This is a genomic window from Rhodococcus erythropolis R138 (assembly GCF_000696675.2).
GTDB classification, from domain to species: Bacteria; Actinomycetota; Actinomycetes; order Mycobacteriales; family Mycobacteriaceae; genus Rhodococcus_F; species Rhodococcus_F erythropolis.
Window position 1 is genome coordinate 5,533,416 of record NZ_CP007255.1, and the last position, 461,373, is coordinate 5,994,788.

Annotated in this window: 422 protein-coding genes, 2 tRNA genes, 4 pseudogenes and 3 riboswitches (2 of these 431 running past the window's edge); of the genes and pseudogenes, 213 read left to right on the top strand and 215 right to left on the bottom strand. The window is 61.9% G+C overall.

The window, feature by feature from the left end; all coding sequences use genetic code 11:
• Nucleotides 1-124 carry the 3' portion of an arsenate reductase/protein-tyrosine-phosphatase family protein gene (locus tag H351_RS25370; protein ID WP_029254712.1) on the top strand. 401 nt of this gene lie to the left of the window's left edge, so 124 of the gene's 525 nt are visible here — the last part of the coding sequence; its start codon lies off the left edge, out of view; the stop codon is at nt 122-124.
• On the opposite strand, the gene H351_RS25375 is transcribed toward H351_RS25370, so the two are convergent.
• From H351_RS25375 to H351_RS25480, 23 genes are all read right to left on the bottom strand, one after another.
• Nucleotides 96-1,520 carry a tyrosine-protein kinase domain-containing protein gene (locus tag H351_RS25375; protein WP_019747418.1) on the bottom strand — a complete coding sequence of 475 codons (1,425 nt, stop codon included), beginning with the start codon at nt 1,518-1,520 and terminating at the stop codon, nt 96-98. The genes H351_RS25370 and H351_RS25375 overlap by 29 nt on opposite strands.
• Before the next feature lie 130 nt (nt 1,521-1,650).
• The gene (locus H351_RS25380) at nt 1,651-2,976 is read right to left on the bottom strand and encodes a UDP-glucose dehydrogenase family protein (RefSeq protein ID WP_020906581.1); all 1,326 of its coding nucleotides are present in this window, start codon (nt 2,974-2,976) and stop codon (nt 1,651-1,653) included.
• A gap of 53 nt (nt 2,977-3,029) precedes the next feature.
• Nucleotides 3,030-3,998: a GDP-L-fucose synthase family protein gene (locus H351_RS25385; protein ID WP_029254711.1), complete on the bottom strand. Its 969-nt coding sequence runs from the start codon at nt 3,996-3,998 to the stop codon at nt 3,030-3,032.
• Nucleotides 3,995-5,026 (bottom strand): GDP-mannose 4,6-dehydratase, encoded by a 1,032-nt coding sequence (gene gmd, locus H351_RS25390; protein ID WP_019747421.1) that lies wholly within the window; start codon nt 5,024-5,026, stop codon nt 3,995-3,997. The genes H351_RS25385 and gmd (H351_RS25390) overlap by 4 nt, the downstream gene beginning before the upstream one ends.
• A gap of 97 nt (nt 5,027-5,123) precedes the next feature.
• Nucleotides 5,124-5,921 carry a WecB/TagA/CpsF family glycosyltransferase gene (locus tag H351_RS25395; RefSeq protein ID WP_019747422.1) on the bottom strand — a complete coding sequence of 266 codons (798 nt, stop codon included), beginning with the start codon at nt 5,919-5,921 and terminating at the stop codon, nt 5,124-5,126.
• Nucleotides 5,922-5,926: 5 nt separating this feature from the next.
• Nucleotides 5,927-7,093: a glycosyltransferase family 4 protein gene (locus tag H351_RS25400; RefSeq protein ID WP_029254710.1), complete on the bottom strand. Its 1,167-nt coding sequence runs from the start codon at nt 7,091-7,093 to the stop codon at nt 5,927-5,929.
• Nucleotides 7,090-7,986 carry a glycosyltransferase family 2 protein gene (locus H351_RS25405; RefSeq protein ID WP_029254709.1) on the bottom strand — a complete coding sequence of 299 codons (897 nt, stop codon included), beginning with the start codon at nt 7,984-7,986 and terminating at the stop codon, nt 7,090-7,092. Before H351_RS25405 ends, H351_RS25400 begins: the two co-directional genes overlap by 4 nt.
• Nucleotides 7,983-9,194: an MATE family efflux transporter gene (locus H351_RS25410; RefSeq protein WP_029254708.1), complete on the bottom strand. Its 1,212-nt coding sequence runs from the start codon at nt 9,192-9,194 to the stop codon at nt 7,983-7,985. Before H351_RS25410 ends, H351_RS25405 begins: the two co-directional genes overlap by 4 nt.
• Nucleotides 9,191-10,402 carry a glycosyltransferase family 4 protein gene (locus H351_RS25415; protein ID WP_029254707.1) on the bottom strand — a complete coding sequence of 404 codons (1,212 nt, stop codon included), beginning with the start codon at nt 10,400-10,402 and terminating at the stop codon, nt 9,191-9,193. The genes H351_RS25410 and H351_RS25415 overlap by 4 nt, the downstream gene beginning before the upstream one ends.
• A 1-nt stretch (nt 10,403) precedes the next feature.
• Nucleotides 10,404-11,714, bottom strand: coding sequence for an O-antigen ligase family protein (locus H351_RS25420; RefSeq protein ID WP_029254706.1), 1,311 nt, complete (start codon nt 11,712-11,714; stop codon nt 10,404-10,406).
• On the bottom strand, nt 11,701-13,224 hold the full coding sequence (locus H351_RS25425; protein ID WP_029254705.1) for a sugar transferase: 1,524 nt from the start codon (nt 13,222-13,224) through the stop codon (nt 11,701-11,703). Before H351_RS25425 ends, H351_RS25420 begins: the two co-directional genes overlap by 14 nt.
• 740 nt (nt 13,225-13,964) lie before the next feature.
• On the bottom strand, nt 13,965-14,429 hold the full coding sequence (locus H351_RS31575) for a GNAT family N-acetyltransferase (RefSeq protein WP_338051104.1): 465 nt from the start codon (nt 14,427-14,429) through the stop codon (nt 13,965-13,967).
• Between the two features lie 418 nt (nt 14,430-14,847).
• Nucleotides 14,848-16,293: a tyrosine-protein kinase domain-containing protein gene (locus tag H351_RS25430; RefSeq protein ID WP_019747429.1), complete on the bottom strand. Its 1,446-nt coding sequence runs from the start codon at nt 16,291-16,293 to the stop codon at nt 14,848-14,850.
• A 682-nt stretch (nt 16,294-16,975) separates the two neighbouring features.
• A complete protein-coding gene (locus tag H351_RS25435) occupies nt 16,976-18,301 on the bottom strand; it encodes a UDP-glucose dehydrogenase family protein (RefSeq protein ID WP_029254704.1) in 1,326 nt (441 codons plus the stop codon).
• A gap of 52 nt (nt 18,302-18,353) precedes the next feature.
• Nucleotides 18,354-19,322 carry a GDP-L-fucose synthase family protein gene (locus tag H351_RS25440; RefSeq protein WP_019747431.1) on the bottom strand — a complete coding sequence of 323 codons (969 nt, stop codon included), beginning with the start codon at nt 19,320-19,322 and terminating at the stop codon, nt 18,354-18,356.
• Entirely contained in the window at nt 19,319-20,350 is a 1,032-nt protein-coding gene (gmd, locus tag H351_RS25445; RefSeq protein ID WP_020968749.1) for a GDP-mannose 4,6-dehydratase, read from the bottom strand. Before gmd (H351_RS25445) ends, H351_RS25440 begins: the two co-directional genes overlap by 4 nt.
• A 100-nt stretch (nt 20,351-20,450) precedes the next feature.
• Nucleotides 20,451-21,515 (bottom strand): polysaccharide pyruvyl transferase family protein, encoded by a 1,065-nt coding sequence (locus H351_RS25450; RefSeq protein WP_029254703.1) that lies wholly within the window; start codon nt 21,513-21,515, stop codon nt 20,451-20,453.
• Nucleotides 21,508-22,719 carry a lipopolysaccharide biosynthesis protein gene (locus H351_RS25455; RefSeq protein WP_158510647.1) on the bottom strand — a complete coding sequence of 404 codons (1,212 nt, stop codon included), beginning with the start codon at nt 22,717-22,719 and terminating at the stop codon, nt 21,508-21,510. The genes H351_RS25450 and H351_RS25455 overlap by 8 nt, the downstream gene beginning before the upstream one ends.
• 70 nt (nt 22,720-22,789) lie before the next feature.
• Complete coding sequence (locus tag H351_RS25460) at nt 22,790-23,329, bottom strand: DapH/DapD/GlmU-related protein (RefSeq protein WP_020968746.1); 540 nt, start codon at nt 23,327-23,329, stop codon at nt 22,790-22,792.
• Nucleotides 23,326-24,615: a glycosyltransferase gene (locus tag H351_RS25465; RefSeq protein WP_024487405.1), complete on the bottom strand. Its 1,290-nt coding sequence runs from the start codon at nt 24,613-24,615 to the stop codon at nt 23,326-23,328. The genes H351_RS25460 and H351_RS25465 overlap by 4 nt, the downstream gene beginning before the upstream one ends.
• A gap of 17 nt (nt 24,616-24,632) precedes the next feature.
• A complete protein-coding gene (locus H351_RS32615; RefSeq protein ID WP_024487404.1) occupies nt 24,633-24,971 on the bottom strand; it encodes a DapH/DapD/GlmU-related protein in 339 nt (112 codons plus the stop codon).
• A gap of 215 nt (nt 24,972-25,186) precedes the next feature.
• On the bottom strand, nt 25,187-26,362 hold the full coding sequence (locus H351_RS25475; protein ID WP_046378107.1) for a glycosyltransferase: 1,176 nt from the start codon (nt 26,360-26,362) through the stop codon (nt 25,187-25,189).
• A gap of 98 nt (nt 26,363-26,460) precedes the next feature.
• Nucleotides 26,461-27,981, bottom strand: coding sequence for a sugar transferase (locus tag H351_RS25480; RefSeq protein WP_029254699.1), 1,521 nt, complete (start codon nt 27,979-27,981; stop codon nt 26,461-26,463).
• An 850-nt stretch (nt 27,982-28,831) separates the two neighbouring features.
• Between H351_RS25480 and H351_RS25485 the strand changes: the two genes are divergently transcribed.
• Together H351_RS25485 and H351_RS25490 are read left to right on the top strand one after the other, a co-directional pair.
• Nucleotides 28,832-30,298, top strand: a complete 1,467-nt coding sequence (locus H351_RS25485; RefSeq protein WP_029254698.1) for a hypothetical protein — start codon at nt 28,832-28,834, stop codon at nt 30,296-30,298.
• Complete coding sequence (locus H351_RS25490) at nt 30,292-31,743, top strand: glycosyltransferase (protein ID WP_029254697.1); 1,452 nt, start codon at nt 30,292-30,294, stop codon at nt 31,741-31,743. The genes H351_RS25485 and H351_RS25490 overlap by 7 nt, the downstream gene beginning before the upstream one ends.
• A 2-nt stretch (nt 31,744-31,745) precedes the next feature.
• On the opposite strand, the gene H351_RS25495 is transcribed toward H351_RS25490, so the two are convergent.
• Nucleotides 31,746-32,921 carry an O-antigen ligase family protein gene (locus tag H351_RS25495; protein ID WP_051636457.1) on the bottom strand — a complete coding sequence of 392 codons (1,176 nt, stop codon included), beginning with the start codon at nt 32,919-32,921 and terminating at the stop codon, nt 31,746-31,748.
• A 348-nt stretch (nt 32,922-33,269) separates the two neighbouring features.
• Between H351_RS25495 and H351_RS25500 the strand changes: the two genes are divergently transcribed.
• Entirely contained in the window at nt 33,270-33,593 is a 324-nt protein-coding gene (locus tag H351_RS25500) for a helix-turn-helix domain-containing protein (protein ID WP_020968738.1), read from the top strand.
• A gap of 99 nt (nt 33,594-33,692) precedes the next feature.
• On the opposite strand, the gene H351_RS25505 is transcribed toward H351_RS25500, so the two are convergent.
• From H351_RS25505 to H351_RS25520, 4 genes are all read right to left on the bottom strand, one after another.
• Nucleotides 33,693-34,616, bottom strand: coding sequence for a UTP--glucose-1-phosphate uridylyltransferase (locus tag H351_RS25505; RefSeq protein ID WP_020968737.1), 924 nt, complete (start codon nt 34,614-34,616; stop codon nt 33,693-33,695).
• A gap of 571 nt (nt 34,617-35,187) precedes the next feature.
• A complete protein-coding gene (locus H351_RS25510; protein ID WP_051636456.1) occupies nt 35,188-36,336 on the bottom strand; it encodes a beta-mannosidase in 1,149 nt (382 codons plus the stop codon).
• Between the two features lie 46 nt (nt 36,337-36,382).
• Nucleotides 36,383-38,116: a glycosyltransferase family 39 protein gene (locus tag H351_RS25515; RefSeq protein WP_029254695.1), complete on the bottom strand. Its 1,734-nt coding sequence runs from the start codon at nt 38,114-38,116 to the stop codon at nt 36,383-36,385.
• The gene (locus H351_RS25520; RefSeq protein ID WP_029254694.1) at nt 38,113-40,074 is read right to left on the bottom strand and encodes a hypothetical protein; all 1,962 of its coding nucleotides are present in this window, start codon (nt 40,072-40,074) and stop codon (nt 38,113-38,115) included. The genes H351_RS25515 and H351_RS25520 overlap by 4 nt, the downstream gene beginning before the upstream one ends.
• A gap of 306 nt (nt 40,075-40,380) precedes the next feature.
• Here H351_RS25520 and H351_RS25525 point away from each other — a divergent pair, with 306 nt between their 5' ends.
• Nucleotides 40,381-41,103: a hypothetical protein gene (locus tag H351_RS25525; RefSeq protein WP_029254693.1), complete on the top strand. Its 723-nt coding sequence runs from the start codon at nt 40,381-40,383 to the stop codon at nt 41,101-41,103.
• A gap of 33 nt (nt 41,104-41,136) precedes the next feature.
• Here H351_RS25525 and H351_RS25530 read toward each other — a convergent pair whose 3' ends face one another.
• The 9 genes from H351_RS25530 to H351_RS25570 form a co-directional block, all read right to left on the bottom strand.
• Nucleotides 41,137-41,334, bottom strand: coding sequence for a CsbD family protein (locus H351_RS25530; protein ID WP_029254692.1), 198 nt, complete (start codon nt 41,332-41,334; stop codon nt 41,137-41,139).
• 112 nt (nt 41,335-41,446) lie between these two features.
• Nucleotides 41,447-41,710, bottom strand: a complete 264-nt coding sequence (locus H351_RS25535) for a GlsB/YeaQ/YmgE family stress response membrane protein (RefSeq protein WP_003943661.1) — start codon at nt 41,708-41,710, stop codon at nt 41,447-41,449.
• A gap of 409 nt (nt 41,711-42,119) precedes the next feature.
• Nucleotides 42,120-42,704, bottom strand: a complete 585-nt coding sequence (locus H351_RS25540) for a hypothetical protein (protein ID WP_029254691.1) — start codon at nt 42,702-42,704, stop codon at nt 42,120-42,122.
• Nucleotides 42,701-43,270: a DUF6286 domain-containing protein gene (locus H351_RS25545; protein ID WP_020906555.1), complete on the bottom strand. Its 570-nt coding sequence runs from the start codon at nt 43,268-43,270 to the stop codon at nt 42,701-42,703. The genes H351_RS25540 and H351_RS25545 overlap by 4 nt, the downstream gene beginning before the upstream one ends.
• Nucleotides 43,267-43,659 (bottom strand): Asp23/Gls24 family envelope stress response protein, encoded by a 393-nt coding sequence (locus H351_RS25550; protein WP_019747452.1) that lies wholly within the window; start codon nt 43,657-43,659, stop codon nt 43,267-43,269. Before H351_RS25550 ends, H351_RS25545 begins: the two co-directional genes overlap by 4 nt.
• The gene (locus H351_RS25555) at nt 43,652-43,831 is read right to left on the bottom strand and encodes a hypothetical protein (RefSeq protein ID WP_003943629.1); all 180 of its coding nucleotides are present in this window, start codon (nt 43,829-43,831) and stop codon (nt 43,652-43,654) included. The genes H351_RS25550 and H351_RS25555 overlap by 8 nt, the downstream gene beginning before the upstream one ends.
• A gap of 38 nt (nt 43,832-43,869) precedes the next feature.
• Nucleotides 43,870-44,058, bottom strand: a complete 189-nt coding sequence (locus H351_RS25560) for a hypothetical protein (RefSeq protein ID WP_223258031.1) — start codon at nt 44,056-44,058, stop codon at nt 43,870-43,872.
• A gap of 70 nt (nt 44,059-44,128) precedes the next feature.
• A complete protein-coding gene (locus H351_RS25565) occupies nt 44,129-44,413 on the bottom strand; it encodes an Asp23/Gls24 family envelope stress response protein (RefSeq protein ID WP_020906553.1) in 285 nt (94 codons plus the stop codon).
• Nucleotides 44,410-44,874: an Asp23/Gls24 family envelope stress response protein gene (locus tag H351_RS25570; RefSeq protein ID WP_003943699.1), complete on the bottom strand. Its 465-nt coding sequence runs from the start codon at nt 44,872-44,874 to the stop codon at nt 44,410-44,412. Before H351_RS25570 ends, H351_RS25565 begins: the two co-directional genes overlap by 4 nt.
• Before the next feature lie 186 nt (nt 44,875-45,060).
• Here H351_RS25570 and H351_RS25575 point away from each other — a divergent pair, with 186 nt between their 5' ends.
• Nucleotides 45,061-45,639 (top strand): RNA polymerase sigma factor, encoded by a 579-nt coding sequence (locus tag H351_RS25575; protein WP_020968728.1) that lies wholly within the window; start codon nt 45,061-45,063, stop codon nt 45,637-45,639.
• Nucleotides 45,636-46,127, top strand: a complete 492-nt coding sequence (locus H351_RS25580; RefSeq protein WP_202023085.1) for a hypothetical protein — start codon at nt 45,636-45,638, stop codon at nt 46,125-46,127. The genes H351_RS25575 and H351_RS25580 overlap by 4 nt, the downstream gene beginning before the upstream one ends.
• 220 nt (nt 46,128-46,347) lie before the next feature.
• Here the strand turns inward: H351_RS25580 and H351_RS25585 are convergent, their stop codons facing one another.
• Nucleotides 46,348-46,596, bottom strand: a complete 249-nt coding sequence (locus H351_RS25585) for a hypothetical protein (protein ID WP_019747457.1) — start codon at nt 46,594-46,596, stop codon at nt 46,348-46,350.
• Between the two features lie 165 nt (nt 46,597-46,761).
• Between H351_RS25585 and H351_RS25590 the strand changes: the two genes are divergently transcribed.
• The 4 genes from H351_RS25590 (at nt 46,762) to H351_RS25605 (ending at nt 49,628) form a co-directional block, all read left to right on the top strand.
• Entirely contained in the window at nt 46,762-46,950 is a 189-nt protein-coding gene (locus H351_RS25590; RefSeq protein ID WP_223258032.1) for a PI-type proteinase, read from the top strand.
• Nucleotides 46,951-47,210: 260 nt separating this feature from the next.
• Nucleotides 47,211-47,630, top strand: coding sequence for an STAS domain-containing protein (locus H351_RS25595; RefSeq protein ID WP_019747460.1), 420 nt, complete (start codon nt 47,211-47,213; stop codon nt 47,628-47,630).
• A complete protein-coding gene (locus H351_RS25600) occupies nt 47,627-49,114 on the top strand; it encodes an alpha,alpha-trehalose-phosphate synthase (UDP-forming) (protein ID WP_019747461.1) in 1,488 nt (495 codons plus the stop codon). The genes H351_RS25595 and H351_RS25600 overlap by 4 nt, the downstream gene beginning before the upstream one ends.
• A 136-nt stretch (nt 49,115-49,250) precedes the next feature.
• Nucleotides 49,251-49,628 carry a hypothetical protein gene (locus tag H351_RS25605; RefSeq protein WP_029254690.1) on the top strand — a complete coding sequence of 126 codons (378 nt, stop codon included), beginning with the start codon at nt 49,251-49,253 and terminating at the stop codon, nt 49,626-49,628.
• 24 nt (nt 49,629-49,652) lie between these two features.
• On the opposite strand, the gene H351_RS25610 is transcribed toward H351_RS25605, so the two are convergent.
• Nucleotides 49,653-49,955, bottom strand: coding sequence for a MerR family transcriptional regulator (locus H351_RS25610; RefSeq protein WP_003943719.1), 303 nt, complete (start codon nt 49,953-49,955; stop codon nt 49,653-49,655).
• A gap of 358 nt (nt 49,956-50,313) precedes the next feature.
• Between H351_RS25610 and H351_RS32320 the strand changes: the two genes are divergently transcribed.
• From H351_RS32320 to H351_RS25630, 5 genes are all read left to right on the top strand, one after another.
• On the top strand, nt 50,314-50,472 hold the full coding sequence (locus H351_RS32320) for a hypothetical protein (protein ID WP_003943664.1): 159 nt from the start codon (nt 50,314-50,316) through the stop codon (nt 50,470-50,472).
• A gap of 84 nt (nt 50,473-50,556) precedes the next feature.
• Nucleotides 50,557-51,102: a Dps family protein gene (locus H351_RS25615; RefSeq protein ID WP_019747464.1), complete on the top strand. Its 546-nt coding sequence runs from the start codon at nt 50,557-50,559 to the stop codon at nt 51,100-51,102.
• A gap of 73 nt (nt 51,103-51,175) precedes the next feature.
• Entirely contained in the window at nt 51,176-51,310 is a 135-nt protein-coding gene (locus H351_RS32820) for a hypothetical protein (protein ID WP_020968725.1), read from the top strand.
• A 48-nt stretch (nt 51,311-51,358) separates the two neighbouring features.
• A complete protein-coding gene (locus H351_RS25625) occupies nt 51,359-52,030 on the top strand; it encodes an ANTAR domain-containing protein (protein ID WP_020906546.1) in 672 nt (223 codons plus the stop codon).
• Nucleotides 52,031-52,220: 190 nt separating this feature from the next.
• The gene (locus tag H351_RS25630) at nt 52,221-52,532 is read left to right on the top strand and encodes a WhiB family transcriptional regulator (protein WP_037120154.1); all 312 of its coding nucleotides are present in this window, start codon (nt 52,221-52,223) and stop codon (nt 52,530-52,532) included.
• 9 nt (nt 52,533-52,541) lie between these two features.
• On the opposite strand, the gene H351_RS25635 is transcribed toward H351_RS25630, so the two are convergent.
• A complete protein-coding gene (locus H351_RS25635) occupies nt 52,542-52,979 on the bottom strand; it encodes a hypothetical protein (RefSeq protein ID WP_029254688.1) in 438 nt (145 codons plus the stop codon).
• A gap of 236 nt (nt 52,980-53,215) precedes the next feature.
• On the opposite strand from H351_RS25635, the gene H351_RS25640 reads away from it, so the two are divergent.
• A complete protein-coding gene (locus H351_RS25640) occupies nt 53,216-53,650 on the top strand; it encodes an ATP-binding protein (protein WP_019747468.1) in 435 nt (144 codons plus the stop codon).
• Nucleotides 53,651-53,745: 95 nt separating this feature from the next.
• Nucleotides 53,746-54,465: a SigB/SigF/SigG family RNA polymerase sigma factor gene (locus H351_RS25645; RefSeq protein WP_223258034.1), complete on the top strand. Its 720-nt coding sequence runs from the start codon at nt 53,746-53,748 to the stop codon at nt 54,463-54,465.
• A 15-nt stretch (nt 54,466-54,480) separates the two neighbouring features.
• On the opposite strand, the gene H351_RS25650 is transcribed toward H351_RS25645, so the two are convergent.
• Nucleotides 54,481-54,729: a hypothetical protein gene (locus tag H351_RS25650; protein WP_020968722.1), complete on the bottom strand. Its 249-nt coding sequence runs from the start codon at nt 54,727-54,729 to the stop codon at nt 54,481-54,483.
• Nucleotides 54,730-55,046: 317 nt separating this feature from the next.
• Here H351_RS25650 and H351_RS25655 point away from each other — a divergent pair, with 317 nt between their 5' ends.
• The 3 genes from H351_RS25655 (at nt 55,047) to H351_RS25665 (ending at nt 57,068) form a co-directional block, all read left to right on the top strand.
• Nucleotides 55,047-55,484: an STAS domain-containing protein gene (locus H351_RS25655; RefSeq protein WP_029254687.1), complete on the top strand. Its 438-nt coding sequence runs from the start codon at nt 55,047-55,049 to the stop codon at nt 55,482-55,484.
• 86 nt (nt 55,485-55,570) lie between these two features.
• Nucleotides 55,571-56,548 (top strand): YihY/virulence factor BrkB family protein, encoded by a 978-nt coding sequence (locus tag H351_RS25660; protein ID WP_003943713.1) that lies wholly within the window; start codon nt 55,571-55,573, stop codon nt 56,546-56,548.
• A gap of 316 nt (nt 56,549-56,864) precedes the next feature.
• Entirely contained in the window at nt 56,865-57,068 is a 204-nt protein-coding gene (locus H351_RS25665) for a cold-shock protein (protein ID WP_003943666.1), read from the top strand.
• A 128-nt stretch (nt 57,069-57,196) separates the two neighbouring features.
• On the opposite strand, the gene H351_RS25670 is transcribed toward H351_RS25665, so the two are convergent.
• On the bottom strand, nt 57,197-57,436 hold the full coding sequence (locus tag H351_RS25670) for a CDGSH iron-sulfur domain-containing protein (protein ID WP_019747472.1): 240 nt from the start codon (nt 57,434-57,436) through the stop codon (nt 57,197-57,199).
• On the opposite strand from H351_RS25670, the gene H351_RS25675 reads away from it, so the two are divergent.
• Entirely contained in the window at nt 57,437-58,486 is a 1,050-nt protein-coding gene (locus tag H351_RS25675) for an iron-containing redox enzyme family protein (RefSeq protein ID WP_029254686.1), read from the top strand.
• Here H351_RS25675 and H351_RS25680 read toward each other — a convergent pair.
• Nucleotides 58,443-59,141, bottom strand: coding sequence for a HemK2/MTQ2 family protein methyltransferase (locus H351_RS25680; protein WP_019747474.1), 699 nt, complete (start codon nt 59,139-59,141; stop codon nt 58,443-58,445). The genes H351_RS25675 and H351_RS25680 overlap by 44 nt on opposite strands.
• A 110-nt stretch (nt 59,142-59,251) precedes the next feature.
• On the opposite strand from H351_RS25680, the gene H351_RS25685 reads away from it, so the two are divergent.
• The 5 genes from H351_RS25685 (at nt 59,252) to H351_RS25705 (ending at nt 63,255) form a co-directional block, all read left to right on the top strand.
• Nucleotides 59,252-60,019 carry a GAF and ANTAR domain-containing protein gene (locus tag H351_RS25685; RefSeq protein WP_029254684.1) on the top strand — a complete coding sequence of 256 codons (768 nt, stop codon included), beginning with the start codon at nt 59,252-59,254 and terminating at the stop codon, nt 60,017-60,019.
• Nucleotides 60,020-60,252: 233 nt separating this feature from the next.
• Complete coding sequence (locus tag H351_RS25690) at nt 60,253-60,957, top strand: glycosyltransferase family 2 protein (protein ID WP_019747476.1); 705 nt, start codon at nt 60,253-60,255, stop codon at nt 60,955-60,957.
• Complete coding sequence (locus tag H351_RS25695) at nt 60,954-61,892, top strand: acyl-CoA dehydrogenase family protein (protein WP_029254683.1); 939 nt, start codon at nt 60,954-60,956, stop codon at nt 61,890-61,892. Before H351_RS25690 ends, H351_RS25695 begins: the two co-directional genes overlap by 4 nt.
• Entirely contained in the window at nt 61,886-62,644 is a 759-nt protein-coding gene (locus H351_RS25700; protein ID WP_029254682.1) for a PIG-L deacetylase family protein, read from the top strand. Before H351_RS25695 ends, H351_RS25700 begins: the two co-directional genes overlap by 7 nt.
• A complete protein-coding gene (locus tag H351_RS25705) occupies nt 62,641-63,255 on the top strand; it encodes a class I SAM-dependent DNA methyltransferase (protein WP_029254681.1) in 615 nt (204 codons plus the stop codon). The genes H351_RS25700 and H351_RS25705 overlap by 4 nt, the downstream gene beginning before the upstream one ends.
• Before the next feature lie 52 nt (nt 63,256-63,307).
• Here H351_RS25705 and tatA read toward each other — a convergent pair whose 3' ends face one another.
• Genes tatA through H351_RS25720 form a run of 3 tightly spaced genes read right to left on the bottom strand, consistent with a single transcriptional unit; the run spans nt 63,308 to nt 65,775 of the window.
• Nucleotides 63,308-63,484 (bottom strand): Sec-independent protein translocase subunit TatA, encoded by a 177-nt coding sequence (gene tatA, locus H351_RS25710; RefSeq protein ID WP_020906537.1) that lies wholly within the window; start codon nt 63,482-63,484, stop codon nt 63,308-63,310.
• On the bottom strand, nt 63,484-64,155 hold the full coding sequence (locus H351_RS25715; RefSeq protein WP_020968713.1) for a Rid family hydrolase: 672 nt from the start codon (nt 64,153-64,155) through the stop codon (nt 63,484-63,486). The genes tatA and H351_RS25715 overlap by 1 nt, the downstream gene beginning before the upstream one ends.
• 39 nt (nt 64,156-64,194) lie before the next feature.
• Nucleotides 64,195-65,775 carry a flavin monoamine oxidase family protein gene (locus H351_RS25720; protein ID WP_029254680.1) on the bottom strand — a complete coding sequence of 527 codons (1,581 nt, stop codon included), beginning with the start codon at nt 65,773-65,775 and terminating at the stop codon, nt 64,195-64,197.
• Nucleotides 65,776-66,013: 238 nt separating this feature from the next.
• On the opposite strand from H351_RS25720, the gene H351_RS25725 reads away from it, so the two are divergent.
• Nucleotides 66,014-67,525, top strand: coding sequence for an APC family permease (locus H351_RS25725; protein ID WP_029254679.1), 1,512 nt, complete (start codon nt 66,014-66,016; stop codon nt 67,523-67,525).
• Entirely contained in the window at nt 67,525-68,277 is a 753-nt protein-coding gene (locus tag H351_RS25730) for an IclR family transcriptional regulator (protein WP_029254678.1), read from the top strand. Before H351_RS25725 ends, H351_RS25730 begins: the two co-directional genes overlap by 1 nt.
• A 3-nt stretch (nt 68,278-68,280) precedes the next feature.
• Here the strand turns inward: H351_RS25730 and H351_RS25735 are convergent, their stop codons facing one another.
• The 4 genes from H351_RS25735 to dcd form a co-directional block, all read right to left on the bottom strand.
• The gene (locus H351_RS25735; RefSeq protein ID WP_029254677.1) at nt 68,281-69,804 is read right to left on the bottom strand and encodes a hypothetical protein; all 1,524 of its coding nucleotides are present in this window, start codon (nt 69,802-69,804) and stop codon (nt 68,281-68,283) included.
• Between the two features lie 30 nt (nt 69,805-69,834).
• Nucleotides 69,835-70,041, bottom strand: a complete 207-nt coding sequence (locus H351_RS25740; protein ID WP_019747486.1) for a hypothetical protein — start codon at nt 70,039-70,041, stop codon at nt 69,835-69,837.
• 91 nt (nt 70,042-70,132) lie between these two features.
• Nucleotides 70,133-70,417, bottom strand: coding sequence for a hypothetical protein (locus tag H351_RS25745; protein WP_019747487.1), 285 nt, complete (start codon nt 70,415-70,417; stop codon nt 70,133-70,135).
• A 25-nt stretch (nt 70,418-70,442) separates the two neighbouring features.
• Nucleotides 70,443-71,012 carry a dCTP deaminase gene (gene dcd / locus H351_RS25750; RefSeq protein WP_019747488.1) on the bottom strand — a complete coding sequence of 190 codons (570 nt, stop codon included), beginning with the start codon at nt 71,010-71,012 and terminating at the stop codon, nt 70,443-70,445.
• A 306-nt stretch (nt 71,013-71,318) separates the two neighbouring features.
• On the opposite strand from dcd, the gene H351_RS25755 reads away from it, so the two are divergent.
• The 4 genes from H351_RS25755 to H351_RS25780 all read left to right on the top strand — a co-directional run bounded on the left by H351_RS25755 (nt 71,319) and on the right by H351_RS25780 (nt 75,689).
• A tRNA-Gly gene (locus tag H351_RS25755) sits at nt 71,319-71,392 on the top strand.
• Between the two features lie 2,265 nt (nt 71,393-73,657).
• Nucleotides 73,658-74,020, top strand: a complete 363-nt coding sequence (locus H351_RS25770; protein WP_019747490.1) for a GntR family transcriptional regulator — start codon at nt 73,658-73,660, stop codon at nt 74,018-74,020.
• Nucleotides 74,017-74,952, top strand: a complete 936-nt coding sequence (locus H351_RS25775) for an ABC transporter ATP-binding protein (protein WP_029254676.1) — start codon at nt 74,017-74,019, stop codon at nt 74,950-74,952. Before H351_RS25770 ends, H351_RS25775 begins: the two co-directional genes overlap by 4 nt.
• Complete coding sequence (locus H351_RS25780) at nt 74,949-75,689, top strand: hypothetical protein (protein WP_029254675.1); 741 nt, start codon at nt 74,949-74,951, stop codon at nt 75,687-75,689. The genes H351_RS25775 and H351_RS25780 overlap by 4 nt, the downstream gene beginning before the upstream one ends.
• 142 nt (nt 75,690-75,831) lie before the next feature.
• Here the strand turns inward: H351_RS25780 and H351_RS25785 are convergent, their stop codons facing one another.
• The gene (locus H351_RS25785; RefSeq protein WP_029254674.1) at nt 75,832-76,323 is read right to left on the bottom strand and encodes an FBP domain-containing protein; all 492 of its coding nucleotides are present in this window, start codon (nt 76,321-76,323) and stop codon (nt 75,832-75,834) included.
• Between the two features lie 228 nt (nt 76,324-76,551).
• Entirely contained in the window at nt 76,552-77,169 is a 618-nt protein-coding gene (locus tag H351_RS25790; protein WP_029254673.1) for a hypothetical protein, read from the bottom strand.
• Between the two features lie 182 nt (nt 77,170-77,351).
• Here H351_RS25790 and H351_RS25795 point away from each other — a divergent pair, with 182 nt between their 5' ends.
• The 4 genes from H351_RS25795 to H351_RS32325 all read left to right on the top strand — a co-directional run bounded on the left by H351_RS25795 (nt 77,352) and on the right by H351_RS32325 (nt 81,284).
• Nucleotides 77,352-79,016: a hypothetical protein gene (locus H351_RS25795; protein ID WP_029254672.1), complete on the top strand. Its 1,665-nt coding sequence runs from the start codon at nt 77,352-77,354 to the stop codon at nt 79,014-79,016.
• A gap of 46 nt (nt 79,017-79,062) precedes the next feature.
• Nucleotides 79,063-80,340: a wax ester/triacylglycerol synthase domain-containing protein gene (locus H351_RS25800; protein ID WP_029254671.1), complete on the top strand. Its 1,278-nt coding sequence runs from the start codon at nt 79,063-79,065 to the stop codon at nt 80,338-80,340.
• A gap of 280 nt (nt 80,341-80,620) precedes the next feature.
• The gene (locus tag H351_RS25805) at nt 80,621-81,082 is read left to right on the top strand and encodes an Hsp20/alpha crystallin family protein (protein WP_029254670.1); all 462 of its coding nucleotides are present in this window, start codon (nt 80,621-80,623) and stop codon (nt 81,080-81,082) included.
• A 58-nt stretch (nt 81,083-81,140) separates the two neighbouring features.
• Nucleotides 81,141-81,284, top strand: a complete 144-nt coding sequence (locus H351_RS32325; RefSeq protein ID WP_019747498.1) for a hypothetical protein — start codon at nt 81,141-81,143, stop codon at nt 81,282-81,284.
• Nucleotides 81,285-81,659: 375 nt separating this feature from the next.
• Here H351_RS32325 and H351_RS25810 read toward each other — a convergent pair whose 3' ends face one another.
• The 4 genes from H351_RS25810 to H351_RS25825 form a co-directional block, all read right to left on the bottom strand.
• A complete protein-coding gene (locus H351_RS25810; protein WP_029254669.1) occupies nt 81,660-82,076 on the bottom strand; it encodes a hypothetical protein in 417 nt (138 codons plus the stop codon).
• 12 nt (nt 82,077-82,088) lie between these two features.
• Nucleotides 82,089-82,850, bottom strand: a complete 762-nt coding sequence (locus H351_RS25815; protein ID WP_029254668.1) for a pentapeptide repeat-containing protein — start codon at nt 82,848-82,850, stop codon at nt 82,089-82,091.
• A gap of 243 nt (nt 82,851-83,093) precedes the next feature.
• Nucleotides 83,094-83,912: a peptidoglycan DD-metalloendopeptidase family protein gene (locus H351_RS25820; protein WP_228117916.1), complete on the bottom strand. Its 819-nt coding sequence runs from the start codon at nt 83,910-83,912 to the stop codon at nt 83,094-83,096.
• 698 nt (nt 83,913-84,610) lie between these two features.
• Nucleotides 84,611-86,308, bottom strand: coding sequence for a 3-ketosteroid-delta-1-dehydrogenase (locus H351_RS25825; protein ID WP_020906521.1), 1,698 nt, complete (start codon nt 86,306-86,308; stop codon nt 84,611-84,613).
• A gap of 187 nt (nt 86,309-86,495) precedes the next feature.
• Between H351_RS25825 and H351_RS25830 the strand changes: the two genes are divergently transcribed.
• The 5 genes and pseudogenes from H351_RS25830 to H351_RS25850 all read left to right on the top strand — a co-directional run bounded on the left by H351_RS25830 (nt 86,496) and on the right by H351_RS25850 (nt 90,905).
• Nucleotides 86,496-86,888: a hypothetical protein gene (locus H351_RS25830; RefSeq protein ID WP_020968699.1), complete on the top strand. Its 393-nt coding sequence runs from the start codon at nt 86,496-86,498 to the stop codon at nt 86,886-86,888.
• A gap of 15 nt (nt 86,889-86,903) precedes the next feature.
• Nucleotides 86,904-87,452, top strand: a complete 549-nt coding sequence (locus tag H351_RS25835) for a hypothetical protein (protein ID WP_020968698.1) — start codon at nt 86,904-86,906, stop codon at nt 87,450-87,452.
• A gap of 122 nt (nt 87,453-87,574) precedes the next feature.
• Complete coding sequence (locus H351_RS25840) at nt 87,575-88,969, top strand: FAD-binding oxidoreductase (RefSeq protein ID WP_020968697.1); 1,395 nt, start codon at nt 87,575-87,577, stop codon at nt 88,967-88,969.
• Between the two features lie 164 nt (nt 88,970-89,133).
• Nucleotides 89,134-89,556: pseudogene (locus H351_RS25845) on the top strand (hypothetical protein).
• A gap of 98 nt (nt 89,557-89,654) precedes the next feature.
• Nucleotides 89,655-90,905 (top strand): amidohydrolase, encoded by a 1,251-nt coding sequence (locus H351_RS25850; RefSeq protein WP_029254666.1) that lies wholly within the window; start codon nt 89,655-89,657, stop codon nt 90,903-90,905.
• A 9-nt stretch (nt 90,906-90,914) separates the two neighbouring features.
• Here the strand turns inward: H351_RS25850 and H351_RS25855 are convergent.
• Nucleotides 90,915-92,147: pseudogene (locus H351_RS25855) on the bottom strand (MFS transporter); the annotation flags it as partial.
• Between the two features lie 49 nt (nt 92,148-92,196).
• Between H351_RS25855 and H351_RS25860 the strand changes: the two are divergent.
• The 10 genes from H351_RS25860 (at nt 92,197) to H351_RS25905 (ending at nt 104,603) form a co-directional block, all read left to right on the top strand.
• Entirely contained in the window at nt 92,197-92,646 is a 450-nt protein-coding gene (locus H351_RS25860; protein ID WP_029254664.1) for a winged helix-turn-helix transcriptional regulator, read from the top strand.
• Nucleotides 92,647-92,669: 23 nt separating this feature from the next.
• Nucleotides 92,670-93,272 (top strand): hypothetical protein, encoded by a 603-nt coding sequence (locus tag H351_RS25865; RefSeq protein ID WP_029254663.1) that lies wholly within the window; start codon nt 92,670-92,672, stop codon nt 93,270-93,272.
• Between the two features lie 493 nt (nt 93,273-93,765).
• Nucleotides 93,766-94,992 (top strand): aminotransferase class I/II-fold pyridoxal phosphate-dependent enzyme, encoded by a 1,227-nt coding sequence (locus H351_RS25870; RefSeq protein ID WP_020968692.1) that lies wholly within the window; start codon nt 93,766-93,768, stop codon nt 94,990-94,992.
• A complete protein-coding gene (locus H351_RS25875; protein ID WP_029254662.1) occupies nt 94,989-96,188 on the top strand; it encodes an MFS transporter in 1,200 nt (399 codons plus the stop codon). Before H351_RS25870 ends, H351_RS25875 begins: the two co-directional genes overlap by 4 nt.
• Nucleotides 96,175-97,776 carry a carboxyl transferase domain-containing protein gene (locus H351_RS25880; RefSeq protein WP_029254661.1) on the top strand — a complete coding sequence of 534 codons (1,602 nt, stop codon included), beginning with the start codon at nt 96,175-96,177 and terminating at the stop codon, nt 97,774-97,776. Before H351_RS25875 ends, H351_RS25880 begins: the two co-directional genes overlap by 14 nt.
• 4 nt (nt 97,777-97,780) lie before the next feature.
• Nucleotides 97,781-99,748, top strand: coding sequence for an acetyl/propionyl/methylcrotonyl-CoA carboxylase subunit alpha (locus H351_RS25885; RefSeq protein WP_029254660.1), 1,968 nt, complete (start codon nt 97,781-97,783; stop codon nt 99,746-99,748).
• Between the two features lie 61 nt (nt 99,749-99,809).
• Nucleotides 99,810-100,640, top strand: a complete 831-nt coding sequence (locus tag H351_RS25890) for a sulfurtransferase (protein WP_029254659.1) — start codon at nt 99,810-99,812, stop codon at nt 100,638-100,640.
• Nucleotides 100,637-101,941: an NtaA/DmoA family FMN-dependent monooxygenase gene (locus tag H351_RS25895; RefSeq protein ID WP_029254658.1), complete on the top strand. Its 1,305-nt coding sequence runs from the start codon at nt 100,637-100,639 to the stop codon at nt 101,939-101,941. Before H351_RS25890 ends, H351_RS25895 begins: the two co-directional genes overlap by 4 nt.
• A 14-nt stretch (nt 101,942-101,955) precedes the next feature.
• Nucleotides 101,956-103,566 (top strand): ABC transporter substrate-binding protein, encoded by a 1,611-nt coding sequence (locus H351_RS25900; protein WP_158510648.1) that lies wholly within the window; start codon nt 101,956-101,958, stop codon nt 103,564-103,566.
• 59 nt (nt 103,567-103,625) lie between these two features.
• Nucleotides 103,626-104,603, top strand: a complete 978-nt coding sequence (locus tag H351_RS25905; protein ID WP_020968685.1) for an ABC transporter substrate-binding protein — start codon at nt 103,626-103,628, stop codon at nt 104,601-104,603.
• A 30-nt stretch (nt 104,604-104,633) separates the two neighbouring features.
• Here H351_RS25905 and H351_RS25910 read toward each other — a convergent pair whose 3' ends face one another.
• Nucleotides 104,634-106,085 carry an APC family permease gene (locus H351_RS25910; RefSeq protein ID WP_051636454.1) on the bottom strand — a complete coding sequence of 484 codons (1,452 nt, stop codon included), beginning with the start codon at nt 106,083-106,085 and terminating at the stop codon, nt 104,634-104,636.
• Nucleotides 106,086-106,241: 156 nt separating this feature from the next.
• Here H351_RS25910 and H351_RS25915 point away from each other — a divergent pair, with 156 nt between their 5' ends.
• The gene (locus H351_RS25915; RefSeq protein ID WP_029254655.1) at nt 106,242-106,862 is read left to right on the top strand and encodes a TetR/AcrR family transcriptional regulator; all 621 of its coding nucleotides are present in this window, start codon (nt 106,242-106,244) and stop codon (nt 106,860-106,862) included.
• Nucleotides 106,863-106,885: 23 nt separating this feature from the next.
• On the opposite strand, the gene H351_RS25920 is transcribed toward H351_RS25915, so the two are convergent.
• Together H351_RS25920 and H351_RS32870 are read right to left on the bottom strand one after the other, a co-directional pair.
• Nucleotides 106,886-108,499 carry an amidohydrolase gene (locus tag H351_RS25920; protein ID WP_029254654.1) on the bottom strand — a complete coding sequence of 538 codons (1,614 nt, stop codon included), beginning with the start codon at nt 108,497-108,499 and terminating at the stop codon, nt 106,886-106,888.
• Between the two features lie 122 nt (nt 108,500-108,621).
• Entirely contained in the window at nt 108,622-109,185 is a 564-nt protein-coding gene (locus H351_RS32870; RefSeq protein WP_306305299.1) for an RGCVC family protein, read from the bottom strand.
• On the opposite strand from H351_RS32870, the gene H351_RS25930 reads away from it, so the two are divergent.
• From H351_RS25930 to H351_RS25940, 3 genes are all read left to right on the top strand, one after another.
• On the top strand, nt 109,082-109,426 hold the full coding sequence (locus tag H351_RS25930) for a PNPOx family protein (RefSeq protein ID WP_019747516.1): 345 nt from the start codon (nt 109,082-109,084) through the stop codon (nt 109,424-109,426). The genes H351_RS32870 and H351_RS25930 overlap by 104 nt on opposite strands.
• Before the next feature lie 234 nt (nt 109,427-109,660).
• On the top strand, nt 109,661-110,392 hold the full coding sequence (locus H351_RS25935; RefSeq protein ID WP_037120143.1) for a response regulator transcription factor: 732 nt from the start codon (nt 109,661-109,663) through the stop codon (nt 110,390-110,392).
• Entirely contained in the window at nt 110,382-112,082 is a 1,701-nt protein-coding gene (locus H351_RS25940; protein WP_029254652.1) for a sensor histidine kinase, read from the top strand. The genes H351_RS25935 and H351_RS25940 overlap by 11 nt, the downstream gene beginning before the upstream one ends.
• 3 nt (nt 112,083-112,085) lie before the next feature.
• On the opposite strand, the gene H351_RS25945 is transcribed toward H351_RS25940, so the two are convergent.
• Nucleotides 112,086-112,466 carry a VOC family protein gene (locus tag H351_RS25945; protein ID WP_020906510.1) on the bottom strand — a complete coding sequence of 127 codons (381 nt, stop codon included), beginning with the start codon at nt 112,464-112,466 and terminating at the stop codon, nt 112,086-112,088.
• A gap of 198 nt (nt 112,467-112,664) precedes the next feature.
• Between H351_RS25945 and ctaD the strand changes: the two genes are divergently transcribed.
• Both ctaD and H351_RS25955 read left to right on the top strand, forming a co-directional pair.
• On the top strand, nt 112,665-114,407 hold the full coding sequence (ctaD, locus tag H351_RS25950; protein ID WP_020906509.1) for an aa3-type cytochrome oxidase subunit I: 1,743 nt from the start codon (nt 112,665-112,667) through the stop codon (nt 114,405-114,407).
• Between the two features lie 233 nt (nt 114,408-114,640).
• Nucleotides 114,641-115,477, top strand: a complete 837-nt coding sequence (locus H351_RS25955; protein WP_029254651.1) for a universal stress protein — start codon at nt 114,641-114,643, stop codon at nt 115,475-115,477.
• Between the two features lie 17 nt (nt 115,478-115,494).
• Here H351_RS25955 and H351_RS25960 read toward each other — a convergent pair whose 3' ends face one another.
• The 4 genes from H351_RS25960 to H351_RS32620 all read right to left on the bottom strand — a co-directional run bounded on the left by H351_RS25960 (nt 115,495) and on the right by H351_RS32620 (nt 119,028).
• Complete coding sequence (locus H351_RS25960; RefSeq protein WP_020906507.1) at nt 115,495-115,968, bottom strand: NUDIX domain-containing protein; 474 nt, start codon at nt 115,966-115,968, stop codon at nt 115,495-115,497.
• Nucleotides 115,969-116,047: 79 nt separating this feature from the next.
• Nucleotides 116,048-118,270: a catalase/peroxidase HPI gene (gene katG / locus H351_RS25965; protein WP_029254650.1), complete on the bottom strand. Its 2,223-nt coding sequence runs from the start codon at nt 118,268-118,270 to the stop codon at nt 116,048-116,050.
• A gap of 36 nt (nt 118,271-118,306) precedes the next feature.
• Nucleotides 118,307-118,750, bottom strand: a complete 444-nt coding sequence (locus tag H351_RS25970) for a Fur family transcriptional regulator (RefSeq protein WP_029254649.1) — start codon at nt 118,748-118,750, stop codon at nt 118,307-118,309.
• A gap of 116 nt (nt 118,751-118,866) precedes the next feature.
• Nucleotides 118,867-119,028, bottom strand: coding sequence for a hypothetical protein (locus tag H351_RS32620; RefSeq protein WP_225989345.1), 162 nt, complete (start codon nt 119,026-119,028; stop codon nt 118,867-118,869).
• Between the two features lie 244 nt (nt 119,029-119,272).
• Between H351_RS32620 and H351_RS25980 the strand changes: the two genes are divergently transcribed.
• Nucleotides 119,273-119,581: an amphi-Trp domain-containing protein gene (locus H351_RS25980; RefSeq protein ID WP_024487387.1), complete on the top strand. Its 309-nt coding sequence runs from the start codon at nt 119,273-119,275 to the stop codon at nt 119,579-119,581.
• 27 nt (nt 119,582-119,608) lie between these two features.
• On the opposite strand, the gene H351_RS25985 is transcribed toward H351_RS25980, so the two are convergent.
• The 10 genes from H351_RS25985 to H351_RS26030 form a co-directional block, all read right to left on the bottom strand.
• Nucleotides 119,609-121,906, bottom strand: a complete 2,298-nt coding sequence (locus tag H351_RS25985) for a serine/threonine-protein kinase (RefSeq protein ID WP_029254648.1) — start codon at nt 121,904-121,906, stop codon at nt 119,609-119,611.
• Nucleotides 121,907-121,990: 84 nt separating this feature from the next.
• Nucleotides 121,991-123,406 carry an FAD-dependent oxidoreductase gene (locus H351_RS25990; RefSeq protein ID WP_029254647.1) on the bottom strand — a complete coding sequence of 472 codons (1,416 nt, stop codon included), beginning with the start codon at nt 123,404-123,406 and terminating at the stop codon, nt 121,991-121,993.
• A 61-nt stretch (nt 123,407-123,467) separates the two neighbouring features.
• Nucleotides 123,468-124,247 carry a glucosamine-6-phosphate deaminase gene (nagB, locus tag H351_RS25995; RefSeq protein ID WP_029254646.1) on the bottom strand — a complete coding sequence of 260 codons (780 nt, stop codon included), beginning with the start codon at nt 124,245-124,247 and terminating at the stop codon, nt 123,468-123,470.
• A complete protein-coding gene (murQ, locus tag H351_RS26000; RefSeq protein WP_020968668.1) occupies nt 124,248-125,165 on the bottom strand; it encodes an N-acetylmuramic acid 6-phosphate etherase in 918 nt (305 codons plus the stop codon). It lies immediately after the preceding gene.
• 71 nt (nt 125,166-125,236) lie between these two features.
• Entirely contained in the window at nt 125,237-126,112 is an 876-nt protein-coding gene (locus H351_RS26005; RefSeq protein WP_019747531.1) for a MurR/RpiR family transcriptional regulator, read from the bottom strand.
• Nucleotides 126,109-127,302: an anhydro-N-acetylmuramic acid kinase gene (locus tag H351_RS26010; protein WP_020906499.1), complete on the bottom strand. Its 1,194-nt coding sequence runs from the start codon at nt 127,300-127,302 to the stop codon at nt 126,109-126,111. The genes H351_RS26005 and H351_RS26010 overlap by 4 nt, the downstream gene beginning before the upstream one ends.
• A 46-nt stretch (nt 127,303-127,348) precedes the next feature.
• Entirely contained in the window at nt 127,349-128,680 is a 1,332-nt protein-coding gene (locus H351_RS26015; protein WP_029254645.1) for an MFS transporter, read from the bottom strand.
• Nucleotides 128,681-128,784: 104 nt separating this feature from the next.
• The gene (locus H351_RS26020) at nt 128,785-129,765 is read right to left on the bottom strand and encodes a linear amide C-N hydrolase (protein ID WP_029254644.1); all 981 of its coding nucleotides are present in this window, start codon (nt 129,763-129,765) and stop codon (nt 128,785-128,787) included.
• 17 nt (nt 129,766-129,782) lie between these two features.
• A complete protein-coding gene (locus H351_RS26025) occupies nt 129,783-131,690 on the bottom strand; it encodes an alkyl/aryl-sulfatase (RefSeq protein WP_029254643.1) in 1,908 nt (635 codons plus the stop codon).
• A 95-nt stretch (nt 131,691-131,785) separates the two neighbouring features.
• Nucleotides 131,786-133,192: an MFS transporter gene (locus H351_RS26030; RefSeq protein WP_029254642.1), complete on the bottom strand. Its 1,407-nt coding sequence runs from the start codon at nt 133,190-133,192 to the stop codon at nt 131,786-131,788.
• A 110-nt stretch (nt 133,193-133,302) separates the two neighbouring features.
• Between H351_RS26030 and H351_RS26035 the strand changes: the two genes are divergently transcribed.
• Nucleotides 133,303-133,905: a helix-turn-helix domain-containing protein gene (locus H351_RS26035; RefSeq protein WP_029254641.1), complete on the top strand. Its 603-nt coding sequence runs from the start codon at nt 133,303-133,305 to the stop codon at nt 133,903-133,905.
• Here the strand turns inward: H351_RS26035 and H351_RS26040 are convergent.
• Nucleotides 133,902-134,681, bottom strand: a complete 780-nt coding sequence (locus tag H351_RS26040; RefSeq protein WP_029254640.1) for an IclR family transcriptional regulator — start codon at nt 134,679-134,681, stop codon at nt 133,902-133,904. The two genes, H351_RS26035 and H351_RS26040, sit on opposite strands and share 4 nt — an antisense overlap.
• 167 nt (nt 134,682-134,848) lie before the next feature.
• Here H351_RS26040 and H351_RS26045 point away from each other — a divergent pair, with 167 nt between their 5' ends.
• Genes H351_RS26045 through H351_RS26055 form a run of 3 tightly spaced genes read left to right on the top strand, consistent with a single transcriptional unit; the run spans nt 134,849 to nt 137,471 of the window.
• Nucleotides 134,849-135,616 carry a CoA transferase subunit A gene (locus H351_RS26045; RefSeq protein ID WP_201026953.1) on the top strand — a complete coding sequence of 256 codons (768 nt, stop codon included), beginning with the start codon at nt 134,849-134,851 and terminating at the stop codon, nt 135,614-135,616.
• Nucleotides 135,613-136,275: a 3-oxoacid CoA-transferase subunit B gene (locus tag H351_RS26050; protein ID WP_020906493.1), complete on the top strand. Its 663-nt coding sequence runs from the start codon at nt 135,613-135,615 to the stop codon at nt 136,273-136,275. The genes H351_RS26045 and H351_RS26050 overlap by 4 nt, the downstream gene beginning before the upstream one ends.
• Nucleotides 136,272-137,471, top strand: a complete 1,200-nt coding sequence (locus H351_RS26055) for an acetyl-CoA C-acetyltransferase (RefSeq protein WP_029254638.1) — start codon at nt 136,272-136,274, stop codon at nt 137,469-137,471. Before H351_RS26050 ends, H351_RS26055 begins: the two co-directional genes overlap by 4 nt.
• Nucleotides 137,472-137,543: 72 nt before the next feature.
• Here H351_RS26055 and H351_RS26060 read toward each other — a convergent pair whose 3' ends face one another.
• Nucleotides 137,544-137,759, bottom strand: coding sequence for a BldC family transcriptional regulator (locus H351_RS26060; RefSeq protein WP_019747227.1), 216 nt, complete (start codon nt 137,757-137,759; stop codon nt 137,544-137,546).
• 111 nt (nt 137,760-137,870) lie between these two features.
• Here H351_RS26060 and H351_RS26065 point away from each other — a divergent pair, with 111 nt between their 5' ends.
• Nucleotides 137,871-138,278 (top strand): RidA family protein, encoded by a 408-nt coding sequence (locus H351_RS26065; RefSeq protein ID WP_029254637.1) that lies wholly within the window; start codon nt 137,871-137,873, stop codon nt 138,276-138,278.
• Between the two features lie 21 nt (nt 138,279-138,299).
• On the opposite strand, the gene H351_RS26070 is transcribed toward H351_RS26065, so the two are convergent.
• The gene (locus H351_RS26070) at nt 138,300-138,569 is read right to left on the bottom strand and encodes a DUF4235 domain-containing protein (protein ID WP_007734706.1); all 270 of its coding nucleotides are present in this window, start codon (nt 138,567-138,569) and stop codon (nt 138,300-138,302) included.
• 187 nt (nt 138,570-138,756) lie between these two features.
• Here H351_RS26070 and H351_RS26075 point away from each other — a divergent pair, with 187 nt between their 5' ends.
• Nucleotides 138,757-138,972 carry a hypothetical protein gene (locus H351_RS26075; protein WP_019747225.1) on the top strand — a complete coding sequence of 72 codons (216 nt, stop codon included), beginning with the start codon at nt 138,757-138,759 and terminating at the stop codon, nt 138,970-138,972.
• 7 nt (nt 138,973-138,979) lie between these two features.
• Here H351_RS26075 and H351_RS26080 read toward each other — a convergent pair whose 3' ends face one another.
• The 4 genes from H351_RS26080 to H351_RS26090 form a co-directional block, all read right to left on the bottom strand.
• The gene (locus tag H351_RS26080) at nt 138,980-140,137 is read right to left on the bottom strand and encodes an AI-2E family transporter (protein ID WP_029254636.1); all 1,158 of its coding nucleotides are present in this window, start codon (nt 140,135-140,137) and stop codon (nt 138,980-138,982) included.
• Between the two features lie 64 nt (nt 140,138-140,201).
• On the bottom strand, nt 140,202-140,678 hold the full coding sequence (locus H351_RS26085; protein WP_029254635.1) for a hypothetical protein: 477 nt from the start codon (nt 140,676-140,678) through the stop codon (nt 140,202-140,204).
• A 136-nt stretch (nt 140,679-140,814) separates the two neighbouring features.
• A complete protein-coding gene (locus H351_RS32330) occupies nt 140,815-140,970 on the bottom strand; it encodes a DUF6131 family protein (protein WP_003945564.1) in 156 nt (51 codons plus the stop codon).
• 164 nt (nt 140,971-141,134) lie between these two features.
• Nucleotides 141,135-141,536: a nuclear transport factor 2 family protein gene (locus H351_RS26090; protein WP_029254634.1), complete on the bottom strand. Its 402-nt coding sequence runs from the start codon at nt 141,534-141,536 to the stop codon at nt 141,135-141,137.
• A 99-nt stretch (nt 141,537-141,635) separates the two neighbouring features.
• On the opposite strand from H351_RS26090, the gene H351_RS26095 reads away from it, so the two are divergent.
• Nucleotides 141,636-142,976: a DUF1254 domain-containing protein gene (locus tag H351_RS26095; RefSeq protein ID WP_029254633.1), complete on the top strand. Its 1,341-nt coding sequence runs from the start codon at nt 141,636-141,638 to the stop codon at nt 142,974-142,976.
• A gap of 52 nt (nt 142,977-143,028) precedes the next feature.
• Here H351_RS26095 and H351_RS26100 read toward each other — a convergent pair whose 3' ends face one another.
• A complete protein-coding gene (locus H351_RS26100; protein WP_029254632.1) occupies nt 143,029-143,820 on the bottom strand; it encodes an SDR family NAD(P)-dependent oxidoreductase in 792 nt (263 codons plus the stop codon).
• 482 nt (nt 143,821-144,302) lie between these two features.
• On the opposite strand from H351_RS26100, the gene H351_RS26105 reads away from it, so the two are divergent.
• The 5 genes from H351_RS26105 (at nt 144,303) to H351_RS26125 (ending at nt 149,013) form a co-directional block, all read left to right on the top strand.
• Entirely contained in the window at nt 144,303-145,160 is an 858-nt protein-coding gene (locus H351_RS26105; RefSeq protein ID WP_029254631.1) for a siderophore-interacting protein, read from the top strand.
• 40 nt (nt 145,161-145,200) lie between these two features.
• Nucleotides 145,201-145,381, top strand: a riboswitch (cobalamin riboswitch).
• Between the two features lie 58 nt (nt 145,382-145,439).
• The gene (locus tag H351_RS26110) at nt 145,440-146,453 is read left to right on the top strand and encodes an ABC transporter substrate-binding protein (RefSeq protein WP_029254630.1); all 1,014 of its coding nucleotides are present in this window, start codon (nt 145,440-145,442) and stop codon (nt 146,451-146,453) included.
• On the top strand, nt 146,454-147,206 hold the full coding sequence (locus H351_RS26115; RefSeq protein WP_029254629.1) for a class I SAM-dependent methyltransferase: 753 nt from the start codon (nt 146,454-146,456) through the stop codon (nt 147,204-147,206).
• The gene (locus H351_RS26120) at nt 147,203-148,243 is read left to right on the top strand and encodes a FecCD family ABC transporter permease (RefSeq protein WP_020906481.1); all 1,041 of its coding nucleotides are present in this window, start codon (nt 147,203-147,205) and stop codon (nt 148,241-148,243) included. Before H351_RS26115 ends, H351_RS26120 begins: the two co-directional genes overlap by 4 nt.
• A complete protein-coding gene (locus tag H351_RS26125) occupies nt 148,240-149,013 on the top strand; it encodes an ABC transporter ATP-binding protein (RefSeq protein ID WP_029254628.1) in 774 nt (257 codons plus the stop codon). The genes H351_RS26120 and H351_RS26125 overlap by 4 nt, the downstream gene beginning before the upstream one ends.
• Nucleotides 149,014-149,028: 15 nt before the next feature.
• On the opposite strand, the gene H351_RS26130 is transcribed toward H351_RS26125, so the two are convergent.
• Complete coding sequence (locus H351_RS26130) at nt 149,029-151,389, bottom strand: arylsulfatase (protein ID WP_029254627.1); 2,361 nt, start codon at nt 151,387-151,389, stop codon at nt 149,029-149,031.
• A gap of 177 nt (nt 151,390-151,566) precedes the next feature.
• Here H351_RS26130 and H351_RS26135 point away from each other — a divergent pair, with 177 nt between their 5' ends.
• Genes H351_RS26135 through H351_RS26145 form a run of 3 tightly spaced genes read left to right on the top strand, consistent with a single transcriptional unit; the run spans nt 151,567 to nt 153,892 of the window.
• Complete coding sequence (locus H351_RS26135) at nt 151,567-152,544, top strand: HAD family hydrolase (protein WP_051295970.1); 978 nt, start codon at nt 151,567-151,569, stop codon at nt 152,542-152,544.
• A 12-nt stretch (nt 152,545-152,556) separates the two neighbouring features.
• Entirely contained in the window at nt 152,557-153,423 is an 867-nt protein-coding gene (locus H351_RS26140) for a hypothetical protein (protein WP_019747212.1), read from the top strand.
• Nucleotides 153,424-153,478: 55 nt separating this feature from the next.
• Nucleotides 153,479-153,892 carry a PPOX class F420-dependent oxidoreductase gene (locus H351_RS26145; RefSeq protein WP_029254625.1) on the top strand — a complete coding sequence of 138 codons (414 nt, stop codon included), beginning with the start codon at nt 153,479-153,481 and terminating at the stop codon, nt 153,890-153,892.
• Nucleotides 153,893-153,910: 18 nt separating this feature from the next.
• Here H351_RS26145 and H351_RS26150 read toward each other — a convergent pair whose 3' ends face one another.
• Nucleotides 153,911-155,287 carry a WS/DGAT/MGAT family O-acyltransferase gene (locus H351_RS26150; protein WP_020906476.1) on the bottom strand — a complete coding sequence of 459 codons (1,377 nt, stop codon included), beginning with the start codon at nt 155,285-155,287 and terminating at the stop codon, nt 153,911-153,913.
• A gap of 369 nt (nt 155,288-155,656) precedes the next feature.
• Here H351_RS26150 and H351_RS26155 point away from each other — a divergent pair, with 369 nt between their 5' ends.
• The gene (locus tag H351_RS26155) at nt 155,657-156,529 is read left to right on the top strand and encodes a hypothetical protein (RefSeq protein WP_029254624.1); all 873 of its coding nucleotides are present in this window, start codon (nt 155,657-155,659) and stop codon (nt 156,527-156,529) included.
• 12 nt (nt 156,530-156,541) lie between these two features.
• On the opposite strand, the gene H351_RS26160 is transcribed toward H351_RS26155, so the two are convergent.
• Nucleotides 156,542-157,000 carry a MarR family winged helix-turn-helix transcriptional regulator gene (locus tag H351_RS26160; RefSeq protein ID WP_020906474.1) on the bottom strand — a complete coding sequence of 153 codons (459 nt, stop codon included), beginning with the start codon at nt 156,998-157,000 and terminating at the stop codon, nt 156,542-156,544.
• 62 nt (nt 157,001-157,062) lie between these two features.
• Here H351_RS26160 and H351_RS26165 point away from each other — a divergent pair, with 62 nt between their 5' ends.
• Together H351_RS26165 and H351_RS26170 are read left to right on the top strand one after the other, a co-directional pair.
• Entirely contained in the window at nt 157,063-157,938 is an 876-nt protein-coding gene (locus tag H351_RS26165; protein ID WP_029254622.1) for a haloalkane dehalogenase, read from the top strand.
• A 168-nt stretch (nt 157,939-158,106) separates the two neighbouring features.
• A complete protein-coding gene (locus tag H351_RS26170; protein WP_019747203.1) occupies nt 158,107-158,745 on the top strand; it encodes a PAS and ANTAR domain-containing protein in 639 nt (212 codons plus the stop codon).
• 150 nt (nt 158,746-158,895) lie between these two features.
• Here H351_RS26170 and H351_RS32335 read toward each other — a convergent pair whose 3' ends face one another.
• Nucleotides 158,896-159,042 (bottom strand): hypothetical protein, encoded by a 147-nt coding sequence (locus tag H351_RS32335; RefSeq protein ID WP_019747202.1) that lies wholly within the window; start codon nt 159,040-159,042, stop codon nt 158,896-158,898.
• Between the two features lie 185 nt (nt 159,043-159,227).
• Between H351_RS32335 and H351_RS26175 the strand changes: the two genes are divergently transcribed.
• Genes H351_RS26175 through H351_RS26190 form a run of 4 tightly spaced genes read left to right on the top strand, consistent with a single transcriptional unit; the run spans nt 159,228 to nt 162,399 of the window.
• Nucleotides 159,228-160,415 (top strand): zinc-dependent alcohol dehydrogenase, encoded by a 1,188-nt coding sequence (locus tag H351_RS26175; protein ID WP_029254620.1) that lies wholly within the window; start codon nt 159,228-159,230, stop codon nt 160,413-160,415.
• A 50-nt stretch (nt 160,416-160,465) separates the two neighbouring features.
• Nucleotides 160,466-160,993 (top strand): SRPBCC family protein, encoded by a 528-nt coding sequence (locus H351_RS26180; RefSeq protein WP_019747200.1) that lies wholly within the window; start codon nt 160,466-160,468, stop codon nt 160,991-160,993.
• A gap of 51 nt (nt 160,994-161,044) precedes the next feature.
• Nucleotides 161,045-161,620 carry a TetR/AcrR family transcriptional regulator gene (locus H351_RS26185; protein ID WP_019747199.1) on the top strand — a complete coding sequence of 192 codons (576 nt, stop codon included), beginning with the start codon at nt 161,045-161,047 and terminating at the stop codon, nt 161,618-161,620.
• An 8-nt stretch (nt 161,621-161,628) separates the two neighbouring features.
• Nucleotides 161,629-162,399: a glucose 1-dehydrogenase gene (locus H351_RS26190; RefSeq protein WP_003945779.1), complete on the top strand. Its 771-nt coding sequence runs from the start codon at nt 161,629-161,631 to the stop codon at nt 162,397-162,399.
• 44 nt (nt 162,400-162,443) lie between these two features.
• Here H351_RS26190 and H351_RS26195 read toward each other — a convergent pair whose 3' ends face one another.
• Both H351_RS26195 and H351_RS26200 read right to left on the bottom strand, forming a co-directional pair.
• A complete protein-coding gene (locus H351_RS26195) occupies nt 162,444-162,929 on the bottom strand; it encodes an RNA polymerase subunit sigma (protein ID WP_019747197.1) in 486 nt (161 codons plus the stop codon).
• Between the two features lie 47 nt (nt 162,930-162,976).
• Nucleotides 162,977-163,315, bottom strand: a complete 339-nt coding sequence (locus H351_RS26200; RefSeq protein WP_021333190.1) for a hypothetical protein — start codon at nt 163,313-163,315, stop codon at nt 162,977-162,979.
• A 285-nt stretch (nt 163,316-163,600) separates the two neighbouring features.
• Here H351_RS26200 and H351_RS26205 point away from each other — a divergent pair, with 285 nt between their 5' ends.
• The 3 genes from H351_RS26205 to H351_RS26215 all read left to right on the top strand — a co-directional run bounded on the left by H351_RS26205 (nt 163,601) and on the right by H351_RS26215 (nt 168,350).
• On the top strand, nt 163,601-164,488 hold the full coding sequence (locus tag H351_RS26205) for an SAM-dependent methyltransferase (RefSeq protein WP_029254619.1): 888 nt from the start codon (nt 163,601-163,603) through the stop codon (nt 164,486-164,488).
• Between the two features lie 184 nt (nt 164,489-164,672).
• Nucleotides 164,673-166,079: a serine hydrolase gene (locus H351_RS26210; protein WP_059016381.1), complete on the top strand. Its 1,407-nt coding sequence runs from the start codon at nt 164,673-164,675 to the stop codon at nt 166,077-166,079.
• Nucleotides 166,080-167,177: 1,098 nt separating this feature from the next.
• On the top strand, nt 167,178-168,350 hold the full coding sequence (locus H351_RS26215; protein WP_029254618.1) for a carboxylate-amine ligase: 1,173 nt from the start codon (nt 167,178-167,180) through the stop codon (nt 168,348-168,350).
• Here H351_RS26215 and H351_RS32340 read toward each other — a convergent pair.
• The gene (locus tag H351_RS32340; RefSeq protein WP_003945912.1) at nt 168,344-168,499 is read right to left on the bottom strand and encodes a DUF6131 family protein; all 156 of its coding nucleotides are present in this window, start codon (nt 168,497-168,499) and stop codon (nt 168,344-168,346) included. The genes H351_RS26215 and H351_RS32340 overlap by 7 nt on opposite strands.
• 145 nt (nt 168,500-168,644) lie before the next feature.
• On the opposite strand from H351_RS32340, the gene H351_RS26225 reads away from it, so the two are divergent.
• From H351_RS26225 to H351_RS26235, 3 genes are all read left to right on the top strand, one after another.
• Complete coding sequence (locus H351_RS26225) at nt 168,645-168,848, top strand: hypothetical protein (protein ID WP_003945456.1); 204 nt, start codon at nt 168,645-168,647, stop codon at nt 168,846-168,848.
• Between the two features lie 77 nt (nt 168,849-168,925).
• Nucleotides 168,926-170,008 (top strand): M48 family metallopeptidase, encoded by a 1,083-nt coding sequence (locus H351_RS26230; protein WP_019747189.1) that lies wholly within the window; start codon nt 168,926-168,928, stop codon nt 170,006-170,008.
• A gap of 201 nt (nt 170,009-170,209) precedes the next feature.
• Nucleotides 170,210-171,244, top strand: coding sequence for a baeRF2 domain-containing protein (locus tag H351_RS26235; RefSeq protein ID WP_019747188.1), 1,035 nt, complete (start codon nt 170,210-170,212; stop codon nt 171,242-171,244).
• A 37-nt stretch (nt 171,245-171,281) separates the two neighbouring features.
• Here the strand turns inward: H351_RS26235 and H351_RS26240 are convergent, their stop codons facing one another.
• Entirely contained in the window at nt 171,282-172,448 is a 1,167-nt protein-coding gene (locus tag H351_RS26240; RefSeq protein WP_029254617.1) for a MinD/ParA family ATP-binding protein, read from the bottom strand.
• Nucleotides 172,449-172,833: 385 nt separating this feature from the next.
• Nucleotides 172,834-173,178, bottom strand: coding sequence for a hypothetical protein (locus H351_RS26245; protein WP_029254616.1), 345 nt, complete (start codon nt 173,176-173,178; stop codon nt 172,834-172,836).
• 214 nt (nt 173,179-173,392) lie between these two features.
• On the opposite strand from H351_RS26245, the gene H351_RS26250 reads away from it, so the two are divergent.
• The 4 genes from H351_RS26250 (at nt 173,393) to H351_RS26265 (ending at nt 177,195) form a co-directional block, all read left to right on the top strand.
• Complete coding sequence (locus tag H351_RS26250) at nt 173,393-173,923, top strand: hypothetical protein (RefSeq protein WP_029254615.1); 531 nt, start codon at nt 173,393-173,395, stop codon at nt 173,921-173,923.
• A gap of 108 nt (nt 173,924-174,031) precedes the next feature.
• Nucleotides 174,032-175,459, top strand: coding sequence for a PepSY-associated TM helix domain-containing protein (locus tag H351_RS26255; RefSeq protein ID WP_029254614.1), 1,428 nt, complete (start codon nt 174,032-174,034; stop codon nt 175,457-175,459).
• Nucleotides 175,460-175,484: 25 nt separating this feature from the next.
• The gene (locus tag H351_RS26260) at nt 175,485-175,985 is read left to right on the top strand and encodes a copper chaperone PCu(A)C (RefSeq protein WP_019747182.1); all 501 of its coding nucleotides are present in this window, start codon (nt 175,485-175,487) and stop codon (nt 175,983-175,985) included.
• Nucleotides 175,978-177,195 (top strand): Dyp-type peroxidase, encoded by a 1,218-nt coding sequence (locus H351_RS26265; protein WP_029254613.1) that lies wholly within the window; start codon nt 175,978-175,980, stop codon nt 177,193-177,195. Before H351_RS26260 ends, H351_RS26265 begins: the two co-directional genes overlap by 8 nt.
• Before the next feature lie 80 nt (nt 177,196-177,275).
• Here H351_RS26265 and H351_RS26270 read toward each other — a convergent pair whose 3' ends face one another.
• Nucleotides 177,276-178,412: a GIY-YIG nuclease family protein gene (locus H351_RS26270; protein WP_021343094.1), complete on the bottom strand. Its 1,137-nt coding sequence runs from the start codon at nt 178,410-178,412 to the stop codon at nt 177,276-177,278.
• A gap of 45 nt (nt 178,413-178,457) precedes the next feature.
• Nucleotides 178,458-179,045, bottom strand: coding sequence for a TetR/AcrR family transcriptional regulator (locus H351_RS26275; RefSeq protein ID WP_225320295.1), 588 nt, complete (start codon nt 179,043-179,045; stop codon nt 178,458-178,460).
• Between the two features lie 178 nt (nt 179,046-179,223).
• Here H351_RS26275 and H351_RS26280 point away from each other — a divergent pair, with 178 nt between their 5' ends.
• The 3 genes from H351_RS26280 to H351_RS26290 all read left to right on the top strand — a co-directional run bounded on the left by H351_RS26280 (nt 179,224) and on the right by H351_RS26290 (nt 182,429).
• Nucleotides 179,224-180,789, top strand: coding sequence for an LVIVD repeat-containing protein (locus tag H351_RS26280; RefSeq protein ID WP_029254612.1), 1,566 nt, complete (start codon nt 179,224-179,226; stop codon nt 180,787-180,789).
• Complete coding sequence (locus tag H351_RS26285; RefSeq protein WP_029254611.1) at nt 180,786-181,442, top strand: DUF305 domain-containing protein; 657 nt, start codon at nt 180,786-180,788, stop codon at nt 181,440-181,442. Before H351_RS26280 ends, H351_RS26285 begins: the two co-directional genes overlap by 4 nt.
• Before the next feature lie 63 nt (nt 181,443-181,505).
• The gene (locus tag H351_RS26290) at nt 181,506-182,429 is read left to right on the top strand and encodes a DUF2797 domain-containing protein (protein WP_029254610.1); all 924 of its coding nucleotides are present in this window, start codon (nt 181,506-181,508) and stop codon (nt 182,427-182,429) included.
• Between the two features lie 7 nt (nt 182,430-182,436).
• On the opposite strand, the gene H351_RS26295 is transcribed toward H351_RS26290, so the two are convergent.
• Entirely contained in the window at nt 182,437-182,907 is a 471-nt protein-coding gene (locus tag H351_RS26295) for a hypothetical protein (protein WP_029254609.1), read from the bottom strand.
• 704 nt (nt 182,908-183,611) lie between these two features.
• On the opposite strand from H351_RS26295, the gene H351_RS32625 reads away from it, so the two are divergent.
• The 3 genes and pseudogenes from H351_RS32625 to H351_RS26310 all read left to right on the top strand — a co-directional run.
• On the top strand, nt 183,612-183,980 hold the full coding sequence (locus tag H351_RS32625) for a roadblock/LC7 domain-containing protein (RefSeq protein ID WP_020906454.1): 369 nt from the start codon (nt 183,612-183,614) through the stop codon (nt 183,978-183,980).
• A gap of 112 nt (nt 183,981-184,092) precedes the next feature.
• Entirely contained in the window at nt 184,093-184,458 is a 366-nt protein-coding gene (locus tag H351_RS26305; protein WP_244891397.1) for a pyridoxamine 5'-phosphate oxidase family protein, read from the top strand.
• Between the two features lie 78 nt (nt 184,459-184,536).
• A pseudogene (locus H351_RS26310) lies at nt 184,537-185,280 on the top strand (HNH endonuclease family protein); the annotation flags it as partial.
• Nucleotides 185,281-185,324: 44 nt separating this feature from the next.
• Here H351_RS26310 and H351_RS32350 read toward each other — a convergent pair.
• The 4 genes from H351_RS32350 to H351_RS26325 form a co-directional block, all read right to left on the bottom strand.
• Complete coding sequence (locus H351_RS32350) at nt 185,325-185,495, bottom strand: hypothetical protein (RefSeq protein WP_020906453.1); 171 nt, start codon at nt 185,493-185,495, stop codon at nt 185,325-185,327.
• Between the two features lie 354 nt (nt 185,496-185,849).
• Nucleotides 185,850-186,218 carry a hypothetical protein gene (locus H351_RS26315; protein WP_029537646.1) on the bottom strand — a complete coding sequence of 123 codons (369 nt, stop codon included), beginning with the start codon at nt 186,216-186,218 and terminating at the stop codon, nt 185,850-185,852.
• 288 nt (nt 186,219-186,506) lie between these two features.
• The gene (locus H351_RS26320; RefSeq protein WP_029254607.1) at nt 186,507-187,625 is read right to left on the bottom strand and encodes an Ig-like domain-containing protein; all 1,119 of its coding nucleotides are present in this window, start codon (nt 187,623-187,625) and stop codon (nt 186,507-186,509) included.
• Between the two features lie 55 nt (nt 187,626-187,680).
• The gene (locus tag H351_RS26325; protein ID WP_029254606.1) at nt 187,681-188,895 is read right to left on the bottom strand and encodes an Ig-like domain-containing protein; all 1,215 of its coding nucleotides are present in this window, start codon (nt 188,893-188,895) and stop codon (nt 187,681-187,683) included.
• A 297-nt stretch (nt 188,896-189,192) separates the two neighbouring features.
• Between H351_RS26325 and H351_RS26330 the strand changes: the two genes are divergently transcribed.
• From H351_RS26330 to H351_RS26340, 3 genes are read left to right on the top strand one after another with little or no spacing between them, the layout of a single operon-like run.
• A complete protein-coding gene (locus H351_RS26330) occupies nt 189,193-190,692 on the top strand; it encodes a SulP family inorganic anion transporter (RefSeq protein WP_201026954.1) in 1,500 nt (499 codons plus the stop codon).
• A 35-nt stretch (nt 190,693-190,727) separates the two neighbouring features.
• Nucleotides 190,728-191,153, top strand: a complete 426-nt coding sequence (locus tag H351_RS26335) for a MerR family transcriptional regulator (protein ID WP_019747166.1) — start codon at nt 190,728-190,730, stop codon at nt 191,151-191,153.
• Nucleotides 191,154-191,179: 26 nt separating this feature from the next.
• Entirely contained in the window at nt 191,180-191,800 is a 621-nt protein-coding gene (locus H351_RS26340) for an L-threonylcarbamoyladenylate synthase (RefSeq protein ID WP_029254604.1), read from the top strand.
• Nucleotides 191,801-191,836: 36 nt separating this feature from the next.
• Here H351_RS26340 and H351_RS26345 read toward each other — a convergent pair whose 3' ends face one another.
• The 3 genes from H351_RS26345 to H351_RS26355 all read right to left on the bottom strand — a co-directional run bounded on the left by H351_RS26345 (nt 191,837) and on the right by H351_RS26355 (nt 195,645).
• Nucleotides 191,837-193,750, bottom strand: a complete 1,914-nt coding sequence (locus tag H351_RS26345) for an alkyl/aryl-sulfatase (RefSeq protein ID WP_029254603.1) — start codon at nt 193,748-193,750, stop codon at nt 191,837-191,839.
• 99 nt (nt 193,751-193,849) lie between these two features.
• On the bottom strand, nt 193,850-194,413 hold the full coding sequence (locus tag H351_RS26350; protein WP_019747163.1) for a TetR/AcrR family transcriptional regulator: 564 nt from the start codon (nt 194,411-194,413) through the stop codon (nt 193,850-193,852).
• Nucleotides 194,410-195,645, bottom strand: a complete 1,236-nt coding sequence (locus H351_RS26355) for a cytochrome P450 (protein WP_020906447.1) — start codon at nt 195,643-195,645, stop codon at nt 194,410-194,412. Before H351_RS26355 ends, H351_RS26350 begins: the two co-directional genes overlap by 4 nt.
• 107 nt (nt 195,646-195,752) lie before the next feature.
• On the opposite strand from H351_RS26355, the gene H351_RS26360 reads away from it, so the two are divergent.
• On the top strand, nt 195,753-196,598 hold the full coding sequence (locus H351_RS26360; protein WP_029254602.1) for a glycosyltransferase family 92 protein: 846 nt from the start codon (nt 195,753-195,755) through the stop codon (nt 196,596-196,598).
• Between the two features lie 109 nt (nt 196,599-196,707).
• Here H351_RS26360 and H351_RS32135 read toward each other — a convergent pair whose 3' ends face one another.
• Nucleotides 196,708-196,854 carry a hypothetical protein gene (locus tag H351_RS32135; RefSeq protein WP_158304198.1) on the bottom strand — a complete coding sequence of 49 codons (147 nt, stop codon included), beginning with the start codon at nt 196,852-196,854 and terminating at the stop codon, nt 196,708-196,710.
• Between the two features lie 205 nt (nt 196,855-197,059).
• On the opposite strand from H351_RS32135, the gene H351_RS26365 reads away from it, so the two are divergent.
• A complete protein-coding gene (locus H351_RS26365) occupies nt 197,060-197,821 on the top strand; it encodes an SDR family NAD(P)-dependent oxidoreductase (protein WP_020723638.1) in 762 nt (253 codons plus the stop codon).
• Here H351_RS26365 and H351_RS26370 read toward each other — a convergent pair.
• Complete coding sequence (locus H351_RS26370; protein WP_223257931.1) at nt 197,803-198,015, bottom strand: hypothetical protein; 213 nt, start codon at nt 198,013-198,015, stop codon at nt 197,803-197,805. The two genes, H351_RS26365 and H351_RS26370, sit on opposite strands and share 19 nt — an antisense overlap.
• A gap of 144 nt (nt 198,016-198,159) precedes the next feature.
• On the opposite strand from H351_RS26370, the gene H351_RS26375 reads away from it, so the two are divergent.
• The 3 genes from H351_RS26375 to H351_RS26385 all read left to right on the top strand — a co-directional run bounded on the left by H351_RS26375 (nt 198,160) and on the right by H351_RS26385 (nt 201,429).
• Nucleotides 198,160-199,104: an alpha/beta fold hydrolase gene (locus tag H351_RS26375; protein ID WP_029254600.1), complete on the top strand. Its 945-nt coding sequence runs from the start codon at nt 198,160-198,162 to the stop codon at nt 199,102-199,104.
• Nucleotides 199,105-199,365: 261 nt separating this feature from the next.
• On the top strand, nt 199,366-200,139 hold the full coding sequence (locus H351_RS26380) for a VOC family protein (RefSeq protein ID WP_019747156.1): 774 nt from the start codon (nt 199,366-199,368) through the stop codon (nt 200,137-200,139).
• Nucleotides 200,140-200,274: 135 nt separating this feature from the next.
• Entirely contained in the window at nt 200,275-201,429 is a 1,155-nt protein-coding gene (locus tag H351_RS26385; RefSeq protein ID WP_021333167.1) for an alkaline phosphatase family protein, read from the top strand.
• Here the strand turns inward: H351_RS26385 and murJ are convergent.
• The 4 genes from murJ to H351_RS26405 form a co-directional block, all read right to left on the bottom strand.
• Nucleotides 201,415-203,031, bottom strand: a complete 1,617-nt coding sequence (gene murJ, locus H351_RS26390) for a murein biosynthesis integral membrane protein MurJ (protein ID WP_244891398.1) — start codon at nt 203,029-203,031, stop codon at nt 201,415-201,417. The genes H351_RS26385 and murJ overlap by 15 nt on opposite strands.
• 97 nt (nt 203,032-203,128) lie before the next feature.
• Nucleotides 203,129-204,157 carry a beta-ketoacyl-ACP synthase III gene (locus tag H351_RS26395; protein WP_003945837.1) on the bottom strand — a complete coding sequence of 343 codons (1,029 nt, stop codon included), beginning with the start codon at nt 204,155-204,157 and terminating at the stop codon, nt 203,129-203,131.
• Between the two features lie 161 nt (nt 204,158-204,318).
• Complete coding sequence (locus tag H351_RS26400) at nt 204,319-204,960, bottom strand: response regulator transcription factor (RefSeq protein WP_003945784.1); 642 nt, start codon at nt 204,958-204,960, stop codon at nt 204,319-204,321.
• The gene (locus H351_RS26405; RefSeq protein ID WP_021343074.1) at nt 204,948-206,186 is read right to left on the bottom strand and encodes a sensor histidine kinase; all 1,239 of its coding nucleotides are present in this window, start codon (nt 206,184-206,186) and stop codon (nt 204,948-204,950) included. The genes H351_RS26400 and H351_RS26405 overlap by 13 nt, the downstream gene beginning before the upstream one ends.
• A gap of 109 nt (nt 206,187-206,295) precedes the next feature.
• Between H351_RS26405 and H351_RS26410 the strand changes: the two genes are divergently transcribed.
• The 4 genes from H351_RS26410 to H351_RS26425 all read left to right on the top strand — a co-directional run bounded on the left by H351_RS26410 (nt 206,296) and on the right by H351_RS26425 (nt 212,140).
• Complete coding sequence (locus tag H351_RS26410; RefSeq protein WP_019747152.1) at nt 206,296-207,078, top strand: ABC transporter ATP-binding protein; 783 nt, start codon at nt 206,296-206,298, stop codon at nt 207,076-207,078.
• The gene (locus tag H351_RS26415; protein WP_029254598.1) at nt 207,078-209,561 is read left to right on the top strand and encodes an FtsX-like permease family protein; all 2,484 of its coding nucleotides are present in this window, start codon (nt 207,078-207,080) and stop codon (nt 209,559-209,561) included. The genes H351_RS26410 and H351_RS26415 overlap by 1 nt, the downstream gene beginning before the upstream one ends.
• A gap of 21 nt (nt 209,562-209,582) precedes the next feature.
• Entirely contained in the window at nt 209,583-210,215 is a 633-nt protein-coding gene (locus H351_RS26420; RefSeq protein WP_019747150.1) for a class I SAM-dependent methyltransferase, read from the top strand.
• Nucleotides 210,216-210,304: 89 nt separating this feature from the next.
• Nucleotides 210,305-212,140, top strand: coding sequence for an acyl-CoA dehydrogenase (locus H351_RS26425; protein ID WP_020906438.1), 1,836 nt, complete (start codon nt 210,305-210,307; stop codon nt 212,138-212,140).
• 85 nt (nt 212,141-212,225) lie between these two features.
• On the opposite strand, the gene H351_RS26430 is transcribed toward H351_RS26425, so the two are convergent.
• Complete coding sequence (locus H351_RS26430; RefSeq protein WP_244891399.1) at nt 212,226-212,855, bottom strand: hypothetical protein; 630 nt, start codon at nt 212,853-212,855, stop codon at nt 212,226-212,228.
• A gap of 179 nt (nt 212,856-213,034) precedes the next feature.
• On the opposite strand from H351_RS26430, the gene H351_RS26435 reads away from it, so the two are divergent.
• Nucleotides 213,035-213,757: an ATP-binding cassette domain-containing protein gene (locus tag H351_RS26435; protein ID WP_019747147.1), complete on the top strand. Its 723-nt coding sequence runs from the start codon at nt 213,035-213,037 to the stop codon at nt 213,755-213,757.
• 5 nt (nt 213,758-213,762) lie between these two features.
• Nucleotides 213,763-215,775: a YhgE/Pip domain-containing protein gene (locus tag H351_RS26440; protein ID WP_029254597.1), complete on the top strand. Its 2,013-nt coding sequence runs from the start codon at nt 213,763-213,765 to the stop codon at nt 215,773-215,775.
• Here H351_RS26440 and H351_RS26445 read toward each other — a convergent pair.
• Entirely contained in the window at nt 215,772-216,350 is a 579-nt protein-coding gene (locus H351_RS26445; protein ID WP_029254596.1) for a nucleotidyltransferase family protein, read from the bottom strand. The two genes, H351_RS26440 and H351_RS26445, sit on opposite strands and share 4 nt — an antisense overlap.
• Before the next feature lie 65 nt (nt 216,351-216,415).
• Between H351_RS26445 and H351_RS26450 the strand changes: the two genes are divergently transcribed.
• From H351_RS26450 to H351_RS26460, 3 genes are all read left to right on the top strand, one after another.
• Entirely contained in the window at nt 216,416-216,661 is a 246-nt protein-coding gene (locus H351_RS26450; RefSeq protein WP_019747144.1) for a helix-turn-helix transcriptional regulator, read from the top strand.
• Nucleotides 216,658-217,146 (top strand): hypothetical protein, encoded by a 489-nt coding sequence (locus tag H351_RS26455; protein ID WP_029254595.1) that lies wholly within the window; start codon nt 216,658-216,660, stop codon nt 217,144-217,146. The genes H351_RS26450 and H351_RS26455 overlap by 4 nt, the downstream gene beginning before the upstream one ends.
• Before the next feature lie 85 nt (nt 217,147-217,231).
• The gene (locus tag H351_RS26460; protein ID WP_029254594.1) at nt 217,232-218,215 is read left to right on the top strand and encodes an LLM class F420-dependent oxidoreductase; all 984 of its coding nucleotides are present in this window, start codon (nt 217,232-217,234) and stop codon (nt 218,213-218,215) included.
• Between the two features lie 4 nt (nt 218,216-218,219).
• On the opposite strand, the gene H351_RS26465 is transcribed toward H351_RS26460, so the two are convergent.
• On the bottom strand, nt 218,220-220,556 hold the full coding sequence (locus H351_RS26465) for a VanW family protein (RefSeq protein WP_029254593.1): 2,337 nt from the start codon (nt 220,554-220,556) through the stop codon (nt 218,220-218,222).
• 294 nt (nt 220,557-220,850) lie between these two features.
• Complete coding sequence (locus H351_RS26470; protein ID WP_019747140.1) at nt 220,851-222,206, bottom strand: acetyl-CoA C-acetyltransferase; 1,356 nt, start codon at nt 222,204-222,206, stop codon at nt 220,851-220,853.
• 130 nt (nt 222,207-222,336) lie between these two features.
• Between H351_RS26470 and H351_RS26475 the strand changes: the two genes are divergently transcribed.
• On the top strand, nt 222,337-223,683 hold the full coding sequence (locus tag H351_RS26475) for a 3-oxoacyl-ACP reductase (protein ID WP_003945596.1): 1,347 nt from the start codon (nt 222,337-222,339) through the stop codon (nt 223,681-223,683).
• Entirely contained in the window at nt 223,683-224,546 is an 864-nt protein-coding gene (locus H351_RS26480; RefSeq protein WP_007734551.1) for a MaoC/PaaZ C-terminal domain-containing protein, read from the top strand. Before H351_RS26475 ends, H351_RS26480 begins: the two co-directional genes overlap by 1 nt.
• Nucleotides 224,547-224,647: 101 nt before the next feature.
• Here the strand turns inward: H351_RS26480 and H351_RS26485 are convergent, their stop codons facing one another.
• On the bottom strand, nt 224,648-225,247 hold the full coding sequence (locus H351_RS26485; RefSeq protein ID WP_003945885.1) for a TetR/AcrR family transcriptional regulator: 600 nt from the start codon (nt 225,245-225,247) through the stop codon (nt 224,648-224,650).
• A 72-nt stretch (nt 225,248-225,319) separates the two neighbouring features.
• Nucleotides 225,320-226,498 (bottom strand): glycoside hydrolase family 3 N-terminal domain-containing protein, encoded by a 1,179-nt coding sequence (locus H351_RS26490; RefSeq protein WP_029254592.1) that lies wholly within the window; start codon nt 226,496-226,498, stop codon nt 225,320-225,322.
• A 101-nt stretch (nt 226,499-226,599) separates the two neighbouring features.
• Here H351_RS26490 and H351_RS26495 point away from each other — a divergent pair, with 101 nt between their 5' ends.
• The 4 genes from H351_RS26495 to H351_RS32875 all read left to right on the top strand — a co-directional run bounded on the left by H351_RS26495 (nt 226,600) and on the right by H351_RS32875 (nt 232,882).
• The gene (locus H351_RS26495; protein ID WP_003945900.1) at nt 226,600-227,067 is read left to right on the top strand and encodes a universal stress protein; all 468 of its coding nucleotides are present in this window, start codon (nt 226,600-226,602) and stop codon (nt 227,065-227,067) included.
• A 45-nt stretch (nt 227,068-227,112) separates the two neighbouring features.
• Nucleotides 227,113-228,201 (top strand): isochorismate synthase, encoded by a 1,089-nt coding sequence (locus H351_RS26500; protein ID WP_029254591.1) that lies wholly within the window; start codon nt 227,113-227,115, stop codon nt 228,199-228,201.
• A gap of 129 nt (nt 228,202-228,330) precedes the next feature.
• A complete protein-coding gene (locus H351_RS31595; RefSeq protein WP_003945488.1) occupies nt 228,331-228,504 on the top strand; it encodes a DUF2613 domain-containing protein in 174 nt (57 codons plus the stop codon).
• A gap of 43 nt (nt 228,505-228,547) precedes the next feature.
• Nucleotides 228,548-232,882: an alpha-(1->3)-arabinofuranosyltransferase domain-containing protein gene (locus H351_RS32875; protein WP_029254590.1), complete on the top strand. Its 4,335-nt coding sequence runs from the start codon at nt 228,548-228,550 to the stop codon at nt 232,880-232,882.
• A 23-nt stretch (nt 232,883-232,905) separates the two neighbouring features.
• On the opposite strand, the pseudogene H351_RS31600 reads toward H351_RS32875, so the two are convergent.
• Nucleotides 232,906-233,955, bottom strand: a pseudogene (locus H351_RS31600) (acyltransferase family protein); the annotation flags it as partial.
• A gap of 216 nt (nt 233,956-234,171) precedes the next feature.
• On the opposite strand from H351_RS31600, the gene pgfA reads away from it, so the two are divergent.
• Both pgfA and H351_RS26525 read left to right on the top strand, forming a co-directional pair.
• Nucleotides 234,172-235,305, top strand: coding sequence for a cell envelope lipid trafficking protein PgfA (gene pgfA / locus H351_RS26520; RefSeq protein ID WP_019747133.1), 1,134 nt, complete (start codon nt 234,172-234,174; stop codon nt 235,303-235,305).
• A 169-nt stretch (nt 235,306-235,474) separates the two neighbouring features.
• A complete protein-coding gene (locus H351_RS26525; RefSeq protein WP_029254588.1) occupies nt 235,475-236,431 on the top strand; it encodes an ABC transporter substrate-binding protein in 957 nt (318 codons plus the stop codon).
• Here H351_RS26525 and H351_RS26530 read toward each other — a convergent pair.
• Nucleotides 236,412-237,638: a lipopolysaccharide biosynthesis protein gene (locus H351_RS26530; protein ID WP_029254587.1), complete on the bottom strand. Its 1,227-nt coding sequence runs from the start codon at nt 237,636-237,638 to the stop codon at nt 236,412-236,414. The genes H351_RS26525 and H351_RS26530 overlap by 20 nt on opposite strands.
• A gap of 33 nt (nt 237,639-237,671) precedes the next feature.
• Here H351_RS26530 and H351_RS26535 point away from each other — a divergent pair, with 33 nt between their 5' ends.
• Nucleotides 237,672-239,411 (top strand): MmpA family trehalose lipid delivery protein, encoded by a 1,740-nt coding sequence (locus H351_RS26535; RefSeq protein WP_029254586.1) that lies wholly within the window; start codon nt 237,672-237,674, stop codon nt 239,409-239,411.
• Here the strand turns inward: H351_RS26535 and H351_RS26540 are convergent.
• Entirely contained in the window at nt 239,358-240,572 is a 1,215-nt protein-coding gene (locus H351_RS26540; protein WP_029254585.1) for a glycosyltransferase family 4 protein, read from the bottom strand. The two genes, H351_RS26535 and H351_RS26540, sit on opposite strands and share 54 nt — an antisense overlap.
• 173 nt (nt 240,573-240,745) lie before the next feature.
• On the opposite strand from H351_RS26540, the gene H351_RS26545 reads away from it, so the two are divergent.
• The 5 genes from H351_RS26545 (at nt 240,746) to H351_RS26565 (ending at nt 246,356) form a co-directional block, all read left to right on the top strand.
• Nucleotides 240,746-241,516, top strand: coding sequence for a class I SAM-dependent methyltransferase (locus H351_RS26545; protein WP_003945692.1), 771 nt, complete (start codon nt 240,746-240,748; stop codon nt 241,514-241,516).
• A 4-nt stretch (nt 241,517-241,520) separates the two neighbouring features.
• A complete protein-coding gene (locus H351_RS26550) occupies nt 241,521-242,408 on the top strand; it encodes an ROK family protein (RefSeq protein WP_029254584.1) in 888 nt (295 codons plus the stop codon).
• 139 nt (nt 242,409-242,547) lie between these two features.
• Nucleotides 242,548-243,735: a phosphotransferase family protein gene (locus tag H351_RS26555; protein ID WP_029254583.1), complete on the top strand. Its 1,188-nt coding sequence runs from the start codon at nt 242,548-242,550 to the stop codon at nt 243,733-243,735.
• A 1-nt stretch (nt 243,736) separates the two neighbouring features.
• Nucleotides 243,737-244,906 (top strand): Rv3169 family protein, encoded by a 1,170-nt coding sequence (locus tag H351_RS26560; protein WP_029254582.1) that lies wholly within the window; start codon nt 243,737-243,739, stop codon nt 244,904-244,906.
• 4 nt (nt 244,907-244,910) lie between these two features.
• The gene (locus tag H351_RS26565; protein ID WP_003945530.1) at nt 244,911-246,356 is read left to right on the top strand and encodes an aldehyde dehydrogenase; all 1,446 of its coding nucleotides are present in this window, start codon (nt 244,911-244,913) and stop codon (nt 246,354-246,356) included.
• 330 nt (nt 246,357-246,686) lie between these two features.
• Here H351_RS26565 and H351_RS26570 read toward each other — a convergent pair whose 3' ends face one another.
• The 5 genes from H351_RS26570 to H351_RS26590 all read right to left on the bottom strand — a co-directional run bounded on the left by H351_RS26570 (nt 246,687) and on the right by H351_RS26590 (nt 251,047).
• The gene (locus tag H351_RS26570) at nt 246,687-247,388 is read right to left on the bottom strand and encodes a (2Fe-2S) ferredoxin domain-containing protein (protein WP_029254581.1); all 702 of its coding nucleotides are present in this window, start codon (nt 247,386-247,388) and stop codon (nt 246,687-246,689) included.
• A complete protein-coding gene (locus tag H351_RS26575) occupies nt 247,385-248,422 on the bottom strand; it encodes an ABC transporter substrate-binding protein (protein WP_244891400.1) in 1,038 nt (345 codons plus the stop codon). Before H351_RS26575 ends, H351_RS26570 begins: the two co-directional genes overlap by 4 nt.
• Nucleotides 248,423-248,442: 20 nt before the next feature.
• Nucleotides 248,443-249,261: an ABC transporter ATP-binding protein gene (locus H351_RS26580; protein ID WP_019747122.1), complete on the bottom strand. Its 819-nt coding sequence runs from the start codon at nt 249,259-249,261 to the stop codon at nt 248,443-248,445.
• Nucleotides 249,258-250,265: a FecCD family ABC transporter permease gene (locus H351_RS26585; protein WP_029254579.1), complete on the bottom strand. Its 1,008-nt coding sequence runs from the start codon at nt 250,263-250,265 to the stop codon at nt 249,258-249,260. The genes H351_RS26580 and H351_RS26585 overlap by 4 nt, the downstream gene beginning before the upstream one ends.
• Nucleotides 250,266-250,382: 117 nt before the next feature.
• Nucleotides 250,383-250,518, bottom strand: a riboswitch (cobalamin riboswitch).
• A gap of 16 nt (nt 250,519-250,534) precedes the next feature.
• Nucleotides 250,535-251,047, bottom strand: coding sequence for a TetR/AcrR family transcriptional regulator (locus tag H351_RS26590; RefSeq protein ID WP_021333144.1), 513 nt, complete (start codon nt 251,045-251,047; stop codon nt 250,535-250,537).
• A 148-nt stretch (nt 251,048-251,195) separates the two neighbouring features.
• On the opposite strand from H351_RS26590, the gene H351_RS26595 reads away from it, so the two are divergent.
• The 3 genes from H351_RS26595 to H351_RS26605 are packed head-to-tail and all read left to right on the top strand — an operon-like array spanning nt 251,196 to nt 253,438.
• Nucleotides 251,196-252,134: an alpha/beta hydrolase gene (locus tag H351_RS26595; RefSeq protein WP_029254578.1), complete on the top strand. Its 939-nt coding sequence runs from the start codon at nt 251,196-251,198 to the stop codon at nt 252,132-252,134.
• 10 nt (nt 252,135-252,144) lie between these two features.
• Nucleotides 252,145-253,104 (top strand): cation diffusion facilitator family transporter, encoded by a 960-nt coding sequence (locus H351_RS26600; RefSeq protein ID WP_019747118.1) that lies wholly within the window; start codon nt 252,145-252,147, stop codon nt 253,102-253,104.
• A gap of 28 nt (nt 253,105-253,132) precedes the next feature.
• On the top strand, nt 253,133-253,438 hold the full coding sequence (locus H351_RS26605; protein ID WP_020968582.1) for a hypothetical protein: 306 nt from the start codon (nt 253,133-253,135) through the stop codon (nt 253,436-253,438).
• A 58-nt stretch (nt 253,439-253,496) separates the two neighbouring features.
• On the opposite strand, the gene epsC is transcribed toward H351_RS26605, so the two are convergent.
• From epsC to H351_RS26635, 6 genes are all read right to left on the bottom strand, one after another.
• Nucleotides 253,497-254,075 (bottom strand): serine O-acetyltransferase EpsC, encoded by a 579-nt coding sequence (gene epsC, locus H351_RS26610; RefSeq protein WP_019747116.1) that lies wholly within the window; start codon nt 254,073-254,075, stop codon nt 253,497-253,499.
• A gap of 5 nt (nt 254,076-254,080) precedes the next feature.
• Nucleotides 254,081-255,016 carry a cysteine synthase A gene (cysK, locus tag H351_RS26615; protein WP_019747115.1) on the bottom strand — a complete coding sequence of 312 codons (936 nt, stop codon included), beginning with the start codon at nt 255,014-255,016 and terminating at the stop codon, nt 254,081-254,083.
• 170 nt (nt 255,017-255,186) lie between these two features.
• Nucleotides 255,187-257,016, bottom strand: a complete 1,830-nt coding sequence (locus H351_RS26620; protein WP_029254577.1) for a phosphoenolpyruvate carboxykinase (GTP) — start codon at nt 257,014-257,016, stop codon at nt 255,187-255,189.
• Between the two features lie 277 nt (nt 257,017-257,293).
• Nucleotides 257,294-257,632 carry a DUF6802 family protein gene (locus H351_RS26625; RefSeq protein ID WP_021333139.1) on the bottom strand — a complete coding sequence of 113 codons (339 nt, stop codon included), beginning with the start codon at nt 257,630-257,632 and terminating at the stop codon, nt 257,294-257,296.
• Nucleotides 257,633-257,765: 133 nt separating this feature from the next.
• Nucleotides 257,766-259,106: a hypothetical protein gene (locus H351_RS26630; protein ID WP_029254576.1), complete on the bottom strand. Its 1,341-nt coding sequence runs from the start codon at nt 259,104-259,106 to the stop codon at nt 257,766-257,768.
• Complete coding sequence (locus H351_RS26635; RefSeq protein WP_029254575.1) at nt 259,099-259,995, bottom strand: GTPase domain-containing protein; 897 nt, start codon at nt 259,993-259,995, stop codon at nt 259,099-259,101. Before H351_RS26635 ends, H351_RS26630 begins: the two co-directional genes overlap by 8 nt.
• Before the next feature lie 199 nt (nt 259,996-260,194).
• Here H351_RS26635 and trmB point away from each other — a divergent pair, with 199 nt between their 5' ends.
• Genes trmB through H351_RS26650 form a run of 3 tightly spaced genes read left to right on the top strand, consistent with a single transcriptional unit; the run spans nt 260,195 to nt 264,589 of the window.
• Nucleotides 260,195-260,953, top strand: coding sequence for a tRNA (guanosine(46)-N7)-methyltransferase TrmB (trmB, locus tag H351_RS26640; RefSeq protein WP_019747110.1), 759 nt, complete (start codon nt 260,195-260,197; stop codon nt 260,951-260,953).
• Entirely contained in the window at nt 260,950-261,657 is a 708-nt protein-coding gene (locus H351_RS26645; protein ID WP_003945733.1) for an NYN domain-containing protein, read from the top strand. Before trmB ends, H351_RS26645 begins: the two co-directional genes overlap by 4 nt.
• Nucleotides 261,658-261,667: 10 nt before the next feature.
• Complete coding sequence (locus H351_RS26650; protein ID WP_029254574.1) at nt 261,668-264,589, top strand: MMPL family transporter; 2,922 nt, start codon at nt 261,668-261,670, stop codon at nt 264,587-264,589.
• 1 nt (nt 264,590) lies between these two features.
• Here the strand turns inward: H351_RS26650 and H351_RS26655 are convergent, their stop codons facing one another.
• Together H351_RS26655 and H351_RS26660 are read right to left on the bottom strand one after the other, a co-directional pair.
• Nucleotides 264,591-266,435 carry a DUF2339 domain-containing protein gene (locus H351_RS26655; RefSeq protein WP_029254573.1) on the bottom strand — a complete coding sequence of 615 codons (1,845 nt, stop codon included), beginning with the start codon at nt 266,433-266,435 and terminating at the stop codon, nt 264,591-264,593.
• Nucleotides 266,436-266,573: 138 nt separating this feature from the next.
• Nucleotides 266,574-267,146 (bottom strand): TetR/AcrR family transcriptional regulator, encoded by a 573-nt coding sequence (locus H351_RS26660; protein WP_019747106.1) that lies wholly within the window; start codon nt 267,144-267,146, stop codon nt 266,574-266,576.
• A 150-nt stretch (nt 267,147-267,296) separates the two neighbouring features.
• Between H351_RS26660 and H351_RS26665 the strand changes: the two genes are divergently transcribed.
• Nucleotides 267,297-267,824, top strand: a complete 528-nt coding sequence (locus H351_RS26665) for a cupin domain-containing protein (protein ID WP_021333132.1) — start codon at nt 267,297-267,299, stop codon at nt 267,822-267,824.
• Nucleotides 267,825-267,859: 35 nt separating this feature from the next.
• Nucleotides 267,860-268,312, top strand: a complete 453-nt coding sequence (locus tag H351_RS26670; protein ID WP_021333131.1) for a MaoC family dehydratase — start codon at nt 267,860-267,862, stop codon at nt 268,310-268,312.
• A gap of 4 nt (nt 268,313-268,316) precedes the next feature.
• Here H351_RS26670 and H351_RS26675 read toward each other — a convergent pair whose 3' ends face one another.
• Genes H351_RS26675 through H351_RS26690 form a run of 4 tightly spaced genes read right to left on the bottom strand, consistent with a single transcriptional unit; the run spans nt 268,317 to nt 272,109 of the window.
• Entirely contained in the window at nt 268,317-269,036 is a 720-nt protein-coding gene (locus H351_RS26675; protein WP_029254571.1) for a DUF1707 SHOCT-like domain-containing protein, read from the bottom strand.
• Nucleotides 269,037-269,053: 17 nt separating this feature from the next.
• Nucleotides 269,054-269,686, bottom strand: a complete 633-nt coding sequence (locus H351_RS26680) for a response regulator (RefSeq protein WP_047269712.1) — start codon at nt 269,684-269,686, stop codon at nt 269,054-269,056.
• Nucleotides 269,687-269,714: 28 nt separating this feature from the next.
• Nucleotides 269,715-270,938, bottom strand: coding sequence for a MacS family sensor histidine kinase (gene macS / locus H351_RS26685; protein ID WP_020906401.1), 1,224 nt, complete (start codon nt 270,936-270,938; stop codon nt 269,715-269,717).
• A complete protein-coding gene (locus tag H351_RS26690) occupies nt 270,931-272,109 on the bottom strand; it encodes an AI-2E family transporter (RefSeq protein ID WP_019747101.1) in 1,179 nt (392 codons plus the stop codon). The genes macS and H351_RS26690 overlap by 8 nt, the downstream gene beginning before the upstream one ends.
• Before the next feature lie 192 nt (nt 272,110-272,301).
• On the opposite strand from H351_RS26690, the gene H351_RS26695 reads away from it, so the two are divergent.
• Both H351_RS26695 and H351_RS26700 read left to right on the top strand, forming a co-directional pair.
• On the top strand, nt 272,302-273,780 hold the full coding sequence (locus H351_RS26695; RefSeq protein ID WP_021343017.1) for an adenylate/guanylate cyclase domain-containing protein: 1,479 nt from the start codon (nt 272,302-272,304) through the stop codon (nt 273,778-273,780).
• Nucleotides 273,781-273,789: 9 nt separating this feature from the next.
• Nucleotides 273,790-274,896 carry a lysylphosphatidylglycerol synthase transmembrane domain-containing protein gene (locus H351_RS26700; RefSeq protein WP_029254570.1) on the top strand — a complete coding sequence of 369 codons (1,107 nt, stop codon included), beginning with the start codon at nt 273,790-273,792 and terminating at the stop codon, nt 274,894-274,896.
• On the opposite strand, the gene H351_RS26705 is transcribed toward H351_RS26700, so the two are convergent.
• On the bottom strand, nt 274,893-275,573 hold the full coding sequence (locus H351_RS26705) for a FadR/GntR family transcriptional regulator (RefSeq protein WP_007734477.1): 681 nt from the start codon (nt 275,571-275,573) through the stop codon (nt 274,893-274,895). The genes H351_RS26700 and H351_RS26705 overlap by 4 nt on opposite strands.
• Before the next feature lie 163 nt (nt 275,574-275,736).
• On the opposite strand from H351_RS26705, the gene H351_RS26710 reads away from it, so the two are divergent.
• The 4 genes from H351_RS26710 (at nt 275,737) to H351_RS26725 (ending at nt 280,072) form a co-directional block, all read left to right on the top strand.
• Nucleotides 275,737-277,473 (top strand): 2-isopropylmalate synthase, encoded by a 1,737-nt coding sequence (locus H351_RS26710; RefSeq protein WP_029254569.1) that lies wholly within the window; start codon nt 275,737-275,739, stop codon nt 277,471-277,473.
• Between the two features lie 78 nt (nt 277,474-277,551).
• Nucleotides 277,552-278,100 carry a YceI family protein gene (locus H351_RS26715; protein WP_019747097.1) on the top strand — a complete coding sequence of 183 codons (549 nt, stop codon included), beginning with the start codon at nt 277,552-277,554 and terminating at the stop codon, nt 278,098-278,100.
• Nucleotides 278,101-278,164: 64 nt separating this feature from the next.
• The gene (locus H351_RS26720) at nt 278,165-278,542 is read left to right on the top strand and encodes a DUF3054 domain-containing protein (RefSeq protein ID WP_029254568.1); all 378 of its coding nucleotides are present in this window, start codon (nt 278,165-278,167) and stop codon (nt 278,540-278,542) included.
• A 57-nt stretch (nt 278,543-278,599) separates the two neighbouring features.
• On the top strand, nt 278,600-280,072 hold the full coding sequence (locus tag H351_RS26725; RefSeq protein WP_019747095.1) for a peptide MFS transporter: 1,473 nt from the start codon (nt 278,600-278,602) through the stop codon (nt 280,070-280,072).
• A 6-nt stretch (nt 280,073-280,078) separates the two neighbouring features.
• On the opposite strand, the gene H351_RS26730 is transcribed toward H351_RS26725, so the two are convergent.
• The 3 genes from H351_RS26730 to H351_RS26740 form a co-directional block, all read right to left on the bottom strand.
• Nucleotides 280,079-280,816 carry a sulfite exporter TauE/SafE family protein gene (locus H351_RS26730; protein ID WP_003945554.1) on the bottom strand — a complete coding sequence of 246 codons (738 nt, stop codon included), beginning with the start codon at nt 280,814-280,816 and terminating at the stop codon, nt 280,079-280,081.
• Between the two features lie 30 nt (nt 280,817-280,846).
• The gene (locus H351_RS26735) at nt 280,847-282,526 is read right to left on the bottom strand and encodes an NTF2-like N-terminal transpeptidase domain-containing protein (protein WP_029254567.1); all 1,680 of its coding nucleotides are present in this window, start codon (nt 282,524-282,526) and stop codon (nt 280,847-280,849) included.
• Between the two features lie 107 nt (nt 282,527-282,633).
• Nucleotides 282,634-284,451 carry a penicillin-binding transpeptidase domain-containing protein gene (locus H351_RS26740; protein WP_029254566.1) on the bottom strand — a complete coding sequence of 606 codons (1,818 nt, stop codon included), beginning with the start codon at nt 284,449-284,451 and terminating at the stop codon, nt 282,634-282,636.
• 96 nt (nt 284,452-284,547) lie between these two features.
• On the opposite strand from H351_RS26740, the gene H351_RS26745 reads away from it, so the two are divergent.
• The 4 genes from H351_RS26745 to H351_RS26760 all read left to right on the top strand — a co-directional run bounded on the left by H351_RS26745 (nt 284,548) and on the right by H351_RS26760 (nt 288,427).
• Nucleotides 284,548-285,102, top strand: a complete 555-nt coding sequence (locus H351_RS26745) for a hypothetical protein (protein ID WP_029254565.1) — start codon at nt 284,548-284,550, stop codon at nt 285,100-285,102.
• A 218-nt stretch (nt 285,103-285,320) separates the two neighbouring features.
• Nucleotides 285,321-286,922 carry an ABC-F family ATP-binding cassette domain-containing protein gene (locus tag H351_RS26750; protein ID WP_019747087.1) on the top strand — a complete coding sequence of 534 codons (1,602 nt, stop codon included), beginning with the start codon at nt 285,321-285,323 and terminating at the stop codon, nt 286,920-286,922.
• Between the two features lie 51 nt (nt 286,923-286,973).
• Complete coding sequence (locus tag H351_RS26755) at nt 286,974-287,513, top strand: hypothetical protein (protein WP_029254564.1); 540 nt, start codon at nt 286,974-286,976, stop codon at nt 287,511-287,513.
• Nucleotides 287,514-287,656: 143 nt separating this feature from the next.
• Nucleotides 287,657-288,427, top strand: coding sequence for an alpha/beta fold hydrolase (locus H351_RS26760; RefSeq protein WP_024487536.1), 771 nt, complete (start codon nt 287,657-287,659; stop codon nt 288,425-288,427).
• Nucleotides 288,428-288,445: 18 nt separating this feature from the next.
• On the opposite strand, the gene H351_RS26765 is transcribed toward H351_RS26760, so the two are convergent.
• Both H351_RS26765 and H351_RS26770 read right to left on the bottom strand, forming a co-directional pair.
• A complete protein-coding gene (locus H351_RS26765) occupies nt 288,446-290,524 on the bottom strand; it encodes a heavy metal translocating P-type ATPase (protein WP_037119215.1) in 2,079 nt (692 codons plus the stop codon).
• Between the two features lie 112 nt (nt 290,525-290,636).
• Nucleotides 290,637-291,287 (bottom strand): DUF305 domain-containing protein, encoded by a 651-nt coding sequence (locus tag H351_RS26770; protein ID WP_029254561.1) that lies wholly within the window; start codon nt 291,285-291,287, stop codon nt 290,637-290,639.
• Nucleotides 291,288-291,502: 215 nt separating this feature from the next.
• Between H351_RS26770 and H351_RS26775 the strand changes: the two genes are divergently transcribed.
• Both H351_RS26775 and H351_RS26780 read left to right on the top strand, forming a co-directional pair.
• Nucleotides 291,503-292,216, top strand: a complete 714-nt coding sequence (locus H351_RS26775; RefSeq protein WP_020906382.1) for a response regulator transcription factor — start codon at nt 291,503-291,505, stop codon at nt 292,214-292,216.
• Nucleotides 292,213-293,319 carry a sensor histidine kinase gene (locus H351_RS26780; protein ID WP_144440121.1) on the top strand — a complete coding sequence of 369 codons (1,107 nt, stop codon included), beginning with the start codon at nt 292,213-292,215 and terminating at the stop codon, nt 293,317-293,319. Before H351_RS26775 ends, H351_RS26780 begins: the two co-directional genes overlap by 4 nt.
• On the opposite strand, the gene H351_RS26785 is transcribed toward H351_RS26780, so the two are convergent.
• Entirely contained in the window at nt 293,303-293,593 is a 291-nt protein-coding gene (locus tag H351_RS26785; protein ID WP_003945505.1) for a YiaA/YiaB family inner membrane protein, read from the bottom strand. The two genes, H351_RS26780 and H351_RS26785, sit on opposite strands and share 17 nt — an antisense overlap.
• A 180-nt stretch (nt 293,594-293,773) precedes the next feature.
• Here H351_RS26785 and H351_RS26790 point away from each other — a divergent pair, with 180 nt between their 5' ends.
• Complete coding sequence (locus tag H351_RS26790) at nt 293,774-294,982, top strand: macrolide family glycosyltransferase (RefSeq protein ID WP_029254559.1); 1,209 nt, start codon at nt 293,774-293,776, stop codon at nt 294,980-294,982.
• 6 nt (nt 294,983-294,988) lie between these two features.
• Here the strand turns inward: H351_RS26790 and H351_RS26795 are convergent, their stop codons facing one another.
• Together H351_RS26795 and H351_RS26800 are read right to left on the bottom strand one after the other, a co-directional pair.
• Nucleotides 294,989-295,435: a hypothetical protein gene (locus H351_RS26795; protein WP_029254558.1), complete on the bottom strand. Its 447-nt coding sequence runs from the start codon at nt 295,433-295,435 to the stop codon at nt 294,989-294,991.
• A 57-nt stretch (nt 295,436-295,492) separates the two neighbouring features.
• The gene (locus H351_RS26800; RefSeq protein WP_003945572.1) at nt 295,493-296,899 is read right to left on the bottom strand and encodes an aminotransferase-like domain-containing protein; all 1,407 of its coding nucleotides are present in this window, start codon (nt 296,897-296,899) and stop codon (nt 295,493-295,495) included.
• A 138-nt stretch (nt 296,900-297,037) separates the two neighbouring features.
• Between H351_RS26800 and H351_RS26805 the strand changes: the two genes are divergently transcribed.
• The gene (locus H351_RS26805; protein WP_003945423.1) at nt 297,038-298,258 is read left to right on the top strand and encodes a pyridoxal phosphate-dependent aminotransferase; all 1,221 of its coding nucleotides are present in this window, start codon (nt 297,038-297,040) and stop codon (nt 298,256-298,258) included.
• A 79-nt stretch (nt 298,259-298,337) separates the two neighbouring features.
• Here H351_RS26805 and purQ read toward each other — a convergent pair whose 3' ends face one another.
• Entirely contained in the window at nt 298,338-299,015 is a 678-nt protein-coding gene (purQ, locus tag H351_RS26810) for a phosphoribosylformylglycinamidine synthase subunit PurQ (RefSeq protein ID WP_003945887.1), read from the bottom strand.
• Entirely contained in the window at nt 299,012-299,251 is a 240-nt protein-coding gene (purS, locus tag H351_RS26815; protein ID WP_003945817.1) for a phosphoribosylformylglycinamidine synthase subunit PurS, read from the bottom strand. The genes purQ and purS overlap by 4 nt, the downstream gene beginning before the upstream one ends.
• Nucleotides 299,252-299,416: 165 nt before the next feature.
• On the opposite strand from purS, the gene H351_RS26820 reads away from it, so the two are divergent.
• Nucleotides 299,417-300,064, top strand: coding sequence for an MBL fold metallo-hydrolase (locus H351_RS26820; protein ID WP_029254557.1), 648 nt, complete (start codon nt 299,417-299,419; stop codon nt 300,062-300,064).
• Between the two features lie 8 nt (nt 300,065-300,072).
• Here the strand turns inward: H351_RS26820 and H351_RS26825 are convergent, their stop codons facing one another.
• From H351_RS26825 to H351_RS26840, 4 genes are all read right to left on the bottom strand, one after another.
• Nucleotides 300,073-301,434, bottom strand: coding sequence for an Ig-like domain-containing protein (locus H351_RS26825; RefSeq protein ID WP_029254556.1), 1,362 nt, complete (start codon nt 301,432-301,434; stop codon nt 300,073-300,075).
• A gap of 226 nt (nt 301,435-301,660) precedes the next feature.
• Complete coding sequence (locus H351_RS26830) at nt 301,661-302,365, bottom strand: DUF2334 domain-containing protein (RefSeq protein ID WP_019747074.1); 705 nt, start codon at nt 302,363-302,365, stop codon at nt 301,661-301,663.
• A gap of 100 nt (nt 302,366-302,465) precedes the next feature.
• The gene (locus tag H351_RS26835; protein ID WP_003945816.1) at nt 302,466-302,963 is read right to left on the bottom strand and encodes a glutathione peroxidase; all 498 of its coding nucleotides are present in this window, start codon (nt 302,961-302,963) and stop codon (nt 302,466-302,468) included.
• A gap of 97 nt (nt 302,964-303,060) precedes the next feature.
• Nucleotides 303,061-303,999, bottom strand: coding sequence for an ABC transporter substrate-binding protein (locus H351_RS26840; RefSeq protein ID WP_020906375.1), 939 nt, complete (start codon nt 303,997-303,999; stop codon nt 303,061-303,063).
• Between the two features lie 122 nt (nt 304,000-304,121).
• Between H351_RS26840 and H351_RS26845 the strand changes: the two genes are divergently transcribed.
• The 3 genes from H351_RS26845 (at nt 304,122) to H351_RS26855 (ending at nt 307,731) form a co-directional block, all read left to right on the top strand.
• Nucleotides 304,122-305,108: a sucrase ferredoxin gene (locus H351_RS26845; RefSeq protein ID WP_244891402.1), complete on the top strand. Its 987-nt coding sequence runs from the start codon at nt 304,122-304,124 to the stop codon at nt 305,106-305,108.
• Nucleotides 305,109-305,233: 125 nt separating this feature from the next.
• The gene (locus H351_RS26850) at nt 305,234-306,511 is read left to right on the top strand and encodes an acyl-CoA dehydrogenase family protein (RefSeq protein WP_020968556.1); all 1,278 of its coding nucleotides are present in this window, start codon (nt 305,234-305,236) and stop codon (nt 306,509-306,511) included.
• Nucleotides 306,508-307,731: an acyl-CoA dehydrogenase family protein gene (locus H351_RS26855; protein ID WP_029254554.1), complete on the top strand. Its 1,224-nt coding sequence runs from the start codon at nt 306,508-306,510 to the stop codon at nt 307,729-307,731. The genes H351_RS26850 and H351_RS26855 overlap by 4 nt, the downstream gene beginning before the upstream one ends.
• Before the next feature lie 131 nt (nt 307,732-307,862).
• On the opposite strand, the gene H351_RS26860 is transcribed toward H351_RS26855, so the two are convergent.
• Nucleotides 307,863-309,275: a C4-dicarboxylate transporter DctA gene (locus H351_RS26860; RefSeq protein ID WP_003945501.1), complete on the bottom strand. Its 1,413-nt coding sequence runs from the start codon at nt 309,273-309,275 to the stop codon at nt 307,863-307,865.
• 119 nt (nt 309,276-309,394) lie between these two features.
• Here H351_RS26860 and H351_RS26865 point away from each other — a divergent pair, with 119 nt between their 5' ends.
• Both H351_RS26865 and H351_RS26870 read left to right on the top strand, forming a co-directional pair.
• Entirely contained in the window at nt 309,395-310,981 is a 1,587-nt protein-coding gene (locus H351_RS26865) for a sensor histidine kinase (protein WP_019747069.1), read from the top strand.
• A complete protein-coding gene (locus tag H351_RS26870) occupies nt 310,978-311,667 on the top strand; it encodes a response regulator (RefSeq protein ID WP_003945570.1) in 690 nt (229 codons plus the stop codon). Before H351_RS26865 ends, H351_RS26870 begins: the two co-directional genes overlap by 4 nt.
• A 12-nt stretch (nt 311,668-311,679) precedes the next feature.
• Here the strand turns inward: H351_RS26870 and H351_RS26875 are convergent, their stop codons facing one another.
• The 3 genes from H351_RS26875 to H351_RS26885 form a co-directional block, all read right to left on the bottom strand.
• The gene (locus tag H351_RS26875; protein WP_019747068.1) at nt 311,680-313,794 is read right to left on the bottom strand and encodes a S9 family peptidase; all 2,115 of its coding nucleotides are present in this window, start codon (nt 313,792-313,794) and stop codon (nt 311,680-311,682) included.
• Entirely contained in the window at nt 313,791-314,684 is an 894-nt protein-coding gene (locus H351_RS26880) for a phosphoribosylaminoimidazolesuccinocarboxamide synthase (RefSeq protein WP_019747067.1), read from the bottom strand. The genes H351_RS26875 and H351_RS26880 overlap by 4 nt, the downstream gene beginning before the upstream one ends.
• Before the next feature lie 155 nt (nt 314,685-314,839).
• On the bottom strand, nt 314,840-315,874 hold the full coding sequence (locus tag H351_RS26885; protein WP_020906369.1) for an ABC transporter substrate-binding protein: 1,035 nt from the start codon (nt 315,872-315,874) through the stop codon (nt 314,840-314,842).
• Nucleotides 315,875-316,124: 250 nt separating this feature from the next.
• On the opposite strand from H351_RS26885, the gene H351_RS26890 reads away from it, so the two are divergent.
• Entirely contained in the window at nt 316,125-317,057 is a 933-nt protein-coding gene (locus tag H351_RS26890) for a tyrosine-protein phosphatase (protein WP_020906368.1), read from the top strand.
• Nucleotides 317,058-317,153: 96 nt separating this feature from the next.
• Here the strand turns inward: H351_RS26890 and H351_RS26895 are convergent, their stop codons facing one another.
• The 3 genes from H351_RS26895 to fepB form a co-directional block, all read right to left on the bottom strand.
• Nucleotides 317,154-317,816 (bottom strand): response regulator transcription factor, encoded by a 663-nt coding sequence (locus H351_RS26895; protein ID WP_019747064.1) that lies wholly within the window; start codon nt 317,814-317,816, stop codon nt 317,154-317,156.
• Complete coding sequence (locus H351_RS26900) at nt 317,813-319,126, bottom strand: sensor histidine kinase (RefSeq protein ID WP_223257921.1); 1,314 nt, start codon at nt 319,124-319,126, stop codon at nt 317,813-317,815. Before H351_RS26900 ends, H351_RS26895 begins: the two co-directional genes overlap by 4 nt.
• Nucleotides 319,127-319,237: 111 nt before the next feature.
• Nucleotides 319,238-320,233 (bottom strand): Fe2+-enterobactin ABC transporter substrate-binding protein, encoded by a 996-nt coding sequence (fepB, locus tag H351_RS26905; protein WP_029254552.1) that lies wholly within the window; start codon nt 320,231-320,233, stop codon nt 319,238-319,240.
• Between the two features lie 66 nt (nt 320,234-320,299).
• On the opposite strand from fepB, the gene fes reads away from it, so the two are divergent.
• A complete protein-coding gene (gene fes / locus H351_RS26910; protein ID WP_029254551.1) occupies nt 320,300-321,535 on the top strand; it encodes an enterochelin esterase in 1,236 nt (411 codons plus the stop codon).
• A gap of 15 nt (nt 321,536-321,550) precedes the next feature.
• On the opposite strand, the gene H351_RS26915 is transcribed toward fes, so the two are convergent.
• From H351_RS26915 to H351_RS26930, 4 genes are all read right to left on the bottom strand, one after another.
• Nucleotides 321,551-321,964: an HIT family protein gene (locus H351_RS26915; protein WP_019747060.1), complete on the bottom strand. Its 414-nt coding sequence runs from the start codon at nt 321,962-321,964 to the stop codon at nt 321,551-321,553.
• Nucleotides 321,965-322,030: 66 nt separating this feature from the next.
• Entirely contained in the window at nt 322,031-323,452 is a 1,422-nt protein-coding gene (purB, locus tag H351_RS26920) for an adenylosuccinate lyase (protein WP_019747059.1), read from the bottom strand.
• Between the two features lie 91 nt (nt 323,453-323,543).
• Entirely contained in the window at nt 323,544-324,152 is a 609-nt protein-coding gene (locus H351_RS26925; RefSeq protein ID WP_024487531.1) for a TetR/AcrR family transcriptional regulator, read from the bottom strand.
• 64 nt (nt 324,153-324,216) lie between these two features.
• Nucleotides 324,217-325,332 (bottom strand): pyridoxal phosphate-dependent aminotransferase, encoded by a 1,116-nt coding sequence (locus H351_RS26930; protein ID WP_179154745.1) that lies wholly within the window; start codon nt 325,330-325,332, stop codon nt 324,217-324,219.
• A 207-nt stretch (nt 325,333-325,539) separates the two neighbouring features.
• Here H351_RS26930 and H351_RS26935 point away from each other — a divergent pair, with 207 nt between their 5' ends.
• The 4 genes from H351_RS26935 (at nt 325,540) to H351_RS26950 (ending at nt 333,486) form a co-directional block, all read left to right on the top strand.
• Complete coding sequence (locus H351_RS26935; protein WP_020968549.1) at nt 325,540-327,150, top strand: ABC transporter substrate-binding protein; 1,611 nt, start codon at nt 325,540-325,542, stop codon at nt 327,148-327,150.
• A gap of 54 nt (nt 327,151-327,204) precedes the next feature.
• Nucleotides 327,205-330,573, top strand: coding sequence for a serine hydrolase (locus H351_RS26940; RefSeq protein WP_029254550.1), 3,369 nt, complete (start codon nt 327,205-327,207; stop codon nt 330,571-330,573).
• A 20-nt stretch (nt 330,574-330,593) separates the two neighbouring features.
• Nucleotides 330,594-331,991: a serine hydrolase domain-containing protein gene (locus H351_RS26945; RefSeq protein WP_019747054.1), complete on the top strand. Its 1,398-nt coding sequence runs from the start codon at nt 330,594-330,596 to the stop codon at nt 331,989-331,991.
• Nucleotides 331,992-332,097: 106 nt separating this feature from the next.
• Nucleotides 332,098-333,486, top strand: a complete 1,389-nt coding sequence (locus H351_RS26950) for a sensor histidine kinase (RefSeq protein ID WP_029254549.1) — start codon at nt 332,098-332,100, stop codon at nt 333,484-333,486.
• Between the two features lie 3 nt (nt 333,487-333,489).
• On the opposite strand, the gene H351_RS26955 is transcribed toward H351_RS26950, so the two are convergent.
• Nucleotides 333,490-334,164 carry a response regulator transcription factor gene (locus H351_RS26955; protein WP_024487527.1) on the bottom strand — a complete coding sequence of 225 codons (675 nt, stop codon included), beginning with the start codon at nt 334,162-334,164 and terminating at the stop codon, nt 333,490-333,492.
• A gap of 117 nt (nt 334,165-334,281) precedes the next feature.
• Here H351_RS26955 and H351_RS26960 point away from each other — a divergent pair, with 117 nt between their 5' ends.
• Nucleotides 334,282-335,115 (top strand): phosphatase PAP2 family protein, encoded by an 834-nt coding sequence (locus H351_RS26960; protein WP_244891403.1) that lies wholly within the window; start codon nt 334,282-334,284, stop codon nt 335,113-335,115.
• On the opposite strand, the gene H351_RS26965 is transcribed toward H351_RS26960, so the two are convergent.
• Entirely contained in the window at nt 335,051-336,130 is a 1,080-nt protein-coding gene (locus tag H351_RS26965; RefSeq protein WP_244891404.1) for an ABC transporter substrate-binding protein, read from the bottom strand. The genes H351_RS26960 and H351_RS26965 overlap by 65 nt on opposite strands.
• Before the next feature lie 42 nt (nt 336,131-336,172).
• Between H351_RS26965 and H351_RS26970 the strand changes: the two genes are divergently transcribed.
• Nucleotides 336,173-336,685, top strand: coding sequence for a MarR family winged helix-turn-helix transcriptional regulator (locus H351_RS26970; RefSeq protein WP_029254546.1), 513 nt, complete (start codon nt 336,173-336,175; stop codon nt 336,683-336,685).
• A gap of 6 nt (nt 336,686-336,691) precedes the next feature.
• Here H351_RS26970 and H351_RS26975 read toward each other — a convergent pair whose 3' ends face one another.
• The 4 genes from H351_RS26975 to purD all read right to left on the bottom strand — a co-directional run bounded on the left by H351_RS26975 (nt 336,692) and on the right by purD (nt 341,837).
• Complete coding sequence (locus H351_RS26975) at nt 336,692-337,684, bottom strand: substrate-binding domain-containing protein (protein WP_244891405.1); 993 nt, start codon at nt 337,682-337,684, stop codon at nt 336,692-336,694.
• A gap of 140 nt (nt 337,685-337,824) precedes the next feature.
• The gene (locus H351_RS26980; RefSeq protein ID WP_029254544.1) at nt 337,825-338,658 is read right to left on the bottom strand and encodes a helix-turn-helix domain-containing protein; all 834 of its coding nucleotides are present in this window, start codon (nt 338,656-338,658) and stop codon (nt 337,825-337,827) included.
• Nucleotides 338,659-338,769: 111 nt separating this feature from the next.
• A complete protein-coding gene (locus H351_RS26985) occupies nt 338,770-340,428 on the bottom strand; it encodes a GMC oxidoreductase (RefSeq protein WP_029254543.1) in 1,659 nt (552 codons plus the stop codon).
• Nucleotides 340,429-340,580: 152 nt separating this feature from the next.
• Nucleotides 340,581-341,837: a phosphoribosylamine--glycine ligase gene (gene purD, locus H351_RS26990; protein WP_020906353.1), complete on the bottom strand. Its 1,257-nt coding sequence runs from the start codon at nt 341,835-341,837 to the stop codon at nt 340,581-340,583.
• A gap of 171 nt (nt 341,838-342,008) precedes the next feature.
• Here purD and H351_RS26995 point away from each other — a divergent pair, with 171 nt between their 5' ends.
• From H351_RS26995 to H351_RS27020, 6 genes are all read left to right on the top strand, one after another.
• Complete coding sequence (locus H351_RS26995; RefSeq protein WP_051636451.1) at nt 342,009-343,631, top strand: ABC transporter substrate-binding protein; 1,623 nt, start codon at nt 342,009-342,011, stop codon at nt 343,629-343,631.
• Complete coding sequence (locus tag H351_RS27000) at nt 343,628-344,662, top strand: ABC transporter permease (RefSeq protein ID WP_029254541.1); 1,035 nt, start codon at nt 343,628-343,630, stop codon at nt 344,660-344,662. Before H351_RS26995 ends, H351_RS27000 begins: the two co-directional genes overlap by 4 nt.
• Complete coding sequence (locus H351_RS27005) at nt 344,655-345,476, top strand: ABC transporter permease (RefSeq protein WP_020906350.1); 822 nt, start codon at nt 344,655-344,657, stop codon at nt 345,474-345,476. The genes H351_RS27000 and H351_RS27005 overlap by 8 nt, the downstream gene beginning before the upstream one ends.
• Nucleotides 345,473-346,390 carry an oligopeptide/dipeptide ABC transporter ATP-binding protein gene (locus H351_RS27010; RefSeq protein WP_021333102.1) on the top strand — a complete coding sequence of 306 codons (918 nt, stop codon included), beginning with the start codon at nt 345,473-345,475 and terminating at the stop codon, nt 346,388-346,390. Before H351_RS27005 ends, H351_RS27010 begins: the two co-directional genes overlap by 4 nt.
• Nucleotide 346,391: 1 nt before the next feature.
• Nucleotides 346,392-347,039: an ABC transporter ATP-binding protein gene (locus tag H351_RS27015; protein WP_029254540.1), complete on the top strand. Its 648-nt coding sequence runs from the start codon at nt 346,392-346,394 to the stop codon at nt 347,037-347,039.
• 70 nt (nt 347,040-347,109) lie between these two features.
• Complete coding sequence (locus H351_RS27020) at nt 347,110-348,414, top strand: HNH endonuclease signature motif containing protein (RefSeq protein WP_059016385.1); 1,305 nt, start codon at nt 347,110-347,112, stop codon at nt 348,412-348,414.
• Between the two features lie 85 nt (nt 348,415-348,499).
• On the opposite strand, the gene H351_RS27025 is transcribed toward H351_RS27020, so the two are convergent.
• The gene (locus H351_RS27025; RefSeq protein WP_029254539.1) at nt 348,500-350,650 is read right to left on the bottom strand and encodes a glycosyltransferase family 39 protein; all 2,151 of its coding nucleotides are present in this window, start codon (nt 350,648-350,650) and stop codon (nt 348,500-348,502) included.
• Nucleotides 350,647-351,888 carry a bifunctional glycosyltransferase family 2/GtrA family protein gene (locus H351_RS27030; protein WP_029254538.1) on the bottom strand — a complete coding sequence of 414 codons (1,242 nt, stop codon included), beginning with the start codon at nt 351,886-351,888 and terminating at the stop codon, nt 350,647-350,649. Before H351_RS27030 ends, H351_RS27025 begins: the two co-directional genes overlap by 4 nt.
• Nucleotides 351,889-351,975: 87 nt before the next feature.
• Here H351_RS27030 and H351_RS27035 point away from each other — a divergent pair, with 87 nt between their 5' ends.
• The 3 genes from H351_RS27035 (at nt 351,976) to H351_RS27045 (ending at nt 354,382) form a co-directional block, all read left to right on the top strand.
• Nucleotides 351,976-352,404: an HIT family protein gene (locus H351_RS27035; protein ID WP_021342963.1), complete on the top strand. Its 429-nt coding sequence runs from the start codon at nt 351,976-351,978 to the stop codon at nt 352,402-352,404.
• Nucleotides 352,405-352,642: 238 nt separating this feature from the next.
• On the top strand, nt 352,643-353,278 hold the full coding sequence (locus tag H351_RS27040; protein WP_019747034.1) for a ScbR family autoregulator-binding transcription factor: 636 nt from the start codon (nt 352,643-352,645) through the stop codon (nt 353,276-353,278).
• Between the two features lie 207 nt (nt 353,279-353,485).
• On the top strand, nt 353,486-354,382 hold the full coding sequence (locus H351_RS27045) for a serine hydrolase (RefSeq protein ID WP_020906342.1): 897 nt from the start codon (nt 353,486-353,488) through the stop codon (nt 354,380-354,382).
• A gap of 71 nt (nt 354,383-354,453) precedes the next feature.
• On the opposite strand, the gene H351_RS27050 is transcribed toward H351_RS27045, so the two are convergent.
• From H351_RS27050 to H351_RS27080, 7 genes are all read right to left on the bottom strand, one after another.
• Complete coding sequence (locus H351_RS27050) at nt 354,454-356,073, bottom strand: PucR family transcriptional regulator (protein ID WP_020968527.1); 1,620 nt, start codon at nt 356,071-356,073, stop codon at nt 354,454-354,456.
• A 47-nt stretch (nt 356,074-356,120) separates the two neighbouring features.
• Complete coding sequence (gene menC, locus H351_RS27055; RefSeq protein WP_029254537.1) at nt 356,121-357,236, bottom strand: o-succinylbenzoate synthase; 1,116 nt, start codon at nt 357,234-357,236, stop codon at nt 356,121-356,123.
• Nucleotides 357,233-358,171: a GNAT family N-acetyltransferase gene (locus H351_RS27060; protein WP_003945514.1), complete on the bottom strand. Its 939-nt coding sequence runs from the start codon at nt 358,169-358,171 to the stop codon at nt 357,233-357,235. Before H351_RS27060 ends, menC begins: the two co-directional genes overlap by 4 nt.
• 2 nt (nt 358,172-358,173) lie before the next feature.
• Entirely contained in the window at nt 358,174-359,268 is a 1,095-nt protein-coding gene (locus H351_RS27065; RefSeq protein WP_029254536.1) for a M20 family metallopeptidase, read from the bottom strand.
• A 160-nt stretch (nt 359,269-359,428) separates the two neighbouring features.
• On the bottom strand, nt 359,429-360,286 hold the full coding sequence (locus tag H351_RS27070; protein ID WP_019747028.1) for a tryptophan 2,3-dioxygenase: 858 nt from the start codon (nt 360,284-360,286) through the stop codon (nt 359,429-359,431).
• Between the two features lie 14 nt (nt 360,287-360,300).
• Nucleotides 360,301-361,581, bottom strand: coding sequence for an MFS transporter (locus H351_RS27075; RefSeq protein ID WP_021332445.1), 1,281 nt, complete (start codon nt 361,579-361,581; stop codon nt 360,301-360,303).
• 208 nt (nt 361,582-361,789) lie between these two features.
• The gene (locus H351_RS27080; protein ID WP_029254535.1) at nt 361,790-362,635 is read right to left on the bottom strand and encodes a M55 family metallopeptidase; all 846 of its coding nucleotides are present in this window, start codon (nt 362,633-362,635) and stop codon (nt 361,790-361,792) included.
• Between the two features lie 203 nt (nt 362,636-362,838).
• On the opposite strand from H351_RS27080, the gene H351_RS27085 reads away from it, so the two are divergent.
• Nucleotides 362,839-364,314, top strand: coding sequence for an amidohydrolase family protein (locus H351_RS27085; protein ID WP_020906335.1), 1,476 nt, complete (start codon nt 362,839-362,841; stop codon nt 364,312-364,314).
• A gap of 47 nt (nt 364,315-364,361) precedes the next feature.
• Entirely contained in the window at nt 364,362-365,672 is a 1,311-nt protein-coding gene (locus H351_RS27090; RefSeq protein ID WP_029254534.1) for an alanine racemase, read from the top strand.
• A 24-nt stretch (nt 365,673-365,696) separates the two neighbouring features.
• On the opposite strand, the gene H351_RS27095 is transcribed toward H351_RS27090, so the two are convergent.
• Together H351_RS27095 and H351_RS27100 are read right to left on the bottom strand one after the other, a co-directional pair.
• Nucleotides 365,697-367,148, bottom strand: coding sequence for a sensor histidine kinase (locus H351_RS27095; RefSeq protein ID WP_037119200.1), 1,452 nt, complete (start codon nt 367,146-367,148; stop codon nt 365,697-365,699).
• Nucleotides 367,145-367,861 carry a response regulator transcription factor gene (locus tag H351_RS27100; protein ID WP_007734368.1) on the bottom strand — a complete coding sequence of 239 codons (717 nt, stop codon included), beginning with the start codon at nt 367,859-367,861 and terminating at the stop codon, nt 367,145-367,147. The genes H351_RS27095 and H351_RS27100 overlap by 4 nt, the downstream gene beginning before the upstream one ends.
• A gap of 152 nt (nt 367,862-368,013) precedes the next feature.
• Between H351_RS27100 and H351_RS27105 the strand changes: the two genes are divergently transcribed.
• The 5 genes from H351_RS27105 (at nt 368,014) to H351_RS27125 (ending at nt 372,327) form a co-directional block, all read left to right on the top strand.
• Nucleotides 368,014-368,490, top strand: a complete 477-nt coding sequence (locus H351_RS27105) for a hypothetical protein (RefSeq protein ID WP_029254532.1) — start codon at nt 368,014-368,016, stop codon at nt 368,488-368,490.
• Nucleotides 368,477-369,751, top strand: coding sequence for a hypothetical protein (locus H351_RS27110; protein ID WP_029254531.1), 1,275 nt, complete (start codon nt 368,477-368,479; stop codon nt 369,749-369,751). Before H351_RS27105 ends, H351_RS27110 begins: the two co-directional genes overlap by 14 nt.
• A 43-nt stretch (nt 369,752-369,794) precedes the next feature.
• A riboswitch (guanidine-III (ykkC-III) riboswitch) is annotated at nt 369,795-369,860 on the top strand.
• Between the two features lie 14 nt (nt 369,861-369,874).
• On the top strand, nt 369,875-370,189 hold the full coding sequence (locus tag H351_RS27115) for a DMT family transporter (protein ID WP_020968517.1): 315 nt from the start codon (nt 369,875-369,877) through the stop codon (nt 370,187-370,189).
• A 47-nt stretch (nt 370,190-370,236) separates the two neighbouring features.
• Complete coding sequence (locus H351_RS27120; RefSeq protein WP_019747018.1) at nt 370,237-371,052, top strand: hypothetical protein; 816 nt, start codon at nt 370,237-370,239, stop codon at nt 371,050-371,052.
• A gap of 477 nt (nt 371,053-371,529) precedes the next feature.
• Entirely contained in the window at nt 371,530-372,327 is a 798-nt protein-coding gene (locus tag H351_RS27125) for a GAF and ANTAR domain-containing protein (protein ID WP_020968516.1), read from the top strand.
• Between the two features lie 72 nt (nt 372,328-372,399).
• On the opposite strand, the gene H351_RS27130 is transcribed toward H351_RS27125, so the two are convergent.
• A tRNA-Thr gene (locus tag H351_RS27130) sits at nt 372,400-372,471 on the bottom strand.
• A 122-nt stretch (nt 372,472-372,593) separates the two neighbouring features.
• On the opposite strand from H351_RS27130, the gene H351_RS27135 reads away from it, so the two are divergent.
• The gene (locus H351_RS27135; RefSeq protein WP_019747016.1) at nt 372,594-374,021 is read left to right on the top strand and encodes a threonine/serine exporter family protein; all 1,428 of its coding nucleotides are present in this window, start codon (nt 372,594-372,596) and stop codon (nt 374,019-374,021) included.
• Nucleotides 374,022-374,104: 83 nt separating this feature from the next.
• Here the strand turns inward: H351_RS27135 and H351_RS27140 are convergent, their stop codons facing one another.
• The 4 genes from H351_RS27140 to H351_RS27155 form a co-directional block, all read right to left on the bottom strand.
• Nucleotides 374,105-374,353 carry an MbtH family protein gene (locus H351_RS27140; RefSeq protein ID WP_003945538.1) on the bottom strand — a complete coding sequence of 83 codons (249 nt, stop codon included), beginning with the start codon at nt 374,351-374,353 and terminating at the stop codon, nt 374,105-374,107.
• Nucleotides 374,350-375,696, bottom strand: coding sequence for a lysine N(6)-hydroxylase/L-ornithine N(5)-oxygenase family protein (locus tag H351_RS27145; protein WP_019747015.1), 1,347 nt, complete (start codon nt 375,694-375,696; stop codon nt 374,350-374,352). Before H351_RS27145 ends, H351_RS27140 begins: the two co-directional genes overlap by 4 nt.
• A 150-nt stretch (nt 375,697-375,846) precedes the next feature.
• Nucleotides 375,847-392,541 carry a non-ribosomal peptide synthetase gene (locus tag H351_RS27150; RefSeq protein ID WP_029254530.1) on the bottom strand — a complete coding sequence of 5,565 codons (16,695 nt, stop codon included), beginning with the start codon at nt 392,539-392,541 and terminating at the stop codon, nt 375,847-375,849.
• A 101-nt stretch (nt 392,542-392,642) separates the two neighbouring features.
• Nucleotides 392,643-393,227, bottom strand: a complete 585-nt coding sequence (locus tag H351_RS27155) for a class I SAM-dependent methyltransferase (protein ID WP_020968514.1) — start codon at nt 393,225-393,227, stop codon at nt 392,643-392,645.
• A 161-nt stretch (nt 393,228-393,388) separates the two neighbouring features.
• Between H351_RS27155 and H351_RS27160 the strand changes: the two genes are divergently transcribed.
• The 3 genes from H351_RS27160 (at nt 393,389) to H351_RS27170 (ending at nt 396,424) form a co-directional block, all read left to right on the top strand.
• Nucleotides 393,389-395,536 carry an MMPL family transporter gene (locus H351_RS27160; protein ID WP_029254529.1) on the top strand — a complete coding sequence of 716 codons (2,148 nt, stop codon included), beginning with the start codon at nt 393,389-393,391 and terminating at the stop codon, nt 395,534-395,536.
• A gap of 117 nt (nt 395,537-395,653) precedes the next feature.
• Nucleotides 395,654-396,064, top strand: a complete 411-nt coding sequence (locus tag H351_RS27165) for a DUF302 domain-containing protein (RefSeq protein ID WP_020968512.1) — start codon at nt 395,654-395,656, stop codon at nt 396,062-396,064.
• Between the two features lie 90 nt (nt 396,065-396,154).
• Nucleotides 396,155-396,424 carry a metal-sensitive transcriptional regulator gene (locus H351_RS27170; RefSeq protein ID WP_007734349.1) on the top strand — a complete coding sequence of 90 codons (270 nt, stop codon included), beginning with the start codon at nt 396,155-396,157 and terminating at the stop codon, nt 396,422-396,424.
• A 59-nt stretch (nt 396,425-396,483) separates the two neighbouring features.
• On the opposite strand, the gene H351_RS27175 is transcribed toward H351_RS27170, so the two are convergent.
• Nucleotides 396,484-397,287 carry an alpha/beta fold hydrolase gene (locus H351_RS27175; protein ID WP_020906324.1) on the bottom strand — a complete coding sequence of 268 codons (804 nt, stop codon included), beginning with the start codon at nt 397,285-397,287 and terminating at the stop codon, nt 396,484-396,486.
• Nucleotides 397,288-397,397: 110 nt separating this feature from the next.
• Between H351_RS27175 and H351_RS27180 the strand changes: the two genes are divergently transcribed.
• The gene (locus H351_RS27180) at nt 397,398-398,333 is read left to right on the top strand and encodes a methionyl-tRNA formyltransferase (RefSeq protein ID WP_007734348.1); all 936 of its coding nucleotides are present in this window, start codon (nt 397,398-397,400) and stop codon (nt 398,331-398,333) included.
• Nucleotides 398,334-398,377: 44 nt separating this feature from the next.
• Here the strand turns inward: H351_RS27180 and H351_RS27185 are convergent, their stop codons facing one another.
• A complete protein-coding gene (locus H351_RS27185) occupies nt 398,378-400,165 on the bottom strand; it encodes an ABC transporter ATP-binding protein (protein WP_372588540.1) in 1,788 nt (595 codons plus the stop codon).
• Between the two features lie 11 nt (nt 400,166-400,176).
• Nucleotides 400,177-401,931: an ABC transporter ATP-binding protein gene (locus tag H351_RS27190; protein WP_080908962.1), complete on the bottom strand. Its 1,755-nt coding sequence runs from the start codon at nt 401,929-401,931 to the stop codon at nt 400,177-400,179.
• A 152-nt stretch (nt 401,932-402,083) separates the two neighbouring features.
• Here H351_RS27190 and H351_RS32355 point away from each other — a divergent pair, with 152 nt between their 5' ends.
• Entirely contained in the window at nt 402,084-402,260 is a 177-nt protein-coding gene (locus H351_RS32355) for a hypothetical protein (protein WP_019747006.1), read from the top strand.
• A 103-nt stretch (nt 402,261-402,363) separates the two neighbouring features.
• Nucleotides 402,364-403,827, top strand: coding sequence for an alpha,alpha-trehalose-phosphate synthase (UDP-forming) (locus H351_RS27195; RefSeq protein ID WP_020906320.1), 1,464 nt, complete (start codon nt 402,364-402,366; stop codon nt 403,825-403,827).
• A gap of 89 nt (nt 403,828-403,916) precedes the next feature.
• On the opposite strand, the gene H351_RS27200 is transcribed toward H351_RS27195, so the two are convergent.
• The 12 genes from H351_RS27200 to H351_RS27255 all read right to left on the bottom strand — a co-directional run bounded on the left by H351_RS27200 (nt 403,917) and on the right by H351_RS27255 (nt 415,845).
• Nucleotides 403,917-404,450, bottom strand: coding sequence for a twin-arginine translocation pathway signal (locus tag H351_RS27200; RefSeq protein ID WP_019747004.1), 534 nt, complete (start codon nt 404,448-404,450; stop codon nt 403,917-403,919).
• Nucleotides 404,447-405,235 (bottom strand): hypothetical protein, encoded by a 789-nt coding sequence (locus H351_RS31605; RefSeq protein WP_029254526.1) that lies wholly within the window; start codon nt 405,233-405,235, stop codon nt 404,447-404,449. Before H351_RS31605 ends, H351_RS27200 begins: the two co-directional genes overlap by 4 nt.
• The gene (locus H351_RS27210) at nt 405,235-406,629 is read right to left on the bottom strand and encodes an MCE family protein (protein ID WP_019747002.1); all 1,395 of its coding nucleotides are present in this window, start codon (nt 406,627-406,629) and stop codon (nt 405,235-405,237) included. The genes H351_RS31605 and H351_RS27210 overlap by 1 nt, the downstream gene beginning before the upstream one ends.
• Nucleotides 406,626-407,873: an MCE family protein gene (locus H351_RS27215; RefSeq protein WP_007734342.1), complete on the bottom strand. Its 1,248-nt coding sequence runs from the start codon at nt 407,871-407,873 to the stop codon at nt 406,626-406,628. Before H351_RS27215 ends, H351_RS27210 begins: the two co-directional genes overlap by 4 nt.
• Nucleotides 407,873-409,177, bottom strand: a complete 1,305-nt coding sequence (locus H351_RS27220) for an MCE family protein (RefSeq protein WP_019747000.1) — start codon at nt 409,175-409,177, stop codon at nt 407,873-407,875. Before H351_RS27220 ends, H351_RS27215 begins: the two co-directional genes overlap by 1 nt.
• The gene (locus H351_RS27225) at nt 409,174-410,232 is read right to left on the bottom strand and encodes an MCE family protein (RefSeq protein ID WP_003945728.1); all 1,059 of its coding nucleotides are present in this window, start codon (nt 410,230-410,232) and stop codon (nt 409,174-409,176) included. The genes H351_RS27220 and H351_RS27225 overlap by 4 nt, the downstream gene beginning before the upstream one ends.
• The gene (locus H351_RS27230) at nt 410,229-411,248 is read right to left on the bottom strand and encodes an MCE family protein (protein WP_019746999.1); all 1,020 of its coding nucleotides are present in this window, start codon (nt 411,246-411,248) and stop codon (nt 410,229-410,231) included. Before H351_RS27230 ends, H351_RS27225 begins: the two co-directional genes overlap by 4 nt.
• Nucleotides 411,248-412,432, bottom strand: coding sequence for an MCE family protein (locus tag H351_RS27235; protein ID WP_003945815.1), 1,185 nt, complete (start codon nt 412,430-412,432; stop codon nt 411,248-411,250). Before H351_RS27235 ends, H351_RS27230 begins: the two co-directional genes overlap by 1 nt.
• Before the next feature lie 11 nt (nt 412,433-412,443).
• Entirely contained in the window at nt 412,444-413,295 is an 852-nt protein-coding gene (locus tag H351_RS27240) for an MlaE family ABC transporter permease (protein WP_003945759.1), read from the bottom strand.
• 64 nt (nt 413,296-413,359) lie between these two features.
• Entirely contained in the window at nt 413,360-414,124 is a 765-nt protein-coding gene (locus H351_RS27245; RefSeq protein ID WP_003945687.1) for an MlaE family ABC transporter permease, read from the bottom strand.
• Nucleotides 414,125-414,626: 502 nt separating this feature from the next.
• On the bottom strand, nt 414,627-415,544 hold the full coding sequence (locus H351_RS27250; protein ID WP_007734334.1) for a 3-oxoacyl-ACP reductase: 918 nt from the start codon (nt 415,542-415,544) through the stop codon (nt 414,627-414,629).
• A 109-nt stretch (nt 415,545-415,653) separates the two neighbouring features.
• Entirely contained in the window at nt 415,654-415,845 is a 192-nt protein-coding gene (locus tag H351_RS27255) for a ferredoxin (RefSeq protein ID WP_007734330.1), read from the bottom strand.
• A 265-nt stretch (nt 415,846-416,110) separates the two neighbouring features.
• Between H351_RS27255 and H351_RS27260 the strand changes: the two genes are divergently transcribed.
• From H351_RS27260 to H351_RS27270, 3 genes are all read left to right on the top strand, one after another.
• Complete coding sequence (locus H351_RS27260; RefSeq protein WP_003945878.1) at nt 416,111-417,292, top strand: acyl-CoA dehydrogenase family protein; 1,182 nt, start codon at nt 416,111-416,113, stop codon at nt 417,290-417,292.
• A gap of 12 nt (nt 417,293-417,304) precedes the next feature.
• A complete protein-coding gene (locus H351_RS27265) occupies nt 417,305-418,426 on the top strand; it encodes an acyl-CoA dehydrogenase family protein (RefSeq protein WP_029254525.1) in 1,122 nt (373 codons plus the stop codon).
• Between the two features lie 61 nt (nt 418,427-418,487).
• A complete protein-coding gene (locus H351_RS27270) occupies nt 418,488-420,119 on the top strand; it encodes a long-chain-fatty-acid--CoA ligase (protein ID WP_029254524.1) in 1,632 nt (543 codons plus the stop codon).
• Between the two features lie 9 nt (nt 420,120-420,128).
• Here H351_RS27270 and nagB (H351_RS27275) read toward each other — a convergent pair whose 3' ends face one another.
• Genes nagB (H351_RS27275) through H351_RS27315 form a run of 9 tightly spaced genes read right to left on the bottom strand, consistent with a single transcriptional unit; the run spans nt 420,129 to nt 428,506 of the window.
• On the bottom strand, nt 420,129-420,908 hold the full coding sequence (nagB, locus tag H351_RS27275) for a glucosamine-6-phosphate deaminase (RefSeq protein WP_029254523.1): 780 nt from the start codon (nt 420,906-420,908) through the stop codon (nt 420,129-420,131).
• 11 nt (nt 420,909-420,919) lie between these two features.
• Entirely contained in the window at nt 420,920-422,104 is a 1,185-nt protein-coding gene (locus H351_RS27280; RefSeq protein WP_029254522.1) for an N-acetylglucosamine-6-phosphate deacetylase, read from the bottom strand.
• Nucleotides 422,101-422,793: an SGNH/GDSL hydrolase family protein gene (locus H351_RS27285; protein WP_029254521.1), complete on the bottom strand. Its 693-nt coding sequence runs from the start codon at nt 422,791-422,793 to the stop codon at nt 422,101-422,103. The genes H351_RS27280 and H351_RS27285 overlap by 4 nt, the downstream gene beginning before the upstream one ends.
• The gene (locus tag H351_RS27290) at nt 422,790-423,497 is read right to left on the bottom strand and encodes an N-acetylmannosamine-6-phosphate 2-epimerase (protein ID WP_029254520.1); all 708 of its coding nucleotides are present in this window, start codon (nt 423,495-423,497) and stop codon (nt 422,790-422,792) included. The genes H351_RS27285 and H351_RS27290 overlap by 4 nt, the downstream gene beginning before the upstream one ends.
• Complete coding sequence (locus H351_RS27295; protein WP_029254519.1) at nt 423,494-424,423, bottom strand: ROK family protein; 930 nt, start codon at nt 424,421-424,423, stop codon at nt 423,494-423,496. The genes H351_RS27290 and H351_RS27295 overlap by 4 nt, the downstream gene beginning before the upstream one ends.
• Before the next feature lies 1 nt (nt 424,424).
• Nucleotides 424,425-425,354 carry a dihydrodipicolinate synthase family protein gene (locus tag H351_RS27300; RefSeq protein WP_007734313.1) on the bottom strand — a complete coding sequence of 310 codons (930 nt, stop codon included), beginning with the start codon at nt 425,352-425,354 and terminating at the stop codon, nt 424,425-424,427.
• 46 nt (nt 425,355-425,400) lie between these two features.
• Entirely contained in the window at nt 425,401-426,459 is a 1,059-nt protein-coding gene (locus H351_RS27305; RefSeq protein WP_029254518.1) for a Gfo/Idh/MocA family protein, read from the bottom strand.
• Nucleotides 426,456-427,451, bottom strand: coding sequence for a Gfo/Idh/MocA family protein (locus H351_RS27310; protein ID WP_029254517.1), 996 nt, complete (start codon nt 427,449-427,451; stop codon nt 426,456-426,458). The genes H351_RS27305 and H351_RS27310 overlap by 4 nt, the downstream gene beginning before the upstream one ends.
• On the bottom strand, nt 427,448-428,506 hold the full coding sequence (locus H351_RS27315) for a Gfo/Idh/MocA family protein (protein WP_029254516.1): 1,059 nt from the start codon (nt 428,504-428,506) through the stop codon (nt 427,448-427,450). The genes H351_RS27310 and H351_RS27315 overlap by 4 nt, the downstream gene beginning before the upstream one ends.
• Nucleotides 428,507-428,780: 274 nt before the next feature.
• Between H351_RS27315 and H351_RS27320 the strand changes: the two genes are divergently transcribed.
• From H351_RS27320 to H351_RS32360, 6 genes are all read left to right on the top strand, one after another.
• Nucleotides 428,781-430,406: an ABC transporter substrate-binding protein gene (locus tag H351_RS27320; protein WP_029254515.1), complete on the top strand. Its 1,626-nt coding sequence runs from the start codon at nt 428,781-428,783 to the stop codon at nt 430,404-430,406.
• Nucleotides 430,407-430,449: 43 nt separating this feature from the next.
• Nucleotides 430,450-431,409 (top strand): ABC transporter permease, encoded by a 960-nt coding sequence (locus H351_RS27325; protein ID WP_029254514.1) that lies wholly within the window; start codon nt 430,450-430,452, stop codon nt 431,407-431,409.
• A complete protein-coding gene (locus tag H351_RS27330) occupies nt 431,409-433,487 on the top strand; it encodes a dipeptide/oligopeptide/nickel ABC transporter permease/ATP-binding protein (protein WP_051636449.1) in 2,079 nt (692 codons plus the stop codon). Before H351_RS27325 ends, H351_RS27330 begins: the two co-directional genes overlap by 1 nt.
• Entirely contained in the window at nt 433,484-434,302 is an 819-nt protein-coding gene (locus H351_RS27335; protein WP_029254512.1) for an ABC transporter ATP-binding protein, read from the top strand. Before H351_RS27330 ends, H351_RS27335 begins: the two co-directional genes overlap by 4 nt.
• A gap of 60 nt (nt 434,303-434,362) precedes the next feature.
• Nucleotides 434,363-435,100, top strand: a complete 738-nt coding sequence (locus tag H351_RS27340) for a FadR/GntR family transcriptional regulator (protein ID WP_024487763.1) — start codon at nt 434,363-434,365, stop codon at nt 435,098-435,100.
• A 67-nt stretch (nt 435,101-435,167) separates the two neighbouring features.
• Entirely contained in the window at nt 435,168-435,323 is a 156-nt protein-coding gene (locus tag H351_RS32360; protein WP_019746984.1) for a hypothetical protein, read from the top strand.
• A 55-nt stretch (nt 435,324-435,378) separates the two neighbouring features.
• Here H351_RS32360 and H351_RS27345 read toward each other — a convergent pair whose 3' ends face one another.
• Entirely contained in the window at nt 435,379-436,494 is a 1,116-nt protein-coding gene (locus tag H351_RS27345) for an NAD(P)H-dependent flavin oxidoreductase (protein WP_003945863.1), read from the bottom strand.
• Complete coding sequence (locus tag H351_RS27350; protein ID WP_020906300.1) at nt 436,494-438,167, bottom strand: acyl-CoA synthetase; 1,674 nt, start codon at nt 438,165-438,167, stop codon at nt 436,494-436,496. The genes H351_RS27345 and H351_RS27350 overlap by 1 nt, the downstream gene beginning before the upstream one ends.
• Nucleotides 438,168-438,246: 79 nt before the next feature.
• Here H351_RS27350 and H351_RS27355 point away from each other — a divergent pair, with 79 nt between their 5' ends.
• A complete protein-coding gene (locus tag H351_RS27355) occupies nt 438,247-439,071 on the top strand; it encodes a crotonase/enoyl-CoA hydratase family protein (protein ID WP_007734275.1) in 825 nt (274 codons plus the stop codon).
• A 138-nt stretch (nt 439,072-439,209) separates the two neighbouring features.
• On the opposite strand, the gene H351_RS27360 is transcribed toward H351_RS27355, so the two are convergent.
• Entirely contained in the window at nt 439,210-440,184 is a 975-nt protein-coding gene (locus H351_RS27360; RefSeq protein ID WP_029254511.1) for a hypothetical protein, read from the bottom strand.
• A 175-nt stretch (nt 440,185-440,359) separates the two neighbouring features.
• The gene (locus H351_RS27365) at nt 440,360-441,397 is read right to left on the bottom strand and encodes an LLM class F420-dependent oxidoreductase (protein ID WP_019746980.1); all 1,038 of its coding nucleotides are present in this window, start codon (nt 441,395-441,397) and stop codon (nt 440,360-440,362) included.
• Nucleotides 441,398-441,470: 73 nt separating this feature from the next.
• Here H351_RS27365 and H351_RS27370 point away from each other — a divergent pair, with 73 nt between their 5' ends.
• The 6 genes from H351_RS27370 to H351_RS27395 all read left to right on the top strand — a co-directional run bounded on the left by H351_RS27370 (nt 441,471) and on the right by H351_RS27395 (nt 446,583).
• Nucleotides 441,471-442,448: a Zn-ribbon domain-containing OB-fold protein gene (locus H351_RS27370; protein ID WP_019746979.1), complete on the top strand. Its 978-nt coding sequence runs from the start codon at nt 441,471-441,473 to the stop codon at nt 442,446-442,448.
• A gap of 10 nt (nt 442,449-442,458) precedes the next feature.
• Nucleotides 442,459-443,529 (top strand): thiolase domain-containing protein, encoded by a 1,071-nt coding sequence (locus H351_RS27375; protein WP_003945801.1) that lies wholly within the window; start codon nt 442,459-442,461, stop codon nt 443,527-443,529.
• Nucleotides 443,529-444,710: a thiolase domain-containing protein gene (locus H351_RS27380; RefSeq protein WP_003945946.1), complete on the top strand. Its 1,182-nt coding sequence runs from the start codon at nt 443,529-443,531 to the stop codon at nt 444,708-444,710. Before H351_RS27375 ends, H351_RS27380 begins: the two co-directional genes overlap by 1 nt.
• Before the next feature lie 35 nt (nt 444,711-444,745).
• Nucleotides 444,746-445,609, top strand: a complete 864-nt coding sequence (locus H351_RS27385) for a TIGR03619 family F420-dependent LLM class oxidoreductase (RefSeq protein WP_019746978.1) — start codon at nt 444,746-444,748, stop codon at nt 445,607-445,609.
• Between the two features lie 9 nt (nt 445,610-445,618).
• On the top strand, nt 445,619-446,029 hold the full coding sequence (locus H351_RS27390; protein ID WP_029254510.1) for a nuclear transport factor 2 family protein: 411 nt from the start codon (nt 445,619-445,621) through the stop codon (nt 446,027-446,029).
• Nucleotides 446,030-446,202: 173 nt separating this feature from the next.
• The gene (locus tag H351_RS27395) at nt 446,203-446,583 is read left to right on the top strand and encodes a VOC family protein (protein WP_020906296.1); all 381 of its coding nucleotides are present in this window, start codon (nt 446,203-446,205) and stop codon (nt 446,581-446,583) included.
• 194 nt (nt 446,584-446,777) lie between these two features.
• Here the strand turns inward: H351_RS27395 and H351_RS27400 are convergent, their stop codons facing one another.
• Entirely contained in the window at nt 446,778-448,028 is a 1,251-nt protein-coding gene (locus tag H351_RS27400; protein WP_003945573.1) for a cytochrome P450, read from the bottom strand.
• Between the two features lie 174 nt (nt 448,029-448,202).
• On the opposite strand from H351_RS27400, the gene H351_RS27405 reads away from it, so the two are divergent.
• The 4 genes from H351_RS27405 (at nt 448,203) to H351_RS27420 (ending at nt 451,093) form a co-directional block, all read left to right on the top strand.
• Nucleotides 448,203-449,366, top strand: a complete 1,164-nt coding sequence (locus tag H351_RS27405) for a steroid 3-ketoacyl-CoA thiolase (RefSeq protein WP_019746975.1) — start codon at nt 448,203-448,205, stop codon at nt 449,364-449,366.
• Nucleotide 449,367: 1 nt separating this feature from the next.
• The gene (locus H351_RS27410) at nt 449,368-449,856 is read left to right on the top strand and encodes a nitroreductase family deazaflavin-dependent oxidoreductase (protein ID WP_029254509.1); all 489 of its coding nucleotides are present in this window, start codon (nt 449,368-449,370) and stop codon (nt 449,854-449,856) included.
• A 57-nt stretch (nt 449,857-449,913) separates the two neighbouring features.
• On the top strand, nt 449,914-450,327 hold the full coding sequence (locus H351_RS27415) for a hypothetical protein (protein ID WP_021342917.1): 414 nt from the start codon (nt 449,914-449,916) through the stop codon (nt 450,325-450,327).
• A 94-nt stretch (nt 450,328-450,421) separates the two neighbouring features.
• Complete coding sequence (locus tag H351_RS27420) at nt 450,422-451,093, top strand: GNAT family N-acetyltransferase (RefSeq protein WP_019746972.1); 672 nt, start codon at nt 450,422-450,424, stop codon at nt 451,091-451,093.
• Between the two features lie 67 nt (nt 451,094-451,160).
• Here H351_RS27420 and H351_RS27425 read toward each other — a convergent pair whose 3' ends face one another.
• Nucleotides 451,161-452,075, bottom strand: a complete 915-nt coding sequence (locus tag H351_RS27425) for an SDR family oxidoreductase (protein WP_020906294.1) — start codon at nt 452,073-452,075, stop codon at nt 451,161-451,163.
• Nucleotides 452,076-452,177: 102 nt separating this feature from the next.
• Between H351_RS27425 and echA20 the strand changes: the two genes are divergently transcribed.
• From echA20 to H351_RS27445, 4 genes are read left to right on the top strand one after another with little or no spacing between them, the layout of a single operon-like run.
• Nucleotides 452,178-452,954, top strand: coding sequence for a (7aS)-7a-methyl-1,5-dioxo-2,3,5,6,7,7a-hexahydro-1H-indene-carboxyl-CoA hydrolase (gene echA20 / locus H351_RS27430; RefSeq protein WP_003945611.1), 777 nt, complete (start codon nt 452,178-452,180; stop codon nt 452,952-452,954).
• Between the two features lie 7 nt (nt 452,955-452,961).
• Nucleotides 452,962-453,870, top strand: coding sequence for a cholesterol ring-cleaving hydrolase subunit IpdA (gene ipdA / locus H351_RS27435; protein WP_019746969.1), 909 nt, complete (start codon nt 452,962-452,964; stop codon nt 453,868-453,870).
• Nucleotides 453,867-454,622 (top strand): CoA-transferase subunit beta, encoded by a 756-nt coding sequence (locus H351_RS27440; protein WP_019746968.1) that lies wholly within the window; start codon nt 453,867-453,869, stop codon nt 454,620-454,622. The genes ipdA and H351_RS27440 overlap by 4 nt, the downstream gene beginning before the upstream one ends.
• Complete coding sequence (locus H351_RS27445; RefSeq protein ID WP_029254508.1) at nt 454,619-455,680, top strand: NAD(P)H-dependent flavin oxidoreductase; 1,062 nt, start codon at nt 454,619-454,621, stop codon at nt 455,678-455,680. Before H351_RS27440 ends, H351_RS27445 begins: the two co-directional genes overlap by 4 nt.
• 77 nt (nt 455,681-455,757) lie before the next feature.
• Here the strand turns inward: H351_RS27445 and H351_RS27450 are convergent, their stop codons facing one another.
• Entirely contained in the window at nt 455,758-456,474 is a 717-nt protein-coding gene (locus H351_RS27450; protein ID WP_029254507.1) for an IclR family transcriptional regulator, read from the bottom strand.
• Nucleotides 456,475-456,761: 287 nt separating this feature from the next.
• Here H351_RS27450 and H351_RS27455 point away from each other — a divergent pair, with 287 nt between their 5' ends.
• Complete coding sequence (locus H351_RS27455) at nt 456,762-457,871, top strand: 3-ketosteroid-9-alpha-monooxygenase, oxygenase component (protein ID WP_051636572.1); 1,110 nt, start codon at nt 456,762-456,764, stop codon at nt 457,869-457,871.
• A gap of 222 nt (nt 457,872-458,093) precedes the next feature.
• Here H351_RS27455 and H351_RS27460 read toward each other — a convergent pair whose 3' ends face one another.
• Together H351_RS27460 and H351_RS27465 are read right to left on the bottom strand one after the other, a co-directional pair.
• Complete coding sequence (locus tag H351_RS27460; protein ID WP_029254505.1) at nt 458,094-459,329, bottom strand: winged helix-turn-helix domain-containing protein; 1,236 nt, start codon at nt 459,327-459,329, stop codon at nt 458,094-458,096.
• A 68-nt stretch (nt 459,330-459,397) separates the two neighbouring features.
• Nucleotides 459,398-460,672, bottom strand: a complete 1,275-nt coding sequence (locus tag H351_RS27465; RefSeq protein ID WP_029254504.1) for a TetR/AcrR family transcriptional regulator — start codon at nt 460,670-460,672, stop codon at nt 459,398-459,400.
• A gap of 530 nt (nt 460,673-461,202) precedes the next feature.
• Here H351_RS27465 and H351_RS27470 point away from each other — a divergent pair.
• Nucleotides 461,203-461,373, top strand: partial view of an MlaE family ABC transporter permease gene (locus H351_RS27470; RefSeq protein ID WP_019746964.1) — the beginning only. It continues 639 nt past the right edge of the window; the window shows 171 of its 810 coding nt (coding positions 1-171); it begins with the start codon at nt 461,203-461,205; the stop codon falls past the right edge of the window.

Sequence of the window (461,373 nt, forward strand, 5' to 3'; positions counted from 1 at the left end):
CGCCGAACCCGAGAATGTCATGGATCCGATGGGTAAGGAAGAGAACGTGTTTCACGAGATCGGACTTGAGATCGCCGATCTCCTCGGCCCGCTGCTCAGCCGACTTCGCTTCGGTGAGCGCTGAGCGCGGGCACCGCGGTCAACTGCGGTAGCGACTTGTCCGACTCGTAGTAGTAGCTGTACTCGTACGCATTGCGTCCGCGAGACGGCGTCATCGTGATGACAGTGCCCAGGACGTGTGCACCCACACTCTGTAGGTTTCCGACCGCGCGCGCCAGTTGATCGCGCTTCGTGGAGCCGTGTCGGGCGATCACCAGGGCACCGTCCGACATCGCGGCCAGGACCGCGGCGTCCGTGACGGGTAGCAACGGCGAGGCGTCGATGATGACGTAGTCGTATCGCGCCCGCAGTTCATCGAGAACATGTTTGGCCGTGTCGGTGCCGAGTAGTTCGCTCGGGTTCGGCGGGATCGGTCCGGAGGCGAGCACTGTCAGCCCGTCGAATTCGGTCGGCTGAAGCACATCGTCCAGCGTCGCTTGACCGGAGAGCACCGAACTGACGCCGACGCTTCCGATCAACCCCAGATACTTCGACACTCGCGGCTTCCGGAGGTCGCCTTCCATCAGGCACACTGATTTACCGGCCTCCGCCAAGACAAGAGCGATGTTCACGGCGGTCGTCGTCTTACCCTCGGAGGGAAGCGAACTCGTGACGACAATGACACGCGGTGGATGATCCACCTCGAGGAACTGAAGGTTGGTGCGCAATTCACGGAAGGCTTCGGCACTCACGGAATTTCCGTCACTGAAAGTGATCGCATGGTTGACTTCGACGACTTTGTCGAACGGGATCGTGCCCACCATTGCCGAACCCGCAATCTCTTCCACCGTTCGACGATCCTTCACCGTGTTGTCGAGTCGATCGCGAATCAACGCAAGCGCGATTCCCGACACCAGTCCCGCCACTGCTCCGAGAGCGAGATTGCGCGAAGTCTTGGGCGAAACGGGAACAGACGGCTCTTGGGCCTGTTGCTCGACGACCACACGTGCAGGCGGCGTTCCGCCGTTCTCGGGTGTCTCCAGTTCCTTTGCCAGTGCGACGAATTCGGACGACAGAGTATTTGCGATCTCTCGCGCGAGCTCCGGTGAAGGATCCTTGACTCCGAGGTCGATCAACACAGTGTCGGGCGCCGACGTCGCAGTGACCTTGGAGGCCAACTCTTCAGCCGACATCCCGCCGACCACCCTCGGTCCCAGTTCGTCGATCGTCCGCTGCGCAAGTGTCCGGCCGGTCAGGAGTTTTGTATAGGACAGAACTCGCTGCTGTGAAAGTTGACTGCCCTGCAGTGCCTCGTTGACCGAGGTACCCGCCGACGTCGAAACGAACAGCCTCGTCGAGGCCTGGTAAACGGGCGTCGAAAGAAGAGAAGCGCAAAGGGCTCCCAGGATTCCGAGCACGGTTACAGCAGCGACTATTCGCCATCTGGCTTGCAATATCTTCAGGTAGTCGACAATTTCCATCTTGATGTCTCCTTCGGCTCACGCATGTCCACTGCGGGTCTGAGCGGTCTTTGCCGGTCAGACCGCGAGGGCGAACCGGGCTTTCTCAATTTCGATATCGATCAGCTGCGACGGACGAAACGTCCTGTGCTCACGGGCGTCCCAGTCCGCGGTAGTTCCAACCTGCGCCTCGCCACTCGTCGGGGGAAAGGCAATTGCGCCCGTCGACGATCACCTTCTTGCGAACGACTGCATCGAGATCGGACGGCTGCAACTTCAAAAATTCGGGCCACTCGGTCAACACCAGGACGACATCGGCGCCTTCGCACGCCTCCAACGCATTTGCCGAATAGGTCAACGTCGGGAACAGCGCACGCGAATTGTCCATGGCCTTCGGGTCGTACACGTTCACTGCTGCGCCTTGAAGCTGAATCTGACCCGCGACGTTGAGCGCCGGCGAATCACGAACGTCGTCCGAGTCCGGTTTGAACGCGGCACCCAGAACTGCGACTCTCGCACCGAGAAGCGATCCGCATGCCTCCCGCGCCAGTTCGACCATGCGTGTCCGTCTGCGCATGTTGATGTTGTCGACTTCGCGTAGGAACGTCAGTGCTTGGTCGGCGCCGAGTTCACCGGCGCGAGCCATGAAGGCACGGATGTCCTTGGGTAGGCAACCGCCGCCGAAACCAATTCCCGCGTTGAGGAATCGACGTCCGATCCGAACGTCGTACCCGATCGCGTCGGCGAGCACTGTGACGTCGGCGCCAGCAGCCTCGCACACTTCGGAAATCGCGTTGATGAACGAGATTTTCGTGGCCAGGAATGCATTCGCTGACGCTTTGACCAACTCGGACGTAGCGAGGTCCGTGACGAGAAAGGGAATTCCCTCATCGAGGAGGTCTGCATAAACCTCGCGCGCAGCAGATTCCGCGCGACCGTGTCGACCGCGGTCGACCCCGAGCACCAGACGATCTGGATGCAATGTGTCCTGGACGGCAAACCCCTCGCGCAGAAACTCGGGATTCCATGCGACTTCGACGCCGTCACCAACCGGTGCCAGTTCCCGCGCGCGCTTACCGAGCCGTTCCGCGGTTCCCACCGGCACCGTGGACTTCCCGAAGATGACCGCGGGTTTGGTGAGCAGCGGTGCCAGAGTTTCGATCACGGCATCCACGTAGACCATGTCAGCGGCGAACTCACCCTTCTTCTGCGGCGTACCGACCCCGAGGAAGAACACGTCCGCAAATTCAGCGGCTTCCTCGTAAGACGACGTGAACTTCAGCCTTCCTCGATCGATGTTTCGTCGTAGGACCTCGCCCAAACCTGGCTCGTAGAAAGGAACTTCCCCTGCTGCCAGTTTCTCAAGCTTTGCCGCGTCGACATCCACTCCGAGGACCTCGTGACCGAGTTCGGCCATACACGCCGCGTGTGTCGCGCCCAGGTATCCCGTGCCGAAAACTGCTATGCGAGTGCTCATGTTGCTCGATCTGCTTTCTCGACAGTGTGTGAAGTGTTGATGGGATGGGTAATTCAGGTGCGCACGGCACCGATGTTGTCTCGGTACCACGAGACCGTCGACGCGATTCCTTCGCGCAATCCGATTGTCGGCCGCCATCCGAGTTCACGAATCATGCTCACGTCCAGAAGTTTCTGCATTGTTCCGTCAGGCTTCGAGGTGTCCCACCGCGTCTCGCCGGTGTATCCGACCTCGTCGGCGACCATCGAAGCGATCTCACGAATTGTGTGGTCCTCGCCGGTTCCCACGTTGACGTGCGATGCACCGTCGTAGTTGTCGAGCAGATGCAGACACGCCGACGCCAGATCGTCGACATGCAGAAATTCACGTCGAGGATTGCCACTCCCCCAGTTGACAACCAACGGCACTGCGGATGACTGCGCCTCGTCGTAGCGCCGAACGAGGGCGGGAAGTACATGCGATCCACGCGGCGAGAAATTGTCTCCCGGGCCGTACAGGTTGGTGGGCATCGCCGAGATCCAGGATCGACCATGCTGCCGCCTGGCAGCTTGAACATGGAGTATTCCCGCAATCTTTGCTATTGCATAGGCGTCGTTGGTCGGCTCGAGATGCCCGGTGAGCAGGTATTCCTCCTTGATCGGCTGCGGCGCCAATTTCGGGTAGATGCACGATGATCCGAGGAACAGGAGACGCTCGACGCCGTGTGCAAGGGCAGCGTCGAGCACGTTCACCTGGATACGAAGATTCTCCGACAGGAAGTCGACGAGGAACGTGCTGTTCGCCGCAATCCCACCAACTTTTGCTGCTGCAAGGATCACGTTGGTCGGCTTTTCGCGGGCGAAAAAATCGAAAACAGCTTCCCGCTCACGCAGATCGAGTTCGGCGGAGGTCTGTCCGAGCAACCGTGAGAAGCCGGCAGATTCCAGTTTTCGCCACACCGAAGAGCCGACCAGACCTCGGTGTCCAGCCACGTAGAACGGTGCGCCTCGATCGAGTGGTCGCGCTGCGAATGAATCACTCATCGCGTCGCCAACCAGTCGGGAAGTGCCGGAGTGTCGATCCACGGGCGCCCTTCATGTTCGAGCGCTTCGATGTCTGCCTCGACCATGATCCGGGCCAGTTCGGGTGTGTGCACGCCGGCCTTCCAACCGAGTTTGCGCTCGGCATGGCTCGGATCCCCGATCAGTGCATCCACCTCGGTCGGTCGAAGATACCGTTCGTCGAATCGAACGTGGTTCTCCCAGTTCAGACCTGCGTGTTCGAAAGCGACTGTGAGGAAGTCGCGCACCGAGTAGTTGCCACCGGTGGCCAGCACAAAATCCTCAGGCTCGTCGACCTGCAGCATGCGCCACATTCCCTCGACATACTCCGGCGCGTACCCCCAATCGCGTATCGCATCGAGATTACCCATGTACAGATGATCCTCGATCCCTGCCTTGATACGTGCGACTGCCCGCGTGATCTTGCGCGTCACGAACGTCTCACCGCGCCTGGGGGACTCGTGATTGAACAGAATTCCGTTCACCGCGAAGATTCCGTACGCCTCACGGTAGTTCTTGGTGATCCAGTACGAGTACACCTTCGCCGCACCGTAGGGCGAGCGTGGATAGAACGGCGTCTCCTCGTTCTGCGGTGGTGGTGTGGCACCGAACATCTCAGAGCTCGACGCCTGGTAGAACCGGCAGTCGAGTCCGGCCATCCGAACCGCTTCGAGTAGTCGGATCGACCCGACACCTGTCGTGTTCCCCGTGTGTTCGGGTTCGTCGAAGCTGACTCTGACGTGAGACTGCGCAGCGAGGTTGTATACCTCGTCCGGTTTGATCTGCGCGAGCAGCGTCACCAGGCGCGCTCCGTCACTGAGGTCACCGTAGTGAAGGAAAAGCCGTGCATCCGCATGGTGGGGGTCCACATAAATGTGGTTGATCCTCGAAGTATTGAACGTCGACGATCGACGGATCAGTCCGTGAACCTCGTAGCCTTTGGAGAGCAGCAACTCGGCGAGGTAAGAGCCGTCCTGTCCCGTGATTCCGGTAATCAGTGCGCGTTTCATCCTGCGTTCCTTCCGTTGCGGGACAGCCCGCCTGATAGTTGCGAAACCACGGTTGTGGTCCGTATTCCTCCGAATCGCCCGGCAGTCTTGATCTCGCTCATGTGCGTCCCCCCGAACGGCCGAGGAACTTTCGAATGTCGCGCGATGCCAACCGAACGAATGTCGAGTTACCGAACAGGTAGCGCCGCCACAGACGTTTGGGTTCCGATGCAAGTCGATACAGCCACTCGAAACCCGAGTTCTGGACGAACGATGGTGCCTCCGAGACAGTTCCGGCCAAAAAGTCGAAGGCCGCGCCGACACCGACGGCCACGTAGTCGGTTCGATCCGCTATCGCCTTCGTGACAAAATCCTGCTTCGGAGCTCCCAAGCCGACCCACACGATGTCCGGGGCCGACGGACCGACCTTCGTGATGATGTCATCGACGAACTCCTTGCTGAACGCGGCAAACGGCGGGGCATAAGTGCCAGCCACCTCGATGCCCGGGTATAACTCCTCGACTCGATCCGTCAAGAGGCTCAACGTCTCTTCTGTCGTGCCGACAAAGTGGTGACGAAGGCCGTAGCGGCGCCCCTTGTCCAGGGTGGCCTCGAAGAACGACGGACCCCGGACTGGTCGAACACCGACGTGATCGGAAGCGGTGCCGCCGATCAGGCGCATCACCCAGTTGACCGGGGTTCCGTCTGCGAAGTTCACACCGGGACCCTTCAAAACCGCGGAGTAGTCGCGATCGCTGTGCGCCGCCGACACGCAGTAGGAATTCGACAACCTCACGGAGACTCCGGTTCCCGCTCCCTCTCGTCTGTCGTTGACTACCCAATCGGTAGCTCCCTCGAGATTGGTCGCGGCAAACGGAATGCCACCCACCTCGATGACCTCGAACGGACTGCTCATCTGTCTCACCACTTCTTCGAGTTCGTTTGTTGACGTTCATTGCACTGGCCGTAACTGCGCGACAAGACCGATGTCAACCGAGATCGAGTCCAATCACGCTGCGGTTCAAAGAGAGAAAGCTCTGTCTCGACAACCGATCGAGCGATACGAGAGGCGAGAGTCGACGCCGGAGCAACCGGGATCGCCACGGCGTTACTACCGGCCAGTGTCGGCACACCGCCGAGATCCAAACAGACCACCGGGAGGCCCACCGCAGCCGCTTCGGCCGCCACCCAGCCGCCCGAATCGTGCATGCTCGGGAAGAGCAGAACGGAGGAGGACCCCATCTCGCCCACCACTTCCGATCTGTCGCGCCACCCGCGAAGCGTGACCTGACCGCGCCGATACGGAAGCGACTTCTCGATCCGCCCGCGGGCGGGTCCGTCCCCGACAAAGGTCATGGACCACTCGGTGCCCAAATGCTCGAGCGCTTCCAGAATCAGGTCGATTCCTTTGTACTGCAACAGTCTTCCTACGAATAAGAGCCTTCGTTTCGGCCTGGGTACCGCTTGCTTCTCGATTCCGTCGTAGTCCAGAACACAATTGGGTTGGATGACGACGTTGCGTGCCCGCGGTGCGCCACGTCCGCTGTCGGAGTTCATCGCGATGAAAGTGTCAACTCGTCCGGCCATGAAGATATGTGTCAGTGACCGAACGGCTTTCGTCGAGCAGGTTCGAACTACCGTGGATGCCAGATACCGCACACCGATGCGCTTGGCGAGCGGCATCGGCGGGTAGGTGTTGCCCCCGGCAGGCCCCCATACGAGTCGTGCGCCGCCGGCTCCACCGAACAGCACCGGTGGAGGCAGCCAGTCGGAGGCGAAAGTTGCATGGTGCAGGACGTCGAAGTTTGCCGCTTCACACCGAACGAACACTGAAGTGCGCCAAAGCCATCGGAGGTAGCGACCGTACGATCCGGCTTCTTCCGCGGTCAAAGTCGCTATTCGCACGACACGAACTTCGCAACCGAGCTTTTCACACTCCGATTCCAATGCGGGAGCCTCACCGGAGCGAGTCACCACCGTGATCGACTCACACAGTTCGGAAGCCGCCGAGAGAAGCGCCCAACCCGCACCGGATTCACTCCCCTGATTCGGATCGCAGGCGTATGCCGTCATCAACAACCGTGTCATCGCGCTACCACCAGCCTCTGTGCGCGCGGCGTCCGAGAATCGCGGCGGCTGAATCGCTCTGAGAACCAACCGATGTTGCGTGCACCGTGGTCGAGAACCACGCGTTTGATCCGTGGACTGATCAGGGCAACGGGGATCAACGTCGCCGACGCGAGTACGAGCAGAGCGCGTTTGGCACTCTGAGCCGTCAACAGTGGCAGGTCGAGCTGTCCCTGACAGACCGCGAGGATTCGTCCGTTGTTGACATACCGGGCGAAGAGCCAGGAGTCCCGACGCCGATTCTCGTCGACGGGTTCGTACGCAAGCGCCTCGTCGCACCACAACAACCGGACACCGCCGGCGCTCATCCTGAGCGTGAACTCGGTGTCCTCGCCGCCAGGTAGATCCCAGTCGTCACTGAAGTTCAAGCCGTTCAAAGTCTTCAGGTCCAACAACAGATTTCCAGCGCCTGCAGACGCAACCGGGGTGCCGGTCGAATGGCGAACGCGAGTGTGCAATGGAAGTTCTGAGGCAGGCAGACCCACCGGAATCACAGGACCGGCCACAGCACCTGCGTCGAAATCTGCGGCGCAGGTGAGGAGATTCGACAGCCAGTCGACATCGACGTACTCGTCGTCGTCGACGAAGACGATGTAACGACGATCTCGTGCACGGGCGAGATCGACCAGCGCACGTCGCGCCGGAGATACCCCGCCAAATCCGAGATGCAGTCGTTCGATCCCGTCGGCAACATACGTCGGTGTGGTGGATTCCGGATCGTTGTCGCCTACTACGACCTGGGCGGAGACACCGGAAGCCTGGATCGATGCCCGGACGCTGTCGATGCATACAGCCAGTTCCGATTCGCGACGGAAGGTCAGAATCGCCACTATGACGTCGCTGGGATTCTTCATGAGAGGTCAACTTTCGGTCGGGCGCCACGGTTCATCGAGACCAGGAGTGCGACGCTCGCGCTGACGCACGCCGACGCGGCCAATGCTCCTGCGACGTGTACGGCGCTGTCGGTCAGTCCTGCCCCGAGAACGATCAGAAACTGCAGAGGCAACAGCAAGGCGCGAAATCTGTTGAGGTTTCCCGTCTTGTCCACGACGCGGATCGACGTGCCGACTCCCAGCAGAATCCCGTTGAACGCCACCGCCAACCCGCAGAGCAGAATGACCGGTATCAAGTTCGGAAAGTGCGGTCCGACCAGATGATCCATCAATCGCACTCCCGAGAGTCGAATCTCGAGTGTGAGACAGATCAGCGAAACGCAGATGATCGAAACCCAGAAGATCTGCAAGCCCACTCGGCGGCCGAGTGCCATGCACTCGCTCGCGCTCATCGCTTCGACACCACTGCCGAACTTACGCATCAGAATTGGCGAGATGCCCGCGAACATCAAGGACAGTGGACCGAGCAGTGTCTGGGCAGTTCTGATCTCACCGATCATCGAGATCGACGCCACCACGGTGAGTATCAAGAACATCGCCTGCTGCGCAGCTGATCCCATCAATATCTCGATCGCAAACGGCACGGATCTGTATCGGTGAGTGCGCGAGTACCTGATCGACGGCACCGGCGGTACCAGACGCATGGATGCGTGACCGAGAGCGAGCGCGACGAAGACACCGACCGTATAGGTCACGAGTGCAAGTGTCAGATTCTCGACCAGGAAAGCTGCAATAAGGACGAACGAGAGTGTCACGATCTGTATCGACGCAGAGATCCAACTCGCTCCGTCGTGCATCAGCATCGTGCGTATCACGTCCAACACCACGAAACCAGCTGCAGCCAAGGCGTATACCGTGAGATTCATCGAGTCCGAGCCGGCGATCAGGAACAGTGCCCACACCGATGTCACCGATACCGCCGCCAGCACGATCGTGGGTGCCAACGCCGGTCCACGCTCGTCGGAACCCGCCCCTCGCGACAGCCAGACGTCGACGCCGATCGCTCTCCCCAGTGCCAGTGCCAACAGACCCGCCGATTGAATCACGGCAACCTGGCCGACTTCGATCGGACCACCGAGTCGTGCCACCGAGGTGAGAACGACAAAAGTGAGGACGCTCGAAAGCCCTTGATCGGCCATGAATGTCACATGCCGAGTGCGATCGTTCACGATCTCACCTCGTTGATGAGCTCACGCATCGACGTCGCCGCCTTGCGCGATGTGAAGCGATTCGAGTAGTGACGATAAGCGGATCTGCGTATCGCCGATCGGTCGTCCGCTCCGAAGATTCGGTCGAGGGCCTCGCGTATCGACGACTCTTCCAAGGAATGGAGAGGCGTTCCGCCCGGTCCGACGATGTCCGCGAGTGCACCGCTGGTTGCGTAGATGACCGGGGTGCCAACCGACATCGACTCGATCGCAACCCGCCCGAACGGTTCTGCCCATTGAGACGGCACCACGGACGCCGCACTGTCGCGGAGTATCTCGATCACATCTTCGTGTGAAGTAAATCCGGCCAGCGTGACGTTGTCGAGAGCTGCGCTTATGCTGGAGATCTCGCCGTACTGTGGTCCGTCACCGAGAACTGTGAGCGAGGGACTTCCAGCGCCCTGCGGCCAGTTGCGCACCAAGTCCAGGACGCCCTTCTCCGGTGTCAGTCGGCTGACGCACACGACCGAATCAGTGCTCCGAAACTCGGGTTCATTTTCTTCGAATCCGAAGTTCGGACGAACCACGACGCGACCAGAATCGATCAGTCGTCCCTCGACCAGACGTGCTGTCATTGCGCTCGTTGCGACGAACCTGTGCTGCTTCCACCCCAAGACGCTGATCTTGACTGCCGCAGCGCTCAGGTAGCAGACAAAGCTCAGCAGTCGGCTGTTTCCGTAGCATCCGTTGCGGACACAACTCGTGAAGTAGTTGGTGGAACCGCATTCGGTGCACGTTCCATCTGCGCGCAACTTGGCCGACGGTGTGGCCAGGCGATAGTTCCGAACCGCCTGCAACGTAGGAATTGCGGCGGCTCGTGCGGCCACGAGCAACGAAGCCGAGAACGCCGGCCAGAGATTGTTCACGTAGACGATGTCCGGTCGCTCCGAACGAATGATGCGCAACGCATCGACGAGTACTCGAGGACTGAACACTGCGGTGACTGCCGCCCACGGTCCCCGGGCGATCTTGGAATTCTCGGTGGTGCACTGAACTGTCTCGTATCCGATCGATTTCAGGAGCTTGGATTCGTTCGCGAAGCTCTGCTCCTCACCACCCGGATTCCGATAGATCGCATGGAACATCAAGGCTTTCGGCGGCGTGGATCCACCGGCGGACGTCGGGTTCACTTCAGGCTTCGAACGCGCTACATCGAACGACTTGTACATCTCACTGACCTCCTCTTCGTTCCGGAGCGAACCCGTACGCACGACCCCTACGGATCGACAATTCGGCATTGCCTGCACTGTGAGAGCGGTACGTCGAGGGTCCGTACGGCGCCAGGAAGACCCATGCGATCAGCCACATGGCGCCGAAGAAGAGCGTCGACTCCGTCAAGTCCATCGAGAAGACGAGAACCATGATCGCGACGACGGCGATGTACTCCGTTCTGCTGCGAGCTCGCCCGAGCGCCGTGTTCAGAAGCAGGTAATAGCCGGCCAACAGCAGCAGGAATCCGATCCAACCGATCTGGAGACGAATGTCGAGCATTCCGTTGTGCGCGCTGGTCGCCGGAAAGGACAGCTTGGACCGGATCATCTGTCCGACAACGCTGTCAGGTGCCCAGACCGAGCCGAAGCCCCAACCGAGCAGGGGCCGCTGTTCGGCGTAGTACTCGGACACCGTCCAGAGATGTAGCCGGCCGGTCAACGTGACATCTCGCGAGAGTAGCGCTGCGACATCGGGTCCGAGCACCTTCATCGCGCCGGACACCCCGATGTACAGCCCGATGATCACCGTCGAGGCGAGGCGAGCGTTAGGTGTCCGTCGAAGGCACTTCAGAGCAAGCACTGTCGCCAGCGCAATGCCTGCAGCGACGAGACTGGTCTGGCTCCGGGCTTCGAACAACACGATGCCGGCAACAGCCAACGCCGCCACCCACGGAATACGCTTGACGTCGGGAAGCATGAGCATGACAGCAACAAGGACAACTTCGATCGCAGCCATTCGGCCCAAAGTATTCTTGTGCGTGAAGATTCCGCGATAGGCAACAGTGCGGGTGTCCACATCGATGCCGGTCGAAGGATCGAGGACCACGACCATCAGCGACAGCACCAGTAGTACCAGCAAGGTGACGGCCACAGTCCGCACTCGCACCGGGAAGGTCAACTCGCGGGCGACCATGATTCCCGTGATCGCCAGGCACACGATGACGATGCCGGCGACGACGGAGTTCCGGGGCAACGTCGACCAGTACCAGCTGGTTGCCGGAACGCCGGCCGCGATCAGAAGCATGAAGACAGGCCAGGACGCGTTGCGTGAGTATCGCCGGTCGAGGAAGTAGACCAACGCGAGTGTCGCCGAGAGAACGGCCGAACCGTGTACGAGCAACGATCCGAGCGCTGTCTTCTGCGTGTAGGCCTGAAAGGCTCCGCTCGCGCCGATGACCGCGATCACCAATGCCGTTCGCAAGATCAGCGGATTGTTCGGTGCCTCATTTTCGCAAGGCGCCGGTGCCGCATTCTTGTCAGTAGGCGCCATCACTTCCCACCACCGCCTTGAGCGTCTTCGCGACGATCATGACGTCACCCATCATCGACCAGTTGTCGACGTAGGAAAGATCAAGGCGGACAGTGTCTTCCCACGAAAGATCAGAACGTCCGCTGACTTGCCACAGACCGGTGACACCGGGCTTGACCAGTAGCCGGCGACTGACCGCATCGTCGTACATCTCGACCTCGCGCCGAAGCGGTGGCCGCGGTCCGACGACGCTCATCTCGCGCCGAAGAACATTGACGAACTGGGGCAACTCGTCGATCGAGTACCGACGCATGAAGCGACCGACCGTCGTCACACGCGGATCATCTCGCATCTTGAAAAGCACTCCGGCGCCTTCGTTCTCCTTCATCAGCGCCGTGACTTGAGAATCCGCGTTCTGGACCATCGAGCGGAACTTGAGCATGGGGAACGGCTGCCCGTCCAACCCCATCCGCTCGGACTTGTACAGAACCGGCCCTTTGCTCGTGAGCTTGACTGCGATCGCAGCCGCCAGAAGCACCGGACTGATCACGGCGAGTACCACGGTCGAGAAGACGATGTCGAAGGTCGTCTTCGTGAACTTCTGCGCGCCGTGATAGCGCGGACGCTCGACATGGATCAGCGGAAATCCAGCGACCGGGCGCATCGACAGCCTCGGTCCGGACACATCCAGAATCCCTGGTGCAACAACAAGGTCCACATGATCGCGCTCGAGATCCCAGGCCAACGTGCGCAGCCTTTCCGGTCCGAATCGCTCCGACGCCGTCACTGCCACCGTGTCGGCACCGACCTGATCGATTGCGTCCGCGACACTGTGCTCGTCTCCGAGCACCGGAATGTCCCGACCGTTCACTGTGACAACTTCGCCCACGTCTCCTCCGTAGCCAGGTACGCAGACTCCGACGACTCGGTATCCATGGGCATCGTCGCGCTCGAGGTTGCGTGCAAGATCGACAACCGCCCCTCGCACACCGACCACAAGTACGGCAGTTCGAAATTCACCTCGGGCTCGCTCACGAGCAATCACCCGTCGCCAGATCCAACGACTCGCGATCAAGGCGGTCAATCCCATCGGAAACGCCACGGCGAGGTACAGGCGCGCGATCTCCAGGTGAAGGAGAAGGCTGGCAATCGCAATCAGTCCGAACAGGCGGAGCGTTCCGACAGCGATCAATCGGTACTCTTCAGGGCCGCTTCCGATCACGCGAGGAGATCTGGTGCGAAATACTCTCAATACGGCGAACCAGCCGATAATCAGGGCGAAAGACAGTGCGGTGTAGCTGAAATGGCCGAATGCTTCACCGTCGACGACGTCCGCGTCGCTACCGAATCGCCACCATTGAGCCAGAAACACAACTGCCGCAACAATGATCGTGTCGGTGATCGCCAGACGACGAAGATACGCAGATTGCCATTTCCTGCGTGCGGAAACTCCACCAGCCCTCTCGGGCGCTACTCGTCGGTGTTGTTGTGGCCGTTCTTTCGTGGGCGCGGCCATCTCGAGAACCGTCATGTGTTCAGAAACCTTTCCCCATGCACAAAATTCGGCCTGAAGCTGTTCGCCGGCCGAGGTCCATCGGACCGCCTTGCCGAATCCCGAAACTTCGACAGCGAAGCAACTGCTCCGCATTGCTGCGTTCAGTGCGAATGGTCGCATTACGTGCGCCTTGCAGTTAACCCGGCGACTGTTGTCAGGCCTCGGCCCAACTGTCGATTATTGCGGCATTGCCGCAGCTCACACCCCATGATTGAAGCAGAGTCCATTAACGACCCAAACACAGGACGATCGGCGATTTCTCCTCGCCCGCTGACGTCGCCAGCCTCGATATTGTCAGGACTCACGTCATGGCAATTTTTCGGCTAGCTGGTCAGTACCAGTGAGGAGTTTGCCACATTCCGGACAGTGTGGCAATAGCGCTTTCCGAACTTCTTCCGAACGCCAGCATTGAGGTCAGTTATTCACCCTCTAAGCAGGAGGGTGCGAACATTCCTCACCATTACCATTGCGTACCTATAGTTTTCATCGCCTTGATCAATTGGACTCCACGTTTGGACGGAAACCAGCACGCAGTTGGTAATCGCTCTGCAAACCATACTTTGATGCGTTCGGCGTCGCCTCAGACCTGGACGATTGTCCGGCACTTGGACTCTGCGCGCTTGACTTTCGACTGGCCGGCAATGCGCGAACCTACGATCGGGCGACACCGAGAATTTAGACATGCGAAAGGAGGAGCCTGGACCGCCACTGACCGTCTATGCGGTGCAGAAAGATTTGCAGCACAATCCAATTCGAGAAGGGGGGAATTGTGCAGCCGTTCGACTACAAAGCGGGGCGACCGCTACCGACGGCTGTGTCCATGGCAAGCGTGCGCGGCCATGGCAAGTGTGCGCGGCCGCGTATAGGTCAACTGACGCTCGACATGCTCGTTGGCGCCCAGTAGCGGAGCGTGTCTCTCGAACAGCCGAGGTTGCGGTCGACTGATCAGCTGGGCGCACGCTCGCGAGTAGACCCCCGCAAACCTCGATGGCCTTGCGTGAACCCACGTTCATCTCGTTGCGGGCAATCAGGACTCGACCGAGGCCCACCGGTTGTGTGGCATACGTGAGCATCTCCTGCAGAGCCGTCGACGCGATACCTTGCCGGCGTTCCGGCGGCCGGACTCCATAGCCGATATGACCACCGAAATCGGCCAAGATCTCGTTCATGCTGTGCGGCATCTGGATAGCACCGAGATACCGGCCGCCGCGAGCGATCCACCAGTTGGTTGCCGGGACAATGTCGGGCCCCGTCCACGACTCTGGCTGCGCCAACAGCTACTGCACCCACTGCCTGAATCCAGCACGGGATGCCAGACCGAGATCTAGACGTTGCGCAACTCCAATCGCCGAACCGTGCTGGTCCGCCTGCGGTCAGCCACACTCGTCACACGACTCCAACAGGAAGCTCACAACGGCTCGTCAGGCGCAACCAGATCGAAAGCCGTAGCGGCACCGGTCAAGTAGGACAGGTCAGACCGCAGCGTCGCAGACTCAGAGGACCCGACTAAAGAATTGCGTCCGATTCACCACACGCAGAAGGGCCCTCGAGCATTGCTCGAGGGCCCTGTGAGGCGTCGGGATTTAACGTACGACCAGATCAGTTGACTGTCGACGTTACCCTTCGTTCGCCGACTGGATTGCTGTCCACGGAACCTCCCACGGCCACGTCAGCGACAACCGGATCGGAATCGTAGTAGTACTTGTACTCGTAGACACCACGACCGTTCAGCGGGGTCATCGTGATGACAGTGCCGAGAATTGTCGCGCCCACACTGTGGAGATTGCCGACCGCCCTGCTCAGCTGATCCCTCTTCGTCGAGCCGTGACGAGCAATCACGAGCGCACCGTCCGCCAGCGCTGAAAGCACTGCAGCATCCGTAACCGGAAGCAACGGCGAGGCGTCGATGATGACGTAGTCGAACCTTCTGCGGAGATCGGTAAAGACTGCATGGGCAGTGTCAGTCCCCAGCAGTTCGCTCGGGTTCGGGGGAATCGGACCTGAAGCAAGGACCGTCAGGTCAGCATTGCTCGTGACTTGAAGTACGTCGTCGAGATCTGCTTGCCCAGCCAAGACCGAGCTCAGACCGACGCTTCCGATAAGTCCAAGGTACTTCGAAACGCGAGGCTTACGGAGGTCACCTTCGACGAGACACACCTTCTTGCCTGCCTCGGCCAGCACGAGTGCGATGTTCACCGCAGTCGTGGTCTTTCCCTCGGAGGGAAGAGAACTCGTGACGACGATGACACTCGGTGGACGATCCACGGCCAGGAACTGCAGATTGGTTCGCAGTTCGCGGTACGCCTCGGCACTTGCGGAGTTGCCCTCGTGGAAGTTGATCGCTTGATGAACTTCGCGTTCCTTGTCGAACGGAATTGTTCCCACCATCGCCGCGCCGGCGATGTCTTCGACCACCTTGCGCTCTTTGACGGTGTTGTCCAGGCGATCACGCACGACAGCCAATCCGATCCCCAGCAGAAGCCCGATCGCGGCACCGAGCGCCACGTTCCGCGAAGTCTTCGGCGACACCGGTTCCGCGGGAGTTTGTGCTCGCTGCTCGACAACGACGCGCGCCGGCGCTGTGCCACCATTCGCGGGCGTACCCAGATCTTTGACCATCACGACAAACTCGTCCGACAGCGCATTTGCGATTTCGCGTGCCAGTTCAGGCGACGCATCTTGCACGCTCAAATCGAGAAGTACAGTATCCGGCGCCGATGTGGCGGTCACCTTCGACGAGATCTCCGCCGCGGACAGCCCACCCAATCGATCTGACCCCACTGCATCGATTGTTCGCTGCGCGAGCGTCTCCCCAGTGAGGAGCTTGGCGTAGGAGGTGACCAACTGCTGTGAAAGCTGGTTGCCTTGGTAAGCCTCGTTCACGGTCGTTCCAGTGGAAGTCGACACGAACAGGCGCGTGGAAGCCTGGTAGACCGGTGTCGCAATCAACGAGGCACCCAAAGCGCCCAAGATCACAACCACGGTGACGACAACGACTATTTTCCACCGTGCCTGCAAGATCTTCAGGTAGTCCCGTACATCCATCGTCGAATCTCCTTCGGCTCGAGCACGTAGTACGTATTCGAGTAGTAATCGACAGCCGCTTGTCGAGCCGCTGCACTCAATCCAGGCTGAACGAGGCAGCCAATCTTTTTATCGCGCGTCCCTGCGTCACAGAGAGGTCGATCCCGAAACAGGCAGGGACAAGAAACCTTCGTGGCATCTCACGCATCTCAGTTCGTGGTCCACACTTGACGGCACGACTACATGTTGACGCAGCGGCGAACCTGCGACACGGACATCGGGTCCAGTTCTCTTCGTCAGCCTCATCGGCCGACACCGCCACCTGGAGTTCACTGCACATCGAAGAGAGCGGACGTAACGTGCAGCCAGGCTGAACTCTACTGTGTCGTGGTTCTTTTCACCACCGCAACGCAGCATCGAAACCCCTCGATTTCGCCAGCCGAATGTGCCGACCACGCGAAGATCACACACCCTCAGCCGACCGTAGGACCAAAGTCCGCGAACATCCAACAACGCCCGCCGCCACCGGAAGCCGGTGCACACCAATCGAACAGGGCAAACACCACTCGCCCCGAAATCGACGGGCGGCGATCGAAGTTTCCACACCGGAATAGTTCATCTACTGACGGACCTTCGTCCCAGACACGCGGGCACTCCCCTCGACGCCGTGCAATAACCATCCCTCGCTGAGGGTTTCACCGATCTACGGCCTTCCAAGACCTCGATAGGTCCACCCTGCGTCGCGCCAGGTGGTCGGTTCCAGGCAGTTACGTCCGTCGATGATGACCTTCTTGCGGACGACCGCTTCGAGATCCGACGGCAACAACTTTCGAAACTCGGTCCACTCGGTCAGAACCAAGACGACATCAGCTCCTGCACACGCGTCAAGTGCACTCGAAGTGTAAGTGAGGGTGGGGAACAACGCCTTCGAGTTTCCCATGGCCTTCGGGTCATAGACATTGACGGCAGCGCCTTGGAGCTGAATCTGGCCGGCAACGTTCAGCGCAGGTGAGTCGCGCACGTCGTCGGAGTCAGGCTTGAAGGCTGCACCGAGAACCGCCACATTGGCTCCGAGTAGAGAACCACACGCTTCTCGAGCCAGTTCGACCATCCGAGTACGACGACGCATGTTGATATTGTCGACTTCGCGTAGGAAAGTGAGTGCTTGATCTGCTCCCAGCTCACCCGCACGTGCCATGAAAGCACGGATGTCCTTAGGTAGGCAGCCACCACCGAAACCGATTCCGGCGTTGAGGAATCGCCTACCAATTCTCTCGTCGTGGCCGATGGCATCGGCAAGAACGGTCACATCCGCGCCCGACGCCTCGCACACCTCCGAGATCGCATTGATGAACGAGATCTTCGTCGCCAGAAATGCATTGGCTGACGCTTTGACCAACTCCGAAGTCGCAAGGTCGGTCACAACGAAGGGAATACCTTCGTTCAAGAGCTGCTCGTACACTTCACGCGCAACCGATTCCGCACGTCCGGGTCGATTACGGTCGACCCCGAGCACAAGCCGGTCCGGGTGAAGTGTGTCTTTCACCGCGTAGCCTTCCCGGAGAAATTCCGGGTTCCACGCCACCTCGACGTCTTGTCCGGCAGGCGCCAGTTCCCGGGCCCGCGCACCCAATCGCTCTGCTGTACCAACTGGCACTGTTGATTTCCCGAAGATAACGGTCGGCCTGGTCAAGAGGGGTGCAAGCGTCTCGATCACCGAATCGACAAAACGCATGTCGGCCGCGAACTCCCCCTTCTTCTGCGGCGTACCGACGCCGAGGAAATGGATGTCGGCGAACTCTGCGGCCTCCTCGTAGGAAGCCGTGAATCGAAGACGTCCCGCGGCTATGTTGCGGCGCAGCACTTCCTCGAGTCCCGGTTCGTAGAAAGGAACCTCCCCAGCTTCGAGCATCGCGAGCTTGTTCGGATCAACATCCACCCCGAGAACCTCGTGACCCAACTCGGCCATGCAAGCTGCATGTGTCGCCCCGAGGTAGCCGGTGCCGAATACCGCAATACGAGAAGTCATAACGATGTCTGCCTGTCGAAGTCGGGTTTACGTCGAATAATGCTGTAGTACTTCATGTCCTGATCGAATCGACGTTCTGTCGATACCACTCCACGGTCGATGCGATTCCCGCACGAAGATCAATCCTGGGCTGCCACCCCAAATCTCGAAGCTTCCCGATGTCAAGCAACTTCCGCGGCGTCCCGTCAGGTTTCGAATGATCCCATTCGATCTCGCCGTCGAACCCGATCTCGTCCGCCACGATCGCGGAGATCTCCGCGATACTCTGGTCCTCGCCCGTACCAACATTGACGTGTTCTGCTCCGTCATAGTGGTCGAGCAAATGAAGGCAGGCATCCGCCATGTCGTCGACGTGGAGAAACTCGCGCCTCGGCGTCCCGCTGCCCCAGTTCACGACTGACGCAGCTCCATCACGGCGCGCGTCGTCGAAGCGCCTGATGAGGGCCGGCAGCACATGAGAGCCCTTGGCAGAGAAGTTATCACCCGGGCCGTAGAGGTTCGTCGGCATCGCGGAGATCCACGGTCGCCCGAACTGCTTGCGAACAGCCTGTACCTGCAGGATTCCCGCGATCTTTGCGATGGCATATGCATCGTTCGTCGGTTCCAGATGACCGGTCAGTAGATACTCTTCGCGAATCGGTTGAGGCGCGAATTTCGGGTAGATGCAGGATGATCCGAGGAATAGAAGGCGATCTACGTCGAATTCGGCCGCCGCGTCCATCACGTTCACCTGGATGCGAAGGTTGTCGGAGATGAAGTCCACCGGCAGTGTGCTGTTCGCCAGTATCCCGCCCACTCTGGCCGCCGCGAGGACCACGTTCTTCGGCCTCTCAGCGGCGAAGAATTCGAACACGGCACCGCGGTCGCGAAGATCGAGTTCGGCGGACGTGCGACCGACAAGGCGATTGAAGCCGTCGGCTTCCAACCGACGCCAAATCGCTGAACCAACGAGTCCACGATGGCCCGCAACGTATACCGCGTCGCTCCGATCGAGGGACTTCTGCGTGTACTCCCCCGTCATCGAGCGTGCTCCCAATCCACCAGATTCGGACGGTCGATCCAGGGCTTGCCCTCACACGTCAGAGCCTCGATGTCCGCATCGACCATGATTCGAGCCAGCTCCGGGGTATGCACAGTCGCCTTCCAACCGAGCTTCTGCTCCGCCTTACCGGCATCTCCGATCAACGCATCTACTTCCGTCGGCCGCAGATAGCGCTCGTCGAAGCGCACGTGATCTTCCCAGTTCAGGCCGGCGTGCTCGAAGGCCACCGTCAGGAAATCCTTGACCGAGTAGTTACCGCCTGTCGCGAGCACGTAATCGTCCGGTTCGTCGGCCTGAAGCATTCTCCACATTCCCTCCACGTACTCCGGCGCATAGCCCCAGTCGCGGATTGCATCGAGATTGCCCATGTACAAATGGCTTTCCAGACCGGCCTTGATCCGCGCCACCGCTCGCGTGATCTTGCGAGTGACGAATGTTTCGCCTCGCCGGGGAGATTCGTGGTTGAACAGAATTCCGTTCACGGCAAAGATCCCGTACGCCTCGCGGTAGTTCTTGGTGATCCAGTACGAGTACACCTTCGCCGCACCGTACGGCGATCGCGGGTAGAAGGGAGTCTGCTCGTCTTGCGGAGGCGGTGTCGCACCGAACATCTCGGAACTGGACGCCTGGTAGAACCTGCATTCGAGACCAGCCATCCGGACTGCTTCGAGCAACCTGATCGACCCGATTCCCGTGGTGTCACCGGTATGTTCTGGCTCGTCGAAGCTCACCCGCACGTGGGACTGCGCTGCGAGGTTGTAGACCTCGTCCGGGCGTATCTGTGCGAGAAGAGTGACCAAACGCGCCCCGTCGCTGAGATCTCCGTAGTGAAGGAACAGTTTTGCATCCGGCGTGTGGGGATCCACATACATGTGATCGATTCGAGCTGTATTGAACGTGGACGACCTACGAATAAGTCCGTGGACCTCGTATCCCTTGCTCAACAACAGCTCGGCCAGGTATGAACCGTCTTGGCCTGTAATTCCGGTAATCAGTGCACGTTTCACTTGAAACTCCGTCCTCGAAGCAGATACTTGTCTGCGAGTAGTCATCGGCCGAATTGTGTTGTGTGGGAGTAACGAACCCACAACCAGAACTGAGAAACCCTCACGGCATTACTGCCCCCTTGATCCGCGATCTCAAATCCTCCAGTTCCGCGGCAGCGGAATCCATTCCGCGAGAGATACGGGTAGATTCGTCGTGCCCGAGATTCAAGCTGCCACCCGTCGCATCGTCCATCCAGGAGGCCTGCGGCGCGAGTACCGGTTCCAGCGAATCCCTCAGCTTCGGTACCGAACTGCTGCCCGCCATGACCGGTATCGATCCGCCTCGAGCGCTCAGGATCAAAACATGGAGGCGGTCACTGATGGTTACGGCAGCGCGCTCGTACAGGGCGCGGACAGCGAACTCCTGTTGCCGATGGGTCACGTCATCGTCCCATCCCACGTACTGAATACCCAGCGTTGCAGCAACTTCACGATTGTGGTTGTCGTCCTCGGCAACTTGGCAGCAGGCCACCAGATTCAAGCCGATTGCCTCGACCTGACTGTGGATCGACCGAAGAACCGCGTAGTTCACCGGTCGGTCATGCCGAAGTGAAAGCAAGGCTATTTCTCGGCTCGCAGATTCTCGGCCTGCAGACTTCGCTCCGTCGGATACGCCGGCCCGGAACGCGAGATCGGGATAGAACCGACTCTTGCCTCGCAGGTACTCACACGTCCTTTTGTCACGTGCCGCGTAGACGTCGGCTACGCCGACGAGGATCTTTTCGGGTACTGCCGCCATCGAGCTTCGCACCTCGATCGACCGTCCCAAAACGAGGACTCGTGTACCGAAAATGCGCAGCACCGCAAAGACTGTCACCAACAACGAGTGCTTGACGACGCTTGCTGCTGAAGCCCCCAGAACCGCCGGCCCAGGTGCCATCACGATCACTGCCCGCTTTCGGCGCACCGTATCGGACAAAATCGCTCGCCAGAAGCTGATACCCGAATCCATGACCTCGTCGGTTGGTTCCCAATCGAAGGCATCGACGTACTCCGCGCTCATACTGCCGGAAAAGACAACGGGTTTGAACCCCAGTTCACGCATGTAGTCGACTGCTGTTCGCCGTATCTCGATGTCACCCAGATTGCCCTGAGCTGCTGCGATACTCATGAAGAACCTACGCATGGGGATCCCTCCTCATTGCAACGACAACGACACAGGTCAACAATGCGGTTTGAAGTACATAGCTGAGCGAGAGCGACCACCCCGCTCCGAGCGCCCCGTAACGGGGGGCAGCAAGCACGATTCCGACGAGGCAGATCAAGGTGCTCACAACCGTTATGTAGGAGACAATTTCAACTCTGCCCGTACCTTGCAGAATCGCATTCAATTGGGACGAGATCGCTGCGAAGATCAAACTGAAGCAGACGACCTGCATTACCGGTACCGCGTCTACGTACGCATCGCCCAAAATCGGTGGAACGAGCACAGGTATGGCAGCTGCGATCACACCGAAGATCACCGCGCTTGCGATGCATACGTACATCGCGGGTCGCAGAATGCCCTGGGTGATTCGCCCGGTCGTCGAGCGCGCCGCCGCCGGCATGAGAACTGCCGCAAATGATGTGGGAATCAGCCGCAACGGCGTGGTGATACGACTCGTCACGCCGTAGATTCCGGAGACGGCCGGCGACGTGACAAGTCCAACCAGCAGTACGTCGAAGTTGCGCGTCTGAGTAGCAACGGAATTCAACCAGAAGTGCGAAGACTTGCCGATGATCGACTTGTACGAGCGTCTCGATCTCACACGAGTGATCGCCGGTCCGAGCCGAATGGCCACGAAGACAGCGATCATCGAAGAGAACGCGAGGCCCACGGAATACCAGAACACTGCGTCGACTCCTGCGAGCCAAGCCGCCGCAACAAAAACGAGAGCAAGTGCTCGCCGGAGGAGCAACGACACCGCGTTCTGCCAGGTATTCCCGTCAGCGAGTGGTAGCGAGAGCAGCGTCTCGACGTAATTGTCCAGAACAACCCAAGCTGTCAACGGCACTACGAACCAAAGCTTCGGCTCGAAGACCGCGGCTACCGCCGCGGTAAATGCCAGCAATGCACCAACGGCCAGGTTGGCGCGGCGCGAGAACTCCAAGGTCGACGCGATGAGGGGGTCCTGGTCACCCAACGCACGGATCCGAACCAGAAATGGGGTGAACCCGAAGTTCAGAATGGTCTGAAGCACCAGTCCGACACCATAAGCCGCAGCGAAGATTCCAAAGCCGGACGGACCGGAGATACGCGCGAGTAGGACCATACTCAGTGCCTGAATCAACGCACCGACAAGACGTCCGCCGGCGATTCCCGTGAACTGAACCACCAGGGGGTTCGTCATCACCTTCATGTTCCACCACCCGGGCACTCGAACGAGTGCGGAACCCCGGCGCAGCGCGGTCGTGCGCCCTTCATGGTCGTCCGATCGACGAAACCGGGGCGCGGACGATCGAACTCGCCGGAACATCAGATGTAACAAGGCAATTTGCGCCGATAACCGAGTGGTCACCGACCGACGTGCCACGGAGAATTGTGGACCTGGCCGCAATCCACACTCCGTCGCCGATGACGATCGGTCCGTTGTCGAACTCGAAAGTCCGTGACTTTCTGCTGTGACTGCCCGCGCACAGAAAGACGTCCTGCGAGACACAACTGTTCGACCCGATACTCACCGGTTCGAGATTGAGGATCCATGCTCCCTCACCCACCCAAGTGTTATCACCGATCGACAGTTTCCACGGCCAATGGATCTTCACGCCGTGCCGAATCAGGACTGCATCACCGATCTGAGCGCCGAACAGTCTGAGAATGGCAACTCGTATGCGTGCCGGCACGAACCAGGCCCGGAACAGTGGTGCCACCGCGAGCCAGGCGACCTGCACTGATGCCGGACGTCCCTTGTCGTATCCTGCCCCGGTGAATTCACCGAGGGAGAGCTGCGGGTGTGTCATCGCGCTCGGGCTTGCGTCGGGCGAGTCGGCAAACTGTCTCGATTGATGAGTCCGTCGAAGAGGTCACCGAACGCCGTGGTGGCAGAGCCGGGAGACAAGGTTTCGTGCACGTACTCCCCCCCGCTTCGCGCGAGTTGAGCGGCACGGACGGGGTCGGATACCAGCATCTCTATTTCACGTACCAATGCTTCCGGATTTCCGGCGTCAACACGTACTCCCGCCCCGGACAGGGCGATCTCCTCGCCGGAGGCACTGTCCGAAGACGTAGCCGCGACGACGGGTACCCCTGAAGCGAAATACGATGTGAGTTTGCTCGGAACGGCCATACTGCGAAGATCGGCCAACTCGTTGAGAAGTAGTGCGTCCGCTGCTCGCAGCACATCGGTGAAGTCCTCGCCGCCAACAGGATCCATGAATTCGATCCCGGTGCATCCCTCGGACAGCTCTTCGAGATGGGCCCGCTGATTCCCATCCCCCATCAGCACGAATTTGATGTCGGACTGCCGCGGCCCAAGTAAACGCGCGGCGTCCACTACGTTCTCGAGCCCTTGCTTGGCACCCATATTGCCGGCATGCAGAACTATCTTCTGTTCCGGCCCCCAGCCCAATCGCTTTCGCGAATCTTCTCGGGTGCAGGCAGACTGGGAGAGATCCAGGTGGGTCCAGTTCCTGATGACTGTGACGCTGCTCGAGTCGACTCCGAGGTTGTCCTGAGCATGCTTCGCGAACCGCGGATGGATCACGACGACGTGATCGGACTTTCGCAAGATCCAGGATTCGGCTCGATCAACGAGAGACGACAGGCCTCCGCTCAGCTGACCGGTCTCGGACGCGCCCAGTCCGTAGAAGTCCTGCACCCACAGCACCACGGGTGTGCGCGACCGAAGGAGCCTGGTCCTGATGACAAATGCCGCCGAGGACAAAAGTGTAGGACTTAAACACAGTATGAGGTCTGCTCGATGGAAAAGAGTCGCCCAGGTCGCTCTCAAAGCGAAACTTGCCTCCATCAGAATTCTTCGCAGGAAGCTGGGATTCCGAGGGATGTAATGACGAAGTCTTTGAACCGTCAGATTTTCCGACTGCTCTACGGAGGACAGACCTGAGAAGCCATCCATCTTTCGCCAGAATGGATAGTGCGGATACCCTGTCACTACCCTGACGTCAGCACCGGCATCCGCTATCGCATTTGCCAAACCCTCCGTGTACGGAGCGATACCGGTTGGCTCAGGAGAATAGTTGATTCCCACGATCAGGATTTTATTTCCCTGATTATCCATCGTGCTCATTTCCCTTTTCAGCTAACTCAGGACGGCAGTCCGTGCACAGCTTGCAGGTGTGCACTTCTCTGCGTGTCACTCTCGAATCGTTCGGCGACTTTCCGTGCCGGAACTCCGACATTCACCGAGAAACTCTCGACGTCGTTCGTCACGACCGAACCGGCTCCGATAACCGCACCGTCACCGATCTTCACACCGCTCAATATCACCGAACAGGCGCCTATCCATACGTCTGTTCCAATTTCGACAGAATCGCGGGCACCAGGCTGACGGTCCCCCACCCACGTCGACGCGAGCATCGGAATACCCACCTCGTCGATCGCGTGGTCTTCGCGCCCCACGATGTAGACGTTCATTCCGATCATGACGTGGGATCCGATGGAGCCGTCTACCTGAATAACGGTTCGGGGTCCGACACTGACATTATCGCCGATATTCAGTCGGTGAGGCGCACTGATGATAGCTCCACGGCCGGCGTTGAAGTCGCGCCCTACTGAAACATTCCCGTTCGATATTGCGAGTCCATTCATAATTCCGCGAAGGGCTCGCCTGACACCTGACGGTAGGCGTGATCGGTTGCTCATCGTACGACCATCTCCTTGGGCCATCCCTCATTGTCGAATTCGACGACCTGACCTCGCAACGCAGCAGAGATCCCCGATGCCATGGTTTCGGCGGAATAGAGATCCCCGACCTTCGCTGAAACTTCCTCCGCTGGAACGGGATTGGAGACAAGATGCAGGAAGTAGTCTCGCAGCGCCGCAGCCAGCGACTCCTCGGTCGTCGGTGAGTAACTCTGCATAGGACCGACAGCAGCAAGTTCGATCTCGGGGGCGTGCGGGGCGTCCTCGGGGTACAGCATCGGGACTCCGAATCCCAAACTCTGAGTGACACTCAACCCGACGTATCCGGGAGAGATCGACATGATTGAGCGTGCGTAGATTTCAGCAAGTTCGATCGGACTTTCAATGCGACCGTGTACCACAACGGACTCTTCCAGACCTAAATCGAGAATTTGCCGTTCTATCGTTTCCACCGCATTGCCGAAACCCACGATTTCCAACACGGCACCCTCGTCTACGAGGCCCGATCGGTGGAAAGCTGGAACCAATTGATCGACGTTCTTCTCGGCAACCAATCGGCCGACATAGACAATTGATCTACGCGATTCGCCGATGTTACCAGCGTTGATGTCAGCGCGTTTGTACAAAGAATTGGGTGCAACCCAAACTGGTTGGCCTGGAACCTCGAGCTTGGCTGGGACCACACTGGCGTACCCGTAAAGAATGGTCCCCTGAGACAAGCGGCGCATCGTTCGCCGAAGGAAAGCCGTCTTCGACGAAGAACCTTGCCTGGGATGCAAATGGCCCCAAAGAAGAGTACGGCGACGCGCTATTCGTCGAAGGACCAAAATACTCCACGATGTGAGACTACGGGGATTCAAATCCAGGATAGTCACGGACGCGGAAAGCGGATTTTTCCAAGAACCCACCTGAAGAAGAACCTTGTCACCGAAGATTCCGATCCGTCGAACGCGGTCGTAGAAATCCTTGTCGATGCCAGTTCGCACCGTGGAATCCAGCCCGTAGTCCGAAGCGAGAATATCGAGATTTCCTTCTTCCATCTCACGCAACACCTCGATGCACGGATTCCGATAGGTTGGAATCACCGCCAAATACATCGAGTATTTTGTTGATGACATCGAGCCTGCTCCCCCAAAGTTCTCATCGAGCACCACCGATTGGCCAGTGTGCATTGCGCAGTTCCCTTACTTCGGATCCCAGGCAGAGTTCGCCGGGAATGGCGAATCGGATTCGCGATACGAATACGAATACGAAAGACTGACTGAACGGATCAGTATGCGCCGTCACTAGCCATTACGGCTTTGAGCGTCTTCACGACGATCATCACGTCCCCGACCATCGACCAGTTGTCGACATAGGACAGATCCAGCCGAACGGTTTCTTCCCACGAAAGATCCGAGCGCCCGCTCACCTGCCACAAACCGGTGATACCCGGTTTGACCAGCAGTCGCCTTTTGACGGCCCCGTCGTATGCCTCTACCTCACGCCTCAACGGCGGTCTCGGGCCAACTACGCTCATCTCGCGACGGAGCACATTGACGAACTGAGGCAACTCGTCAATCGAAAACTTTCGAATGACGCGCCCCACCTTGGTAACCCGAGGATCGTCACGCATCTTGAACAGGACGCCGGCGCCCTCGTTATCCGACAGCAGGCTGTCGACCTGCGTATCTGCGTTCTGAACCATCGATCGGAACTTCAGCATCGGAAAGGGAACCCCGTCCAATCCCATTCGCTCCGACCGATAGAGCACAGGACCCCGACTGGTGAACTTGACTGCCAAGGCCGTCACGATCAAAACGGGACTGATCAAAATGAGAATGACAGATGCGAAAACGACGTCGAAGGCTGTCTTGGCGAACCGTTGAGCACCATGGTATCGCGGACGTTCGACGTGAATCAGTGGAAGGCCCGCCACCGGCCGCATCGACAGTCGCGGACCGGAAACATCCAGGATTCCCGGTGCCACAACAAGATCGACGTCCTTACACTCCAGATCCCAGGCCAGTTTCCGCATACCGTCGTAGCCGAGGTGTTCCGTCGCCGTAACCGCCACCGCATCGGCACCGACCAAATCGAGTGCGTCGGTCACGTCGTGCTCGTCGCCTAGGACCGGTATTTCGTTGCCGTCGACCACTATGACTCTGTCGCGACGTCCTAGTTGACTGGGTTGGCAGACGCCCACTACCCGGTACCCGTCACCGGGAGCTCGTTCGAAGGTCTGGGCCATTTTCTTGACTGCAACCGGGCTTCCCACGACCAAGACGGACGTCTGAAAATCGCCGCGAGACCGCTTCCGCGCGATCACCTTTCGCCAGATCCAGCGGCTCGCCATCAGTGCGGTCAGACCGACCGGAAATGCGAAGGCCAGATAGAGCCGTGCGATGTCCAACTGCAACAGCAAGCTGACAATCGCAATGAGACCGAAGAGGCGAACTGTCGCGACGAAGATTCGTCTGTACTCCTCGGGGCCGCTGCCGATCACACGAATCGAGCGAGTGCGGAAGATCCCCAAAGACGATAACCACATCGCCGCCAATGCAATTGACACACCGGTGTAGCTGAGTTGCCCGAGGATTCCGGGGCTTACCGCACGGCCGTCTCCGCCGAATCGTAGCCATTGAGCCAAAAAAACCGTCGCCACGATGATCACCGAATCGCCCAGGAACAGCCTTCTGCGGTATGCCGTTTCCCATTCCCTCCGAGAAGTCGATCCGCGGCGGAGGTCGGGCACTGCGCGGGGAAGCGTGTGCTTGGTCTTGCCCAGTGTGGACACGTCGAGCGCCGTCACGTGATCAGTCCCTTCCTCATTCGTGGAATCCGTGTGTCGTTGAATCCGTGTGTCGTTGACAGGTGTTGAGCGTGATTCACCAGATTTGAGCAATCCACTGGAACAGCAAATTGCTCGCTTCGATCCGAAGAGTGCAATTGTTCGAGAATCGGAACGCTCTCACGCTCCGATTGGATTACATTGCAGCACTGTCCGAGCGCAGGATCAAACGCAAAGTCATCCCAGTTCAGGCCTGTAGCCGCCCACACCCCCACCTATTCCAATATGGCCGCAGCGCAAGCGCTTTGCCTATCGCCCTTCGGAGGCGGATCGACTGGAACAACTGGACGAGAGATCGATTCAGAAGCAACTATCGCGTTACTTCAACGAAAGTGTGGCAAACGGGAGGACCTTACTCGTCAGTAGGCGGTTGCCACAGGGCACCGCATTAGAGATACCGCCTGAACAGAGGATCATTTCCATTGGTAACCAACGCTATGACTTTCGCCGACAGAAGGTGCCTGCGCCGTTGGGGACCTACGTCCCCGACAGGGATCTTGGTCCCTATTGCCGATTCGATGTGCAATTCGAAGGCGAATAGCACTACAGCCCTTGCTGATACAGGCATCAACATCAGAACAAGAACAGGTCGCTCGTCCAGTTCGCAACTAACCGGCCCCAAAAAGAAATTTTTCCTTCGTCTCAATATGTGAGATTCTTACCCGGCTTCGGCCATTCCGCATCGGCCGGTGTGCGGATTCGCACCTTGCGATCGATCACGTAAGGTCGACAAAAGTCGGGTTCGCTGACACAACCTCGCTGCAGCCGACACGGCCGGAGTAGACGACCAGTTCGAATAGGACTACATATCTTGAAGATTCGCGACCTACGCACGCAGTCGGGAATTATCCCCCGCCTCACAGTACGTTGGCTGATGATTGCAGCCGCGACAATCTTTGCTTTCTGGCCTACCTGGACCAATTTGTGGAGGAGCACCGCGGGCGGTACCGCCATCGGATACGTTTTTGTCCTCCCCTTGCTCTGCCTGATAGCCGCCGTCGGAACAGATTTGCGGCGAGGCCCGGACCTTCCGATCCACGACCGCGAGACGGACAAGATTGTCGGCGGTATCGGCTTACTTGTCTCTCTGGGTTTACAGGCACTCCTCATGCCACGTTTTGCCGAGAACTATGAACTGATGCATATCGATGTAATCGCGACTTGGGTATTCGTCTGGAGCGCAGCGGTTCTCATGTTCGGGCTGCGTCCGGTGAACCGCTACTGGGCAATCTGGGTTGTTCCGATCGTCCTGGCGCCGCTCATCTACCGCACGCTGGCGACTGAACTCGGCGGCACTCGATTCGACTACAGCATCATCATGGTGCTGGTCGCTTCGGCCGCAACGACGATCGCCGTCAGTAGGACCTGGAGACGAGGATTCGCCGGGTTCGTCGGCTCGTCCGTCCTGGGTGCCGCCTTGGTCTACTATCTCTCCCGTCAGTACCCGACTGCACCCTTGTTCAGCATCCAGCTGCTACCAGCACTAGGTAGCGCTTTACTGGTAGGCGGGTTCTTCTACCTGTACGAGCGACGTGGAAGGTCATGGAAGCCGTTCGAGCGTCCGCTCCGGAATCCTTCGACGTCGACCAGCAACTGGACGATCCTGGTGGTGTTCGCCGCGGCGATCGTGATGTTCTTTACGCCGGTGCCCACCGCTCAGGGCGTTCCGGTCTCGGTAGGCCCGCCGGCGACTGCTGATCCACGCCTCATCGTCCCCGCTGGTTGGCGTGAATTCTCGACCAACGAATACGATTGGCCGAGAAAATACTTCGGTTCCACTTCGGCACTCACTCGCCAGACGATTCGTGCTGATACGCCCAATCCTGCCTGGGACACCCAGATGCGCCCACGCACTGTCCAAATGGACGTTGTTCAAGTGCGTCGCCCGTCTACTCTGTCTGTCTATCCGAGCAATACAACTTATGATCTCCAGAACGCACGTGTCAGCCCCACCGTACGAGTCGAGTTGAGTCGTGGAGTCGTCGCGGAAATGTACACAGTTGTCGACGACTCCCTCCTACTCACCTGGAGCAACCTCAATTTCGTGTGGACACGCGGCGACGGTGCCGCACAACGCGTCACACTCTTGACAGTGGACAATCATGAACCGAATGCCTTGTTCCCCGAACCGAAACCATCAATGGCTTCGAATGGAAGCAACACCTTGGCCGTTCTACTCAGAGGCCGGATATCGACTGTGGACAGCGAATCTCAGTACAAGGATCTAGGTATGCTCCAGTCACTCGGAAGGCTCGTCGTGGAGGCACAGAAGTGGTAGATCCCGATCTCTCGGTTGAGGGCGAAAGCTCCGAAGAATTCAAACGAGCCGCACTCCACGACGCTGTGAACGGACTGCGTGAACGCAAACCGATTTCATCGGCATCAGTTGCGTTCTATCCGTGGCAGCGCAACATCCTGCTCCTGATTCTCGTGATCACCATGGTGTGTCTGGTCTTCTTCCTTACTCCCACGCTGATCGTTCTCACATTGGCGTGCACTCTCGGTTACGTGTGGGCGATGGTTGATCGACTCGTGCTGTTCACAAGAGGTTTGGATGCTTCCTCGATCATGACGATCAGCGATCAAGAGGCAAGCTCGCTTTCGGACGAAGAACTCCCGCACTACACAATCCTTGTTCCGGCATACAACGAGCCGGAAGTAGTCGGAGACCTGATTTCCGCTATGCGCGCGATCGACTACCCCTCGGACAAATTGCAGGTGCTCTTGCTCCTCGAAGAGGATGACACTGTCACTATCGAAGCTGCGACTGCCGCCGGAGTCGATGCTGTGGTGAGTATCTTGAAGGTCCCTGCTGCAGATCCGCGCACCAAACCCAAAGCCTGTAACTACGGATTGCACTTCTCTACGGGCGAGATAATCACCATCTACGACGCCGAGGACTCTCCGGATCCGCTCCAGTTACGTCGTGTGGTAGCAACTTTCGCAAAACTTCCATCGAATACTGCGTGCGTTCAGGCGAAACTCGCATTTCACAACGGAACTCAGAATTTGTTGACCGCATGGTTCACGGCCGACTACGCCCTCTGGTTCAATTTCATCCTCCCTGGGCTGATGCGCAGTCAGTCACCGATTCCTTTGGGGGGCACGTCCAATCACCTTCGGCGAAGTGTGCTCGACGAGATCGGCGCCTGGGATCCCTTCAACGTCACGGAGGACGCAGATCTCGGAGTTCGCATCGCCGAGAGCGGCTACCGGACCGCTGTTCTGAACTCGACGACGCTGGAGGAGGCCAACAGCGACACGATCAACTGGATCCGACAACGCTCACGCTGGTACAAGGGCTACCTGCAGACTTGGCTGGTTCACATGCGTCAACCCGTGAAACTGTGGCGCGGACTCGGCACGGTCGGATTTCTACGCTTCACGATCTTGATGGCGGGTACACCCGTCGTGGCGACGCTGAACATGGCATTCTGGCTGATCAGTCTCGGATGGATCCTCGGCCAGCCTGAGGTCATCCACGACGTATTTCCCAACTACGTCTACTTTCCGGCACTCGTGTCACTCGTCTTCGGTAACGCTGCAGTCCTTTACATGAACTTGGTGGCGTGCCGCGAGACGCGGAATCCCATGCTGCTGATTGCCTGCCTCACCGCTCCGCTCTACTGGGTACTGATGAGCATCGCAGCCATAAAAGGCACCTATCAGTTGATACGCAATCCGTCGTACTGGGAGAAAACCTTCCACGGACTGAACACGTAGCCTCAGTTCCCGATCGGAGATTGTTGCGCCGGTTGAGCTTTGGAGCTCGCGGTCCGATCGCTGTCGGTCGAAAGACACGCAAACGCGAGTACGACCGGTAGCCAGTAGTATGCCTGCTCGAAAAATGCCGATGTCAGAGCGAACGTCATCATCGAGACCAGAACGCCGGCCGCGGCGGCGTTCTTGCCGGACTTCATCGATCTGAACGCAACCAATGCCGACGCGCAGATGATCAGTGCCACAGCCAGGGCAAGCACCACCCCGCCTTGGTACCAGGATCGTAGAAACACATTGTGGACGACTGTGACGTTGTCGAACGAGGCCGCATTGGCCGCGTTCAAACCCACCCCGGACAGCGGATGCGCACGAATAGCGTCCCAAGCGAATCCGTAAGTATCGTTACGGATCTCTAGAGTGCTGACGGCCTTGGTCTGCCCTGTGACCTGAAGGTATCGATCAGCCGGCGTCTCCAGGTGCTTTCCGAACTCGGTGTAGGTGATTGCGATCCAGAAGAGGACGGAGGCACCGACAAAACTCTTGACGATGGTGGCGATCTTCACTCGCGAAGAAATCGCCACCACGATCAATCCGATCGCGCACGCCGACAACGAACTCAAGCTACCGGTTGCCAGCAGTCCCACCGCGTTCACAATCGAGATCAGCACCAGAACGACCCGATTTCCGACCTTTTGCACTGCAGCCCCCAGGCACAGAATCAGCGCAAGTGAGGACATGATGCCCAGAACGTTCGGGTGACCTGCCAGACCTGGAGCACGACCGTTCACAACACCGAAACCGAAGACGGATGAACCTGCCAATTGGATAGCGGCGACCAGAGCAGAAACCGATTGGCTTGCTATGAACGCAATACATACACGCCTGACAAATTCCGGATCGCGCCGGACATTGGCGACCATCACAAATATTCCGAGCCCGAGAACAATGAAGAGTTGGATTCCAACGTAGAGATTTCCGGTGACGTCACTGCCACGCGTTGCTGTTACCGTGGCGACAAGAGCGGCGTAGCCGGCGATCAACCAGACGCCGACAAACTGCGGCCGAGCAACTCGTCCCAGTGCTACTGACGCCACGATGACCGCAAGCACTGCCATCGCCCACAACTGCGTGACGGCGCCGGGCAACGAGCGGTATATCGGAACTACGACCGCGATCGCCATCCAGACGGCGGTAGTCGGCGACAAAGGAATTCTGCCTGTTCGCCCTGCCGTCGGAGCGGCATCATCCCGAAGGCCTTCAGGTCTGATTTGACTCGGCGTTGTCATTGAGTTCCTGCTTCCGACAATCGAATTTTATGCATTTCACCCTCAATTTCACCCTTCGCCAACGCCGGGCTGAATAATCCCCGCTCAGCGCAGAAGTCAGCCTCAGTCGGCGACGTCGCGTAACTGCAAATAAGCGAATCGTCGACGTAAAACTTTGCCACGACATGGCAGATATCCAATTGTCCTCGACTCGTGGCCGAAAGGAAGTGGCATATACCTCTCGGCTCAGGCAACATGACCGCTATGAGTGGTTTCTCCGCATGGGTCGAGAATCAACTGGAACTTCGCTCGTTCGGCGACATCCAGGAAGCTGCGCGTGCGCTGAAGATTCGACCTTCCGAGCTGAGTCGATGGCTGTCGGCCAAGCGCCCTCCCACGCAGGACACGATGCGGACGGCATGTCAGGTCTTCGACGCTCCGATCATGGAGGTCCTCGTAGCCGCCGGTTATCTGACCTCTGAGGAGGCGGAGCCTGGAACGACTCCACCGTCGGTCGTCGCGACGATTGCGACACAGTCCCTGGTGGACGAACTCACCCGACGCGGTATCGACAAACGCAGCGAATGAATCCGGGCTACCGACATTCACATACGCACTAACCGAAAATGGTGCGGATTCTCTTGCACCAAAACATATTCCGATCTCAGCTGTCATGGACGGCATTCTTCAGTACGTCAACTGCGGATCCGGCTGATCCAATCGTTCCTTGAGCCAGACTCGCAACTCCGGACCGTACTCGGTGCGACTGAGCGCATGGTCGAGAGATGCTCGCAGAAAGCCTCCCGGGTTACCCAGATCGTGGCGGGTTCCGTGATGGACGACGACGTGAACCGGATGCCCCTCCGCGATCAACAGCGCTATCGCATCCGTCAGCTGCAGCTCACCACCTTGCCCAGGCAAGATTCGCCGGAGCGCATCGAACACGGCGCGATCGAGCAGATAGCGTCCGGCTGCGGCGAGGGTGGACGGAGCATCCGCCGGGTCCGGCTTCTCCACCATGCCGACGACCGCGAGCACATCGGGGTCATCGCCTTCCTCAGGCGCTTGGACGTCGAATACTCCGTACGCACCCACACGATCGGGCGCGACGTCGAACGCGCACAGCACAGAACCACCACGCTCGGCACGGACCTTCGCCATAGCGTCGAGAACGCCGCAGGGGTGAACCAGGTCGTCGGGAAGCAGCACCGCGAACGAGTCCTCGTCGGCATCCAACACCGACTCGACAAGACCGACGGCATGACCCAAGCCGAGCGGGGTTTCTTGGACGACAGGCTTCACCGATATGAGGCCAGGTGCTCGACGCACACGCTCGAGCAGATGGTGCTTTCCACTCGCGGCGAGCTTGCCCTCGAGCACCAGGTCCTCGACGAAGTGACCGATCACCGATGCCTTGCCTGGCGCGGTGACGATCACCAAGCGTTCTGCACCGGCCTGAGCCGCTTCGCTGGCAACCAGTTCTATCCCGGGCGTATCCACGACGGGGAGTAGCTCTTTCGGGATCGTCTTGGTGGCCGGAAGGAAGCGGGTCCCCATCCCGGCAGCCGGTACCACCGCAGTCCTGAAAGGCCGTTCAGAGTATCCAGTCATCGTTCACCTCTCCGCTCACGCGATGCTCCACACACTTACCGTTACGCGCATGCAGCGGTCGTCCCCTCATTTCGACGACCGAAAGCTCACATCGCATGTACAGCCTGCGCACAAGGTCTACCGGGCAGCCGATGCCGTCGCAAGTCGACTCGAACTCGGAATTCGTTGCGCGCGAGAGCTACACACCACCCCACATTGTCACTTCCGCGAGGGCCGCACCGAACTCCGCTCACTACCCGTTACCGCGGCGAACGGTCGTGCCCGCATTTCGACGTCAATCGGAAAGGGACTGCTCTGTCAACCAAAGGGGCAGGTACAGCGCAACTTCCGTTGCCGGCGTCTCGATTGGGTCGTCCTCGCACAACCGGACGTAGGTCCTGCGGGTGCCACGTCGATAGTCCTGCTTGGTCCCGCGGGCCTTCAAGTTCGGTTATCCGCAGGTGAATGCCACTGAATACCATTGGATGCAAACGAAATACGGTCATCACGTCACAACACCAGGTTCAGGTTGTTATCAGATCGTGACCATACTCCCACTGGGCGGAACTCCTAGTGGACTACCAGCAGTGTCCTAACTTGCCAGTGAAGCGATCACGTCGAAGAGTGGATCGTCGGGCCCGATGTCCATTGTGCACTCGTTCGGCCGCGGATCCGGTACGAAGGCCCACAGGAGAGCTCCGGCCGTACCGGCTGCCTTCTGCCCCGTCAGCTTCGTCTCGATATTCGTGGCTCGGGTCGCCAGTGATTCACAACTGCCCGCCAATTCGCCTGTCTCAGCGACCAACAACGGCTTCGAGACGTTCGTGGCCTGTTCGATGCGACGCGCCAGTCCGTTCCACTGGTCGCCCGGAAGCGGAACCCCGTCTGCTCCGTAGTCGTGATACTGCAGAATGTCGACGAAGTCGGACTCGCTCACGTATTGGTAGTCGTCACCAGCAGTGCCGCACTGACCGCCCCCGACGTATCCGGCCGTGATCAGGGTGTTCGGATCGATCGCCCGAAGTTCGGCGCCTGCCGTGTCGAAGAACTCCCGCAACACCTGCGCGGAATCAGACGGGCACGTTCTTGTCCACCAATTGCAGGCGGCGTCGGTACACAGGCTCGGTTCCGGCTCCCCCACCAATTCCCACGCCGCGACGGAAGGCTCGTTCTTCCAACGGTCGACGGCGGTGTGCATCCAGTCCTGAAAGCTCATGGTGGCTCGACCTGGGATCAGGTTCGCAACCTTCCAGTCGTCGGTGTACCAGTCCCTGGATTTGAACAGCCCGTCATCACACCCGCTGTCCTGTGGTGAGAGCACCGGAATCGTGAACTGGTTGTGTCGCGCCGCAGCGTCGAACACCGCGTCCATCGGTCCAAAATCCATCTCCCCGGACACCTTGTTCACCGCGAGCGCTTGGAAGGCGTTGAAACGCGTGACGGAATTCGGTGGCAGAGAACCGAAGTAGGCATCGAGATCGACCATCGCGCCACAGCCGAAGTTCACCGACCAATCAGTGGCCAGTTGATAAGCATTGAGCCCGGTAGGCCACCACGGCTGTCCGTCGAGTGTCATTCCGCTCGACGACGCTCCGACCCGAACCGTCTTGGGCGAATCGGCAACCACCGGCGTCGTGAACATTCCTGTCACGACCGCGACGGTTGCAAAGCTGACTACAGCGGCAGCGATACGGCGACGCACTGTGCCACGCACACGCGGACGCGCTTCTTCAGAAGACATCTACAACCATCCACGTCATACGGACAATCCTCCCACACGAATTCCCTCATCGACCCGTTTGACGTTCACCGGTCACGCGATACAAACGCCAGGCCGAAGGGTCCATGCCGCCGTCGTTGGGCACCTCGAGCACCAGTGCTCCCACACCGCCGGCACCAGTGTCGTACATCGTCGGATAACGCCGATTGACCGCGTCCGACACACCGCGACCGGTGTTCGGAACCGACAGGATGTACTCGACGTGATGTTCGGCCGGGTTGTTCAGTACGCGCACGAAGTCCGCATCGGAAGGCACGACGAATTGCCGAGGGTTGTTCGACGACGCCACGACGGCATAGCTCTGCACGGTGTCGAGCAGAACCGACCCCTCCGGCAAAGCCAAGTCGTCCAGGTACCTGGCGATGCGACGCTCGGCCGCAAACGTGCGTAGATTCGTCTGCTCCTCCAGGTTCTGGCGGCCCGGAATGATCGCGCTGGCAATGGAATGCTCGAGCACTGCGATCCGCGCACTACCCATCGCGACAAACGTGACCAGCGTCGAACCGACCAGCAAGCACAGGGAGATCACAAGAGGTAGAGACGGTCCCGCCTGCTCGGGGTACGTCGACACCGAGCGCGACGCAGCAGCCCCTGGTCGACGCGTGATGACCGGCGCTCCGCGAGGAGCGATCAGGACGACCAATACGAAACACAGCGGAATGATCGAAATGTAGAAGCGCAGAAGAGGAAACGTCGATCCCATCAGGTAGAGCAACGTCTGCGCTCCGAGGATGGCGCCGAACAGCACAAGAGGCACCACCACTTCGGTGTCGCGCCGCTGAAGTGCGTAGATGACTGCCAGAACCACGAACACCGGGAGCGCCGGCCCGAGTACGGCCATTTCGGTAATCGAGAACGCAAGGCGGGCAACCGGTGAGTCGGTTCCGGCACCAGCCTGTTCCAGGATGGAACTGTTCCCGTACACCGACGAGAACTGTTGGAACGCTTGACCCGTGATGAGCCAACTGGCAAACGACCACAACGCGAAGGCCAGGAATCCCGGCATCAGCACGACGGCACCGTCGAGCGCTGCTGCCCAGAGCCGCAAGCCAGGTCCCGCGCCCTCGCCCCGCTCCTCCGCTGTCGGTTGAAAACGAAGCCAACTCACCACGGTCACCAGCACCACCGCGACAAACAGGGGTGCCAATGCGTCGTATCGAGTGAGGTACGCCAGAGCGAACGCGAGGCCCGCACCGATGAGGTCGTGTACGTCGTCGCTGCGCATCCACCGAATCAGTCGACGTGTCGCCCACAGAACGAAGAAGAGGAACGGAGCTTCGCTCATTCCGCTCGCCGCGTACATGACGATCATCGGATTGACAGCGAACAGCACGGTGAGGACGACGGTGACCCATCGCGGACACCCACGGTCGCGGCTGATCCCGCGTATCTGAATCACAGCGCCAGCCATGAAGGCCGCGGACATCACGACCGCAGTGATGTTCCACCGCAGCAGATCCGGCCACCAATGACCCATCAGGCCCATCGGAATCTGGACTGCCGCCGTCAACGGGGTGAATACGAATCCGATCGCCGCGAAGTGCGGATCACGGCTGAGCAGCATCGCCGACACCGCGGCGACACGACTGAGCGAATCGGTGAAGATGAACCCGATACCCGCGTTCATCCATACGCCCAACGCGGTGTAGATCGCGAAGAGCACGACGAACATCCGCCATGGCTTCCGGCCCGGTAGGTCGTGGACCGCGACGGACAGGGCCGGGCGATCGGTGACGGTCACTGTCCGCGACGCCGAGCCACGAGCACACCACCGACGGCAACAGCGATCAGAACCACGGTCCCGAATCCGATCCAGCCGATCGTGACCGCGCTCAGTCCGGTCTCTCCTTCGGCCGAGGTCGCAGTGCCCAACGGGGCGACGTCGACTCCGACGTCGAACGGCTCACCTCCGCGAGGTGCGACCAGTAGATCGCCGGTCAGTTCTGCGAACCGGTCTTTCCCACCTTCCAACCAGTTGAGCAGACCGTCGGCATCGGCCGCATCACCCTCAGACGTCAGCGCCACTACTTCGTTGTGCGAACCCGAAACCACCTGCAAGGCACCGTATTGTCCACCGAATTCCAGACCCTGCAAGCGCAGGAGTCCTTGATCTGCCGTGTCCATGGGTAGAGCCACCGGAGTGGGCAGCGTCCCGTCCGCTGCGATCAACAACGCCGGCAGCGAACTGGTCGCCGCGTCGCCGAACGGGAGCACGCGCGGTTGCAGCGGCAGATAGCTCAACCGCTGCATCGCGACAACGAGGCGCTGGGCTCGAACGAGATCTGCGAAATCACCGTGACTCAAACCGACATCGAGTGTGGGCAGCATCGACTGAGGCAATGACTGGAATCCTCCAGGCGTCGGCGGGAATCCGGTAGTGGACGTGATGGTGCTGGCCGGATCGACAGTGAGCGAAGAAGGGCTACTGGTGCCGCACTGGAAGTCGCCGGTCACATCCATCGAGACCTCGAACGTCAAGTCGCGACGCAGGAGTTCGTTCGGAACATCGACGCCGATGTCGAAGCGCCCTGTCTCGTTAACCGTCTGCGAGGCGAGTCGTCTATCCCCGAGTGAGATCGACAGTTCTCCGTTACGCGAATTCGGTAGCGGGACATAGGAACCAATCATTCGAACCGAGACATCCTTCATCGGGCGCCCCAGTTGCGACTGACTGAACGGGACGTCGACCTCGATGTGATTGAGACCGGAAGTCGTCAGCGTTCCGAGCTTGAGCTCACCGACGGTGATGGCGTCCTGGGAAATCTGGGCAACCGTGTTGTCCGGTGACGCCAGCGCTCTGCTCGCCGCCCAGTAGCCGTCGAAGTTCGCCGCCAAGAGACTGACCTGAGGAACGAGAGTCTTGTCATCCCCTGAAATCCGCAGCACGGGTGAACCATTCGGCGCCGTCGCGAGATCGATGCCGGCGTCCCCACTGTTACCGAGCACTACAGCTCTCTCGAACAGTCCCGGCTCAGCGGAGGGCAGACTCTGACCGTTCGGCAGCTGCTCCACCACCACGGCGTCAGGCTGACTTCCGTACTTGTTGACAATCGCTGCACTCAGTTGCAAAGCCGCACTCTGCTGCGCCCCTGACGAACCATCCGTGACGTAGATGGTTGCCTTCCTCAAAATCGGCGGGAAGAAGGTTGCAACAGTTGTGGGCTGCCGCTCTGCACCGTCGTAGGCGACAAAGGCATCCCGGAGCGCGAGGGGCTGGTATCTCGTTCGGTCGTAGCAGCGGTCGTCGACGGGAACGAGGTGAGCGATCATCGACACGGTGACGCTACGGTCGACCACTTCGAGACCTTGCAAGGGAACCGAAATCGGTAACCCGGTCCCGGCCTGCCCGGCGTCGAAGTCGACGCGGCTCACCAATCTGCCGTCCGAAGTCACTTCGAGCCAGCCCCTACTGAAGTCGGTCGGGGCGGTCAGGATTCCGGTCACGGCTGTTGCGGTGAGTCCGTCCGGCACCGGCACGGTCACCAACACTGGTGCGTCATCGGAAGAGAACACGATGTCCGTTCCTCGGCCGAGTTCGGTGAAGGAGATCGGAGTTGTGGCTGCGGCAACCACCGAAGTATCTGCGTCGTCCTCGAAATCCTGGGCCGAGGCGACACTGCCGAGAGGAAGCAACAAAGTCACCGCGACAGCCACCGGCATTGCCAGCGCGCGCGTCAGCCAGGTTCGAGAGTGGCCCATCAGCGTGTCTCCTCGACATTTCTTGTTTCCGCGCAATCACCAAACACAAATCACGAGTAGCAATCTCGCCAGTTCGCGACGGTCGCAGGTCCGATCGCACCGTTACGGACAAACGAACCATAACGACCAATTTGTGCGTTTGGCTAATTATCCCGACCGGCGAGACTTTTGTTACGGCGCGTCACATGATTAGCAATCGCTGCCGCTGGGAAGCCGAAAGAAACCGTCCGCAAGCCCGTCAACACGCCTGAACGTCCGTCCAGTCTGGGCGCTTCGGGGGGCGGAGAATTCTCAGATAAGGAAGCTGTGACGCTCAATTCGATCATCCCCGCCGGCAAGAGCGCGATCGGAAAGCTGGTCGGCGCACCGTTCCACTTCGCATCATCGCTGCGCATGGCCAGGGTTTTTCACCCGCACGGGATAGAACTGAAGGGAACATTGAAGCCGGCCACCCCGTGGTGGCCGGTAACGGAGTCGTCGACGATTACCGTCACCGCTCGAATGTCGAAAGCACTCGGAATTCCGGGAGACCTACCCGACATACTTGGCCTGGCGCTTCGGTTGCACGATGTCGCCGCAGATGAAAACCCGTGGGACATTCTTCTCGCAACATCAGGACTTTCTACCTTCTCGAAAATGTTTCCAGCTCCGGCTTTCTCGTGGAACGGCGCGAGATACAGCACACTGGTTCCTTACTCACGCGCGGGCGGGGCCGCGGCGTGGCTGATCGTGACACCGCGCGGCGTCCACCCGGCCGGCACTTCTTTGTCTGCATTAAAAGCTGCGGTCGATCATTCCCCGCTGCACTTCTCCGTGTACCTCGCGAGAATTCAACTTCAGTTGATACCGATCGGACATCTCTGTCTCGACGAAGTCGAGGACCACCCGGATTGCCTCCAGCCGTCCTTCGATCCGATCCTGAACAGGCCGGCACACATGCGCATGCTTCCGGAGTGGCTCGCGGAAACGCGGAAGCTAGCGTATCGCGGTAGCCGCGACGGCCGAGGAGACACACAAAAGCGCGGTTGACCGGACATGCCGGTCAACCGCGCCGAAACTCAGTCAGCTTGTGAACTTGTCCTTGATATCCGAGACCTTGTCACTGACAGTGTCTCCGGCCTCCTTGACCTTTGCCTCGCCCTGATCGGCAACACCTTCGGCAGCCAGATCGTCATTGCCCGTGGCATTTCCGATCTTTTCCTTGGCTTCGCCGATGAGATCCTCAGCGCGGTGCTTTGCCTTGTCGATGAAGTCAGACATGTGTTTCTCCTTCTTGAATTCGGTGTGGATTCGGTCGTGCGTTCGGCCGTGCGTTCGGCCGTGGGATTCGGCAGTGGGATTCAGTCGAACTCGAACTGCGTGGACAAATGTGTCAGCGCTTTCCGGTGACTGCCTTGACCAGGAACAGCAAGATGACTGCACCGAGAAGGCAAGTGAGGAAGCTGAAGATCCAGCCTGCACCCTCGACATCGACGCCGAAAACTCGAAGCAGGAAACCACCGATCAGGCCGCCGATCACACCGACAACGATGTTGAGGAAGATCCCCTGCTGCGCATCGGTTTTCATGATCTTACTGCCGATCCAACCCGCCAGCCCACCGATGATGATCCAGGCGATGATACCGAGAGGAAGCATTTGAACTCCTTAGAGTAAAGAGGGACGGCGCAATGAGTGACTGCCGGTGAAGGGAGAGTTCCGAGCGATCGGCCCGCGCAACTAGACCGTGATCGCGGGTTGTGTTTGCACACAACCGGACTCTCCGCCGCACGACGCGGGGGATCGTGCACTCAGTAGCAGCCACATTGTCTGCTTACCTTTCTATCAGGTGTTCACGACAGAACCAAAATGACTGGCGATTCACCACATACGAGAAACGACACTCACCGACGCGCACATGATCAGCGTCACTACGATCGCGATCGCCATCGAAGTGACGGTCGCAAGGAGCACCGTGACACACAGTGCCACAGCAACATCCATGACTCTGTGCACGATCGGGAGGTCTACCAATACCCGGTCACCGGGAGGCTCAAACCTCGATTGATCAGAGAGTTCTCGGCTCATCGCGTTTCGCGCTTTCCACGGCGATGTGAGTTCTGGTCGCGACGGATGGATCAGCGACCATCGACTCGACTTGATCCCCCGTGTCAGTGACGCGAGAAATCAACTCGGACAACGTTTCCGATCCGGATACGACGCTACGTCTCAATGTCACTCGCAAATCGATCGTGCGAACTCCACGATCGAGCAACGCTTTTCCTCGGACACGCGACACTTCGTCGAAGTCCTCCAGTGATGCGCTCGCCCCTTCCGCCACCGCACCCAGATCCGCGGTGATGGAATTGTGCGAGTTCGACCCAGGGACCGTGATCTCCTTCACCCGACGCAGCGGCACATGCGCGATCAACCACCGCAACGCGAGGAGGACTAGCAATACTCCCCCAGTTCCGACAGCCCATGGCCACCACGAGTGATCGACAAGATCTTCAGCCCACGGGATCTCGATACGCGCCGGGAAATCCTTGATCGCGTCGAGATTCCACAGGATCGCTGCAACTCCCAGCGCTACCGCGAGCATCCCCACGACGCATGTCGCCACGCGATCCATCGCCGTCGCCGTCCGAGTCATGACAGTGATCCCGTCTGGATACGAACCTTGATTCGCGGCGATGGTGACAGCGACCCGGCCAAGTCCCCCAGCACCGCACGGATTTCCGATTCAGCGGTGGCGGCTCCATCGGGCGTGACCGAGGCCTTCACTTCCAGCTTGCGCCGGGTCGCGTGTGACGAAGCGGATCGAACCTGGGCCAGTGACTCGACGCGAACAGACGCTATCGCCGCTACATCGGCGGGATCGATCCATGTATTCGCGACTCCGACCAAGGCATTGGCAGTCTTTCGTCGCGGTTTGAGTCCGAGGATGACGAACCACAGGCCGAGAACGACGGCTGCGATCCCCGCCGGCAACATCCAACCCTGGTACGCGAGCCCGTCCACATATGCGGCAGCACTTGGTATCCACTGCGACCCGGTGATCACGCCGATATCTACCAGCGCGTCGCGGACGCCGACCACGCCGAGCGCAAGTAGCGCCGCGGCGATGAGGAATCCCGAGACGGCCGATCCGGGCGCCGCAAGGGGAACAGGAGCAGCAGCCCTCGAGGCAGTGGGTGGTGCGACCTTGTCGGCGGTCATCGCACTTTCCTTCCCGCGTCACGCTTGGTCGATGCCGGGAGAACGCTCACGATCGCCACGTCCACGCCGTCTACGTCCAGGCCCGATACAGACTGCAACTGGGTTGTCACGTTCTCTCGCACCGCGGTACCGATGACCGACAAGGATCCGGGCCACTCGATCGCGATGTCCACCTTGGCCCGTACCCGCTTGCCGGATACCAGCACTCGCGCCCTCGGCAATTCGCGCCCGGTCAGTTTGTCCATGCCGGCGGCGTGATGGCGCACCCCCGGGGTTCCGCGCGTCGCCTCGAGAACCAACTTCTGCGCGACTCTGTCTCGAATCGTCAGCGTTCCGCGATCGCCCGGCTCACCAAGCACAGACGACTCCGGTCGAGCTGTCTCAGCCACGTCCGCGACCCTTCAGCATCACACCGAGATCGAACTCGCCGTCACGCTGACCACCGACGAGGTATCCGATCACACCGAGAACCAGAGCGATGAGGAATCCGGTGAAACCGCCTGCAGCAGCTGCGACTCCGAGAAGTAGTCCTGCCAGTAGGCCGACAGTCGAGGTGGTCATGTGAATCCTCCGTTGTGGATGATGTTCGATGGTGCCTGTCAGATCTCGGTGTAGGTCTTTGCACCCGGAAACCGAGCGCGCACCCGCGTGTACTGGGCCCGAACGGGTTTGGCTATCTGTCGCATCGTGCCGCGCAGCGACGTGCGCACAACCACACCGATCGGGGATGCGAAGTCCCGGTCGACGCGTTCGAGTGCTCGATTGAGCGCGTCGGCAGATCCGCCCACGTCGGGGTGGTAGTTCCTGATCGCCTCTCGGCGTGCGGATCGTCGATCAGGACCTGAACCCCGAGAGTGCTCAGGCATCGCGTCCACGACCGACTACGTCTTCCACTGTCACGTTCACGGGGCCTGTAACGAGTCCTGAAACCGCTTGGCGGATACGTAAAGCCGTGTCTCGAACGGCGGCGTCGGCGAAGATGCACACATGGATGTCTGTCGACGACTCCGTCACCCGCACGCCGACGACGCGACGACCGGGGAGGTACGTGCCAACCTCGCCGAACATTCCGGCATGAAGCGAGGCGACCCCAGGTAACCCCGTCACAGCCGCCGCGATGGTGTCAGCGATTTCGGAACTCACTGCACCCGTGCAGTCTTGGGCTCGCCGGTTTCGTCGTCGCTGCCCTCGTCGAGGTGGACGTCGTGAACTGTGATGTTCACCTCGGTCACCTCGAGACCGGTCATCCGTTCGAGCGCCGCAATGACGTTGCGGCGAATGCCGGTGGCCAGATCGGCGAGCGATACGCCGTACTCGGCCACGATGTCGATGTCGACCGCTGCCTGCTTTTCGCCGACCTCGACCGATACTCCCTGGGAGTGGTTGACACTCGCGCCGGGGATCCGCTCGCGCAGTGCCCCGACAACCCGGGACGCTCCGCCGCCGACGTCGTACACACCGCTCACCTCTCGCGTGGCGATGCCGGCAATCTTCGAGACAACGGTGTCGGCGATCGACGTCTTTCCTTGAGAGCTCACGAGAGCCGAGTCGTTCGATGATGCAACATCCTTCGTAGATGCTGTCGCAACCTGTGTGCTGACCATTGTCATCTCCTCCTGTTGATCGATCTACCTGTGTAGTCGTCACTCGAAGGCAAAACCGAATGCCCCAGTCAGGTGACGTGCATCACTGACACTTGTTAGTTACTGTCCGTAACATTCAACGCCCCGGCCGGGCGAACAATCTTCGAACGCAGCCGAGTTTTCCGCATTTCCGCGAGAGGAGCGACTGTGGCGTTACCGCACACACAGGGGCTCACCGAAGCACCTGACGGCTTGGACACCGCAACGGTGGACGCTGCGATACTCGGCGACCGAGAAGCATTCGAGTCACTGGTGCACTACTACGGACCTGCACTTCACCGCTATGCGCGTCGAATGCTCGCAGATGAAGGCGACATTCTAGAGGTAGTCCAGGATACCTTCGTGGCCGCGTGGCGCCGACTCGATTCATTTCGTGGCGAATCGTCGATGCGAACATGGCTTTTCGCGATCTGTTCCCGAAAGATCGTGGACAGCTATCGAATCAAGAGAGCGCAACCGATCGACGACAAGCTGCTGGATCCTCTCGTGCCGTCTCCCGAGGCCGGCCCGTTCGACACGACCTCGAACGCCGCGTTCCTGGAGGCACTGGAAGAAGCGTTGGGTGAATTGCCTTATCGCCAGCGTGCGGCCTGGACGCTGCGAGAGGTGGAGATGCTCACGTTCGTTCAAATCGGCAAGATTCTGAGACTCACTCCGGATGCAGTGCGAGGGCATCACCATCGTGCACGGGCTAACCTGAGTGAACGAATGACGAGGTGGCGATGACTGAATCACGAACCGACGCATTGATGGCGCACGCATCCGACGTCCTGCGGAACGCTCCCGAGCCAGGCTGGGATCGAATCAGCGACAAGGTGATCCGGGCGCTACGGTCGACCTCGGCGTCCGGTTGGCCGCTCGACGCACACGCGTCCGAAGGTCCACGTCTAGGCACGGTGTCGGTGAGCGATCACGTACTCCGCACCCATTTGGCCGCCGAGATACGTTCTCGACACCACTGCTCGCCGAGCAGTATCGAGTTCTTCGTCGACGGCCACGAAATACGTTCACTACGTATCGAACTGGCAGCGCCATACGGAGTGGATCTGGCCGAACTGTCGGACCGGGTTCGATTCACCGTCGTCGATGTCGTTCACCTGATCCTCGGCGACATGGACCCACCCGTCTCTGCAGAGAACGTCCACATCGCCGTAGTCGACATCGTGGATGATCTACCTGCCGAGGAGAACACCAAAAGCCACTCCGAGCACTAGGTGTTTGTTCGGCAAGTGTTTGGGAACCCGGCACTCATGACCACTCCCCCACCACCGGATCCGGGCCCCGTCCCCGACCCGGGGTCGCCGACTCCACCCGCGCCGGCACCACCCGATCCGCTGAATCCCCCGCCCGTGCCACCGACTCCGACGCCACCGAACCCGTATCCCCCGGATCCGATCCCGCAGATCTGAAGTCAGCTGCCCCGAACTTCAGACTTCAGCCGCCGAGTTCGGCGATCATCTCGCTCAACGATTCTGCGGCGATACGTAGTTCACCTTCGTCGGGGTTGTCGGGCGAGGACGGTAGGCGCTCGGCCAACTGCTCGCGAGTGACAAGCGAGATACCATCGAGGCCGAACCCTTCTTCATCGGGGACGTAGATCTCGATCTCACCCCCAACCGCTACCAATTCCGAATGGGGCCCGCTGCCCAGCAGTGCACGCAGGTGTTCGGTCGTCACGGTCATATGGTTCACGTGAAATCTCCTGCTTCGGTGACAGCTGACTTTGCTGGTATGGCTCGACGTGACGTACTGACTCGACGTGACGTACTACCCCTATTGAGTACCCCTCGCGGGTGAGCAAGAAACGACAAGTACATGAACACCAACCTTCAGAGAGACGCAGCCACCATGAGTGAACGAAATTCCACCGACCGCACTGATCAGACGGACGAGCCGCAGACCACCGGCACCGACCACGGTCCCGGAACCGGGGCCGATGCCGCACACAAGGACGTTCAGACCGATCCGTCGGGCGAGCGTACGTGGGCCGACGAGGGTGGAGCCTCGAGTAACGGCCCGGCAACCGACACCGACTGATCGCGCAAGAGCTCAGTCATCGGGACCAAGGTCCCGTGGGCCGACGCTCACGGGTCCTTGAAATCCTTACGGATCTAACGCTTTTCACCTGGGTTTTTCGCGATGCGGTAAGGTAGGCACTCAGCACGGTTGAGTACCCAGCCGTTGAAGACGAGCACGGTTCGTGCGTTGCTTCCCGTGCCGTTTCCCGGTTTCGAACGAAACCGTTTCGAACCAGACCGTTCGAACGAACCGTTTCGAGCAATCCGTCAGGAGTTTCGATGAACGAGTTTTCGAGAACTACAGATGAGCGTACGGACAGTCCCCCCACATTCACCACGACGTGTGCGGAAAACATTCAATCGCTCGTGGTCAGCGGCGAGATCGACGTCCGGTCCCGAGCTGATTTCGCTGCCTGCGTCGACGACCTGATCGGTGAGCGTCACCCGTTCGTACTCGACTGCTCGGACGTCCAGTTCATCTCCGTCGGAGGTCTTTCCATCATCGAGACTCTGTCGGCCAAGGCACGAAGGCTCGGCGTTCCTTGGACGCTCGTCGCAGCGCACCCCGTCAGGCGCCCGCTGTCTCTTCTGAAGATGGACGCAGACATCGTGTTCACCGACTCGACAGCCGAGGCGGTCACATACCTGTCCTCGACCACCGTGCTGGACGAGACCCTGGCGGAGCCGATGTCGGCGTGAGTACCGATCTCGAAAAGCTCTCCGAATTCGTCGTCGTCGCAAACCGACTACCCGTCGATCTCGAAACCGACGAGGACGGTGGCAAGAACTGGAAGCGAAGTCCGGGTGGACTCGTCACTGCTCTCGAACCCATCCTGCGACAGCGAGACGGCGCTTGGGTCGGCTGGCCGGGGGTCGCGGACGAGAAGGTAGATCCCATAGTGGTTGACGGCCTTCGTCTGTTTCCCGTCGAGCTGACCTCTCAGGACCTCGCCGAGTACTACGAGGGGTTCTCCAACGACACGCTGTGGCCGCTCTACCACGACGTTCTGGTGGCACCGACGTTCGAACGGTCGTGGTGGCACACGTACGTCGCGGTCAACCAGCGGTTCGCCGAGGAAACCGCCCGTTGCGCCGCGGACGGAGCCACCGTCTGGGTGCAGGACTATCAATTGCAACTCGTGCCGGCAATGCTGCGCGAACTGCGCCCGGACCTGACGATCGGGTTCTTCCTTCACATTCCGTTTCCTCCGGTCGAGCTCTTCATGCAGCTTCCGTGGCGCAAGGAGATCGTCAAGGGAATGCTGGGCGCCGATCTGATCGGCTTCCACTTGCCTGGTGGCGCAAACAATTTCCTGTTTTTGGCCCGAAAACTACTCGGACTCAAGACAACGACCGCGGGCGTCGGTGTTCGAAGTGCGCTCGGGCATGTGGATTTCGACTCTCGCGTCGTCAAGGTGGGGGCATTTCCCATCTCCGTCGATTCGGCCGAGCTGGAGCGCCAGTCGAAGAGCGAATCGGTCCTGCGCCGCGCACGCGAATTGAAGGAAGAGCTCGGAAATCCCGAAAAAATCCTGCTGGGAGTCGACCGCCTGGACTACACCAAGGGCATCGACCTGCGACTGCAAGCCCTCAAGGAACTCCTCGACGAGGGCCGCTTGGATCCGGAGAAGTACACGATGGTGCAGCTCGCCACGCCCAGTCGCGAACGCGTGCAACACTATATCGACCTTCGCAGTGTCATCGAGGAACAGGTGGGCCGCATCAACGGCGACCACAGTCAGATCGGCCGCCCCGTAGTTCACTACCTGTATCAGCCGGTCGACCGCGAAGAACTGATCGCACTGTTCGTCGCCGCCGACGTCATGCTCGTGACGCCGATGCGTGACGGGATGAATCTGGTGGCCAAGGAGTACGTGGCCTGCCGAGGCGACCTCGGAGGCGCTCTCGTTCTCAGCGAGTTCACCGGTGCTGCAATGGAATTACGACAGTCATACCTGGTCAACCCGCACGATTTGGACGGCGTGAAGAATACAATCCTGACCGCAGTTCATCAGGATCCGAAAGAGGGCCGTCGCCGTATGGCTGCGCTGCATCGCCAGGTCATGACGCATGATGTGCATCAGTGGGCCGAGTCGTTCCTGACTGCACTTTCGCCGCCCGAACCGCGCCCGGACAATCAGTTCGTCACGGAGCGCGAGTCTGACTTTGCACGCAACAACTGACCCCGTGGGCTTGCGTCAAGGGTGAGCGGAGACTCGAGCTAGGATTGGTTTCAGTTCATCGTCAAGCAGCGGCTGCGAACTGATCTCCTCAACATAGCCGTGCAATGCTGCATCGGCCCAGAAAGACAGGCCGACCATGCCCCTCACGGTGAAGTACTCCGAAACCTACAACGACGCTCTCATCGCGCTCGCTGCTGCTACTCATCGGCCGGCCAATGTGGTGAACCTGTTCGGCGAGTACGCCATTCGTGTCGATCTCGAATACAACCGTTATCTTCTGGCGACCAATACCGCGGCCGGACTCTCCGATCGACCCGACAACGGAGAATCGTGGCTGGTGCGGTTCTTCCAATCCGAAAACACCGACACACCGGATCGCCTCCTCGCGGAAGCGTCGCATCAATGGTTGGTCGATGCTTTGGACGCCGCACTCGAACAGATCGAAGCGGCAGGCAACAAGATCTCCGCCGACGCGGACTTCGGCGACCCTACCCGCACCGAAACTCCATTCTGAACGGCATCGTATGGAGCAACGCTACTAGTCACCCTCGGCGGTCAACTGGCTGATTCGAGCCGCTAAGACTGCATTTTCGGCCTCCAGGGACAGAATCAGACGGATACCGACCAGATTGACTCCGTCGTCGATCAGCGCGGTGATTCGTCCGAGCGTATCCAGGTCGGCCTCGCTGTAACGGCGCGTACCGCCATCCGTGCGGGTTGGTGTGAGCAGGCCCCTTCGCTCGTAAAGGCGCAGCGTCTGAGGTCCTACGCCGGACAGTTCTGACATCACTGAGATCCCGTATACGCCGCGCAGCGCCCGGGTCTGGGATTCCGACGTCACTGGAACCTCCTAGTTCGGTGTCGGCTGTCTCAATCGGCGTCATCCGACCTTAGCATCATCACGCAGTGAATCTGACGCCCAGGACATAGATTCAAGCGTGTCCAGGGCCACTCATGACAAAAATCGTCGAGCCGAGAAGGCATGTAATGGCAGATCAAAGCCGATTTCGGCAAGATCGCACAGGGAGCTTCCCTTAGCCGTCGAATCGAAGTAGCCTTGCCAATTATCTACATCGGCTGATATAGATTTTGTAGCACTTGAAAGCGCCATAACCGGCACTCGAAGGTGTAGAACACCCAGACGTCGGAGTCGGTGGTTCAGCCGACTCCCTCACGGCACACTCTTCACCGGGAGCAAGATGACGACGATCGACATCCCGCCCACACAGGGCGAGAGCACCACCGGCATCGGAATCACTGTTGCAAGCGCGACTTTGACAACCGAAGAGGTCAAGCGCCGAATCGCGATGATGTACGGCGACCCGGTGACAGAGGAGCCAGTAGCACTCGCGCACTGAACCTGACCGACACGCGATCCGATTGACGATGGCGCGAGACCGCCCCGTTCGCGGGCGATCCCCATCAAGACGAGAGGAAAACATATGTCCGAGTTCACCGTACCGGGACTGAGCAGCGCAGACGGTTCGTCCGTCGCCGATATTCTGCAGGAACGCCTCAGCGCCTACAACGACCTTCATCTGACGCTCAAGCACGTCCACTGGAACGTCGTCGGACCCAACTTCATTGGCGTGCACGAGATGATCGACCCACAGGTGGAGCTGGTTCGCGGCTACGCCGATGATGTGGCGGAACGTATCGCGGCACTGGGCAACTCCCCCAAGGGCACAGCGGGAGCGATCGAGCGCGATCGGACTTGGGACGACTACTCCGTCGGCCGCGACGACGCTCGCGCCCATCTGGCTGCGCTCGACCTCGTCTACACCGGGGTCATCACCGACAGCCGCACTGCAATCGACAACGTCGGCAAGATCGATCCGATCACAGAAGACATGCTGATCGGCCAAACGGCACAGTTGGAGAAGTTCCAGTGGTTCGTTCGTGCGCACCTCGAGAACTCCGGCGGCAGCCTCGTACACGAAGGCGCGTCCACCGAGCAGGATGCCGCAAACGAGGCGCGTCAGAACTGACGCTCCGTCCGCGATTTCGGCCGATCGGGGGTCGGGCGAAATCGCGATCCCCACAACAGGAAAGGGCAAGAGCATGTCTGCGGACTCGCGCGGCACGTCGGCACAAACGCGTCGCGAGTATCAGATGTTCGTGTTGCAACAGCGTTTGTTGTTCGGATCGATCGTGGCAGGCACCGCCCTTGGAGTTCTCGCGATCAATTACTTCTGAAATATCAGGGGCCGCAGCCGTCGAAGACAGGACAGAAACGACACAATCATGAGTTCGAGCACTCTCCGCTCGATCGTTCGAAGCGATCGATTTGCGGCAAGCACTTCTTCTCTTCTGCTCGTGGACAGCGATTTCCGTATCCAGGGCGCAAACGACGAATACCTTGCCGTGTCCGGCCGCAGCCTCGATCAGTTGCACGGAGTGGAAGTGTTCGAAGCCTTCCCCGACAATCCCGACGACTCGTTTGCCGACGGAATCTTCTCGTTGACAGCGTCATTCGAGCGCACGATGCACTCCAGAACTCGGGACGCACTGCCGACTCAGCGTTACGACGTGCGCGATGAGCGAGGTAGTGGGCTGTTTGTCACGCGCTATTGGAATACGGTCAATTCCGCCGTCACCGATGATGACGGCAGGGTGATCGGAGTGCTTCATCGTGTGTACGAGGTTCAACGACCCCAGGCTCAGCAGTCCAGTTCAGCGTCAGACGTCCTCACCCGCCTTCGCGCGGAAAACGACGAACTGAGAAGAGCTTTGGATTCTCGGCCCGTGATCGAGCAGGCCAAGGGATTGCTGATGGCCGAGCGCGAGTGCTCGGCCGACCAAGCCTTCGACCTTCTGGTCGAGATGTCGCAGGAATGGAACGTCAAGTTGCGCGACATCGCCGGTGGTCTTGTCGCCGCAGCAGAGAGACGTGCCGTCGATCAAAAGAATTCCTGACGACCGGGATTCAAAGGTTGTACGGCTGGGTAATGACCGACCAGAGGTACCCCCGAAATCTTCCCCTCGAGGGAGGAGCCTCGAAGGTCCCGCCGGTTCAGGCCGGCGGGACCGAGCTTTGCCTTAACACCCGACCCGGATCCCCGATCCGAGTCGAGTTCGTCACGCAGCGAAGGGAACGTCCATGTTCATGCGCTCCTACACATCTCCCAGGCCCCTTGCCGACGAGTGGGATTGGCAGCTGTCCGGCACCTGCCGCGACACCGACCCCGCCCTGTTCTACGACGACACGAACGAGCGCGGCTCCAGGCGAGCGAAACGCGAGAGTTCGGCGAAGCTGGTGTGCGCCAGGTGTCCTGTCGTTCAGAGATGCCTCGTGCACGCCATCCAGACCGGGGAACCCCACGGTATCTGGGGCGGCATGACCGCGACCGAACGAGAATCGTTGCGTAAAGGTCGAACTGAACCACTGATCAGTGCCGCTGCGAACTCACCGGAGTAGGTGGCAACCTCAAGGCCTGGCCTCGTGATGCCGTAAACCGTGCGTGCGGCGTCGCTCCTTCATCTCGGCTTCGAAGAGGTGCGGCACTCCACCGGCCAGCTTGTCACGCACCACCTGTTCGCATTCGCGAAAGAAGGACCAGTAGTTCTCGTCGAACTCCTCGACCAGCTGGAAGGTCCAGCGCCCTTCGACCACGTTCCGGCCCATCAACTCTTTCTCGACCTGATCGGCCAGCTCGTCGTTACCGCTGGTTCGCAGTAGCTCTACGACCTCGTCGAGCATCAGATCTGCATGTCCGATCAGCTGATGGAAGTCGTACAGAGCGCCTCGCGCCCGCTCCACCGTTTCGAGGGCGTTCGACAACACCCCCGCTGCCTTCACCTCGTCGTCCGTGACGCCTTCCGGTCGTGCGTGTACGGGGATCTGCCTGTCCGCCTGAGTGCCCATGAAACGGACGTACCCGAACGGGTCACAAATGAAAGATGGGATTCGGTACGAGCGCACCACAGGTGATGTGTCTCACAATTCATCCTCTAGTTCGGGTAAAGAGGATTACTTCGCCGGGCGAAGGGTAATCGAAGGCCATGAATACTTCCGGGGTAGAGATGGCTGGCACGCATGGCCGGTACCGTTCCTTGCCTCGGTCCGCCGGAATTACGCCACATCTACCTACAGGAAGCCCCTTGATTCCTCTGTCGAGTCCGACCGAAGCCGAACTTACTCACGACTCCATTGCCTCGCTCCGCGTCCGAGCGTCGTACTCCCAACTGCCGACTCTGCGCGGAATCACCCGCACGGTTGCCAACAACACCGGATTGGACGTCGACGGGACAGCCGACCTCGCTCTGGCGATGGACGAAGTCGCGAGCATCCTCATCGGCCATGCGATACCGTCCAGCGACTTGACCTGCCGATTCGAGACCTACGGTCGCACTCTTCGGATCGTCGTGTCGGTGATCGCACACTCCGAAATACCCGACAAGTCCCACAGCTTCGGATGGTTCGTTCTCGAAGCACTGGTCGACTCGGTCCGTTTGGAGCAATCGGAAATCGACGCGGACGGTCACATCACCCTGACGATGACGCTTGAAAAGGGCTTGCTCCAGGAGCGTGCGTGACCGCTGTCCCACCGGACGATACTGTCCCACCGGGCAAGGCTGTACCACCGGACAAGAAGGACCAGTACGAACTAGCTGTCGAATTGTTCGTCTCGATGGCTTCGCTTCCACCGGATGATCCGACCCGAGAAAAGATCACCAACTCGATCATCGAACTGTGCCTACCGCTCGCCACCCACGTTGCACGTCGCTACCAGGGGCGCGGCCAACCTTTCGAGGACTTGGAACAAGTTGCGCGCGTGGGGTTGGTACAGGCTGTGCAGCGATTCGACGTAGACAAAGGATCGGATTTTCTGTCGTTCGCAGTCCCCACCGTAATGGGTGAGGTACGCAAGCATTTTCGCGATCACGGCTGGTCCGTACGCGTACCTCGCAGCCTTCAGGAACGACATCTTGCCCTCAACCGGGCGCTCACGTCGTTGTCGCAGACGCTCGGCCGTGCACCGACGGTAGCGGAACTTGCGACGGAGCTCGACATCGAGCCGGACGAGGTCGAACAGGGGTTGACCGCCGGAAATTCGTATCGAACCACACCGCTCGACACCGCGTCAGCCGGCGACGGGAGCGGACTGACTCTGATCGATACTTTGGGACAGTACGACGAAGCGATCAGTCGGATCGACAATCACGAAACCCTGCGACCCGCGCTCCTTGCACTACCGGAGCGCGAGCGCACGATCGTGGTTCTCAGATTCTTCGGTCATCTCACCCAGTCCCAGATTGCCGAAAAGATCGGCATCTCTCAGATGCATGTATCCAGAATCCTCACTCAGACACTGAAGCAGCTGCGCACCGAGATGGGTGAAATCTTCTGAAGTAGGTCCCCAGGATCAGATGTATTCCTGCGCAAGACGTTCCATCTCGTCTCGGTCAATGAGCCCGGGCTGGCCGATGTCGAGAGCCTCGAGATACTTGTTGGCGAGACGGTAATCGTGCCCCCACCGGCCGTGCTCGCCGTCCTGCTCGGTGCGCTGAACACTGGAACCGGGCGGAACCTCGTCCTGCAGACCGTTGGTCTCCGCGCCGATCAGTGTGTCGAGCTTGGTCGAGATGGCCGTGAGTGCATCGCGGTCGTTCATCTGAAATCCCTTCGTCAGGTGGCGCTGATCCCCAACCATACCGAAGTGTCGAACCAAAAACATTGCACCGCTTAATGTTCGACTACAAGCCTGGACCGATCCAAGCCCTCGAGCTACACTGAGCGATACCGAGGTTGAGAATACAGCCGGGGCTGAAGCCGCTGGCGCTCGGTTCGCATCAGGACTCTGGATTCAGGTCACAACTTCCTGCGTACATCCATTGGGCTCAATGCTTTCCACACCTGGACTCTTCCACTTTCCGTGCCGCCAGGTCGGTCGTCAGCCTTTCGACGAAAAGCACACAGACCGGATCTGCCATGAATCTGAATGAACTCGACCACACAGCGATCGATTTCGTCGATCCCTCAACACAATTGGGTCCGATCGTGGACACACAAGGCTTCGCGGCCTGGCGGATAGCACCCTCGACAGTCCTGATCCAGGTCGACGTCGACCTCGATAAACTGTCCGCCCCAGAACTGAGAGAACTTCTCAACTCGTACGCTGCGGAGTGGTCCCGCGTCATTCTCGACCTGTCAAACTCACTGTTCGTCGGTGCGGTCTGCCTCGAACTGTTCGCCGAACTGAACTCCCGTTCACGAGCGCACGACTTCCAGTGGTCCGTCATCGGGTCACACCCGCTTCGACGCTTGCTTCGGGCCGCACGGGCGGAAGAGGAATTTCCGGTCACCAACTCTGTCGAGGGAGCAATGCGCGCGCTCGCCGAAGCAGAAAAGTCACTCGAAGCCTCCTGACGCCAAGCATGCACCGGCGTCGAGCGCCGCGCGCTCGCAGCGACTAAGGTTCGTCGGGCTGTCCGACGAGCTGAGAGAGACCGAGAATGACAATCGCCAAGCGCCTCGATGCCTTGCAACAGAAGCATCCGGCCCTGGGGTTCCCGATAGCGGTCCTCTACAAGTTCCTCGACGATCAAGGTGTTTATCTCGCCGCGCTGATCGCGTACTACGGCTTCGTCTCACTCTTCCCTCTTCTTCTGTTGCTCTCGACCATTCTCGGCTTCGTGCTCTCTGGCAACCCCGAGCTTCAGCAACAAATCTTGGACTCCGCTCTGCATCAGTTTCCGGTGATCGGTGACGATCTGGGCAATGCGCAACAGATCGGCGGCGGTGTCACAGGGCTGGTGATCGGAATCGTCGGTGGTCTCTACGGTGGCCTCGGTGTCGCTCTGGCTTGCCAGAATGCGATGAACACGGTGTGGTCGGTGCCCCGAAACATGCGACCGGATCCCATCCGCGGGCGTCTTCAAGGGTTACTGCTCCTGGGCACCATCGGTCTCGCGATCTTGGGGACCACCGCTGTCTCCAACATCGGCGGTGCGCTTCATCTGGGCGGTTCGTTCAGCTTCCTGTTGACCCTTGCGGTAGTCGTCTTGAATGCAGGCATCTTCATCGTCGCTTTCCGGCTCACCTGCGCCCGCCCGCTCTCGGTAGCCGATGTGGCGCCTGGAGCGATCGCCGCTGCTGTTCTCTGGCAAGCACTTCAGTCCTTCGGTGCCCTCTACGTGACCTCCGTGGTGCGGGGTGCCTCCACCACCAATGGCGTCTTTGCCATCGTTCTGGGTTTGTTGGCCTTCTTGTTCCTCGCTGCCGCCTCGATCGTCATGTGCGCGGAAATCAACGTCGTGCGAGTCGACAAACTCCATCCGCGGGCGTTGTTGGCTCCGTTCACCGACAACACCGAACTCATCGAAGGCGATCGGCGTACCTTCGCCGATCAAGCAAAAGCCCAACGCGCGGTTCCCCACGAGAACATCCATGTGACGTTCGACGGGCACACCAAACCCGACGATTCGGACTGATCTCGACCCCGATCGAGTTGGGTATTTGGTCCCCTCCTGGGTATCAGGGTGGCATTCTGCGCCGCGAATCCAGATTTAACACAGGTGTTGTCATTTCGCGCTACATCGAAGCGACGAATACATCACAGCAGGTAAACGTGCATAGTTGAACAATCACCTGCTTCCGACGGGGTCCAGGAACGGGACAAACCCGTCAAATACTGCAACTCGCCATGCATGTAATTGGAGACAGAAAAAGAAGAGCATGGCAGGATCAGGTGTGAGACCGGACTCTCGATGGGAGGGCTCGGCTCGATGGATCCAGGAGAATTTGGTTATGGCTCAGGGCAGTGTCAAGTGGTTCAACGGTGAAAAGGGCTTCGGATTCATCGAGCAGGAAGGTGGCGGACCGGATGTGTTCGTTCACTACTCGGAGATCCAGGGCAGCGGCTACAAGTCCCTCGACGAGGGCCAGAAGGTCGAGTTCGAGATCGGACAGGGCCAGAAGGGCCCCCAGGCTCAGAACGTTCGCGCCATCTGAGTTCGATCCCAGTCTGACTTCAGACTGAAAAGGCTGGACGCTGCACCGCACGGTGCCGGCATCCAGCCTTTTCTTGGTTTCAGGGCCGTCTTGGTTTACGGGTCCGGCTCGTTCCGAGTTGGCCCCGGTTACGTCGCTCGCGCCCGCTTCTTCTTGTGGGAGCTGTCGCAGAACGGCGCGATGCCGGTCCGCCCGCATCGACACAAAGCAACCGTAGAGCGCTTGTTCTCTATCGGAGTGCCGTCGTCACGGAGCAACTCGAAGTCACCACGCACCAGCAGCGGGCCGTCCGAGCAGGCGGTTATGGTGGTGTTGTTACCGGCAACACTCGGTGTTTCGGCAGATGACGATTCGGGAAACGCGGTCATATGTCCTCTTCACTTCTCGATTCGGCCACTGGCGTGCCCACTTCCATGCCTGTTCCACAGGCTCGCGGCCCATTGAGCGCCACTCTCGTTTCCATTCTGCGCTCCTCGGCCGATCCGAGGGAGCTTACGGCTGCCGCTGACGCGTACGAGGTTGCACGGTCCATCGACCCCACCTACGACATTCTTCGAGACGACGACGCTCAGTTGACTCTGACGCTCCTCTACGAGCTTCATTTGCAGGGAATCGAGAACGTCTCGGACGCGTGGGAGTGGAATCTGGACCTGCTCGCGGCGAGGTCGCGTCTCGAGACGCATTTCGAGGCCGCCATCGTGGAACTCGTGGGAAAGGTTCCGTCGTCCGGTGACGTCGTAGCCGATTTGTGGGCGATGACGGCTCCCAGTGCAGGCCCCGGTCTGGCGTCCTTTATGGCGAAGGACGCTACAATCGATCAGTTCGCGGAGGTGCTGATTCACCGTTCGCTCAATCAGCTGCGTGAAGCGGATGTGCACACCCTTGGAATTTCGCGCCTCTCCGGTGCCGTCAAAGCAGCCCTCGTCGAAGTGCAGAGCGACGAGTACGGAGGGGGCAGCGCAGAGCGAATGCATTCGCGTCTTTTTGCCGACACCATGCGGGCTGTCGGCCTTTCGGACCGCTACGGCCACTACATCGATGCTGTTCCCGCGGTAACCTTGGCGTCGTTGAATGCTCTCTCGCTCTTCGGCTTTCATCGCCGACATCTCGGAGCGCTGGTCGGGCACCTGTGCGCCGTCGAGACCACGTCGGCGCTGCCGAGCAAACGGTACAGTGCCGGCTTGCGCCGACTCGGATTCGGTTCGGACGCGACACTGTTCTACGACGAGCACGTGGAAGCGGATTCCGTTCACGAACAGATCGCCGTTCGGGAACTTGCCGGCGGTCTTGCTTCTTCGCACCCGCACCGCACTGATGACATCTTGTTCGGCGCTGCAACGTGCCTCGCGTTCGACGACCTTCTCGGCGATCACCTCACATCGAGTTGGGAGAAGGGCGAGACTTCGTTGCGCGAATGATCACGAGTTGTTCGATTTCCTGACCGGTGGTGATCAACCCTCGTGCCTCGAGCATGGTGCGCCTCTCGCGCATCACGGGCCCGAAGGGAATGTACTTCCGGGCCGAGATCTCCACGGCCATACCGTGTTCCTCGAGTATCGCCTCGGTCTTGTCGACCCCACACAGTACCGACTGCAGAAGAAGTAGTGTGCCGCCGGGGACGAGTACCTCGTGAACGGTGGCCGCGATTCTGTCGATGAGGGCGCGTCCGTCCTTGCCTGCGTCCCAAGCCCGTTCGATTCCAGCGGTAGGTAGATCGTCTGCCAGTGCAGGGACGTACGGCGGGTTGGAGATCACCAGATCGAAGAGTTCGCCGTGTACCGCCTCGGTGAGGTCGCCGCGACGGGAATCGATAAGGGTTCCGTTGAGGATTCCGTTGAGACGAGCATTGGCACACGCTCGGCGAGATATGTCGACCGCGACGACGTGGCCTGCACCAGCCGCCGATGCCGCGACGGCGAGGGCGCCGGTCCCCGTGCACAGATCCAGGACCCGGCTGCGAGCGGTGAGGTGCTCGAACAGCAACGCATCCGCCAGTAACGACGTGTCGTGTTGCGGTCGATACACACCAGGTAGACGCAGGATCATCATCGGCTCCTCTTTTTCAGGCGACATCGCACATCGCTGCGTGCGGCTACCCAGGAACCTCGGATTTCATGCGAACATCGCAGCATCGACTGCCCGGAACGGTTACATCGTCGCAGATTGCGGAGTAGACCTGAGTCATGACAGGCAATGCGGACGCTCCTCAGGTAGCCGCGGCGTTTGCTTCCGCAGCAGATTCGCTCGACACACTCGCCGAAGCGATTGCCGGACTCCGGTCCAATCTGAACACGGACGAGCATCTCGACTCCATGCTCCAACGTCTGGCCGAGACCGCGGTCAAAGCACTGCCTGACGCCGATGCTGTCAGCGTGACGGTGTTGTCCACCGATGGCCCACGAACTGCTGCGTCCACCGCGGACTACCTTTCCGAGATAGATGACGCCCAGCACTCCGCTGATCGTGGTCCGTGCGTTGACGCCGCGCGCACGGTGTCCTCGGTTCGGGCAAAGGTGGGTGATCACGTCGACGAATGGCCGGAATTCACCGACGAAGCCCGCAAACAAGGCGTCCGGTCCTACTTGTCCGTGCCGATCACCATGGGCGAAGGGAACACCGAGCTGCTCGGCGCTTTCAACGTCTACGGATTCGCCTCGACAGAGTTCAAGGCCTTCGACGAAGAGTTGATGAAATTGTTCACCGCCGGTGCGGGCGCGGCGATCGCAGATTCACGACGCTGGCGTCAAGCACACGAGCACATCGCACAGTTGCACTGCGCCATGGAATCTCGGGCCGAGATCGAACAAGCCAAAGGTGTCCTGATCGCCGTCCACGGCATCGACGCCGAGGAAGCATTCAGCCGTCTTGTGCAGCAATCGCAGAACACCAACGTGAAACTGCACGAGGTTGCCCGGATGCTCATCGATTCGGTGCGCCACCGCCGGCTCTGAAGATTCTTCGGTGCAAAACCCCGTTTTGCACCCGAAAGCACAGTCGCAAAACCCCGTCTTGTACCCCGAAGTCACAGTTCCCAAACGCATCCAGAGATGTTTCACCGAAAGAGTTTTCGACCTGCGTGACTGCTGGCGGTCGAGCGGCGGCACTCGTCCGAAATGTGGTTATCTGTTGAGAACCGGGACGAAAGAAGACCCGACCGTACCAGGGTGAGGAAAGGATCGTCACTGTGCCAATCGACCAGGTTCTTGTCGTAGTTCCCGCCCACAACGAAGCCGAAGACCTCCCCAGTTGCCTTCGCGCACTCGCAACAGCGGCGTCGGCTTGCGTTGTCCCCGTCCGACTGGTTGCCGTCCTCGACAACTGTTCGGACGGAACCGCCGGTGTCATCCCCGACGGGGTCGAAGTACTTCGCGTCGAGCACCAGAACGTCGGACGTTCGCGAGCGACGGGCTTTTCCGAGTTCGGCCGAGAGTTGGGAGCTTCGGCGTGGTTCACCACCACCGATGCAGATTCGGTGGTCGGCCCCACCTGGATTGCGCGCCAATTGGAGTATGCGCGTACTGCGGACGTCGTCGCGGGAACCGTACGCATCGCGGATTGGGAAGGCCATCCACACTCCGTTCGTGAACGATACGAACGTATGTACCACGCACATCCATATGGCCGACACGGTCACGTCCACGGGGCCAACCTCGGTGTCCGCGCGGATATGTACTGGAGCGTCGGAGGATTCTCCGATCTCGAAGAAGACGAGGACGTCGATCTCGTCCGGCGGTTGAGCGAGGCTGGTGCCTGTATCGCGTGGGCAGAAGACATTGCGGTCACCACGTCTGCGCGTCTCGACGGCCGAACTCCGGGCGGCTTTGCCGGACATATCCGTAACCTGGGTTGTACGACCGCCGATAACGAAGAAGCGGAGCTGGCACGATGAAACGACTACACACACTCCTGGACGCAGGTGGACTGTACTTGCCGCTTCCCGGCGGCGGCGCGACAGCCGCGCGGTGGACCTCCCTGGCAGAGCTCACGCGCGAGAATGTGGTTCTCGGGCGGATGGCTGAGGCTCACACCGATGCCGTCGCGATACTCACCGAACTCGACGGGCCGGATCCCGAACCCGGGCAGCTGTGGGGAGTGTGGGCGGCCGAGCCACCCGAACCTGTGGTGAATGCGTCTGAGCACGTAGGGATCTGGACGCTCACCGGCCGCAAATTGTGGTGTTCCGGCGCCAACACCTGCACGCATGCACTGATCACCGCCTTGGTCGACGGAGTACCCTCACTCTTCGCAGTTGAGCTCGGACTACCTGGGGTGCATCCCGTTCCCGATTCGTGGAAGGCCGTTGGTATGGCCGAAAGCGACTCCAGCGCGGTCGACTTCGACATGGTTCCGGCGATACCGGTCGGGACGGCAGGCGACTACCTGAGCAGGCCGGGGTTCTGGCACGGCGCGATAGGCGTGGCTGCATGTTGGTACGGCGGTGCCTGCGGCGTTGCAGATCCGTTGTACGACAAGGCTGCAAGCAGCGACGATCCCTACCTACTCGCCCACCTCGGCGCGGTCGATGCAGCGCTGGCCGCAGCGCGCAACGCGCTCGCAGTCGCGGCGGCGGAGATCGACGCCGATCCTTTCGACGAAAATGCCGAGGCCATGCAGCGGGCACTCCGTGTGCGGGCAATTGTCGAGCGCGCCGCCACCGAGACCCTGGATCGGGTGGGACGCGCTCTCGGCGCCGCACCGCTCTGCATGGACGCCGAGCATGCCGCGCGGGTAGCCGACCTCACCGTCTACTTGCGGCAGAGCCACGCCGAGAAGGATCTCGCCGACCTGGGCCGGATTGCGGCCAAGGGGAAACGGCCGTGGTGAACTCGAAACTGTTCGCGCAGAAGCCTGTCGACGATGGCGGCACTCCCGAATCGACATGGCAGGAGTGGGGACGCAGCTTTCCGGAACTGGATCTCACCGGGTGCTCGCGATTGATCGTCGTCGCTCCCCATCCCGACGACGAAATACTCGGACTGGGTGGAACTGCTCTTCTCGCAACGCTTTCCGGCATCGACGTTCACGTGGTGTCTGTCACCGACGGTGGAGCCTCACATCCCGATTCACCAACAGTGACTCAGCCTGAGATGGAACATCTCAGGCGGTCCGAGTCGGATCGAGCAGCGCGTGTACTCGGAATTCCCGCACCGGTTCGATTGAGCCTTCCAGACGGGAAGATCAGGGAGAACCGACAGGAGTTGACCGACCGTCTCAGCTCGATTCTCGGTGATTCCTCGACGGGTGCCTGGTGCGCCTCGACATGGCGCGGGGACGGCCACCCCGACCATGAAGCCACCGGGGAGGCAGCGGCGAAGGCCTGCGCGGACACTGGATCACGATTGATCGAGTACCCCATCTGGGCGTGGCATTGGGCTGAGCCGGATCATGCAGCAGTCCCGTGGGAAAGGGCCAGAAGAGTGGCCTTGCCCTCCGACGTTCAGGCTGCAAAATCCGCTGCTGCCAATGCGTTCACTTCACAGATCGCCCCGCTTTCCGACCATCCCGCGGATGCCCCCATCCTCCCCCGACATGCGATGGAACGACTACTGCGACCGTACGAAACGGTGTTCGTATGACCGATCGTGAGCTTCCCGCGGACTACTTCGCCAAGATGTATGCGGCGCAATCCGATCCGTGGGACTTCGAATCCCGGTGGTACGAGCAGCGAAAGTACGCGCTCAGCGTCGCGATGCTCCCCAAACCTCGATACCGTCGCGCATTCGAACCGGGATGCTCGATCGGGGTTCTCACCGAGAAGTTGGCAGAGCGCTGCGACAGCGTTCTCGCCACCGACATCGTCCCGGCCGCACTCGAGAGCGCCCGTGCGCGGCTTACCGGGCGTGATGCCGAATTTCGTCTGTGGGCGTTGGGTGACGACTGGCCCGACGAGACCTTCGACCTCGTCGTCATCAGCGAAGTCGGCTATTACCTGACCTTCGAAAAGCTGATCGAGGCAATGCTGCACGTCGTCGAGCATCTCGAGCCTGGTGGAACGCTGCTGTGCGCCCATTGGCGTCACGTCGTACCGGAGTATCCGCAGAACGGTGACGCCGTTCATTCGGCTGTGCGCCAGACACCGGGGTTGGCGCAGTTCGCGTCGTACCAGGACGAGGACGTGCTGATCGATGTCTTCGTGAAGGGTCCGCCGTCACCACCATCGGTAGCGCGTTCCGAAGGTCTGATCTAGAAGACCTGTGCGCGGTTGAGGAGTGTGGGGACTCCTCAACCGCGCACAGGGGTCAGTCTCGCTTCTCCAACGCGAGGTCCGTATCCGATTGCAGTTCACCGACTTCGGTCTTGAGGATCCGCATCGACCTGCCAAGGCCGCGGGCCGCGTCGGGCAGCTTCTTCGAACCGAACAGCACCACGAGCACTACTGCGACGATTGCCCAGTGGGTCGGGCTGAGCGCGCCCATCAGGCGGGTTCCTTGCCATCGGGGTACACCGCGTCGACCTCTACCTCGACGAGCCAACCGGCAACGGGCAGTCCGGCAACCTCGAGGGCGAAGCGGGTGGGCCGAGCGCTGTTGCGCTCGATCGGAGCGATCGGCTCGGCAGTGCCCATCGGCACCAGCTCCGTATCACCGGTGTCGAGATTGGTATTGGCGAAGAACTGGCGGTACGCGCGATTCCATCCTGTGTAGTCGGCCTTGTCCGACCCCGGCGCGTTGTCCAGGAAGACGCGCATCGTCACGACGTCTTCGAGACTCAATCCCTGGGCTTCGAGGTTGTCGCGGATCTTCTTGAGTACGTTGATGCCCTGCGCCTCGGTGACGGTGACCCCGGCAGGCAGAACTCCGCCGGAGAACTGGCCGTCGATGTACGACTCCGGCGAACCTTCCGGCGCCGCCTTGTTTCCTGCCGACGGGCCGATGCCGCTGGTCTTGTAGATCGCGGTGTCGCCGCCGATCGCGACACCCTGAGCGATCATCGGGTTTGCCTGCCCCGCTTCGAGAATCGATTTGGAGACGAACGAACTCGACGTGGTTTCGGCGTCCGCCTCATCAGACGAGCAGGCCGTGGCGAAGCCCAGTAGCGCGGTGGCGGCGAATGCCGCTGCAAGGACCTTGGTGCTGCGAGATTTCATGATGTGACCTCCAGAGAAAGTGATGGAAAACGAAGCACGTCAGGCAGTTTGCGCAACACGCTGATGCAGATGGGTGACGACGTCCTGCGCGGACGTGAAGGCCCCGTGCTGCCAGGCGATGGCGTTGGAGAGGTGATCGCCGGCGAAGTAGATCCGGTCGACGGGTTCGAGCAGCTTGGTGTACTCGGGAGTTGCCATGCCGCCGTGGGAATCTCCCGCGCCGGCCCATGATGCCCAGGCGGATTCCGAATACTTGGTGCGACGCCAGCTTCCGGAGAAGGACGACGAGATGTCGCGAGTGTATTTGTCGCCGTGGATTTCTGCGCCTTCGGCGATGGCCTTTGCCAGCCGCTGACGGTGGGTGAGCGATTCGAAAGCCTGTTGACGCTTACCCGAGCTGTAGTACGCGACCACGACGCCGCGGTCGGAGTTGTAGTGGTCGTAGGGGAACATGATCTGGGAGATGTCGCGGTCGGTGTTCGACGCGCCGCCGTAGATGCGGTCCTCCGTCTCCCACCACCGACGCGAGTATTCGATACCGAGCTTGCCCGACGACGACGGCTTGGCTGCATCCAACGCGAGCAGGATGTCGGAGGGCAGGTTGTTGTTCAGCCGCTTGATCAGGTGCGGTGGGATCGTGCAGATTGCGTAGTCGGCGGTGATCGACTTGGTTTTGCCGTCGACGACGTAGTCGACGGTGACGCCTTCCGGCACGTTCTTCATGCCGCTGACCTCGGCGCCGAACTCGATGTTGTCCATCCCGATCGCGTCCTGGAACTTGTAGTAGATCCGGTCCATGCCGCCGACGGGGGTCATCATCGTCATGGCCTGGTCGTAACCGAACTCGAAGGAGAATGCACGTCCGATGCCGCCCTGGATGACATCGCTCATCCCGAATGGTTCGATCTCGGTTCCGAAGTTGAGGCCGGCGCCCGGCTCGGCGGAGTGTCCTCGACGCGAGGATCCGACGTAGCGGCCGTCGCTGGAGAGATCACCGAAGTCGGTGAGGAAGGACGAGAGTGCTTCTTTGTCTTCCTTGCTCAAGACCTGGTCGAGAGCGCCCTGATTGGTGGCCTTCTGCAGCAGCTCGGACATGTATCCGTAGGTGTCGGCTTTGGCTGCTCGGTAGGTGATCGACTGATTCGCCAGCGGCTTGTTGCCGGTGTAGTTGACGAAGGTGTTCGCATTCTGGTTTCCGAACATCTGCAGTTCGACGCCCAGTTCGCGGCAGTAGTCGATGGTGTTGTGATTTTGCGGAATACGCGTCGCACCGAGGTTGTAGAAGTGCCCCTCGGAGAACGTACAGGTCTGTGTCTCATCGTTCAGGTCGGTTTCTTCGGTGCCGTTGCGGATCGACCACACCCGACCACCCGGCCGGTTGCGCGCTTCGAGGACAGTGACCTTGTATCCGGCCTTCTGCAGTTCGTAGGCGGAGCACAGACCGGACGGTCCACCGCCGAGGATCACGACGGAGTGATTTCCCTTGACCTTTCCGATCAGGTCACCCGCGGCAGGTGCCTGAAATCGCCTCGGCGTCGACGCCACCGCCGGTGCCAGGCCGATGGACGACATAGCACCGAGTGCCAGGCCGGCACCGCCGGTGATTCCCAGACTGCGCATGAAAGATCTACGTGTGTATGGCATTCGAGCTCCCCAGTGTGCTCCCGGTGACCCGGGTGGTTGGTGTTGAACACAGACTTCAGGAGCGTTGGGTCCGGAACTTGACGCGCAGGAAACAGTCAGTGGGGACCGAGTGAGAAACCTGCGAGCATCAGCATCGGGCTCTCTCACCCGAGTGCGATCAGCGGAAGCATGTCCGCAATATCCGCGTTACAGAACCGGACTAGCGTGACGCGACATGTCCGCTCTCACCGAAGCTATCGCGCGGTCCTTCACCACGCGCGAGAAGCAGCCCCCGGCGCGATCACCGCTGCGCGCGTTGGGCCGTCGGCAACTCTCGGGCGCCGAAGTGCTGGCCCAGTCGGTGGCAACCACCGCCCCTGCTGTGTCGATGGTCGTTCTGCCCGTCACCATGCTGACACACGGCCGATTGTTGAGCGGGATGATCACCATCATCGCGGCCACCGTGCTGGTGACGCTCATCGCTTTCTGCGTTTCGCAGTTCACGCGCCGAATGGCAGCATCGGGCGGGCTGCACAGCTTCGTCTTTCGTGGCCTGGGCACCCGGGCAGCATTGACCACCGGCATCGCCATGCTGGTCAAGTACGTCGGCAGCGCGGTGATGACGCTCTATCACGGAGGACAGGTCGCAATCGCATTGCTCGGCTTCGCGGGTGAGCACGTGGACAAGACTTTTCACGTCATCGCGCTCTATCTGGGGATAGCCCTGCTGATTCTCGGTGCCCTCGTTCGAAGTGTCAGATTTGCTGCTCTCGCGATCCTCGTCGTCGAAAGCTGTTCACTTCTGTTCATCGTCGGGCTCATGATTCTGGGCGGTTCCGGAAGCCAACAAGCACAGATCGTTCCGCCCACCTCCGGCCACGGGCTGTTACTCACCGCCCTGGCTGCCGTGTTCGCTCTCGCCGGATTCGAGAGCGCGGCCTTCTTCGGCCCCGAATCTCGTCGACCGCTGGTAACCGTCACCCGCACAGTCCTTCTCACCCCGATCATCTGTGGATCGCTCTTCATCTTTGCGGGCTGGGCCGCTTGGTCGGGACGTAGCGACACCCTCGTCAACGCCTATCTCCACGGAACAGCGACGGGTGTGAGTCCAGGTGTCGTCATCGCGCTCAACGTCGGTCTGGGGTGCTCGTGGCTGGCGTCGTCGATGGCGTCGTCCAATGCTGCGTCGCGACTGGTCTACTCGTTCGGCGTCGAACGCCTACTCCCCCGCCGGTTCGCCTCGGTTCACAGCGCATTTCGCACGCCCTACTTCGCGCTGACCGTCGTCGTCTGCACAGTTCTGGTGGGCGGCGGAGCCTTTGCCATCCTTGGACGCGGAGAGATTTTCGACGACGTTCGACTGACGGTTCGCGGTGCCGTCATCGTTGCCTATGCACTGGTGGCGATCGCATCGGTTGTCTTCCTGACGCGTATCGGAGAGCACACTCCCGGCGTTCTCGCAGCCGCGTCATGTGGAAGTGGTGCCGGTGCGATAGTTCTCGGTTACCTCGTTTACGCCAACACGATCGACCATGCGTACGTTGCACCGATCGCTGTGCTCGTGATCCTGACCTCGGGCACGCTCTGGCAGTTCTACCTGCAACGCCGAAGCCCCAAGAGCCTGCTGCACGTCGGCGCGTTCGACAGTCCCGAAACCGAGGACGTACTACCAGGAGCTGGGGTGTTCGCCACCGACGCAGCCGGAAACATCGTGCTGGTGGGCGAGCCGACTGCCGGCGCCCGCTGATGGTGGGCCGACCACGCGACCTCGGTGGGCACGAACCCCGAGCGGTTCAGCGCGCCCTTGCCCTCCTCGAGTCGGCGGCCAGGCTCGGATCGGGAGCCACCGCCAAAGACATTGCTGCCCTGGCCGACATCCCACCTGCCACTGCGTATCGGTTGCTCAACATCCTTGTCGCCGACGGTTACCTGGTTCGGATCGCCGACCTCTCCGGCTTCGCACTGGGCCGACGCACCCGTGAATTGGCCGGGGCTGCCGCCGAACCCACCCCCGTCGACAATTCGGTGCTCCTCGAAGAACTCCGCGAACAGCTACGGTTCGGCGTCTACCTCGCGTCGTTTGCAGAGAACAGAATTCGACTGGTCGATCGCGATCCAGACCACGAGCTCAGCGGCGAACGGACGCTGGTCACAGCCGTTCACGCGTCGGCTGTCGGGAAGCTGCTCCTCGCCAGCCGACCCGAATTGGCCGAGGCCCCATTGCGAAAGGTCACCGCACACACCATCACCGACGGCGACCAGTTGGAACTCGAACTCTCTCGGATCCGGCGCGGCGAGCCCGCCCGTGAGGTCGACGAGATTCGTGTCGGACGCTCCGCCGTCGCCGTCCCGATCCACGACGCGGAAAGGTGTGTCGTCGGTGCCTTGGCTGCGATAGGTCCGACCGGCAGACTTTCCGTCGACGACGTAGACCTGGTCGTGCTGTTGCGGGAGTACGCGGAACGCATCGTTGCACCGACGATGTCGAAGGCAAGCTGAAAATCAGAGGCCGAACACACGTTTGGCAAAGCCGAGATGCTCGTCAGCCCAGCCGATGACGCCGAGCGTGGAATCGAGATTCTGCGGCGGAGTGCGCACCAAGGTGTCGCGTCGGACGAGTCGGTCGAAATCGACCTGAGCGCGGTCGAACTGGACCCCGGCCGTGACCATGATGTTCGCCAGTTCTTGCGCCATCACCCCGTACGCGACTGTCGTGGGATGAACGCCGTCGAGCGAGAAGAGGCCGCCCGAAGCGCGGCCGCCGCGACCGTCGGCAGAGAGGAACAGCGAGTCCGGCACGGGTTGCAAGTCGGTCAGTGCTTTGGGGAGGGGGTAGGGCGTCCACCATGACGGCCGCGCATTGACGTCGGTGACGTAGCGCCGTGAGGCCACGCGCTCGAGCAACCCGGCAATATCGCAGAGGTACCAGTCCTTCCCCACCCGACGGGCATTCGCGACGGCTTGCTCGATTCCGTCGTTGTACATGTCGATTGCGGTATCGACGGCCCACGCCTGCGCGCCGGTGATGTGTTGATCGCGCTGTGGGTCGAAGTCTGTGTCGCGCACCCACGGTCGCGCGTAGTACGGGAAATAGCGGGATCCGATTTCGATCTTGCCGCCGAGCCCGTGGGCGATCGGTGCGATGGTCACGTGTGGGACGGTGCAGAGGATGACGTGCTGGGCGTTGATCTTGCGGATCGCGGCCAGCACCTCGGCGTACTCCGACGCGAAGTGCTCGGGCTGCCACACCGTGTATTCGCGCTTGCCGTCCGGGTCACGGAAGTTGTTGCCGCTCCACTCGACTCGGAGTTCGGTGACGGTGCGGAGCGCATTGTTGGCCCCGAGAAAGACGATCAGAGTTTCGATGCCTTCCTTGCCCAGTTCCGCTGCCGCGTCGAACGCCGTCATGCGCTTCTCTGCCTCGGAGCCTCGCGGCAGAACTCTCAGTGCGGCGCGTTCGCCGTTGTTCTCGACGATCTGGCTGATCAGGTCGTCGTGCGGTTCGTGCAGGGCTGCCTCACACCCATGCGCGGTCTTGGTCAGAGCGTCACGAAGATCCCACCCGTAGACCGAAAGGTTGTGATTGATCGCCGAGAACGTCGGCGCCACGCTGCCCGGCCCACGCTCCCAGTAGTCCTCCACCTGATCCATGAACCCGCGTGCAGCAAAGAGTGCGAGCGGAACCTCCCAGAGGTCGAGCCGTGGGCCGAAGCGCTCTTCGAGGGTGCGGAGCAGCAGTTCGATGTTGAGTGGGAGCCCGCCCGGACCGCCGTATCGGGGAAAGCGGAACCGATCGAGCCAGCCCAACTGGTGAGCAATGATCGACGGATACGACAGATCGGTATTGAAGACCGCCCCGCTCTGAAATCCCTGCGACAGCGAGTCGCCGATGACCACCAACCGGTGTGGAGCATCTCCCGCAGGCGGAACTACCGGAATCCCGACTGTGGGATCGAACTGCGGAATCCTGGGTCCTCCGGCGGCTGCGGCCACGACGTCGTCGGGAGTATCGGATGGAAGTTCCACGCCCACTCACCTCCGGAAAAGTTCAGCTGGTCAGCTGATCAGTGGTGGCTTACGCCGATCGGCATTGTCCTGATCCGATTGCTTCTCTATCGACCTGACAACCTCGTCGGCCCACTGTTGATTTCGGCCGTCGAATTCTGCGCGGTCCCGGCGCGCGATACCGCGTCCGACCAGGATGGCAATCGGAATGGAACACACGACCCATACGAGTAGTACGCCTCCGACAATCCACCACATACTCAGTAATTGTGCCCGATTCGCCGACCATTGTGCTCCAGGTCGAAACTTCTGTCCGAATCGTGGCGTTCAATTGAGGTGAGCTCGCAGGTCAGTAACGATCGGCGTCGACGGTTTCGCGGACCTTACGGACCTGATTCCAACCACGAGCGGCGATGCCGAAGGCAACAAGCGACATCAGATCCGAGACCGTCAGACCGTGTTCTCGATTCAACGACCACAAGACCTGACCTTCCAGCGGGCCGTTGAAGAAGAGCCACGCCACTCCTGCGCAGACGGTCGCAACAACACTGGCCTTCGACGGCTTCATCAAGCACACGGTGCTGGTCACGAACAACAAGTTCATGAACACCAGACCGTAGAAAATTCCGATCATGCCACTCCCCCCGAAGTTGGTTCGTTCAGCTGCGGTTGAAGTTCAGGTACGCCTTCGACGGAGTCGGGCCGCGCTGGCCCTGGTACTTGGATCCGGCCTCGGAGCTTCCGTAGGGGAACTCTGCAGCGCTCGACAGCTTGAGCAGGCAGAGCTGCCCGATCTTCATTCCCGGCCACAGCGTGATCGGCAGGTTTGCGACGTTGGACAGCTCCAGTGTGATGTGGCCGCTGAAACCCGGGTCGATGAAGCCGGCAGTGGAGTGCGTCAAAAGGCCCAGGCGCCCGAGGCTCGACTTACCTTCGAGGCGGCCGGCCAGGTCGTTCGGCAGTGAGCACACTTCGAGAGTCGAACCGAGAACGAACTCGCCGGGATGAAGCACAAACGGCTCGCCCTCTGCCGGTTCAACCAGGCTGGTCAGCTCGTCCTGGCGCAGTGCCGGGTCGATGTGCGTGTACCGCGTGTTGTTGAACACCCGAAACAGACCATCCAGGCGCACGTCGACGCTCGACGGTTGCACCATGGAATCGTCGAAAGGGTCGATACCCAGACGTCCAACGGAGATTTCGGCACGGATGTCACGATCGGAGAGCAGCACAGGTAGAGGTTACCGGTTCTGCGGGCAGTGCCGACCCATCGATGGGTGCGATCACACTGTGGTTACCGAACACGATGCGCGGGTTCTGGACTCCCACGGCAGAGCCCAGCCCCACCTGTCTTGAGTTCTCCACCCCGAAAGGCGTTCCCGCGCAAAATTTTTAGACGAAACATCCGCCAATTTTGCCGACTTCGACACGCGCCTTCTCTTCAACGACGGCCAGTGATACGTCTGCTCGAATGCTCGTCTGATAATGTTCGGAAAGCACGTTGATCGGCGGTGAAAACACGTCCGGTCGGCTGCGACGCCGATGTAGTTCAATGGTAGAACATCAGCTTCCCAAGCTGAATACGCGGGTTCGATTCCCGTCATCGGCTCCACAGATTCTCCGCAGTTCAGAGTCCTTTTTGGGGCAGACGAACTTCGCTTGTTTGGGTCCCAAATCCTGTGACAGGTACACGGCAGGTACACAACCTCCTCCATTCAGTGATCAGTGAACGTGTATCCAACGCAAATGGGGGTGCTAGAGGACCGGATCTCGGAATTCTGCAGTTCATCGATGCCGTCCGACTGGTCGTGCCCCGGCCTAAATCGGTGTCCATTGCGCGCACTGTCAGGAGAGTGCTGTCGGCCTCGAAGCCGATGGTCGCCGGTACCTCGGTTCGTTTGCCGTCCATCAGTGATTCGAGCGCGACTACCAACCGATGGGGTTGGAAACTGTCTCTGCTCGGGCACCGCGCGCTTATCAGTTTTTAAAACCGATCTGCCGTAGCGCACCCGGACACCGGGGACCACAACTCACGCAAGAATGCAGGTCTTCTCACAATCACAACTGTGAAAATACCCAAGTCCGTCAAAAATCACCTTCGAAAAGCAACAAGTACGTATTCTTCCTCAGTACCGGACAGCCCTAACCGTAAGTCCCAATGCACGACCATCGGTCTGCACATTAAAAACCCTCACCAACCTACATCTTGTTCCTGCTCGGATCATCCGTGGATCGACTCATACACTCCGGATCCGGAAGAGCCGGATAAATCTCGAAGAAATACCCCAGTTTGGAGGACTGTCACATTAGCGTCGCGCTACCTTCCCGAAGATCTTAAAAAACCGGCAGGTTGGCCCCAATTCGATAGAAGGCCGTAGGTGTCCAGAGTCGAAACCTTATTACTCACAAGCATTGCAGCGTCTTCCCTGGTTATGACGTTCGGAGCTACGGCTTCTCACGCAACTCCCAAACCGGGTAACTTAGGCGGAGGCAATTTTGGTGGACCTTGGTTGGTGGACTAAAACTCCTCGAATGGCCTCGGATATCAGGACAGTCACCTCATTCGGTCCAGGCTCGCCCGCTTACATTGCAGGTCCCAATTTCGATAGCAGGGCCTCTGCCCTGTATGCAGTAGCGAATGCTGCCGGGCTCTAGACGGAGAGAGGAGGTGAATTTGAAATGAATAGCGTTCTCTTTGCTATCGTCAACGTGATCGTGGCGATGGCGAACGGTTCCACGATCCCCTTCTCATTAGAAGGCGCAGGGCCACTAACCGCACCCGACTTGTAGGAAGATCGGCCGACCGCATGTGAATGACAGTTTCAGCTCTGCCTGAAACCTGCATATCAGCAGATGCGTGGATCGTGCGGTGGTCACAAACACAATCTCCCCTACCTGTCCAGGAAGGGGAGATTGTGTTTGACAGGTCCCATGCCACGGTGAGGCAGCTACCGATCTCGGACGCGAGCGAGAGCTGTCTCCGATGTTGACCACGATGGACCTGTACCTAGTTGGCACAGAACCTAGTTGGCACAGACCACTTTAAGTCGTCGACCAGGTAGCCGGTGGAAGCGCTTCGGTCTTCGGCCTGATCACGGGCGGCCGCACTATTTGGTGAGAATCGGTCGGTCGCCTCTTGAAATGTAATTGGCGAATCGCTCAATTCCTGCTTGTGAGAAGCTCCCTCGGCCTGCGCGTTTCAGTGCGGCTTCGACGAATGGGAGCGGTTTCCTGCGGTATGTGCGGTAGATGCTGTCGAGTACTGGTTGCAGTGCCCGGCGTGCGAGGTCTGCTGTTTCCGGGTCTGAACCCCCGAACTTCACTGTCACATTCGGCATTGATACCCCTGTTGGTCGAGTGTCCGATTCCCTGGCCGGAAGCGTACGTATCGGGATCGCGAATCAGTACAGAAACACCAAAACGGGGCGCTAAGTCCCTACTTGCGGTGGATGCGGGTCCGTCTTTGGGTTGACGAAGAACAGCCCGACCGCGGCGTGCGGTCCGGCTTCTGTTCTACGACTCCGGGTTACGCCCCGAAGCCGAGGCCGCGGGTTTCGTCTGTTCACGTTGGGTGGCGAATTGCCGATGCTGACGGGTGTTTCGGTCAACCCCGTCCCGTGGTCGACCACCTAGATCGGCGGTTCCACGGTTCCGCAGAAGCTCAATGCCTGTGCGCAGCGCCCCGGGGATCTGGAAGTCGTAGCTGGTCTGCATCCAAGCTGTTCCATCAGCCTCTGCGATGAATATCCCGATGGGTAGCGCTCGGAGACCCAAGTCATCGGTGCCAGATTCCGCGATCTCATTGCCAACATGCCCCACGACGTTCTATGGTTCATTACATGAGTAATGAACCAGTGAACACCGGGCGCCGATCATCGTGATCGACGACGGACGACCACTGTTCCAGCAGATCGCCGAGCAGATCGAAGGCTCGATCATCGACGGCTCACTGCCGGAAGACGGGCAGGTGCCCTCAACCAACGAACTGGCGGCGTTCCACCGAATCAATCCAGCGACGGCAGCCAAGGGCCTCAATCAACTCGTAGGCGAGGGGCTCCTCTACAAGAAACGGGGAATCGGAATGTTCGTCACCGTCGGCGCCCGCGACGCACTCAGGTTCAGACGACGAGAAGCGTTCGCGCGCCAATACATCGAGCCGTTGGTCATGGAGGCCGACCGCCTTCAGATTTCCCTCGACGAACTCAAATCCATGCTGGACGACAGGAAGGCGGACCGATGAACTCAAGCACGACAACGACCAAGTCGCACGTCAGGCGTTTCGACGAGACTGAACTCGTCGCCTCGATGCGAGCAGTGAACAGAAGCTACGGGGACGTCGATGCGCTCTCGGACGTCTCGTTCGAGATCGGCCAGAACAAAATCTACGGCCTGCTCGGCCGTAACGGCGCAGGCAAGACCACGATCATGCAGATACTGACCGGACAGGACCTGCACACCAGCGGCGACGTCGAGGTATTCGGCGCTGCCCCTTTCGAAAATGCCGACGTCCTGGCGAACGTGTGCTTCGTCAAGGAAAGCCAGACGTACCCCGAAGACCTCAAGGTCAAGCATGTACTCGTCGCCGCCGGCCATCTGCTCCCGAATTGGGACCACGCATTCGCCGAGACACTGCTCGACGATTTCCAACTTCCACTGTGCCGCAAGGTGAAGAAGCTCTCGCGCGGCATGCGGTCAGCGTTGGGAGTGATCATCGGACTTGCCTCCCGTGCACCGCTCACGCTCTTCGACGAGCCGTATCTCGGCCTCGATGCCGTTGCACGCCAACTGTTCTACGATCGACTGCTTGCCGACTACGCCGAACATCCTCGCACTGTAGTGCTTTCGACTCACCTTATCGACGAGGTAGCCAATCTGCTCGAGCACGTGATCGTCGTAGACAGCGGCCGGATTGTCGTCGACGAGGACGCAGACGCACTGCGAGGTCGCGCCGTAGTGGTATCCGGCCCCTTTGATGCGGTGGATGCCGTTGCCGCGTCCGGCAGGGTCCTGCGCCGAGAGACACTAGGCTCCCACAGCCGAATCATGTTGCAGGCCGATGTGACCGAGACCGAGCGAATCCGACTGAGGGAGGCCGGAGTCCAAGTGGAACCGGCATCTTTGCAGGAACTTGTCATCGCGACTTCGACGCAGCGCAAGGAGATCACCGCATGAGCATCGCAACGACAGCGCCACGGACGGTCCCGAAGGCGCCCACCCGGTCCAGGATCGGTTCCGTCCTCCAACTGCACACGGTCGCGTGGCCGTTGCTGATCGCCTGGCCGGTGGGCATCCTTTTGATCTCTTTCCTCATCAGCTTCACCATCTACGCGATCGTCCGGAACGATGAGGGTGAGGGATTCACCGGCAGTGTGTTCTCCGTTTACGGTTTCGTGCTGGCGTTCTACCTCCAGTCGATGACCCAGACGTTCCCGTTCGCACTCGGACTCAGCGTGACTCGCCGCGAGTTCTTCACTGCCACCACGATAATGGCGTTGGCACAGTCCGCAATCTTCGCAATCGCCCTACAACTGCTGTCAGTGGTGGAGTCCGCCACCAACGGCTGGGGTGTGCACATGCGCATGTTCGGCATCGCACGCTATTTCACCGACAGCGCAGCCGTTCAGTTGCTCGCGCTGTTCGCGACGCTGCTGCTGACCAGTTCGATCGCAATGCTGACAGGTGCGATCTACCAGCGATGGAGGACCACCGGTCTGCTCGCCTCTCTCACCGGTCTCTTCGGTGTGCTCGGCCTGTCAGCGATCGTAATCACCTGGGCCAGCTGGTGGCCGGCGATCGGTTCGTGGTTTGCCGATACTTCCCGAGTGGTGCCGATGGCACTACTTCCATTGGCCCTGGCCATCGCCTGCATAGCCGGAGCCTGGGTCACTTTACGTCGAGCAACGCCCTGACCGAGTAATCATGTGCGACGCCAGATGTCGCACCGTGTCCGAGTGCCCCTCGGATCGACACCGTCCAGGCAGTTCGGCCCCTTCCTCAGCCCAGGGAGGGGCCGAACTTCACAACAGGGATATCGCGTCCCCGGGGTCCCCTCTACTGCCGAGCCACTCGCTCGACAAAACTCGAAGCACGCAGCACCAATTCATCTTTCCGGTCCTGGCGCGCAGCGCCGGCATCGTAGCCGGCATACGGGAGCGGGGGGTCGTTACGAACATTGGCCGAGCACTGGAAGTCTCGGCAGATCAGTGTTCCGACTGTGCTGCCACGTCGACCAGCGGGCCCGGCCAACTTGGCGCCGTAGAAGACGACCTCGTTGGGAAGGCGCGTGTCACGGCACCAGGAACACTGGGCACGCGACCGCGGAGTGGCTTGCGCTTGAACGAGCAAGACTCCGATGATCTCCCCGTCGAGTGTCGGGACGATCGCGTAGGCGCGTCGGCCCATTTTGGGATCTCGCCAGCCTAGATAGTCGAGAGCGTCGAAGTCGATGGTGTCGAAGCCATCCGGCAACGTGAGATCAGTCTTCTCCTTACGGCTCGCGTTGACGAGGCTGGAACGGGTAGATGTATCGGTCAAAATGATCATGGGTGTATGCCAATCGTGGATCGGTGAAGGTGGGTACAGCTCATGGCCCGACCAGCACCTAGTGCTGTCGGGTCCGAAATGCGCTATCTGCTGCCGGCGAAGACGACGCCGACAACCCCCTCACGCCCATGGGGCATCACGATGTCCACACCCCGATGGTAGCCACAGGTCCTCGACACGGGCCACTCGATTTATCGACGCACTTCATGCGTGAAATGGCGCGGTGAATCAGTCACGCCAGACCGCCGTGAACTCGTACCAAGGTCCGCCGAGGTGCTTTGCGGAGAAATCGTCGAACCCCGTTGGTGCGCCGCTGGGCGAGTACACCCATCCACTCGTGGTGGTGAACATGCTGTCGTTGTCGATGAAGTAGACCTCATCGGGACGTACGACATGGGCACTGCTGATCTCGAACTGGCCGATCTCGAGCTCTTCCACAGTCGATCCAGGCTGCTCCAGGAGAGCAATCGCGACGGTCTCGAACTCTCCGCTCTTGTCGAGGAAAGTTGCCGGCGGCATCAACAACACCGCAGCGACCGCGGCGATAACGGCAACCGGAGAGGGCAGGATCCACCACGACCACCGTCGGTCCTGGCCGAGAACGTGGAGCGTACGAACCGCCCACACCAGACCAACAACGATCAAGGTGAGCAGAGCCGCAGCGCTGACGAGGAGAGGATCGAACCACCTGAAGTCACCGAATGGCGAAGGCCACCACCCGTAATGCCGGCAGACCAACGCAATAAGCGGAACAACGGTGAATGCCAAAAGAATCGGCCCCGGTGGCTTGGACGACTCCGGAGGGTCAGCTACCAACCATTCACCCAGCGACTTCGGCCTTCTCATCACCCCACCGTATCTGCAGGTCATGGCAAACTCAGCTACACGGCGAATACCTTTGCAGTACAAGCACTCTCGTTCCACCCACAACAACCAACGCCGCGATCGGCACTCTCGCCGCAACCGACACAGATGGACAAACCTCACAATCCGCAGATTCAACGTGCCGATCATGCGACAATCGGACGGTGAACGAGACCGCGAGTGGAGTTTCGCACCCGTACCGATCGCGACTGTCGACCGTCGGCATCCTCTTCGCCGCCGGCCTGCTGTGGTCCACTCCCCTCTCCGCAGCCACGCCCACCGAAACCGGGCCGGCCAGTTGCGTACCATTCGGAACCGCCCAACTGCCACCCGGCGCACCCTCGGGAGGCGGACGAGTCGGGTTGGAAAACCTTCCGTTGTTCAACGGCACGGCCACCCCCTCTTCCATCGAGATTCGCACGCCAACAACCCAATTCAATCGATTCTGGGACTTTATACTGGTCGACCACGACTTACTCACTCGTCCGCGGGCGCCCGGCGAACCAACGACCGAGCCATGGCGTTTCGTACCGATGCCCGAATGCCTACGTGGACGACTGGTCGGGATATCACTGGACGACGACGAACTCGTCGCAGTCGACGACAACGGCTGGATTTACACGATGGACAACGCCTCCCAGGACCCGCTCGTGTGGAACTGGACTTCCGCGTGGGGTGCGCCCCTGTGGAGCGGCACAGGCCGACAACTTCCGGGAGACCGGCCGAACGGGTGGGCACTGAGCGTCTCGTCGCCTTGGGATAATCAAACTTTCACCGACATCGCAGGACGGATTCACTTCGTCGGACTCGCCAAGATGACGATGATCCCCACGCTGACCGCGGACGGCAGCCGAATAACCTACGCAGACCCGTGGCTGCCCAACGACGACAGCTACGAGATCGGCGGCCCGCTCGGCGGGCGATTCCAGGCGGACTCGCTGTCGGCGGCCGGATCAACCACTTTCGTGATGAACACGTACGGCGACATGTACACCCGCACATTTGATTTCGATTCTTCGGGATCGGACTCGATCTTCTTCCGCTACAGCTGGGAAGATCAGTCGGACAAGCCGTCGGCACCCAACCTCGTGGCCGAAACACTGGACCGCAGCACCGCCGCGATCCAACTTCCGGCACCGGACTGGGTGCACCAGCCCAAGATTCCCGGTGAAGTCACATCCGCGATCAGTGTGCACTCACTCGGCCCCGGCCCGAACCGACGGGAGTTGCGTGTCGAGGGCCGCCGCGGCGCCGAATCCGGTTTCTGGCACAAGGATCTCGTCGGGGATGCTTGGGAGTTCACGCCGACTGGCGCGTCCCTCCTCGGCACACTGATCGAAAACGCGCCGACAGACCGGTCGACGGATACCCTGTCCCCCGCTGCCCCCTGGCACTTGTCCACGACCTTGCCCGCCCGCGACGGCGCCATCGACGGTCAGACTCTGATCGACATCGGGTTTCCGTACTCTGTGGTGGATCCGCGCATGCTGGACGCGATCGGCCAGTACGCACAACCGTCCGGATACCGACTGGACGTGGACCATTTCGACCCGGTCGCCACCACCCGGACCGCGACCGTGACTGCACCGGATGGCACGGTTCTTCCGGTCGTCCTGCACACCGCCGACGGACTACGGATGACTCCCCGCGCATCCGGCCTCGATGCCGATCCGCGCCACCTCGTCGGGGCAATCGAGATCCCGTCGGACGCGTACGCGGATCGGGCATCGAACCCCGCTCTGAACGCGTTCGTGCAGGACTGGATGCGCGGAAACCACATTGCCGCGATCACGCTCAGCGCCACCGACCGTGACTTGGTGATCCGCTAGCCGAAACCAGCGTCGTCCACCGTGTCGCCTCGATTAGGCTCAGCAGATGGTCGACACCACACCCGACGTGCCGATATCACCCGTCGACGCTGCGAGCTTCCAGCTCGGTGTGGATGTCCAGCCGTACCTTGTCACGATTGCCGGTCTGCTCTCTCCGGGCGGCTTTGTCGACAGCGACGGTCGACCGGATCTAGCGCATCTTCACCGAACACTCGCCGCGCAGATCGCGCAGGAACCGTTGTTGCGGCAACGACCGATTATGCGGAATGGGTCATGGTGGTGGACGGAAAGCAACATAGAGGTCGACCTCCATGTCTCACTGGAGGAACGCGGCCCCACCGAACCCGACTTCGAAGCAGTTTGTGGTCGACTTGTGATGCAACCCCTTGACACCACCCGACCGTTGTGGCACATCGCATTGATTCCTGTAGCTCGAACCGGTCAGTGCGGCATCGTCATTCGAGTGCATCATGCGGTTCTCGACGGCGCCAGGGCCAGCGACCTTTTCGAGCGCTTGTTCGCCTCGCCTGATTCGAAAAAACCCGACCCAGGGGCGCCACCAACGGCGAAAACCGGCCACTCCCCCGAGCCACACATCCCCCAGAAGGCCAGTTCCCTGGACCTCCTCCGATTTCGAATCGGGACGTTCCTACATCGGCCGATCCGATCACGGGTACTGCTCGGCACAATCGGCACCACGAGATCCATCGCTTCCGTCAGCACCCGGACCGCTCCGGTCGTGCGCGGTGCGCAAAGTGCGGGAGGCACATTGAACGATGCCTACCTCGTTGCAGCGGGCACCGGACTGCGATTCATCCTCGAAGATCGTGGCGAGTCCATTCCGAAAACGATCGCCGTATCGGTCCCCGTCGCAGTCACAGCAATCGGAGACGCACGCAACGCCGTCGGATTCATGATCATCGACCTCCCACTTCAAGAAACAGACCTGGAACGTGCCGTCGCAATCGTCGCGAAGCAAACTGCGGCCGCAAAACCGTCCGCACGTGCGGCAGGAACAACATTTCGGTCGCCGCGTGTAGCCGGCATCTTCGACAAATTCGCGAAGCGACAGCACATGATCGGTGCAGTGGTGTCCAATGTTCACGGACCACGCGGTCCGCTCACGCTCGACGGGGCAGCGCTCGTCCAACTCTGGCCGCTCGGCCCGTTGGCGGGCAATGTTCGAATCGGCTTCACAGCAGCGTCCTACAACGACAAATTCTGGATCGGAATCCAGACCGATGCCGAGCATCTCCCTCCGGCAAGCAAGATCGCGCAAGCCGTAGAACGAGCTCTCGACGAAATAGCCAGCACCACAAGCTGACTGGCACTTCATCACACTCGTTCGAGGCGGATCGAACCGAGGCATCTGCGGATTCTTGAACCCAGGTGTCCTGATCCAGCAGGACTCGAGTGATCGCGTGATCACCGAACAGCCACGCCCCCCAGATGCTCCCGAAAATCTAGCCGAAGTTCAGTCGAAGAATCTGGCACTCAAGGTTGCAGAGTGCCAGATCGGTTGGTTATCATGTTCTCGCACAGTGAGTTCGGTCGCCGTCGAGGTGACGGTGGCCTTTCTTAGACGATACGGGAGGTGTGTTGCTGTGCTTCGTTTCGATCCCTTCACCGACATCGACGCGATCACCAAGTCCTTGCTTGCTACCGGAACCGGCAGCAACCGAAGTCCACGTTTCATGCCGATGGACCTCTACAAGATCGATGATCACTACGTCCTTCACGCCGATCTTCCCGGCGTCGACCCGGGATCGGTGGACGTACAGGTAGATGGCTCGACCCTGACCTTGACCGCGCACCGCAGTGCTCTCTCCGAAGATGGAGTGACGTGGCTGGCCAGTGAGCGTTTCACGGGAACGTATAGAAGGCAGCTGTCCATCAGTGAGGACATCGACTCCGAGCGGATCGTCGCCTCGTACGACAACGGCGTGTTGACCGTGAGCTTGCCGATCACAGAGAAGGCGAAACCGCGGCGGATCGAAATCGCGTCGGGGCCGCCGTCCAGCACTGCCAACTCCGAGGCAGAAACTCAGGGACAGATCGAAGCCTGACCTGAACGGCTTGGCACGAAATCGACTGTACAAGAACCTTTCATCCAGGAGGTCCACTATGCCCGCGCCAATCATGGCCCCCGCCGCAGCTCTGGCTGAACCGGTCGTCTGGAACGAAGATCCGCAGCGACAAAGGTGGTGGACGCGCATACTCGCGGCCGGCTCGCCGGAGAATTCATCCAACGACGAATTTCAACCCTGACAAGACCCGACCGCGATCGCCGAGTGCGTTCACCCGCAACTGAATTGAGGTCTTCCGTCCGTCTATTCGGGCGGACGGAAGGCCGTATTCAGTCGTCAAGCCCGGGCGAAGCCTGAGGATCGTTCCACGACGCAAGCCGAAGATTCACCAACCTCAGCTAGATGAAGAATCGCCCGAAATGGGCGGAGCGGGACGAAACACTCACACAACAAGGACGAAGCGCGCCGACACCGGCCACCCGTGACACGTACGGTTACAACGTATATACACATCGTATAGCCGGAATGTCCGGATTCATTGGGCCCACCGCAGTGTTTGATGCCAGAGAGCGACAACAGCCTGACGAATTTGGGAGCGCAGCATTTGTCATTGCCATCACAGCTTTGATTCGCGCTCGCCACTGTCATCGAGGATCAAGAACTCGATCTTCGCCCGCTCCCCGTCCGCATCGAAGTCGTTGTCGCGGTCTGAGACACGCGCGATCAGTTCCGTCAGTGCCACATGGATCGTCGTGTACAGAAATGCACGCGGGTCGGACACCCCCATCACGTCGTCAGTGTTCATCTGTACCTGCGCCGTAGCGGTGCGCCGGCCCAGAAACACACGTGGAAGCCGGATCCCGGTCGGATCGGTCACCACGGTGATGTCGCCACCAACGACAACAAACAGATCGAAGTCGTACTGCATCGCGATGCGCCTCAGCCGGTGTCTGAGCCGAGTCAACTCCTCGATGAAGTCGAGCGGCACCGACGGTCCACCGAACACTGTTCTGAACGTGACCCCGCGAGTCATCGATCTCCCCCTTTACGAATCATCCATTTCAGGATCGAGGGCCATACCCTCTGTGTCGCCCATGCCAAGTGCTCGGGCATATCGACCGGCATACCGCTCCAGTGCGACTGCTGAATCGGCCTCACCTGCCCATTGATCCGGAATCGCGGCGCCGTCACCCGTTGTTCGCGACACTCGCGCCTCGGAGAACTCGACAGCGGTCCGGGTGAAGGAACACCGCACAAAACTCGTGGCCGCCGAGAATCGTGAGCCGCCGAAAGTGCACTCCACGAAAGAGGTATCGGCGAACTGCGCACCAGGCAGGTCTGTGTCGTCGAATGCACATCGTTCGAACACAGTATTGGGCACGGAGCGGAGCCCGCGTGCTTTGGCTCCAGTGAAATCGCAATCGACCACCCTCGGTCCGAGCGCCAGACGCGAGAGCGTGGCACCCCGGAAACTGCACCGTTCGAATCGGCGATTGAAACGGGGCTGTCCGGTCAGTGCCACGAAATCGAAACGGCAGTCGAATAATTCGGATTCGAAGGCGGAGATCGCACCCCGAGCGAAACTCAGATCAATCCGTTCCAACGTGAGATACCGGATGTCCAATCCACCGCTACCCGCTGTCAGGCCACGCACATCGATCAGCCCGTCATCGGTCTCCGCCCATGGGGAGACGAGAGTGTGGGGCGGCTTGACGATCCGCGACTGATCGAGCAGCTGCGCCCGTAAATTGTCGACGCCCTCATCTGACCAACGTCGACGTAGGGAGGTGATCGCGGACCGGTTCACGGGCTCAATAGTATCGGCAAGATCCCCCGCGATTGGCCGTGGCTGCCCAAGAAGCGAACCGCCACGCATCAGCACTTCGGTAGGAATCACTTCTCGGAGCGCGCAAACAGCCGGACCGTGAAATACACGGCCCGGCTGCAGCGCTCACACGCACCAACTGGAACTCGGAGTTAACTCGGGTACTGGAACCGGTCGTATACGAATCTTTGACTCATCCCAGGATCAGTATCGAATTATCCACTCTCACAGATTGATTACGTCGCCCACAAAGATCTGGTCGGGATCGGCGATCTGTGGATTGATGTCCCACAGCTGCTGCCAGGTGAGACCTCGTTCTGCAGCGAGGTCGAACAATGTATCACCGGCCGCAACGACTACCTCTTCGCCAGACGCTGGAGCCTTCGACTCCGGAATGCTCTCTACCGGTGCAGATTCGGCTGCCTCAGAGTAGACGACGGGAACTGGCGCCGGTTCCGGTGCGGATTCGGGTGCTACTTCCGGTGCGGGCGCGGGTGCGGGTGCTGGTGCTGGTGCGGGCACGATACTCGACCCGGTATCGCACGCCCCGATCGAACTCAGGAAGGACATGGGATCGACGGCGCCACCACTGTGAATGCGGAGGTGCAGATGTGGACCGGTGGAGCTACCGGTGTTACCCGTTGCCCCGATCTGGTCGCCTACCTCGACGTGCTGCCCCACACCGACCCAGGTTTCGGAGAGGTGGCCCATCTGAATCTGCTCGCCACTGTCCGCTTCCAACTGGATGTACGTTCCGTATCCACCCGGATCATTGGGTCCGGCAACAGAAATCGTGCCCGATGTCGGCGCGTGAAGCGCGGTGCCGACGTTGACAGCGAAGTCGACTCCGTCATGTCCCGCGTGGTACCCCTGCGAAAGTGATCCGCTTACCGGCCACTCCCAACTGCAACTCGCCGACCAGCCCTGCGCACCGGCGGTACCTGCATTGACAACTGCTCCGGCCCCCACAAGGGCGCCCAGTCCTGCAGTTACGGCGATGAATCGTTTTGTGCTGGAAGGCTTGTGTTTTCTGTGCTTACTCATATTTTCCTTGACTGATGTGCTCGGAGCCGGCGCAGGCTCTACCGCCAGACAGCACTCAGTACGTGCTGAGCTACGCGGTGCATCGCACCGAGACTCCGTTGGAGTGAAATTTTCGGATTGCGCCATGGAGAGAAGTACGGTGACCACTCTCGAACGCGATCGCGCGCATAGACCCGCAGGTCTGTATCTCCTGGTGACAGCACAGGAGATACGGGTTTTACATCGAGGCAGTGCCTGAATCGATCGTTGATCGAGGACTACGAATGCCGGACCGAACTGAGGGCATTTCGTTCGAAGATCGACAGGGTGGGTGTCTACCCGGATGGTCGGAAATGGGGTGGAACATGGAGATCCTTGCGTTGCGGATGAGGAATCACCTCATACGCTGTCGCTTCACGACGCTCCACGCCACGGTTGAATTACCTGGGTACGTACCTGTTTTTGCGCTTTCGACCCGACCGGTCGATATCAGGCGCCACTTCATTCCACGGCATCTGGTGAAAAAATCAGTGCCTCACATCACTTCTGGAGACGATACCGCGCCTCGGTCACCCGGCACGTCAGCGTTACCGAGATGGGACATACAGCTGGCATTGCTGCTACACGCCGAACGGGAGACCAGTGCACGTTCCGGCATCGGAAACGCGCGCTGATCTCCCGTCAGGTCGATCTACTAGCTAGTGCATCTACGGTTTGAGCTACTTCTCTGCTGCGTGATGGGCCGCGATGTATCCGTAAACCAGCCCCTGGCCGATCGTCGCGCCGGCGCCTGGGTAGGTGTGACCGAATGCGTTGGCCGCGGTATTGCCGATCGCGTACAGGCCGTCGATGACGCTGCCGTCCTCACGAAGCACGCGTGCATGCTCGTCCGCCTGCACACCGCCGCAGGTGCCCAGGTCGCTGAGCGTCATCTTCACCGCATAGAGGGCGCTCTTGTCGAGCTGGCGCAGATTCGGGTTCGGAGACACTGTCGGGTCGCCGTAGTACCGATCGTATGCACTGCCGCCGCGACCGAACTCCGCATCGCTACCTGCAGCAGCGGCCTCGTTGAACTTCTGGAAGGACTCGGCAAACGCATCCTCGGGGAGACCGACCTTTCGGGCGAGTTCGGCCGGACTGCTCGCCTGGTGCGCGATGCCCGACTCGAAGAACGCCTGCGGAAGCGGCTGGCGGGGGAAGATACCGCCTGCGAACACGTAGCTGTTGCGGTACTCCTGGTCGAAAACAAACCACATCGACTCGGCCGGATCGCCAGCCTTTTCCCGTTCGAGCACGCGCTGGCCGAACGACATGTAGTCCGTCGCCTCGTTCACGAATCGACGACCGGTCTGGTCGACGATGAAAGAGCCGGGCAGCGCACGCTCTGCGAGCATCACCATCGGCGGGCGGCCCTTGATGCTTGCCACCGCGGGGAACCACCAGGACTGATCCATCGATCCGATACCTGCACCGAGCTCTTGTGCTGCCTCGATCGCTTCGCCGGTGTTGCCCTCTGCGCCCAGGCTCTCATGCTCACCGAGGCTCTCCGACTGGTACTTGTGGCGCCACTCCATGTTGTGGTCGAACCCGCCGGCTGCCAGGACGACACCGCGCCGAGCGGTCACCGTCACTTCACGTCCGTCTTGCACCACAACTGCACCCGTTACGCGGCCATCTTCGGTGATGAGGCGAACCAACGACGTTTCCGTCCACACCGGGATACCGGCCTGGACCACACCGGCGAACAGTCCGGCGGCGAGCGCCTGACCGCCCGCGATGTATTCACGCTTGAGGACGTACTTGCCGTAAACGCCTTGCGCCAGGCGGCGGATGATGCGGGGAAAAGCCTTGCTCGGCTTCTTCACCATCAGGTTCATCCACTTGTAATCCGCACCCGTCACCGGCATCGGCAGTCCGGCTTCCATCAAACCGGGGCGCAGGCGACCGCGTTCCGCTCCCAGTACCGACGCGTCGAACGGCAGGCACTCGCAGGTACGTCCGGCGGCGCTACCGCCCGGCAGTTCGGGGTGGTAATCGGAGTATTCCTTGGCCCAGAAGAACTTCATGGGCGTCGTGCGGTAGAGCATGTCGACAGTGGCCGCACCGTTGTCGACGAAGGCTTCTCCTCGTTGGGCAGGGGCAGTATCACCGACCACCGAACGCACGTATGTCTTCGCTCGCTCAACGGTGTCGCCCGCACCGGCTTTCGCCAAGATCGGGTTGGCAGGCATCCAGAACGCACCACCGGACCGCGCCGTCGAACCGCCGACGTACTGCGTCTTCTCCACGATCAGCGTGGACAAGCCGAGTTCGTTCGCGGTGAGGGCGGCAGCCATGCCGGTACCGGACCCGATCACCAGTAGATCGACAACGATGTCCTTGGCTTGTGTCGCGGGGGGTGCCTGATTCTTAGCCATTGAACAAATCCCTTCACGTGGTTATCGACGTAGAACGCTAAGGCAGTCGCGGCGCAGAAGGTTCCGGATGCCCAGTCAGCGGGACATTGCGAGTGGATTGGCGAAAAACAGCTCCTGCCACGGTTCGGACGTTGTGGCCGTCTCAGCAGAACTACGCCTTGCCCTCGTCGACCTTTAGGCTGCTCTCGTGACGACAGACTCCGGCTTCGGCATCACTGACGAAGCGCTCGGCACCCTTGTCCGCGGGCACTACATCTTGTCCGACGGTGAGCGATTGGACGACGACTACTACAGCCTGACCTGCAACCTCGACGGGCGAGCCGTCGGATTTATCGCCCACTCACTCGAGCCTGACACCGTACGCGGCATGCTTCCCCGCCTACGCCACGTCGTCGACCAGCACCAGGCTCTTCATCGTCTGGCCGTCGAAGCGATTGTCAACGAATTCAGCGAAGAAGCTCCGTCACGAGGCGAAGTGATCGATGCACTGCGCGATTTGGTGCTCGAGTCCGTCGAGGTCTTTCCCGACAACTGCGATCCTCGTCTCGGACTATCTGCTGACGTTCCTCGGCACCGATGAAGAATAATCATCTACATGAAATGGAACACCCCTACAGAGACCGGCTGGTTCGTGAACCTTGCCGAAGGTGGTTCGGCCGTATCGATATTCGATCCGTCGGGGAGCGTCCAAGGCGAACTGATTCCCGCACCAGACGACGAATTAGTAAGCGTTTCCGGCGGGCGGAAGAGGAAATCGTCAACAGCCGAGCAGGATCGACCAAGGCTCACATTCCGCAAAGGCCGACCTGCATCACTTCGGTTGTCCGACGGAACGATCGGGACTCTGATCGACCAGAGACCCAAGGCCATGCGCCGCAAGAACAAGCTGTGCGAAGTCGATATCGCGGGCAGAAGATACCTCTTCGTTCATTCCTCGGGCCGAAAGGCAACAGCCCGGCGTGACGGAATCGTATTGGCACACATGGAACGTGGGCGATGGTCCGGTAGAAGTATCGTCACCAGAAGAACCCTCACGGCAACCGACGCCCTTGACGAATGTGTCCTGACACTGTTTCAGAAGGTAGTGACACCTGGACGTACCGGTGCCTTCGATCAGGTACTGACCGACCTCAGCAACATATGACGTACGCCACATTCGGTGGATCTCAACCGCACTCGAGATACTAACTTTCAACTCTTAGGTCCACGGACATGCCCTGGACACAATGAGTTTCACATCTCGGATCGGAAGGCTGAAGCCAGATCATGGTCAATGTCGACGCTTTGAACACGCTCGCCCGACGATTGTCGCCGGGTGCGATGATCACAGATCCAGATCTACTCCAGTCCTATCGTCAGGACTGGAGTTTCGATCCCGCAGCCGGCACTCCGATCGCCGTCGTACGTGCTTCGACGACGGCAGATGTCCAGGAGACCTTGCGCTTCGCCAACAGTCACAATGTCCCGGTCATTCCACGGGGCGCCGGCACGAGCGTCGTCGGCGGATCCACCGCCGTCGACGGCGCTATCACCCTCAGCCTCGAGCGAATGAAATCTATTCGAGTGGACGTCTCGTCACGAACCGCGATCGTCGAACCAGGGGCAATCACCAATGACATCAAGGCTGTTGCCGCGCGCGAAGGTTTGTACTATCCACCAGACCCGTCGTCTTATGAAATCTGTTCCATCGGCGGTAATGCCGCCACCAACGCAGGCGGACCGTGCTGCATAAAATACGGCGTCACCAGTGATTACATCCTGGGTATGACGGTTGTGCTGCCTGATGGATCCGTCGCCGAACTGGGCGGAAAACGGATCAAAGACACCCCAGGGCTTGCATTGACCAAGCTATTCGTCGGTAGTGAAGGAACGCTCGGTGTGATAACCGAACTGACGCTGCGACTCATCCCTCAGCCTCCGACTCCCCACACATTGGTGGCCTTCTTTCCACTCATGGCCGACGCAGTTGCCGCTGCCCGAGATATCACAAGTTCAATACGCCCTTCAGAACTCGAAATCCTCGACAACGCAGCGATCAAGGTGGCGGAAGAATTCCTCAACATGGAACTGGACACCGATGCCGGAGCACTCCTGATCGGGCGATCCGACGCCGGTAACGGCGCAGAGACAGAGATGAATTTGATGAGCACTCTCTGCGAAAAGCATCGAGCCACAGCTACATACGCTACCGACGACCCTCACGAAGGCGAACTGTTCATCCGCCCCCGCTATGCCGTTTACGAAGCCTTCGAGCAGAAAGGGGTGGTCATCGGCGACGACGTCGCGGTACCCATCGACAGACTCCCCGAGCTCACCGACGGTATAGCCGACATCGCGAAGCGCTACAGCACCACCATCGTCAGCTACACCCACGCAGCCGACGAGCTCACGCACCCAGTCCTCAACTACCCCATCGGAGACGTGGCCGCCGCTGAATCCGCCTCCGCGGCGCGACAAGAAATCTATCAACTCGTGAGCACTCTGGGCGGATTCGCAGCAACAGAATATGGTGTAGGACAAGATAAACGAGATCGCTTGTCGAACTCGCTCGATCCCGTCGTCAGCAAACTGAACAGGACCATCAAGAACGCTGTCGACCCCAACAACATCTTGAATCCGCGCGTTCTGATCCCCTCGAGCGGTTCGACGGACGGCATCTGAGGCCGCTACAGGTATCGAATAGCGACGAGTACCTGAATTCTCCTGTGCAACCGGATATGGTGAGGCTGTCGTCTTCAATGCGGCGGTGCAAGAAGGGAAGTTACGACCAAGACGTTATGTCGGGGAATAAGCAAATCGCCTGGATATGGCTGGAGGCCTCCGTGATGAATCTCGTTCGCCGACTGAGCGCCTGCACATCCGTCGTGATCACGTCGGCTCTGACGTCGGTAGCGCTCGCATCCGCTGCGGTGACCATTCCATTCCAGATCAACCCTGCGCCGTACGGCAACCCGAACGGCAGCTTCGACGCGCCGGCGGTCCGCTGCGTAGCTGTAGTCGGCGAACTACCCGGCACAGTGACGATCACCGGGGGCAAGGAAGACCGCTAAGGATGCCTGCTCTCGTCCGAAGTGCGCTGGCTGAACCTTTCGACCGGGGTCTCCGGCTCCGCTCGTCTCTCGGACGGTCTGAACGGAGTCCCGGCAGGGGCGATCGTGCAGACCGGGACCGGTCAAGTCGCTGTCGCCGTGACGTCTGTGGCCGGATCCATCATCACCCCAGGTGTCGCATCGTTCTACGTGCCGTAGCACCAGAACTCCGCATCGCGGACGCGGTGGGGCCTAAGGTCCTGTTTACCGACCCGTCATCCCGGTTAGCCTGAAAAGACGCTACCGAGAGGACTCTCATGACCTCGTCAGTGCACGAAACGATCGCAGTGGATCTGGATTTGATCGACCTGTACAAAGACCTCCACGGCAACCCGGAACTTGGATTTCACGAGCATCGAACATCCAGTCTGGTGGAAGGACATTTGACAGCACTGGGATTCGACACGACTACCGGCGTCGGGACAACCGGAGTCGTCGGAGTCCTGAAGAACGGAGCGGGCCCCACAGCGCTGCTGCGTGCGGACATGGACGCCCTCCCGGTTCGGGAAGAAACCGGATTGGACTACGCCAGCACCGTGACAACGACCGACGACCAGGGGAAGACCGTCTCGGTCAGCCACGCGTGCGGCCATGACCTGCATACGACCTGCTTACTCGGTGCAGCCCGGATCCTCTCGCAGGACACGACGACCTGGTCCGGCACTCTTGTCCTCGTCTTCCAACCGGCGGAGGAACTTGGCGCGGGTGCGCAAGCCATGGTCGACGACGGACTGTTCGAGCGATTCCCGAAGCCCGACATCGTTCTCGGCCAACACGTATCGCTGCTACCGGCAGGCACGATCGCCGGGCACGCCGGCCCCTCGTATGCGGGATCGGACTCACTTCGTGTGAGACTGGTCGGAAAGGGCGCCCACGGATCTATGCCGGAGAACTCGGTCGATCCCGTGGTCATGGCGGCCGAAACCGTGTTGCGTTTGCAAACTGTCATCTCACGCGAGGTTCCGAGTACTGCAACAGCTGTCCTCACCGTCGGCTCCATCCATGCTGGAGATGCCGCCAACGTCATTCCCGGCGAAGCAGAACTGCAACTCAACATCCGCAGCTACGACGCAGGTGTGCGTCAGCGCATCCTGGACAGCGTCGACCGCATCGTCCAGGGCGAAGCGGCCACCGCCGGCGCACCCACCCCACCGACCATCACCGAGACGGAGCACTTTCCGATCGTCGTCAATGACCCGGCGGCGCTGGACAAGACACTCGATGCGTTTGCCGAATGGTTGGGGACGAACAAGATTCTCGATCCCGGCGCAGGAGCAGGTAGTGAAGACGTCGGCATTCTCGCGACCAGTGCCGGTGCGCCACTGTCGTACTGGTTGTTGGGCGGTACCGACCCTTCACTGTTCACGACAGGTGACATGACCGATCCGGCTTTGCGAACCGTGCCGTCGAACCACTCCCCGCACTACGCTCCCGTGATCGAGCCGACCCTGACCATCGGTGTGAACGCCTTGGTCATCGCGGCCAGGACGTGGCTCCCAACTCCCTAGGGTGTTGCGGGTCCGCAATCGATCGACCGTCCACACGATCAAGGCTGCAAACGCGTAGGCGCCGCCGAGAATACTTGCAGCGCCCCACCCTGCCGCGTCGAAAACCATAGTGGTGGAAACCGCCCCAGCCGCGCTGCCCAACGAATAGAACACCATGTAACTACCGATGGTCCGCCCGGCCGATTCCGGTTCATCCGCGACGATCAGGTTCTGGCTCGAGACATGAACAGCCTGCACAGCGAAGTCCAACGCAACAACACCGACTACGAGTAACACCAGCGAGTGCGTCGCCTGCGCGTTGAAAACCCACGACAGCAAGAGAACGACCAACGACGCCCCGGTGACGCGTTGGGCTTTGCCTTGATCGGCCCAACGTCCGGCACCGACCGCGCCCAATGCTCCGACCAATCCGGCGATTCCGAAGAGCCCGATCTGTGTGGTCGACAATCGCCATGGCTCCTCGCTCAGTGGTAATGCCATACCGCTCCAGAGCGCACCGAAGGACGCGAACAGGAACAGGGTGATCAGAGCCCTCGTGCGAAATAGTCGGTTCGTAAGAGTCAATGTCACGACCGATCCCATTGCACCCACGTACGAACCCCGATCCGATTGCGAACGACGGTCTTTCGGCAGCATCGTCAACGCGAGAGCCGCGATGAGGACCGAAATCAAGGTGGATCCGGCGTAGACCGCCCGCCAGCCTGCCAGATCCGCAACTGCGCCGGCGACAGTTCGAGCGAGGATGATGCCGACGACAACGCCGCTGGTGATCACACCGATGTTTGCGCCGCGCTCATCTGGGTCGCTGATTGCCGCAGCGTAGGCGACTACGACTTGAACGACGACCGAGAAGGTGCCTGCGACGGCCATCCCGATCAGCAGTTGCAGATTCGTGGCGGCCACAGCAACAAGCATCGTTCCTGTTGCAGCAGAGACGATCTGGATTGCGATCAATTTTTTGCGATTCACGAGATCGCTCAGTGGCACCAACACGATCAACCCCACCACGTAACCCATTTGGGCGAGCGCGACTACGAAGCCGAGGCCGGCCGGAGGGATGGAAAGATCTGAACCGATTTGCCCGAGGAGCGGCTGTGCGTAGTAGATATTGGCTACCGAGACACCGCAGAGCACCGCGAGCAACAGGCGAAGTCCACGCGGCATTTTGAACTTGTCCCGTGCGTTCTCGACAGATTGACGTGCAGTCACTTCCACCTCAATTTGGTTGCGTTTTGATACCATTTGAAGACTATGTCAATACAGTTTTAAAACGCAACCAATGAGGAACCCGATGCCTGATCGCACGCAATGGACGGACCCACACTGCCCGACGGCCCGAGCGGCCGACATCATCGGCGACAGATGGTCGCTGTTGATCGTGCGAGACGCCTTCGACGGGTCGTCGAGGTTCAGTCAGTTTCAGCGAAACCTGGGCATCGCAAAGAATATCTTGACGGACAGGCTGAAAACCCTTGTCGAGCAAGGAATTTTCGAAGTCCGGCCGAACGAGCAAGGTACCCGCAACGAGTACATCCTGACCGGACGCGGTATGGATCTGTTCATCGTGATCACGAGCCTGCGGCAATGGGGAGAGCGCCACGCCTTCGATGACGATGAGCCACACTCGATCTTGATCGACGACACCACGGGCGATCCGGTGCCCAGGCTTCGACTGATCAACGCACGGAATATCGACCTGGACCCGACAAGTACACATGTGCAGAAGATCGAGGAAGGTTGACCCGCAACTCGCCAGATCGGTAGATGGGCGCACAGGATTCGAAGTTCGCGCATACTCCGATCATGACTGTCGATCTCGAGTTTTCCTGGCCGCAGTTTCTCTGGATTGCATTCATCTTCGTCGGCGTGCCCACAACTATCGGCGCGAGCATCATCTGGACAATCTGGCGTTCGGAACGAACTGGCGTGGAGCACTCCACGACCGCCCTCGACGCCGGGCGCACGGGATCGGGCCCACTCGGACTGTGGCGCACCGGCCTGTTGGCCTTTGCGCTGGGCCTTCTGTCTTGTGTGGGCTGGCTCAGCTGGTCAGCCGACTACAAAGGCGGATTCCGCGGCCCCGGCCTGCCTGCCCCGACGCAGTTTCCTCCCTGGCAGGTGTTTGCCTGCGGATTAACGGTGATCCTCGCGTGTTTCGTTTCCGCACATCGGTCGCGATGGATGAAGGCAGGCGGCCTGACTGCAGCTGCCGGCACGGCTGCGGGATTCACCACAGCATTCAGTTCCGACGCCAGTACTGATGTCACCGGACAGGCAGGCGTGGGCGTCGCACTGTCCACGATCGGATGGGGCCTCACCCTTACCGCACTGATGCTTCTGCGCGGCAAGTGGTCGCGACGAGGATGAATCATTGCCGGATCATCCATCCTCCGAGTAAAGAATTCGATAAGCGGACCTAACACGTTTTGAAATTCATTAAGAAGAAAATCGATTCCAGATACAGGATCGCCTGATTGCCGAACCTCCACGAGATCCTCGAAAAATATGAGACAGAAGCCTTATCGCTTCCGTGCCAACCCTTTGACGCATGCGGATCATAATATTCTTCGAACATCACGCGGAAGTGCACACAAGTCTGTGACTCACGGCATTATCCGATTTATCACGGGAAATCGTGATAAATCATCACCGTCACTGAACTGCAACAATGCCTTAAGTTACAGATTCAACTAGTTCCAAACCATAGGGTTTCTTCCTTTTTCTCGGCGTCTCGATTCCGTAATGCTTGACATCGAATTGTCTTTCGTTCTCAATGAGCGATGTCAACTGACGATGATGCATCTCAGTGCATCAACGCAGTAATTCCGCTATCGAATCCAGTGAAGGGACCAGCCGCGAAATGACGGTTGCCGAGAGCTTGAAAGATAGGAATCTGTACTCCAACCTCAGGCGTGCTGCTGATTTGAGCAACCCATTCTGGGATCGCGCAGTCAGTGAGGGTCTGGCCGATATCACCGCCGATCGCGTCGCAGGTTTCGAACACCGGACGATCCAAGGATACGAATTCGAGAACTTCTCCACGTACTCGTATCTGGGGCTCGACACCGACGACCGAATTCGTTCGGGTGCGATCGCCGCTCTCGAGCGCGAACGAACGTTGAACAGTTCCATCTCGCGGATGAGAGTCCACTCCAGCCTTCTCGACGACACAGAGGCCGCGTTGAGCGAACTGCTTGACGCACATGTGCTCACCCTCGGATCCGCCGCAAACGCTGCGTGGAGTTTGCTCCCCCTCGTTGCGTCCGGGTTGCTCACCGGCGGTGAACCTCCCCTCATGGTGTTCGACAAGAACGCACACTTCTGCCTCAATGCCATGAAGGCGAGCGTCGCCGACGAAACGACGATCGTGACCATTCGGCACGACGACGTCGATGAACTCGAAAGTCTTTGCCGAACAAATTCTCAGGTGGCATACGTGGCGGACACCGTCTACAGCACAGGCGGGAAGGCGCCGCTGAACGAACTGTTTGCATTACAGGCCAAATACGGACTGATTCTCGTTCTCGACGAGGCGCACAGCACCTCGGTCATCGGACACAACGGGCGTGGCGCGGTCCTGGATCTCATCGGCAGCCTCAATGATCGAACATTCTTGCTGACATCACTGAACAAGGGATTCGGTGCTTCCGGCGGCGCGATCGCACTCGGTCGGAACGGGGGCAGCCGAAATCGTGATCTCGCACTTCGCTACGGCGGCCCGTTGACGTGGTCGCAGCGTGTGAACGTAGCCGGGCTGGGTGCTATTGCGGCGTCCGTGGAGCTCCACCGCAGCGGAGAGGTCGACAAGCGGCAGCGGCAACTCCGCACGGTTGTCGAACTGTTCGATTCGCTCGTCGACACGCCGGCATCGGGCGATGGACTCCCGATCCGCTTCGTCACGCTCCACGAGGAAGAACAAACCATCACCGCAGCACAGAAACTGCTGGCTAGCGGTTTCTACACATCGGCGGTCTTCTTCCCTGTCATCGGCCGGGGCAAAGCCGGGCTGAGACTGATGCTTCGGGCGGACCTTCCACATGCAACGATCGAGCGCTTCGCCGACGTCCTACGAAGAGTCACGGAATGAGCGACGACCGCACTGTCGCAGTGACACCTCTGGCTTGTGCCGTCGTGTTGACAGCACAAATGGCCACGACCATCTACCTCCCTTCACTGCCGAAGATCGCGACGGATCTGGGCATCGAAGATTCCGTGGTGAAGTGGTCTGTGACACTCTTCGTGATCAGTGCCGCACTTCCAGTGGTCGTGTGGGGGCGGTTGGCAGATCGACTCGGACGCAGGACGGCACTGTTGTCCAGCTTGGTATTGTTCGTGATCGCCTGCGTTGCATTGGCTTTGGTCCAGAGCGCCGCCGTACTACTGATCGGCCGGATCGTTCAAGGCATCGGAGCAGGGGGTGCGGCCATCATCGTGCGAATGATGGTGAAGGACAAGTTCACCGGTTCGGAGTTGGCTAGTCGATTGTCGCTGTTGTCGATGGCATTTGTGGTGGCACTGGGCGGTGGCCAACTGATCGGCGGCGCTCTCGCGTCGTTCACCTCGTGGCGAACCGGCTTCGGCGTGCTCGGAGTACTCGGAGCAGCACTCGCTGCGGTGGCACTGAGGACCGAGAACACCACAGTCCGCGACAACAACGAACGCGTTGTTCGGTGGAATGCCATAGTCCTGACACCCCAGTTCTACAAACCAGCCATTGCGGGGGGCCTGGGTTTCGGCGCGATAGTGCTGGTGCAGCAATCGAGTCCCTTCCTGTTCAGCGATCGATTCGACCTGCAACCGTGGGCATTCGGAGCCTTCGGAATCCTCTACGGAACCGCCTACTTCAGCGGCGCGCTTTACGTCAATCGAAGGGCCACAACCGTCGGTTCAGAGAAGTTGATGCGTCGAGGTGCGCTGTGCATGCTGCTTGCCGGCCTCGTCCTCATGCTCTGCTGGTATCCCCCACTCGGTTCCACGCCGTTGCTCGCGGTCTTCCTGCTCGGATACATCGCACTGACATTTGGGCAATCACTTCTCTTCCCGAACTCGGCAGCATCAGCAGTGACGCATTTTGCTGAAGGCGGAGCCATCGCCGTCGCGTACTGCGGACTCGTACAGCAGGGGATTGCCGGCATCGCCTCTGTAGTCGGACCTCTCGCATCCGATGAACGCGTGTGGTCGGCAATCGTCGCACTGATCACTGCAGCAGCGACTGCGCTCGTATTCTCCCTCCGCACAGCTTCCTCCGAACCGACAGTAGGTACGTCCCATGCCCGTCATTGAACGCACCGCACAACTCGACCCCGGTACCCGCGAGCAGAACTTACTGGCATACAAGCAAATTCGCGATCGAGTTGCGGACGCGCAACACTTGTCCGTTCACGGGGCACCCGAGCGGTCGGTCGCCAAGCACCGGGCTCGCGGCAAATTGCCCGCTCGCGAACGCATCGATGCTCTTCTCGACGTGCAGTCCCCGTTCTTCGAGATCGGACAACTGGCCGGATTCGAGGTGTACGAGGAGCAACTCCCGTCGGCTGGTCTGGTCACGGGCGTAGGGCTCATCCGCGGCTCACTCTGCGCCATCTTCGCGAACGACGCCACCGTCAAGGGCGGCACCTACTACCCGCTGACCGTCAAGAAGCAACTGCGATTGCAATCCGTCGCTCGTCGGCTGAGGCTGCCGTGTGTCTATCTCGTCGATTCCGGAGGTGTTTTCCTTCCGATGCAGGACGAGATCTTCCCCGACGAGCACCATTTCGGCGAGATGTTCAAGAACATCGCCGAAATGTCGGCGGACGGCATCGTTCAGATCGCAGCGGTCATGGGTTCCTGCACGGCTGGAGGTGCATACATCCCAGCGATGTGCGACGAGACCGTCATCGTCCGCGGTACCGGCACCGTCTATCTGGGCGGCCCTCAGTTGGTCAAGGCTGCAACCGGTGTCGACGTCGAACCGCAAGAGCTCGGCGGCGCCGACGTGCACGGGGTGATCAGCGGCGTCGTCGATCACATCGCCAACGACGACATCGAGGCTCTGAGCATGATCGCCGACATCGTCGCCCGCGGTGATCGACGAGAGGTACGGGCGCCGTCACGATCTCCGCGACCACCTCTTCACTCCCCCGAATCGCTCGACACGGTGATCCCGGCTTCCTCGAAAACCCCGATCGTCGCGCGCGACGTTCTGGCCCACCTGCTCGATGCCAGCGAATTAGTCGAGTACCGAGCGAATTACGGCCGAACCATCGTCTGCGGGACCGGCCACATCGAGGGGTACACCGTCGGGGTCATCATGAACGACGGTGTGCTCTTTTCGGAGGACTCCCTCAAGGCCGCGAACTTCGTCGAACTGTGCTCACAACGAGACATCCCATTGTTGTTCCTGCACAACGTCAACGGATTCATGGTCGGGAAGCAGTACGAAGCGGAAGGTATCGCCAAACACGGAGCGAAACTGGTCAATGCCGTTGCCTGCGCCAGGGTTCCCAAGCTCAGCATCGTCATCGGCGGAAGCTATGGGGCGGGAAACCTCGCGATGTGCGGACGCTCGATAGGTCCTGACTTCATGGCCGTGTGGCCGAACGCGAAGACCACCGTGGTCGGCTCCGAGCAAGCAGCGTCGGTGATGGCATTGATGAAGATCGAATCTGCGCGCACACGCGGAACTCCGCTCACGGAAGAGGAAATCGAGGAAATCAAACGGCCGATACGCGAAGGTTACGACCGGCAGGGCGAGTCGGTGTACGTCGCATCCAGGCTGTGGGTGGACGCGATCGTCGACCCGGTCGACACGCGATCCTGGGTTTCACTCGCGCTGTCCATGCTTCCCCGCAATCACGGAACAACGCGCTTCGGCGTCTTCAGGATGTGAGAACATGACTCGACTTCTCATCGCCAATCGGGGTGAAATCGTCACGCGCATCGCGCGCACGGCCCGTCGTCTCGGCATGTCGGTAGTGACGATCTCCTCCCCCGTCGATTCACACGCACAGTGGCATCGCCTCGCCGATCACACCGTGGTTCTGGACGGAGACATCCCCTCGGAGTCCTACACCAATTCGGATCAAATCATTGCGGCCGCGCTGGCCGCGGATTGCGATGCCGTGCACCCGGGTTACGGATTCCTCTCCGAAGACTCCGATTTCGCTGAAGCCGTCGTCGCTGCAGGTCTGACATTCGTCGGTCCGGCCGCTGAATCCATCGCTCTACTCGGAGACAAGGCAAGAGCGAAGAAGGCCGCCGCTGACGCCGGCATCCCGACTCTCACCGCGTGGGGCGAGGCAAGCGCCGATCCCGATACCGTCCTCGGTCACGTTCGATCTCTCGACGTGCCGGTGCTGCTGAAACCGGTGTTCGGGGGCGGCGGCAAGGGGATGGTTCGACTACATCCGGGTGATGACGCACGAGAGGTCATCACCTCTGCAATCGGTTTGAACGAAAGGAACTTCGGCCGCGGCGACCTGATGATCGAAACGCTGGTGGAGCGTCCGCGTCACATCGAAGTTCAGGTCCTCTTCGATTCCTTCGGTACAGGAGTTCACTTCTTCACCCGTGAATGCTCCCTACAGCGTCGGCACCAGAAGATCATCGAGCAGGCACCGGCAAGTTCTGTCCCCGAATCGGTCCTGGGAGCCATGCAGCACGACGCTCTGCGACTACTCGGAGGCGTCGGCTACGTGAATGCGGCAACCGTCGAATTTCTGGTTGACGCCGAAAACCGCTACTACTTCCTCGAAGTCAACACGCGCCTACAAGTCGAACACACGGTCACCGAGGAAGTGACCGGCGTCGATCTCGTCGAACTGCAACTCGACATCGCCCTCGGCGCCCGTTTGCCGTTACAGCAGCGCGATATCGCGCTGCGGGGTTTCGCGGTGCAAGCCAGAATCTACGCCGAGGATCCGTCGAACGGATTTCGGCCCGCACCTTCACATTCCGTGGACGTAGCCTGGCCGTCGACGGTTCGCATCGACAGTGCTTTCGAGGGTGCCGGCAGCATTGCGCCGTTCTACGATCCGATGATCGCAAAGGTCATAGCAAGCGGTCCGACGCGGTCAACCGCACTGGAATCATTGGACCGAGCTTTGGCCGACTCCAGTTACTTCGGTGGAACCTCGAATATCGGTTTCCTCCGACTGCTCTTGGCGACACCGGCTGTGCGCGCGGATGACATTCACACTTCCTTTGTCGACGAGCACCTCACTCGGTTGATCCCGGATTCTGCAGAGCTCCAGGCCACCGCCGCTGCTGTTGCGATGGTGTGGACTTCCGTCGAGGAACAATCGCCGGTCACCGGGTCGTCATGGACCGGCCCCCACGGACTACATCGAGAGACATTGCGCAAGGTGGGATCCGACCCGATCGGACGCGAACTCATTGCCGACGGCCGCGTCGTGCCGACAACGGTCATCTCACAACGAAGCAACCACTGGATTGTCGCCGCCGACGGCCGGAACATTTCGGTGGTCGTCAGGGGCGGAACCGACGAAGTGACACTCAGCCTGGTCGCCGATGGTTTGACAACCACCGCTGGACGCCTCGGAGTCGGCACCGGTACATGGGTGTGCGTTGGTGGCTGGACCGTGAAGGTGATCGAGAAAGTCTATACAGCAAAGGATTCCGATCTCAGCGACGGAGAGATCACATCGAAGATGCCGGGAACCGTGCTGGCAGTGCTGCAGACTGGAACGCGGGTGTCGGAAGGTGATGTCGTCGCGGTCGTAGAAGCCATGAAGATGGAGACTGCCCTTCGTGCTTCCTCACCCGGAATCGTCTCGGCGGTGACAGTAACGGTGGGAGATGTCATCGATGCCGGACAAGTGCTGGCAGCCGTGGCGCCATGAGTAAAGATTGCCTCGATCTTATCTCTTTCTTGACTGAAGCAATTGTTACACAATATCTTTCATGCCAGAAGCAGGGGGAATCGAGCGTCGCGCAGTCATTGTTTCCGCAACCGAACTCCGCGAACTCATTCGTTTCGATCGGACGCTCGTCGTCGTCAACGTGGTACGAGACAACAGCGAGGGCGGAGCCGGAATCATTACTGCGCCGCAGTCCATCACATTGTCGATCAACGACTTTCAAAGCAGTGGTGGCGGGACTGAAGGGAATCGACCACTGCCCGATCTCGACGCATTCGGAAGAACACTGAACGATCTGAAAGTATCCGCCGATGCTCACATCGTGGTCTACAGTTCGGACAGCCCCCTGCTTGCGGCCCGCGCGTGGTTCACGCTTCGCTGGGCGGGACGTTCAGTGCGGTACTTGGACGGCGGATCGTCCGCATGGGCTTCATCCCGAAAACCCATATCGACAAACGATTCGATGCCCGTACCACCTTCCACCGCTAGCACGACTCTCGCCGACGCAGAAGGCGCCCTGCGCGCGGCATCGGCCGGCAGATTGCTCGACGCCCGAGGATCGAGCAGTTTCCGCGGCGGCCACATCCCCGGATCTATCTCAGCGCCGGCAACTGACCTACTCGACGACAACGGCTTCCTACTTCCCGACCGCGAGTTACGAGAATACTTCCACCAGTTCGGAATAGAGCGTGGTGGCACCGTCGTGTCCTATTGCGGCGGCGGAGTTGCCGCGTCGCACAACGCACTGGCGCTTGCAGCGGTCGGCATCAGCTCCGCGGTCTACGTCGCGTCGTGGTCGGGGTGGAGCGCCGACCCCGAACGACCCGTCTCCACTGACATCCATCACACACCAAGGAATCCGGACCAGCGATGACACGACAGATGATCCTCGGCGCCTACATGGTGTTTCCGAGTATGCACAGTGCGGGAATGTGGCGACATTCGTACTCGGAGAATGCCTTCGAGGACAGAGTGCTCTACGAGCGATACGCGCAAGCCGCGGAACGAGCGAAATTCGACCTGATACTGATACCTGAGCGTGTGCACTACGTCGACGGCCACACCAAATACGGTCTGCTGACCGGCTTTCAACATGATCCGACGCAGTTGGCTGCAGTGGTAGCCAGCGTAACAAATCGTATCGGTCTCGGCGTAACCCTTTCGGCAAGCTTCAACAGCCCGTACAACCTGGCGCGAACTCTGGGCAGCCTCGACATACTCAGCGGTGGGCGCGCGGCCTGGAACATCGTGATGACGGCGCCCGGTCCGGCAAACGACAACTTTCCCGAAGTCGATCGGCTTCCGAGAGAAGAACTGTACGAGCGCGGCGACGAGGTTCTCGAAGCGACCACCGCACTCTGGTCATCGTGGGACGGCGACGCCGTATTGGCCGATCGCGACAGCGGAATATACGCAGACACAAGCAAGATTCACGCGGCCGACTACAAGGGCAAATACTTGTCGGTGCAGGGTCCACTCACCTTGCCACAATCACCTCAGGGCCGCCCGGTCTTCATCCAGGCAGGTGAATCGGCGCGAGGGCGCGAGTTCGGTGGGCGGTGGGCAGATCTGGTCTTTGCGATCGACCCGTTGGAGGAAGATCTTCGAGCGAAGCGCCAGGCAATTCGCGGCTACGCGGAAGAGGCTGGACGCGACCCTGATTCGGTGCGCCTCGTCGCCGCCGTGCAACCGATAGTCGGCGAGACGACGAGCATCGCGAAGGAACGGCAGGAGTATCTGCGATCCCTGATCCATCCGGATGCAGCAATCGAGTGGGTCTCCCACTCCGCCGGACTCGATCTGTCGCAGTTCGACCCGACAACTCCGATCAACGACGTCGTCGATCAGGGAAAAGGTCCGTCGCGTCGTCTGGCGCGGCTGATCGACGCCCAGGATCTCACTATCGCCGAAGCCGCACAGTTGTTCGCGCGTAACGATCTCACTCCCGAGATTGTCGGCTCGCCGCAAGAGGTAGCGGACGAGTTGACACATCTCTTCGAATCGGGAGCAACTGACGGTTTCATCCTGACGGCTACCCACTTCCCCAGGGGGCTCGACGACTTCGCCAGTTCCGTTGTGCCACTTCTGCAAGATCGGGGCGTGTTCCGGCGCGAATACACCGGAACGACCTTGCGGTCCAACATCTTCGATTCCACTCGCACTTCCACACGATGAACGGAACTCAGTCCATGACGACGTCGCGGCTTTCATCCACACCGATCCGAGTCGCCATCCTGGCGTCGACGCTTGCAGTTGCGGCTGGTTGCAGCACTGCAACACCATCTGCCAGCGCGGACTCCGAGCCCGCGTCCGGGGGCGATCTGACCTTTGCCATCAATACGTTTCCACCGTGCATCGACAAGACCCTGAACGGTCAAACCGCTACGGCGTTCCATCCCCTCTACGACAAACTCGTCGACCAGAATCTCGACACCGGGGAGATCGTTCCTTGGTTGGCGACGTCCTGGGAGGTCCAGAACGACGGTCGACGATTCGTCTTCACTCTCCAGGACGGAGTTACCTTCAGCAACGGCGAACGTCTGGATGCACAGGTCGTGGCAGATAACTTCGAGAGCCAGAAAAGACTGGGAGACAGCGGTTTCGCAACCACTGCGAAATCTCATCTCGCGACCTTCATCGGGGCCGAGGTACTCGACCCCTCGACCGTCGCACTCGATTTCTCGGAACCATCGGCAGGATTCCTTCAAGCCGCCCGCTCCGACACGCTCGCCATCATCGCACCGGAATCCTTGAAGAAGACGCCCGAAGAACGCTGCGCCCAGGGCGTTATCGCTTCAGGTCCATTCGTACAGAAAGAACTGGAGACCAACGCGAAGGTCGTACTCGCCCGTCGGGACGGGTACCACTGGGGATCCTCACTCAACAAGAACAAGGGAGAGGCATATCTGGATTCGATCACCTTTTTGGTGGTCCCCGAATCCTCGGTGCGAATCGGCGGTTTGACGTCAGGACAACTGGACGCCGCGATCGACATTCCGAGCACAGACGTCGACCGCGCACAAAGCGCCGGACTCACTGTCATCCCGTCCATTGCTGCCGGCATCAACGACTCGCTCTTGCTCAACCCCACGTTCGCGCCGGTACTTGCGGACCTGAACGTGCGGCGCGCCTTGGTGAAGGGCATCGATACCCAACAGATCATCGATACCACCTACACACCGAGTGACGAGAAAGCACGCAGCATCCTGTCTGTGAAAGCGCCCGGCTACACCGATCTCTCGTCCGAGTACACCTATGATCCGTCGGGTGCGAAGTCACTGCTGGACGCCAGTGGATGGACAGTCGGCGGTGACGGATTCCGAACCAAGGATGGTGAGAAACTGACCGTTGAATTGGCCTACCGCAACCACCTCCCACAATCGCAGTTCGAACTGATCCAATCTCAGCTGCGCGACATCGGAGTCGCGGTGAACTTGCAACCTCGCTCGACTGCCGAGGACAACGCCGCGAGAACCGACGGCACGTGGGAATCGATCTACTTCCAGAGCTTGCGCGCCGACGGTGACGTACTGCTGGTGTTCAGTCCCGCTCTCGGCTCGACCAAAGGCATCGCCTCGACTCCCGAGCTGAATGCGTTGCTGGTCAAACAATCTCAGACCGTTGACATCGATGCGAGAAACGAAGTGTTGAAGGAGATTCAGGAGCTGATTGCCGATCAGGCACTGGCGATCCCGTTGCACGCCTCTTCGTTGATCTACGCGACGACTCCCGCGGTTCACGACCTGCGCATCCAAGCCGATCTCTACTCGGTGGACTTCGTGGATGCGTGGAAGAGCTAGTTCACACTTCCTCAACTCGACAACCTGCTTCGACAAACCCTTTTCTCGGAAGGAACCCGATGTTCACCCGTCCTCGCACCGCGACGCTTCTGATCTCTGCCCTGGCCACAGTTGCCCTCCTTGGTACCGCTTGCGGAAGCCCAGATGAAGAATCGACCGAGCAACACTCCGGTGCAACAACATCCGGTATCAACTTGTCGGCCGAGCAGAACCGCATCAGTACCGACAAGGTTGATTCGATCGCAGCGAAGGTCCCTCAGGAGTTCCGCGACCGGGGCACGATCCGAATCACCGGCAACGCTGGAACCGCGCCGCCGTTGCGCTTCTATGCCGACGACGACAAGACGGTCATCGGTTCCGAGACCGACTTCGCGTATTTGATTGCAGAGGTGCTCGGGTTGAAAATCGACCTTCAGGTCGCGGATTGGGCGCAGAATTCAGTGCGGATCGATTCGGGAGATGCAGATGCGTTCATCTCCAACGTGACGGTCACCGAAGAGCGTAAAGAGAAGTACGACTTCGCGACGTACCGCCTCGACACTCTCGCATTCGAAGTCAGAAAGGACAAGAATCTCTCACTCGAGAAGCCGGAAGACATCGCCGGACTGAAGATCGGAGTCGGCGCTGCCACCAATCAGGAGGCATTGCTTGTGAAGTGGAACGAGGACAACGTCGCGGCCGGGCGTGCTCCCGCTGAAATCACCGTGTACCAGAAGACCACTGACTACTACCTGCCGCTGTCTTCCGGTCGAATCGATGCTTACTTCGGCCCCAACCCGTCATCGCAGTTTCACGCTGCACAGACTGGCGAGAACGAAGTGATCGGCCAGTTCTCCGGGGCCGGTGAGGCCGCGTTGGGCCAGATCGGTGTACTGGTCAAGAAAGACAACGGCTTGGTACAACCGATCAGCGAAGCGATAGATCATCTCATCGAAAACGGCACATACGAGCAAGTTCTCGAGCGATGGAAGATCACCAACGAGGCAGTCGACAAGTCGCTGGTCAATCCCCCTGGCCTCCCGAAGACGAACAAATAGGAGAACACCACTGGTGGAGTAAAAGCCGAGTCAGGCCGAAGGACCGGCGTCGACGTCGGTAGTTCCCAGCCGGGCGAACTGCGCCGGGTCACGTCGTTCGAGTCGGGAGCCGAGTAGCCAGCCGACAGCCAAGCTGACCGGTGTGACGGCAACGAGCACCACGTTCACTGCCGTGCCGGCGGCAGTGATCAGCTCCATCTGATCAACGATCAAATACGTTGCGTAGACCAACATCAGGAGAGCGGATGCGGGCGCGATCAAGACTCTCCACACCGAATGCCCACGGCGATCTTTCCAGAAGAAAGCGATGACAGCCGCGGCCGCCATGACCTGAAGCACGACGATGCCGACAATGCCTGGCGAGTTCACCCACAGCAGGAGTTCGAGGTACGGGTCTGCGCCGATGATCACGAACACGACGATCACCACCATCGCGAGGAAACTCTGGACTGCGCTGGCAACGTAGGGCGACTTGTAGACCGGATGTAGTTTGCCCAACGCTCGGGGCAGCACGCGTTCACGCGAGAGCGCAAAGACGTAGCGGGTGATCGCGTTGTGGAACGCGAGCAGACTGGCGAGAATGCTCGTGATGATCAACAGTTCCATCAAGGTGCTCGCCCAACCGCCGACGTACTGCTCGATCGCGTTGAAGTACATGCCGGCGGGATCGGAAGCAGCAAGCGCGAGAGCCTGATCCGGGCCGTACGCCTGAATGATGATCCACACCATGAATGCGTAGAAGAGTCCGAGGAACGCGACGGCAATGTACGTTGCCCGCGGAACCGTCCGAGCGGGATCTTTAGCTTCCTCCCGATACAGGGCGGTGGCTTCGAATCCGATGAACGCAGCGAAGGCCAGAGTCAACACCCCGCCGAGGCCTGGACTGAAAACATTGGAAGGAGCAAAGGATTCGACATCGATTCCGACGGCTCCGCCTTGAAAGAGGACCGCTCCTGCGAGCAGAACCAGAATCCCTGTCTCCGCGGTCAGCAAAAGGATCAAAAATCGCGCCCCGAGGTGTACCGATCGAGATCCGAGGAACCACACCAATCCAACACCCAACAGCGACCACAATCCCCACGGCAGATCTACCCCGACCAGGTCCGCCATAGTGGTTTGGGCGAAATATCCTAGAGCCCCGAAGATTCCGATCTCGAGAGCGTTGTAGGACACCAACGCGAGTACTGCTGCGGCGAGCCCCCAGCGAGGCCCGAGTCCAACTGAAATGTAGGCGTAGAAGGCGCCTGCATTGTGGATGTACTTGCTCATCGCAGTGAAACCGATTGCGAACACTCCCAACGCGAGCCCCGCCAAGATGTATCCGCCCGGAGCCCCGATGCCTGCAATGTTCAAGGCCAGCGGCGCGACCCCTGCCATCACCAGCAATGGAGCCGCGGCGGCCACGACGAAGAAGACGATCCCGGCAGTGCCCAGGACGCCTCCTTGCAGCTGCACGGGGGGCGAGGTTTCAGATTTCTTCATGAGGCACTTCTCCAGTGAAGGAAGGGGCATGACGAGGAGAAAACAGGAACGGGAATCACCGACCGGATTAATCGAATCAGTTTCGATTATGATAGATCCTTGTGACCGGCGCCACAAGGGCATAATCGAATCAACTTCGATTAGAGAGGTGGGACCGTGGGTAGACCTCGTATCGCACGCCTGGACCGCGAACGGATCGCAAAGGCTGCACTGGAACTAGTCGACCGCGACGGCGACTTCACGATGCCTGACCTGGCGAAACACCTGAATGTTCAAGTCTCGTCGATCTATCACCACGCCAAGGGCCGCGCCGCGGTCGTAGACCTGGTTCGTGATCGCGTCGTACGTGAAATCGACGGGTCGTCGTTTGAGCGCTTGCCATGGGACGAAGCGTTCTCCGAGTGGGCGAGGTCGTATCGAGCCGCGTTCAGTCGCCACCCCACTTCCATCCGCCTCCTCGCCACGGAGACGGTGCGCGACCCCACGTCACTGTCGGTGTACCGCGCTCCCGCTGCGGGTCTGTGCGAGGCGGGATTCCCGGACGACCACATCTTGGCCGTCATCACTGCATCGGAGAATTTTCTGCTCGGAGCGGCACTGGATGCAGCCGCACCGGAGGTCATGATCGAAGCGGACGCGACAACACCCGACGACGCCCTGACTCGGGCACTTGCCGCGGCACCGAGGGGACCGGCCAGGGCCGAGCAAGCCTTCGAACTCGGCTGGACGGCATTGCTTTCAGGTTTTCGACGCCTCTTGCATGAGGTGCACGAGTAGCCGTCGCGAATCCGGCCGGGAGGTCAATGAACGCGCTTACCCGCCAACCAGGTTCGGGACACGACCAGGTCACTGAGCTCCTTGGACGAAGCAAGGTGGCGGGGATCGACGGGCAGCTGGATCATGTCGGCTCGCATGCCCGGAAGGAGGCGACCCCACGAGTTCTCTTCGAACCCTTGATAGGCGATACCGGCGGAATATGTCGCGAGGGCCCAGTCGAGGCCGACGCGTTCACGAGGCAGCCATCCTTCGCTCGGAACTCCTGCAGACGTCTGGCGGTGAATTGCGGTGGCAATTCCCTTGATCGGTTCGTGGGCCGTGATGGGCCAATCGCTGCCGAATGCCACTCGCGCGCCTCGCTCGGCGAGACTTCCGATGCGATATTGCAGCTCACCGCGGTCGACGCCGATACGCGGAATGGTCAGTTCCGTCATCAGAGGATCGAGCTGAGCCCAGAGCGGCTGGAAATTGGCAATCACGCCCAATGATTCGAACCGGTCGAGGTCGTCGCCGTCAACCAATTGCAGATGCGCGATCGTGGCGCGCCGATCACGCGGGCCATTACAGCGATCGACGTATTCGATCGCGTCGAGCGCCATGCGTACACCTGCATCACCGATGGCATGGATATGGATCTGAAAGCCCAACCGGTCCACTTCAGCTGCAACCCGACCGAGTTCATCCGTCGTCCAGTTACTGATTCCGTGCGAATGCGGGCAGTCCGAGTACGGCGCAAGGAGCGCTGCCGTGCCCGCCTCGATGACACCGTCGGCGAAGAATTTCACCGTTTCGGCTCTGACTGTGTCACCGCCCCGTTCTGCAACTTTCTGCCGAGCCTCGACAAACGCCGGTAGGTCGGCTTTCCAGCTCTCAGGTGTTGCTCGGAAGGCCAGATTCACTCGCGTCGACAGGCGCCCGCTTTCAGCGGTGGCCAGCCAGATCTCGACATCGTCCAACTCGGTCCATGCATCCTGAACCCAAGTGATACCCGCTGCCGCAAGCATTTTCGATGCCGCAGCAAGCGAATCGACTCCGTCGTGAAGTGTTACTTCGGGAAGAAGAGCCAGTACCGGGTTGATCGCTCCCCATTCACGCAGCGTCCCCAGCAACTCGCCGTCAGCTGTTCGCACAATTTCCCCGCCGACCGGATCCGGGGTATCGCGCGTCAGACCGGCGCTCCGAAGCGCGGCGCTGTTGACCCACGCGGTGTGATAGTCCATCGTGCGCAAGACGACGGGCCTGTCCCGCACTACATCGTCGAGCCAGTGGGCGTCGAACAGTCCGCCCGGCGCCAGAGTGGGAGAGACGCCCTCTCCGAAGATGCACTCGGCGTCCGGATTCGCGTCCGCCCAGCGACGCACTTCCCGCACCACCTCGTCGATGCTGTCGCAATCACGAATCTTGGCGCCGCGCATTTCCAGGCCAGCCATCAACGGGTGAACATGGCCGTCGCCGAACGACGGTAGAAGCGCTCCCCCTGCCAAGTCGACAACTTCCGTACGGGCCGACTCCAACGCCCTGGCCGCATCCCCCAAAGCAACAACTCTGCCGCCTGCAACGGCCAATGCGTCACTGACACCGCGGGCCGAATCCCCCGTACGAATCGTGCCTCCTACGAACAGAAGTTCGGCCTCCACTTCCAGCACCTCCGCAATTAATCGAATTTGATTCGATTAATCTAGACCGCGTTTGTACCGCCGTCAATAGCGGTTCAGGCGTTGCGAATTGAAGGATCTCGGGCGCTGTTCAGCCCGAAAGCTCAGTATCGCGAATAGTGCTGCATCTCCTCACGATCGGCAGCGCAGATGCACTTTCGATCGAGACCGCGGTCGGCTGTCACTGCGCAGAACCGAACGCCGAGCGGATCGTGGGATTCCATACTGTGCTGACACGCAGGGCAGATGGACGGCGTTTTCTGATCCGCGTCTGTCGACTCGGCTTGCCCTGGTGCATTCGACACATCGGACGGGTTCGACGCCATACAGGCGCTCCAGTTCTCGGCCGTTCGACCACAGACCGGGTTGGCGTCGAGGACGACATGGCTTGACCGCGCATATACGAATGACCCTCGACGTACCCCCACGCTACTCGCTTCGGCGCACCGGTTTGTACCAATTTCTGCCACGCGACAATCACCGTCGAGCAGGATAGAACTACAGCACGCACCATTTCCGTGCAGCGTTCGAATCCGTGCAGCATCCGAAGCGAAAGGGCTTCTTGTGAACACTTTCCAACGTGTATCCGCCGCCGTCAACGTAGTGGTCCAACCACTGATCGGCGCTCCGATCGTGGGCAAGTTACTCGGCCGTTCAATGACCGTCATCACCTACGTCGGCCGCAAATCGGGACGTACCTTCAGCGCGCCCGTGTCCTACAAAAGAAAAGGCGACCATGTGACGATCGGAGTTGCCATGCCGGACAAGAAAAGCTGGTGGCGCAATTTCTATCCGGAACAAGGCCCCATCGTTCTCCAACTGGACGGTATCGATCGTCCTGGCGAAGCCCTCGCACATCGAAAAGGCAAGGGAGTTTACGTTTCGGTCGAACTCGCGCCTACGGACTGAAACGATCGAAACGGCACCGGCGCAATCACATTCACTTCACACTGATCGCCTAGCCGTACCTCGGTGATCCATATCTCGTCGCGATCGGGACCTTTGACTCTGTGCAATCGACACTCGGTCTCGCACCGTTCGACGCGGGTTTTTTGTCGACCGTTTGACGAACAACCCGTCCTTGCCAGTACATTACCGTCCGGTAACATCGATGGCAGGCGCGAGCTGGAAGAGGTGACCACCGTGACGATCGGCATCTATCTGGTCGACGACCACGAGATCGTCCGTCGTGGATTGGCAGACCTGTTGAATCAGGTATCGGGATTCAACGTTGTGGGCGAGGCGTCGTGTGTTCGCGAAGCTTCGGATGGAATACCCGAATGCCGACCCGACGTGGTCGTCATGGACGTCAGACTTCCCGACGGCAACGGTGTGGAACTGTGCCGGGAACTGGCGTCGACCTGTCCGGAAGCGGCCACGTTGATGCTCACGTCGTACTCCGACGACGACGCCCTACTCGACGCCCTGATCGCCGGCGCACGCGGATTCGTCCTCAAGAACATCCGCGGCCACGACCTGGTATCCGCGATCCGTACGGTCGCCACCGGCAAATCGCTGTTGAACACTCAGGCGGTGGTCGGTTTGGTCCGGCGCATCCGATCCGAGCAGGAGTCGGGTACTGCGGCAGCACTGTTGACCGATCAGGAACTGTTGATCTTCGAGTTGATCGGCAAGGGGCTGAGCAATCGAGAGATCAGCACGCACGCGGAACTCTCGGAGAAAACAGTCAAGAACTACGTCTCACGCATCCTCGAAAAACTGGGTCTCGAACGTCGAACTCAGGCTGCAGTTCTGGCGACAAAGCTTCGTGCGGGCACTGCTCACCCGGATCCATCGGGACAGGCGACCACACACCTACTGACGCCGTCCGGTTCACCATTCTCCGCCACTACAGGCACACACCATGCCAGGTAGCCGCGACGCGCTCATGCTCAGCCTTTTCGGCGACATCGCCGGAAGCGCAGAGCTGACTGCCCTCAACCCGACTGCAATTCCCAAACTGCTCAGTGCCGTATTGACTGTCGGGTCCACCCTCCAACTCGACGAAACGCTGCAACAGATTGTCGACGTCGCAAGACATGTGCTCGAAGCGGACTACGGTGCGCTCGGCGTGAAGTCTCCCGACGGCCGCTTGTCCCGCTTCATCCATTCCGGTTTGAATCAGGGGCAGGTTGCCAAGATCGGGCACCTTCCCGAAGGTCACGGACTGCTGGGCCTGGTCGTTCAAGAACCTTGTCCGGTTCGAACCGACCGAATCGCCTCACACCCGTCCTCGGCGGGGTTTCCAACCAATCACCCACCGATGGACACGTTTCTCGGTGTTCCGATCTTCGTCAGGGGCGAGGTGTTCGGCAGCATCTACCTCGCGGACAGCTCGGAACGGACTGCATTCGACGACCGCGACGAGGCCGTACTCCAGATTCTGGCAAACGCTGCGAGCATCGCCATCGACAATGCGCGTCTGTTCGAGGAATCCCAAACGCGGGAAGCGTGGCTCAAGGCCGTCGCCGCCGTAAACGCACGCCTGCTCAGTGGAGGATCTCGCGACGAGACACTGGCCGAACTGGTTCGCACGACTCGCCGTCTCACCGACGGCAATCTGGTGTGCATAGTTCGCTACGACCTCGGCGAAGGGCCGGGTGTTCACGTCGCAGAATCCCGGACTCGCGGGATGACCGTCTCGGACGGCACAGCTCTCGATCTTTCCGGCACCGTGATCGACGAAGCTGCCCGCAGCCGGCGAACGATTTCCGCCCCCAGTGCCAGCGCTGTTCCGGCACTGCATGTTTCCAGCGAGGAATCCGTCGTCGCACTCCCATTGTCGGGAACCTCGTTCGGCGGCGGCGTCCTCTTCGCATCACGCCGCAGCGATCGTCCGTGGGGCGTCGATGAGATCGAGCAGCTGACGGCAATGGCCGACATCGCCGCTGTCACTGTCGAATTCGCCGAACAGCAACGAAAAGAGCGACTGGTCGACGTCCTCGAAGATCGAGACCGAATCGCGCGTGATCTTCACGACCACGTCATTCAGCAGTTGTTCGCCACCGGATTGAGTTTGCAGGGGGCATTGCAACGTCCCGGCGACGAGGAAACCATTCGCACGGTGTTGGACAACTCCGTTGATCAACTCGATCGAACGGTCCGCGAAATCCGCACCGCAGTCTTCGACCTCCACACGAGTGAGATGTCGACTCCCACAAGCCTGCGACGCCGATTACTCGACGCCGTCAACGGTCTGTCCGGTCACTCGTCGATCACTCCCAGCGTCACTTTCGAGGGGACCATCGACAGTTCCGTCCCGGCTCGACTCGCCCCGCACGCCGAAGCCGTTGTGCGAGAAGGGTTGAGCAATGCTCTGCGGCACGCCCATGCCAACGCCATCGACGTCACCATCCGGGCAACGGAAGATCTTGTCATCAGCATCGTCGACGACGGTGTGGGAATCGACCAGGCAACCAGAATCCACGGTCTCGACAACCTCGCGACCCGCGCTCGTCAGTGCGGCGGCTCGAGCAACATCACCAGCGAGAACGGCGTCACCGAATTGGTGTGGCGAGTTCCGCTGAGCCCCAGGCGAAGTCCGTTGTCAATCCAGCACGGTTGAGCGTCAGAGCGGATCCAGTTGGGCCTTGAGCAGGCAGAACTCGTTACCTTCTGGATCGGCCAGGACATGCCATTGTTCCTGCCCCGTCTGGCCGATGTCGGCCGGCCGCGCACCAAGACCCAATAGGCGTTCCAGTTCGGCTTCCTGATCGCGGTCGGTGGCGTTGACGTCGATATGCAGGCGGGGCTTACCCTTCTCCGGTTCGTCTCTGCGACTGAGGATGATCGTCGGCTGCGGACCGCCGAACCCTTCGCGCGGGCCGATCTCCAGAGAACCGTCGTGCATTCGATCGAGCACGACGAAGTCCAGGACCTCGCACCAGAACCGCCCCAGAACCTCAGGATCCCGGCAACCGAGCACCAATTCACTGATACGACATGCCATAACAACTCGCTTTCCATCCGCAAGGACAATTGTCTTTCGACCGTACCGGACCACGTGATCTACGCCATGCCGCCCTGTCCGATCCTCGGGACCTTTTCCCCTCGTCCGAGGTCGTGGCCGCCGCGATCATTGCGTTTATGTTCCACAGTCCCAAGAATTCTCGGTATTTCGTCACGTCGATGCGCACAGGCGGCCGTCGTGGTTGATCTCGCGCCCCGGCCGGTCGACGAGGTCGATATCCACGTCGGCGCAACTCCCCGGACCGCTCCGAAGGGTTCGAAACTGGTCGAGATCCTGAGGACCACCGATCACAAGATGATCGGGCTGATGTACATCGTGACATCGTTTGCCTTCTTCCTGATCGGCGGACTGATGGCGCTGCTCATGCGCATGGAATTGACTGTCCCGGGAATGCAATTCCTGTCAAACGAGCAGTACAACCAGTTGTTCACCATGCACGGCACGATCATGCTCTTGCTGTACGCGACCCCGGTCTTCTTCGGATTCGCCAACTACCTCATGCCGCTGCAGATCGGCTCGCCGGACGTGTGTTTCCCGCGGCTCAATGCGTTCAGCTACTGGTTGTATCTCTTCGGCGGCCTGATCGCCTCCGCCGGGTTCGTAACACCCGGTGGTGCAGCAGATTTCGGCTGGACCGCTTACGTGCCACTCACCAGCGAACTCCACTCCCCCGGTATGGGTGCCGACCTGTGGATCATCGGGCTTACTCTCGGCGGCGTCGGCACCATCCTCGGCGCAGTCAACATCGTTTCGACGATCGTCTGCCTACGGGCCCCCGGGATGACGATGTTCCGCATGCCGATCTTCACGTGGAATGCGCTGGTCGCCAGCATGCTGATCCTCCTCGTTTTTCCGCTGCTCGCTGCTGCCTTGATCGGGCTGTGGGTGGACCGGCACCTGGGAGCGCATTTGTTCGACCCCGCGACAGGTGGAGTCATGTTGTGGCAGCACCTGTTCTGGTTCTTCGGCCATCCCGAGGTCTACATTCTGGCGCTTCCGTTCTTTGGCATAGTCTCCGAGATCTTCCCTGTCTTCAGCCGCAAGCCGATCTTCGGATACACCGGATTGGTCTACGCAACACTGGGAATTGCAGCTCTGTCGATCGCTGTGTGGGCGCACCACATGTACGCAACCGGCGCCGTTCTCCTCCCCTACTTCTCGTTCATGACCTTCTTGATCGCAGTTCCCACCGGAGTCAAGTTCTTCAACTGGATCGGCACGATGTGGAAGGGGCAGTTGACTTTCGAATCGCCGATGCTGTTCTCCGTCGGCTTCCTGGTCACATTCCTGTTCGGCGGACTCTCCGGCGTAATTCTCGCAAGCCCGCCCCTGGACTTTCATGTCACCGACTCGTACTTTGTTGTCGCGCATTTCCACTACGTCCTCTTCGGAACAATCGCGTTCGCGACATACGCCGGAATCTATTTCTGGTTCCCGAAAATGACCGGCCGGATGTTGGACGAGAAGCTCGCCAAGATCCATTTCTGGTTGACTCTGATCGGCTTTCACGCGACATTTCTCGTCCAGCATTGGCTCGGCGCTCAGGGTATGCCTCGGCGGTACGCGGATTACCTGCCGTCTGACAATTTCACTCTTCTCAACACGATCTCGACCGTCGGCGCGTTTGTGCTCGGAGCCTCGACGATTCCGTTCATCTGGAACGTTTTCAAGAGCTATCGGTACGGCAGGATCGTGACGGTCGACGATCCCTGGGGATTCGGAAACTCACTCGAATGGGCGACGTCCTGCCCTCCACCACGACACAACTTCACCGAACTCCCCCGAATCCGCAGTGAGCGGCCTGCATTCGAACTGCACTACCCCCACATGGTCGAGAGGATGCGCGACGAGGCGCACGTCGGACTGCTTGGTCACAAGCCGGTTTCCACGGTAAGCACAGAGGTGAAACGACATGAATGACGGCACGAAGTATCGAGCTTGGGCAGAAAGTCAGCAGGTTGAACGCCGAGCGAAACCCGGCCATCTCCTGATGCCGTTGCTCTTCCTCATGTTCGCAGTCACGACGCTCGTGTGGTTGCCACTGACAACTGCCGCTTGCTCGATAGTAGTTGCAGGATTGCTGTTCGGCACTGTCCTGCAAGCCAGTTCGCATTCAGCAGAACCTTCGACAGACATAACGCGAGGAGCTCGGAATGACCTCCCAACTTTCGACTGACGTCTTCACCTCGGAGTGGTCCGCAGACGGAGCGGTCGTCGTGTGCATCGATGGATCCCCGCTGCGCACCGACGTGATCACGTGGGCGGCCGAGTTCGCGCATCGCCACAGTCTCTGGATGCGAATAGTTTTCGTAGCTCCGAATACTGGCGATCCGAATACCTCGGCATCACCGACCGGCCTGTTCATGGAAGCCATTCAGATCGCAGAGTCGGTGTCGCCAGATCTTCGGATCCGGACCGATCTGATCTCCGGGGAGAACACCGCAATCCTCACCGCGTTGACGTCCGAGGCTGCCTTGATCGTCAACCCGTTGATCGTCACACCACAGGACGATCTCACTGCACCCGCCCCGGCATGTTCATTCGCAACAGTCGGAACTTCGTGTGAAAGCCAGGCTACGGCTGATCTTCCCGTTGTCGTCGGTTTGGACGGAAGCGCCTACAGCGAAAGCGCTTTGGCCATTGCATTCAAGGAAGCCGAGGCGGCGAGCACCGAACTGGTCGTCGTGCACGCCGCCCCGCCCGAGGCCGAGCTGAGTCGAAACTTCGCAGCCGGGCACGCGCCCCAGCATTCGACGCCGCTGACGTGGCAACTGTCAGGTTGGGCCACGCTCTACCCCGGCGTCACCATCCGACAGATCGAGTACGACGGCCCCTCGGTTGCCATTCTGGAACAACTCTCCACCGAGGCACGGCTTCTCGTCGTGGGCCGGCGCGGCCGAGGTTCGTTCGACGACACCGCTCTCGGCACCACGAGCAGTGCAATGATTCGAAAAGCTCACTGCCCGGTCATCGTTGCGAGCGAAGCCTGAATTGGATCCTCGCTCGGTCAGAACCCGTAACTGTGGATGGGTGCGAGCTGACCGGCGTGGTGGGCTTCGATCACGAAACGCTCGTGGTCGACCAACTTCTCCGGGAGTTCGTCAACCGGCCACCACCGCAGATCTGCAGATTTCAACGGCTCCATCCGGCGTGGTTCACCCGACCACGTGCGGCATTCGTAGAAGAAGTCCACTCGATGATCCACCGGGTCGACCCCTTCCGCATGTCGGCGATGCAACACGGTGAGTGGCTTCAGTTCCGAGGAAAGCAGCTCCACGCCAAGTTCTTCCGCGGCCTCCCTGACAGCCGCATCGAGTGCCGACTCCCCCAGTTCGACGTGTCCCGCAGCAGCGTGAGCCCAGTATCCGTCCATGAAACCGGTGCCCTCACGCAACTGCAACAGCACCTCCGGCCGTTGCGCCGGGTTGCTTCGACGAAACATCACGTACACCGCTGGTACCAGCGCAAATTGATCGGCCACATGACCACGCTATCGTGCGGGAAACGGCGGCGCCCCGCGAGAACAAAGCTCGCGGGGCGCCGTCGGCTAATCTGCTGAATCAGTTGACGTCGAACCTGTCGAGGTCCATCACCTTGGTCCAGGCGGCAGCGAAGTCCTCGGCGAACTTCTGCTTCGCGTCTTCGCTGGCGTACACCTCGGAGAGTGCGCGCAGTTGCGAATTCGATCCGAAAACAAGGTCGACCGCAGTTGCCGTGTACTTCGGATCTCCAGTCGCCCGATCAACCCCGTCGTAGACGTTCTCTTCCGTCTTCGACGGCTTCCACTCGGTACCCATGTCGAGAAGGTTGACGAAGAAATCGTTGGTCAACGTCTCGGGACGGTCGGTGAACACCCCGTGGCCGGTCTTGCCGAAGTTCGCGTTCAGCGCGCGAAGTCCGCCGACCAGAACTGTCACCTCGGGCGGGGTCAGCGACAGCATGTACGCGCGGTCGACCAACAGAATCTCTGCCGGAATCTTCTCCCCTCCCTTGAGGTAGTTCCGGAATCCGTCGGCCCGGGGTTCGAGTACCTCGAACGAGTCGACGTCTGTCTGCTCCTGAGTTGCATCCGTACGTCCCGGCGTGAACGAGACCGTGATGTCTTGTCCGGCGTTCTTCGCGGCCTGCTCGACTGCCGCTGTACCACCCAGAACGATCAGGTCGGCAAGTGAAACCTTGGCTCCACCAGCCTGGTTGAATTCCTGCTGAACTCGCTCGATGGTCTGAAGCACCGCGGAGAGGGCTGCGGGCTCGTTGACTTCCCAGTTCTTCTGCGGCTCCAGGCGAATTCGAGCACCGTTGGCGCCGCCGCGCATGTCGGTGCTGCGGAAGCTCGCAGCCGACGCCCACGCGGTCGACACCAACTGTGAGACGGACAGCCCGGAATCGAGAAGTCGACTCTTGAGGATCGCGATGTCCTCGTCCCCGATCAGTTGATCATCGGCCAAGGGAACCGGGTCCTGCCACAACTGCGGTTCGGGAACCCACGGTCCCAGGTAACGCGTGACCGGTCCCATGTCGCGATGCAGGAGCTTGTACCAAGCCTTGGCGAACTCTTCAGCGAATTCTTCGGGATGATCGAGCCAACGCCGTGTGATTTTCTCGTACGTCGGATCCAGGCGTAGGGAGAGGTCGGTGGTCAGCATCGTCGGAGTACGTCCGGCCGTCGAATCGAACGGATCCGGGATCGTGCCGGCCCCCGCGCCATCCTTCGGGATCCACTGCCACGCACCCGCCGGGCTCTTGGTCAGCTCCCAGTCGTATCCGTACAGAATCTCCAGGAAAGTGTTGTCCCACTTCGTCGGAGTGGGAGTCCACACGACCTCGAGACCACTGGTGATCGCGTCCTTACCCACGCCCGTACCGAAGGCGCTCTTCCAGCCCAGTCCCTGTTGCTCGACGGGTGCGCCTTCCGGTTCGGGTCCGACGAGGTCGGCCGGACCGGCACCGTGTGTCTTGCCGAAGGTGTGGCCGCCGGCGATCAGCGCGGCCGTTTCCACGTCGTTCATCGCCATGCGAGCGAAGGTTTCTCGGATGTCGCGGGCGGCCGCTACCGGGTCCGGTTGTCCGTTGGGTCCTTCGGGATTGACGTAGATCAGGCCCATCTGAACTGCGCCGAGCGGTCCGGACAGCTCACGGTCTCCGCTGTAGCGCTCGTCGCCGAGCCAGGTGTCCTCAGGACCCCAGTAGATCTCCTCGGGCTCCCAGATGTCTTCTCGGCCGAAGCCGAAGCCGAAGGTCTTGAACCCCATCGACTCCAGAGCGCAGTTGCCTGCGAACACCAGCAGGTCGGCCCAGGAAACCTGCTTTCCATACTTCTGCTTGACCGGCCAGAGCAGGCGACGTGCCTTGTCGAGGCTGGCGTTGTCCGGCCAACTGTTGAGCGGGGCGAAACGCTGAGCGCCCTGACCGCCACCGCCGCGGCCGTCTGCGATGCGATAGGTGCCGGCAGCATGCCAGCTCATACGCACGAAGAGTCCGCCGTAGTGTCCGTAGTCGGCCGGCCACCAATCCTGCGACGCCGTCATCAGCGCGATGACGTCGCGCTTGAGCGCCTCGACATCGAGTTTGGCGAATTCCTGGGCGTAGTCGAAGTCGGCACCCATGGGATTCGACTTCGACGAATGTGAATGCAAGACAGAGAGATCCGGCTGATTCGGCCACCAGTCCCGGTTGGTTCTCGGACGATTCCCGGTCGGTGTCGGAGACGGGATCGCGGGGTTTTCACTTTCGCTGGTGCTCGCGGTGTTTCCATCGTGAGCAACCGGGCAACTATCGGACACGGTAATCCCTCCATGAGCGAGTAGAACGGACTTCGATCACGGGTGTGATCGCAAACTCTGAGTTGTCGAACAGTCGGCACACAGGCCCCAGTAGATGACCTCGGCTTCATCGAGGATGAAGCCGTTGTGCGCTGACGGCGTCAAGCACGGTGCCTCTCCGACTGCACAGTCGACATCTGCAACGACCCCACAGGACCGGCAGACGACGTGATGGTGGTTGTCACCGACGCGAGACTCGTACAGCGCCACCGATCCGGACGGTTGGATCCGCCTGATCAGCCCGGCGTCGGTGAGAGCGTGCAACACGTCGTAGACCGCCTGCCGCGACACCCCCGGCAGAACAGCCCGCACAGCATCGAAGACAGTCTCGGTGGCTGCGTGTGGGCGTGCATGCACAACCTCGAGCACCGTGACCCTGGGACGAGTCACGCGAAGCTCAGCGTTACGCAGTTGGGCTGCATAATCCGGCGTCGAAGGCACCTTTCCACTATTGCGCAATCTTCTGGACTGAACCCAGACTTTCGCGAAAATCCTCGCCTACGCGGATTTGCCGACCGATTCGTCAGCGCTCCGAACAGGACGAACGGGCCCGGGAATCATGGGAGATGAACTGGGGGTAGGTCTTGTTGCGCCAGTCGCAGTTCAGCGGCGGCGATGACGCCGGGGAAGTAGTAGTGCCCCTCCGGCGACTGAACAAGAGATGCAGCGTCGATACCGTCGACTTCCCATACGTCAACCGCGCCGCCGGTGTTGTTCATTCTGACAAACCAGTCCCGTTCGCCCTCGTCGCTGGCGAGGAAGCATCCCTCCTGCTCTGCTCGTAGACTTCCTGCGATTCCGCGAGCCGAGCCCATTCGGCGCCAGTCCAATCCATACCGCTGGATCGACGCACGGTTCAAGGCGGAGGTGACGTGGTAGCGGGTCGACATCGTCCAAAGGTAACAATCTTCCGTTTGTTCCAACTACGGTGAAGGGGAGAATCCGCCGAGGTCAGGAGTGATCGTGCCCAAATTGGAGATCAAGAGGAAGTCACAACTCTCACGGCAGGAAGTCGCCGACCGACTCATCGCCCTCGGCCAGGCCCTCGCCAGTGGATCGGAAGTGGAACTGGGGTCGGGTGGGGACTCGATCGAAATCAGTGTTCCGGAACAGGTTCGGTGGGAACTCGAGATCGAAGTCGACGGCAACGAGGTCGAGATAGAAATCGAGATTCACTGGCGCGACGACCCTCAGGAAGAATCAGAAGAGAAGTCTCCGCCGCCCACCAAAGCAGTTCGTCGCAGCCGACCGCGCAAGAGCACTGCCAAATAGGCCAACCCGGGTGCGGTTGTCAGGCAATTACGGAGACGCCGACACCTCGAGAGACACAACGCGCAGCAGTGCTCGGAGATCACTTTCGATCCGTCGAAACAGTTGATACACAACGATGAAGCCCGCGATCCCGCCCAGACACAGCGCACGGACGGTTGCGTTGAGTTCCTCCCCGGCCCCGGAACCGACAAAACTGAGTCCCGCGATTCCCACCAGTGGAACCGACGCCGCGACTGCGAGGTAACGCGTGCTGCTCCGACCCAACGAGCGAATATCGCGTCCGTCGTCGCTTCGTAACTCGCCGTGTGACAACAAGATCGGATACAGACATCGAACCGAGTAGTACGTCAGGATGAAGAACGGATACGCGACTGCGACGGCGCCGCACACTGCCAGCGACGACATCAGGTGCACGTATGCTCGTTGCGGAATACCTCCGGCGGCAATCTGCAACGCAACTGGATATGCGATACCGGCCAGGACCCACAGACCGAATGCGATCACCACCGCGCGGTGTCCGACGTTCAGCGTCGCGGTACGGGCTTTGTTCAAGACCTCCGCGCTGTACGTCTGACCGTGACGCAGTCCGTGAGGCACAGTGAGCGCAAGCCGGCACCAATACAGGATCGCCGCGGCACCGAGTGAGAACGCGGCCACCCCGATGACCAGATGAACCTGCTCGAGGTGCTGCTGAGCCTGGGGCGAGAGTCCCGAAATGATCAGCATCTTGTTGTAGTAGTAGTTGTAGCCCGCCGCCAGGAGATTCGGAATTCCGATCGCGGCCAGAAGAATCGGCAGTGCCCACTTCCACAACGTCGAACGCGGGCTCCCTTCCGGTGGGTCCACCAGGTTCCGGGCAGACCGGTCCAGACACAGTGCGAACTGACGGGCAAGCTTTCGTCCGCCAGACCACCTTCCGTCTCTCTCGGGCGAAAGAGACTTCACCAGTACTCGGCGCAGCGCCGGCGGGCAGTCGTCCGGTAACCGGGCCTCGGCCGCGGGATCCACCCCACGCCGACGTGCCTCGAGCGCCTTCTTGGGCGACGGTGGGTTCTCCCCCGTGCCGTCGTCCGTGAAAGGCCTACTCCCGGTGAGGAGTTCCCACAGCATCACACCGAGTGCATAGATGTCGCTACGGGTGTCGAGTGTGCCGGGAGACCCCACGGCACAGGCCTCCAACTGCTCTGGAGACATGTAGGCGAGCGAGCCTCCGACAAAACAGGCAGCGTCCTCGGTCGAGACCTCCTCGCTCGAACTGACGTTGAAGTCAGCGAGTTTGGGAATGCCTTCGACACTGAGAAGTACGTTCGCCGGCTTGATGTCCCGATGTAGTACGCCGTGCTCACGCGCGTACTCGAGGGCGTCGGCCAGTCTCATTCCCATCCAGGCCACGGTCTCCGGCCACGACATCGCTGCGATCTCGTTCCGTAAACTCGTCTCGCTCGGTTTCATCTCCCCCTTTTTCGCCAGGGTCTGATCGATGGCGTCGAGAAGTAGTTGTCCGGACCGCTGAGCCTGCGGTGTCACGCGGACAAGTTTGACCACGTCGAGCAAGGTCCCGCCTGGCACGTATTCCATGAACAGAACTCGCAGTGCGCGTTCCTCGAGCAGCCGTTGATCGAAGACGCGAACGATGTTGGGATGGTCGAGTTGGGCGAGAGTCTGCGGCTCGACTCCGACGTTGCGCGAGATTTTCAACGCAACCCACCGCTGCATCGACAGTTGCCGTGCCAGGAACACTCGGGCGAATGCACCGTGCCCGAGTTCCAACACCAGTTCGAAATCATCGAGGCGCTGCCCGATCTCGAACTCGTCGAAACCCGAGAGCCCCAACATCATCACGTCTTCGCGGCCGGCCATCGAATCACGGTCGAACAACCGCTCGAAACCCTCTGCCTGCAAAGGGAACTCGCTGAGGTACTCGGCCGCTACGACGTCCTCCCCGCCCTGCTTCCGCAGCCGGAACTCCTCGTACAGAAGCTCGGCCGGTAGTGGCTCTTCGAGCAATTCCGGGTACTCGGCGCAATACTCCGTGAGTCGTTTCGGACCGTCATTCTTCAGCCAGCGGTACTCCATGTCGATTCCGACCAGTTCGATCAGCGCGCCCCGACGAATCTTGGCTGGATCGGGCAGATATTCACTCAGGTCGGACGGGGTTCGTCCCGCCTCCCAGTCCCCGACCAGGCGCCCGAGACCGTCGGCATCGTTCGATTCGCCGCGTACTACCGGCAGTGCGGACAGGCGCAACTCGGTGACGGTGCCCCGTTCGGTCAGGGGCCCGCTCGCGACTGTCGCGTCACTGGCCTGCGCACCACGTTCATTCATGAGTTCTGCTCCGCACCTCGAGCACGATGAATCGAGGCGACTCATTTCAGCGTAACCCCGGCGGTACCTCTGACCCCAGCGAATCTATTCGGCGTGAACTGCCGACTTCGTGCCGATACGAACGAGTTCTTCGCGGTCACCGATCTTGACGCGTGGACGTCCGTGCTCGACACCGAGGTCCTTCTCGGCGGCATCGATACGAAGCCATCCTTCCCAATCGACGGGAAACAGATCGCCGGCCGCGAGGACCTCCTCGATCCGGTTGCGATCTACCCGACGCCCGCCGAACGAATCAAGTTGGCGCAGCATCGTTTCGACTGTTTGGCGAGCGTCTGGCCGCGCCGCACCGATCAGCCCCGCGGCACCGCGCTTCATCCAACCGGTCACGAACAAGCCCGCGATCGGTAGACCGCTCTCGTCGACCACCGCGCCGCTCCGGTGCGAAACTATGCCGCGCCCGTGATCGAAGGGCACCCCGGCAAGTGGCGTGCCGAGAAATCCGATTGCCCGGTACACAGCTTGAACCGGATAGTCGGTACAGACACCCGAAGCGGTGACGTGACCGTAGCCGTCGGGGTCAGTCCGCTCGACGCGGAGTGCCTCGACTTTCCCGTTACCGAGAATCTCCACGGGCTTTCGGTAGAAGTGCAGGTGAACTCGACGCTGGGCAGTTCGGTCGGCAGGTGCAGTGTCCGCGAAACCACGGAGTGTCTCGACTGCCAGTCGGGTGTGCACCAACTGTTTTGTCATCCGCTCGATATGCCGGTCCGGCGCGACATCGGCAGCATCGACGACAACATCTACGCCGGGTAGTTCACCGAGAGCGCGCAACTCGTTCGGGGAGAAGCGAGCGTCGGCGGGTCCGCGCCGGACAAAGATGTGTACCTCACGAACGCGACTGCCGGCGATCCCTTCCCGAACTTCGTCGGAGACGTCCGTGGCCTGCAGCGATTGCGCCTCTACGAGGAGCATCCGCGTGACATCGAGCGCGACATTGCCGCCGCCGATCACTGCCACCGACTCGGCGTGCAAGGGCCAATGTTGGGGGGCGTCGGGGTGATCGTTGTACCAACCGACAAAATCGGCGGCCCCGAATGAACCGGGAAGCTCGACGCCTGGAATGTCGAGTAGTGCATCCCGCGGCGCACCGGTTGCAATGATCACCGCGTCGTAGGAAGAACGTAGGTCCTCGACGGAAAGGTCCTTTCCGATCTCTACGTTGCAGAACAGCCGGAAGTCACTGGCGACCAGCACGGTGTGCAGAGAAGCGACGAACTTTTCGGACTCGGCGTGCCCTGGGGCGAGACCGTAGCGCACGAGTCCGTACGGCGTCGGTAGACGCTCGAACATGTCTATCTTGGTGCCAGGAGCCAGTTCAGCGAGAGCGCCGGCAGCGTGGATTCCCGCCGGCCCCGCTCCGACGATCGCGACCCTGAGCGGTGGTGAGAAAATCCGGGGCGCCGCCGGCGGGGATACCGCTGAACCTCTAGCGTTGATCATGCCCCGAGACTAGGACCTCAACTGCGCTGGAGATCAAGTCCGCTTTTCAGTAACCCGCTTTTCAGTAACCCTGCTCGGCCGGCTTGTGCTCGGTTGTGTAGCGGTAGAAGTCCGCTAGTTGGAGTTCACCGGCCGCTGCCTCGTCGACGACGACTGTCACGTGCGGATGCAACTGAAGTACCGATGCCGGGCAGAACGCCGACACCGGACCTTCAATCGCAGCCCGGACCGCGGGGGCTTTGCGCGCCCCCTCCGCAATCAGCACAAGATGCTTTGCATCACTGATGGTTCCGAGACCCTGCGTGATCACGTGATGCGGCACATCGGCTGGGTCTGCGAAGAACCGCGCGTTGTCGGCGCGGGTCCTCTCGGTCAAGGTCTTCACTCGGGTACGCGATGTGAGTGAGGAGGACGGCTCGTTGAAGCCGATGTGCCCGTTGAGACCGATGCCGAGAATCTGCACGTCGATGGGACCGTTGTCGACGATGGCAGCGTCGTAACGCCGTGCAGCTTCACTGGGATCCGCGGCTCCCCCATCGGGGCTGAACACTCGCGCATTGTCGATGTCGAGGTGATCGACGAGTTCCGTGCGGATGGTGTGCGCGTAGGACTGCGGCTGATCGGGCGTGAGACCTACGTACTCGTCGAGAAGATACGCGCTCATCGCCGCGAACGACACTCCCGATTCTCGATGCCGCTTGATCAGCTCCCGATACGTGTGCAGCGGTGACGATCCCGTCGCGAGGCCGAGCGTCCGCGCTCCTTTTTCGATTGCGCCGCAAACGATGTCGGCAGCGATTCGCCCGCCGTCTTCCGGACTGGGAACTATGACGATTTCCATTCAGGCTTCCTCTCTGCTCTTGCCGGCTCCGACGATGGCCTCGCGTACGGAACCCGAAGCGCGATCCAACAATTCGGTTGCTTCGGCGAAGTCGCATTCGGCCAACAACATGACGACCGCTGCCTTCACATGACCGTCGGCATTCTCGATGGTCTCCGAAGCGATCTCGGTATCCACTCCGGTGGCTGCCGCGACGATCCGGTTTGCACGATCGACCAGTTTGGCGTTGGTAGGCCGAAGGTCGACCATCAGGTTGTGAAACGCCTTGCCGGAACGGACCATGCTTGCCGTCGAAAGCATGTTGCACACCATCTTCTGTGCAGTCCCGGCCTTGAGCCTCGTCGATCCGGTGAGGATCTCGGGGCCGGTCTCCACTTCGATGGCCACTCCGGCGTGCGAACTCATTGCCGCATTTCGGTTGCACGAGACCGCCACTGTTGCGGCGCCGAGTGCGCGGGCATGGTCGAGTCCCCCGATGACATAGGGAGTACGACCACTCGCCGCCAGACCCACCACGACGTCCGTGGCGTTCAACGAGATTGCGTCGAGGTCGGCCCCAGCCGCTCGCGGATCGTCCTCTGCTCCCTCGACGGCGTTCAGAAACGCTCCCGGGCCACCGGCGATGATTCCGATCACCTCGCCTGGATCGGTCCCGAAAGTCGGAGGGCATTCCACCGCGTCGAGCACTCCCAGACGCCCACTGGTCCCAGCTCCCAGGTAGATCAGCCGACCACCTTGTGCCCGAGCGGTGACGATCGAATCGACTGCGGCTTCGATGGCCGGTAACACCGCCGCGACCGCGTCGGCCACGATTGCGTCCTGCTGGTTCATCACCGTCAGCAGATCCGACACCGACATGACGTCGAGATCGCGGGTGAGAGGGTTCGGTCTCTCGGTAGACAGCATGTCCAATTGCATTGTGGCGAGTCCTCCTCGATCAAATTTCACTACGACGACTCCTCGTCAGTAATCACAGCGACGACTCCTCGTCAGTGACGCTTCGAAGCAATGGCATCATGACTTCGTTGCAGCGCAGACAGGGCGCTCGGCAGCGAGTGCGCGACCATCGCAAAAATTGTGTCGACTACCAACAGCTGGCCGGTGCGGCTTGCCATTGCTGCCGACCGGAAACCGAATTCTCTACCGGCAGTGAGTAGAACGTGGTGTGACTGCACAGCGAGCGTCGACCGCGCCCCGCCGGTGATCGCGGCCGTCGACGCCCCGGTACGACGGGCAAGGGCAAGCGGTTCGACCACATCAGAAGTCTCGCCGGAATGCGAGATTCCCACTGCTATGTCGTCCGGTCCGAGCAAACTGGCGCTGACCATCGCCGCGTCTCGGTCGAGATGAACCCGGCAGTTGACGTCGATACGCGAGAGCTTCAACGTGAGGTCTTGCGCGACGATGCCTGACGCGCCGATGCCGTACACCTCGACCCGGCGGGCGGATCGGATCCGCGACACCACTGCTTCGAGTGCAACAGGGTCAGTCAATTGTGCTGTGCCCTTGAGTTGTTCGGATTCGAACTCGGCGAGTTTGGCCATGACTTCACTGGCAGAGTCGGCGGCAACGATGTCCACACCGAGTGGAATCGAATCACTTGACGCGGAACCGCTGATGGCCGCCAATGCCAGACGAAGCTGGGGATACCCCTCGAAGCCGAGCCTTTTGGCTGTGCGGACCACTGTCGCCGTGCTTGTCGACGCTCGTTCGGCAAGATCGTTGACCGTCAGTGTGGACGCCAGGCTGGGGTCGGCTTCGATGATTTCGGCGATCCGCAGCTCGGCAGGTGAGAGGCTGCTCAGTGATGCGCGAATACGAGCAAGCAGGTCGACGGACGCCGGAGCACTCCGGTCCAAAGTCATAACGCCTCGATTCGCATCGTTTTCGGAGCTGACGGCACCGATGTGATTCTAGGCAGCCCACGGCTTCCTGGCGTCAAAGATCCGAGCACACTGGCGTGACGCGCACCGGTGCACGACGCAATACTGCCGGGCAATCCGTGTGCGGTGAGGAAGCCGAGAACCGCGAAAGCCAATGCTTCCTTGATGTCGGAGGTGACTCCGAGTTCGTCCGAAGAGACAAGCGCGATGTCGCCCAGTTCGTCACGGAGCATCGCCATCAACGTCGGATTCTTGGTGCCACCACCTGACACCACCACTTCGGTGGCCGCGAGTGCTTTGACGGAATCGGCGACGGTCCGGGCCGTAAGTGCAGTCAGAGTCGCGACGATGTCTGCCAGAGACAACGACTCGTAGCCCCGCAGAGCGGCGAGCAGATAGTCCCGATGAAACAATTCTTTGCCCGTGCTCTTGGGAGCGGGCTGCGTGTAATACGGTTCGCTCAGTAGATGTGCGAGCAGATCGACGTTCGGCGTGCCGGCTGCACCCAGCGCGCCACCGAGGTCGAACCACTGCTCCCCCGCAGTGAATTCGCTTACCGCCGCGTCGATCAGCGCATTTGCCGGGCCGGTGTCGAAGGCAATCGGTACTGCGGGACCATCTGCCGTCGTACCGCCGCCACCCGGAGCAGTGACGTTCGCGATGCCACCGAGATTGAGCGCGACGGAACCCGAAGTTCTTCCGTTGAGCCACAATACGTCGAACGCGCTGACCAATGGTGCACCCTGTCCACCCGTCGCCACGTCGCGAGAGCGCAGGTCCGACACGACGGTGCATCCGGTCTTCTCGGCTATCCAGGCCGGCTGCCCGAGTTGGAGAGTGCCCTTTACTTGCGCTCCTTCGACCCAGTGGAACATCGTCTGCCCATGTGAGGAGATCAATTCCGCACTGCCGCCACACAGTTCCGCGTTCGCCCGCGCAGCCACGGCCGCGAATGCCTGCCCGATCTCGGTGTCGAGTTGGCAGATCTGACCGACAGTGGTGGACGCAGGCGGTACCGCAGCGGCCACCGCTGCCCGCAACTCACCGGAATATGGTTCGCTGACCATCCCCAGTGGGGTCAGCACAAGAGTGTCCCCGTCGATCCGGATATCTGCTGCGGCAGCATCGATAGCGTCGTACGAAGTACCGGACATCAGGCCGATGACTCTCATGAAATTTCCCTTACTCGGATCGTTTCGGCATTCGGGCAAGCTGCGGTCAGTCGACGAGTGCCCGCTTGTGGGCATTTCCTCGCAAGGTACTCAAAGCGATCGCGCTGACGGCGCACGTTGCCATCACGAAGTAGGCCGGAATATCGAGATTGGAAGTTTCCTTGATCAGCCATGTGATTATCAGACCGGCGCAGCCCGAAAAGACCGCGTTGGACAGGGAGTATGCGAGTCCTAATCCGGTGTACCGGACCGAGGTGGGGAACATCTCGGAGAGCATGGCGGGTCCGGGTCCGGCGACAAGTCCCACTGCGGCGCCGGCGGCAAACACTGCAAATCCCTTGGCGGTCAGAGACGTCTGCTCATTCTGCAGGACGTTGAGCAGCGGCAACGCAAGGACCAAGATCAAAACGGTGCCGGTGAGCATGACCGCGCGTCTCCCGATGCGATCACTGAGCCCGCCCGCAAGCGGAATCGTCACCGCGAAGCCGGCATTGGCAAGTACCGAAGCAACCAGTGCCTGATGGAATGTCGCGTTGAGTGAACTCTGAAGATAAGTCGGCATCACGACGAGGAACGTGTAACCTGCCGCAGACCAGCCCATCAACCGACCGATGCCGAGCAGGATCGCCCTGGCGGTCTCGCCGACGGTCGGCTGCGCTACCGGCGTCGCCGCATCAACTGTCGGTTCGGACTGGACTGCGCGGGCACGCTCGAACGACGGCGTTTCTTCGAGTCGGAGCCTGAGCCACAGGGCAACCAGGCCCATCGGAAGTGCAAGGAGGAACGGGATGCGCCAGCCCCAGTCGTTGAGCTGACCGGAGTCGAGAACTGTCGCGAGGAGCGCCGCGATTCCGGCACCGGCGAGCAATCCGAGCGCGACCGTGAACGATTGCCACGACCCGTACAGTCCGCGTCGTCCCGGGGGCGCAAACTCGGTCATCACCGACACCGCGCCGCCGAACTCGCCTCCGGCCGACAATCCCTGGAGGATCCGAAGGACCGTCAAGAGCAGCGGTGCCAGAATTCCGACGCTCTCGTAGGTGGGGAGCACACCGATCAGGGTCGTCGCACCCGACATCAGCAGAAGAACGATCACCAAGGTGGGGCGTCGGCCGATGCGGTCACCGAGTCGACCGAAGAGTGCGGCCCCCACTGGGCGGAAGAAGAAGGCCAGCGCAAACGACGCGTAGGTCTTGATCAGGCTTTCGAGGTCGCCGGAGCCGTCGGCGCTGAAGAAGTTCGACGCGATGATCGTCGCGAAGAACCCGTACACACCGAACTCGTACCACTCGATGAAATTTCCGACGGAGCCGGCGACGAGCGCCCTGCGCCGTTTGAGCTGCGCACCATCGTTCCGTGTCTGCACTGTGATGCCCATGCCGTCCTCCGTTGACGAAACCCGAATATGCAACAAAGTTTCATCTGAACGGAGTAGAAATGTCAAGAAGTTTCACAATTGGGTTTTCGTGGGTCCCCGAATCCCTACGCTCCTGCGAACGTGAATGCCTCCGCCCGTTCGAACTGGTCGGTGGAGTCCCCGGAGTAGACCGTGCTCTCGTTCGGGCCCAGCCCGAGCTTGCGGACGGGCGTCCCCTCCCCGAGATCCATCGACGCCACATCCACCCAGAACGTATTCGGGGTCATCGCAGACTCGAAGAAATAGAGCGTGCGTTTGTGATCGACCACCGTACGCCAGCGGGTCGACGAGATGTTGGGCTCGTCTGGAGTCGAAATACCCAGCGGCACCGAGACATTGCGAATGACACTGAACGTCGACGCCAACGCGGACCGCGGATCGTCCGTCTGCGGTATCGCATCCACGTAGAACGACGCGCGGGCGAATCTGTCAGCGGCACGGTTCGTTCCGGGCAGCATCACAGTCCCGTTGATCTGCTTCCAGTACTCGTTGACCGCGAGTTGCTGATCGAAGATCGGAGAATTTGTCATCACCTGGTACTCACGGCTGTGATGAATAGTCGCGCGTCCACCGACGTATTCGATGATCGCACTGTCTCCCCTAGCATCCGAGAGTGACATGTGAAGGGTAGCGAGACGGTCTTCACCGGGAACAGCAGCAGTCACGACGGTGAACGGTTCCGCTGCCAACACCTCGACTGCTTCCTGAACTGTCGCAAAACAATCCAGAACATACTGCGCCCACGCTGCGATGGACAGACCCGGAGTCGAGCCGTCGTATGCCGGGTACTCGGACTCGACCAACCACAAGAGATTTGCAGACAGTCCTGCCTCGTTGACCCCATCGGTTGTGCACATGTCGTAGGCCGTTGCGACAACACTTCCGTATTTCGACGTCCACTGAATCGAGTTCGGACCCGCGCAACCCTCGCGCGTCATGCCCCGCGGAAATGCCCAGAGATTGGTTCCGAGATCGACCTTCCAATCCATCGATCGAGCAGTGATCACAGTGTCGTTGGGCCCCAAGTAGACCAAGCGTGTACACATCGAAAACTATCCCTTCCTCACGGCGTGACGATATTGAAACTGGGATCGAAGGTATCCAGCAGCCCTCCCAATGTCTCCAGCGCCGATTCGTCTCCGGTGAGCGAAATCTTCCCGGCTTTGGCAAGTTCCGCAGCCGCGCCCGGTTGCAGAAGTGCGCCGATCAGTGCAGCTTTCGGCCCGGACACCGTCAGTTGCGTGTTCGACGCCGCTCCCCGGCGGGCATTGAGGACGCCGCGCCTGACCCAGGCCGTCCAGGTCTCGTCGTCGTGATCGGTGAACACGAAATCGATGTGGAGGTCGACGTCAGTTGCCTTGTCTCCGATGAGATGCACTGCTACGAAGTCGAACAAGATATCGATGGGCATCGCGAGGACGCTGTCTTCGCTCGCAGTGATGTACGGCGGGGGTTGCGAGCCCTCACGCAATTCCAACGCTGCCGAAAGGTAGATACCTCGCCACTGAGGTCCCTCGGCTTGATACCCCATCTGCTCGTAGACGTCAGCCTGAAGGTTCTTCGCCTCGGTGTTCTCCGGTTGAGCGAACACCAACTTGTGCAGGATCTCTGCCGCCCACCGGTAGTCCGCGGCGTCGAATGCTCGCTTACCCTCATCCAGGATCTTCTGCGCGCCAAGGAGATCGACGAACCTCTTCGCCGACTCGACCGGTGGATGTGGATGAAGCGTCACCGGATCGCCGTCCCACATTCCCAGTTCCTTGGTGTACACGGCACGCACGTCATGATGCAGAGTTCCGTGGTACCCGCGGTTGTGCCACTTGCGGCCGAGCTCCTCGGGTAGCTCGATCACCTCGGCGGCTTCGAGCGGCGTGTATCCCTTGTTCGCCAGCCGGAGCGCCTGGTCGTGAATGTATTTGTAGGTATCCCTTTGTGATTCGATGAAGCCAACGAGGTTCTCGTTGCCCCACACCGGCCAGGTGTGCGGTCCGTAGTGAACCGCCGCATCGTCGCCCCACCGTTCCAAAGTCTCGTCCAGGTATCGCGCGAAATTACGGGCATCGCGGGTACGTGCACCGCGCAGGGTCTGGATGTTGTGGAGTGAATGATTTGCGTTCTCCGCACACGTCAGTGCGGCGAGTTCGGGGATCCAGATGTGCATCTCCTCCGGAGCCTCGGTATCGGGTGCATAGAGGAATTCGAACTCCAGACCCGCAATTTCTCGCTTCGTTCCGGTTTCGGTGATGCCGTCGGTGGGGGAAATATACGAGATCTGAGGGCCTTTGGTGCTGAGCACGCCGATCCCGCACGAGACCGCCCCTTTCGGACCGAGGTCGAGCAATCCGCCGAAGGCATAGAACGACCGCCTCGCCATGGCATTGCCGGCGACAACATTCTCGCCGATTGCGAACTTGTCGAACGATGCGATCGTGCCCGGCGCGATGATCGGCACCTTTCCCGATGCAACGTCCTCGACGTCGATAATGCCTTTGACTCCGCCGTAGTGGTCGATATGGGTGTGCGTGTAGATGATCGCTGCAACCGGCTTGTCGCTGACGTGCTCGCGAATCATCTTCATGCCCTGGCGCGCTGATTCGACTCCCGCCATGCAGTCGATGATGATCAGGCCTTCGTCACCCTCGACGACCGTCAGGTTTGCGATGTCGTTGTTTCTCACCTGGTAGAGGCGATCCGTCACCTGGTAGAGCCCACCCCGGCGAATTACCTGACTCTGGCGCCACAAACTGGGATTGACGGTGTCCGGCGCCGGAACGTCGTCACCGATGTACGCCAATGCCTCGGGGTCGAAGACCACATGCCCGTCGTCGCCGAGAACATTGCCAGGCAACGGTGCGATCAAGCCACGATCCGCGTCGACAAAATCTTGCCGGTCATCCATGGCGTACCGCGTGACCGCTTCGCGATTCACCGTCACGGTGGCCGGTGTTGCGTCCTTAGGTGTCTGGCACATGGCACTCCCCGCTCGGATACGACGATCAGATACCCATAATCTCTATCCGGCGGCAGCGGCGTTGGAATCACCCGCGCAGGGTGAACTCACACTCCTCACCCCTTCGTCTTCTCGGAACCTCCTGACATCAGGGCGATGACAAGAACCACGAGCCCACAGGCGACAACAAGGATCCAACCCGCTCTCGATGCCTCGGCGATGTCTGATTGTGCGCTGCCGGCGATCATGCCGCCGGCCAGCGCCACACCGAGAGCAGCGCCGAACTGCCTTGCACTGGAGGTGATCCCGCCGGCAAGGCCTGCCTGCGCTCTCGGTAGTCCGTTGACGGCGGTGTTGGTGATCGGAGCATTCGAGAAGCCGAAGCCGATACCGAGGAACAGGTACGCAATTAGCAACGTCGCAGTGCCTGTGCTGTTGTCGAGAGAGACCAGGCACAGTCCGCCGAGCGCGGTGAAGCTTCCGGCGATCAGCAACGGCAATCGTGCACCGAAGCGTCCGACGAGAATCCCCGACAACGGCGCACAGATGGTTGCGGCGACTGCCATCGGTAGTGTCATCGCGCCCGCGGCGGCGGGAGTCATTTCACGCGCCTGTTGAAGGTAGAAGGTGCCCAGAAGCAGCGTCGCGTTGAGTGCCACGAACACCACGATCGCGCCGAGGACTGCCCCGGTGAACGGTCGGTGCCGAAACAGCGAGGGGTCCATGAGCGGCTCGCTCTTTCGCGATTCGACGCGGACGAACGCTGCCAGCGCGGCAGCGACGGCGACGTAACCCGCGATTGCGCCGGAGGCCAGCCACCCGATTCGTGGGCCTTCGATGAGCAGCGCCACGGATCCGCCCACGACGACCATCAGAAGCACCTGCCCCGGTAAGTCGAGACGTCGAGGTTGTTCAGCCCGGGACTGCGGTACGAACACCGCGGTCAGCACAAGAACGACTGCGATGACGGGCACGTTGATCCAGAAAACGGATCTCCAACCGAAGCTCTCGATGAGGACTCCGCCGACTATCGGTCCTGCTGCCATGCTCAGACCGAAGACCGCAGCCCACACGCCGATCGCCTTGGCTCGCTCCTTCGGGTCGGTCATCACGTTGACGACGATCGCCAGGGCCACCGGACTGAGCATCGACCCACCGACTCCCTGCGCGATCCTCGCCGCAATCAGAACTCCCACCGACGGGGCCAGCGCGCAGACGATCGACGCCACCCCGAAAACGACCAGTCCGATCTGGAAGATCCGCCTTCTACCAAACCTGTCGGCCAGGGCGCCGGACGAGATCAGCAAGCTCGCCAAGACGAGTGTGTACGCGTTGACGATCCATTCGAGACCAACGGTTCCGACGCCGAATCCCTCCCCGATCGCGGGGAGAGCGACGTTGACGATGGTCGTGTCCAACCCGACGACGAACAAGCTCGTGCAGCAGATGGCCAGAATGCCCCACCGGCGGCGTGCGTCAAGTCCGATCACTTGCGGTTCGTCGATCCCGCTCGAAGGTTTCATCTCGGACTCCATCTCTCGAAGTGTTCTGCCGTGCTCGCCAGTCGAAAGGATCGTCGCAACCCGGCCTGCAAAGCCGGTAAGAAATTTGCAGAAACTGCAAAGATGAGCGCATGGACGCCGAACTCGAGCAGTTGCTTACCGATATCGGACCGAGACTGCGAACGCTTCGTCGGGATCGCGATCTGACCCTCGAGGCCCTGTCCGACGCCACCGGAATCTCCGTCAGCGCACTGTCGCGACTCGAATCGGGTAAGCGTCGTCCCACCCTCGATCTGCTGTTACCGCTCGCGCGTGCTCACCGGGTCGCGCTGGACCAACTCGTCGGCGCTCCCGCCACGGGCGATCCTCGGGTCCATCTCACCCCGAGCCGACGCAAGAACGGCAGTGCCGTCGTTCCGTTGACGCGCTATCCCGGACGCGTGCAGGTGTTCAAACAGGTGATCGGTCCACGTCCACTGAAGCTCGTCACCCACGCCGGCTACGAATGGCTCTACGTCCTCGCCGGGGATCTGCGTCTCATTCTGGGTACGAACGAGGTTGTCCTGCACCCCGGTGAAGTCGCGGAGTTCGACACCGCCGAGCCCCATTGGTTCGGGCCCGCCGATGAACAGGTCGTGGAGATCTTGCATCTGTTCGGCCCGCAGGGCGAAAAGGCGCACGTACGCACGAAGGCAAAAACTACTACTGCGCACGAACCGGTACCCGAAAGTTAGATCACTGCATGCGTTTTCAGGCGGTTCGACAGCGTATGAGCGTACTCGAGAAGTAGCGTTCCCAACTCGGCATGACGCGCGGGCCGAAAGCGGGTTTCCACTCCGGTCAGACTCAGCGCCCAGTCCGGGCGCCCGTTGCGGTCGAACACCGCGGCACCCATCCCCCAGCTTCCCTCGACGATGAGGGCTGGATTGACGGCATAGCCGGTGACACGCGTCGACTCGATTCGCTCGCGGATTGATGCCTCACTGTGGATCTCACCCCATTCCGACTCCAGATTCGCTCGGGCGAAATAGTCGTCGACGTCCCGCGTCGGCAGGTGGCTCAAGATGGCAAGCCCCGCCGACGCGACCCCCAACGGGAATCGCTTCCCCTCGTGCAGCACGTGAGATCGCAGCGGAAAACTGCCTTCCTGACTCAAGATGCAGACGGTCTCGTCGCCGCGACGTGCCGAGAGGAATGCACTCTCCCCCGTGACCCGGGCGAGGTCGTCGACGATGTCGCGAGCGCGGTCGGTGATGTCGTACCGATTTCCGGCCGCGGCGCCCAGGAGGTACAACTCCGGGCCGAGAGACCACCGACCGGTTCGTGCGTCACGGTCGACCAGTCCTTCGGCAGCCAAAGACGTGAGCAGTCGGTGCGCGGTGGGCCGAGCGAGGCCGGTGACCTTGCCCAATTCAGTGGTGGAAATGCCCGTTGGCTCAGACGCGCCGAGGGCTCGCAGAAGTGCCGCCACCCGCGCGACCATGGCCGGTGATTGCTCGTGAGTAGGCATGAGTTCATCCTAGCGTCCATTCAGTGAACGAATTTTCTTCAGATGGTCAGCAGTCGATCAGTTCTGTGTTGATATTCAAGATCCCTTGAACCTGTGAACTGGAGATAGTTCACTGGATAGCGAAGTGAGTGAGTGTCTACTCAATGAACGCTTGGCAGGGAGAAAACATGACAGCAAAGGTGTACGAGTCCGCGGCGGACGCGGTCGCCGACATCGTCGACGGAGCAACGCTGGCCGTCGGCGGATTCGGTTTGTGCGGCATCCCCGACGTATTGATCGACGCGATCGCAGGAACGAGTGCAACCGACCTCGAGGTGTTCTCCAACAACTGCGGCGTCGACGATCACGGTCTCGGAATCTTGCTGAGCGCCGGACGTATCCGACGGGTGACCGCGTCGTACGTCGGTGAGAACAAGGAGTTCGCCCGGCAGTACCTGGCCGGCGAACTCGAAGTGGAACTGACGCCGCAGGGCACGCTCGCCGAGCGTCTGCGCGCCGGCGGAACCGGAATCCCCGCATTCTTCACACCGGCCGGAGTGGGTAGCCCCATCTCCGACGGCGGAATGCCCTGGCGCTACGACGCCGACGGCTCGATCGCTATTGCATCGCCTCCGAAGGAAACTCGCGTCTTCGGAACCAAGCGTTACGTGATGGAAGAGGCGATCAACGCCGACTACGCACTCGTGCACGCTGTTCTCGGTGACACCGACGGCAACCTCGTGTTCGACAAGACCGCGATGAACTTCAACCCGCTCGCCGCGATGGCGGGACGGGTCACCATTGCTCAGGTGGAACGTCTGGTCGAGCCCGGTGAAATCGACCCGGCATCGGTACACCTGCCCGGAGTCTTCGTGCAGAGAATTGTGCACACCGGCCCTCAGAACAAGCGAATCGAAAAGCGAACCGTCAGCGCTTCGGAAGGAACCTCACGATGACCGCACCAGTGACAGTGACGGGTTGGACGCGCCAGCAGATGGCAGCGCGGGCGGCTGCAGAGATGATCGACGGCGAGTACGTCAATCTCGGAATCGGTCTTCCCACACTGATTCCCGGATACCTGGGGTCGGACGTTCGTGTGGTCCTGCACTCGGAGAACGGAATTCTCGGTACCGGACCGTATCCCACCGAGGACAACGTCGATCCTGACCTCATCAACGCCGGCAAGGAGACCGTGACCGTCAATCCCGGTGCGGCATATTTTGATTCGGCCCTCTCGTTCGGGATGATCCGCGGCGGCCACATCGACACCGCCGTTCTCGGCGGCATGCAGGTGTCGAAGACGGGTGACCTCGCAAACTGGATGGTCCCCGGCAAGATGGTCAAGGGAATGGGCGGCGCAATGGACCTCGTCCACGGTGCCCGGCGTGTCATCGTCGTCATGGAGCACAACGACCGCGACGGCAACCCCAAGATCGTCGACGCATGCACCCTGCCCCTGACCGGCCAGGGCGTGGTGAATCGGATCATCACCAACCTCGCCGTCATCGATGTGAGCGACGAAGGCCCACTCGTCCTGCGTGAACTCGCCCCCGATGTCAGCGTCGAAGACGTTGTTGCCGCGACCGGCACCGAACTGAAAGTTGAACTGGCATGACCGACACGACCACTGTGATTGTTGCGGGAGCTCGTACCCCGATGGGTCGACTCCTCGGATCGTTGAAAGACCTCTCCGGGTCCGACCTCGGCGGCATCGCCATCAAAGGCGCCCTCGACAAGTCCGGAGTCGCCCCCGAACAAGTCGACTACGTCATCATGGGACAGGTCCTCACCGCCGGCGCCGGCCAGATGCCCGCCCGCCAAGCCGCCGTCGCCGCCGGCATCCCCATGAACGTCCCCGCCCTGAGCATCAACAAAGTGTGCCTCTCCGGCATCGACGCCATCGCCCTCGCCGACCAACTCATCCGCGCCGGCGAATTCGACATCGTCGTCGCCGGCGGGCAGGAATCGATGTCCCGCGCACCCCACATGCTCGAAAAAAGCCGCGAAGGCTTCAAATACGGCGACGTCACCCTCCGCGACCACATGGCCTACGACGGCCTCCACGACATCTTCACCGACCAGGCCATGGGCCTGCTCACCGAACAAGTCAACCAACAAGAAACCGCCCACATCACCCGCGCCGAGCAGGACGCCTTCGCCGCCGCCTCACACCAGAACGCGGCCCGCGCCTGGAAAGACGGCTACTTCGACAACGAAGTAGTCCCCGTCTCCATCCCCCAACGCAAGGGCGACCCGATCGTCTTCGCCCAGGACGAAGGCATCCGCGCCGACACCACCACCGAATCCCTCGGCAAACTGCGTCCCGCGTTCAGCAAGGACGGCACCATCACCGCCGGCTCCGCCTCCCCGATCTCCGACGGCGCCGCCGCCGTGATCGTGATGAGCAAAACCAAAGCCGAAGAACTCGGCCTGACCTGGATCGCGGAAATCGGCGCCCACGGCGTCGTCGCCGGACCCGACTCCACCCTCCAGTCCCAACCCGCCCGCGCCATCGCCAAGGCCTGCGCGAAGGAAGGCATCGACCCCACCGACCTCGACCTCGTCGAAATCAACGAAGCGTTCGCCGCCGTCGGGATCGCCTCCACCCGCGAACTCGGCCTCGACCCCGCCAAGGTCAACGTCAACGGCGGCGCCATCGCCGTCGGACACCCCCTCGGCATGTCCGGCGCCCGCATCGCCCTGCACCTCGCCCTCGAACTGCAACGCCGCGGCGGCGGCATCGGCGCAGCCGCACTCTGCGGCGGCGGCGGACAAGGCGACGCACTCATCATCCGCGTCCCCAAGGCGTAATTACTTCCTGCTGACCAGACAGGTCGCCGAGCCCTCATCGTGCTCGGCGACCTGTCTGTTTCATGTCAGAGGCTAGTTCGGATCAAGCGTCGTCGAGCGGTTGCGCAACAATGTCTCGATCTCCGAACGTCGGTATCTCCGATGTCCGCCAAGCGTTCTCAGAGTGCCGACCTTGCCCTCCCTCGCCCACCTGGACACCGTGGTCCTGTCGACATGGAACAGTGCGGCAACCTGTTTGGTTGTCAGCCATTCGTCGACAGATGCTGCGTGCTCTTCTTCTCGGCTCATTGACAGTGATTCGTAGCCGTAGCGTGGATGGATGGGTCCGACAATGAATTGGCAACCCCTGGCGCGCTGTGAAAGACTCGCTGCAAAACTTTACTATTCCTTGGGGAAAATATGTCGAAGTCGGTAACTCTGATCCGTTCCACATCACTCTCATCGGTCGCTGAATACGCCTATGCAGCAACGGCTCCCGCCGATGCACGGCTGATCTTCCTGGCCGGATCCTGCCCGTTGAACGAGGACGGCTCCACTGCCGCCATCGGCGACTACGCAGGACAGGCAGCCAAGGCCGTCGACAACCTGAGAACAGCTCTCTCGGACGCGGGCGCGTCCGTCACCGACGTGATCAGCACCCGCGTCCTGGTGGCGTCGAGCAATCAAGCCGACCTCGTTGCGGCGTGGGAGGTAGTCCGCGACGCGTTCGGTGATCACGACGCCCCAAGCACTCTGATGGGTGTGACCGTTCTCGGTTACGACGATCAACTGGTCGAGATCGAGGCAATCGCGGCCGTCGTCGACTGAACCGAACCGAACCGGGCGTTCCTACCGGGGATCTTCGTGAGCAAGGGCCTGGTAGCCCTTTGCCCCCGCACGATCCACAGCGGCTCGCACAACAGCGAAGATGGCTCCCTGCAGGGCGGCGGCGATCAGGACTTCCTTACTCGACCTGCTCAAATCTTTTGGCTCGGGCGCATTCTTGTCGTCACCGATGCGCTTCCACACCTGCTGGAAGACGGCACCGGCCAAAATGCCGCCGAGGACGCTCGTCGCCAGTGAGAGTGGCTTGTACATCGCTTTCGATACTGCGCTCATTGCGCGGATCCTCCATGGTTCGATTCGTACCGCCTGAGCGGGCTGACCGACTCTCACTACCCCACAGGCGAACTGTCGAAACATTGCACCGGCGCGGCGCGAAGTTGACTGTCGCACGTTATGTTCCACGGTTTGCCATTTCGCGGGCCGGGTAGGATCGTCTTAGCGAAAGAAGGTTGTGTAAGTCATGGAAAACTACAGAATCGAACTACCGGACGGTACTACGGTGATGGAAGATTTCGTCTCGGATCGCGCCGCCATCGCATACGCGGTCGATCTGAATCACGGGTGTAGCGAGAAAGTATCGGTATTCCGTATCACCGACGAAGGGGAAACCATCCCGACTCGGATGTGCCCCAAGCCGAATCCTGGTTCGCGGCGTCGCGCGCGAAGCGTCCGATAGAAACCCGTCAAGAAGCGTCGAGGCGGGGGAAGAGCGTTTCTCTTGCGAGCAACAGCAAGGCCGCAGCGACCGGAATCGCCAGCAACGCACCGACAATACCGAGCAACGCTCCGCCCAACAGGACCGCGACCACAGTCACCAACGCCGGGACCGCTACCGTCTTCCCGATGATCTTCGGAACGAGCAGGTAGTCCTCGAGCAGACGTAACGCGATGAAGAATGCAACTGTCGCCAATGCCGTTGGGACAGAGACTGTCAGGGAGACCAGGGCGACGATAACCCCTGCGATCGTGGAACCGACTATCGGGATCAGATCGAGCAGAGCGACCAGCAGCGCCAGGATCAACGGGTACGGCACGTCGAAGATCAACAACCACGCGAAGGTGCACACTGCGGTGATCACGGAGATCAGAACATTGCCGAGGACGTACCCACCCACACCTGCCAGTATCTGATCACCGATGGCGATGGCTCGGGGCCGCCGCGAATGTGGCACCAGCCGATACAGATTCGTGCGGATTCGTGGATAGTCGATCAAGAAGTACGTCGTCAGTACAGCAACGATTCCGGCGTCGGCGACTGCGCTGAACACCGCCCGCCCCGCACCGAGCAAACCCGTCGCGAGCGCAGAACCCGAACCATCCAGTTGTGTGGTGAGGTGCTGCTCGAGGTGATACTTCTCGTCGAGGTCGTTGACGATCGGGTACCGGTCACGAATGTGTGTCAGGAGTTCGGGAGCGTGCGATGCAAACTGACGTCCCTGCTCGACCAGCGGGGTGATCGCAGCAACGAGAAACAGCGCCAACATCACTGCAATTCCGAGGAGTACCACGGTGACTGCGATCCAGCGCCGGAAATGTCTCCGCTCCAGCCAGACGATCATCGGTTCGATGCCCACCGCGAGAAACAGCGCGACCACGATCAGGATCAGCATGCCTCGCGCCGCAAGCAGCACTTCGATCACCGCATAAGTCACGGCAACTCCGGCCGCGGCGCTCAGACCGATGAAGAACGGTGACCGACGGTCGAATCTCGGTCCGGGCTCACCCAACGGCCGGACAGGCGTCGCCAATGCTGCGGCTTCGCGTTCCGCTTCCGCCATCGGATCTACGGCTTGGACTTCACTTTCGGAGTCCGGTGAACGGTCTGCGGAACTGGGATCCATTCAAGCCACCTCACGATCCGCGCGACTTCCCGGCATGGGAGTGAGTACCCGTGCCGTAGTCGGATCAACCTCGGGACCTCTCCGCTCCGCTTCGGGTCAGTGCCAGCCCGGTTCCCACAACTCCGATGATCGACACTGCGATGGCGATACTGGGCCAGCCGTCGCTCTGCCAGTAGACGTCGTCGAGAGTGATCAGCAACGCGGCCTCGTCGACGATGAGCCCGAGTGCAATACCCAACGCGATGCCCATCCATGTTCGTGCGCGAGGGCTTCGGTCTACGAGTCCGAAGATCGCCACCCCGGCCAACAGGAGAATTCCCCACAGGTAATGGTGAAGGTGCGTCCCACCGGCACTGATGTCGCCGACGTCCCTGGTGTCGATCTGGATCAACCAGGTCACCAGACGTGCTCCACCGAACGTCAGTGTGAAGGCCACCCACGCCAACACCAAACCGCGGCGTGACTCGTCAACTTGATTCCATCTGCGAGGAAACCTGAATCTCTCAACAGGTTTCTCTTCCGCATGATCTCGAGAAAGCATCCTTCATGTTTACCCGACGCAGCTCAGAGCGATACTTTCGGGTAGAGACACCGAAAATCAATTGGATAACGAAAAAGCGGTACTCGATCTCCGAAGAGATCAGGTACCGCCTTCTCAGCTACTCGCGCAGTATCGATCAATACCAGACTTTTCGTCCGCCCACTGCACGCCCGGTAGCACCGAGGATGGACAAAACTGCACCTACGACGACCAAAATGATGCCGACGGTGGTCAGAATGCTCAACCCCGTAAAAAAGCCGATCAACGCCAGAATAATGCCGAGAACAATCATGTGAGAACCTCATCCGGTATGCGTATAGAAATGATCTACTCAACTGACGCTACTACAAAAACTTCACAATCAAGAAATCCCATAATTGACATCATAAATACGAAACTCGTATTACTACCCAATAATGTCAGCGTTAAAACATTGGTCTTTCTTTTTCTTATCCCTCACGGTTCGATGTCTTCGATCTTGGCCTCGACGGCCGGCGTGATGTGGCTCAACACGCAGCGCCAACGACCGTCTCGCCGGGCGAACACGTCGGTGGTCCACTCCTCGGCGTCGTACTGCCTTCCGTCGTAGTGCGCAGTATTGGTGATCCGCGTGGTGAAAAGCGCAACGTCACCGAAGAAACGCACGCGAGCGCGCCCGACGCGATCCATCGCCGAATGAGTCAGGTCGCCAGAGGCCACGAAACCCAGAAACTCCGCCTTGGTGGATACCCCGGATTCCGAGACGATCACCCAGTCGTCGGCCATGAAGTCGCCGATCCGTTCGGCGTCGTTCGAGCACATCGCGACGTTCCACTCGTCTGCAGTTGCAGTCAGCACCGCTGTTTCCTGATCCGACATGGCCTCTCCCTCTACCGTCGTCACCCTCGGCGGGTGATGCCTCGACGGCAGGGTTCCCGCAAGGTGGACGTCGAACCGACGAACTACGAGAGGGCAGAGATGACAGACACCAGTCGCACCGAGCTTGCAGCTCAGGCGTACATCTACGGATTTCCCCTCGTTTTCAATCTCGACCAGGTCCATCGGTACGTTCACGACGGTGTCGGAGCGAACCCCGCCGCACCTTTCAACACCTTCAGTCACGCCCGCACACTCGCCGGCCCGGCAGATACTTTTGTCACGATCAACAACGACACCGTGTATTCCATGGCGCAGATCGACCTTTCTGTCGGCCCCGTTGCGCTGCACGTCCCCGATACCGATGGCCGTTACTACGTCCTCCAGTTCGTCGACGCCTGGACAAACAATTTCGCTTACGTCGGGCACCGTGCCACCGGCACCAAGAGCGGAGACTTCCTTCTCGTCCCACCCACCTGGACCGGAACCCCGACCGCCCAGACCACAGTGATCAGATTTCCCACGACCGTTGCATCGATCGTCGGTCGGTGGGCGTGCGGCGGCGACGACGACCTCCCCGCCGTGCACGCCTTGCAGGACGCCACCACCCTGACCGTCGTCGACTCCGCCCGGGCTCCGGCCGGTCTACCGGTCCCCGACTCCGAGGTCAGCCAGGACCTCCTCTTCCTCGAGAAACTCCGCATCTGGTCGCAGGCCTTTCCGCCGGCCCCGCGCGATCGAGAACTCCAGGATTCGTTCTCACCGATCGGAGTCACCGAGCACGGGGCCTCTCCCTATGTATCGCTGTCTGCCGACGACGCTGCGGCGCTCGCAGACGGGTTGACCGCCGGAGAGAAGAATCTGCACGAAGCACTCACGCACGGCTCCAGCCCCGAGGCCAACGGCTGGAAGCTGACTTTCCACGCCTTCGACTACAACCTCGACTACTTCGAGGTCGGCGCAATCGACGATCCACAATTCAAGATCGCCGATCCCAGGTTGCGAATCATCGAACGAGCGGCGGCGGCCAAGGGCGGGCTGTGGGGCAACCACCCCTACGAAGCGGCGTACATCATGACCTACGTCGACGATCAGGGAACGCAATTGAACGGAAACCGCACCTACACGATCAGACTCGACCCCACTCCGCCGGTGAGCGCCTTCTGGTCGCTGACGATGTACTCGGTGCCGGACTTCTTCCTCGTGGCGAACCCCATCGACCGATACTCGATCGGCGACCGCACTCCCGGCATCGTCCACGACGCCGACGGTGCGTTGACGATCACAATCAGTCACGAGGAGCCGAAAGATGCCACGGCGAAGGCGAACTGGCTCCCCTGCCCGCGCGGAGACTTCCGACCGGTCCTGAGAATGTACGAACCTTCGCCCGCCGTACTCGATCAGTCCTACGTCGTCCCCGCTATCACTCGCTCGCGAGAATGACGGCTCACGTCCGACGGCCTGCCCCAGGCCAGGCCGTCAGACGGACACAGAATCAGGCGTGCGTGCCGCCGTCGACACGGATCTCCGTGCCGGTGATGAAGGCACCATCGTCGGATGCCAGCATCGCGATAACTCCCGCAACACTTTCCGGCCCGGCCATGGGAGCACCACCGGACTCCAGATCAGTGCTCAGAATTGGCGACAGCTTGCCGAAGAGCGACCAGTCGGTGTCTTCCGGCAGGTACGACGCCGTGGTGTCGGTGATCCCGCTCTTCACACTGCCCGGAGCTACCGCGACGGCGCGCAGACCCTGCTTGCCGTATTCGAGAGCCAGTGCGTGAGTGAAGGACTGGATTCCTCCCTTACTCGCCGCATATGCGGCCATGTACGGGTGCGCAAAGGCTGCGGAGGTGGAGCTGAAATTCACCACCACTGCGTTGCCGGTGGACAGGAGAGCTGGCAGTGCCTGACGAGTGACGAGGAAGGTGCCGGTCAAGTTCACGGAGATCACCTGATTCCACAAGTCCAGTGAGGTCTCGTGGGTGTGCCCGCCTCGCAATATCCCGGCGGCGTTGACCAGTACGTCCAATCCCCCGAGAGCCGAAATTGCCTGACCCACAACCGTGATGACGGAACTCTCGTCACCGATATCGACGACGACGGTGTCGAGACGACCCTCCGTCGAGGCATGTTCAGCCGACTTCCGGGTGTCTGCCAGCCCCTTCTCGGAGATGTCGGCAGCGACCACGCGGCCACCTTCGGCGAGCAACCGCAGCGCGGTGGCCTGCCCGATTCCAGATCCTGCGCCGGTGACGAGAATACGACGACCTTCGAAACGATTCATTGCTGTGTACCTTTCGCGAAAACGAGTTGGCTGGTAATCCAGGCTCGGCGGCGCCGACACTCACAACTCACCCGCGAGAAACTTCAGGTACGGGAAATACGCAGCACTGCAACAGGTGTGGCACTGCGAAATCTCAGCGAGGTAAGGCTCGCCGAAGTGGCGAATGTCAGACGGATCCGGCCGGTGCGGCCGAGGCTCTTTCGATCCAGACAAGACCAGAGGGGCGGCGGTCGATCGCCTTACGCCCCCGGCGGAATGTCGCTACGCCGAATCGGGCCGTGCGCAGTGCACGGCCGGAATCGAGAGTACAGCGGCGTATGGACATCACAGGCACCGTAGCAGCGCGAGTACAAGTCGCTCAAACGCGTTGTCCGCGACGCAGGTTTGATTCAGGTAATCAGATGTCACTTCTGGACAACTTTGCCGACTTAGGCAGCACTAACCTGATGGCATCTCGAAAACCCGATCCAGGAGCACAGTCCATGACACATACAGACGCCACGAGCACAACAACTCCCCGGGCGAGCGTCCTACGAACCGCTGACCACAATCGCGGACTCAACGACGTTCTCGCCGTCGTCGAAGCAATGGAGCGACCGAGCGACCACCTGCTGCGGATCACGGCTCATTTGACGGAGTCGACCGACGATCCGACCTGGTCACGCCCGAACGTCACCGTACGTATGAATCTCGGGCCCAATTTCGACGACGCTTCGCGTGTGTACACGGTGCGTTCCTACGATTCTGTAGCCGGATCGATCGTCATCGACGTGGTCCTGCACGGACAGACCAGCCCGATGATGAGGTGGGCAGCGGCGTTGGCCATCGGTGACATCTTCGGTCTCACCGGTCCGCGACCACACTTCTTGGTCCCCGACGTTCCCGGTCGACGGATCGCACTTTTTCTGGACGGCACCGCAATACCTGCGCTGTACTCGATCATCGAGCAGCTACCTACCGACGTGGCCGGAATCGGCTGGGTCACAACAGATGACGAGGTCGCTTTCGCCGAACTGCCCGCTCTCCCCGGCCTGGAGCTTCACCGCGTGAGCGCAGATCTCGCCGAGCCCGACGGCCCACTGGCGGTACGAGCACGCGAGCTCGCCGATCCCGCGAGCTACGTCGTGTGGGGAGCCGGTGAACGCAACGAGATGCGCGCAATCCGTAGGCACTTTCGGTCGACCGTCGGACTCGACAAAGACGACGTCGCGATATTCGGATACTGGAAGCGCGGCATCAGCAACACCGAAATCGACCTCCGTCGGCGCGAGAACTACGAGCGCATCCTCGCCGACGGTGGAACCCTCACCGACATCGACGACCTGGCCATCGAGATCTGATCGCGTACACCGGCCGACCTGACCGGCCGTGCACTGCGGTGATAAGTTCCTCTGTGCCAGCGGACCTCCACACAGGGGGTCAGGGAATCCGGTGTGAATCCGGAACTGACGCGCAGCGGTGAGGGTGACCGCCCGGGCTTACGCCACTGGATGAAAATCTGGGAAGGCGCTCGGGTGGGGCGATCTCGAGTCCGAATACCGGCTGGCAGCAGGGGTCAACAGGCGCCTGTTCACACGGTAACGGGCTCCGCGAACGAGCCCCTGCGAGAACGAGATTCCATGCGTCTGTCCAGACTTCGCCTACCCGCCGCTGCCGTCGCGGCCTTGTTGAGCGCGTCGTTGGTTGCCTGCTCCTCCGACGACAGTGCTGCCCAACAATCCAACTCTTCCGAACAATCGCGCGTGACAGTCCAGAACTGTGGCCGAGACGTCACGGTGGAGCGACCGATCGAACGGGCGATCGCGGTAAATCAGCCTGCGGCCGAAATGCTGTTCGCACTGGGAGTGCAGGACCGGATGGCCGGCTACGCCATGAGCGACGACGACGTACTCCCCGAATTACGTGAGGCACGCAGTCAGGTTCAAGCTTTCGACACCGAGTTCCCGTCCTTCGAGAGTGTCCTCGAACGCGAACCGGACATGGTCTACACGACCTTCAATTACACGTTCACCTCGGAAGGCATCGCCGACCGGACCAAGTTCACCGACCTCGGGGTCGCGACGTACCAGTCGCCCAGCGAGTGCACCGGTCAGGATGCCGAGCAGAGCAAGGCCCTCACACTCGACGACTTGTACGCCGAAATCGGCGACGTGGCAACACTGTTCGACGTCAAGGACAAAGGTGTCGAGCTGACCGAGAGTTTGAAGGATCGCGCGGCCACCGCCACGGCGTCGCTGGGAGCCGAAAACGTGACGCTGGCGTGGTGGTACGCAGCCACGAAGACTCCGTACTTCGCCGGGTGCTGCGGTGCACCGGGAATCATGACCGACGCGGTGGGCGCGAAGAACGCCTTCGACGACAACAAACAGTACTGGCCCGAAATCGGTTGGGAGAGTGTGCTCGATCGAGACCCGACCGTGCTGGTGCTCGCAGATCTCGACCGCGGCGGAGACGGCGACAGTGCCGCAGACAAGATCGCGTTCCTCGAATCGGACCCGGTCGCCAGCAAGCTCACCGCAGTGAAGAACAAGCGTTACATCATCCTCGAGGGAACGACGATGGATCCCTCGATCCGCAATGTCGGTGGCATCGAACAGCTCTCCGACGGGCTGCGCCAGTTGGGTGTGGTCTAGATGTCCGCGGAGATCAGTGAACTGGTGCGTCAGTGGGACGACCAGCAGGCGGCATACATCGCCGACCGCGAAAAGCGATTCGACGCGATTCTCGACGTTCTCGAATTGCAGTACGCGCACACCCCGTTCACGGTTGTCGACCTGGCCTGCGGACCGGGCTCACTGAGCGCCCGGATCCTCGAGAAGTTCAAGCACGCGAGCGTTGTGGGGATCGATTACGACCCGATGCTGCTGGAAGTCGCCCGTCAGTCGTCGACTCGTTTCGGTGACCGACTGCAGCTGGTCGACGCAGACCTGCTGAGCACCGATTGGCCGACTTCGGTGACTGCACCGGTGCAGGCGATAGTGTCGACAACCGCGCTGCACTGGTTACAACCGCAACAGCTCGTCGAGGTGTACCGGCAGTGCCGCGAACTGCTGAGCCCTGACGGAGTCCTGCTCAACGGTGATCACTTCCGCTTCGACAGCCGCTCCCCCGTCATCGGTCGATGGGCGAAGGCTCACGACGAGCAGACGCAACGCTCCGCCTTTGCTGCCGGCGCTCCCGCGTGGGACAGCTGGTGGGAGGAGTTGCGGGCAACTCCCGGCATCGGACCACTGACCGACGAGCGTGAGCGCAGATTCGCCGGACGCGACGCTACCGCGCCCACTGCCGTCGACTTCCAGTTGGCGGCGCTCGCGCAAGCAGGTTTTCGAGAGTCGGGAACGGTCTGGCAACTGTTCGACGACTACGTGGTCTACGGCGTGAGATGACGACAAGAGTTCGCCTGCGTGACAACCCGACGACCGTCACCCTGCTGTGGGTGATCGGTGTTGTCACGCTGGCCGGGTCGGCCGCCGTGGCGATCACGTTGGGGCCGGCCGGTCTGTCGGTCGGTGAGGTGGCCTCGATCGTCGTCGGCCATCTCGGCGGTACCGCGGCGGACGTCACCCCTATCCGCGACGGCATCGTGTGGGATCTTCGTCTGCCACGTACTCTGCTCGCCGCGCTCTGCGGTGCGGGTCTCGGGCTGTGCGGGGCGATCATGCAGTCTTTGCTTCGCAATCCACTGGCTGATCCTTTTGTCCTCGGTATCTCGTCCGGCGCCTCGACCGGTGCCGTACTGATCGTGATCCTCGGAGTGGGGTCGGGGGTGATCGGCTTGTCGAGCGGCGCCTTCATCGGCGCGGTGATCTCCTTCGCCCTTGTGTTGCTGCTCGCCCATGCGGCCGGCGGCACGCCGGATCGGGTGATCCTGGCCGGAGTCGCCGCGACCCAACTGTTCTCGGCGCTCACCTCGTTCATCGTGATCACCTCGGCCGATCCCGAGCAGACTCGCGGCGTGATGTTCTGGCTCCTGGGCTCACTCGGCGGCGCCGACTGGCTCGACGTCGCGCTCTGCGCTGCGGTGGTCGCCGTCGGCCTCGTGGTCTGTCTGACCCACTCCCGCGCACTCGACGCCTTTGCCTTCGGCGAGGACGCGGCGTCGTCGCTGGGGGTGAACGTGTGGCGAGTGCGCGTGACCCTGTTGTTGGCAACAGCTTTGATGACGGCGGTGATCGTGAGCGTCGCAGGCGCCATCGGCTTTGTGGGCCTCGTCCTCCCGCATGCGGCACGGGCTCTCGTCGGTCCGAGCCATCGGCGACTGCTGCCCGCGTCCGCACTGATCGGCTCGATCTTCCTGGTCTGGGTCGACGCCGTGGCACGTACAGCCATTGCGCCGCAGGAACTCCCGGCCGGTGTGGTAACCGCGTTGGTCGGCGTGCCTGCATTTGCCGTCATCCTCTGGAGACGAAAGGCCAGGCCATGACACTCGAAGCGACCGGCGTCAGCTGGCGGGTCGGCGGGGCGCTCATAGTTGACGCCCTCGACGTGTCCCCCACCGTCGGAAGTACGGTGGGGCTTCTCGGCCCCAACGGTTCGGGAAAATCGACACTGCTGAAACTGCTTGCCGGGCAGAACCGTCCGACAATCGGGGAGGTGACTCTGGACCGAACTCCGTTGCCTGACTGGAAACGCCGAGATGTCGCGCGTCGGATTGCCACCGTCGATCAGCACAGCAACACGGAGATCGACCTGACGGTAGCCGAGGTCGTCGAATTGGGTCGCACCCCGCACCGCGGATTGTGGGGCGGGCATTCAGGTTCCGACCGCGACGCCGTCCGCGCGGCGATCGAACACACCAACCTCTCCGGGATGCTCGACCGGTCGTGGCACACCCTGTCCGGCGGGGAGCGCCAACGCGTGCAGATCGCGCGCGCCCTCGCTCAGGAACCTCACGAGTTGCTGCTCGACGAACCGACCAATCACCTGGACATCAACCATCAACTCGAATTGCTCGCGCTCGTGCGTCGCCTGCCCACCACCACGATCATGGCATTGCACGATCTGAATCTGGCCGCCATGTTCTGCGATTCGATAGTGATGCTGAACCGTGGCTCCATCGTTGCCCACGGAAGCCCGACCGAGGTCCTCACCGCCGACCTGATAGCCGAGGTCTACCAGGTCGATGCCGAAGTCCGCCTGGACGGTCCTGGCGGAGTACCCACCGTGAGATACCTTCCACCCAGCTCGGATTAGACGCACGCGGATCTGTCATTCACGCGAGAGCATCGCCACTGCTTCGCGTTCGAGGTCGACGTACGGTTCCCCACTGACGTCGATCGCCACCCGGCTGAGCGTTCCACCGGTAAACGCCCATGGTGAGGTATCCGGGTAGTCGTCGGTCACAGGCTCCCCGCTGTCACGGCCTGCATTGAGCCCTTCGCCGCCGCCGATACTGAACTTGCCTGGCTGAGTGCGGATTCTGCCCTCACCGACTTTCCGATCGCCGTAGTAGAGGCCGAGCACCCCGTGCGCAGTGCCCGGCGGATCCTCACCTTCCTTGTCGAAAGTTGCTGCCAAGATTACATTTTCGCCGATGGGGAGGTCTTCGGCGGCATCGATCTTCTGCTGTTCACTGCCGAGGAAGTTGTACACGTAATGCAGTCGGTTGTCCTTGACGTACAGCGAATGACCACCGAACCTGCCGCCATGCGAGAACAGCACACCGGCCGCACCCGGTTCGGCCAAGTCGACAACTGCCCCGATCGAGTATGAACGATTACGAAGGTTGACAGCGACGGCTTCCGGTACCTCGGCTCCCCCTGGACGGTAGACGTACCGGTTGCGCGGCGGAGCCAGCTGGGGGCGAGGTGTGGTGAGGAGTTCGACACCGGACCGATCATCCAGTGGCAGAGCTTGATTGGCGCCGGCCTCGTGGAACCACAACCCCACGAGCTCGGCGAGCCTGCCGGGTTCTTCGCCGGCAAGGTTCCGGAGCTCGGCTCGGTCCACCTCCGTGTGGTAGAGCTCCCAGGTGTCTTCCGAGAAATGACCCCACCCGCTCAGAGTCGGGTGCGTGGTGACGGCCTTCCACCCGTCATGCCAAATCCCTCGTCCTCCGAGCATCGAATAGAACTGGGTGTGCTTGGCGGTGGGGATGTTGCCGGCGTCGAAGCTGTACCGCATGCTCACGCCTTGGATCGGGTGCTGGGTGTATCCCTTCACCGTGTCGGGCAAGTCGACACCGACGCAGTCGAGCAGAGCCGGGACGACGTCGATGGCATGGTGGTACTGATCTCGAATCTCGCCTCGGGCGTCGATGCCCTCCGGCCACGAGATGATGCAGGGGTCGCAGGTTCCGCCGTTGAACGAGTACCGCTTCCACATCTTGAAGGGCGTGTTGAACGCCATCGCCCACCCGTTGGGATAGTGGTTGTACGTCTCGGTGCTGCCCAACTCGTCCAGCTTTGCCAGGTTCTCGGCGAGGTCGTCGGGTACCCCGTTCGCGATTTTGTTCTCGTTGACTGAACCGTCGGGTCCGCCCTCACCACTGGCACCGTTGTCGGAAACCACCACGATGATCGTGTTGTCCAGCTGCTCGATTTCTTCGAGGTATTCGAGCAGGCGTCCGATCTGATCGTCGCAGTACGAGAGGAAGCCCGCGTACACCTCCGCCATCCGTGAGAACAGTCGTTGCTCGTCAGCGGACAGGGTGTCCCAGGGGCGGGTGAAATCCAGCGGCGGGAACGGTTCGCCGTCAGGTCCGGTGCGGGTGTCAGGAGTGCCTATCGGGTTGAGTGAGGGCAGAGTCGTGTCGTTCGGGACAAGTCCCATGTCCTTCTGCCTCGCCAGAATCTCATCCCGCATGGCTTCGTACCCTGCGTCGAACCTGCCTGCGTAGCGATCGGCCCATTCGCGGGGCGCGTGATGTGGAGCGTGTGCGCACCCGGGTGCGTAGTAGAGAAATACAGGCCGGTCCGGAGCTATCGACTTCACGTCGCCGATGTATTCGAGCGCTCTGTCGGTGATGTCGACGCTGAAGTGATACCCCTCTTCCGGCGTCGACGGCTGTTCGACGGGGTGGTTGTCGTGGACGAGGTCGGGATACCACTGATTGGTCTCGGCACCGAGAAAGCCGTAGAACCGCTCGAATCCGCGACCGACCGGCCAATTCCGTTTCGTGGAAGCAAGATTCATCTCGTCTTCGGCGCAGAGGTGCCATTTCCCGACCATCGCGGTACTGAACCCCTGCTCGACCAGAACCTCGGCGAGCGTGGCACATTCGGGAGGGATGTGACCGTTCCCGCCAGGAAACCCGACCGCGCACTCACTGATGCAAGCCATTCCGTTGGTCGTGTGGTTCCGGCCGGTGAGCAGACACGATCGCGTCGGTGAGCACAGCGCTGTGGTGTGCCACTGCCCGTACCGCAATCCGTTGCCCGCGATGCGGTCGATGTTCGGCGTCTCGATCGGTCCCCCGTAGCAACCCAAGGCGCCGAATCCGACGTCGTCGAGAACGATGTAGAGAATGTTAGGCGTGCCGGCGGCAGCCTTCGGCTGCTCGTACGGGCTCCAGTCGGGAATCGAATCGCGAATATCGAGGTTGACGACGCCTTTGAATGCGTTGGCCATAACCTGGCTCCTTGTAGGTGATCTGAATGCCAGCCTCTACGGCTGCATGGTCAATCGCATACCCCGATTGTGCTCACCGAAGCGCTGTCGCCCGAAATGGGCGATGCCATCTTCGGCAGGAGGTCCGAGTATGAAAGTGCCGGGTCTGTCATCGCCTCACTGGAAGCCAGGGACCACATGAGCAGTCAATTCGTTGAAGCCTCCACCTCCGATAACCCTGACCCGCTTCCGAGCTGGCAGGACGGCACGCCGAAACAGGCCATCAGGCAATTCGTCGAACGCGCGACGACTGCGGGAAGTCCGGACGAAATCGCACCGGAAGACCGGATCGCAGTCTTCGACAACGACGGAACTCTGTGGTGTGAGAAGCCGATGCCGATCCAACTCGACTTCATCTTGCGCCGCCTCGTCGAGATGACCAACCAGGATCCGACTCTTCGCAACCGTCAACCGTGGCAGGCGGCCTTCGAGCAGGACTACGCCTGGTTGAACGATGTGATCTCGAAGCACTATCGCGGCGACGACAGCGCACTGAAGGTGCTCGCGGCCGGTGTCCTGGCGGCATTCGCCGAAGTCACAGTCGACGAATTCGAAACCCACGCCGATACCTACCTGCGCACTGCTTCGCATCCCACTCTCGATCGCAAATATTTGCACTGCAGCTATTCGCCCATGGTGGAGTTGCTCGATTACCTTGCGGCCAAAGGCTTCTCCAACTACATAGTCTCTGGCGGCGGACGTGATTTCATGCGGCCGATCAGTCAGGAGGTCTACGGCATCCACCGAGATCGCGTCATCGGCAGCGGCGTGGCATTGACGTGGAAGGACGACGGCCACAGCGGCACGATCCTTCGTCAGCCCCAAACCGATGTCGTCGACGACGGGCCGGCCAAGCCCGTACAGATATGGAACCGAATCGGCCGACGACCTGTCATCGCGGCCGGAAACAGCAACGGTGACCTACCGATGTTGCAGTTCGCCGAACACCCGAACATTCCGGCACTTCGTCTTCTGGTGCTCCATGACGATCCGGAACGCGAGTTCGACTACGTGGACGGAGCCGAGCACGCACTCGACGCCTCGCGCGCAAACGGGTGGACAGTGGTGAGCATCAAAAACGACTGGAAGACAGTCTTCGAACCACTCGCCGAATGACAGTATGGACGTGTGACCCTCGATGATGTCGCCGACGAACTCTACGGCCTCGACCCCGGCGAGTTCGTCGAGGCGCGTACAAAGCATGTGAAGGCTGCCCGGGAGGACAACGACCGCACACTGGCCGCGGAGATCGGAAAACTTCGGAAGCCAACCACCGTGGGATGGTTGGTCAATCTCATTTCGCGCAATCTATCCGAAGATCTGGATGCACTTCTCGCGCTTGGCGAATCGCTACGCGACGCCCAACGCCATCTCTCAGGTCAGGACTTGCGACGGCTGACGACACAGAGGCAGCAGGTGGTGCGAAGTCTCGCCCACAAATCCGGTGAGATCGCGGCTTCGCGTGGAAAGAATGCCGGTGAGGATGCGTTACGTGATGTCGCGCAGACCCTCAATGCCGCCCTGTCCGACGAGGAGACTGCCGCGCAGGTCCGACTCGGACGAGTTGTGACCGCTGCCAGTTACAGCGGTTTCGGGCCGGCGGGACTTGCTGTAGTGGAGGAGGATTCCGTACACGATGCCCCTGCGATCCACACCGAAGACAGCGCTCCGGCCAAATCCACTGCTCCGGATCACAAGGCCGAACAAGCCAAGGCGAAAGCAGAATTGACGGAAGCCAGGGCAGACCTCGAGAAAATCCGACGACGGGTCAAGGCCGAGACCGCCCAGTTCGAGGATGCCAGGTCAAAGCTGTCCGACCTCGACCGCCGCATCGAAGAACTCCGCGCCGATCTCGAACACGCAGAACAGGAACGACAGTTCGCCAAGAACACCGAGAAGGCTGCCGGCGTCGCGGTTCGAGAGTCCGAGGATGAGCTTCGCGAAGCCGAGCGCCGGGTCGACGAAGCAGAAGAGGGCCTTGACGAGACGGAATGAGTTGCACGTTCGGAGATCTTGACCTCTACAGCAGTTCAGGTTCTAGCGTGATTTCATGACATTCACCCGAATCGAACTCGACTACCTGGCCACACAGACTCTCGGACGCCTCGCGACGGTTCAACGGAATGGAACGCTGCAAGTCAGTCCGGTCGGATTCCACTACAACCCGGATACAGCCACGATCGACATCAGCGGTTACAACATGACGGACAGCCGTAAGTTTCACAATGTCGCGGAGAACGGGCGGGTCGCGTTTGTCGTGGACGACATCGCATCTGTAGATCCATGGCGGGTCAGGTGCGTCGAAATCCGTGGACGGGCAGAGGCTTTGGATGTTGAGGGCGCTGGTGCGCATGGTCTCGACGCACCGATCATCCGTATCCACCCCGAACGCATCATCAGCTTCGGCCTCGACGACAAAGAACTGGACGTCCACCAGTTGGTCGTGAACGGACGTGACGTCTGAATGCCCGAATCGAATTGATCAGCCTGCGGCGGCTTCGAGTTCACTCAGTGATTCCTCGAGGTGGCCCAGGAGCCGCTGCAGGTGCGGAACATTGCGGCGGCAGCCGACGAGACCGAACTGCATGGTGTCCGCGTAGCCGATGACGGTGATGTTCATTGCCTGCCCGTCCAACGGAATCGATGCCGGATAGCAGCTCTCGAGCTTCGCGCCGTTCCAGTATCGCGTCGTCGTCGGGCCGGGGACGTTGGAAATCACCAGATTGAAGACTGGGCGCCCGGTGATCAGTCGGGATGAACCAGGGATCAGCGGCAACCCGAGGCCGGCAACATTCAATGCACTGAGCGCCGTGATCTGCAGGGGCGTCAGGCCCGACATCAGGGACTTGGCGCTACTCATCGAGTCGTGAACTCTCTGAAGTCTGGCCGCCGGATCCGCCAATTCGGTTGCCAGATCACACAACACCGCACCTACGGCATTGCCGGAAGCCTCACCCTCATCGCCTTTACGAAGTGATACCGGCACCATCGCGATCAACGGTTTGTCCGGCAACTCGTCCAGTTCGATCAGGTAACGCCGCAGCGCGCCCGCGCACATAGCCAACACCGCATCGTTGAGCGTCACGTCTGCAACGCAACTGACCTTGCGCAGGCGCTCGATCGGCCACGACTGCGCGGCGACACGCCTCGCGCCGGTGATCGGGACGTTGAAGATCGATTTCGGAGCAGCAAACGGTAACGGTGCGACGTGGTCCTTCACCGCCGAGGCAGCGGCGTTCACAATCGCAGGGCCCACCCCGACCACATCTTGCACGGTCTCGATCACGGAGCCCACCCGCCTCTGCAGGTCCAGCCCGCGACTGGCTCGAACCCGCCCCGAAGAAGGTCGCTGCGCCCACGGAGGCATCGATTCTCGATCGAGCGGGTCCGACGAGAGGCTGCGGTACCACGCCTGAACAGCAGACACACCATCCATGAGTGCATGGTGCGTCTTCATGTACACGGCAACTCGGCCGTCGGCGAGACCTTCGATCACATACGCCTCCCACAGCGGCCGATGCCGATCGAGCAGCGTGCCGTGGAGCATGGAGGTCAGCTCGAGCAATTCGCGGACTCGTCCCGGCTTGGGCAGCGCGAGCAACCGGACGTGATACTCGAGATCGACATCCGTGTCCTCCGTCCAACGCACCGGCGCGAAGTTCGACAAGAACTGCACCGGCTTGCGGCGGAAGAGGGGGCGAATCGAGTCGACGTCGGTGAGCGAACGGTAGAGCGACCTGGCGAATTCGCCGTCGTCTCCTTCCGGCGGAACGAAAAGCGACAGTCCACCGACGTGCATGGGATGCTCTCGTGACTCCATCAGCAGGAACATCGAGTCGAGCGGCAGCATCAGCGTCATGGCGATCCGTTCTCTCGGGCAGCTGCCCGGAGTACCGATCAGCCGCTGTTCGACAAAGTTACTCGCCCTGACTTCCCTCATTGGCGACTCCGACAAAACATTGCCCCCTCGATTTCGACAGGAGTCCGATATTCCCGTCGACGAACGCCTTTTCGGGTCGTAGCACCTCACAGCGATTCGTGGGCGAATGACGAGACACAGAGCACTGCAACAAATTTCAATCCTCACAGCCACAAGTAGTAGCGAAGGCGATCGCAGTAATACTTTTGTCGGAATTGTTTCAAATTGTCTGTACATCCAAGTCACACGTGACTACCGTCACTCATCATCACAATCCCGACTGGTCGGTTGTACCCAAAGGAGAAATACATGTCCCGACGTTCGACGTCGCGTGGGCTTTTCGGCGCACTCGCCACCGCAACTGTGTTCGCCACCGTCACAGCGGTGGGAAGCCTGTCAGCAAGCATTGCAGGAGCCGCCCCGGCAGCGGAGATCCCCTTCGGCGGTTGGGATTCATGTCCGATCGACAATCCCGAGACCAGCACCTGTATGGACGTCACGGTTACCGGCGGAAACATGAAGATCGGCAAGCTTTCCGTCGGCATTCCCGCCGGGGCGATGCGCATCGCAGGCGGAGTTGCATACCGGGAGAATCCAGAGGCTGAATTCGGATTCGACCAAGTCTTCATCCCACCGAACGACAACAGTCGGGGGATCTACGCCGAACCTATCGACATCCCCGGGGGCGCACTCGGAATCGACCTACCATTCAACAATCTCTTCGGACTGAACAGGGCCTCGGCCACCGTCGAGTCGACGTCTGCACTCCCCACCGTGGATGCATTTCAGCTTGGCGTGAAGCTACCCGTCAAATTGAAGATCGCGAACCCTCTCCTCGGCGGCAAATGCTACCTGGGCTCGGACAGCAACCCCGTTCAACTCAAATTGGATGTGACCGAATACGGCGTCCTCGAGGAGGTTCCAGGTTTCCCGGATACTGCCGTCGTTCGAAACACCGGGCACACCGGACAGCCCTTCGCCGTCCCGACAGCTTCCGGATGTGGCCCGTTCGGCGTTCTGAATCCAATCGTCAACTGGCGCGCCGGGCTTCCCTCGTCCACCACGTCCAACTCCCTCGCCACGACGAGTGACGTCTACAACATCGGTGCCGACAGCCTCAGGCCACAGCCGGCCGGCTCACCCGAACCCGCTGCCGTCGCCGCCGAACGTAGCGCCAAGTAAGTAGGTCGGACTTCATTCATCGCCGGCTTCGGTGGCGTCGAGTAACGCACCGAGGGCGCGGTGGAGCTCGGCCAGTTCCCGCCCACCGGTTTTCGTCAGCACTTCCGTATTCTTTGCATCCAATTGGCGGACAATGTCTTTAGCGAGTTCTATGACTCGTTTCCCCTCGTCACTGAGATCGAGGCAAACGGCTCTCGCATCGCGACTGTCTCGTTCGCTGACAACAAACCCGCTCTTCTCCAACGCTCGCACGAGCTTGGATATGTAGATTCGCTGCAACCCCGTGTGCGCGGCGAGTTCTCGCTGACTAGGCCTCTCCCCCGCACTCACCAGACCATGGAGAGACGCGAGCACCGAATACTGGGCGTGGGTCAACCCGAGGTGGGCGATCGCTCGGTCAACCCCCGCCCGCCAGCGCAAGCCAAGGTGCCACACCAGCGACCCCGTCGTCCATATTTCTCGATCTTGCATTCAAATAGAATACATGGCTACTATCTAAATTAGGGTACATGGAAACTATTTGAGGAGTCGCAATGCCCACAATTCCCGTGCTCGACTCGACTGTGGCCTACCGCTCGTGCGGAGACGGAACACCCTTCGTACTTATCCACGGGAACCCCACATCCTCCTACCTGTGGCGAAACATCCTCCCGCAGATAGGAAATCTCGGCCAAGCGCTTGCCCCTGACCTCATCGGAATGGGCGCGTCGGGCAAACCGCCAATCGACTACGGTTTTCTCGACACCGCCCGCTACCTCGACGCATGGTTCGACCAGATGGATCTCGACGACGTCGTACTCGTCGGACACGACTGGGGCGGGGCACTTGCACTGGACTGGGCTGCCCGCCATCCCGAACGCGTTCGAGGTGTTGCCTTCTTCGAAACGATCCTGCGTCCGATGACCTGGGACGAGCACTTCCCGGGAGACGCACGAGCGCGGGTCGAGGCCCTGAGAGCTCCCGGTATCGGCGAGACCAAGGTACTCGACGAAAACTTCTTCCTCGAAATTGCGCTTCACAGAACAGTTCTCGGAGAACTGTCCGAAACCGATGCTGAAACCTATCGCGCCCCTTACCCCTCGCCGGAGAGTCGCCGGCCCCTTCTCGAGTGGCCACGGTCCTTCCCCGTCGAAGGAAGTCCCGGCGACGTGAATGCACGAGTGGCGGCGTACAGCGATTGGCTCGCAGAAAGCAGCGAGGTACCCAAACTCCTTCTCACCTTCAGCGGCCCCGCCGAACTTCTCATGATCGGACCTGACGAAGTCGCGTGGAGCCGATCGAATATCGCAAACCTCGAGGTGGAACAGTGCGGTCCCGCAGGACATCTCGCCCCGGAGGATCAGCCTGCGGCCATCGCGGCGGCGATCACCGAATGGACACAGCGGCAACACTGCTTCAGCCGCGACTGAAGTGGGACCGTCGCCACGTACTCTGAGCGCCGGTTTCCCCGACCCATGCGGTAGCGATCCAGACGGTGCTCCGAAATATGGGACCGACACCACCTCCGCCGGATTTGTCCGATATAACTAACTGGCGAGTACGCCGGTTGGGACGAGGTCGAGAACGAGGGGGCGTGTGTGGTGAACGAGGACGGGTTGGGGCGAACGTCGGGATCGGGGGCTCCACACCGGGTGGGCGGCTTTCTTTATCACCGCAACGGCGACCGGTGGGAGTGGTCGGACGAAGTCGCACGGATTCACGGATACGAACCCGACCAAGTGGCTCCGACGACGGAATTGATGCTCGCGCACAAGCATCCCGACGACCGAAGACACGTTGCCCAAACACTGCATGCCATCCGCACTTCAGGCGGCCCGTTCAGCAGCCGCCACCGCATCATCGACACCGCAGGGGACACTCACTCGGTAATCGTCGTCGGCGACAGCGTCGTGGACGAGTCGGGTGCTGTGGTCGGCAGCTCAGGCTTCTACATCGACGTCACCGAAACCCTGGACAGCACGGTGAAAGCATCTGTCGACGTGCTGGTCAACGAAATCACTGCTTCTCGCGGGGTGATCGAGCAAGCCAAAGGCATGCTCATGGTGATCTACGGAATCTCTGCCGATCGAGCTTTCGACATCCTCGTATGGCGTTCGCAGGAGACCAACGTGAAACTCAGGGATGTTGCCGAGCAGTTGATAGTTCGCACGCTGGACGATTTCCGGGTCCCGACACTTCTGCGGACCCGGTTCGATCACTTGCTGTTACAGGGTTGAACTTCTAACCCGGCTGAACCACGAACTGGGAGATGCTTAAGGCGGTTCCCGTGGCTGGCTGCTCAACCTCGAGGAACCTCGCCCGCATTGATTCCGGGACGGTCCGATGCGGCCTATCCCCGTTGTTACCCAACGCGGAGTAAAAGGAAACTACTTGTCGTCAGACTTCTTCTCGGAGGTCTCCTCGACCAGTTCAGGCGCCTGTTCTCGAGTTGCCATTCCGCCGTCGCCGCCCTTGTCCACGGGCCCTGGGTGCCCACCCTTGGGCGACTGGTCGTTGTTGTCTTTCTCGGTCATGCGGTCATCCCCGTCATTTGGTCCTGTCAGTCATACGGCGTGCGGCCTTTCAGGAGCCTCGGCCCGCCTCCCTCTCAATCTAACGCTCTCAGCACTTCCCGCAACCCTCACCGGTTTTGTTTGCATTTCAGCGCTTTCGGGCAGGTGACTGCGAACAGCATTTCCGCGATGAGAGGTCGATCCCAGTGCGCGCAGTGACTTGGCAAGGCAAACGAAAAGTAAGCGTCGATACGGTTCCGGACCCGAAGATCGTCGACCCCAGTGACGCGATCATCAAGGTCACCACGACGAATATCTGCGGATCCGATCTGCACCTGTACGAGACTCTGGGTGCGTTCATGAATGCCGGCGACATTCTCGGTCATGAACCGATGGGCATCGTCGAAGAAGTCGGCTCGGAAGTCACGAATCTCGAGATAGGCGACCGCGTCGTGATCCCGTTCCAGATCTCGTGTGGCAACTGTTTCATGTGTGATTCGAGCCTCTACACACAGTGCGAGACGACTCAGGTCCGCGATCAGGGAACGGGCGCAGCGTTGTTCGGCTTCTCCGAGCTGTACGGCTCGGTGCCAGGCGGGCAGGCCGAGTACCTTCGAGTACCGCAAGCACATTTCACACACATCAAAGTTCCCGAAGGTCCCGCGGATTCGCGATTCGTCTACCTCTCCGACGTGCTTCCCACAGCCTGGCAGTCGGTTGAATACGCCGACATCCCGCCGGGTGGGTCCGTGACCATCCTCGGTCTCGGACCGATCGGTGACATGGCGGCCCGCATCGCTCACCACAAGGGATTTCGAGTAATCGGCGTGGACCGTGTACCCGAACGCCTTGCACGCCTTGCCGAACGCGGGATCGAAACCCTCAATCTCGACGACTACGGCAGCAAGATCGGTGACGCAGTCAGAGATGCGACGAACGGCCGTGGAACCGATTCGGTGATCGATGCTGTCGGAATGGAAGCTCACGGGTCTCCGATCGGAAAGCTCGCGCAGCAGTTCGTCGGACTCCTTCCCGATGCTCTTGCCGCGCCTGCGATGCGTAACGCAGGAATCGATCGACTCGGTGCGGTCTATTCGGCCATCGACATCGTTCGGCGCGGGGGGACGATTTCTCTGATCGGTGTATACGGCGGCATGGTTGATCCACTGCCGCTGATGACTATGTTCGACAAGCAGATTCAGCTCAGGATGGGTCAGGCGAACGTCAAGAAGTGGGTAGACGACATCATGCCTTTGCTCACTGATGACGACCCACTCGGCGTCGACACCTTTTCCACTCATCAGCTGCCGCTCGATCAGGCGCCACACGCCTACGAGATCTTTCAGAAAAAGCAGGAAGGCGCGGTCAAGATCCAACTGAAACCGCACGGGTAATAATCAGCACCGATTCCATCCACGTTCGACAGAAAGAAACTGAAACCGAAATGGCTCGCGAACTCACCGTCTCCGACAGCGTCGTCGTCAATGTCGACGCGCTTTCTCTCTACGAGCTCATCAGCGATCCCACTCGCATGGGCGACTGGAGTCCCGAAAACCTGGGAGCTACCTTGCGGGGAGACCGCGAAAGCGCTTTCCTGGGTATGGAGTTCGACGGGCACAACAAACGTGGGCGCGCGCAGTGGACCACAAGATGCACCGTCACCGCTGCCGACACCGGGAAACTGTTCGAATTCCGTGTTCACAAGATCGGCCTTGCCACGCCACGAATCTCTGCCGCTATTGCAACCTGGCGGTACCGATTTCAGCCCGTCCCCGGTGGAACCCGAGTTACCGAAACGTGGATCGACGACAGACGGGGCTGGCCGGATTTTGCGGCGGACATATTCGACAAGGTTGCCACCGGCGGAAAGACGTTCGCCGACTTTCAGCGCGGCAACATCCGCAAGACGCTGCTGAACATCAAGAGCGCCGTTGAGCAGGAGGTATCCGGCATCGAAGGCAGCACCGGCTGACCGACCGGCACAGCTTGTGGCAGTTTCTGCCACTTTTGGTACAGTGCGGATATGGCAACAGCCCGCCGCACTGCACTACTTCTCCGCGTCTCGCAGAGTTGCGCTGCCGCTTTCGTCGAACGCGGCGACACTTCGACGACCATCGCGGAGCTCGCCGAACGGGCAGAAATCTCCGAGCGCACCTTCTATCGCTGCTTTGCCACCAAGGAAGAGAGCATCTGGCCGATGCTCGACGAGGGAAACCGCAGTCTTGCCACCGCCCTCAGCGCGCAATCCCGCGAATACGGACTCTCAGCGGCAGTGAAGACGGCCTTTATCGCATCGGTCGGCGAGTCCTTCGAGCCGATGACTCGGTCACTGATGCCCATCATCTTCGGCGACGCGGCGCTCCGGAGAGTGTGGGAATCAGCAACTTTCGAGACGATGGAACTGATCCGCCCAGAAGTTGCACGTCTGATCGATCGGCCAGAAGGCTCGCTCGACACGACAGCGGCTTCGGGCCAGGCAACACTGGCGGTAGTGGCCGCACTGCGCGAGATGGCAGACCTCCGGACCCCCGCACCCAAGGCCATCACCCGCGCGCTCGGCGCGTTCTCGAAGCCATATCTCGCAACACCAACAGGTTAGGAACAATCATGACTCAGGATCTCTCCGGAAAAATCGTTCTCGTCACTGGCGGCGCACGCGGCCTGGGCGAAGCGTTTGCGCGTGGCATCGTCGCGGGTAACGGCCGCGTCGTCATCGGCGACCTACTCGACGACGACGGCCGAGCAGTGGCCGAATCTCTCGGCGACGCAGCACGTTACGTTCACCTCGACGTCACCGATCCGGCGTCTTGGAAGTCCGCCGCCGAGTACGCGGTATCCGAATTCGGCGCGATCAACGGTTTGGTCAACAATGCCGGAATCTCGGCTTCCGGCCAGACGGTCGCCGAAGAACCGCTCGAGACGTTCCAACGCATCATCCAGATCAACCTGGTGTCCGTACACACCGGTATCCACACGGTGGTGCCGTTCATGAAGGCAGCAGGCGGCGGATCCATCGTGAACATCTCCTCGGCCGCCGGCCTGATGGGCATGGCTCTGACCAGCGGTTACGGCGCAGCCAAGTGGGGCGTGCGTGGGCTGAGCAAGATCGCCGCCGTCGAACTCGGTCGCGACAAGATTCGGGTCAACTCCGTACACCCCGGCATGGTCCTCACCCCCATGACTGCGCCGACGGGCATCAGCCTCGAAGAGGGCGCATTCCCGAACAATCCGTATCGCCGTGTCGGTCGCCCGGAGGAGTTGGTCGGTGCGGTCACCTACCTACTTTCCGACGATGCCTCGTACACAACAGGTTCCGAGATCGCCGTCGACGGTGGTTGGACCGCCGGACCGTCGATCGAATACATCGCCGGCCAGTAAGGCAGGGATCCGTTCCCGCCTGAACCTGCGCATTCCGAACGTCCTCAGGTAGACACCAACGTCTCCCTGATTGCATTCGGAGAACTCAACTTTCGCAGGCGCTGCAGCGCACGATGCAGGTCGAGTGACACCTGGTCGGTCGTACGGGCGAGCGATGTTGCCGTCGCCTCACTGTCGAGGCCGACGATCAACCGCAACACCAGGACATCGCGTTCGACAACCGGGAGCGCTGTTGGAGGCGGGAGCGGCCCACTGCTGAACCGGTCGGATGCCGCCCGAGCAATCGCGACGCTTGTACTCACGTACAGCAGGCGCAGGAAAGGCTGATTCGCCGCCGATCCGTCACAAACTGCCGTGAGAACAGAGATGCATGCAGCATCCGCGGCGGAGTCGGAGACGGCCCGATCAAGCTCGGCGCGGCACCGCAGCACAACCATCGGGCGAAACACTGCGTACAAATCGGTCATGGCTTCATCGCTACCGCTCCGTGCCGCGGCGGCCAACATCTCGAGCGAGCCTTCCTGCAACATGGGCTTACAATCTCTCTCGACCCGAAATTCGTCGTGTAGCCGGGGGATCAGCTGGATCCGAACAGTCCGGCGAAGGGGTTCACTGTCGGCGCGGGTGCCTGATCTTGCCCGCCTTGCCATTGGTTCTGATTGCCCCAGTCGTTGCCCTGATTCCAGTTACCACCCTGGTTCCAGCCGCCGTTTCCACCACGGTCCCAATCGTGCGAGTGATCGCCCCCCTGATCTCCGTACCAACTGTTATCGGCCTGTGTTACATCATGATTCACAGTATCTGCCGAGGCCGGTGCGGCGAGCACGGCAATGGGTACGGTCAATACCGCACCCGTCACCGCGAGCTTGGTCCAGAAGTACTTCCTACGTTGTTCCGGTGCGGATAGTCGTGTCATGATCGATCCCTTCTCCGAAGATTTCTCCAGACTCTCTCTGGCTGTCCCGAACGGGGCACACACCAGTGAAGTCCTGCATCCTGGCCGTCCACTGGCACAACCCTGGCAGATTCCTGGCAGGGCTGATTTCAAACCGAACGCCTTGCACTACATAATGTTCCGACGCTGCCTCGTGGTTGTTCGCGCCCCAGTTCCGACCGTTCCGTTCCAGGCGGCAAGGGGTCGCTCGGGCGTAAAGTCGAGAGGGTTCGGCTCAGTCGTCCAGAGCGGAAGGACACCCAGAAAATGCGGAGCGATGGAGATACGTGGGACATCGTCAGTAGCGTCGGACTCACCGCGCTTGCAGTGGCGACCTTCCGCGCATTGGAAAGCGCCCGCTCGGACGCGATCATCGAAGACAAGTTCGCATCGTGGTTCGTAGAAGCTGCAGCGGAGCCGCATTTCACAGCTCTTCTGAAAGATCCGGCACTCCTCGACGACACACCCTTCGGCGGTTTCATGGGATTGCGAACCAGGTTCTTCGACGAATTCTTCTTGTCGTCAACCGAATCCGGAGTAAAGCAGGCGGTAATCGTTGCGGCGGGGTTGGATTCGCGTGCGTACCGGCTGGATTGGAACTCAGAATCCACAGTGTTCGAAGTAGATCAACCAAAGGTACTGGAGTTCAAAGCCGAAGTGCTCGCGGCGCGCGACGCCCAGCCGAAAACTGATCGACGCACTGTGCCTACGGATCTGCGCAACGACTGGCCGGCTGCGCTCGCGGAGGCCGGTTTCGATCCGAAGGAACCTACTGCATGGTCCGCAGAAGGCCTGCTCGCTTATCTCCCCGGCCCGGCCCACGACGCCCTGTTCGAGCGGATCGACGAACTCTCGGCCACTGGTAGTCGGTTGGCAGTGAACGACTTTCCGGCCGGCGCGGACCCGAAGAAGCTGGCGACCATCAGATCCAAGTACTTTGCCGAGAACCCGTTCGGAGACCTGGACATTTCGCAACTGTTCTACAGCGACAAACGATCCGATCCCGGCCGGTGGCTCACTGAACACAATTGGACCGTCCGACGCTTCAGCTCGGTGGAGTTGGCAGATCTGTACGATCGCCGGATTCCTGATCTCCCCGAAGAGATCGCCGCACTGTCGACGCAGCCTTCTTTCCTGGCCGCGACCAAGAACTAACTCGGACAGTCCTCACGAAAGTTACTCGGGTGCAGTATTTCTCCGTTTTGTCCAGCTTCACTATGCGTGTCACCACGACAAGTAGTTGACGGTACTCGAGGATGAACCGATTCAGTACTTCAGGCTGAGTACGTCTACACCTCAGACGGACGCGCGCCGAAGAGAACGCTGATGAAATGAGTCCATGAAACTCGAACACGCACGCAGGAAGGGTCGCCCGCTCACGCTGGTGGCACTTGCCTCCGCAGCGGTATTCGCCCTCGCCGCATGTACTTCCGGGCCGGATTCTGCACAAACCTCGGACAACAGCACAAAGGTCTCCGCCACCGAGACACCCACGACAGTCACGATCCCCGACAGCCCCGTCGGCAAGCAGATCAGCTGGCTTCTCAGTGCGTTCAACACGAGCGCGCCATTGCCCCAGGAAGAAATCGCCGAGCACTTCGGACCCACCGCACCAGTTGTCCTGACGCCTCCGGACTTCGAGTCCATCCGAGCCGGACAGCCCTGGACAACAGTGAATTACAAGGGAGGCGATACCGACGGCACCGTTTCCATCACCAGTACCACCGGCGGCGCGTTCGACATAAACGTCGTCGTCGACGGCAGCGGGTTGGTCCTTGGAATGGCGATAACACCGACCAAAGACGATCATGTGCCTGCCGCATCGTGGAAAGAGCTCGAGGCAGCTGTCAAAGCACTTCCCGCGCCGACGAACTTGACCGTCACCGAGGTCACCGGCGGAAAGAACGCCGAAGTCTTCGGTGTCGGCGACACCTCACCACAGCCCACAGGGTCAACGATCGAGCTGTACGTTCTCGGCGCGGTCGCGACGGCTGTCCAGAACGGGACACTCTCGTGGGATCAGAAGCTCACCATCACCGACGACCTCAAGTCGATGCCCGGCGGGACAATGCAGGACCTGCCGTCGGGAACCGAAGTCACGGTCCGGGAGACCGCCGGCAAGATGATCTCGATCAGCGACAACACCGCCACCGACATGCTGATCGCTGCTGTCGGGCGCGAGCAGGTCGAGGCCGAGTTCGCCCCGATGGGCATGGCGGATCCTTCGCTCAACATTCCACTGAAGCCGACCCGCGCACTGTTCCAACTCGGCTGGGGCAACGATGGCGCACAACGTATCGCCTGGCGCGATGGAACCCCGGACGAGCGTCGAGCAATACTGGCGGCACTACCTGGCGGCCTGGTGGACATCCCGGCGTCAGCATTCACCACCCCCGCATGGCCTTTCGACATCGACTGGTTTGCCTCGCCCGCCGACCTGCGTGCCGCGTTGGTCTCGTTGCAAGAGATGGCGAAGACCGAGAGCGGTGCACCGGTTCGAGACATACTGGCCGAAGATCCGGCGCTCGGTGACGAGTCCGCGAAATGGTTCACCTACGGCGGATTCAAGGGCGGCAGCTCCATCGGGGTCCTTGCGGGTGCCTACTACGTTGAACACGACGATCGCGCCTGGGTCGTCACCATGCAAACTCACGGAGACGACGCTGCACTGGTTGCCGATCCGGCTCTGTACTTCGATCCGGTCGACGACGCGATGCTCTTGATCCAGAAAGACGCGACCAGCTAGGAACTGATTGAGGTCGAGATTTCGCGGCAGTCCCCAGCGTGGCTTGCAGCGGAACAAAAGACCGCTGCGCATCCGGTGACATCCGGATGCGCAGCGGCCTCGGTAAGTCTTAGCCCGTTGGCGTCTTAGCCCGTTGGCTCAGTCTCGTCCGACGAGAATCCGTCGAAGAATGCGATGACCTTCTGGAGAAGTGTCGCGATGTCGAAATCTTCCAAGCTACCCATTGCGTTCGTCCTTTCGTTTAACACTGGAGGATGAAACGTGCATCTTGCAATTTCCAATGTAAAGCATCAAATGCAATTTTTCTCGACCCCAAGACAATTTGTTTACAAATACCCCACTCAGCAAGATATGAGCAAATCGAAGCAGATTGCCGCCCCACCCGCAGCGGCCCCTATTTTCACACCCCAAGTAACCCCCTTGATATGCCGGTGGGTAAATCCTGAGAAAAATTTCTGGCCAGGGAATTTCGTCTGGCCTTCCTGGCGAAACCCTCTTCCAAAGCATATTGGACATTTGTCCGCGATAACGAATCGGTTGCACCGCAATTCGGAAAGCCTTCTCGAATCGAGTTGCAATTCTCCAATACCAGTAGCAATTTGCGCCGATGGAAAGTAGTACCAGTTCATAAATCTTGCACGTGCCTGGACGCTGTGCAAGCGATTAACTGGCCACTTTGGTTTACACACGACCTTCCGACGGTTCATCAGGAATTCAAGTGAGATTAAAGTTGGACGTTAGTTTAATTGCGTTTCACATTTTTCCTGGCACTCGCCCGTCGAAGGTGGACCCACTGAACAAACAAGGCCGAGACCGCACCCTAGGGATCACCGGACAGAATCGGGGGCTGACGGCGGTCGCGCAGGTAGCCTCACACGAGGGTGAAATCGGGGGTGAGACATGCCTGGAGGTCTCGTTTTACCGAGCCCGACACAGTACGTTTTCCCAGGCACGCCAGTCCCCAGATTCATACGGTGTGCAAGGGCTCGTTGACGCTTCCGAGATGTTGGCAAGACCGACCACGGGCCCCGTTCTCCCGACGAGAACGGGGCTTCCTCGGGTCGGTTTCCGCCTTCGACCGACCGGGTAGACGCGAGCATGGGCGCCGCCACCTGCTCGACCGGATCCACCGCTGGCCGCTATGAATCGACGACCCCGACCGTCGGCGTCGAGGAAGAATTCATCCTCGTCGACCCGACATCCTGGCTGCCGTCCACCGACAATGCCGCGGTTGCGGAAACCGCGTCGACACTCGGTTTGGATCTTCAGCTCGAGTTGTCCCGCTGCCAAGTCGAGACCAACTCTCCCGTGTGCCAGAGCATCGACGAACTCCGAACCCACTTGATCGACATGCGTCGGCTCGCGGCGAAAGCGGCCGAGTTGAACGGCTGCAGGCTGTTGGCCGTCGGCGCACCGCTTTCGGGGCCTTCGCGTTTCGAGATCAGCGACTCCCCTCGCTACCGCCAGATGGGCGAACACTTCGGCGCCCTCGCCGCCGAACAAAGTATCTGCGGTTGCCACATCCATGTGGGCGTCGCTGATCAAGTAGAGGCCGTGCAGGTCTGCAATCACGTGCGCATCTGGTTGCCTGCCCTGCTGGCACTGAGCGCCAACTCCCGTATCCACCAAGGAGTCGACACCGACTTCGCGAGTTGGCGGGCGATCCAATGGTCCCGGTGGCCCGTCGCCGGGCCGCCGCCGTACTTCGAGACCGCCGGGGACTTCGAGACCGCGGTCGCGAAGATGGTGGATTGCGGCGTGATGCTCGACAAGCGGATGGCCTACTGGGATATCCGGCCTTCCTGCCACCTACCGACCGTCGAGATCCGGGTCTGCGACGTTCAGCCGACGGTCGACGACACCGTATTGCTTGCAGCACTTGTGCGCGCGCTGGTCGCCACTGCACTGCGCGCCGTCGAACGAGGAGTCGTCGCTCCGCGCACTTCCCTCGAGAACCTCCGCCTCGCAACCTGGGTGTCCGCGAAGGAGGGCGTCCTGGGCGCGTCGATCGATCCGGTTACCACACAAAGAATTTCGGCCGCGGAACAGTTGCACCGACTCCTGATCCATGTCCGTGACTCCCTCGACGAGACAGGCGAGTACACGAGCGTGGAATCAGCACTGCGCGACAAATGCGTGACCGGCGGCGGCAGCGACTGGCAACAGCGAACGCTTCGCCAGGTCTGCCTGCGGAAACTGATCGCACGTGCGGTTGAGCGCACCGTCCCGACTGGCACGGATACGCATGACGGGTCGACCCCTGATCAGTAGTAATGCCTCCGACCACCGATAGCGTGCCCGGCCGCGCCCAGCGCGTACAGGATGATTCCGATCACCAACAAGACGACACCGATCGTCCAGAGGATCGGAATGTTCACCACGAAACCGATAATCAGCAGGATTACGCCGAGGATGATCATCACAAGCTCCTTCAGTGCGTTCACTCGGGCGGATACGCCCGCCTCGAGCCGCATACATCAGGGATACCCGTCGGCTGAGCGTTTCATACCCACTCTGACCGGGTATTTCGCTGGGCACCATAATATTTGAAGAATCGAGCCCGCCATGATGAGAATTGTGACTCTGATCGTTCTGATCTGGCTGATAGTCGGGGCCGTCGCGGCCGGCCAACGCGGCTACTACAGCAGTTCGCCGACCAACTGCGCCGGCGTCGGGACCATCGCGCTCACGGTCATCGCCGGCCCGTTGAACTACTTCGGCGTCAACCCCAAAGTCACGGATTGCACGCTCCCCCAGCCCACCGAGTGAGCTGCCGGAAATCCGCGCTAAACCGACTAGTCGTTACCCTGGAGGTGAGTCGACACACATCGAAGTGAGGGGCCACCATGACCACTGCACCAGATCGCACCCGAATCGAGTTCCCGGACATCAGCTCGCGTGCGTGGGAACACCCAGCCGATCGGGCCGCATTGGTGACGCTCCGGACGCTTCGGGGGTTCGACACTGTTCTGCGGACGCTGTCCGGACTGCTCCAAGAACGTCAGCACCGCCTCATGTACCTCGCCACGTCAGTGCGAGTCGACGAACGCCAGTTCAGTGACCTGAACGATCTGCGCCGTGACTGCGTCGAGATCCTGCAGGCCGACGAGACACCGGAGCTGTTCGTACTCCAGACCCCGATGGTCAACGCCTTCACCATCGGCATGGACAAGCCGTTCATGGTGGTCACTACTGGTCTGCTGGACGTGATGAACTACGAGGAGCAACGGTTCATCATCGGCCACGAACTAGGCCACGCACTGTCCGGCCATGCCGTGTATCGCACCATCTTGATGCATTTGATGCGACTGGCCGGAACCATCGGATGGCTGCCGGTTGGCGGATGGGCACTCCGCGCGATCATCGCCGCCCTGATGGAATGGCAACGCAAGTCCGAACTGTCCGGCGATCGTGCAGGACTACTGTGCGGCCAGGACGTACACACAGCGATTCGCGTGCAGATGAAATTGGCCGGCGGATCCCGAGTCAGTGAAATCGACATCGACGCGTTTCTTGCCCAGGCCGCCGAGTACGACGCCAGCGGCGACCTCCGCGACGGTGTACTCAAGCTCCTCAACATCGAACTGCTCTCTCACCCGTTCTCGGTGCTTCGCGCCGCCGAACTCAAGAAGTGGGTGGACAGCGGAGACTACGCCGCGATTCTGCGCGGAAACTACCCCCGCCGCGGCGATGACGACGGAGCGAAGATCAGCGACGAGTTCAAGAATGCAGCCAAGACGTACAAGCAGAACTTCGACGAGTCGGAAGACCCCTTGGTCCGGATGGTGCGCGACATCGGTAGCGGATTGGGCGGTGCCGTGGGCGCCGTCGGGAACGGCGTCGGCGACGTAGCGACGGACATCAAGGAACGATTCACTCACTGGCGCAAGAGTTCCGACAGGTCGAAGGGCACTGACGACGCCGATTAAGCAGAATCGGGACCTGCCACCGAAGGCAGTCGGCGGCAGGTCCCGGGTTCTTGGCGTGAAGGTGATGCAGGCTTCCCTCTGCACCACCCTCACGTTCACAGACAGTACCAGCAGTCGAACAAACGTGCGAACTGAAAGCGGTCGTGTCGAATCACCAGTTGTCGGGTACGCGGCATAGGACCACTACAGAAGGGAGCCGACATGCATGCTGGGCGGCTGAAGAAGGTCGGTTCGAGTGACGGCCCGTTTGCCTCCGTGTACTTCGAAGACGTCCGCAACCGGGAAGATGCACGCGAGCGCTTCGAACTCGAATGGCGCTCGATGCGCAATCAACTCACGAAACAGGGAGCATCGGAATCGCTGATCGCGCGACTGGACGAGGTGAAGGACAACCATCACGGCATCTCAGGTCGCGCCGGACGCGCGATCGTCGCCACATCCGAGGCAGTGCTGATCGACGATATTCTGCTCGAACCTGCCGGCTCCACCATCGCGACCTTGGGCGAACTGCCCTACTTGATTCCACTGATCGCACACGGATACGACACCGAACCGTTCCTCATCGCAAAGGTCGACCACACTGGCGCTGACCTGTGCGTGCGCGATGCTCGCGGGCGTGACGTGTACGGCGAAACGGTAGACGGCGACGGCTTCCCGGTCCACAAGGCACACGTGGGCGGCCAGGAGCGGTACACCGACAGCCAAAGCCTCGTGGAGGAGAACATCCGAAAGAACCTGACACAGGCCGTGGAGCGCGCGGCGGCGCTCGCCCGCGAACACAAGGTCGCACTGGTGGTCGTGATCGGAGAAGTACAGTCCCGCAAAGCTTTTGCGCAGCTCCTACCGTCGACTCTACGGGTGGTGGACGTCGAAAAGGGTTCGCGTTCAGTCGGTTCGACACCCGCCGAGGTGTCGAAGTCGATTCGTGAACTGATCGACACGCAGCGACTGCGCAGAATGGATGCGGAAACCGAACGCTACGTCGCAGAGCAGGGCCGGGACTCCGGCCTCTCCATCGACGGGACCGCACGCGTCCTCGACGCCCTCGAACAGGGCAAGGTCGAGACACTGCTGCTCACCGATCCCGACGACAAGGAAGTCACCAGTGGAAAGCTGATCGGGCCCGCCGATCGCGTACTCCCCTACATCGCAATCGGGACCGGCACCGAGCTGGTACAGATCGACGAACGCCTCGTTCTCGCCGACGGATACGGCGCGATACTTCGGCACCCCTGAACACCGGCCTGATGATCAGATTCGGGGGCGAGCACGTTCAGCGAGAAGCGTGCTTGCCCACCGAGTCCGGGAAACCATCGGCAATCGCTGCGACGAGTTCCAGATATGCCCGTGCAGTGCGCTTGTTCAACAATTTCAAGTCGATCGGACCGCCCTCACCGAGGTGATCGTCATAGGGCAACGTCTTGACCGCTCGCACTCCACGCTGAGCGAAAACGTCCTCGAGTTGGTCGAGGTCGAGCGAAGACGAACCCGGCCGCGTCGCATTGATCGCCACGACCGACCTGCTCACCAGATCTGCGTATCCGTGCTTGGTCAGCCAACTGAGCGTTGCTGCAGCACTACGGGCACCGTCCTGCGCCGTCGGGCTGACGACAACCAAAGCGTCTGCTTCGTCGAGAATTCCGTACATGGCCGAGTGCATGATTCCGGTGCCACAGTCGGTGATGACGATGTTGTAATGCACCTCGAGAATTCGCAGAGTATCGAGGTAGTCCTGCTCGTTGAAAGACTCCGAAGTTTCCGGATCTGCCTCACTCGCAAGGATTTCGAGTCGACTGTCGCCTTGCGAGGTGTAGTAGCGAACATCGCTGTACGTACGAATGTCACCGTCGGCCAACAGATCACGAACGGTCAGGTGATGTTCACGTCGTTCACGATCAGCCAGAGTCCCCAGGTCGGGATTGGCGTCGATGGCTACGATTCGATCGCCACGGATCGACGCGAACGTCGAACCGACGGTCTTTGCCGCCGTGGTTTTTCCCACACCACCCTTGAGTGAGATGAAAGCAATCTTGTACACGCCGCGCACTGTTCGGTTGGCACGGCGCACCAGAGCTTGATGTTCGAGTTCGGCGGCCGACTGCCCGGTGTTGATCCGACCCCCGGTGAGTTTGAACAACACACTGCCCAAACCGCGTTCGGGTGGACGCTTCGCCCGCTTGATGATGTCCAGATCGTCGACAGAGGTCATAGCCCTGGGCGTCGAGGTCCGAAAATCGGTCGGCTCTTCACGACGTTGCTGGCGCATCCGCTGACTGGGCAACGGTTTTGCCGCAGGTTCGTCGAATTGCGGCGTGAAGGTGACGGTTCGAATCGACGTTGCGTAACCGTCGTCGGACGCGTCGAAAAGGTCGTCGCCCTGAGTCGTTCCGGAGTTGTTCCCCAGGACTCCGTTATTCGAACCGTTGTTATCGCTGCGCACCGTTTTCCTAGGTCGAGTTCGGAATCATTTCGGACATAGCCTCTCGGACGCTATCACTCTGGCGGGCTTGCCGTTCTCTGCTCAATACCGTCACGGCACAACAGACCGTTACACCCGCACTTCGATGACTTTGGTCCCCACGCCTGTGCCGATCTCAGCAAATACGAACGTCGTAACGATATGCGGCACAGATATCTTCATCTGCCGCTGAAAACAGCCCTCCGCAATGTCAGGGCAAATCCCTTGGTAACAAACGAGAAAAGGGAGGGTGATCACCTGGGCGATCGCCCTCCCTTCATGGACAAGTGTTCAGCTGCTGCAGAATTCCGCACTCTCGAACGAAGCGCCCCCAACCCTACGGATCACTCGTACCATTCGACCGTCATCACGGGCAGAGCACACTCTTCACGTATGCACCACTCGGTTTGACGGTGCCGTCCGACCTCACTGCGCCGAAATACGACTCTCGATCCGTCGTTGCCCCGTAAGGCGCGTAGTCGTTGAGACGGTAGAAGATGAGCGGCCCCAACCAAGACTTGGTTTGCTTGTCTGCCATCGCTGCCTGATAGATCTCGAGTTGACGTGCTTCGCGGACGCTGTCCGGAGTCCCACTTGTAGGCGCCCCGAACTCGGTAATCCAAATCTTTTTTGCAGAATCTCCGTTGGCAGTCATGATTCCGCGAAGGCTCGGCCGAACGATCCCGCCGCCCGCGAACGACTCGACACTCATCTGAGACCACGAGTTCCAGTCATGTTCATCGGTAGGCAGCGCCGGATACGAGTACGGATGATGACCGACAGCGTTGAACGATGACCGTGCACCATTCGTATACAGGGATTGCAAGAATGTGAGTGGCGCGACCTGACTGCCGTCGACGGCGTCAAACCGACTCGGCCGGGCTCGACTACTAGCCCTCGTAGTAGCTGCCTGTATCCTTTCGCGTATGACGCCGGGTCCGAAAGATGTCGCGCAGCTGCGCGGCGCTTTCGTGGGCGGTACCTCCGGCGCGGTTTCCGTCGCAGCCCACGCGCTCGGTGGCGGCGGCATGGCCCCGTCCGAGAGCGCGGTGGTGTTGTTGATCCTCGCGTGCGCGAGCGTCGGCGCGGTGGTCACGTCCATCGACACTCGCCGATCCCCTGCCCTCTTGCTCGCCCTTATGCTCGCTGCGGGTCAGGCCATCGGTCACGCGACATTGACCATCGCTTCGGATCATCAACACGGCCTGCTCCTGTCGCTTCCGATGCTCGCAGCGCACATCGCTGCCGTCGGAGTGTGCGCAGTTCTGATCCGCGGCGCAGAACGCGGGTACGTCGTGGCGGCATCGACGGTGGCGGCAATCGTCGCCGTCCTATTGCGCCCGTGGGCACCTGAACCCTCGCCGTTCACTGCGCGTACTCGATACCGCGCCAAAGTTGTTCTGCGTCAACTTCTCACCTCAGGCCTGGGCACTCGCGGCCCACCGGCATTCGTGTAACTCACCTTCCCTTTCCTCTCACGCACGTGAATACGTGCGCCACTTTGCTGTGCGCCTTTATTAACCGCCCGCGGTTAATAAAGGCGCACGGCGGGATCGAGTACACGCATGTCCGCACCCGAATTGGAGCGCGCACAGACACGCGCTTCCAACGACAGCTCTCCCCCGAAGAAGCAGGTCGGCGGCGCCAGACCGCTGATTCTGCGCCTGCACTTCTATGCCGGAATCCTCATCGGGCCGTTCATCCTCATCGCCGCGCTGAGCGGTGGTCTCTACGCGATGGCGCCCACCATCGAGAAATTCGTCTACAGCGACTACCTCCAGACCGACACCACCGGACAAATCGCGTCGCTGAACGACCAGATCCGTTCCGCCCAGCAGTACCGCCCTGACCTGACCGTCTCGGCAGTACGTCCGTCCCCTGCGGCCGGAGAAACCACGCGGGTCCTGTTCACCGATCCGTCGTTGGGCGAATCGGAGAGGCTCGCAGTCTTCGTCGATCCAGTGCTTGCACAGCCGGTCGGCGAGCTGGCGGTCTACGGAAGCAGTGGTTCGTTGCCACTGCGCACCTGGATCTCTCAGCTGCATCGCCACCTTCATCTCGGTGAACCTGGCCGCCTCTACAGCGAATTGGCCGCGTCGTGGATGTGGGTGGTCGCACTCGGTGGCGTCTACCTGTGGTTCCGTCGATACCGCACCGCTCGGAACGCTCGTCTACTTACGATCGACCGAGCGTCCACCGGACGAAGCCGGACCCTGAACTGGCACGGTGTCGTCGGCATCTGGATAGCAGTTGCGTTGGTGTTTCTCTCGGCGACCGGACTCACGTGGTCGACGTACGCCGGAGAGAACGTCAGCAATCTGAGAACCGCATTGAGTTGGACGACGCCCTCGGTCGTGAAAACTCTCGGCGACGCTCCACCACCGGCAACGGGCGGGCACGAGGGTCACGACATGGCCCCCGCCGCCGGCACGCTGACAGACACCAACGTCGGACGTGTCGACACCGTCCTCGGTATCGCCAGGTACAACGGGATCACCGGTCCGGTCGAAGTATCGATACCCGCCAACGCCGAGACAGCCTTCACCGTCGCCCAGACGCGTCAGCCGTGGGTGTACAGCAACAACACCATCGCAATCGACGGAGCGACGCAGAAGGTCACCGACGAGTTGTGGTTCTCGGATTGGCCACTCGCAGCCAAACTTTCGGCTTGGGGAATCCAGCTCCACATGGGCCTGCTGTTCGGCCTTGCCAACCAGATCGCACTCACCGCACTGGCACTCGCGTTGGTCAGCGTGGTCATTCGTGGCTACATCATGTGGTGGCGCCGACGCCCCACCCGTGGCTCCGACTGGGCTGTCGGCCGGGCCCCTGCCCGCGGCGGGATTCACAACCTCTCCCCGCTCAGCATTGTTGCGCTGGTTGCGGTAACCGCACTGGTGGGCTGGTTTGTTCCGCTACTCGGCATCAGTCTTCTCGCATTCCTGCTGATCGACGTTTGCATTGCGGCGTTCAAACGCCGCGTCACCACCTGACACCTCACGAATCACGGAGACACACATGACTGTTCGAACAAAGATATTCGCAGCTGTTGCACTGACCGCAGCTCTCGCCTTGACCGGCTGTTCTTCGAACTCCGACAAGGAAACCGAAGCCGCACAATCCATCACAGTTCAGGATCAATGGGTCAAGGCAGCACCCGAGGGAATGAGTGCGGCGTTCGCCGAACTGGTCAACTCCAGCGACAAGGACGTACGCGTGGTCTCGGCAACCAGTCCCGCGTCATCGCGACTGGAACTGCACGAGGTCGTGACCGGGGACGGCGGCACGATGACGATGCGCCCCAAGGACGGTGGGTTCCTGGTCCCTGCCAACGGGTCCGCCAGCCTCACCCCGGGCGGTGACCACCTGATGTTCATGGACCTGTCCGCGCCGCTGCTCCCAGGCGCAGAAACCGACCTCACATTGATCTACGACGACGGTTCCAGCACCACGTTCACAGCCCAGATTCGCGACTTCTCCGGTAATCAGGAGAACTACGACCCGAATCACGGTGGCTGAGAACACGAACCCGCCCAGCCGAGCACTCAGCCGGCGGCGCCTTCTCGGAGGAGGTGCCGCCGCGCTCGGCGTCGCGGGAATAACTTGGGGCGCAACCACAGTGGTGGAGCGCAGCGAACACGAACAGCAAGCAGGCAAGCTGGTGGAACCGTTCTACGGCGTCCACCAAGCTGGGATCGCCACCACTCCGCAAGCGCACGGCACGTTCATCGGGTTCGACCTCTTGCCTGGAGCCGATCGAGCAATCGTGGTCGGGATCATGAAGATGTGGTCCGAGGATGCGTCACGGCTGGCCGCCGGTAACCCGGCGTTGGCGGATACCGAACGGGAACTGGCCGTGGATCCGGCCCGCTTGACGGTGACCGTCGGCTACGGCCCTGGCCTGTTCACCAAGCTGGGATTGCAAGCACGTCAACCGGACTGGTTCGAGCCGTTGCCGAGCTACGAGATCGACCGACTTGACGATCGATGGGGCGGATCGGACCTATTGCTGCAGATTTGTGGCGACGATCCGGTGACCATTGCTCATGCTGTGCGAGTTCTGACCAAGAACGTCCGATCACTGACGACAATCCGGTGGACGCAAAAGGGATTCCGCAACGCTCGCGGCACCACGCCCGAGGGAACCACGATGCGCAATCTCATGGGCCAAGTGGACGGGACGGTCAATCCGGCTCCGGGAACAGTGGATTTCGATTCACTGATCTGGCACGACGGCGCCGGTCAACCGTGGCTGGCGGGCGGAACCTCGTTGGTACTACGACGCATTCACATGGAAATGGATACCTGGGACGAACTCGATCGCTCGGGGCGCGAACTCACCATGGGGCGAACATTGTCCAATGGCGCTCCGCTCAACGGAACCAACGAATTCGACGAAGCGGATTTCACACTCACGGACAAGTTCGGCATTCCGGTGATCCCGCCAGGATCACACATCGCGCGAGCCCACCAGACGCATGAGAAGGAGCAGTTCTTCCGTCGGGCATACAACTACGACGACGCACCCGAGGGCGGGCAGACCTCGAACTCGGGATTGATCTTCGCAGCATTCCAACGGGACATCGCCGAGCAATATCTACCGGTCCAACAGCGATTGAGTGACTTCGACGCACTCAACGAGTGGACGACGCCGATCGGTTCTGCGGTGTATCTCATTCCGCCGGGATGCACCGAGAACGACTATGTGGGAAGCGGATTGCTCGGCTGACAACCCCGGGTAACGATACTGTGGGGGCGGGATCCGAACGGATCCCGCCCCCACAATGCCTTCTACCTGAAGTTGTTGCGTTACTTGGACTTACGAGGTCCCGGCATAACCGCCCCCGGACGAGCGGTAGTCAACCTCGTGACCCAACCGCTGACGGGCCACTTCTTCAGGCCGACGTTGTGCGGGGTGACCTCGGTTCCGACGTACTTGGCAGCGAGCTCGTCGTCGACGGTTCCGTTGAACCGCCACAGTTGGCTTCCGTCGGCATTGCGAGTGGACACCTCCCATGACTGAGCGCGGAATGCACCACGAATGATGCTGTCGGCAAACACCAGAACGGGGATTCCGATCTCGGCACGAACAGCTGCACCGGCAGACCACTCGGCGCGCGCGAGTTCGTAGATCTCTTCCGGCGTTGCTCCCGGACGAGCGGAGGCCGGCACGTGGAGGACGATGCTCGGCGTCGGGAGTTCCGGCGCGGGATCGGCCGAGTAGCGCAACGCGAGTTCCTCGACGCGGGTCGCACGGGCGTCCTTGTCCGATGTATCGCCCGCGAGGTTGGTCAGGCCCTCGCCCGCGTCGGTGATTCGCAAAGCTTCCACGATGCCGCGGACGACCTCGTCGGTAGTGGCGGCCGAATCCGTGGCGGCAGCGACCGAGCGGAGAAGAACGAAGTGCTCCACCGCCGAACCCGCGTCGTAGATTTCACGGATGCGGGCGATCTTGGCTGCTGTCACAGCAGCGTTCGACTCGGCTGGGCCGTCCGCTCCTTCGAGATTCGCAAGTTCACCGAGCGCTTCGAATACCGGCGCGAACACTTGGTTTCCCGTGCCGTGCCCGACATGGAACACCTGATCGTTGCGCGGGTCACGCAGGGCAAAGACATACTGCCCCAGTCTCTTCCCAACCTTTTCGGTGAACGGCTGCGGAGCCGGCTTCCTGACGACCACCTCGGTGGACAGAGTGCGCATCACGGCCAGACGGAGTGCGTCGGGCACGCTGGTGGAACCGGCAGCACCGGAAAAGATTGCCGCCGAAGCAGCGCTGATCGAGGTGAACGTGCGGCCGACTTGCTTCTCGAGAGATGCAGAGACCGTACCGACCGCAGTCAGTTTTGCATCGAGGGTGCCGTCACCCTCGACAAGGAACTCCTTGATCAACGGAGCAACGAGCAGGGTGGAGCCGATAGCGCGAGGAACTGTCCAGACAATAGCCATGCCACGAGCCTAGGCGATCACCTCGAGACGCGAGGCGAACGCGACTCAGCCCGCCGCTGCCGGCCCGGCCAGTCCCTGCACAAGAAGGTTCCAGGCCGAGTGCGCAACTTCTTTCCGCGAGCTCTCGGCAGTCCGTTCCATGATCGCGGCGAACATGGCGATCGCCAGGATCACGTCCTCAGCGGTCACGGACTCTCGTATCTTCCCAGTTCGACGCGCCTCGTCGAGGCGCCCTTCGAGGAGATCGGTCAAACGGGCGCCGGCCGAATTCAGTCGCGAGTCGCCGAAGGAGACCGGCTTGATGACCTCCACGAACACGATGGAGGTAGTGATCTGGTCGACCAACAAACGAAAAAGATCGTCGAGAGTCGAATCCGGATCAGCCGCCAGATCTTGCAGCTCGACGATGTTCTCGTCGAACACCGCGAGTGCGAGGCTTTCGCGAGTGGGAAAGTGCCGGTAGAGGCTGCCCTGGCCGACGCCGGCCGTGCGGGCGATCAGGCTGAGCGGAGCAGCAAATCCCTGGGTGGCGAACACCTCGCGAGCTGCTGAGATGAGCGCCGCACGATTGCGCGCCGCATCTCTCGGCCCTCTGTTGAGAGATCCGCTATTGACGCGGCCAGACGATGTCACGCACACTACGATACCAACCGGACAGCATTGTCCGGTTGGTTGCGGCCCGACACCGGTTCACACCCCGACCCGATCGTCGTGAGCGCTCGAACGCGCGCCTGCCCTCCGTGCTGCCTGTCCTTGAGGTACGTCTGCCCGTGAGATACGAAAGGCAATCCCGCACCGGGAGTTGGACTCGATGAAATCGTTCACGACCATCAGAACCAGATCTGCCATCGCGCTCGTCACCTTGATCACCGTCCTTCCCGTGTGCGTCGCTTCTGCTGAGCCCGCCACTGCCCCGGGCTCGATCCACGAGAACCCGGGTGTCGCTTCCAACGCTGCAAGCCGCGCCGAATGCGGCCCGGGCTCGATGCCCGAGACCGGGTTGCAGGGTGATGTTCCGGCCGAGGACCGAAACAGCGGACGCAGCCGAGACGGGTACAGCTGCAACATGTCTCAGATCGGCGGTTACTCGGGTCGCGGCGGCGGGATCACGTCCACCAACTTCGAACACTGCTCGTACATCGGCAGCTTCTTCCCCGGGAACCTCCTGGGCCCCGCGCAGGGCGTGCAAGTTCTCGACGTGTCGGATCCTGCCAATCCTGCTCTCACCGCCACGCTGACCGAACCTGCGATGCTGGCCGGAACGTGGGAGAGTCTCAAGGTCAACACCGCGCGAAAGCTGCTGGTGGGCACGGGCGTTCCGCTCTTGACCGGCGTCGGCCTGATGTCGGTCTACGACATCTCCGATTGCGCGCACCCGAAACTGCTCAACCCCGGACCAGGAACCGATCTGGGGATGCTGCTGCCGATCACCAATCACGAGGGTGGATTTTCACCGGACGGGAACACCTACTGGTCTTCCGGCACCGCTCCCGGCGTGGTGAGCGCCGTCGATCTCACCGATCCCGCCAACCCGCGTGTCGTCTGGCAGGACCTCATCGGGTTGTCGACCCACGGCTTCGGAATCACTCCAGACGGAAATCGCATGTACTTGTCGAACAATCTCGGCGGAATACATGTTCTCGACATCAGTGAGGTTCAGCGCCGCGTCCCGAATCCTCGGGTGCGCCAACTGTCCCAGCTCTCGTGGACCGACGGTTGGGCCACCCAACACAGCATTCCGGTCACCTACGACGGTTCGCCGTACCTGTTCACCGTCGACGAAGGTGGTTCCGGCGGAGTGAAATTGATCGACGTCTCCAATGACGACGAACCGGCGGTCGTCAATTCGGTGAAGCTCGAGATCAATCTGCCGGAGAATCAAGATGCTGCGCTGGCGTCTGCTGCCGGCGGATCGCTGTTCGCGTACGAATCTCACTACTGTTCGGCCGATCGCCCGGTCGACCCGACGGCGCTGGCATGCGGATGGATCTCGAGCGGGATTCGGGTCTTCGATGTTCGAGATCCCTTCGACGTCCACGAAATTGCGTACTTCAACCCACCCGCTCGGACCGGCGACAATGTCGAACTCGCCAACTCGCCGCACGCTCTCGCCTCGCTCATCGGGGTACCCATTCTCAGCACGCCGGCAATCGCGCAGTCGATCGCGCAAGGCCAGTTCGACCCCGGCCAAGCGCTGAGTTCGCGATCGGGCATGCTCGCTCTCGGCGACATCTCGACCGATTGGTGCTTCTCCCCACCCGAATGGCGCGGTACCACGTTGTGGGCGACGTGCGCCGACAACGGCTTTGTTGCCATGCAACTCGAAAACGGTGTCTACACACCACCCGCTGACCAGAAGACGACCGTGGGATCATGACGGCGCCGCGATCGGTCAAAGCCGTCGCACTCGTGGCTGCGGCACTGATGCTGCTCGTACTCGGCGCAGCATTACGTCCGCTGTTCGCACCCGAGAACCACACGCAGACAGCTGTTCTGAGCGAAACCGAAATCGGATTCGTGCATGACATGGCGGCCCACCATCAACAGGCCCTCTTCATTCTCGCGCGTCTGAGTCCCGATGTGGACCCGGCGGTTACGAGACTGGCCCAGCAGATCGACGATGTTCAGAGAACGGAAATCGGTGTCATGCTCGGTTGGCTGAGGTTGGCCGGTGTCCCGCCGAACAGTAGAACGCCGATGGCGTGGATGGAGGCGTCACCGAGCGGCACTGGCGACTCTCATCATCACCCGGCAACGCCGGAAACAGAGGCCGACGCCATGCCGGGTATGGCTACGACGGAAGAACTCGAGAAACTGAGCGCCACTCGCGGGCTCGACGCCGAGGTTCTGTTCCTGCAACTGATGGAACGCCACCACCGTGGCGGGATCGCCATGGCACAGGTGGCCGATACCCTGCTCGAGAGCGGGCCGGTGAAACAGTCCGCCCGCGACATGATCAATTCCCAGAGTCAGGAATCCGGGCTGATGACACTGATGCTCGGACAACGTGGGGCGCAACCACTGCACTGACCCGCATCTGCACTGACTAGCATGGGTGTCGACCTGTGAACTACAGAAGGAATCGACACTTCAATGACCCTGCTCGTTCGCGGAATCGAATGGTCGAACCCGACAGCACCGCGGATCCGATGCGTCGACGACACCACTTCCGCTACGACCTTCTACACTCACGACTCGGTTCTGCGATTCTCCGTCGACGAGGCGAAGGGCCGCCGTTGCCTCGGGTGGCGAGATCTCACCGCCGAAGGTCCGGGACACTCGCCGTGTGACCGCGGGGCCACGGTCGTTACCGGGCGACAGTGCGATCGGTGCCGAAATCGTGAGGGATTCACCACCGTTCATCAGGCACATGTCAGCGGCGCGCACATTCATCCGAACGTGCGCACCTATCTCACGCAACCACAATGGCTCTACATCGACATCTTCGCCGGCGGTCAGATGAAGGTGGGGACGGCGGCCGAGTTCCGCAAGCATCCGCGAGTCGCCGAACAGGGAGCGGTCTGCGCATTGTTCGTAGCGCGGTCGACGGACGGTTACAGCATTCGTTCCCTCGAAGCCCGAGTTTCGGAGCACTTCCACTTGAGCCAGGCCATACGTACGTCTCGGAAGATCGAAGCGCTGTCAGGACCCTTGGATCGCGAGAAACTACGAAAGTCGTTGCACCACTTCGTATCGTCGATGAAAGACGAGCTGAATGACATCGGATCGGACATCGACGGAATCGAGATCCTGGAGGCTCCCGAAGAATGGACGGCGCCGGCGTGCGCCGACGTTGTCTTCGATGCGGCACCGTTGATCGCGTATCCGCACACTTTCGAGTCCGGGGAACATTCCTTGTACTTGGAGGGCCTTGCCGGTTCGATCGCCTCGCTGCGGATCGACCCCGATCCTGAATCGCCACGCTTCGTCGCGGATGTGTCCGGACTGGTCGGTCGAACCATCACCGTCGGCGAGTTCGAGTCCCCTGGCGTGGCGATTCAGGAATCGTTGTTCTGAAAGTAGGTCAGCAACTTCCCGCGGTCGCTGCGGCGAATCCGCGAGTGACCTCAGCCTGCTCGTCGGCAGACAAGCTCGACCACTCGGGATAAGCCTGGATGGAGGTCAGCATGTCGTTTGCCAATGATTCACGCGTCATACCCATTTCCTCGCCCGACTCGTCAATTGCCGGCTGGTATGCGTCGAGGTACCGGAGAACGTCGGAGCACGCCTGCGCGTAGGTCCGTGGCAGTGCCGAACTCACATTCGGGTCCGACGGGACCTCAGCCGGGACGCTCGAGTCGACCGACGGTGCCTCGGTAGTCGATTCCGACGATGTCGCCGGAGCCTCGGATGACGTCGTCGGTGACGCAGTGGTGGTCGCCGAAGCGGAGGAAGTGAGTGTTCCGACCTCGGTCGGCTTGTCTCCGTCAGAACCGCAGGCAACCAGCGCCACCAGCGAGCAGGCACCGATGAACCCGGTGATCGTTTTCTTCATCCTTCAAGGATGCCAGAGGGCGTCTGGCGCTCGAACGGACCGGCATCGTCGACCGGCGAGAATCGTCCGGGCAGCCTGTCGATTCCGAGTGCCTCGTCGGCCCGACTACAGGATTGGACCGTATGCCCCGTCTGCGAACCCATGCTACGGTGACTTAACTGCAAAGTAACTATGGGTGGGATTGTCCGGTCTGCCGCGTTCATCCGGAACGCTCTGATCGGAAATAGTTCGTCTTTAAGGGGCTGGAACGAGTGGGACTTTTTCGTCGACGAGGCTCCCGGGAGGAAGACGACGATCGCGGGCAAAACCTCGATCGCAGCGACCCCGGGTACGCCGCCTGGTTCGCGAACGTCTCCGACGCGGGCGGTCAGCCGGTTCCGTACAAGCGGCCGCTTACCGCGCCGGTGTATCCGCAACTTCAGACGCCGGTGCCGGACTTCGAGACGGATACGAGATGGCCGCTCAGCGCACCCCCCGGGGACGGCTGGCTGCCCGCAGACCGCATCGACGAATTCGAGTCGTCGAATGGCCGCTCATCTGCACCGAACGGAACGAGCCCACAAATCTCACAAGCTGAACAGTTGCCGCCCAGCCCACTCCCGACACCGCAACCAACGATTCCACCTCGAAATGTACCGATGACTTCATCACCGAAGCATCACCTGGAGTCGCCCCGCGCGACTCTGCCCTACCAAGGAGAAGCAATGAGCAACATCGACAAGATCCTCGGCGAATTGATGCGCATCGACGGTGCCAGCGGTGCAGCCGTCGTCGACGCCGACAGCGGGATGGTTCTCGGCATGAGCGGCAACCCGTCATTCAGCCTCGAGTACGCCGGCGCCGGCAACTCCGAGGTTGTGCGAGCAAAGCTCCGCACGATGAGTAACTTGGGGATTACCGACACCCTCGAAGACATTCTGATCACCCTGAGTAACCAGTACCACCTCATTCGCGTCCTCGAGACGCCCGGACTGTCGACGCTGTTCGTGTACCTGGTTTTGGACCGCGCGCGTGCGAACCTGGCACTGGCCCGCCATAAGCTGGGCGAACAGACACCCAAGATCGAGATCTGACGCTTCCACTCCCTTCCCGACAATGCCCGGTCCTCGCCAACGGCGAGGACCGGGCATTGTTCGTTCCGCATCGTCGATTGGTGAACGTCGCGCCGGCACCGATACTGAGACAGTGACTATCGCGGATACTCCTTGCGTGTGGTTGACCACCCTTCGAAGCGACGGCTCGCCGCACACGACTCCGGTCTGGTTCTTACTGCGTGAGAACACATTCTGGATACCGAGCGCCGAGCAGAATCGGAAGGTTCGGAACCTGCTGGACGATCCTCGGGTCTCGTTGGCAGTCGACGGATCCTCTCGCGACCCGTGGGTCGCACAGGGGCTCGGGACAATTCATCACAACGTCGGCGAGTTCGGCGATCTCCTGAGACTTTTCGGCGAGAAGTACGACGGCTGGGATGCCGCGGACGAGACTCCCGATGGCCCGCGGGTTCTCGTCTCGGTCCCAGTGACGCGGTGGCTCCTTCGACCGGACTGACAGACAGTGCCGGTTCGGCCCGAAATGTCGTGAATGACATACTTGTAGTTCATCTCTCGCAGAAATGGACTCTCACACATGGCACGCACGGCACATCACAGGCGCGGCATCACCGGCGTCACCATCGGCATTGCTGCCGTGATCGTGCTGGGAGGTTGCGCCAGTTCCAACGCCGACGCACCCGAAACATCTTCTCTCGGTTCGGGAATCGGATCCGGCGTCACGACGACGGTTACGGCCGGAACTTCGGCTCCCTCGTCCGCCGCAATTGAACTGCTGGCACAGATCCCCATCAAGGGACGCGCACCCAAGACCGGATACGACCGTGCACTGTTCGGTACCGCCTGGACCGACGACGTCACCGTCGAGTTCGGCCACAACGGCTGCGATACCCGCAACGACATCCTGCGGCGTGACCTCACCGACCTGACATTCAAAGACGGCTCCAAAAGCTGCTCGGTCCAAACCGGTACGCTCCGTGACCCGTACACGAACAAGACCATCGCCTTCACCCGCGGCCAGGACACGTCTTCTGCAGTCCAGATCGACCATGTTGTCGCACTCTCAGACGCCTGGCAGAAGGGCGCGCAGCAGCTCGACACGCAAACGCGAACCAATCTGGCCAACGACCCTCGAAACCTGCGCGCTGTCGACGGGCCCACCAACCAGAAGAAGTCGGATTCCGACGCGGCGTCGTGGCTGCCACCCAACAAGGCATACCGCTGCCAGTACGTGACTGCTCAAGTGGAAGTAAAAGCGGCATACGGTTTGTGGGTTACCCAAGCCGAACACGACACCATCGCAGACATTCTCGCGACCTGCTGAACTCTTGCGGTGATCAGCCACATTTGATCAGAGGACTCTGATCAGCGACCTTTGATCAGATACCGCACAATCGCCATCCCGAGCGCGAGGCCCAACACGGTGGCCAGCGCTGCAACCAGACCGTGGCCGGTCAGTGCGACGAACACACCGGTTATGACTGCGACGACGGCAATGATCCCCGCGTCCACTCTGCTTTGACCACGTTCAGGCATGGCACTCTCTCGTGCTGTCAGGTCCGTCCGCTCCCCTCGTAGCGGACGGCCCCAGCGGCAATCTGTCGAAATGCGCGAACTCTGGTGGCCTCACCGGGCTGACTTTGCGGGCGGTCCTGCGAGGCCGGCACGTCCCCCGGAGCCAACTCACATCGGTTCACGAAGTCCGTACCTTCGCAGAATATACCGATTGGTAGGTAATTACTGAGGGCTAAAGTCCCTGGTCATGGACTCATGCGACGAGTGGTCGAAAACTCGAGACGAACGAGCGCATCCGCGAGCCGAGCGTTCAATCGAGATGGCAGAGGGCCGTGGTCACGTCCAGAGGTCCATCTCGACATAGAGTGGAGATGTCTAGGACCCGAAAAGCGATCCGAGATCCAACGATCCGACTGACGACACTCTCTTCCAATCAGCGCAATACGCGGTGGTGAAGCGAGAATCCGTCAAGAGAATGGTGACTGTCGCCGGTTCGAGGGTGCTTTCGAACTCGAGGACATTCAATTCACCGTCGCCGTCGACTTTTGCCCGACCGTATATGCACGGCATATCAGCTGATACGGGTCCAGACGTCGTGTAGGTTCCCGGCAACACCTCCCACGGCACGTCGAACAGCCCATGACCGGGAATCGTTCCCGGCGCTGCTGAGGCCGCAGACGTCCCGATCATTGCCACACCGACAGCTACTGCTGCAGCGGACGCGAGCAAACTAACCTTGCGCATTTTCCCTACCTTGTTCATACCTGAACCGCAGCGGCGAGTTCGAAGGCTTGTTGATGTAAGAACCCGCGGTTCGCGCAGTTCTTCAACTAACGGTAGTAAAAGGGCACGAGTTTTGGTGAGCTACCTTTTGTGGTTCTGGCCCGATTTCCGTGACGGAGACTCCCATTGAGAAAAATAGGGAACGCCGGCGTTGCGGCTCTCGGCATGATTCGAACCTGTCATTCCAGTATTCGATCACACAACCGTATTCGAGCCGAAACGTCGACGCTCCCCTGCCGTTTGGGTGACTCAGCCTCCGAGTGAGCCCGTCGGCAGCTTCGAGAAGATGTCCCCGAGGCTTCCGGTTCCACCAGGAGTTTCCGGTTCCGTCGGATCCACCGGCTCGACGACGATGACGCCGGGCACAGTGACGGTCACGGTCTTGTCCGCAGATTCCGAAGAACTGAACTTCTTGGTACCCAGGAACTTTGCGGTGATGCGATGCTCGCCCTGGTCGCGGAACGGCCAGACCAGTTCTGCATGGCCATTGGAATCGACTGTGGCGCTACCGATCTTCGTATCGCCGTCGAAGAACTCGACCGTGCCCTCACCCGGGTTCGGGTCGATACTCGCCGCAATCTTGACGTCTTCGCCCGTCAGTGCCTCCAGTGCGACAGCGACCGTCGTCTCGGTCTGGTTGGTCGCGAATACCTCGGTAGTCGAGAGGGCGCTGCGTCCCTCGCCCGAAGCAACACAATACCCAGCGGCATTGACCCACCGGGACTCACCGAAACTCATGCTCGTGTCTTTGATCTTGATACTCGGGCTCGTCGCCCCGGCGCGCAGGTGCGTCGTCGCGTTTCCCTCGTCGGACCGAGCTTCGAGTTTCAATTCGACTGCCGGTAAACGAAAGTCCGTGTTGGCCTTGACTTGCAGCCCTTCCTTGGGCTTGTTGTCGTTCGCGCTCGGACCGTCGTTGACTGTCTTGTTGCCGGTACCGGTAATTCGCAGGTACTCACCCGCCGGGTTCGCGTTTCCGTCTGCGCCCACCCGGAGCAGCACCGCAGTCTCGCCGGTCAAGTTGGACGACGAATCACCGACGAGGGAGTACGAAACCAGGGTTGCCCCTTGCGGTAGTGCGATGTCGTACTTGATACGACCGGTGTCCGAATCCGAACTACGCATGGTGCCCGGATGCAGTTTCACTGTGAACTGTTCGCCGGGACGCACGGACGTGGGCGCCGTGACCTCCAGGTTGTCGGAGAACGACGAATCCCAATCGGTGGCGCCGTCGACCCGGCACTTGTGTTCGAAGGAAACTGTTCGCGTCACGGTATCGGAAGCCGCTGCTACCGGAGCGGACACAGCGAGGAGTCCGGCCGCGACAGCTGGTACGACTGCGCAAACAGCCAGAGAACGGGAGTTCATATGTTGCCTTTCAAAAAGACTCGGTCATCGAGTGTTCGGTGAAGTAGGACCGTGATCACTTGCCACCGAGCGAACCTGTGGGCAGCTGCGGCAGAACGGACTCGAGGCTGCCGAGACCACCCGGAGTGCCCGGATCGGTCGGGTCGGGATCGACCGGGCCTGTTGAATCCCCGGTCACCGTGAGCATGTGTGCCGCCGACGTGTACTTCGCCTCGTCACCGGTAGCTGTGAAGACTGCAGTCACGGACTTGGTACCCGCCTTACCGAAGGTCAGATCCAGGCGGGCAATACCGCGAACCACCGGCCGCGGGTCACCGACGGGCTTACCGTCGACCATGAACTGTACTGTTCCCGTTGCGTTTTCCGGATCGACGTGAGAAGCAAAAGACACCTTGGTACCGGTAGCGGCCGTCGTCGGTCCTTCGAGCGTCGTCACGATGTCTGCTCCAGGCTCGGGATCAACAGGTCCGAGGTCTCCGTCGATTTTCGTGGATGCCAATGCGCCGGCACCGGCGTTGAGGGGACCCGTCTCACCGTCGCGAGGAGAACAGGATGTGGGCGCCCAGATGGTTCCCGCGAGCCAGTGACTTACCTGAGGGAGGAAGGTCAAAAACGACTCCGGCCCGCCGAAAGTACCTGCAGCACCCGAAGTCCGGACATTGGTTTCGACTGCGCCGGACGGCCCGGCCTTTACGGTGATTCTGATCTTCGGAAAGACGATGTCGGTCTCGGCTCCGGACTGAGCGTTGATCGCAAGCCCGCCGTGCGCACCCGACGACGATGACGGACTGTTGCCGATCGCTTCGTTTGCGCCGGACAACCGGAGTATCGGACCGTCCGCTGCGGGAGTGCCGTCTTCGTTGACACGAATCACCGAAGCAGGTTTCCCGGCAATAACATTGCCCGGATCGGTGACCGTCGCAGAAACGAACTCCGCGTTGGTCGGAATCGGCAGATCGATCTTCAGACGCGAGATCTTCTTGACACTGGCGCCGCTCACATCGTTCGGGATCTGAACGCTACCCGGATCCACGTCGATGTCGAAGACTTGACCTGGCGCCACGACCGAAGGAGCCGAAACTCGCACCGTAGCAGGCTTTCCGTCTGACGAAGGACCGGAGAACGCACTCGGAACTGCGCGGCACGTGACCTGAAACGTTGTCGACGTGGTTTCTGCAACGGGCGCCGCGGTCGCCGGAATCACGGCCACAGCGGTTCCACCGGCAAGGAGGCCGGTAAGGAGCGCAGCATTCAGTAGGCGTTTTGACATGATGTCCTCTCGGAACAACCTGATTGACGTTTGCCGCCGAACTGTAACGGAGCCAGCGCCCGAGTTGACCCGTTTTCAATAAACAAAAACCACACAGTAGGTAAATACTTGGTAAGGGTTACTGGTCGTCACATCTGACCGCCACCGCGAGCCTTGCCCCTCTCGATCAATCTCGCGATTTGAGATTCACTGCAGGGAAACACAATTCGACAGAAATCCACGCCGTAGTGAGAACTCCGTTCATACTCTACCCTTACGGGAGGGTAGAGTATGAGAACCTCGTCAGGACGGAATCTCATGGCAGTAACCATCGCTTCATCCACCAACGACAATTCGGTTCGGGCCGCGCTCCGGTCACCTCGCCGTCTCAAAACGGAAGTTTTGGCCGGACTGGTCGTGGCGTTGGCACTGATTCCCGAGGCGATCTCGTTCTCGATCATCGCCGGCGTCGATCCGCGGGTAGGACTGTTCGCGTCGTTCACGATGGCAGTGACCATCGCCGTCGTCGGCGGACGACCCGCAATGATCTCCGCAGCTACCGGCGCCGTCGCACTGGTCGTCGCTCCACTGACGCGCGAGTACGGAATCGACTACCTGATTGCGACAGTCCTTCTGGCCGGCCTGCTCCAGATCGTGTTGAGCCTCCTCGGCGTCGCCAAGCTGATGCGCTTCATCCCGCGCAGCGTCATGGTGGGATTCGTCAATGCACTGGCCATCTTGATCTTCATTGCCCAACTCCCCCACCTGATCGATGTTCCGTGGCTCGTCTACCCACTTCTGGCCGTCGCCCTCCTGATACTCGTATTCCTGCCGAAACTGACCAGCGCGGTCCCGGCTCCACTGGTGGCGATCGTGCTACTGACCACCGCCACAGTCGTTTTCGCGTTCAACGTCCCCAATGTCGGCGACGAGGGCGAGCTTCCGTCGAGCCTGCCGACGCTACTGTTCCCCGACGTCCCTCTGGACATGCACACACTGTCGATCATTGCTCCGTATGCATTGGCCATGGCGCTCGTCGGCCTCCTCGAATCGTTGATGACGGCCAAGCTCGTCGACGACGTCACGGATACTCACTCGAACAAGACCCGAGAAGGGTGGGGCCAAGGCGTCGCGAACATCGTCACCGGCTTCTTCGGAGGCATGGGAGGGTGCGCGATGATCGGCCAGACCATGATCAACGTCAAGGTCTCCGGCGCTCGCACTCGAATCTCGACCTTCCTGGCGGGCGTGTTCTTGCTGATACTCGTGGTCGGCCTCGGCGATGTCGTGGCGTTGATTCCCATGTCCGCATTGGTAGCCGTCATGATCATGGTCTCGGTCGGCACTTTCGACTGGCACAGCGTCAATCCGAAGACCCTGCGCCGCATGCCGATCGGCGAGACAGTGGTCATGCTGGTCACCGTGGCGGTCACCGTCGCGACCCACAATCTTGCCTACGGCGTGATCGTCGGAGTGATCACCGCGATGGTCATCTTCGCCCGCCGCGTCGCGCATCTCACCGAAGTGATCGACGTCGCGCATCCGGACGAGGACACCCGTGTCTATGCGGTTCGAGGCGAGCTGTTCTTCGCATCCAGCAACGATCTGATCTACCAGTTCGACTATGTCGACGACCCGAAGAACATTGTCATCGATCTGTCCGAGTCTCATGTCTGGGACGCGTCGACCGTGGCGACACTGGACGCGATCACCACCAAGTACGCGGCCAGAGGCAAGAATGTCGAGATCGTGGGGCTCGACGACGCATCGGCCGAGCGCCATCTGCGCCTGTCCGGACGCCTGGGTGACGGTCACTGAGAGTATGGAAGCCCAGCGCGACGAAAGTAGGAGTGATGTCTGAGCCGGAACATGCGGTCCAGGGACAGAACATGCAGATCGGGCAGGTTGCCGAACGCACCGAACTGTCGATCAAGACGATCCGTCATTACGACGAGGTCGGTCTGGTCACTCCATCGGAGCGGACCGCCGGAGGATTCCGCTTGTACACCGAGGCGGACGTCCAACGGCTACTGGTAATCCGACGAATGAAGCCGCTCGGATTCAGTCTCGAAGAAATGAAACAACTCCTCAATTCCCTGGCAGTGCTCGGCGACGAAGCTTCGGACGCGTCAACACGAACCGCCGCAACCGAATTCGTCACCGCCTGCCATACCCGGGCGGAAGAAAGCTGCACACACTTACGTAAGCAACTCGCCTACGCCGAAGAGCTGACGGGATTGCTCGCCGACCACAGTCTGAACGGTGAACGGCATTCGTGATCTGCAAGCTGAACTAAGCTGGGTTGATGGCCCGATATTTCGACGTTCACCCGGAAAACCCGCAGCCGCGCGCGATCAGCCAGATCGTCGAAATGCTGCGCAACGACGCGGTCATCGCCTACCCCACCGACTCCTGCTACGCCCTGGGTGCCCGAATGGACAATCACTCGGGCACCGATCGGATCCGCGAGATCCGTCACCTGCGGTCGGATCACCACTTCACGCTGGTCTGTGCCGACTTCGCGCAGCTCGGGCACTTCGTCCACGTCACCAACTCGGCGTTCCGCGCGGTGAAAGCCGCTACGCCTGGGCAGTACACGTTCATCCTTCCCGCCACGAAGGAAGTTCCGCGTCGACTGGCACACGCCAAGAAGAAGACCGTCGGAGTGCGTATCCCCAGCCACCCGGTAGTGCGGGCGCTCTTGCAAGAGTTGGGTGAACCGATCCTCTCCAGCACCCTTCTCCTGCCCGGCGCCGAGGAGCCGATGACGGACGGCTGGCAGATCAAGGAAGAACTCGACCACCAACTCGACGCCGTCATCGACTCGGGTGACTGCGGCACCGAGCCCACCACGGTGGTCGACTATTCGTCCGGTGCCCCCGAGATCGTGCGCATCGGCGCGGGAGATCCTTCCCGTTTCGAATGATCCCCCCGCCCGTGCCACATCACGGATGGCAACGTGTCACGGCGTCACGATGTCGAACCACAGATCGAAGTCCTCCAGCAGCGAGATGAACGTCTCCAGTTCAGACTGATCTCCCACAGCTTTTGCCGTTCCGGCCTTGATGGATTCGGTGAGCGAGGTCGTTCCCAGATACACCTCGTTGAACACGGCACGGGTCAAGGTCAGAGTCAGGGCGGCCGAAGCATCTGCCTTGTCCGTGTCGTAATTCAGCACGCCGTTGCGCACTGTGACCAGGACGTTGTCCGCAGTGTCCGACAACACGAATCGCAACGACAGGTCGACGTCGGCAGCTTTGGGACCGTCGAGGCGAACTGCCCAGAAGTCCAGCATCTGCTCGAGAGGCATCACGGCGACAACGGCCGGGCCGGTGGGGTTGTTGGACGGCATCGGTGCCAGCGGATGCCGCAATTCCATCGCTCCGACCAGGTAGAAGTTGCGCCACGTACCGTTCTCGGCTTGGTAGCCGAGTTGTTCGTACGTGTCCGCCAACAACTCTCGCGCTTTCTGGTTACTCGGATCGGCGAACACCAGATGGTTCACCAGCTCGGCCGCCCAGCGGTAGTCGCCGTCGTCGAACGCCTGCTTGCCCTTGGTCAGAAGCGCGTCCGGTCCGCCGACGGCTTCGACGTAGCGCTTGCCGTTCTCCACCGGCGGATGAGGATTGAGGTGAGCGGGAACGCCGTCGAACCAACCGAGATAGAAGGTGTAGATCGCTTTGACGTTGTGACTGAGCGAGCCGTAGTACCCGCGGTTGTACCACTGCTTTCCGATGGCGTCGGGTACCTCGATCTGGTCGGCAATCTCTACCGGTGTCAGTCCCTTGTTGGCAAGACGCAACGTCTGATCGTGCAGATACTTGTACAGGTCTGCCTGATCCGACATCAGCTTCAAGATCTTGTCGTTGCCCCACGTGGGCCAATGATGCTGCGCGAAAATGATTTCGACGTCGGGGAAAAGTTCCATCGCCAGACGAACGTAGTGCGACCAGGCCTTGGCGTCGCGAGTTTTGGCGCCGCGCAACGTGTACAGGTTGTGCATTGTGTGCGTGACGTCCTCCGCTGACCCGAGCGCCTTGAAATCGGGTAGATAGAACAACATTTCGGACGGCGCTTCGGTGCCCGGCGCGAGCATGAACGTCACTCGCACGCCGTCGATGACTTCTTCGTGTACCGGTTCGGTGATGACGTCGGTCGGCACCGCGAACGTCGACGTGCCGTGCGACGTGGACAGTCCGAGACCACCGGAAACCTGCCCCTGCGGGCCTGGACGCAGGAATGATCCGTACATGTACATTCCGCGACGCGTCATCGCCGTGCCGGCGAGCACGTTCTCGGAGATCGCCTCCTCCGTGAAACTGTCTGGTGCATAGACTTTTACGGCACCGGACTCGATCTCTTCGTCGGTGACAAATCCTTTGACTCCGCCGAAGTGATCGCCGTGGGAGTGTGTGAAGATGATCGCCTTGACCGGGACCTTGGGGCGGTGCTGGTAGTACAACTCCAGCGCAAGAGCGGCTGTTTCCGCGGACATCAGAGTGTCACCGATGATCAACCCGGTATCGCCCTCGATGATCGTCGTGTTCGACAAGTCCTGGCCGATCACCTGGTAGAGGCGATCGGCAAGCTTGAAGAGCCCGCCGCCCTTTCCCATCAAAGTGGCTTGGCGCCAGAGACTCGGGTTGACGGTGTCCGGCGCTTCGCCGTCGGCGAACCCGTAGGCGTCGTAGGAGAAGATGAACTGTCCTTTGTCACCCTTGACCAACCCGCCGTCGATGAGCGGCGCTACCAGACCTCGAGAAATCAGTTCGAAGTCGAATGTGTCATCGAACGGAAGATCACGGAGGACCTGGGCATTCGCAAGGCGAGTCGCTTCGGTAGCTGGCTTGGGGTCGAGTTCGGATGGTGTAGTCATCTTCTCTTACGCTCCTCGGGAACTCGCGGTGTCCTGTGTCTGGATACCGGTTCATCCTCGATCGCCACGTAGTCCTCGCGCATCACCCGGAAGGGATGATCACGTGGTTCGTCCAGCGTTCAACAGCGCAGCAACGAACTCACGCACCAACGTCCGCTCGTCGTTCTCGTCCGCCCCCGGCACCATGAGCAGTGAGAGGATCACTCGCACGATCCAGCGTGCTCGTGACGCTGTGCCTGCTCCGATTTCACCGAGCATCGCGACGCCCAGTCCGTTGATGACGTCGGATGAATTGGCAAGTTCACCTGCAAGACTCGCATCACCCGGAGTGAACCATGCAGCCAACGTCGGAGTGCTGCGCACCGCGGAGACTGCGGTGAGCATCGCCGTTTCGAGACGCTCGCTCGGATCATCGATGGTCGCTACCGATTCCGCGATCGCAGTTCCCAGCCTGCGCGCTTCGCGGTGAACGAATGCAATGTGAAGGGCCTGCCGATTCTCGAAGTACCGATACAGGGTGGCCCGGGAACATCCTGCAGCAGAGGCTATCTCCGCCATACCGACGGCGTTGACACCTTTCTCGACGAACAGTTGTGCCGCACTGTCGAGGATCTTCTCGGCTGCCGCCAAGGCGCGCCCCTCGCCGAGCCAGTCGTTGCTCACGGCCGGGCCACCGACATCGGCGCTGTGAGTGGACGGCGCACGTAGTTGCCCGGCGCGTATTGCATCGCTTCGATGTCGATATGGAAATCTGGAATCCGGGAGAGCAACTCTTCCAACGCAACTCGAGCCTGCATCCGAGCTGCCGACGCCCCCAGACAGTGGTGGGCGCCATGACTGAAGGTGAGAATCTTCTGCGGTCGACGCAAGACGTCCAACTCCGCCGCGTCGGGTCCGTACTTTTCGGGATCACGATTGGCCGCACCGTACATCAACAAAACCTTACGTCCTGCCGGAATCACTTTGCCGCCCAAGGCCACATCCCGAGTCGTGGTGCGTGCCAGTCCTTGGACCGGCGAGGTGAGTCGAAGCAACTCGTCGACCGCGTCGGTGATCAATGCGGGATCGTCCAGCAGGATCTGACGCTGGTCGAGGCGTTCGGTCAGCATCGCCACCGAACCACCCAGCATTCCTGTCGTGGTGTCGTTTCCACCGGCCACCATGGTGAAGGCGAAGCCCAGAATCGACAGCAGGCCGGACATGTCGCCGTCTTCACCGAGTCCAGCGGCGAGTAGGTGCGAAATCGTGTCGTCACCCGGTTCGACCTTGCGGCGTTCGATCAGCGAAGCGAAGTACATCATCAACTCACCGGTGGCGGCCTGCGCCGTCGTCGCTGCCGCGGCCACGCCACCTGCCGAATTGGCAGCGACAATGGCCTCGGTCCAGCCGTCGAACTGGTCACGGTCCGATTCCGGCACACCCAGATAGTGTGCGACAACCATCGACGGCAACGGCTTGAAGAGCTCGACGACGATATCGCCACTGCCACGCGCTTTCAGCGCCTCGATACGTTCGACGACGAATTCGCGGACCATCGGCTCGACCGCCGAGACCTGACGCGGAGTGAATCCCTTCGACACCATGCGCCGGAACTCCGACTGCACGGGCGGATCCTGCATCACGAACGGCGGATTGTCCTGCATCCCGATCTGCTCGAGCTCACCATAGACGGTGGTCAATCCCTTTGCCGACGAGTACGTCTCGTAATCACGAGCGGCGTTGTAGACGTCTTCGTGACGGGTGAGCACCCAGTAGTCGTCCTGCGGCGAGGCTTCCGGCACCACGTTGTGCACCGGGTCGTTCTCTCGCAATGCGTCGTACATGGCCCAGGGCGAACGCCAGGACTCCCCGGTGGAAGGAACAAACCGTGGCGAATGTGACACAGATGTTGTCATGACTCGACTATGAGACAAATTGATAGATGTGTCAACGTTTGACGACTGAAATTTCTGCGATCAATATCGAGTAACCCGCTTCCACGCAGAGCACTATCGTGTGTCGGGTGATCACGGATCCGAAGAACCACCCGAACAGCTCTGACACCGGACGCCGCGCCGTGGTTGCGGTCCTGCTCCCCCGCGAACATCTCCCCTTCATCAGAGACTGGTGCCTGCACCACATCGAGCAGGGCTGGGAGGTTGTTCTCTACGACAACACCGGTTCCGTCGGGTCCACCCGCAAGACAAGCGCATTCAGCCTCAACCGTTGGCACGGCCGCAGCGAGGACAAGAGAGGCAACTCTTACGGCGCCTTCACCCGATCGATGTCGGACAGTGAAGTTCAGGTCGCATTCCGCAAAGAACTGCACGACCTTCCGGTGACGATCGTCGACTGGCAACCGCGCGACGCGGACGGTCGGATCGTGCACGGACAGGTAGAGGCCTACGTCGATTACGTGAGCCGGTACCGCGACACCGTCGCGTGGGCAGCATTCATCGACGCCGACGAATACCTCGAACACGCACCAGGATTGGACTGGGAGGTTCTACTTGCCGGAGTTACTCAGGCGGATTCACACCGTGTTGTTCTCGACGCCCTGGTCTACGAATCCAGGTGGACGCGCGACGGGCAACTGCGAGACGTCGAGGAATTGAATTGCCTTGGGCTACAGAGCCACGGCTGCAAGAACATCGTGAGGCTGTCGAAGATTCTGCGAGCGGACGTCCACTGGGGATGGAAGACAAGCGAACCGGACAGCCTGGTGCGGCCCGACCGATCCCTCTTCTACTTCCGCCATTACCGCGGTTCGGAGGCGGCACTCGACTTCACTCCGCTGCCGAACTTCGGACCCCAAGTCCACGAAGAAGGTGTGGATGTTCCGGCGACAATCGACTTATCACAAAAATGAATGTGCCTGCAAGCAACAGGTATTCAGGTGTAGATAAACCTCCGGCCCGCGTCCACGAAGGCAATGCCTTCAGGCCACGGGCCGGAGAATCACTGACTGCCGGAGCGAATCAGGAAAGCGTGCCGCCACCGAGGAGGCCGACGAAAGCTGCTGCAGCGGCGATGCCGCCGAGGATTCCGCCGATGCCGCCGATGATCTTGCCAGCGTCGGTGATGGTCTTGAGATCTTCTGCGGTGCTACCAGTGGTGAATGCCATGTCTATCTCCTCATCATGGAATGTGTACGCGGTCCGCGCGCCCGGTATGTAACGGCGCTCACAATATACGTAAGACAGCCGAAATTTGAAGCGGTGCCGTTGAGTGGGACGTAACTCACATCTCATCCAGCGGGAACCCACGAGTAACAATGCGCGATTCGGACAACGCTTCGGGAACCGTTGAATGACGAGCAGGAGAACAGCAGTGGGCAAGTTGGATGGAAAAGTGGCCCTGATCACTGGCGCAGGGCAAGGCGTCGGCCAGGGTGTTGCGTTTGCGCTTGCCAAGGAAGGTGCTTCCGTCGCGGTGGCGGGCCGCACTGAGTCGAAACTCGTAGTCACATGTAACGAGATCACCGAACGCGGCGGCCGTGCCGAACCGGTGCTCGTGGATATCGCCGACGCGGGTTCCATCACCGCTGCCGTGGCGCGAACCGTGGAACTGTTCGGCGGCGTCGACATCCTGATCAACAACGCCAGCCTCAACCCGCTCGGCAACGTCCTCGACCTCACTCCGGAGCGCCTTGCCGACGGATTGACTTCCGGTCCCGTCGCGACGCTGCGAACCATGCAAGCCTGCTACCCGTTCATGAAGGAGCGCGGCGGCGGGGCGATCATCAACATGGTCAGTTCCGTGGCCGTCCGTTGGGACGCCGCCGGCTACGGCGGATACGCGGCCGTGAAGGAATCCGTCCGAGCCCTCAGTCGCGCAGCAGCGTGCGAATGGGGCGTCGACGGGATCCGAGTCAACGCGGTTGCTCCTCACGCATCCTCGCCCGGGCTACAGCGTTGGGCAGATGCGCGTCCGGAAGAGGCTGCCGCTTTTGTTGCCGGGATTCCGCTACGGAGGATCGGGGACTGCGAAACGGACATCGGCACCGCGGTGGCTTTCCTGGTCGGCCCGGATGCCGCGTATCTGACTGGAGCAACAATTCCGCTCGACGGTGGTCAGTCGCGCTGGGGCTGAGAGCTGGCGTCGTCGAAGGCAAGCACCGCCGACTTGGCTTCGGCGATCGGGCGGCGGAAAACGAAACCGACCAGAACGGATGCCAAAACCAGCGCGGCCAGAACAATGAGCCCGACCATCCACCACATGGTTTTCAGTATGCCCGAACCGACCTCCGCCGGACGCGCGCCACGGCCGTCGGAAAGCGATGACAACCGCGAAAAGTGCTTGACACCAGTCAAATTCCGTTTTGCCCGTTTCCCGAGCTTCCTGATAGTCCGTGATCGAGGACACAGTTTCGGATCCCGAGCCGGGACGATCGCGTGACTGGAACCGCGACTCGGTGCATCCTGTCAGGTATGGAATCCGCTGTTTCGGCCGAACTCGCCGACGGAAGCACCCTCACACACCCGTGGGGCGGGACAAGCAACATCACCGATCTCGGCGGTGATGTTCACTGGATCGACTTCGGCGGTCCCAGCGGAGCGCCGCCCATCGTGCTCGTTCACGGACTGGGCGGCTCGCACCTGAACTGGGTGCGGGTGGCACCGACGCTGGCGGCGCGCACGCGTGTGTACGCACTGGACCTCGCCGGATTCGGACTCACCTCCGCCCGTGGGCGGCACACCGGCGTCGACGCCAACGCAGCACTCCTGAATCGATTTCTCGACACAGTGGTCGGTGAACCCGCCGTCCTGTTCGGCAATTCCATGGGCGGAATGGTCTCGGCAATGTCGACCCATGCCAGTCCCGAATCAGTTGCCGGCCTGGTCCTGGTGGATCCGGCACTCCCCCTGCCCGTCCAACTTCCCGACCTGACCGTAGCTGCCCAATTTGCGCTCTACTCGATGCCGTACGTCGGTGAGCAGGTTCTCGGCTTCGGACGCCGGAAGATGTCCGACCGGCAGTTGGCCGCTCAGATGACCAGATTGTGTTTTGCCGATCCGACGCGAGCAGACCCCGCCGTCCTCGACGCGGGCGCTGCCTTGACGGCGATTCGTCGCGGCGAACCCACTCAGGATGCCGAGTTCCTGCAGGCAGCACGGTCACTGTTGATGACCCTCGCCCGTCCGGCCTCTTATCGAAAGACCCTGCGAGAGATCGCGACTCAGACGCTCCTGATACACGGCGATCGCGATCGTCTTGTCCCGGTCGAGGCTGCCCGAGCAGCCGCCGCCGCACATCCACACTGGACCACCATCATTCTCGGCGATACCGGCCACACCCCTCAGTTGGAGATTCCGGACGAGTTTTCACGTCATGCGCTCGCGTGGCTCGATCGCACGGGGCTGATCACGAGCTGACACGTACCGGCACCACACCCGTTGAACGGCCTTGTCGATCGAGCAAGTGCCCCATCAACTTCGGCGTATCAAGGACGATTCGGCGATCGACTACGTCGGCAGGTCCGGCCCACCGGTAAGCGCGAACGGTCAAATACTCCAAAGCTCTCGAGCCCTGGGAATGTGTCGGGGTACGCGCGTAGCGTGAGATTCGCGCCTTCCTCGGCCAAGCATTTGCGCGACCCGTACTTGTGTATCCGTTTCGGTAAAGGAGAGTTTCAGATGCCCGCACGCACAGCGCTCGACGGAACACCCTGTTGGATCGACCTCACCAGCTCCGATACCGAGGTCGCCAAATCCTTCTACACCAACGTGTTCGGTTGGCAGACTGACACAAATGACGACCCGCAGTACGGCGGCTACGCGATCTTCAGCAAAGACGGGCAGCCCATCGCCGGGCTCGGACCTCAGCAGGAGGGAAACCCGTACGGCAACGTCTGGACCACCTACATCTCCTCGACTGATGCGGCAACGTCGGCGTCCAAGGCCGAAGCCGCGGGCGGAATGATCATGATGCCGTCGATGCAGGTCGGTCCCCAGGGCAGCATGGCGATCGTGGGCGATCCTGCCGGTGCAGTCGTCGGTATCTGGCAGGCAGATCAGCACCACGGCTTCGGTCTGGTCGGCGAGGCCGGAGCCCCGGTGTGGCACGAGACTTTGTCCAAGAACTACGCCGCGGTCCTGCCGTTCTACACCGACGTGTTCGGCTGGACTTACGAGTCCATCGGCGACAGCGACGAGTTCCGGTACTCACAGGCCAAGCAGGGCGACACCGTCGTCGCCGGTTTGATGGATGCCAGCTCGTTCCTCCCGGCAGAGGTGCCGTCGTTCTGGCAGGTGTACTTCGGGGCGGACGACACCGACGCGGCCGTCGCCAAGGTCGTCGAATTCGGCGGCAGCGTCTTGCGCGATCCCGAGGACACGCCCTTCGGCCGTCTCGCATCGGTGGCCGATCCACTCGGTGCCAAGTTCCAGATCTCCACGATCATGGAGTGAATCTCCGCGCAGAGGCCGCACCGGCCCGCGGTCTCTGCGCGCTGATCATCTGGAAAGTCCCGATTTGACCGCACGGATTTGAACACTCGCCCAGAAGGTATGCAGTTTTCTGCGTCCAACGCCTAATCTCATGGGATGCCCGCCCCTGCCCCTCTCCTCGATGTGTACTCGCAGCCGACTCTGTCGACGCTTGCGCCGTCGGTACTCGCTTCTCTCGGAGTGAGCGGCGAAGCGAACCGTCTCGATCTACAGCCCAGCCAGAAGACTGTAATTCTGCTGGTAGACGGGATGGGCGCGAACTTGCTCGCCCGCAACGCCGAACACGCACCATTCCTGAACTCACTGATCGGAACGCCCATACGGGCAGGATTCCCCACGACGACGGCCACCAGCATCGTCTCGTTGGGGACCGGGCTGCCCTCGGGGGCGCACGGAATCACCGGTTACCAGTCTTACGTCGAAGAAGCCGATTCGGTGTTCAACTGGCTGGGTTGGCACAGCGCGGGCAAGAAGGAATCTCAGACCGACTCCATCGTCCCGGAGACCCTGCAGCCGCAGGCCACGACCTTCGATCGTGCCGCGGCCGCCGGCATCACCGTCACTACCGTCGTTCCGTCCAAATTCGACGGCAGCGGCCTCACCCGGGCGGGAATGCGCGGCGCCCAATTCGCCGGAATCCAGGCATACGGAGACCTCCTCGCTCGCACCGTGGCCGCGTCGAAATCTGCCGACCGTACGTTCACGTACTGCTACATCAGCGAGATCGATGCACTCGGCCACGTCTACGGCCCCGAGTCCGAGCCGTGGATTTTCCAACTGATGCTTGTCGATCGACTGGTCGAGCAACTCGCCGCCGCTCTCGGTCCGGACGTGAGATTGCTGGTGACGGCAGACCACGGAATGGTCGACGTGTTGGACGAGAACAAGATCGACTTCGACAACACTCCGATTCTGTCCAAAGATGTACTCGCTCTTGCCGGTGAACCTAGATGTCGTCACATCCACACCCGAGAAGGCGCTGCACAAGATGTTGCGGACCGCTGGCGCGCCGAACTGGGTGACCGCATGTGGATCGGGACGAGATCCGAGGGCATAGTCGCAGGATTGTTCGGGCCTGCAGTGCATTCCGAGTATCACGGCCGGATCGGTGATGTCATCGCCATTGCGTCCGGGGACGTGGCCGTCGTACGTCGATCTGTCGAATCGGGACTGTCCGGCCTCCGTGGACAGCACGGCGCCCTCACTCCGGACGAACTGCTGGTACCGCTCTTGTCCTCAGGACAACAGTAGGGCCCGAGCCCGGCGAATCTCGGGAACACCGACGACCTTGCATGCGCCCAACAGGACGACTGCTCCGACGGCCGCACCCGCCGACAATGAAATAACAGCAGCAAGCCTGGGCTCGGGAACTCGGTTCTGAACCGCCACCACCAAAGCGAGCGCACAACCACCTGCCAGAATTGCCGCCGCCGAAATCCTTCCGACGGTAGCCTGCACGCGACGGAATCCCAACAGCCCGTATCGCTTTCGAAGCAGGATGTGGCCGAGCGCCGCTCCGCACACGTAGGAGAACGAGCCCGCCGCACAGACGGCCAGGACCAGCGTTTCGTCACTCGCGGACAGAGACGCAAGTAGAACGAGCGCTGTTTTGGCTATCACCATCACCATGGCGATCACCGCGGGAGTTCGGGTGTTGTTGTCGGCGTAGAACACTCGAAGCTGAAGCATGACCATCGCAAATGGCACCAGCCCGAATGCACTGACCGCAACGGCCGTCCCGATCAACCGGGCACTGCTGCCGTCGACCCGACCGAAGAAGATCAAGGTGGTCAACGAGGGGCCGAACACCATGAGCGCCGCAGTGACCGGAATCAGCGCCACCACTGAATACCGGGCTCCCCGGCCGAGATCGGATACGACGCCGACGTCGTCACCCGCAGCAACCGACCTGGCGATCCGCGGCATCAGCACCGTCAACAACGACACACCGAGAATGCCGTACGCCACTTGAAACAGCAGATCCGCGTGCGTGTACATCGAGTAGACGTGACGGGAGAGAGTGACCTTCATCGTCACCCACACACCGATCTGACCGGCAACGACGTACACAAGTACCCAACCGAGCAACGGCGCCCCGACGCGCACCGGGCGCCAGGTGTGCGGTACGACCCGCACGCGAAGGCGCCACCGAAACCCGTTGCGGTGCAGCGCTCGAGCAACGACGGCGGTTTGCGCCACGATCCCGAGCAGAGTGCCGATACCGATCACCAGAACCTGCGCGGTGGTCATCGACTCGGGAGTCAGAGTAACCGGCCCCGGGATGCACAGGAAGACCGCGACCGTCACCAGAAGGACGACGTTGTTGATCACCGGCGCCCAGGCGGGCGCGCCGAACACTGATCGAACACTGAGTACTGCCGTCATCATCGCCGTGACGCCGTAGAAGAAGATCTCCGGCAGAAGCAAGTACGCGAAGAGCGTCGTCAACTCTCGTTGAGCCGGATCATCGATCACAGCCGAGACCAGAGGCGGCGCGCACACCACCGCCACTACCGTCACGAGCGCAAGAGCAAGCGCTCCGACGGTGAGAACGCGCTGCGTCTGCTCTCGTTCGAGCGTCCGCCCACGACTTCGCTGCCGTGTCAGATACGGAAGCAGAACGCTGGCGAGAATTCCGCCGAGGAGGAGCTGATAGACCATGTTCGGGAAGCTGTTGGCCGCGTTGTACGCATCACTGACCAGGGCGATGCCGAGGACCGCGGCAAGGGCAAGGGTGCGGACGAAGCCGGTGATCCGACTGACCGTGCTGGCGAGCGCCACTTGCCCGCCCATCTTCGCCAAGCTGCCGCCCGTCACACCCGTACGTTCGGACTCCCCCATACTCTCGACCATCTCGCCAGAGTGCCACATCGCAGAGGTACGACGATCTGGACGGAAACGGAAGAGCGCCCCGAACCGTGGGGTTCGAGGCGCTCGTCACGAGAGAAGATCAGGCTGATTCCGCTCCAGCCAACGGCGGCATGACGACAACCTGGCCGGCGAAGGACAGACCCGCACCGAAGGCGAGAAGCAATGCCTTGTCGCCCGGCTTGCACTGGCCGTCGCGCAGCATCTGCTCCATGGCGAGCGGGATCGAGGCCGCGGACGTGTTGCCCGTCTCGGCGATGTCGTTGGAGACGGGGAAGCCCTCGGGCAGCTTCATGCTGCGAGCGATGACCTCGTTGATGCGCTGGTTTGCCTGGTGCGGCACAAAAGCGTCGATGTCCTCGATACCCAGCCCCGACTTCTCCAGGGTGCGAGTGGCGACCTTGCCCATCTCGAAGGCAGCCCAGCGGAACACCGCGGTACCGGCCATCTTGATCCACGGCCGAGGTCCGGTCGGGTTCTTGGTGTAGTCGAGCCAGCTCGGCTCCTGAACGATGGCGTCGGACTGGCTGCCGTCCGAACCCCACTCGACCGGGCCGATTCCGACGGTATCGCTCGGGCCGACGACAACTGCGCCTGCGCCGTCACCGAAGATGAAGCGAACGCTGCGATCGGTGGGCTCGGTGGCCTCGCTCATCAACTCGACGCCGACGACGAGTACGTGATCAACCGTGCCGCCGCGAACGAGGTCGCTGGCCACGGCAAGGGCGGTACAGAAACCGGCGCAGCCTGCCGCGACGTCGAATGCAGCCGGACCCTTGATGCCGAGCTCGTGGGCGACGATGGACGCAGCCTGAGGAGTCTGCAGGTCCCACGTCGACGTCGCGATGATCACGGCGCCGATCTGCTCGGGAGCAATGCCGCTGACGTCCAGTGCTTTACGGGCCGCGCTGATCGACATCGCGAGGATGCCTTCACCTTCGCCGGAGAACCGGCGCGACTTGATACCCGATCGCGTCTGGATCCACTCGTCGGTGGAATCGATCAGCTCGCAGATCTCGTCGTTGGTCACGACTCGCTCCGGGCGGTGAACGCCGAGCCCGAGAAGGACGGACTGCCGACCTCCGGCCACACTGGCAATCGGCTTACCCATTGATCGATCTCCTCGTTGGTTTCTGGTGATGACGCGCATTCGACATCACACGTTACGTACAGGACATAAGCCCCTGCCTCTCAGGTCACCGTTCGATCACGGCAACAACATGAGGCTGGCTCACATTACGCTTCGGTCAGGTATGTAGTCCAGATCCACGATCAGGCGCGTAAATGAGCTAGAACTGCCAAAACACGACGATGCCCGCTTTCGGAAGCCGACAGGCCGAGTTTTGCGAAGATATTTCCTATGTGCTTGCTCACAGCAGTGTCGCTGACGACCAGTTTCCTGGCGATTTCCTGATTTCCCAGCCCCTCCGCCATCAGTCCGAGAACCTCGGACTCGCGTGGGGTCAGTGATCTGATCGGATCGTCGGCGCGTCGACGGCTCATCAGTTGGGATACGACCTCGGGATCCATCACGGTTCCGCCGTCGACGACCCGGTTCAATGCGTCGACGAACTCGGCTACCTTGCCGACCCGTTCCTTGAGCAGGTACCCGACCCCGCCGGCGCCTCCTGCCAACAATTCACCGGCGTAGCGATCCTCGACGTACGCGGAAAGGACCAGGACGGGAAAGCCCGGGCGAAGCTTGCGCACCTCGATCGCCGCTCGAAGCCCCTCGTTGGTGAAAGTAGGAGGCATCCGGACGTCGAGCACCGCGGCGTCGGGGGCGGTCTCCTCGAACACCGTGAGGAACTGTGCGGCGTCGGAGACGGCAGACACCTCGAAGCCCTCTCCGCGGAGCAGCAGTGCCAGCCCCTCTCGCAGGAGAGCGTCGTCCTCGGCAATCAGAATCCGCACGGTAGTTCCACCCTCATCGTTGTCGGTCCACCCTCCGGGCTCTCCAATACTGCGGTTCCTTCGAAAGCCTCGACCCGGCGTCGGATACCCGCCACGCCGCCGCCCGGGCGTTCGTTCGCGCCGCCCTGACCATCGTCGATCACGTCGATGAGCATCGTCTCACCCAACGAGTCGTCCGACGCCTCCGTCCGTGCCGTGACGGTGACACTGCGCGCTCCGCTGTGTTTTGCGACGTTGGTCAAGGCCTCGGCGACGACGAAGTACGCAGCAGCCTCGACGGCAGCCGGGGCTCGGCGGAGTTCGTCGATCTCGAGTACGCAGGGCACGGCGGAGCGCCCGGCGAGCGCGGAGATCGCGCCCTCCAGACCCAACTCGTCGAGGATCGGCGGGTAGATGTCGTGCACCAACGTCCGGAGTTCGCTCAACGCCTCGGTGGCCGCATCCTGGGCCCGATGCAGTTGTGGCAGAGCCTGGTCCGGATTGTTCTGCAACGACCGCTCGGCCATCCCCAACATCATCACCACCGCGACCAGACGGTTCTGCGCGCCGTCGTGCAGATCCCGCTCGATGCGCTTGAGTTCGGCCGAATGTGCGTCGAGCGCCGCAGCGCGGCTGGCCGTCAGGGCGGTGACGCGCTTCGAGAGGTCCGAACGCGTGTCCGGCGCAAGCAAAGTCGTGGTCGACCAGCTGATCCACTTCGCCATCGCGGGGATCAACCACCACGCGATCAGGAGGTACAGGATGCCGATCAACGGCATTCCGGCAGCGCCCAACCACGACGTCACGGGGTACGGATTGTTGACGGGTTCACCGGCGGGCATCTGCTGCCAGTACAGCGGGACGGCAATCGAATTGAGTGCACCGAGTGGCAGAGCAATGGTCAGCATCGCCGCGACGAAAGCCCCCAGACCATGAATCGACAGCCAGGCCGCGTCGCGCCTCGTCGACTGATCGGTGAGGAACCGGCGCCAATCCCCGAAGGTCGGATTGCTTGGCATCGGTGGGTATCGCTGCAGAACAGGGCGTCCGGTGTACGCAGCCGTTCTCTTGCGGGCCAGACCCGCCCACCACCGGAGGACCCGCACGTACGACGGCAACAGCAACCAGCCGACGATCAGAATCGAGAGCGACAGCAGAATGAGACCGACCATCAGCAAGAACAGGGAGACCACGGCTGCCGCACCCTCGACGAGCACGTACACCGCAGCCCTGGTTCTCTTCTTCACTGCCCCAGCATGCCGCACCTGATGCCGCGATCCACTACAGCTGGCTACACCATTGATTCGGGACCCTGCTGGATGTCGACGAATGCCGAATCTCCATAGCGTTCATCCCATGAAGAATCGACACTCGGTCCTCGCCCCGCCGGCCCCTGGTGCCACGGCCGCCCGAACATCCGCCGTGCGACTCGAAGGCGTCAGCAAGATCTACGGCAACGGCCGCGGCGCCGTGACCGCCCTCGACAACATCAGCCTCACCTTGCCGCGCAGCACCTTCACCGCCGTGATGGGCCCGTCCGGATCGGGCAAGAGCACTTTCCTGCACTGCGCCGCAGGGCTCGATCGACCGAGCAGCGGATCGGTGTGGCTGGGCGACACCGAGATCTCACAGCTGAAGCCGAAGGCCCGCAGCATCTTCCGTCGCGATCACATCGGTTTCGTCTTCCAGGCCTACAACCTGCTCGGCGCTCTCGACGTCGAGCAGAACGTCACGCTCCCCCTACTCCTCGCCGGACGACGAGCCGACAAGCAGTACCTGACCTTCGTCCTCGAATCCGTCGGACTCGGATCGCACCGCAAGCGCAAACCCTCCGAACTGTCCGGCGGTCAGCAGCAACGCGTCGCCATCGCGCGCGCCCTCGTCACTCACCCCGACGCACTCTTTGCCGACGAGCCGACCGGCGCCCTCGACTCCCGCAGCGCCAAGCAGGTTCTGGAGTTGTTGCGCCGGACAGCCGCCGAGTTCGATCAGACCATCGTCATGGTCACGCACGACCCGGTGGCCGCGTCGTACGCCGATCGTGTGCTGTTCCTCGCCGACGGAAAACTTGTCGGGCACATCGACCGCCCGACGCCGCAGCAGATCGCCGAGCGCATGACACACCTCGGGGACTGGTGATGATGAAAGCGCACACCTTTGCGCACCTGAAAGCGCATCGCTCCGGTTTCGTCGCCGTGTTCGTCTCCGTATTCTGCGCAGCGCTCCTCACCTGCGGTCTGGGTGTGCTGCTGGAATCGGGAGTGCGAGGCGGCGTCTCACCACATCTCTACGCCGGTGCCGACGCCGTCGTGAGTGCACCACAGGCGCTCGAGGTCAAGGAAGACGCCGATCAGCCTTTTGCCGAGCGAGTTCTCCTCGACGGCGATACCGTCCGCAAGCTCGATGCCCTCGATGTCACGGTGATTCCCGACATCTCCGTCCCCGTCAGCACCGCCGAGGGCGTCGTACTCGACGCACATCCTTGGAACACAGCACAACTGGCGCCGTACTCGCTCACCGATGGGCGCGCTTCGCAGAGCCGAGACGAGGTGGTCTCGACCACGGGCGCCGCTCTCGGCGAGCAAATCACGCTGGCTCACGGCGCGATAGCCGACGAGTACACCGTCGTCGGCACAGCTGATTCGGCTTCGGTGCCGTCACCCGACCGTCCGGCACTCGTCTTCCTCGACGACGCAGAGGCCGAACGGTTGTGGCCGCACCAGAACGCTGTCACCGCAGTCGGATTGATCGCTCCCGAAGGCGTGGATGCTGCCGCTCTCGCCCGCGATGCACTCGCCGGAACCGGCGCGGAGGTCTCGACCGGCACTGCGCGCGGAGGCATCGAATTCCTCGACGCCGGTGCTGCGCGGACCCAGTTGATCGTGCTCTGCGCGTCGTTTGCCGGTCTCGCGTTGATGGTCAGTATGTTCGTCGTTTCCAGCACGCTGTCGCTCTCGATCAACGCCAGACGCCGAGAGTTCGCTCTGTTGCGGGCAATCGGGGCCACCACGCGACAAGTCCACGTCATGATCGGACGTGAAGTGCTGCTCGTCGCGGCGGCTGCGGCGGCTCTCGGCGCGGTGCCCGGATACCTGCTCGCCCGATTCCTGGGTGCACAGTTTGCCGACGCCGGGGTCATGCCCACCGATTTCGCGTTGGCGTACAGCCCGCTTCCGGCGATCGCGGCATTCCTGATCTGCGTACTCACTGCCCGCGCGGCAGCGGCGATCGCGGCACGACGACCGGCGAAGCTCGACCCCGTCGAAGCGCTTCGCGAATCCGAAAGCGGCCCGGCGAAACTGAGCCGCGGACGCATCGTCACCGGGCTGATCTTCGGCGCCGCCGGCCTCAGCGCGTGCGTGCTCCCCGCTTTCCTGCCCGGCAGCGTGGCAGCCGCTGGAGCCGGTTCGAGCGCACTGCTGTTGATCTTCTCGGTCGCGCTGCTCGGCCCCTTGTTGGTGCGCGGCATCATCAAGGTGATCGGCGGTCCACTGCGCCGTAGTGGGTCGGCGTCCAAAGTTCTCGCTGCCGCCAACGCCGAATCCAATTCGAGACGGCTCTCGTCGGCGGTTGTTCCGTTGGCTCTCGCAATCGCACTGGGCTCGGTGCAGTTCTTCAGCCAGAGCACCGTCGCCGCCGAGGCGACCAACCAGTCGATCAAGGGCGTCACCGCCGACCTGATCGTCGGCGCGCCGGCCGGTATCGCTCCCTCGCTCCTCGATTCGATCGCATCGGTGCCCGGAGTGAGTGCGGCAAACCCGGTGGTCCGCAGTCAAGTCCTGCCGGTACCCAGCGGTGAGGAAGGCGGCTCAGCCGACAGCGCGATCGCTGCCCAGGGCATCGACGCCGCCAGCGCCGACGCGACCCTCGATCTCGCGGTGACCGAGGGCGACCTGAGCGCTCTGACCGGCGATACCGTTGCCGTGAGCGAAGACGGCGCCTTCACACTCGGAGCCAAGGTAGGTCAGCGCGTCGACCTCTATCTAGGGGACGGCACACTCGTGCATCCGATGGTCGTCGCAAAATATGGTCGCGGCCTCGGATTCGGGGACGTGACCATGCCGATCGAGACTTTGCGTCAGCACTCCACCGACGCTCTGATCGACACCGTTCTGGTTGCTGCCGAACCCGGACGGTCGGCCGAAGTCCAGCAGTCGTTGCGCTCGTTCCCCTCGATCGCCGCGATGAACCAGGACCAGTTCGGGGCCGCGGGCGAAGATCAGCGTCGTATGCAGTCGTGGGTCAGCATCCTCGCCGTCCTCGTCCTGCTCGGCTATCTCGCAGTCGCCGTCGTGAACACCCTGGTCGCCGCCACTGCCGAGCGTTCCCGCGAGTTCGCGCTCCTTCAACTGGTGGGCTCGCGGACGAGGCAGGTCCGAGCGATGATGCGCATCGAGTCGTTGATGGTGGTGGGAATCGCCGTCGTGGTCGGATCACTGATCGCCCTGCCGCCTCTGATGGGCATCGCCGTAGCGGTGTCCGGGCAGCCGATCCCGGCGATTTCACCGGCGATCTACGGTTCCATCGTCGCCGTGACCGCTGTTCTGGGATTTGTCTCAATCGCGGTCCCGACGCGCGCCGCCCTACGCAAGAACCCGATGGACGGAGTGCGTAACCACTGAGTGGCACTACCGTCGTCATCTATGGATGCGGCGGCCTGGGACAAGAAGTACGAAGAAACCGAGCTCGTCTGGGGCGCTCCTCCCAACGAACTGCTGGTGGAATACGCGACGGCCCTCCCCCACGGCCAGGCACTGGACCTGGCGTGCGGCGAGGGCCGTAACGCATTGTGGCTCGCGACCCGCGGTTGGGAGGTCACCGGCATCGACTACTCGGCCGTCGCGATCGAGAAAGCCCGCACGATCGCGGCCCGCTCACCCCGATCGGTTCTCGACCGGCTCGACTACCGATGCGGCGACGTCACCGTCGCGGATTACGCCTCCAGGAACGGGCAGGGATACGACTTGGCCCTGCTTCTTTACCTTCATCTGCCCGCACCACAACGCACCCTGGTTGTGAACCGTGCCATAAATTCTCTGAAACCTGACGGAATCCTCATGATTTTGGGGCACGACCGAAGCAACATCGACTACGGCGTCGGCGGACCGAAAGATCCCGAAATCCTTTACACACCAGAAGAATTGATGCAGGAATTCCAAGGAAGGCTCGAGTTCGAGATCGCCGGAAATCCGCACAGACACACCGAAACGGGAATCGCGGTCGACGCGCTTGTCATCGGACGCAAATCCGGTGTTGGCAATGCAAAGAACGGCTAGTAACATGTATTAAGTTACCGACGAGTAATAAACTTCGGGCGGTACTAGGAGTGCTGGACCGCACCACCTCACTGGGAGAAGCAGAAGACATGGGCCATTACAAGAGCAACGTTCGGGACCTGGAGTTCAACCTCTTCGAGGTTCTCGGACTGGAGAAGCCACTGAGCGAAGGCGCTTGGGGCGACCTGGATGCCGACACTGTCCGCAACATGCTGGCAGAGGTCGCACGCCTGGCCGAGGGACCGCTTGGCGAATCTTTCGCCGACGCGGACCGCAACCCCCCTGTCTTCGATCCCGAGACGCACACCGTTGCACTTCCGGAATCCTTCAAGAAGTCGTTCAAGGCTCTGTGGGATGCCGAGTGGTACCGCATGGGACTGAGCGAAGAGGTCGGCGGCGTGCCGGTTCCCCGCTCCGTCGTGTGGGCCATCGGTGAGCTGATCCTGGGCGCACAGCCTGCAGCGCACATGTACCAGGCCGGACCCGCTTTCGCGGACGTGCTGTTCAACAACGGCACCGAAGAGCAGAAGAAGTGGGCAGCCACCATCGTCGAACGCGGATGGGGCGCCACGATGGTCCTCACCGAGCCCGACGCCGGCTCCGACGTCGGTGCCGGACGCACCAAGGCGATCAAGCAGGACGACGGCTCCTGGCACATCGAGGGCGTCAAGCGCTTCATCACCTCGGCCGACTCGGACGACCTGTTCGAGAACATCTTCCACCTCGTTCTCGCTCGCCCCGAAGGCGCCGGACCCGGCACCAAGGGCCTGAGCCTGTTCTTCGTCCCGAAGACGCACTTCAACTTCGAGACCGAAGAGTTCGGCGAGCGTAACGGCGTCTTCGTCACCAACGTCGAGCACAAGATGGGCCTGAAGGTCTCCGCCACGTGTGAGGTCACCTTCGGCGGCCACGGCATCCCCGCACAGGGCTGGCTGGTCGGCGAGGTCCACAACGGCATCGCCCAGATGTTCGACGTCATCGAGCACGCTCGAATGATGGTCGGCACCAAGGCAATCGCCACCCTCTCCACCGGTTACCTCAACGCTCTCGATTACGCCAAGCAGCGTGTTCAGGGCGCTGACCTGACCCAGATGACCAACAAGGCAGCACCGCGCGTGACCATCACGCACCACCCCGACGTGCGTCGCAGCCTGGCAATGCAGAAGGCATACGCCGAAGGCCTGCGCGCGGTGTACCTCTACACCGCAGCACACCAGGACGAGGTTGTCGCCCAGCTCGTCTCGGGCGCAGACAAGGACACCGCGTTCCGCGTCAACGACCTGCTGCTCCCGATCGTCAAGGGCGTCGGCTCCGAGCGTGCGTACCAGTACCTGACGGACAGCCTGCAGACCCTCGGTGGCTCCGGCTTCCTGCAGGACTACCCGATCGAGCAGTACATCCGCGACTCCAAGATCGACTCGCTGTACGAAGGCACCACGGCCATCCAGGCTCAGGACTTCTTCTTCCGCAAGATCGCTCGTGACCGCGGCGTCGCGCTCGCTCACGTTGCCGGACAGATCAAGACCTTCATCGACAGCGAAGCCGGCAACGGTCGCCTGAAGGCGGAGCGCGCACTGCTCGCCACCGCACTCGAAGACGTCCAGGCCATGGCTGCCACGCTCACCGGCTTCCTCATGGGAGCTCAGGAGCAGCCCACCGAGCTCTACAAGGTCGGCCTCGGTTCCGTCCGCTTCCTGATGTCCGTCGGCGACCTGCTCATCGGCTGGCAGCTCCTCCGCCAGTCCGAGATCGCTCTCGCGGCACTCGACAACGGCGCTTCCGACAAGGACAAGGGCTTCTACGAGGGCAAGGTCGCCATCGCGTCCTTCTTCACCAAGAACGTCCTGCCCGAGCTCACCGCTTCACGCGAGATCATCGCGAACACCGAGAACGACATCATGGAGATCGACGAAGCAGCATTCTGATTCGTTCCTGATTCATGAAAAGTGCCGGTCCCGAGAATGTTTCGGGACCGGCATTTTCATGCTCGACAGTCAATGCAATCTGTGGTCATCTGCGCTCGACGGTCGGGCAACTGATCTGGGCGGACAGTACGGACGTCGTCGGTTGCTCGCCCGGCCGTGCCGCCGTTCCTACCAGGGAAAGCGCCACGCGCCTGCGGTCCGGAGAACTGACTATTTCGATGGAATTGTCGACACCGCCGCCGAAGGACACGAACTGTCCGCTCTGATCCGAGAACATCATCGTCGCCCCGGACTGACCTGGTTCCGGGTTTTCGTTCACGTAGACCTGCAACTGGAAATCACGCCCCGGATATTCGCCGCCGCCGTCGTACTCGTAGAAGGAACTGGTGTGCACCTCGTAGGCCCACTGGCGGTGACCGGCGGGCAGCGAATCCGCCCAGTTGTGCTCGAAACACGTGACGGATCCGGGCAGCGAGACATTGGCTGCGCCGCTCCACCCACCGGACAGGGTGATGGCTCCGTATGGCGCTGCTTCGGACTCGTGCCGATCGGAAGGCAAGGGCGGAACGGTCACGGGTCCGACATTGCGCCCGGTGAACTCGAAAAGCCTCTCGCTCGACACGAACGGGGGCGACTCGCGCTCACCGGCACAGGAGACAACCGACAGGGTGGCCATGACCAGTACCGCGCACATACCGCGTCTACGAACCGGCACTTCGACACCCCCTGTCCGTTTCCAACAGAATACATACCGTTCGGTCTTCAAGTTACCGATCGTGTCCGACACATCCCATTCGTGGGACCGCTCACCCGCTACCGATGTGATTGGGTGAGCACGAACGTCCACTGAACCAGCACTCGGTTCTTTCGAAGGCCGAGTAGATCAACAGACAGGTGATCATCGTGGTCGCACCAGAGCACGCACAACTCGATTACGCCCCTGAACTGGCATTGACCGCCACGGACTTGGCGCTCGACGGCCCATGGGGGCCGGTGTTCGGACCCGTCAATCTCGAGATTCGTGCGGGCGGTGTGACCATCCTCGAAGGCTCCGCCGGTTCAGGACGTACGTCCTTACTTCTGACACTCAGCGGACGAATGAAAGCCAGTTCCGGATCACTGTCCGTCTTCGGTCGAACGCGTCCCCGAGAGATCTTCGAGATCGCCGGGGTCGCCGGGTTCGAGGACATCGACGAGCTTGCCGAGTCCGTCACCGTCCGAGATCTGATCACCGAACAAATTCGCTGGGATGCGCCCTGGTACAAGCTCATCGGACGTGCCGGAGACCGCGAACTCGAAGCGGTGTGCGCTCCCGTCTTCGGCGATCATCCGTTACCTGCGCTCGGCCGGTACGTCAGCGATCTCGGGGAACTCGAGGCGACCCTGCTGCGTATCGCCGTCGCGAACACGAAGAAGCCGGCCCTGCTCGTCGTCGACGATCTCGAACAGGTGCGGCGCGACTCCGAACGCGCGTACCTCGTCGAGCGACTCGTCGAGATGGGGAGCTACCAGACCATCATCGCGTCGACCGTCAACCCGCTGCCCGACGGATCACCCATCGATGCCGTCGCCCTGCTCCAAGAAGTCACCAATCCCGACCAAGAAGGGGCGAGGTAACCGCGATGCTCGCTGGAATGTCTCTCGGAACCGAACTCAAGCGGTTCTCCCGCGGCGCGATGCCCAGGATCGCACTCGTCACCATCATCTTGATGCCACTGCTGTACGGCGCAATGTACCTGTGGGCCTTCTGGAATCCGTTCGGTGAGGTCAACAAGGTCCCCGTCGCACTGGTCAACACCGACCGCGGTGCAATGGTGCAGGGTCAAGAGCTCAAGGCGGGCGACGAAGTAAGCCAAGCACTTCTCGATTCCGGTGAGCTCGATCTCCACCTGGTCTCACAGCAGGAAGCCGAACAGGGAGTCTCGGACGGCACGTACTACTTCTCTCTCACTCTGCCCGAGAATTTCAGCGAGGCCGTTGCCTCCCCGACGACCAAGGACCCTCACAAAGCTCAGTTGCAGTTCACCTTCAACGACGTCAACAACTACCTCGGCACCATCATCGGCCAAAACGCCGCCCAGCAGGTCCTCAGTCAAGTCAGCGACAAGATCGGCGCGCAGTCCGTCGAGACGGTCCTGGTCGGATTGACCGACGCGGGTGCAGGTTTGAAGCAGGCCGCCGACGGAGCACTCCAGCTCTCGGCCGGAGTGAACACTGCCAACGCCGGAGCCGGCGAATTGGCGTCGGGTTCGAAAACTCTTGCCGACAACATGGTTACCGCACGTGACGGCGCAGCCACTCTTGCCGGCGGTACAGCGCAACTCTCGACCGGTATCAATACCGCCACGGACGGTGTCCTCGCACTGACCGACGGTTTGGGGCAACTCGATCTCGGAGCCGTCCAACTGGGCGACGGCGCAAGCCAACTCAGTGGTGGCGTCACCCAGGTCGTCGACCAACTGAGCGTCCTCGGGAACACACAAGCAGACGTCGCACAGCTGGTCGGGCAGGCGGTGGCCAGCCTTCGGCTGAACCCGGATCCTGTCAGCCAACAGATCGCCAATGCCCTCGCGCCTGCCCAGGACATGCTGCGCACTCAGGGTTTCGGTGAAGCGACCATGGGCCAACTAGGCGAACTCAAGAGCGGTGCACAACAACTCGCTTACCAACTCGACGATCCGTCGAGCACCTTCCGAGCCGGGCTGAATGCCGCGGCCAACGGCGGCGGTGAACTCCGCAACGGCCTGGTGCAGCTGCGTGACGGCGGTCAGCAAGTCAACGACGGCGCTCAAACCCTCAGCAGTGGACTGGTTCAACTCACCGACGGCAGCGTCCAACTCTCCGATGGTGCAGCCAAACTCGCCGACGGCACCGAGCAACTCCGTGCCGGGTCTGCCGAACTCGCGACCAAACTCACCGAGGGCGCCGGTCAGGTTCCCAGTTGGACCGATCAGCAGCGAACCGCAACCGCTCAAACCCTCTCCAGCCCGGTCGAACTACAGGAGACCTACGAGAACCGGGCAAGCACCTTCGGTACCGGTTTTGCTCCGTTCTTCCTGCCCCTCGCGCTGTTCGTGGGCGGCATCATCACCTGGATGCTGCTCAAGCCGCTACAGAACCGGCCCATCGCAAACGGACTCGGCGCGCTGCGAGTGGTCCTCGCCTCGTACTGGCCGGCATTGCTCATCGGCATCTGCCAGGTGATCGTGATGTACCTGGTCGTGCACTTCGCCGTCGGCCTGCACCCCACACACGCCCTCGGCACCGTCGGATTCCTGATGCTCATCACTGCCACGTATATGGCGTTGATCCAGGCATTCAACGCCATCTTCGGAGTATCCGTCGGACGCGTCATCACCCTGGCGTTCCTGATGCTGCAACTGGTTTCGGCCGGCGGCATCTATCCCGTCGAAACCACCGCGAAACCGTTCCAGATCATCCACCCCTTCGACCCGATGACCTACGCGGTGAACGGGCTACGACAACTCACCGTCGGCGGTATCGACTCGAGACTGTGGGTCTCGATCGCCGTCCTCGGCGGCCTTCTCGTCGCCTCACTCGGGGCCAGTTCACTTGCTGCACGCCGAAATCGGCAATGGACCATGGACAGGCTGCATCCGCCGATCGAAGTCTAGGTCAGGGTCTCCGGCCAAGGCTCCACGGTCAGCGCAGGCCATTCCTTGCGCCACCGTGCCGCCTTGGCCTCGTAAACCTCTCTCGGTGCCAGCACCGGGTTGGGACGGACGATCATGTCGAAAAGATCGTCGTATCCATGCGGGGCATACACGTCCACAGTGCCGCCCGCAGACTTGGTGATCCCGAAACAGCAAGTTGTGGAAGCGAAGTGGTCGATAGCGTCGCGGCAACTGGTGAACGGAACGCCGGGAATCCCGAAATGCTGCTCGTACCACAGGTGCACGCGGGCTTCGTTGCGTACTTCGACATCGGCATCCACATCGGCGAACAGTTCTGCCGCCGAACGAATCACACGGTCCTCCGCGTCGTAGCTCAGATCGCCGGCGTCGAAATAGAAGAGGTCGTAGTCCTTGATTCCGGCGCCGAGGTCACGGCCGTCGATGTGATTCCAGACGGTTTGGAAGAGCCCACCCGCCGTCAGGTACCACTCCGACAATCCCAGCTTCGGCGCCCGATCCACGATCGTTGCGACCACTGGATTGGCCAGGGCGATCTCGAGAAATCGTTCACGCATGCTCTTCAGCCTCTCATATGACAAGTAAACTTGACATCATGTGACAAGTATTCTTTACTTTTCCTATGACTGGAAAGGCCGGCGACAACAACGTGCGGGAGCACCGACGCCTCGCCGGCCTCACCCAGGCGCAACTGGCCACGGCAGGTCAGGTGAGCAGACAGAGCATCGTCTCCGTCGAACGCGGCGACTACGCACCGAGTGTCTACCTGGCACTTCGCCTGGCACTGGCACTGGGGACCACCGTCGAAGCGCTCTTCCCCTTACCCGAATCGGCACTCACCGCAGAAATTCCAGAGGAGACGGCATGAGCACCATGATGAAGGCAATGCGGTTCGTCGGAGATCTGGACGACGACTTCTACAAGGACGAGCGGCAGCGCGACGTCTGGAACGAAGCCTCGGCGGTGGGATTGCAGAGTGTCTTCTGGGCAGTCTTCGTCAGCTCGGTGATTCTGCCCTGGGTCGCCGGCCGAACAGGGGCGTGGATCTCGCTCGCGCTGCTGATCGTCGCGCTGTTCGGCTCGGTGGTCACGATTGTCTATGCACTTCGACGCGACGTCGATGTCTACGTGTTGTCCAACTACAACCGTCCCCGGGTCGTGATCAGCATCGCGCTGTACCTCGTCGCCACAGTCGGCATCATGGCGCGCCTCAAATTCGATTCGTACGAAGAATCGTCCACGTGGGTCGGCGCTCTCGTCGGCGGAATCGTCGGTGGCGGCGTCGCAATCGCGGCAGTCAAGCTTCACCAGCAGCGCGCCAAGCGACGCGAAGCGGCCGAAGAACTTCTCTGAATTCCGGAAGTCTGCCCGGCACAACGGAATCCATAGAGTTGGTAAAATCGTGCCAGGTCAACCGATCGCGAGTAACGTCGAAACGGTGAGCACTCGCCTCGGATACCAGATGCCCAACTTCAGCTACGGCGGTCCGGTCAAGGACCTCTTCCCCACCGTCATAGCGCAGGCCCGCGAAGCCGAAGCCGCAGGCTTCGACACTGCATTCGTGATGGATCACTTCTACCAACTCCCCGGAATCGGAGCGCCGGACGCCCCGATGCTCGAGGCCTACTCCGCGCTCTCCGCGCTGGCGACGGCCACCGAGACCATCCAGTTGTCTGCACTGGTCACGGGAAACACCTACCGCAATCCGCCCATGCTCGCCAAGACCGTCACCACCCTCGACGTGGTGAGCGGCGGTCGGGCCATCCTGGGCATCGGCGCCGGTTGGTTCGAACTCGAACACAATTCGTTCGGATACGAGTTCGGAACGTTCACCGAGCGCTTCCAGAAACTCGACGAAGCACTGCAGATCATCGCGCCGATGCTCCGCGGTGAGCGCCCCACCTTCGACGGCAAGTGGTACCACGTCAAGGACGCCATCAACGAGCCTCGAGTCCGCGACGACCTGCCGATCCTGCTCGGCGGTGGCGGTGAGAAGAAGACGTTCAGCCTCGCCGCTCGCTTCGCGGATCACCTCAACATCATCTGCGACCCCTCGGAACTGCCGCGCAAGATGGAAGCACTTGCGGCACGCTGCGACGAAGCCGGTCGCGATCCCGCAACCCTCGAGACCAGCTTCCTCACGTTCATGATGATCGACGAGGACGGCGACAAGGCTCGCGCGCATCAGCGAACGTTTCTCGCGGAGCGTGGCCTCGACATCACCACGGCGCCGGAAGACGTGGTCGCCAAGGCCACCGAACGCCATTTCGTCGGCGGCCCGGACGACGTCGCCGAGCAGGTTCAGACGCGCATCCTCGACCACGGCATCGACGGCGTCGTGATCAACCTGATCACCAACGGCGAAGAGCCAGGCATCGTCGACCTCGCGGGCCGCACCCTCGGCCCACTCGTCGGCAAGTAGTTCCCTACTCGCACTTCACGATCGGCACCGGGTCGTACTTGACGGTCCGGGTGTTCGAGGAAATCTCGGCGCCACTCGCGTGGTCGGTGATCACGCGGGTGTCGCTGACCGTGAATCCGGGCGCACCGCTCGAAGCCACACAACCAGGCCCCTCCGGCAACGTCACGGTGTTCGGCGATGTCGGCGACGTACGCGGGCCGGTCGTCGAAGCGACATCGACGGTTTTGGTTCCCCAGATCCGAACGGTGATGTTCGACGACGTCGCAATCGTCTCGATCATCACGCCGGTCTTCGCCGGATTACGGAACTGCAAGTCGATCGCACCATCGAAGATGGTCGCCTCACGCGCTTCGGGGTACCGCGAGATGTAGTAACTGTGCTCAGTGTGCGCGACGTCGTCCATGCCTGCGAAATACGTCGCGTTGTAGAGCGTCGTCGCGAGCTGGCTGATACCGCCGCCGACAGCCTTGTCCGGGCGACCATTGTTGATGATCCCCGACTCGACGTATCCCTGAGCCGCACCGCGCGGACCCGTGTACTCGTTGAGCGAGAACGTATCCCCTGGCTTGATCACGGCCCCGTCGATCTCCGACGCGGCCAGGCCGATATTCACACCAGACGCGTATTCGAAACCACCGGTGGTGAATTCGCCGATCACCTCGTTGATGCCGAGGGCATCCGCGGCTTCGGTGGTCAACGCCGGCGGGACCGGTCCGTACACGGCGGGTGTTGCCCGAGACGCCGTGCTGCCCAGCAGAACCGGAAGTTCCTTGACCGTGTCCGGCCAGTTGATCAGATCACCGACAACACCCGGCACAACCGACGGCTTACCACCGGCGAAGGTGAACGACGCGTCCTTGGGTTGTACTTCAGTCGATACCAACTGCGGAGTCAGAATCTTGATCGCAGCATCGGTGTTGTACTGCGGAGTCAGCCCACCCGAGCCGTCAGGGGTGAAGGTCAGAACCTCACCGATCTGGTCGACGCCGAGCGTCGCAACCTTGCCGTCACGGCCGTTGACCACGACATCACCCGAGGCAGCCGGAATGGCAATCTCCTGCAGTGCGCGATCGACACCGGCCTGAGTGACCGTCACCGGCACCTCGTCGACCGGAAGATCGACGACGCCACCGTCAGACCACTCCGCGGCGAACGTTGCGCCCGCCTGCTGCGTTTCGAGAGCCTGGCCGGCGGCAGGTGAAACACCCGTCGCCTTCCCACTCTCGAACACGACTGCGCCTTCGACGGGCGCACGATCGCTGTTCGCCGCAAGCTGCGACATCGAGGCATCCAACGCACCCTGGTCGACCGTCGACACCACGGGCACCTCGCGGGAGCCGAAGAACGACGTGATGCGGGTGATCGGATTGATCGGCTGAGCGTTCACGCCCGAGAGCGTCGCCGACCAGTCGACGTCCACACCCGCAGATGCGGGAACGATCTGGGAATCGACGCCGCCGGCATGTACCGCTACCGGTTCGACGAGCCTTGGGCCGAGTTCGGCGCGCAGCGTGGCCTCTGCGTCGGCAGGCGTGAGATCACCGATGTCCACCCCGGCGACCTGGGTGCCGCGTGGTGTCTTCCCCGACGACGTGAAGATGTCCACTCCGTAGGCAATCACTGCGACGGCAAAGATGGCGCCGAGTGCTATCGCTGGTTTGACCCACTTACGGGAAGAAGCCGGAGCGGGCGCTTCTGGCTGTTGTTGCGGTGCTGGTGGTGCAACTGCCTCTGGTCCGCGGACAACAGGCTCGTACTGCTGCTGGATGGGTTCGAATTGCTGGGTGTCGTACTGCTGCACGAACTCGGGACGCGGCGGCTTCGGGGGAACCACCACTGCCGGGGGCTCGAACTGCTCTGTCTGCTCGTCGATGGTTTCTGTCGCCGGAGCCGAGTCGACTACTTCCGTCGGCGGTGCGTCCTCCGCTGGGACGACTGGGATGACGGTGGTGACCTCGTTTGCCGATTCGTCGATGGCCGGTTCGACGATTGTGGGCTCGACGATTGTCGGCTCGTCTACTGCTTCGTCGACTGTCGCTTCTGTGGAATCGATTGCTTCTTCGTCGACAGGCCTTGGTGCTTCGGCTGGTTCAGGTTCTACTGATTCAGCCTCGACAACCGCCTCGGTCTCCTCAGGGGTCTTGGGTTCCTCGACCGACTCGGTCTCTTCGACCGCCTGAGGTTCCTCGACCGACTCGGTCTCTTCGACCGCCTGAGGTTCCTCGACCGACTCGGTCTCTTCGACCGCCTGAGGTTCCTCGACCGACTCGAGTTCCTGTTCCGGGAGGGACGAGTCCTCGCTGTTCGTCTTCTCGACGGACGGACCCTCTTCGTCACTCACCTGTTGGCTCCTCGCTGCATCAACCGTCGCTGCGGCGCTCACCGACAACTCAATACAGGATATCCGGACATACGAGAGCCCCGCGCTGCTGCCAGGTCGGGGGTCAGGCAGCAACACGGGGCTGTCATGAATATCGGTAGCTATTCTGCAGCGTTACACGCCTGCGCGAAAAAGTTTGCAAAGAGTTCGGGGATCCGGCCACCCCTCGTGGCCGGATCCCCGATTACGCATCCCCTCGCGACGATCACTGCAGGTGAGCGCAGTTTTCAGTCGCGTGGGGAGATTGTGGAGCGGTTACCGCTCGATAATCGCCGTGACACCCTGGCCACCGGCCGCACAGATCGAGATCAGGCCGCGGCCCGAACCCTTTTCAGCGAGCATCTTTGCGAGGGAAGCCACAATACGTCCGCCGGTTGCCGCGAACGGGTGACCTGCAGCCAAGGACGATCCGTTGACATTGAGCTTGCTTCGGTCGATCGATCCCAATGCGCCGTCGAGGCCGAGGCGTTCCTTGCAGTACTCGTCGGACTCGAAGGCCTGCAGGGTTGCCAGAACCACCGAAGCGAAGGCTTCGTGGATCTCGTAGTAATCGAAGTCCTGCAAGGTCAGACCGTTGCGGGCCAGCAAACGCGGAATCGCGTACGTGGGAGCCATGAGCAACCCGTCTTTGCCGTGGACGTAGTCGACGGCAGCGGTTTCGGAATCTACGAGGTGCGCCAGAACCGGAAGATTGCGCTCGGCTGCCCACTCGTCGGTGGAGAGGAGGACTGCAGAAGCGCCGTCGGTGAGCGGCGTCGAGTTGCCTGCCGTCATCGTCGCGTCGCCGAGCTTGGTACCGAAGACGGGCTTGAGCGTCGACAGCTTCTCGACGGTCGAACCGGGACGGAGGTTGTCGTCGCGGGTCAGGCCGAGGAACGGGGTGACGAGGTCGTCGAAGAAACCGCGGTCGTAGGCAGCCGCCATGTTCTTGTGGCTGGCAGCGGCAAGTTCGTCCTGGTCCTCGCGCTTGATGCCGAATTCCTTGGCGGTGATCGCAGCGTGGTCACCCATCGACTTGCCGGTGCGAGGCTCGCCGTTGCGCGGAATTTCGAGGCCGAGCATGCCCGCACGCACGTTGCCGAGCAGCTTGATGCGGTCGCCCGTGGACTTCGCGCGATTGAGGGAGAGCAGGAACTCGCGCGCCTGATCGTTGACGCCGATCGGGGCGTCGGACGTGGTGTCCGTGCCGCCGCCGATGCCGGAATCGATGCGGCCGGCCGAAATGGCGTCGCCGACGGCGATGATCGACTGCAGTCCCGTGCCACACGCCTGCTGAAGGTCGTACGCCGACGTGTACGGGCTCAGCGCGCTGCCGAGAACGGACTCGCGAATGAGATTGAAATCACGGCTGTGCTTGAGCACCGCACCGCCGACGACCATGCCGAGCTTCTCGCCCTGCAGATTGAATCGGCTCACCAGACCGTCGAGCGTCGCAGTGAACATGTCCTGGTTGGACGCCTGTGCGTACGCCTTGTCCGAGCGTGCGAACGGAATGCGATTTCCGCCGACGATCGCAACCGGACGGCGCTGACCTGCGGACTTCGCAGCGGCTGCGGCCGGTGCGGTGCGCGGTGCGGCGGGCTTTGCGTTTGAACGGGCTTTGCTTGTCACTTGCGTCTCCAAGGATGGTGCGATTACCTGTTGAAGACTATTCTTACTCAGTAGTAAGTTACTTGTCTATCGCCGCATTCTTCCGATTGCCCGGTGAGAGACAACCCGAAACACAACAGAAGGTAGGACCGTGGCAGCCAGCAAGGGAGCTCCCGACCTCTATTCACAGTTCCTCTCGTCCGCCCCCGGCGCATTCATCGCGTCGAAGGCCGGCCTGCCCAGGCCCGAGAACCTGCGTCGCTACAAAGCAGGGGAACCCGCACTCGCCGGACCTGTCCTCATCGGCGGCAAGGGTCGGCTCGCAGAACCACTTCGCGTACTGCTCTCCGACTACCCGGCGGCTCAGGCACACGACAGCAGCTTCGGCGGACTCGTGTTCGACGCCACCGGAATCACTCAGGTCAGCGAGCTCGAGCAGCTGTTCGAGTTCTTCCAGCCCGTGATCCGCAACCTCGCACCGTCGGCTCGCGTCGTCGTTCTCGGCACGACGCCGGAAGAAACGTCGAGCGTCGACGAGCATGTCGCGCAGCGCGCGCTCGAAGGCTTCACCCGCAGCGTCGGCAAGGAGATCAAGCGCGGCTCCACCGCTCAGCTGGTCTACGTCTCCCCCAAGGCGTCCACCGGACTGTCCGGCGTGGAATCGACTCTGCGCTTTCTCCTTTCGGCAAAGTCCGCCTTCGTCGACGGCCAGGTCATCGTCGTCGGCGCTGAAGATTCCGTCGCGCCCGCAAGCTGGGACAAGCCGCTCGAAGGCAAGGTTGCCGTCGTCACCGGCGCAGCCCGCGGCATCGGTGCCACCATCGCCGAGGTGCTTGCCCGCGACGGCGCACACGTGGTCTGCGCTGACATCCCGGCCGCCGGCGAAGCACTGTCCGAGACCGCAAACAAGGTCGGCGGCACGTCCCTCGCCCTCGACGTCACGGCGGCCGACGCAGCCGAGGTCCTCGCAGCTCACCTCCTCGAGCGTCACGGCGGAGCCGACATCATCGTCCACAACGCCGGCATCACCCGCGACAAGACCCTCGCCAACATGGACGAGGGCCGCTGGAACATGGTCATGAACGTCAATCTTCTTGCACCGCAGAAGATCACCGAGCACCTCGTCGAGAAGGGCGCCCTCAAGGAAGGCGGCCGCGTCGTCGACGTCTCCTCCATCGCCGGCATCGCGGGCAACCGCGGCCAGACCAACTACGGCACCTCCAAGGCCGGCGTCATCGGCCTCGTACACGCCGAAGCTCCCGTCCTGGCGAAGAAGAACATCACCATCAACGCCGTCGCACCGGGCTTCATCGAGACCGCCATGACCGCAGCCATCCCCTTCGCCACCCGCGAAGCCGGCCGCCGCATGAGCTCGCTCCTGCAGGGCGGCGAGACCGTCGACGTCGCCGAGACCGTCGCATACTTCGCCAGCCCGGCCTCCAATGCCGTTACGGGACAGGTCGTTCGCGTCTGCGGCCAGAGCCTCCTGGGCGCATGATGGCAACAAAGACCGTCGCGCTCACCGAGCAGCCGAAGACCCTCGACATCTACTCCCGGGCGGTACTGGGATTGTTGCCGTGGAACAAGTCCAACTCGCGCTCGGTGCCACAGCAGACCTTCACCCTCACCGGGCTGAAGGTCGACACCGACAATCTGGCGGCGTACTGCCGCGTGACCGGACTGCGATTCGGCGACACTCTGCCGATCACTTACCCCTTCACCTTGGCTTTCCCGACCGTGATGAAGCTGATGGTGTCGAAGGACTTCCCCTTCGCCGCCGTCGGCTCCGTTCACGCCGAGAACGTCATCGAATCGCTGCGGCCCATCTCCGTCAGCGAACCGCTTGACCTCTCGGTGCATGCCGAGAACCTGCGTGAGCACCGCAAGGGCCTGCTGATCGACGTGATCACCGAAATTCGGGTGGGACGGGAACTGGTCTGGCGACAGACCTCGAGCTTCCTGAACCAGCAGAAGACCTCCCTGTCCGGCCAGCCAGGTCCGGAGCCCAAGGCCGACGAGGTCCCGCCGATGCCGATGAGCACCATCCGCGTCGACCAGACCACGATCAGCAAGTACGCCGCCGTCTCCGGCGACCGCAATCCGATTCACGTCTCGTCTCTGGGCGCCAAGGCTTTCGGTTTCCCGAAGACCATTGCTCACGGAATGTGGAGTGCCGCGGCAGTTCTGCGGACCGTCGAGGGGTCCGTCGCGGACAAGGTCACCTACAGCGTGCGTTTCGGCAAGCCGATTCTGCTACCGGCGACGCTGAATGCCTACGCTGATCGCACCGACGACGGCTGGGATCTGTCACTGCGTCACCCGAAGAAGGGTTACCCGCACGTCACTGCGACGCTGCGCTGACCTGAGTTTTGTCGGGTTTCGACCCACCCCAATTGAGCGAACGTACCTTTCGGCGCCTTGGATGCGCTGAAAGGTACGTTCGCTCAGATTGGCTTGGGGGGCTATTCGGACTTCTTCTTGCCCGACAGACCGCGCCACGCGAGGGATTCGAGTAGATCCGCTGCGGCATCCACTTCGATTTCCCCACCCGCGACCCGGTCGGCTACCGCCTCACCGGCGCCGACGAGCGCAATGGCGATGATCCCGTAGTCGTGCGCGGCATCAGGATCCTTGGTGCTGGACTCGAGCAGATGCGCAGTCAACTCGATCAACCGATCGCGGCTGGACTGCACGGTTCCCGCAAAAGCCTGCTGCCCGACGGCCTGACGGTAGAGCACCATCCACGACTTGCGGTTTGCGCCCACGAACCCGAGGAAGCCCTCGAGAGCGGCGCGCAATTGTTCACGCGGAGTCAGGTTCGGCGCACCGGCCGGGGCGAGCGCTTCGAGGAAGCGGAGCCCTTCACGATGAATACACGCCGCGAACAGCTCTTCCTTCGAGCCGTAGTACAGGTACAGCATCGGCTTCGAGATCTCGGCTTTGGCTGCGATGGTGTCCATCGAAGTTTCGTGAAACCCCCTGTCGGAGAACACGTCCACAGCCGCGTCGAGCATCTGCTGCTCACGCACTGCGCGTGGCAGTCGCTTGGTACCGCCGGCCATGCTTCCTCCAACCACAGGGTAAATGTCGATCTTACTCTACGGTAAGATTGTGCGTCGAATCCCGACTTCGACTCAGCAGGTCACGGCACCTTTGGCAGTGGCAACTGTGACCACGGCCTGATCGACCCGCGCCTGCGGAAGCGCACCGGACGCGACGGCCTGCTCGAGATGGTCGAGCACCCGCGGAACGTCGTCGGTTGTCAGCCACAATGCCTGATCGACTCCAGCCACCAGCGCAGCCTGAACCGCGTCGGCAATATCGTATCGGTCGGTGATCGCCTGCATTCCGCTGAGGTCGTCGGTGAATACCGGGCCGGTGAACGGCGCTGCGCCGTAACCCACTCCGTCGCGAAGCAACGCAACGGCTGCGGGGCTGATGCTGGCAGGGGTACCGGGCTCGGTCAGACCGGGAACCTCGAGGTGACCCATCATGACGCCGACTCCGGTTCCCGACAGCTCCCGGAAGGGAATCAGGTCCGACGCGATCAGATCCTGCAAGGGCGGCGTTGTCACCTCACCCCGGTGCGAGTCACCCGACGCGCTGCCATGTCCGGGAAAGTGCTTGATCACCGGGAAGATTCCGGCATCGCGCATACCCTGCGCGTACGCACCGGCGTAGGCAACCACGGTCTGGGGGTCGTCGGAGTACGAGCGGTCCCCGATCACGGAGTCGTCGGGTTGGCTGCTGACGTCGACGTCGGGGGCGTAGTTGACGGTGATCCCGAGATCCTTCAACCCACGTCCACGCTCGAGTGCCATCTGGTACGTCTGTTCCACTGTCATGGTCTGCGCCGTTTCCCTGGCCGACGGATCGGGCCCGAGGATGTCCGCGACGCGGGAAACTCGTCCACCTTCTTCGTCGATCGTCACCATCAACGGCAACTTCGACGCCGAAGCAACCTGCGGCACTTCGCGATTGGTGAGCATCGACTGATCGGTCCAACTTCCGACGAAGATGCCGCCGATCTCCTCGTTCTGCACTATCGACAACGCGTCGTCGGTCCCGGTGACGCCGACGTTGAGCAGCTGGGCAAGTTTCTGACGCAGAGACAGTGAAGCCACAAGGTCACTACCGCACGACGCGGCGACGGGCGCGGAGCTGGATGCCGCAGGCGTCGACGTGATCTCGGAGGTGGTGCTGGTCGGGGCGCTCGAAACCGGATCGGCGGTCCCGTTCTCGCCCGAGCATCCCGCAACCAACCCTCCGCATAAAGCAATGGTCGTCGCAGCCTTCAGAAACTTGATCCGCATACCTCGACCGTAACGGACCCGGTACCCATACACTCCCTCACGGGCACATCGGGACGGTAGCCTGGAAGAGAACCGATTCCCCCGCTGACGAGGAGGTCGTGATGCCACAAGGTCTGATGCTCATCGCGTACGACGGTTCCGACAACGCCAAGCGTGCAGTCGACTATGCGGGGCGTTTCCTCTCCGCCAATCGTGCTGTTCTCGTCACTGCCTGGGAGCCGATGGTTCGCCAGGCCGCTCGCATGTCCGGCCTGTCCGGGGTGATGCAACCGGAGTGGGTTCCCGACGACGACGTCGAGGACATCGCGTACACCGACGCCAAAGTCACCCTCGCCGAGGGCGTCGCACTGGCCGAGGCCGCAGGCCTGACCGTCGAAGGCAGAAGCGCCGAGTGCCGATCCGCGATCTGGTCTGCAATCTGCGAAACCGCAGACGAATTGGACGTCGACATCATCGTGACCGGCACCCGTGGCACTACGGGTTTGCGGTCGCTACTGCAGAGCAGCGTCGCGGATCATGTTCTGCGTCACAGTCATCGGCCGGTGTTGATCGTCCCTCCGGGGAAGTGACCTTCGCGCATTCCTGATCCGTGGCCGACTAGTGTCGAAACCACCATGGACGGTTTTGTTCTCTCGCGCCCCGATCACAGCGTGGTCACCCGCGGCGTACGACGCAGCTTCGACAGCTCCGACGCGGCCACCCACGCCCTGTCGGCAGGTACGACAAAGCTGATCGTCGGAGCGCTCCCCTTCGACCCGGCTGCCGCAACGGCGTTGTACGAACCTGCCGAGGCGACGATCGCGTCGCGGCCGTGGCAACCGCGCGATCCCCAGGCCCTGCCCACGACCCGGGTTGACCGGGAGATCCCGTCGTCGTCGGAGCATCTTCGTCGGGTGGAAAAGTTGATCGGACGCCTCCGCAGCGGAGAGATCGACAAGGTTGTCGCGGCTCGCACTGTGGAACTTCGCACGCAGACCCCGATCTCCCCAACCGCGCTCGCCGCACGCATGGCGGCGCTCAATCCCGTCGCCAACACCTTTGCCGTCGACCTCTCTGCTGCGGGAGCCGAATTCGAGGGCCACAGCCTGGTCGGCGCGACGCCCGAGGTATTGGTCAGTCGACGCGGGCGCGTCGTGACATGTCGCCCGTTGGCCGGGACCACAAAGCGATCCGCCGACGCCGATCAAGACCGCGCGGCAGGCGAGAGCCTTCTGCATTCGACGAAGAATCTGGCCGAGCACGCCTTCGTGACGGCGTGGATCCGCGAGGTCCTGCAACCGATGTGCAGTGATCTGTCGGTGCCGGCAACTCCCGAACTGACCAATACTCACGAGGTCTGGCACTTGGCCAGCCCGATCCGCGGCACGCTGCGAAACGACACCACTGCGCTCGACCTCGCCATCGCTCTGCATCCGACGCCCGCGCTGTGCGGAACACCCACTGACGCGGCACTGAAAGTCATCCGCGAGACCGAGGAGCCCCGCCGTTTCTACGGCGGCGCCGTGGGATGGTGCGACGAGGCCGGTGACGGCGATTGGGTGGTTGCCATCCGCTGCGCCGAGATCAGTGCAGACGGCCGCAACGCCTGGGCCAGCGCGGGTGGTGGAATTGTCGCCGAATCGGATCCGCAGGACGAACTCGACGAGACATCTACGAAACTGCGCACTCTGTTGACCGCGCTCGGTGCCGAAACCCTCGACTGACCAGCACGTCACGAGGGTAATCGTCCGGATTCTCGAGTGCGGGTGATACCTTGACCCGAGCAGTTCGTACGGGCCGGTAAGTCCGTCCGACCGCGAACGACCGACTAACGACCAATTGGGAGATCCGCGATGACGAAGTTCCTTGTCCCCGGTGTGGCCAGCGCTGTCATCGGTGCCGTTCTGGGTGCCGGCGTCATCTTCGGTGTCACGGCCGCCGCGTCGGACAACACTCGTCCCGAGATCGACCGCAGCGGAAACGCAGATTCTTCCGTGCTGAACCAGGTTGAGTACGGCAGCCGCTGAGAGCGCAGGCCTCGCGAGTTCCCGTTCTTCCGCCGACGCAGCGGTGTCTTCGGTAGACACCGCCCCGTCGGCAGAGCCCCTGTCGAAGCGGTGGCTGTTCGGCGCCTCCGTCGTAGCGTTTCTTCTCACTTTTCTGCAATCGCCGGGTCTGATCACCGCTGACACCAAGTACGACCTGACGCAGAATCCGTTCGGTTTTCTCGAACGCGCGTCGCATCAGTGGAGTAGTCAGGCCCCGCTCGGCCAGGTTCAGAACCAGGCCTACGGATATTTCTTTCCGCACGGGCCGTTCTTCGCGCTCGGCGAGTTGGCGAACGTTCCGCCGTGGATCACCCAGCGCATCTGGTGGGCGCTGCTTCTGATCGCAGGATTCTGGGGCATCATCCGAGTTGCCGAGGCTCTCGATATCGGCAGCCGTAGTTCGCGCGTCATCGCAGCGGTTGCCTTTGTTCTTTCTCCCCGCGCGCTGACCACGCTCGGTTCGATTTCCTCGGAAACCCTGCCGATGATGCTGGCGCCGTGGGTGTTGTTGCCGGTGATTTTGGCCTTCGGCCCTGTGCGTGGAAAAGGAGTCCCTGGACTCCCTGACCGCTCACGGGGGTTGAGGCGGTTAGCCGCACAATCCGCGCTTGCCGTCGCGCTCATGGGTTCGATCAATGCCGTCGCCACTGCCGCGGCCTGCCTGGTCGCGATCATCTGGTGGCTCTCGCACAAACCCAACCGAACATGGCTGACGTTCACCGCGTGGTGGGCGCTGTTCGTCGCTCTCGGCACACTCTGGTGGATCGTGCCGCTGCTTCTGCTCGGCAAGATCAGCCCACCGTTCCTCGACTACATCGAGTCCGCCGGTGTCACCACGCAATGGGCGTCGCTGGCCGAGATACTTCGCGGCACGGACAGTTGGACCCCGTTCGTCTCCCCCGAACGCATTGCCGGCGCCGTCCTGGTCACCCAGCCCGCAGCAGTTGTCGCCACCGGTCTGGTTGCCGCCGCCGGCCTCGCCGGGCTCTGCATGCGGTCCATGCCTGCTCGCGGCCGGCTGACACTCATCCTGTTCGTCGGTATCACCGGCCTGGCCGCGGGATACGTTGGTGAACTCAGCTCACCGGTGTCGGAGTCGGTACGCCTGTTCCTCGACTCGGCGGGCGCGCCGCTGCGCAACGTCCACAAGCTCGAGCCGTTGGTCCGTCTGCCGCTGGTGCTCGGACTCGCACACCTGCTGGCCAAAGTGCCACTACCGGGATCGGTTCCACTCGCCCGATGGCGCCGCGCGTTCGCCCATCCCGAGCGCGAACCGATGGTCGCACTGACCAGCCTGATCCTCGTTGCCCTCACCCTCTCGACTGCCTTGGCCTGGACGGGAAAGCTCGCTCCCCGCGGTGCGTATCCGGACGTTCCCTCGTACTGGAACGAAGCAGCGCAGTGGCTCGAGGACAACACCTCCCCCGGATCGGAAGCCGAACGTGCCCTGGTCGTCCCGGGAGCGCCCTTCGGCAGCCAGGTCTGGGGTCTGACGCGTGACGAACCGCTTCAGGCGTTGGCGAGTACGCCGTGGGCGGTGCGTGACTCGGTCCCGCTGACCCCTCCCGGCGCCATCCGAGCGCTCGATTCGGTGCAACGTCTCATCGCCGACGGACGGCCGTCGGACGGCCTCGCGCAGACCTTGCTTGGGCAGGGCATCCACTACCTGGTGATGCGCAACGACCTCGACGGCGAAACGTCGCGATCGGCCAGGCCGATACTCGTGCACCAGGCGGTCGAAGGCTCGCCGGGGATCGAGCGAGTCGCCCACTTCGGTGAAGACGACAGCCCCGAACAGATCGAAGGGCTGGTCGCGGACAGCGATCTGCGTCCCGGTTACCCGGCCATCGAAATCTTCGAGGTCACCCCGCCCGACGGCACCCCGGCGGTCAGTGGCCCGTACTCCGTCGACCTGAACCAGGTTCCGCGTGTACAAGGTGGGCCGGAATCGTCTGTACGACTTCACGAAAGCGGGCTGGTTCCGGGGACCGGGCCGATGATTCTCGCCGCCGACGCCGAAGCTGCGGGACTGCCCGTCGATTCTGTCACCGTCACCGACACACCGCGCGATCGAGAAACCGATTTCGGTCAGGTCGACAACCACAGTTCCGCCCTGCGCACCCCTGACGACGCTCGTCGTACCTACAATCTGGTGCCCGACTATCCGGTTGCGAACACGCCTCTCGTGGAAGGCCGTTGGAGCGGAGCGTCGATCACCGTTTCCAGCGCAGCCTCCGACGCCACCCAGCTGGGCGGCACTTCACCGTCGAGCAGTCCCGCGTCGACGGTCGACGGCGATCCGGCCACCGGCTGGTTCAGCAACGGCATCGAGCGCGCACTGGGCCAGTGGTTGCAGATCGACTTCGACACACCGATTTCCAGTGGGTTGCTTCATCTGACCACCAGTGCCGCGGCAATCGGAGCTCCCGTCAAATGGCTCGAGGTCTCGACACCGAACGGCAGCACGGCGGTGAAGGTGGAGCGTCCCGGTGAGCCCATCACCGTCTCGATCCCGGGCGGCAACACTCCGTGGGTACGCGTCACAGCGACTCACACCGAAAACGGATCGCCTGGAACACAGTTCGGCATCAGCGAACTCTCCGTCGAAGACTTCTCCGATCGCAGCGCGCCGAAGACCGTACCGATCCGTTTCGACACGGTCCTGCCGAGTACGCCGACGGGCGCATCTGTGAACGCGTGGAACCTGAGCCAGGAGTTCCCCGGCCGCAACGCCTGCGCCGACTCGACGGACCGCGTGCGGTGCAGCAATGCATTCATGGCGATACCCGAAGAGCCGAGCCGCTTCCAGCGCACGCTCACGGTGCCCGAAAACACAGTCGTTGCACCGACACTGACTGTCCGAGCGCGTCAGGGCAACGCCCTCGAAGATCTGCTTTCCGTCCCCGGCCGAATCACGGCTTCGGGTTCGAGCGACATCGGCGACACACGCGGATCTGCCTTCGCTGCCACCGACGGCGACGCACGCACCACGTGGTCGGCGCCGCAGAGCACCACAGAACCGGGCGGCCCGAAACCGACGCTGACTCTCAATCTTCCCGAGCCCACCCTGGTCACCGGCCTGGACATCACCCGGGGACTTGGCACTCTGCCGTCGCTGCCGACCAGTGTCGCGGTGAATCTCGGCAACGGGCCGCAGGTGCGAGAGCTGCCCGAACCCTCGGACGACACGCCTCGAACCAGTCGAGTTACCCTCGCCCCCTTCGTCACCGACAAGATCGTCCTGAGCATCACCGCTTGGGAACCGGTCCTCGATCAGACGGCGCTCGGCTTCGCCCAGGCGCAGCCCACCGGCCTCGCCGAGGTCGGCGTCGTCGGTGCCGACGGAACCCCGATCGCCGGTTCCGGAGTGCAGGGCGCAGAATCATTCGACAACCGCACCGTCACCGTCACCTGTGGCGACGGCCCGACCATTTCGGTTGCCGGACAGCAATTCCCCACCTCGATCACGGCGACGGCGACGCAACTTCGGACCGGCGCACCCGTCGAGGCACGTGTGTGCGGTCTGGACGCTTCGGCGACTTTGCCGGCGGGACAGCCTGAAGTGGTCGTCGAACCAGGCCCCGCATTCTCGGTCGACAATCTCGATCTGACGGCGGTCGGTCCTTCAGCCGCGCAACGGAATACACCGCTCGAATCGACCGCGTGGACGGCGAATCACCGCGAACTCACCGTCACGGGCTCGTCCGCCGATCAGCTGATCGTCAATCCCGAGAGCACCAGCATCGGTTGGATCGCCACGGCGCCGGACGGTTCCGAGCTGACGCCGGTGGTCGTGAACGGTTGGCAGCAGGGCTGGATCGTGCCGGCAGGCACCGCGGGAACCGTCACCATCGACTTCCCCAGCGACCGTTGGTACCGCCTCGGCATCTTCGGCGGGCTCGTGTTGCTGATCCCGCTGTTGTTCGCGGCTCTTGTCCCCACGCGCCGAGAGCCCAAGCCCCTCACACCACCCCGACCGTGGCGCAGCGTCGCGGCAGGATGGGTGGGCATGCTGGCGGCGGCCACCGTCATCGGCGGCGGAGTGGGAGCGGCGATCGCAGTTGTGTGCTCGATCCTCGGACTTGCCGCGCTGCGAATCTTCGGCCCGGCTCGGACCGCACGCATTCTCGTCGGCACCGCCGGCGTGGCCGCGATGATCGGCATCACGCTGCTCTCGACCGGACCGTGGCGGGCGCCGGGCGGCTATGTGGGCGACTCGTTCGCGATTCAGTTCTCGATGTTGGTGGCCTTGGTCGTGACCGGGTTGGCCGCGTTGCCCTTTGCCGGTTCACCGATGTGGCGGCGCTTCTCCCACCGCGTGACCGCGACGCGCGCCGGTTCCTCCACCAAGGCGTAACTGGCCGAGGCCACAGCGACGCTCAGGACGACCGTGAGGGCCAGGACGTAGAAGAAGCTGCCCGAGAACGGAACTATGCCGAATACGGGGAACACAGCGTTCAGTACGGCCAGGTGCCAGATGAACAGGCCGTAGGACCAGCGTCCTATTGCCAGCGCCAAAGGACTGGCCAGGAACCGATGCTGCGATTGATCGCGCAGAACCAGTGGCGCGATCAACGTGAAGCTGATGATCGCACCGAGTGCAATCTTGATCGCGTACTGCCACGGCTCAGGCCGCACCAGACCTTCGGGCCCGGCCAGATCGGTGCACGAGAGAACGAAGGCGATAAAGGCAATGAGGGTCAGGAGTACCCGACGGTGTGCGAGGCGATGCACCCATGTCGACGGGCCCACTGCCAGCTCGGCCAGCACCATGCCGGCGCCGAACCACGGCAGGTAGCCCGGCAACCAGTTGTCGTGGTGGATAGCGTCCGGCGTCGGAATCGGAATGAATGCCCACGTCAAGGCCAAGACCGACACCCCGAGCAGAAGCGGCAGCCGGAACCGGACCGAGTTTCCTCGTAGTCGGACCATCAGATACGCGAAAAGCGGCAGCAGAACATAGAACGCCACCTCGACCGACAGGCTCCACATCTGCGTGAGGCCCTCGGTGAGTGTCAACGGCACGAAGACCTGCGCCAACCCGAGATTCGCCAACCACACTTGGTAGCCCCCGCCGGCACCGGGCAGGAACAGCAGGATCAGGACCACTGCCACCCAGTACGCCGGCAGAATGCGCGTCGCGCGGGAGATCCAGTACCGGACGGTCGACTGCGGCTGCCCGATTCCGCGAGCCTTTGCCGCGTGGGGGCGCCACAGGAGAAATCCGGACAAGGCAAAGAACACCGCTACGGCGAGATCGAGTCGACCGAACGCGCGCCCGATCGCACCGGACTGCGCTTCACCGGTCTGGAACGCGACATGGGTGACGAGGACGCCGAGCGCGGCCAATCCACGCATACCGTCCAAAGCCGGAACGAAGCCCCGAGCCTGTGGCGGGACCGTCTGAGAGGAATTCGTGGAACTGATCATCACGGATAAGTGTGCACCCCAGGCCGATTGAGGGAAACCACCAGGGACTCACAACAAAATGCCTGGCCAATTCATGCCCTCATGCGACAAACCGGGCCGGTGGACTGTTAGTGTTCTGCCACACATGGTGTCCATCGGGGGCCCCATGCGATCTGCGCAGCTCATATTGTGCCGGTTGGGGAACCTCGAAAGACTTAACGGGTTAGGAGTCACAGCATGGCGGAACGCTCAGGGCCGAGCCGGATACTTCCTTGCATTCTGGTGGGCCTCGGTGCCTTCCTTTTGGCCATCGCCATCCTCATTCCTACCTACACGGTAGGCAAGCTGGAGAAGACGCCACTCGACCTCGAGGTGACCACCGTCGCCACAGGCACCGGTAGCGTCCTCAACTCGGCGGCCCTCCTCGGCGGAAAGGCACAGGTCGACACCAACGTGCCGATCGTCGCTCAGCGCTACGTCACCACGCAGGACCCGTCCGACGCCGACATCATCACCGTCGAAGCCGGCCAGACGGTCCGTCGTACCGACAAGCAGGGCGATACCGGACTGCTGACCGCAACCCTGGACCGCGTCACGCTCGATCGCGTCAGCTCGATGCCGACCAACGATCCGGTCGGAACCGTCCAGACGTCCAGCGACCAGCCCGCCGAAGAAGTTTCCCGCGACGGTCTGCAGTACAAGTTCCCGTTCAACACGGAACAGAAGAGCTACCCCTACTTCGACCTGAACGCTCGCGCCACGAAGGACATCGACTTCGTCGAAGAGACCGAGATCAACGGTCTGAAGGTGTACCACTTCCAGCAGACGATCGATCCCGTCGACCTGTCGAAGGTCGTCAACTCCCCCACCAACAAGCTGAGCCTTCCCGCTGACACCTGGGGCGTTCCCGGCGGCGCAACCCCGATCACGATGACGCGTTGGTACACCAACGTCCGTGACCTGTGGGTCGAGCCCAAGACCGGTGTCGTCGTCAAGGGCCAGGAGCAGTTGCACCAGTACTACGGCCGCAACAAGGATGCCGTCGACGTCGAGGTTCTCAAGGTCACGCTGCCCTTCGACGAGGCGACCATCGAGTACCAGGTCCAGCAGGCGCGTGACGGCATGGACAAGCTCTCGCTGTTCGGCCGCACCGTCCCGATCGTGGCAGGTGTCCTCGGAGTCATCGCGCTGATCGCCGGTATCTTCCTCGGCCTTCGCGGCGGCAAGGGCGGAACTCCGGCCCGCGCTGCACACGGCGGAACGAACCAGAATCCCAGCGGCCAGGGTTCGCCCGAGCCGGCTCCGGGTGAGCACGACTGGACCTCGGACGACACTCAGGTGATCCCGCGTCCGGATCTGCGCAAGGACTGATTCAGGCAGTAAGCAGAGCGCCCCTTCCACACGGAAGGGGCGCTCTGCTGCATTTCGGGACTTTGTTGCCGGATCGGCGTACGGATTGGCGCAACGGGTCGTTCCCTCCGCGTGGTCGCGGGCTTAGCGTTTTCTGGAAGTCCAGACCACCCCGAACACGAGGAGCCACATGCCCGCATCAACAGTTCTGGGTTCGCACATCTGTGTCAGCGATCTGACACGTCGGAGATTTGTTGTCGGCAGTGCTGCATTCTCCGGGCTGTTCGCCGCCGGTTGCGCAAGGTCCGCCGGTACCGAGGGCGATGCGTCCGGGATGCGCACGGTCACGACCTCGCTCGGAACCTACGACATTCCGGTGACACCGAAGCGCGTCGTCGCCATCGACTCCCGACTCGACCTCGAACCAGCCGTTGCGATGGGCCTGCCGGTCATCGCGTACAGCTTCGACGCCGCCGAGCCGTGGGTTCCAGCCGATCCCACGGCGCAGGTGTTCGAGGCACCGGTCAACGTCGAGGCAATTCTCGCGCTGGAACCCGACCTGATCATCTGCACCGACATCGGTGAGGCCTCCGACATGTGGCCGCTGCAGCAGTTGAGCCAGACGGCTCCTGTGCTTCCGATGGACTTCACCCGTCCGTGGCGCGAGAACATCGACCAGTTGGCAAGTTGGCTGGATCGCACCGAGAACCCCGAAGTCCGTCAGGTCATCGGAGCGTACGAGGACAAGGCAGCCGGATTGAAGGAACGCCACGCCCGGAGTTTGGCGAGCAAGCAGATCGTGCTGCTGAACTACGTGAATCAGAAGGTCAACGGCGTCAACCGAAAGGGCATCTCCACGCAGGTGGCCGAAGACCTCGGCGTCCAGCTCCAGTGGCCCGTCGAGGGACAGAAGGAGATCTCTACCGAAAACCTGGTGACTTCCCTCGACTCGGCCGACGGAATGATCGTCACCACCGCGCCCGGCGTGGATCCCGTCACCGACGACCGCGCGATGTGGAACCGTATCCGCGCAGTACAAGGCGACAACGTCGTCTACACGGGTGGGAACATCAACTACGGATCCGTCTACACCGCGATGCGTACGCTCGACTACTTCGACGATTTGTTCACGCGTCTGGAGAACTGACGTCGCTGTGAGGTGCCGGCCGGGCGCGGTCGGCACTTCGCACTGCGGCGACGGACACCGCCAAGGCCGTTGTCGACGCCACCACCACGGCGACGCCGATCAACTCTCCCGGCGTCTTCGCCCACACCAGCATGACCGCCGCCTCCACAACCAGTCCTGCCCACGCCAGAAGGGCCACTCGCGTGCGTTCTGACGCGATTGCGGACAGCAAAGCACCCTGAAGTACCGCCAGCGCTGCACCGTGCAGGGCGAAGGCCCACAGCATCGGAGCCACGGCGGCGTACGCGTCGCCCACGAGCATCGGCACCAGCGGGCCGGCAACCGCCGCCCCCAGAACCAACACGGCGCCGATACCGACGAGCACCGCCAACGCCGAGCGAACCGCTTGCGCCGAGTGAGCCGGATTCGCCATCTTCGGGTACAGCACGACGCCCACTGCCTGTGGCAGCCAGAACGCCACCTTCGTCGCGACGGCGCCGAGTGCGTAGACACCGGCGTCGTACTCACTGAGGACGACGCGGACGATCAGCAGGTCCAGCGAAGACAACGCGATCAGCGCGAGCTGAACCTGCGACGCCGCGAGCACGGAGACGACGCCGATACGCACCGCACGGTCCTCGCTCACCGAGACGGTTCGGTCGACCACTCGAACTATCGCCACCAGCAACGCAGTTCCGGCCGCGCCCGCGACCAATGCCGCGCCTGCCCCGCCACCGAAAGCCAGAACGATCACTGCCGGAAGGACTTTCATCACCCCGGCCCCGGCCAATACAGCGCTGAGAGTGCCGAATCGACCGTGACCCTGCAACAACCCCTGCTCCGTTGCCAGTAGAACCAACATGGGCGCAGTCACCAATGCCGAGAACGACGCCACGATTCCGGTGTCGAGCAGCCACGCCATCGCCGGAGCGAGCGCAACCGCGAGGACGGCGACGATCGCGGTGCATCGATACCCCAACGACCGCAACGCATCTGTGCTCTTGCCACGCACCGCCTCGCGGGCGACCACCGTCTGCAACGCCAAAGCCGGAACCGCAAGTACCAACTGGGCGGCCAGCAGACTCGCGAACTCTCCGTAGCCGACCGGACCCAACCATCGGCTGGCCAACCATGCCAACAGGTACGACGCGACATTGGCCGTCATCGATCCCACCAAAACCATGCCGACCCCGGCCGCGGCGGCGCGATCGAGTGGTTGGCGAGGCATGGCAGTAATGATGCACCACGTATCGTGCGCGTCATGACAGTGCAAGCCGGATACCGCCGTTACCTGCCTGCGGCGTACAGCCTGGCGCTGGCACTGTTGATCCTCGGACCGCTGCTCGGCCCCGGCTACCTCCTGCTGCGCGACGCCGTCAGCACGCCGCGCTCGTACTTGACCGACTCCGCCCTCGGACTCACCGACGCCGCAGCCCGCGCCGTTCCCCAGGACGCGCTGATCGCAGCGTTGAGCACCGTGATCGACGGCGGACTGGTGGTCAAGTTCATCCTGCTCGTGGCGCTCTGGCTCGCCGGTTGGGGTGCGGCGCGCATGGTCGCCGTCCTGCTGCCGACGGCCGGTCTCGGTCCACAACTGGTCGCGTCGACGGTGATGCTCTGGAACCCCTACGTGGCCGAGCGCCTGTTACAAGGACATTGGAGCCTGCTGACCGGTTATGCCGCACTGCCGTGGATCGTGTGTGCCGGAATCGGAGTTCGCCGAGCCACGCCCGGGTCCTGGTGGGCGTTGGCCGCGTCACTGGCATTCGCGGGCCTGACACCTACCGGCGCTCTGCTCGCTCTGACGGCCGCGCTGGTGGTGGTAGCCACCCCCGGAGGCCGAACCTCGGCCATGCGGCGTGTCTGCGGCGCTATCGGGCTGTTCCTCGTCGCCGCCTCGCCGTGGTTGGTCGCCACCTTCGTATCCGGAGCAGCAGGCGACGGTTCCGATCCAGCGGGAGTCGCCGCCTTTGCCGCCCGAGCAGAACCGGGACTCGCGACGCTCGGCAGCCTCGCCGGGCTCGGCGGTATCTGGAACTCGGCAGCGGTACCGTCCACGCGCACAACACTCTTCGGCTTGGTCGGAACAGTTCTTCTGCTTGTCGTGGTGTTTGCCGGTGTGCCCGCTCTATGGCGCCGACGCCGGAACCCCGTTGTCAGTGGACTCGGCGCGCTGGCCCTGTTCGCGGTGCTCGCTCCGACCCTGGGCGCTACTCCGTGGGGGCTCGACGTCGGCCGATGGTCGGTCGAGGTGTTCACCGGCGCCGGTCTACTGCGTGACGCCCAGAAGTGGGTCGCGCTGGCCGTACCGTTCTACGCACTCGCTGCCGCCGCCGCGGTGATGTGGGCGGGCAATCGGTTCTCCCTTCCCCGCCCGACATTCTCGATCGCCGCCGTCGTGGTGACGATCGTGGCGCTACCGGATCTGGTGTGGGGTGTCGGCGGCGCGTTGAAGCCCGTGCCCTATCCCGGGTCCTGGACCGTGGTGGCCGAGCAACTACGAGACGAAACCGGTGACGTTGCAGTGCTTCCCGCCGGGATGTTCCGCGCCTTCCCCTACAGCGGTGATGCGCCGGTACTCGATCCAGCACCACGCTTCCTACCCCTCGACGTGCTGCAGACCGGCCAACTGGTGGTTGCCGGTGGTGCTGTCGGCGGTGAAGGAACCCGGGCCACCCAGGTCGAGGATGTGCTGCTTGCCGGCGGGAGTCCTACGCAGTTGGCCGATCTCGGAGTCGGATGGGTACTGATCGAGCGTGAGACACCAGGCCAGCTCGGCAAGGCGGCAGCGACACTCGACGGGTTGGAACAGGTCTTTGCCGACAACGATCTCGAGCTCTACCGGGTACCGGGAGATGTTGCCGCGCAGGAAGCGTCGACCGGCGCCCGAACGGCCGTCATCGTTGCGCATCTCGCCTGGATACTGATGGGCGTGATCGCGCTGATCTCAGTCGGACTGAACCAGAACCGAATTCGACTCGCGAGGCGCGGCCAGTCCTGAGACCCACCGACCGTCCTTGTGCGCGGTCAGCACCTCGAGCACTCCGGTGCCGGTCTGCTCCCAGGAGAACTCGCCCGACCACACCCGAGCTTTCTCACCGAGCACCGTGCGGAGTTCGTGGTCGCGGAGCAGGGTGCCTGCCGCCTGCGTCAGATCAGCGATGTCGCCGTCGCCTGCGTGCTCACCGCCGACCAACAGCCCGGTCACTCCGTCGACGATCGAATCGGTCAAGCCCTTGGAACTGCGGTAACCGATCGTCGGAACACCGTGCTGCGCAGCCTCGATGACCGCCAGGCCCCACCCTTCCTTCCGCGAAGGCATGAGGTGAATCCACGACTGCGCAAGGAGTTCATGTTTACGAGCCTCGTCGACGTGACCGTAGAACGAGACGGCGTCACCGATTCCCAACTCGGCGGCGCGATCTCGCAGGTTCTGCTCCCACCAACCACCACCGATGACGTCGAGATGGATGTCCGGAAGCGTCGGACGCAGGGCTGCGACGGCCTCGAGTGCGTCCTCGATCTGCTTGTGCGGCACCAGTCGTGAGAGAACCGAGATGGTGGGACGCTCGGCCCTGGTGATCGCTCCACCCGCGTCGACGCCGACGGGGAGCCGATCGGCACCGTTGCGCACCACGGCAATTCGTTCGCGCTCGACACCGAGGTCCACCAATTCTTCGGCCGAAGGAAGCGACACCGTCAGATACTGACTACGTCGGTGGGTGCGCGGTGACAATCGCGATTCGACCCACCAGCCGATCCGGCCGACGAGCTTGCCTGCCACCGGCCATTGTTCACGATGGCAGTGATGGACCAGAAGCGTGACCGGCGCACCCGCCACGGTCTTCGAGAAGAAGGGGATGCCGTTCTGGGTGTCGATCACCGCGTCGGGGCGAATGCCCTTGAGCGATCCGAAACCCAGACGTCCGGCGGCAATGGCGGCCAGAGCGCGGGGGTACACGCTGAAACGTCCACCGGCCCGGCTGATCGTGATGCCGTCTCGAACCTCCGACGCGGGCGCCCCGGGGTACGACGCCGTCCGCAGCGTCACCTTGATACCGCGCTCGGCCAACTGGGATCCGACCTGCTCGAGGTAACGCTCGCTTCCACCGCCCTGGGGATGCCCGGTATCGCGCCAGCAGAGCAACAGAACCTCGCGCACGTGCGTTACTCCCTGAGTTGGTCGGTGGCCACCCCGGTTCGGGCGATCCTGCGGGATGCCCCGCCTGACCGGCCGGTAACCCTGCCGAACACCCTAACTGTTCGAGCGTCCGTATTGCCGCGCTCCTGACGGTGTTCGTGGACCGGGCGACCCAGTGGCTAAAGTTGCTACCCGTGACCAAGCCCGCAGTGACCCGCATTTTCGGCCGACGGGCAACCCTGAAACGCTCGTTCGGCCTGCTCAGCGACTTCCGCCACGAGCAGTCCGCGCCCGACATCTTCTACGGCGCGCTCGCGCGCGACTCCGTCGAATTGATCTCGGACCTGCACGAAGGTCACACCGGACGATCCCTCGACGGTCTCACTGTCCTCGACGTCGGCGGCGGTCCGGGCTATTTCGCGGAGGTCTTCCAGGCCGCAGGTGCCCGCTACATTCCCGTCGAACCCGATCCGTCGGAGATGCACGCCGCGGGTCTGACCGTGGGCGGCGCGGTGCGTGGATCCGGTTTGGCACTGCCGTTCCTGGACTCGTCCGTGGACATCTGCTTCTCCTCCAACGTGGCCGAACACGTCAGCGAGCCCTGGCTGATGGCCGAGGAAATGCTGCGCGTGACCAAGCCCGGCGGCTTGATGGTTCTCTCGTACACCCTGTGGTGGGGTCCGTTCGGCGGCCACGAAACCGGACCGTGGCACGCGCTGGGGGGCGAGTACGCAGCCAAGCGGTACCTCCGCAAGACCGGACGCGAACCGAAGAACAGATTCGGGGTGTCGTTGTTCAAAGTCGGCGCCACCGACGGCCTACGCTGGGCCCGTGGAACCAGCCAGGGCACGTTGCTCGCCGCGATCCCGCGCTACCACCCGTCGTGGGCGTGGTGGATGGTCCGAGTCCCCGGTCTTCGGGAGTTCCTGGTGAGCAACCTCGTCGTGGTTCTCGAAAAGCGATAGCGACATGCGCCTCGCACTCGATATCGGTGGCACCAAGATGGCGGCCGGCGTCGTGTCCGAGGACGGCCGCGTTCCCGTGTTCGACAGTGTGCCGACGCCGCAGACCGACCCGTGGGGAGCGTGTGCGGCGCTGCTCGAACGAGTCGCAGACGGCCGCGACGTCGACGGTGTGGGCATCGCTTGCGCCGGGCCGGTGGACACCGTCGCCGGCGTCGTCGCCCCCATCAACATCACCGAGTGGGCACAGGGATTCGAGCTCGTAGCGGGCGTCCGCAGCGTCTTTCCCGATGCCGGAACTGCCCTCGCCATGGACGGAGCCGCAGCGGCATTGGCGGAGTTCCACCACGGCGCCGGACGCGGAACCCCGAACCTCCTGAGCCTGGTCGTCTCGACGGGAATCGGCGGAGGAATCGTCCTCGGCGGTGAGATTGCTCGGGGTCGCACGGGGAACGCCGGTCACATCGGCCACCTCGTCGCTCCAGGATCTTCCGAACCGTGCAGCTGCGGGGGCGTCGGCTGCCTCGAGACGGTGTCCAGTGGACCGTCCGCGGTGCGATGGGCTCGTAGCCAGGGCTGGTCGGGAAACACCGGCCGTGAACTAGCCGAGGGTGCACGCAGCGGCGACGCGATCGCCGTGGACTCGCTTCACCGCGCAGGCACGGCGCTCGGTGGTGCCATTGCCTCGGCGGCTGCCCTCCTGGACGTGGACCTCGCGGTGATCGGCGGCGGTTTCGCCCAGTCGGGTGCACCGCTGTGGGAACCGATGCTCGACGCGGCTGCCCGACATGCCCGTTTGTCGTTCATCGCCGGGCTCCGGATCGTTCCCGCCGAGCTGGGTGGCGCCGGAACTCTGACCGGTGCGGGCTTGCTCGCGCTCACCGCCGTTATCTGACACGCGTTCTTCCCCGATAAATCCGCAGGGAGTCCCACTAAACGGGTGCCACCTGTTCCCAATTTCTGTAACGTGTTTTAGTGTTCTGACTCACACCGTTACGGGCATTGCACGTGACGCCTACGGGAAGGAGGTGACCGTGAGCCCAGACGCTTCCTCATCTGACGTTGCCTCGACTGCTTCTTCGACCGATGAAACCGAGCATCACGCCCAGGTCGCCCGACCGAGCGATTCCCTCCGCGACACCGAAGACCTCCGTGAGCGCCTGGAACGGTGGATGGCCGGCAAAGTGCCGAGCGGATCCACTGTGACCGTCGCCGACGTCACCTTGCCTGCAGCCAACGGCATGTCCAGCGAAACCATCCTCTTCGACGCCACCTGGGACGGCGATCATCATCCCTTGGTCGCTCGGGTGGCACCGACGGAATCGACCATGCCGGTGTTTCCGACCTACGACCTCGAATCCCAGTTCCGCACCATGGCTCAGGTGCGCGAGCACTCGGCGGTGCCCGTACCCGCGGTGTACTGGTCAGAATCCGACCCGGACGCGTTGGGTGCGCCGTTCTTCGTGATGGAACGAATCTCCGGCGACGTGCCGCCAGACGTCATGCCGTACAACTTCGGATCGTGGGTCACCGAAGCGTCCCCCGAGCAGCGAAAAACCCTCCAGCGCAGCTCGGTCGACGTCCTGGCTCAATTGCACGCCATCGACAAGCCGTGCGAGCGTTTCGACTTCCTCCGACTCCCGAATTCGGGAACGACTGCACGAGACGCATTCACGGCGCACATCGCCGAGCAGCGCGCGTACTACGAGTGGGTGGTCTCCGACGGCATCAGATCACCGCTCATCGAACGTGCCCTCGACTGGATCGAGGAGAACAATCCCGCGGACGATTCTCCGGCGGTGCTCTGTTGGGGCGACTCGCGCATCGGCAACGTCATGTACCAGGACTTCGCGCCGGTAGCCGTACTCGACTGGGAAATGGCAACTCTCGGCCCGCGAGAGATGGATCTGGGCTGGATGGCATTCCTGCACAGGTTCTTCGAGGACATCGCCGGGTTGGCGAACCTACCCGGCCTTCCCGACTTCCTTCGACTGCCGGATCTCGCGCACACCTACGCCGAGATCACCGGCCACACCCCACACGATCTGGAGTTCTACGTTACCTATGCCGCACTGCGTCAGGCGGTCATCATGTGGCGAATCCAGGCCCGCGCCATAGCTTTCGGCCAGTCACAGCGACCCGAAGACCCCGACGACATGATCATGCACCGCGCTTCGCTCGCCGCGATGCTCGACGGCACCTACTGGGAGAGGTTGGCCTGACATGCTCTCACCGATGGACGACTATCCCGTTCACCAGATCGCCGAACCGATCCGTCACGTAGCCACCTCGGATCGAAACTTCTACGACCGCTACTACTTCAACTGCTACCCCACCGAATCCCCCGACGTGTTCCTCATCGTCGGACTCGGCCAGTACCCCAACCTCGGCGTCATGGACGCATTCGCTGTCCTTCGCCGCGGTGACGACCACATCGTTGCTCGCATGTCGAAGGCGCTGGGTGCCGACCGTACCGACACCACCGTCGGACCTCTGCGCGTCGAAGTGCTCGAAGGGCTGCAGAAGCTCCGCGTCGTACTCGAACCGGGCAGCGAATACGATCTCTCCTTCGACATCACCTTCGATGCCACCATCCCCGCGGCGCTCGAGCCCAAGCACTTTCGCCGTCAACTCGAACGAGTCACGTTCGACACCTCACGCTTCCTGCAGACCGGCACGTGGACCGGATCGCTCACCGTCGACGGGGAGGACCTCGCGATCGACCCGAAGACGTGGCGAGGTAACCGCGACCGCTCGTGGGGTGTGCGTCCGGTCGGTGAAGCCGAACCGCAAGGCAGACGCGCCGTCGACGGAATCCAGAACTTCTTCTGGATCTACGCGGTCATGCAGTTCGACGAGTTCACGATCTCGGTGATCATGCAGGAAGACGAGCAGGGCAGGCGCATCGTCGAAGAAGCCATGCGAGTGTGGCCGGACGAAGCCAGGGACAACGAATGGCTCGGCCGACCCGAACACGAGCTGACGTTCTGCCCCGACACCCGCGACGTCACCGGAGCGACCATCACCTTCCACCGGCCAGGCGGTGAAGTCCTCACCGTCGCCTGCGAACTGTTGCTGGCCAACTACATCGGAATCGGCACCGGCTACGGGCTCGAACAGGACTGGCGTCACGGAATGTGGCAGGGCGAACTCGTCGTACAAGGGCTCCGCCACAAGGTCCACGAGATCGAACCGTTCCAACGCATGTTCTCCCCCGTCGACAACCTCGCGTCCTTCACGCTCACCGAAGGCACGAATACCCATACCGGCACCGGCCTTTTCGAGGTAGCCGCCATCGGACCGCACGAGAAATACGGATTCACCAGTTTCACCGACACCGCACAGGCAGACGACGCGTATGCCCTCGCGGCGACCGACAACACCGAGGAATGAATTGATGACTGACTACGACAAGCTCTACATCGGTGGAGCATGGGTGGCCCCGGCCACCGACCAGGTACTCGAAGTGTTCTCTCCCGCAACGGAGGAGCGCGTCGGCAGCTGTCCCATCGCAGCACCGGCAGACATCGACGCGGCCGTGTCCGCAGCCCGCGCGGCGTTCGAGGGACCGTGGTCACGCACCACCCCCGCCGAGCGCGGCGCGATCCTCGCCAAGGCCGCCAAGCTGATCGAAGAGCGCAGCGCGGAAATCAACCAGCTCATCTCCAACGAGATGGGCCAGCCGCCCGCCATGGTCGGCATGATGCAGCAGACCCCGTCGATGGCGACGCTGGGCTACTACGCCGAGCTGGCCGACAAGTTCGCGTGGGAAGAGAAGCGCACCGGTGCGTTCGGGCAGACCAAGGTGACCCGTGAGCCCGTCGGCGTCGTCGCCGCCGTGCTGGCCTGGAACGTCCCGCTGTTCCTGGCGATCAACAAGCTGGCCCCCGCGCTGCTCGCCGGCTGCACCGTACTGCTCAAGCCCGCACCCGAATCCCCTCTCTCCGTCCACGTGATCGCCGAGATCTTCACCGAGGCAGGCGTTCCCGAAGGCGTCATCTCCGTGCTCCCCGGCGGAGCCGAGACCGGCGAATACCTGGTCTCTCATGCGGGCATCGACAAGATCACGTTCACCGGATCCAGTGCCGTCGGCCGCAAGATCGGTGCCATCGCCGCGCAGAACCTCAAGCGCTGCTCCCTCGAACTGGGTGGCAAGTCCGCCGCGATCATCCTCGAGGACGCCGACATCGCCGCCGGAATGCCGATGCTCGTCATGTCCGGCCTGATGAACACCGGCCAGGCCTGTGTCGCTCAGACCCGAATCCTCGCTCCCCGTTCGCGTTACGACGAGGTCATCGAGGGAATGAAGACCGCGGCAGGCTTCATGACCGTCGGCGATCCGTCCGATCCCGCAGCACAACTCGGCCCGCTGATCTCCGAGAAGCAGCGCGAGCGCGTCGAGGGCTATATCGCCAAGGGCAAGGAAGAAGGCGCGCGCGTCGTACTCGGTGGTGGACGTCCCGCCGGCCTGGACAAGGGCTGGTACGTCGAGCCGACGATCTTCGCCGACGTGGACAACTCGATGACCATCGCACGCGAGGAAATCTTCGGACCCGTCCTCTCGGTGATCCCGTACGACTCCGAGGACGAGGCCATCAAGATCGCCAACGATTCGGATTACGGCCTCGCCGGATCGGTGTGGACCACCGACATCGATCACGGACTCGAAGTTGCCGCGCAGATCCGCACTGGTACCTACGCGATCAACTGGTACGCCTTCGATCCCGGATCACCGTTCGGTGGTTACAAGAACTCCGGTATCGGACGCGAGAACGGACCTGAGGGCCTCGAAGCCTTCTGCGAGACCAAGTCCGTACTCATGCCGCCCGGCTACGTGGGCTGACCCACCCGGGAGTTGGCACCCTTTGCTGACAGTTGGCACCCGTTCCGACCTGCCGGAACGGGTGCCAGCCCCATGAAATGGGTGCCAACTCCCAGCGAATCCACAGATCCACCCGGTACCGTCGAAAACGAATCAGTCATCTCACAAAGGACATTCATATGCTCACCAACGCCATCAACGCTTTCCTCGCACTCTGGGGCAGCGCCTCCGTCGGCAGCAGTGGATACCAGATCCCGCCGGGAACCCTTCCCTTCGGCTCCTGAGACAGGACAACAGAACCCGCTGAGCGCACTTCGCGCTCAGCGGGTTCTCTGTTTCGCCGACCTGTATCTACCGGTCCAGAACGTGATCCACCAATTGATTCTCCTGACCTGCGACCAATGCTTCAGCGTCACCGGCGTCCACATGACCGAACCAGGTGCCACCGGGGTTCGCGATCACCAACGGGCCCAGGTTGCACGGGCTCAGACAACCGGTTCCCGTCACCTTTGCCGAAGTGCCTTTGGCCGCCGCACTCATGGCCCGGTGGAGAGGCCCTGCTCCGTACGCCATGCAGCGGGGCCCCTTGCACACCAACAGATGTGTATCGTGCTGCTCGATCACCGACCAAGCCGGACTGCGATACGACGCCGGACTGGCAGTGATCGGCTTTCCGGCCGCGCCGAGTTCATCGATCACCTGCGCGGCCACGGCAGCTTCGAGCGTTTCCGATTCGTGGAGCGAGACTTCCAGTTCGGCACCGATCCGGGTTTCGCGCCAGTTCGCAACCGCCTTGCTGGTCCACGTGAGCAGGTACCGATCCCTCGGCACCGCAACTGGAATCAACACGACCTTGCCCACGTCATCGGTATGCGCTCGATCGAGTTCCTCGTGAAGGCTCGGCGACGCGACATCGAGGTACGCAATACGAACGTCGGCGTCGGTGCCGGCCCGAACAGCGTCGAACATCCGTCGCGCGGCCGACTCGTCGAGGCCGCTGACGGTCGGCCGCAGTACGACGATCACCCGATTCGAACCACTGTCGACACTCATGCCGACGGCGCGGTTGTCCAGTCGATCCCGCTCGACGGAGCAAGTCCGAACTCTTCGATCTTCGCGCGCAGCTCTTCCGCGCCGTAGACGTTGGGGAATCCGCTGGTGAACATCGCGAGCGGGAGTACGACGAAGCGGTTCTGCTTGACGGCGTCGAGATCGCGTAGGCCTTCTCGGCTCTTGATCGCGTCGATCTTGCCCTGTACTTCGTCAGCGCTCTTCTTGTAATCCATGATCACGATGACGTCGGGTTCTGACTTCGCGACGGTCTCCCAGCTCGCTTTGAACCAGGTGTTGTCGACGTCGGCGAACACGTTGGTTCCCCCGGCGACGTCGATGATTCCGTTGGGGGCTCCGTTGCCTCCGCTGGTGTACAGATCTTCTTCACCGCTGTCGTAGATCAAGACCTTCGGCTTGTCGCCGGCATCTGGCGCGGACTCCAGACGTGCCAAACGTGAATCCAATTCGGTCAGTGCCTCGGCGGCAGTGTCCTCGGTTCCGAACAGCTTTCCGTAATTGGTCACGTCCGCACGAAGGGCATCCCACGGACCCATCGTGCCGAGCGCGGAATCCACTGCGGCACTCTGCCGACAACTATCGGAGATCCCATATGCATCGATGTCGTTGCTCTGCAGCGATTCCGGCGTCACACCGGAGGCTCCCTTGAACAAGCCACTGTAGGAGCCGACCACCAGGTCCGCCTGCTTACCCAGAATCGTCTCCATCGTGATCGTTCCGTCCAGGTGTGGGACGTCCGCAATTCCAGGGCCGAACATCGACTCCATGACCGCGTCGTTGTTCGTGTTCAACACGACGGCCGCGAGACGATCCAAACCGCCGACTCGGAGAATGGTGCCGATATTGGCCGCATTGCTTGTCGCAACGACGTTCTCGATCGGAAGCTGGAAAGTGCTTTCGGTCCCGCAGTTCTCCAATGTCACCGAAGTCTTGTCTGCAGCTTCGTCCACCGGTGCAGTTGCCGAGCAGCCGGCAACTGTCAACAACGCTGTCGCGGCTACAACCGCACCGAACAACGCTCGAGTCTTGACATGTATCAAAGTGCACTCTCCGAAAATGATTGTTGTAGTTGAGAATTTCGTGATTCGAATACGAGGTGTGAACGGCCTGTCGCGGGGTTCACGAGCTCGAAAGTCTCGACGCCGAAGACAGTTGCCACCACCGAGGTGGTGAGTACGTCGGATGGATGTCCGAACGCCCTGGCCACTCCATCCGCGAGCACGAGCACCCGATCGCACACTGCCGCAGCCAAATCGAGGTCGTGCAGTGCCATGATCACCGTCCGGTCCAACGACCGGACCAGATCGAGCAGTTCGAGTTGATGCCGGATGTCGAGATGATTGGTCGGCTCGTCGAGGATGAGCACGCCGGCGTCCTGCGCGAGACCTCGGGCGAGAAATACCCGCCGACGCTCGCCGCCGGAAAGCGTGTCCATCGAAGAGAGCCTGTGCTCGATCATTCCGACCTCGCCCAGAGCACGATCAACGACGGCATTCTCGTGCTTTCCGCCGACACTCCAGGGCTTTGTATGTGGCGTGCGCCCCAGAGTCACGTACTCGTGAACCAACAAATCGGCGGGACTCTGCTCTTCCTGCGCCACAAAAGAAATGGCTTTGGCCCGCGAACGCGCGGACATCGCGTGCACGGACTCGCCGCCGACGCGTACGTCACCGTCGGCGATCGGTCCGAGACCGGCAAGCGCACGCAACAAAGTCGACTTGCCCGATCCGTTCGGACCGACGACGCCTACTACTGCACCGGCGTCCGCCGCGATGTCGACGCCCTTGACGACGGTTCGGCGGTCGATGCGGACAACGACTCCGGACGCGGTCACCGCCAGGGCGCGGGCGCTCACGAACTGCCACCGAATCGGTAGCGCCGACGGCCGAGAAGCAGGAGAAACAGCGGGGCACCGATCACCCCGGTCACCACGCTCAGCGGGATCTCGGTCGGCCGCAACGAGGTCCGCGCCACGACGTCGACCCACACCAGGAACGACGCGCCGATCAGCGCTGCCGCCGGCAACACCACTCGATGTCTGGCTCCGACAAGCATGCGTGTGACGTGCGGTATGACCAAGCCTACGAAGGCAATCGCGCCGGACACTGCAACCATCGTGCCGACCAACGCTGCCAGCACGCCGAACAGCACGTTTCGCAGGGTTCGGATGGGAATACCGAGCGAAGCCGCGACGTTCGGTCCGGCCGCCAGCGCATCCAGCCAACCGTGCAGGGCGAACACCGCTGCCGTCAGCAGGAACACTACGATGACCGGCGCCCACAACTTGTCCCAGGATGCCCCGGCCAAACTTCCCAGGAGCCAGAACAATACGGACTGCGCGGCCTGGGAATCATTGGTACGCAGCACCAGAAAACTCGCGATCGCCGACAGGGCGGATGCGGTAACGGTGCCGGTCAGAACCAATCGCAGTGGAGTGATACCGCCTTGCAGCGTCGCGATGGTGAAGACGAGAATCGCAGCTCCCAACGCCCCGATCATCGCGCCGAAACTGAGCGCCCACACTCCCGCGCCGGCGAACAGTCCGGTGGTGATGACGGCGGTGGCACCGACACTCGCGCCGGACGACACTCCCAGCAGGTGGGGATCGGCAAGAGCGTTACGGACGAGGGTTTGCACCACCGCGCCGGCGACGGCAAGACCAGCGCCGACGGCCAGACCGAGCAGTACCCGCGGTGCTCTGATCCCCCACACGATCGCAAGTTCGGAACGCGTGACGGGTGGGCCTCCGAAGCGCGAGTGCACCACGTCCACCACAGTGGACACGGGGAGCATCTCGGATCCGAATGCCAACGCGCACACAGCAGAGAGCACGGTGACGACCAGCAGAGCGGGCAGCACGATACCCGGACTGAGCCGTCCTCGAGGCGCACCAGCCTTCGGCGAAGGCAGGTGGGTAGGTGGAGACAGAGCTCCGCCAACAGCATTCATGGTGTGACCGATCCATCCTCGTGGCATGACACAACGTCAACGAGGGTGGTATCTGGCTACGGTCGACGCAGGGACGACCTCACAGTGGCGGGACCGCGCCGGAATTGCACCGACTTCCCATTACCTCGATGATGACGTCAGAACCATAACGGACCGCAGTCACCATTCGATACACCGGATCAGGATTCCGACGCGATCATCGATCTCGCCTGCCGCACGACGGCTTCCGTTCGCACTCGAAGGTCTTCGGGTGAATCCGATTCCAGCACAACCCGATGCACCTGGCTGTCCACGGCAGTCACAGTCAGCCGCGACGTCAACAACGCATCGTCCGCACTGAAACCGCGGCTCTGCAAGTACTCCGAAAAACCCAGTACCAGTTGCCGATTCATTCCTTCGACCTGCGCGATGAGCTCACGCGTACGCGGAACCTGATCGTAGAGCAGGTGAAAGAACTCTCGCGGCTTACTGTTCACTTCGACCGCGCACTCCACCAACATCCGGACGGCCTCGTCCGGGGTGAGCTCACGCTCGACGATGTCGGCAAGGCAGAGCGCAAAACTCTCCCGCGCAGCACTCACGTGACGGTTCGCCAACTCCGCGAGGATCTCGTACTTGTCGCCGAAATACTGGTAGAGCGAGCCCACCGACACCCCTGCCTCGTCAGCGATCCGGTTGGTGGTCGCTGCCATGCCCTCCGACGCGAAAACGCGAGTAGCTGCCTCCAGGATCGCGTCGTAGGTAGCCCTCGAGCGCTGCTGGGAGGGCCTTTTCCGCCGAGTCGACACGGTCCTCCGATGCGAGTTGTCAGCCGCGACGCCGATACCGAGAATTGTGTAGGTGACCAGCGCCGATTACTCGAAGTTTATGCCCGACCGGTACACCGACCACATGCCGGCGCCGACCCCGACGTGGTGGGAGTGGAACGGCAACACCGTCCACGTCGCACGGGCAGTGGTTCCAGACGCGCCGGTTCGTGTTCTCGGCATCCACGGCGCCGGCGGCTACTCGGGCGCATTGTGGCCGTTCGCCGGGATCGGCGTGAAACTCGGAGCCGAAGTCCTCTTCCCTGATCTTCCGCTGTACGGCGACACCGTCGTAGCCGATCCCGCCGGCGTCCGGTACGAGCAGTGGGTCGATCTCCTCTGCGATCTCGTCCGGGCCGAGAAGGCAGCCGACGATCGGCCGCTGGTGTTGTTGGGCGCCAGCATCGGCGGTCTGCTGGCCTACGAGGTAGCCGCGCGGACCGGTCTGGCCGACGCCGTCGTCGCTACCTGCCTGCTCGATCCCTCGAATCCGTCGGCCAGAGCTGCCGCGGCGCGGTTCGGCCCGATGGGTGTCTACGGCGCTCCCCTGATGCGCCGCACCGAACGACTGGTGGGCCGTATCCGCGTGCCCATCCGTTGGGTCGCCGACGTCGCGAACATGAGCAGCAACCGTGAACTCGCGACGCTGTGCGCAACCGATCCGCGCGGTGGCGGTGTTCGGGTGCCACTCGGATTCCTCAGCAGCTACTTCTCGTTCGAGCACACCGCACCCGAAGCATTTCGGACGACGCCCGTTCTGCTCACCCACCCGGCCGCCGACCGATGGACGCCACCCGAACTGAGCTTGCAGTTCCTCCGCCGCATCAACGCACCCACCGAATTCGTGATGCTGGACGGGTGCGGGCACTTTCCCGTCGAAGAGCCGGGCCTGACGCAGTTCCACGACGCCGTCGACACACTGCTGCGCTCCGTCGCCGAGCGTCACCGCACGAAACCGTCGCCACCCGCCTAGCCTGAAGTTCGTGAGCATCGAACCCAAGGCCGAGCCGACGGGAAACGGCGACGAGAGCACCACGACAGTCGTACTGGCGTTTGCGGCTAACGCGCTGATCGCCGGGGCCAAGACGGCGGCCGCCATCGTCACCGGATCTGCATCGATGGTCGCCGAGGCCACCCACTCCTGGGCCGATACCGGCAACGAAGTGCTGCTGCTGATCGCGAACCGCCGCTCGAAAAGGGTTCCCGACCGAGACCAGCCACTCGGGTACGGCCGGGAGGCCTACATCTGGTCGATGTTCGCCGCCCTCGGACTCTTCGCGCTCGGCGCAGGTGTGTCGATCACCCACGGCATCCAGGAACTGTTCCATTCCGAACCGGCCACCGACTTCGGTGTCGCCTACGCAGTCCTCGGCGTCTCGTTCATCCTCGAAGGCATCTCGTTCCGGCAGGCGTACAAGCAACTCCGAACCGAAGCATCCGCCGTGAACCGCGACGTCATGGCCCAGGCGCTCAACACGTCCGACCCGACGACCCGGGCCGTGTTCGCCGAAGATGCTGCGGCACTGATCGGTTTGGTCATCGCATTCGTCGGCGTCCTACTGCACCAGATCACCGGTTCACCGATCCCCGACGCCCTCGGCTCCATCTTCGTCGGCATACTTCTCGGAGTCATCGCGATCATCCTGATCGATCGCAACCGCCGATTCCTGGTCGGCGAAGAGGCCTCACCGACGCTGCGGGCAGCAGCCGTCGAAGCTCTCACCCAACTGCCCGAGATCAACCGAATCACGTTCCTGCGCATGGAATACCTCGGTCCGCGGCAGGTGTACCTGGTGGCCAGCGTCGACCTGGTCGGCGACTACGCGGAATCCCGAGTGGCCCACACGTTGCGCGAACTCGAACGCTCACTCGAGCAGAGTCCACGCGTCGTGCGAGCGATCCTGACCCTCTCGACGCCCGAAGAACCGTCGATCGCAGTCTGAACTTCCGGCCGGGCGATAGGCTCGTTCGATGCGCGCACTGATCGTAATTCTGGCGGTTCTGGGATTTGTCGTCGGGGGAATTCCCCTGGTAGGCAGTCTGATCGACGTGATGACCAGTCCTGACGAGACCATCGTCTATCAGGGTTCCTACGTACCACTGCGCGGCGTACAGATGGCTCGGGACTACGAGTCGTCGTTGAACATCGCTTTCGACGCCCGATCGGACAATCCACGCTGGCTCGTCCTGGCCTGCTATCCCCTGATCGGAGCAGCACTGGGCGCTGCGACGGCCGTCGTACTGGGACGTCGCGGGTGGCACCTGACGCGAGCCTGAACAGACGCCGATGGCCACCCGCCGTCTACACGAGGGTGGCCATCGAAGAAGGAGTGCTTCAGATGTACATCGCAGGATCGATGTAACTGTTCGGGTCCACCAGTTTTTCCTTGGTGGTCCGTGGCCGCGCCACCGCCGGGATACCCGTCGCGATGGATTCGGCCGGAACATCTCTGGTGACAACGGCATTGGCGCCGATAGCGCTACCTTCACCGATGACGACAGGTCCGAGGATCTTGGCACCAGCGCCGACGGTGACCCGGTCTCCCAGCGTCGGGTGACGCTTGACCTGCTCGAGCGAGCGACCACCCAGGGTGACGCCGTGATAGAGCATCACGTCGTTACCGACCTCGGCCGTCTCCCCGATCACGACGCCCATGCCGTGGTCGATGAAGAACCGTCGACCGATGGTGGCACCGGGGTGAATCTCGATGCCGGTAACGAAGCGTGTCAGCTGCGAGAGCACTCGCGCCGGGCCGCGTAGCGCAGGGACGACCCACATGCGATGCGCAACCCGATGCGCCCAAATGGCATGCAGCCCTGAATAAACGAGCGCGTTCTCCACATTGCTGCGCGCGGCAGGATCCTGACCGCGCGCAGCCTGCAGGTCCTCGCGAATTGTCCCGAGGATACTCACAAGTCTCAGTCCCGGATGTGTTCGAACAGCGGGGTGGAGATGTAACGCTCGCCGAAGTCACACACGACAGCCACGATCAGCTTGCCGGCGTTTTCCGGACGCTTCGCCAACTCGAGTGCGGCCCAGACGATGGCACCGGACGAGATGCCGCCCAGGATGCCTTCCTGGGTTCCGAGTGCGCGAGCGACCTCGATGGAATCGGGGAACGAGACGTCGATGATCTCGTCGTAGATCTCGCGATCGAGGACGTCGGGCACGAAGTTCGCGCCGATTCCCTGGATCTTGTGGGGACCGGGCTGGCCACCGTTGAGGATCGGCGAGTCGATGGGCTCGACGCCCACGATCTTGACCTCGGGCTTGTACTTGCGAAGGGTGCGTCCGACGCCGGTGATGGTGCCGCCGGTGCCGATGCCGGACACGAAGATGTCGACGGCGCCGTCGGTGTCGGCCCAGACCTCTTCGCCCGTCGTCGCCTCGTGGATGGCCGGGTTGGCCGGGTTCGCGAACTGGCTGGCCGAGACAGCGTTCTCGGTCTGCTCGACGATTTCCTTGGCCTTGGCGACTGCACCGGCCATGCCCTCGGAGCCCGGGGTAAGGACGATCTCGGCGCCGTAAGCACGCAGCATCACGCGACGCTCGGTGGACATGGTCTCCGGCATAGTCAGGATGACCTTGTAGCCGCGAGCAGCACCGACCATGGCGAGTGCGATACCGGTGTTACCACTGGTGCCCTCGACGATGGTTCCGCCGGGCTTGAGTGCACCGGACTTCTCGGCGGCGTCGATGATTGCCACGCCGATCCGGTCCTTGACGCTGTTGGCCGGGTTGTAGAACTCGAGCTTGACGGCGACCTGTGCGTCCAGGCCCTCGGTCAGACGGTTGAGCCGCACGATCGGGGTGCGCCCGACCAATTCGGTCACGTTGTTGTAGATCCCGCTCATATCTGGTCCTCCTGAGGATCGAGTGTGTCGACCCGCTCGATTCGCTGATCACTGCTTTACGGCTGAACTGCATAACGGCTACAGGCAAGGGCATACAGACGACCGATGCCGCATCGGTTCATCAAATTGAACCAATGCGGCATCAGGCCACTACATACGGGGGCGGTTTATCAGGCCAACCGCTGCTTCAGAGCTTCGAACTCGTCACGAATGCCGGTCGGCAGCTTCTCGCCGACGAAGTCGAACCACTCTTCGATGAGCGGGATCTCGGCCTTCCACTCGTCGATGTTGACCGCGAGGGCCTCGGTGATGTCGGCGTCCGACACGTCCAGGCCTTCGATGTCGAGTGCCGATCCGGTGGGAACGACGCCGATCGGGGTGTCGATGCCGGCAGCCTTGTGCTCGATGCGCTCGACGATCCACTTCAGGACGCGAGAGTTCTCGCCGAAGCCTGGCCACAGGAAGCGTCCGTCGTCGCCACGGCGGAACCAGTTGACGTAGAAGACCTTGGGGAGCTTGGACGCGTCCGCGGACTTGCCGAGGTCGATCCAGTGCTGGAAGTAGTCACCGACGTTGTAGCCGAGGAACGGCAGCATAGCCATCGGATCACGGCGAACCGTACCGACCTGGCCTTCGGCTGCTGCGGTCTGCTCGGAGCCGACCGTTGCACCCATGAAGACGCCGTGCTGCCAGTCACGAGCCTCGGTGACCAGCGGAACCGTCGTCTTGCGGCGTCCACCGAACAGGATTGCCGAGATCGGCACGCCCTTCGGGTCGTCCCACTCGGGAGCCATGATCGGGCACTGCGACATCGGGGTGCAGTAACGCGAGTTGGGATGAGCCGCATGGGTGCCCGACTCGGGCGTCCACTCGTTGCCCTTCCAGTCGATCAGGTGCTGCGGGTCGCCTTCGAGGCCTTCCCACCAGACGTCACCGTCGTCGGTCAGAGCGACGTTGGTGAAGACCGTGTTGCCCTGGTCGATGGTGCGCATGGCGTTGGGGTTCGACGACCAGTTGGTGCCGGGAGCCACGCCGAAGAAACCGAATTCCGGGTTGACGGCGTAGAGCTGTCCGTCCTCACCGAAACGCATCCAGGCGATGTCGTCACCGAGGGTCTCGGCGCGCCATCCGGGGATGGTCGGCTGGATCATCGCGAGGTTGGTCTTGCCACAAGCGGAGGGGAATGCCGCCGCGATGTAGTAGGCCTTGTCCTCGGGCGAGATGAGCTTGAGGATGAGCATGTGCTCGGCCAGCCAGCCCTCGTCGTGCGCCATTGCCGAAGCGATACGCAGCGAGTAGCACTTCTTGCCCAGGAGAGCGTTTCCGCCGTAGCCGGAACCGAAGCTCCAGATCTCACGATCCTCGGGGAAGTGAGTGATGTACTTGGTGTCGTTGCACGGCCACGCGACATCTTCCTGGCCATCGGCCAGCGGAGCGCCCAGCGAGTGAAGCGCCTTGACGAAGAATCCGTCGGTGCCGAGCTTGTCGAGAACCTTGCTGCCCATGCGGGTCATGACGCGCATGGAGACGACGACGTACTCGGAATCGGTGAGCTCGACGCCCAGCTTCGGATCCTCGGCGTCGAGGGGGCCCATGCAGAACGGCACGACGTACATGGTGCGTCCACGCATGCAACCGCGGTACAGGTCACCCATGAGGGTGCGCATCTCCGCCGGGTCCATCCAGTTGTTGGTGGGACCTGCGTCGATTTCTTCCTTCGAGCAGATGTACGTACGCGATTCGACTCGCGCGACATCGGACGGATCGGAGTTGCCGAGGAAAGAGTTCGGCTTCTTCTCGTCGTTGAGGCGGGTGAAGGTTCCTGCCTCGACCAACTTCGTTGTCAGTCGGTCCCATTCTTCGTCCGAGCCGTCTGCGAAGACGACGCGATCAGGCTGGGTGAGTTCGGCAACCTCTTGCACCCATGCAAGCAGTTCCTTGTGCTGCGTGGGGGGCGTGCCGTCAGTTCCATTGAGACCGGGAATGGTCGCTGAGGTCATCAAACTCTCCTGGGGTGAGCCGGAACCGGGTTCTCGTGACACCGGATGCAAACTGCAGCGCCCCGATACCAGTCGATCCCGGTGTCCCCCTCTCGACGGGGTCCAGCCGCGTCATCCACTCACGTGGATTTCACGGACGCCGGGTGTCCTATGTATTGAGGTTAACGCTGGCTGTTCACCTGCAGGTAATCGGGTGCGGTCAGAAATGTCACAGAAACGATTCAGTTGGTGTGTTCAGGTGCCTACCCGGCGCTCAGAGCACATAAACGGAACCTTTTCAGAGCGCTCCGGCATCGATTTTCTGCCACACGAGGGCGCCTTCGTCGTCTCGACTGCATTCCCAGGCCGAGTAGTCGCCGTCCGACTCGATCATCGTGAGGCGATCGGCGCTACCGTCGCGATCGAAATCGGACACGATCACGACGTCGTCGTCGGAGTGGACGACACGGCTGTCGACCGTTCCGTCACCGTCCAAGTCGAAGGCGTCGAAGTTCAGGTCGCCGGCATCGACCGGTCCCGACGAGGGCCCGAAGGTCTCGGGCTCGATACGCCCAGGATCGAGCGCTTCGGCTTCGTGCCCGTCGATGTGTCCGGCCGTGATCAGAAATGCGTCCATTACTCCCCCTACTGGATGGTGACCTACTGCTTCGGCAACCCCTACCGAAACCGTCCGCTCAGTATTACCAGACCCCGACGATCAGTCGAGGCCGAAATTGCGGCGCTGTGGAGAACTCTGCACTCGCGGAATGTCAGTAGGCGGCGTTCAAAACGGCGAGGTCGCGCTCGCACGACGCCAGTTGCCCTGATCTGGCCGCGGCAAGCTCACGAAGTTCACCGTCGATCTCCACGATTCGGGCCTGCGCCGACGCCACCTGCTCGCGGCTCTCCGCCATGATCGCCGCTCCCAGATCCGCCTCGGCCTCGAGCAGAACACTCTGGACTCGCTGCTCCCACTGTGCGCGAACCGTCGACATCGATTCGACGATCCACGACCTCGAGTAGGCACGATCCGCCGTCAGCCCGCGAGTTCGCGCCAACCACCACGCCGCGGCGCCACCCAGAACCAACGTCACGGGGATACTCGCGAACTCCAGGGCCGGAATCATCTCCAGCGGAGTCACCGCGATACGGCCGAGGCCGAGACCCGCGGACGCGCCGACAAGAATTGTCACCCGGTCCTCGTTTCCGCGCTGACGGCGCGGCGGGCCCTCCGGAATCCGTGGGGAAGGCATGTATCCGATCGTGCCCGCCACTTCCACCGCTGCCGCCATCGCGGCATCGAACACCCGGGTGTGGTGGTCGACCTCGTGCTGCAGTCGCGTCGGCACGCTGCCCAATTCGGCTCGCGAGGCCGCATCGACCCAGGCACGTGCCCCCGCGACCGTAGCCCGGGTTGCCTCGGCGATTTGTTGTGACAGATCCCCGCGCGCTCGCTGCAGTCGGCTTCGCACCTGCACCAGGCGTTCGCCTCGCCGGCCGTCACGGTCTGCGAGCAGCTGTGATCGCTCGGCCCGCAGTTCGGCACCTGGAACACTGTCACGCAGATTCCTGATCTCTATCTCGATCATCCGGCGCGTCTGCGCGATGACACCGGAATCCGAACCGCCTGCTTCCCTCTCCCGTGCCGCCCGGCTCACGACGGCAACGAGCGACTGCTCTTGACCAGGCGCAATCGGGACCACCGGGGCCTGAGCAAAAGCGGTGCAGTGCGAAGCAAGAATCTCGGCATCACGCCGGCGCACCGCCTGCCAGTCTCGGTAGACGTCGATGCGGGTCAGCGCGACCACCACCGGGATTCCGCTCTCTGCAGCGTCGTCGAGAAGAAGAAGATCCTCGCGTCCGATCACACTGGCGGCGTCGACGACCAGAAGTACGACGTCGGCGTCCACCTCGCGTGTCACTGTCGAACAGGCATCCGAAGCATTGAACATCCGGGCGACGTCTTCCCGTCCACACCTCGGTGGGCCGACAACGTAAATTCCAGTGCCACTGGATGTTTCGGCGGCGACCTGGCGACCCGGATCGGATGCCGGATTCCATCGCTGCACCACGCGCAGCACCGAATCCGGAAGTACCGAAACGCTATCCATCGGTCACCGCCGGAGCGGAGCGATCGCCCCCGAGCTGCGCCCACCGACGCACATACCCGCGGCGAATCAGTGAGACCCTTTGTTGCGGAGCCTGTTCCGACCCGTCCACGAGCTCGCCCCACCACCGGCTGCATGTGCCCGCGTCGTCGGCGGTACGAGGATCGGGAGGCTCGCCTTGACGCAGGGCTCGAATTTCGGGGCTCATCATCGCCGCCGCGGCGCCGAACAGCACCGCGGAGTCCGAACTCAGATACAACTCGATCTCGTCCCTGCCCGCAGCGCTGCGCGAGGCAGACCGCCTCAGCGCCGGGCCGATCTGCTCGACCCGGCCCCACCACTGCGCCTCCAGAACAGGTCCGAGAGCCTCGAACAATTCTTCGACGCCGCGCCCGGTCAGTGTCTCCACCGGAACCGTGGGCACGCCGACGGTCTCCGAGATCTCCGCGGCCCGTCCCAGCGCCTCGTCCCAGCGCGGCCCGAACAAGTCAGCCTTGTTCGCAGCGACGACCACACGATCGGAAACTCGGGCAATGGCTCGGCCGTCGACGTCGCGGACCGCGTCGACCACCACGTAGACAACGCAACGACGACCCAGATCGGGGTTCGGCGTTCCAGGGACGTCGAACGCGCGTGACTCGGTCACCACAACCGGTGCGCCGACGACTCTGTGCGAGAACCGGTCGTCGCGCCCCAGGATCCGCGCCAACGACGACCGCCCCACCCCGGCTCGCCCGGCGACCACCAATTCGAGCGGCGCGCTCAGCGATCCGAGCACCGAGTGAACCGCCTCTGCGGCTCCCGAATCGATCGACGTCAGCCGATATGCCAGAGCGCGCAAGTGGTCGATCGGCTCCGCGCAGGCGTCGTCGATCGATTCTGCGGGCAACATTCGTGACCAATTACTGCATGCAAATCCTGTGTTCATCCCCACCCCACGTCCCCATCGTGTCGGTGAGATTCTGTCAGGTTCTCGGCAAGGACGGCAGGTGACACCACTCTTTCGCTAGCTGTCCGAAGTCGGCTGTTTCAGGACTTTCCGCAGAAAGTCTCAACTCAAACTTCAGACCCGTCTGCGCTAAACGGGGGTCATGCGTGACAATGGGTTCGTGAACGAAGCCGATCAGCATGCACCGCAGACCCCTGACACGGGGCAGACGGACCACGCCAAGGGGTCCCGTCTCCATCCGAGAGTGACCAGCTTTCGCTCTCGCCGGGGTGCGCTGACCGACGCGCAGCAGCAGGCTTGGGACCGTCAGTGGCCGCTCATCGGCGCCGACGTCTCGGACACACCGCTCGACGCGAACGCCTGGTTCGGACGCGAGGCACCCCTGATCATCGAGATCGGTTCGGGTACCGGCACCGCGACGGCCGCTATGGCCAAGGCGGAACCGCACGTGAACCTGATCGCGATCGAGGTGTACCGCCCGGGGCTCGCGCAACTTCTCCAGCAGGTCGAGCGTGAAGAGATTCCCAACGTCCGCGTACTACGCGGTGACGCGATGGACGTACTCGAGAACATGGTCGCCCCCGAGTCCCTGACGGGCGTCCGGGTGTTCTTCCCGGACCCGTGGCCCAAGGCCCGCCATCACAAGCGTCGCCTCCTGCAGGGGCCGACGTTCGCGCTGATCGCCAACCGCCTCAAGCCCGGCGGAGTCCTGCACGTGGCAACCGATCACGCCGAGTACGCCGAATGGATCGAAGAAGCCGGCAATGCCGAGCCACTGCTGACCGCACTCGACTGGGAGTCTCCGATGACCCACGAGCGTCCGGTCACCAAGTTCGAGGACAAAGCCCATAAGGTCGGTAGTGCAATCACCGAGCTTATATGGGGGAAGATCAGAGCATGAGCGTCAGCGAACAGCTATCCGACGACGTGACGTCGTCGGAATCTCCTCTCGACTTCGGTCGTGACTCCCGCCACCCCAAGCGGGTGCTTCTGGTCTGGGATGCCCCCAACCTGGACATGGGCCTCGGCGCCATCCTCGGTGGCCGGCCTACCGCCGCCTACCGGCCACGATTCGACGCTTTGGGTCGTTGGCTGCTCTCTCGCACCGCCGAACTGTCCGCACAGAACAGCGGCACGCTCGAGCCTGAGGCGACCGTCTTCACCAACATCGCGTCCGGCAGCGCCGACGTCGTTCGTCCTTGGGTCGAAGCCTTGCGTAACGTGGGTTTCGCGGTGTTCGCCAAGCCGAAGGTCGATGAAGACAGCGATGTCGATTCGGACATGCTCGAGCACATCGCGCTCCGGTACGGCGAGGGCCTCGCCGGAATCATGGTCGCGTCCGCCGACGGCCAAGCGTTCCGCGAACCTCTCGAGGACATCGCAGCAACCGGTATCCCGGTCCAGGTTCTCGGGTTCCGTGAACACGCCAGCTGGGCTGTGTCGTCCGATATCTTGGACTTCGTCGATCTCGAGGACATCCCAGGTGTCTTCCGTGAGCCTCTGCCACGGGTAAGCCTGGACACCCTGCCCGACGAGGGCGCCTGGTTGCAGCCGTTCCGACCGCTTTCTGCCCTGCTCATCGGGCGAAAAAGTGTTGCCGAGTAGGAGTTGATCAGTGTTCGCCAGCTGGGGAAGCATCGTCTATCGAGCCCGCTTCACCGTCATCGCTGTCATGGTGGCGGGGCTCCTCGGGCTCGCTGCGTACGGCCTGAGCCTGCAGGATCATCTCAGCCAGAGCGGCTGGGACGATCCGGGGTCGGAATCGGTAGAGGCTGCAAAACTCGCTGACGGCACGTTCGGACGCAGCACGACGGGTGACGTTCTGGCGCTGTACACGGCGCCGGAGGGCAAGACCGTCGACGACCCCGAGTTCCAAGCGAAGGTCATCGACAATCTGCAGCGGCTCGTCGCCGACAACCCCGACCAGATCATGAAGATCAACGGCTCGTACTTCAAGGTCGACAACGGTCTCTCGGTGGCGGCCCTTGCGGACAAGACCAAGCAACACGCGGTCACCAGCATCGCGATCGCCGGCGACAACGACACTGCGGTGTCCAACAACTTCCGCGACGTCGAGTCGCAGTTCTACATCGACGGCGTCGACGTGCAACTCGCCGGCCTGCAACCTGTCGCGAATTCGCTCAACGACACGATGGCCAACGACATCAAGCGCATGGAAATGCTCGCGATTCCCGCCGTCGGTGTCCTGCTGTTCTTCGTCTTCGGTGGCGTCGTCGCTGCAGCCCTCCCGTTGATCGTCGGCGGTCTGACCGTCATCGGCGCCAACGGCATCATTCGACTGATCACCAACTTCACCGAGGTCAACGCGTTTGTTGCGCCCGTGGTCTCTCTGGTCGGCCTGGGTCTCGCGATCGACTACGGACTGTTCATCGTCAGCCGTTTCCGAGAAGAGATAGCCGAGGGGTACGACACCCCGACCGCAGTACGCCGAACGGTCATGACGGCGGGTAGAACGGTCATGTTCTCGGCGACCATGGTTGCCGTCAGCCTCGGCGGTCTGCTGTTGTTCCCGCAGGGCTTCCTCAAATCGGTGGCCTACGGCGCCATTGCTGCCGTCATGCTTGCCGCGATCTCGTCCATCACGATTCTTCCCGCGATTCTCGGCATTCTCGGCAAGCGGATCGACGCGCTGACCTTCAAGAAACTGCGCCAGACCAAGACCAACGAGGAAATCGAGAACGGTTTCTGGGGCAAGCTCACCCGCTGGGTCATGCAGCATCCGCTCAAGGTCGCGGTCCCGATCGTCGCGGCTCTACTGCTGATGATCATTCCGCTGACGGGCATCAAGTTCGGCGGTATCAACGAGACGTACCTGCCCCCGGACAGCCCCACGCGTGTCGCGCAGGCGCAGTTCGACGAACTCTTCCCCGGCAATCGCACCGAGCCCGTTCGACTCGTCATCGAGGGAGCGGACAACACCACTCTCGGTCAGATTTCCAAGACCGCAAACGCTGCGCCGGGTCTGGTCGAGAAGTTCACCCCGGAGGTCGCGACCAAGGACGGGGTCAACGTCCTAAAAGCCGGTCTGACCGAGCGCAACGAGGCACGTCCCACCATCGACTATCTGCGATCCGCGGATTGGCCCGAGGGCACAACTGTGCTCGTCGGCGGTACTCCGGCCATCGAGCAGGACAGCGTCGACGCGTTGCTCGACCGTCTGCCGCTGATGGTCGTATCGGTCATCCTGCTGACGACGCTGCTGATGTTCTTGACGTTCGGTTCGCTCGTCCTGCCCATCAAGGCTGCGTTGATGAGCGCGCTCGGCCTGGGTTCGACGCTCGGAATCTTGACCTGGATCTTCATCGACGGCCACGGTTCCGGTCTGTTGAACTTCACGCCGGGACCGATCATGTCTCCCGTCCTGGTGTTGATCATCGCGATCGTCTACGGCCTGTCGACCGACTACGAAGTGTTCCTGCTCTCCCGCATGGTCGAAGCGCGAGCGCAGGGCGCGAGTACTACCGAATCCATCCGAATCGGCACGGCACATACCGGCCGGATCATCACCGCTGCCGCACTGATTCTGATCGTGGTCACCGGTGCATTCGGCCTGTCCGATCTGGTGATGATGAAGTACATCTCGTACGGCATGATCTCCGCGCTGATCATCGACGCCACGCTGATCCGAATGTTCCTGGTCCCCGCGACCATGAAACTGCTCGGCGACGACTGCTGGTGGGCCCCGGCCTGGATGAAGCGGATCCAGCAGAAGATCGGGCTGGGTGAGCCGATCCTCGACAACGAACTTGTGCTCGCAAACGTCCCGGAGATCGCGCCCGTCGGTGCGATCGCCGGACCGGGTCAGCCGCGCAAGATCGAAGCGGCCTCGCGGGTCATGCCGCCGCCTGCCCCGGCTGCACAGCCGGAAAGCGGACCTCGTGTTCCCGATCCTCTCACCGAGCCCATTCCGCTCAGCGAAATGACGATCAAGGCACCGAACACGGATACACCTGCCGCGGAGAAGCCGGCACCGCGACGTCGTCTCGATATCGGGAGTGCAGCCAGCGCGCCCCAGAACTTGATCGAGGCACCGGTCCCCAATCCTTCGTACCGACCGCAACCGAACACCACCGACAAGCGGAGAAACCCGACGCCCACTGCGCCGGCCGAGCGTCCCATCGAGAGTTGGTTGTCGGACCTGCGGGCTCGGGAACAGACTCCCCCGGCCTCACGGCCGCTGCCGGTGGTCCGGACGCCTTCGCGTACTAACGGTTCGGCAAGCAGCGGTTCAGGTACCAACGGCTCGAGCCGGAATGGCTCTGCAAACGGTGCTACCAACGGTTCTGCAACAAATGGCGCTGCAACAAACGGTTCTGCAACAAACGGCTCGGCCCCGACCTCGGTGGAGGCGACCCCCCAGTCGCCGCCTCCACCGATCGCTCCGGAGCGTCGTCCCACCGAGCCCCGAGTCTCGGATGCCTCTGACGGCGACGACAACGCCACCGGCAGGCACCGGCCTGACGATGCAGGCGCCATCAGTGTCAGCGAGCTCATCGCTCGCCAGAAGCGAAGCTGACTCATGATCCAGAAGCGGAGCTGACCTGCTCCTGCTTGGCGAAGGCTCGTGCATAACGAGTCCCGACCAGCAGGAGCAGCAAGCCGACCACCAGGAAGGCAGCGCTGCGCACCAGCCCACTGAGCGTGGCCAGGTCGAAGAGGAACAGCTTGGCCACTGCCGCGCTGGTGAGAGCAAGACCAGCTCCGAGCAAAACGCGAGCATGCTGACGGTTGTTCAGGCCGAGCACCAGCGCTGACGTGGCGGCAAGCATCCAGACGATGGTTGCAACGCTGTGCCCGGCAACAAATCCGGTTGCACTGTCGAAGATTTCGACGCCGGATGAGACGAGCGCACACGCCACCGCGTAGAGGACACCAAACCCTGCGGCCGCCCATAGAACCGCTGCATTCGAATCGGCGATCAACTTCAGTCGGTGAATCGCCCACACCAGCATCACCAGTGCACCTATCGCCGTCAGGCTCGAGAGTGCCGTGATCGCACCGAGTTGCATGGATGCGGCACGGGCAGTCGTCAACGCTTCCGGCGGAACCGTCGTGAGATATCCGATCGATCCGATTGCCGCAAAGGCGGTTCCGAGGGCGAAGACGAAGCGCGAACCTGCATACAGCGAGACTCTGAGGAAGATCATGCCGACGGTGAGGACCAGCGGTACGACCAGAGATTCCGTCGCCCCGGACAAGCAGCACAGCAACAATGCGAGAGCGCCGGTTGCGCCCAGTCCGAATCGCAGTTGCGTCGGCAAAGGCTTGGCTGCCGCTGCAGCGGAAAGTAGTAGTAGCGCAGCAATTCCGTACAGCACTGCGGATTCGGTGCGCCCGAGCACGGCCCCGACGCTCATCAGCGGAAGGGACGAGACAACAAAGGTAGCGGTGGACCACGCCCCTGCAACTCCGCCGCGCGAGGGCGAACCCGTCCACTGCATAGCCATCGCGCAGCCCGCGCCCACTATTGCAACCACGCCGGCACTGATCACCAATTGCACTGCACTGTTACCGGATTCGCTGAAGATGGACTCCGACGCTATCGCTACGAGCAGCGCGAGAACCACCGGTACTGTGCGCGCCATGCCCAGGTACTTCCAGTCACGACCGAGTTGGGCGGAGAACGTCGCCGACTGGATCGCGAAGAGGAAACCGATGAGAGTCAACGATATTCCCGACGTCAACACGGGAGCCAGCACCGCTGCGCCCAGAACGATCATGAGCGCCAGTGATTCGGAATCCCATTTCACCGCCAAAGCAACCCCGGCCGCGGCAATCCCGAAGGCAATCACCACCGCGAGCGGCGTCGTCACCCAGCCGTAGAGAACCGAGGCAGCGACGACGTCGAGGTACATTCCCGCAAAACCTGTGGCGGCCAGAGCAATCGCTCCCACTTTGCCGCCTGGGCGTCCGTGGACCCGCACCCCGGCAAACACCAAGGCGCCGGAAAGGAGTGCGCCACCGAGCACCCGCAGCGGCGGTCCGAAGAATCCGGCCTGCGCTGCAAGTACCAGCAGCATCACGACGCCGATCAGTGTGACGGCAACACCGGCCGCGGCCAGGAGTCGACTGATGACACCGTCGCGTTGCCACCAGGGCTGGCGAGGTGCGGCAACCGGATACGTCGGCGGCTGCCAGGTGGGCACGTTCTGCTGAGGACGCATTGGCGGCATCTGTGGCGCCGGAGCTGCGGGTGCCGGAACTACCGGCATGGGCGGGGGAACAGTAGCCGAGGCCAGCTGAGTCTGCAGGATCGACAGGTTCTGGCCCATGTGGCGCAACTGCCGGCCGATGCTGTCGCACTCGGCCGAGAGGGCGGTCACCAGTCGCGGATCGACGGCGGGAGAGCTCGGTGTGGTCATGGCTACGAGCTTGCTGCGTGGCCGAGCCGATCAGATGAGTAGTACTACTCGATCAGCCTGGGGGAGTTCTCGTATTCAACTGAGGACACCTTCGACTGACGGCACCATCGACCGACTGCATCATCGACCGACAGGGAACTATCGCCGAGGCGCTGCATTCCGCAATCGTTCGGAGAGCAACCGACCCGAAGTGTGAAGCGGAGCGGGATCCTGACGCGCCCGAGCGAGGACAAGCGCGCCCTCGAGTGCGGACAAAGCGAGAATTGCCTCGGACTCTGCGTCTTCGCGGGACCAACCGTCGGCTTCGAGGCGCTGAGCCAGCAGCCCCAGCCACGAGTTGTACCCGTCCGCACAAGCACCACGGATGACCTCGGATTCGGTTGCGGCATCCAGTGTTGCCGTAGCCAGGGCGCATCCACGTTCGTAGTCCGAATCCGACAAACGCGCAGCCAGTGCGGCAGCAAATGCCGAGATCGCGGTGGCGGCATCGGGTGAGCTCTCCAGGAGATGCCGGATGAAATCGGCCATTGCCTCACCGCGTCGCCTCAGAGCCTCGCCTGCGAGTTCTTCCTTGCCACCGGGAAAGTGAAAGTACAAGGACCCCTTGGTGGTCGCGCTCGCCGAGAGCACTTCCGACACACCCGTTCCCGCGTACCCCTTCCGCTGCAACAAGTCGGCAGCGGCATCGACCAACAAATCCCTCGTAGACATAAGTTCAACATACCGATCAGTACACATATCGACAACACTTGAAGTGCATAAATAGCCAAAACCTTGCATCACTAGACCGATTGGTACATGATTCGAGAATCGAAACCGGAGCGCAGCCAACGACGCTCACGACGGCAAAGGACCAAATCGATGTCACCGAATTCCGCAAACCACACCACGACGACCGTCCTCGGGCCGGACGTAGATCTTGCCGGGACTCTCGCTTCCACCGGCGTCCGGATGATGGTTCGAAGCAAACAAACCGAGGGAGGATTCTCTCTTGTACAACACCGCATCGCTCCGCATTCGATGACCTCACCGGTCCATCGCCACAGCCGCGAAGACGAGTACACGGTGGTTCAAAGTGGCCGCGTCGCAGCGATGGTCGGAGACGAGGTCGTCTACGCGGAGACTGGCGCCATGATCTTCAAACCGCGTGGCCAGTGGCACGCCGTGTGGAATCCCGACGACGCTCCAGCACGGATTCTCGAAATCATCACGCCCGGAGGGATGGAAGACCTGTTCGAACTGATGCCGAAACTACTGGCCGAAGCAGGTTCCGCCGCGGAATCGGTTGCAGCGCGGGTAGAAGCAGATTTCGGGATCGAATTCGATCTCGTTGCCACCGCCGAGATCGCACAGACGCACGGTGTGGGATTCGGCATCGAAAGTCACTGACCGACTGCCAGCACCTACCGATCAAAGGAAGATTCATGCTTGTACTCACCGGAGCAGAAGACCTCAGCGCCAACCTGAACCAAGAGTTGGGCGTCAGCGACTGGCACGATGTCACGCAGGAGTCCATCGACGAGTTCGCCCGGGTCACCGGCGACGATCAGTGGATCCACGTCGATGAGGATCGCGCGAAGGAGTCACCGTTCGGTGGAACGATCGCACACGGCAACTACACGCTCTCACTCGGACCCATGTTCTCGTATGCGATGTTCTCGCTCGAGGGTTTTGCGTTTGCTCTCAACTGCGGATTCGACAAGGTCAGGTTGCCTGCTCCGCTTCCGGTTGGCTCTCGCGTCCGCATGCGTGCGACGTTGAGCAAAGTCGAACCGATCAATGGCGGCGTCCAGATCACGGTGACGCAGACATTCGAACGAGAACACGGTGACAAACCCGTGTGCGTCGCCGAGATGTTGACCCGCGCGTATCACTGAAAGGTCAGGAGCCGAACATCTTTCGGATCGTGGTACCGAAGGGATGCTTCGCGGTGACACTGCCGAATCGCACCTTGCCGTGCACCACCAGATGCAGCGGGCCCATCTGCGGGCCGGAACGAACCTTGTTCGACGCGCTTCCTCCGACTGCCTCGACACCGTTCATGTCCACCGTCGCCTCTTCGGGAACGATCAGTGAAATCGAACTGGCGTAGTCGTCGATCGAGATGTTCACGACCTGCGTCTGCATCACAGCGCGCGTGAAATCGATAGTCACACTGGACATTCTGGTATCGACCACGACAGCGGGAGGAACGATCCATGCGCCGTTTCGCGTCACCGTCGCCATTCGTCCACGAATCACGGCAGCATTTGCCGTTCCGTAGTTACCGACAACCGGAGCGCCGACGGGAGCGCGGTAAGGCGGGCTCGGGTGAACCGGCGGCGGTTGGGGTTGGTACGTCGGCGCAGGATACGGCTGGCCTTGGTACATCGGCTGACCTGCATTGGGATACGCGGGTGGGTCGTAGTCGGAGATCAGCGTGATGCCCGGAAGATCGGCGAGAACCGAGTTGAGCTCACCTCGCGTCTTTGCAGCCAAGGCAGTGTCCATGCGCTCGGTGAACTCACCGAGCGAGAGCATCCCTTGACCGACAGCTTTCTGCAGCAGCTCGCCGACGTGCTCTCGTTCGGCATCGGATACGCGTAGATTCCTGGCCTCCATGATTTCCAGGATAAACGTTATTCCAGACCTTGTTCTATCGCGTATCGCGTGAGCTCGACGCGATTGGCCAACTGAAGTTTCCGCAGCGTCGCCTGGACGTGGTTTTCGACGGTCCGGTGGCTGAGCGAGAGCCTCGTGGCGATCTGTTTTGCGCTCAGCCCCTTGGCGACAAGACGGAGCACTTCGGTCTCACGGTCGGTGAGCCGAGGCAGCTCGGGTGCGCGATCGTCGGCCGGTGCCGTCGACATCCGGCGGTACTCGCCGAGCACCAATCCGGCGAGGCCGGGTGTGAAGACAGCTTGTCCGTCGAAAGTCGCTCGCACGGCCTCGAGTAGTTCCGCCACCGAAGCACTCTTGACCAGGTAACCCGACGCTCCGGCTTTGACCGCGTCGAGGACGTCGTCACGCTCGGCGGAGGCCGAAAGCACCAGTACCTTGCTCTTCGGCGAAACCTCGAGCACCGCGGTGGTGGCGTCGGCACCGTTTCCGTCCGGCAGGTTCATGTCCATCAGAACCACGGCCGGTTGCACGGCGGCGGCTCGGCGGCGCGCACTCTCGACACCCTCCGCCGTGGCGCTCACGGTGAAGCCCGCGGCTTCGAGGTCCCGGGAGACACCGTCGCGCCACATCGGGTGATCGTCGACGACCATCACCGTCACCGGATTCTCGCCCTTTTCGTCAGCCACGCTCACTCTTCCCCTTCGGAACGTTGATCTCCCATTCGGTGCCCTCCCCCGGCCCCGTTTGCAGGACTGCAGTTCCGCCGAGCACCTGTACTCGACCGAGAATGGACTTCGATACTCCCATGCGGCCTTCGGCCTCGGCCTGCGCCAAGCGACCTTCGGGGATTCCGACGCCGTCGTCGCGGACACTGACGATCACCTCGTCCGGCAGATCTTCGAGCAATACGTACGCCTTCGCCGCAGGACCGGCGTGAAGCCCGACATTGGACAGGGCATTGTCGACGATGGCTGCCAGTTCGATTGCTCGATCGCGCTCGATCACGACCGGATGCGCGGGCGTCGACACCGACACCGACGTGCTGGCCTGCGTAGTCAGCAGCGGACACAGATCCACTGTCTGTCCGCCGACATCTGCCGCGGCACCCGAAACCTGCTCGGAAATCAGCATTCTCAACGCGACCTCCTGCTCGCCGGCCAGAGCGGCCAGCTCAGCTGCCTCGCCGCCGAGTGCGGCTCCTCGCCGGCGCACCATCGCCAGCACCTGCAGAACGCCGTCGTGTACTTCGCGTGCCAAGCGTTCGCGCTCTTCCGTTGCCGCGGCCAGACGTACGGCTTGTTCGAGTTGCCGATGCGAGCGCCGAGCGGTGGTGGTGGCCAAGCCCAACGCCAGACCAACCGATACGAGAACGGGAGCCGTCGCATCGCGCCAGAGATCCAGGTTGACCTGATCGCGGATGATCGCGCTGGCCGCCGAAATGACAACTCCGGACGCCATACCGAGCCACGGCCCGCCGAGAATTGCCGCGGAGATGACCGCGTTGGTGGCCCACAGCGTGGTGGGGAGCGTCTGGTGATTCTGATACCACTCGTGGTCGGAGACCAGCCTCGTCGACGCCATCAGCAAGATGACGACCACCTGATCGGCGATCACCACCTGGTACCTCGGCAGCGTCTTACCGAACAGAGCACCGGAAGTTCCGAGCAACAGCGCCGACACCCCGGTCCACACGGCCATCAGAGCGACGAAGAACCAGCTGAGCCGGGAGTTGGTGTAGTCGGAGGCCGAAGCGAACTGGTAGCTGATCGCGTACACCAGCGTGACGAGGCGAAATGCCTGCGCCGCCCGCCACAGCGGGGCATCAGGGTCGGTGTCGACGCCCGACGCCTCGCGAACGGTCGGCTGATAGTGCAGCCGACGACGGCGGGTGGGCTCAGTCATCGGGAGGAGTGGGGTTCACGATGCGAGGCTCGGCGCGCGGCTCGTCGGGTTCGGCGGGGAACAGTGGGGTCTCCGGATCTTCGACGTGCAGTTCGGCGTACGCGATATCCGGGTCGTCGGCGAGGAGGGAACGAATGGCGGTATTCAGGACCGCGACGATCGGAACAGCCAAGAGCCCGCCGACGATTCCGGCGAGGACGATGCCCGTTGTAATGGCGAGAACGACTGCCAGCGGATGCAGGCGAACAGCGCGACCCAACAACAGCGGTTGCATCACGTGCGCTTCGAGCTGCATGACGCCGATGATGATGCCGAGGACGATCAGTGCCGTCAGGAAACCCTTCGTGACCAGAGCGACAAGCACCGCGAGAAAACCGGTCAGAAATGCACCGACGATCGGGATGAACGCGCCGATGAACACCAACGACGCCAGCGGCAGGGCGAGCGGCACCCCGAGGATCGCAAGGCCGGCACCGATACCGATCGCGTCGGCGGCTGCAACCGCGACCGTGGCCCGCACGTAACCGATCAGCGACCCGAAACCTGCAGAACCGGCGATCCGCACGCGACGACGAGCGTCGGTGGGAACGATCCGGGTGACGAACTGCCAGATCTGGTCGCCGCCGTAGAGGAAGAAGATGAGAGTGAACAGCGTCAGCAATGCCCCGGTGAAGATCTCGCCGATGACTGTCGCCGTGGTCAAGGCGCCGCTGGTCAGGGACTCACGATTGGATTGCACCGACTTGACGACCGAATCACCAGCCTGGCGGATCTGATCCTCGCTGAAGTGCAGCGGTCCGCTGGTGAGCCAGTTCTGAATCTGCGTGACGCTGGCCGTGAACTGGTCGGTGAGCTGGGGCAACCCGTCGATGAACTGCTCGACGACAAACGTCATGATTCCCGCGACCAGTCCGATCGAGGCAAGCAGAACGACGATCACAGCTGCCGAGCGAGGAACTCCCCACACCTGTAGCCGATCGACAACCGGAATCAACAGAGCCGATGCCAGTAGAGCCAGCCCCACCGGGATGAGCACGGTCTCGAGGCGCAGAACCACGTATCCGAGAACCAGTAGCCCGGCAAAGATCACGATGAGGCGCCACGACCATTCTGCCGCGATACGCACGCCCGGATGCACCGCCCGAGCGTCGGCGGAGATGGGTTTGTTCATCCTCGAAGCTCGCTCCGCACGCCCCCTGTTTGCGTTCACCTCGCGAGCCTAACCGGACCGGCCGACACAGGTGAGCGGACCAATAATCGGACGCGCGTACCAACACTTCGAGCTCTGCCAGCTAAATTGAACCCTGTGCGGGCCTCATACAGAGCAATAGCGGTGACCATCCGCAGCCGGTGGCCCCTCTATATGCTCTCCATGCTCGCGGCCAATCTGATCGGCGCGGTACTGGTCTTCGCTTTCGTGCGGTACGGCGTGCCGATCCAGGAGTCCGACGCGATAGTTGCCGACCGTGTCCGCAACTTCGCGATCTTCGGCGTTTACCTGGCATTCGCGGGTGCCGTCAGCCTCACCGCGGCGGCCATGATGTTGAAGTCGGTCATTCGTTGGCGGCTGCGCGGTGGTCCACCGACGAGGTCCGAGCAGATGGCGGCACTTCACGCGCCGCTTCGCCAGGCCATCGTTCACCTGGTGCTGTGGATTCTGGGCGGCATCATCTTCGTGTTCCTGACCATCACCGAGATGCCCGGACTCGCGATCGCCGTGATCGTGACGGTCTGCATGGCCGCGACCACGACCTTCGGGTTCACCTACATGCTCGGCGAGCGCATCTTGCGTCCGGTCGCCGCCCAGGCGTTGAGCGAGGGCGAATTCGATCGGACCATGGCGCCGGGCGTCGGAACCCGGCTGGCGATGACCTGGGGACTCGGCACGCTGATGCCCGTCGCAGGCATCATCTTGCTGTGCTCGACGCAGCTCACGACGAATCTCGAGTTCTCCCCCGACTCACTCGCGTGGGCGATCCTGCTCATCTCGATCATGGCGATCGTGCAGGCCTTTGCACTGTCGATGCTGACGGCTACTCAGATCTCCGATCCGATCCGACAACTGCGACGCGCCATCGAGCGAGTGCAGCGCGGCGCCACCGACGTACGCGTCGAGGTGTTCGACGGCAGTGAGATCGGCCGGCTCCAAGTCGGCTTCAACCGCATGATGAAAGAGTCCGACGAGCGTCGCCTGCTGCGTGAGCTCTTCGGCCAGCACGTCGGCGAGGACGTGGCCCGCCGCGCGCTGAAGTTCGGTACCGAACTGGGCGGCGAAACTCGATTCGTGGCAGTTCTGTTCGTCGACATGGTCGGATCAACCGGTGCCGCGGCCGAGCGCCCGCCGGGCGAAGTGGTCGAACTGCTCAACGAGTTCTTCCGTGTGGTCGTCGACGTCATCGATCGCCACCACGGTTTTGTCAACAAGTTCATGGGTGATGCGGCGCTCGCCATCTTCGGTGCACCACTCGATCGACCCGACGCTCCGACGGCAGCCCTCGCGGCGGCTCGCGAGCTGCGGTTCAAGCTCAACGACATCACCGGCTTGGACGTCGGTATCGGCGTGAGCGCGGGACTCGCGGTCGCCGGCAACATCGGTGCTGCCGAACGTTTCGAGTACACCGTGATCGGCGATCCGGTCAACGAAGCATCACGGCTCACCGAGCTCGCGAAACTTCGGCCCAGCCGAGTGCTGGCGTCGACGAGCGCGCTGTATTTCGCCGACGAAGAGGAACAGGCCGAGTGGGAACTCGGCGAGCAAGTCCAACTGCGTGGGCGCCGACGACTGACGCATCTGGCGTGGCCCGAAAAGTATCCAGAGGTCGATCCGGATCAAATTGGTTAGGGTGAGTCGATGGCTCAGCCTGGAAATACCCCACGGCGACTGAGACGACCACGCTCGCCCGTGGCCGAGACCAGTCGGGCCAGAGGGCGCTTCTGGTGGTTGAAGTGGCTGCTCGGGGTGGCTCTGATCGCCCTTCTGATCGTCGAGGGAATCATCCTGTGGCCTCGTCTCAACGAGTACTGGCAAGCTCTCACCGAAATCCATTGGGGTTGGGTGGCTGCCTGTGTAGCCGCCCAGGCGGTGTCCCTCAGTGGTTACGCGTCCGTTCAGCAGCGCCTTCTCAACGCGGCAGGTGTTGTCGCCGGTCACCTCAAGAACCTCTCGGTCATCTACGCCAGCACGGCGATGGCGTTAACGTTGCCTGCCGGCCAGGTCTTCTCGACAGCGTTCACGTACAAGCAGACTCGAAAGTGGGGGGCGACGCCGGTTGTCGCGTCCTGGCAGTTGGCAATGTGCGGTGTCATCGCCGCCGCGACTCTGGCACTACTCGGTGCCACTGGCGCAGTGGCGTTCGGCACCAAGGTCAGCCCGGTGACGCTGACGATTTCGCTCGTCGGCATGGCAGCACTGTTTCTGGCGTTGCGATACGTAGCCCAGAATCCCGGCAGCATCGAACGCATCGGGCACCGAGTTCTGGCGCTGTACAACCGTTCCCGCAAAAACCCGACCGGGCGCGGTATGCACCGTTGGTCCGAAATCCTCAAGCAACTGGACTCGGTTGAACTCAGTCGGACCGACACTGCGGTTGCCTTCGGATGGTCGGCAGTTCACCGAGTTGCCGACGTCCTCTGTCTCGGTTTCGCTTGTTGGGCAGTAGGAGCCGATCCGTCCTTCGCCGGCCTGCTGATCGCGTTCACAGCGGCGAAAGCGGTGGGCAGTATTCCCCTCATGCCGGGCGGTCTCGGCTATGTCGAGCCCGTGCTCATCACAGCACTGACCATGGCGGGCTCTACCTGGGCGCAAGCCGCAGCAGCGGTATTCGTTTATCGGATAATCAGTTTCGTACTTGTCGCTCTGGTGGGATGGCTCATCTTCCTCGTGTCATTCCGTGCAACCCACCACGAAGACCTCGAGATGGATCTCGAGTTCGAACGCCGCGAACAGCCGGGCGTTTAACGTCGCAACGCTGCCGCCATGTCGTCGAGGTGTGCCCGGCTGATCCGTACCGCTGCCTCCGCGTCGCCGGCTTCGATGGCGTCCACCAACATTCGATGCTCGTCCGCATCCGGCTGACTGTGTGGATGCAGGTCCAGAACCGCGATCAACTCGATCAACGCGGCCCGCAGACGCGGCACAAAAGTCTCGAAGAGTTCCGACAGCACGGGATTGTGTGCCGCATCCACCACTGCCCGGTGGACCGCAATGTCGGCGTCGACAAACGCTGCGTCCCCAGAGTGCGCGGCGGCAGTTCTACCGTCCAACGCCTGCCGCAGAGCCGCGACGTCAACGGCATCGCGGCGCTGTGCCGCCAGCCGAGCCGCTTCGATCTCGACCGCATTTCGCACCTCGACGACATGAAGAATCGCCTCGGCTTCGAGCACGCGCGGCCACTGATCCGGAGGCGTCGTACTCCGTAGGAAGACGCCGGCACCCTGTCTCGATTCGAGCATGCCGAGGCCCGCGAGGGTCCGCACCGCTTCCCTGATGGTGGACCGACCGATACCCAACTGCGCAGCCAAAGTGGTTTCACCTGGAAGTTTGGCGCCGACTTCCCATTCACCGCTCACGATCCGCGCTCGCAGCAACTCCGCAGCCTGGTCGGTGAGCAGCCGACGCTCGACGATCGGTGACACGTTAACTCCTCAGGTTGTCTGATAAGTGATTTCGTTCTAGTGTAGCCCGCATGGCTACAGGAGCACTCCTTCTCGACTGCCGCGGCGGGGCCTGACAGACCGGCACCCCTCCGCGGGGTTTCGCCATGCTGGTCTCTCGACTCGACCGCAGGAGAAACCGAAGATGAGTACTACCCGCGCCAACCGCTGGAACAACCAGAAGCCGTCACCCATGCCGTCCGAGCGCTATCGCGCCGCGTGGGATCGCGTCGACATTCCGACCTTCGACCGAACGTGGCCGTCCAATCGCACCACCGCGGCGCCCCTGTGGGTGCCCGTCGATCTGCGTGACGGTAATCAAGCCCTCGCAGAACCGATGGACCCCGAACGCAAGCGCCGAATGTTCGAACTGATGGTGGCGATCGGCTACAAGGAAATCGAGGTCGGCTATCCCTCTGCGAGCCAGACCGATTTCGATTTCGTTCGCGACCTGGTGCGGTTCGATCTCGTTCCCGACGACGTCACCATCGTCGTATTCACCGCCGCGCGTACGGATTTGATCGATCGGACGTACCAGTCGATCGAGGGACTGCCAAACGCGGTCGTCCACATGTACACCGCGACTGCGCCGACGTGGCGAAACGTGGTTCTCGGCAAAGAGCGAGAAGAGTTGCACGACATGATTTTCCGCGCGGCACAGGACGTGGCCCGTGGCGGCGAAGGCCACGACGGGTGGCGATTCGAGTTCTCCCCCGAGGTCTTCAACCTCACCGAACCCGATTACATCCTGCAGGTCTGCAACAGCCTCACCGAACTCTGGGACGCCAGTCCCGACCGCCCGGTCATCCACAACCTGCCTGCCACAGTCGAAATCGCCACCCCCAACATCTATGCCGACCAGATCGAATACATGCACCAGAACCTGGCCCGACGCGATTCGGTGATTCTCTCGGTCCACCCGCACAACGACCGCGGCACCGGGGTTGCATGTGCCGAACTGGCAGTACTGGCCGGCGCGCAGCGCGTCGAGGGATGCCTGTTCGGCAACGGCGAGCGCACGGGCAACGTCGACCTGGTCACGCTGGGGCTGAATCTGCATGCACAGGGCGTCGATCCGGAAATCGACTTCTCCGACATCGACAAGATCCGTCGAACGGTGGAGTACTGCAACAGAATTCCCGTCCACGAGCGCCACCCGTACGGCGGCGATCTCGTGTACACGGCATTTTCCGGAACCCACCAGGATGCGATCAAGAAGGGCTTCGCCCATCACTACGAGAGTGCGGAGGCTGCCGGCGTCGATCCGGGATCGGCGCCGTGGGCAGTCCCCTATCTGCCGATCGACCCCGCCGACGTCGGCCGCGATTACCAGGCGGTGATTCGTGTGAACAGCCAGTCGGGCAAAGGCGGAATCGCTTATCTGTTGCAGACCGAGTACGGGGTCGAACTCCCGCGGCGCCTGCAAATCGACTTCGCCTCGCGGGTGCAGCTCGAGACCGACGACTCGGGCACCGAAATGACCGCCGACCAGCTGTGGAAACTGCTGCTGCGCGAGTACGGGTACAACGGAGGAGTGCGTCGGTACTCACTGGAACACACCGCCGACGGTGATCAGTTGTTCATCGCCATTGATCGCGACGGACGCGAGGTCACCGCCGCCGCGAGTGCGTCCGGGCCGGTCGAGGCATTGAGCAAGATCCTGACGGAACAGGGCTCGGACGTCGAGGTCGTCTCGCTCACCCAGCATTCACTGCCCCGCAACCCGGAGTCTTCCGGTAGTGCGAATTCGGCAGTCACCATCGCAGAATGCGTGGTGAACGGCGAAGGGCGCTGGGGCATTGCGGTGCATCAGTCAGTGACAGCGTCGGCGCTTCACGCGGTCTATGCCGCCAGTACACAAACTGTGATGCAGCTCACATGATCTTGCGGAAGGATTTCCAGGGGTCCATAGTTGAAGCTACAAGAACTTGAACATTCAACTACTTATTCAGGAGCTTCCATGACCACCGCAACCTTGCCCACATTGACCGCCGGAACCTGGGTCATCGACACCGTCCACTCCACTGTCGGATTCTCGGTTCGCCACCTCATGGTTTCCAAGGTTCGTGGAACGTTCGACGAGTTCTCGGGAACGATCACCGTTGCCGAAGACGGAACCCCCGCCGTCGAGGCCGAGATCTCCGTGGACTCCATCAACACCAAGAACGAGCAGCGCGACGGCCACATCAAGTCCGCTGACTTCTTCGACGTCGAGAAGTTCCCGAAGGCCACCTTCAAGTCCACCGCAGTGCGCTCCAAGGGCAGCGACTTCGTCCTCGCCGGCGACTTCACGCTCCACGGCGTCACCCGCGAGGTCGAGCTGAACCTCGAGTTCAACGGCGTCAACCCGGGCATGGGCCAGGGCCCCGTCGCCGGATTCGAAGCCACCACCGTCATCAACCGCAAGGACTTCGACATCTCCATCGAGATGCCCCTCGAAGGCGGCGGAGCAGTTGTCGGCGACAAGATCACGATCACCCTCGAGATCGAAGCCGGCCTCCAGGCCTAACAGCACTGTGCGCCTTTATTAACCGCCCGCGGTTAATAAAGGCGCACAGTCGTATGGTGTGAGCGTGAAGAAGTACGCACCATTCCTGCTGATCGACGCCATTCTTGTCATAATCTTCTGCGCGATAGGGCGCCGTACCCACGAAGAAGCCAATGCGCTCGCCGGTCTCGCGAAGACATCGTGGCCCTTCCTGATCGGCCTGGTGATCGGATGGGCTGCCACGTTCGCGCTGTACCGCGACAAGTTCAACGCCGTTCTCCTTCTTCCCACCGGCATTGTCGTTTGGCTCGGCGCCGTCGTCATCGGCATGATCCTGCGAGTGTTGAGTGGCCAGGGCACCCAATTCAGCTTCATCGTCGTCGCGACGCTGGTCCTCGGCGCGTTCCTTCTCGGTTGGCGCGCACTCGCTCCGCTGGTAGCGAGGATCCGCACCAAGTCGTAACCAAACTCCACGGCTCGGAACCACCCGAAATGCCCGAGCACGTAGGACACTTTTCGAATGAGCAACACTACGGAGCCCGTCGAACGTAGCGAGAAAGAAGACCGGGGGTTCTTCGGCCAACCCTTTGCGCTGGCGAACCTGTTCGGCGTCGAGATGTGGGAGAGATTCTCCTTCTACGGGATGCAAGGCATCCTCATCTACTACCTGTACTACAGCGTCAGCGACGGCGGCCTCGGCATCAGTCAGGCGGCAGCGACCAGCATCGTCGGCGCATACGGCGGCACCGTCTATCTGTCGACGATTCTCGGCGCGTGGGTGGCCGACCGACTTCTCGGCTCCGAGCGCACGCTCTTCTACAGCGCTTCGCTGGTGATGGCCGGCCACATCGCCTTGTCGGTTCTTCCTGGCATGTGGGGTGTGGGTGTCGGCCTGGTCATGGTCGCCTTCGGCAGCGGCGGCTTGAAGGCCAATGCGACCTCTCTGGTCGGAGACCTATATTCCGAACAGGACAATCGCCGCGACGCCGGATTCTCCATCTTCTACATGGGCATCAACATCGGCGGTCTTGTCGGTCCACTGCTCACCGGAGCCGTCCAGGACGCCTGGGGATTCCACGCCGGTTTTGCTCTCGCCGCCGTCGGCATGGCTCTCGGCCTGATCCAGTACACGCTGGGTCGGAAGCATCTTCATGGAATCGGAGCCGAGCCCGGCAACCCGTTGCCCGCGGACAAGCGCGCGCTCTACATCGGGATCGGCATTGCCGCGATCGTCGTAGTCGCAGTTGCCTCGATCACCGGTTTGATCACCGCGGACAACATGTCCGACGTCGTTGTCGGACTCACGATCGTCGCTTCGGTCGGTTACTTCCTCCTCATGCTCACCAGCAAGAAGGTAACCAAGGTCGAACGCAGTCGAGTCTTTGCATTCATCCCGATGTTCATTGCGAGCGCGGCCTTCTGGTCGCTGTTTCAGCAGCAGTTCACCACCGTGCCGGTGATCTCCGACAAACTCCTGGACCGCAATCTCTTCGGTTGGGACTTCCCGCCGACGTGGGTGCAGTCGATCAATCCGGTGTTCATCATCATCTTTGCCGGTGTGTTTGCAGCGATGTGGACAAAACTCGGTGACCGTCAGCCGTCGTCGCCGATCAAGTTCGCGCTCGGTACCGGCACGATGGGTCTGGCGTTCCTGGCATTCATCCCGATCACCGGTGGCGGACCGAACAGTGCACCGCTCCTCGGCCTTGCCGGAGTGCTTCTGCTCTTCACCTTCGCGGAACTCTTCCTGTCCCCCGTCGGCCTTTCCCTTGCAACCAAACTCGCGCCCGAGCATTTCCACACCCAGATGGTGGCGTTGTTCTTCTTGTCCGTTGCATTGGGTTCTTCGATGGCGGGAACCTTGGCCGGTTACTTCGACATCGACGACAGTCGTCCGTTCTTCCTGATCATCGGTTTCTCGTCAATCGGAATCGGAGTACTTCTTGCTCTTGCCTCACCCTGGATCAAGAAGCTGATGCAGGGCGTGAAGTAGGCGGTCTCACTTCACCCACAACCACAGAGCCAGCACGAATCCCGCTATCGCTACTGCCACACGCAGTACCGATGGCGGGATTTTCTTGACTACGGGCGGGCCACACCAACCTCCGGCCAACGCTCCGAGCGCCATCGCCAACGCGGCCACCCAATGCACCTGTCCGGAGAAGGCGAAGATAAGTGCAGCCACAAGATTGGCAATGCCGAGAAAGAAGCTCTTCAGGATCGTTGCACGCCACACCGTTTCGGAAGTGAGGATGAGCGTCGCGGCCAGGAAGATGACGCCGGCACCAGCACCGAAATAGCCGCCGTAGACCGCGACGGCAAACAGTGCGGCCGAGTAGATTCCGGGACGGTCACCGCCGCCGGACAACTCACGAATCTTCGGTTGCAGTAGCAGCGCGAGCGAGGCGAACACAACCATCGCCGGCACGACGGATTCGAACGAACCTTCCGGTGCCAGCCACAGAATCAGGGCACCGATGATGCCACCGGCAGCCGAATAGAGAGACCAGCGAACAAGTTTCGGACCGGTGTCGGCAACTTCACGGGACGAGTTCGCCAATGCGCCGACGCCGACGGCCACCAACGCGACGGTATTGGTCATGTTCGCGCTGACCGGCGAAAGCCCGACGCTCAGCAGCGCCGGATACGAAACGATCGATGCGAGACCGGTGACAAAACCGACTAGACCGCTGAAGAATCCCGCTACGACGAGGAAAAGGAAATCGAGCAGGTTCACGAACCAGGAATCTACCCGCGGTGCCTGGTACTACTTGTCGGCAGGCTTGCTGAGTTCCTGGAAGAGCTTGTCCGTCATCTGCATTGCTCGATCGCCGCCGTCGGCGTCTGCGACGAACACTGCAAACGCGAAGTCTCCGCGCGATCCGTAGAACCAGCGATCGTCACCGCTCGCTGCACCGGCCGCCATCATGTCCGGGTACCCAGCCAGTCCGCCGGCCCCTCGCATGGCGTCGCGCAGACGATTGTTGACGTCGCCGGGCAATGCCGTCGGCGTGACGTCGGCGGTAGCCGGTTGTCCGAAGACCATCATCGGCAGCGGGGCACTGCCGCGGGCGATCGATGCCGCGAGCATCGCCATTCCGAACGGAGTCACTGTCGGCGCGTCCGCGTCGTTGGACGTCTTGTTGGCCATGACGTTGTTCATCGCCTGGTCCACGCCGGGGCGGTTCGCGGCAAGTACTGCCGTCTGCTGATCGAGTCCCTGAATGTGGAAGCCGTTGCCGAGTCCGAGTTGCTGCCCGGTGTCGGCCAACTGTTCGGGTGACACAGATCCGGGGTCGACGCCGTTCTGCATCGACGATGCGAGGCGGACCAGATCGAGGGCGCCGCCGGCCGGGCGCAACCCGGTGAATGCGATCGGGCCCTGCTCGATGGCCTGATTGTTCTGTGCTGCAGCCAGAATGGCGCCGTCCGACGGGCGGATCGCGACGATGGCGGCGGGAGTACCTGCACTGACGACGGCTTCGATCGCAGCGAGTTGAGCGTGCGAGTCGAGGGTTGCGGCGACGTCGGGGCCGGGAGGTCCTTGGAAGCCGGCTTGCTTGATCGGGAATCCGTTGGACTCCACCAGGTTGACCGCCCAACCGGCGGTGGCGTCGCGATTGGCCTGCCACACGGTCCGAAGCGGGTCCAGGAGCGGCGAGTTGATACGACGATCGGAGGCGATCAGCTTGGGTGTCTTGACCACGACGACGCCGGGGATTGCAAAATCGCTTTCCAGGTACGCGTAGTCGGGATCGCGGAGCAGTACGGCGGTGACGGGCTTGCCCGGGTTGGCCGCGAGGTCGGCCAGCATCGACTCCGAGGTCACCAACGGTGCGACGGGTTCGAGAACTGCGGCGAGGCGACGAGTGGTGTCGACGGGGTCCGGCATGGTCGTCGGGTCGAGAGTGATCGCGTTGATGGTCTGCTCGTTCATGAGCAGGGTGCCCGTGCTGTCGACCACCTTCGGGGGCGCTGCGTCGGTGCGGGTGTACGAGACGGTGCGCCCGTTTCCGAGGTCGGGAACCAGGACTGACGGGTCCCAGGACACCCGCCAACCGACGGAAAGATCGCGAACCTCGCCCTGCGACTGGTAGCTCCAGTCCTTGCCTTCGCCGAAGTTCCAGGACGCGTCGAGTGTGAAGAGTCCGGAGTCGCTACCCAGATCCATGACCTGAGCGACGTCGAAGTCGGTGGACTTGGCGGCCAGTCCGTCGAACATCTGCTGGATCGAGGGCCGGGCTGCGTTGGGGTACGACGTGAGCGCCGCAGCAGCTTCGGCGTCGTGGTTGTTGAGGGCGGTGACGAAGTCTTCCACCACCGAAGCGGCGTCGGTTTTCTTCTCCCCACCGATGACACATGACGCGAGCGCCACTGTCAGAACGACAGCAGTTATCGAAGCAACGACATATTTTCCACGACGGTTGTGCTGTCCTCCGGGCCCCATGCATGTAACTCTTTACTTCTGTCACACGAGTAACAAGCACGGGATGCCTACGAACGTGTCACGGTTGAGCTACGACGGCGTGATCCAACTGCAACGGAAAACAGGTTTCAGCGCAGAAAAGTGCCCGCTACCTGCACCGCAGGCGAAGAGCTGTCCGCGCCGGCAATGAACACCGCAAATGCGAGATCTCCCTTGATTCCGACAAACCACCCGTGTGCTGGACCACCTTCGGTTTCGGCCGTACCGGTCTTGCCCAGAAGCCCCGGAATGTCCTGCAACGACGTTGCCGTACCGCTCGTGACGGTCTCGCGCATCATCACCCGCAACTGTTCGGTCACCTCGGTGGGAGCCGGTGCCACGGTCTGATCTGCCACGCCGGGCTGTCCCTTGACCAACATCGGCGCGGGTGTCGTCCCGTTGGCGATCGAGGCCGCCACGAGAGCCATCCCGAAAGGCGTGGCGGTTACCGTGCCCTGTCCGATCGCGGACTCGACGCGTTCGGCGGGTGTGTTCGCATCGGGGACGTTGCCCGTCACCGTCGTGAGGCCCGGAGTGACGTAGTCGACGCCAAGCCCGAACTGCAGAGCCGCGTTGTGTAGAGCATCGGCAGGCAGACCGACGGCCATCCTGGCCATGGTGGTGTTGCACGACTTCGCGAACGCGGTGTGCAGCGGAACCGATCCGAGGTCGAACTCGTCGTCGTTGGGGATCTGACGGCCCTCGATGTTCTCGGTACCCGGGCACGCCAGAACGGTGTCCGGTGTAGCGACGCCGGCTTGCAGCGCCGCGGAGGTCGTCACGGTCTTGAACGTGGACCCCGGCGGGTACAGGCCGGTCAACGCAATGGGGCCCTGTGCGTCGGCGGGGGCATTCTGGGCCACCGCCAACACCGCTCCGGTCGACGGCTGTAGCGCTACGATCGCCGCCTGTTGCGTCACCCCGGCGAGCGCGTTCTCGGCCGCGAGTTGCAGTGGTCGGTCGATGGTGGTCGCGATGTTCGGAGCAACCGGCCCGTCTTGGCCGGCGACGGTGGTGACGGTTCCGTTCTGCTTCACCTGCTGCACCGCCCAGCCTGCGGATTTGTCCTGCCCCTCCTGCCACAGATCGGACAGCCCACTGAACGTCGGCGACGCCAAAGTTTTGTCCACCGAGAGCAACCGCGCTTGCGGCGCCAAGCTCACTCCGGGAATCGCCGCCAACCGCTCCTCGATCGGTGCAAGATCCTCGGCACGCAAAGTGATTGCGGTGACCGGCTTCCCGCTCGCCGACGCAAGGTCGCCGCTGAGCGATGCCGCCGTGATCGTCGGTGCGACGGGCGAGAGCAGGGCGGCCACGGCTGCCGTGTCCACCGGAGGAACCGCAGCGGAATCCAGATTGACCAGCGTCACCACCTGCTGCTCCATGATCGGCTGACCCGCCGCGTCCAGCACGGACGGCGGCGCACCGGTCGTGGGCGTGTAGCGCAGCGTGGTCGAGGCGGTCAGGTCCGGAGCCAGCAGCGCCGGATCCCACTGGATCAGCCAGTTGTCCCCGCTTTTCGACGCGTTTCCCTGCGTCGAGTAGTTCCAGTCCTGACCTTCACCGAACTTCCACGCCGCATCGAGTGTGAACGTCCCCGCAGAATCACCGGACTCGGTGGCGTCGGAGACGGTGAATGTTCCCTCGTCCTTGCCCAGCCCGTCGATCAGAGCCGAAATCGCAGTCGAGGCCGCCGCCGGATCAGTGGTCAGGGCTGCCGCCGCTTGCACGTCATCCGATGTGAGCGCGGAGGCGAACTCCTCCGCCACTGATTTCGGCTGGTCAGGGCCAGAACTGCAGGCAACTACCGATCCTGCGGCCAATACCCCCAGAGCCACGGCAGCCACGGGACGACGGAAAGTTCGGAAGCTCTGACGAGCGTGTGAAAGGCGCACGACTCCGATCATGCCCGAATTTGTGGCGCCGGTTCGACTATCGGTGTAATCATGTAATCAGTGCAATAAACGCACGTCATGCTCCACCAGCTTTCCGAGGAGAACGCCATGAAGAACTCACAAAGCTCCGGCGACCGCAGGTTCGGCCGTCCCGGAGGTTGGCAACAAGCATCGGTTCCCGACGCGAGTGATGCGTCCGATTGGTTTGCCGGTCGACTTCCAGATGACTGGTTCACCGGGACCGCCGACGTCCAGGTCGACCGCGAAGAAATCGTCGTGATCGGTGAACTCCCGGCAGTCGACGGTGGCGAGGCCGCCGCGGACGGAAGGATCTCGCGCTTTCGCGAAACCACGCGCGCCGACCGGATGCGCATCGCCGACGAGGCCGAGGCTCGCTACGGACGAAAGGTCGCCTGGGGTGTACGCCTGGACGAAAAGACCGTCCTGTTCACACATCTCGCAGTTCCGGTGATGACACGACTACGTCAGCCCGAACGCAAGGTTCTCGACACCTTGGTGGACGCGGGAGTTGCTCGCTCGCGAGCGGACGCTCTCATGTGGACAGTCCGTCTGGCGGGCAAGCACAGCGAACAATGGCTCACGGAACTCCGCGAAGCAATGTCGAAGGTCGACGATCTTCGGTCCGAAGGCCCGAAAATCTGAGGACCAGAAAATCTCAGCACCGAACACTGACGAGACCGACAGCACAAATTAATTCGATTGCAGGGGACCACTCGAGTGTTCTAACCTGGAACACGAATCATTCCCGACAGAACAGGAAACGGGCCGTTGCTCCTCTAGAGGTTCATCACGCGAAGGCACTCGCACCCATCAGCAATTGCTGAGCCGGGCGCACAGTCCAAGCACCCTCTGGAGTACTCATGACCCAATCCCATCCTTCTCTGTCGCTCTCGGATCTCACCTTCATCTGGCCGGACGGCGAATCAGTCTTTTCCCGCACTAATTTTGTATTCCCCAGTGGCCGTGTCGGTCTCGTGGGACTTAACGGATCGGGAAAGTCGACTCTGCTGCGATTGATCGCGGGAGAGCTCTCACCGGAATCCGGATCAGTAACCGCTTCCGGCGAGGTCGGCTACCTCCGCCAAGACATCACACTCGATCCGAGTGTTCGGGTGGACGGCATCCTCGGTATCCACGAACTACGAAACGCATTGCACCGCATCGAAACCGGTGACGGATCCGAGTCCGACTTTGCACTCGTCGACAACAACTGGGATATCGAGGAGAGCGCTCTCTCCACCTTGCATCGACTCGGCCTCGCGAAGGTAGTTCCGGATACGGCGGCACTGAGCCGAACCGTGGGCACCCTCTCCGGCGGAGAGACCGTCCTACTCGGCCTGACCGCAACGCTGCTGAAGAATCCGCAGGTGCTGCTCCTCGACGAGCCGACCAACAACCTGGACCGCGACGCTCGATCACGAGTTCATGCTGCAGTCCAACAGTTTCCGGGAACCGTACTGATCGTCAGCCACGACCGGGAACTGCTCGACACCGCGGAGTACACGGTCGAACTACGTCGGGGGGATCTACGCGTGTTCGGCGGCAACTACTCGCACTACCAGGAGGTCGTGACCGCTGAGCAGGAAAACGCACTCGCCACTGTTCGCGACGCCAAGGCCGATCTGGCGAAGCAGAGCCGCGAGCTGATCGACGCTCGAACAAAACTGGACCGACGTAAGCGCTATGGGCAGAAGATGTTCGAGAACAAGCGGGTGCCACTGATTATCGCGCAGGAACGAAAACGCCAAGCCCAAGTTTCGGCCGGAAAGCTGGCCCTCAACCATATCGGGAAGGTGGACGAGGCCAAGTCCGCCCTGTCGGAGGCAGAGGAACTCCTTCGAGACGATCGCGAGATTCGCCTGGACCTTCCTGCTACAGAGGTTCATCCGGGGCAGCAGGTTGCGCGGCTCGCCGAGGTTACGTTGCGGAGCGGCCAAGGGGTATCGCTCCAGATCACCGGGCCGGAGCGGATTGCGCTACTGGGACGCAACGGAATCGGCAAGACAACATTGCTCGATGCACTCGCTGCGTCGACTCCGTTCGTAGCCTCTCGTGCGCTCCCCCAACGTCTCGACGTGTTCGACGAGAATCTCTCGGTGGCGGACAACGTCGCTTTGGCCGCGCCACACGCGACAGCCGAGGAAATTCGTGGGCAGTTGGCACGGTTCCTTTTCCGGGGAACGGATTCCGATGTGTTGGCTTCTGCGCTCTCCGGCGGTGAACGATTGCGCGCGGCGTTAGCGACGATCCTTCTGGCCGAACCCGCGCCCCAGCTGCTTCTTCTCGACGAGCCGACAAACAACCTGGACCTACCGAGTCTCGCTCACCTCACGCAGGCACTTTCCGATTTCCGCGGTGCCATGGTGGTGGTGAGTCACGATCTGCCGTTCCTGCGCGACATCGGCATAACGCGATGGATCAGCATGGACGAGAATGGTATTCAGGACATCGATCCCGAGTAGGCCGACGGTTGACGCTATCGGTGCGAGACGGTCTGGCCTTACTGTGGGGCGATGTGCCTTCACCTCGACGCAACCGCCGCGCTGTCGATCGCAGGTTGGGTTCGCGAAGAACCTACTCGATCGGCCTCTGCCCCAGTTCCGCAACCGCTGGTCGGCGTTTGTGATCAACTCATCGTGTGGGCGAGTTCGTTCTCCGTACTTGCCAGTTCCGACGACCAGGTGTGGTTTCTCTCGGCGGAGAACTATGCCGGTGGAGTTGGCGTCAGTGATGAGGCGTTTCCTTGGAATGCGTTCCGGCACGAGAGCCTGGCGGTCGCTTCCGGGCCGGCTGAGCGCGCGGCGATCAACGCCTTCTGGTCCACTCACCTCCCGGTTCTGCTGTCGGTACGCAATGGGTACGAGTACCTGGCGCTCGCACCGGACGGTCAGGTTGTCCGTGGGGGAGAGCCTGAGTTCGAGGAGGTCACCGTAGTTGCCACTGATTTCGAGGCTCTGCTTCGGGGCATAGCCGCAGGCGTCAGCACGGCAGACCCCTTCACCGATGCACTGCTTGGAACGGTGGGTACTATCCGGCCGGGCAGTGACCGGTAGCTCTGAGGGAGGCCGAGTTGATTGCTCGACTGGTCGTGAAAGTTCACGGCATCCGTCGGAATGGCTCCGGACGACTACTCGAGTTCGTGTGCGCAGTAGCTGGCACCCATACTGGACGGGTGTTGCACGACGTGAGAAATCCGGTGGACGGTGCGCGGATCGCCTATCAGATCGTGGGCGATGGCCCACCCCTGTTGATGGTGCACGGCACAGCGTTGTCGCGCTCCATCTGGCGTGGCTTCGGGTACGTCAAGGCGCTCCAGGAACAGTATCGTCTGATCCTCGTCGACATGCGGGGTCACGGACGCAGTGACAAACCACACGACTCCGATTCGTATGCAATGGATCTGGTGGTCGGCGACCTCCTGGAGATCCTCGACACGGAGTCTCCGTTCGAACCGGCGCACGTCCTCGGATACTCGTTCGGCGGGCGCTCGGTGATGTCGCTGACTGTCGAGCACTCCGAACGGGTGCGATCGCTGACCGTCGGGGGCGGTAGTAGCCGGCCGATGACGGGGGCGTTCGACGCATTGTTCTTCCCAGGCTGCATCGACGCACTCGAAAGCGGCGGTATCGAGGGGTTTCTGAGCGGTTGGGGCGCGAGGCGCGGCAAACCGGTGGATCCTCAGACTGCGACTGCCTTTCGAATCAACGATGCCCTCGCACTCGCGGCCTACATGCGCCGGGCCGAGAAGGAGCAGGGCATCGACGACGCCGTGCTTCAACGGATCACCACACCGGCGTTGTTGTTCGTCGGATCGAGAGATCGCGAGCGCCTGCCGGATACCGAGCATCTCGCGTCGCTGATCCCGGACAGTGCCTTGACTGTGATCGAGGGGGCTGATCACGCGAGCGCAGTCGCGGACTCCGAAGCTGTGCTGCGTGCGCTCGTTCCGTTCCTGAGCCGACAGTAGTCCAGCTTCATCCGCTCACTACTGCGGTGTGAGCACTCTCGACTCGAACGCGGTCACCGGTGGTTGCCGCAAGTCCAAGCGTCGCAGCAACTGGGCATTCGCGGCAACGACCACAGTGGATACCGACATCAGGATTGCTCCGACCTCCATCGGCAGCACAAACCCGACGGGCGCCAGTACTCCCGCAGCGAGGGGAACCGAGATCGCGTTGTATCCCGCTGCCCACCAGAGGTTCTGAACCATCTTGCGGTAGGTGGCGCGGGACAGCTCGATGACCGAGCTCACCGAACGCGGATCATCGCTGGCCAGAACAACTCCCGCCGATGCGATCGCCACGTCGGTTCCGGCACCGATCGCGATACCCACATCCGCCTGGGCGAGTGCCGGCGCATCGTTGACCCCGTCACCGACCATCGCCACGCGGTGGCCCGCAGCCTGAAGCCGAGATACCTGCGCGCCCTTGTCCTGAGGAAGCACCTCGGCGAAGACCTCGTCAATTCCGAGTCTGCGGGCGACCGAATAAGCCACGGCCTCCGCGTCTCCGGTGACCATGGCCACTCGAACACCGCGAGCGTGGAGGGCGTCGACGGCCAATGCTGATTCCGGGCGAATCTCGTCGGCCAATGCCAATGCGCCGATTACCTTCTCGTCACGCACTACATGCAGGACCGTCGACCCGTCACTGAGCCACTCTTCGGTCCCCGGGATCGCTGTGGCCCCGACCGATCTCAACATCCCCGGTCCGCCGACACCGACGCGTGCGCCGCCGACGTCCGCAGCAACCCCGATTCCGTTGTGCGCCTGAAAGTCGGAACCCGAAGTGAATTCGAGCGACAACTCCCGCGCTGCTGCGACGACGGCGCGCCCGAGTGGATGTTCGCTGTCGAATTCGACGGCAGCTGCTGCGCTGAGAACTTCGTCGTCGGAGTACCCGTCGACGCCGCGCACACCGACCACTGCGGGCTCCCCCTTGGTGAGAGTGCCGGTCTTGTCGAAGAGAACGGTGTCTACGTTGCGCATCGCCTCGAGGGCCATGCGGTCGGTGATCAGAATCCCAGCCCGAGCTGCTCGTTCCGTCGCGATGGAGACGACCAGCGGAATCGCCAACCCGAGCGCGTGCGGGCAGGCGATCACCAGAACGGTGATCGTCCGGGTGACTGCGCTCTCGGGTGTGCCCCAGATACTCCAGGCGATCGCGGTCAGCACTGCCGCGCCCAGTGCGTACCAGAACAGCAGAGCGGCGGCCTTGTCCGCCAACACCTGAGCACGACTCGACGAGTTCTGGGCCTGTTCGACCAGGCGCCGGATACCGGCGAGCGCGGTGTCTTCTCCCACAGCGGTGACTCGAAGCCGAAGTGCCGAGTCGGTGGCTACGGTGCCGGCCACCACCTGATCTCCGACAGTCCGGCGGACGGTCTTCGACTCGCCCGTGATCATGGATTCGTCCATGTCGGCGCTTCCCTCGACGACCGTTCCGTCCGAGGGAACGCGGGCGCCGGGACGAACTATCACCAGGTCGCCGGTGGCCAGAGCTGCGGTGGGCACGGTTTCCACCGACTCCCCCATCACCCGTTCGGCCTCGTCGGGCAGCAAAGCGGCAAGCGAATCCAAGGCGCTCGATGTCTGACTGAGCGAACGCATCTCGATCCAGTGACCCAACAACATGATCACGATCAGAAGCGCGAGCTCCCACCAGAAATCAAGAGTGTGATCCACCCAGTGCAGACTTGCAGCCCAAGAAGCGAAGAAGGCAACGGTGATGGCAAGTGCGATCAAAAGCATCATTCCGGGTTGCCGAGAACGTATTTCGGCGACAGCGCCGGTGAGGAACGGCTTGCCTCCCCAGAGGTACATCACGGTGCCGAGCACCGGTGAGATCCATTCCACCAGAGCGTTTTCCGGCAATGTGTACCCGACCAGATCAGCGAACATCGCATCTGCCGCAACAACCGGAACTGCGATTACCAACATGACGGCGAACAACGTCCGGAACTGTGCGACATGATCCGCGTGACCACCGTGTGCACCGTGCTCCATCTGGCTATGGTCCATCGCGCTATGGTCCGTCTCGCTATGGTCCATCTGACTGTGATCCATGTGGCGGTCATCCCCTCGCGTGTGATTCCGGCACTGCAGCGGTCAAACCATCAGCCTCGAACGTATGCCCGACTCGGCCACCGAGCAAGGTCACGCGGCCGAGGTCAACCGTTCATTTCTCCTTCAACATCGCTTCCATCTGAGTGATTTCCGCCTGCTGACCGGCAATGATCGCTTCTGCCATCTTTTCCGCCGATGGATCGAGCCCGTTGTCGAGTTCGGTCTGGGACATGGTGATGGCACCCTTGTGGTGCTCGATCATCATCGTCAGCCACAACTTGTCGAACTCCGCGCCACTGGCGTCGGTGAGGGCGGTCATGTCGTCGGCCGACATCATGCCCGGCATCTCGGCCATCCCGACGCCGTGTCCCGCATGCGCCGAATCATCCATGCCCTCCATCGAACTCGACGAAGGATCGGGGCGTCCCCACTTCGTCAGCAATTCCGTCATCTGAGCCATTTCCGGGCCTTGCGCTGCCTCTATCTGCGCTGCAAGAGAGAGAAGTTCGGCATTGTCGGTTCGACCGTCGACCATTCCGGCCATGTCCAATGCCTGCGCGTGATGCGGGTACATCCCTTCGAGAAACTCGATGTCGGCAGCATTGACACCCGCAGGAATCTCCGACTGTGCTGCGACGCTGGTTGTTTCGGAAGAATGGTTGACGCTCTCCCCGGAGTTGTCCGAGCATCCGGCAATCAACAGTGCTGCCGCTGCCACAACCGGTACGAACCGTGCGGCGCTCTTCCTGACCGTCAAAGACATGTTTCACTCCCGAGAATTGATTCTGTTCGATATGCGCTGCACCACAATTGATTTGACAACAATGCTGCACATGCACAGTTGCCACGTTACCGGCGAAAATTGGCCTCGAAGCCCGATAACCGGCCCAAACAGGCTTCCTTCATCGAATCTTCACAGTCGAGCGGAAACCACCACACGACAGCAATGCAGACACACAGTCGACTAACCTCGGTTTGATGAGCGCCGAACTACGACCTGGTGAGGAACCGGGGCGTGTTCTTGTCGTCGACGACGAGACTGCCCTCGCGAAGGTTGTCGCCAACTATCTGACACGCGAAGGATTCACCGTTCGCCTCGCCCACGACGGGCCGAGCGCAGTACGTTCGGTGCGCGAATTCGAGCCCGCGCTGATCGTGCTCGATCTGATGCTCCCGGGCTTCGACGGCATGGAAGTCTGCCGACGAATCCGCACCTTCTCGGACGCGTACATCCTGATGCTCTCCGCCCGCGGTGAAGAGTCGGACAAGGTGACGGGTCTGGCGGCCGGCGCGGATGACTACGTGGTCAAGCCCTTCGGCCCCCGCGAGTTGGTTGCGCGAGTGAAAGCTCTGCTCAGACGGCCACGCGCGTCGAGTTTGCTGCCGAAAGTGCTGCCAACGCCTCCCGGACTCGACATCGACGTCCTGGCCCGCACGGTCCGTGTCGACGACAACCTGGTCGATCTGACCCCCACCGAGTTCACCCTGTTGTCCGCGCTCGCATCCCGACCCGACGCAGCCTGGAGTCGGGCCGAGATCATCGCCTCGGTGTGGGGGTCGTCCTGGTTCGGGGACCAGCACATCGTCGACGTCCATGTCCGTGGATTACGCCGCAAACTCGGTGACGACGCGACCGATCCGCGGTTCATCAGAACCGTCAGGGGCGTCGGATACTCACTGAGGTCGTCATGAACACGGTCGTCATGAAAAGACTCGGGCTACGCGGAAAACTACTGCTCGCGCAGCTCGCCGTCCTGTTCGTCGCCTGCCTCGTCATCGCCGCCGTTGCCATCGCCGTCGCTGCCCCGCTCTTTCACAACCACCTCATGATGGCCGGCATCGAAGACTCGAATGTCCGTACCCACACCGAAGAAGCATTCGCTCAGACCATGACCATTGCTCTGTTGTGCGGGATCGCGGTCGCGCTGGTGGGCGCAGGCATCGCCGCGGTCTACATCGTCCGACGCGTCACGGCACCGATCACCATGCTGGCAGAGGCGGCGCAAAGCGTCGCCGACGGGAACTTCGACGTGACTATCGGCAGGTCCGACGTAGATGCCGATTTCACGCGTCTCGAAACGGCATTCGCCGACATGGCTGCACGCCTTGATCATTCGGATCGGGTCCGCAAACGACTGCTTGCCGACCTTGCCCACGAATTGCGCACTCCGGTATCGACTTTGGCTGCGTACGTGGACGGCATCGAGGACGGAGTTGTGCCGACAGATCCTTCATCATGGTCGGTGATGCGCGATCAACTCGAACGTCTGCGTCGGCTGTCGTGCGATCTGGCGGACGTCTCCGCTGCCGACGAACACGCTCTCGAACTCGATCGCCGGACCGAGAATCTCGACGACGTCGTCTGCAGCGCAACGGCAGCAGCGGGGCCACGTTTTGCCGATCGTGGAGTCGAATTGACGACCGCGCTACCTCCGCAACCGATCACGGCCGAGGTCGATCGCCAACGAATCGAACAGATCCTCGCCAACCTGCTCGAAAACGCGTTGCGGCACACTCCAACCGGAGGTTCGGTGACGGTGACACTCGCACGGGAAGGTGATCACCTCACAGTGTCCGTCACCGATACCGGTGACGGAATTCCCGCAGACCAACTCGAATCCGTCTTCGACCGTTTCCATCGCGGTGATCGATCCGACGGCTCCGGTTTGGGACTGACCATTGCGAGGAGCCTCGCGCTGGCGCATGGCGGCAACCTGACGGCCCGCCGCAACGAGCAGCCGCTCGGCAGCACGCTCGTCCTCACTGTGCCGATGGGACTCAGGCAGCTGCCTTGAACGGATCGTGCTCGGCGATCAACTTCTCGAGTCGAGCCTCGTCCACTCGAACCCTGACGGTAGACGCCTCCTGCTGATCACGAATCACCTTGGCCAACGTGAACGTACTGGTGACCAAGAACAGCAAGGACATTCCGAGAAATCCGCGTTGCCACGCATCGATCGGAAGATACGCAATTCCGAGGAGGGTGCCGACAAAACTGACGGCAAAGGCTATTCCGGCCTGCAGATAGAAGGCTGCAGTGGTCTTCGAAGGTGTTGTCGGTGTGCTCATGCTTCGAAGTCTGCTCGCCCATCCCGGCACTCGGATGCGTAGTCCTACTCGAGTGCGCACGGTACTTCCCCGGCAAAAATCAGATGCCGTTACCCATCCTGGTGGATAGTCTCGGTCCGGTATCCGGAGTTGTTCCAGAACAGTTGTTGTTCGACAACAGTCAGACGACAGGAGTGATCGATGACCCGCAGACATATCGCCATGGTGAGCATTCCGGCACCTGGCCACGTCAATCCAAGCCTGGCGATCATCGCGCGTCTCGTCGCCGCCGGTCACCGCGTCACCTACGCCAACGACGAGTCGATGCGCGAGGTCATCGAGGCGACCGGGGCTGAATTCGCACCGTACGTCTCCACGCTGCCCAGCCTCGTTCCTTCCCCTGACGGCGCCGAACCGGAGAAGAGTTGGGATGGGGATCTGATCGATCAGTTGACGATTTTCCAGGACGACTACGAGGCGATGCTGCCGCAGCTGCGCCAAATCTACGACGACGACCGTCCCGACCTCTTTCTCTACGACATCGCCGGGATTCCCGCGCGAATACTGGCTCAGCAGTGGAACGTTCCCATCATCCAGTTGTCGCCGACGTATGTTGCCTGGGACGGCTACGAAGACGACGCCGCACCGATGTACGACGAGATTCGTTCCGATCCGAGAGGCGTCGACCTACTCGATCGCGAGGCCCGGTTCTTCCGCGCCGAAGGCGTCGAGGTCGATCCGCGTGAGTTCACCGGACGCCCACCCCGTGCAATCGTGCTGATCGCAGAATCGATGCAGCCCAACGCCGATCGCGTGAACCGCGACGTCTACACGTTTGTCGGCCCCGCACTCGAACCGAGCAATCAACCCTGGGTGAACCCGGATCCCGAACGCAAGCTTGTGTTGATTTCGCTGGGTTCAGCCTTCACCGATCATCCGGATTTCTATCGCACCTGCGTCGAGGCTTTCGGCCAGACGGACGACTGGCACGTCGTCCTCCAGATCGGAAAGCAGGTGCAGATCTCGGATCTCGGACCACTGCCCGGCAACGTCGAAATACACCGCTGGGTACCGCAGTTCGCGATTCTGCAGCAGGCCGACGCATTCGTGACCCACGCGGGTATGGGCGGATCCAGCGAGGGGCTCGTGACCGGCACGCCCATGATCGCGGTGCCGCAAGCCGTCGATCAGTTCGGCAACGCCGACTCGCTCGTCGACGCCGGTGTCGCAGTACGCGTCGACGGCGCCACCGTCACGGCAGTAGAGCTTCGTGAGGCGCTGACTCGGGTGAGCTCGGACGAGTTCCGCCGACGCAGTGCAGAGTTGGCAAAAGAACTCGCAGCGGCGGGCGGTGTATCTCGTGCCGTCGAGTTGATCGAGGCCGCCCTGCCAGTCAGCGGGCGGCGGTAGTGGTGGCTACCAGTGCCAGGCGTCGCCGCCCACGTTCTTGACGGTTCGCTGCAGAACCGTGATGGTGGTGACGAATTCTTCTTCGCTGATTCCCTGCATCCGCTCTTCCTGCAGCATCTGCTGTACCCGCGCGGCGCGATCGAACTGCTGGGTGCCCGCATCAGTAGGGAGAAGGACAGACTCGTCGTCACGCGCCCAGCCCAGGTCGAGAGCAGAGTCGACGGCCGCGTCGATCACGTCGGTTGATTCGTTCGGACCGATCGTTCGCAGGAGGACAGCTCGCTCCACCCCTTCAGGGTGCAGCGAAAGTTGGTGCAGGACCCACCACCCCGGCTGGGTCACGCCGATTGCTTCGAGCGCTCCGCGCGTGCGCGCGCGAATCGCTTCACCGGCACGCGCTGTCCAGAATCCGATCGGCTGATTGGCCGGTGGCTGCATCGCTTGTTTGTTCATGGACACGACGATAAAACCTCAACGGAAGTTCAGGTCAACCACCAGCGAGGTGAAGTTCTACATATGTTGTGTGATTGCTCGGCCGATGATGCGGGCGGCGTCGGGGAACTCACCCGGGTTCGGTCCGGCGTAGTTGAGCCGCAAGAACTTTCCAGTCGGTTCTGCCGGGAACCAATCGTCACCGGCTCCGACGATGACGCCGGCCGACCGGCAGTCCTGCACGACACGTTCGAGGTTCGTGGTGTCCGGGAGCCGAAGCCAGAGGTTGAGTCCACCTTGCGGTACGGCATCGAGGTGAGCGTCCGGCGCATGCTCGCGCAGACTCGAGACGAGGAGGTCGCGTCTGGCCTCGAGTTGGTGACGAAGCCTGCGCAAGTGCGTTCGCCAGGCCGGTTGGGTCACGACGTCGAGCGCTACCGCTTGCAGCATCCCGCTGACGTACATCGAATCTGCCTGTGTATCAGCCAGAATCCGCTCGTACGCCGGACCCCGAGCGATCAATCCGGCAACTCGCACCGATGGGGACACGCTCTTGGTCAGCGCACGAAGGTAGACGACGTGACCGCTGTCGTCTCGTGCAGCGATGGGGCTGGGATCTGCGGTGATTCCGAAGTCGAGCGCCGAACTGTCCTCGATGAGGAATGCGCCGTGCCGACGGACGGTGTCGAGAACCTTGTCAGCCAACGACGGCGACCACAGCGCTCCGGTCGGACTCGCGAAGCTCGGTTGTGCGTAGAACGCACGGGCACCGGTCTGTTCGAATGCACGCGAAAGCTCTTCAGGATCAGGACCGTTGGCGCCGCTGGAAATCGGAATGACCGTGACTCCAGCCTGCGCGGCGGCCAGGATCGCTCCCCAGTAGGTCGGCGATTCCATGAGCAACGGACGCCCCTCCCCCACCAACGCGCGAAAGGACGTCGCAAGCCCACCCTGACTGCCGGGAAGTACAACCACGTCGTTCGGCCCCGGCGGAGTGATCCCGGCAGGAGTGGCGGAACCCAATTCGGAGGCAAACCAGGACTGCAGTTCCGGAAGCCCGGCAGCGAGGGGCCGATTGAACACGGCGTCGGTTCGCGTCGCCCTGGTGAAGGCTGCACGAACCAGACCTTCCGGCAACAGCTCTCGGGCCGGATAGCCGGAATGCAGCGCGATCACGTCGTTGGAGGTGGACTGCAGCGCCATGGGCAACTGCAGACGATAGTTCGGCGATCCGAGCGCCGCTGTCTGCCACCCGTAGTCGTTGGGTCGCACGACGCGCGCTGCGCGCACGAAGGTCCCCACACCGGGACGAGCCTCCACAACCCCCTGAGATACCAGTGTTCGCAGCGCCTTCTGCACGGTGACCGGACTCGCCCCGTGCAGGCTGACGAGCGACCGAGTGGACGGAAGCTTCGCGCCTGGAGGAGCCGTCGCGATCCACTCACGCAAGGCTGCGACAATCCTCGAACTGCTATCATTGGACATGTCGAATCATAGTAGCGCTACTCTTCTTTCGCCGCCAGCGCTATCGCGAATCAATGTCCGTTTCCAGACCGAACCCTGAGGCGCCCTTCTCATCTGAAACACAACTCACCCACCCGAACCGGAGAGGTACGTAACCGCGTGAACACACCCATCGATCAGGCCCGCAAGCTCGAGAATGTCAGGTACGACATCAGAGGGCGAATTCTCGACAAGACCGAAGAACTCGAGGATCAGGGACACACGATCCTGCGACTCAACGTCGGCAATCCGGCCCCCTTCGGGTTCGAAGCTCCGGACGAAATCATGATGGCCATGATCCGCAATCTCCCTACCGCGCAGGGATATTGCGATTCTCGCGGACTGTATTCGGCGCGCACTGCGGTGGTCCAGTACTACCAGACGCGGGGTATCACCGACGTCACCGTCGACGAGATCTATCTCGGAAACGGTGTGTCCGAACTGATCACCCTGACGATGCAGGCCCTCTGCAATCCAGAGGACGAGATCCTGATTCCCGCTCCCGATTATCCCTTGTGGACGGCTTCGGTTTCACTTGCCGGCGGCACGCCCGTGCACTACCTCACCGATGAAAGCCAAGGCTGGGCACCGGACTTCGACGATCTGGAAGCTCGGATCACGCCGCGCACCCGAGGGATTGTCGTCATCAATCCCAACAATCCGACGGGCGCCGTCTACTCGACGGAGGTGCTGCAACGCTTCGTGGATCTAGCGCGCAAACACGATCTGATGCTCTTCGCCGACGAGATCTACGAAAAGATCGTCTACGACGGCCGATCCATGACAAACCTTGCGACGATGACCGGGCGAGACGTTCTGTGTCTGACGTATTCGGGACTGTCCAAGGCCTACCGCGTGTGCGGATTCCGAGCCGGATGGCTGGCCATCACCGGACCACTCGAGCGGGCGTCGAGCTTCATCGAAGGCATCAAATTGCTGGCCAACATGCGAATGTGTGCCAACGTGCCGGCGCAGCACGCTATCCAGACTGCACTCGGCGGACGCCAGTCCATCGAGGACCTGTTGCTTCCACAAGGTCGGCTGACGGCCCAGCGCGATCTCGCACACACCACGCTCAACAGCATCGACGGGATCAGTTGCCAACAGGCCGACGGGGCGCTGTACCTGTTCCCCAAGCTCGACGTCGACAAGTTCGGCATCGTCGACGACGAGAGGTTCGTTCTCGATCTACTGGAATCGGAGAAGATTCTTGTCAGCCACGGTCGCGCGTTCAATTGGATCGAACCCGATCACTTCCGGTTGGTGACTCTCCCCAACACCGACGATCTCTCGACGGCACTCGAGCGACTCGGCAACTTCCTCAGTTCCTACAGCCAGTAGCCCTGGGTACCGGGCCCACATACGACTGAACGCCGACCGGATTTCCGGTCGGCGTTCAGTGGTGAAAATCAGCAGGCGATCAGGCAGTGACGATCGCGTCGAGGGCCGAGTAGAACAAGCCCAATCCGTCGTCACTGGGACCGGTGAGAGCCTCGGTGGCGTGCTCGGGGTGCGGCATCAAACCGACGACCCGGCCGTTGGCCGAGGAGATGCCGGCGATACGACGCTGCGAGCCGTTGGGGTTCTCCTCCGAGTAACGGAAGACGACGCGGCCTTCGCCCTCGAGTTCGTCGAGAACCTTCTCGGACGCCTGGAAGCGACCTTCACCCGACTTGAGGGGGATGAGGATCTGCGCGCCGGCCTCGTATCGCGAGGACCACGCCGTGTTGTTGGCTTCGACCGTCAACCACTCGTCGCGGCAGATGAAGTGCAGACCCTGGTTACGGGTCAGGGCACCGGGCAGCAAACCTGCTTCGCAGAGGATCTGGAAACCGTTGCAGATGCCCAGGACCGGCATGCCGCCCTTGGCTGCTTCCACAACCTTGCCCATCGCGGGAGCAAAACGTGCGATCGCGCCGCAACGAAGGTAATCGCCGTACGAGAATCCGCCGGGCACGATGACCGCGTCGACACCCTTGAGGTCTGCATCGCCGTGCCAGAGTTCGACAGCTTCACCGCCGGCCAGGTTCACTGCCCGAGCCGCGTCGATGTCGTCGAGCGTGCCGGGGAAAGTGATTACTCCGATACGTGCGCTCATGCCTCGACTCGCCTGACGGTCCAATCCTCGATCACCGTGTTGGCCAGCAGGCCTTCGGCGATCTTCTCGAGTTCGGCGTCTTCGACACTGCCGTCGATCTCCAACTCGAACCGCTTGCCCTGACGGACATCGGATACTCCTGCAAAGCCCAGGCGAGACAGTGCCCCGACAATTGCCTGTCCCTGGGGGTCGAGAATCTCGGCCTTGGGCATGACTTCGACGACGACACGGGCCACGTGCTGCTCCTCGGTACTAGTGCGCGAACCCGGAGTGAAACGCTCGGGTGATGGCCAGTTTACCGGGCGGACCCGAGATGGTTCGCATCGAGTGATCGGGGCGTGACGGCCACCACCTGTGAAACCCGCCTGCGAGTCACTCCAGGGCGGCGCATACTCGAAATCATGCGACTGACACATTTTGGCCATTCCTGTGTGCTCGTGGAGTTGAACGGATCGAAAATCCTCTTCGATCCCGGCAACTTCTCGCACGGATTCGAAGGCATCACCGGCCTCGACGCCATCCTCGTGACACATCAACACCCCGATCATGCCGACCCGGCGCGGCTACCCGAACTGGCCGAAGCAAACCCCGACGCGGTGCTGTACAGCGATCCGCAGACGGCTGAGAAGCTCGGTGGGCGCTGGACGGGAGTCCGGCCGGGCGACCGGTTCAGCATCGGCGACGTCGAGGTGACCGGAACCGGCGGAGAGCACGCGATCATCCATCCGGACCTACCGATGATCGACAACACCGCGTTCCTCCTCGGCGACGCCACCAACCCGGCGCAGTTCATGCATCCCGGCGATTCCCTCTACGTCCCCGAACAGAAGGTCGACGTTCTTGCCCTTCCCGCCGCCGCACCGTGGCTCAAGATCTCGGAGGCCATCGACTACCTTCGCGCGGTAGCGCCGCGCGTCGCGGTTCCCATCCATCAAGCGATCATCCGCGACGAAGCCACAGGCATCTTCTACGGTCGCTACTCGGAAATGGCTGCCGACGGTACCGAGTTCCGAGTTCTCGGTGAGGAGTCGAGCGTCGAAGTCGCCTGATTCAGTCCTCACGCACTCACATCGACGACGATCCAGCCGGTGCTCGTCCCACCGGCTGCGTCGGTGAGTGTGTAGAGAATCCTGTCGGTGCCTGTCTTCGTTCCGGCCTCGAACACCACTTCGCCGTTTTCGAGCTTTACGGTGCCACCGAGAAGTGACGTCGCCTCGACCCCGGTTACCTTGATCGAATCTCCGTTGCTGTCATGATCATTCGCGACGGCGTCGACGGTGACTGTGCCACCTGAGCGGACCTGCTCGGTGTCGAGTGCGGCGTACGGCGGGATCGGGCTTGCCGTGTACCGACCGACGTCGTCGAGTCGAGCCGAGGCCACGTCGGCGGCATCGACGATGGCAGCAAATTCGGTGCCGTCGAAGCGCGAGAGGTCGTTGCCGTTCATGATGGTCGATCCCTCGGCGCCGCCGCCGTGATAATCGTCGGCGTAGAAGTTGTGGCCCAACTCGTGGCGGAGGACGCGGCTGAAGTTGCCATCGGGCTCGGCACCGACCTGCGCGTAGCTGTGATCGAGTTCGAACCTCGAGTAGTAGGCATTGCCGCCACCGGAAGCGCAGACGACAGTCGCCTGGTCGACGCTCGTCCCGACCTGATCGGACCACAGACCTTCCAACTGGTCGAGGTCTTCACAACTGCTCGAATACGGGTCACTCGCAGCATCGGCGCGAAGGACAACCCGACCCAAGATCGGCCGAATTCCGACGTCTCTGATCCAGATAGCAGCGGTTCGGGCCATTGATTCCTCGGCCCGATCCAGAGCGACGGCGGGACTGCCTGCGCCGTGCGCGGAGTACCACTCGCCACTCAGATCCAATCCCACCACGAACTGCTTCACCGTCTTGCCGACGCTTGCGGCCGAGGCCGAGGCGATAGAGGCGGTCGGCCACTTGGGTTTTGCGTCGATCGGCGCCGTGCTGCGACCGACCACGTCGGATCCCACGAACTCGATCGAAGCACCACGATCGAAAATCACCTGCCCGCGCAGTGTTCCGGCGGAGTCGACGATGGCCGAGACGATTGCGTCCGGATGCCCTTCCACACTGCCGATGTACGAACGGGGCGCCGGGATCACCACATCGGTCAGCTCGCCGCCGCTTTCCTGTACGGCCATCGAGAAGTCGGATCCCCGCAGATTCATCTTGTGAAGCCGCAGTGTGAGTTGCTCACCTTCGTCGTCGACAGTTGCGGTGCGGGTGCCTTCGCTCGCACCGCCGTCGACACCGCCTGTCGGCAGCGTGTGAACCACGCCGGTCGGAGCGGCAGACGCAACTGCCGGGACGATTGCAGCACAGACGACTGCGCCCACAGCCAGAGCGACAAGACCCTCGGCCGACTTGGAGAACCCTCGTGCGCGCATGGTGAACCTCAACTTCGTCTACTAGCGGCAGATTAACTGCACGCACTGTAGCAGCGAAAAGGTTGGGCGACGCCATACTCGAATTCAACGTCCACTTTATGCGACTTTGACCTAATCGGCCCTACTGCCTGCAAGGAACGGGATAAATGCGAAGACTCTGCCTGCTCGGGCAACCCGGACACACGACACCATCTCGCAGCTATCGAATAGTTGCCAATGACCGAATTCAGGCAGCGCCGAGTTCCTGCGACGGGGAGTTCCATCGGTATACCTGCGAGGTGGCCTCATGAAAAAGCGCGAGGTCCACAGCGTCGAGAACAGCCTGACGTGGGCCCTCGTTTCCCAACTGCTTGGCAGTAATCGACAATCTGACCAGTCCCCCACGCTTGGCGGCGCGCCCGGCTCCGAGAACCAATGCGCGACACCACCACGGCTCGGCCTTGAAGCCCTCGCCGATACCGAAAACCCTTCCCCGCTGCAAGGTTCCACGGGTCAGATCGTGTACTGCGCCGAGGCCTGCCATCGTCCGAAAGCCGGTCTCCGGCAACACCGACATGGCACCAGGCGACGCCACCCAGCGCGGCGGTGCGAACACCCGGGTCCGAAGGCCTGCATGCTCGAGAACCCGATCCGCAGCGAGTAGTCGCAGTTTTGCTTCGTGCTTCGACAGAGTGGCGAACTCGGCTCGACGACGCTTGGTCGCGGCCTGGTCGTAGCCGTGCAGAACGATGGCGTCGCCGTGCTCACGACGCTCACGCAGCCAGGCCGTCGTCACCGCGTCGTCGGCCAGTCGATATTTGTCCTTCAGTCGCGGCGCCACCAGGAGCGACAGGCGGACACCTCGAGCGTCCATCTCGTCTGCGAATCCGGCAGCGAGATAACATGTCTCGTCTCTGATTCCGGATACCGACACGATCAGTTCTGCGGACATACTCCGATAGTGGCAGCTGTGGGTGAACAGCACACTGCCGCCGGATGATCATCCGGCGGCAGTTTTCAGCACAGCTACTAGTTCTTCGGAAGCGCGGCTACTAATTCTTGGGAAGCGCGGCTTCGATGGCGGCGACAACCTCGGGAGCGTCAGGTTCGGTCCGCGGACGGAAGCGGTTGACGACGGTGCCGTCCGGTCCGATCAAGAACTTCTCGAAGTTCCACTGGATGTCGCCCGCAGCGCCTTCGGCGTCGGCAGCCTTGGTGAGTTCGGCGTACAGCGGATGCTGGTTCTCGCCGTTCACCTCGATCTTCTCGAGGAGCGGGAACGTGACGCCGTAGGTAGTGGAGCAGAACGTCTCGATCTCTTCGGCGGTACCCGGTTCCTGCCCCATGAACTGGTTGCACGGGATGCCGATCACGGTCAGACCGCGATCGGCGTACTCGCTGGCCAGCTTCTCGAGCGCCGAGTACTGCGGGGTCAGTCCACACTTGGATGCCACGTTGACCACGAGCACGGCACGGCCGTCGTATTCACCCAACGAGGTGGGCACGCCACCGAGGGTGTTGATCGCGATGTTCTGTACTGGAGTTGTCATAGGTCCAACTTAGCGACTCTTGCCGACCGCCAGTTCTCGCCCACTACTTGTTCTCACCTACTGCTTGTTCTCACCTACTGCTTGTTCTCACCTACTGCTACTTCGATGCTCCGAGAATGCGATCGAGGTCGTCCAGAACGGTGAGGCCGCCGAGCGGTCCGACGCCGGTGATCCAGTAGGACATGTCGACCAGATGTGGGTTCGGGAAGAATCCGGCGTTGTCCGCCACGGCCTTCGGCATCGTGCTGGCATCGGCCGGTTTCGCGGAGGTGACCAGGATGAGGTCGGCGTTGGCTCCGGAGACGAATTCCGGGGAGAGGTCGACGGAGATCGAGTTCTCCCAGTCGCGTGCGGGAATCGTGAGTCCCGCGCATTCGAGAGTGCTTCCGGCAAACGACGTGGGTCCGTACAGCGTCAGCACGTCGTCGCGTGGACGGATGAGCTGAGCGGTCTTGCCCTCGGTGCTGTGTTTGCTCGCCACTTCCTCGCAGCGTGCCGTGTAGTCACCGAGCAGTTCGCCTGCCTGATCGGTCTTGTTCAACGCCTCTGCGACGAACTGGACATTGTCCTGCCACGGATCGGTCTGGGTCGCCATGTAGACGGTCGGCGCGATGGCAGCGAGCTGCTCGTACAGATCACCGTGCCGCGATTCCGTTCCGATGATCAGGTCCGGGCTCAGTGCGACGATCTTCTCGAGGTTCGGTGCCGCGACGGTGCCGACCATCTCGATCTCCGCGGCCTTCTCACCGAGGTACGCCGGAACCCCGGTCGTCTCGCTGAGGACCGCAGTGCCCACGGGAATCACGCCCAGTGCCACCGATGTGTCGAGCTGAACCGGCTCGAGCACGACAACTCTCTGCGGATCCATCGGTACGTCCGTGGTTCCGCGGGCATGGGTGACCGCGTGCACGGTGTCGGCGGACTGACTGTCGGTATCCGTCTTGTCGTCACTGCCACACGCCGTTGTCGTTGCCACGATGGCGGCGAGGACGAAACCACCCAGCACGTACTTCGCCCGCGAGTTACTGCGTTTCATTCCCAACACTCCTGTTACCGACTGCTTTCGACCGTCACAGCCACGCGCATTCACCACGGCTGAGCAAAGGATTCACCATCCAATAGTCTGGTGAGCCTAACCTACGAGACTGGAGCCTCATCATGTCTTCCCTTCCCTGCCACACCTGCAGCGACGGTGTCCTGGGGAAGGCATCTATGCAGTGCTTTCCGGAATTTGTCGCCAATCCGCAAACCAGTCGACGCCCTCACGCCTGTACACGGCAGTCGTCGACCGCCGGCGAACAGATGGTCGGTCGCGCCGGAATGACACATCTGTGGGTGTTGATCGAGCACCCCGGCCCCTGGCCGGCGTCCGCTCCTGACGACGTTCTCCCAGTCGCACTCACCGAAAAAATCTACGCAGCGCAGGGTCGTATCCGCCTCGTGGTGATCCGGCGGCCCCGTATCCGCCGAGTCCTCACCCCGACGTGTGTACTCGCCTGGACGGACGGCACACGTCAGTGGATGCGGGAAGGGTCGGTCGACCGATACGAGGACCTGTCGGTACTGCCGTTCGAATCGATGGCCACCGGAGTGGAACCCGACTTCGGCCGCTCCCGCACGGAACCGCTCTTCGCGGTCTGCACACATGGAAAGAAGGATGCGTGCTGCGCGGAACTCGGTCGCCCGGTCGTGTCGGCGCTGAACGCGGCACAGATCGCAGATGTGTGGGAATGCAGTCACATCGGCGGAGATCGTTTCGCGGCCAACATGATTGCGTGGCCCGCCGCAGTCTATTTCAGCCGACTGGACGGCAACTCCGCAATCGATGCAGCCGAAAAATACCAAGCCGGAGAATTGGAGCTGCTGCACCTGCGCGGCCGAGCGGCACTGTCACAGGCCGCTCAGGCCGCCGAACACGCAGTCCGACGCGTTACCGGCATCGTCGCGACGGACGCACTCGAGAGTGTCGCCGAGAGCGTCGACGGAGAACATACGACTGTCGATCTTCGATTGGAGGCGAGAGACTTTCGCGTGGTCGTTCGACCCGGCTCTCCAGGGCAGCCGTTCCGACACGATTGTGGTTCCGGAGGAACTGTCGAATGGAACGGATGGATCGTAGAACACCTTCACGAGCAATCACACTGACCATTCGATTCCGGCCCAACTGCCCGGCAGGCCATCGAACCGAGATTTGCGCGGACTGACAACACTTCGAATCAGGTCGCGATGAAGGATCGACGCCCCTGGTGATTACAGCTTGCATTCTTCCCATGACCACCGCACTGACGCCGAATGCCGTTTCCCGGTCTGCAGATCCGATCAAGAGTGAGGTCGACTACGAAACACTGGCAGCAAAATTCCGTCCGATCTTCGCGGACATCGCACAAGCCGTCGTCGAACGCGAACGCGATCACGTGCTTCCCTTCCAACAGATCGACGCACTCAAGAAAGCAGGCTTCGGCGCCGTTCGGGTGCCGACAACACACGGTGGATCCGGCGCGAGCATCCCGCAATTGATCCGGTTACTAGTCGAGTTGTCGAGCGCCGATTCCAACATCACCCAGGCACTGCGCGGTCATTTCGCGTTTGTCGAAGACCGACTGGTCGCCGACCCCGGACCTGAGCGCGACACCTGGCTCCGACGCTTCGCGGAGGGACAGTTGGTCGGCAATGCGTGGACCGAAATCGGCGACGTTGCATTGGGCGAAGCCAACACCAAGGTCTCGCCCGCACCCGATTCCGACCATTTCTTGGCGAACGGGGCAAAGTTCTACAGCACGGGTTCCATTTTCGCCGACTGGATCGACCTGTACTCGCAGCGCACCGACACCGGCGCATTCGTGATCGCCGCAGTCGAAGCGAGACAACCCGGTGTCACACACAGTGACGACTGGAACGGGTTCGGCCAGCAGACGACTGGCTCCGGCTCGTCCGTCTACGAGAACGCAATAGTCCAGCCGGAGAACATCTTCGACTTCTCGACGCGCTTCAAATACCAGACCGCGTTCTACCAACTGTTCCATCTCGCCACTCTCGCCGGCATCGCCAAGGCTGCGACAACCGAGATCTCTCGTCGAGTCGCCTCGCGTACTCGAACCTTCAGTCACGGCAACGCTCCGAGATACGCGCAGGATTCGCAGATCCAGCAAGTTGTCGGCGAGGTGTCCTCGGCTGCCTTTGCAGCCGAGGCCGTGGCGCTGCACGCAGCACAGTCGTCCCAATGGGCATACGAAGCCGCATTCTCCGGCTCGCCGGAGGAAGAGAAGGCCGCCAACATCGCAGCCGAAATCGATTCGGGGCGAGGGCAGGTCGCCTCGATCGGACTCGTCGTTCCGGCCACGGCCAAGATCTTCGACGCACTCGGCGCTTCCGGAGTGAGCCGCGACCTCGATCTCGATCGGTTCTGGCGCAATGCCCGCACCGTGGCCAGCCACAACCCGGTCGTCTTCAAATCCAAAGTTGTCGGCGACTACGAAATCAACGGAACCGAACCGATTTACGTGTGGGCCATCGGGACTGCACCGACCGAAAAGGATGTACAGGCATGACCGTGACCAGTGAAACCGAAGTCTTCGTCGGCGTTCCCGACACATCCGAAGGCTGGATCGACCGCGCTCGCGAGGTGAGCAACATCCTTGCCGCCGACGCGCTCGCCCGCGACCGAGCCGGCGAACCACCGTTTCGAGAAGTTCAGCTGCTCAAGGACAGTGGTCTGGTGACACTGCTGGGTCCGATCGAGTTCGGCGGCGGTGGGCAGCGATGGGAGACCGCCTACAAGGTGGTTCGGGAGATCGCGCGCGCCGACGGCTCGATCGGGCAACTGCTCGGGTACCACTACCTGTGGGCATGGGCAGCCAGATTGGTCGGAACCGATCCGCAGATCTCCGCTGTCGAGGAGCTGTACACGAGCAACCGATTCTTCTTCGGCGGCGCGGTGAACCCTCGAGACACCGACCTCACCGTCGTGGATCGCGGAGACACCCTGGTATTCAACGGTGTGAAGTCGTTTTCCACCGGCGGACGAGTCACCGACCTCACGGTGCTCGAAGGAATCATCGACGGAACTGCGACGCATGTGTTCGCTATCGTGCCGACTGCTCAGGACGGCATAGTCTTCCGCGGCGATTGGGACAACCTCGGGCAGCGCCTCACCGATTCGGGCAGTGTCGAGATCAACGACGTCGAGGTCGACTGGGCAAGTGCGGCAGGCTTTGTCGACAAGGAATTCCAACCTCTGGTCTACAACACCCTGAACTTCCCGGCGATCGAGATCGTGTTCGCGAACTTCTACCTCGGGATCGCGCGTGGCGCACTGGACACTGCGGCCGAGTACACCCGAACCCGTACGCGTCCATGGCCGTACGGCGGTGACAACCGCGAAATCGCAACCGACGAGTGGTACCTCCGTGAGGGCTACGGCGACTTGCAATCGAAGCTGTGGGCGGCGGAGGCCTTCGTGGATCAGGTCAGCCGTGAGGCCGACGCCGTGCTCCACGACGCTCGCGAAAACCTCACCGAGCAGGCTCGCGGCGACCTCGCCGTACGCATTGCGGCCGCAAAACTTCGCGCCGCCGACGTCTCCTTGGAGATCAGCAACAAGATCTTCGAACTGACCGGTGCCAGAGCCACGTCCAACGATGTCGGCCTGGATATCTACTGGCGCAACATCCGGACGCATACCCTTCACGATCCGCTCGCGTACAAGCGCCGTGAAGTCGGTAGTCGTTTTCTGACCGGCGAGATTCCCGAACCCACCTGGTACACATAGCACCCACGAACAGAAAGAGACCGTCGCACGGTTAGTGCGGCGGTCTCTTTCATCGTTACGACCAGGATCACTGATCGTAGATCGGGTTCCGCGCCTGCTGTGCGGTCAAACGTTCAGCAGAGCGGAAGTATCTAGTGATGGCTCACAAATGACTGCTTGGTGCCGGTCGGAGCCGTTTCGAGTTTGTGCTGCTCTTCTTCGTCCTCGTCGTCGAGCATCGTGGCTTCGTTGAACGGAATCTTCCCGTCGAGCACCTCGATGACGCGTTCCTTGTCGATCGTCTTGGTCCACGCGCCGACCAGGAGAGTCGCGACCGCATTGCCCGAGAAGTTGGTGATCGCTCGCGCTTCCGACATGAAGCGGTCGATTCCGACGATGAGTCCGACGCCGTCGAGAAGCTCGGGGCGATGGCTCTGCAGTCCACCGGCCAGCGTGGCCAGACCGGCGCCGCTGACTCCCGCAGCGCCCTTGGAGGCGATGATCATGAACACCAGCAGCGAGAGCTGTTCACCGAAGGCGAGCGGCTGTCCCATGGCGTCGGCGATGAAGATCGAGGCCATCGTCAGGTAGATCGCGGTGCCGTCGAGGTTGAACGAGTAGCCGGTGGGAACGACGATGCCCACCGTGGTGCGCTCGACGCCGACGTGCTCCATCTTGGCGATCAGACGCGGCAGTGCCGATTCGGAGGATGACGTGGCGAAGATGAGCAGGTACTCACGGGCCAAGTACTTGACCAGCTTGAAGATGTTGAATCCGGTGACGGCGCGCAGCAGCGTTCCGAGAACACCGAAGACGAAGATCAGGCAGGTCAGGTAGAAGCCGATCATCAGGGTTCCGAGCTGGACGACGGCGTTCAAACCGGTCTGGCCGACGACGCTGGCGATGGCGCCGAAAGCACCGATCGGGGCGAGCCAGAGAATCATCGTCAGGATCTTGAACACGAGCTTCTGGATGTATCCGACGGCCTTGAGAATCGGCTCACCCGACTTGCCGAGCGACTGGATCGCGAAGCCGACCAGAAGGGCGACGAACAGAGTCTGCAGCACGCTGCCGGCGGTGAGGGAGGACAGCATCGACGTCGGAATGATGGACGCGATGAAGTCCCAGGTACCGCCCGCGCTGTGGGCCTGATCTGCAAGCTTGGCCACGGAGGCCGCGTTGGGCGTGATGTTCAGGCCGCTGCCCGGGTTGAGCAGGTTGCCGACGCCCAGGCCGATCGCGAGTGCGATGGTGGACATCCCGATGAAGTAGGCGAGTGCGAGGCCGCCGACCTTGCCGACCTTGGCCGCAGCTCGAACCGAGCCGATGCCGAGCACGATGGTGCAGAAGATGACCGGGCTGATCATCATCTTGATCAGGCTGACGAACAACGTGCCGAGTACACCGACGGACTTACCGAACTCGGGTGCGAGCCAACCGACGAGGATGCCGCCGATAACCGCGACGATGACGCTCATGTAGAGCCAATGCGTCTTGTCGCGCTTTGCCTTGGTGCCCTCGGGCTGTGGGGAACCGTCTACTGTCCCTGTTGCCGTGCTGCTCATGGGGTGTCCTTTGGATCGGATATCTGTGAAGTGATCGGGATCACTTCGAGTCGTGGAGAATTCTTGTTGCAAACAGGTGGGCCCGGAAGTTTGTGTTCATTACGTTCAGGAGGCGCTCGATGGTCGAACGAAAGACCGGCCGACGTATGAGCGTCGCCAGGCAGATCCTGCTCCTGCAATTGGCGTTGTTGGCGCTGGTCATCGGCGTGGGGGCCGCGCTCGCAGTTGTCGACGAACGCCGAGACAGCGACGACGCGATCCGCAGGCAGGTGAGCTCGATAGCGCAGACTCTCGCCCTGTCGGATTCGACGGCGGCCGCCCTGACGAGCCCGGACCCGACCGCGATTCTGCAACCACAGACCGAGAAAATACGACAGGCAACCGGCGTCGATTTCATCGTGGTGATGGCGCCGGATCGCACTCGATTCACCCACACGAGCCCGGAGCTGATCGGTCAACTGTTCAACGGAAACATTGACCGCGCACTCGCCGGCGTGACCTTCACGGAGACGTACGCCGGGTCGCTGGGGCCGTCGATCCGCGCAGTCACTCCTGTCTACGATTCCGGCGGAACCCTGGTCGGTCTGGTTTCTGCCGGTGTCACCCGCGAGCAGATCAGCAAGCAGTTCGCCCAAAGTGTTCCGGTCATCCTGTTCGTTGCCGGCGGCGGTCTTCTTGCCGCCCTCCTGAGTTCACTTCTGGTGAGCCGACGCATCAGGCGACAGACCCTGGGAATGGCTCCGGACGAACTGCGCACCATGTACGAGCACCACGACGCCGTACTGCACAGCATCGGTGAGGGTTTGGTGGTGATCGGGCAAGGCCGAAGCAAAGACGCGAGAGTGGACATCGTCAACGACGAAGCACGTCGCCTCCTCGATCTACCGGACGGGCCCGTGCCACTTTCATCCATCCCCGAGACCATGCGGGTCGACGACGCCTCTCCCGCGAAGGATCAAGTGCATCTCACCGACAAGCGTGTGCTGGTGGTCAACCAACACCCGGTTGAGTGGGAGGGCAACAGAATTGGCACCGTGCTGACAATTCGCGATCACACCGAACTTCAGAACGTACTCGGGGAATTGGATTCGGTACGAAGTTTTGCCGAGTCGCTTCGATCGCAAGCCCACGAGAGTGCAAATCGTCTGCACACGATCATCACGATGGTCGAGTTGGGGCGAAACGAGGACGCAGTGGCCTTCGCCACCAACGAATTGCGGGTGTCCCAACAGCTGATCGATCGTCTGATGAATGCGGTCCACGAGCCGGCGCTGGCCGCACTACTGCTCGGGAAAATGAGCGAAGCGACCGAACGCGGGGTCGACCTGACCATCACGGAAGACACCGCGCTCGGTCCGGTTCCTTCGCTCAATGCACGCGAGTTGGTCACGCTGGTCGGCAATCTCGTGGACAATGCTATTGACGCATCGCGCGCGAGCGAGTCTCCGTGGGTGGAAGTGACGGTAATGGAAGAGGATTCGATGATGGTTGTTGCCGTCGCCGACAGCGGCCCGGGAATGACACCCGAAGCACTCGAAAAGGCCAAGGGCCGTGGCTACTCCACAAAATCCGGCTCTCGCGGACTCGGTCTCGCACTGGTCTCTCAAGTTGTGAAACGGCACGGCGGCACGCTCACCAGCGAGCCGGCGATGGGCTCAATGCTGGTTGTCCGTATCCCGCTGCGCGAGGCGGAAGCACCGCGATGATCCGTGTACTGATAGTCGACGACGAACCGTTGATCGCGCAGGCACACCGTTCCTACGTCGAGCGTGTGCCGGAATTCGTGGTCCACGGCGTGGTTCATTCCGGGAACGCCGCCGTGCGTGCAGTTACGGCGGCCAATGCCACCGACCAGCCCATCGACCTGGTCCTGCTCGACATCGGGTTGCCCGACGCCAGCGGTCTCGACGTGGCCTCCGCCCTGGGCGGGTTGCGGCCCAGTCCGGACATCATCGCGGTTACCTCGGCGCGCGATCTGGAGGTGGTCCGAAGCGCCGTGGCTCGCGGGATCGTCCTCTATCTTCTCAAGCCGTTCACTTTCGCAGCATTCCGCGACAAGCTCGAGCGCTACCTCGAATATCGTGCAGCACTTCCCGCTGGAGAGTCTGCGGTCAGTCAACACGACATCGACCGCGCGATGTCCGCACTACGAACGTCCGACGATCGAGCAGCGGCACCGAAAGGCTTTGCGTCTCAAACACTCGGACTCGTCGCAGCGTCTGTCCGGGATTCTGAGGGACCGGTGACCGCTGCAGAGGTGGCAGCATCGGTCGGCGTGTCCCGGGTGACGGCCTGGCGCTACCTGGAAAAGCTGGCAGACGACGGCATGCTCACCCGGGAGACCGAGTACGGGCGCGCTGGGCGCCCTCAGGTTCGTTACCGCAGAACCTGATTGACACAGAAGCTAGTTTGCGCCGACCGTGTCGAGAACCCAGGCGAACTCGAACGCGACCTCTTTCCACTTCTCGTACCGACCGCTGACACCGCCGTGTCCGGCGCTCATCTCGGTCTTGAGAAGTAGCGGAGCATCACCGGTCTTGGTGGCGCGCAGTTTTGCGACCCACTTGGCCGGCTCCACGTACAGAACACGGGTGTCGTTGATGCTCGTGATCGCAAGAATGGCGGGATAGTCCTTGGCTTCCACGTTCTCGTACGGGCTGTACGAGCGCATGTAGTCGTAGACGTCCTTGTTGTGCAGCGGATCTCCCCATTCGTCCCACTCGATGACCGTCAACGGCAGCGACGGATCGAGAATCGACGTCAGCGGGTCGACAAACGGAACATTGGCGAGAATGCCGGCAAACAGTTCCGGGGCGAGGTTGGCGACAGCCCCCATCAGCAATCCACCCGCACTACCGCCGTCGGCAACCATCCGATCAGCGGCTGTGACACCGGTGTCGATCAAATGCTTTGCGCATGAGACAAAATCGGTGAAAGTGTTCTTCTTCGTGAGCGTCTTGCCGTTTTCGTACCAGTGACGACCCATCTCGCCGCCGCCGCGCACATGTGCGACCACGAAGACGACGCCGCGATCGAGCAACGACAAGCGGGCAACCGAGAACGACGGGTCGATGCTCGCCTCGTAGGAACCGTAGCCGTACAACAGCAGCGGCGCGGGACCTTCCGGCGCACCTACGCGCCTCACGATCGAGAGCGGAATGCGGGTTCCGTCGTCGGCCACTGCCCAGTCGCGACGCTGCTCGTAATTACTCGCATCGAAGTCACCGAGAACAGGCTGCGACTTGCGCAGTGCCAGTTCACCACTGGCGACGTAGTAGTCGTACACCTGCCCGGGAGTGATGAACGACGTGAAGCCGAGTCGGATGGTGGGCTGCGCCCATTCCGGGTTGGACCCCATACCGATGCTGAAGAGTTCTTCGTCGAAGTCGATTTCGTGACGCTCGCCGTAGCCGTCATCCGTCAACGGCCACACGGCAACCCGAGTGAGCGCCTCGCGGCGGTAGCTCAGGACGAGGTGTCCGGCAAAAGCTTCGGCTTCTTCCAGACGAACGTCTGCGCTGTGCTCGATCAGCGTCGTCATGTTTGTCGGATCCGACACGGGAGCTTCCACCAACACGAAGTTCTCGGCCTTGACTCCGTCCACGACGTCGTTGTGGAGGATCAGGAAGCGGTCCTCTCCCCCGATCACCGCGTGTTCAGCGCCGTACTCGACGCCCTCGCGACGCGGGATGATGACGCGGAAGTCGCCTTCCGGGTTCGCCGATTCCAGCATCCAGCCTTCGCTGGTCACCTTGGAACCGACCCAGATCATCAGGTACTTCTCACTGCGGGTAGACCCCACCGAAACCCAGTACCGCTCGTCGGGCTCGTGGAACACCGAAACATCTTGACTCTGCGGCGTTCCCAGCTTGTGACGCCACACGGTGTCCGGACGCCAGGAATCGTCGACCGTCATGTAGAAGACGTGACTGTGGTCGATCGCCCAGGTGGCGCCAGGCGCGGTATCGGGAATCTCGTCGGCGAGCATCTCACCGGTCTCGAGGTTCTTGAACCGCAAGGTGTACCGCTCGTCGCCGACGATGTCCACCGAGTACGCGAGCAACGTGCCGTCCTCGCTGATGGAGAACGCGCCGAGCGAAAAGAACTCGTGCCCTTCGGCTTCGACGTTGCCGTCCATGAGGATCTGCTCGCCGGCCAGCTCGACGCCGGGCGTCAGGTTGGGCGGAGTCCAGTCGTCTTCACCGGCGATGGGGCACCGGCACTGGACGGTGTACGACTTGCCTTCCACGCTGCGCGAGTAGTACCACCACTTACCCATGCGAGTGGGCACCGACATGTCGGTTTCCTGCGTCCGCGACTTGATCTCCTGGAAGATCTTCTCGCGCAACGGCTCGAGCGCGGCCGTCTGCTCGTCGGTGTACGCGTTTTCGGCTTCGAGGTATGCGACTACCTCGGCGTTGTCCTTGTCCCGCAGCCACTCGTAGTCATCGACGAACGTGTGTCCGTGATGGGTACGTTCGGCGGGGACCTTCTTTGCGACCGGCGGGATCAGGCTCATGCGCTGGGACCGACCCAATCGTCGAAGGACAGACCGGAAATGCGCTCGTACGCCTCGATGTAGCGTGCCCGAGTCGCGTCGACGATCTCCTGCGGCAACGGCGGCGGTGTCGTGTCCGAGCTACGGTCCCAGCCGGATTCGGGGCTCGTGAGCCAGTCGCGCACGAACTGCTTGTCGAAACTGGGCTGCACCTTGCCCGCTTCGTAGCCTTCGAGAGGCCAGTAGCGCGACGAGTCGGGGGTGAGCACCTCGTCGGCGAGCACGAGGTTTCCACCGGAGTCGAGACCGAATTCGAGCTTGGTGTCGGCAAGGATGATTCCGCGATCGGCCGCGAAGTTGGAGGCGCGGGCATAAACGTCGAGAGTGTCCTCGCGAAGCTGCACTGCCAGCTTCTGGCCGACCTTCTCCACTACCTGATCGAAGCTGATGTTCTCGTCGTGATCCCCGAGAGCTGCCTTGGACGCCGGGGTGAAGATGGGGTCGGGCAGCCGCGACGCCTCGACGAGGCCCTCGGGCAACGCGACGCCGCACACTGCGCCGGTGTTGTTGTAGTCGACCAGGCCGGAGCCGGTGAGGAAGCCACGAACGACGCATTCGACGGGAACCATGTCGAGGGAGCGCACCACGAGAGCGCGGCCGAGAACCTCTTCCGGGATGCGATCGTCGTCGGGCTCGCCGGCCAGGTGGTTGGTGCCACCGAGGACGTTGAAGAAGAACACGCTCATCGCGGTGAGCACGCGACCCTTGTCCGGGATCGGCGTGCTGAGCACGTGGTCGTAGGCCGAGATCCGATCACTCGCGACAAGCAGCAGATGCTCGTCGTCGATCGTGTAAAGGTCACGGACCTTGCCACCGGCCAGATGAGTGTAGGAATCAAGTGTAGGACGCACCCGGTCACCCTATCGGGCGTTCGCAGTTCGTACAGAACCCCGGTAGCCGGGACAGGTAAGCGTCCTCGCCGTTCGGAGAGCTGTCCGCCCTGCTCATCCGGATATGCAGGTGGCCCCTCGCCAGCAGGCGAGAGGCCACCGTCACAGTCGATGAACTACTGGTTTGCGGGCAGCTTCGACAGGCCCTCGTCGATCGAATCCAGCGTCAGAAGAGCCGTCTGATAGGTCGCGGCCAGCGAATGCTGGACCTGGACGACGTTGCCGGCCTTCACTGCGGGCAATTCCTTCCACAGCTCGGAATTGACCAGCTCCTGCAACTGCGGAGACATCGAGCCGTCGGCGTTGAGGCCGTAGACGATCACGTCGACATTTCCGAGATTTTCGCCGATCTTCTCGATGGATACCTGTTCGACGTGGATGTCGGCGGGGTCTGCGGGGGTGCCGGGGAACTGCAGTCCGAGTCCGTCGAAGAGATTGGTCGTGTACGAAGACGCGTACTCGCGTGAGAAGGTGCCGGCCTCCGGCTTGCAGACGTTGCACACGCCGCCGAAGGTCAGCGAGCCGAGCTTGTCCTTGTACTTCGCGGCCAGTTCGGCGGTTTTGGCGTCGTAGTCGTCCTTGAACTCGCCGTAGGTGTCGGAGACATTCGCGGCATCGGCGAACTGCTCGCCCAGCACTCGCCAATCAGCAGGAACCGTCGGTCCCAGGAAGACGACGGGAGCGGCCGCCTTGAGCTGCGCCATGTCCAGCTGGCTTTCGACACGAGCGGGAACACCCATGATGATCAGATCGGGCTCGGCAGCGACGATTCCCTCGTAGTTGAGCTGGGAGACGTTGCCGTCGGGCGCGACCTTCGGCAGAGCTTCGTAAGCGGCCTTGGTCTTGTCGTCCATGTTGCCGAGTTCACGGGTCCACTCACATACTGCTGCCAGGTTCGCTCCCGCCTGAATCAGCGGCAGAACTGCGTATCCGCAGGCCACGATCCGCTGCGGGTCGCTCGGGATCTCGATGGATCCGTTCTGTGCCTCGAAGACACGGGTCTGCGAGCTCGCGGCTGTCGTCGACGATTCGGACGACGCCTCCTCGGAGTTGCTGCAGCCGGCGACGCCGACCGCCAGCGCAGCTGCTGCGCCGATCACCACTGCGCGGCGAAACCACGACAGACCTTGAACCCGCATGTTGAACTCCATCTGAACGCACCGGACTGCTCCGGAATTGATTTGGTGAGGCTAACCAATATCAGGGCACTGGACCTTTACACAAACACAGGTCTCGAGGAATGAACTGCGCCTCCCGAGTCACTCACGCTCACAGCAGCACGCCTCCCACTGAGAGGGAGCAAAGCAAGATTCCTCTCGAATCGGACACGTGAACTCGCTACCTTGCCTTCGCGATACCTCATCGACCAGCCACTCTCTCCGCTCGACGAAGGGTTCACACATGTCCCGATCCACGCGCACGTGCTCGCTACGGTCTGCCGCGGCCATTGCGTTGACCAGCAGCTTTCTCATCACCGGTTTCGGCGCCTCGATCGCGCACGCCGAACCTGCCCCCTCGGCTCCACAGTTCGGCTCACTGGATTTCGGATCCAGCAACTTCGGCAGTGCCGAGCAAACCCCAGATGCTCCGCGGCTGACCGGGATCGACAATTTCCGCGACGTCGCAGGCACCGGCGCCGGATACTCGGGAACTCTCGGTCTGCCCGTGAACAAGGGAGTCTTCTACCGCGCGAACGCGATCACGCCCAAGGGCGATGACATGAGCATTCTCGAAAAGCTGGGACTGACAAAGGTTTACGATCTGCGCACGGAACCCGAGATCGCCAGCAAGCCGGATGTCCTGCCCGACGGGGTTGCGTACGAGAACATTCCGATCCTGTCCGGGAACATCGCCGAGATGGTCGCGAAGATCAAGTCCCCCGAGGACTCACGATCGATGATGCAGGACATGAACCGCGCCTTCGTCACCGGAGCGACGGAGCGAGCCGGGTTCGCACAGTTGCTCACGGGCCTCGCGGAAACCGAAGGCGCACAGGTCTTCCATTGCACTGCAGGTAAAGACCGCACCGGCTGGACGTCCTTTCTGCTGCTGAGCATCGCCGGTGTCGACCGCTCAGTGATCATGAACGACTACTTGCTGACCAACGAATACACAGCCGAAGGCATGAAGGCCACGCGCGCGGGTATCGCGGCGAGCCTGGGCGAACAGATGGCCGTCAACATGGAGCCCCTGTTGGGTGTCGAGGCAAGCTATCTCGATGCCGGCCTCGCCCAGTTGGACCAGACCTACGGGTCGGTCGATCGTTACCTGACCGAGGGCTTGGGTCTGAGTCCGGCGACCGTCATGACGCTCAAAGCCAAACTGCTGGGCTGAGCGATCCAGCTGCCCCGGGTTCGACGAGGGGTCGAACCCGGGCACGTGGACTTTCTCTGCCCGCGCCGTGCCGGATGCGCCGCAGCGTCCCGTGCGTCAGCGCGATACGGCGATCACGTTGTTTCGGTACGCCCAGATGACGATCTGCACACGGGTGCGCACCTGCAGCTTCTTGCAGATGTTGCTGATGTGCGACTTCACCGTGCTCTGCTCGAGGCTGAGAGAATCTGCGATGTCGTTGTTTCCCAAGCCTTGTGACAGCAACTGCACCACATCCATTTCACGCGCGCTGAGACCGTGATCCGATCCGGAGCGCGCCGTGGACATCGGTGCCGGCTTGCGCCTCGCGAACTCCACGATCAGTCTCGACGTCAATCTCGGAGAGAGCACCGAGCCACCCTCGGCCACGGTCAGCACTGCCGACGAGAGCTCCTCGGGATCGGCGTCTTTGAGCAGGAACCCTGCGGCGCCACTGTCGAGCGCCTCGAAAACGTACTCGTCGAGATCGAACGTGGTGATCACGACGACGCGGGTCGCCGGAAACTCGGCAAGGACCTCCCTGGTCGCGGTCAACCCGTCACCGTGAGGCATTCGGATATCCATCAGTACGACGTCCGGACGCAGTGCACGCACCTGCTCGTACGCCTCGACTCCCGTCTTGGCATGCCCGACGACGCGAATCTCGGGGTGGCCGGAGAGAAACAGTTCGAACCCCTGCCGTACCACCTGCTGGTCGTCTGCAATAAGGACGTCGATCATGCGTTGATCCTCCCGTTCACCGGCACCAGTGCCTGCACAGCCCACTCACCTTCCGAATTCGGTCCGGCGTCCAGTTGACCACCCATGAGCGTCGCGCGTTCGCGCATTCCCACAATTCCGAGGTTTTGCCCGTCGGAGGACGGACGAGCATTCCCGAGCGTATTGATCACCCGGACTCTCACCGCACCGGCTTCTCGGCTCAGACATACCTTGGACTCGCTACCCGGCGCATGGCGAAGGACGTTCGACAACGCCTCCTGGACGATGCGGTAGCACGTCAACTGGACTCCGCTGTCCAGGTCGTCGAAGCGGCCGACCTTCTCGAGCGAGATCGACGAGATGGTGCGCCTGCAGTCGTCCACCAACTCGTCGATGTCGGAGACCATGGGCGTCGGGAAATCGGGGTCTTCCTCACCCAGACGGAGGATCCCCACGATCTGCCGCAAGCTGTTGAGGGCCCGCTGCCCCTGCTCGATGACGCCGCCCAGAAGGGCTTGCGCTTGTTCTGGATTGCTCGAGAAGAACTTGTCGGCGGCACGGGCCTGGATGATCATGCCGGTCATGTGGTGAGCCGCGACGTCGTGCAACTCACGTGCCATGTCCTGCCGTTCGGCGACAACGGCATTCGCGATCTTGCGTTCGCGGTCCCGGTGCAGATCCGCTACCGCCTGACTGTTCTCCATTGCTTGCTTTCGCAGACGCGCGACGATCTTTCCCATGGCGGCGACGACCAGAAAACTCGTGACGGTGTTTGCCGCCGGCTCGAGGAACAGGTGGGGCAACTCCCCCACCTGAACCTCTGCGACCGTCAGCCCGTCCCGCTCGGTGAGATACATCGCCAAGATCACGTCCATCGCCATTCCGAGGACCAGCAGTCCGACCAGACGCATGCCGCTCACCCGGATGGACACTGCCATGATCGCGAACCAGAAAAGCGGCGTGGCCCCCAGCGATCGACTGCCGAGGAAGAGCATCAATCCGCCGGATCCTGCCAACGTCAGGAGGTAGTACGCGATCGGGTACCGCCGGCGCGCACACGCCACAACGGTCAACACCGTCAGGAAACCCATGATGCCGACGACGGTTCCCGGATCGCTCAGCACTCGATTGCTCGTCTCGGGTTCAGTCTTGAGACTGGCGAGACCGAACACCCACGGCACACTCAGCAGGCCGACGATCACGGCCGCCGTGGCCGGGTTGTTCAGGTTGAAACGTCCCCACCCTCGCGATGCCAGGGCTTGCCCCGAGACATTCTGACCAGCCGAGTCGAACATCCACTCCCCATTCCGCATCCGATGATTGACGTTCATGGTGGCATGCGCGCACCACTTGGTCCCACATTCGACGAACGTGAAGGGAATGTTCGATTCTCGGCTACAACCAAAGGACTAGTTCGGGGTGAAAGCACTAGTACTAATGGATCAGCCGAACTGCTCGACCAACCGGTTCACCATGTTGGTTGCGCTGTAGTAGTCGAGACGGAAGGTATCGAGCCCCACGGCATAGACATGGTGATCACGAATTGCCGGATGCTGCGCCAACAGGGGAAGTGCCTCGACCGCTTTCACCGCACCGTCGTCGGCGCTGACCAGGATCAGGGTGTTGCCCGCGATACCGTCGTAGAGGTTCTCGGCCGAGACCTGAATGATGTCCTTGCGCTTACCCATGGATTCACTGCTCTTCGCAGACTCGGGAATGTCGGCGACCGTGAAACCCATCGCCGTGAGCAACTTCGCCTGCCCGGACTCGTGCGTCCAGATATTGGCGCCGCTGCCGTCCTCGTAGTAGACGAGCGCGGTGGTCGGCTGCGGGGGAAGTGTGATCTCGGCCTTCGCTGCCTCTACTGCGCTGTCGAATTTCGCGACCGTGGCCGCTGCGTTGTCTTCGAGACCTGTCGCTTCACCCAGCACGGCGGCCACTTCCTGCCAACTACTTCCGCCGTAGTCCACCACTATTGTCGGAGCGATGGCCGTGAACTGTTCGTACAGATCGACGACGGAGTCACCTCCAGTCGCCGAGACGACGATGAGGTCCGGGTTCTGGGCCAGAACGGATTCTGCGTTCGCGCCGCCCATCGGCAGCACTGCGAGTCCACGTTCTCGAGCTATGTCGCCCCACTGTGTGAACAACCCCTGCGCATCCGATACGTCGGTGTTCGGTCCCGTCGATGCGGTAGCCACCACCGGAGCGTCGATCGACAACAGCGTGCCCGTCAGCGTCACACTGGTCGAGACGATCCTCTCCGGCTTCGACGTGATCTCCACCGGCCCCTTCGGCGTTTCCACCGTGCGGGGCCAATTACCCTGCGATGCAGCCGAATCAGCACCGGAATCGGCATCCGCAGAACTACATCCGGCGAGAGCGAACCCTGCCACCAAGACTGCGGAGAGCACCTTCAAGGCGCGCGATTTTTTCATTGTGACGCCCACTGGCGGACCACTCCTCGAATTCAAAAGCCCATGAAATTAGGTTAGGCTGTGCTCATGCTAACTCAGGCGGTGACAGAATTGTCCGCTTCCCTCGCGGCCTCGCCCGACATCGACACCTTCTGGAACCGGATAGTGCAACAAGGCACGCCGATCATCGAAAGTGTTGATACACATACAGTTCGAGTAACTTTCCTCTGGCGACAGCCCGAGGAGGCGGAAGTCGAGCGCGTCTACCTCGACGCAAACTCGTTGACCGACCATCACGCGGAACAACTCAGCGTGATGCAACGGGTCGGCGAGAGTCCGGTGTGGTTCTACGCCGCCGAAGTCTCGAACACCTGGCGCAGCAGTTACAGCATCATCCCGGTGCCGAAGTCCGTAGTCGACGAATTCGACTATCCGGGAGCAGGCAAGGAAGACACGACCCGCCGCACCCGATGGTTGGGGTTGCTCGAACACCGCATTGCCGACCCACTCAATCCGCTCTCCGCAGGCGTGGACACAAGGCGTTCCGTCGCTGAGATGCCCTCGGCGCCGGTCCAGTTCGGTTGGGATGCTCCAGTTTTCAGGAAGTCGATACAGCTCACCTGGGCCAGTTCGACTTTGGACGTCGAGCGGCCGGTGTGGATCTACGAGACCGTGGACGACGGATTGACACCGCTCGAAGAACGGCCGCTCGTGATACTTCTCGACGGGCGCCACTGGGCCGAGGTCATGCCAGCAGGTGCCGCCTTCGATCGTGCAGTGCAGACCGGCAAACTGAAGTCCTGCGTTCTGCTGGCCATTGATTCCGTTGACAATCAACGTCGTTCGAAGGAATTGCCGTGCAACCGCGACTACTGGAGTGCAGTCGTCGACGAACTACTTCCGCAGGTGCGCGCCGTCGCACCCTTCTCGTCTGATCGAACGCGAACGGTGGTCTCGGGGCAGAGCTTCGGCGGCCTGGCCTCGATGTTCGCAGCACTCGAATTCCCCGAACACTTCGCGCTGGTCGCCAGCGGGTCCGGTTCATTCTGGTGGCCGACAGGCTTGAAGCGCGGCGAGGACGGTCCGCCGGGTGGAGACATCGCCGCACGCATCGAGCGCGATGGCGTGCCGGACGGTTTACGCGTTGTCCTCGAAGTAGGTAGGCACGAGTCCGACATGGTCGGGCACAGCGCAGCGGTCGCACAGGCGTTGAAGGCTGCCGGAGCGCAAGTGTCGTATCGGATCTTCGACGGCGGCCACGACTGGTTGTGCTGGCGCAGTGTCCTTCTGGACTCCGTTGTCGAACTGATCGGCAGTCCCTGAAAGTGGCCGGTGCCGCTAGTTCAGTGCACCGCGAATGACGGCAGCCGTGCTGTCGAGAATTGCCCGATTGGGCGTGCGAGGTAGCGCACGCAGGCCGAAGCCGTCGCCGCGATTTCGCGGAATGACGTGCAGATGAACATGGAAGACTTCCTGCCCCGCAACAGCTCCGTCAGAGAGATGCAGATTCACTCCGTCGACGGGGAGAGGTCCGGTACGCATCGCTGCGGCGATCTTCTGTGCGACGGAAAAGATCCTGGCACCGTCGTCGGAATCGAGCGTGGACAATCCACTGGCGTGGCGCTTCGGCACGACCAGGAGATGGCCGGATGTGAACGGCCGAATATCCATGAAGGCAAGGACATTCGCGTCGTCGTAGACGACGCTGGCCTCGGCCTCACCGGCGATGATGGAACAGAAGATGCAGTTCATGCTCTTCGACCCTGTGCGCCTTTTCGGTGGTGGTGACTACCGAAAAGGCGCACGGGGGCGTAGCCCTTACAGAATCGGCGACGGCGCATACGCCGCAGCTTCGGGGTTGGCGTCGACAAGCTTCTGCACCTCGGCGACAACGGCGTCGACCTGAGCAGACGCGGCGCCGACAAAGGCCGCCTTGTCGGCCAGTGCCTCGTCGAGTGCGGCGCGGTCGAGCGGCAAACGGTCGTCGGCGGCAAGGCGATCGAGCAGGTCGGGCTCCTTGCCTTCCTCACGCATCGCCAGCGCAACTGCGACGGCGTTCTCCTTGATCGCCTCGTGCGCGGTCTCGCGTCCGACGCCCGCGCGCACCGCTGCCATGAGAACGCGGGTCGTGGCGAGGAACGGCAGGTAGCGCGTCAGTTCCTTCTCGATGACGGCCGGGTACGCGCCCATCTCGATCAGCACGGTCAGGAAGGTCTCGAACATGCCGTCGATCGCGAAGAACGCGTCCGGGAGAGCGACGCGACGCACGACGGAGCAGAAGACGTCGCCTTCGTTCCACTGTGCACCCGCAAGCTCGGCTGCCATGGAGCCGTAGCCGCGCAGGATCACCTGAAGTCCGTTGACTCGCTCGCACGAGCGGGTGTTCATCTTGTGCGGCATCGCCGAGCTGCCGACCTGGCCGGGCTGGAAGCCTTCGGTGACCAGCTCATGGCCGGCCATCAGGCGGATCGTGTGTGCAAACGACGACGGGCCCGCGCCGACCTGGACGAGCGCGGAGATGACGTCGTGGTCGAGGGAACGCGGGTACACCTGGCCGACGCTGGTCAGTACGTGGGCGAATCCGAGGTGCTCCGCGACCTTCGCTTCGAGCTGCTCGAGCTTGGCCGCATCGCCGTCGAGGAGGTCGAGCATGTCCTGAGCGGTACCCATCGGGCCCTTGATCCCACGCAGCGGGTAGCGGTCGATCAGCTGACGCAGACGTGTCAGTGCAACGAGAAGCTCGTCGGCCGCGGAAGCGAAACGCTTGCCCAAGGTGGTGGCCTGAGCTGCGACGTTGTGCGAGCGGCCGGCCATCACGATGGACGAGTACTCGGCAGCGCGCTCACCCAGACGGGCGGCGACGGCGATGCCGTGGTTGTAGACGTGTTCGAGAGAACGCACGATCTGCAGCTGCTCGACGTTCTCGGTGAGGTCACGGCTGGTCATGCCCTTGTGGACCTGCTCGTGTCCGGCGAGTGCATTGAATTCCTCGATGCGTGCCTTCACGTCGTGGCGGGTGACCCGCTCGCGGTCCGCGATGGACGCCAGGTCGACGTTGTCGATGACGCGCTCGTAGTCGTCGATGGCGTCGGCCGGAATGTCGATGCCCAGCTCTGCCTGCGCACGCAACACCGCCACCCACAATTGACGCTCGAGCACGATCTTGTACTCGGGAGACCACAGAGCAACAAGCTCCGGGCTGGCGTATCGGTTGGCAAGGACATTCGGGATGCGGCTCACGAGGCCTCAGTCTAACGGTGGCCGAGCAGTGCTGTTACCCCCGAGCTAGAGCAGCTGTCACCCCCGAGCTAGAGCAGCTGTCACCCCCGAGCTAGACGACCGGCGGCGCCATCACGTCGATCGATTCCAAGAGCATTCCTCTGGCCAACCCGCGTGGGTCCGGGTCGTACTCCCCGAGCGCCGTGATCATCGCGCCGTCGACCATCGCGACAAGACGGCGCAATTGCCCCTCGGGAGCCGTTCGGCCCGAGCGTCGAAGCGCATCGGTCAACAGGTCGTCGAGCTGGGCGCGTAGGCGCAACTGCACGTCACGAAGCGCGGGATGACGGGCACACGCCACAAATCGTTCGTAGCGCGAGATCAATCGTTCGCGGCTCTCCGGCCGCTTCTCTTCGTCTCCGAGCAGCAGCTCGACCAAAAGTTCGACGGTTGATTCCGCGCCCCGCCGACGTTGGGTCACCGCAGCCACTCTGGCGCGCATCGCTTCCATGTCGGCGTTGCCGTTGAGCTCGACGGCACACGCGATCAGATCGTCGAGTGAGTCGAAGTAATAGGTCGTCGAAGCCAGAGGAAGGTCGGCCCTGGTTGCCACCGCTCGGTGACGAACGGCGTCGAACCCGCCCTCCAGCAAAAGTTCAGCAGCGGACGCCACCAGAGCTTGGCGACGTCGTTCACCCTTGGGCGTAGCTGCAGAAGACACCACGACATCGTGCCAGCAGAGGGCACCTCCGCATGGCGAAACAGCTCGAAGACCCTGCTGTTTGTTACCCGAGCCACTTCTCGAGGCGGGTCAGCGCCTCCTGGATGTCGGCTGTCGCGCCCGCGAACGAAAGTCTGACCATCCGGTTTCCGTGGACGGTGTCGAAATCGATTCCGGGTGCCAACGCGACCCCGGTATCTGTCAGCAACCGGGCACACCACGCGGTGGCGCCCTCGTCGCCACACAGATGGCCGATATCCGCGTAGACGTAGAACGCACCGTCGGCGGGAGCCAGCTCGGTGATGCCCAGTTTCGGCAACCCGGTCAACAGCAGTTCACGATTGACGGCGTACCGCTGAACGTGCCCGTCCAACTCGACCTTCGCCTCGTCCGAGAACGCCTCGATGGCGGCGTACTGAGAGATCGCGGGCGGACACACCGTCATGTTCGACGCGAGTCGCTGCAGCGGGCGCCGCAAGTACGTCGGCACCAACATCCACCCGAGCCGCCAACCCGTCATCGAGAAGTACTTGGACACCGAGCCGATCACAACGGATTCGCGTGAGGTCTCCCAGGCGCTCGACGTGTGCTGATCGCCGTATCCGATGCCGTGGTAGATCTCGTCCGAGATCAGAAGGGTGCCGTGCTGCTCGCACCACGTCGCCAACGCAGCGAGCTCCTCGGGCGAGATCACCGTGCCCGTCGGATTTGCCGGGCTGGCGACGATCAGACCGGCAGGCGGCGACGGCAAGGCCTCGAGCATGTCCACCGTCGGCTGGTATCGGGTTGCCGGCCCGCAGTCGAGTTCGACGACGTTGCAGCCGAGAGCGGCAAGGGTGTTGCGGTAGGCGGGATATCCGGGGCGAGCGACCACCACGGTGTCGCCCTCGTCGAACGCGGCCAGGAAAAGCAAGGTGAACGCCCCGGACGAACCTGTCGTCACCACCACGTCTTCGGCGTCGACGGCTATTCCCGATCGCTCGCTGTGGTAGCGCGCAATAGCTTCGCGTAGCGGCAGGATCCCGAAAGTCTCGGTATACCCGAGTAGTTCGGTGCCGAGGATCTCGCGCGTCGCACGTAGCACCGGTGCCGGCGCGGGGGTCGACGGTTGACCGGCAGCCAACGTCAGAACGTCACCGTGCGTCCGCTGACGTTCGGTCGCGGCCTTCCATACATCCATGACATGGAAGGTCTGGATATCTGATCGACGAGATTCTGAGCGCACACCCCGACGGTAGCCGAACCACACTTCCGTGAGAAACGACGACCATCCTTTGTGACGATCCGACAGATTCAGGTGCTCAGCATGAGTCGATTCAACGAGACCTGGGCCACGTCCCTCGCGCAGCATTGATCAACGACATCCTTCGATCAAAAGGTGCATCAGATGAAAGCTCGCTCAGTGCCCACCGCGGCTCTGGTCACGATCGGCGTTCTCACGGTTGCCTCGTGCGGAAGCACCTCTGATCCTGGCGGCGGTACCTCCGGGGACTACGCCAAGGACGGGAGTTTCACGACGATCGTGAACACCGACCCCGGCAACCTTCATCCCCTGATCACCAACCTGACTGCCACGCAGGCAATCAACAGCTATACCAACGACTCGTTGTTGGCCATCGACCCCAAAACCCGTGCAGCGGGCTCGTATCTGGCCGAAAAATGGAGCGAGAACGGAACTTCGCTGAACTTCACCCTCAAAAAAGGGATCACGTGTGAAGACGGCACGACGTTCACTGCCCAGACAGCCGCGAACAACATCAACTGGGTCGTCGACAAGACGAACGGCTCGCCGTGGCTGGGAGCGTCGGTACCCGAAACTGCAGTAGCAACCGCCGATGGCGACGAGCTCACGATCAAGACGGCGGAACCTGCGCCCTTCCTGCTCGAGCGCATCGGTGCTCTCAAACTGGCATGCCAGGCAGCACTCGACGACCCCGCCAGTGTTCGCGGCAGCAGCAACGGAACCGGCCTGTTCAAGATCACCGAAGTAGTGGCAAACGATCACGTGACGCTCGAACGCCGCGACGGATACAACTGGGGACCGAACGGCGAAACCACATCGGACACCCTCGGAGTGCCCAAGGCCGTCACGATCAAGATCGTGACGGACGCGGCGACGACGGCGAACCTGGTCCTCACCGGAACGGTGAACGCAGCACCGGTGGCCGGTGCGGATATCGAACGTGTGGAAGCGTCCGGCCTGGAATCGATGACGTCGAACACCTTGAGCGGGCAGTTCATCTTCAACCACAATGCTGCTCTTCCCACCAAGGACGAAGCGGTGCGCAGCGCGCTCGTGCAGGCAATCGATCTCGACGACTACACGGACATCAACACCGGTGGCAAGGGTTCGCGCGCTACGGCATTGGCCGTTGTCGATCCGCGGGCATGTGACTACGACAGTGTCACCGGTGTAGTTCCGAAGTTCGACATGGCCGCGGCGAAGAAGACCCTCGCCGACGCCGGCTGGAAGCCCGGATCCGACGGCGTTCTGACCAAGGACGGTCAATCGCTGCAATTGACGGTCATCTTTGCCAACTACCGCGATACCACTTCTGCAGCAGCAGAATACGCGATGAAGCAGTGGCAGGAACTCGGCGCGAAGGTAGAGCTTCGCGGTGGTGACAACAATTTCATCATCTCCAATACGTTCGCGGCAAAGGACCTGACATCCTGGTCGATCTCGATCGGTCTGACCGTCCAGAGTGACACTCCCAGCATCTTCGTTCCGTACTTCTCCGGCCCGACCCCTCCGGCGGGCGTCAACTTCGCATCGATCGACAATCCCGAGTACACCGAACTGGCTGCGAAGGCCTCGGTTCTGCCCGGGCAGGAATCCTGCTCGGTGTGGAAGGAAGCGGAACAGGCGCTGTTCACCTCTTCTGACGTCGTTCCGGTATCCACATCGCCGAACTTCATGTTCTTCAACGGTGCGACGTCCCTGTACGCGCCGATTGGTGGAACCCTGGCGGGCCCAGGCATCCGAGTTCTGAAATAAGCCGGAAGACAAAGCTTTACGTCTGCATCTATTTCTCCGATTCGAAGGATCTACATGACTGACCGTCCATTTGTTCTCGACGACCTCCACCGCGTGGTCACACCCACTGAAACCGCAATCTCGCCCGACGGCACCGTGGTCGTCTTCGTTCGCTCGGAAATTGTTGCCGGAAAGGCAACTACATCTCTCTGGGCAGTGTCCCGCGATTCCCAGGCTCGCCGCCTCACTGCGGGGCCCGCCGATTCGGCACCTCGGTTCTCTCCGGACGGAACTTCGATTGCCTTCCTCCGTAAGGTCGGCGACTCCGCGCAGCTGCACCTGATCCCGCTCGCCGGCGGCGAGGCCGAAACCCTCACCACAGCAGCATCACTCCCCCTCGGTGCCGGCGCACCGGTCTGGAGCCCGGACGGAAATGCCATTGCATTCGCCGCTGTGATCTCACGTTCGGACTCCACCGATCCGAATGCGCCCATCGTCACCGACCGACTCGGATACAAGGTGGACGGCGCCGGTTGGCTCGGCACCTTCCGTCGCCACCTGCACACCGTCGATCTGGAGACGAAGGCAGTACGACGCCTCACCGACGGTGATTGGAATGCGGACGTACCGTCCTGGTCGCCCGACGGCACGGCTCTTGCCTTCACCGCGAATCTCGAACCGGACAGCGATCTGAACCTCACGTTCAGCGCTTACCGAATCCTCGTCGACGATCTGTCAGTTCCGCCGCAGCGACTCGGTCACGCCACCGGGGTGCAGGGCTCCACACTGTGGCACCCGCAAGGAGATTCGGTCGTCGCCATCGGCACCCCCGAGGTCCGTGTCGGAACTGCCGACCTGATCCGTCTGTCCGTCCCCGGCCCAACTGAGACACCGGTCGACGTCACCCTCACAGCTCATCTCGATCGCAACGTGATGCCCGGCGCGCCCGGTTACCCCGGTGGCACACCGGCACTGTCGAATACTCGCGACGAAATCGTGTTCTGCCTCCGCGATCGCGGATGGACGCATCTGTATGCAGCCGATATCGAAACCGGCACCTCTCGCTCCCTCGTCGCCAATCCCAACGAGGTCATCTCGGCGCTCTCCGTTGCCCGTGACGCCCGCGTCGCCTCCGTCATCGTCACCACACAGCAGTCCTTCGGTGAGGTCGCACTCGTCGATCTCGACAGCGGCGCTGTCACCACGCTGACAAAATTCACCGCAGAAGCACTCCCCGAGGTGACCCTGTTTGCCGCCGAGGAGCGCGAATTCACCATCTCCGACGGCCGTACCGTGCATGGCTGGTTGCTGTCCGCTCCCGAAACTGATGGCGCTGCCCCCCTTCTGCTCGACGTTCACGGCGGACCGCACAACGCGTGGACCGGCGTTGCCGATACCTATCACCCCGCCCACCAGGTTCTCGCAGCGCAGGGCTGGCGCATCCTGACCCTCAATCCACGTGGATCGGACGGGTACGGCGCAGACTTCATGTACGCCGTCAACGGCGCCTGGGGTACCTCGGACCAAGCCGACTTCCTCGAGCCGATCGACGCACTTGTCGCCGAGGGACTTGTCGACGGGGACCGCCTGGCGATCACCGGGTACAGCTACGGCGGATACAGCACCTGCCACCTCACCTCGCAGACCGATCGCTTTGCCGCGGCGGTGGCCGGTGGGCTGATCTGCGATTTCAACGCCATGGCCGGAGTCTGCGATTTCGGTCCGCACCTCGCGTCGCTCGCCACGGGCACCACTGTTCCCGAGAACTCCGCGGGGCTGCTGGCAGCCTCACCGCTCGCCGCCGTGAAGAACGTGGTGACTCCGACGCTGATCCTGCACGGAAAGTCGGACGAGCGGTGCCCGCTGGGTCAGGCCGAGGCCTGGTTCGCCGCACTTCGCCAGCAGCATGTACCCACCCGACTGGTGGCGTATCCCGGTGCAAGCCACGGGTTCCTCGTCAACGGCTCGATCTCGCACCGAATCGACTACAGCACACGGCTCATCGAGTGGGTGAAGCGATACACCTCCGCGAAGCTGCCCAAGACCGGCCTGGCCAATGCATCTGCCGGCGCCGACGCGTGGAAGCGCTCACTGGACGTACTGTGTGAGCGTTACGGCGTCACCGGTGCTCAATTCGGTATTCTCACACTCGATTCCAGCGGCAAGGAAATCACCCGTACGACGGTGGCTTCCGGCGTGATCAATGCAGACACCGGGGTCGAGGTATCCACCGACTCCCTGTTCCAGATCGGATCCATCACCAAGGTATGGACCGCGATGCTGGTCATGCAGCTGGTCGACGAAGGCTTGCTCGACCTGGACGCGACCGTCCGGTCGATCCTGCCCGACTTCGCACTGCAGGACGAGGAAACAGCCGCCCGCATCACGGTTCGCGCACTTCTGAACCATCGCAACGGAATCGACGGTGACCTCTTCATCGACAAGGGTCGCGGAGACGACGTCGTCGAACGCTACGTCGAGGGCCTGCGAGACTTCCGTCAGGTTCATCCACTCGAGGACGGCTTCGCGTACTCGAATTCCGCGTACGTCCTTGCAGCTCGTATCGTCGAGGTTCTTCGCGGCGGTATCTGGGACGACATCCTCAAGGAGCGGATCATCGATCCACTCGGCCTCGCGCACACACTCACGTTGACCGGAGATACTCCGAGATACTCTGTGGCAGCGGGTCATACAGGGAACTCCGTCGTGATGCCCGTCTGGCCGATCACGCGCTCGATGGGGCCGGCCGGCTGCATCACTGCCAGCATCGGAGATCTGCTCACGTTCGCGGAACTCGGCCTTCTCGAAGGTCAGAGCGTCGACGGTGTGCGGATCGTGTCGGAAAAATCAGCCGCCGCGATGCGTACACCCGAAATCGATATCAGCGAACTGTTCCCGGACAAGTCGGGCTGGGGTCTGGGTTGGTTCCACGAAACCTGGTCGGGCGAAGAAATTTTCGGCCACGACGGCAGCACCATCGGGCAGCACGCATATCTGCGCATCTTCCCCCGCCACAATGTCGCGATCGCGCTGCTGACCAGCGGCGGCAAAGCAGACGGCCTCTATCGTGATCTCTTCACCGAAGCCGCGGCCGCATTGGTCGGACTCGAACCTCCGCAAGCCCTCGCCCCGAACCCCGCGAGTGTGGAGTCGATTCCGGATTCGGTTCTGGGTAAGTACAGCTCGGGCGGAATAGCAATCGAGTTCCGTCGTGGAGAGTCCGCTGACGAGGCTGTGATCACCGTCATCGGCGACGTCATCCCGAATCCCGAGGAAGACGAAACAGCTCCGAAGAAGCCTGCAGCGGTAGCCACTCTCGTACCGTCGCAGATCCCGGGGACCTGGACCACCCGTCAACCCGGGGCTGCCGGTTGGACGACGGTACGACCGCACCGCGACGGCGTGTACGTCGGATTCCGCTTCCTACCACGGGTTAACGCGTGACGACGACCGATACACATACGATGACGGAAACACCGAACGCCGAAACACAGAACGCCAGCGAACTCGAGGAATCAAAGATGCAAGAACAGCTTCAGGAACTCGTCGACCAGTGGAGGGTCGAGGCAAACATCCCCGGCGTCTCGGTCGGTATCGTGCACGGCGACAAGGACATCGTCGTCACCAGCGGCATCGAGAGCGTCGAAACCCAGCTCCCGGTCACCGACAAGACGATGTTCATGATCGGTTCCACCACAAAGGTTTTTGCTGCAACAGCCGCGATGGCACTCGTCGAGGACGGCCTACTCGATCTCGACACCCCGCTGGTCGAGTACGTCCCCGAACTGACCCTCGCCGACGACGAAGCCACCCGCACAGTCACGATGCGTCATCTTCTGACGCACACCGGCGGATTCACCGGCGACGCCAGCCTCTCGGCCGGCTGGGGTGAAGACGCGCTGGGTCGATCGATTTCACGGCTGAAAGAACTGCGACAGGAATTTCCCGTCGGAGAGGTGTTCTCCTACAGCAACTCCGGATTCGTTCTCGCCGGATACGTCGTAGCCAAGATCAGTGGACTGACCTTCGAAGAGCTGGTCAAGCAGCGCGTTCTGGACCCACTCGAGATGAAGAACTCGGCGTTCCTGCCCTGGGACGTGATGACCCACCGGTTTGCACTCGGCCACTACATCCGCGAGGGTGAGCCGTTCGTGTCCAACGAGACCGGACTGGACCGCGGTATGACGCCCTGCGGTGGAATGTGGTCCTCGGTGCGCGATCAGCTCGTCTGGGCACGCTACGCACTGTCGGGCGAACACCCGGGTGAGGGACAGCCGCTCGACGAGTCCACCCGGTTGCTGATGCAGAAGCCGCAGCGTCCCGCCGCGATGATGTTCGAGGAAGTCGGCATCGGCTGGCTGCTGACTCGATACGGAACCACCCAGGTAGTGCGGCACGGCGGAAACGTCAGCAACCTCCAGGTCTCCGAGTTCTTGACCGTGCCTGAGAAGAACTTCGCCGTCACCGTGTTGACCAACGCACTCGGCGGCGGAATCGGCAAGAAGATCGTCGACTGGTGCATGGCCAACCTCGCAGAGTTGCCCGCGCCGGCATCTCTCGACGTGGTCGAGCCCGAACCCTCTGCCGTCGACGCCGTCCTGGGCAAGTACCAGGCCGGCAACCTGACCATGACCGTCGCCCCCGGTGACGAGGGAATCGGCGTCCGCATGGGCAGCGCGCAGGACCTCGGCGAATACGAGGACATCGTCTGGCCACCGGCGATCCCGATCGCCTTCGTCAACGATCTCGACTTCGCTGCTCGCGCCGACACCACGCGGACGCTGGGGCGCTTCGTCACCGATGACACCGGACGCGCCGTGATGCTCGAATTCGGCGGCCGAACCGCCAAGCGAGTGGCTTGATCCTCTAGACGGGTGACGCGGTCCGATTACGAGGCCGCGTCACCCGTCTTTGTATATGCACAGCCTTTGTATATATGCACAGCCGCGAAGGTACAGACTGGACGCCATGAACGTCATCGGCGAGTCGATTCTGCACCCGTCCCGGTGGAGCGTGCGCGCCCGGACGACCGTGGCATCGACCCTCGTGATCGCCTTCTGCTTGGTGATCGCCGGGCTTGCACTGGTTTTCGTACTGGCGAACTCCCTGCACCTGTCCGCACTGAACAGCTCCGAGGCCCGTGCCGCACAGTTGGTCCAGCAACTCACCGGGAAGGGCCCAGCCGATCTCGACCCTTCGCTTCTGTCCACCGACAGCCAGATCGGAATCGTGCAGATCGTCGACGCCGATCACCGAATCGTCGCCCAATCGCCTGGAACTGACAGCGACCTACTCTCCGAACGCATTCTCGGCCCTGACGAGTCGGACACCTATGGAAGGGTCAAGAAGTCCGACGACGAGGACTACTGGCTGATCGGACACGGCGCTCAGACGCCGGCCGGACCGGTCACCGTTTTCGTCGGCGCCGACCGTGAACCGGTTGAAACCGTGGTGACCACCGTTGCCGTTCTGCTCGCCATCGCCGGGCCCCTGGTTCTTGGACTGGCCGCGTTTGCCACTTACCGCCTGGTGGGTTCGGCTCTCGCTCCCGTGGAACGCATCCGCGCTCGGGTTGCCTCGATATCGAGTGGGCGTCAAGGTGAACGAGTCCCCGTCCCGTCCGGGAACGACGAGATAGCCCGACTGGCAACAACAATGAACGACATGCTGGCGCGCCTCGACGAAGGCGCACTTGCTCAACAACGATTCGTCAGCGATGCCTCCCACGAGTTACGTAGTCCACTGTCCACGATCACGACGGCTCTCGAACTGGCACACCGACGCCCGGATCTCCTCGACGACGCACTGATCGAAGACGCGCTACTTCCCGAGGCGCGACGGATGCGGCAGTTGATCGAGGATCTGTTGATTCTCGCGCGCTCGGACGAAAGCGAACTCGAATCCATCGGTACCGTCGTCGACGTCGACCTCGACGACATTCTGTTCGCCGAGCAGAAGCGGATCGACGGTATCTCCGAGATCGCGGTCACCGCCACCGTTGCTCCGGTTCGCGTGTCCGGAGACCCGAGGGCGTTGGCGCGCATGGTGCGAAACCTGGTCGACAACGCAGTGCGGCACGCCGAGACCCTCGTGCATCTCGAGTGTTCCGAAGCCGGCCACGAAGCCCATATCGTGATCGAGGACGACGGGCCCGGAATCCCTGCAGCAGAACGCGAACGAATCTTCGGACGCTTCGTCCGCCTCGACCAGCCGCGATCGAGGCAGGGAGGTGGCTCCGGACTCGGACTCGCCATCGCGTCGGAAATCGTTGCGGCGCATCACGGAACCATTTCTGTCAGCGAGAGGGTAGGCGGTGGAAGTCGATTCGAGGTGACAATTCCGCTACCGACCGATTGAAGATCAGGCAGTGCCGACAAAGCGGTACCCGATGCCTCGAATGGTTTCGATGCTGTGGGTTCCGAACGGGAGGTCGACCTTCTTACGTAGGTAACCGATGTAGACCTCGACGATGTTCTCGTCACCTTCGTAGTTGGTGTCCCAGACGGAGCGAACGATCTCGGTCTTCGTGACCACAACTCCGTTGTTGCGCATCAGGAACTCGAGAACGCTGTACTCACGTGGCGTCAGCGTCAATTCGATTCCCGCTCTGATCACCTGATGTTTGGCGGGGTCGAGGGACAGGTCTCCCACGGTGAGTATCGATGGACGCTGGGGAGCGCCCCGCCGCACCAGTGCGCGAAGCCGCGCGAGGAATACTACAAACGAGAAGGGCTTGACCAGGTAGTCGTCGGCACCGAGATCGAAAGCATCAGCGAGGTCGTATTCGCCGTCCTTCGCCGAGAGCATGAGGATCGGCGTCCACACCTCCCGGGCGCGTAGGTCCCGCACGATGTCGTATCCGTGTTTGCCCGGCAACATGATGTCGAGAACGATCACGTCGAATTCGTCGCTGCAGGCAATCGCGAATCCGTCGTCCCCGTTGAGTTCCACGGCGGTCACGAATCCCTCGGCTACCAATCCCCGCCGGATCGTCTCGGCCAGGCGTACTTCGTCTTCGACAACCAGTACTCGCACCACCGGCCCCGTTTCGTCGACACGCAGTTGTTCGGATGCACCCAGTAGAGCAGACGGTGGGCCCATGACCGAGTTACGTTCAGCGTTTCTTCAGCTTCTGATCGTCACACTGCATTCATGCCAGCAACTGTGTCGACCGTGCGAAACGTGGTCACCGAAGTCTTGACCGAGAGCACCACCGCAGAAATTGCGGTTGCCGCAATCGTGGTGGTAGCCGCGCTGTTCGCATTCGGTTCGATCTACCGGGCCTCCAGCGTTCGGTCAACAGCGCTCCGCGCGTCCGGGCTCGCCCTCGCCCTGGTGACGCTCTCGATCCAGGTATATCGAAACGGGTGGTTGACGAGCTTCGACGGGCCGGTGACCGACTGGATGGTCGATCATCGGAGCGGCGCCCTCAACCAGATCGCGGTCGCCGTCACAGATCTCGGTAGCCCGGTCGCCACCGCGCTGCTCGGGATCACCTGCGGAGTGCTCATCTCGTGGCGAGCGCGTTCGGTTGTTCCGGGTTTGATCGTGATCGGAACCGTTGGCGGTGCGGCAGTCGCCAGCACGGTAATCAAAGCGCTCGTCGGTCGCGAACGTCCGCCGACCAACATCCAGGTTCTTCTCGAGACCGGCCACTCGTTCCCGTCTGGTCACGTCACCGGCACAGCAGCGCTGTTCGGCATTGCGGTTCTCGTTGTGAGCGTCGACCGAACACCGTCCGTCAAACGTCTTCTGATGCTGCTCGCCGTGACGGTCACCGTTGTCGTCGCGCTCACTCGCCTCTATTTGGGAGCTCACTGGCTCACCGACGTCGTTGCCGGAGCTGTCCTCGCGACGCTTGCCGTCACTGCGGGTGGAGCAGTCTTCCGGTTCGTCGGCACGCACAACCAGTCCGAATCAACTACTGCTGCAGTGTGCTCTGCAGAACCTTCAGCACTTCACGAGCCGCAGTCGGCCCGGTATTGAGGTAGAAGACGTCGTCGTCGACAGCAACGGCATGGTTGGCAATCACCCCACGTAACTGCGCCCACAACGGCGCGTTGGTCAACGTCGCCGGGTCCCCGCCTTGCACTCCGTAGAAGATCCAATCAGCGTCCGCGACGTTCAACTCTTCCTCACTGATGTCTCGGGAGGTGTCGTCGAATTGCTGCGACTCTGGACGCGTCAGGCCGGCATCCTGGGCGATACTGCCGGTGAACGAAGGAATGCCGAAGATGCGCAAGCGATTTCCGTTCTGGCGGGTGAACGACACTGTCGGCGGCGACGAAAGGGAAGCACCGAGGGCTGCGGCGTCGGCGTTGAACGTATCCAGCAGTGCCGTCGCCTGCTGCGTCTTACCTACCCCGTCGGCAACCAGCAGGAAGTCCTGCTTCCAGTAGACACCGGTCCCCTGCGTTGCCACGGTGGGCGCAATCGCCGAAAGCTGGTCGTACAGCGAATCAGCATCCTTCCCTGCAACATTCATCAAGATCAGGTCAGGATCGAGCTTGACGATCGCTTCGAAGTTCGGTGTGAAGCGCCCACCTGCATCGACGACATCACCTAGCTGGGTGCGGAATTCGGGGTATGCGGCCAACAGGTACGGCGGCACCAGGTCCGCACCGTCACCACGAGTCGAAGCCGCAGGAACGACACCGAGCGATAAAAGCGCATCTGCTTGCCCGGTCGAAATGACGACAACCTTTTCGGGCTGCGATTCGATCGTGGTGTCCCCTTTGAAGTGTGAAACGGTACGAGGGAATTCGCCGTCCGACTTTCCGCTCCCCATTCCAGCCGGGACTTCTCGCGGAGCGACAAACGCAGAGTCCGCCGGAGTCGACGCACTGATGTCAGTGCCTGTGGGCGAGGCGTCGCTCGAGCAGCCACTGAGAGCTGCCACCAATGTCAGTGCGCCGACCAGCATTACACTGCGTGACTTCTGTCCAAAATTCATGATCGTGTCCCGTACGTCGTGAAGCACGACAGCTTCATCTCCCGTCATGGTTAGGTGACCCTACCCTTTGAGGAACTGTAAACTATATCTGTGTCAGATACAGTTTTGGGGCGTGGATCACACGAGGTCGATCGCTACTCTGATCGCGAGCCCACTGCGGAAGAAGCATCGAGATCACTCATCGCTGCGGCGTTCGAATTGCGTCGAGCGCTGCGTGAATACATGGATACGTCGGGTACCGACGCGACTTTGCCAGAGGCACAATCCGAGGTACTTCACGATGTCGCGCACCATCCCGGCACTCGCATCGGGGCCGTGGCCGATCGCCTCTCCAGACGCCCGAACACCGTCAGCACGCTGGTGCGCATCCTCTCCGACAAGGACCTGATCGAGCGGCGACCCGATCCCACAGACGGCCGGGTGAGCACGCTTTTCGTGAAGGACGAGCGAAGCGCGCGCCGGGACCGTCGGTCCGAACTACGCATCGGCGTCCTGGCCCAAGAACTGACAGCCCTCGACGAAGGTGACCTCGACACATTGACCACTGCCATCGGCATCCTCGACCGAGTCAATCGATCACTGCGAGTTCACGCACCGCGATGATGCCACTCAGGTGACTTTCCCACTCTTCTCGTAGACGTCGGCAAAACGCCTCATCTGCTCCGTGATGCCCGTCAGGCTGTACCCCGTACGCAGTTCTACCGAGGCAACCTGGCCCGAAACCACAGCCGGAAGCCTGGTGAACGTCGGCGAATTGAGCTCCGGCGTGTCAGACCACGTCGGCGGAATCAGGAGGAGATCGGCCGGAAAGACGCCCGGCTCTTCCCAACTCGCTGATGCCCAGAAACCGTCCTCGCTGTCCAGCTTCGCGAATTCGACGCCCATCGTTTCGAGAATACTTCCGAGCGGAGTCCATCCCGGCACCGCGTAGTCAAGGCTCGACTCCAACGGAATCGCGTATGCAACAGAGATATTCGTTCGCGATGTGGCCAATTCACGCACCCGGTCACCGAGCGCACTCAACTCTTCCCGTTTTGCCGCGTAGACCGGCGAGGTGTCGGTGCCGCCGATACCCTGAACCAACGAACTGAAGCTGTCCAACGCCGCTTGCGCCCCGTCGGTGATCTCGACACCTGCAATGGGAGCAACCTCTTCGACGCGAGCGATATCGTCGCCCCAGATGCTGCCGAAGTTTCCGCCGTTGTACGAACTCCAGATGTCGATGACCAGATCCGGGTCCACTGCCAGGAGTTTCTCGGCACTGATATCTGTGTCGGTCTCGCTGACATGGGCAATTCCACTGAAGTCGAATGCATTCAACGTGAATTCGTCGAGCCTGGAAAAGCCGATGATACCGACTGGAACGACCCCGTATTCGAGTAGCACCGGCGCGGTGTCCGCCGTCGCCACAATGCGCTCGGGGATCTTGTCGAGCGAAATCTGCTGACCACGCGCATCGACATACGTCCACGCATCACCGTCGGACTTCGCGTCGGTCGTCGAGGTGCCACATGCTGCCAGCGCCGTCGAAAGTGCCACTGCCACAGCCATGAAGATGGCCCTGCTACCGCGTTTCGAACGCGGCGCAACGAAATCGATCACTTCTGCCCCATGCTGTCGAGCGAGTTTCGGGAAACTCCCGAACCCGGAAAGTAAAGTAAGCCTCGCCTACATGGCTAACGGTAGAGCGGATCAGGGGATGACGCAATCGCGGAGTTTTGTCAAAGAATGTCGAAATCGGATCAACGATCCGCGTTCTTTCGAAATGCCATCGGCGTGACACCGGTGGACTGTTTGAAAGCGGCGACGAAACTACTGGGCGTCGAGTATCCGATCTGCTCTGCCACGTCGGCGACCGCAACACCTTGGCCGAGTAGGGACATCGCCACGTTCATCCGAAGCAGTACTCGCCACTGACCGAAACTCACGCCGGTGTCCACCTTGAATCGACGAGCCAAAGTGCTGGTGCTGACGCCGATCTCGTTCGCCCAGTCTCCGAAACTGCGTGGGTCCTCCGGATGGGACAACAGGTCGCGTGCAATCCGCCCGACCGGGCCCGAATCGGGGATCTTCATCGCTCCGCGCTCGTCGCCGGGAACAACGAGGTCGAAGAACACTCGCTCGGCGCGGCGCCTCGCGTCGTCCGACATCTCGCGAGCACTCAGATGCAGAAACAACTCGTAGAGTAGCGGCGTGCCGTGTACCGCAACCGGGCGATCACCGAGCGAAGGCCCCTGCCCTACAGCGCAATACACCGTCAGGAACTGCGCACCCGCGGCAACGCGCACCGAGTGTCGATGCAGTGCCGGTATCCACAGCCCTCGTCCCGGCAACAACGTCCACATCTGGGCGCCCGAGCGAACAACCACAATGCCGGAACGCGGGAACAGAATCTCGTTCGATCGGTGCGCGTGGGTTTCCCATGTCACCGGTTGATCAGCACTCGACGCACCACCCCACAGAACCAAACCTTCGGGCTCGTCGTCTAATTCGTGTTCGGATACCACCAGCTCGTCGCTCGACGGCACGCCCCACCGGAGCCAATCACCGTCGACCTCGGATTTTGTCCGCCTCACGTCTACATCCCTGGATCGACCGTCGTCTGTCCAGGTGACTGTAACCGCTACCCACGCAGAGCAGGTGCGGCAGGAAGTTGATCCCACCGCACCTGACCCCGAGTCGCCGCTCTAGTTCATGTCGTTCGCAATGATGTTCTCGATATTCCGTTCGGCCAGAGCGGTGATGGTGACAAACGGATTGACTCCGACATTGCCCGGAACGAGGGATCCGTCCATGACATACAGTCCCGGGTACTCCGGCAGACGACCGTAGCCGTCGGTCGCCTTGCCAAGCACACAACCGCCGAGGGGGTGGTACGTCAACTGGTCACCCCACGTCTGCACCGGACCGAAGAGGTCGGTCCGGTAGATCGTGCCTTCCTTCTTGTTGATCTTGTCGAAGAGTTTCTTCGCCATGTCGATCGACGGCTGGTTCTGCGAGCGCTGCCAATTCAAACCGACTTTGCCTGTTGCCGAATTGAATTGAAACTGAGCACGTTGCGGATTCTTGGCAATCGCCAAGTACAGGCTGACCCACAGTTCGGTACCGGCTGGGAAGGGCGCGATTTCCGCGAACACAGGAGCCGATGCGTCGGCCCAGTTGTCGATACCCATCACGGGGATCGCCGACTGCTTCGCGCCGGTGGCGTCCCACATGTGATTGGCGCGACCCACCATCACGTTGCCGTTGTGCCCCCATTCCTGCCCAACCGCACCCGGCAAATTCGCCAGCTGCCCTTGTGCTTTCATCGCGACCAGGAGCTTGCTTGTACCGATACTGCCGGCCGCGAAGAAGACCTTGTCCGCCGTCACCGTCTTGGTGCCGACGGTGTTGCCCTGCTCGTTGATCTGGTTCATCACCACTTGATAGCCACCACCGGTCGCGGCCGGCGCAACCGAGGTCACGACGTGCAGCGCCGAGATCGTGAGCTTGCCGGTGGCGGACGCCGCAGCGAGGTATGTCTTGTCCAGAGACTTCTTTCCCGCGTTGTTGCCGTAGATGACCTCACTCACCAGGGCAGACTTGGTGACCTGACCAGCAGCTTCCTGCTTCATGTAGTTGAAGTCGTAGACATTCGGAACGAATGTTGTTGTGTAACCGGATCTCTCAGCGGTCTTTCGGCCGGTTCGTGCAAACTTGTAGTACTCGGTCGACTCGAACCAGGCCGGGTCGATGTTGTTGACCCCGAGCGCAGCGTTGGCCCGCGGGAAGTACGTCGAGTACATCTCGTTGGAATCGACCCCGGGCAGGATCTCTTCGAAGTAGTTGCGCTTGGGTGTGACGGCCATGCCGCCGTTGACCAGCGACCCGCCGCCGACCCCTCGGCCTTGGTAGACCTTGATCCCGCCGAAGTCCTCGGCGTCGAGAACGCCGACGTAGCGGCTGATGTTCTTGTCCACCGAGCCGCCGGAGAAGTGCGAAACCGGTTGAACTGTACGGTCTCTGAGCCAGAAGGAACGTCCGTCAGGTGAGAGCATCGGGCAGAAGACCTTGCCGTCGGACCCCGGTGTGGTCCACGACTTCCCCATCTCGACCATGTGTGTGTCGATGCCGGCCTGCGTCAGCCGAAGTGCCGCAACGGCTCCGCCGTACCCGCTGCCGATCACGAGCGCAGGGACACGGTCTCCGTCGCTCAATGCTCGCCTGGGCGCAGCGGCGGCCGTAGTCCACGAGGACGAGAGCGCAGCGGCGCCCACAGCTAATCCTGTTGCTGCCAAGAAGTTTCTACGCGAGAGCGTGGAATTGGTACGTGCGTGCCGTTCGTTGGATCCAGCGCGAATGCTCAAGTGTGCCCTTCTCTTTCCGTGACCCCCGCGCTGAGATATACCGGGAGAAACCGAACGAGAAGTCCATACTCGTGGGTAACTTCGAGGAACCGTTGATTTTCCATGAAAAGGGCCGATGAACAGAAAGTTCACCGGCCCTCCGAAAGAACGAGTCAGGGAAGAGAGATGCGCCCTTCGACGGCGCCGAGTCCGATGTCCGTGCGGAAATGACCGCCGGGAAGCTTGACGTCGGCGATCTTTGCGTAGGCGTCGTCACGCGCTTCGGTCAGATCCTTGCCCACTCCGACAACACTCAGCACACGCCCGCCGGCCGAGACGACGGCTCCGTCTTCACGCTTCTTCGTACCCGCATGCAGGACTCCGTCAGCGTCGGCTCCGGTGATCACGTCGCCGGTGCGGGGGGTCGCCGGATAGTTCTCGGCAGCAATCACGACCGTGACAGCGGAACCGTCGCGCCACTGCAACGGACCGACCGAATCGAGTGTTCCGGTCGATGCCGCATTGAGTAGACCGCCCAGCGGCGTTTCGAGGAGAGCAAGCACGGCCTGAGTTTCGGGGTCACCGAATCGGCAGTTGAATTCGACGACGGCCGGGCCGTCGACACCGATCGCGAGTCCGGCGTAGAGAAGGCCGGAGAAACTGCTACCGCGTGCGACCAACTCGGCAGCGACGGGCTTGACGACGTCGTCGATGATCTGCGTGACCATCTCGTCTGGCAGCCACGGCAAGGGTGTGTACGCGCCCATGCCGCCGGTGTTGGGTCCGGAGTCTCCGTCGCCGACGCGCTTGTGGTCCTGAGCCGGGAGCAGCGGGATCACGGTTTCACCGTCGACGAGGCAGAAGAGCGAAACTTCCGGACCGTCCAGGAAGGATTCGAGGAGAACCGGGTGCCCGGTCTCGAGCAGTTCAGCGGCATGATCGCGCGCGGCGAGACGATCCGTCGTGACGACTACGCCCTTGCCCGCGGCCAGTCCGTCGTCCTTGACCACCCAGTTGGGACCGAAGCGGTCGAGTGCTTCGTCGAGCTTGGCCGGATTGTCGACGATCTCGCTGTGAGCGGTCTTGACGCCGGCGACAGCCATCACGTCCTTGGCGAAAGCCTTCGATCCCTCGATGCGGGCGGCGTCGGCCGAAGGCCCGAAGCAGGCGATACCTGCTGCGCGCACCGCGTCTGCAACACCGAGAACCAGCGGAACCTCGGGTCCGATGACGACGAGGTCGGCTTCGACCTTCTGGGCCAGCGCGGTAACCGCGTCACCAGAAGCGACGTCGACGGGGTGCTGCTCGGCGATTTTTGCGATCCCGGCATTGCCAGGCGCGCAGATCAGGGCCGTGACACCTGGATCGCGAGCAAGAGAGAGAAGGAGGGCATGTTCACGGGCTCCGGAGCCGATTACTAGTACGCGCACGGGGAACAGACTACGGCCTGCGATAACAGCGCTCTCGGAGTGCCACTGACGGGGCCAAGGTCCCAGCGTTCGACCTTTGTGCGAAATATCCGTTTCGAGATGAGATCATATGAATACCTGAATAGGTGAACAGATGTTTTCGGACACCTGTCCACCAAGGAAAGGACACCCGTGAAACTCCATAAACCAGGCGTTCTGACGCTCACCGCAACCGCCGCAATCGGCGCACTTCTGATCACGTCGTGCAGTAGCCCGACTGGCACCGACTCCTCGGGCAACAACGACGGCCTGGTCTTGGCCGACGGCTACGAACTGGGCGGCTACAACCCGGTCGCAGGGTTCGGCGCTGCCGGTGAGGCCAAGATGTACGACGGTCTCGTCCGGCTCACCGGAGGCACCGGTATGCCGGGATTCGAGCCGTCTCTGGCCGCGGAGATGCCCACGGCCAACGCCGACGCGACAGTCTGGACGGTCAAACTCCGCGACGGGGTCACCTTCTCCGACGGATCGACCTTCGACGCCGCCGACGTGGTTGCCACGTACAAGGCGATCCTCGATCCCGCTTCCGCCTCCGAAGCGCGGTCGTCGTACGACATGATCAGCGACGTCGTGGCCGTCGACGACAGCACAGTCGAGTTCCGCCTCGCCTACTCGTATGCCCCACTGCTGACGAAGATGCTGATCGGCATGGTTCCATCGGAGTCCCTCGCGACACCCGGGCTTGCCGCCGAATCGCCGTTGAACACCGCACCGGTTGGTACGGGTCCGTACACACTCGTCGACCTCTCACCGGATCGAGCGGTCTTCGAGGCGAACGAGAACTACTGGGACGGTGCGCCGGAGATCAAGAAGCTCACTCTCCTCTATGTTCCTGACGACAACACCCGCGCCCAACGTATGGCGTCCGGCGAGATCGACGGAACCAATCTCCCTCCACTGCTTGCCAATACGTTCTCAGGCAAGGACAACATGTCCGTGACGGCCCATCAGTCAGCAGACTGGCGCGGGCTCTCACTCCCGACGAACAATCCCGTGGCAGGCGACAAAGCCGTGCGGATGGCGCTCAACCTCGCCGCCGATCGCCAGTCGATGATCGACAACGTCCTTGGCGGACACGGCCGCGTCGCCGCCACTCCGATCCCCGAGGTCTACGGCGATTCGTACAACCCGAACGCAACCTTCGCCTACGACCCGACCCAGGCCGAGCGAATACTCACCGAAGCGGGCTGGATCGAAGGTGCCGACGGAATCCGTTCGAAAGACGGTCAGCGGGCACAGTTCACGATCATGTACAACTCCGTCGACACCGTTCGACGCGATCTCGCTCAGGCATTTGCCTCCGACGCTCTCGCTGTCGGCATCGAGGTGGACCTCGAAGCACTCTCCTGGGACCGCATAGACCCTCGCATCAACCAGGATTCGACGCTTCTCGGTGGCGGCGACGAACCTTTCGACCCCGACACACAGGCGTACGACGCGCTGAACTCGAAGTACATCGCGCCCGGGGTCGGCAGCATCTACGACAACGCCAGTGACTACTCCAATCCAGCAGTCGACGCCGGCTTGGAAGTAGGACGCCGCAGCCTGGATCAGGCAACGCGTGATGCCGCGTATCGCGACGTACAGCAGGCGTACGTCGAAGATCCCGGATTTGTCATCCTCGTATTCCTCGACCATACGTACGTGTCGAAGGATTCCGACTGGCAGATGTCCGGACCGGTACTCGAACCACACTCACACGGTGTGACCTGGGGTCCATGGTGGTCACTGCAGACGTGGGCCCGAGGGCAATGACAGCGGTCGACGTTCGGCCAGACGCGGGGCCGACACGGGGCCACCGTGACAACTCCCGCCGAAAGGCCATCCTCACGATGGTCGGTCGGCGGGTGTTGTTCATCGTGCCGGTCATCGCCGTGGTGTCCGCGGGACTCTTTGCAGCCGCCGCGATCTCACCGTTCGATCCACTGGTCGGCTACCTCGGCACGCGATACATGACGACAAGCGACGCGGACAAAGCGTTGATCGCCGACCAGATGGGTTTCGACAACCCCTGGTACAGCACGTACTGGAATTGGCTCCAGGGTGTGTTCACCGGCGATCTCGGGATCTCCAGATCGTTCAATCAGCCTGTTTCCCAAGTCATCTTCGAACGTCTGCCATGGACCTTGCTGCTGGTCGGGATCTCACTCCTCATCGCGATTCTCGCCTCGCTGACACTCGGTGTTCTCGCCGGAATCCGCAGTGGAGGATTCCTGGACAAGACCGTGTCAGGGCTGAGCGTCGTAGTCCAAGGACTTCCGCCGTTTGTCTTGTCGCTGGGTGCCATCGCGCTCTTCGCGTTGACTCTCGGCTGGCTCCCGGTCGCCGGACTGACCGACGGGGGCGCCGATCCCACACCGGGACAGGTGATCCGGCACTTGGTCCTACCGGTGACGGTGCTCGCCATTTCGCAAATGCCGTGGCTCCTACTTGCGGTCCGAGAGTCCGTCGTGGGTTCGAAAAGTGAGGGATTTGTCGCCGGCGCGGTAGCACGCGGTATCCCGACGCCGACCATCACGAAGCGCCACATACTGCCCACATCACTGGCACCTTTCGTCAACATCGTCGGCGTGCGGTTGCCCGAGCTGATAGTCGGGGCAGTGCTGGTGGAAGAGGTGTTCAGTTGGCCGGGGATCGCCGGCGCCATCGTCTCGTCAGCCCGTGACCTCGACATGGCACTGCTCGCGTTCCTCACCGTCGGTACGACATTGACGGTCATGCTCGGCTCACTGCTTGCCGACGTCCTCGTTGCAGTCCTCGACCCGAGAGTGAGTACCGATGGCTGAACGACGCTTCAAGATCGCCCTAGGCGTGCTGATCCTCGTTGCGCTGTACGCGGCGTTGGTCCCATGGTTGGCCGACGTCGACGACCGAGTCACAGACTTCTCGGCGGCTCGCCTGGCTCCGTCGTTCGATCACCCGTTCGGAACTGACTCGGCGGGCCGAGATCTATTCGTGCGCATAGCTGCAGGCATCAGAACCTCACTTCTGATCGCACTCGCCTGCGCGCTGCTCGCCACGGTGATCGGCGTCGCCGTCGGCACTACGGCCGGACTGGTCGGCGGCTGGGTGGACAGGTTCGTCATGCGCGGCACCGATGCCGTCAACGCACTCCCCCACCTGTTGCTCGGCATCGTCATCGTCGCGATGTTCCGTGGAAGCATTGCCGCCATCGTGCTTTCGATCGCACTGACCCACTGGACCCAAGTGGCCCGGATCATCCGCTCAGAGATCTTGAGTCTGCGCGAGCGTCCCTACATCGACGCCGCCATTCTCGCGGGAGCAAGTCGACGTCACGTGATCATGCGCCACCTCGTGCCGGCGACGGCGCCACAGGCTTTGATCGCAGTCGTTCTCCTGCTGCCCCACGCCGTCTGGCACGAATCGACGTTGTCCTTCCTTGGTTTCGGTCTGCCCCCGCACAAACCCAGTCTCGGGACGCTTCTCGAAGAGGCACGCAGTTCTCTGCTCCTCGGCGGTTGGTGGACTCTTGCATTCCCCGCCGCAGTCCTCGTGATCGCCACCGTCGCTGTTGCAGTTGCCGGTTCGGCCCTGCGGTCGATGCTCACGCCCCCTCGACCTTCGGAGCTACGACTGTGAAACGCGGCCTACGCATCGAATCCCTCACCGTCAGGATCCCTTTGCCCGGAGGATCCGTAGTCCACGCTGCGAGCGACATCGACCTCGACGTTCCAGCCGGCACGGTGACCGCACTTGTCGGGGAATCCGGGTGTGGCAAGTCGATCATCGCCACCTCGGTCATGAACATGTTGCCGCCGAATGCTTCTCGAACCGGAACGGTCACCGTCGGTACAGCGGACCTCGAGATCGACGTCTTCTCCGGCACCGCGTTCCGTGGACGTCACGTGGCTCTCGTTCCACAATCCGCCGCAACACATCTCACCCCCGTCCGGACTGCGCGATCGCAACTACAGGAGACGATCGACGCACTCGGCAGCGATCACACTTGCGACGCCTTGGCACTTCGCGTCGGACTCGAACCGTCGGCCCTGGACTGTTACCCGCACGAACTGTCGGGCGGCATGGCGCAACGCGTTGCCATTGCCGGTGCGCTGGCCGGGAATCCATCGGTGATCGTCGCAGACGAACCCACCGCCAACCTCGACCGCGAACTCACCGACCACGTCATGGGATTACTTCGAGAGTGCGCTGACTCCGGGGCGGCTGTCCTGCTCATCACCCATGACCTTGCATCACTCACCCGCAGCGATGTCGCGGATCGACTTGCCGTCATGTACGCATCACGCATCATGGAAACCGGTCCGGCGGCTCTGGTGTTCCAAGATCCGCTTCACGACTACACCCGAGACCTGCTCGGCGCCTTGCCATCCCGAGGCTTGACTCCTATGCCCGGATCACCACCGCAACTCACCGATCTCCCCGATGACTGCGTCTACCACTTACGACGCCCGGAGTCGAAACAATCCGGTGGCCCGACCGAACTGGTCACACTGGGTGACCGCACGTACCGAACGCTGCGGAAGGTGGGCTGACATGAGTTTGCAAGCTCTGGGAATTACCAGCGGTTACCACCGCAACCGGCCAGTTCTCGAGAACGTCTCGCTCAAAATTCCGCCGGGAAGGCTGATCGGCTTGACTGGGCCTTCTGGCACCGGAAAATCAACACTTGCAAGGATTCTCGCCTCGTTGGATGCACCATGGTCAGGCGAGGTGCGAATCGACGGATCACCCGTCGTGGGTACCAAATTCTCGGTATCCGCGGCACTGCGCGGGACGGTGTCCATGCTGTTTCAGTCACCTCGCGCATCAACCGACCCTCGGCAGACGCTCGCCTCGATCATCGGTCAACCCGGCGATATTGCCGGTAGGACAATCGATGTGGTCGCACTGGCAGCAGAAGTGGGCCTCACTCCCGATCTCTTGTCCCGTAGACCCCACCAGGTGAGCGACGGCCAACTGCAGCGCGCCTGTCTAGCGAGATCGCTGGCGCAACAACCGAAATACCTCATCTGCGACGAGGCGACGGCGATGCTCGACGCCGCCACGACGGCCGCGCTCATTCGGTTGATCGAGAGTCGCGCCTCCGAAACCGGCGTCGGCGTATTACTGATCAGCCATGATCGCGAATTGCTCGGCGCCTGCTGCGACGCGGTCCACGACCTCGACAGTATTAGCGCTTAGCCCCTGCGAAATCCACCCTTGACTCGAACGGATGTTCGAGTATGATTCGGGGAGGGGATCGGGGGATTCAATGAGTGTCTATCTGTCGGACGTGGTTTCGGGTTCTGCGGTGGGGTTGCGCGGACGCCTGTGGCAGCTGTCTGCTTCTGAGTTGCGTGCAGCCGCTATCGAGGCGAGTGCGGAGATTCTTCGTCTCGAGGCTGTGCGGGTGGCGGTGGTGGACGAGTTGTCGATGCGGCCGGATGATCAGGTGATCGCCAGCCGCGGTGTCGGTTCGTGGTTGGCGGCGAACACGATGCTGCAAATCCGGGACGGGAAGAAGATCGCCGCCCTCGGTGCAGCGCTACGCCCGCTTCCGGCAGTGGCGGCCCGATTCGATGACGGGGACTGCTCGTTCGATCATGCCGTGTTGATCGTGGCGTTCTGCGAATCACCGCCGAAGGGGATGCCGGACGAAGCGCTCCCTCGCTGTATCGACTTGTTGTTGGCTGCGGCATCCGGTGTGGAGGCGACGACCACGAAGGTGCGGAGTGTTATCGCGACCTTGGAGCGAATCTTCGAGTCCGATGAGATTCCGCCCGCGGAAGATGTGGATCGGAATGAGTTGCGGATCGCGTCGACGTTGAATGGTCGGGTGGTGGTGCGCGGAGATTTCGATGCTCTCACCGGTGAAATGTTGTTGTCGGCGTTGTCGAATCTGACGATGCCCACCCCGGCACCGGATGGAACTCCGGATTCTCGGTCTGCGGCGAAACGCACGGCGGATGGGTTCACGGAACTGATCCGCCGCTATCTGGACTGCGCGAAGACCGGTACGGATGGTGGTCAGCGTCCGCACGTGAACGTGCACATCAACGCGCGTGATTTGGCGGAGCATCGGGACTGCGCCGCCGCACCCTCGCCCGATGGTGGTGGAGTGGCTGTGTCGGATCTCGATGTCGGGCACATGCCCTGGCTGGGGCCGCTGTCGGTATCCCAGACCAGACTCCTCGGTTGTGATTGTTTCCTGTCGACTGTTCTGCTCGATGATCACGGCGCGCCGCTCGATGCGAAACCCGGGAAACGGTTGGTCACCGCGGAGCAGCGAGTGGCGTTGATCGCCCGAGACAAGGGCTGCGCCTTCCCGGGCTGCACATGTGTGCCGGCGTGGACGGATGCGCACCATATTCGGCACTGGGCGAACGGCGGCCCGACGGTGATGAACAACCTTGTCCTGCTGTGCCGTTCACATCACCGATTGATGCACCGCAAGTCCGGATTCGTCGGGAAATGGGTGATCCGCATCGGGGTCGACAACAAACCCTGGTTCATCCCACCACCCTCGATCGACCCGCAGCAGCACCCGCGGCCGGCGAACACCACCTTCAAGACCTGAGGACGAACCTCAGGCATATAACTTCACGCCAGGTCCGCATCGGGGGGAGCACCTCCGATGCGGACCTGGCGTGCGTTCATGTTGGTCAGCCCCCAACCGTCAAGTCGTAGAGGGTTACTCCGTCCACCGTTGTGGCGGTGAAGTTTTCGGTCACCCACGTCGAGATGGCGGTAGCGGTGCCTTCGGCGTTCATACCGCCACCCATCCCACCGCCGGCGATGAAGAAGTGAATCTTGCCCTCTGACACGTACTGCTGGAACTGCGCGAGCGTCGGGGACGGATCACTCCCGTTGAACCCTCCGATAGCCATGACCGGTGACTGCGTCGCAAGCTGATAACCCGATGCGCTGTTGGACCCGATTGCCGCGGCTACCCACGTGAACTGGTCGGAGTTCTCTTCGAGTGTGGACACGACCGCGGCTCCCGGTGTGCTGCCCTGAAGCAAACCACCGGCTGCGCCGCCGCCCATTGCACCCCGCGTTCCGTCGGTGGTCGATGTGGTGGTACCCGGAGCTGTTGCACCACCGGGCATCTGACCCATTCCGGCAGGGGGCGTTCCCGGCGTTCCGGTCCCTGCCCCGTCAGTCCGACGGTTCCCGCCGTCAGCCGTGCCGCCGAATCCGCCAAATCCTCCGCGGCCACCGCCGGGCCCGCCCATTCCACCTTCGACGCTCGGTCCGGCCGAAACTATGGAACCGGTATGCGGAGTGTTGATCGTGTCGATCGCGTACGCAGTCGGACCCGCCAGACCGGTGAAGATCGCCGCGAGAATCACTGCCACAGCCAATCGACCTCGCGTCGCTGCCGGAATCAGCACTGCCACGGCTGTGACGATGCCGACGACCAGAATCGCCCAGCGAAGCCACGGTACGAACGAAGGCGAGCGTCCGAGCAGTACCCACGCCATCGCGACGGTTGCGGCCAACGACACTGCCAGAACGAGGCGAACCCAGAGGACGTCACGATGACGCCAAGCGAATACGGATCCTGAACCGATCAGTGCGGCGATCGCCGGCGCCAGCGCAACGGTGTAGTAAGCGTGGAAGATTCCCGCCATGAAACTGAAGGTCAATCCGGTCACCAACAGCCACAGTCCCCAGACGATGAATGAAGCGCGCTGTGTGTCAGCGCGGGGAGCCCTGCCTCGCAGCACGATTCCAGCCACCAGAAGTATCAGTGCAGCAGGAATCAACCAGGCAATCTGTCCGCCCTGGGCAGATTCGAACAGTCGGGTAATGCCGGTACTCCCCCACATACCGCCACCGGCGCCACCACCTGGTGCCATGCCTCCCGCTGCCATACCGCCTGCGGCCTCGCCCATTCCGGGGAAGCCTCCCGCAGCAGCACCGGCCGCAGCATCACCAGCACCGCGCATTCCGCCGCCGCCGACGCTTCCGGTCTCGTTGCCGCTCAAGCGTCCGAGCCCGTTGTAGCCGAGTGTCAGTTCGAGAATCGAATTGTTCTGCGAACCACCGATCCACGGACGTGAGTCGGCCGGCCACAGTTCGACGATTGCCAACCACCATCCGGCGGAGACGATCAGTCCGCCCAGTGCCGCGAACAGTTGGAGTACGCGCTTACCCAGTTTCGGCGGTCCGGCGATCAGATAGGTGAGCGCCAGCGGTGGAACTACCAACATGACCTGTAATTGCTTTGTCAGGAAACCGAATCCGCAGAAGATACCGACCAACACCAGCCAGCGGGTGCGACCGTCCTGCACGGCGCGCATCATCGCCCACACTGCTGCGATCATCAGGAGCACCAGCAGGGCATCCGGGTTGTTGAACCGGAACATCAGCGCCGCTACGGGTGTGAGCGCAAGTACCAAGCCGGCGAGGAGGCCGGCGGCCGCACCGAAATACCGTCGAACCGTTCCCCACAACAGCGCAACCGATCCGACCCCGAGGAGTGCCTGCGGCACCAACATCGCCCAGGAATTGAGTCCGAAGATGCGAACCGACAGCGACATCAACCACAGGGACATCGGTGGCTTGTCGACGGTGATCGAGTTGGCAGCATCCGACGAACCGAAGAAGAAGGCCTTCCACGACACCGAACCTGCTTGGACCGCAGCAGCATAGAAGGAGTTGGCCCATCCGGACGCGCCCAGGCCCCAGATGTAGGCCACTCCGGTGCCCACCAACAACACTCCGAGCGCCCACGGTTCCCAGCGCACCTGACGCTGCGGTTCCGGCGCAGGCAGCGGCGCGGCGAGTGTCTCTGCAGTGGCGGTCATCGATTGGCTCCTACGGATTGTGCAGTGCGAAAAACCCAGCGCAGCGCGATGAATCGGCTCACTGTGGCAACAAGATTGGCAATGACGAGTACGGCAAGCTCCACGTGCTTGGACGCGTCGGGCGCCATGACGTCGAGAACGAACAACGATCCGCTGGTGAGCAGTAGACCGAACCCGAACACGAGCAGCCCCTGCATCTGGTGACGGGCGGATCCTTCCGACCCGCGGATCCCGAAGGTGAAGGCTCGATTGGCGGCGGTGTTGAACACTGCCGTCACCAGCAATGAGACGGCATTGGCCCACTGCGCCCCCATCACCGAGTGCAGTGCGAGGTAGAGCAGCGCGTACGCGAGTGTCGAAATGACTCCCACCACGGCAAAGCGCGAGAGCTGCCCGACCATTCCTCGCGGAACTCCGGGAACCAGTGGTTCACGTCCGAAACTCGCCCTGAGCTCGGCCAAGGGAAGGGAACCGGTCGACAGTGCTCGCCCGACGCGGACCACACCTTTGAGGTCGGCAACTGCGGTGGCAATGATGTCCACCCGACTGTCCGGATCGTCCACCCAGTCGACGGGGACCTCGTGAATCCGCATGCCCGCTCGCTCGGCCAGCACAAGCAATTCGGTGTCGAAGAACCACCCGGTGTCCTCCACCAGCGGAAGTAGTTGCCGCGCAACATCGACTCGCATGGCTTTGAACCCGCACTGGGCGTCGGAGAAGCGAGCATGCAGTGCGCTTCGGAGGATGAGGTTGTAGCTACGTGAGATGAACTCACGCTTGGGGCCACGTACCACGCGCGACGAACGTGCCAACCGGGAACCGATGGCGATGTCCGAGTGGCCGGAGAGCAGCGGAGCAATCAACGGCATCAGGGCATTGAGATCGGTGGAGAGGTCGACGTCCATGTACGCGACCACGTCGGCATCGGAGTCGCTCCACACCTGCCGCAGTGCTCGACCACGGCCCTTCGCATCCAGGTGGACGACCCGGACGTCGTCGAATTCTTCGGCGAGGGAACGCGCGAGCGCCAACGTGCCGTCGACACTGGCGTTGTCCGCGATGGTAATTCGTGCAGAGAATGGCACCTGTGTGCGTAAATGCCGGCGCAGGCGCCGCACGCACGTCTCCAGGCCTGCCTCTTCGTTGTATACCGGGACGACCACGTCCAGCACTAAAGTCGTCGCGGAAAGCTCCCCTGCGTCCGTGCTGCCCGCGGTCTGCATGGCTTCTGTCGTCATGCGTCCTAGATTTGTCGGGCCGGCTCCGACGAACCTGCGTCCAGCCTGGGAGTTTCCTGGCAACCGGACGCGGGCTAATCTCGGGGTATGCCTTCAGTCTTCAGCGCCATCATCAACGGAGATCTACCAGGACGTTTCGTGTGGGAGGACGACGACGTTGTCGCGTTCCTGACCATCGCGCCGGTAACGCAGGGCCACGTACTCGTGGTACCGCGAGCCGAGGTCGATCAGTGGCAGGACGTGGATCCTGAACTCTTTGCCAAAGTCACCGCGGTTGCCCGCACCCTGGGTCAGGCTGTGCGGAAGGCGTTCGACGCGCCTCGGGCGGGTCTCCTCATCGCAGGTCTGGAAGTTCCGCATCTTCACGTTCACGTCTTCCCCGCATACGACATGGGGAACTTCGACATCAGTGGCGCCGATACTTCGCCGTCACCCGAATCTCTCGACGAGGCGCAGACCAAACTCAAGTCGGCGCTACGCGACCTCGGCTTCGAGTCAACTGTCTCGACTCGTTGATCGCGTACCTTCGACCGAATTTCGCTGGCCGATAACTGGACTCCCCGCCGCAGCCTCCAACGAAGGTTGCGGCGGTCGCATTTGTCACTCCTACCGACCGTGACCTGCGATTGCACACCGAACAGTCCGTTTCGCGCTGTCGCGCGAGCACGAGATTCGCTGCTACCGTGGGGCGCTGGTCCGGGACCTAGGGCCCTAAAACTGGTTCACGTGTTAACAGTCGGAGGACAAGGGAGCAATGCAGGAACGTGCCAAGATCAGTCGCCGACAGATTCTTCAAGGCGCTGCTGATCGGTTCGAAGTCACGGGGTACGGCAGCACGAGCATGAATGACATCGTGTCCGCGGCGCAGATGACCAAGGGCGCGGTCTATTTCCACTTCTCGTCCAAAGACGAATTGGCTCAGGCGGTCATCGAAGAACAGCACCAGATGTCGATCACTGCCTTCACCGCAGTTGCAGCCACGGGCGCACCGGCACTGGAGCAGCTCGTCATGGTGTGCCACGAGATGGGCCGCCAACTCGTCGCGGACCCGATTGTTCGTGCGGGAGTCCGACTTACCCTCGAATTGGCCTCTGCCGACGGTTCGCAAGGCCCGTACGTCGTGTGGATCCGCGAGCTTCGAAAACTGGCCGAGGCCGCGAAGCTCGAAGGCGACATCCGCGACGACGTGGAGCCGGAATCGGTGGGTCGCGTGGCGATCTCGGCATTCACCGGCGTTCAACTGGTTTCGAACGTGCTCACCAGACGAAGCGATTTGAACGACCGTATCGACGAATTGTTCACCATCCTGTTGGCAGGCGTGGTCTCGGACAAGCGTCGGACCGACGTCGCCGAACTGGTCGGACGTCGCCTCGAAACTTATGCGTCCTGACCCCCGCAACACCCTGACCCCCGCAACACCCTGACCCCCGGAACACCCTGACCCCCGGAACACCCTGACAATCGGTTGATTCGGCGTATCAGCACCGAACCGTGCGCCAACCTTCGTCGATTCGTACAAGACCCCCCGTCGTCGACTCACTATCGTCAGATCCACGAATAACCCAGATATACGGATACCGACGAAAGGGCTTCTCGAATGACCGAAACCGCCACGTACGTTGAGAGCGCACAGCAGGAGATCGCTGCTGTACTCGCCGAAGCGAAGACCGATGCGTTCGTCCACGCACGCGACATCGATTCCGGCGAAGAGTTCGGCTACGGCGCTGACGAAGGTGTCATCCTCGCCTCCGTTTTCAAGATTCCTGTTGTACTCCAGTACGCCCGTGAAGTAGCGGCCGGCACCCTTGATCCGACCGAGCACGCCACGGTAACCGCCGAGTTCCGCTCCGGCGGCATCGGTATCGGCGGCTGCGCCGACGACGTCACCGCAAGCTGGCGAGATCTCGCTCTGCTCATGATGAGCTTCAGCGACAACGCCGCCACGGATTTCCTGTACGAACGCCTCGGACTCGACAACATCGTCGCAACGCTGCGCGGGCTCGGTTTGGAGAAGACCAACTTGGTCCGTGACTGCCGTGGTCTGTTCAAATCGGTCTACGACGACCTCGGTGTCGACAAGGGCACCTTGCTGGAAATGCCGCCCATCGAAATTCTTCGGACAATTTCCGTCATGGATCCGGCCCGTTCCAACTCCAGCACTCCTCGTGAGATCACAATGTTGCTGGCTGCAATCTGGAGGGACGAAGCCGGCCCCGCATCAGCCTGTGAAGAAGTCCGAACCATCATGAGCAAGCAGGTCTGGCCGCATCGCCTTTCGTCCGGTTTCCCCGACGAGGTCACTGTCGCCGCCAAGACCGGAACGCTGGGATTGGTACGAAACGAAGCCGGCGTCGTGGCGTACCCGGACGGCAAGCGTTACGCCGTCGGTGTCTTCACCAAGTCCCACGAGCTCACCCACCGCGCCCCGAAGATCGACGCCTCCATCGGAACCGTCGGCCGCATCGCTGTCGAAGCACTTCGCAACAACAGCTGATCTGAACCCACTGACAAAGAATGCGGGTCGCGCTGAGAAATCAGTGCGACCCGCATTTTTCGGCTTTCGAGCTAGCGTGGACCGCGCAGACGAAGATGCACCATCAACCGGAAGCGGACGTTGGGATCGTCCAGATCCAACGCGGCCATACCCTTCAACTTGCTGAGACGATACCGAAAGGTGTTGGGGTGTACGTGCAATGACGCCGCGGCGTCACCGACGTCACCGAAGGCGTTGAGCCACGCATCGAGGGTGTCGACGAACGAGGTCGCATGAGCTGCGTCGTGGCTGGCGATCGCCTCGATGGGTCCGAGGTCCGAGAACCCTTCGGCTGCAGCTTCCGACGCGATCTCCAACAGGATGGCATCGACGTGGACGCTGCTGAAGGTGGCGACGCTGCCCGACGCTCGTCCCGCCAACAACACTTCGAGGGCATGTTCGGCGTCGCGCTTCGATCGGCTCAGCTGCGCCGGTCTGGTCACGACCCGGCCGATCCCGATGATCGTGTCGCCGGACGCTCCGGTTCGGTCCAGGAAGTCCGAGGCCACACGGAACGCCTGTAGCTCGGCTTCTGCCGGGGAATGCCCTCGCACCGACAGCACCGCGTAGCCGGTTCCGTTGACCAGAGCAGCAGCCGACTGCGAATGGACCGCGCCCAGGTGCATGGCCAGAGCGTCGGTCAGCCGCACCACGTGGGCTGCGTCGTCCGGCTTCGACGATCCTTCGAAAGACCTGCGGCCCAATGCCATCACGAGTGCGGGACCGGTCCCGAGGCCGAGGCGATTCATCGCGTCGACCGCACCGGATCCACCGTCGAGAAGGGTTGCGATCAGGTCTGCGCGCAGTCGACGCTCGGCGTCGGCGCCGCCGCGCAACCGCAACATCTGCAGTGCAATCAACCCGGCCGAATCGCGCAGTGCACGCATCCGGTCCTCGGACATCGGCTCACCGGTTGCCACCCACATGGAGCCGAGGAACTCGTCGCCGGCTCTGATGGACACGGCGATACGACCCATTTTTGTACCGAGGGTCTCGGCCGAAACCCACACCGGATCATCGCTGCGATAGAGCCGGTCGAAGACTCCCGCTTCTTCGAGCACTCGAATGTACTGGTCAGGAACTTGGCGCTCCAGCACGGTCGCGATACGTGGACCGTCACCTTCTTCCTGACGTCCGGAGAAGGCGATGACCCGTGAGCTTCGGTCCTCGATCGTGATCGGCGCATCCAGAAGTGCGCTGACGGCGTTGGCGAAAGCGAACAGATCGCCGGCCGGTCCACCTCCGCGCGAGTGGATGTGCCCGACTTCGTTCCGTGCCGAGAGCACCGAATGAAGCAGGCTTGTGAGCTGAACCCACGAAACTCCACGCGCCAAGGTCAATACGACAACGCCGGAGGAGATGATGGATTCACGGTCGGCATCGCTGACCTCGGTGGTCACTCGGGCGACCACCACGCGTACTCCGCGCTCGGCCAGGCCGGCCACGGACTCCGCGATACGTTCGCCTCCGGTGATGCCGACGAGCAGCACCATGGAGTCCGGTGTCGAGGGTGAGTCGTCGTCGGGGTCGTGAATGACCACCGAGGCGATCTCCTGGACCGCCTCCGGGTCGCCGACAACCGGGTTCAGCACCGTAGTTCCCACGTCTTCGAGAAGCCGCACCAAACTGATGCGAGGTCGTACGGTGCCCACGTCTATCACTCCTTCGTCCTGTGAACGAAGTGTGTCATAGTGATTCGTCAAAGCCGATCCATGCCGATCCATTCGACCGACGTGGTGATTGCTTCGAGCAGGTCAGGGATCGGTTCGACGCCGATGCCCGGCCCTTCCGGAACCTTCACGTAACCGTTGTCGAGTACGAACGGCTCGGTGATGTCTTCGGCGAAGTACCGGTCGGAAGCCGACGTATCGCCTGGTAGGACAAATCCGGGGAGCGCGGCAAGGGCGACGTTGGCAGCCCTGCCGATTCCGGTCTCGAGCATTCCGCCGCACCACACGGCAATTCCGTTGGCCTTGCAGACGTCGTGGATACGACGCGATTCCAGATAACCGCCCACACGTCCCGGTTTGATGTTCACCACGCTGCACGCACCGATTGCCAGCGCGTCGGCGGTGACCTTCGCGGAGGTGATCGACTCGTCGAGGCAGACCGGCGTCCGCATCATCTCGGCCAGCCTGGCGTGGCCACGCAGTTCCTCTTCGGGAAGCGGCTGCTCGATCAGCAGGAGGTCGAAGTCGTCGAGCCGCTGGAGATGGCGCGCGTCAGCCAGGGTGTACGCGGTGTTCGCGTCGACCTGGAGGAGTACGTCGTCGCCGAACCTCTCGCGGACTGCGCGAACCGGCTCGATGTCCCAGCCCGGTTCGATCTTCAGTTTGATGCGCAGGTATCCGGCGTCGAGGAACCCGGCTACCTCTTCGAGCAGTTCGTCGATCGAATTCTTGATACCCACCGAAACACCCGCGGGTACGCGATCGACTACTGCACCCAGGTACGAAGACATGCTCGTCCCGGCGGCCCGTAACTCGGCGTCGAGAAATGCGGTTTCCAGTGCCGCTTTGGCCATGGGGTGTCCGGCGAACTGTTCCATCGCCGCGCTCAGGGCATGCACGTCGGGATCGGTGAGTTCGCCCAGAGACGGAATCAGGAACTTACGAAGGACTTCGGCGGCGCCGTCCGTGTATTCGGAGCAGTAGCGAGGCTCGGACATCGCAACGCACTCGCCCCAGCCCGCCGACTCCGAGGTGACCACCTTGACGAACAACACGTCCTTGGTGGTCTCCGTGCCGAACGAGGTTCGGAACGGCGCCTTCAACGGCATTGCTGCCCGGCGTAATTCAACTCCGTCGATCTTCACGATGTGACCTCCGCTGTTGTCCTGCCTGCCTGTGTTCCCGGCGCACGGTCCAGTACATATTTTCCGGTCCTGGTGACTGCGAGAACCACTCCGTTCTCGGCGAGCACACCCCCGAGAGTCTCGCGGACTGCCAGGCGCCAGTCGTTCGCTGCCGCCGGGTCCGACTTACGCAGTGTGTACACGTCATTCGGTGTAGCCACCGTGACGAATCGATTCTTGGTCGACTTCAACACGGGCAGGCCGGCTTCGGAGATCGACAACAGTTCACTCGCTCCCAACGACTCGGGAGTCGGGACCTCTCCCGAACCGGCGACGACGTCGGAAACCTTGCTGCTACCGATTTCCCAGTCGATCAGCAATCGGTCGCTGTCTGCGCCGCCGTTGAGACTGTCGTTCATCGGCGCGTAGAAACGCGGCAGATACTGGATCGGGAACGCACCGAGTTTCGAGACGTTGAAGTAGGCATTGCGAGCGACGAGCGGGTCGAAAGTCCACCGCACGTGGAGAATTCCTCGTTCCAGTGCCCACGCTCGCTGGAACAGTTTCAACGCGAGGCCGATGTGCCCGTTCTGCACGTTCGGCAGGATCCCCGTGATGTGTGAATGCAACGAACGATGTTGCGGTTCCTCGAAGAATGCAACCGAGCCGCCGATCAGATCTCCGCCACGAAAAGCGCCGGCGACGTAGTTACCGGAGTGCGCGAGCGCTTTCATCATGTCCCGATGGACGGGAGGGTTGCCGCTCTCCGGCTGCCATACCTTCTCGAACAGACCGAATACCTGTTCCAACTCGGCATGCCCGGTGACGGTTTCGATAGTCACACATGCAAGCAGAGCGGCTTGCTCGGCCTGGCTGATTGCTTGCCGCATCCGTGAAGGCGATACACCTCCGAATGGTTGAACGGTCTTGCGTTGGACATTGTTCGGCGACGTCATCGTCACAGTCCTCCCTCCAGGATTCGAGTCACCAGACCGGCCAACAAGGTGGCGCGCGGGATCATCTGATCTATCTCTACGTGTTCTGTCGCTGCGTGGGCACCACCGCCGACGGCACCGAGGCCGTCCAACGTGGGAGTTCCGACTGCGGCAGTGAAATTTCCGTCCGACGCACCGCCGACTGCGCAGTCGCGAAGCATTCCCAACCCGCTCTCACTGCTGACCTGGTGAGCGAGAAAGTACAGCTTCTCCGAAGACACTGATTCCAGTGGTCCACGGTTGGGTCCTCCGGACACCGAAATTCGGCTTTCGGCCAGCGCCGGTGTCAGCGCACGGATCGAACGGTCGATGCGTTCCTGTTCCTTCGCGGACCACATGCGAACGTCACACCACAGTTGCGCTTGCGCTGCAACGGTATTGGTCGTGGTTCCGCCACTGATCACGGACGGCACCACCGACGTTCCCGCCGCCGGGTCCGCGAGCTCCACCACGGCCTGAATCTGATGTGCGAGCTCAACTACGGCGTTCACACCTCGCTCCGGTTCCAGTCCGGCGTGTGCAGCGCGTCCCTCGATGTCGACGCAGTACAGCGACATACCCTTGCGCGCGGTCTTCACCGCGCCGTCGGCGACGGCCTCGAGTACCAGCACAGCGTCGACCTGACGGGCTTGCTCCTCGATCAGTGCGCGCGAGGTCGGGGAGCCGATTTCCTCGTCGGAATTGAGGAGCACGACCACCCCGTCGAGCGACGGAAGCGATGCGAGCGCATGGAAGAGCTGGACGATGCCGGCCTTCATGTCGAAGACTCCGGGTCCGGTGGCGATGTTGTCGGTGACCGACCAGGGCAACTCCGCGAGCGTTCCGAGCGGCCAGACGGTGTCGAAATGGCCCAGGAGCATCACCTTCGGCTCCGCGCCGAACGACCAACGCAAGTGCTGGCGTCCGTCGATACGGATACGTTCGGGGGCGCTTCCGAGATGGCGTTCGCCGATGTCGGCCACCACGTCCGCACATGCATCGACTGCGCTGAGGTCGGAACTGGGCGACTCGGCGGTTACCAGCGCCGCCAGGTCCGCCACCATTGATTTCTTGTCCACTCCGACGCTCTCCTGTCACCGACTTGCAACTTCGCAGTCAAGCTTGGTCGAAGCGACCCTGTCGGATCTTGTCCAAGACTCCTGTCCTTCGGGCTCGGATTCGTCGTGTGTCACGAACAGCTGGGTGTGACAAGCAACTGTGTGTCATCAAGCAGGTGTGTCAGGTACCGATCTCGGTTCGGGCGGCAAACAGCTCAGGGAAGAAGCTCAACTCCAGCGCACGTTGCAGGAACCCGGCACCACCACTCGAACCGCCGGTCCCCTTCTTCATGCCGATCACCCGCAGCACGGTCCGAAGATGCCGGAACCGCCACAGCTGAAAGCTCTCCTCGAGGTCGACCAACTCCTCGAATGCCTCGTACGCCGTCCAGTGCTGTTCGACGTTCTCGTAGATTGCCTTTACCAGCGGAATCAGCTCGTCGTTGCGCACGTAGGGCGCGCTGACGTCTCGTTCGAGAGCCGACGCCGGAACGTCGTAACCCTGCCTGGACAGGTACCGCCAGAACTCGTCGTACAGCGTCGGCTCTCCGAGCAGGGTCTCCAACAATCGATGGGCGGACGGATCCGATTCGAACACCTTCAGCATGCCGGCGTTCTTGTTCCCGAGCACGAATTCCACGGCGCGGTACTGGTACGACTGGAACCCCGACGAGTTGCCGAGAACGCCCCTGAACTCCGCATACTCCGCCGGCGTCAGTGTCGCCAACACGGACCACTGTTCGGTCAGAGTGGCCTGGATGTGTTTGACGCGTGCGATCCGCTTGAATGCGACCCGAATGTCGTCGGCAGCGATCGCTGCTCTGGCCGCCCGTATCTCGTGGAGAAACAGCTTGAGCCACAACTCGCTGGTCTGGTGCTGAATGATGAACAAGAGTTCGTCGTGGTGTTCCGGCTCGCTCACCGGATGCTGCGAATCCAGGAGGGTATCGAGTCCGAGGTAGGCCCCGTAACTCATCTTCTCGGAAAAATCGGTGACGACGTCGTCTTCGATCTTTCGTGTGCCGTCCGTTGCCGACATCTTCAGTCTCCTTCTCAGAATTTCGCCGGGGTCTGCGGAACGATCATGGCCACCAATGCGGCAGCGCTCGTCGCTCCGACCAGGACTCCGAATGCAGCCATGTACGAGAACTGGTCCACCATCCATCCCATCACGAGCGGGGTGATGAAACCGGCGAACTGACCACAACCGTTGATCAAACCCATTCCGGAACCGAGGAATTCGGAAGGAAGTGCCCGCAACGGCATCGCGAAGATCGACATCGAACACAGACCGCTGATGCCTAGAGCCAACGTCTCGTAGAACGTGAACATCGCGACGGTGTCAGCGGTGGTCATCAGGAACAACAGGACTGCCGACGTGGCCATACACGGAACCAGAAGAATCCGAGCCCGGTCGTGGAAGTACTTGTCCACCAACCGCCCGCCCACAATCGTGGCCAGCGCCGTGACGATGAAGGGGATCGCGGCAAAGATTCCCGTGTCGATCAGCGAGAGTCCCTTGTCGTTGAGCAGATAACTCGGCACCCAGGTCATCAGACCGTACGCGGACATGTTGGCCAGGCAGAACAGAATTGCGAACTTCCACACCGACGCGGACTTGAACACCGCGGCGCGAGAGTGCTCGCTCGCCAGAGGTTGCAGCGCAGCCTCCGGATCTTCCGAGATTTCCGTGTCCAACGGTGCCGGCAGCACCAACCACACCACCGTGCCGATCACAGCGCCGACGATGGCCACCAGCCAGAACGCGTCCCGCCACCCCACGGCCATGAGGACCGGCGCGATGATCAGCGGTGCGACGCCGGGGCCGAGGTTGTTGGCGCCGAGCATGAAACCCATCGCGGTCGCTCTGGTTTTCGGACGCGTCCGCTCAGCCAAAGCCTTGAACGACGCCGCCGGAAAGAGCCCCTGGCTGATGCCGAACATCGCACGCATGACCATCAGCGAGATGAGACCCCACGCGAACCCTGTCAACGCGGTGAACACCGACCACAGGATCAACGCCACGATCAACAGTGGCCTGGGTCCGAAGCGGTCGGCCAACATTCCGCCGGGGACCTGCCCGAGCATGTAGAAGATCGCGAAGACCGAAACCACACCACCCAACTGCGTACTGCTGAGAGAGAATTCGTCGCCGATCATCGGAAGCGCAAGCCCGATCATGACGCGATCCACCATGTCGATCAACCAGATAGTACTGAGCAGCCCCACCGTAACGGTGGTCGTGCGACGAATCGACCTGTTGTCCAACATGTTTCGAACCGAACCGCCGGTCCCCCGCGATGATTCTTCCACCGTGACGCGTTCCGCCTTCATCAAGCCTCCCGAATTGCCTTGTGCCGCATGGACTAGAACATTGAAAAGACTGATGAAGTGTGACAGCGAACACGTCTACCGCATTGGTCCGTTTCACCAATACCTGAAGCAACGTTTGGTCGGTCGGAACATGTTCTGCCCCAGTAGATGACAAATGCCGCCGACGCACACGGCGTCGGCGGCATTTCGCGATAGAGTCGCTACTTCATCACGTGCGATTGGCGACTGCCACGATCGTCGAGACGCCTGCGGCTGCAAGCCGAGCATTGACAGTGATCAGGCCGAGAATGTCGTCGACGCTGCCGAGTGTGTGCGAAATCGTACGATCCGAAATCCGTCGTGAGCCGGGAACAGCCTCGGCGAGTTCCGCTCCCGTAGTGGTGGGGTGAACGATCTCGAGGGTCCACTCGTCACGCAGCTCGACCGGCTTCAGTGTGTCGGCCTTGCGCACTGCGCGCTCGGCGCCTGCTCGGATCTGCTCGCACGCCAGCGACGGCGGCAGCGAATTGGTTGCCGACCATCCGTGTGCCTTCTTGACCTCGACGGTCTCGGTTGTCGGCGAGGCCGCGTCCACCAAGCCACAGATGATGTCGTCACCCGTCACGAGACCGACGGGAACGCCCTGGGTGGCAGCGTAGAGGGTGTTGACGTCGGTCTCGGAGACGGACTTGCCGTCGAGGCGGACGTCGGCGAACAAACTCGAGAACGTGTGCGCCAAGACGCCGGGTCCACCAGCTGGTGCGTGATAGCCGACAAACAGGGCGACGTCGTGATCCGACGTCATTCCTTCAGCCATGCACTGCATCTTCGGTGATCCGAAGATCAGGCGCGCCCGTGGATCCAGATCGGCGTGAAGCAGGTTGTCCATCGTTCCGTGGCTGTCGTTGACCAGGACGCTCGTCGCACCGGCGTCGAACGCACCGGCGATCGCAGCATTGGTCTCGGCGGTCATGAGCATCTGCGCACGGTGGTAGCCGCCACCGCCACGGATCGTCTGATCGAGCGTCGCGATACCCGCGGTACCCTCCATGTCCACCGAAATATAGACGTGCATTCCTGTCCTCCATCGATCTCAATCGGCTGAATTGATAACTTCGCTTTCACCTTCACACTCGACTGCATTCGTTTCTTGTCCGGTCGAACGGTGAGTCGGCCTCCATTTGGGACGTTCACACCAGAATCCGATACCCGAGCCGTGAAACCATCGGGACATTCGCCGGGCCAGGCGGTTCGACCAACGACAGGAGTGCAGCGCTGATGCAGGTCCACGACATCGTGTTCACCGGCGGCCGCGTCGTCGATCCCGCATCGGGGACCGACGAGGTTCGGGGCATCGCGATCACCGACGGCAAGGTCTCGGCGTGGGGTCACGACGCGATCGAGGCTCGGCAGACGATCGACGTGACCGGTCAGGTGATCTGCCCCGGATTCATCGACCTGCACAGCCACGGACAGGAAATCGCCGAGCAGCGACTTCAGGCGTTGGACGGAGTGACGACGGCCCTCGAACTGGAGGCAGGCGTCATTCCTGTTGCGAAGGCATATGCGCGTGCCGGTGCCGAGGGGCGCCCGATCAACTACGGCTACGCGACGTCGTGGGCGCACGCCCGCATGATCGAACTCTCGGGCGCCGATCCCGATGGCGACATCAGGACTCTCCTGCACCATGTCGGTTCCCCGAGCTGGCAGGGAGAACCGACCGCCTCCCAGCGTGCACACATTCTCGAACTCCTCGAAAACGATCTCGCTGCAGGCGCTCTCGGCATCGGCGTGGTGGTCGGATACGCCCCGAAATCCGATCCGGCCGAGTACCTGCAGGTAGCGGATCTCGCGGCCCGAGCCGGAGTTCCCACTTACACCCATGCGCGCCCACTCATCTCGGCCGATCCGTCGAGCCCGGTGGACGGCGCCGTCGAAATCGCCCGTGCAGCAGCCGAAACCGGCGCGCACATGCACTACTGCCACGTCAACAGCACCTCGGGAATGCACGTCGACCATGCACTGTCCGTGGTGGCTCAGGTCCAGGCAGCCGGATCTCGCGTCACGACAGAGGCGTATCCGTACGGGTCAGGCTCGACGGCCGTCGGAGCTGCGTTTCTCGATCCAGACAAGCTGCATCTGATGAATCTGACACCACGATCGCTGACTTTCGTGCCCACCGGTGAACGTATCGCGGACCGCAAGCAGCTGGAACATCTTCGGGCAACCGACCCCGGCGGACTGGTGTTGGTGGAGTTCCTCGACGAGAACGACACCGTGCAGCGCGAGTTCCTCGAACGCGCGATGACCTTCGACCGTGCCGCCATCGCGAGCGACGCGATGCCGCTGACCTGGCCAGGCCGTACCGCTGCCGATGCGTTGCAGTGGCCATTGCCGGAGAAGGCACTCGGCCATCCCCGCGGCGCCGGCACCTATGCACGTGCGATTCGTACGCTGTACCGCGAGCGTCAACTGCTGTCGCTGTCGGAGATCATCGCGCGCTGCTCGTTGATCCCCGCGCAGATTCTGGAGGAATCGGTTCCCTCGATGGCGACGAAAGGTCGGATCAGCCCCGGTAGCGACGCGGACATCCTCGTTTTCGACCCCGAGCGAATCACCGACAACGCCACCTACATCGACGGCACCCGTCCCTCCACCGGAATCAGCCGCGTGCTGGTCGGCGGCGTACCCGTCGTCGAAGGCGGTGCCGTGGTCCAGGACGCGTTGCCCGGTCGCCCGGTACGCCGCTCTTAGCCGGATCTCGTTCTGACCTGCATAGTTCTGACAGAAAGTCACCACACATGAACACATCGTCTGCAATCAACGGCACAATCGATGCCATGACGGATTTCGCGAACCCCCCGATCGGTTGGCAGCACAAGGCATTCGGCACCGACCTCGAAGGTCGCGACGGCTCCGACCTGGAGCCACTGGGGATCTCTGCGCTCGACGGCAACCTCCTGCTACCCGTGATGACACTCGATCGTGCAGCGATCGCGCACAATGTCGACCTCATGGCGCAGTTCTGCTCCGATCACGATGTGGATCTGGCGCCCCACGCGAAGACCACGATGAGCCCCGAACTGGTTCGTCGGCAACTCGACGCCGGGGCTTGGGCGATGACGGCGGCAACCGTTGCGCAGGCACGCATTCTGCGTGAGTTCGGTGTGGACACCATCATCATCGCCAGCCAGGTTCTCGATCCCGCCGGCATTCGGTGGATCTGCGACGCCCAGGCTACCGACCCCGATTTCTTCGTCACCACCCTCGTGGACTCGGTCGAGAGCGTCCGCCTGATGGAACAGTTGATCGCGAAAGTCTCACCGGCCAGCCGTATCCGGGTTCTCGTCGAACTCGGCTACGACAGCGGACGCGCGGGCGCTCGCACTGTCGAGCAAGCACTCGACGTCGCACGCGCAGCATCGCAGGCACCTTCGTTGATTCTCACCGGAGTCGAGGGGTTCGAGGGCATGATGCCCGGAGCCTCGGTAGCAGCCCGCCGTATCTCCGTCGATTCGTATCTCAAATCCGCGCGCGTTTTCACGGAAATCTGTGTTGCCGAGAACCTGTTCGAGAACAACTCCGCGAAGGCTCCCCGGCCACTGGTCACTTTCGGCGGCAGTGCGTTTCACGATCTGGTTGTACGCGAGCTGGCCGGACGGTGGGCACTCGACAGCGGTGTACGCGTCGTGCTGCGCAGCGGTTGCTACATCACTCACGATCACGGTCTCTATGCCGAGACTTCGCCATGGGCAGACGGACCACGAACTCTGCAGGGAGCCGCAGAGGTCTGGGGCGTAGTGCTCTCAATACCTGAACCCGGACGGGTGATCCTGGGCTTCGGCCGCCGCGATGTCGGTTCCGACGCAGGCTTTCCCATAGTCCTGTGGCGCCGACGCGACGGATCCAACCGATCAGCGCGAGAGCTGACGATCACCGCACTCAACGACCAGCACGCGTACGTCGACGTTCCGGCTGACTTCGACGTGAAGGTCGGCGATCTGCTCGGTTGCGGAATCTCGCATCCCTGCACCACGTTCGACAAGTGGTCACTGATTCCCGAGGTCGATTCGGATTACCGCGTCGTCGGCACGGTGCACACCTACTTCTGAGGGGCCGGTTGCGGTAATCCGGCGTCAGTCGTCCTTCGGGTCACGCGGCAATTCGACGCGGAACGTCGTCCCCTGCCCGAGGGAGGTCTCGACGCTGACGGTTCCGTCGTGCGCTGCAACCAAAGCCGAAACGATGGACAGGCCGAGACCGGCGCCCCCGGTCTCACGGGTGCGAGAGGTGTCGGCGCGGTAGAAACGCTCGAAGATCCGCGCGGCATCCTCGTCACTCAAACCCTGACCGGTATCCGAAACCTCGACCACCGCGGAGTTCTCGGTCGTACCGACACGAACGGTGACCTGCGCATCCGGCGGAGTGTGTTTGATCGCGTTGCCCACCAGATTGGCGACTACCTGACGCAGCCTGGCCTCGTCACCCTGCACTTCGGGCAGGCCCGGGCCGCCGGTCATCTGAAGTTCGACAGTTCGATCCGGTGCGATCGCTCGTGCCGCCTGTACCGAATCCGCCGCAACTGCAAGCAGATCCACCGGCTTGTTCTCGAGTGGACGCTGTTCGTCGAGTCTTGCCAGCATGAGCAGATCTTCGACCAGAAGTCCCATCCTCGACGCCTCGCCCTCGATCCGGTTCATCAGCGTTTCCGTATCCGTCATGGCGCCTTGGCGATACAACTCGGCGAACCCACGAATAGTCGTCAAGGGTGTGCGCAACTCGTGGCTCGCGTCGCCGACAAACCTACGCATCTTCTCCTCGGAACGCCGTGCTGATTCCTCCGAAGCCTCGGTCGCGGCAAATGCGTGTTGAATCTGCGCGAGCATTCCGTTGAGCGCCACCGACAGTCGGCCGACCTCGGTGCGGTCGTCACGCTCCGGGACCCGTCGATGAAGGTCGCCGGCGGCAATGGCAGCGGCAGTTTCCTCAACCTCGACCAGCGGACGAAGGCTCCGACGAACCACGAAATACGCTCCGCCGCCGAGGATCAGCAGGACAACCAGGCCGATGCCGAGTTGCAGGCCGACCAGGTCGTCGACGGTCTGTTCGATATCCGTCAGTCGCACACCGATAGTCGTGGTCGTGTTTTCGCGAACCGTCGTGAGAACTCGCCAGTTCACGTCCGAACCGTCGCTCGATCCGACGGTGATCGGGCCGTTGGTGGAATCTTTCGACAGGTCGGGTTCGGTCGTCGTCGACTTGTCGTTGAGAGTGAACACCTTCCCGTCCGCGGTCACCGTCCGAACGAAGAAGGGACTGGGCGGACGAGTTTGCGGACCGACATCGCTGGGTGGCTGCAAATCTCTGGTGTGCGGCTTTGCCCAGCCGTCGACCGCCTCGTACAGCGTTTTGTCGGTTCGCTGGGTCAGTGAATTCTCGAGAGCAGAAGTGACCGCGACGCCAGACGCCAACAGACCCAGCGCCGCCAACACCAGCAAGGCCGCAACCAGGGTGAAACGCAGCGGCAGTGAATGGAGACGGAAACGACCCCGCTTCGGAAGCTGATCGTTTTCCGCGGCGGCGATCATTGCCGCGGTTCACGCATCACGTAGCCGACCCCACGCAAGGTGTGAATCAGCGGTGTCTCCCCCGTATCCACCTTGCGCCGCAGGTAGGACACGTAGGACTCGACAACTCCGACCTCCCCGCCGAAGTCGTAGTTCCAGACGTGGTCGAGAATTCGAGGCTTACTGAGAACCGTCCCGGCATTGACCATGAAGTATCGGAGCAGTGTGAACTCGGTGGGTGAGAGTGCAACCAACTCGCCCTTCTTCCAGACCTCGCGGGTGTCGTCGTCGAGTTCGATGTCGGCGAACTTCACCCGCGGCGACTGCTCCGGTGCGACCCCGCGGCCGGCGCGGCGCAGGATGACCCGCAACCTCGTCACGACCTCTTCGAGGCTGAACGGCTTGGTCACGTAGTCGTCCGCGCCGAGGGTCAGGCCGCTGATCTTGTCGTCGAGCGAATCCTTCGCCGTCAGAAACAGGACCGGTGCGTCCACACCGTCGGCACGGAGGCGTCGAAGCAGACCGAAGCCGTCCATCCCGGGCATCATGACGTCGAGAACAATCGCGTCGGGACGGAATGTCCGCGCGACGTCCAGGCCTTGGGCTCCGCTCGAAGCAGTCGCCACCTCGAAACCCTGGAATCGGAGGCTCACGGAGAGCAACTCCACGATGGTGGGTTCGTCGTCGACGACGAGGATGCGGGCTTCGGGGGTCTTGTCGGTCACGAGAACCATCTTCTCCCCTGCCACTGGATTCTCGCTGTATGTTCCCTGGGAGCTTCCTGTGAACGGCTGAGTGCAGGTGAAAAGCTGGGGTACAGGCCCACGAACCGGAAGGATGCGGCATGTCACTACCTCCACTGTGGAACATGGAATGACTGTGGAACATGGAATGCTTGACCTGGCGTATTCCTCTGTTCACCAACAACTCCGATCCCGGCGAGGATCCCGGCTTCGCGCCACCGGAGTCTTGGGCACAAGCCCTCGCAGCTGTTGCCCAAGATCTGCGTTGCCTGCGATTCGGAGCTGAAGTTGTTGTCGATCGTCTGATCTGGGAATTTTCGATCAACAGCGACTACAACGTCACGATCGGCTGGCAAGGCGCACGTGACATCGGCGGATTCAGCCACTTCAACGCACTGTCGATGGATACTGCATTCGCGGACGCTTCGGTGTGGGTCGCCGATATCGTTCAGACCAAATTGGCCGGCTACGACTTCGTTCAGTGGCCGAGCCGAGGGCGCCATCTGCTTGTTCCTCGACTTCGAGACGGGGAACCGGTGTGGATGGATCCGCACGGCGATGCGACGATCAGTCGTATCGGCGAGTTGTGCAAAAATTCGACGAATTATGCAGCAACGTAGCCCAGTTCAAATCGCTCAGCTCTACGGTTCGGTGGCGTCCGCGCTGGTCGGCGGTGTGGTGGCTGCGTACGCAGTGGCCGAGTCCCGAGTTGACGACTTCTCGTTCTCCGACGACGGCCTCACCTCGGTGGTGATCACGCCGCAGTGGGCGGGAGCAACTGCCGCTGTGGTTGCGGCGGTCGGTGTTGCGCTACTACATCGCTGGGGACGTGGCGGACTCGCGAGTGTCTTCGCTGCCGTTGGCGCCCTCGTCATCGCGCTACCAGCATTCGTCCCTGTCTCCGCCTCGATATCGGTGACCCTGAACGCAATGGGAGCCGGCACTTTCCTCGCGGCGGCGGCATATCCGACGAAGAGTCACCGCGCAGCACAAATTGCTCTCGCACTCGGGGTGACCGCGACGACCCTGTACTTCGGCGCCGCAGACTTGTGGCGCGATCGCGTCGCCAGGTGGTCGCTCGCACTTCCGGGCGATACCTACCCCGTGCCGTCCACGGTTCCCGTCTGGATACTGCTCGCTGCAACCCTTCTGGTAGCCGGAGTCGCCTTGGCCGCACGATCAGGTCAAGAGACGGACGACGTCGACACACGCCTGGTGACTTTGGGAGTTGTTCTGCCCCTGGCATTCACGGCCCTGTATGCGTGGTTGGGCTCGACGTCGACATCGCCTGGGTCCTGGGTGACGGCGGTGGTGATCGCGGTTGCCGTTACCGTCGCACTGGCGTGGCGTTTGCCGCAACACGACGGCCGCTTCATACTCGCCGGACTCGCAATCGGCGCGGTTTCGATCAGCTCGATTTCCTTTTCATCCGACTGGACTTGGGCGGTGCCCGCGGTGGGTGCTGCGCTGGCGCTGGGCGTCGCCGTCGGCTGGAAAAGACCGATGCCCCAACTCGGGCTGGGACTGCTTGCCGTGACCGCACTCTCGGGATTGCTGGATGCCGCCCTGACCACGGTCGCCTATGTCTTCGTCCTCCCGCTTGCGCTGGGACTGGCCGTCGCGTCATGCATGCCTGTTGCCGTCGGAGCAGTCGCGAGCGGGTCGGTACTTCCCTTCACTCTTACCTTGTTCTCGGTTTCAGCGACCTTCCTGGACCCTGTCTCGCAGGAATTCGGGTGGTCGACCGCTCCGCTCGAGGAACACGGTCCGGCCGCCGTGACCACGCCGATTCCATTGACTGTTCTCGCTGCGACGGCGACGATCGTGGTGGTCATGTCGACCATCCATCTGAAGAGAGTTCGAACGGCTGTGGTGACCTAAATCGCCAGCTGATCGGGTCGGAACGCAGAATTCTGTTGCTATGGTTGGGTGGTCAACGACGACATCCGGACGAGCGCACCGTACCCGGCCAGCGAAAAGACGGTGCCTTGGGAGTTGTTCACCATGGCATGGATCGTGCTCGTCATTTCCGGACTTTTCGAAGCTGTCTGGGCTACCGCGCTGGGTAAGTCCGACGGATTCAGCAAGATGTCACCCACCATCGTCTTCATCCTCGGCCTGATCGTCAGTATGGCCGGCCTCGCGTATGCAATGCGCACCCTTCCCATCGGAACTGCGTACGCGGTCTGGGTCGGCATCGGCGCCGCCCTGACCGTCGGATACGCGATGATCACCGGTGCGGAGTCCACGTCGGTCGTCAAGATTCTGCTGATCCTCGGCATCGTCGGTTGTGTGGTCGGTCTGAAGGTCCTTCACTGACCGGCGATCCTGATGAGTGTTTGTGTGTTACCGGTTACAGTTAACGCATGAAACTGCTGGAGATGCTCACGCTTCCCCTACGCGCGGGCATTGCAGCCGCAGAGATCAGTTTGGGCATCGCCGAGCTGACGGTCACGACAGTTCGTATCGCCGTCGGTAATACCGGTGCCGTGACGGCGGGTGCTGCAGGCCTGGCCAGCCCCCGCGGACCCATGCAGATGATCCAGCAGTTGTCATCGCTTACTGCAGACGATCGGCCCATCGGGCAGGCCTTGGCCCCCGGTGGGCCGCTCGATCGCCTTCTCTCACCCGGCGGCCCGGTCGACAAACTGACTGCACCCGACGGCACTCTCGAACGACTTCTCGCTCCCGGCGGGCCACTCGAAAGACTTCTTGCCCCCGGCGGACCGCTGGATCGGGTGCTCGCCGAGAACGGCGCTTTGGAACGGTTGCTCGCCCCGGACGGTCTCCTCGACCGAATGATGGCGGAGGACGGTCCGCTGGAACGCCTGACCGCACAGGACGGTGCTGTCGAACGCCTGACTGCGAAGGACGGTGTCATCGATCGCGCACTGGCCGAGAACGGCATCCTCGAAACACTCTTGGCGGAGAACGGCGCCTTCGAACGGCTCATCGCCGAAGGCGGCCCGCTTGACCAGATCGTTGCACTGTCCGATACCTTGACTTCCCTCGCCCCCAACCTCGAGAGAATGAGCGCCAGCATCGAGGTACTGCAGGAAACAGTCGGAATCCTCAGTGCTGCAGTCGGTCCACTCGGAGAACTGGCCGGCAAGCTTCCCAATCGCTGGCTCAAGAGCAAGGGCGAACGCCCAGGGCCGGACCTTCCGATCGAATCGGCATAACAAACGGTTACTCGCCGATTACGTGGTCAGTTGTTGATCACGATGTTGAGATTGATGATGATTCCGCCGAAAGTCAGAATCGTGTTGGCCAAGCCAACGGTCATTCCACTGTTCAGAGCCGCGATCAGTCCGTTCATCGTCGTATCCCCTTCACTGTCTGCGGGTTACGCGTACAAGATTGTGCGCTGGCGCTGACAATAGGCCAAGTTCGCGACCTGCGCGCCATTGCGGAGAAAACTTGTACCGCGGTCGCAGTTTCCGCGTTAACTGTTGCAGGACAACGCAATTCCATATTCGGCGCACTACCCGCAAATGACTGAACCAAACATCACGATTAGGCATACGTATCCCACCCGCATAACCGTCTGCCCCACCAGACACTTGTCCACCCAAACAGAGTGCACAACAGTTAGTCCGGTGCAACAATAAGACGAATCGGACATGCCTGCGACGTGATGGGGAAGGGTGGTTGAGACAATGACGGCGCCGCGCATTGCCAGAGAACACCGCGGCCCTACCGGGGGCCGAAATTCTGCGTCGCAGGACAGCCTGGACGCCGCCTCGGACGCCCTGCAATCGCTGTACGCGCACCTCGATCCACATGCCCAGGCCGAGCAATTTCTCGAACAGGTCTGCAAACACGCCGTCGATCTCATCGCCGACGCCGACATGGCCGGAATTACCATCGGCGGTTCGGATTCGACATTCCGAACCGTAGCCGCCACCCACCAACTTGTTCGCACCGTCGACTCGATCCAATTCCGACTGGACTACGGACCGAGTGTGACGTCGTCACGCACGGGCACGGTTGTACGTGCGCATGCCAGCGAAGCACACAGCCGGTGGCCTCAATTCGCAAGCGCGGCAAAAGCAGTCGGCGCCGTCAGCTTCTTGTCGATGCCATTGCCCGGCAGAGATCGCCCGCTGGGAACCCTCAACCTCTACAGCCACGACCTCCGAGGTTTCACCGGCGCCGACGTGGCATTGCTCCAACTGTTCGCCGTCACCTCGTCCTACGCACTGCACAGCTCGCAGCGCCTCGACATCGCCAGAAAGCACGCGATGGACCTCGAGCGTGCACTCGAATCGAGAGGTGTCATCGAACAAGCCAAGGGCATCATCATGGGCACCCACCGCGTCGACGCCGACCGCGCCTTCCGCATCCTCATCCAGGACTCACAGCGCAGCAACGTCAAACTGCGAGTGATCGCCCAGCAGTACATCGACGGCGCGATCGATCCGCGCCAGGCCACGAACAAGCCTGAGACCAACTGAACCCGGCAAACACAGCATCTCCGCAAACACAGAGGCACCCACCAGAATCTTGGTGAGTGCCTCTACTTTCGGAGCCTCCTGTCGGGATTGAACCGACGACCTTTCGCTTACAAGGCGAGTGCTCTACCACTGAGCTAAGGAGGCGAAGACCGACGCGTTGCCGCGACTGACTTTGCGGAGCCATCATATCCAAGCCGTCACGGTGGCCGCGCCCGGGTCACGTTAGATAGCGTGGGCCCCATGCGCAACTCCCACTCCGCCCCCTGATGGCGAAATTCACCGAAGCACTCACACGCCTGACGGGAAACCGCCAAGCCACCGTCGACACGGTCACGTCGGCTCCCGCGCCGCTACAACCGATCGACCTCACAGACGACGCCGTCGTCGCAGAAGTTCTGGACCTGGCGGTTCGGGTCGGCGAAGTCCTCCTCGCCTCCGGGACCGCGGCCATGGACACGGCGGAGCAGGTGCAGTTCATCGCCGCCACCTACGGCCTTGCTCAGTGTGACGTCGACGTCACTTACAACTCGATTGTGCTCTCTGCCTATCGTGGCCCGACGCGACCGCCGGCGAGCACGATGCGCATCGTCCACTACCGCTCGATGGACTTCACGCGACTGGCGGCTGTCGACCGTCTGACGCGTCGTATCCGCCGTGAGGCGATCACACCGGACCAAGCGCACGACGCACTCACAGCCATCACGACGGCGCCGCACCCGTACAACCGATGGACCGCAACCATGGCCTGGGCAGCGATGGCGGCTTCGGTCTCCGTCCTGCTCGGCGGCGGGTTCCTTGTTGCCACAGTCGCGTTTCTGACGACGATGGTTATCGATCGGGTCAACCGCGTACTGAACCGGTTCGGGTTGCCGTTCTTCTTCCAGCAGGTTGTCGGTGGTCTCATCGCGGCTGCGCCCGCCGCGACGCTCTATACCTTTCAGGATCAGCTGGGGATCAGTATCCGGCCGTCGCTGGTGATCGCGGCCGGCGTGGTCGTCTTGCTGTCGGGGCTGTCTCTGGTGGGCTCGGTCCAGGACGCGATCATGGGTGCGCCGATCACGGCCGTCGCGCGATTCTTCGAAGTGGTGATGATGACGGGCGGCATCATCGCGGGTGTCGCGATCTCACTGCGAATGACCGGGATGTTGGGTTCGACGCTTCCACCGATCAACGTGGAAGTATCGACCATCACGCAGTTGCCGATCCTGATGCTCTCCGGCGCGTGTGCGTCGGTCTTCTACGCTCTTGCCTGCTACGCCGAGCGGCGTGCACTCACCGCGGCATTCCTGGGCGGCGCGGCCGGCAGCGGTGTGTCGATCTTCGTGCAAACACTCGACGTCGGCCCCGTGATCGCCGCAGCGATCGCGGCGACCGTCGTCGGTCTTGCCGGTGGTCTGATGGCTCGCCGCGCCCTGACGCCTCCGCTGGTCGTCGCGGTCGCAGGCATCACTCCCCTGCTCCCCGGTCTGTCGCTGTACCGAGGCCTGTACGCGCTGCTCAACGACCAGGTACTGATCGGTCTGACTGCTTTGCTGTCGGCATTCGGTATCGGCTGCGCCCTGGCCGCTGGCGTGACGCTCGGCGAATGGGGAGCGCGAACTCTGCGTCGTCCACGAATCCTGATGCGCGTGGACTCGCTACGCCGACCGATGGTCCGCAAACGCAAACGCCGCGTTCCCGTCACCGAGAAGTAAGAGAGTTTCAAGCAGAAAGAGCTGGGCACCTGACGGTGCCCAGCTCTTTCGGTTCACTCGGGGGTTTCCGAGCAGCGAGAGAATCAGCTCTCGACTGCGTGCTTTCCGCCGGCAGCCTGATCGGCTTCCATGGCCTCTCGCAGGCTCTTCGGACGCATGTCGGTCCAGTTCGCCTCGACGTATTCGAGGCACGCCTTGCGGCTGTCTTCACCGAACACCACGCGCCAGCCGGCGGGGACCTCGGAAAACGTGGGCCACAGCGAGTGCTGGTCCTCGTCGTTCACCAGCACGTAGAAGCGGCCGTCTTCGTCATCGAAAGGATTAGTGCTCATCTCGCCTCACTTGTTACGTACGTGTCTTGTGCGCCCAGACTAGCAAGCGCACCAGTTCGGTTCTGGTGGCTCAGAACCGACGCCAGAATCTCCCCCGCCCGCACTGCCACGTTCGACAGCAGCGACGACGTCAATCCGTGAGTCTGTTCTGTCCCACCCTGCAGATAGATACCGCCTGTCACGTCCTCCGTTACAGCCAGTCGATAATCCCGACTGACGTTACGCGGAACGGACGAATCCGGCACGAGTTCACCCAACAAATTGTCCAGCGGCGCCGGGGTGAAACCCGTGGCCAGAATGAGTGCGTCGCACGACAGCGTGTCGGTCAAGCCGTCGAGGTTGCTGCGGACGGCCAGTTCGATGCCGGATTCGGTCTCCACGGCACTCGTGATCTCCGAAGCCCGACGCATGAACAGTCGCCGCGGCCCGCGAACCATCTCCTGATACTCGGTGGCATAGAGCTTGTTGATCAGTTCGATGTCGACGACCGAGTAATTGGTACTGCGGTGCAGATCGAGAAGTCGACGTCGTTCCGCGGCGTCGGCGCCGTGCAGTTGATCGACGGCTTCGGGATCGAAGATGCGATTGGCGTACGGGCTGTCGTCTGCCGGGCTGTAGCCGTACCGGGCAAAAACACTGTGGACTTCGGCGTTCGGGTAGTTCGCGTGCAGGTAGTCGACGATCTCCGCGGCACTCTGACCGGCGCCGAGAACAACGAACCTGTTGTGCACGGGCTCGGGCATTGCTTCGAGGTGGAAGAGGAACTGGTGATTGTGGAAGCACCGGGACGACGGCGTTGCCCATTCCGGGATCCGCTCTTTCAGTCCGGCTCCGACGACGATGTTGCGCGCGATCACCGTTTCACCGTCGGCTGTGCGGACCGCAAAGCGATCGACAACGCCGTCGGAGTTCTTGATGCCCTCGACCCCGTCGACGGTTGTACCGAACTGCACATCCGCGTCGACTCGTCGAGCTGCCCAGCACAGATAGTCGTTGAACTCGTGGCGCGTGGGAAAGAAGGTCTGGTGGTTGACGAAGTCGACCAGCCGCCCCTGCTCGAACAGATACGAGAAGAAGCTGTATCCGCTCTGTGGGTTACGGAACGTCACCAGGTCCTTCGGAAACGCGATCTGCATCGTGGCACCGTCGAGCAGCATCCCGGGATGCCACGCGAACTGAGACTGCTTTTCGAAGAACCGCGCATTCACCCGATCAACGGCTGCACAATTTGCATTGTGTTCTTCGACAGCGATGGCCAACGCGAGGTTGGCCGGACCGAACCCGACGCCGACGATGTCGACCACGGCGGGTTCGGCGCTGGAGTCTCTCGGTGATTCACTCATTACAGGTAGTCCATCCCCGACGGGACGACCTGATAAGGTCGCCAATCGATGTCCCGAAGTAAGTAGCAAAGGCTACCCTTAATGAGGTGAGGGTATCAATACTGTGAGCCCCCGTATAGCGGTCGACCCCGCGGAGCGATGCGACGTATGTCATAGTTTCGCCCCTTCACTCACGTCATCCCCTTCGGCGATGGCCGCAGCCTCGATCACGTCGACCAGCTGACCTGCCCATTCACGGACCGCGCCCGCATCGACGCGGTCGGCACGGAACCCGAGAGTTGCAAAAACAGGCCCTTCGCCCACCGGCTCGTAAAAACTCAACGTCAAATCCGCATCGGGCACTCCCACCGGAATCGGTACGAGAGAACCGAAGTCGCCGAGCCCGTCCAAATCCGCCTGTTGGTGATGGATCACCATCACCTGAGGTCTCATGGACGCCGGATTACCCAGAGCCTGCTCGACATACACATATGAGACGTCCTGATTGCTCAGCGCTTCCAGGTTGCCTTCCCTCACCCGACCGAGCAATTCTGCAAACGTCGGACTACCGGACGTATCCGTGCGCAGGAGAACAACATTGAAGAAAGATCCGATCATCGGTTCGAGACGGGGATCCGACCTGCCCGCAACCAATGAACCGATCGGAAGATCGGTACCCGCCCCAGCCTTCGTGAGAACGGCAGCCAGCGCAGCCTGAAGAACCATGAACATACTCGTCCCGGTGCGCGCAGCCAGCGCGTCGATTCTGGCGTGCAGATCCGCGTCGATGTCGACAGAGACCACGTCACCCCGAGGTTCCGAGTCATCTTCCGGCAACGGAAGATTCACACTGGTCGGTATTCCGTCGAGCGCATCCTGCCAGTACGCAAGCTGCTTCGACGCACGGCTGTCGACGTCCAGGGGGTCTCCCAACAGCTCGTCCGACCACACGGTGTAGTCGGCGTACGTCAACGCAAGCTCGTCCCAGATCGGTTGATCTCCCTGCGACCTGGCTGCATAAGCAGAGACCAGATCTCCCAGCAGCGGCACTACGGACCACTCGTCGACGGCGATGTAGTGCATGACGAGAAGCAGTGTCCGAGAGCCGTCTTCACCGAGCACCAGATGAACCCGCAACGACGATTGCTCACGCAGATCCATCGGAAGTTGAGCCAGTTCGAACACCACTCGACCCACATCGCCGGCGCCGACATCGACCACATCGACAGTCGGCCGCACCGATTCTCTTGCCACGACGATGCCGTCGACCTCGACGAAGGTGGTCCGCAGGGGTTCGTGCCGCGACGTCACATCGTCCAAAGCGTGCCCGAGAATCTCCGGATCGATCTTCGAATTCAGGGTCAGCGCCAGCGCGTGGCTTGCTTGCGGGTGCTCGCCGGCTGCGCGGAACAACTCCCACTGACGACGTTGCGGCGCAGACAGACCCATGGTCTCCGGACGCCTCGCCGCCGGCGCCAGGACCGGGCGTCCACCCTCCGAACGCGCAACGACTGCCGCCAACTCCGCAACGCTCGGTGCGTCGAACACGTCTCGAATACTGACGTCCACGCCGAACGCTTCACGAATGCGACCGACCAGTTTCATCGAAGCCATCGAATGTCCACCGAGTTCGAAGAAACTGTCGTGGACTCCGACGCTCGGGAGTTGCAATATCTCCGCGAAGGCAGCTGCAACCGTGGACTCCGCGGCAGAGCGAGGAGCAACATCACCCGCCAACTCCGACCAGTCCGGAGCGGGCAACGCCTTGCGGTCGAGCTTTCCGTTGGGCGTCAACGGGAGCGGACCATCGAGAGCAACAACCATGGTCGGGACCATGTAGTCGGGCAACGACACTGCAGCGAGATTTCGCACTGCCGTCGTGTCCACCACAGCACCGGGTTCGGGTGACACGTAACCGACCAGGCGCGTGATTTCGCCCTGCCGATCCGCGACGACCGTTGCCTGCTTCACCGAAGGATGGGCACTGAGAGCTCCGATGATTTCACCCAATTCGATTCGGAAACCGCGAATCTTGACCTGATCGTCCACGCGGCCGAGGAAGTCGATGTTTCCGTCCGAGCGCCACCGCGCTCGATCGCCGGTGCGATACATGCGATCGCCCGCGGTGAAGGGATCGGCGATGAATCTCTGTGCCGTCAGATCGAATCGGCCCAGGTAGCCTCTCGCCAGGCCGCGTCCCGCGATGTACAGCTCGCCGGATACTCCCGGCGGAACCGGACGCAGTTGATCGTCGAGCACGTACGCCTGTTCGTTGGGGTCTGGGACTCCGATGGGCACAGCACCGTTCCAACCGGGTTCCGCCTGCCACAGTGTGTTGTTCACCGTGGCTTCGGTGAGTCCGTACGCAGCAAGCAAATTCAGCCGCTCCGCCCATCGCCCGATCAGCTCGGGCGGAACCGTCTCGGTTCCGACCAACACCGTGCAACCCTGCGGTACTTCACATCCCGCCGGCAGGGCGGCCAGCAACGAGGGAGGGATGATTGCGTGAGTCACGCGATTGCTCGTCATGAAATCGGTCAACGCCGGGCCGGCCACTCGTGCGCTCTGCGGCACGATCACCAGGGTGCTGCTCGTGCACAGAGCCATCGCCAATTCGAATACCGCAACGTCGAAGCCGACCGAAGCGAACTGCATCACCACCGAACCCGGCACCAGTCGCATCCGAACCTCGGCTGTCGCAACAAGACTCGGAATACCGTCATGAGAAAGGACAGCGCCCTTCGGCTTGCCGGTCGATCCCGAAGTGTAGATGACATAGGCCGCGTGGTTGACGCCAACTGGTGGCCTCGGAGTTTCGACGATCACTGCCTCGTCCAGTTCCGCACGTATCAGCGGATCGTCCAAAAGGATTCGCTCGACGCCGACCACATCCTCGATCCGCGAGCTTTCCTCCGAGGTGGACAGTAGTACCGACGTGCGAGAATCGGTGAGCATGTAGGCGATGCGCTCGCTCGGGTGGCTCAGATCCAGGGGTAGATACGCTGCCCCCAGCTTGAGCACGGCGAGGACCGACGCGACCATCTCCACCGAACGCGGGACGGCAAGTCCCACCACGTCTTCGACCGAGACCCCGCGCCGATACAGCACGCCGGCTATCCGATCACATTGCTCGGCGAGCTCGCGGTACGTGGCCTGCCCCGCCTCGTCGCGCACCGCGATCGCCTCGGGTGTAGCAGCGACCCCACGCGCGAAGGCGTCGTAGAACGTTTCCTCCGGCACGTCGACGGCGGTGTCGTTGAACGAGGTGACAACTTGCTCGAGTTCGCCTGGCAAGAAGATGTCGATGTCCCCGATCTCAATGTCGGCCGATTCCACGACTGCCGCGATCACCGATTCCAATCGGTTCGAAATGCGCTGTGCTGTTTCGCGATCGAAGAGGTCGCTGCCGTACTCGAGTCGGACGTCGATGCAGCCTTCGTCGGCGAGGTACTCGGTGAAGTTGAACACCAGATCGAACTTGGCTGTGTACTCCTCGAGTTCGAACGGATCCCCGCCCATCTCCTCGCGGCTGTGATAGCCGACCATGACCTGGAATAGCGGGTTGCGTGCCAAGGTGCGCGACGGATTGAGGCGTTCCACCACAGTTTCGAAGGGAACATCGGCGTTGGCGAAGGCCTCGAGGTCTCCCTCGCGAACGCGTTCCACCAACTCCCGGAACGTCGGGTTACCCGACGTATCCGTGCGCAGCACAATCGTATTGACGAAGAAGCCGACCAAGTCGTCAAGCCCCTGTTCACTACGTCCGGCTACGGGAGCGCCGAGGGGAAGGTCCTCACCCGCTCCGAGCGCAGTCAGCAACGCCGCCGACGCCGCGTGCAGGACCATGAACATCGAACTCTGGCTCCCGCGCGCCAGGTCTCGCAGTGCGGCAGTTGTGTCCACACCCAACCGTGTTACCACTGCGCCACCGGAGAAACTCGGTCTGGCCGGTCGGCTCCGGTCGGTGGGAAGCAGCAGTTCTTCGGGGGCTCCGTCCAAACTCTTCGCCCAGAAGTCCAACTGCGTGCTCAGGACACTCGACGGATCGTCGGCGCTGCCGAGCAATTCCCGTTGCCACAGGGTGTAGTCCGCGTACTGAACCGGTAGCGGTTCGAAAGCTGGCTCCTCGCCCTGAATCCGAGAGGAGTAGGCAGACATCAGATCGCGCAGGAACGGCCGATCGGACCATTCGTCCGTTGTGATGTGATGCAGGACGATCACGACGATTACGGCACCGTCTACTCGGATCAGACGGGCGCGAATCGGAATCTCGTTCGAAAGGTCGAACGGACGGCCCACTGCCACTGCAACTTCGCCGGCGACACCGGATTCCCGTGAATGAACTGTCTCGACCGGAACCTTCGCCGATTCGAGAATTATCTGTTCCGGTGTTCCGTCCACCAACCGGAACACCGTACGCAAGGATTCGTGTCGTCCAACGACGTCACCCAGCGCCGCGGCGAAGACGTCCGCGTCCAATGCACTGTCCAAGCGGAGCACGATCGGGAAGTTGTAGGCCGCGGAGTTCTCTTCCATCTGTCCGATCAGCCACAAACGCTGTTGAGCGGCAGAAAGTGGAAGGTGGTCCGGCCGCGGCTTCGCTACCAGCATCGGTCGCGTTGATCCCTGCTCGACCACAATGCGTTCCGCGAGTTCCGCGACGGTCGGTGCTTCGAAGAGATCACGCATGGTCAGACTGTTCGGAATGGCGATCCGAGCTCGACTGATCAGTTTGGTGGCCAGAAGCGAGTGCCCACCGAGGTCGAAGAAGTTGTCGTCGACACCGATGTCGTCCACATCGAGTACGTCGGAGAAGAGCTCACAGAGAACCTCTTCCGTGTGGTTCCGCGGTGCAATCGACTCCCCACTCCGCTCCCCCAGCACCGAATCGGCCGTGGGCAGTGCCTTGACGTCGAGCTTGCCGTTGACGGTCATCGGTAGTGACTCCACCTCGATCACCACGGCCGGAACCATGTAGTCGGGTAGGCGAACTCGCGCCTGCGCGCGGTAGTCGTGCGCGGCGCCGAGCTGCACGGGCGTCACGTAGCCGACGAGCCTCTTGACTCCACCCGCCCCGACGTCGACCACGACCGCTGCTTGCCGCACGTGCTCGTCGGATTCGAGAACGGAGACGATTTCGCTCGGCTCGATCCGGTGACCTCTGATCTTCACCTGGTCGTCGGTGCGGCCCAGGAAGTCCAGGTTGCCGTCAGCGCGTCGCCGCACCAGATCCCCGGTGCGGTACATACGTTCTCCGGTCCCGGCCGGATCTGCGACGAAGCGCTCGGACGTGAGCGCAAAGCGTCCGAGATAGCCGCGGGCCAAACCGGCTCCGGCAATGTACAGTTCGCCGGCAACTCCATCGGGGACCGGTCGCAGCCAGCCGTCGAGAATGTGCGCGGCGGTGTTCCAGATCGGCTTGCCGACCGTCGGGGTGTCACTGTCGGTCGTTCCGCCGCCGAGAGTGTTGATCGTGTATTCCGTCGGACCGTAGAGGTTGTAGCCCACGGTTCCTTCGGTGTCGCGCAGCCTGTTCCACACCGAATCCGGAACGGCTTCACCGCCGAGCAGGACCAGCGGCGGACGGTGTTGTCCCACACCGTCGTCGAGCAGCCCGCTGTCGATCAGGTGCGTCGCGTAGGTCGGTGTCACGTTCACGACGTCGATTTCCTGTGCGTCGCAGTACGCAACGAGCGCCTCGGCATCACGACGCAGATCCTCGTCACAGATGTGCACCTCGTGACCTTCCACCAGCCACAGAAGTTCCTCCCACGACATGTCGAAGGCGAAGGACACGGTGTGCGCGATCCGCAGGCGCCGGCCCGTCGCGGCGATCACCGGTTCGAAGATCGCCTCGCGGTGGTTGAACTGCATGTTCGTCAAGCCGCGGTAACCGGTGACCACGCCCTTGGGCTTGCCGGTCGAACCGGAGGTGTAGATGACGTACGCGGGGTGGTCGAGCCGATGCGGTGTTCCTGGGGCGAAGGCTCCGAGTTCCGCCGCGGAGAGTGCCCGCGCCGAGATCGTCAGTCGCCTTGCCGCAGTGTCCGGCTCGTCGAGCACGATGGTCCGAATGTCCGCGGTGCGGACGTCCGCGCCTTCGAATTTCGGTGCGGCGGCGACAGTCGTCAGCAACACGACCGGATCTGCGTCGTCGATCATCACGGCCAACCGTTCGGCCGGATGGTCGAGTTCGAGGGGTAAATAGGCAGCGCCCGTGCGCAATACGGCGAAGAGCGCGACGACCATGTCCACCGAGCGCGGCAGACCAAGAGCCACGATCCTTTCCGGCCCGGCGCCGTAGTTGATCAGCAACCGCGCCATCCGATTGATCTCGCCGTCGAGATCGGCGTAGGTCATCCGACGCTTCCCGAACACGAGTGCCGTGTCGTTCGGTTGCGCCGACGCCACCTCTTCGAACAGGTCGGCAATGGTGCGCTCCGGCAACTCTCGGATCTGCGTCTGCTGCGCTACCACGGGAGTCGGCGCCGCAACGACCGAACCTGTCATATCCTGCGACCAACTCTGGAGCAGGTCGACGAAGTGACCGAGCAGGTCCTCGGCTCGGCGCGCGGTCACCAGATGCGGATGGAACTCGAACTTGACGTTGACGGTGGTACCCGGGGTGACCACCACAGTCAGCGGATAGTGCGTGTGATCGATACTGTCGCTGCCGCTCACGTCGTGTGCGGCATTGAGTGCGTCGACTTGCTTCTCGTCCACGAAGTTCTGCAGGACCATCAGCACGTCGAACAGTTGACGATGCTCGGAAACACGCTGGATCGAGGCCAATCCGAGATAGTCGAACGGCATCAGCGAAAGTCGATCCGCCTGAGTGCGACGAAGAAGTTCCTCGACGCTCTCGTTCGGATCCAGTTGCAGCCGAACGGGAACGGTGTTGAGGAACATGCCCACCACGGTGTCGATTCCCGGCACCTCCGGTGGCCTTCCGGCAACCGTGGAGCCGAAGACGACGTCCTGTCGACCGGTGGCCGACGCCAGCACCAGAGCCAGCGCTGCGTTCAGTACCGTATTGAACGTGACGCCGGACGCGGCAGCGCGCTCACGCAATGCACGCGAAAGCGATTCCGACAGAACCGCATCGCGGCGATCCGGAAGCTGAGGTTCGACGCCGGGCGCAGGCTCGGCAACAAGCGTCGGCTCCTCGAGTCCTGCGAGCGCTCCGCGCCACCCCGCGTCGGCGGCTGCACCGTCGCGGTCGGCCAACCAGGCGAGGTAGGCCTCGAACGACCCCTCGGGTTCGCCGAATGCGCTGTCGTCCCCGCCGGTGTCGTACAGCGCCAGAAGCTGGCTGACGACAAGGCCGTTGGACCAGCCGTCCCACAACAGGAACTGCCGGTTGATCACCAGTCGATCATGTCCGCCGGGCAGATGCAGCACGCTCATACGCCACAGCGGCGGCGCGGTCAGGTCGAATGGAGTCACTCTGTCTTGGGCGGCGACGGCCTCGGCGCGCTCACGAGCAGCCGAGTCGTCGAGTTCACGGAGATCGTGGACGGCGACGGGAACATCGAGTCCCGCACTGAAGAACTGCGCAGGCTCGTTCAGTCCTTCGCTCACGAATCCCGCTCGCAACGTGGGATTTCGTCGTTGAAGTGTCCGGGCGGCCGCAGCCAACCTGTCGACATCGAGGGTGTGCCCGAAGTCCATCGAGAACTGTGCCGTGTAGATGTCCCCACCACTACTGCTGTCGCTGCTGCCTGCGTAGCCGGCTTGGAAGTACAGGCCTTCCTGCAACGGTGAGAGTGGGAGGATGCTGCTGACACCCGCCGGGCTCGCATCGGCTATCGCGTCGATCTCGGCCTGACTCAGGTCGAGCAACGGCACATCGGACGGGGTCAGGATGGGAGGCCCGTCATGCTCCGCGGCCGCAGCCGCCAGATCGCCGAGCGCCGAAACCCAGCCGTCGGAGAGTGACTGCGCATCCTCCTCGGACAAATCTTCACTTGCCCAGGCGAAGTCGGCACGGAGTTCCGAATCCACGCTGACGACATTCACGATCAGCCGATACGGACCTCCCATGTCTGCGTCGGGATCGGTGGACATGGCTTCGGATTCCGCTGCCAGGGACCATGCTGTCGATCCAGCTGTCGTCGTACGTCCGAGATAATTGAACAGGATCTGAGATTCGGAGCGCCCCGCCAATCTCGATGCCGTACGTGCATTCACGTACCGCAACATCCCGTAGCCGATACCGCCGTCCGGAGCCGCCCGCAGGCTCTCCTTCACTTCGCGCAGCGTGTCCACCGGGTCGGTTCCGCCGAGCAGTCGCATCGGGGCAATCGTGGTGAACCAGCCGACTGTTCGCGACAGATCGGTCCCGGGTACCAACTCCTCGCGGCCGTGCCTTTCGAGATCGACCAGCAGTTCGCGCTCACTGCGACCGGTGGAACGACGCCAGCGATCGACCGACATCGCCAACGCAGCCAACAGAACATCCGTTCCCTCAGCACCCAGCATGGCCGGAACCGTTCCGAGTGCCGCCTCGGAGATTGCTCCGTCCACCGTGACCGTGCGCCTCGAGCCTCCGGATACAACGGCATAGCTCGCGGTACCGGGGATCAACTCCGCGCCCGGAGCGGTCACGGTCAGCCAGTGATCGAGTTCGGCAAATCGATGAGCACTGTATGCGTGTTCGGCCACCGTGCGGGAGAAGGTACGCAGCGAAGTTCCGACGGCGTCCAATGCTGCGGGCTCTCCGGCCTCGACGGCCACCCAGGCCATCGCGAGATCCTCGAGCAGGGTTCCCCACGAAACCCCGTCCACGACCAGATGGTGCGCGACTATCGCGAGTCGGCCCAGATTCTCAGCGCCACAATCGAACCAGACCACCGAGACCATCCGTCCTGCAGACGGATCCAATCGACTGGTCGCCCGCTCGGAACGTACGGTGATGAGCGTCCGCAACTCGGCGTCATCCAGTCCCCGAGCATCAACGCGTTCGACAAGGTTCGCTGCCCGGATACTGCCGGGTTCCTCGATCCGCGCCGACCACATTCCGCGGTCATGTCGGATCAAGGTTTGGCGAAGTCCGTCGTGGTGATCGAGCACGGCCTGCATTGCGCCGGTGATCGAATCGAGAGATGTTGCCGGGGAGTGGATCAGAACTGCCTGGTTGAAGCGATCGGTACCACCCGTCCATTCGGACAAGCGGTGAACCACCGGCAGCGGAACCAGCTCACCCACGCCGATGTCGGCCGTGACGGTGGCAACCGACGTGGCGACATCACCCACCGCTGCGGCGATCGCAGCGGGAGTGCGCAGTTCGAAGATCTGACGCGGGGTCAGCACTACCGAATCACGACGAGCCAGGTTGACCAGTCGGATCGCCAGGATACTGTCGCCGCCGAGAGTGAAGAAGTCGTCGCGTGCCCCGACGCGTGGCAGGCCGAGAACTGTCGCGAAATGCCTGGCGAGGAGGTCGGCAACGCCCGAGGAAACTACTCCCGTCGTTTCGCCCACCTGTGCCGCGAAATCCGGTGCCGGTAGGGCTTTTCGGTCGAGCTTGCCACTCGGGCTCAGCGGCAGCGACTCGAGCCGCACGAACGCGCTCGGCACCATGAACTCCGGTAGCACGGACAACAACTGCCCTCGAACCGCAGCGTCATCAGCATCTCCGACCAGATAGGCGACCACCTGTGCGCGGTTACTCGGACCGTCGGTTCGGACGATCACGGCACTTGCCGAGACTCCGGGGCACAATGCCAACTGCGCTTCGATTTCACCGAGCTCGATGCGGAATCCACGAACCTTCACCTGCTCGTCGACACGGCCGAGGTACTCGAGAACGCCGTCGGCATTCCACCGCACGATGTCACCGGTCCGGTACATCCGCGAGCCGCCGTCGCTGTACGGATTCGCCACAAATCTTTCGGAAGTCAATCCCCCACGTCCATGGTAACCACGCGCCAGTTGTGGTCCAGCCAGATACAGCTCACCGGTGGCACCGGCCGGAACGTTCTGCAGATACGGATCGAGAACGAACAGGCCGGTATTGACGGCGGGTGCGCCGATCGGGACACTCACCGCGTCTGCCGGAGTGTCCTGCACCGATGGCTGCCAACTGACGTCGACGGCAGCCTCGGTGGGGCCGTAGAGGTTGTCCACCAGAACGTTCGGCAGGATCTCGGCAACCTTGCGCGCAACGTGAACGGGCAGTGCCTCACCGCTGCAGTTGACGATCTCGAGGGAAGAGCACAGTGCTGCTTTCGGCTCCGCAAGAAACACTTCGAGCATCGACGGAACAAAATGCACTCGGGTTACGGAATGTTCGACGATGACGTCGGCCAGATAGCCCGGATCCTTGTGCCCGTCCGGCTCGGCCATCACCAGAGTTGCCCCCACCAGGAACGGCCAGAAGAATTCGGGGACGGAGACGTCGAAACTCGACGGGGTCTTCTGCAGCATCCGGTCGGAGAAGTCCAGCGGACGTATCTGCTGTGCCCAGAGCAATCGGTTGACCACACCCTCGTTGGTGACCACAACGCCTTTGGGACGACCGGTCGAACCCGAGGTGTAGATCATGTACGCGGCATCCGCGGGCGATCCTGGGACACTCAGCGGTTCGGCTGGGAACTGCGCGGACTCCGATACCGTCACCCGCGGAACCGAACCCGAATCGAGTGAAGAATCTTCCGACACCACGACGCACACCGGATCGGCGTCGTCCAGCATGTACGTCAGCCGCTCCGCCGGATAGCCGGTGTCGAGCGGAACGTATGCTCCCCCGGCCTTCCCGATGCCGAGTATCGCAACCATCAGATCGACCGAGCGCGGCAAGGCAACCGCCACCAATGATTCGCGTCCGACGCCACGTTCGTGCAGCAGATGCGCAAAACGATCAGCGCGAGAGTGAAGTTCGGCGTAGGTCAGCGACTCTTCACGGAAGATCACTGCGGTGGCTTCGGGCGTACGCCCGGCTTGATCCTGCAGCAGCTCGGTCAGCGTTGCGCGCGGCCGATCCAAGGCACTGCCGATGCTCCCCGGCTGTGCGGGTGCCAGCGCGATCCGGCCGATGACCTGGTCGAGATCGCGAGAGAGCTCGGTGAGTACGACTGCGAGAGCTTCGGCCAGCGACGCAGCGGCATCGCCGTCCACCTGAGCAGTGTCGTACTTGAGCTCCAACGCCAATTGATCGCCGGGGACGACGATCAGGGTCAGCGGGTAGGCCGGTCGCTCGTCGAATCGAATTCCCGTCAGTCGCACCGAGTTCGTCGGATCAGCGATTGCCGTGTCACCGAGTGGATAGTTCTCGAAAACGACCAGTGATTCGAAGTTCTGCTCCAGTCCGCCGGTCCGCCGCAGTTCCGGTAGCCCCAGGTACTGATGGTCGAGTAGTTCCGATTGTTCCCTCTGCCAACGAGAAAGTGCTTGCGCGGCTGTCTCTGCCGGATCGAACCGCAACCGAGCCGGCACAGTGTTGATGAACAAGCCCACCATGGACTCGATGCCGGGCAGGTCTCCACCGCGTCCCGATACGGTTGATCCGAACAGCACGTCTGTTCGGCCGGTCATTCGGCCGAGCACCAGTCCCCAGGCGCCGTGCACGAGCGTGCTCAGCGTCAAACCGCGGGAGCGTCCGGTGGTCGACAGCGCGCGAGTATCGTTGTCGGACAGTTTGACTCGGGTAGCATGGATTCCGCTGCTGCCCGCGCTCGGCGCGGGAAGTTCGACCGCGGGCCCGGGAGAGTTCAGTGCTTTTCTCCACACCGCTGCCGAAGCCTCGTGATCGTGGCCGGCCAACCATTCGAGGTAGCTGCGGTACGGCGCCGGACTCGGGAGCACCACGCCGGAATCGCCAACGCTGTACGACGCCATCAGCTCCCGCAGCATCACCGGGACCGACCATCCGTCTGCAACCGCATGGTGAATCGACTGCAGCAGAAGGTACTTCTCCGAAAAGGCACGGACCAGTGTGTAACGGACGAGCGGCGGCTGCGCGAGGTCGAACCCGCGCGCACGGTCGGCGGAAAGCAGTTCATCCACGTCGGCGCCGGCATCCGTGACTACTGCCATCTCCACGACGACGCTCGGGTGCACCACCTGCACGACCCGGCCGTCGCCCAGGACCGAGAATCCGGTGCGCAGCGCCTCGTGTCGATCCACGACGGATTGCAGCGCACGGCGCAGAGTCGCGCTGTCCACGGCGCCGGTCAGCTCCACGACCTGTTGCACGACATACTGATCAGCCCCCGGATCGGCAAAAGCCGAATGGAAGTAGATCCCTTCCTGCAACGGAGTGAGCGGGAGAATCTCTTCTGCCTTCGGCAACCCGTCCACATCCGCCTGAGTGAGCGCCACCAGAGGGTAGTCGGACGGTGTCGCGCCGCCGAAGGCAGCGAGCCCGGACACGGCCTTGAGCGAGTCCAGCCACAACCGCGCAAACCTGTCGATGTCGCTACGCAGGAAGATATTCGACGCCCAGGTCAGAGTGGCCCGCAGTCGTGGCCCACCGGCCGCTTCCTCGGCTACGACGTCGACAGACAACGCGTGACCCAACGGCATGGACGGATCGGCAGCGCCGTCCATCGACACCGGGAACCAGTCCCCCTCTGCAACTGCAGTGCGCCCCAGATAGTTGAGCACCACCTCGGGTGCTGCGACGCTACGCAACTGATCCGAGCTGCCGAGGTATCGCAATGCGCCGTACCCGAAGCCTGCGTTCGGGACGCGTCGAAGTTGCTCCTTGACGCTCTTGAGAACCACCGCCAACTCACCGCTCGCTTCGAGATCCGGAGCGGCTGTATCGATTTCGAGTGCAACCGGGAATACCGTGGTGAACCATCCGACAGTACGTGTCAGGTCGACGTGCGCAGCGCCGTCACCGCGAACGATGTCTTCGTCGCGTCCGTGCCCTTCCAAGTCGATCGTCACCGATGCGGCACCGCTCCACTTGGTCAGCGCAACGGCCAATGCGGTGATCAGCACTTCGCTCACCTCGGCCCCGAATGCCCGTGGGACACTGCCCAACAACCGATCGGCGAATTCCGGAGGCAGGGTGATCGATCGCGCCGCGGCGGTGCGCGCGAGGTCAACTGTCGGGTCGAGTGCCCGACGGCCGAGAGGTGACTGTTGTGCGGAAGTCACCGAGTCCCAGAACTCGATCTCCGAGTCCAGTCGCCCGGCTCCGACCGCCTCCGAAACGAGTTCGGCGTACCTTCTCACCGACGTGCCGACCGGAGCGAGTGAGGGTTCGTCGCCCTGTATCGCTGCGATACCCGCGCGCGCAAGGTCTTCGAGGATGATGCGCCAGGAGACACCGTCGACGACCGCGTGGTGGATGACAAGCAACAGTCTTCCGGGACCGGTCGCAGTGGTGAAAAGAACAGCACTGACCATCGTGCCGTCTGCCGGGTTCAGACGCCTGACGGCTCGCTCGGTCTCGGCGACGATCAGCGGTCCGCATTCTTCGAGCGGCACCGGTAATGCACGGGTCTCGAAGACCACAGCCAATTCGTTGGTGGCCGGAACAAGCAGCGATCCTTCGGAAGTCAACTTCGCACGAAGTCCATCGTGGCGTGCCACCAGGGCATCGAGCGCCGCCTCGACATGCTCGGACGTCAAGGCTGACGGAGTCTGAATCAGCGCTCGCTGATGGAAGGTTCGTGCTACGTCCGGCGTCCCGAGGGCCCTGGCAGCGATGGGCGTCGTGGCTACGTGACCGATCGGTTCGTCCGAATGATCGACGATCTCAGCCGTTCGGCCGGATTGGGCGCGCGCCATCGCCTCGGCGGTGCGCAGCTGAAACACCTCGCGTGGACTGATCGACAAACCGGCTGCACGAGCCGCGGTCACGAGCGAGATCGCGACGATGCTGTCACCGCCCAGTGCAAAGAAATCGTCGGTCACGCCAACCGATTCGAGACCTACCGCCGACGCGATCAAGTTGCAGAATTGTTGTTCGACTTCGTTTCTCGCGGCGACGTGTGCACTCAGTTCGGCGAGATCGGGCTCAGGTAGCGCTCGACGGTCGAGCTTGCCGTTGGCCGTGAGCGGAAACTCGTCGAGGACAGTGACGGTGGTCGGGACCATGTAGTCGGGCAGCTTGCTCGCCGCCCACTCGCGAATGTCCTGTGAGTCGACCGCAAGGTTCGTCCCCGACGCTGCACTCACGTACGCGGCGAGATACTTTGCACCTGTGGGTGCTTGACGCACCAGAACTGCCACGTGGCGCACTCCGGGGTGTGAGATCACGGCGGCTTCGACGTCTTCGAGTTCGAGACGCATGCCACGAATCTTCACCTGATTGTCCGTGCGCCCCAGGAAGTCGAGGGTGCCGTCGGCGGTCCATCGAGCCAAGTCACCGGTGCGATACATCCGGGATCCGGCCAAATCACCGGAAACAAAGGGATCTGCGAGAAAACGAGACGCGGTCAACGCCGACGCGCCCACATATCCGCGCCCCAGTAAGAAGCCCGCTGCGTAGAGTTCGCCGCCGGTGCCGACCGGAACCGGCTGCAGGTCACCGTCCAACACGTACAGGCGAGTGTTGGGGTTCGGGCGCCCGATGGATGTGGCAATTCGTTCCGCGTCCTCGCGGTAGATCACATGGGAGACACCGATAGTCGCTTCCGCCGGCCCGTAGCCGTGATACAGCGTCGTGGACAGTTGGGCACGGAACCGATCGAAGAGTTCAGGCGTGAGAACCTCACCGCCGCACCACACGTGCTTCAACGAATCGAGCTGATCGGTCCCGTTCGCCAGATCCAGAAGGATGTCGAGCATCGACGAAACCAAGTAGACAAAAGTGACCGATTCTCCGGCGATCAGGTCGAGCAGGTATTGCGGGTCGCGTTCCCCCTCTGGCTTCGCGATCACCAATCGACCGCCGGAGACGAGCGGGAGCAGGATCTCGTTGATCGAGATGTCGAACGAGAGTGGGGCTTTGAACAGAGAGGCATCGCCGGACCCGAACCCGAGAATCCGCTCCCGCTGCCACAGCAACCTTGCGCAGATTGCCTCGTGGCGGATCATGGCGCCCTTCGGACGTCCGGTCGAACCGGACGTGAAGATGACGTACGCGAGTTGGGCACCGTGAATACGAATGCCAGAGGTCATTATCTCGGACAGGTCCGAAGGCCCGTCCTCGTATGCCCACGCGGAGAGATCGACCAATACGGAGTCGTCTACGCCGTCCGAGGTGAGCACCAATGTGGCACCGGCATCGGCGAGTACCGATTCGCGGCGCTCTGCGGGCCAGGACGGATCCAGTGGCACGAAGGCGCCGCCGGCGCACATGACGGCCAACAACCCCACCACCATCTCGGCGGATCTCGGAAGGCCGATCGCCACAACGGTTTCGGATGCGACACCGCGAGAGATCAAGTGCGCGGCGAGCTGCGATACCCGACTTTCGAGCTCGCCGTAGGTCAGCCGAACGTTGCCGTCGACCACGGCGACAGCGCCCCGATCGGCAGAGAAGCTGCTGCGCAACAAATTCGGCACCGTCGTCACGGGCTGCGGTTCTGCGGTGTCGTTCCACCCGTGGAGCACGAGTTCACGCTCCGCGCGCGACATGGGGTCGAGTGCCGAGATCGGAAGCTGCGGCTCGGCCACGAATCGATCGAGGAACTGTTCGATTCTGGCGGTGTGATCGGCCAACTCCCTGTCGAATCCGGCCGGGGCGCGGACGTCGATCTCGATCGGTTCCCCGTCCTGACCACCGCGCACACTCAGATCCAGGTCACTGACCCGACCGGTCACCGAATTACGCACGCGCACCGGGCAGCCGCCGAAGGTGAGTGTGTGTTCGAACATCATCGAGTTGATGCCGGGACCGAAGACCTGGCGGTCGGGATCGACTGCTCGCACGTCGCGTGCGAGATCCTCTCCCCGGTACCGCCCGTGCTTGAGTATCGAGATCAAGGCGGTATCGAGACGAGTTGCCAACTGGCCGATGGTTTCCGAGCGTTCGACCCGAATACCGAGCGGCAGAATCGTCGACGCCATCGAGGGAGTGCGCCGCATGTCGCGACCCACCCGAGCGGCCATCGGCACCGAGACGACAACGTCGTGCTGTCCGGTGGTTCGTGCAATGTACGCGATCAGCGCAGCCATGGGCAGGCGAGTTCGCCGAATCCCGGCGTCGGCGGCATAGCGATAGAGCTGCGCTGCACGATCGACGTCGAGCGTGAGCATCGCCGCGATCGGCGGCAGCGAATCATCCACCTGCCCATGCAAAATCCGCGTCGCTTCCGGTCCTGATTCAACTCGTTCGACCCAGTACTGACGGTCGAGCAGGAACCGCGGAGAGTTCCGGTATTCCAGATCGGCCGCCACCACCGCATCGAGCGACCACACCGGCGCCGCAGTCTCGAGGTTCGGATTGTCGTACCGCTCGGCTACGTCGGCGACGATGAGCGAGATGCCGTACCCGTCGACCACGCTGTGGTGATAGCGCTGATACCAGATGACTCGGTCGTCAGCAGTTCGCAGAAGCACCTGGCGGAACAGCAGATCGTCCGCACCGAAGACCCGAGCCATATCGGTGTCCATCCACGACTGCGCAGTCGAATCGGGATCCGCCTCGGCGCGAAGGTCGAGAATTTCCACGTCCCAGCGCGCATCCGGAATCGGCACCTGGATCAGCTGGTTGTCAGCATCCGCCCGAAAGTGCACGAACAGCGCTTCGACGCGTCCGACTGTGGCCTTGATCGCCGCTGCCGCGCGCTCGACGTCGATCGTCCCGTCGACCTCGACGACAAGTCCGATGTTGTACACCGGACTGCTCGGATCGACGTTCTGAGCAACCCACACCTCACGCTGAGCGGCCGTCGCCGGGAGCGTTGCGTCCAGATCGCCACCGCCCGATACAGACGGGTGAGCTACCTGAGAGTGGTCAGACATCGAGAAATCCGATCATCGTCGTTCATGCTCATCGAACGACGAACACCCTCGCAAGTTTAGGGTAGGCTACCCAGGAACGTGAAGGTGCGCTCCCGCCCTGGTCAGACCTGTTCCCACGGACCGAATTCGAGCAAAACGTCGATTGCCGTCTTACCGTCCTGCGGCCGGACGACATGTTCGAGGGCGTAGACCCTCGATCCCTCCGCGGCGCGAGCGAGATCGGAAATACCGGGCAGAATGGTCGGTTCGGGTGGTCCGCCCACACCACGGTGGAAGTTCTCGATCGAATGCCCCAAATAGAGGACGCGCCCGCCTGGCGTCAGCCACTCCCCGACGCGTTTGAGCGTGTCGGCCAACTCGTCGACCTCGAGGTGAAGAAAGCTGACCAACACCAGGTCAACTACCCCTTCCGGTTGCCACGTGGTCGCGTCGCCGACCTGCCAGTCGACAGCCTTGTCCAAGTCACTCGCCCGTGCCAGATCGATCGCCACCGACGAGTAGTCGACGGCAGTCACCGACCACCCTTGCCCGGCCATCCACCGCGCGTGACGGCCGTCGCCGCAGGCCAGATCGATCGCAGTGCCCGGCTTCAGGTCGGCAATTCGTGTTGCGACGGTTCCCGCCGGGTCGATTCCCCACGGCTCCGTCACCGCTCGGTATCGCTCGTCCCAGTCGTGTGCGTCCATGATCACTGCTCCTCGTGGTTCGTTTCACCGCGGTTCGTTCCACTGTCTCCGATCAGACGGTGCAACGAGCAGCATAGAGAACCCTCAAACGTGACAGATACATACCCCTGGGGGTATACAGGTGACGGTCAGGAATACCCCCACCCGTATCAGGAGCGAAGATGTCAGCGACCAGAACAGTCACCGCGGACCCACCCGCCCAATCCGACGGCATACTCGCGCGCCTCGGTCGATCGATGGCGGCGCACACCCGCCTCGTCATCGGCGTCTGGTTGATCGCGTTGGTCGCACTCGGCGCCGCAGCACCCAGCGTCTTCACCTCCCTGGCCGGCGCAGGTTGGCAGGCAAACGGATCCGAATCAGTGCAGGTTCGCGAGTTGGCCGAGCAGCATTTCGGTGGAAACTCCTCCGCTGCAGTGCAGGTGGTCGTTCACTCGGATTCTGTGCCCATCACCGATCCGTCGATGCAGCAAACGCTGGCGGCGGCAACGGAAATCTTTTCCGCGGACCCTCGTTTCGGCGAAGTGGTCGCCCCGCAGACCGGCATGACCATCAGCCCGGACGGACATACCGGCATCATGATCGCGGGCGCCAACGCAAGTACCGACGAGATGGTCAGTGCGGTAGACGAACTCGGCAAGGAACTCACTGCATTGTCCACGGACACCATCGAGGTGTACCCCACCGGCGCGTCGGCTTTGTGGAGCGATTTCAACAAGGCCAATCACGAAGCGATGATCAAGGCCGAAATGATGTCGTGGCCCGTCACTCTCGCGATCATGGTGTTGGCCTTCGGCTCCCTGGTTGCCGCAGGACTCCCACTGCTTCTGACACTCGCAGGTCTGGTCGCCTCGGCGGGCGGGCTTGTGATCCTCAACGAGATCACGCCGATTTCCGTGTGGGCCATGAACTTCGCGATGATGTTCGCTCTCGCACTCGGCATCGACTACGCACTCTTCCTCGTCGCCAGGTTCCGGGAAGCACTGCGAACCGATCCGGATCCGCGGGCCGCCGTGGCTCAAACGATGGACACCGCCGGCAAAGCTGTTGTCCTCTCCGGCCTCACAGTTCTGGTCAGTTTGTCTGCGGTGCTCATCGTTCCAGCCCCGGCCGTACGCACGATGGCTGTCGGAATCATGCTCGCTGTGATCTTCGTTCTCGCCGCAACACTCACCCTGCTACCTGCCGTGCTCGGCCGGATCGGCGCCAAGGTCAACGGCGGTTCACTACCGTATGCAAAGCGCCAGCAGCACCGCTCCCCGATGTTCGCAGCTTGGGCATCACTGCTGCACAAGCACCCGTGGCCTTTCGGCATCGGCGCCGTGATCGTCCTTATCGCTCTCGTCGTTCCGGTGTTCGGACTGAAGGTTGCAATGCCCTCCATCGCCGTGGTTCCCGAGGACGCCCCGGTTCGACAGGGATACGAATTGGTGCAGCAGCAGTTCGGTGACGGGGCACCCGGAATGCTGCAGATCGTCACGTCCGCCGACGATGCAGCCGACACCTCGCGTCTTGCCATGAGCGTGGATGGCGTCGCAATGATCACCCCGACGCAACAAGCGGCCGACGGATCCGATCTGGTTATGCTGCAAGCAGTTCCCACCGTCGACCCGTCAGATCCTGCGATGGAAACCATCCTTGCCGACCTTCGGTCGCAACTGCCGGAATCGGCGCTCGTCGGCGGCGCTCCGGCTGAAAATCTCGACCTTCAGCAGGCGCTCGACGACTACCTTCCCTTCGTGGTGGTCGTGATTCTGACGCTCGGATTCCTGTTGCTGCTGATCGCCCTCCAGGCACCCTTGATCGCCTTGATCGGCACGCTGGTCAGCCTGCTGTCCACTGGGGCCGCATTCGGAATCGCGAAGTTGATTTTCCAGGACGGCCACGGAGCAGGCCTGCTCGGCTTCGATCCCCAGGGGTTTCTCAACGGGTGGGGTCCGGTCTTCTTCTTCGCCATGATCTTTGCCATCGCGATGGACTACACCGTGTTCCTGCTCTCGAGCGCCAAGGAGCACTACGAACGCACAGGTGACCCCGAGACCGCACACATCGACGGCCTCGCACATTCGGGTCGGGTCATTGCGGCGGCAGCAGCGGTGATGGTTGCGGTCTTCTTCACTTTTGCGCTCGCAGATCCCTTGCCACCCAAGGAAATGGGCATCATTCTCGGTGTAGCTGTCCTCCTGGACGCAGTGCTCGTCCGCTTGGTGCTGCTGCCCGTTCTCCTGCGCCTCAGCGGCCGGGCAGCCTGGTGGGCGCCGGCATGGTTACGACGCATCCTGCCGAACATCAGCTTCTCGCATGGCTGACCGTGTACCCGACATCACTGTCTTCTTGATACCCCCAGGGGTATGATGGAGACAAGAGAAATCGAAGCCAACGACATCGAAGCCAATGGCACCAAAGCCGACGACAAGGAGCGGGCAATGACAACACCCACAGAACCGATAGCGATCGCAACCAAGGTCACCGGAACTTTCGACGACGTCGTCACCCGAACTCGTGCTGCTCTCGCCGAGCAGGGCTTCGGCATCCTGACCGAGATCGACATGCAGGCAACACTCAAGGCGAAGCTGGACGAGGACATGGAAAAGTACCTGATCCTAGGTGCCTGTAACCCGCCGTTGGCCCATCGGGCAGTTTCGGTGGATCGTCAGATCGGCCTCCTGCTGCCGTGCAACGTTGTCGTCCGCGAAGATACGACTACCGAGAATTCGTTCTTCGTCGAAGCGATGAATCCCGCTCTCATGGTTCAGGTTTCCGGCGAACCAGGCCTGGAGTCCGTGGCGGCCGACGCCGCCGTCAAGTTGCGGGCAGCCGTCGACTCGTTGATCTGACACCGCAGCCGGATCAAACACTGGATCAAGCAGTGACATGCCCCCAGGGGTACCCTCGGTCGCAGCACGAACACTCGAGAAGGGGCCACCATGACCGGCGACGAAGAGAGCATTGCGCTCGTACTGAACAGACTGCGGCGTGCTCACGGCCAACTTGCCGGGGTCATCTCGATGATCGAGAACGGCCGCGACTGCAAGGACGTCGTGACGCAGCTCGCAGCCGTGTCGAAGGCGCTGGACCGAGCAGGGTTCAAGATCGTCGCTTCCGGGCTGCGTGAATGCCTGAGCGGTGACAGCGCGGAAGGTCAGGAACCGATGACCGAGGCCGAACTCGAGAAGCTGTTCCTGGCACTGGCCTGAAATATGAGAAGGGCCTGACCTGCAGTCAGCAGGTCAGGCCCTTTCTCGCATGCGGAAAACTACTTCGCCAGGAAGTCGATCAGCACCTTGTTCACGGCCTCCGGACGCTCGAGGTACCCGTAGTGTCCGGCGTCGGGAATCTCTTCGAACGACGCCGTCGCGATGCAGTCCGCCACCTCGCGGGAGAGGTAGGGCGGGATCATGCGGTCGTCGGCGAAAGCGACGGACAGGCAGGGGCGCATGATCGACTTGTACGCGCCCCGTCGATCGAAGGCGCGGTCCATACCGAGCTGCGCGCGAACACCCGGTGACGTTGCGCCGCCGGTGAACTCGAAGATATCCATCCAGTCGCGCGCGGAGTGATCGTCTGCCAGCGTGGCCGGCGAAAGGTTCATCACCGCGGTCACTGCGGCACGGTATTTGGCCGGCAGAGCGACGCCACTGTCGAACAACTGGCGCTCACCCTCGGTCAGGACCTGCTGGAAATGATCCATCCGGGCGTGGCCGGCGAGGAACACTGCTTTGCGAACCAGATCGGGCCTGGCGAGCGTCAGTTCCTGCGCCACCCGGGCGCCCATCGAGGTTCCGATGACATGGGCGGGGCCGCCACCGAGGTGCTCGATCAGTCCGGCGGTGTCCGCAACCATGTCGGGCATCGTGATGCCGCCGAGGCTCTCGCCGGACGGTGCGATTCCGCGGTTGTCGAAGGTGCAGACTCGGTAGCCGGCGGCCACCAGCGCCGGGGTCTGGTGCAGATCCCAGACGCGGCCGGGGCTGCCGGTCCCCATGATGAGCACCACCAGATCTCCATCACCCTTGACCTGGTAATTGATGGGGATTCCGTTGATTGTGGCGACCGTCATGTCAGCCTTCCTCCTCGTACGTGTGATCAACAATTTTGGTTGGATAGCCTAAGCTGATGGGCGGTCGTGTGACCGCAACCCCAGCCCATGCTCGTCCAGGAGGACCCCCGTTGAGAGTCGCTACGCTCGGATACCAAACCTGGGGCCACCGTACCCTGCAGGCCTTGATCGACTCCGATCACGAGGTCGTGCTGGCAATCACACACCCGAAGAGTGAGCACGTCTACGAACAGATGTGGGCGGACTCGGTTGCAGATCTGGCGGCCGAGAACGGTGTACCCGTTCACGTGGCGAACAAGCCTGACGACGCCTTCAAAGCCGCGCTGGCCGAAGCAGCTCCCGACATCATCGTCGCCAACAACTGGCGTACCTGGCTGCCGGCGGAGGTCTTCGACGCACCTAAGTACGGCACCCTCAACATCCACGATTCGCTGCTACCCAAGTACACGGGATTCTCCCCGCTCATCTGGGCTCTGATCAACGGCGAAGAAGAAGTCGGCCTCACGGCGCACCTGATGGACGAGGAACTCGATGCGGGCGACATCGTGCTGCAGCGATCGACAACGGTCGGCCCGACCGACACCGTCACCGATCTGTTCCACCGCACGATCGACATGATCGGCCCCATCACACTCGACGCCCTGGATCTGATCGCGTCCGGGCGGACCGACTGGACGCCGCAGGACCGATCGCAGGCCACGTTCTTCCACAAGCGTGCACCGCAGGACAGCCACGTCGACTGGTCCTGGCCGGCGGAGGTCATCGAGCGTTTCGTCCGGGCACAGTCCGATCCGTACCCCAACGCTTTCGCGGAGTTCAAGGGCCAGCGCATCCGCATCCTGAAGGCGTCCGTCTCACGCGGGCACTACGGAGGAACCCCCGGCCGAGTGTTCATTCAAGAAGATGACGGCATGGTGATCGTCGCGGGCCCCGACGCATGGTCGGGCAAGAACAAGGGACTGCGGATCGAGCGCGTCCGACTCGACGACGGCAGCGAGTACACCGCCGCCGAGTTCTTCCCCCACGGCGGCGGGTACCTCACCTGATCGTCTGATCAGACCCCCTCAGTACAAACCCCAGTACAAACCCCTCAGTCGCGACCTTCCCAGGCCGCCCACAGTTGTGCGTAACGCCCGCCCGCGGACACCAGTTCGCGGTGCGGGCCTTCTTCTACGATCTGTCCGTGTTCGAGCACGATCACTCGGTCGGCGCCCGCGGCCTGTGTAAGCCGGTGTGCAACAACCAGAGTGGTGCGGCCCTCCGTAGCGGCTTCGGCAGTCGCTTCCAGTTCCCGTGCTCCGGCGCTGCCCGCCTCCGCTGTTGCTTCGTCCAGTACCGCGACGGCCGGGTCGGCCAATACCAGTCGCGCCAAAGCCAACTGCTGCGCCTGTGCCGCCGTCATCTCGTGCCCGCCTTCGCCCACGACGGTCAGCATTCCCTCGTCGAGAGCCTCCACCCACTCGTACGCGCCGACCGTCCGCAGTGCCGCGGCTACGTCCTCGTCCGAGGATTCGGGAGCGGCCAATCTCAGATCCTCGATCAAGGGTCCGGCAAAGACATGGACCTCCTGACTCACGATCGCGATGTGGCGTCGTAGGTCGTCGAGGTCGGCAAGCGGGACACCACCGATCGACACCCGCCCCGACGTCGGAGTGATCGAACCGGCAGCGATCGCCGCAAGCGTCGTTTTTCCGGCTCCGGTCGAACCGACGAGCGCCACGCGCTCCCCCGCTCGCAAGGTGAGAGTCACTCCGTGGAGAACCTCATGGCCACCGTCGTAGCTGTGCCGAATGTCGTCCAGACGCAGCGAACCGTCGGCCGGAACGGAACCTGCATCCGTCGAAGGCTCCGTTTCCTCGATCTCGACGACGCCGACCAGTCGCGCGAGGCTGGCGCCGGCCGACTGCACTTCGTCGAAGGTGTAGAGCAGCGAGCCGATCGGGTTGAACAGGCGATGGAACAGCAGAGCAGCAGTCGTCGTCTGGCCGACTGTCACGACGTCCTCACGGACCAGCAGGAATCCGACGACGAGAATCATGGACAAGCCCACGAATTCGGCGCGGTTACCGCGACCGGCGAACCTCGTGAACAGGCCGAACACGCCGACGGCCAGATCACGCGCTTTTGCCGACGCCGCATCTATCTGACCGAGGTGTTCCTTCTCGAGGCTGTACGCGCGGACCGTCTTGGCACCCTGGAGGCTGCTGATGAGCGCTTGTGAACGAGCGCCCATCGCTACCCGCTCGGCAGCGTAAATGGGAGCCGATCGCGGCAGGTACCACTTGAGCGCCAGCGCGTACATCGGCAGCGCGACCATTCCGGCGAGGCCGAGGCGCCAGTCGAGTCCCAGCATGGTCACCATGCTCAGAGCCACGAGCAGAACTGCTGCGATCATGCCGGGAACCACGTCGGACACGGCCTTGGCGATCACCGACACGTCGTCGCCGACTCGTGAGAGCAGATCGCCCTTGCCGACCTTCTCGACGGTCTGGATCGGGAGGCGCAGTGCCCGGTCCACGGTTCGCTCGCGCAGGTCCGCCAGAATCGTCTCGCCGAGTCGCTTGATCAGATAGGCGGCCACACCGGTGAACACACCGCCCACGATTGCGGCGGCGGCGATGATCACGACCACCCCGACGATCGTCGACGTGGGCGCGTTGTCCCGGACCCGGTCGACCAGGACACCGAATACGTAAATCGGCACCAAGGCCATCGCCGACGCCGAAGCCGCGACGATCAGGACCAACAGGCTCTGCATCCGGTGTTCGGCCAGCGCTGCTCGCAACCACTTCCAGGTCTGTCGACCACCCGCGATCGGCAACAGCTCGCGCTCGGTCACCTTCTCGGCGTTCTCCCCGGCCGGCATATCGGTTGTCATGTCCGTGGCCGTCACCGCAGCACCGCTCCTCGGTAGTTCGCGTCGCCGCGAGAGAGTTCGGAATGTGTGCCGATCGAGGCAATCACTCCGTCGTTCAAGACGATCACTCGATCCGTCACAGCCAACAAGGCGGGGCTGCTGGTGATCAATACCGTCGTGTGGATGCCACCGGCACCCTCGTGCCGCAGTTCTGCGATTCCTTCGGCGATAGACGCCTCGGTTACCGCGTCCACTGCCGTAGTCGGATCGTGCAGGACCATCACGGGTGCCTGTGCCACCAAGGCGCGCGCGAGGGCGACGCGTTGTCGCTGACCTCCCGACAAACTGGCGCCTCGATCGGTCACTTCGAGGTCGAGACCGTCCGGATGTGCGTCGACGACATCCGCCGCTGCCGACGCTGCCAGAGCGCTCTGGATGTCGAGAGCAGCGGCATCGCCGGCGCCCGCAGTGACGTTCGAGGCGAGGGACCCGGAGAACAGATCGGTGATGTGCGGCTCCACCAACACCGTCCGACGCGCCAATCGCAAGTCCATGTCGGACAGGCTGATTCCGCCAACCCTCACCACTCCGCGATACGCGCCCTGAGCCAGCTGACCGGACAGGACCGCGACAAGAGCGTCGGCGTCCTGCGGCTGGTAAGCCACGACGCCCAGCAGTTCTCCCGCAGGCAGGTGCAAGTCGATGCCCTTGAGCGACTTGTACTCGACGCCGTCGAGGGTCAGGTCGGTGCCTTCGAGTTCGGTCTGCGAACCCGCGCCCCGCAGTGGCTCCGCGTCCAAGACCAATGCCAGTCGATCCGACGACGCCCGCGCCACCGCGAAGTATCCGGGAATGGACGCAAGCAATCCGAGCGGTTCGATGATGAACTGCGCAAGCCCCACCACGGTGATCAGTTCACCGACCGTGATCCGGCCCTGCAAAGCGAAGTATCCGGCGAAGCCCGCAACACCGACCGCGAGCAACGCACTGACGGTCGCGGCAACGCCGGTGTAGATACCGGTCGCCTTGGCCGTGCCGATCGTCGACGCAAGCGCCTGACGGCTGACTGTGCGATAACGTGCCGACGCGGTCTTCTCACCACCGATACCGCGCAGTGGACGCAATCCGCTGACCAGATCGGTAGCCATCGCGGACGCCCGCGCGATCGACGCCTGCTGACCGGTGGCCCTCGACGTGATGAGCGGCGCCGCCAACTGCAGCAGACCGAGAATGACCGGCGTTCCGATCAGAACGGCCAATCCCAGCCAGAGGTCGATCCACACCAACGCCACGGCCGACGCGACCGCAGCCGTCAGGGCCGCAGCCGCGCGCGGGACGATGTCCGCGATCCACGAAGTCTGCTCGGCGTCCGATGTCGAAACAGTCAGCAGTTCACCTGAACGCAGATCGGTTCGCACCCCGCGCGGATCGAGGACGCGGTGCGCCACCTCGAGCCGGAGGCGATGCGCCTCCTGCTGCATCGCGGTGACGATGAAGCGTGCACCGAAGCGCCACGCGGCCGTCAGAACGAGAAACAGAGCCGCGAGGCCGACGATGGAGACGATCAGGGCCGTGGTGTCCGAAGTCTCCACGGCACGGTCGATGATCACACCGATGGAGATCGGCACCGCCGTCTCGGTCAGTTGGTGCAGACAGACCAGAACCGTGCCGATAGCGAGCGGGCGACGGTTGCGGACGAGGACGCGTCGCAAAATCGCAGCACCGCTGTGATTGCCACTATCGGGCTCGTCCGAGTCGACGGTCACACTCGAGGGGGTCGAACTCATGGAACTCCAAGCATCGGTGGAAGCGATAAAGTGAGTACAGAGATAAGTAAGTCGACCCTAATACATGAGCAACTAGCGTCGACACGCCCAGTTCTCATAGAGTCGCGAGTAAGAAACATTGCTTGCGCCGTGCAGGCAAGCACGAGAGGAACATGATGGCTGAGAACACGACCGTCGAAACCGAGATCGCGGACGAGGAAATCGAGACCGTCGCCGAGGAAACAGCGCGCATGGCGCAGCACGTTGTCGCTGCGTACGCGGAGGATGCCGACGAGTGCAGGATGCTGCTCTCGATGCTCGGTATCTCTCCTGCCGCCAAGCTCGACTGAATCTTTCCCTCACCGACCGAGAAGGAACCACGTGCCTGTCAGTCCGGATTCGACCAGTTCAACCCTTTCTGACAGCGCACTTGCTTCTTCGACCGGTGACACCGTGTCCGGGCAGGCTGAGTTCGTCGTCGTAGCGAACCGCCTGCCCGTCGACTTGGAACGGCTTCCCGACGGCACCACCCGCTGGAAGCGAAGCCCCGGTGGACTGGTCACCGCTCTCGAGCCGATCCTGCGCAGCAATCAGGGCGCGTGGGTGGGCTGGGCGGGCGTGCCCGACGCCGATCTCGACCCCATCGTCGAAGACGGACTCGAGCTCTACCCCGTGCCGCTGAGCGCCGAGGAGATCAACGAGTACTACGAGGGGTTCTCCAACGCCACCCTCTGGCCGCTCTATCACGACGTCATCGTCAAACCCGAGTACCACCGCGAATGGTGGAACGCCTACGTCGAGGTGAATCGGCGGTTCGCCGAAGCCACTTCCAAGGCAGCGGCTCAGGGCGCAACCGTCTGGATCCAGGACTACCAGCTGCAGTTGGTACCGAAGATGCTGCGGATGCTGCGCCCCGACCTCACCATCGGATTCTTCCTGCACATTCCGTTTCCCCCGGTCGAGCTGTTCATGCAGATGCCGTGGCGCACCGAGATCGTCGAAGGCCTCCTCGGCGCCGACCTCATCGGCTTCCACCTTCCGGGTGGCGCACAGAACTTCCTCTATCTGGCCAGACGCCTTGCCGGACAGCAGACTTCACGCGGAACCGTCGGCGTCCGCTCCAAACTCGGTGTGGTGCAAGTAGGTTTCCGTAGCGTCCGCGTCGGTGCATTCCCCATCTCCATCGACTCCGGCAAGCTCGACGAGCTATCACGCACCAAGGCAATTCGAGACCGCGCCAAGCAGATTCGCAAAGAACTCGGAAACCCCAAGCACATCATGCTGGGCGTGGACCGCCTCGACTACACCAAGGGCATCGACGTCAGGCTCGCCGCACTCCACGAACTTCTCATGGAGAAGCGCATCGATCCCGCCGACACGGTCATGGTGCAGTTGGCGACCCCGAGCCGCGAACGTGTCGAAAGCTACGTACAGATGCGCGGAGACATCGAGCAGAAGGTCTCCCGGATCAACGGCGAGTTCAGCGAAGTCGGTCGCCCCGTCGTCCACTACATCCATCGGCCGATCCCCCGCGACGAACTGGTCGCGTTCTTCGTCGCTGCCGACCTCATGCTGGTCACACCGCTGCGTGACGGTATGAACCTGGTCGCCAAGGAGTACGTCGCCTGCCGCAGTGATCTGGGCGGCGCATTGCTGCTCAGCGAATTCACCGGCGCTGCAGCAGAACTCCGCCAGGCTTTCCTGTGCAATCCCCACGACCTCGACGACGTCAAGGATTCGATGGAGAAGGCCCTCAATCAACCGCGAGAGGACGGCCGACGCCACATGCGTGCGCTACGTCGTCAGGTCCTGACCCACGACGTCGACCGCTGGGCACGCTCGTTCCTCGACGCGCTCGCGCACGGCGGTGCCGCAGGTCCGGCGCTGATCGCCCCGGCCGAAGCACAAGACCACTGAGGACAGTGCACAAAGGCTGGGGCCGCGGAGAGTGAATCTCCGCGGCCCCAGCCTGTTTCATGGCCGGATCCAGCCCTTGGTGTGTTTGATCAGAAGGGTTGGACGTTGTTCACGAGCCAACGCCCGTCCTGCTTCTCCAGACTCATCTTGACGCGACTACCACTGGCGACGGCTTCGGGTGACTCCGAAGACGTAGTGATCTGATTGAGGAACAGCATCGTCGTCGCACTGTCCGCCTCGGCGTCGAGAACCGCGGCGCCCTGGACGACTACCTGAACGGTCAGCGACTTTTCCTTGGCTCCCGGAATGATCACCGATTCGATCAGGTTGGTGAACGTGCCCTGGAAATCGCCCGTCAAACCGTCTGTGGCCGCGTGCAACTGCTGGTCGACGTTGTTGTAGTCGTACTGGAACATCGCAACCGCCTGATCGGAAGAGGCCTGTGCCACTTCGTCTCTGGTCTGATCGATCGCCGCGATGTCACGCGTTCCACCCGGACCGAAGTAGAGATACGCCGACACTGCCGCCAACGCGATGGCCACTGCACTGATGACGCACAGAACGATGGCGAGCGGTGAGACACGCTTGGGCTTGGACGTCTCGGGGATTACTTCTGGGGTCATGGCACAAACTCCACATTCGAGGCAAGCAACTGCCCGTCGACGTCGCACATGGTGATTCGGAGTCGGTAGTTGCGTTCAGCGGGCGCTTCGTCGCCGTTCTTCTGCATCGCACGCACCGCGACCAATGAAGTCCCGCAATCGCCGTCGGACTTCTCGAACCCGGCTTCGAGTACCTCGCCGTCGGTCTGAACTCCGGCCTGCCCGAGGACGTTGACAAACGAATCCTTGCGTCCGTCGAACTGCGACTTGAACTCGTCGGTGGTGCCGGCGAGGAACTTGTCGAGGTCGGCAGCCGCTGTATCCGCGTGCAGTGTCGTCAGATTCAGTGCGGTGGTCCGGGCACCGGCCACGTAGCGCGCTCGGTCCTCGTCGGCATTGGACGCCTTGTTCCGGTCGACGAGAAGAAACACCGTCAGGGCCGCAAGAGCAACAGCGATCACCGAAGCAACGGCGATCCCGACTACCAACCCGGCCTTGGGCTTCGAACGAACAGGGGTGTCCACAGCAGTTTCTGCGGGGGTTTCGGCGGCGCCGGTCGGCTCAGCCTTGGTCGCGACCTGATCACCGCTGACGACCTTCTCAGGTGGAGTATCGGGCTTGCCCAAAGCAACTGGCGCCGCCGCCTTCTGCTCAGCCGCCTTCTGCTCGGCTGGCTTCTGTTCGGCCGACTTCTTTTCGGTGGGCACTACTACCGCGGCAGCGTCTGCATCCGCACCCGTGGGTCCGGCGCTGCGGGACGCGCGACGGCGCACCCGCTGCCCGGCCTGTGGATCTTCGTCTGTCATCAACCCTGCTGACCCTTCATGAACTGTTCGAGACTGACGTCGCCGCCACCGAGGTTCGGTTGCGAGTACGTCCTTCCGTCCGGCCCGATGTACGTGCCTGTAATCGGATCGTACCGACGAGCCGAGACCGAAGGCGTCGACGTGTACGAGCTCGGGGTCGCGGTAATCGGTTCCGGAGGCCCGGATTGCGGGTTCGTGCCCATCGGTACGTAGCCGGAACGGCACTGTTCGACCGTCGGCGCACGACGTCCCGGATACTCCTCGCAGGGAAGGTTTCTCGCGCCGCGCACGGCGATCGGCGAATCCTGGGCAACCTGGCAGAAGAGATCCGACGGCGTCTCGATCGGTGATTCGTCCTTCGGACTGCGCCACTGCTCTGCGGGCAGGAATCCTGTAGTGCACGGCGGCGGGTCGTTGACCTCCATGTGGAAGTCCACCAGTGCACCATCCGCAGCCGGGCCGGAGCCTGCCACCGTGACCAGCGCTGCGGCCAGCGGCGGGTAGATGACCAGAATCTGCTCGATCGCGTTGTTGTAGATCACGCCGACCTGTCCGACGGACACGAGGTTCGCCAGAAGAATCGGCAATGTCGGCTGCATGTCTTGCAGAAGAGCATTCGCCTCCGCCGCTGCGGCCGGACCCTTCTGGATGACGGCACGCAGATCAGGGTCGCTGGCTCGGAGCTGGTCGGTGAACGTCACCAGATTGCTTGTCCAGGAACGGATGGCGTCGCTGCTGACCACCTGAGTGTCCAGGAGTGGACCGGCCTGCTCGATCAGCGTCTTGGTCGCGTCGGAGTTGTTGTTCGCCTCCTCGACGAACAGCCGAGCCGAGTCGATCAGCTTCTGCAGATCCGGGCCGGCACCGTTGAACGCCTTGAAGGATTCGTCGATGACGGTCTTGAGCTTGGTGTCGGAAATGCTCTGCAGCAACAGATCTGCCTGATCGAGCATCGCGCCGACATCCTGCGGAATGCTGGTTCGGTCTTCGGGAATCACCGATCCGTTTTCCAGATGCCCGTCGACCACGATCGCTCCGGAGCTGTCGGTGTGCGGAATCAGGTCGACGAACTGCTCGCCGATCGCCGACACACTCTTGACCGCAGCATCGACGTCCGACGGAACCTTGACGCCACTCTCGAGAGACAGTCGCGCATTCACACCCGTCTCCGAGAGCTCCACCGCGTTCACGACACCGATGGTCTGACCGCGGTAGGTGACGTTCGAGTTCTTGTACAGCCCACCGGTGGCGGGCAATTCGACAGTGACGTCGTAACGGCCGATACCGACCATCGCCGGAACACGCACGTACTGAGTGGCCATCACGATCAAACCGACGACCGTCAAGACGGCGAAGATGGTGAGCTGGATACGGACGAACTTTGTGAGCATCATGGTGCCGGTGCCCCCTGAGGAAGTCCTGGAATGTTGATCGGCGGAAGTCCCGGAATCTGAATGGTATTCGGATCCGCTGCCGGGGCCTGCGCAGCGGGAGCCTGTCCGGCGGGAGCCTGGGCCGGCGGTGCGGCAGGCTTGAGCGGATCGCTCAACGGGTTGCCTGTCTGTCCGGCGAGCCCGGCCTGCTTACCCAACACACCTTCCGGGCCGGAGAGTGTTCCCGCCAACGGAGTTCCCGTCAGGAAGTTCGCGTCGAGTCGGGGCAGCGAGATGTCGATGGTCATCGCCAGGTTGGCGTAGTCACCGCGGATGACGTTGTCGATTCCGTTCTGTGGGAACGGGAACGTCAAGAGGACTCCGAGAACCTGAGTGAGAGCGTTACCCGAATCCGCCAAGGCCTTCAGAGTCGGCGAAAGGGCCCGAACGTTGGTCGCGAAATCGTCGCCGCTCTCCTGGATGACACGGCTCGCCACCTCGCTGAGACCACCGAGGGAGGTCAACGCGTTGGTGATGTCCTGACGCTGAGCGACAAGAATCTCGAGTGCCGGCGGAATACCTTCGAGCGCTTTGTTCAAGGTGTCGTGCTGTGCCTGGACGGTCGAGGACAGTCGATCGAGTCCTTCCATCGCCGAAACGATGTCGCCTCGTTGCTTGTCCAGACTTCCGACCAGCTGATCGAGCTGAGGCAGGAGGTCTCGAACGGAATCTTCACGCCCACCGAGAGCGGCGTTGAGTTCCTTCGTGATGTCCTGAACCTGAGCGAGACCGCCGCCGTTGAGAACAACGGACAGCGACGACAGCGTCTGTTCCGTCGTCGGGTAAGCGCCCGCCCGCTCGATCGGAATCAGGTCACCGGCTTCGAGTCGGCCCTCGGGCTCTTCTCCAACCGGCGGCGCCAACTCGATGTGCTGAGAGCCGAGCAAGCTGGTCTGGCCGATTTTTGCCGTCGCATTGGCAGGCAACTGAACCTCGGGATTCAGCGACACCGTCACCAGAGCGTGCCAACCCTGAACCTCGATGTTCGAAACGCTTCCCACTGCAACGTCATCCACCCGGACGGGCGAATTCTGCGACAGCGTAGTCACGTTCGGCATCTCGATCTGGACCTCGTATGCGCCTTCGCCCCGGCCCTGAGTTCCTGGCATCGGCACAGAGTTGAGACCGTTCCATTCACAACCGCTGGCGCCGAGTGCCACTGCCGTGGCCAACACGGCAACCGTGGTCTTGCGAGCTACCCGCATCAGTTCCCTCCGCCCATGTTGAAGAGTTCGGCGAGATCCTTGGGAACACTCGTCATGGGAGCACCTGACATCGGTCCTGCGACGGTTTCCGGCTGATTCTGACTTGCCGCTTCCAATCCCGGTTCGGTGTAGACGATCTGATCCGGGAAAGCCTGCACGCCCGCGACCGGGTTGAACAGGAATCCGGGGTAGTTGCCGATCATCGTGCTGAGCACCGGCCCGAGGTACTGCTTACACAGGTCGGCACTGTTCTGGGAGTTACCACTGTCGATGCCTTCGATGGAACCACAGATCCACTGGATTGGATTCTTGAAGTTACTCAGTGCAATTGCGCCGGTCATGCTGCCCTGAGCCGGTTTGTAGATCTGATAGAAGTTGGCAAGCGACGTCGGTCCGGAGTGCAGAACCTGCTCGATCTCCGGGCGCTTGTCAGTCAGTACCTGGGTGGCATCGGCCAGACGCGCGACCGATTCGCTCAGTCCCTCGCTGTTGTCCTTGACGAACCGCTGAACGTCGCCCACCGCCAGGTCGAGATCGCTGAGGGCGGTGCCCAACTCGTCGGAGCTGCTTGCGAGAACGCTTGTCACCGAAGCGAGGTGACCGCTGAACTGCACGATCTGCTCGTTGCTCGAGGACAAGGCAGTGACAAACGCCTGCAGGTTCCGAATGGTGGAGAACAAATCGGTCCGGCCTTCGGACAGCGTGTGCATCGTGGCCGAGAGTTCGCGCAGCGTCGACCGAATGGACTCACCGTTACCGTCGAGGTTCGTTCCGACGGTGTCGATGAATCGGCCGAGGGAACCCTGATCGTCCAGACCCTCCGGTCCGAGGGCGTCCGACAGTTTGGTCAGTTCGGTCTTGATCTCGTCCCACTCCACCGGAACGGCGGTGCGCTCGATCGGGATCTCGCCGCCGTTGGGCATCTGTTCCCCGCCGGAGTACACGGGGGTCAATTGCACGAAGCGTGCGGACACGAGGCTTTGAGCAACGATGAGCGCCTTGGCATCTGCCGGAACGTCGACGCTCGAGTCGATCTTCATCTCGACGTACGTGTCCCGATCACGCGGTTCGATCTTCGTCACCTTGCCGACGTTGACACCGAGCACTCGCACGACGTCGCCCTCGTAGAGACCTGTCGTCGAGACGAAGTGCGCGGAGATCTTGGTCTTGCCCAGGCCAGGGATGAAGAGGTAGGCCGCACCCGCCACGAGCAGCGCGACCAGCACACCCGCTCCGATCAGCACCCACTTCTTGCGTGGGTTGGTGGAGCCCTGTGAATCCTGTGAAGTCATGGTCTCGGTCATTCTCCCGGCCCCCTGATCGTCGGTGGAATGCCGGGGAAGAAGTCTTCCAGGTCGCCCGGAACCTGCTCGGGCGCGACGCTGGTGTCCACCAAGGTCTTCCACCAGTTACTCGGCAGAATGTTGATGATGAAGGCATCGAAGAACGGGCCGCTGGCCACGGTCTCGCCGAGCGCGGTGATGTAAGGTCCGAGGCCGTCGAGCGCCCCGGCGATGTTGTCCTTGTTCTGCTGAAGAACCTCGGCGACCGAATTCAGCTTCTCGAGGGTCGGCCCCATCTGAGCCTCGTTCTCCTGCACCAGCGCTGACAGTTGACGTGAGACTGCACCGGTGTTGACGATCAGTTCGCTGATCGCGTCACGCCGCAAGCTGAGTTCGGCAAACAGCTTGTTGCCGTCAACCAGCAACGAATCGATCTGACCGCTTCTGTCGGAGAGGATCTTGGTGACATCTTCGGCCCGCGAGAGCAATTGGAGCAGGCTCTCGTCGCGTGAGTTGATGCTCTGCGAAAGCCGCGTCATTCCGTCCAACGCGGTGCGAAGTTCCGGCGGAGTATCGGCCAGCGTGTCCGAGATCGCGTTGAGCGAATCGTTGATCTGTTCCGTGTCGAGTTCGGACACCGTGGTACCGAGGTCACCCAGAGCGTCGTTGAGCGAGTACGGGGAGTTGGTGCGTTCCACCGGAATCGGCGTGTCCGTGCGCAGCAGTCCGGATCCTTCCGGCCGCACCGCCAACGACTTTCGGCCGAGAACCGTGTTGGTCTTGATGTCGGCCGCGGTCTGCTCGCCCAGGGCGACGCCGTCCTGAACGGTGAAGGTGACCAGCACCTTCTGGTCGTCGAGTTCGACGTCGCTGACCTTGCCGACCTTCACGCCGGCCATGGTGACGTCGTCGCCGGTGACCAGGCCGCCGGCATCCTGGAAATACGCCGAGTAGCGAATGCCGCCGTTGATGAACTGGAGTTGATCGTATTGAAGCGCGGCACCCACGGTTGCCACCGCCAGGACGAGACCGATGACACCGATCTGTACCGGATTGCGTTCACGGGTAGGGGTCATGAGACTTTTGCGCACCTTCCCGTGTCCTGGACTGCCGTGGGCAAGATGATCGTCGTTCCGTCAGGTCCGGAGAACTTGAAAGTGTTGGCGCACAGATAGAACTGGAAGAACGCTCCGTACGTGCCCACTCGGATCAGCTTCCGGTAGTCGGACGGCAGACGACCGAGCGCGGTATTGATGTCGTCCTTGCCCAGGTCCAGCTGCGTCATCGTTCGGTTGGTCTCCCCGATCAGGGTCTGGATGTCCGGACGTGTCGCCTGCAGCAGCGATGCGAGATCTCCGGTCGCGCCGGCGATCTCGGTGATCGAATTACCGATCGGGCCACTGTCCTTCGCCAATCCACTGACCAACTGCTGGAGCTGATCGATCGTGGTGGAGAACTGATCACCCTTGTCGTTGATCGTGCCGAGTACGTCGTTGAGGTTGGTGATGACGTCCCCGATCAGCTGATCTCGGTCCGCCAACGTGCTGGTGAACGAACTGGTGTTTCCCAGAAGCGAAACCAATGTTCCACCCTGACCTTGGAGTACCTGGAGCAGGGCCCCGGAGAGGTCGTTGACCTGCTGGGGGTCGAGAGAGCGAAGCAGCGGCTTGAATCCGCCGAGCAGCAGATCCAGATCGAGCGCGGGCGACGTCTGGTCGACTGGAATCGATCCACCTGACGAAAGCGTCTCGGTGGAACCAGCGCCCTCGAGCAGTTCCATGTAGCGGTCGCCCACCAGGTTCTCGTAGCGCACAGTCGCTTTGGTGCTCTTCATCAGTGAGTACTTGGTATCGACGTCGAACTCGACCTCGGCCTGGTTGGAGTCACCGATGGACACTCCGGTGACCGACCCGACCGGAACACCGGCGATACGTACCTTGTCGCCGGACTTGAGTCCCGAGACGTCCGAGAACGTGGCGTGAAATCCGTTGCTGCTGCTGAAGCGCACCTGACTGAAGACGATCGCCAGTCCGGCGAAGATGACCGCCATGACGACGGTGAAAATCAGCAGCTTGACCGTGGTCGGTCTCATCACTTCCCGTCTTCCTGCTCGTAGGAGTCACCGAAGAGATACTGGAAAATGGTCGGCACGGTGACGCGCAGTTCGGTGTTGGGAACGAAAGGCACGTTGCCGGTGTTGGTGACTGCGAACGGGGCATGCCCGTCGACCTTCGGATCGAATTCGGGCAGACCATAACAATTGGGTCCACCGGAGGCCGCGACCTTGGGGAGAGATTGCGGGTTCTGGTACGCCTCGGCGCCGTACATGAAGCTCGCACTCAGCATCAGTGCAGCCTTGTCCCCGGTGCCTGCCAGTGGCTCGAACTTGATCCGGCCGTCGTTCAACCCGACGATGAAGCACGTCAGACCCGACGAGTACTTGTCGAGCAGGGTCGTCGTCGCGGTCAGAGTGTCGAGGGCGGTGGTCAGGTTCTGCTCGTTGTCGGTCAACAACGCGTTGCCGGTGTCCGCGAGGCCGGTGACGTTCAGCAACAGCAGGTCGAGGTTTGCCTGCTCCGCCACGATCGATCCGCTTGTCGCGGTGGCGTTGTCGAGGATGCGCATCAGATCCGGTGCCACGTCGGCGTACAGGTTGGTGACATCGGCGGCGCCGACCAAGTCTTCCTGGAGCTGCGGCAGAACCGGATTCATCTTCTTCAGATAGGTGTCACCGAGCTCGAGAACCTCACCCAGCGACTCGCCGCGCCCGTTGAGTGCAGTGGAGATCGCGCCGAGTGTGGCGTTGAGCTTTTCCGGTTCGATCTTCGCGAGTACGTCCGAAAGATGTTCGAAGACACTGTTGAACTCGACGGTGACGCTGTCCGAGGCGATGACAGCACCCTCCTGGATCGGCTGGGTCGACGGATCGTCGGGAATCACGATGTTGACGTACTTCGCACCGAACACCGTGGTGGTCTTGATTTCCACCCGGGCGTTCGACGGAATCTTCGACATCTGGCCCGGATCCATCGCCAACTTCAGGTTTGCCTGGTCGCCGACGAGGGAGATCGATTCGACGCGGCCGACCTGCACTCCGCGCAGCTTCACCTTGGCATTCGGTTCCATGACCAGGCCGGCACGCGTGGACGTCACGGTGATGGGCGTGCTCTTGGTGAACCCACCCGAGAACATGGTGAGAGCAACGGCGACGATCGCCACGAGTCCGAGGACCAGGCCGGCTGCGGCCAACTTCTTGTGCCATCTGGGTACGGTCATCGCTTGCCCGCCTATCCCGACAGGTTGAAGTTGCCGGACCCGCCGTAGATGGCGAGTGAGATGAGCAGGGTGACCGTGACGACCGCGATCAACGAGGCGCGCACTGCGTTACCCACCGCGACACCGACGCCGACCGGGCCACCGGTTGCGTTGAAGCCGTAGTAGGTGTGGATGAGCATGACGGCCAGCGCCATGACTATCGCCTGGGCGAACGACCACAGTATGTCCGTGGGTATCAGGAAGGTCGTGAAGTAGTGGTCGTACACGCCGCCGGACTGGTTGTAGAGGAACACCGTCGCAAAGCGGCTGGCGACGAACGACGCGATCACCGCCAGGGAGTACAGCGGGATGATCGCGATCATGCCGGCCATGACGCGGGTGCTGACCAGATACGGAATCGACGGGATCGCCATCGTCTCCAGGGCGTCGATCTCTTCGGAGACGCGCATCGCACCGAGCTGCGCGGTGGAGCCGGCGCCGATGGTCGCGGCGAGGCCGATTCCGGCGATGACCGGCGCTGCGATGCGAACGTTGATGAAGGCGGCGAAGAAGCCCGTCAGTGCTTCGACACCGATGTTGCCCAGCGAGCTGTAGCCCTGAACGGCGATGGTGCCACCGGTGAACAGCGTCAGGAATCCGACGATCACGACGGTGCCACCGATGACGGCGAGCGCACCGGTGCCCATGCTGATCTCGGCGATCAGTCGCAGAGTTTCACGCGGATAACGCATCAGCGCCTTGGGAGCGTGACCGAGAGCCTTCGCGAAGAACAGCGCTTGATCACCGATGCTGTCGATACTGCGAGAGATCGAGCCGATCTGTCGACGTGTGCGCGGGAAGCGCCCCGCTGCGGCCAACGCCATCAGATCTCCTCCCGTCCGTCGTTCGTCGTTCTGTCCACTTCGATCTCTCCGACTGCCGTGTGCCTCATCCGGCCGTCAACTTGATACCGATGGTCGTGATGAGCACGTTGACGACGAAGAGCGCCATGAACGCGAACACGACGGTCTGGTTGACCGCGTCACCGACGCTCTTGGCGCCGCCCTTGACGTTGAGTCCGAGGTAGGCCGCAACCAGGCCGGCGATCATGCCGAACAGTCCTGCTTTGACCATGGAGAGCATGAGCTCACCGAATCCGGTGAGCAGTGTGATGCCGTTGACGAAGGCGCCGGGATTCACGTCCTGGATGAACACGGAGAAGACGAAACCGCCGAGGATGCCGATGGTGCAGACCAGTCCGTTGAGGAGCAGCGCCACTCCCGTCGACGCGAGCACCCGGGGAACGACCAACCGGTGGATCGGATTGATACCGAGCACCTTCATGGCGTCGATCTCTTCGCGAATGGTTCTGGCCGAGAGGTCCGCGCAGATGGCGGTTGCGCCGGCGCCGGCGACGATCAGCACGGTGACGATGGGGCCGACCTGTGTGACGGTACCGAGCGCAGCTCCGGCACCGCTGAGGTCGGCTGCACCGATCTCGCGCAAGAGAATGTTGATGGTGAAGCTGACCAGCACCGTGAACGGGATTGCGACCAGCACCGTCGGCACCATCGAGACTCGCGCCACGAACCAGGCCTGATCGATGAACTCTTGACGCTGGAAGGGGCGGGAGAAGACTGCCCTCAAGGTTTGGGCGGACATCTGAAAGAAGCCACCGACCGCTCGTAATGGCACCTCGACGAGGTCTACCATTCGCCCTCCTCGTCCTTGGTTGCCGCAGTACTGTCTGTTCTCATAGTCCAGCCCCCGACAGCTTGTGACTCAGGTCATATTAACTAGAACGTGTTCACCTGTCAAAAACAAGTGTCCAACTCTAAGAAGTAGCCTCACGGCGACGATCCGAAACCCGAAGGTTCGGGCCATGGGAAGCATCCCTTTTCGGTGCGAATTTCGCCGAAATATCCTGGAAATTAATACTTTTGAATGATCAGCGCTTATCGGCGCCGGATCGAGACCCTGCTACCGCGCCAGCCTTGACCGGGCACGTCGATCGAATATCGCATCGTTCACAGGAATGCAAAATTGGAACACAGTCGAGTTTTTTCGAGACCGTTGGTCTCGTTGTAGAACGCAGGCAGAGTGCCGCGCCCACCGACTCGTGAACACGCTATTTCTACCAGGAAGTGGACACGTAGACCGTCTAAGTGTGAACAACGGTTCTACGTGTCGCGCACCTGAGAATCAGACCCGTCGATCAGCCCAACGCGCGCAGGGCCGCCGATGCCGAGAACATCTTTGCCGGGTCACGGTCGGCGAAGTAGTCACCCATCACCGCGGACAGCGTTTCCGGCGACCAGGAATCTCCCTCTGCGTCGAACCGCTGCTCGACGACGGGCGCCGCCATCAGCGCAACCATCGGTCCGTACACCACGAATACCTGACCGTTGACGGCGTCGGCCGCCGGTGACGCCAGGTACGAGACGAGCGATGCCACATGCTCGGGCGAGAGCGGATCGATGCCGTCGGCCGGCGCGTCACCGAACACACCTTCGGTCATCGACGTCCGTGCCCGCGGGCAGATCGCGTTGGCCCGAACGCCGTAGCGCGAGAGCCCACGTGCGGCCGACAACGTCAGCGCCGTGATTCCGGCTTTTGCAGCGCCGTAGTTGGGCTGCCCTTCCGGTCCGAGAAGGCCCGCCTCCGAAGAAGTGTTGACGATGCGCCCGTACACCGGCGCCCCGGCTTCCTTGGATTTCGCCCGCCAGTAGGCAGCGGCGTTGCGGCACAGGAGGAAATGGCCGCGAAGATGAACTTCGAGTACCAGATCCCAGTCTTCGTCGGACATGTTGAACAGCATCCGGTCGCGCACGACGCCGGCATTGTTGACGACAATGTCGACACTGCCGAACTGCCCCTGCGCTGCTTCCATCAGTGCGTCGGCGGTAGAACGCTCACCGACGTTGCCTGCCACGAATTCGACTTTGGCGCCGAGACCGCGGATCTCCTCGAGCGTTGCTTCGACGGCCTCGTTCGGGGCCAGATCGTTGACGACCAACGACGCACCGGCCTTCGCCAGACCGATGGCCTCGAACTTTCCGAGCCCCGATCCGGCACCGGTCACGATGGCGACCTTGCCTTCGAGACTGGTTTCTGGGCTGTTCACAGCATTCATCGAAGCGCTCTCCCGGTTCTCTGCGGTCGTGTGTCGAGTTACCCGGCTCGATTGCCGTGACCCACGAGTTCGCAACTTTAGAACGTGTTCTTGTTTTGGGCAACCATCGTCACGGATGTTCGGTCAGCGCCGCACGCGGGCACTGAGCGATCGCGGAACGGACATCTTCCCAGCGATCCTCCGGCGGACGCACGGAACTGATCACGAGCTCCTCGTTGTCGTCGAGGTCGAAAATATCGGGTGCGATCCCCACGCACACACCGTTTGCCTCGCAACGGTCCAGATCAACCCTGACCTCCATGGCGATTCCTCTTCTCTACTCACTACTACTGGCGCGAACACGGATACGAAACGAGTGCCGCAGGGCTGTGCCGCACACCGTTCCTGGCGATAACACTAGAACCTGTTTCAGTCGTGTGCAATGATTCGAAAAAGTACCGAGAACGGACGTCGAACGATCCGCCGGACACGGCGAGAGCGTCCCTTGTCGCCGATGTACGCATCGATAGAACCTGTGTCAATCGAATGGTTGGCGCTTTGATTCGTATCTCTATGGAGAGGTAACCATGCACATCACCTACACCCCTGAGCAGCAACAGCTCCAGGAGGAGTTGCGTGCCTACTTCGCACAACTGATGACTCCCGAGCGGCGTGAAGCACTCGCTGCCACGACGGGTGAGTACGGCGAAGGCAATGTGTACCGCGAAGTCGTCGCGCAGATGGGCCAGGACGGCTGGCTCACGCTGGGTTGGCCGAAAGAGTACGGCGGACAGGAACGCTCCGCGATGGACCAGCTGATCTTCACCGACGAAGCTGCCATTGCCGGTGCGCCCGTGCCGTTCCTGACGATCAATTCCGTAGCGCCGACAATCATGCATTTCGGGACGGACGAGCAGAAGGCCTTCTTCCTGCCCAAGATCTCCCGCGGTGAGCTCCACTTCGCGATCGGTTACTCCGAGCCCGAGGCCGGCACCGACTTGGCGTCTCTGCGCACGTCGGCCGTCCGTGACGGTGACGATTACGTCATCAACGGGCAGAAGATGTGGACGAGCCTGATCCAGTACGCCGACTACGTGTGGTTGGCGTGCCGCACCGATCCGGAAGCCAAGAAGCACAAGGGAATCAGCATGCTGATCGTCCCGACCACCGCAGAAGGCTTCTCCTACACCCCGGTTCACACCATGGCCGGCCCCGACACCAGCGCCACTTACTACCAGGACGTACGGGTCCCGGCGTCGTCGATAGTCGGCCAGGAACACGGCGGCTGGGCACTGATCACCAATCAGCTCAACCACGAGCGTGTTGCCCTCACCTCGGCCGGACCGATTCTGACCGCGCAGCGTGAGGTCCGCGAGTGGGCACAGAACACCAAGCTGCCCGACGGCCGACGCATGATCGACCAGGAATGGGTGCAGATCAATCTGGCTCGCGTGCATGCCAAGGCCGAGTACCTGAAGTTGATGAACTGGGAAATCGCCTCCGCAACCGATCACGCTCCCGGTCCCGAAGCGGCGTCGGCCAACAAGGTGTTCGGTACCGAATTCGCCACCGAGGCTTACCGCTTGCTGATGGAGATCCTCGGATCCTCCGCCACGATCAGGCAGAACTCCCCCGGCGCTCTTCTACGTGGACGCATCGAACGCATGCATCGTTCTTCGCTGATCCTGACGTTCGGCGGCGGTACCAACGAAGTGCAACGCGACATCATCGGAATGACAGCTCTGCGGCTTCCCGCATCGAAGCGATAAGGACCAACGATCATGGAATTCACCCTTACCGAGGCCCAGCAGGACCTGTCCGGACTGACACGATCCGTCGTCGCCGAACTGGTCACCAACGACCGCCTTCGTGAACTCGACGCCGCCGAAGACCGTTTCGACGCCCTCTTGTGGAACGCTCTGGCTTCGGCCGGCGTTCTCGGTGCGGCCCTTCCGGAATCGGTGGGCGGCGACGGATTCGGTGTCCTCGAGCAGTGCAGCATCCTGGCCGAACTCGGCCGCGGCGTCGCAGCTGTTCCGTTCCTGACGTCCATCGTCGGGTCCGCCGCAGCGATAGCCGAATTCGGCTCGGACAAGCAGCGCGACGACTGGGCAAGCGCTGCCGCTGCCGGTGAGAAGATACTCACCGCGGCCCTCGCCGAGGAATACAACGACGACCCGGCACACCCGATCACGCGTGCCGAGAAGTCCGCCGACGGTTGGCGCATCGACGGAGCCAAGATCACCGTCGACAGTGCTCCGCTCGCAGATCTGTTCCTCGTCCCCGCCATCACCGAGGACGGTGTCGCGGTCTTCCTCGTCGAACCGTCGGACGCGGGCGTGAGCATTACCAGGCAATCGACCACGGATTTCTCGAGTGCGGCCCTGGTCGAGTTCGATTCGGTGCAGATCCCGGCCGATCGTGTTCTCGGCTCGGTTGCCCAAGGATCCGACATCGCGGCATGGATCGTCGAACGAATTCAGCTCGGTTCCAGCGCCTACCAGTACGGGGTGCTCGATCAAGCGCTGAAGCTGACCGCCGAATACGCCACCGAGCGAGTACAGTTCGGCCGTCCGATCGGTAGTTTCCAGGCCGTGGCCCAGCGCCTCGCCGACGGATACATCGATGTCAAGGGCGTTCGCCTGACTCTCTGGGCCGCAGCGTGGCGTCTGAGCGAAGGACTTCCGTCCGACGGGGCCGTACAGACGGCCAAGTTCTGGGCTGCAGATGCGGGACACCGCGTCGGGCACACCGCTGTTCACGTTCACGGCGGTGTTGGTCTGGACGAGGACCATCCGGTTCACCGCTACTTCCTCGCGGCCAAGCATCACGAGTTCCTGCTCGGCAACGCAACAGATCAGCTTCGCGCACTGGGCAAGGAACTTGCCGCAGTTCCTGCCTGAGTGCGTCCCACCGAGTGGAAATCCATGACCTGGTCCGAGACGAATCGATGATGATGCAGCTATGAGTCAGAGCCCCACTGTTTCCGATCTACTCCTCGGAGTCAGCGAGATCGACGACCGCGGTATCCGTTTCGAGGACCAGGTCATCACCTGGCGCGAGCACATTCAAGGCTCGTTCGATCGAGCAGCGCTGCTGGACACGCTGCTCGATCGAACGCGCCCCCGGCATTTCGGTCTTCTGATGGAGAACGTCCCCGAATTCTCACTACTGCTCGGCGCAGCATCGTTCTCGGGTTCGGTTGCTGCCGGACTGAACACGACCAGGCGCGGCCCGGCATTGGCGCGAGACATCCAACTCTCCGACTGCCAGGTCATCTTCACCGAGAACACCCAGGCACATCTACTCGACGACGTCGATCTCGGTGACGTCCGGGTGATCAACGTGGATTCTCCGGCCTGGACGCAATTGTTGGCGCCCTTCGCCGATACACCGGCCTACGCGTCGACGGCGCAGCCCGAAGATCTGTTGATGCTCATTTTCACTTCCGGAACAAGCGGTGATCCCAAAGCGGTTCGGTGCACGCACCACAAGTTGGCCTCTCCCGGAGTCATGCTTGCCGATCGTTTCGGGCTCGGCGCCGACGACGTCGTCTACATGGCGATGCCCATGTTCCATTCCAACGCCATGATGGCGGCGTGGACGGTCGCGCTGCACGCTCGTGCGGGAATTGCCATGCGCCGCAAGTTCTCCGCTTCGGGCTTTCTGCCCGACGTTCACAAGTACGGAATCACGTACTCCAACTACGTCGGAAAGCCGTTGTCCTTCATCGCTTCCACCCCCGAGGTGCCGAACGAGCGGGAGAACACCTTGAAGATCATGTACGGCAACGAGGGTTCGGCGCCCGCCGTCGCCACCTTCGTCCGGCGCTTCGATGCCCGCGTCATCGACGGGTTCGGTTCCACCGAGGGCGGCATTTCGATTTCCGCGGCGCCGGTGCCGCGGACCGGCGCCCTCGGACTTCTCCCGGACGGGGTCAAGATCCTCGATCCCGAGACCGGAGCCCCATGCCCGCCTGCAGTCTTCGACGCCGACGGCCGGATCACCAATGCCGACGAGGCAACCGGTGAACTGGTCAACGTCACCGGCCCAGGCACATTCGCCGGGTACTACAAGAACCCGGAAGCCGACGCCGAGCGAATGCGCAACGGCCAGTACTGGAGCGGCGATCTGGCGTACACCGACCTCGACGGCTACGTCTACTTCGCGGGACGCAGTTCCGGTTGGCTACGAGTGGACGGCGAGAACATCGGCGCCGCCCCCATCGAACGCTCGCTCGTCGGTTACCCGGGCTTCGCGCAGGTGTCCGTGTACGCAGTACCCGACAGCGATGTCGGCGACCGCGTCATGGCGTCGGTGATTCCGGTCGGCGACGTCGACAACTTCGACCCGGCAGCCGTAGCCGAATACATCGATTCCCGGCCGGAACTCGGGCCGAAGCAGAAACCGACCTTGATCCGCGTGTGCAGTGAGTTCCCGAGAACGGCGACGTTCAAGGTGGTCACTCGAACGCAGAGCGCCGAACGATGGAACACATCCGATCCGGTGTGGGTCCGCCGGCGCGGAGAATCCGACTTCCAATTACTCACTCCCGAAATGGCACTCGGCCTCGAGAAGACGCGAGAGCCCGTCTAGTCCGATATCTCAGTAGTGCTGAGCAAGCGGTTTGTGCGCAGACACCGTTTTGTAGAACTCGGTGAGCCGAAGCTGTGATGCCGCTGCATCGTCGATCACCACCGTCACGTGTGGATGCAGTTGGAGGACCGATGCCGGGCACACCGCGGCCAGCGGCCCCTCGACGGCAGCGGCAATCGCAGCGGCCTTGTGCTCGCCGGTCGCGATCATCACCAGATGCTTTGCTTCGCAGATAGTTCCGAGGCCCTGGGTGATCACGTGCCGTGGTACGTCGTCCGGACTCTCGAAGAATCGGGCGTTGTCGGTTCGAGTCTGTTCCGTCAGCGTCTTGACCCGGGTCCTCGAATTCAGCGAGGACGTCGGTTCGTTGAAACCGATGTGACCGTTGCCGCCGATGCCCAGAAGTTGTACGTCCACCGGACCATTCGACGCAATCGCCCGGTCGTAGGCTGCCGCGGCGGCAAATGGATCCGGCGCGGTGCCGTCGGGGCTGAATACCCTTGCCGCGTCCAGGTCCAGGTGATTCACCAGTTCGGTGCGGATCACCTGGGCATACGACTCCGGGTGGCCTTCCGGCAGGCCGACGTATTCGTCCAACAGGAACGCCTGCACGCCGGCAAAACTCAACCCGTCCTCGCGGTGACGGCGCGCGAGTTCGCGGTACACAGAGAGCGGTGAAGATCCTGTCGCCAGGCCCAAAGTCCGTGCACCTGAATGCACCGCGTGTTCGAAGATGTCGGCAACAACGGTGCCGGCCGCCTCCGCACTGTCGACAATGACAATTTCCATCGGTTGATTCCTCAGCTTTCGGTGTAGTTCATGAGCCAGTTCCCAGCGGCCATGACGGCGCGGGTTTCGAGTTCTGGACCGGTGACGATCAGATCGGCGCGGCAACCCGGCACGAGATCGCCGACCATTCCGGCCAGCCCCATCAGCGAAGCAGGCGTTGCCGTCGCCGCGATGACAGCCGAAAGCAGATCGACGCCGGCGTGATTGACCGCCCGGCGGACTATGTCCATCAACCGACTCGTCCCGCCGGCAATGGCCGTTTCCCCCTGGCCGGCCAATCGCGCCACGCCACCGACCACGTCGACGTCGAGAGGCCCGAGTGGGTAACGGCCGTCGGGCATTCCGGCGGCAGCCATCGCGTCGGAAACCAACGCGATCTGATGCGGACCGACAAGATCGAACACCGTCGCTACCGTCTCGTCGGCCAGATGTACTCCGTCCCCGACCAACTCGACCACCATCTGTCCTTTCGCAGCCGCGGCAAGACATGCCGCCACTGCGCCGGGAGCACGGTGATGCATCGGAGCCATACCGTTGAACAGGTGAGTGGCACTGAGCGGTGCATGCGCCGAGTGTGCGATCGAACGTGTCGCAATCGGGTTGGACGCATCGGTGTGTCCGATACTCACGACGGCACCGTGACGCTCCAGCAATGAGGCAAGTTCGTCGAAGTGTGCTGTCTCCGGAGCGATCGTCATCGAGCGAATGCGCCCACGGCCGGCTTCGAGCAGCGACTCGAGCAGAGCCGGGTCGCCGTCGAGAATGCTGTCGGGATCCTGGGCGCCACAACGAAGTACCGAAAGGAATGGACCTTCCAGGTGAATTCCGGCCAGCGTGCCCTCGTCCACCAGTCCTGCCAGGAGCTCGATGCGACTGCGCAGGATCTGCGGCGGCGCGGAGACGAGCGAGCCGATCACCGAGGTCGTGCCGTTCGTCCGATGGTGATCGGCAGCCACGGTGGATCCGAACTCGTCTGCCTCGGGGAAACCGAATCCGCCGGCGCCGTGGCAGTGAACGTCGACCAAACCCGGAATGATCGTTGTTCCCGCAGCTGCCCGTTCGGGTAACGGGTCGGTTCGCTGCGACGCGGGTCCGGCCCACACCACACGATCACCGGAGATCTCGACAACCCCGTCCGAGAGCAATCGACCACCGGTCACCAATTGTCCACGCAGAATTTGTCCACGAAGTGTCACGACATCACCTGCGGTACAACGGGAACTTCGGCATCCGCGATCGACAACTCACGGAGCACGGCGTCCGCGAGCACGTAGTGCCCTTGTTCGTTCGGATGGAACGCGTCAGCCAGGAGAGCCGGCGGTGGGCCCTCTGGAGAATGGGCCGTCCACTGCGCGTAGTGGTCGACGAACACCGCACGCGTCGAGGCGGCAACCTGCCGCACGACCTCGACGTACTGAACCAATCCCGCTCTGGTGGGCGCATTCTCGACGTCGATCGGTGGCGGCGTCTGCAGGATCGGCACCGCACCGATCGCTCGCGTCCGGAAAATCATGTCCGAGAGGTCGTCTCGAAACCGCTCCAGTCCTTCTTCGCCATTCAATGCGTCATTCGTACCGAGCATGATCAACACCACCGAGGGTTCGAACACTTCGATGCGGTGCGCGAAACCTGCACGCACATCGGAGGATCGATTGCCGCTCACCCCGGTGTTGACAAGGACGTGGTTGAACAAGGAAAGTTCACCACGGACGCGCTCGGCGCAGTGTTCGACGTAACTTCGATGACCGTCGGTGTGCGTCAATCCCTGAGTGATGCTGTCGCCGGTGAAGACCCACCGGATCGGCGTCGACGAGTCTACGAGCAAAGTCTCCAGTCGAATCCGTTCAGCAGTCTTGGACTTCAAAGCCTTCGACGTCGGGGTCACACCCTCTGCCCTTCGGCGCCCGATACTGCGGCTGCAAATTTCGACGTGATGAACGCCGGATCCGTGATTGCGGTTCCGACAACCACCGAGTCTGCACCCAGGGCGATGGCGCGTGCCGCATCCTCCGGGCTGTGGTATCGCCCCTCGGCGATGAGGACTACATCTGGAAGTGCCTGCCGCAGTTCCGAAACCAGCTCCAGATCCGGGCCGGCCAGGCGTCGGCTGTTCTCGGTATATCCCGCCAGTGTGCTGGAGATGATGTCGGCGCCCGCCGCGGCGGCAGCGATGCCGTCCTCGAGTGTTCCACAATCAGCCATGACGAGGCCGCCGCGATCATGGACCGCGTCGACGGTGTCGGCAAAGGTCAGCCCGTCCGGACGAGGTCGCAGGGTGGCGTCGGCAGCCACGATCTGCGCACCCGAATCCACGACTTCGAGGGCTGATTCCCTTGTCGGCGTGATGAACACGCCCTCCGAGCCGATCTTCGTCAAACCGATCACCGGTACCTTCACTGCCGACACGACTGCGGCGACATCCGGGGTTCCGCCCACACCGCCGCAGCGGATCGCCACTGCACCGCCGTCGACCGCGGCGCGGGCCATCCTCTCGATGGTCCCGGTGTCGCGCAAGGCATGGCCGTGTCCGGCCTGACAGGACACGATCAGCTTCCCGCTGATGATCGTGAGCAGTTCTTCGACAGTCACGGTGTTACCTCGATTCGTGTTGCGGCGGCCAGGAGCGCAGCTCCGACGAGCGGCGCATCGGTGCCCAAACGGGCAGGAAGAATGGCGGTTTCGGCAATGGGACCCATCGCTTCCACCCGGAAAGCGGACGTCAGCGGCGACAAGAGGTCGGCTCCGATCTGGGCTGCGCCGCCGCCGATGACGATCACCTCGGGATCGAATGCGGTGGCGACGCCGGCCAGGACTCGGCCGAGCAGAGTACCGGCGTCGGTGACCACGGCACGGGCGATCGGGTCGCCGGAGCGCATGAGTGCCACCACCTTCTGCAAAGGTTGAGTGGGCACACCTGCCCGCGCTGCGTACTCGGCCGCCATCGCCGGGCCAGAGGCGACTGCCTCGAGGTGATCGGTTCTACCGCAACCGCAACCTATCGCCCCGGAGACCGGAACCAGCAGATGCGCGAGCTCGCCGGCTGTTCCGTGGGCGCCGTGATACAGCTGTCCGCCCACGGTCAACGCGCCACCGATTCCAGTACCGATCGAGACGAACAGTGCAGAGCTTCGACCGCGACCGGCGCCGATCATGTTCTCGCCGTGGGCCATCGCGCGCACGTCGTTGTCCACCGTCACCGGTAGACCCGAGTGCGTCTCGAGTTCCCCGCGAACCTCGGCGCCACTCCATCCGGACAGAATGTCGGAGGCGAAGACGACGCGGCCACGCACCCGATCGATGATTCCCGGTGCACCGACTCCGATTCCGGCTACCGGGTGATCCGCCCTCAAACGGTCGACCAACGCGGTGGCGGTCTCGAGAACAGCCTCCCTACCGGCCGTCGGTGTTGCCGCACGAACGGTGTCGATCACGTCTCCGTCGGACGTCACCACCGCGGCAGCCACTTTGGTGCCGCCGATGTCGATGCCGATCCATCGCTTCTGCCCAGGTGTCATGTCAGAGGAGCCCGGCCTGTTCCAGAACGACCTTGATCGTTGCGGTCTCGGACTCGTCGAGCGAGAGCATCGGGGCGCACATCGTGTTGCCGGTGATGACGCCGCGCAGGGCCAGAGCCGTCTTGAATGCGCCCAGACCCGCGGCACCGGCACTGACGCGACCCGGTGTCGGTGCCTCGACGATGGAGAACAGATCGGTGAGTCGATCCTGCTCGGCCTTCGCCGCCGCCCAGTCTCCTGCCTGCGCAGCGCGCCACAGTCGCACGTAACCGTGGGGGTCCACGTTGGCCAGGCCGGGCACAGCGCCCGAAGCACCCATCAGCAGGCATCCGTCGACGACTACCTCGTGCCCGGTGAAGACGGCGAAGTTTTCGAGCCCGGCCGACTGACGGAGCAACATACGGAAACTGACGTCGTCGCCGCTCGAATCCTTCACGCCGGCAATGACTCCCTCGCGACCGAGCTCGACCAGCATTGCCGGGCTGAGCTTGCTGTGGACACGAACCGGGACGTCGTAGGCGAACAACGGAAGATCCACTGCGGCGTGGATGGAGCGGAAATGCGTTGCCGTCTCGGCTGCGTCGGTGATCGCGTAGAACGGCGCCGTCGCGACGATGGCATCCGCACCCGCTTCGCGCGCCTGCTCGGCGACGGCGATGACCCGGTTGGTGGTCATGTCGTTCACGCCGACGAGGACCGGTACCTGGCCGCCGACGTGACCGATGGCCGTCTGCACCACCTGGGCGCGCTGAGCGTCGGTGAGGTAACCGACCTCACCCGAGGAACCGAGGACGAACAAGCCGTCGACTCCGGCTTCGATCTGCAGTGAGAGCAGGCGTTCGAGCGACGTGGTGTCGACCTCGCCCTCGAGCGTCAGTGGTGTGACGATCGGCGGGACGATTCCGCTGAAGGTGGTGGTTTCCGTGCTCATGGGGTCTCCATATGTTGGTTGTCGGATTGAGTTGTGGGTGCGGCTGTCAGGGAGAGACGGAGACCGGCTGACCGCTCGAGGCGGACAGATAGGCAGCATCGATCACGCGCATCGACGCGCGGGCGTCTGCCACGGTGTAGTCGGGTTCGGTCCGTGTGGGAAGTCGATCGAGCACGTGAGAGAGAAAGCTCGACACCGCGTTGTCCGAACCGAAGCCGCCGATGGGTAGTGCGGTCACGTCTCCCGAGGATGCGAAGTGGGTCACCGCGGGTTTGTCGTCGTCGGAACTCGCGTATCCGTGGGAGCCGAGGACCCGAAGCGTCGCGGTATTCGCGCCGAAACCCGGTGCTGCGGGGATTCTTCCGACGGTCACCGTCGCGGTGACGCCGTTTTCCAGGGCGAGCGAGATCAACGCCGTGTCTTCGACTCCGAACTGCTGGTGGGCCCCGCCGTAGAGTGTGCTCGTCTCGGCGTACACCTCGGCGACGTCTAGGCCGGTGAGGTATCTGAGGTAGTCGGCGGCGTAACCGGCGAAGTTCACTACTTCTCCCCCGCCGGAAAGCGCGGGATCCACCACCAGTTCGGGACGCTCGACGGACGTCGCGAAATGTGTTCCGCTTGCAAGGAACTCGATGTCCACGTGGCGCGGCAGTCCGAGGTTTCCGGCATCGATCCAGCGGCGCAGTCGCCGGAGCGCAGGTGAATGAGTGCGGTTCACCACCGTACAGATTCGCCCGTTCGACCGTGCCGCTTCCTCGACCGCCGCGGCCTCCGACTCGTCGATACCCACCGGCTTGTCCACCAGGACGTCGAGTCCCGCGTTCAGTGCGGCAATCGCAAGCCGTGCATGCCTGGTCGGCTCACTGCAGATGATCGCCAGGTCTATCCGTTCGGGGTCGAGCAGCTCGCCGAGTTCGTCGATCCACTCGATGTCTGCGGCCTTTGCCATCGCGATTCCGTCCTCACGAATCCAATCGGGGACCGAGGATTCGTCGGAGGCCCCGATCAAGCTCACTCGAGGATCGGAGCGCAACAGGTCCGCATAGGAGCCGGCATGCCTTACGCCGCTGACAAATCCGACGCGGATCGAACCGGTGCCGGTCATCGGTGTTCTCCGATCGAAATCGCGCGGCCGGTGTCGAGTGACTGTTGTGCAGCGATGGCAGTCGCGAGAGCTGCACGTACCTGCCAGTTCTCGACTATCGGGGTCGCGGAACCGTCGAGAGTGGCGATCCAGTGGCGCATCTGATGCGCCATCGCATCTTCGATCGACGACGGCGGCGCGTTTGTCGTATCCGTCATCAGGCCTGGGTCGTCGCCGGTGTCGTGCGCGAGCGTGCCGGATGTCCCCGACACCACGATCCGGCGCACCATCTTTCCCGATTGCGGCAGTGCGTAAGCCAATTCGATGAGCGCCAGCGATCCGTCCTCGAAGCGAACGGTCAGATGGAAGCTGTCGTGCACGGGCATCCCCGCCGCGAAGGTGGGGAAACTACGAGCGAATACACGGATCGGACGACGACCGATCAGCCACGTCACCAGATCGAGAGCGTGGGTTCCGTTGTGAACGGGGTGACCACCCGAGCGGTCCTTGTCGTGTTGCCAGCCTCGCCAGCCCCCTGGCCAGACGTGGCCGGTGTACCAACTGAGGTGGATCAGCCGGGGGTCGCCGATGGCGCCTTGTGCAACCGAGTTTCCGATCGAGGAGATCGACGGCTGGAATCGTACGGTCTGTCCGACCATCAGTGAGGTGCCGCCACCTTCGGTGGCCTCGACCATCGCGTCGAAGTCCGCGACTGTCAGCGCGGCCGGCTTCTCCACGTGCACATGCTTTCCCGCGCGGCCTGCGGCTATCGTCACGGGCGCGTGGTCCGGAGTGGCCCCCACGACGTTGACCGCGTGCACGCTCGGGTCTGCGAGAATCTTTGCCAGATCGGTACTGGCCTTCGCACCCGGCGCCAATGCCGCAACCGATGCGGCACGGTCCAAGTCACTGCCGAATACGTAGACGACTTCGACCGACGGGATGCGCGCCAAAGCGCTGACGTGGTCCCGCGCGATTGCGCCGCTGCCGATGACGGCTACACGCACGGTCACTTCGCACTTCCCGACAGCGCCGCCGGTTCTCCGCCACCGAGTCGCACCTGCTCGGCGACGACGAGTGCGCGTTCACGTGCGTATGTCAACGGTGAGCCGGAGTCAGCCTTGCCGTCGAGAACTGCTGCCATCTCGTCGATTTCGTGGCGAATCGCAGCCTGCATCCACAGCGGGGATCCTCCGTTCCCCGAGTTGTACTTCTGCGTCCTGCTCGCAGAGTCGATCAACGATTGGTTCTCGGCGTCGACGTCGAAGATCGGCCACGACTCTTCGACCCGTCCCCCGCGCAGTCGGCTGACCCGGCCGGTGTGGAAGTCCGCGTGGACCGAGCCTTCGGCGGCATCGACCGTCAGCTCCCACGAAGAAGTGTGTGAACGCGTCGAGATGGTGTGCCTGCCGATCGCGCCGCCGGCGAACGACACCACTGTGTTGCGGAAGCCGTCGTCTGCGGTGGCGATGCTCGACACGGCAGTCACCTCGCCGCCGAGCCAGCACATCAGGTCCAGTTCGTGAATCTCGTGAGTCAGTTCTCCACCCGTTCGGCTCTTGTCGAGCTTCCACCACTGTGGATCTGCGCCGTCGGTGTCGATCCAGCGTGAGCGAGACGTTTCGATCGCAGCGACCTCGCCGAGCTCCCCCGACGCCAGCAGGTCCGCCAGACGTCGTACACCCGGCATCATCCGCATGATGTGCCCGACCATCAACGGCGAACCGCTCGCGTCGGCGCTCGCGATCATGTTCTGCGCATCGACCAGTTCGACGGCGAGTGGCTTCTCGACAAAAACTGCCTTGCCGTGTTCGAGCGCCGCGATGGCAGGTTCGGCGTGCGCGTGATTGGGCGTCGCGACGACAACGAGGGCCAACTCCGGGTGAGCGGCCACCCCGTCGTGATCGTCTGTCGGGGTTGCCGAGAACTCTGCGGCGACGTCCTTGGCCCGCTCGAAGTCACGGTCGCACAGCATCGCCAGTTCGAAACGTGGATGGGCAGCCAGCTCGCGAGCGAGGGAACTACCGAAGAATCCGCAACCGACCACACCGACTTTGTATCGGGTCATGAAGTCTCCAAAGATTGGATGAGGGATGTCCTATGTTATACGGCCAGCGTCATCGGTCGTCAATTCGACGTCGGTAACACAGTCTTCATCTATGCAGGTGAGAGCACTATTTTTGGTTCGAAACCGACGAAACGTCGAAGTTCAACACCGCCAGTTCCAAAGATTCTCTAGACGCTTTCTGATCCACAATGTAAGTTACGCAACATCGGACGTCGAACATAGGACATCCCCTATCCACTCCCTTGATGTCCCGCTCCCCGCCTTGGAGGCCGCCTTGAAGAACGAACGACCGCTGAGCTCCGCGTTCACACGCCGAGACCTGTTTCGGTACACCGGGCTACTGGGAGCTGCAGCAGGTATCACCGCGACTCTCGCGGCCTGCGGCGGCGGCCCGTCGTCGACCTCGGTTGTCGGCGGTTCCGCGAGCACCGGCGATCTGACCACCGCCATCGGATACGGCAACGACCAGAGCTTCGACCCGATGCAGACTGCATCCGGTTTCCTCATGGCAGCGGTCAACCACGTCTACGAGGGACTGCTCGAAAACGATCCAGACACCGGTGAGACGTATGCGGCGCTCGCACAGGCCGTCCCGACCGACGCCACCGCCTCGAGCTGGACCATGAAAATCCGCGAGGGAGCAACCTGGCACGACGGCACTCCGGTCACCTCGGACGACGTCGTCTTCACCTTCGATCGCATCCTCGATCCACAGCAGAACGTACTGATCCGCTCCTTCTTCTCCTCCTGGTTGCAGTCCGTCACCAAGGTCGACGACCAAACGGTGACCCTGAACTTCAACTACCCGTTCAGCGCTGCCGCACAGCGTCTCTCGATCGCCAAGATCATGCCCAAGCACGTCTTCGACGGCCACTGGGACGAGGCCAAGTCCGGAGCGCTGGTCGTCGGTTCCGGTCCGTACAAGCTCAAGAGCCACACCCCCAAGAGCAACACAGCTTTCGAGGCGTTCGAGGCGTACAACGGGCCGCGTCCGGCCAACTTCGCGACCATGAACTGGCTCTCCATCGTCGACACCTCCTCACGCATCGCGCGCGTCTCGGGCAACAATGCCGGTGCACAACTCGCCGACAACATCCCCGTCGCCAACGTCCCCACCCTCACCTCCGGTGGGCGCACCGTCGAGGGCAACCCGGGCATGAACCTCATGTACCTGCTCTTCGACACCACTCAGGCACCGTTCGACGACGTTCGTGTTCGCCAGGCGATGTTCTATGCGATCAACACCCCGAAGATGATCGAGATCGCCCTCGGCGGCAAGGCAGCACCGGCCACGAGCTACCTGTACGAGCGCAACCCCGACTACGCGCGAGCGTCCACCGTCTACTCGTACGATCCGGACAAGGCCCGCTCGCTTCTCGCTGCCGCCGGTGTAAGTGGCCTCGACCTGACGCTGCTCTCCACCAACGTCAGCTGGTTGGCCGACTGCTTGCCGACCATCAAAGAGTCTTGGGACGCAGTCGGATTCAACACGACGCTCGAACCGCAGGACACCAGCGCCATGGTGAGCAAGCTCAACAGCGGCCAGAAGTTCCAGATCGCTGCGGGTACGTCCAACCCACAGGCGTTCGGCAGCGACGTCGACCTCCTCGTGCGCTACACGTACAGCAAGGGCGGCCTGTGGACGAAGACCTACGCCAAGTGGGACGACACCCCCGAGGCACAGAAGATCTACGCCACCATGGACGAGGCCACCCGCGAGACAGACCCGGCAAAGCGCAGCACCCTTGTGCAGTCGTACCTGAACCAGATCGCCGAAAACGCTGTCTACTATCCGGTTCTCCATCAGGAACTCCTGACTGCGTGGGATCCGAAGAAGATCGCCGACGTCACTCCGCTGCCGTACCCCGGCGTCAACCTGCTTCAGGCGAAGCCGGCCTGATACCCGCCCGCTCGGCCGTTTCCCACAACTGAGAGATTCCCCGATGGCAAGAGTCCTCCCCATGCTGATCAGGCGATTACTGATACTGATCCCCCTGATCCTCGGCATCATCGCGTTCGTCTTCATCGTGATGCAGTTCGCGCCCACCGATCCCGCAACGGCGGCGTTCAACGGCGGCAACCCGACTGCGGAACAGTTGCAGCAGTTCAAGGAAGAGAACGGACTGCTCGATCCGCTTCCGCTGCAATACGTTCACTTCGTGACCGATCTGGTCAGCGGCAATATGGGTGACAGTCTGATTTCCGGTACCCCGGTGTTGGATTCGATCTCCACCGCTCTGCCACTGACCATTCAGCTCACGGTTCTCGGACTGGTGATCGCCATCGTGCTCTCGCTGATCTTCGGTGTCACCAGCGCACTGTTCCGCGATCGTTGGCCGGATCAGGTCATCCGAGTGATCTCCCTCGGCGGTGTGGCAGCACCGTCATTCTGGTTGGCACTGCTGATGATTCAGTACCTTGCTGTCCAACTCGGATGGTTCCCTACCGGTGGCTACGTCAATCCGAGCGACTCCGTCGGCGACTGGCTCTGGTACATGGCGCTCCCGGCACTGTCTCTGTCACTGCCCGTCGCGGCACAACTGACGCGAATCATCCGCACGTCCATGGTCGAGGAGTTGGACAAGGACTACGTCCGTACCGCGATCGGCAGCGGCCTGCCCTATCACGTGGTGATCGGACGGAATGTGTTGCGTAACGCGCTGATCAACCCGCTCACCGTTCTGGGCCTGCGTGTCGGTTACCTACTCGGCGGCGCCGTGGTCATCGAGCAGATCTTCGGTCTTCCCGGAATGGGTCAGCTCATGATCAACGGCGTCACCAACGGTGACCCCGCAGTCGTTCAGGGTGTTGTCATCGTGATCGCGGTCGGCTTCGTCGTCGTCAACCTCGCCGTCGACATCCTCTACCTGCTCGTCAATCCACGACTTCGGAGCGCAGCATGATGAGAAGAAAACTCACCGAGAAGCTTTCGCGACCCGGTATCACCTTTTCTCGCTTCCCCCTCTCGGCCTGGCTGTCGATGGCGGTTCTCGCGATCATCGTGCTCGCCTGCCTCTTCGCGCCGCTGATCACGCAGTACACCCCACTCGAACAGGCGGTCGGTACCGCGGGCCCCAGCGCCGAGCACTGGTTCGGTCAGGACAGTCTCGGCCGAGATCTGTTCAGCCGCTTGCTCTACGGCGGACGCTGGTCGTTGACCATCGGTCTCGGGTCCACCTTCCTTGCATTGTGCGCTGGTGCTCTCATCGGGTCGGTCGCCGCAACGAGCCGAAAAGGCGTCGACGAGACCATCATGCGAGTGCTCGACGTGGTCATGGCGTTCCCGGGCATCGCGCTCGCTGCCGTACTCGTCGCAGCCTTCGGTGGTTCGATTCCGGTTCTGATCGTCACCATCGCGTTCCTCTACACACCGATGGTCGCCCGCGTCGTTCGCGCGAACGTTCTCGCTCAGTACGGTGAGGACTACGTCGCGGCCGAAAAGGTCATCGGCGCAAGAACTTCACACATCGTCGTCAAGCACGTCGTAGCCAACTGTGCTGCGCCCGTTCTCGTCTTCTGCACTGTCATGGTCGCCGACGCCATCGTGCTGGAAGCCAGCCTGTCGTTCATCGGAGCAGGTGTCCGTCCCCCGGATCCGTCGTGGGGATCGGTGATCGCCGACGGCAAGAACATGGTCCTTCTCGGTGGTTGGTGGGCAACGGTGTTCCCCGGTCTGCTGATTCTTCTGACGGTGCTCTCCCTCAACGTGCTCGCCGAGGGCCTGACCGACGCGATGGCAGATCCGAGTCTGAAGAAAACCAAGAAGACGCCCTCCGCATTGGAAGCAGCGCAGACTGCCGCAGCGGAGGAGACCTCCAACGAGCTCATTCTGGAGGACGAAGCCGCATCGGTCGCCAACACTCCGGAGTTGATCGACGACTTCGCCGACCCGAGCGTCGTGAAAGATGTCCTGAAGCCGGCGGCCGAGCCGACTCCTCTCGAAACTCACCTGAAAATCCTGGCGGAAACCGAGCGGTCTCGGTCCGATCGTCTTGTGTACGAGGGCGATGCAGCGCCCCTCCTCGAGGTCCGCAATCTCACGATCCGGTTCCCCGAACGCTACGGAGACACGGCGATCGTCGACAACGTGAGCTTCACCGTCCGCCCGAACGAGACGATGGCACTGGTCGGCGAGTCCGGTTGCGGAAAGTCGCTCACTTCGCTGGCGATCATGGGTCTACTGCCCAAGACGGCGGTGGTGACCGGCGAGATCCTGTTCGACGGAGTCAACGTCCTCGAGCTGAACAACCGGGAGCGAAACAAGCTGCGCGGGCACGACATGGCGATGATCTACCAGGATGCGCTGAGTTCTCTGAATCCGGCGATGCTGATCCGCGCGCAGTTCAAGCAGCTCACCAAGCGCGGCGGTACCCGCACAGCCGAGGAACTGCTCGAACTCGTCGGACTCGATCCGGTGCGCACTCTCTCCAGCTACCCACACGAGCTTTCCGGTGGTCAGCGTCAGCGCGTTCTGATCGCCATGTCGCTCACCCGCAGTCCGCGGTTGATCGTCGCGGACGAGCCCACCACCGCTCTCGACGTCACCGTCCAGGCCCAGGTCGTGGACTTGCTCAACGATCTTCGGGAAAAGCTCGGCTTTGCCATGGTTTTCGTGAGCCACGATCTTGCACTCGTTGCTTCACTCGCTCACAAGATCACGGTGATGTACGCCGGTCAGGTCGTCGAGTCTGCGCCCACCAGCGATCTACTCGTCGATCCGCGTCACGAATACACTCAGGGCCTCCTCGGCGCCGTTCTCTCCATCGAGGACGAGGCTCCGCGGCTCCACCAGATCCAGGGAACCGTACCGTCGCCAGGCAGCTTCGCCGCCGGTGACCGTTTTGCCGAACGTTCCCTGCGTCCGGATTCCGATCCAAACCGAAAGCCCGAGATGGTTCGGATCGGCGAGACCGAGCATTTCTTCGCGAACCAGTCCGCGACTCCCGCACACGCAGAATCGGAATTGGAGAGCGTGCGATGACTACAGCTGAAGCACCCATCCTGGAACTGAAGAACATTCACGTCGTCCACAGGACCCGTTCGGGATCACTGTTCAAACCCGGCACGGTTCACGCGGTCAACGATGTCAGTATCGCCGTACGACGAGGGGCGACGATCGGCATCGTGGGCGAGTCGGGTTGCGGCAAGTCCACTCTGGCCAAAGTAATGGTCGGATTGCAGAAACCGACGTCGGGCGACGTGGTATTTCGCGGCCGAAGCGCTCTGACCCGGTCGGCGGGCGTGCGCAAGGAGTTCGGGCGGGCGATCTCGATCGTCTTCCAGGACCCGGCTACCGCGCTCAATCCGCGAATGACGGTGGCCGACATCCTCACCGATCCGCTCGACGTCCACGGCATCGGCAACCGCGCGAGCCGAACAGCCCGAGTTCGCGAGCTGGTCGGTTTGGTCGGACTCCCCCAATCTGCGCTCGAAGTCATCCCGAGCCAGATCTCCGGCGGTCAGCGTCAACGTGTCGCGATCGCGCGTGCGCTCGCGCTCGAGCCTGACGTCATCGTGGCCGACGAACCGACGTCGGCTCTCGATGTCTCGGTGCGAGCGCAGATCCTGAACCTGCTCAGCGACATCAAGGCTCGGTTGGGGCTCGGCATGGTGTTCATCTCGCACGACATCCAGACGGTGCGGTATGTCTCCGACACGATCGTCGTCATGAACGCCGGGCGGATCGTCGAGCAGGGAACGGCCCAGGAAGTATTCGACAACCCGTCGGACGCGTACACGGCCAAACTGCTGGGCGCAGCGCCCAGTCTCCTGCAACGCACCGTTGACGTGGGTTGACCAATGGAGCGGATGACCGGACATAGGATGAAGGACGTTCGTATCAGAAAAGGGGAATCGATGTCTGTCCGGAGTGGCACACAGGGCGCTCGTTTCAGCGCGCAAAACCGCATGCGCGCACTTCAGACGGACATCATGAACTTGATCCTCGAACGCAGACTCTCCCCTGGCGACCCGATGCCCACCGAGGCCGAACTGTCCGAGGAATTGGGAATCGGCCGGAACACCCTCCGCGAGGCACTCAAGGTTCTGCAGGCCTTGGGCGTCGTCGAGATCCGTCACGGCTTCGGAATGTTCGTCGCCCCGAGCAACTTCGACGCTCTCGCCGACGGCCTGACCTTCCGTGGCCGGTTGTCGTTGCAGGGCACCGGGCACGAGGCGATGGAACTGGTCGACATTCGTCAGGCACTCGAGACCGGACTGATCGGTGCGGCGATGGCCGAGATGACGTCGGCCGACCACGCCGACCTCGACGAACTCGTCACCGGCATGGAGGTCCGTGCCGCCGCCGGGAAGAACTTCTCCGACATCGACGCGACCTTCCATTCCCGCCTGTACTCCCCGCTCGACAACCAGGTCCTCGCTCAGTTGATGGACGTCTTCTGGCAGGTGTACAGCGAGATCCAGCAGGCTATCGGGCATTCGGATACACCACTGATCGACATCGCGTCGAAGCATCGTGCGATTCTCGACGCGATCCGTACGGGTGATGCCGTCGAGGCGGCGCACACTCTCGATGTGCACTTCGGTGGCCTGCGCGAGCGGATCGCCGGCCTTCATGCTTCCGAAGCGCAGTAGTTTCGAAACGCGTGATTTTGCTCCGCTGTCTCACCATCGCGCCCGTTCTTCCGGCAAAATTACGGGTATGAAGAACCCGAATCTGACGCCTTCGCGCGTTCTCGCAGTTGTCCTCGCTGCCGCCCTGGTCATTTTCGTGATCGCACGTCGCCGCGACGACGGCGCCCTCAGCCGCGGAGAATGGTTGTCGGACAGCGTCGGACCGGACGACCTCGCCGGCTGAAACGACGTATGCCCTCGGCCGAAACTCGGCCGAGGGCATACGTACGTGTCATCTACTACTTCATCGAATCCAGTCGGGTTCGCGCGTCCTCGAACCCCGACACCAGCTCTGCCATGACCTCGGCGACCGGTCGGATCTCGTTCATCCGTCCCACGATCTGACCGACGGGCATTGCCACAACTTCCGGGTTCTCCGATGCAGCGATTCTCTGATGAGCGTCGCTGACCAGTAGGTTCTGCAGCGGCATCGGCAAGGGCGCCGGTGCTCCCGGGTTCGACCAGGCTTCCGTCCACTTGGTCTTGAGCAACCGAGCGGGCTTACCCGAGTAGATGCGCGAACGTACGGTGTCGGCCGACGTCGCGCCCAACAGTGCACGCTGAATAGCGGAAGGGCCTTCGCCCGACGCACTGCCGAGTTTGTATTCGGATGTGGTGAGCCAGTACGAGCCCATCCACACTCCGGACGCACCGAGTGCAAGTGCAGCAGCCACCTGACGGCCGCTGCCGATACCGCCGGCAGCCAGTACAGCAGCTGAATCGCCCAGTGCATCAACGATTTCCGGAACGAGAACCATCGAGGCAATTTCGCCGGTGTGACCGCCGGCCTCGTAGCCCTGCGCGATCACGATGTCGACACCGTTCTCGACGTGACGACGTGCGTGCTCGACGGCGCCGGCCAGTGCTGCCACCGGAACGCCTTTCTCGTGCGCTTGATCGATGACGTCCTTCGGCGGTGATCCCAGTGCATTCGCAATCAACGCGATCCGGTGTCCCAGAGCAACATCGACGTGAGATCGCGCCACCGAGTGAAGCCATCCCAGTACGCCGGTCGCATGCTCGACGTCGTCGGAAAGCGGCGGCACACCCAGTTCGTCGAGCGTGCGGTTGACGAAGGCGCGGTGCTCCTCCGGAATCAGCTTGTCGAGATCGACGGCGCCGCCCTCGGTCGGCACCTTGGCCGGCATGACGATGTCGACGCCGTACGGCTTACCGTCTGTGTTCTCGTCCATCCACGTCAGTGCGGCTTCGAGTTCTTCCGGGTCGTTGAACCGGACACAACCGAGCACACCGAGACCACCCGCGCGACTGATGGCGGCCGCGACGTGCTCGGAAGGAGTGAATCCGAAGATCGGGTATTCGATGCCGAACTTGTCGGCGAGATCCGAACGCATCAGGCTTCCACGCTTTCGTTTGCGGACGACACAGGAGCGCCGTTTCCGTTGTGATCGTCAGCCTCGCGCGATTCCGTTTCGGCCTTCGCCCAGCGGTAGTCGGGCTTGCCGGCCGGATTGCGCTTGATCTGGTCGACGAACCACACACTGCGCGGAACCTTGTATCCGGCAATCTCTTTGCGCGCTGCGGTGGCGATGTCGTGCAACGTCGGCGACGTGCCTTCACGTACCTGAACCACTGCGGCAACCCGCTGACCGAAGCGCTCGTCGGGGATACCGACCACCAGCACGTCGAAGATGTCCGGGTGCGCCTTCAACGCGCCCTCGACCTCTTCCGGGTAAACCTTCTCGCCGCCGCTGTTGATGGACACCGAACCGCGGCCGAGCATCGTGACCGTGCCGTCGGCTTCGACCTGAGCGTAGTCGCCGGGGATCGAGTAGCGAACGCCATTGATGGTGCGGAAGGTTTCGGCCGTCTTGACCTCGTCCTTGTAGTAGCCGAGCGGGATGTTGCCCTTGCGCGCGAGCATGCCGCGCTTGCCCGATCCGGGTTCGACCTCGTTGCCGTCGTCGTCGAGAACCGTTGTGGAGGCGTCGATCTTGACCGTCGGACCGCCAGTATGCTTCTGACCCTTGCTCAGCACGGCGAGTCCGCCGAAGCCGGTCTCGGATGCTCCGATGGAGTCGGTCAGCAGGCGGTTGGGCAACAGTTCGAGGAACTGCTCCTGGATGCTCGGCGAGAAGAGCGCAGCACTGCTGGCCATCACGTAGAGCGTCGAAAGATCGTACGGCTCACCCGTCTTCGGATTGCCGGCGATCAGTGCGTCGAGCATCGGACGGCCCATCGCGTCACCCGTGATGAAGATCAGGTTGACCTTGTGCTTGTCGATGTTCTGCCACACCTCGTGGGCGTCGAATTCCGGGTGCATCAAACAGGTTCCGCCGCCGAAGAGGCTGTGGAACACCGCAGACTGCGAACCACCGTGAATCATCGGGGGAATCGGGTAGCGGATCATGCTCGGGTTGGCTGCGCCGACCTTCGCCATCTCGTACTCGTCCTCGACCGGAACTCCGGTGACGAAGTTGATGCCGCCGCCGAGAACACGCCACCAGTCCTCGTGGCGCCACATGACGCCCTTGGGACTTCCGGTGGTGCCGCCGGTGTAGAGCATGAAGATGTCGTCGTTGCTGCGCTCTTCGAAATCACGCTCAGCCGAACTCTGCGCGAGTGCGTCCTCGTAGCCGATGCCGAAAGCACTGAAGTCCAGATCGGTGCCGTCCTCGACCACGATGACGGACTTGACCTTGGGAGTGTTCGGCAGGACGTTCGCGACCTTGTCCGAGTAGCGGCGCTCGTGAATGAGCGCAACCATGTCGGAGTTGTCGAAGATGTACTGCAACTCGTTCTCGACGTACCGGTAGTTGATGTTGACCATCACGGCCCGGATTTTGAAAACGGCGACCATGGCCTCGATCGCCTCGATGACGTTCCGGCAGTAGATGCCGACCTTGTCACCCGGCTGAACGCCATGTTCACGCAGGTAGTGACCGAGGCGGTTTGCTCGGTCCTCCAACTGCGCATAAGTCATCTCGCGGTTGTCCGAGACCAGCGCAACGCGGTCCGGAACGAGGTCGATTGCGTGCTCTACGAAGTCTGCGATGTTAAGGGCCACGAGTTCAAAGTAGAACGTGTTACCGTTTCTGGCAAGACCCAATTTGAGAGCCAGCTCACAGACCCGCCAGGAGCCATCAGTGTCCACTTCGACGACCGAAAAATCAGACATTTCGGAAACCGCGCCGCATTGCCTCGTGGAGAAGCGTGGCCACGTTCTCATCGTGACCATGAATCGCCCCGAGCGTAAGAACGCCATCACCGGCGAAATGATGGCGATCATGGTCGACGCCTGGGATCAGGTCGACAACGACCCCGAAATCCGCGTCGCGATCCTCACCGGAGCTGGCGGCGACTTCTGCGCCGGCGCCGACCTCAAGAACATGTCCGCCAAGCCTCCGGGAGATTCCTTCGCGGGCGGCGGCGTCGACATGTCCAAGATCGAAGGTCTACTCAAGGGGCGCCGGTTGACCAAGCCGCTGATCGCTGCGGTCGAGGGTGCAGCCATCGCCGGCGGAACCGAAATCCTGCAGGGCACCGACATCCGCGTCGCGGGCGAGAGCGCCAAGTTCGGCGTCTCCGAAGCCAAGTGGGGGCTCTTCCCGCTCGGCGGTTCCGCGGTGCGCCTCGTTCGACAGATTCCGTACACGATCGCAGCCGACATCCTGCTCACCGGTCGTCACATCAAGGCTCCGGAGGCCAAGGAGATCGGGCTCATCGGCCACGTCGTCCCGGACGGTCAGGCCCTCGACAAGGCGCTGGAGCTCGCGGACCTGATCAGTGCAAACGGTCCCCTCGCCGTGCAGGCGATTCTCAAGACCATCCGCGACACCGAGGGTATGCACGAGGAAGAGGCCTTCCAGATCGACGCGCAGCTGGGTATGAAGGTGTTCATGAGCGCGGACGCCAAGGAGGGCCCGCGAGCCTTCGGTGAGAAGCGGGCGCCCCAGTTCAAGGGTGTCTGAGTCAGGGGTGTCCGACCCACCCCCCTTTCCCCCTCTCGGTGCACCGGTGCCCTATCCCGTCCCCTCTCGGTCCCACCCACCCCCTTTTCGAGCGAAAGTGCCTTTCGGCGCCTTCAGTGCGCCGAAAGGTACTTTCGCTCAGCCGGTTTCGTCCAATTTGACCCACCTCGACCTCGCGAACACCTGTGGCCGGGGACGTGACTGCGCCAATCTGTAGTGCGCACGCAGGTCCTCGATCACACGATCAGGGTCCGTTCGCAGTGCACTGGGCACCGTCGGCAACACGATGATTCCCGCATTCTGCATACGCGTCCGACGTTCCACCGTGCGCTTGTAGTCCGTCGGCGCGGCATGCCATTCCAAGGAGTCGATGTCCCACGCGAAGGCAACCGAATCGATCCATCCGTCCGGAATTGCGATGAAGTCTCCCTTCGCATCCCGGATCTCATGGTTGAACAACATTTCCGGCAGCCCGCTCCGCTGCCACAGTTTTCGCGCGTGAACCTCCGGAACCGAGTGGACGTTCGCGTTCACTTCGCGCAACACGACCCGAGGTAGCGCGGAACCCCGACTGCTACCCGCCTCGAGTTCCTTCGCAAGTTCGCGCACCGAGACGTCGCCACGCTGAACGACCTCGGCAATGAGTGCCCGTGTGGGATCGAGGGCCTTGCACCGCCTCGCAGCGTCGAGTAGTGCCCGCGGCAGCGGCGCACAGCGCAGACCGTTGCGAATCTCCGGCTCAGGCAGTCGAATAGTGCGCTCTACCGTGACAAATCCAACTGATTGAACTCGACGGTCGATGGGGATGAGCACCTGCACATCCCCGGCGTGCGTCCGATATCCGTACTCCGACATGGCAGATCGCCCCGTCAGCAGCGACTCGTCACCGCTCAACATGAGCGCAGCGATCGATCGTTGACGTGGCGTCGGTTGACCATTTCGGAGCAGGATCACTCCTGGCAATATGCGCTGCCAGGGTCCGCCCGCTCGACACCGGGTGTGCACGGCGGAGTTGGAGACGCCCAATCGCGCCAACTCGGCCGTTCGGATCACTCCACTTCGACTGACGCGGTAGATCGCGTCCAGATCATCGCCCCACATTCCACGTCGCATGGTTGCAGCATGACTCGAGTAGCAGCGTGGGCCCCGGCGGCGAACTGGGGTTTTGGCGGCCCTGTGGATAACTTTCGGCGAGCGAAAGGCACGTTGAGCGCCTCAGATGCGCTGAACGTGCCGTTCGCTCGAAAAAATGGGGGGGTCCCGCTCGAAAAAAAAGGGGGTGCCCCGCTCAACCACCCACCGCGGCCGCGAGCTCTCGCACATGGTCGGCGTCGCGGCAGGTCACCAGCAGCATCGTGACTCCGGCTTCCTCCCAACGCTTCACGTCCGCGCGCACCTCGTCGACGTTGCCGATGATCATCGTCTCGGTGACCATCTCGTCGGGGACGACGGCAGCAGCTTCGTCCTTGCGGCCCGACATGAAGAGGCGACCGATCTCGTCGACCTCCTTCTCGTAGCCCATCCGCTTGTAGACCTGCGCGTGAAAGTTCAACTCCGGGGCGCCCATTCCGCCGACGTAGAGGGCGGTCATCGGCTTGAGAGCGGCGATGGCGGCGGCACGATCGTCGGTCACGATGACCTGGCACGTGGCGGCCACCTCGAAGTCTTCGCGACTACGACGGGCCCCGGCGCGAGCGAAGCCTTCGTCGAGCCACTTGTTGTACATCGGGGCCAGGCGCGGGGTGTAGTAGATCGCCAGCCACCCGTCGGCGATTTCACCGGCGAGCGCGACGTTCTTCGGCCCTTCGGCGCCGAGCCAGATCGGGATGTCCGCACGCAGCGGGTGCGTAATGGGCTTGAGCGGCTTGCCAAGTCCCGAACTGCCCGGTCCCGCATACGGCAGAGGGTAGTGGGGGCCGGGGCTGGTGACGGGCGCTTCACGGGCGAGGACCTGGCGCACGATCGAGACGTATTCGCGGGTGCGCGCGAGCGGCTTCTCGAATGGCTGGCCGTACCAACCTTCGACGACCTGCGGTCCGGATACGCCGAGCCCGAGGATCGTTCGCCCACCGTTTAGGTGATCGAGAGTGAGCGCGTGCATGGCACAGCTGGTCGGTGTTCGCGCCGAAATCTGTACGACGGACGTGCCGAGACGGACGTTCTCGGTCCGAGATCCCCACCAGGCGAGCGGGGTGAAGGCGTCCGAGCCCCACGACTCCGCCGCGAAGACCGCGTCGAATCCCGCGCCTTCCGCGGCCTCGATCAGTTCCGGGGCGTTTGCCGGCGGCTGTGCGCCCCAGTATCCGAGTTGCAACCCAAGCTTCATCGCAGGCCTCCACATTGCCGGTGATCAGAAGTGACTCTTGCCACAATCTCTAGAACCTGTTCTACTCGATCTTGTGACCATCGGAAAGAGCGGGGTGGCCGACAAGCCCCTGAGCGCACCATTGAATCTCCATTTCGACTACACCAGATCGACGGGACCGACCATCGGCGCGTTCGTGACTGCCCTGCGTGATCGCAAGGTGATCGGCGCACGTGGGTCGAACGGTCGTGTCTTCGTGCCGCCACCGGAATTCGATCCGGATACGGCCGAACCACTGACCGACTTCGTCGGAGTCTCCGACGGCGGAACGGTCGTGAGTTGGACGTGGATGCCCGAACCCATCGAGGGTCAACCCCTGACGAAGCCTTTCGCGTGGGCCCTGATCAAGCTCGACGGCGCGGACACGTCCATGCTCCACGCGGTCGACGTCGACTCCCCCGACGACATCAGCACCGGCCTGCGGGTCCGTGCTCGCTGGGCGTCGGAGCGGATCGGGCAGATCAAGGACATCGAGTGCTTCGAACCAGGTGAGAGCGAAAATGGAATCGCGACAGTCGATTCCAGCGCCGATCCTGTCACCATGATCACGACGCCTGTCGACCTGCACTTCATGCATTCCGCCTCGGCCGAGGAGAGTTTCTACCTCCGTGGTCTCGCAGAAGGCAAACTGATCGGTGGTCGCAGCGGACCCGAAGACAAGATCTACATCCCACCGCGCGGCGCGAATCCCACCAACGGGAAGCCGACGAGCGAGCAGATCGAACTGCCCGACAAGGGAATTGTCACCACCTTCTGCATCGTCAACGTCCCGTTCCTCGGGCAGCGAATCAAACCGCCCTACGTGGCCGCCTACGTGCTTCTCGACGGAGCCGACATTCCGTTCCTGCACTTGATCCTCGAATGTGATGCCGCGGACGTACGCATGGGCATGCGCGTCGAAGCCAAGTGGAAGCCTCGCGAAGAGTGGGGTTACACCCTCGAGAACATCGAATACTTCCGGCCGACAGGTGAACCCGACGCCGAGTACTCCACCTTCCAACACCACCTGTGAGGCTCCTGAAATGACTTCTGCAGACATCGCAGTCGTGGGCTTTGCTCAGGCACCCCACGTCCGCGAAACCAACGGCACCACCAACGGCGTCGAGATGCTCGTCCCGTGCTTCCAGCAGCTCTACAGCGATCTGGGAATCACCAAGTCCGACATCGGCTTCTGGTGCTCCGGATCTTCCGATTACCTGGCCGGACGAGCGTTCTCCTTCATCTCGGCCATCGACTCCATCGGAGCGGTCCCGCCGATCAACGAATCTCACGTCGAGATGGATGCTGCGTGGGCCTTCTACGAAGCGTGGATCAAGATCTTGACCGGCGAGGTCGAGACCGCGCTGGTGTACGGCTTCGGCAAATCCTCCGCCGGGCACCTGCGCAAGATCCTGTCCATGCAGCTCGATCCGTACCTCGTCACTCCGCTGTGGCCGGACTCCGTCTCGATCGCCGGACTTCAAGCCCGACTCGGACTCGACGCGGGTAAGTGGACGCAAGAGGACATGGCGGAGGTTGCCGCTCGTAGCCGTCGTCACGCGCTGAGTAATCCGAAGGCTCAGCTCGCAGGCGAGGTCGACATCGAGGCACTACTCGCCAGTCCGTTCCTCGCAGATCCGTTGCGCGCACACGATTGTGCGCCCATCACCGATGGTGCGGCAGCAATCGTCCTGGCCTCGGGTAACCGCGCCCGCGATCTCTGCGAGCGGCCGGCGTGGATCACCGGACTCGAGCATCGCATCGACTCCCCCAACCTGGGTGCACGTGACCTGACCACGTCGCCGTCCACTACGTCGGCAGCCAAGGCGGCAACAGGCGGCGAGGTCGGCAACATCGACGTCGCCGAACTGCACGCGCCGTTCACTCACCAGGAATTGATCTTGAAGGAAGCGATCGGCCTGACCGACGCCACCACGATCAATCCGTCCGGCGGTCCGCTCAGCGGCAACCCACTGTTCGCCGGTGGTCTGGAACGAATCGGCCACGCCGCCAAGGCAATCTTCGACGGCCAGGCGAATCGCGCTCTGGCCCATGCAACAAGCGGCCCTGTGCTGCAGCAGAACCTGGTAGCAGTCTTGGAGGGACGGAACTGATGGCCGGAACGCCTCAACTCGCGGCCGTGCTCGGCACCGGCCAAACTCACTACGTCGCAAAGCGTCATGATGTCTCGATGGCGGGCTTGGTTCGTGAAGCCATCGACGCCGCGATGCTCGACGCCAACGTCGGTTGGGACGACATCGACGCCGTCGTCATCGGAAAGGCCCCCGACCTGTTCGAGGGTTCGATGATGCCCGAACTCGCCATGTCGGATGCCCTTGGCGCCAACGGAAAGCCGTTGCTGCGTGTTCACACTGCCGGCTCGGTGGGTGGTTCGACGGCTATCGTCGCCTCCAGCCTGGTCAAATCCGGTGTCCACAAGCGCGTTCTGACGGTTTCCTGGGAGAAGCAGTCCGAGTCGAACGCCATGTGGGCGCTGTCCACACCGGTACCGTTCAACATGCCTGTCGGCGCCGGCGCCGGTGGATACTTCGCCCCGCACGTCCGTTCGTACATTCGTCGATCGGGCGCACCGGAGCACATCGGCTACCTCGTCGCGGTGAAAGATCGGCTCAACGGCAGCCTCAATCCGTATGCGCACCTGCGGCAGCCGGACATCACCTTCGAATCGGTGCAGGCATCTCAGATGCTCTGGGATCCGATCCGCTACGACGAGACCTGCCCGTCCTCGGACGGCGCGTGCGCTCTGGTGATCGGCAACGAGGAAGCGGCCGCACAGGTCGAGGCCGAGGGTCGTTCGGTCGCGTGGATCCACGCGACGGCCATGCGCACCGAGCCGACCTTCTATGCCGGACGCGATCAGGTCAATCCGCAGGCCGGCCGTGACGCCGCGGCCGCGCTGTGGAAGTCCGCGGGAATCACCGATCCGCTCAACGAAATCGACTGCGCCGAAATCTATGTCCCGTTCTCGTGGTTCGAGCCGATGTGGCTCGAGAACCTCGGTTTCGCGGAGGAAGGCCAGGGCTGGAAGCTGACCGAGGCCGGCGAAACCGCGATCGGCGGCAAGCTCCCGGTCAATGCCTCGGGCGGTGTTCTCTCTTCCAACCCGATCGGCGCCTCGGGCATGATCCGTTTTGCCGAGTCGGCGATGCAGGTCATGCACCGCGCCGGCGATCACCAGGTGGCCGACGCGCGCAAGGCTCTCGGCCATGCCTACGGCGGTGGCTCGCAGTACTTCTCGATGTGGGTCGTCGGCTCCGAACGTCCCACCACGTAACAGCAGCACACACGCCGATCAGGAAGAGGCCGAAGATGAAGTACACCGTCGGGGTTGCCATGAACCCCTTGGACCAGTTAGCCGGTATCGCCAAAACGGCCGAAGAATGCGGCTTTTCGTCGATCGCTCTCCCCGATTCACTGTTCTTCATGGAAACGCAGGCGGCGGATTACCCGTACACCCCGGACGGGTCTCGGATGTGGAATGCCGAGACCCCCTGGGTCGATCCGCTGATCGCCGCAGCTGCAATGGGCGCGGTGACCGAGAAGATCGAGTTCTACACCCAGGTGCTCAAGCTGGGTAGCCGCAATCCGGTCCTGCTCGCGCGGCAGGTCGGATCTGTAGCGGCATTGACGAACAACCGTTTCGGCTTCGGCGTCGGAATCGGTTGGGCTCCCGAAGAGTTCGAGTGGTGCGGCGCTCCGTACAAGCGTCGCGGCGCCCGAGTGGACGAGATGATCGACGTTCTCAAACTTATTCTCGGCGGCGGGATGGTCGAGTATCACGGCGAGTTCTTCGATTTCGATCGCCTGCAGATGAGTCCAGCTCCCACCAAGCCGGTTCCGTTCTACGTCGGCGGCCACACCGAGGTGGCACTCAAGCGTGCTGCGCGAGTCGGCGACGGTTGGACCTCGGCGATGATCAAGTTCGACGACCTGGTGGGTGTGATCGCACGACTACGCGAACTGCGCGCCGAGTACGGCCGCGAGAACGAGCCGTTCGAAATCCAGACGGTGTGCATCGACCGTTTCGGCAAGGACGGTTACGCAGAACTCGAAGATGCCGGCGTCACGGACATCATCACCGTACCTTGGGTTTTCGACGGAATCGGCTTCGATGCCCCGCTGGAGGCAAAGCAGGATTCGATGCGTAAGTTCGCCGAGCAGTACATCAACTGAGGAGTCGCGATGACTGACGAACACCCCGCCCGCGTCGCGGGTAACGCTTCGCGCGCCGCAGCGAGTGGCAAGAACAAGGAAGCCTGGCTGGACCTCTTCGCCGAGGACGGTTGGGTGGAGGATCCGGTCGGGCCGTCGGGATTCGATCCCGAAGGCAAAGGCCATCACGGACGCGAAGCGATCTCCAAGTTCTACGACATGACGATCGCGAACGCGGACAAGCTCGAATTTCTGATCGACGATTCACTGGTGTGCGGCAACGAGAACGTCAACATCGGCAAGATCCGGACCACCATCGGCGGCTCGATCATCGACGCCGAGGGCGTGTTCGTCTATCGCGTGAACGACGCAGGCAAGATCGCGTCGCTTCGAGCATTCTGGGAAGTGGACCGTGCGATGAAGACGGCACGCAAAGCCTGAGAACCCACAGTACGAGAGCGGCCCCGGTCATCGACCGGGGCCGCTCTCGTCGTATTCGAATCAGCCTGTCGTACTTGCACCGAGAACCCTGAAATGGTTTCCTGGTTGCCAACGTCGCGTGTCGATGACGGACTGCGTCAGGCATGGAGGCGTCGTACTGCAAGGGGTCACTCATGACCATTTCGTTCAATCACACCATCATCGCCGCAAAAGACCGCCAAGAGTCTGCGTGGTTCTTCACTCACATGTTCGGTCTGCCAGGCCCGGTCGAAGCCGGTTACTTTCTCGGCGTCGAACTCGAGCACGGGGTGACACTGGACTTCGCACAGGTGGAAGAGGGCGCCGAGGTTGCGTCTCAGCACTACGCTTTCCTCGTCTCCGAAGATGACTTCGACGGCATCTACCAGCGGATACAGGCGTTGAAACTTGATCACTGGGCCGATCCGCGCCAGTCGAGTACCGGCTTCAACACCAACGACGGTGGGCGTGGGGTCTACTTCCTCGACCCGTCGGGGCATTTCCTGGAAGCGATCACCAAGCCATACGGCGGCTGAATTAGAGATTGAACTACAAACGGCGGCGCCTACGGGAGATGAGGGATCCCGCAGACGCCGCCGCAGTTCCAGGTTGCCAACTAGTGGCCCCCCGGAACGTCTACTGTAGTTCTGCGTGTTCGAGAGTGCAGAGGCAACTCCCGAAAACCTACACAGAACCTACTCGCCGGTTACCAGGTCAGTATATGTCCGGATCAGTGTTTGACCGGGCAGCCCGATGTCTTGTAATCAACCTGAAACTCTTTGATGCCGTTGAGCCAGCCCGAGCGCAGGCGACGGGGATCGCCGAGCCTGGTGATATCGGGTAGGTGATCGGCGATCGCATTGAAGATCAGATCGATTTCGAGACGAGCCAAGTTGGCGCCGATGCAGAAGTGCGCACCCGTGCCGCCGAATCCGAGGTGCGGATTGGGGTCACGCATGATGTCGAACTTCGTGGGGTTCTCGAAGACGTCTTCGTCGAAGTTGGCCGACGCGTACATCATCACGACGCGATCGCCCTTCTTGATCTTCTGTCCCCCGAGTTCGGTGTCTTCGAGCGCGGTCCGCTGGAAAGAGGTCACCGGGGTGGCCCAACGAACGATCTCGTCGGCCGCAGTCTTCGGGCGTTCCTTCTTGTACAGCTCCCACTGGTCGGGATTGTCGAGGAAGGCAACCATGCCGTGTGTGATGGCATTGCGAGTGGTCTCGTTACCCGCGACCGCAAGCAGAATCACGAAGAAGCCGAATTCCTCTGGGGAGAGCTCATTTCCGTCGATGTCAGCTTCGATGAGCTTGGTGACGATGTCATCGGCGGGACACTTCTTGCGCTGATCCGCCATCTGGTACGCGTATCCCAGAATCTCCATCGACGCTGCCTGCGGGTCGATGTCGAACTCGGGGTCGTCGTAGGACGTCATCTGGTTGGACCAGTCGAAGAGCTTCATTCGATCTTCCTGCGGCACACCGAGAAGCTCGGCGATTGCCTGCAGCGGAAGTTCGGACGCGACCTGAACCACGAAGTCTCCGGCACCACCGGCAGCCGCAGTCTTGACGATCTTTTCGGCGCGCTCGGTCAGTTCTTCGCGCAGGCTGTTGATGGCTCGCGGGGTGAATCCACGCGAAACCAGCTTGCGAAGCTTGGTGTGCTCCGGAGCGTCCTTGTTGATGAGGATGAATCGCTGCATCTCGACGTTCTCGCGCGGGATGTCGTCGGCGAAGCGAGGAATCGCAGTGTTCTCGTGGGTCGAGAAGATGTCGCTTCGCTGCGAGACCTCCTTGACCTCTTCATGACGGGTGACCACCCAGAAGCCCTCGTCCTGGAATCCACCGATTTCCGGGGGCTGCGGATTCCACCACACGGGGGCCGTCTTCCGGAGTTCGGCGAACTCCTCGAACGGCATGCGTTCCGCGTAGATGTCGGGGTCCGTGAAGTCGATTCCCTCGGGGAATGCGGGCTGTGCCACTGATGTCTCCTGCCCTAAGCCTTTTCATCACAGGGGTGATGGGGATCCGTGATGTGTAACACGTTCTACTCTCATTGAAACACAAGCCTGCTTACTAGGAAAGGAAACGTCGACAGGTCTTGCTTCCCGCAGAGAACCTGTTCTACTTTTTCATTACAAGGAAAGGAGCCCGCTGTGGGCACACCAGTAATCGTCGAGGCTGTCCGTACACCGATCGGCAAGCGCGGAGGTTGGCTCGCCGGTCTGCACGCCGCCGAGATCCTCGGAGCGGCACAAAAGGGCGTTCTCGACCGGTCGGGAATCGACCCGTTGCTGATCGAGCAGGTGATCGGCGGCTGCGTCACCCAGGCCGGCGCTCAGTCCAACAACATCACGCGCACGGCCTGGCTGCACGCCGGACTTCCGTGGCAGACCGGCGCAACCACCGTGGACTGCCAGTGCGGTTCGGCCCAGCAGGCGAACCATCTGATCGCCGGACTGATTGCCACCGGCGCCATCGACGCCGGCATCGCCTGCGGCATCGAAGCCATGAGCCAGGTTCCCCTCGGCGCCAACGTCGGCGATCAGGCCGGACCGCGTCGGCCGGCGACGTGGGACATCGACATGCCCAACCAGTTCGAAGCTGCAGAACGCATCGCTCGTCGTCGCGGACTGACCCGTGACGACATCGAAGCCCTCGGCGTCCGCTCGCAGGCGCTGGCCAAGCAGGCCTGGGAGGAAGGGCGTTTCGACCGCGAGGTTCTCGAACTTTCGGCGCCCCAGGTCGACAAGGAAGGAAACCTCACGGGCGAGACGAAGCTCGTCAATCGCGATCAGGGCCTGCGCGATACGACGGCCGAGTCCCTAGCCCGACTGAAGCCCGTCCTCGAAGGCGGGATTCACACGGCCGGAACGTCTTCCCAGATCTCCGACGGCGCGGCCGCAGTCCTGCTCATGGACGAGGACAAGGCTCGCGCACTCGGGTTGAAGCCGCGAGCCCGCATCATCGCCCAGGCCCTGGTCGGCTCGGAACCGGAATTCCACCTCGACGGACCGGTGCAGGCAACCAGCCGTGTCCTGGAGAAGAGCGGAATGAAGATCGGCGACCTCGATCTGTTCGAGATCAACGAAGCATTCGCATCCGTCGCACTGTCCTGGGCTCAGGTTCACGAACCCGACTTCGACAACGTCAATGTCAACGGCGGCGCGCTCGCTCTCGGCCATCCAGTTGGCAGCACGGGCTCTCGACTGATCACCACCGCACTGCACGAATTGGAGCGTCGAAACGGCTCGACCGCTCTGATCACGATGTGCGCCGGCGGCGCGCTGGCCACCGGAACCATCATCGAGCGTATCTGAGATGACTACTCCCCCAGCTAAACCCAAGGGACTCGACGCTCCGGCGACGGTCAAGATCATCAAGTGGATGTCGAAGGCAAACGTCGCCATGTATCGCGCCACCGACGGGCGGCTGGGTAGCAAGTGGCGGGTCGGCAGCGCGTTTCCACGCGGGCTGCCAATCTGCCTGCTCACCACCACCGGTCGCAAATCCGGCGAGGAGCGGATCAGTCCGTTGCTGTTCCTCGAGGACGGCGAGAACGTGATTCTGGTGGCGTCGCAAGGTGGTCTTCCGAAGAACCCGATGTGGTACCTCAACATCAAGGCGGACCCAGTGGTGACGGTGCAGATCAAGTCTCGGATCCGATCGATGAAAGCCCGCGTCTCCACCGAGGACGAGCGCGCTCGGCTGTGGCCGATGTTGACGGCGATGTATCCGGATTTCGACAACTATCAGGCCTGGACCGACCGGATCATTCCCGTCATCGTGTGCGAGCCGCTGAAGAAATAAACGGACTGTTTACAACAAAGCGTTTACATCGACCCGGGTTCGTGCCAGCCTGGGTTCATGACCGATGACCAGTTCAGACCGATCGATTCCGGCCGCGAACGCGCACATCGCGAGTACGCCGGACTCTTTCGGATCAGCGAGCGCCACGGCGCGACCCAAAGCCAGCGCGCGCGGCAATCTCATCCGGAGATGCTCGAGCCCTACGGCGCGGTGCGCGTCGTGGCTCGTCTTGCCGGCGGCACCGACACACCGCAGCCGAACGAACCTGAGGTCGACGACGCCGATGTCATGGCTGCGTTGACTCTGATTCCCAAGGCCCGAGCCGAAATGGAACAGCTGGAAGCGCTGTTCCTCGGAATTGCCCGCGAACGGGGCATGACCTGGCAAGATATTGCCTTCGGACTCGGGCTCGGCAGCACTCAAGCTGCCCGCCAGCGCTACGAAAGGCTCGTTCGCCGCACCGGAGGCTGAACACGTGCCATAACGAGCGAGTTGGAGCACTATTGACTCGTACGGTCCGCACGGCGTTTCGACAGAGCCTCGAACACAGCAAGGAGTCGCATATATGACGACGCATATTCAAGATCAAATCCTGGACCGACGCGAGATCACCTCAGCCCTCGTGCGTGCGCTGGAGCGTCGCCACGAGGTGCTGGACGCAGTGGTCGACAGCAAGGACCACCAGGAGGCACTGACCACCGTCGCGGAACTCCTCGGCACGTCGGAAGCAAATGCCGAAGCAGTTCTGAGCCTCAAGTTCAGTGCACTCACCAAGGCTGCGCGCGATCGCATCCAGGGCGAGCTGGAGAATCTCGACGCCACTCTCGAATGGACGACGCTCGATCGTCCCGCGAGCAGCGGGCAGAACTTCACCCTGCGTCCGTTCAGCGACAGCGCAGAAGACAAGTCGCTGTTCACGATTCGTTCGGGCGAGCAGCTCGGCGAAGACGGCAAGCCGTGGAGCGAGGATCGGATCGAAGCTGAGCGCGTCGGTGGCCTCGGCCGGATCGACGACGAGACCGCTGCCTGGTTCGTCGCCGAGGACGTCTCCGGTGACGGCTCGAAGAGCGTCGGCCTGGTATTCGGCGAACTCGACGGCCAAGAGGTCAACGTGGCGATCTGGATCGCGCCGGAATCTCGCAAGAAGGGCTACGGCACAGCCTGCGTGAAGCATTCTCGGCGCGAGCTCGCCGCAGAGTTCCCCGGCACCGTGTTGGTGGTTCGGGCGCCTGCGTAGGCGGCACACCACCTGTGAGTGGTTAAGGAGTCCCTGCACTCCTTAACCACTCACGGGGCCGGAGGCCCTACGCTCCGTACACCGGCGTCGGAATCTCCGCCTTCTCCAACAGCGTTGCCACGACGGGCCCGATCTCCTTCGGGTCCCAACGGTCACCCTTGTCCTCGCTCGGGCCGTGACGCCAGCCCTCCGCGACGGTGATCTTTCCGCCCTCGACCTCGAACACCCGCCCCGTGACGTCCTTGGACTCGGCGCTACCGAGCCAGACGACCAGCGGCGAGATGTTCTCGGGCGCCATGGCATCGAAGCCCTCTTCGGGAGCTGCCATCGACTCGGCCATCGCCCCACCCGCGCCGACGGTCATGCGCGTGCGCGCAGCAGGCGCGATCGCGTTGACACTGACGCCGTAATTCTTGAGCTCGGCTGCGGCCTGGATGGTCATCTCGGCGATACCGGCCTTCGCCGCAGCGTAGTTACCCTGGCCGATCGAACCTTGCAGTCCTGCACCCGAACTGGTGTTGATGATGCGTGCGTCGACGGTCTTGCCTGCCTTGGCCTCAGCGCGCCAGTAGGCAGCAGCGTGACGCAGCGGCGCGAAGTGCCCCTTGAGGTGCACGCGAATCACCGCGTCCCACTCGCCTTCGCTCATGCCGACCAGCATGCGGTCCCGCAGGAAGCCCGCGTTGTTCACGAGTACATCCAGGCCACCGAAGGTGTCGATCGCGGTCTTGATCAGATTCTCGGCACCCGCCCAGTCGGCCACGTCGTCTCCGTTGACCACTGCTTGGCCACCGGCGGCGATGATCTCCGCGACAACCTGCTCGGCCGGACTCTCACCGGTCTCGGAACCGTCGGCACCCGCACCGATGTCGTTGACGACGACCTTGGCGCCCTCGGCAGCAAACGCCAATGCATGCGCACGTCCGATCCCGCGACCAGCCCCGGTGATGATGACTACGCGTCCGTCGACCAATCCACTCATATTTGTCTCCTAATGCACTCTGCTCGGGCTTGTCGGCTCCGCTTGTGTGCTAACTTACCAAGCAATCGCTTGGTTTGGTACACAGACGTAAGGAATCCCGATATGGGCATCAGCACCTCCTCCGACGGAACCGGCATCACCACGGTCACCATCGACTACGCGCCGGTCAATGCAATCCCGTCCAAGGGATGGTTCGAGCTTGCCGACGCCATCCTCGACGCGGGCAAGGATCTCAACACTCACGTGGTGATCCTGCGAGCCGAGGGACGCGGATTCAACGCCGGCGTCGACATCAAGGAGATGCAGGCGACCGAGGGATTCGACGCGCTGGTCGCCGCCAACCGCGGTTGCGCCGCGGCCTTCGCAGCCGTCTACGACTGCGCTGTACCCGTCGTCGTGGCCGTCAACGGATTCTGTGTCGGCGGTGGCATCGGACTGGTCGGAAACGCGGACGTGATCGTCGCTTCCGACGACGCGATCTTCTCCCTCCCCGAGGTCGACCGCGGTGCACTCGGCGCTGCCACGCACCTCTCACGGCTGGTGCCGCAACACATGATGCGCACGCTCTACTACACCGCACAGAGCGTCGACGCCCACACACTCAAGCAGTTCGGCAGCGTCTACGACGTGGTCCCGCGCGAGAAGCTCGACGAGTGCGCTCGCGAGATCGCCGCAAAGATCGCCGCGAAGGACACCCGCATCATCCGGTGCGCCAAGGAAGCCATCAACGGCATCGACCCGGTCGACGTCAAGGGCAGCTACCGCCTCGAGCAGGGCTACACCTTCGAACTCAACCTCCTCGGTGTGTCCGACGAACACCGCGACGAGTTCGTCGCCACCGGCAAGCCGCGCGAGAACGCAACCCAGAAGGAAGGCTGAGACAAACATGGCTAGCAAGCGTGACAAGACGAAGTCGCTCGACGAGGTAGTCGGCGAGCTCCGCAGCGGAATGACGATCGGCTTGGGCGGCTGGGGATCTCGCCGCAAGCCGATGGCCTTCGTGCGTGCGATTCTGCGTTCGGACATCAAGGACCTGACCGTGGTCACTTACGGCGGACCGGATCTCGGGCTGCTGTGCTCGGCCGGCAAGGTCAAGAAGGCGTACTACGGTTTCGTGTCCCTGGACTCCGCACCGTTCTACGATCCGTGGTTTGCCAAGGCACGCACCGCCGGTGAGATCGAAGTCCGCGAGATGGACGAGGGAATGGTCAAGTGCGGCCTCGAAGCCGCTGCCGCTCGCCTCCCTTTCCTCCCGATCCGCGCAGGCCTGGGTTCGGACGTCCGCAACTTCTGGGGCGACGAACTCAAGACCGTCACCTCCCCGTACCCAGAGGCCGACGGCCGTTCCGAGACCTTGATCGCGATGCCTGCACTCAACCTCGATGCGTCGTTCGTTCACCTCAATCTCGGTGACAAGCACGGCAATGCCGCGTACAACGGTGTCGACCCGTACTTCGACGACCTGTACTGCATGGCCGCCGAAAAGCGTTACGTCTCCGTCGAACGCATTGTCGAGACCGAGGAACTGGTCAAATCCGTTCCACTGCAGAATCTTCTGCTCAACCGCATGATGGTCGACGCCGTCGTCGAGGCCCCGAACGGTGCCCACTTCACGTTGGCCGGCGAAAGCTACGGCCGCGACGAGAAGTTCCAGCGTCACTACGCCGAGGCCGCCAAGACCCCCGAGTCGTGGCAGACGTTCGTCGACACCTTCCTCTCCGGCAGCGAAGAGGACTACCAAGCCGCAGTAAAGAAGTTTGCCGATTCATCAAAGGCAGGGGAGCAGGCAAAATGAGCGAATCCACCGTCACCCGCGCAGAGTACGTTGTTCTCGCGTGCGCTGAAATCTTCTCCGGTGCAGGCGAAATCATGGCCAGCCCGATGTCGACGTCGTCCACCATCGGCGCTCGCCTGGCTCGGCTCACCACCGAACCCGACCTGCTGATCACCGATGGTGAAGCCCTCATTCTCGAGGACACCCCGGCAGTCGGAACGAAGGGCCCCATCGAAGGATGGATGCCTTTCCGCAAGGTGTTCGACGTCGTCGCTTCGGGCCGTCGCCACGTAGTCATGGGCGCCAATCAGCTCGATCGCCACGGCAACCAGAACCTCTCCGCCTTCGGCCCGCTTCAGCAGCCGACGCGTCAGATGTTCGGTGTGCGCGGCGCCCCGGGCAACACCATCAACCACGCGACGAGCTACTTCGTCCCCAAGCACTCCAAGCGAGTGTTCGTCGACAAGGTCGACGTGGTGTGCGGTGTCGGCTACGACCAGATCGATCCCGAGAACCCGGCATACAAGTACCTGAACATCCCCCGCGTTGTCACCAACCTCGGTGTCTTCGACTTCGGTGGACCGGGAAACACCTTCCGCGCGCTGAGCCTCCATCCCGGCGTCACCGCCGAAGAGGTAGCCGAGAACACCTCGTTCGAGGTAGCCGGACTCGCCGAGGCCGGTATCACCCGTGACCCCACCGCCGAAGAGCTCCACCTCATTCGCGAGACCCTCGATCCGCGCAACCTCCGGGACCGTGAGGTCTCGGCATGACCCCCACTCTGAAGACAGCACTGACCGAACTGGTCGGTGTCGAGTACCCGATCGTGCAGACGGGCATGGGCTGGGTTTCCGGGCCCGCGCTGACGTCGGCGACGGCCAACGCGGGCGGTCTCGGCATCCTGGCTTCGGCCACGATGACCTACGACGAGCTCGAGCACGCGATCAAGAAGACGAAACAGCTCACGGACAAGCCGTTCGGCGTCAACATGCGTGCCGACGCCACCGACGCGCCGCAGCGCGCGGACCTGCTGATCCGTGAGGGCGTCAAGGTCGCGTCGTTTGCCTTGGCTCCCAAGAAGGAACTGATCGCCAAGCTCAATGACCACGGCATCGTCGTCGTACCGTCGATCGGTGCCGCGAAGCATGCGGTCAAGGTTGCATCTTGGGGCGCGGACGCCGTCATCGTCCAGGGCGGCGAAGGTGGTGGTCACACCGGCGGTGTGGCAACGACATTGCTTCTCCCCTCGGTTCTCGACGCGGTCGATATTCCGGTCATCGCCGGTGGCGGATTCTTCGACGGCCGCGGGCTGGCCGCAGCGTTGGCGTACGGCGCTGCCGGTGTCGCCATGGGGACGCGTTTCTTGCTCACCAGTGACTCTTCGGTGCCGGACTCCGTCAAGCAGGAATACCTCAAGCGAGGACTGACGGATACGACGGTCTCACGCAAGGTCGACGGCATGCCTCATCGTGTGCTCAACACCGACCTGGTCAACAGCCTCGAAGGTTCCAGCTATGCAACCGGTTTGATCGCTGCTGCCAAGAACGCCACCAAGTTCAAGGCAATGACAGGTATGAAGTGGTCGACGCTCGCCAAGGACGGCCTCGCAATGAAGCGCTCGGGTGACCGCACGCTGATGCAAATCATCATGGCGGCGAATACCCCGATGTTGCTCAAGGCCGGTCTGGTCGAGGGCAATACGGAAGCCGGCGTGCTTGCCTCGGGTCAGGTTGTCGGAATGATCAACGATCTGCCCAGCTGCAAGGAACTGATCGAGAACATCATGGAGGACGCGGCCAAGCGTATCGACGCGCTTGCGGCTCTTCGCTGACGCAGATTCATCCGAGTGCGTCTCCCCCACTGCGCTTTACGCGGAGTCGGAGGAGGCGCACTCTGCGCATTGCCGAGCTAACCGGTCTGCTGGTGACGACCGCCCGGCACCTCGAAATACTGGGAGATTGCCACCGCGGCCATCTGTACCGGTGCAACGTGTCGATCGTCGATCTTGCCTCGAACGAGTGGGCCGCTGATCGACAGACCGACTTCCGCTTCGCCCAGCGCACCCACCCTCACACCGATGCAGCCGAGACCCGAAGTACACGTACCGAATACGACGCCGTACCGATGGTTGGCTATTGCGGAATGTTGCGCGACCGTCGAACGGCGGCCCGCTGCCAAGAGTGCCTTGCCGATTGCCGAGGATCGCGCCGGGATGCGAGAGCCGACGCCTGTCTGGAGGTCAGGTATCGCCTGGCTGCCGATCTTCTGAAGGTATCGCACGTTGTTTCCCTCGAGGACCCCGAGATGTACGGCCTGATTGGTGACGAGGTGCAGGTTGTACAACAACGGCACCACCACCCTCTCGAACTTGTTTCGATACAACGAGATTGCCCCAAGATCGCCGAGTTTGTCGCCGATTTCGTACTCGAGGCCTTCTCTGCGAAGCCAATCCATCCTCACTAGCTTCAGAAGCATCCTGTGCACGGACGATCGCGGAATCCCGGTTCGACGGGCCACCTCGCCCAGCGTCAACCGCGGCGTGTCACGAAAGCAATCCACTACCATCGCCAACCTGTCGAGGGTTGATATAGGGATGGGCTCTTCTGTGATCGGTCCGACCGACATGGCGTCTCCGTTTCGGTGATCCGCCCGTCGAGAGGACAGCGCTGGGCGTGCTCTGCTGACTGCAAATCTGGGCCTTCACCGGACGAACCGCCAGGGCGTTTCCCACCGTGCGGGAGACAAACCTGCCTGGCCACTCCACCTGCAGCTATACCGATCACCGGTTACCCCCGTTGAACCTGGACCAACTCCTCACCACAGTGGCCAACACAGATCACTGAACAAAGGACGACGAGTTGACTACAGACGTGACGACCACAACGGACCTCGGCGAAGTCGACGACATCCGCATGATCGACGAGGGCGCTGCTCCCGAACGTTTCGCCCGCGGATGGCACTGCCTCGGACTTGCAACGGATTTCCACGACGGGAACCCACATCCGATCGAGGCCTTCGGCACCAAGCTTGTCGTATTTGCCGACAGCCAGGGCGAATTAAAGGTCCTCGATGCCTACTGCCGTCACATGGGCGGCGACCTCAGTCAGGGCACGGTCAAGGGCGATTCAGTCGCCTGCCCCTTCCACGACTGGCGTTGGGGCGGCAACGGCAAATGCACCGCGATCCCCTATGCACGCCGCGTTCCACCGCTTGCCCAAACCCGCGCCTGGACCACCCTCGAACAAGACGGACTGCTCTTCGTCTGGCATGACCCCGAAGGCAATCCGCCTCCGGCCGAAGTCGCCATACCGATAATCAAGACTCCGGACCACGAATGGACCGATTGGGTATGGAAGTCAATCGTCATCGACACCAACTGTCGAGAAATCGTCGACAACGTCGTGGACATGGCGCACTTCTTCTACGTGCACTTTTCGTTTCCCACTTACTTCAAGAACGTCTTCGAGGGGCATGTCGCCATCCAGGAGCAGAGCGGTATCAACCGCGACGACATCGTGACCTGGACGGATCCCGACGTGCCGAAGTTGGTCTCGAACTTCTCGGTGGCCGCCTATCACGGACCGTCGTTCATGATCGACGATCTGGTGTACCAGTACGAAACGTTCAAGGTGGATTCGGTTTTGATCAACTGCCACTATCCGGTCAGCCCGAACAAGTTTGTCCTGATGTACGGCATCACCGTCAAGAAGACCGAGGAACTTCCCGCCGGGATAGCGGACCAAACCGTTGACGCGATGATCGGTTACATCGGCGTCGGATTCGAGCAGGACATCGAGATCTGGAAGAACAAGACCCGCATCGACAACCCACTACTCTGCACCGAGGACGGTCCGGTCTACCAACTGAGGCGGTGGTACGAACAGTTCTACGTCGACGTCGCCGACGTCACGCCCGAGATGATCGATCGCTTCGAATTCGAGATGGACACAAGCAAACCCATCGAGGTGTGGAAACAGGAGGTTGCAGACAACCTCGCACGCCGTGCAGGAGCAGCGCAATGACCATGGAACCAGTGGACTGCGAGCGGTGTGGAACATATGTCCTCGTCGAGAAGAACAGCTGGCAACATACCTCGACTCAATGGCGATCGGATCCGCACAACGTGTGTTCGGAGTATCGCGAAGACAAGGCGTCGCCGAAAATTCGCACCGGAACTTGTTCGGCATTAAGAGATTCCATCAACCGAGCTGCAGTCGACGGGAGACTCACCGTTCCAGATTGACCTAGCGCGCGCCCACCGCATCCACCTCGTCGCCGGCCATCACAGCGGCCAGCTCTGATGCCAATGTTCCATTGCTCTCCACGACTACGGTGTCGCAGCCTTGCCACATTGCGGTTCTACGAAGGAGCTCAGCCAGACGCGGTGCAGTGTCGGCATCGGCGGTGGGCTCGGCCCAAGCAGCGCGCACGAGTAGCCGACGGCTCTGTCGGTCGTTCTTGAGATCGACTCGCGCGCAGATATTGTCGTCGATCAACACGGGGAGCACATAGTAGCCGTGAACCCGCTTGTGTGCGGGAGTATAGATCTCGATCCGGTAGTGAAAGTCGAAGAGCCGCAACGCTCGATCGCGCGCCCACACTACCGGATCGAAGGGCGACAACAGAGCCTCGGTTCGGATCGACCTTGGACGCTTTGCCTGTGGATCAATCCATACCTCGCGAGGCTTGCCACGACGCTCCCAGCCCTCGACGGAAACACTGCGTACATTGCCGGCGTCTTCGAGCTCACGCAAGGCAATTCGTGCCTCAGCGCTCGGCAGCCGAAAGTAGTCGGCGATATCGTCGAGCGTACCGAGTCCGTGGGCCTTCACACCACGCAGCACCAGCTCACGGATCGCGTCCGATCGATCGATCCTCGCATCGAGGATCTCGGGCGCGAGCATGTGTTCGGCAAGGCCGTATCGACGTTCGAATCCTGCGCGACCCGCCGATACCACTTCGCCCCAACGGAACAGAGTCTCCAGCCCGACTTTCACGTCCGACCACCCCCACCACGGGCCGCGGCGTGTATTCGCTTCATGCTCGACTTCGCTCGCCGCCATCGGACCGTTTTCACGCAGTTCGTTGCGCAACCAGTCGAGGAAGTCGCGCCGATCAGACGCCCATCCGTTCTTGTCGCTCAACGCTTTGTCACGAAACTGGTCCATGCGCCAACGAAAGAGCGGCCACATGTCCACCGGCAGGAACGTCGCTTCGTGTCCCCAGTATTCGAGGTACCCCGACTCCGGGGAGAAGGTCAGCTGATCAAGCCTGGACTTGTCGTACGCGCCCAGTCGCGCATAAACGGGCAGGTAGTGACTGCGTTCGAAAACGTTGACCGAGTCGATCTGCAAGACCTGCAGCCGGTCCATCACGCTGACCAGATTGCGCCGCGTCACCGTTGCCGGGTGTGATTTGCCGAACCCTTGAGCGGCGAGCGCTATTCGGCGGGCAGCTGCCAGAGACACGACTTCGCTCATAGCCGACCACACTACGCACGCCGTCCGACAAGTTTCAGGGCGGCGAGAAGTTCAGGGCGGCGAGAAGTTCAGGGCGGCGGAGCCGGGCGGCCGAAGAGAACTGCTGACATGAACGTCTGAAGTGTGGAGGCGTTTTCTGCTGCAACATCGAACTTCATCAGGCGTCCGATGTCGGGAACCAAGTTCAAAGCAGCGTGAACCAGGAACTTCGCCTCTATCGCCGAAAGGTCCGGACGAATTTCGCGAAGTATCCGCGCCCACTCGACCACGTACAGCTTCTGCCGATTCTTCAGATCGCTTCGATGTCCCGGCAGAAGGTTGTTCATCTCGGAAAAATAGACCGACATCAATTCATGTTGTGCAAACGACAACTCCACGTACATCGCCGACAGTGCGCGCAGCGCTTCCTCCGGCGACGTCGCAGACTCGAATACTGCTGCCGTCGCAAGGTCCAGACGGTCTGCCGCTCGATAGAACACCGCCCCGAGAAGTTCCGCTTTGCTCGGAAAGTAGCGGTACATCCCGGAAGCGTTCAAACCCGCAGCGGCTGCGATCTCTTCGATACTGACGTCGTGGTAACCGCGAGAATCGAAGAGCCGCACGGCTTCCTGCAGCAGACGTTCACGCTTGTTCGTCGTCACCGGTCGCGTCGACACAGTTTGCTCCGACCGCCGCGATGTAATTGCACTCCCACCGTGTTCGATCGACAGACAAGCGTCGAGAAGAACTTGCTCCATCCGACGTTGGGGCAGTATCAGATTGTGAGCGGTGATGCTGCCGATCACGCTGAACATCGCTGAGGTGAGGATGGTTTCGGCACGAGCACTCGCCGGCGGTTCGGAGCGTGAAAGATGCAGTGCAACTCGGTGATTGACAGCAGCTGCCTGAGCTCGGACCGATTTCCGATCGGCAGCGTCGAGAAACCGACTCTCCCACCGGTAGATCCCGGCTGTGCGCCGATTACGCACCGTCGTTCGGATCACAGCGAGCAAATCCTCGCGTAGGCGCTCCCGGTCAGTTGCATCGGCGGCGACGGAGACCGCATCGAGTGCACTCTCGAGCGCGTCGGTCAATTCCAGTGCCGCGTGGCGGAACATCGCATACTTGTTCGGAAAATGCCGATAGAGTGCCGAACCCGAAATACCTACGGACGACGCAATATCCTCGACGCCTACGGCAGGATATCCCCGTTCGCTGAACGCAATTGCAGCCGCAGCGGCGATCTTCGCCTTGCGGTCCTTCGGACGTCGCTTGACCGACTCCGATCCCGCCGCTCGAAGGATTACACGCGAGGTCTGTTCGTCAACTGTCTGCGCATCGACAGACTGCTGTCTCGGGCTCACTCGCGCACCCCCTCTCTCAGCCCCACCAGACACCAAACCGATCCTTTTGCGAATGAGCATAATCATAATCGCTGCGCGCCATCGGAAACTTTCGAGATTCCACTGTATCCACGTTCTATATACGCTGCTAGCTGCCCTAACTTTAGGTTGCCATCAACTGCATCGCCCGATCATCGATGCTGAAGCTCGAGAGAATTCTCGTTAACAAAGCCTTGCCCTGTGGTCGAAACCAGGGGTAGGGTCACCGCTCGAAGCGGCCCCTCCCTCCCCAATCGGGACATCGGACGACGGCTTCCGGAATTTCGATGAACTTAAGCCGAGGACACCACCCGCCAGAACTCATATTGCCACGTCAACGCGCTGACCGTCGCAGTTACACCGAAAACTCACCCGAGAATTTTCGTTCACATAATGCTTGCCACGTCACATATATGTGTGAGATGCTTCACAAGCAGTTCGCTCGACCGCCAGCGTCCGAACAGTTCGACTTTCGTGCTGAACCATGTTGATCTGCAAAGGAATTCAATTAGATGACGTACGAGCTACCAGCCCCGAAAGGCCCGGTACGAGACGTAGCGTTGCAGGGGGGCTATCTGATCGGATTCTCGGTGCAGGCACTGTTCGGCCTGTTCACGGCAATCCTCCGCAGGCGACTCTCGTTGCACGAGACGGTCACTCAGACGCTCTTCATCGGTCGCGTC

Coding starts and splice junctions, on each gene's coding strand:
- H351_RS25375 (WP_019747418.1), bottom strand. CDS start 1,520: ATGGAAATTGTCGACTACCTGAAGATATTGCAAGCCAGATGGCGAATA.
- H351_RS25380 (WP_020906581.1), bottom strand. CDS start 2,976: ATGAGCACTCGCATAGCAGTTTTCGGCACGGGATACCTGGGCGCGACA.
- H351_RS25385 (WP_029254711.1), bottom strand. CDS start 3,998: ATGAGTGATTCATTCGCAGCGCGACCACTCGATCGAGGCGCACCGTTC.
- gmd (WP_019747421.1), bottom strand. CDS start 5,026: ATGAAACGCGCACTGATTACCGGAATCACGGGACAGGACGGCTCTTAC.
- H351_RS25395 (WP_019747422.1), bottom strand. CDS start 5,921: ATGAGCAGTCCGTTCGAGGTCATCGAGGTGGGTGGCATTCCGTTTGCC.
- H351_RS25400 (WP_029254710.1), bottom strand. CDS start 7,093: ATGACACGGTTGTTGATGACGGCATACGCCTGCGATCCGAATCAGGGG.
- H351_RS25405 (WP_029254709.1), bottom strand. CDS start 7,986: ATGAAGAATCCCAGCGACGTCATAGTGGCGATTCTGACCTTCCGTCGC.
- H351_RS25415 (WP_029254707.1), bottom strand. CDS start 10,402: ATGTACAAGTCGTTCGATGTAGCGCGTTCGAAGCCTGAAGTGAACCCG.
- H351_RS25420 (WP_029254706.1), bottom strand. CDS start 11,714: ATGGCGCCTACTGACAAGAATGCGGCACCGGCGCCTTGCGAAAATGAG.
- H351_RS25425 (WP_029254705.1), bottom strand. CDS start 13,224: ATGACGGTTCTCGAGATGGCCGCGCCCACGAAAGAACGGCCACAACAA.
- H351_RS31575 (WP_338051104.1), bottom strand. CDS start 14,429: ATGCCGCACAGCATGAACGAGATCTTGGCCGATTTCGGTGGTCATATC.
- H351_RS25430 (WP_019747429.1), bottom strand. CDS start 16,293: ATGGATGTACGGGACTACCTGAAGATCTTGCAGGCACGGTGGAAAATA.
- H351_RS25435 (WP_029254704.1), bottom strand. CDS start 18,301: ATGACTTCTCGTATTGCGGTATTCGGCACCGGCTACCTCGGGGCGACA.
- H351_RS25440 (WP_019747431.1), bottom strand. CDS start 19,322: ATGACGGGGGAGTACACGCAGAAGTCCCTCGATCGGAGCGACGCGGTA.
- H351_RS25450 (WP_029254703.1), bottom strand. CDS start 21,515: ATGCGTAGGTTCTTCATGAGTATCGCAGCAGCTCAGGGCAATCTGGGT.
- H351_RS25455 (WP_158510647.1), bottom strand. CDS start 22,719: ATGACGAACCCCCTGGTGGTTCAGTTCACGGGAATCGCCGGCGGACGT.
- H351_RS25460 (WP_020968746.1), bottom strand. CDS start 23,329: ATGACACACCCGCAGCTCTCCCTCGGTGAATTCACCGGGGCAGGATAC.
- H351_RS25465 (WP_024487405.1), bottom strand. CDS start 24,615: ATGAGCACGATGGATAATCAGGGAAATAAAATCCTGATCGTGGGAATC.
- H351_RS32615 (WP_024487404.1), bottom strand. CDS start 24,971: ATGATCGGAATGAACGTCTACATCGTGGGGCGCGAAGACCACGCGATC.
- H351_RS25475 (WP_046378107.1), bottom strand. CDS start 26,362: ATGCACACTGGCCAATCGGTGGTGCTCGATGAGAACTTTGGGGGAGCA.
- H351_RS25495 (WP_051636457.1), bottom strand. CDS start 32,921: ATGGCGATCGCGGTCGTAGTTCCGATATACCGCTCGTTGCCCGGCGCC.
- H351_RS25500 (WP_020968738.1), top strand. CDS start 33,270: ATGAGTGGTTTCTCCGCATGGGTCGAGAATCAACTGGAACTTCGCTCG.
- H351_RS25505 (WP_020968737.1), bottom strand. CDS start 34,616: ATGACTGGATACTCTGAACGGCCTTTCAGGACTGCGGTGGTACCGGCT.
- H351_RS25510 (WP_051636456.1), bottom strand. CDS start 36,336: ATGTCTTCTGAAGAAGCGCGTCCGCGTGTGCGTGGCACAGTGCGTCGC.
- H351_RS25520 (WP_029254694.1), bottom strand. CDS start 40,074: ATGGGCCACTCTCGAACCTGGCTGACGCGCGCGCTGGCAATGCCGGTG.
- H351_RS25530 (WP_029254692.1), bottom strand. CDS start 41,334: ATGTCTGACTTCATCGACAAGGCAAAGCACCGCGCTGAGGATCTCATC.
- H351_RS25535 (WP_003943661.1), bottom strand. CDS start 41,710: ATGCTTCCTCTCGGTATCATCGCCTGGATCATCATCGGTGGGCTGGCG.
- H351_RS25540 (WP_029254691.1), bottom strand. CDS start 42,704: ATGACTCGGACGGCGACGGCGATGGATCGCGTGGCGACATGCGTCGTG.
- H351_RS25545 (WP_020906555.1), bottom strand. CDS start 43,270: ATGACCGCCGACAAGGTCGCACCACCCACTGCCTCGAGGGCTGCTGCT.
- H351_RS25555 (WP_003943629.1), bottom strand. CDS start 43,831: ATGACCACCTCGACTGTCGGCCTACTGGCAGGACTACTTCTCGGAGTC.
- H351_RS25570 (WP_003943699.1), bottom strand. CDS start 44,874: ATGGTCAGCACACAGGTTGCGACAGCATCTACGAAGGATGTTGCATCA.
- H351_RS25580 (WP_202023085.1), top strand. CDS start 45,636: ATGACTGAATCACGAACCGACGCATTGATGGCGCACGCATCCGACGTC.
- H351_RS25585 (WP_019747457.1), bottom strand. CDS start 46,596: ATGACCGTGACGACCGAACACCTGCGTGCACTGCTGGGCAGCGGGCCC.
- H351_RS25590 (WP_223258032.1), top strand. CDS start 46,762: ATGAGTGAACGAAATTCCACCGACCGCACTGATCAGACGGACGAGCCG.
- H351_RS25595 (WP_019747460.1), top strand. CDS start 47,211: ATGAACGAGTTTTCGAGAACTACAGATGAGCGTACGGACAGTCCCCCC.
- H351_RS25605 (WP_029254690.1), top strand. CDS start 49,251: ATGCCCCTCACGGTGAAGTACTCCGAAACCTACAACGACGCTCTCATC.
- H351_RS32320 (WP_003943664.1), top strand. CDS start 50,314: ATGACGACGATCGACATCCCGCCCACACAGGGCGAGAGCACCACCGGC.
- H351_RS25615 (WP_019747464.1), top strand. CDS start 50,557: ATGTCCGAGTTCACCGTACCGGGACTGAGCAGCGCAGACGGTTCGTCC.
- H351_RS32820 (WP_020968725.1), top strand. CDS start 51,176: ATGTCTGCGGACTCGCGCGGCACGTCGGCACAAACGCGTCGCGAGTAT.
- H351_RS25625 (WP_020906546.1), top strand. CDS start 51,359: ATGAGTTCGAGCACTCTCCGCTCGATCGTTCGAAGCGATCGATTTGCG.
- H351_RS25630 (WP_037120154.1), top strand. CDS start 52,221: ATGCGCTCCTACACATCTCCCAGGCCCCTTGCCGACGAGTGGGATTGG.
- H351_RS25635 (WP_029254688.1), bottom strand. CDS start 52,979: ATGGGCACTCAGGCGGACAGGCAGATCCCCGTACACGCACGACCGGAA.
- H351_RS25645 (WP_223258034.1), top strand. CDS start 53,746: ATGGCTTCGCTTCCACCGGATGATCCGACCCGAGAAAAGATCACCAAC.
- H351_RS25650 (WP_020968722.1), bottom strand. CDS start 54,729: ATGAACGACCGCGATGCACTCACGGCCATCTCGACCAAGCTCGACACA.
- H351_RS25655 (WP_029254687.1), top strand. CDS start 55,047: ATGAATCTGAATGAACTCGACCACACAGCGATCGATTTCGTCGATCCC.
- H351_RS25660 (WP_003943713.1), top strand. CDS start 55,571: ATGACAATCGCCAAGCGCCTCGATGCCTTGCAACAGAAGCATCCGGCC.
- H351_RS25665 (WP_003943666.1), top strand. CDS start 56,865: ATGGCTCAGGGCAGTGTCAAGTGGTTCAACGGTGAAAAGGGCTTCGGA.
- H351_RS25670 (WP_019747472.1), bottom strand. CDS start 57,436: ATGACCGCGTTTCCCGAATCGTCATCTGCCGAAACACCGAGTGTTGCC.
- H351_RS25675 (WP_029254686.1), top strand. CDS start 57,437: ATGTCCTCTTCACTTCTCGATTCGGCCACTGGCGTGCCCACTTCCATG.
- H351_RS25680 (WP_019747474.1), bottom strand. CDS start 59,141: ATGTCGCCTGAAAAAGAGGAGCCGATGATGATCCTGCGTCTACCTGGT.
- H351_RS25685 (WP_029254684.1), top strand. CDS start 59,252: ATGACAGGCAATGCGGACGCTCCTCAGGTAGCCGCGGCGTTTGCTTCC.
- H351_RS25695 (WP_029254683.1), top strand. CDS start 60,954: ATGAAACGACTACACACACTCCTGGACGCAGGTGGACTGTACTTGCCG.
- H351_RS25705 (WP_029254681.1), top strand. CDS start 62,641: ATGACCGATCGTGAGCTTCCCGCGGACTACTTCGCCAAGATGTATGCG.
- tatA (WP_020906537.1), bottom strand. CDS start 63,484: ATGGGCGCGCTCAGCCCGACCCACTGGGCAATCGTCGCAGTAGTGCTC.
- H351_RS25715 (WP_020968713.1), bottom strand. CDS start 64,155: ATGAAATCTCGCAGCACCAAGGTCCTTGCAGCGGCATTCGCCGCCACC.
- H351_RS25720 (WP_029254680.1), bottom strand. CDS start 65,775: ATGCGCAGTCTGGGAATCACCGGCGGTGCCGGCCTGGCACTCGGTGCT.
- H351_RS25725 (WP_029254679.1), top strand. CDS start 66,014: ATGTCCGCTCTCACCGAAGCTATCGCGCGGTCCTTCACCACGCGCGAG.
- H351_RS25730 (WP_029254678.1), top strand. CDS start 67,525: ATGGTGGGCCGACCACGCGACCTCGGTGGGCACGAACCCCGAGCGGTT.
- H351_RS25740 (WP_019747486.1), bottom strand. CDS start 70,041: ATGTGGTGGATTGTCGGAGGCGTACTACTCGTATGGGTCGTGTGTTCC.
- H351_RS25745 (WP_019747487.1), bottom strand. CDS start 70,417: ATGATCGGAATTTTCTACGGTCTGGTGTTCATGAACTTGTTGTTCGTG.
- H351_RS25775 (WP_029254676.1), top strand. CDS start 74,017: ATGAACTCAAGCACGACAACGACCAAGTCGCACGTCAGGCGTTTCGAC.
- H351_RS25780 (WP_029254675.1), top strand. CDS start 74,949: ATGAGCATCGCAACGACAGCGCCACGGACGGTCCCGAAGGCGCCCACC.
- H351_RS25785 (WP_029254674.1), bottom strand. CDS start 76,323: ATGATCATTTTGACCGATACATCTACCCGTTCCAGCCTCGTCAACGCG.
- H351_RS25790 (WP_029254673.1), bottom strand. CDS start 77,169: ATGAGAAGGCCGAAGTCGCTGGGTGAATGGTTGGTAGCTGACCCTCCG.
- H351_RS25800 (WP_029254671.1), top strand. CDS start 79,063: ATGGTCGACACCACACCCGACGTGCCGATATCACCCGTCGACGCTGCG.
- H351_RS32325 (WP_019747498.1), top strand. CDS start 81,141: ATGCCCGCGCCAATCATGGCCCCCGCCGCAGCTCTGGCTGAACCGGTC.
- H351_RS25810 (WP_029254669.1), bottom strand. CDS start 82,076: ATGACTCGCGGGGTCACGTTCAGAACAGTGTTCGGTGGACCGTCGGTG.
- H351_RS25820 (WP_228117916.1), bottom strand. CDS start 83,912: ATGAGTAAGCACAGAAAACACAAGCCTTCCAGCACAAAACGATTCATC.
- H351_RS25825 (WP_020906521.1), bottom strand. CDS start 86,308: ATGGCTAAGAATCAGGCACCCCCCGCGACACAAGCCAAGGACATCGTT.
- H351_RS25835 (WP_020968698.1), top strand. CDS start 86,904: ATGAAATGGAACACCCCTACAGAGACCGGCTGGTTCGTGAACCTTGCC.
- H351_RS25840 (WP_020968697.1), top strand. CDS start 87,575: ATGGTCAATGTCGACGCTTTGAACACGCTCGCCCGACGATTGTCGCCG.
- H351_RS25850 (WP_029254666.1), top strand. CDS start 89,655: ATGACCTCGTCAGTGCACGAAACGATCGCAGTGGATCTGGATTTGATC.
- H351_RS25860 (WP_029254664.1), top strand. CDS start 92,197: ATGCCTGATCGCACGCAATGGACGGACCCACACTGCCCGACGGCCCGA.
- H351_RS25865 (WP_029254663.1), top strand. CDS start 92,670: ATGGGCGCACAGGATTCGAAGTTCGCGCATACTCCGATCATGACTGTC.
- H351_RS25870 (WP_020968692.1), top strand. CDS start 93,766: ATGACGGTTGCCGAGAGCTTGAAAGATAGGAATCTGTACTCCAACCTC.
- H351_RS25875 (WP_029254662.1), top strand. CDS start 94,989: ATGAGCGACGACCGCACTGTCGCAGTGACACCTCTGGCTTGTGCCGTC.
- H351_RS25880 (WP_029254661.1), top strand. CDS start 96,175: ATGCCCGTCATTGAACGCACCGCACAACTCGACCCCGGTACCCGCGAG.
- H351_RS25885 (WP_029254660.1), top strand. CDS start 97,781: ATGACTCGACTTCTCATCGCCAATCGGGGTGAAATCGTCACGCGCATC.
- H351_RS25890 (WP_029254659.1), top strand. CDS start 99,810: ATGCCAGAAGCAGGGGGAATCGAGCGTCGCGCAGTCATTGTTTCCGCA.
- H351_RS25895 (WP_029254658.1), top strand. CDS start 100,637: ATGACACGACAGATGATCCTCGGCGCCTACATGGTGTTTCCGAGTATG.
- H351_RS25900 (WP_158510648.1), top strand. CDS start 101,956: ATGACGACGTCGCGGCTTTCATCCACACCGATCCGAGTCGCCATCCTG.
- H351_RS25905 (WP_020968685.1), top strand. CDS start 103,626: ATGTTCACCCGTCCTCGCACCGCGACGCTTCTGATCTCTGCCCTGGCC.
- H351_RS25910 (WP_051636454.1), bottom strand. CDS start 106,085: ATGAAGAAATCTGAAACCTCGCCCCCCGTGCAGCTGCAAGGAGGCGTC.
- H351_RS32870 (WP_306305299.1), bottom strand. CDS start 109,185: ATGACGGTCATTGAACGGCCGAGTAACTTGCCCACGATCGGAGCGCCG.
- H351_RS25940 (WP_029254652.1), top strand. CDS start 110,382: ATGCCAGGTAGCCGCGACGCGCTCATGCTCAGCCTTTTCGGCGACATC.
- H351_RS25945 (WP_020906510.1), bottom strand. CDS start 112,466: ATGGCATGTCGTATCAGTGAATTGGTGCTCGGTTGCCGGGATCCTGAG.
- H351_RS25955 (WP_029254651.1), top strand. CDS start 114,641: ATGACCTCCCAACTTTCGACTGACGTCTTCACCTCGGAGTGGTCCGCA.
- H351_RS32620 (WP_225989345.1), bottom strand. CDS start 119,028: ATGAACAACACCGGCGGCGCGGTTGACGTATGGGAAGTCGACGGTATC.
- H351_RS25985 (WP_029254648.1), bottom strand. CDS start 121,906: ATGAATGAACGTGGTGCGCAGGCCAGTGACGCGACAGTCGCGAGCGGG.
- H351_RS25990 (WP_029254647.1), bottom strand. CDS start 123,406: ATGATCAACGCTAGAGGTTCAGCGGTATCCCCGCCGGCGGCGCCCCGG.
- nagB (WP_029254646.1), bottom strand. CDS start 124,247: ATGGAAATCGTCATAGTTCCCAGTCCGGAAGACGGCGGGCGAATCGCT.
- murQ (WP_020968668.1), bottom strand. CDS start 125,165: ATGCAATTGGACATGCTGTCTACCGAGAGACCGAACCCTCTCACCCGC.
- H351_RS26005 (WP_019747531.1), bottom strand. CDS start 126,112: ATGACTTTGGACCGGAGTGCTCCGGCGTCCGTCGACCTGCTTGCTCGT.
- H351_RS26010 (WP_020906499.1), bottom strand. CDS start 127,302: ATGAGAGTCATCGGCCTGATGTCCGGTACTTCGTACGACGCTATCGAT.
- H351_RS26015 (WP_029254645.1), bottom strand. CDS start 128,680: ATGGGCATCACAGTGCAGACACGGAACGATGGTGCGCAGCTCAAACGG.
- H351_RS26020 (WP_029254644.1), bottom strand. CDS start 129,765: ATGTGTACACGCTTGGTCTACTTGGGGCCCAACGACACTGTGATCACT.
- H351_RS26025 (WP_029254643.1), bottom strand. CDS start 131,690: ATGTGCCAGACACCTAAGGACGCAACACCGGCCACCGTGACGGTGAAT.
- H351_RS26030 (WP_029254642.1), bottom strand. CDS start 133,192: ATGAAACCTTCGAGCGGGATCGACGAACCGCAAGTGATCGGACTTGAC.
- H351_RS26035 (WP_029254641.1), top strand. CDS start 133,303: ATGGACGCCGAACTCGAGCAGTTGCTTACCGATATCGGACCGAGACTG.
- H351_RS26040 (WP_029254640.1), bottom strand. CDS start 134,681: ATGCCTACTCACGAGCAATCACCGGCCATGGTCGCGCGGGTGGCGGCA.
- H351_RS26045 (WP_201026953.1), top strand. CDS start 134,849: ATGACAGCAAAGGTGTACGAGTCCGCGGCGGACGCGGTCGCCGACATC.
- H351_RS26050 (WP_020906493.1), top strand. CDS start 135,613: ATGACCGCACCAGTGACAGTGACGGGTTGGACGCGCCAGCAGATGGCA.
- H351_RS26055 (WP_029254638.1), top strand. CDS start 136,272: ATGACCGACACGACCACTGTGATTGTTGCGGGAGCTCGTACCCCGATG.
- H351_RS26060 (WP_019747227.1), bottom strand. CDS start 137,759: ATGAGCCGAGAAGAAGAGCACGCAGCATCTGTCGACGAATGGCTGACA.
- H351_RS26065 (WP_029254637.1), top strand. CDS start 137,871: ATGTCGAAGTCGGTAACTCTGATCCGTTCCACATCACTCTCATCGGTC.
- H351_RS26070 (WP_007734706.1), bottom strand. CDS start 138,569: ATGAGCGCAGTATCGAAAGCGATGTACAAGCCACTCTCACTGGCGACG.
- H351_RS26075 (WP_019747225.1), top strand. CDS start 138,757: ATGGAAAACTACAGAATCGAACTACCGGACGGTACTACGGTGATGGAA.
- H351_RS26080 (WP_029254636.1), bottom strand. CDS start 140,137: ATGGATCCCAGTTCCGCAGACCGTTCACCGGACTCCGAAAGTGAAGTC.
- H351_RS26085 (WP_029254635.1), bottom strand. CDS start 140,678: ATGCTTTCTCGAGATCATGCGGAAGAGAAACCTGTTGAGAGATTCAGG.
- H351_RS32330 (WP_003945564.1), bottom strand. CDS start 140,970: ATGATTGTTCTCGGCATTATTCTGGCGTTGATCGGCTTTTTTACGGGG.
- H351_RS26090 (WP_029254634.1), bottom strand. CDS start 141,536: ATGTCGGATCAGGAAACAGCGGTGCTGACTGCAACTGCAGACGAGTGG.
- H351_RS26095 (WP_029254633.1), top strand. CDS start 141,636: ATGACAGACACCAGTCGCACCGAGCTTGCAGCTCAGGCGTACATCTAC.
- H351_RS26100 (WP_029254632.1), bottom strand. CDS start 143,820: ATGAATCGTTTCGAAGGTCGTCGTATTCTCGTCACCGGCGCAGGATCT.
- H351_RS26105 (WP_029254631.1), top strand. CDS start 144,303: ATGACACATACAGACGCCACGAGCACAACAACTCCCCGGGCGAGCGTC.
- H351_RS26110 (WP_029254630.1), top strand. CDS start 145,440: ATGCGTCTGTCCAGACTTCGCCTACCCGCCGCTGCCGTCGCGGCCTTG.
- H351_RS26115 (WP_029254629.1), top strand. CDS start 146,454: ATGTCCGCGGAGATCAGTGAACTGGTGCGTCAGTGGGACGACCAGCAG.
- H351_RS26120 (WP_020906481.1), top strand. CDS start 147,203: ATGACGACAAGAGTTCGCCTGCGTGACAACCCGACGACCGTCACCCTG.
- H351_RS26125 (WP_029254628.1), top strand. CDS start 148,240: ATGACACTCGAAGCGACCGGCGTCAGCTGGCGGGTCGGCGGGGCGCTC.
- H351_RS26130 (WP_029254627.1), bottom strand. CDS start 151,389: ATGGCCAACGCATTCAAAGGCGTCGTCAACCTCGATATTCGCGATTCG.
- H351_RS26135 (WP_051295970.1), top strand. CDS start 151,567: ATGAGCAGTCAATTCGTTGAAGCCTCCACCTCCGATAACCCTGACCCG.
- H351_RS26145 (WP_029254625.1), top strand. CDS start 153,479: ATGACATTCACCCGAATCGAACTCGACTACCTGGCCACACAGACTCTC.
- H351_RS26150 (WP_020906476.1), bottom strand. CDS start 155,287: ATGACGCTGATGCTGCCGCTCGACTCGATGTTCCTGCTGATGGAGTCA.
- H351_RS26155 (WP_029254624.1), top strand. CDS start 155,657: ATGTCCCGACGTTCGACGTCGCGTGGGCTTTTCGGCGCACTCGCCACC.
- H351_RS26160 (WP_020906474.1), bottom strand. CDS start 157,000: ATGCAAGATCGAGAAATATGGACGACGGGGTCGCTGGTGTGGCACCTT.
- H351_RS26165 (WP_029254622.1), top strand. CDS start 157,063: ATGCCCACAATTCCCGTGCTCGACTCGACTGTGGCCTACCGCTCGTGC.
- H351_RS32335 (WP_019747202.1), bottom strand. CDS start 159,042: ATGACCGAGAAAGACAACAACGACCAGTCGCCCAAGGGTGGGCACCCA.
- H351_RS26180 (WP_019747200.1), top strand. CDS start 160,466: ATGGCTCGCGAACTCACCGTCTCCGACAGCGTCGTCGTCAATGTCGAC.
- H351_RS26185 (WP_019747199.1), top strand. CDS start 161,045: ATGGCAACAGCCCGCCGCACTGCACTACTTCTCCGCGTCTCGCAGAGT.
- H351_RS26190 (WP_003945779.1), top strand. CDS start 161,629: ATGACTCAGGATCTCTCCGGAAAAATCGTTCTCGTCACTGGCGGCGCA.
- H351_RS26195 (WP_019747197.1), bottom strand. CDS start 162,929: ATGTTGCAGGAAGGCTCGCTCGAGATGTTGGCCGCCGCGGCACGGAGC.
- H351_RS26200 (WP_021333190.1), bottom strand. CDS start 163,315: ATGACACGACTATCCGCACCGGAACAACGTAGGAAGTACTTCTGGACC.
- H351_RS26205 (WP_029254619.1), top strand. CDS start 163,601: ATGCGGAGCGATGGAGATACGTGGGACATCGTCAGTAGCGTCGGACTC.
- H351_RS26210 (WP_059016381.1), top strand. CDS start 164,673: ATGAAACTCGAACACGCACGCAGGAAGGGTCGCCCGCTCACGCTGGTG.
- H351_RS26215 (WP_029254618.1), top strand. CDS start 167,178: ATGGGCGCCGCCACCTGCTCGACCGGATCCACCGCTGGCCGCTATGAA.
- H351_RS32340 (WP_003945912.1), bottom strand. CDS start 168,499: ATGATCATCCTCGGCGTAATCCTGCTGATTATCGGTTTCGTGGTGAAC.
- H351_RS26225 (WP_003945456.1), top strand. CDS start 168,645: ATGATGAGAATTGTGACTCTGATCGTTCTGATCTGGCTGATAGTCGGG.
- H351_RS26230 (WP_019747189.1), top strand. CDS start 168,926: ATGACCACTGCACCAGATCGCACCCGAATCGAGTTCCCGGACATCAGC.
- H351_RS26235 (WP_019747188.1), top strand. CDS start 170,210: ATGCATGCTGGGCGGCTGAAGAAGGTCGGTTCGAGTGACGGCCCGTTT.
- H351_RS26245 (WP_029254616.1), bottom strand. CDS start 173,178: ATGAGTGTCGAGTCGTTCGCGGGCGGCGGGATCGTTCGGCCGAGCCTT.
- H351_RS26250 (WP_029254615.1), top strand. CDS start 173,393: ATGACGCCGGGTCCGAAAGATGTCGCGCAGCTGCGCGGCGCTTTCGTG.
- H351_RS26255 (WP_029254614.1), top strand. CDS start 174,032: ATGTCCGCACCCGAATTGGAGCGCGCACAGACACGCGCTTCCAACGAC.
- H351_RS26260 (WP_019747182.1), top strand. CDS start 175,485: ATGACTGTTCGAACAAAGATATTCGCAGCTGTTGCACTGACCGCAGCT.
- H351_RS26270 (WP_021343094.1), bottom strand. CDS start 178,412: ATGGCTATTGTCTGGACAGTTCCTCGCGCTATCGGCTCCACCCTGCTC.
- H351_RS26280 (WP_029254612.1), top strand. CDS start 179,224: ATGAAATCGTTCACGACCATCAGAACCAGATCTGCCATCGCGCTCGTC.
- H351_RS26285 (WP_029254611.1), top strand. CDS start 180,786: ATGACGGCGCCGCGATCGGTCAAAGCCGTCGCACTCGTGGCTGCGGCA.
- H351_RS26290 (WP_029254610.1), top strand. CDS start 181,506: ATGACCCTGCTCGTTCGCGGAATCGAATGGTCGAACCCGACAGCACCG.
- H351_RS26295 (WP_029254609.1), bottom strand. CDS start 182,907: ATGAAGAAAACGATCACCGGGTTCATCGGTGCCTGCTCGCTGGTGGCG.
- H351_RS32625 (WP_020906454.1), top strand. CDS start 183,612: ATGAGCAACATCGACAAGATCCTCGGCGAATTGATGCGCATCGACGGT.
- H351_RS32350 (WP_020906453.1), bottom strand. CDS start 185,495: ATGCCTGAACGTGGTCAAAGCAGAGTGGACGCGGGGATCATTGCCGTC.
- H351_RS26315 (WP_029537646.1), bottom strand. CDS start 186,218: ATGCGCAAGGTTAGTTTGCTCGCGTCCGCTGCAGCAGTAGCTGTCGGT.
- H351_RS26320 (WP_029254607.1), bottom strand. CDS start 187,625: ATGAACTCCCGTTCTCTGGCTGTTTGCGCAGTCGTACCAGCTGTCGCG.
- H351_RS26325 (WP_029254606.1), bottom strand. CDS start 188,895: ATGTCAAAACGCCTACTGAATGCTGCGCTCCTTACCGGCCTCCTTGCC.
- H351_RS26330 (WP_201026954.1), top strand. CDS start 189,193: ATGGCAGTAACCATCGCTTCATCCACCAACGACAATTCGGTTCGGGCC.
- H351_RS26335 (WP_019747166.1), top strand. CDS start 190,728: ATGTCTGAGCCGGAACATGCGGTCCAGGGACAGAACATGCAGATCGGG.
- H351_RS26340 (WP_029254604.1), top strand. CDS start 191,180: ATGGCCCGATATTTCGACGTTCACCCGGAAAACCCGCAGCCGCGCGCG.
- H351_RS26345 (WP_029254603.1), bottom strand. CDS start 193,750: ATGACTACACCATCCGAACTCGACCCCAAGCCAGCTACCGAAGCGACT.
- H351_RS26355 (WP_020906447.1), bottom strand. CDS start 195,645: ATGACAACATCTGTGTCACATTCGCCACGGTTTGTTCCTTCCACCGGG.
- H351_RS32135 (WP_158304198.1), bottom strand. CDS start 196,854: ATGGCATTCACCACTGGTAGCACCGCAGAAGATCTCAAGACCATCACC.
- H351_RS26375 (WP_029254600.1), top strand. CDS start 198,160: ATGGAATCCGCTGTTTCGGCCGAACTCGCCGACGGAAGCACCCTCACA.
- H351_RS26380 (WP_019747156.1), top strand. CDS start 199,366: ATGCCCGCACGCACAGCGCTCGACGGAACACCCTGTTGGATCGACCTC.
- H351_RS26385 (WP_021333167.1), top strand. CDS start 200,275: ATGCCCGCCCCTGCCCCTCTCCTCGATGTGTACTCGCAGCCGACTCTG.
- murJ (WP_244891398.1), bottom strand. CDS start 203,031: ATGGTCGAGAGTATGGGGGAGTCCGAACGTACGGGTGTGACGGGCGGC.
- H351_RS26395 (WP_003945837.1), bottom strand. CDS start 204,157: ATGGGTAAGCCGATTGCCAGTGTGGCCGGAGGTCGGCAGTCCGTCCTT.
- H351_RS26410 (WP_019747152.1), top strand. CDS start 206,296: ATGAAGAATCGACACTCGGTCCTCGCCCCGCCGGCCCCTGGTGCCACG.
- H351_RS26415 (WP_029254598.1), top strand. CDS start 207,078: ATGATGAAAGCGCACACCTTTGCGCACCTGAAAGCGCATCGCTCCGGT.
- H351_RS26420 (WP_019747150.1), top strand. CDS start 209,583: ATGGATGCGGCGGCCTGGGACAAGAAGTACGAAGAAACCGAGCTCGTC.
- H351_RS26425 (WP_020906438.1), top strand. CDS start 210,305: ATGGGCCATTACAAGAGCAACGTTCGGGACCTGGAGTTCAACCTCTTC.
- H351_RS26440 (WP_029254597.1), top strand. CDS start 213,763: ATGCTCGCTGGAATGTCTCTCGGAACCGAACTCAAGCGGTTCTCCCGC.
- H351_RS26445 (WP_029254596.1), bottom strand. CDS start 216,350: ATGCGTGAACGATTTCTCGAGATCGCCCTGGCCAATCCAGTGGTCGCA.
- H351_RS26450 (WP_019747144.1), top strand. CDS start 216,416: ATGACTGGAAAGGCCGGCGACAACAACGTGCGGGAGCACCGACGCCTC.
- H351_RS26455 (WP_029254595.1), top strand. CDS start 216,658: ATGAGCACCATGATGAAGGCAATGCGGTTCGTCGGAGATCTGGACGAC.
- H351_RS26480 (WP_007734551.1), top strand. CDS start 223,683: ATGGCAACAAAGACCGTCGCGCTCACCGAGCAGCCGAAGACCCTCGAC.
- H351_RS26485 (WP_003945885.1), bottom strand. CDS start 225,247: ATGGCCGGCGGTACCAAGCGACTGCCACGCGCAGTGCGTGAGCAGCAG.
- H351_RS26490 (WP_029254592.1), bottom strand. CDS start 226,498: ATGCGGATCAAGTTTCTGAAGGCTGCGACGACCATTGCTTTATGCGGA.
- H351_RS26495 (WP_003945900.1), top strand. CDS start 226,600: ATGCCACAAGGTCTGATGCTCATCGCGTACGACGGTTCCGACAACGCC.
- H351_RS26500 (WP_029254591.1), top strand. CDS start 227,113: ATGGACGGTTTTGTTCTCTCGCGCCCCGATCACAGCGTGGTCACCCGC.
- H351_RS31595 (WP_003945488.1), top strand. CDS start 228,331: ATGACGAAGTTCCTTGTCCCCGGTGTGGCCAGCGCTGTCATCGGTGCC.
- pgfA (WP_019747133.1), top strand. CDS start 234,172: ATGGCGGAACGCTCAGGGCCGAGCCGGATACTTCCTTGCATTCTGGTG.
- H351_RS26525 (WP_029254588.1), top strand. CDS start 235,475: ATGCCCGCATCAACAGTTCTGGGTTCGCACATCTGTGTCAGCGATCTG.
- H351_RS26530 (WP_029254587.1), bottom strand. CDS start 237,638: ATGCCTCGCCAACCACTCGATCGCGCCGCCGCGGCCGGGGTCGGCATG.
- H351_RS26535 (WP_029254586.1), top strand. CDS start 237,672: ATGACAGTGCAAGCCGGATACCGCCGTTACCTGCCTGCGGCGTACAGC.
- H351_RS26550 (WP_029254584.1), top strand. CDS start 241,521: ATGCGCCTCGCACTCGATATCGGTGGCACCAAGATGGCGGCCGGCGTC.
- H351_RS26560 (WP_029254582.1), top strand. CDS start 243,737: ATGCTCTCACCGATGGACGACTATCCCGTTCACCAGATCGCCGAACCG.
- H351_RS26565 (WP_003945530.1), top strand. CDS start 244,911: ATGACTGACTACGACAAGCTCTACATCGGTGGAGCATGGGTGGCCCCG.
- H351_RS26570 (WP_029254581.1), bottom strand. CDS start 247,388: ATGAGTGTCGACAGTGGTTCGAATCGGGTGATCGTCGTACTGCGGCCG.
- H351_RS26590 (WP_021333144.1), bottom strand. CDS start 251,047: ATGGCAGCGACCACCAACCGGATCGCTGACGAGGCAGGGGTGTCGGTG.
- H351_RS26605 (WP_020968582.1), top strand. CDS start 253,133: ATGCGCGCACTGATCGTAATTCTGGCGGTTCTGGGATTTGTCGTCGGG.
- cysK (WP_019747115.1), bottom strand. CDS start 255,016: ATGAGCGGGATCTACAACAACGTGACCGAATTGGTCGGGCGCACCCCG.
- H351_RS26620 (WP_029254577.1), bottom strand. CDS start 257,016: ATGACCTCAGCGACCATTCCCGGTCTCAATGGAACTGACGGCACGCCC.
- H351_RS26625 (WP_021333139.1), bottom strand. CDS start 257,632: ATGGACGCATTTCTGATCACGGCCGGACACATCGACGGGCACGAAGCC.
- H351_RS26630 (WP_029254576.1), bottom strand. CDS start 259,106: ATGGATAGCGTTTCGGTACTTCCGGATTCGGTGCTGCGCGTGGTGCAG.
- H351_RS26635 (WP_029254575.1), bottom strand. CDS start 259,995: ATGTTGCCCGCAGAATCGATCGACGACGCCTGCGCGGAGCCGATCGAC.
- trmB (WP_019747110.1), top strand. CDS start 260,195: ATGCGTGACAATGGGTTCGTGAACGAAGCCGATCAGCATGCACCGCAG.
- H351_RS26645 (WP_003945733.1), top strand. CDS start 260,950: ATGAGCGTCAGCGAACAGCTATCCGACGACGTGACGTCGTCGGAATCT.
- H351_RS26655 (WP_029254573.1), bottom strand. CDS start 266,435: ATGACCACACCGAGCTCTCCCGCCGTCGATCCGCGACTGGTGACCGCC.
- H351_RS26660 (WP_019747106.1), bottom strand. CDS start 267,146: ATGTCTACGAGGGATTTGTTGGTCGATGCCGCTGCCGACTTGTTGCAG.
- H351_RS26665 (WP_021333132.1), top strand. CDS start 267,297: ATGTCACCGAATTCCGCAAACCACACCACGACGACCGTCCTCGGGCCG.
- H351_RS26670 (WP_021333131.1), top strand. CDS start 267,860: ATGCTTGTACTCACCGGAGCAGAAGACCTCAGCGCCAACCTGAACCAA.
- H351_RS26675 (WP_029254571.1), bottom strand. CDS start 269,036: ATGGAGGCCAGGAATCTACGCGTATCCGATGCCGAACGAGAGCACGTC.
- H351_RS26680 (WP_047269712.1), bottom strand. CDS start 269,686: ATGGTCGTCGACGATCACCCGATGTGGCGCGACGGTGTCTCCCGGGAC.
- macS (WP_020906401.1), bottom strand. CDS start 270,938: ATGACTGAGCCCACCCGCCGTCGTCGGCTGCACTATCAGCCGACCGTT.
- H351_RS26690 (WP_019747101.1), bottom strand. CDS start 272,109: ATGAACAAACCCATCTCCGCCGACGCTCGGGCGGTGCATCCGGGCGTG.
- H351_RS26695 (WP_021343017.1), top strand. CDS start 272,302: ATGCTCTCCATGCTCGCGGCCAATCTGATCGGCGCGGTACTGGTCTTC.
- H351_RS26700 (WP_029254570.1), top strand. CDS start 273,790: ATGGCTCAGCCTGGAAATACCCCACGGCGACTGAGACGACCACGCTCG.
- H351_RS26710 (WP_029254569.1), top strand. CDS start 275,737: ATGAGTACTACCCGCGCCAACCGCTGGAACAACCAGAAGCCGTCACCC.
- H351_RS26715 (WP_019747097.1), top strand. CDS start 277,552: ATGACCACCGCAACCTTGCCCACATTGACCGCCGGAACCTGGGTCATC.
- H351_RS26725 (WP_019747095.1), top strand. CDS start 278,600: ATGAGCAACACTACGGAGCCCGTCGAACGTAGCGAGAAAGAAGACCGG.
- H351_RS26735 (WP_029254567.1), bottom strand. CDS start 282,526: ATGGGGCCCGGAGGACAGCACAACCGTCGTGGAAAATATGTCGTTGCT.
- H351_RS26740 (WP_029254566.1), bottom strand. CDS start 284,451: ATGATCGGAGTCGTGCGCCTTTCACACGCTCGTCAGAGCTTCCGAACT.
- H351_RS26745 (WP_029254565.1), top strand. CDS start 284,548: ATGAAGAACTCACAAAGCTCCGGCGACCGCAGGTTCGGCCGTCCCGGA.
- H351_RS26750 (WP_019747087.1), top strand. CDS start 285,321: ATGACCCAATCCCATCCTTCTCTGTCGCTCTCGGATCTCACCTTCATC.
- H351_RS26755 (WP_029254564.1), top strand. CDS start 286,974: ATGTGCCTTCACCTCGACGCAACCGCCGCGCTGTCGATCGCAGGTTGG.
- H351_RS26765 (WP_037119215.1), bottom strand. CDS start 290,524: ATGGATCACAGTCAGATGGACCATAGCGAGACGGACCATAGCGCGATG.
- H351_RS26770 (WP_029254561.1), bottom strand. CDS start 291,287: ATGTCTTTGACGGTCAGGAAGAGCGCCGCACGGTTCGTACCGGTTGTG.
- H351_RS26775 (WP_020906382.1), top strand. CDS start 291,503: ATGAGCGCCGAACTACGACCTGGTGAGGAACCGGGGCGTGTTCTTGTC.
- H351_RS26780 (WP_144440121.1), top strand. CDS start 292,213: ATGAACACGGTCGTCATGAAAAGACTCGGGCTACGCGGAAAACTACTG.
- H351_RS26785 (WP_003945505.1), bottom strand. CDS start 293,593: ATGAGCACACCGACAACACCTTCGAAGACCACTGCAGCCTTCTATCTG.
- H351_RS26790 (WP_029254559.1), top strand. CDS start 293,774: ATGACCCGCAGACATATCGCCATGGTGAGCATTCCGGCACCTGGCCAC.
- H351_RS26795 (WP_029254558.1), bottom strand. CDS start 295,435: ATGAACAAACAAGCGATGCAGCCACCGGCCAATCAGCCGATCGGATTC.
- H351_RS26800 (WP_003945572.1), bottom strand. CDS start 296,899: ATGTCCAATGATAGCAGTTCGAGGATTGTCGCAGCCTTGCGTGAGTGG.
- purQ (WP_003945887.1), bottom strand. CDS start 299,015: ATGAGCGCACGTATCGGAGTAATCACTTTCCCCGGCACGCTCGACGAC.
- H351_RS26820 (WP_029254557.1), top strand. CDS start 299,417: ATGCGACTGACACATTTTGGCCATTCCTGTGTGCTCGTGGAGTTGAAC.
- H351_RS26825 (WP_029254556.1), bottom strand. CDS start 301,434: ATGCGCGCACGAGGGTTCTCCAAGTCGGCCGAGGGTCTTGTCGCTCTG.
- H351_RS26830 (WP_019747074.1), bottom strand. CDS start 302,365: ATGTCCGCAGAACTGATCGTGTCGGTATCCGGAATCAGAGACGAGACA.
- H351_RS26835 (WP_003945816.1), bottom strand. CDS start 302,963: ATGACAACTCCAGTACAGAACATCGCGATCAACACCCTCGGTGGCGTG.
- H351_RS26840 (WP_020906375.1), bottom strand. CDS start 303,999: ATGAAACGCAGTAACTCGCGGGCGAAGTACGTGCTGGGTGGTTTCGTC.
- H351_RS26845 (WP_244891402.1), top strand. CDS start 304,122: ATGTCTTCCCTTCCCTGCCACACCTGCAGCGACGGTGTCCTGGGGAAG.
- H351_RS26850 (WP_020968556.1), top strand. CDS start 305,234: ATGACCACCGCACTGACGCCGAATGCCGTTTCCCGGTCTGCAGATCCG.
- H351_RS26855 (WP_029254554.1), top strand. CDS start 306,508: ATGACCGTGACCAGTGAAACCGAAGTCTTCGTCGGCGTTCCCGACACA.
- H351_RS26860 (WP_003945501.1), bottom strand. CDS start 309,275: ATGAGCAGCACGGCAACAGGGACAGTAGACGGTTCCCCACAGCCCGAG.
- H351_RS26865 (WP_019747069.1), top strand. CDS start 309,395: ATGGTCGAACGAAAGACCGGCCGACGTATGAGCGTCGCCAGGCAGATC.
- H351_RS26870 (WP_003945570.1), top strand. CDS start 310,978: ATGATCCGTGTACTGATAGTCGACGACGAACCGTTGATCGCGCAGGCA.
- H351_RS26875 (WP_019747068.1), bottom strand. CDS start 313,794: ATGAGCCTGATCCCGCCGGTCGCAAAGAAGGTCCCCGCCGAACGTACC.
- H351_RS26885 (WP_020906369.1), bottom strand. CDS start 315,874: ATGGAGTTCAACATGCGGGTTCAAGGTCTGTCGTGGTTTCGCCGCGCA.
- H351_RS26890 (WP_020906368.1), top strand. CDS start 316,125: ATGTCCCGATCCACGCGCACGTGCTCGCTACGGTCTGCCGCGGCCATT.
- H351_RS26895 (WP_019747064.1), bottom strand. CDS start 317,816: ATGATCGACGTCCTTATTGCAGACGACCAGCAGGTGGTACGGCAGGGG.
- H351_RS26900 (WP_223257921.1), bottom strand. CDS start 319,126: ATGAACGTCAATCATCGGATGCGGAATGGGGAGTGGATGTTCGACTCG.
- fepB (WP_029254552.1), bottom strand. CDS start 320,233: ATGAAAAAATCGCGCGCCTTGAAGGTGCTCTCCGCAGTCTTGGTGGCA.
- fes (WP_029254551.1), top strand. CDS start 320,300: ATGCTAACTCAGGCGGTGACAGAATTGTCCGCTTCCCTCGCGGCCTCG.
- H351_RS26915 (WP_019747060.1), bottom strand. CDS start 321,964: ATGAACTGCATCTTCTGTTCCATCATCGCCGGTGAGGCCGAGGCCAGC.
- H351_RS26930 (WP_179154745.1), bottom strand. CDS start 325,332: ATGGATGTATGGAAGGCCGCGACCGAACGTCAGCGGACGCACGGTGAC.
- H351_RS26935 (WP_020968549.1), top strand. CDS start 325,540: ATGAAAGCTCGCTCAGTGCCCACCGCGGCTCTGGTCACGATCGGCGTT.
- H351_RS26940 (WP_029254550.1), top strand. CDS start 327,205: ATGACTGACCGTCCATTTGTTCTCGACGACCTCCACCGCGTGGTCACA.
- H351_RS26945 (WP_019747054.1), top strand. CDS start 330,594: ATGACGGAAACACCGAACGCCGAAACACAGAACGCCAGCGAACTCGAG.
- H351_RS26950 (WP_029254549.1), top strand. CDS start 332,098: ATGAACGTCATCGGCGAGTCGATTCTGCACCCGTCCCGGTGGAGCGTG.
- H351_RS26960 (WP_244891403.1), top strand. CDS start 334,282: ATGCCAGCAACTGTGTCGACCGTGCGAAACGTGGTCACCGAAGTCTTG.
- H351_RS26965 (WP_244891404.1), bottom strand. CDS start 336,130: ATGACGGGAGATGAAGCTGTCGTGCTTCACGACGTACGGGACACGATC.
- H351_RS27000 (WP_029254541.1), top strand. CDS start 343,628: ATGACAGCGGTCGACGTTCGGCCAGACGCGGGGCCGACACGGGGCCAC.
- H351_RS27005 (WP_020906350.1), top strand. CDS start 344,655: ATGGCTGAACGACGCTTCAAGATCGCCCTAGGCGTGCTGATCCTCGTT.
- H351_RS27015 (WP_029254540.1), top strand. CDS start 346,392: ATGAGTTTGCAAGCTCTGGGAATTACCAGCGGTTACCACCGCAACCGG.
- H351_RS27020 (WP_059016385.1), top strand. CDS start 347,110: ATGAGTGTCTATCTGTCGGACGTGGTTTCGGGTTCTGCGGTGGGGTTG.
- H351_RS27025 (WP_029254539.1), bottom strand. CDS start 350,650: ATGACCGCCACTGCAGAGACACTCGCCGCGCCGCTGCCTGCGCCGGAA.
- H351_RS27030 (WP_029254538.1), bottom strand. CDS start 351,888: ATGACGACAGAAGCCATGCAGACCGCGGGCAGCACGGACGCAGGGGAG.
- H351_RS27035 (WP_021342963.1), top strand. CDS start 351,976: ATGCCTTCAGTCTTCAGCGCCATCATCAACGGAGATCTACCAGGACGT.
- H351_RS27040 (WP_019747034.1), top strand. CDS start 352,643: ATGCAGGAACGTGCCAAGATCAGTCGCCGACAGATTCTTCAAGGCGCT.
- H351_RS27045 (WP_020906342.1), top strand. CDS start 353,486: ATGACCGAAACCGCCACGTACGTTGAGAGCGCACAGCAGGAGATCGCT.
- H351_RS27060 (WP_003945514.1), bottom strand. CDS start 358,171: ATGACGTCGCCGAACAATGTCCAACGCAAGACCGTTCAACCATTCGGA.
- H351_RS27070 (WP_019747028.1), bottom strand. CDS start 360,286: ATGTCGGCAACGGACGGCACACGAAAGATCGAAGACGACGTCGTCACC.
- H351_RS27075 (WP_021332445.1), bottom strand. CDS start 361,581: ATGAAGGCGGAACGCGTCACGGTGGAAGAATCATCGCGGGGGACCGGC.
- H351_RS27080 (WP_029254535.1), bottom strand. CDS start 362,635: ATGCACGTCTATATTTCGGTGGACATGGAGGGTACCGCGGGTATCGCG.
- H351_RS27085 (WP_020906335.1), top strand. CDS start 362,839: ATGCAGGTCCACGACATCGTGTTCACCGGCGGCCGCGTCGTCGATCCC.
- H351_RS27090 (WP_029254534.1), top strand. CDS start 364,362: ATGAACACATCGTCTGCAATCAACGGCACAATCGATGCCATGACGGAT.
- H351_RS27095 (WP_037119200.1), bottom strand. CDS start 367,148: ATGATCGCCGCCGCGGAAAACGATCAGCTTCCGAAGCGGGGTCGTTTC.
- H351_RS27100 (WP_007734368.1), bottom strand. CDS start 367,861: ATGGTTCTCGTGACCGACAAGACCCCCGAAGCCCGCATCCTCGTCGTC.
- H351_RS27105 (WP_029254532.1), top strand. CDS start 368,014: ATGGAATGCTTGACCTGGCGTATTCCTCTGTTCACCAACAACTCCGAT.
- H351_RS27110 (WP_029254531.1), top strand. CDS start 368,477: ATGCAGCAACGTAGCCCAGTTCAAATCGCTCAGCTCTACGGTTCGGTG.
- H351_RS27115 (WP_020968517.1), top strand. CDS start 369,875: ATGGCATGGATCGTGCTCGTCATTTCCGGACTTTTCGAAGCTGTCTGG.
- H351_RS27120 (WP_019747018.1), top strand. CDS start 370,237: ATGAAACTGCTGGAGATGCTCACGCTTCCCCTACGCGCGGGCATTGCA.
- H351_RS27125 (WP_020968516.1), top strand. CDS start 371,530: ATGACGGCGCCGCGCATTGCCAGAGAACACCGCGGCCCTACCGGGGGC.
- H351_RS27135 (WP_019747016.1), top strand. CDS start 372,594: ATGGCGAAATTCACCGAAGCACTCACACGCCTGACGGGAAACCGCCAA.
- H351_RS27140 (WP_003945538.1), bottom strand. CDS start 374,353: ATGAGCACTAATCCTTTCGATGACGAAGACGGCCGCTTCTACGTGCTG.
- H351_RS27145 (WP_019747015.1), bottom strand. CDS start 375,696: ATGAGTGAATCACCGAGAGACTCCAGCGCCGAACCCGCCGTGGTCGAC.
- H351_RS27150 (WP_029254530.1), bottom strand. CDS start 392,541: ATGTCTGACCACTCTCAGGTAGCTCACCCGTCTGTATCGGGCGGTGGC.
- H351_RS27155 (WP_020968514.1), bottom strand. CDS start 393,227: ATGGACGCACACGACTGGGACGAGCGATACCGAGCGGTGACGGAGCCG.
- H351_RS27160 (WP_029254529.1), top strand. CDS start 393,389: ATGTCAGCGACCAGAACAGTCACCGCGGACCCACCCGCCCAATCCGAC.
- H351_RS27165 (WP_020968512.1), top strand. CDS start 395,654: ATGACAACACCCACAGAACCGATAGCGATCGCAACCAAGGTCACCGGA.
- H351_RS27170 (WP_007734349.1), top strand. CDS start 396,155: ATGACCGGCGACGAAGAGAGCATTGCGCTCGTACTGAACAGACTGCGG.
- H351_RS27175 (WP_020906324.1), bottom strand. CDS start 397,287: ATGACGGTCGCCACAATCAACGGAATCCCCATCAATTACCAGGTCAAG.
- H351_RS27185 (WP_372588540.1), bottom strand. CDS start 400,165: ATGACAACCGATATGCCGGCCGGGGAGAACGCCGAGAAGGTGACCGAG.
- H351_RS27190 (WP_080908962.1), bottom strand. CDS start 401,931: ATGAGTTCGACCCCCTCGAGTGTGACCGTCGACTCGGACGAGCCCGAT.
- H351_RS32355 (WP_019747006.1), top strand. CDS start 402,084: ATGATGGCTGAGAACACGACCGTCGAAACCGAGATCGCGGACGAGGAA.
- H351_RS27200 (WP_019747004.1), bottom strand. CDS start 404,450: ATGACCCCAGAAGTAATCCCCGAGACGTCCAAGCCCAAGCGTGTCTCA.
- H351_RS31605 (WP_029254526.1), bottom strand. CDS start 405,235: ATGACAGACGAAGATCCACAGGCCGGGCAGCGGGTGCGCCGTCGCGCG.
- H351_RS27210 (WP_019747002.1), bottom strand. CDS start 406,629: ATGATGCTCACAAAGTTCGTCCGTATCCAGCTCACCATCTTCGCCGTC.
- H351_RS27215 (WP_007734342.1), bottom strand. CDS start 407,873: ATGCGGGTAGCTCGCAAGACCACGGTTGCCGTGTTGGCCACGGCAGTG.
- H351_RS27220 (WP_019747000.1), bottom strand. CDS start 409,177: ATGACCGAGACCATGACTTCACAGGATTCACAGGGCTCCACCAACCCA.
- H351_RS27225 (WP_003945728.1), bottom strand. CDS start 410,232: ATGACCCCTACCCGTGAACGCAATCCGGTACAGATCGGTGTCATCGGT.
- H351_RS27230 (WP_019746999.1), bottom strand. CDS start 411,248: ATGAGACCGACCACGGTCAAGCTGCTGATTTTCACCGTCGTCATGGCG.
- H351_RS27235 (WP_003945815.1), bottom strand. CDS start 412,432: ATGACCGTACCCAGATGGCACAAGAAGTTGGCCGCAGCCGGCCTGGTC.
- H351_RS27240 (WP_003945759.1), bottom strand. CDS start 413,295: ATGGCGTTGGCCGCAGCGGGGCGCTTCCCGCGCACACGTCGACAGATC.
- H351_RS27245 (WP_003945687.1), bottom strand. CDS start 414,124: ATGGTAGACCTCGTCGAGGTGCCATTACGAGCGGTCGGTGGCTTCTTT.
- H351_RS27250 (WP_007734334.1), bottom strand. CDS start 415,544: ATGAATGCTGTGAACAGCCCAGAAACCAGTCTCGAAGGCAAGGTCGCC.
- H351_RS27255 (WP_007734330.1), bottom strand. CDS start 415,845: ATGGAGGTCAGGGTTGATCTGGACCGTTGCGAGGCAAACGGTGTGTGC.
- H351_RS27260 (WP_003945878.1), top strand. CDS start 416,111: ATGCACATCACCTACACCCCTGAGCAGCAACAGCTCCAGGAGGAGTTG.
- H351_RS27265 (WP_029254525.1), top strand. CDS start 417,305: ATGGAATTCACCCTTACCGAGGCCCAGCAGGACCTGTCCGGACTGACA.
- H351_RS27270 (WP_029254524.1), top strand. CDS start 418,488: ATGAGTCAGAGCCCCACTGTTTCCGATCTACTCCTCGGAGTCAGCGAG.
- nagB (WP_029254523.1), bottom strand. CDS start 420,908: ATGGAAATTGTCATTGTCGACAGTGCGGAGGCGGCCGGCACCGTTGTT.
- H351_RS27295 (WP_029254519.1), bottom strand. CDS start 424,423: ATGACACCTGGGCAGAAGCGATGGATCGGCATCGACATCGGCGGCACC.
- H351_RS27300 (WP_007734313.1), bottom strand. CDS start 425,354: ATGAGCACGGAAACCACCACCTTCAGCGGAATCGTCCCGCCGATCGTC.
- H351_RS27305 (WP_029254518.1), bottom strand. CDS start 426,459: ATGACCGGCACCGGTTCGATCCGCGTCGGATTTGTCAGCGGCGTAAGG.
- H351_RS27315 (WP_029254516.1), bottom strand. CDS start 428,506: ATGACCCGATACAAAGTCGGTGTGGTCGGTTGCGGATTCTTCGGTAGT.
- H351_RS27325 (WP_029254514.1), top strand. CDS start 430,450: ATGGCAAGAGTCCTCCCCATGCTGATCAGGCGATTACTGATACTGATC.
- H351_RS27330 (WP_051636449.1), top strand. CDS start 431,409: ATGAGAAGAAAACTCACCGAGAAGCTTTCGCGACCCGGTATCACCTTT.
- H351_RS27335 (WP_029254512.1), top strand. CDS start 433,484: ATGACTACAGCTGAAGCACCCATCCTGGAACTGAAGAACATTCACGTC.
- H351_RS27340 (WP_024487763.1), top strand. CDS start 434,363: ATGTCTGTCCGGAGTGGCACACAGGGCGCTCGTTTCAGCGCGCAAAAC.
- H351_RS32360 (WP_019746984.1), top strand. CDS start 435,168: ATGAAGAACCCGAATCTGACGCCTTCGCGCGTTCTCGCAGTTGTCCTC.
- H351_RS27345 (WP_003945863.1), bottom strand. CDS start 436,494: ATGCGTTCGGATCTCGCCGACAAGTTCGGCATCGAATACCCGATCTTC.
- H351_RS27360 (WP_029254511.1), bottom strand. CDS start 440,184: ATGCGACGTGGAATGTGGGGCGATGATCTGGACGCGATCTACCGCGTC.
- H351_RS27365 (WP_019746980.1), bottom strand. CDS start 441,397: ATGAAGCTTGGGTTGCAACTCGGATACTGGGGCGCACAGCCGCCGGCA.
- H351_RS27375 (WP_003945801.1), top strand. CDS start 442,459: ATGACTTCTGCAGACATCGCAGTCGTGGGCTTTGCTCAGGCACCCCAC.
- H351_RS27380 (WP_003945946.1), top strand. CDS start 443,529: ATGGCCGGAACGCCTCAACTCGCGGCCGTGCTCGGCACCGGCCAAACT.
- H351_RS27385 (WP_019746978.1), top strand. CDS start 444,746: ATGAAGTACACCGTCGGGGTTGCCATGAACCCCTTGGACCAGTTAGCC.
- H351_RS27390 (WP_029254510.1), top strand. CDS start 445,619: ATGACTGACGAACACCCCGCCCGCGTCGCGGGTAACGCTTCGCGCGCC.
- H351_RS27395 (WP_020906296.1), top strand. CDS start 446,203: ATGACCATTTCGTTCAATCACACCATCATCGCCGCAAAAGACCGCCAA.
- H351_RS27410 (WP_029254509.1), top strand. CDS start 449,368: ATGACTACTCCCCCAGCTAAACCCAAGGGACTCGACGCTCCGGCGACG.
- H351_RS27415 (WP_021342917.1), top strand. CDS start 449,914: ATGACCGATGACCAGTTCAGACCGATCGATTCCGGCCGCGAACGCGCA.
- H351_RS27420 (WP_019746972.1), top strand. CDS start 450,422: ATGACGACGCATATTCAAGATCAAATCCTGGACCGACGCGAGATCACC.
- H351_RS27425 (WP_020906294.1), bottom strand. CDS start 452,075: ATGAGTGGATTGGTCGACGGACGCGTAGTCATCATCACCGGGGCTGGT.
- echA20 (WP_003945611.1), top strand. CDS start 452,178: ATGGGCATCAGCACCTCCTCCGACGGAACCGGCATCACCACGGTCACC.
- ipdA (WP_019746969.1), top strand. CDS start 452,962: ATGGCTAGCAAGCGTGACAAGACGAAGTCGCTCGACGAGGTAGTCGGC.
- H351_RS27440 (WP_019746968.1), top strand. CDS start 453,867: ATGAGCGAATCCACCGTCACCCGCGCAGAGTACGTTGTTCTCGCGTGC.
- H351_RS27445 (WP_029254508.1), top strand. CDS start 454,619: ATGACCCCCACTCTGAAGACAGCACTGACCGAACTGGTCGGTGTCGAG.
- H351_RS27450 (WP_029254507.1), bottom strand. CDS start 456,474: ATGTCGGTCGGACCGATCACAGAAGAGCCCATCCCTATATCAACCCTC.
- H351_RS27455 (WP_051636572.1), top strand. CDS start 456,762: ATGATCGACGAGGGCGCTGCTCCCGAACGTTTCGCCCGCGGATGGCAC.
- H351_RS27460 (WP_029254505.1), bottom strand. CDS start 459,329: ATGAGCGAAGTCGTGTCTCTGGCAGCTGCCCGCCGAATAGCGCTCGCC.